This window comes from Acinetobacter sp. 3657, from assembly GCF_031456775.1.
Lineage (GTDB): Bacteria > Pseudomonadota > Gammaproteobacteria > Pseudomonadales > Moraxellaceae > Acinetobacter.
Genome location: NZ_JAVDVH010000001.1, coordinates 1 through 461,373 on the forward strand (window position 1 = coordinate 1; position 461,373 = coordinate 461,373).

At 39.1% G+C, this 461,373-nt stretch carries 418 protein-coding genes, 5 tRNA genes, 1 pseudogene and 1 CRISPR repeat array (1 of these 425 only partly in view); of the genes and pseudogenes, 266 read left to right on the forward strand and 158 right to left on the reverse strand.

What is annotated here, in order from left to right; genetic code table 11:
- The coding region (locus J2Y37_RS00005; protein ID WP_349031396.1) for a TonB-dependent receptor at positions 1-769 on the forward strand (769 nt) is incomplete at its 5' end.
- A 63-nt stretch (positions 770-832) separates the two neighbouring features.
- Here J2Y37_RS00005 and basC read toward each other — a convergent pair.
- Positions 833-2,143 (reverse strand): putative histamine N-monooxygenase, encoded by a 1,311-nt coding sequence (gene basC, locus J2Y37_RS00010; protein ID WP_241323415.1) that lies wholly within the window; start codon positions 2,141-2,143, stop codon positions 833-835.
- 35 nt (positions 2,144-2,178) lie between these two features.
- Complete coding sequence (locus J2Y37_RS00015; protein WP_349031397.1) at positions 2,179-5,145, reverse strand: condensation domain-containing protein; 2,967 nt, start codon at positions 5,143-5,145, stop codon at positions 2,179-2,181.
- 172 nt (positions 5,146-5,317) lie between these two features.
- Between J2Y37_RS00015 and basE the strand changes: the two genes are divergently transcribed.
- From basE to dhbA, 9 genes are all read left to right on the forward strand, one after another.
- Positions 5,318-6,946, forward strand: a complete 1,629-nt coding sequence (gene basE / locus J2Y37_RS00020) for a (2,3-dihydroxybenzoyl)adenylate synthase BasE (RefSeq protein WP_349031398.1) — start codon at positions 5,318-5,320, stop codon at positions 6,944-6,946.
- Between the two features lie 18 nt (positions 6,947-6,964).
- Positions 6,965-7,834 carry an isochorismatase family protein gene (locus tag J2Y37_RS00025; protein ID WP_349031399.1) on the forward strand — a complete coding sequence of 290 codons (870 nt, stop codon included), beginning with the start codon at positions 6,965-6,967 and terminating at the stop codon, positions 7,832-7,834.
- 117 nt (positions 7,835-7,951) lie between these two features.
- Positions 7,952-9,103, forward strand: a complete 1,152-nt coding sequence (locus J2Y37_RS00030) for a histidine decarboxylase (protein ID WP_349031400.1) — start codon at positions 7,952-7,954, stop codon at positions 9,101-9,103.
- A gap of 244 nt (positions 9,104-9,347) precedes the next feature.
- Complete coding sequence (locus J2Y37_RS00035) at positions 9,348-10,958, forward strand: ABC transporter ATP-binding protein (protein WP_349031401.1); 1,611 nt, start codon at positions 9,348-9,350, stop codon at positions 10,956-10,958.
- Positions 10,955-12,547 (forward strand): ABC transporter ATP-binding protein, encoded by a 1,593-nt coding sequence (locus J2Y37_RS00040; protein WP_349031402.1) that lies wholly within the window; start codon positions 10,955-10,957, stop codon positions 12,545-12,547. The genes J2Y37_RS00035 and J2Y37_RS00040 overlap by 4 nt, the downstream gene beginning before the upstream one ends.
- A 55-nt stretch (positions 12,548-12,602) precedes the next feature.
- Entirely contained in the window at positions 12,603-13,337 is a 735-nt protein-coding gene (locus J2Y37_RS00045) for an alpha/beta fold hydrolase (RefSeq protein ID WP_349031403.1), read from the forward strand.
- Position 13,338: 1 nt separating this feature from the next.
- The gene (locus J2Y37_RS00050) at positions 13,339-14,097 is read left to right on the forward strand and encodes a 4'-phosphopantetheinyl transferase superfamily protein (RefSeq protein WP_349031404.1); all 759 of its coding nucleotides are present in this window, start codon (positions 13,339-13,341) and stop codon (positions 14,095-14,097) included.
- A gap of 127 nt (positions 14,098-14,224) precedes the next feature.
- Positions 14,225-15,394, forward strand: a complete 1,170-nt coding sequence (locus J2Y37_RS00055) for an isochorismate synthase (RefSeq protein ID WP_349031405.1) — start codon at positions 14,225-14,227, stop codon at positions 15,392-15,394.
- A gap of 61 nt (positions 15,395-15,455) precedes the next feature.
- Entirely contained in the window at positions 15,456-16,202 is a 747-nt protein-coding gene (dhbA, locus tag J2Y37_RS00060; protein ID WP_349031406.1) for a 2,3-dihydro-2,3-dihydroxybenzoate dehydrogenase, read from the forward strand.
- A gap of 105 nt (positions 16,203-16,307) precedes the next feature.
- On the opposite strand, the gene J2Y37_RS00065 is transcribed toward dhbA, so the two are convergent.
- Entirely contained in the window at positions 16,308-17,120 is an 813-nt protein-coding gene (locus tag J2Y37_RS00065) for an IclR family transcriptional regulator (RefSeq protein ID WP_241323405.1), read from the reverse strand.
- Between the two features lie 265 nt (positions 17,121-17,385).
- Between J2Y37_RS00065 and J2Y37_RS00070 the strand changes: the two genes are divergently transcribed.
- From J2Y37_RS00070 to J2Y37_RS00135, 14 genes are all read left to right on the forward strand, one after another.
- Positions 17,386-17,691 (forward strand): non-heme iron oxygenase ferredoxin subunit, encoded by a 306-nt coding sequence (locus J2Y37_RS00070; protein ID WP_004671931.1) that lies wholly within the window; start codon positions 17,386-17,388, stop codon positions 17,689-17,691.
- Positions 17,692-17,716: 25 nt separating this feature from the next.
- Positions 17,717-18,016: a recombinase-like helix-turn-helix domain-containing protein gene (locus tag J2Y37_RS00075; protein WP_349031407.1), complete on the forward strand. Its 300-nt coding sequence runs from the start codon at positions 17,717-17,719 to the stop codon at positions 18,014-18,016.
- Positions 18,017-18,033: 17 nt separating this feature from the next.
- Positions 18,034-19,101, forward strand: a complete 1,068-nt coding sequence (locus J2Y37_RS00080) for an aromatic ring-hydroxylating dioxygenase subunit alpha (protein WP_349031408.1) — start codon at positions 18,034-18,036, stop codon at positions 19,099-19,101.
- A complete protein-coding gene (locus tag J2Y37_RS00085) occupies positions 19,094-19,858 on the forward strand; it encodes an SDR family oxidoreductase (protein ID WP_349031409.1) in 765 nt (254 codons plus the stop codon). The genes J2Y37_RS00080 and J2Y37_RS00085 overlap by 8 nt, the downstream gene beginning before the upstream one ends.
- An 11-nt stretch (positions 19,859-19,869) precedes the next feature.
- Positions 19,870-20,802, forward strand: coding sequence for a VOC family protein (locus tag J2Y37_RS00090; RefSeq protein ID WP_349031410.1), 933 nt, complete (start codon positions 19,870-19,872; stop codon positions 20,800-20,802).
- A gap of 27 nt (positions 20,803-20,829) precedes the next feature.
- Positions 20,830-22,041, forward strand: coding sequence for an FAD-dependent oxidoreductase (locus tag J2Y37_RS00095; RefSeq protein ID WP_349031411.1), 1,212 nt, complete (start codon positions 20,830-20,832; stop codon positions 22,039-22,041).
- Positions 22,042-22,081: 40 nt separating this feature from the next.
- Positions 22,082-23,305, forward strand: a complete 1,224-nt coding sequence (locus tag J2Y37_RS00100) for an MFS transporter (RefSeq protein ID WP_349031412.1) — start codon at positions 22,082-22,084, stop codon at positions 23,303-23,305.
- A gap of 23 nt (positions 23,306-23,328) precedes the next feature.
- Complete coding sequence (locus J2Y37_RS00105; protein ID WP_349031413.1) at positions 23,329-23,850, forward strand: cupin domain-containing protein; 522 nt, start codon at positions 23,329-23,331, stop codon at positions 23,848-23,850.
- A gap of 32 nt (positions 23,851-23,882) precedes the next feature.
- A complete protein-coding gene (locus J2Y37_RS00110) occupies positions 23,883-24,698 on the forward strand; it encodes an alpha/beta hydrolase (RefSeq protein WP_349031414.1) in 816 nt (271 codons plus the stop codon).
- A 22-nt stretch (positions 24,699-24,720) separates the two neighbouring features.
- Positions 24,721-25,515 (forward strand): SDR family oxidoreductase, encoded by a 795-nt coding sequence (locus J2Y37_RS00115; protein WP_349031415.1) that lies wholly within the window; start codon positions 24,721-24,723, stop codon positions 25,513-25,515.
- A gap of 9 nt (positions 25,516-25,524) precedes the next feature.
- Entirely contained in the window at positions 25,525-26,316 is a 792-nt protein-coding gene (locus J2Y37_RS00120; protein WP_241323397.1) for an aspartate dehydrogenase, read from the forward strand.
- Between the two features lie 12 nt (positions 26,317-26,328).
- The gene (locus J2Y37_RS00125) at positions 26,329-27,795 is read left to right on the forward strand and encodes an aldehyde dehydrogenase (RefSeq protein WP_349031416.1); all 1,467 of its coding nucleotides are present in this window, start codon (positions 26,329-26,331) and stop codon (positions 27,793-27,795) included.
- A gap of 40 nt (positions 27,796-27,835) precedes the next feature.
- Positions 27,836-29,476 carry a thiamine pyrophosphate-binding protein gene (locus tag J2Y37_RS00130; RefSeq protein ID WP_349031417.1) on the forward strand — a complete coding sequence of 547 codons (1,641 nt, stop codon included), beginning with the start codon at positions 27,836-27,838 and terminating at the stop codon, positions 29,474-29,476.
- Positions 29,477-29,630: 154 nt separating this feature from the next.
- Complete coding sequence (locus J2Y37_RS00135) at positions 29,631-30,824, forward strand: hypothetical protein (protein ID WP_349031418.1); 1,194 nt, start codon at positions 29,631-29,633, stop codon at positions 30,822-30,824.
- A gap of 71 nt (positions 30,825-30,895) precedes the next feature.
- Here the strand turns inward: J2Y37_RS00135 and purB are convergent, their stop codons facing one another.
- The 9 genes from purB to J2Y37_RS00180 form a co-directional block, all read right to left on the reverse strand.
- Entirely contained in the window at positions 30,896-32,284 is a 1,389-nt protein-coding gene (gene purB / locus J2Y37_RS00140) for an adenylosuccinate lyase (protein WP_349031419.1), read from the reverse strand.
- Between the two features lie 90 nt (positions 32,285-32,374).
- Positions 32,375-33,106 (reverse strand): high frequency lysogenization protein HflD, encoded by a 732-nt coding sequence (hflD, locus tag J2Y37_RS00145; RefSeq protein ID WP_349031420.1) that lies wholly within the window; start codon positions 33,104-33,106, stop codon positions 32,375-32,377.
- Between the two features lie 18 nt (positions 33,107-33,124).
- Complete coding sequence (gene mnmA, locus J2Y37_RS00150; RefSeq protein WP_349031421.1) at positions 33,125-34,258, reverse strand: tRNA 2-thiouridine(34) synthase MnmA; 1,134 nt, start codon at positions 34,256-34,258, stop codon at positions 33,125-33,127.
- 4 nt (positions 34,259-34,262) lie between these two features.
- Positions 34,263-34,751: an NUDIX hydrolase gene (locus J2Y37_RS00155; RefSeq protein WP_349031422.1), complete on the reverse strand. Its 489-nt coding sequence runs from the start codon at positions 34,749-34,751 to the stop codon at positions 34,263-34,265.
- 68 nt (positions 34,752-34,819) lie between these two features.
- On the reverse strand, positions 34,820-35,236 hold the full coding sequence (locus tag J2Y37_RS00160) for a type II toxin-antitoxin system VapC family toxin (protein ID WP_349031423.1): 417 nt from the start codon (positions 35,234-35,236) through the stop codon (positions 34,820-34,822).
- A complete protein-coding gene (locus J2Y37_RS00165; RefSeq protein WP_349031424.1) occupies positions 35,233-35,442 on the reverse strand; it encodes a hypothetical protein in 210 nt (69 codons plus the stop codon). The genes J2Y37_RS00160 and J2Y37_RS00165 overlap by 4 nt, the downstream gene beginning before the upstream one ends.
- 65 nt (positions 35,443-35,507) lie before the next feature.
- Positions 35,508-36,050 carry a gamma carbonic anhydrase family protein gene (locus tag J2Y37_RS00170; protein WP_349031425.1) on the reverse strand — a complete coding sequence of 181 codons (543 nt, stop codon included), beginning with the start codon at positions 36,048-36,050 and terminating at the stop codon, positions 35,508-35,510.
- Between the two features lie 98 nt (positions 36,051-36,148).
- Positions 36,149-37,297: a D-alanyl-D-alanine carboxypeptidase PBP5/6 gene (gene dacC, locus J2Y37_RS00175; protein ID WP_005196215.1), complete on the reverse strand. Its 1,149-nt coding sequence runs from the start codon at positions 37,295-37,297 to the stop codon at positions 36,149-36,151.
- A gap of 167 nt (positions 37,298-37,464) precedes the next feature.
- Positions 37,465-37,857, reverse strand: a complete 393-nt coding sequence (locus tag J2Y37_RS00180; protein WP_005196217.1) for a hypothetical protein — start codon at positions 37,855-37,857, stop codon at positions 37,465-37,467.
- 433 nt (positions 37,858-38,290) lie between these two features.
- Here J2Y37_RS00180 and J2Y37_RS00185 point away from each other — a divergent pair, with 433 nt between their 5' ends.
- On the forward strand, positions 38,291-38,653 hold the full coding sequence (locus J2Y37_RS00185; RefSeq protein WP_349031426.1) for a hypothetical protein: 363 nt from the start codon (positions 38,291-38,293) through the stop codon (positions 38,651-38,653).
- Between the two features lie 162 nt (positions 38,654-38,815).
- Here the strand turns inward: J2Y37_RS00185 and J2Y37_RS00190 are convergent, their stop codons facing one another.
- Positions 38,816-39,190, reverse strand: coding sequence for a hypothetical protein (locus J2Y37_RS00190; protein WP_349031427.1), 375 nt, complete (start codon positions 39,188-39,190; stop codon positions 38,816-38,818).
- A 107-nt stretch (positions 39,191-39,297) separates the two neighbouring features.
- Here J2Y37_RS00190 and surE point away from each other — a divergent pair, with 107 nt between their 5' ends.
- From surE to J2Y37_RS00205, 3 genes are all read left to right on the forward strand, one after another.
- Positions 39,298-40,116, forward strand: coding sequence for a 5'/3'-nucleotidase SurE (surE, locus tag J2Y37_RS00195; protein ID WP_277602842.1), 819 nt, complete (start codon positions 39,298-39,300; stop codon positions 40,114-40,116).
- Positions 40,117-40,211: 95 nt separating this feature from the next.
- The gene (locus tag J2Y37_RS00200; RefSeq protein WP_349031428.1) at positions 40,212-41,057 is read left to right on the forward strand and encodes a peptidoglycan DD-metalloendopeptidase family protein; all 846 of its coding nucleotides are present in this window, start codon (positions 40,212-40,214) and stop codon (positions 41,055-41,057) included.
- 129 nt (positions 41,058-41,186) lie between these two features.
- Complete coding sequence (locus tag J2Y37_RS00205; protein WP_349031429.1) at positions 41,187-42,116, forward strand: LysR family transcriptional regulator; 930 nt, start codon at positions 41,187-41,189, stop codon at positions 42,114-42,116.
- A gap of 69 nt (positions 42,117-42,185) precedes the next feature.
- Here the strand turns inward: J2Y37_RS00205 and J2Y37_RS00210 are convergent, their stop codons facing one another.
- Positions 42,186-44,816 (reverse strand): ATP-binding protein, encoded by a 2,631-nt coding sequence (locus tag J2Y37_RS00210; RefSeq protein WP_349031430.1) that lies wholly within the window; start codon positions 44,814-44,816, stop codon positions 42,186-42,188.
- Positions 44,817-44,999: 183 nt separating this feature from the next.
- On the opposite strand from J2Y37_RS00210, the gene J2Y37_RS00215 reads away from it, so the two are divergent.
- The 4 genes from J2Y37_RS00215 (at position 45,000) to rpmE (ending at position 49,100) form a co-directional block, all read left to right on the forward strand.
- On the forward strand, positions 45,000-47,165 hold the full coding sequence (locus tag J2Y37_RS00215) for an MFS transporter (RefSeq protein WP_349031431.1): 2,166 nt from the start codon (positions 45,000-45,002) through the stop codon (positions 47,163-47,165).
- Positions 47,166-47,167: 2 nt separating this feature from the next.
- On the forward strand, positions 47,168-47,569 hold the full coding sequence (gene gloA / locus J2Y37_RS00220; protein ID WP_241323380.1) for a lactoylglutathione lyase: 402 nt from the start codon (positions 47,168-47,170) through the stop codon (positions 47,567-47,569).
- Between the two features lie 139 nt (positions 47,570-47,708).
- A complete protein-coding gene (locus tag J2Y37_RS00225; protein WP_349031432.1) occupies positions 47,709-48,677 on the forward strand; it encodes a bile acid:sodium symporter family protein in 969 nt (322 codons plus the stop codon).
- A gap of 198 nt (positions 48,678-48,875) precedes the next feature.
- On the forward strand, positions 48,876-49,100 hold the full coding sequence (rpmE, locus tag J2Y37_RS00230; protein WP_004671881.1) for a 50S ribosomal protein L31: 225 nt from the start codon (positions 48,876-48,878) through the stop codon (positions 49,098-49,100).
- A 156-nt stretch (positions 49,101-49,256) separates the two neighbouring features.
- Here the strand turns inward: rpmE and J2Y37_RS00235 are convergent, their stop codons facing one another.
- From J2Y37_RS00235 to epmB, 3 genes are read right to left on the reverse strand one after another with little or no spacing between them, the layout of a single operon-like run.
- Positions 49,257-51,335, reverse strand: coding sequence for an EAL domain-containing protein (locus tag J2Y37_RS00235; RefSeq protein ID WP_349031433.1), 2,079 nt, complete (start codon positions 51,333-51,335; stop codon positions 49,257-49,259).
- Positions 51,332-53,086 (reverse strand): hypothetical protein, encoded by a 1,755-nt coding sequence (locus tag J2Y37_RS00240; RefSeq protein ID WP_005196240.1) that lies wholly within the window; start codon positions 53,084-53,086, stop codon positions 51,332-51,334. Before J2Y37_RS00240 ends, J2Y37_RS00235 begins: the two co-directional genes overlap by 4 nt.
- Before the next feature lie 13 nt (positions 53,087-53,099).
- Positions 53,100-54,116, reverse strand: a complete 1,017-nt coding sequence (gene epmB, locus J2Y37_RS00245) for an EF-P beta-lysylation protein EpmB (protein ID WP_241323378.1) — start codon at positions 54,114-54,116, stop codon at positions 53,100-53,102.
- A gap of 89 nt (positions 54,117-54,205) precedes the next feature.
- Between epmB and efp the strand changes: the two genes are divergently transcribed.
- The 7 genes from efp (at position 54,206) to J2Y37_RS00280 (ending at position 61,445) form a co-directional block, all read left to right on the forward strand.
- Positions 54,206-54,775, forward strand: coding sequence for an elongation factor P (gene efp, locus J2Y37_RS00250; RefSeq protein ID WP_005196243.1), 570 nt, complete (start codon positions 54,206-54,208; stop codon positions 54,773-54,775).
- Between the two features lie 181 nt (positions 54,776-54,956).
- Positions 54,957-57,059: a carbon starvation CstA family protein gene (locus J2Y37_RS00255; protein WP_004671875.1), complete on the forward strand. Its 2,103-nt coding sequence runs from the start codon at positions 54,957-54,959 to the stop codon at positions 57,057-57,059.
- Entirely contained in the window at positions 57,059-57,364 is a 306-nt protein-coding gene (locus J2Y37_RS00260) for a CstA-like transporter-associated (seleno)protein (protein ID WP_349031434.1), read from the forward strand. Before J2Y37_RS00255 ends, J2Y37_RS00260 begins: the two co-directional genes overlap by 1 nt.
- 86 nt (positions 57,365-57,450) lie before the next feature.
- On the forward strand, positions 57,451-58,410 hold the full coding sequence (locus J2Y37_RS00265; RefSeq protein WP_241323377.1) for an AAA family ATPase: 960 nt from the start codon (positions 57,451-57,453) through the stop codon (positions 58,408-58,410).
- A gap of 14 nt (positions 58,411-58,424) precedes the next feature.
- Positions 58,425-59,342, forward strand: a complete 918-nt coding sequence (locus J2Y37_RS00270) for a DUF58 domain-containing protein (protein ID WP_349031435.1) — start codon at positions 58,425-58,427, stop codon at positions 59,340-59,342.
- Positions 59,343-59,344: 2 nt separating this feature from the next.
- On the forward strand, positions 59,345-61,333 hold the full coding sequence (locus J2Y37_RS00275; RefSeq protein ID WP_349031436.1) for a DUF3488 and transglutaminase-like domain-containing protein: 1,989 nt from the start codon (positions 59,345-59,347) through the stop codon (positions 61,331-61,333).
- Between the two features lie 35 nt (positions 61,334-61,368).
- Positions 61,369-61,445 (forward strand) — tRNA-Val (locus J2Y37_RS00280).
- A 146-nt stretch (positions 61,446-61,591) separates the two neighbouring features.
- Here the strand turns inward: J2Y37_RS00280 and J2Y37_RS00285 are convergent.
- The 6 genes from J2Y37_RS00285 to J2Y37_RS00310 all read right to left on the reverse strand — a co-directional run bounded on the left by J2Y37_RS00285 (position 61,592) and on the right by J2Y37_RS00310 (position 68,853).
- Entirely contained in the window at positions 61,592-62,254 is a 663-nt protein-coding gene (locus J2Y37_RS00285; RefSeq protein WP_349031437.1) for a tyrosine-type recombinase/integrase, read from the reverse strand.
- Positions 62,255-62,424: 170 nt separating this feature from the next.
- Positions 62,425-63,207, reverse strand: coding sequence for a hypothetical protein (locus J2Y37_RS00290; RefSeq protein WP_349031438.1), 783 nt, complete (start codon positions 63,205-63,207; stop codon positions 62,425-62,427).
- A complete protein-coding gene (locus J2Y37_RS00295) occupies positions 63,208-64,326 on the reverse strand; it encodes a hypothetical protein (protein WP_349031439.1) in 1,119 nt (372 codons plus the stop codon).
- A 5-nt stretch (positions 64,327-64,331) separates the two neighbouring features.
- Complete coding sequence (locus tag J2Y37_RS00300; protein WP_349031440.1) at positions 64,332-66,617, reverse strand: sensor histidine kinase; 2,286 nt, start codon at positions 66,615-66,617, stop codon at positions 64,332-64,334.
- Entirely contained in the window at positions 66,601-67,950 is a 1,350-nt protein-coding gene (locus J2Y37_RS00305) for an Eco57I restriction-modification methylase domain-containing protein (RefSeq protein ID WP_349031441.1), read from the reverse strand. The genes J2Y37_RS00300 and J2Y37_RS00305 overlap by 17 nt, the downstream gene beginning before the upstream one ends.
- A 123-nt stretch (positions 67,951-68,073) precedes the next feature.
- Entirely contained in the window at positions 68,074-68,853 is a 780-nt protein-coding gene (locus J2Y37_RS00310) for a S24 family peptidase (RefSeq protein WP_349031442.1), read from the reverse strand.
- A gap of 1 nt (position 68,854) precedes the next feature.
- On the opposite strand from J2Y37_RS00310, the gene J2Y37_RS00315 reads away from it, so the two are divergent.
- The 8 genes from J2Y37_RS00315 to J2Y37_RS00350 all read left to right on the forward strand — a co-directional run bounded on the left by J2Y37_RS00315 (position 68,855) and on the right by J2Y37_RS00350 (position 72,979).
- On the forward strand, positions 68,855-69,103 hold the full coding sequence (locus J2Y37_RS00315) for a Cro/CI family transcriptional regulator (protein ID WP_113997061.1): 249 nt from the start codon (positions 68,855-68,857) through the stop codon (positions 69,101-69,103).
- Positions 69,104-69,124: 21 nt separating this feature from the next.
- On the forward strand, positions 69,125-69,589 hold the full coding sequence (locus tag J2Y37_RS00320; protein ID WP_349031443.1) for a phage regulatory CII family protein: 465 nt from the start codon (positions 69,125-69,127) through the stop codon (positions 69,587-69,589).
- The gene (locus tag J2Y37_RS00325) at positions 69,586-70,512 is read left to right on the forward strand and encodes a helix-turn-helix domain-containing protein (RefSeq protein WP_349031444.1); all 927 of its coding nucleotides are present in this window, start codon (positions 69,586-69,588) and stop codon (positions 70,510-70,512) included. The genes J2Y37_RS00320 and J2Y37_RS00325 overlap by 4 nt, the downstream gene beginning before the upstream one ends.
- Before the next feature lie 160 nt (positions 70,513-70,672).
- Positions 70,673-71,104 (forward strand): hypothetical protein, encoded by a 432-nt coding sequence (locus J2Y37_RS00330; protein ID WP_121928325.1) that lies wholly within the window; start codon positions 70,673-70,675, stop codon positions 71,102-71,104.
- 10 nt (positions 71,105-71,114) lie between these two features.
- Positions 71,115-71,615, forward strand: a complete 501-nt coding sequence (locus tag J2Y37_RS00335; RefSeq protein WP_349031445.1) for a hypothetical protein — start codon at positions 71,115-71,117, stop codon at positions 71,613-71,615.
- 63 nt (positions 71,616-71,678) lie between these two features.
- A complete protein-coding gene (locus J2Y37_RS00340) occupies positions 71,679-71,939 on the forward strand; it encodes a hypothetical protein (RefSeq protein ID WP_349031446.1) in 261 nt (86 codons plus the stop codon).
- Between the two features lie 2 nt (positions 71,940-71,941).
- Positions 71,942-72,541 carry a hypothetical protein gene (locus tag J2Y37_RS00345; RefSeq protein WP_349031447.1) on the forward strand — a complete coding sequence of 200 codons (600 nt, stop codon included), beginning with the start codon at positions 71,942-71,944 and terminating at the stop codon, positions 72,539-72,541.
- Between the two features lie 12 nt (positions 72,542-72,553).
- Positions 72,554-72,979 carry a hypothetical protein gene (locus J2Y37_RS00350; protein WP_349031448.1) on the forward strand — a complete coding sequence of 142 codons (426 nt, stop codon included), beginning with the start codon at positions 72,554-72,556 and terminating at the stop codon, positions 72,977-72,979.
- Between the two features lie 27 nt (positions 72,980-73,006).
- Here J2Y37_RS00350 and J2Y37_RS00355 read toward each other — a convergent pair whose 3' ends face one another.
- On the reverse strand, positions 73,007-73,405 hold the full coding sequence (locus tag J2Y37_RS00355) for a hypothetical protein (RefSeq protein ID WP_349031449.1): 399 nt from the start codon (positions 73,403-73,405) through the stop codon (positions 73,007-73,009).
- A gap of 138 nt (positions 73,406-73,543) precedes the next feature.
- Between J2Y37_RS00355 and J2Y37_RS00360 the strand changes: the two genes are divergently transcribed.
- The 28 genes from J2Y37_RS00360 to J2Y37_RS00495 all read left to right on the forward strand — a co-directional run bounded on the left by J2Y37_RS00360 (position 73,544) and on the right by J2Y37_RS00495 (position 96,389).
- A complete protein-coding gene (locus J2Y37_RS00360) occupies positions 73,544-74,377 on the forward strand; it encodes a BRO family protein (protein WP_349031450.1) in 834 nt (277 codons plus the stop codon).
- A 224-nt stretch (positions 74,378-74,601) separates the two neighbouring features.
- Positions 74,602-74,898, forward strand: a complete 297-nt coding sequence (locus J2Y37_RS00365) for a type II toxin-antitoxin system RelE/ParE family toxin (protein ID WP_241323358.1) — start codon at positions 74,602-74,604, stop codon at positions 74,896-74,898.
- Between the two features lie 3 nt (positions 74,899-74,901).
- Positions 74,902-75,201 (forward strand): addiction module antidote protein, encoded by a 300-nt coding sequence (locus tag J2Y37_RS00370; protein ID WP_241323357.1) that lies wholly within the window; start codon positions 74,902-74,904, stop codon positions 75,199-75,201.
- A gap of 149 nt (positions 75,202-75,350) precedes the next feature.
- Positions 75,351-75,587: a hypothetical protein gene (locus tag J2Y37_RS00375; RefSeq protein WP_241323356.1), complete on the forward strand. Its 237-nt coding sequence runs from the start codon at positions 75,351-75,353 to the stop codon at positions 75,585-75,587.
- A gap of 199 nt (positions 75,588-75,786) precedes the next feature.
- A complete protein-coding gene (locus tag J2Y37_RS00380) occupies positions 75,787-76,032 on the forward strand; it encodes a hypothetical protein (protein ID WP_241323355.1) in 246 nt (81 codons plus the stop codon).
- Between the two features lie 455 nt (positions 76,033-76,487).
- Positions 76,488-76,979: a phage terminase small subunit P27 family gene (locus J2Y37_RS00385; RefSeq protein WP_349031451.1), complete on the forward strand. Its 492-nt coding sequence runs from the start codon at positions 76,488-76,490 to the stop codon at positions 76,977-76,979.
- Between the two features lie 10 nt (positions 76,980-76,989).
- Positions 76,990-78,711, forward strand: a complete 1,722-nt coding sequence (locus tag J2Y37_RS00390) for a terminase TerL endonuclease subunit (protein ID WP_349031452.1) — start codon at positions 76,990-76,992, stop codon at positions 78,709-78,711.
- A complete protein-coding gene (locus J2Y37_RS00395; RefSeq protein WP_241324180.1) occupies positions 78,711-79,925 on the forward strand; it encodes a phage portal protein in 1,215 nt (404 codons plus the stop codon). The genes J2Y37_RS00390 and J2Y37_RS00395 overlap by 1 nt, the downstream gene beginning before the upstream one ends.
- On the forward strand, positions 79,915-80,580 hold the full coding sequence (locus J2Y37_RS00400) for an HK97 family phage prohead protease (RefSeq protein WP_121930870.1): 666 nt from the start codon (positions 79,915-79,917) through the stop codon (positions 80,578-80,580). The genes J2Y37_RS00395 and J2Y37_RS00400 overlap by 11 nt, the downstream gene beginning before the upstream one ends.
- 6 nt (positions 80,581-80,586) lie before the next feature.
- Complete coding sequence (locus J2Y37_RS00405; protein WP_349031453.1) at positions 80,587-81,786, forward strand: phage major capsid protein; 1,200 nt, start codon at positions 80,587-80,589, stop codon at positions 81,784-81,786.
- A 56-nt stretch (positions 81,787-81,842) separates the two neighbouring features.
- A complete protein-coding gene (locus J2Y37_RS00410) occupies positions 81,843-82,049 on the forward strand; it encodes a hypothetical protein (protein WP_349031454.1) in 207 nt (68 codons plus the stop codon).
- Complete coding sequence (locus J2Y37_RS00415) at positions 82,003-82,320, forward strand: head-tail connector protein (RefSeq protein WP_241317389.1); 318 nt, start codon at positions 82,003-82,005, stop codon at positions 82,318-82,320. The genes J2Y37_RS00410 and J2Y37_RS00415 overlap by 47 nt, the downstream gene beginning before the upstream one ends.
- Positions 82,321-82,323: 3 nt before the next feature.
- A complete protein-coding gene (locus J2Y37_RS00420) occupies positions 82,324-82,674 on the forward strand; it encodes a phage head closure protein (RefSeq protein WP_349031455.1) in 351 nt (116 codons plus the stop codon).
- Positions 82,665-83,186: an HK97-gp10 family putative phage morphogenesis protein gene (locus J2Y37_RS00425; protein ID WP_349031456.1), complete on the forward strand. Its 522-nt coding sequence runs from the start codon at positions 82,665-82,667 to the stop codon at positions 83,184-83,186. Before J2Y37_RS00420 ends, J2Y37_RS00425 begins: the two co-directional genes overlap by 10 nt.
- Positions 83,183-83,545, forward strand: a complete 363-nt coding sequence (locus J2Y37_RS00430; protein WP_241324141.1) for a DUF3168 domain-containing protein — start codon at positions 83,183-83,185, stop codon at positions 83,543-83,545. The genes J2Y37_RS00425 and J2Y37_RS00430 overlap by 4 nt, the downstream gene beginning before the upstream one ends.
- 70 nt (positions 83,546-83,615) lie before the next feature.
- Positions 83,616-84,089, forward strand: coding sequence for a phage tail tube protein (locus J2Y37_RS00435; protein WP_113997082.1), 474 nt, complete (start codon positions 83,616-83,618; stop codon positions 84,087-84,089).
- A gap of 2 nt (positions 84,090-84,091) precedes the next feature.
- Positions 84,092-84,619, forward strand: coding sequence for a phage tail assembly chaperone family protein, TAC (locus tag J2Y37_RS00440; RefSeq protein ID WP_277602889.1), 528 nt, complete (start codon positions 84,092-84,094; stop codon positions 84,617-84,619).
- A 92-nt stretch (positions 84,620-84,711) separates the two neighbouring features.
- Positions 84,712-84,843 carry a hypothetical protein gene (locus tag J2Y37_RS00445; RefSeq protein WP_347005572.1) on the forward strand — a complete coding sequence of 44 codons (132 nt, stop codon included), beginning with the start codon at positions 84,712-84,714 and terminating at the stop codon, positions 84,841-84,843.
- A gap of 45 nt (positions 84,844-84,888) precedes the next feature.
- The gene (locus J2Y37_RS00450; RefSeq protein WP_349031457.1) at positions 84,889-87,570 is read left to right on the forward strand and encodes a hypothetical protein; all 2,682 of its coding nucleotides are present in this window, start codon (positions 84,889-84,891) and stop codon (positions 87,568-87,570) included.
- Positions 87,567-88,322, forward strand: a complete 756-nt coding sequence (locus J2Y37_RS00455) for a hypothetical protein (RefSeq protein ID WP_349031458.1) — start codon at positions 87,567-87,569, stop codon at positions 88,320-88,322. The genes J2Y37_RS00450 and J2Y37_RS00455 overlap by 4 nt, the downstream gene beginning before the upstream one ends.
- A 1-nt stretch (position 88,323) precedes the next feature.
- A complete protein-coding gene (locus J2Y37_RS00460; protein WP_349031459.1) occupies positions 88,324-89,262 on the forward strand; it encodes a hypothetical protein in 939 nt (312 codons plus the stop codon).
- Positions 89,259-90,275, forward strand: coding sequence for a hypothetical protein (locus J2Y37_RS00465; RefSeq protein WP_349031460.1), 1,017 nt, complete (start codon positions 89,259-89,261; stop codon positions 90,273-90,275). Before J2Y37_RS00460 ends, J2Y37_RS00465 begins: the two co-directional genes overlap by 4 nt.
- Entirely contained in the window at positions 90,262-90,753 is a 492-nt protein-coding gene (locus tag J2Y37_RS00470; protein ID WP_349031461.1) for a hypothetical protein, read from the forward strand. The genes J2Y37_RS00465 and J2Y37_RS00470 overlap by 14 nt, the downstream gene beginning before the upstream one ends.
- Before the next feature lie 12 nt (positions 90,754-90,765).
- Positions 90,766-90,972, forward strand: coding sequence for a hypothetical protein (locus J2Y37_RS00475; protein ID WP_349031462.1), 207 nt, complete (start codon positions 90,766-90,768; stop codon positions 90,970-90,972).
- A gap of 377 nt (positions 90,973-91,349) precedes the next feature.
- A complete protein-coding gene (locus J2Y37_RS00480) occupies positions 91,350-94,133 on the forward strand; it encodes a host specificity factor TipJ family phage tail protein (protein ID WP_349031463.1) in 2,784 nt (927 codons plus the stop codon).
- Between the two features lie 48 nt (positions 94,134-94,181).
- Complete coding sequence (locus tag J2Y37_RS00485) at positions 94,182-94,577, forward strand: hypothetical protein (RefSeq protein WP_349031464.1); 396 nt, start codon at positions 94,182-94,184, stop codon at positions 94,575-94,577.
- Between the two features lie 105 nt (positions 94,578-94,682).
- A complete protein-coding gene (locus J2Y37_RS00490) occupies positions 94,683-95,774 on the forward strand; it encodes a DUF6670 family protein (RefSeq protein ID WP_349031465.1) in 1,092 nt (363 codons plus the stop codon).
- Between the two features lie 72 nt (positions 95,775-95,846).
- The gene (locus J2Y37_RS00495; RefSeq protein ID WP_349031466.1) at positions 95,847-96,389 is read left to right on the forward strand and encodes a glycosyl hydrolase 108 family protein; all 543 of its coding nucleotides are present in this window, start codon (positions 95,847-95,849) and stop codon (positions 96,387-96,389) included.
- A 160-nt stretch (positions 96,390-96,549) separates the two neighbouring features.
- Here the strand turns inward: J2Y37_RS00495 and J2Y37_RS00500 are convergent, their stop codons facing one another.
- The 4 genes from J2Y37_RS00500 to J2Y37_RS00515 form a co-directional block, all read right to left on the reverse strand.
- Positions 96,550-96,783, reverse strand: a complete 234-nt coding sequence (locus J2Y37_RS00500; protein WP_005196344.1) for a hypothetical protein — start codon at positions 96,781-96,783, stop codon at positions 96,550-96,552.
- 312 nt (positions 96,784-97,095) lie between these two features.
- Complete coding sequence (locus J2Y37_RS00505; protein WP_349031467.1) at positions 97,096-97,344, reverse strand: CPCC family cysteine-rich protein; 249 nt, start codon at positions 97,342-97,344, stop codon at positions 97,096-97,098.
- 19 nt (positions 97,345-97,363) lie between these two features.
- Positions 97,364-98,014 carry a hypothetical protein gene (locus J2Y37_RS00510; RefSeq protein ID WP_349031468.1) on the reverse strand — a complete coding sequence of 217 codons (651 nt, stop codon included), beginning with the start codon at positions 98,012-98,014 and terminating at the stop codon, positions 97,364-97,366.
- A gap of 9 nt (positions 98,015-98,023) precedes the next feature.
- The gene (locus J2Y37_RS00515) at positions 98,024-98,245 is read right to left on the reverse strand and encodes an excalibur calcium-binding domain-containing protein (RefSeq protein ID WP_349031469.1); all 222 of its coding nucleotides are present in this window, start codon (positions 98,243-98,245) and stop codon (positions 98,024-98,026) included.
- A gap of 246 nt (positions 98,246-98,491) precedes the next feature.
- On the opposite strand from J2Y37_RS00515, the gene J2Y37_RS00520 reads away from it, so the two are divergent.
- From J2Y37_RS00520 to J2Y37_RS00530, 3 genes are read left to right on the forward strand one after another with little or no spacing between them, the layout of a single operon-like run.
- Positions 98,492-99,307: a hypothetical protein gene (locus J2Y37_RS00520; protein ID WP_349031470.1), complete on the forward strand. Its 816-nt coding sequence runs from the start codon at positions 98,492-98,494 to the stop codon at positions 99,305-99,307.
- On the forward strand, positions 99,304-99,804 hold the full coding sequence (locus J2Y37_RS00525; protein WP_349031471.1) for a type II toxin-antitoxin system VapC family toxin: 501 nt from the start codon (positions 99,304-99,306) through the stop codon (positions 99,802-99,804). Before J2Y37_RS00520 ends, J2Y37_RS00525 begins: the two co-directional genes overlap by 4 nt.
- Positions 99,805-99,860: 56 nt before the next feature.
- Positions 99,861-101,243: a hypothetical protein gene (locus J2Y37_RS00530; RefSeq protein WP_349031472.1), complete on the forward strand. Its 1,383-nt coding sequence runs from the start codon at positions 99,861-99,863 to the stop codon at positions 101,241-101,243.
- Positions 101,244-101,311: 68 nt separating this feature from the next.
- Here J2Y37_RS00530 and J2Y37_RS00535 read toward each other — a convergent pair whose 3' ends face one another.
- Both J2Y37_RS00535 and J2Y37_RS00540 read right to left on the reverse strand, forming a co-directional pair.
- The gene (locus tag J2Y37_RS00535; protein ID WP_349031473.1) at positions 101,312-102,406 is read right to left on the reverse strand and encodes a YiiX/YebB-like N1pC/P60 family cysteine hydrolase; all 1,095 of its coding nucleotides are present in this window, start codon (positions 102,404-102,406) and stop codon (positions 101,312-101,314) included.
- A 12-nt stretch (positions 102,407-102,418) separates the two neighbouring features.
- Positions 102,419-102,871 carry an Arc family DNA-binding protein gene (locus J2Y37_RS00540; protein ID WP_349031474.1) on the reverse strand — a complete coding sequence of 151 codons (453 nt, stop codon included), beginning with the start codon at positions 102,869-102,871 and terminating at the stop codon, positions 102,419-102,421.
- A gap of 213 nt (positions 102,872-103,084) precedes the next feature.
- Here J2Y37_RS00540 and J2Y37_RS00545 point away from each other — a divergent pair, with 213 nt between their 5' ends.
- Positions 103,085-103,801, forward strand: coding sequence for a BRO family protein (locus J2Y37_RS00545; protein WP_349031839.1), 717 nt, complete (start codon positions 103,085-103,087; stop codon positions 103,799-103,801).
- A 533-nt stretch (positions 103,802-104,334) separates the two neighbouring features.
- Here the strand turns inward: J2Y37_RS00545 and J2Y37_RS00550 are convergent.
- The 4 genes from J2Y37_RS00550 to J2Y37_RS00565 form a co-directional block, all read right to left on the reverse strand.
- On the reverse strand, positions 104,335-105,018 hold the full coding sequence (locus J2Y37_RS00550) for a pirin family protein (protein ID WP_349031475.1): 684 nt from the start codon (positions 105,016-105,018) through the stop codon (positions 104,335-104,337).
- A 195-nt stretch (positions 105,019-105,213) separates the two neighbouring features.
- Entirely contained in the window at positions 105,214-106,563 is a 1,350-nt protein-coding gene (gene argG / locus J2Y37_RS00555; RefSeq protein WP_005196359.1) for an argininosuccinate synthase, read from the reverse strand.
- A 246-nt stretch (positions 106,564-106,809) separates the two neighbouring features.
- Positions 106,810-107,199, reverse strand: a complete 390-nt coding sequence (locus J2Y37_RS00560; RefSeq protein WP_349031476.1) for a hypothetical protein — start codon at positions 107,197-107,199, stop codon at positions 106,810-106,812.
- A 28-nt stretch (positions 107,200-107,227) separates the two neighbouring features.
- Positions 107,228-108,079: a LysR family transcriptional regulator gene (locus J2Y37_RS00565; RefSeq protein WP_349031477.1), complete on the reverse strand. Its 852-nt coding sequence runs from the start codon at positions 108,077-108,079 to the stop codon at positions 107,228-107,230.
- Between the two features lie 260 nt (positions 108,080-108,339).
- On the opposite strand from J2Y37_RS00565, the gene J2Y37_RS00570 reads away from it, so the two are divergent.
- From J2Y37_RS00570 to J2Y37_RS00580, 3 genes are all read left to right on the forward strand, one after another.
- A complete protein-coding gene (locus J2Y37_RS00570; RefSeq protein ID WP_349031478.1) occupies positions 108,340-109,239 on the forward strand; it encodes a DMT family transporter in 900 nt (299 codons plus the stop codon).
- 387 nt (positions 109,240-109,626) lie between these two features.
- Positions 109,627-111,657, forward strand: coding sequence for an NADPH-dependent 2,4-dienoyl-CoA reductase (locus J2Y37_RS00575; RefSeq protein WP_241324166.1), 2,031 nt, complete (start codon positions 109,627-109,629; stop codon positions 111,655-111,657).
- Positions 111,658-111,743: 86 nt separating this feature from the next.
- Positions 111,744-111,833 (forward strand) — tRNA-Ser (locus J2Y37_RS00580).
- Positions 111,834-111,849: 16 nt separating this feature from the next.
- On the opposite strand, the gene J2Y37_RS00585 is transcribed toward J2Y37_RS00580, so the two are convergent.
- On the reverse strand, positions 111,850-113,058 hold the full coding sequence (locus J2Y37_RS00585) for a tyrosine-type recombinase/integrase (RefSeq protein ID WP_349031479.1): 1,209 nt from the start codon (positions 113,056-113,058) through the stop codon (positions 111,850-111,852).
- A 1,087-nt stretch (positions 113,059-114,145) separates the two neighbouring features.
- On the opposite strand from J2Y37_RS00585, the gene mobC reads away from it, so the two are divergent.
- Complete coding sequence (mobC, locus tag J2Y37_RS00590) at positions 114,146-114,715, forward strand: plasmid mobilization relaxosome protein MobC (RefSeq protein ID WP_349031480.1); 570 nt, start codon at positions 114,146-114,148, stop codon at positions 114,713-114,715.
- A gap of 26 nt (positions 114,716-114,741) precedes the next feature.
- Positions 114,742-117,162 (forward strand): hypothetical protein, encoded by a 2,421-nt coding sequence (locus J2Y37_RS00595; protein ID WP_349031481.1) that lies wholly within the window; start codon positions 114,742-114,744, stop codon positions 117,160-117,162.
- Positions 117,163-117,270: 108 nt separating this feature from the next.
- On the opposite strand, the gene J2Y37_RS00600 is transcribed toward J2Y37_RS00595, so the two are convergent.
- From J2Y37_RS00600 to J2Y37_RS00615, 4 genes are all read right to left on the reverse strand, one after another.
- Entirely contained in the window at positions 117,271-117,594 is a 324-nt protein-coding gene (locus J2Y37_RS00600; protein WP_349031482.1) for a toxin-antitoxin system HicB family antitoxin, read from the reverse strand.
- A gap of 8 nt (positions 117,595-117,602) precedes the next feature.
- On the reverse strand, positions 117,603-117,818 hold the full coding sequence (locus tag J2Y37_RS00605) for a hypothetical protein (RefSeq protein ID WP_349031483.1): 216 nt from the start codon (positions 117,816-117,818) through the stop codon (positions 117,603-117,605).
- A 127-nt stretch (positions 117,819-117,945) separates the two neighbouring features.
- Positions 117,946-118,335: an Arc family DNA-binding protein gene (locus J2Y37_RS00610; protein ID WP_349031484.1), complete on the reverse strand. Its 390-nt coding sequence runs from the start codon at positions 118,333-118,335 to the stop codon at positions 117,946-117,948.
- Positions 118,336-118,567: 232 nt separating this feature from the next.
- Positions 118,568-118,903 carry a hypothetical protein gene (locus J2Y37_RS00615; RefSeq protein WP_349031485.1) on the reverse strand — a complete coding sequence of 112 codons (336 nt, stop codon included), beginning with the start codon at positions 118,901-118,903 and terminating at the stop codon, positions 118,568-118,570.
- A gap of 1,024 nt (positions 118,904-119,927) precedes the next feature.
- Here J2Y37_RS00615 and J2Y37_RS00620 point away from each other — a divergent pair.
- From J2Y37_RS00620 to J2Y37_RS00695, 16 genes are all read left to right on the forward strand, one after another.
- The gene (locus tag J2Y37_RS00620; RefSeq protein WP_349031486.1) at positions 119,928-120,536 is read left to right on the forward strand and encodes a hypothetical protein; all 609 of its coding nucleotides are present in this window, start codon (positions 119,928-119,930) and stop codon (positions 120,534-120,536) included.
- 30 nt (positions 120,537-120,566) lie between these two features.
- Positions 120,567-122,156: a CAP domain-containing protein gene (locus J2Y37_RS00625; protein WP_349031487.1), complete on the forward strand. Its 1,590-nt coding sequence runs from the start codon at positions 120,567-120,569 to the stop codon at positions 122,154-122,156.
- 14 nt (positions 122,157-122,170) lie between these two features.
- Complete coding sequence (locus J2Y37_RS00630) at positions 122,171-123,409, forward strand: tetratricopeptide repeat protein (protein WP_349031488.1); 1,239 nt, start codon at positions 122,171-122,173, stop codon at positions 123,407-123,409.
- 90 nt (positions 123,410-123,499) lie between these two features.
- The gene (locus J2Y37_RS00635; RefSeq protein WP_349031489.1) at positions 123,500-123,670 is read left to right on the forward strand and encodes a hypothetical protein; all 171 of its coding nucleotides are present in this window, start codon (positions 123,500-123,502) and stop codon (positions 123,668-123,670) included.
- A gap of 1 nt (position 123,671) precedes the next feature.
- Positions 123,672-124,058, forward strand: a complete 387-nt coding sequence (locus J2Y37_RS00640; protein WP_349031490.1) for a hemagglutinin repeat-containing protein — start codon at positions 123,672-123,674, stop codon at positions 124,056-124,058.
- 83 nt (positions 124,059-124,141) lie between these two features.
- The gene (locus tag J2Y37_RS00645; RefSeq protein WP_349031491.1) at positions 124,142-126,508 is read left to right on the forward strand and encodes a class I SAM-dependent DNA methyltransferase; all 2,367 of its coding nucleotides are present in this window, start codon (positions 124,142-124,144) and stop codon (positions 126,506-126,508) included.
- 8 nt (positions 126,509-126,516) lie between these two features.
- Positions 126,517-127,827, forward strand: a complete 1,311-nt coding sequence (locus J2Y37_RS00650) for a restriction endonuclease subunit S (RefSeq protein ID WP_349031492.1) — start codon at positions 126,517-126,519, stop codon at positions 127,825-127,827.
- A 55-nt stretch (positions 127,828-127,882) separates the two neighbouring features.
- Complete coding sequence (locus tag J2Y37_RS00655; protein ID WP_349031493.1) at positions 127,883-129,061, forward strand: DUF4268 domain-containing protein; 1,179 nt, start codon at positions 127,883-127,885, stop codon at positions 129,059-129,061.
- A gap of 30 nt (positions 129,062-129,091) precedes the next feature.
- Positions 129,092-131,023, forward strand: a complete 1,932-nt coding sequence (locus J2Y37_RS00660; protein ID WP_349031494.1) for a DUF262 domain-containing protein — start codon at positions 129,092-129,094, stop codon at positions 131,021-131,023.
- Positions 131,024-131,028: 5 nt separating this feature from the next.
- Entirely contained in the window at positions 131,029-133,302 is a 2,274-nt protein-coding gene (locus tag J2Y37_RS00665) for a DUF262 domain-containing protein (RefSeq protein WP_349031495.1), read from the forward strand.
- A complete protein-coding gene (locus J2Y37_RS00670) occupies positions 133,302-136,358 on the forward strand; it encodes a type I restriction endonuclease subunit R (RefSeq protein ID WP_349031496.1) in 3,057 nt (1,018 codons plus the stop codon). Before J2Y37_RS00665 ends, J2Y37_RS00670 begins: the two co-directional genes overlap by 1 nt.
- A gap of 567 nt (positions 136,359-136,925) precedes the next feature.
- Positions 136,926-137,708, forward strand: a complete 783-nt coding sequence (locus J2Y37_RS00675; RefSeq protein WP_349031497.1) for a uracil-DNA glycosylase family protein — start codon at positions 136,926-136,928, stop codon at positions 137,706-137,708.
- 113 nt (positions 137,709-137,821) lie between these two features.
- Positions 137,822-139,885 (forward strand): anti-phage ZorAB system protein ZorA, encoded by a 2,064-nt coding sequence (zorA, locus tag J2Y37_RS00680; protein ID WP_349031498.1) that lies wholly within the window; start codon positions 137,822-137,824, stop codon positions 139,883-139,885.
- A gap of 18 nt (positions 139,886-139,903) precedes the next feature.
- Positions 139,904-140,635 carry a type I Zorya anti-phage system protein ZorB1 gene (zorB1, locus tag J2Y37_RS00685; RefSeq protein ID WP_349031499.1) on the forward strand — a complete coding sequence of 244 codons (732 nt, stop codon included), beginning with the start codon at positions 139,904-139,906 and terminating at the stop codon, positions 140,633-140,635.
- A 5-nt stretch (positions 140,636-140,640) separates the two neighbouring features.
- On the forward strand, positions 140,641-142,035 hold the full coding sequence (locus tag J2Y37_RS00690) for an EH signature domain-containing protein (RefSeq protein ID WP_349031500.1): 1,395 nt from the start codon (positions 140,641-140,643) through the stop codon (positions 142,033-142,035).
- A 17-nt stretch (positions 142,036-142,052) separates the two neighbouring features.
- A complete protein-coding gene (locus tag J2Y37_RS00695) occupies positions 142,053-145,262 on the forward strand; it encodes a DEAD/DEAH box helicase (RefSeq protein ID WP_349031501.1) in 3,210 nt (1,069 codons plus the stop codon).
- Between the two features lie 1,146 nt (positions 145,263-146,408).
- Here J2Y37_RS00695 and J2Y37_RS00700 read toward each other — a convergent pair.
- The 3 genes from J2Y37_RS00700 to J2Y37_RS00710 form a co-directional block, all read right to left on the reverse strand.
- On the reverse strand, positions 146,409-146,771 hold the full coding sequence (locus J2Y37_RS00700; protein WP_005196406.1) for a hypothetical protein: 363 nt from the start codon (positions 146,769-146,771) through the stop codon (positions 146,409-146,411).
- Between the two features lie 164 nt (positions 146,772-146,935).
- Positions 146,936-147,187, reverse strand: coding sequence for a LysR substrate-binding domain-containing protein (locus J2Y37_RS00705; protein WP_349031840.1), 252 nt, complete (start codon positions 147,185-147,187; stop codon positions 146,936-146,938).
- Positions 147,188-147,331: 144 nt separating this feature from the next.
- Entirely contained in the window at positions 147,332-148,381 is a 1,050-nt protein-coding gene (locus tag J2Y37_RS00710) for a helix-turn-helix domain-containing protein (protein WP_349031502.1), read from the reverse strand.
- A gap of 107 nt (positions 148,382-148,488) precedes the next feature.
- Between J2Y37_RS00710 and J2Y37_RS00715 the strand changes: the two genes are divergently transcribed.
- The 5 genes from J2Y37_RS00715 to J2Y37_RS00735 are packed head-to-tail and all read left to right on the forward strand — an operon-like array spanning position 148,489 to position 153,084.
- On the forward strand, positions 148,489-149,295 hold the full coding sequence (locus J2Y37_RS00715) for an SDR family oxidoreductase (protein WP_349031503.1): 807 nt from the start codon (positions 148,489-148,491) through the stop codon (positions 149,293-149,295).
- Positions 149,292-150,038 carry an acetoacetate decarboxylase family protein gene (locus tag J2Y37_RS00720; protein WP_349031504.1) on the forward strand — a complete coding sequence of 249 codons (747 nt, stop codon included), beginning with the start codon at positions 149,292-149,294 and terminating at the stop codon, positions 150,036-150,038. The genes J2Y37_RS00715 and J2Y37_RS00720 overlap by 4 nt, the downstream gene beginning before the upstream one ends.
- 14 nt (positions 150,039-150,052) lie before the next feature.
- Positions 150,053-150,916: a metal-dependent hydrolase gene (locus J2Y37_RS00725; RefSeq protein WP_349031505.1), complete on the forward strand. Its 864-nt coding sequence runs from the start codon at positions 150,053-150,055 to the stop codon at positions 150,914-150,916.
- A gap of 33 nt (positions 150,917-150,949) precedes the next feature.
- Positions 150,950-152,182, forward strand: coding sequence for an NADH:flavin oxidoreductase/NADH oxidase family protein (locus tag J2Y37_RS00730; protein ID WP_349031506.1), 1,233 nt, complete (start codon positions 150,950-150,952; stop codon positions 152,180-152,182).
- A 32-nt stretch (positions 152,183-152,214) separates the two neighbouring features.
- Complete coding sequence (locus tag J2Y37_RS00735) at positions 152,215-153,084, forward strand: metal-dependent hydrolase (protein ID WP_349031507.1); 870 nt, start codon at positions 152,215-152,217, stop codon at positions 153,082-153,084.
- A gap of 412 nt (positions 153,085-153,496) precedes the next feature.
- Here J2Y37_RS00735 and J2Y37_RS00740 read toward each other — a convergent pair whose 3' ends face one another.
- Together J2Y37_RS00740 and J2Y37_RS00745 are read right to left on the reverse strand one after the other, a co-directional pair.
- Positions 153,497-154,288 carry a substrate-binding domain-containing protein gene (locus J2Y37_RS00740; RefSeq protein ID WP_005196420.1) on the reverse strand — a complete coding sequence of 264 codons (792 nt, stop codon included), beginning with the start codon at positions 154,286-154,288 and terminating at the stop codon, positions 153,497-153,499.
- Positions 154,289-154,743: 455 nt separating this feature from the next.
- A complete protein-coding gene (locus tag J2Y37_RS00745) occupies positions 154,744-155,673 on the reverse strand; it encodes a LysR family transcriptional regulator (RefSeq protein ID WP_349031508.1) in 930 nt (309 codons plus the stop codon).
- Positions 155,674-156,409: 736 nt separating this feature from the next.
- Here J2Y37_RS00745 and J2Y37_RS00750 point away from each other — a divergent pair.
- The 4 genes from J2Y37_RS00750 (at position 156,410) to J2Y37_RS00765 (ending at position 162,220) form a co-directional block, all read left to right on the forward strand.
- The gene (locus tag J2Y37_RS00750) at positions 156,410-157,402 is read left to right on the forward strand and encodes a tripartite tricarboxylate transporter substrate binding protein (RefSeq protein ID WP_349031509.1); all 993 of its coding nucleotides are present in this window, start codon (positions 156,410-156,412) and stop codon (positions 157,400-157,402) included.
- Between the two features lie 58 nt (positions 157,403-157,460).
- The gene (locus J2Y37_RS00755; protein ID WP_005196430.1) at positions 157,461-157,904 is read left to right on the forward strand and encodes a tripartite tricarboxylate transporter TctB family protein; all 444 of its coding nucleotides are present in this window, start codon (positions 157,461-157,463) and stop codon (positions 157,902-157,904) included.
- Between the two features lie 13 nt (positions 157,905-157,917).
- Positions 157,918-159,420, forward strand: coding sequence for a tripartite tricarboxylate transporter permease (locus J2Y37_RS00760; RefSeq protein ID WP_005196434.1), 1,503 nt, complete (start codon positions 157,918-157,920; stop codon positions 159,418-159,420).
- Positions 159,421-159,970: 550 nt separating this feature from the next.
- Positions 159,971-162,220 (forward strand): TonB-dependent hemoglobin/transferrin/lactoferrin family receptor, encoded by a 2,250-nt coding sequence (locus J2Y37_RS00765; RefSeq protein WP_349031510.1) that lies wholly within the window; start codon positions 159,971-159,973, stop codon positions 162,218-162,220.
- Positions 162,221-162,354: 134 nt separating this feature from the next.
- Here J2Y37_RS00765 and J2Y37_RS00770 read toward each other — a convergent pair whose 3' ends face one another.
- On the reverse strand, positions 162,355-163,683 hold the full coding sequence (locus J2Y37_RS00770) for a basic amino acid/polyamine antiporter (RefSeq protein ID WP_349031511.1): 1,329 nt from the start codon (positions 163,681-163,683) through the stop codon (positions 162,355-162,357).
- A 9-nt stretch (positions 163,684-163,692) separates the two neighbouring features.
- Positions 163,693-164,571 carry a homocysteine S-methyltransferase family protein gene (locus J2Y37_RS00775; RefSeq protein ID WP_349031512.1) on the reverse strand — a complete coding sequence of 293 codons (879 nt, stop codon included), beginning with the start codon at positions 164,569-164,571 and terminating at the stop codon, positions 163,693-163,695.
- Between the two features lie 290 nt (positions 164,572-164,861).
- Here J2Y37_RS00775 and J2Y37_RS00780 point away from each other — a divergent pair, with 290 nt between their 5' ends.
- The 3 genes from J2Y37_RS00780 to J2Y37_RS00790 all read left to right on the forward strand — a co-directional run bounded on the left by J2Y37_RS00780 (position 164,862) and on the right by J2Y37_RS00790 (position 173,227).
- Entirely contained in the window at positions 164,862-167,975 is a 3,114-nt protein-coding gene (locus J2Y37_RS00780; RefSeq protein ID WP_349031513.1) for a type VI secretion system Vgr family protein, read from the forward strand.
- Between the two features lie 166 nt (positions 167,976-168,141).
- Complete coding sequence (locus J2Y37_RS00785) at positions 168,142-172,779, forward strand: RHS repeat-associated core domain-containing protein (RefSeq protein ID WP_349031514.1); 4,638 nt, start codon at positions 168,142-168,144, stop codon at positions 172,777-172,779.
- The gene (locus J2Y37_RS00790) at positions 172,769-173,227 is read left to right on the forward strand and encodes a hypothetical protein (protein WP_349031515.1); all 459 of its coding nucleotides are present in this window, start codon (positions 172,769-172,771) and stop codon (positions 173,225-173,227) included. The genes J2Y37_RS00785 and J2Y37_RS00790 overlap by 11 nt, the downstream gene beginning before the upstream one ends.
- A gap of 243 nt (positions 173,228-173,470) precedes the next feature.
- Here the strand turns inward: J2Y37_RS00790 and J2Y37_RS00795 are convergent, their stop codons facing one another.
- Genes J2Y37_RS00795 through folE2 form a run of 4 tightly spaced genes read right to left on the reverse strand, consistent with a single transcriptional unit; the run spans position 173,471 to position 176,713 of the window.
- A complete protein-coding gene (locus tag J2Y37_RS00795; protein ID WP_349031516.1) occupies positions 173,471-174,826 on the reverse strand; it encodes a dihydroorotase in 1,356 nt (451 codons plus the stop codon).
- The gene (locus J2Y37_RS00800; protein ID WP_349031517.1) at positions 174,816-175,376 is read right to left on the reverse strand and encodes a hypothetical protein; all 561 of its coding nucleotides are present in this window, start codon (positions 175,374-175,376) and stop codon (positions 174,816-174,818) included. The genes J2Y37_RS00795 and J2Y37_RS00800 overlap by 11 nt, the downstream gene beginning before the upstream one ends.
- Positions 175,377-175,397: 21 nt before the next feature.
- Complete coding sequence (hisI, locus tag J2Y37_RS00805) at positions 175,398-175,823, reverse strand: phosphoribosyl-AMP cyclohydrolase (protein ID WP_349031518.1); 426 nt, start codon at positions 175,821-175,823, stop codon at positions 175,398-175,400.
- A complete protein-coding gene (folE2, locus tag J2Y37_RS00810; protein WP_349031519.1) occupies positions 175,811-176,713 on the reverse strand; it encodes a GTP cyclohydrolase FolE2 in 903 nt (300 codons plus the stop codon). Before folE2 ends, hisI begins: the two co-directional genes overlap by 13 nt.
- 110 nt (positions 176,714-176,823) lie before the next feature.
- Here folE2 and J2Y37_RS00815 point away from each other — a divergent pair, with 110 nt between their 5' ends.
- The 11 genes from J2Y37_RS00815 (at position 176,824) to J2Y37_RS00865 (ending at position 190,130) form a co-directional block, all read left to right on the forward strand.
- Positions 176,824-177,537: a D-Ala-D-Ala carboxypeptidase family metallohydrolase gene (locus tag J2Y37_RS00815; RefSeq protein ID WP_349031520.1), complete on the forward strand. Its 714-nt coding sequence runs from the start codon at positions 176,824-176,826 to the stop codon at positions 177,535-177,537.
- Positions 177,538-177,543: 6 nt separating this feature from the next.
- Positions 177,544-177,942, forward strand: coding sequence for a transcriptional repressor (locus J2Y37_RS00820; protein WP_349031521.1), 399 nt, complete (start codon positions 177,544-177,546; stop codon positions 177,940-177,942).
- A gap of 14 nt (positions 177,943-177,956) precedes the next feature.
- On the forward strand, positions 177,957-179,180 hold the full coding sequence (zigA, locus tag J2Y37_RS00825; RefSeq protein ID WP_349031522.1) for a zinc metallochaperone GTPase ZigA: 1,224 nt from the start codon (positions 177,957-177,959) through the stop codon (positions 179,178-179,180).
- 732 nt (positions 179,181-179,912) lie between these two features.
- Positions 179,913-182,378 carry an acyl-CoA dehydrogenase gene (locus J2Y37_RS00830; RefSeq protein ID WP_349031523.1) on the forward strand — a complete coding sequence of 822 codons (2,466 nt, stop codon included), beginning with the start codon at positions 179,913-179,915 and terminating at the stop codon, positions 182,376-182,378.
- A gap of 254 nt (positions 182,379-182,632) precedes the next feature.
- Positions 182,633-183,619, forward strand: coding sequence for an acyl-CoA desaturase (locus J2Y37_RS00835; protein WP_349031524.1), 987 nt, complete (start codon positions 182,633-182,635; stop codon positions 183,617-183,619).
- A complete protein-coding gene (locus J2Y37_RS00840; protein ID WP_349031525.1) occupies positions 183,619-184,893 on the forward strand; it encodes an NAD(P)-binding protein in 1,275 nt (424 codons plus the stop codon). Before J2Y37_RS00835 ends, J2Y37_RS00840 begins: the two co-directional genes overlap by 1 nt.
- Positions 184,894-184,909: 16 nt before the next feature.
- A complete protein-coding gene (locus tag J2Y37_RS00845) occupies positions 184,910-185,725 on the forward strand; it encodes a DUF1365 domain-containing protein (protein WP_349031526.1) in 816 nt (271 codons plus the stop codon).
- Positions 185,700-186,899 (forward strand): cyclopropane-fatty-acyl-phospholipid synthase family protein, encoded by a 1,200-nt coding sequence (locus tag J2Y37_RS00850; protein ID WP_349031527.1) that lies wholly within the window; start codon positions 185,700-185,702, stop codon positions 186,897-186,899. Before J2Y37_RS00845 ends, J2Y37_RS00850 begins: the two co-directional genes overlap by 26 nt.
- A 34-nt stretch (positions 186,900-186,933) precedes the next feature.
- The gene (locus tag J2Y37_RS00855; protein WP_349031528.1) at positions 186,934-187,713 is read left to right on the forward strand and encodes a DUF1295 domain-containing protein; all 780 of its coding nucleotides are present in this window, start codon (positions 186,934-186,936) and stop codon (positions 187,711-187,713) included.
- 8 nt (positions 187,714-187,721) lie between these two features.
- Entirely contained in the window at positions 187,722-188,771 is a 1,050-nt protein-coding gene (locus J2Y37_RS00860) for a cyclopropane-fatty-acyl-phospholipid synthase family protein (RefSeq protein WP_349031529.1), read from the forward strand.
- A gap of 30 nt (positions 188,772-188,801) precedes the next feature.
- Positions 188,802-190,130 carry a HAMP domain-containing sensor histidine kinase gene (locus tag J2Y37_RS00865; protein WP_121930023.1) on the forward strand — a complete coding sequence of 443 codons (1,329 nt, stop codon included), beginning with the start codon at positions 188,802-188,804 and terminating at the stop codon, positions 190,128-190,130.
- Here J2Y37_RS00865 and J2Y37_RS00870 read toward each other — a convergent pair.
- The 4 genes from J2Y37_RS00870 to pcaU form a co-directional block, all read right to left on the reverse strand.
- Positions 190,127-190,822: a response regulator transcription factor gene (locus tag J2Y37_RS00870; RefSeq protein ID WP_004671802.1), complete on the reverse strand. Its 696-nt coding sequence runs from the start codon at positions 190,820-190,822 to the stop codon at positions 190,127-190,129. The genes J2Y37_RS00865 and J2Y37_RS00870 overlap by 4 nt on opposite strands.
- A 13-nt stretch (positions 190,823-190,835) precedes the next feature.
- A complete protein-coding gene (locus tag J2Y37_RS00875; protein ID WP_349031530.1) occupies positions 190,836-191,336 on the reverse strand; it encodes a chalcone isomerase family protein in 501 nt (166 codons plus the stop codon).
- 84 nt (positions 191,337-191,420) lie between these two features.
- On the reverse strand, positions 191,421-192,011 hold the full coding sequence (locus tag J2Y37_RS00880; protein WP_349031531.1) for a hypothetical protein: 591 nt from the start codon (positions 192,009-192,011) through the stop codon (positions 191,421-191,423).
- Positions 192,012-192,165: 154 nt separating this feature from the next.
- Entirely contained in the window at positions 192,166-192,990 is an 825-nt protein-coding gene (pcaU, locus tag J2Y37_RS00885; protein WP_004671795.1) for an IclR family transcriptional regulator PcaU, read from the reverse strand.
- Positions 192,991-193,240: 250 nt separating this feature from the next.
- Here pcaU and J2Y37_RS00890 point away from each other — a divergent pair, with 250 nt between their 5' ends.
- The 17 genes from J2Y37_RS00890 to J2Y37_RS00970 all read left to right on the forward strand — a co-directional run bounded on the left by J2Y37_RS00890 (position 193,241) and on the right by J2Y37_RS00970 (position 211,457).
- Positions 193,241-193,927 carry a 3-oxoacid CoA-transferase subunit A gene (locus J2Y37_RS00890; RefSeq protein WP_349031532.1) on the forward strand — a complete coding sequence of 229 codons (687 nt, stop codon included), beginning with the start codon at positions 193,241-193,243 and terminating at the stop codon, positions 193,925-193,927.
- A 10-nt stretch (positions 193,928-193,937) separates the two neighbouring features.
- A complete protein-coding gene (locus J2Y37_RS00895; protein ID WP_349031533.1) occupies positions 193,938-194,591 on the forward strand; it encodes a 3-oxoacid CoA-transferase subunit B in 654 nt (217 codons plus the stop codon).
- 115 nt (positions 194,592-194,706) lie between these two features.
- Positions 194,707-195,915, forward strand: coding sequence for a 3-oxoadipyl-CoA thiolase (gene pcaF, locus J2Y37_RS00900; protein ID WP_349031534.1), 1,209 nt, complete (start codon positions 194,707-194,709; stop codon positions 195,913-195,915).
- Positions 195,916-195,923: 8 nt separating this feature from the next.
- Positions 195,924-197,279: a 3-carboxy-cis,cis-muconate cycloisomerase gene (locus J2Y37_RS00905; RefSeq protein WP_349031535.1), complete on the forward strand. Its 1,356-nt coding sequence runs from the start codon at positions 195,924-195,926 to the stop codon at positions 197,277-197,279.
- A complete protein-coding gene (gene pcaD, locus J2Y37_RS00910; RefSeq protein WP_349031536.1) occupies positions 197,276-198,061 on the forward strand; it encodes a 3-oxoadipate enol-lactonase in 786 nt (261 codons plus the stop codon). Before J2Y37_RS00905 ends, pcaD begins: the two co-directional genes overlap by 4 nt.
- A gap of 42 nt (positions 198,062-198,103) precedes the next feature.
- Positions 198,104-199,456: an MFS transporter gene (locus tag J2Y37_RS00915; RefSeq protein WP_241322563.1), complete on the forward strand. Its 1,353-nt coding sequence runs from the start codon at positions 198,104-198,106 to the stop codon at positions 199,454-199,456.
- A gap of 26 nt (positions 199,457-199,482) precedes the next feature.
- Positions 199,483-199,896 (forward strand): 4-carboxymuconolactone decarboxylase, encoded by a 414-nt coding sequence (gene pcaC / locus J2Y37_RS00920; RefSeq protein WP_241317480.1) that lies wholly within the window; start codon positions 199,483-199,485, stop codon positions 199,894-199,896.
- Positions 199,897-199,906: 10 nt separating this feature from the next.
- Positions 199,907-200,632, forward strand: a complete 726-nt coding sequence (gene pcaH / locus J2Y37_RS00925; protein ID WP_130162978.1) for a protocatechuate 3,4-dioxygenase subunit beta — start codon at positions 199,907-199,909, stop codon at positions 200,630-200,632.
- A gap of 12 nt (positions 200,633-200,644) precedes the next feature.
- Positions 200,645-201,274, forward strand: a complete 630-nt coding sequence (gene pcaG / locus J2Y37_RS00930; protein WP_349031537.1) for a protocatechuate 3,4-dioxygenase subunit alpha — start codon at positions 200,645-200,647, stop codon at positions 201,272-201,274.
- Between the two features lie 79 nt (positions 201,275-201,353).
- Entirely contained in the window at positions 201,354-202,187 is an 834-nt protein-coding gene (gene aroD, locus J2Y37_RS00935; RefSeq protein WP_349031538.1) for a type I 3-dehydroquinate dehydratase, read from the forward strand.
- A gap of 18 nt (positions 202,188-202,205) precedes the next feature.
- On the forward strand, positions 202,206-203,666 hold the full coding sequence (locus tag J2Y37_RS00940) for a right-handed parallel beta-helix repeat-containing protein (protein WP_349031539.1): 1,461 nt from the start codon (positions 202,206-202,208) through the stop codon (positions 203,664-203,666).
- Between the two features lie 60 nt (positions 203,667-203,726).
- Positions 203,727-205,055 (forward strand): carbohydrate porin, encoded by a 1,329-nt coding sequence (locus J2Y37_RS00945; RefSeq protein ID WP_349031540.1) that lies wholly within the window; start codon positions 203,727-203,729, stop codon positions 205,053-205,055.
- A 17-nt stretch (positions 205,056-205,072) separates the two neighbouring features.
- Complete coding sequence (locus tag J2Y37_RS00950; protein WP_349031541.1) at positions 205,073-207,496, forward strand: glucose/quinate/shikimate family membrane-bound PQQ-dependent dehydrogenase; 2,424 nt, start codon at positions 205,073-205,075, stop codon at positions 207,494-207,496.
- A gap of 231 nt (positions 207,497-207,727) precedes the next feature.
- A complete protein-coding gene (gene uraD, locus J2Y37_RS00955; protein ID WP_349031542.1) occupies positions 207,728-208,228 on the forward strand; it encodes a 2-oxo-4-hydroxy-4-carboxy-5-ureidoimidazoline decarboxylase in 501 nt (166 codons plus the stop codon).
- Positions 208,228-208,563, forward strand: coding sequence for a hydroxyisourate hydrolase (uraH, locus tag J2Y37_RS00960; protein ID WP_005196510.1), 336 nt, complete (start codon positions 208,228-208,230; stop codon positions 208,561-208,563). Before uraD ends, uraH begins: the two co-directional genes overlap by 1 nt.
- Before the next feature lie 46 nt (positions 208,564-208,609).
- Positions 208,610-209,983: a nucleobase:cation symporter-2 family protein gene (locus J2Y37_RS00965; RefSeq protein ID WP_349031543.1), complete on the forward strand. Its 1,374-nt coding sequence runs from the start codon at positions 208,610-208,612 to the stop codon at positions 209,981-209,983.
- Positions 209,984-210,161: 178 nt separating this feature from the next.
- Positions 210,162-211,457 carry an OprD family outer membrane porin gene (locus tag J2Y37_RS00970; protein ID WP_349031544.1) on the forward strand — a complete coding sequence of 432 codons (1,296 nt, stop codon included), beginning with the start codon at positions 210,162-210,164 and terminating at the stop codon, positions 211,455-211,457.
- Between the two features lie 127 nt (positions 211,458-211,584).
- Here the strand turns inward: J2Y37_RS00970 and hpxO are convergent, their stop codons facing one another.
- Positions 211,585-212,742, reverse strand: coding sequence for an FAD-dependent urate hydroxylase HpxO (hpxO, locus tag J2Y37_RS00975; RefSeq protein WP_349031545.1), 1,158 nt, complete (start codon positions 212,740-212,742; stop codon positions 211,585-211,587).
- Positions 212,743-212,923: 181 nt separating this feature from the next.
- On the reverse strand, positions 212,924-213,634 hold the full coding sequence (locus J2Y37_RS00980) for a FadR/GntR family transcriptional regulator (protein WP_241322573.1): 711 nt from the start codon (positions 213,632-213,634) through the stop codon (positions 212,924-212,926).
- A 162-nt stretch (positions 213,635-213,796) separates the two neighbouring features.
- Between J2Y37_RS00980 and alc the strand changes: the two genes are divergently transcribed.
- On the forward strand, positions 213,797-214,801 hold the full coding sequence (alc, locus tag J2Y37_RS00985; RefSeq protein ID WP_349031546.1) for an allantoicase: 1,005 nt from the start codon (positions 213,797-213,799) through the stop codon (positions 214,799-214,801).
- A gap of 285 nt (positions 214,802-215,086) precedes the next feature.
- On the forward strand, positions 215,087-215,590 hold the full coding sequence (locus J2Y37_RS00990) for an ureidoglycolate lyase (RefSeq protein ID WP_349031547.1): 504 nt from the start codon (positions 215,087-215,089) through the stop codon (positions 215,588-215,590).
- A gap of 39 nt (positions 215,591-215,629) precedes the next feature.
- On the opposite strand, the gene J2Y37_RS00995 is transcribed toward J2Y37_RS00990, so the two are convergent.
- Positions 215,630-216,643: a 2OG-Fe(II) oxygenase family protein gene (locus J2Y37_RS00995; RefSeq protein WP_349031548.1), complete on the reverse strand. Its 1,014-nt coding sequence runs from the start codon at positions 216,641-216,643 to the stop codon at positions 215,630-215,632.
- A gap of 654 nt (positions 216,644-217,297) precedes the next feature.
- Here J2Y37_RS00995 and J2Y37_RS01000 point away from each other — a divergent pair.
- The 4 genes from J2Y37_RS01000 to J2Y37_RS01015 are packed head-to-tail and all read left to right on the forward strand — an operon-like array spanning position 217,298 to position 221,391.
- The gene (locus J2Y37_RS01000; RefSeq protein WP_349031549.1) at positions 217,298-218,278 is read left to right on the forward strand and encodes an ABC transporter substrate-binding protein; all 981 of its coding nucleotides are present in this window, start codon (positions 217,298-217,300) and stop codon (positions 218,276-218,278) included.
- A gap of 53 nt (positions 218,279-218,331) precedes the next feature.
- Positions 218,332-219,153 carry an ABC transporter ATP-binding protein gene (locus J2Y37_RS01005; RefSeq protein WP_349031550.1) on the forward strand — a complete coding sequence of 274 codons (822 nt, stop codon included), beginning with the start codon at positions 218,332-218,334 and terminating at the stop codon, positions 219,151-219,153.
- Complete coding sequence (locus tag J2Y37_RS01010) at positions 219,146-219,940, forward strand: ABC transporter permease (protein ID WP_005196521.1); 795 nt, start codon at positions 219,146-219,148, stop codon at positions 219,938-219,940. The genes J2Y37_RS01005 and J2Y37_RS01010 overlap by 8 nt, the downstream gene beginning before the upstream one ends.
- A complete protein-coding gene (locus J2Y37_RS01015; protein ID WP_349031551.1) occupies positions 219,937-221,391 on the forward strand; it encodes an amidohydrolase family protein in 1,455 nt (484 codons plus the stop codon). The genes J2Y37_RS01010 and J2Y37_RS01015 overlap by 4 nt, the downstream gene beginning before the upstream one ends.
- Positions 221,392-221,641: 250 nt before the next feature.
- Here J2Y37_RS01015 and puuE read toward each other — a convergent pair whose 3' ends face one another.
- Positions 221,642-222,592, reverse strand: a complete 951-nt coding sequence (gene puuE / locus J2Y37_RS01020) for an allantoinase PuuE (RefSeq protein WP_349031552.1) — start codon at positions 222,590-222,592, stop codon at positions 221,642-221,644.
- Between the two features lie 141 nt (positions 222,593-222,733).
- On the reverse strand, positions 222,734-223,651 hold the full coding sequence (locus J2Y37_RS01025; protein WP_349031553.1) for a LysR family transcriptional regulator: 918 nt from the start codon (positions 223,649-223,651) through the stop codon (positions 222,734-222,736).
- A 175-nt stretch (positions 223,652-223,826) separates the two neighbouring features.
- Here J2Y37_RS01025 and J2Y37_RS01030 point away from each other — a divergent pair, with 175 nt between their 5' ends.
- The 9 genes from J2Y37_RS01030 (at position 223,827) to J2Y37_RS01070 (ending at position 233,529) form a co-directional block, all read left to right on the forward strand.
- Positions 223,827-224,882, forward strand: a complete 1,056-nt coding sequence (locus J2Y37_RS01030) for an aromatic ring-hydroxylating dioxygenase subunit alpha (RefSeq protein WP_349031554.1) — start codon at positions 223,827-223,829, stop codon at positions 224,880-224,882.
- Between the two features lie 163 nt (positions 224,883-225,045).
- Complete coding sequence (locus J2Y37_RS01035; protein WP_349031555.1) at positions 225,046-225,300, forward strand: hypothetical protein; 255 nt, start codon at positions 225,046-225,048, stop codon at positions 225,298-225,300.
- Between the two features lie 193 nt (positions 225,301-225,493).
- The gene (gene hutC, locus J2Y37_RS01040) at positions 225,494-226,246 is read left to right on the forward strand and encodes a histidine utilization repressor (protein WP_349031556.1); all 753 of its coding nucleotides are present in this window, start codon (positions 225,494-225,496) and stop codon (positions 226,244-226,246) included.
- Positions 226,243-226,353, forward strand: a complete 111-nt coding sequence (locus J2Y37_RS01045) for a HutD family protein (RefSeq protein ID WP_349031557.1) — start codon at positions 226,243-226,245, stop codon at positions 226,351-226,353. Before hutC ends, J2Y37_RS01045 begins: the two co-directional genes overlap by 4 nt.
- A 272-nt stretch (positions 226,354-226,625) precedes the next feature.
- On the forward strand, positions 226,626-228,299 hold the full coding sequence (hutU, locus tag J2Y37_RS01050; protein ID WP_349031558.1) for a urocanate hydratase: 1,674 nt from the start codon (positions 226,626-226,628) through the stop codon (positions 228,297-228,299).
- 88 nt (positions 228,300-228,387) lie between these two features.
- Complete coding sequence (hutH, locus tag J2Y37_RS01055) at positions 228,388-229,926, forward strand: histidine ammonia-lyase (RefSeq protein WP_004671734.1); 1,539 nt, start codon at positions 228,388-228,390, stop codon at positions 229,924-229,926.
- A gap of 115 nt (positions 229,927-230,041) precedes the next feature.
- Positions 230,042-231,247 carry an imidazolonepropionase gene (hutI, locus tag J2Y37_RS01060; protein ID WP_005196554.1) on the forward strand — a complete coding sequence of 402 codons (1,206 nt, stop codon included), beginning with the start codon at positions 230,042-230,044 and terminating at the stop codon, positions 231,245-231,247.
- Positions 231,248-231,280: 33 nt separating this feature from the next.
- Positions 231,281-232,201, forward strand: a complete 921-nt coding sequence (gene hutG, locus J2Y37_RS01065) for a formimidoylglutamase (protein WP_349031559.1) — start codon at positions 231,281-231,283, stop codon at positions 232,199-232,201.
- Between the two features lie 56 nt (positions 232,202-232,257).
- The gene (locus tag J2Y37_RS01070; RefSeq protein ID WP_005196556.1) at positions 232,258-233,529 is read left to right on the forward strand and encodes a Glu/Leu/Phe/Val dehydrogenase; all 1,272 of its coding nucleotides are present in this window, start codon (positions 232,258-232,260) and stop codon (positions 233,527-233,529) included.
- A gap of 68 nt (positions 233,530-233,597) precedes the next feature.
- Here J2Y37_RS01070 and J2Y37_RS01075 read toward each other — a convergent pair whose 3' ends face one another.
- Positions 233,598-235,004, reverse strand: a complete 1,407-nt coding sequence (locus J2Y37_RS01075; protein ID WP_349031560.1) for a PLP-dependent aminotransferase family protein — start codon at positions 235,002-235,004, stop codon at positions 233,598-233,600.
- Between the two features lie 236 nt (positions 235,005-235,240).
- Here J2Y37_RS01075 and J2Y37_RS01080 point away from each other — a divergent pair, with 236 nt between their 5' ends.
- The 5 genes from J2Y37_RS01080 to J2Y37_RS01100 all read left to right on the forward strand — a co-directional run bounded on the left by J2Y37_RS01080 (position 235,241) and on the right by J2Y37_RS01100 (position 240,868).
- Positions 235,241-236,059 carry a hypothetical protein gene (locus tag J2Y37_RS01080; RefSeq protein WP_349031561.1) on the forward strand — a complete coding sequence of 273 codons (819 nt, stop codon included), beginning with the start codon at positions 235,241-235,243 and terminating at the stop codon, positions 236,057-236,059.
- A gap of 41 nt (positions 236,060-236,100) precedes the next feature.
- Positions 236,101-236,274 carry a cbb3-type cytochrome oxidase assembly protein gene (locus J2Y37_RS01085; RefSeq protein ID WP_005196561.1) on the forward strand — a complete coding sequence of 58 codons (174 nt, stop codon included), beginning with the start codon at positions 236,101-236,103 and terminating at the stop codon, positions 236,272-236,274.
- Between the two features lie 291 nt (positions 236,275-236,565).
- Positions 236,566-239,004, forward strand: a complete 2,439-nt coding sequence (locus tag J2Y37_RS01090; RefSeq protein WP_349031562.1) for an FdhF/YdeP family oxidoreductase — start codon at positions 236,566-236,568, stop codon at positions 239,002-239,004.
- 56 nt (positions 239,005-239,060) lie between these two features.
- Positions 239,061-239,846, forward strand: coding sequence for a formate dehydrogenase accessory sulfurtransferase FdhD (fdhD, locus tag J2Y37_RS01095; RefSeq protein ID WP_349031563.1), 786 nt, complete (start codon positions 239,061-239,063; stop codon positions 239,844-239,846).
- An 80-nt stretch (positions 239,847-239,926) separates the two neighbouring features.
- Entirely contained in the window at positions 239,927-240,868 is a 942-nt protein-coding gene (locus J2Y37_RS01100) for a Dyp-type peroxidase (protein WP_349031564.1), read from the forward strand.
- 56 nt (positions 240,869-240,924) lie between these two features.
- Here the strand turns inward: J2Y37_RS01100 and J2Y37_RS01105 are convergent, their stop codons facing one another.
- Both J2Y37_RS01105 and J2Y37_RS01110 read right to left on the reverse strand, forming a co-directional pair.
- A complete protein-coding gene (locus tag J2Y37_RS01105) occupies positions 240,925-241,767 on the reverse strand; it encodes an SDR family oxidoreductase (protein ID WP_349031565.1) in 843 nt (280 codons plus the stop codon).
- Between the two features lie 31 nt (positions 241,768-241,798).
- Positions 241,799-243,289 (reverse strand): NAD(P)/FAD-dependent oxidoreductase, encoded by a 1,491-nt coding sequence (locus tag J2Y37_RS01110; protein WP_349031566.1) that lies wholly within the window; start codon positions 243,287-243,289, stop codon positions 241,799-241,801.
- A gap of 174 nt (positions 243,290-243,463) precedes the next feature.
- On the opposite strand from J2Y37_RS01110, the gene J2Y37_RS01115 reads away from it, so the two are divergent.
- Positions 243,464-244,492, forward strand: a complete 1,029-nt coding sequence (locus J2Y37_RS01115) for an AraC family transcriptional regulator (protein ID WP_349031567.1) — start codon at positions 243,464-243,466, stop codon at positions 244,490-244,492.
- Here J2Y37_RS01115 and J2Y37_RS01120 read toward each other — a convergent pair.
- Positions 244,456-245,157 carry a TetR/AcrR family transcriptional regulator gene (locus J2Y37_RS01120; RefSeq protein ID WP_349031568.1) on the reverse strand — a complete coding sequence of 234 codons (702 nt, stop codon included), beginning with the start codon at positions 245,155-245,157 and terminating at the stop codon, positions 244,456-244,458. The two genes, J2Y37_RS01115 and J2Y37_RS01120, sit on opposite strands and share 37 nt — an antisense overlap.
- A 421-nt stretch (positions 245,158-245,578) precedes the next feature.
- On the opposite strand from J2Y37_RS01120, the gene J2Y37_RS01125 reads away from it, so the two are divergent.
- The 5 genes from J2Y37_RS01125 to J2Y37_RS01145 all read left to right on the forward strand — a co-directional run bounded on the left by J2Y37_RS01125 (position 245,579) and on the right by J2Y37_RS01145 (position 251,405).
- Positions 245,579-246,538, forward strand: coding sequence for a metal-dependent hydrolase (locus J2Y37_RS01125; protein WP_241322595.1), 960 nt, complete (start codon positions 245,579-245,581; stop codon positions 246,536-246,538).
- 121 nt (positions 246,539-246,659) lie between these two features.
- A complete protein-coding gene (locus tag J2Y37_RS01130; RefSeq protein ID WP_005196571.1) occupies positions 246,660-247,634 on the forward strand; it encodes a metal-dependent hydrolase in 975 nt (324 codons plus the stop codon).
- A 37-nt stretch (positions 247,635-247,671) separates the two neighbouring features.
- A complete protein-coding gene (locus J2Y37_RS01135; RefSeq protein WP_005196572.1) occupies positions 247,672-248,496 on the forward strand; it encodes an SDR family NAD(P)-dependent oxidoreductase in 825 nt (274 codons plus the stop codon).
- A 338-nt stretch (positions 248,497-248,834) separates the two neighbouring features.
- Complete coding sequence (locus J2Y37_RS01140; RefSeq protein ID WP_349031569.1) at positions 248,835-250,355, forward strand: NAD(P)/FAD-dependent oxidoreductase; 1,521 nt, start codon at positions 248,835-248,837, stop codon at positions 250,353-250,355.
- A 171-nt stretch (positions 250,356-250,526) separates the two neighbouring features.
- Positions 250,527-251,405: a class I SAM-dependent methyltransferase gene (locus J2Y37_RS01145; RefSeq protein WP_349031570.1), complete on the forward strand. Its 879-nt coding sequence runs from the start codon at positions 250,527-250,529 to the stop codon at positions 251,403-251,405.
- A gap of 135 nt (positions 251,406-251,540) precedes the next feature.
- On the opposite strand, the gene J2Y37_RS01150 is transcribed toward J2Y37_RS01145, so the two are convergent.
- Positions 251,541-251,717, reverse strand: a complete 177-nt coding sequence (locus J2Y37_RS01150; protein ID WP_005196575.1) for a hypothetical protein — start codon at positions 251,715-251,717, stop codon at positions 251,541-251,543.
- Between the two features lie 396 nt (positions 251,718-252,113).
- Between J2Y37_RS01150 and J2Y37_RS01155 the strand changes: the two genes are divergently transcribed.
- The 4 genes from J2Y37_RS01155 to J2Y37_RS01170 all read left to right on the forward strand — a co-directional run bounded on the left by J2Y37_RS01155 (position 252,114) and on the right by J2Y37_RS01170 (position 257,349).
- The gene (locus J2Y37_RS01155; RefSeq protein ID WP_349031571.1) at positions 252,114-253,043 is read left to right on the forward strand and encodes a lauroyl acyltransferase; all 930 of its coding nucleotides are present in this window, start codon (positions 252,114-252,116) and stop codon (positions 253,041-253,043) included.
- Between the two features lie 205 nt (positions 253,044-253,248).
- Positions 253,249-254,007, forward strand: coding sequence for a 5-oxoprolinase subunit PxpA (locus tag J2Y37_RS01160; RefSeq protein WP_349031572.1), 759 nt, complete (start codon positions 253,249-253,251; stop codon positions 254,005-254,007).
- 35 nt (positions 254,008-254,042) lie between these two features.
- The gene (locus J2Y37_RS01165) at positions 254,043-255,629 is read left to right on the forward strand and encodes an urea amidolyase family protein (RefSeq protein ID WP_349031573.1); all 1,587 of its coding nucleotides are present in this window, start codon (positions 254,043-254,045) and stop codon (positions 255,627-255,629) included.
- Complete coding sequence (locus J2Y37_RS01170) at positions 255,622-257,349, forward strand: biotin carboxylase N-terminal domain-containing protein (protein WP_349031574.1); 1,728 nt, start codon at positions 255,622-255,624, stop codon at positions 257,347-257,349. The genes J2Y37_RS01165 and J2Y37_RS01170 overlap by 8 nt, the downstream gene beginning before the upstream one ends.
- Positions 257,350-257,411: 62 nt before the next feature.
- Here the strand turns inward: J2Y37_RS01170 and J2Y37_RS01175 are convergent, their stop codons facing one another.
- Together J2Y37_RS01175 and crp are read right to left on the reverse strand one after the other, a co-directional pair.
- Positions 257,412-258,188 (reverse strand): M48 family metallopeptidase, encoded by a 777-nt coding sequence (locus tag J2Y37_RS01175; protein WP_005196586.1) that lies wholly within the window; start codon positions 258,186-258,188, stop codon positions 257,412-257,414.
- Positions 258,189-258,399: 211 nt separating this feature from the next.
- Positions 258,400-259,107, reverse strand: coding sequence for a cAMP-activated global transcriptional regulator CRP (crp, locus tag J2Y37_RS01180; protein ID WP_005196588.1), 708 nt, complete (start codon positions 259,105-259,107; stop codon positions 258,400-258,402).
- 146 nt (positions 259,108-259,253) lie between these two features.
- On the opposite strand from crp, the gene J2Y37_RS01185 reads away from it, so the two are divergent.
- Complete coding sequence (locus tag J2Y37_RS01185) at positions 259,254-259,676, forward strand: OsmC family protein (protein ID WP_121929968.1); 423 nt, start codon at positions 259,254-259,256, stop codon at positions 259,674-259,676.
- A gap of 61 nt (positions 259,677-259,737) precedes the next feature.
- On the opposite strand, the gene J2Y37_RS01190 is transcribed toward J2Y37_RS01185, so the two are convergent.
- Positions 259,738-260,538 carry a peptidoglycan DD-metalloendopeptidase family protein gene (locus tag J2Y37_RS01190; RefSeq protein WP_349031575.1) on the reverse strand — a complete coding sequence of 267 codons (801 nt, stop codon included), beginning with the start codon at positions 260,536-260,538 and terminating at the stop codon, positions 259,738-259,740.
- A gap of 264 nt (positions 260,539-260,802) precedes the next feature.
- On the opposite strand from J2Y37_RS01190, the gene clpB reads away from it, so the two are divergent.
- Positions 260,803-263,382, forward strand: a complete 2,580-nt coding sequence (gene clpB, locus J2Y37_RS01195; RefSeq protein ID WP_349031576.1) for an ATP-dependent chaperone ClpB — start codon at positions 260,803-260,805, stop codon at positions 263,380-263,382.
- Positions 263,383-263,549: 167 nt separating this feature from the next.
- Positions 263,550-263,981 carry a hypothetical protein gene (locus J2Y37_RS01200; RefSeq protein WP_349031577.1) on the forward strand — a complete coding sequence of 144 codons (432 nt, stop codon included), beginning with the start codon at positions 263,550-263,552 and terminating at the stop codon, positions 263,979-263,981.
- Positions 263,982-263,994: 13 nt separating this feature from the next.
- Here J2Y37_RS01200 and rlmKL read toward each other — a convergent pair whose 3' ends face one another.
- Positions 263,995-266,199 carry a bifunctional 23S rRNA (guanine(2069)-N(7))-methyltransferase RlmK/23S rRNA (guanine(2445)-N(2))-methyltransferase RlmL gene (gene rlmKL, locus J2Y37_RS01205; RefSeq protein ID WP_349031578.1) on the reverse strand — a complete coding sequence of 735 codons (2,205 nt, stop codon included), beginning with the start codon at positions 266,197-266,199 and terminating at the stop codon, positions 263,995-263,997.
- A gap of 289 nt (positions 266,200-266,488) precedes the next feature.
- Between rlmKL and J2Y37_RS01210 the strand changes: the two genes are divergently transcribed.
- The 5 genes from J2Y37_RS01210 to J2Y37_RS01230 all read left to right on the forward strand — a co-directional run bounded on the left by J2Y37_RS01210 (position 266,489) and on the right by J2Y37_RS01230 (position 270,876).
- A complete protein-coding gene (locus J2Y37_RS01210; RefSeq protein WP_349031579.1) occupies positions 266,489-266,863 on the forward strand; it encodes a hypothetical protein in 375 nt (124 codons plus the stop codon).
- A 120-nt stretch (positions 266,864-266,983) separates the two neighbouring features.
- Positions 266,984-268,000: an aspartate carbamoyltransferase catalytic subunit gene (locus J2Y37_RS01215; RefSeq protein WP_004671676.1), complete on the forward strand. Its 1,017-nt coding sequence runs from the start codon at positions 266,984-266,986 to the stop codon at positions 267,998-268,000.
- A gap of 12 nt (positions 268,001-268,012) precedes the next feature.
- Complete coding sequence (locus tag J2Y37_RS01220) at positions 268,013-269,245, forward strand: dihydroorotase (RefSeq protein ID WP_349031580.1); 1,233 nt, start codon at positions 268,013-268,015, stop codon at positions 269,243-269,245.
- 203 nt (positions 269,246-269,448) lie between these two features.
- A complete protein-coding gene (locus J2Y37_RS01225) occupies positions 269,449-270,018 on the forward strand; it encodes a hypothetical protein (protein WP_349031581.1) in 570 nt (189 codons plus the stop codon).
- Positions 270,019-270,096: 78 nt separating this feature from the next.
- Positions 270,097-270,876 carry a DUF2520 domain-containing protein gene (locus tag J2Y37_RS01230; RefSeq protein WP_349031582.1) on the forward strand — a complete coding sequence of 260 codons (780 nt, stop codon included), beginning with the start codon at positions 270,097-270,099 and terminating at the stop codon, positions 270,874-270,876.
- Positions 270,877-270,965: 89 nt separating this feature from the next.
- Here the strand turns inward: J2Y37_RS01230 and J2Y37_RS01235 are convergent, their stop codons facing one another.
- Positions 270,966-271,634 (reverse strand): isochorismatase family protein, encoded by a 669-nt coding sequence (locus J2Y37_RS01235; RefSeq protein ID WP_121929959.1) that lies wholly within the window; start codon positions 271,632-271,634, stop codon positions 270,966-270,968.
- Positions 271,635-271,766: 132 nt separating this feature from the next.
- Positions 271,767-272,267, reverse strand: coding sequence for a nuclear transport factor 2 family protein (locus J2Y37_RS01240; protein ID WP_349031583.1), 501 nt, complete (start codon positions 272,265-272,267; stop codon positions 271,767-271,769).
- 484 nt (positions 272,268-272,751) lie between these two features.
- On the opposite strand from J2Y37_RS01240, the gene J2Y37_RS01245 reads away from it, so the two are divergent.
- The 8 genes from J2Y37_RS01245 (at position 272,752) to J2Y37_RS01280 (ending at position 279,105) form a co-directional block, all read left to right on the forward strand.
- Entirely contained in the window at positions 272,752-273,690 is a 939-nt protein-coding gene (locus J2Y37_RS01245) for a LysR family transcriptional regulator (RefSeq protein ID WP_241322614.1), read from the forward strand.
- A 413-nt stretch (positions 273,691-274,103) separates the two neighbouring features.
- Complete coding sequence (locus tag J2Y37_RS01250) at positions 274,104-274,784, forward strand: paraquat-inducible protein A (RefSeq protein WP_349031584.1); 681 nt, start codon at positions 274,104-274,106, stop codon at positions 274,782-274,784.
- On the forward strand, positions 274,781-275,587 hold the full coding sequence (locus J2Y37_RS01255; RefSeq protein WP_349031585.1) for a paraquat-inducible protein A: 807 nt from the start codon (positions 274,781-274,783) through the stop codon (positions 275,585-275,587). The genes J2Y37_RS01250 and J2Y37_RS01255 overlap by 4 nt, the downstream gene beginning before the upstream one ends.
- 17 nt (positions 275,588-275,604) lie before the next feature.
- Complete coding sequence (locus J2Y37_RS01260) at positions 275,605-277,266, forward strand: MlaD family protein (RefSeq protein WP_349031586.1); 1,662 nt, start codon at positions 275,605-275,607, stop codon at positions 277,264-277,266.
- Positions 277,256-277,999: an ABC-type transport auxiliary lipoprotein family protein gene (locus J2Y37_RS01265; protein WP_349031587.1), complete on the forward strand. Its 744-nt coding sequence runs from the start codon at positions 277,256-277,258 to the stop codon at positions 277,997-277,999. The genes J2Y37_RS01260 and J2Y37_RS01265 overlap by 11 nt, the downstream gene beginning before the upstream one ends.
- A gap of 283 nt (positions 278,000-278,282) precedes the next feature.
- Positions 278,283-278,498, forward strand: coding sequence for a cold-shock protein (locus tag J2Y37_RS01270; protein WP_004671664.1), 216 nt, complete (start codon positions 278,283-278,285; stop codon positions 278,496-278,498).
- Positions 278,499-278,612: 114 nt separating this feature from the next.
- Complete coding sequence (locus tag J2Y37_RS01275; protein ID WP_005196612.1) at positions 278,613-278,840, forward strand: hypothetical protein; 228 nt, start codon at positions 278,613-278,615, stop codon at positions 278,838-278,840.
- A gap of 67 nt (positions 278,841-278,907) precedes the next feature.
- Positions 278,908-279,105, forward strand: a complete 198-nt coding sequence (locus J2Y37_RS01280) for a hypothetical protein (protein ID WP_349031588.1) — start codon at positions 278,908-278,910, stop codon at positions 279,103-279,105.
- Between the two features lie 230 nt (positions 279,106-279,335).
- On the opposite strand, the gene trmB is transcribed toward J2Y37_RS01280, so the two are convergent.
- Entirely contained in the window at positions 279,336-280,052 is a 717-nt protein-coding gene (gene trmB / locus J2Y37_RS01285) for a tRNA (guanosine(46)-N7)-methyltransferase TrmB (protein WP_349031589.1), read from the reverse strand.
- A 184-nt stretch (positions 280,053-280,236) separates the two neighbouring features.
- Here trmB and J2Y37_RS01290 point away from each other — a divergent pair, with 184 nt between their 5' ends.
- Both J2Y37_RS01290 and J2Y37_RS01295 read left to right on the forward strand, forming a co-directional pair.
- On the forward strand, positions 280,237-282,693 hold the full coding sequence (locus J2Y37_RS01290) for an ExeM/NucH family extracellular endonuclease (RefSeq protein ID WP_349031590.1): 2,457 nt from the start codon (positions 280,237-280,239) through the stop codon (positions 282,691-282,693).
- A 237-nt stretch (positions 282,694-282,930) separates the two neighbouring features.
- On the forward strand, positions 282,931-283,542 hold the full coding sequence (locus tag J2Y37_RS01295; protein ID WP_004671656.1) for a glutathione binding-like protein: 612 nt from the start codon (positions 282,931-282,933) through the stop codon (positions 283,540-283,542).
- 62 nt (positions 283,543-283,604) lie between these two features.
- Here J2Y37_RS01295 and J2Y37_RS01300 read toward each other — a convergent pair whose 3' ends face one another.
- Entirely contained in the window at positions 283,605-283,916 is a 312-nt protein-coding gene (locus J2Y37_RS01300) for a hypothetical protein (RefSeq protein WP_121929693.1), read from the reverse strand.
- 158 nt (positions 283,917-284,074) lie between these two features.
- Positions 284,075-285,640, reverse strand: coding sequence for an alkyl hydroperoxide reductase subunit F (gene ahpF, locus J2Y37_RS01305; protein ID WP_349031591.1), 1,566 nt, complete (start codon positions 285,638-285,640; stop codon positions 284,075-284,077).
- Positions 285,641-285,872: 232 nt separating this feature from the next.
- Here ahpF and J2Y37_RS01310 point away from each other — a divergent pair, with 232 nt between their 5' ends.
- Together J2Y37_RS01310 and J2Y37_RS01315 are read left to right on the forward strand one after the other, a co-directional pair.
- Positions 285,873-286,088, forward strand: a complete 216-nt coding sequence (locus J2Y37_RS01310; protein ID WP_349031592.1) for a DUF1653 domain-containing protein — start codon at positions 285,873-285,875, stop codon at positions 286,086-286,088.
- A 41-nt stretch (positions 286,089-286,129) separates the two neighbouring features.
- Positions 286,130-286,717, forward strand: a complete 588-nt coding sequence (locus tag J2Y37_RS01315) for a class I SAM-dependent methyltransferase (protein ID WP_349031593.1) — start codon at positions 286,130-286,132, stop codon at positions 286,715-286,717.
- Here the strand turns inward: J2Y37_RS01315 and J2Y37_RS01320 are convergent.
- A complete protein-coding gene (locus J2Y37_RS01320) occupies positions 286,694-287,743 on the reverse strand; it encodes a helix-turn-helix domain-containing protein (RefSeq protein ID WP_349031594.1) in 1,050 nt (349 codons plus the stop codon). The two genes, J2Y37_RS01315 and J2Y37_RS01320, sit on opposite strands and share 24 nt — an antisense overlap.
- Positions 287,744-287,862: 119 nt before the next feature.
- On the opposite strand from J2Y37_RS01320, the gene J2Y37_RS01325 reads away from it, so the two are divergent.
- Positions 287,863-289,056 carry an alkane 1-monooxygenase gene (locus J2Y37_RS01325; RefSeq protein WP_349031595.1) on the forward strand — a complete coding sequence of 398 codons (1,194 nt, stop codon included), beginning with the start codon at positions 287,863-287,865 and terminating at the stop codon, positions 289,054-289,056.
- 69 nt (positions 289,057-289,125) lie between these two features.
- Here J2Y37_RS01325 and J2Y37_RS01330 read toward each other — a convergent pair whose 3' ends face one another.
- Both J2Y37_RS01330 and ahpC read right to left on the reverse strand, forming a co-directional pair.
- Positions 289,126-289,341 carry a KTSC domain-containing protein gene (locus J2Y37_RS01330; RefSeq protein ID WP_004670664.1) on the reverse strand — a complete coding sequence of 72 codons (216 nt, stop codon included), beginning with the start codon at positions 289,339-289,341 and terminating at the stop codon, positions 289,126-289,128.
- Positions 289,342-289,592: 251 nt separating this feature from the next.
- Complete coding sequence (ahpC, locus tag J2Y37_RS01335) at positions 289,593-290,156, reverse strand: alkyl hydroperoxide reductase subunit C (RefSeq protein ID WP_004670665.1); 564 nt, start codon at positions 290,154-290,156, stop codon at positions 289,593-289,595.
- A gap of 424 nt (positions 290,157-290,580) precedes the next feature.
- On the opposite strand from ahpC, the gene J2Y37_RS01340 reads away from it, so the two are divergent.
- From J2Y37_RS01340 to J2Y37_RS01350, 3 genes are all read left to right on the forward strand, one after another.
- On the forward strand, positions 290,581-291,663 hold the full coding sequence (locus J2Y37_RS01340; RefSeq protein ID WP_349031596.1) for a sterol desaturase family protein: 1,083 nt from the start codon (positions 290,581-290,583) through the stop codon (positions 291,661-291,663).
- A gap of 112 nt (positions 291,664-291,775) precedes the next feature.
- Positions 291,776-295,651, forward strand: coding sequence for an ATP-dependent RNA helicase HrpA (gene hrpA, locus J2Y37_RS01345; RefSeq protein ID WP_349031597.1), 3,876 nt, complete (start codon positions 291,776-291,778; stop codon positions 295,649-295,651).
- Positions 295,652-295,697: 46 nt separating this feature from the next.
- Entirely contained in the window at positions 295,698-296,804 is a 1,107-nt protein-coding gene (locus tag J2Y37_RS01350) for a beta-ketoacyl-ACP synthase III (RefSeq protein WP_349031598.1), read from the forward strand.
- A gap of 67 nt (positions 296,805-296,871) precedes the next feature.
- Here the strand turns inward: J2Y37_RS01350 and J2Y37_RS01355 are convergent, their stop codons facing one another.
- Both J2Y37_RS01355 and lipA read right to left on the reverse strand, forming a co-directional pair.
- Positions 296,872-298,578, reverse strand: a complete 1,707-nt coding sequence (locus J2Y37_RS01355; protein WP_349031599.1) for a DUF4394 domain-containing protein — start codon at positions 298,576-298,578, stop codon at positions 296,872-296,874.
- 364 nt (positions 298,579-298,942) lie between these two features.
- Entirely contained in the window at positions 298,943-299,956 is a 1,014-nt protein-coding gene (lipA, locus tag J2Y37_RS01360) for a lipoyl synthase (RefSeq protein WP_004670670.1), read from the reverse strand.
- 188 nt (positions 299,957-300,144) lie between these two features.
- Between lipA and sthA the strand changes: the two genes are divergently transcribed.
- A complete protein-coding gene (gene sthA, locus J2Y37_RS01365) occupies positions 300,145-301,560 on the forward strand; it encodes a Si-specific NAD(P)(+) transhydrogenase (RefSeq protein ID WP_004670671.1) in 1,416 nt (471 codons plus the stop codon).
- Between the two features lie 80 nt (positions 301,561-301,640).
- Complete coding sequence (locus J2Y37_RS01370; RefSeq protein ID WP_349031600.1) at positions 301,641-302,105, forward strand: DUF3465 domain-containing protein; 465 nt, start codon at positions 301,641-301,643, stop codon at positions 302,103-302,105.
- Between the two features lie 40 nt (positions 302,106-302,145).
- On the opposite strand, the gene J2Y37_RS01375 is transcribed toward J2Y37_RS01370, so the two are convergent.
- From J2Y37_RS01375 to J2Y37_RS01410, 8 genes and pseudogenes are all read right to left on the reverse strand, one after another.
- Complete coding sequence (locus J2Y37_RS01375; protein WP_004670673.1) at positions 302,146-302,598, reverse strand: Mpo1-like protein; 453 nt, start codon at positions 302,596-302,598, stop codon at positions 302,146-302,148.
- 177 nt (positions 302,599-302,775) lie between these two features.
- Positions 302,776-303,075, reverse strand: a pseudogene (locus J2Y37_RS01380) (septal ring lytic transglycosylase RlpA family protein); the annotation flags it as partial.
- A 626-nt stretch (positions 303,076-303,701) separates the two neighbouring features.
- Positions 303,702-304,703, reverse strand: coding sequence for a lytic murein transglycosylase B (mltB, locus tag J2Y37_RS01385; protein WP_349031601.1), 1,002 nt, complete (start codon positions 304,701-304,703; stop codon positions 303,702-303,704).
- Positions 304,704-304,722: 19 nt separating this feature from the next.
- Positions 304,723-305,865, reverse strand: a complete 1,143-nt coding sequence (gene rodA / locus J2Y37_RS01390) for a rod shape-determining protein RodA (protein WP_004670676.1) — start codon at positions 305,863-305,865, stop codon at positions 304,723-304,725.
- Positions 305,866-306,047: 182 nt separating this feature from the next.
- Entirely contained in the window at positions 306,048-306,707 is a 660-nt protein-coding gene (locus J2Y37_RS01395; RefSeq protein ID WP_004670677.1) for a hypothetical protein, read from the reverse strand.
- 33 nt (positions 306,708-306,740) lie between these two features.
- Positions 306,741-307,556: an NADPH-dependent 7-cyano-7-deazaguanine reductase QueF gene (queF, locus tag J2Y37_RS01400; RefSeq protein WP_349031602.1), complete on the reverse strand. Its 816-nt coding sequence runs from the start codon at positions 307,554-307,556 to the stop codon at positions 306,741-306,743.
- Positions 307,553-308,326 (reverse strand): ABC transporter permease, encoded by a 774-nt coding sequence (locus J2Y37_RS01405; RefSeq protein WP_004670679.1) that lies wholly within the window; start codon positions 308,324-308,326, stop codon positions 307,553-307,555. The genes queF and J2Y37_RS01405 overlap by 4 nt, the downstream gene beginning before the upstream one ends.
- Positions 308,323-309,258, reverse strand: coding sequence for an ABC transporter ATP-binding protein (locus tag J2Y37_RS01410; protein ID WP_241323128.1), 936 nt, complete (start codon positions 309,256-309,258; stop codon positions 308,323-308,325). Before J2Y37_RS01410 ends, J2Y37_RS01405 begins: the two co-directional genes overlap by 4 nt.
- A 402-nt stretch (positions 309,259-309,660) precedes the next feature.
- Between J2Y37_RS01410 and J2Y37_RS01415 the strand changes: the two genes are divergently transcribed.
- A complete protein-coding gene (locus J2Y37_RS01415; protein ID WP_349031603.1) occupies positions 309,661-310,077 on the forward strand; it encodes a hypothetical protein in 417 nt (138 codons plus the stop codon).
- Between the two features lie 210 nt (positions 310,078-310,287).
- Here the strand turns inward: J2Y37_RS01415 and J2Y37_RS01420 are convergent.
- The 5 genes from J2Y37_RS01420 to J2Y37_RS01440 form a co-directional block, all read right to left on the reverse strand.
- Positions 310,288-310,363, reverse strand: a tRNA-Arg gene (locus tag J2Y37_RS01420).
- 122 nt (positions 310,364-310,485) lie between these two features.
- Entirely contained in the window at positions 310,486-310,785 is a 300-nt protein-coding gene (locus J2Y37_RS01425) for a hypothetical protein (protein ID WP_349031604.1), read from the reverse strand.
- Positions 310,786-310,828: 43 nt separating this feature from the next.
- The gene (locus J2Y37_RS01430) at positions 310,829-311,065 is read right to left on the reverse strand and encodes a hypothetical protein (protein ID WP_349031605.1); all 237 of its coding nucleotides are present in this window, start codon (positions 311,063-311,065) and stop codon (positions 310,829-310,831) included.
- Between the two features lie 100 nt (positions 311,066-311,165).
- Positions 311,166-311,858 carry a 3'-5' exonuclease gene (locus J2Y37_RS01435; protein WP_130162703.1) on the reverse strand — a complete coding sequence of 231 codons (693 nt, stop codon included), beginning with the start codon at positions 311,856-311,858 and terminating at the stop codon, positions 311,166-311,168.
- Between the two features lie 54 nt (positions 311,859-311,912).
- A complete protein-coding gene (locus tag J2Y37_RS01440) occupies positions 311,913-312,743 on the reverse strand; it encodes a DUF695 domain-containing protein (RefSeq protein WP_349031606.1) in 831 nt (276 codons plus the stop codon).
- A 175-nt stretch (positions 312,744-312,918) separates the two neighbouring features.
- Between J2Y37_RS01440 and glyA the strand changes: the two genes are divergently transcribed.
- Entirely contained in the window at positions 312,919-314,175 is a 1,257-nt protein-coding gene (gene glyA, locus J2Y37_RS01445; RefSeq protein ID WP_004670686.1) for a serine hydroxymethyltransferase, read from the forward strand.
- 151 nt (positions 314,176-314,326) lie between these two features.
- On the opposite strand, the gene J2Y37_RS01450 is transcribed toward glyA, so the two are convergent.
- Entirely contained in the window at positions 314,327-314,758 is a 432-nt protein-coding gene (locus tag J2Y37_RS01450; protein ID WP_349031607.1) for a glycine zipper domain-containing protein, read from the reverse strand.
- A 257-nt stretch (positions 314,759-315,015) separates the two neighbouring features.
- Positions 315,016-315,483 carry an inner membrane protein YiaA gene (gene yiaA, locus J2Y37_RS01455; RefSeq protein WP_349031608.1) on the reverse strand — a complete coding sequence of 156 codons (468 nt, stop codon included), beginning with the start codon at positions 315,481-315,483 and terminating at the stop codon, positions 315,016-315,018.
- Between the two features lie 253 nt (positions 315,484-315,736).
- On the opposite strand from yiaA, the gene prfA reads away from it, so the two are divergent.
- The gene (gene prfA / locus J2Y37_RS01460) at positions 315,737-316,825 is read left to right on the forward strand and encodes a peptide chain release factor 1 (protein ID WP_005197449.1); all 1,089 of its coding nucleotides are present in this window, start codon (positions 315,737-315,739) and stop codon (positions 316,823-316,825) included.
- Positions 316,825-317,643: a peptide chain release factor N(5)-glutamine methyltransferase gene (prmC, locus tag J2Y37_RS01465; RefSeq protein WP_349031609.1), complete on the forward strand. Its 819-nt coding sequence runs from the start codon at positions 316,825-316,827 to the stop codon at positions 317,641-317,643. The genes prfA and prmC overlap by 1 nt, the downstream gene beginning before the upstream one ends.
- Here the strand turns inward: prmC and J2Y37_RS01470 are convergent.
- Both J2Y37_RS01470 and J2Y37_RS01475 read right to left on the reverse strand, forming a co-directional pair.
- Positions 317,640-318,275: an FMN-binding negative transcriptional regulator gene (locus J2Y37_RS01470; RefSeq protein ID WP_349031610.1), complete on the reverse strand. Its 636-nt coding sequence runs from the start codon at positions 318,273-318,275 to the stop codon at positions 317,640-317,642. The genes prmC and J2Y37_RS01470 overlap by 4 nt on opposite strands.
- Positions 318,276-318,285: 10 nt before the next feature.
- The gene (locus tag J2Y37_RS01475) at positions 318,286-319,347 is read right to left on the reverse strand and encodes an AraC family transcriptional regulator (protein ID WP_349031611.1); all 1,062 of its coding nucleotides are present in this window, start codon (positions 319,345-319,347) and stop codon (positions 318,286-318,288) included.
- A 144-nt stretch (positions 319,348-319,491) separates the two neighbouring features.
- Here J2Y37_RS01475 and J2Y37_RS01480 point away from each other — a divergent pair, with 144 nt between their 5' ends.
- Both J2Y37_RS01480 and J2Y37_RS01485 read left to right on the forward strand, forming a co-directional pair.
- Entirely contained in the window at positions 319,492-320,262 is a 771-nt protein-coding gene (locus J2Y37_RS01480) for a 3-hydroxyacyl-CoA dehydrogenase (RefSeq protein ID WP_349031612.1), read from the forward strand.
- A gap of 203 nt (positions 320,263-320,465) precedes the next feature.
- The gene (locus tag J2Y37_RS01485) at positions 320,466-321,095 is read left to right on the forward strand and encodes a superoxide dismutase (protein ID WP_349031841.1); all 630 of its coding nucleotides are present in this window, start codon (positions 320,466-320,468) and stop codon (positions 321,093-321,095) included.
- 64 nt (positions 321,096-321,159) lie between these two features.
- Here J2Y37_RS01485 and J2Y37_RS01490 read toward each other — a convergent pair whose 3' ends face one another.
- Positions 321,160-322,179 carry an AraC family transcriptional regulator ligand-binding domain-containing protein gene (locus J2Y37_RS01490; RefSeq protein ID WP_349031613.1) on the reverse strand — a complete coding sequence of 340 codons (1,020 nt, stop codon included), beginning with the start codon at positions 322,177-322,179 and terminating at the stop codon, positions 321,160-321,162.
- Positions 322,180-322,458: 279 nt separating this feature from the next.
- Between J2Y37_RS01490 and J2Y37_RS01495 the strand changes: the two genes are divergently transcribed.
- From J2Y37_RS01495 to J2Y37_RS01530, 8 genes are all read left to right on the forward strand, one after another.
- Positions 322,459-323,478, forward strand: a complete 1,020-nt coding sequence (locus tag J2Y37_RS01495) for a triacylglycerol lipase (protein WP_349031614.1) — start codon at positions 322,459-322,461, stop codon at positions 323,476-323,478.
- Between the two features lie 82 nt (positions 323,479-323,560).
- A complete protein-coding gene (locus tag J2Y37_RS01500) occupies positions 323,561-324,595 on the forward strand; it encodes a lipase secretion chaperone (RefSeq protein ID WP_349031615.1) in 1,035 nt (344 codons plus the stop codon).
- Position 324,596: 1 nt separating this feature from the next.
- Positions 324,597-325,045: direct repeats of the CRISPR family, unit length 28 nt; unit sequence TTTCTAAGCTGCCTATGCGGCAGTGAAC.
- A gap of 247 nt (positions 325,046-325,292) precedes the next feature.
- Complete coding sequence (locus J2Y37_RS01505; protein WP_349031616.1) at positions 325,293-326,066, forward strand: HesA/MoeB/ThiF family protein; 774 nt, start codon at positions 325,293-325,295, stop codon at positions 326,064-326,066.
- A 57-nt stretch (positions 326,067-326,123) separates the two neighbouring features.
- Positions 326,124-327,422: an AarF/UbiB family protein gene (locus J2Y37_RS01510; RefSeq protein WP_349031617.1), complete on the forward strand. Its 1,299-nt coding sequence runs from the start codon at positions 326,124-326,126 to the stop codon at positions 327,420-327,422.
- 29 nt (positions 327,423-327,451) lie between these two features.
- Positions 327,452-327,832, forward strand: coding sequence for a dihydroneopterin aldolase (gene folB, locus J2Y37_RS01515; RefSeq protein ID WP_004670700.1), 381 nt, complete (start codon positions 327,452-327,454; stop codon positions 327,830-327,832).
- Positions 327,789-328,223, forward strand: a complete 435-nt coding sequence (locus J2Y37_RS01520) for a 2-amino-4-hydroxy-6-hydroxymethyldihydropteridine diphosphokinase (protein ID WP_005197438.1) — start codon at positions 327,789-327,791, stop codon at positions 328,221-328,223. The genes folB and J2Y37_RS01520 overlap by 44 nt, the downstream gene beginning before the upstream one ends.
- A 38-nt stretch (positions 328,224-328,261) precedes the next feature.
- A complete protein-coding gene (locus J2Y37_RS01525; protein ID WP_349031618.1) occupies positions 328,262-328,813 on the forward strand; it encodes a DUF2799 domain-containing protein in 552 nt (183 codons plus the stop codon).
- 139 nt (positions 328,814-328,952) lie between these two features.
- Entirely contained in the window at positions 328,953-329,411 is a 459-nt protein-coding gene (locus tag J2Y37_RS01530) for a hypothetical protein (protein ID WP_349031619.1), read from the forward strand.
- Between the two features lie 57 nt (positions 329,412-329,468).
- Here the strand turns inward: J2Y37_RS01530 and coq7 are convergent, their stop codons facing one another.
- Both coq7 and J2Y37_RS01540 read right to left on the reverse strand, forming a co-directional pair.
- Complete coding sequence (coq7, locus tag J2Y37_RS01535) at positions 329,469-330,104, reverse strand: 2-polyprenyl-3-methyl-6-methoxy-1,4-benzoquinone monooxygenase (protein ID WP_349031620.1); 636 nt, start codon at positions 330,102-330,104, stop codon at positions 329,469-329,471.
- A 3-nt stretch (positions 330,105-330,107) separates the two neighbouring features.
- Positions 330,108-331,430, reverse strand: a complete 1,323-nt coding sequence (locus J2Y37_RS01540; RefSeq protein WP_349031621.1) for an MFS transporter — start codon at positions 331,428-331,430, stop codon at positions 330,108-330,110.
- A gap of 208 nt (positions 331,431-331,638) precedes the next feature.
- On the opposite strand from J2Y37_RS01540, the gene J2Y37_RS01545 reads away from it, so the two are divergent.
- The 6 genes from J2Y37_RS01545 to J2Y37_RS01570 all read left to right on the forward strand — a co-directional run bounded on the left by J2Y37_RS01545 (position 331,639) and on the right by J2Y37_RS01570 (position 344,528).
- Complete coding sequence (locus tag J2Y37_RS01545) at positions 331,639-334,299, forward strand: BamA/TamA family outer membrane protein (RefSeq protein WP_349031622.1); 2,661 nt, start codon at positions 331,639-331,641, stop codon at positions 334,297-334,299.
- Positions 334,300-334,344: 45 nt separating this feature from the next.
- Positions 334,345-338,850 (forward strand): translocation/assembly module TamB domain-containing protein, encoded by a 4,506-nt coding sequence (locus J2Y37_RS01550; RefSeq protein WP_349031623.1) that lies wholly within the window; start codon positions 334,345-334,347, stop codon positions 338,848-338,850.
- 294 nt (positions 338,851-339,144) lie between these two features.
- The gene (locus J2Y37_RS01555; RefSeq protein ID WP_005197427.1) at positions 339,145-339,504 is read left to right on the forward strand and encodes a hypothetical protein; all 360 of its coding nucleotides are present in this window, start codon (positions 339,145-339,147) and stop codon (positions 339,502-339,504) included.
- A 253-nt stretch (positions 339,505-339,757) separates the two neighbouring features.
- A complete protein-coding gene (locus J2Y37_RS01560; RefSeq protein WP_349031624.1) occupies positions 339,758-342,397 on the forward strand; it encodes a bifunctional aconitate hydratase 2/2-methylisocitrate dehydratase in 2,640 nt (879 codons plus the stop codon).
- Positions 342,398-342,468: 71 nt separating this feature from the next.
- Entirely contained in the window at positions 342,469-344,208 is a 1,740-nt protein-coding gene (locus J2Y37_RS01565; RefSeq protein WP_349031625.1) for a hypothetical protein, read from the forward strand.
- Between the two features lie 98 nt (positions 344,209-344,306).
- Entirely contained in the window at positions 344,307-344,528 is a 222-nt protein-coding gene (locus tag J2Y37_RS01570; protein WP_349031626.1) for a hypothetical protein, read from the forward strand.
- 85 nt (positions 344,529-344,613) lie between these two features.
- Here the strand turns inward: J2Y37_RS01570 and J2Y37_RS01575 are convergent, their stop codons facing one another.
- A complete protein-coding gene (locus J2Y37_RS01575; RefSeq protein WP_349031627.1) occupies positions 344,614-346,071 on the reverse strand; it encodes a DASS family sodium-coupled anion symporter in 1,458 nt (485 codons plus the stop codon).
- Between the two features lie 313 nt (positions 346,072-346,384).
- On the opposite strand from J2Y37_RS01575, the gene J2Y37_RS01580 reads away from it, so the two are divergent.
- The 6 genes from J2Y37_RS01580 (at position 346,385) to J2Y37_RS01605 (ending at position 352,019) form a co-directional block, all read left to right on the forward strand.
- A complete protein-coding gene (locus J2Y37_RS01580) occupies positions 346,385-347,374 on the forward strand; it encodes an ion transporter (protein WP_349031628.1) in 990 nt (329 codons plus the stop codon).
- 90 nt (positions 347,375-347,464) lie between these two features.
- Complete coding sequence (locus tag J2Y37_RS01585) at positions 347,465-348,082, forward strand: LysE family translocator (RefSeq protein WP_241323102.1); 618 nt, start codon at positions 347,465-347,467, stop codon at positions 348,080-348,082.
- 319 nt (positions 348,083-348,401) lie between these two features.
- Positions 348,402-349,355, forward strand: a complete 954-nt coding sequence (locus tag J2Y37_RS01590; protein WP_349031629.1) for an iron chelate uptake ABC transporter family permease subunit — start codon at positions 348,402-348,404, stop codon at positions 349,353-349,355.
- Positions 349,348-350,304 carry an iron chelate uptake ABC transporter family permease subunit gene (locus tag J2Y37_RS01595; RefSeq protein ID WP_349031630.1) on the forward strand — a complete coding sequence of 319 codons (957 nt, stop codon included), beginning with the start codon at positions 349,348-349,350 and terminating at the stop codon, positions 350,302-350,304. The genes J2Y37_RS01590 and J2Y37_RS01595 overlap by 8 nt, the downstream gene beginning before the upstream one ends.
- On the forward strand, positions 350,295-351,059 hold the full coding sequence (locus tag J2Y37_RS01600; RefSeq protein WP_241323100.1) for an ATP-binding cassette domain-containing protein: 765 nt from the start codon (positions 350,295-350,297) through the stop codon (positions 351,057-351,059). The genes J2Y37_RS01595 and J2Y37_RS01600 overlap by 10 nt, the downstream gene beginning before the upstream one ends.
- Before the next feature lie 9 nt (positions 351,060-351,068).
- The gene (locus tag J2Y37_RS01605) at positions 351,069-352,019 is read left to right on the forward strand and encodes an ABC transporter substrate-binding protein (RefSeq protein ID WP_349031631.1); all 951 of its coding nucleotides are present in this window, start codon (positions 351,069-351,071) and stop codon (positions 352,017-352,019) included.
- Between the two features lie 44 nt (positions 352,020-352,063).
- On the opposite strand, the gene J2Y37_RS01610 is transcribed toward J2Y37_RS01605, so the two are convergent.
- The gene (locus tag J2Y37_RS01610) at positions 352,064-353,284 is read right to left on the reverse strand and encodes an MFS transporter (protein WP_349031632.1); all 1,221 of its coding nucleotides are present in this window, start codon (positions 353,282-353,284) and stop codon (positions 352,064-352,066) included.
- Positions 353,285-353,493: 209 nt separating this feature from the next.
- Between J2Y37_RS01610 and J2Y37_RS01615 the strand changes: the two genes are divergently transcribed.
- Positions 353,494-354,306 (forward strand): DUF4198 domain-containing protein, encoded by an 813-nt coding sequence (locus tag J2Y37_RS01615; protein WP_349031633.1) that lies wholly within the window; start codon positions 353,494-353,496, stop codon positions 354,304-354,306.
- A gap of 72 nt (positions 354,307-354,378) precedes the next feature.
- Here the strand turns inward: J2Y37_RS01615 and J2Y37_RS01620 are convergent, their stop codons facing one another.
- Positions 354,379-355,053, reverse strand: coding sequence for an epoxyqueuosine reductase QueH (locus tag J2Y37_RS01620; RefSeq protein ID WP_349031634.1), 675 nt, complete (start codon positions 355,051-355,053; stop codon positions 354,379-354,381).
- A 289-nt stretch (positions 355,054-355,342) separates the two neighbouring features.
- Between J2Y37_RS01620 and J2Y37_RS01625 the strand changes: the two genes are divergently transcribed.
- On the forward strand, positions 355,343-356,263 hold the full coding sequence (locus J2Y37_RS01625) for a LysR family transcriptional regulator (RefSeq protein ID WP_349031635.1): 921 nt from the start codon (positions 355,343-355,345) through the stop codon (positions 356,261-356,263).
- Between the two features lie 96 nt (positions 356,264-356,359).
- Here the strand turns inward: J2Y37_RS01625 and J2Y37_RS01630 are convergent, their stop codons facing one another.
- The gene (locus J2Y37_RS01630) at positions 356,360-356,815 is read right to left on the reverse strand and encodes a DUF441 domain-containing protein (protein WP_349031636.1); all 456 of its coding nucleotides are present in this window, start codon (positions 356,813-356,815) and stop codon (positions 356,360-356,362) included.
- 116 nt (positions 356,816-356,931) lie between these two features.
- Positions 356,932-357,387: an Rrf2 family transcriptional regulator gene (locus J2Y37_RS01635; protein ID WP_349031637.1), complete on the reverse strand. Its 456-nt coding sequence runs from the start codon at positions 357,385-357,387 to the stop codon at positions 356,932-356,934.
- A gap of 107 nt (positions 357,388-357,494) precedes the next feature.
- On the opposite strand from J2Y37_RS01635, the gene J2Y37_RS01640 reads away from it, so the two are divergent.
- Positions 357,495-358,373: an NAD(P)/FAD-dependent oxidoreductase gene (locus J2Y37_RS01640; RefSeq protein ID WP_349031638.1), complete on the forward strand. Its 879-nt coding sequence runs from the start codon at positions 357,495-357,497 to the stop codon at positions 358,371-358,373.
- Between the two features lie 61 nt (positions 358,374-358,434).
- Here the strand turns inward: J2Y37_RS01640 and J2Y37_RS01645 are convergent, their stop codons facing one another.
- On the reverse strand, positions 358,435-359,295 hold the full coding sequence (locus J2Y37_RS01645; RefSeq protein ID WP_349031639.1) for a hypothetical protein: 861 nt from the start codon (positions 359,293-359,295) through the stop codon (positions 358,435-358,437).
- A gap of 451 nt (positions 359,296-359,746) precedes the next feature.
- On the opposite strand from J2Y37_RS01645, the gene J2Y37_RS01650 reads away from it, so the two are divergent.
- Positions 359,747-360,307: a TetR/AcrR family transcriptional regulator gene (locus J2Y37_RS01650; RefSeq protein WP_004670728.1), complete on the forward strand. Its 561-nt coding sequence runs from the start codon at positions 359,747-359,749 to the stop codon at positions 360,305-360,307.
- A 96-nt stretch (positions 360,308-360,403) separates the two neighbouring features.
- Here the strand turns inward: J2Y37_RS01650 and J2Y37_RS01655 are convergent, their stop codons facing one another.
- Entirely contained in the window at positions 360,404-361,183 is a 780-nt protein-coding gene (locus J2Y37_RS01655) for a ferredoxin--NADP reductase (RefSeq protein WP_005197395.1), read from the reverse strand.
- A gap of 100 nt (positions 361,184-361,283) precedes the next feature.
- Between J2Y37_RS01655 and tsaA the strand changes: the two genes are divergently transcribed.
- On the forward strand, positions 361,284-362,024 hold the full coding sequence (gene tsaA, locus J2Y37_RS01660; RefSeq protein WP_349031640.1) for a tRNA (N6-threonylcarbamoyladenosine(37)-N6)-methyltransferase TrmO: 741 nt from the start codon (positions 361,284-361,286) through the stop codon (positions 362,022-362,024).
- A 43-nt stretch (positions 362,025-362,067) separates the two neighbouring features.
- Positions 362,068-363,846: a GspE/PulE family protein gene (locus tag J2Y37_RS01665; RefSeq protein WP_004670731.1), complete on the forward strand. Its 1,779-nt coding sequence runs from the start codon at positions 362,068-362,070 to the stop codon at positions 363,844-363,846.
- Positions 363,847-363,929: 83 nt separating this feature from the next.
- Here J2Y37_RS01665 and J2Y37_RS01670 read toward each other — a convergent pair whose 3' ends face one another.
- Complete coding sequence (locus J2Y37_RS01670; protein WP_004670732.1) at positions 363,930-364,100, reverse strand: hemin uptake protein HemP; 171 nt, start codon at positions 364,098-364,100, stop codon at positions 363,930-363,932.
- A gap of 177 nt (positions 364,101-364,277) precedes the next feature.
- Between J2Y37_RS01670 and J2Y37_RS01675 the strand changes: the two genes are divergently transcribed.
- A complete protein-coding gene (locus tag J2Y37_RS01675) occupies positions 364,278-365,189 on the forward strand; it encodes a thiamine phosphate synthase (protein ID WP_349031641.1) in 912 nt (303 codons plus the stop codon).
- An 8-nt stretch (positions 365,190-365,197) separates the two neighbouring features.
- Here J2Y37_RS01675 and J2Y37_RS01680 read toward each other — a convergent pair whose 3' ends face one another.
- Both J2Y37_RS01680 and mrcB read right to left on the reverse strand, forming a co-directional pair.
- A complete protein-coding gene (locus tag J2Y37_RS01680) occupies positions 365,198-365,758 on the reverse strand; it encodes a tetratricopeptide repeat protein (protein WP_241323093.1) in 561 nt (186 codons plus the stop codon).
- A 19-nt stretch (positions 365,759-365,777) separates the two neighbouring features.
- A complete protein-coding gene (gene mrcB, locus J2Y37_RS01685) occupies positions 365,778-368,177 on the reverse strand; it encodes a penicillin-binding protein 1B (RefSeq protein ID WP_349031642.1) in 2,400 nt (799 codons plus the stop codon).
- A 232-nt stretch (positions 368,178-368,409) separates the two neighbouring features.
- Between mrcB and J2Y37_RS01690 the strand changes: the two genes are divergently transcribed.
- From J2Y37_RS01690 to J2Y37_RS01720, 7 genes are all read left to right on the forward strand, one after another.
- Complete coding sequence (locus J2Y37_RS01690; protein ID WP_004670736.1) at positions 368,410-369,318, forward strand: NAD(+) kinase; 909 nt, start codon at positions 368,410-368,412, stop codon at positions 369,316-369,318.
- The gene (locus tag J2Y37_RS01695; protein ID WP_004670737.1) at positions 369,315-369,587 is read left to right on the forward strand and encodes a DUF1315 family protein; all 273 of its coding nucleotides are present in this window, start codon (positions 369,315-369,317) and stop codon (positions 369,585-369,587) included. The genes J2Y37_RS01690 and J2Y37_RS01695 overlap by 4 nt, the downstream gene beginning before the upstream one ends.
- A gap of 250 nt (positions 369,588-369,837) precedes the next feature.
- Positions 369,838-372,681 (forward strand): type VI secretion system Vgr family protein, encoded by a 2,844-nt coding sequence (locus tag J2Y37_RS01700; RefSeq protein WP_349031643.1) that lies wholly within the window; start codon positions 369,838-369,840, stop codon positions 372,679-372,681.
- Between the two features lie 2 nt (positions 372,682-372,683).
- The gene (locus J2Y37_RS01705) at positions 372,684-374,138 is read left to right on the forward strand and encodes a hypothetical protein (RefSeq protein ID WP_349031644.1); all 1,455 of its coding nucleotides are present in this window, start codon (positions 372,684-372,686) and stop codon (positions 374,136-374,138) included.
- Between the two features lie 2 nt (positions 374,139-374,140).
- Positions 374,141-375,109 carry a hypothetical protein gene (locus J2Y37_RS01710; protein WP_349031645.1) on the forward strand — a complete coding sequence of 323 codons (969 nt, stop codon included), beginning with the start codon at positions 374,141-374,143 and terminating at the stop codon, positions 375,107-375,109.
- Between the two features lie 120 nt (positions 375,110-375,229).
- Positions 375,230-376,276 (forward strand): Imm72 family immunity protein, encoded by a 1,047-nt coding sequence (locus J2Y37_RS01715; protein ID WP_349031842.1) that lies wholly within the window; start codon positions 375,230-375,232, stop codon positions 376,274-376,276.
- Between the two features lie 126 nt (positions 376,277-376,402).
- Positions 376,403-376,984, forward strand: a complete 582-nt coding sequence (locus J2Y37_RS01720) for a hypothetical protein (protein ID WP_349031646.1) — start codon at positions 376,403-376,405, stop codon at positions 376,982-376,984.
- A gap of 18 nt (positions 376,985-377,002) precedes the next feature.
- Here J2Y37_RS01720 and J2Y37_RS01725 read toward each other — a convergent pair whose 3' ends face one another.
- Complete coding sequence (locus tag J2Y37_RS01725; protein ID WP_349031647.1) at positions 377,003-378,001, reverse strand: glycosyl transferase family protein; 999 nt, start codon at positions 377,999-378,001, stop codon at positions 377,003-377,005.
- A 244-nt stretch (positions 378,002-378,245) separates the two neighbouring features.
- Between J2Y37_RS01725 and J2Y37_RS01730 the strand changes: the two genes are divergently transcribed.
- From J2Y37_RS01730 to J2Y37_RS01750, 5 genes are all read left to right on the forward strand, one after another.
- The gene (locus tag J2Y37_RS01730) at positions 378,246-379,394 is read left to right on the forward strand and encodes an acyl-CoA dehydrogenase family protein (RefSeq protein WP_349031648.1); all 1,149 of its coding nucleotides are present in this window, start codon (positions 378,246-378,248) and stop codon (positions 379,392-379,394) included.
- A 111-nt stretch (positions 379,395-379,505) separates the two neighbouring features.
- A complete protein-coding gene (locus J2Y37_RS01735; protein ID WP_349031649.1) occupies positions 379,506-380,075 on the forward strand; it encodes a GNAT family N-acetyltransferase in 570 nt (189 codons plus the stop codon).
- 215 nt (positions 380,076-380,290) lie between these two features.
- Positions 380,291-381,400 carry a prephenate dehydratase gene (gene pheA / locus J2Y37_RS01740; RefSeq protein WP_004670744.1) on the forward strand — a complete coding sequence of 370 codons (1,110 nt, stop codon included), beginning with the start codon at positions 380,291-380,293 and terminating at the stop codon, positions 381,398-381,400.
- Between the two features lie 75 nt (positions 381,401-381,475).
- Positions 381,476-383,740 carry a bifunctional prephenate dehydrogenase/3-phosphoshikimate 1-carboxyvinyltransferase gene (locus J2Y37_RS01745; protein ID WP_349031650.1) on the forward strand — a complete coding sequence of 755 codons (2,265 nt, stop codon included), beginning with the start codon at positions 381,476-381,478 and terminating at the stop codon, positions 383,738-383,740.
- 343 nt (positions 383,741-384,083) lie between these two features.
- Entirely contained in the window at positions 384,084-384,554 is a 471-nt protein-coding gene (locus tag J2Y37_RS01750) for an Lrp/AsnC family transcriptional regulator (RefSeq protein WP_004670748.1), read from the forward strand.
- A gap of 45 nt (positions 384,555-384,599) precedes the next feature.
- On the opposite strand, the gene J2Y37_RS01755 is transcribed toward J2Y37_RS01750, so the two are convergent.
- From J2Y37_RS01755 to J2Y37_RS01765, 3 genes are all read right to left on the reverse strand, one after another.
- Positions 384,600-385,349 carry a YebC/PmpR family DNA-binding transcriptional regulator gene (locus J2Y37_RS01755; RefSeq protein WP_004670750.1) on the reverse strand — a complete coding sequence of 250 codons (750 nt, stop codon included), beginning with the start codon at positions 385,347-385,349 and terminating at the stop codon, positions 384,600-384,602.
- Positions 385,350-385,489: 140 nt separating this feature from the next.
- Entirely contained in the window at positions 385,490-386,035 is a 546-nt protein-coding gene (locus tag J2Y37_RS01760) for a 1-acyl-sn-glycerol-3-phosphate acyltransferase (protein WP_349031651.1), read from the reverse strand.
- Between the two features lie 167 nt (positions 386,036-386,202).
- A tRNA-Ile gene (locus tag J2Y37_RS01765) sits at positions 386,203-386,279 on the reverse strand.
- Positions 386,280-386,601: 322 nt separating this feature from the next.
- Between J2Y37_RS01765 and J2Y37_RS01770 the strand changes: the two genes are divergently transcribed.
- Positions 386,602-386,922: a hypothetical protein gene (locus J2Y37_RS01770; protein ID WP_004670753.1), complete on the forward strand. Its 321-nt coding sequence runs from the start codon at positions 386,602-386,604 to the stop codon at positions 386,920-386,922.
- 154 nt (positions 386,923-387,076) lie between these two features.
- Here J2Y37_RS01770 and J2Y37_RS01775 read toward each other — a convergent pair whose 3' ends face one another.
- The 6 genes from J2Y37_RS01775 to J2Y37_RS01800 form a co-directional block, all read right to left on the reverse strand.
- The gene (locus J2Y37_RS01775) at positions 387,077-387,370 is read right to left on the reverse strand and encodes a hypothetical protein (RefSeq protein WP_349031652.1); all 294 of its coding nucleotides are present in this window, start codon (positions 387,368-387,370) and stop codon (positions 387,077-387,079) included.
- A gap of 300 nt (positions 387,371-387,670) precedes the next feature.
- On the reverse strand, positions 387,671-388,651 hold the full coding sequence (locus J2Y37_RS01780) for a DUF4882 family protein (RefSeq protein ID WP_349031653.1): 981 nt from the start codon (positions 388,649-388,651) through the stop codon (positions 387,671-387,673).
- A gap of 163 nt (positions 388,652-388,814) precedes the next feature.
- On the reverse strand, positions 388,815-389,849 hold the full coding sequence (locus J2Y37_RS01785) for a fimbrial protein (RefSeq protein ID WP_349031654.1): 1,035 nt from the start codon (positions 389,847-389,849) through the stop codon (positions 388,815-388,817).
- Positions 389,846-392,398, reverse strand: coding sequence for a fimbria/pilus outer membrane usher protein (locus J2Y37_RS01790; RefSeq protein ID WP_349031655.1), 2,553 nt, complete (start codon positions 392,396-392,398; stop codon positions 389,846-389,848). Before J2Y37_RS01790 ends, J2Y37_RS01785 begins: the two co-directional genes overlap by 4 nt.
- Positions 392,399-392,459: 61 nt before the next feature.
- On the reverse strand, positions 392,460-393,191 hold the full coding sequence (locus tag J2Y37_RS01795) for a fimbria/pilus periplasmic chaperone (protein WP_349031656.1): 732 nt from the start codon (positions 393,189-393,191) through the stop codon (positions 392,460-392,462).
- 86 nt (positions 393,192-393,277) lie between these two features.
- Complete coding sequence (locus tag J2Y37_RS01800) at positions 393,278-393,796, reverse strand: fimbrial protein (RefSeq protein WP_349031657.1); 519 nt, start codon at positions 393,794-393,796, stop codon at positions 393,278-393,280.
- A 489-nt stretch (positions 393,797-394,285) separates the two neighbouring features.
- Between J2Y37_RS01800 and J2Y37_RS01805 the strand changes: the two genes are divergently transcribed.
- Both J2Y37_RS01805 and J2Y37_RS01810 read left to right on the forward strand, forming a co-directional pair.
- The gene (locus tag J2Y37_RS01805) at positions 394,286-394,636 is read left to right on the forward strand and encodes a hypothetical protein (RefSeq protein WP_241322299.1); all 351 of its coding nucleotides are present in this window, start codon (positions 394,286-394,288) and stop codon (positions 394,634-394,636) included.
- 59 nt (positions 394,637-394,695) lie between these two features.
- The gene (locus J2Y37_RS01810) at positions 394,696-394,986 is read left to right on the forward strand and encodes a hypothetical protein (RefSeq protein ID WP_349031658.1); all 291 of its coding nucleotides are present in this window, start codon (positions 394,696-394,698) and stop codon (positions 394,984-394,986) included.
- A 52-nt stretch (positions 394,987-395,038) separates the two neighbouring features.
- Here J2Y37_RS01810 and bioB read toward each other — a convergent pair whose 3' ends face one another.
- Positions 395,039-396,040, reverse strand: a complete 1,002-nt coding sequence (gene bioB / locus J2Y37_RS01815; protein WP_171063435.1) for a biotin synthase BioB — start codon at positions 396,038-396,040, stop codon at positions 395,039-395,041.
- 67 nt (positions 396,041-396,107) lie between these two features.
- Complete coding sequence (gene queG / locus J2Y37_RS01820) at positions 396,108-397,232, reverse strand: tRNA epoxyqueuosine(34) reductase QueG (protein ID WP_349031659.1); 1,125 nt, start codon at positions 397,230-397,232, stop codon at positions 396,108-396,110.
- A 23-nt stretch (positions 397,233-397,255) separates the two neighbouring features.
- On the opposite strand from queG, the gene J2Y37_RS01825 reads away from it, so the two are divergent.
- Positions 397,256-398,743, forward strand: a complete 1,488-nt coding sequence (locus tag J2Y37_RS01825) for an NAD(P)H-hydrate dehydratase (RefSeq protein WP_349031660.1) — start codon at positions 397,256-397,258, stop codon at positions 398,741-398,743.
- On the opposite strand, the gene ruvC is transcribed toward J2Y37_RS01825, so the two are convergent.
- Positions 398,740-399,285 carry a crossover junction endodeoxyribonuclease RuvC gene (gene ruvC, locus J2Y37_RS01830; protein ID WP_004670772.1) on the reverse strand — a complete coding sequence of 182 codons (546 nt, stop codon included), beginning with the start codon at positions 399,283-399,285 and terminating at the stop codon, positions 398,740-398,742. The two genes, J2Y37_RS01825 and ruvC, sit on opposite strands and share 4 nt — an antisense overlap.
- A gap of 298 nt (positions 399,286-399,583) precedes the next feature.
- Between ruvC and J2Y37_RS01835 the strand changes: the two genes are divergently transcribed.
- From J2Y37_RS01835 to J2Y37_RS01860, 6 genes are all read left to right on the forward strand, one after another.
- Positions 399,584-399,660 (forward strand) — tRNA-Met (locus J2Y37_RS01835).
- 185 nt (positions 399,661-399,845) lie between these two features.
- A complete protein-coding gene (locus J2Y37_RS01840; protein WP_005196681.1) occupies positions 399,846-400,064 on the forward strand; it encodes a hypothetical protein in 219 nt (72 codons plus the stop codon).
- Between the two features lie 116 nt (positions 400,065-400,180).
- Positions 400,181-400,390 (forward strand): cold-shock protein, encoded by a 210-nt coding sequence (locus J2Y37_RS01845; RefSeq protein WP_004670776.1) that lies wholly within the window; start codon positions 400,181-400,183, stop codon positions 400,388-400,390.
- Positions 400,391-400,668: 278 nt separating this feature from the next.
- On the forward strand, positions 400,669-400,881 hold the full coding sequence (locus J2Y37_RS01850; protein WP_004670777.1) for a cold-shock protein: 213 nt from the start codon (positions 400,669-400,671) through the stop codon (positions 400,879-400,881).
- A 245-nt stretch (positions 400,882-401,126) separates the two neighbouring features.
- The gene (locus tag J2Y37_RS01855) at positions 401,127-401,561 is read left to right on the forward strand and encodes an I78 family peptidase inhibitor (protein WP_121929221.1); all 435 of its coding nucleotides are present in this window, start codon (positions 401,127-401,129) and stop codon (positions 401,559-401,561) included.
- 204 nt (positions 401,562-401,765) lie between these two features.
- Positions 401,766-402,332 carry an FxsA family protein gene (locus J2Y37_RS01860; RefSeq protein WP_004670781.1) on the forward strand — a complete coding sequence of 189 codons (567 nt, stop codon included), beginning with the start codon at positions 401,766-401,768 and terminating at the stop codon, positions 402,330-402,332.
- A 47-nt stretch (positions 402,333-402,379) separates the two neighbouring features.
- Here J2Y37_RS01860 and J2Y37_RS01865 read toward each other — a convergent pair whose 3' ends face one another.
- A complete protein-coding gene (locus J2Y37_RS01865) occupies positions 402,380-402,562 on the reverse strand; it encodes a hypothetical protein (protein ID WP_005196687.1) in 183 nt (60 codons plus the stop codon).
- A gap of 241 nt (positions 402,563-402,803) precedes the next feature.
- On the opposite strand from J2Y37_RS01865, the gene J2Y37_RS01870 reads away from it, so the two are divergent.
- Positions 402,804-403,061, forward strand: a complete 258-nt coding sequence (locus J2Y37_RS01870) for a hypothetical protein (protein WP_349031661.1) — start codon at positions 402,804-402,806, stop codon at positions 403,059-403,061.
- Between the two features lie 83 nt (positions 403,062-403,144).
- Here J2Y37_RS01870 and metK read toward each other — a convergent pair whose 3' ends face one another.
- On the reverse strand, positions 403,145-404,311 hold the full coding sequence (gene metK, locus J2Y37_RS01875; protein WP_349031662.1) for a methionine adenosyltransferase: 1,167 nt from the start codon (positions 404,309-404,311) through the stop codon (positions 403,145-403,147).
- Between the two features lie 383 nt (positions 404,312-404,694).
- Between metK and tkt the strand changes: the two genes are divergently transcribed.
- Positions 404,695-406,683, forward strand: coding sequence for a transketolase (gene tkt / locus J2Y37_RS01880; RefSeq protein ID WP_349031663.1), 1,989 nt, complete (start codon positions 404,695-404,697; stop codon positions 406,681-406,683).
- Positions 406,684-406,855: 172 nt separating this feature from the next.
- Here the strand turns inward: tkt and J2Y37_RS01885 are convergent, their stop codons facing one another.
- Together J2Y37_RS01885 and J2Y37_RS01890 are read right to left on the reverse strand one after the other, a co-directional pair.
- Positions 406,856-407,263 carry an OsmC family protein gene (locus J2Y37_RS01885; RefSeq protein WP_241322308.1) on the reverse strand — a complete coding sequence of 136 codons (408 nt, stop codon included), beginning with the start codon at positions 407,261-407,263 and terminating at the stop codon, positions 406,856-406,858.
- Positions 407,264-407,364: 101 nt separating this feature from the next.
- On the reverse strand, positions 407,365-408,456 hold the full coding sequence (locus J2Y37_RS01890; protein WP_349031664.1) for a hypothetical protein: 1,092 nt from the start codon (positions 408,454-408,456) through the stop codon (positions 407,365-407,367).
- A gap of 265 nt (positions 408,457-408,721) precedes the next feature.
- Between J2Y37_RS01890 and J2Y37_RS01895 the strand changes: the two genes are divergently transcribed.
- Positions 408,722-409,303: a YceI family protein gene (locus J2Y37_RS01895; protein ID WP_241322311.1), complete on the forward strand. Its 582-nt coding sequence runs from the start codon at positions 408,722-408,724 to the stop codon at positions 409,301-409,303.
- A gap of 83 nt (positions 409,304-409,386) precedes the next feature.
- On the opposite strand, the gene J2Y37_RS01900 is transcribed toward J2Y37_RS01895, so the two are convergent.
- The gene (locus tag J2Y37_RS01900) at positions 409,387-409,941 is read right to left on the reverse strand and encodes a lecithin retinol acyltransferase family protein (protein ID WP_004670806.1); all 555 of its coding nucleotides are present in this window, start codon (positions 409,939-409,941) and stop codon (positions 409,387-409,389) included.
- 210 nt (positions 409,942-410,151) lie between these two features.
- Between J2Y37_RS01900 and J2Y37_RS01905 the strand changes: the two genes are divergently transcribed.
- Positions 410,152-410,829, forward strand: coding sequence for a phosphodiester glycosidase family protein (locus J2Y37_RS01905; RefSeq protein WP_349031665.1), 678 nt, complete (start codon positions 410,152-410,154; stop codon positions 410,827-410,829).
- Between the two features lie 41 nt (positions 410,830-410,870).
- Here J2Y37_RS01905 and J2Y37_RS01910 read toward each other — a convergent pair whose 3' ends face one another.
- From J2Y37_RS01910 to putA, 4 genes are all read right to left on the reverse strand, one after another.
- Complete coding sequence (locus tag J2Y37_RS01910; RefSeq protein ID WP_004670810.1) at positions 410,871-411,098, reverse strand: hypothetical protein; 228 nt, start codon at positions 411,096-411,098, stop codon at positions 410,871-410,873.
- Positions 411,099-411,346: 248 nt separating this feature from the next.
- Positions 411,347-412,432 carry a tRNA (uridine(54)-C5)-methyltransferase TrmA gene (trmA, locus tag J2Y37_RS01915; protein ID WP_349031666.1) on the reverse strand — a complete coding sequence of 362 codons (1,086 nt, stop codon included), beginning with the start codon at positions 412,430-412,432 and terminating at the stop codon, positions 411,347-411,349.
- 92 nt (positions 412,433-412,524) lie between these two features.
- A complete protein-coding gene (locus J2Y37_RS01920; RefSeq protein WP_349031667.1) occupies positions 412,525-412,998 on the reverse strand; it encodes a GrpB family protein in 474 nt (157 codons plus the stop codon).
- A gap of 100 nt (positions 412,999-413,098) precedes the next feature.
- A complete protein-coding gene (gene putA, locus J2Y37_RS01925) occupies positions 413,099-416,863 on the reverse strand; it encodes a trifunctional transcriptional regulator/proline dehydrogenase/L-glutamate gamma-semialdehyde dehydrogenase (RefSeq protein WP_349031668.1) in 3,765 nt (1,254 codons plus the stop codon).
- A 115-nt stretch (positions 416,864-416,978) separates the two neighbouring features.
- On the opposite strand from putA, the gene J2Y37_RS01930 reads away from it, so the two are divergent.
- On the forward strand, positions 416,979-417,470 hold the full coding sequence (locus J2Y37_RS01930; RefSeq protein ID WP_004670817.1) for an Lrp/AsnC ligand binding domain-containing protein: 492 nt from the start codon (positions 416,979-416,981) through the stop codon (positions 417,468-417,470).
- Positions 417,471-417,516: 46 nt separating this feature from the next.
- Here J2Y37_RS01930 and putP read toward each other — a convergent pair whose 3' ends face one another.
- From putP to J2Y37_RS01955, 5 genes are all read right to left on the reverse strand, one after another.
- Entirely contained in the window at positions 417,517-419,013 is a 1,497-nt protein-coding gene (gene putP, locus J2Y37_RS01935) for a sodium/proline symporter PutP (RefSeq protein WP_004670819.1), read from the reverse strand.
- 573 nt (positions 419,014-419,586) lie between these two features.
- Complete coding sequence (gene gcvH / locus J2Y37_RS01940; RefSeq protein ID WP_004670821.1) at positions 419,587-419,961, reverse strand: glycine cleavage system protein GcvH; 375 nt, start codon at positions 419,959-419,961, stop codon at positions 419,587-419,589.
- A 91-nt stretch (positions 419,962-420,052) separates the two neighbouring features.
- A complete protein-coding gene (locus J2Y37_RS01945) occupies positions 420,053-421,078 on the reverse strand; it encodes an AraC family transcriptional regulator (RefSeq protein ID WP_004670823.1) in 1,026 nt (341 codons plus the stop codon).
- A 115-nt stretch (positions 421,079-421,193) separates the two neighbouring features.
- Positions 421,194-421,634 carry a MaoC family dehydratase gene (locus J2Y37_RS01950; RefSeq protein ID WP_004670825.1) on the reverse strand — a complete coding sequence of 147 codons (441 nt, stop codon included), beginning with the start codon at positions 421,632-421,634 and terminating at the stop codon, positions 421,194-421,196.
- A complete protein-coding gene (locus J2Y37_RS01955) occupies positions 421,634-423,481 on the reverse strand; it encodes an ABC transporter ATP-binding protein (protein ID WP_349031669.1) in 1,848 nt (615 codons plus the stop codon). The genes J2Y37_RS01950 and J2Y37_RS01955 overlap by 1 nt, the downstream gene beginning before the upstream one ends.
- A 178-nt stretch (positions 423,482-423,659) precedes the next feature.
- Between J2Y37_RS01955 and J2Y37_RS01960 the strand changes: the two genes are divergently transcribed.
- Entirely contained in the window at positions 423,660-425,516 is a 1,857-nt protein-coding gene (locus J2Y37_RS01960) for a hypothetical protein (protein ID WP_349031670.1), read from the forward strand.
- A 625-nt stretch (positions 425,517-426,141) separates the two neighbouring features.
- On the opposite strand, the gene J2Y37_RS01965 is transcribed toward J2Y37_RS01960, so the two are convergent.
- The 10 genes from J2Y37_RS01965 to J2Y37_RS02010 form a co-directional block, all read right to left on the reverse strand.
- Complete coding sequence (locus tag J2Y37_RS01965) at positions 426,142-427,398, reverse strand: mechanosensitive ion channel domain-containing protein (RefSeq protein WP_241322323.1); 1,257 nt, start codon at positions 427,396-427,398, stop codon at positions 426,142-426,144.
- Positions 427,399-427,513: 115 nt separating this feature from the next.
- Positions 427,514-428,056, reverse strand: a complete 543-nt coding sequence (locus J2Y37_RS01970; protein ID WP_349031671.1) for a DUF2058 domain-containing protein — start codon at positions 428,054-428,056, stop codon at positions 427,514-427,516.
- A 3-nt stretch (positions 428,057-428,059) separates the two neighbouring features.
- The gene (locus J2Y37_RS01975) at positions 428,060-428,740 is read right to left on the reverse strand and encodes a YoaK family protein (protein ID WP_004670837.1); all 681 of its coding nucleotides are present in this window, start codon (positions 428,738-428,740) and stop codon (positions 428,060-428,062) included.
- Between the two features lie 6 nt (positions 428,741-428,746).
- Positions 428,747-429,949 (reverse strand): serine/threonine transporter SstT, encoded by a 1,203-nt coding sequence (sstT, locus tag J2Y37_RS01980; protein WP_004670840.1) that lies wholly within the window; start codon positions 429,947-429,949, stop codon positions 428,747-428,749.
- A gap of 185 nt (positions 429,950-430,134) precedes the next feature.
- Positions 430,135-431,847: a sulfate permease gene (gene sulP / locus J2Y37_RS01985; protein WP_349031672.1), complete on the reverse strand. Its 1,713-nt coding sequence runs from the start codon at positions 431,845-431,847 to the stop codon at positions 430,135-430,137.
- A gap of 73 nt (positions 431,848-431,920) precedes the next feature.
- Positions 431,921-432,241 (reverse strand): metalloregulator ArsR/SmtB family transcription factor, encoded by a 321-nt coding sequence (locus tag J2Y37_RS01990; protein WP_004670843.1) that lies wholly within the window; start codon positions 432,239-432,241, stop codon positions 431,921-431,923.
- Positions 432,242-432,777: 536 nt separating this feature from the next.
- On the reverse strand, positions 432,778-433,344 hold the full coding sequence (locus tag J2Y37_RS01995) for a TetR/AcrR family transcriptional regulator (RefSeq protein WP_121929240.1): 567 nt from the start codon (positions 433,342-433,344) through the stop codon (positions 432,778-432,780).
- Between the two features lie 390 nt (positions 433,345-433,734).
- Positions 433,735-434,250, reverse strand: coding sequence for a hypothetical protein (locus J2Y37_RS02000; RefSeq protein WP_349031673.1), 516 nt, complete (start codon positions 434,248-434,250; stop codon positions 433,735-433,737).
- Positions 434,251-434,288: 38 nt separating this feature from the next.
- On the reverse strand, positions 434,289-435,341 hold the full coding sequence (locus J2Y37_RS02005) for a linear amide C-N hydrolase (RefSeq protein WP_349031674.1): 1,053 nt from the start codon (positions 435,339-435,341) through the stop codon (positions 434,289-434,291).
- 229 nt (positions 435,342-435,570) lie between these two features.
- Positions 435,571-436,734, reverse strand: coding sequence for a cupin domain-containing protein (locus J2Y37_RS02010; protein WP_349031675.1), 1,164 nt, complete (start codon positions 436,732-436,734; stop codon positions 435,571-435,573).
- A 194-nt stretch (positions 436,735-436,928) separates the two neighbouring features.
- Between J2Y37_RS02010 and dnaX the strand changes: the two genes are divergently transcribed.
- On the forward strand, positions 436,929-438,938 hold the full coding sequence (gene dnaX, locus J2Y37_RS02015; RefSeq protein WP_349031676.1) for a DNA polymerase III subunit gamma/tau: 2,010 nt from the start codon (positions 436,929-436,931) through the stop codon (positions 438,936-438,938).
- 254 nt (positions 438,939-439,192) lie between these two features.
- Here dnaX and J2Y37_RS02020 read toward each other — a convergent pair whose 3' ends face one another.
- Complete coding sequence (locus tag J2Y37_RS02020; protein WP_349031677.1) at positions 439,193-439,633, reverse strand: thioesterase family protein; 441 nt, start codon at positions 439,631-439,633, stop codon at positions 439,193-439,195.
- Entirely contained in the window at positions 439,630-440,790 is a 1,161-nt protein-coding gene (locus J2Y37_RS02025) for an iron-containing alcohol dehydrogenase (protein ID WP_005196735.1), read from the reverse strand. The genes J2Y37_RS02020 and J2Y37_RS02025 overlap by 4 nt, the downstream gene beginning before the upstream one ends.
- Positions 440,791-440,990: 200 nt before the next feature.
- Between J2Y37_RS02025 and J2Y37_RS02030 the strand changes: the two genes are divergently transcribed.
- Genes J2Y37_RS02030 through J2Y37_RS02045 form a run of 4 tightly spaced genes read left to right on the forward strand, consistent with a single transcriptional unit; the run spans position 440,991 to position 444,718 of the window.
- A complete protein-coding gene (locus J2Y37_RS02030) occupies positions 440,991-441,503 on the forward strand; it encodes a low molecular weight protein-tyrosine-phosphatase (protein ID WP_349031678.1) in 513 nt (170 codons plus the stop codon).
- 16 nt (positions 441,504-441,519) lie between these two features.
- Positions 441,520-442,554: a UDP-N-acetylmuramate dehydrogenase gene (gene murB / locus J2Y37_RS02035; RefSeq protein ID WP_349031679.1), complete on the forward strand. Its 1,035-nt coding sequence runs from the start codon at positions 441,520-441,522 to the stop codon at positions 442,552-442,554.
- Positions 442,555-442,562: 8 nt separating this feature from the next.
- Entirely contained in the window at positions 442,563-443,690 is a 1,128-nt protein-coding gene (locus J2Y37_RS02040; protein WP_349031680.1) for a YdcF family protein, read from the forward strand.
- Positions 443,690-444,718: an alpha/beta hydrolase gene (locus J2Y37_RS02045; RefSeq protein ID WP_004670867.1), complete on the forward strand. Its 1,029-nt coding sequence runs from the start codon at positions 443,690-443,692 to the stop codon at positions 444,716-444,718. The genes J2Y37_RS02040 and J2Y37_RS02045 overlap by 1 nt, the downstream gene beginning before the upstream one ends.
- 28 nt (positions 444,719-444,746) lie before the next feature.
- Here J2Y37_RS02045 and J2Y37_RS02050 read toward each other — a convergent pair whose 3' ends face one another.
- Positions 444,747-446,417, reverse strand: a complete 1,671-nt coding sequence (locus tag J2Y37_RS02050; RefSeq protein WP_349031681.1) for an FMN-binding glutamate synthase family protein — start codon at positions 446,415-446,417, stop codon at positions 444,747-444,749.
- Between the two features lie 702 nt (positions 446,418-447,119).
- Between J2Y37_RS02050 and hppD the strand changes: the two genes are divergently transcribed.
- On the forward strand, positions 447,120-448,175 hold the full coding sequence (gene hppD, locus J2Y37_RS02055; protein ID WP_004670871.1) for a 4-hydroxyphenylpyruvate dioxygenase: 1,056 nt from the start codon (positions 447,120-447,122) through the stop codon (positions 448,173-448,175).
- 83 nt (positions 448,176-448,258) lie between these two features.
- Here hppD and J2Y37_RS02060 read toward each other — a convergent pair whose 3' ends face one another.
- The 4 genes from J2Y37_RS02060 to fahA all read right to left on the reverse strand — a co-directional run bounded on the left by J2Y37_RS02060 (position 448,259) and on the right by fahA (position 451,893).
- Entirely contained in the window at positions 448,259-449,038 is a 780-nt protein-coding gene (locus J2Y37_RS02060; protein ID WP_005196748.1) for an IclR family transcriptional regulator, read from the reverse strand.
- Between the two features lie 360 nt (positions 449,039-449,398).
- Positions 449,399-449,950 carry a VOC family protein gene (locus J2Y37_RS02065; RefSeq protein ID WP_349031682.1) on the reverse strand — a complete coding sequence of 184 codons (552 nt, stop codon included), beginning with the start codon at positions 449,948-449,950 and terminating at the stop codon, positions 449,399-449,401.
- Between the two features lie 16 nt (positions 449,951-449,966).
- Positions 449,967-450,599, reverse strand: a complete 633-nt coding sequence (gene maiA / locus J2Y37_RS02070; RefSeq protein WP_349031683.1) for a maleylacetoacetate isomerase — start codon at positions 450,597-450,599, stop codon at positions 449,967-449,969.
- Positions 450,586-451,893: a fumarylacetoacetase gene (fahA, locus tag J2Y37_RS02075; RefSeq protein ID WP_349031684.1), complete on the reverse strand. Its 1,308-nt coding sequence runs from the start codon at positions 451,891-451,893 to the stop codon at positions 450,586-450,588. The genes maiA and fahA overlap by 14 nt, the downstream gene beginning before the upstream one ends.
- A gap of 355 nt (positions 451,894-452,248) precedes the next feature.
- Between fahA and J2Y37_RS02080 the strand changes: the two genes are divergently transcribed.
- Both J2Y37_RS02080 and J2Y37_RS02085 read left to right on the forward strand, forming a co-directional pair.
- Entirely contained in the window at positions 452,249-453,637 is a 1,389-nt protein-coding gene (locus J2Y37_RS02080; protein ID WP_349031685.1) for an amino acid permease, read from the forward strand.
- Between the two features lie 220 nt (positions 453,638-453,857).
- Positions 453,858-455,036, forward strand: coding sequence for an MFS transporter (locus J2Y37_RS02085; RefSeq protein ID WP_349031686.1), 1,179 nt, complete (start codon positions 453,858-453,860; stop codon positions 455,034-455,036).
- Here the strand turns inward: J2Y37_RS02085 and J2Y37_RS02090 are convergent.
- Positions 455,033-456,523, reverse strand: a complete 1,491-nt coding sequence (locus J2Y37_RS02090) for an amidase family protein (protein ID WP_349031687.1) — start codon at positions 456,521-456,523, stop codon at positions 455,033-455,035. The genes J2Y37_RS02085 and J2Y37_RS02090 overlap by 4 nt on opposite strands.
- A 164-nt stretch (positions 456,524-456,687) precedes the next feature.
- Here J2Y37_RS02090 and J2Y37_RS02095 point away from each other — a divergent pair, with 164 nt between their 5' ends.
- Positions 456,688-457,197 carry a hypothetical protein gene (locus J2Y37_RS02095; protein ID WP_349031688.1) on the forward strand — a complete coding sequence of 170 codons (510 nt, stop codon included), beginning with the start codon at positions 456,688-456,690 and terminating at the stop codon, positions 457,195-457,197.
- A 69-nt stretch (positions 457,198-457,266) separates the two neighbouring features.
- Here J2Y37_RS02095 and accC read toward each other — a convergent pair whose 3' ends face one another.
- From accC to J2Y37_RS02120, 5 genes are all read right to left on the reverse strand, one after another.
- Entirely contained in the window at positions 457,267-458,631 is a 1,365-nt protein-coding gene (gene accC, locus J2Y37_RS02100) for an acetyl-CoA carboxylase biotin carboxylase subunit (RefSeq protein WP_005196765.1), read from the reverse strand.
- Positions 458,632-458,648: 17 nt separating this feature from the next.
- Positions 458,649-459,068 (reverse strand): acetyl-CoA carboxylase biotin carboxyl carrier protein, encoded by a 420-nt coding sequence (gene accB, locus J2Y37_RS02105; protein ID WP_004670891.1) that lies wholly within the window; start codon positions 459,066-459,068, stop codon positions 458,649-458,651.
- Positions 459,069-459,094: 26 nt separating this feature from the next.
- On the reverse strand, positions 459,095-459,544 hold the full coding sequence (gene aroQ / locus J2Y37_RS02110) for a type II 3-dehydroquinate dehydratase (protein ID WP_004670893.1): 450 nt from the start codon (positions 459,542-459,544) through the stop codon (positions 459,095-459,097).
- 716 nt (positions 459,545-460,260) lie between these two features.
- Positions 460,261-461,295 (reverse strand): ABC transporter substrate-binding protein, encoded by a 1,035-nt coding sequence (locus tag J2Y37_RS02115; RefSeq protein WP_349031689.1) that lies wholly within the window; start codon positions 461,293-461,295, stop codon positions 460,261-460,263.
- On the reverse strand, positions 461,296-461,373 hold the 3' portion of the coding sequence (locus J2Y37_RS02120; RefSeq protein WP_004670897.1) for an ANTAR domain-containing protein. The gene runs 513 nt beyond the window's last position; only the last 78 of its 591 coding nucleotides appear in the window; its start codon lies off the right edge, out of view; its stop codon occupies positions 461,296-461,298.

Below are 461,373 nucleotides of genomic sequence, written 5' to 3' on the forward strand. Positions count from 1 at the left end.
CAGTAAATCATTTGTCCCCACATCGACATCGACTAAATATAAAAAGAATGCAACGACACCAGGAGCCGCAATTCTATTTAAAGCGACAGATAAAGTTTCGGTTTATGCAAACTATATCGAGGGCTTAACCAAAGGTGATGCAGCTCCCCTTACTGCGGCAAACTATCCAACGATATTTGCCCCTTACAAAACGAAGCAAACAGAACTTGGTGTGAAGTTTGATCAAGGTACTTTTGCGCATACTTTGTCACTGTTTGAAATCAAAAAACCAAGTGCTTATACTGATTTAGTGACTAATGTATACACATCTGGGGGAGAGCAACGTAATCGAGGGGTTGAGTGGAGCTTCTTTGGTTCGCCAATTGAAAATGTACGTTTGATGGGTGGTGCATCTTATATCGAACCTGAAGTGACTAAAACAGCAATCCAAAGCAATGAAGGAAATATGGCCTTAGGTGTTCCTAAAACACAAGGGAAATTGGGTGTTGAATGGGATAGCGAAGTTGCACAAGGTGTTTTAACTTTATCTGGTAACGCAACGGCAGTTTCAAAACAGTATATCAATCAAGATAATACATTGCATATTCCTGGTCGCACGTTGATAGATGTCGGTACACGATATAAAACATCAATCTCAAATCATCCTGTTACTTTTAGAGCAGACATCAATAACTTGACCAATAAAGCCTATTGGGGAATGCCTAAACTATCGAATTTGGCTTTAGGCGCACCAAGAACGTATATGCTATCTGTATCATATGACTTTTAATTTGTTGTAATCTTCAAACGAATAAAAAACCCGCAATCGCGGGTTTTTTATGATATTCATATTTTATTTTGGTAAACCATAGTGCTGGAAAGAAGACTGTTTAGGAATTCGATAAGCATTACGTCCCAGTAACTGATTAATAATCACTGAATTTCGTGTTGCACCGATCCCTAGATCAGGTGAGCCAACACCTTGTTGAAAAATCTCAGCATTTTGAATGAAAATTCGCCCTTGTCCTTGATCACAGCGTGAAGCTGTAAAGTCTTCTTGAACAATACAATCTTGTTGTTCATCAACAGCTAAAACAGAACCTTTCATATTTTCAAACCATTCAGGCCAATCATGGACATAGCCTGTCGCTGCAACCAGTGCATCAGTTTCAAAACTACACTGTTGATTCAGTTGTGTATGTAGACAGGTTAGATGAAGAGAACCTGATTCAAGTTGTTCGATTGATTCAACTTCACAGCTTGAATATAAGCTTAGTCCAGATTTCCCCCCGCCGACGGAGCGTTCATAGAGAACATCATAGATTTCCCCGATGGTCGAGAAACTAATCCCTTTATAGATAAGCCCTTGACTGGCTGCTATGTCACGACGTTTTGCTCTAGGTAGGCTTTGGAAATATTGCATATATGCTGGTGTAAAACACTCTTGTCCAAGTTTGGAATACTCCATCGGATGAAAACCTGCTGAGCGTGTCACCCATCGAATAGATGCACCTGCCTCGACCTGTTCTGGAGTCAGTGCATTAAATAGCGCAAGTACACATTCTGCCGCACTTTGGCCAGAACCTATGATTGTGACTTGCTTGCACTGTTTAAGCTGTTCCTGAATTTGTGCAAACTCTGCGGAATGTTTTACCAAAGGGTGTTTACATTTTTCTAGCCATTGAGGAATTCGAGGCTTAGTCCCAATACCAATCGCTAAATCTTGACTGATATATTTTTGTTTTTCGCCTGAGGCTGATTCACTTTCTATAATAAATTTATCGAGCTTTGAGTCATATTCAACATCAGTGACGTTTTCTCCAAATCGACAAGCTGGTAATTGTTTTGAAGCCCAACGACAATAATGATCATATTCACGTCGAGGAATTAAAAAACTGTCGTAATAATAAAACTGATGTAAACGATCATGTTGATGTAAGTAATTAATATAACCTAATGGATGGCAAGGGTTAGCCATGGTGACCAGATCAGCAAAAAAAGGAACCTGTAAGGTGGTACCTTGTAAAAGTAATCCTTCATGCCAACGGAACTCTGGCTTACGCTCCAAAAATATACTTTTTATCTCAGGGTGGTGTGAAAGTAGAGCCGCTAATCCTAAATTGAATGGTCCAATACCAATTCCAGCAATATCTATATTTTTCATGAGTATACTTTATATAATTCCACTAAGTTTAATGTTCAAAATACGGGTGAATGGGATACGAGAAGTTTTTCTACATCTGAAATGTTTCGACAATGAATAAGTTGGGCAGGTGAAAGCTGAATCGCGTAAGTTTCACGAATGCGCTTTGAAATGATCTTTAGATGCTGTGGACGAAGTCCTAAATGAGTGAAATTTATCGAATCATCGGTTATGTCATTTTTAGATTGACCCAATGCCTCTAAATAGATTTGCAATAGTTGATAACGCTGTTTAGTTGTCTTTACCGTACTATTCTGAAGTGATCTATATTGATATTGAGCGACATTGTTCTTGAAATATTGCCTGTTGCTTTGAAGCGCAGTAACAAACTCAGTCAAATCAAATGTAAAAATGTTTGAGTCGATGATTTGGTAGATAGCGGATTGAAGCATATGTAAAAAGTCATCAATCATCTCTGCTGAAAGTGCATCTTCGGCATAATCAATATCGAAGACCAAAGCCCCATCATTTCCTGTGCTAAAACGGATATCGATTGCAACTTGGGGTGTTTGAGTAAGCCCGTCCTGTAGTTGAATAGCATGTGACTCTGGCAGTACTGACCAAGATAAACCATTGGTAATGACGATAGGTAATACAGGGACTTTATCTGTTTTTTCAAATAGGAGTCGAGCGAGATCAACACCAGAAAATGAGAGGTGCTGTAAACCCGCTAATATTTCTGTTTGTAATTGATTGGCTTGTTGAACAAATTGCGTTGTATATTTCCATTCCACAGCAATAAATGTGGAGCTATTTACAAATGGCCCCGTATATAAAGGTAAGGTAGGAATAGCAACACATAATGCCCGATTAGTACTCCAATGAGACAACACTTGTAAAATGACAGACATAATGACTGAGTTTTTAAACAGTGAATGTTTGGCTCCAATTTTAGACAATTTTTTAAATTGATCTTTTGCAATGATTAGCTTTTTACGTTGGTAACGCGATGTTATCAATTGTTGTAATGCGGTCGTCCACGGAAGTTGTGGGATATCAGTCAATTTGGAAAATTTTTCTTCCCAATATCTTAAATCAGATTGCTGTTTAGACGAGTTATGGACTATTTCATGTTCTAGCGTTTGTGTTTCAATATCATATTGTTGACCATCAAATAGTTCTAACATCAGTGTCGCAATAGATCGACCATCTAAAATCAATGCATCAAAGCGAACAAAAATCGTTAATAGATTATTTTCTAATAAAAAGACCGTGATATTCCATGGTGATTGGTTTAAGTCGAAGAGATCATGTGTATATTGATGTTTATAAGATTCTATTTGATCAAAAGCGAGTTCTAGCGATAACGCTCGTAGATCTACTTCTTTTAGATTAACTGTAATTTGGTCACTTAGATATTGAGTTAATTTATTTTTATCAATATGCGTGCGTAGGCTTTCATGTCGCCGTACCATTTCGATTAAACGTTGTCTTAATAAAACAATATCCATGCTGCCATGATATTGACGAAACTCTTGCATAGCGACACCCCCTAGCGGAAGTGTTTGTGTACGACCTAATAAATACGCTTGTTGTAAGGCATTTAGTGGTTTTACCGATGTTATATGTGTTTTTGGGTGCTGTTTTGATGCGGTGATTGGGATATGAAGCTGTTCAGGATCAGCTGCAAGTTTTCTAAGTAAATCACTGAAAGATTCAAATAAACTGCTAATCCATGTTTTGGGTAAGTGATCCAAACGGATATCCCAGTTGACTAAAATACCGCCATTGAGATTGACGACTTGAGCATCAAGTGCAACTTGTGGACCCTGTGAAATGACCCAATTCATTTCACCGAAAACCCGATGTACACGTTCAGAAAGTAAATCACTATCTGCTAAATCGAGTGCTGCTGTAAATACCACTGGCGCAAGTTCAGCACGTCCATGATAACGTGATAAATCACGTAGGATGTTGACACCTGGATAATGCGAGTGTTCGAGTAAATCGAGCATTTGATTTGCTATTTGTTTACACAGTGTTGCTAAACTATCTGCTTGCTCCATGTGAACATCAAGGATTACCAAATTAGCAAAATCACCAATACTCCGCTCGATATTTTTTAAAATAGGCTCACGCCAGAAGGTTGGAATGTTTAATCTAAACGCTTGATCTTGGGTCGCATTGCCAAGCGTATATGCAAATAACCCTAATATTAGACTAGAGATCGTAATGTGCTGTTTTTGTGCTAGTTGTTGTAACGCTTTGCGGATCTCAGGCTGTAACCATGTACTTAAACGATAACTTTTTGCTGTTTCTAATTTTTCATGAGTGATAGGTAGTGATGGCGCAGGAGTCATATTGGGTAAGCGCTGTTTCCACCATAACCGATCACGTTGGTTTAATTTTTTAAGATCGGGATCTGTACGTGTTTGGTGATGCCATTCAAAAAAGTTCGGAGGTGGAACGTATGATATGTCTGAATCTTCATAGAATAACGATAGATCCTCCATCAGCCGACGAAAACTTGATGGATCAATTGCGATCATATCGGTATCAATATGAAAACGAAAATGCTCATTCTTCAATACACTGATAGAAAACCTTGCGGTTTGACCATTACTTAAATCTAGTTTTTGATGTGTCCATTGCTCACGTTTTTGCAACAGCGCTTGCTCAAGTTTATTTTCGCTTAGCATCGAAAAATCTTCGACTTCTAATATCGCATGTGGAGTCTCAGACATAATGTTTGGGATGCCATCGACACTTAAATTTAACCGTAGCAGGTCGTGTTCTTGATAAAGCCTTTGAATGGCTAAATTTAATTTTTGTAGATCGATGATTTGACCATCAAATTCAGCATAAAGATGGGCTGAAACCCCACCTAAATCAGTACTAGTAGACCGCCCAAACCAGCAGGCAGCTTGCATCGAAGTTAATTCACACATTGAACGATAACTCGGTTGACAAATTAATCTTGTTTTAGCATCATACAAACAAATGAAAATGATTACCAGTTGCATTTGATAGTCATTTTTAATTACATGCAGAAAACAGATCGTTTGTTTTGTCTCAATGTATTTCTTTTACTGCGATATAGATTAGAACTATATTTTAGTAATTAAGAAAAATTGAAATGTATACAAAATCAATAGCTTGATAACCATTAAACCAGTTTTGAATATTTAGAATGATATGAAAAATCAGATGATTGAATTTGTTTACTGGTCCAAGGAGAGGGCGCAGCGTTATCGAAACAAAGGTTACTGGATCGACCAACCTTTAACGCGAATTTTGACGGTAGGTGCTAAGTTGCATCCACATTCGCCTGCGGTGATTTGTGGTGAACGACAGTTTAGTTATGCTGAATTGGATCAGCTATCAAGCAATTTGGCTTCGCGATTGGCTGAAAATGGCTTGGGTAAAGGTGATACCGCTTTGGTACAGCTTCCTAATGTGGCTGAATTTTATATTGTCTTTTTTGCATTGCTTAAGGTTGGTGTTGTACCACTAAATGCATTATATAGTCATCGGCAATATGAGTTGAATGCATTTGTTAGGCAAATTCAACCCAAGCTTTTAATTGGTTCACGGCAGCACGAAGTTTTTCGTAATAATCATTTTATTGATGCACTTCATGAGCATTGTTTAGCGCCTGAGATCGTTCTCATGCTTAATCATCACCCGACTGATTTTAGCTTGATTGAATGGATTGAAACCGCAGCGACAAGCGTTGTGGATATTGCGCCTACGGCTGCGGATGAGGTTGCATTTTTTCAACTATCAGGTGGAAGCACAGGAACACCGAAACTGATTCCACGTACACATAATGACTATGATTATAGTGTGAGAGCCAGTGCTGAGATATGTAGTTTAAGCCCAGCTACTCGGTTACTGTGTGCACTGCCTGCACCCCATAATTTTATGTTGAGTTCACCAGGTGCATTGGGTGTTTTACATGCAGGAGGATGTGTTGTGATGGCACCTAATCCTGAACCGTTAAATTGCTTTGCACTGATCCAACAACATCAAGTCAATATGGCATCTTTAGTCCCTAGTGCTGTCATTATGTGGTTGGAAAAAGCACCTCAGTATCAGTCTCAAATCCAATCTTTGGCTTTGCTTCAGGTTGGTGGTGCAAGTTTTCCAGAATCTTTAGCACGTCAAGTGCCTAAGGTTTTGGGCTGTCAATTACAACAAGTTTTCGGAATGGCAGAGGGCTTGGTTAATTACACCCGATTAGATGATACAGATGAACAAGTTTTCACCACGCAAGGACGTCCAATCAGTCCTGATGATGAAATCAAAATTGTTGATGATCAGTATAGGGAAGTTCCAGAGGGAGAGGTTGGCATGCTTGCAACTCGTGGACCTTATACTTTTTGTGGTTATTATCAAAGTCCTGAGCACAATCGGCAGGTGTTCGATCAAGACGGATATTACTACTCAGGTGATCTTGTTCAACGTACTCCTGATGGTAATTTGCGTGTAGTAGGGCGGATTAAAGACCAGATCAATCGCGGTGGTGAAAAGATTGCATCAGAAGAAGTAGAAGAATTGATGCTTTTACATCCCGATGTTGTTCATGCAGCACTGGTCGCAATCAGCGATGAGAAATTTGGTGAAAAGAGCTGTGCATTCATCGTTTCTCGTGCTCCTGAACTCAAAGCTGTCATGCTTAGGCGTCATCTCATGGAGCTGGGTATTGCACAATATAAGCTTCCAGACCAGATTCAATTCATTGAAAGTTTGCCACTTACCGCCGTAGGTAAGGTGGATAAAAAACAACTTCGTACAATTTTAAATACATCTATAACATCTTAAATAAATATTGAGCAGCATATGGCTATTTCAAAAATTTCGACCTATCTCATGCCTCAACCAGAGAGTTATCCAAATAACAAAACAGATTGGCAATTAGATCCTGCTAGAGCGGTTTTATTAATTCATGACATGCAACGTTACTTTTTGAATTTTTATGATGCTGAAAGTGAGTTAATTAAAACAGTGATTGATAATCTGGTTCGATTAAAAAATTGGGCACATCAGCACAATATTCCAGTTGTTTACACCGCACAGCCTTATGAGCAACCCGCTGAAGATCGCGCATTACTGAATGCAATGTGGGGGCCTGGTTTACCAGCCTCTACAATTGATCAGCAGAAAATTATTGATCAACTTTCTCCAGATCAACAAGATATTGTCTTAACCAAGTGGCGTTACAGTGCTTTTAAACGCTCAGACTTGCTTGAACGAATGCAACATTGGAATCGTGATCAGCTCATTATTGGTGGTGTTTATGCGCATATTGGTTGCATGATCACAGCTGTTGAAGCTTTCATGAGTGATATACAGCCATTTTTAGTCGGAGATGGAGTTGCCGACTTTTCAGAAGAAGAACACCGTTTGGCATTGCAATATGTATCTTCACGTTGTGGTCAAGTCATGGATACCGAATCTGTAGTGGGGCAGGTGGCAACAGGCATAACACGACCTTGGTTAGAGCAAAAAGTCCAGCAGCTCATTGAAGAAGATGAATTAGATCCAGAAGAAAATCTGATTCTTTATGGGTTGGACTCATTACGTATTATGCAGTTTTCTTCGGAACTCAAAGCGCAGGGAATCACTATTAGTTTCGAAGAATTAGGACGCACACCCACTTTATCAAATTGGTGGTCACTGGTTGATGCAAGGCAAAGGATTGCGGGATAAATGATTGGATTTATGTGGTACGAGGCAAATCCTAGTCGCTAATTTTATATACAAAATTTACATCTTTGATAGCGACTCCTTAGACGACTTGTAATCGTCATAGCAACGGAGCAAAAAATGATTTTATCGCCTGCTGATCAAGACCGAATAGAAAACTTTTGGACTTATTGTTTGAAGCATCAATATTTTAATATTGGCTATCCTGAGTCTGCAGATTTCGATTATTCCTCATTATTTCGTTTTTTCAAATTCTCTATTAATAATTGTGGTGATTGGAAAGATGACAGTAACTATGCCCTAAATTCCTTTGACTTTGAAAAGGATGTTATGCGCTATTTTGCTGAGTTTTTTCAAATTCCATTTGAAGAAAGCTGGGGATATGTAACCAATGGGGGAACTGAGGGTAATATGTTTGGGTGCTATCTGGCACGTGAATTATTCCCAGACGCTACATTGTACTATTCAAAAGATACGCATTATTCAGTTTTGAAAATTGCTAAATTATTGCAAATGAAATCTTGTGTGATCGAGTCATTAGATAATGGTGAAATGAATTATGATGATTTGATCAACAAAATCCAAATCTCAAAAGAAAAGCACCCCATTATTTTTGCCAATATTGGAACAACCATGACAGGTGCTATCGATGATATTGAAATGATTCAAACGCGATTAGAGCAAATTGGATTTTTGCGGCAAGATTATTATATTCATGCTGATGCTGCACTCAGTGGCATGATTTTACCTTTTGTTGATCATCCTCAGGCATTTTCTTTTGCTGATGGAGTCGACTCGATTTGTGTGTCTGGTCATAAAATGATTGGTTCACCTATCCCTTGCGGCATCGTCGTGGCAAAACGTCAAAATGTAGGACGTATTGCAGTAGATGTTGACTATATCTCCACTCGTGATCAAACGATTAGTGGTTCGCGTAATGGGCACACGGTTTTACTTATGTGGGCTGCAATCCGAAGCCAAACATTTTTACAGAGACGGCAAAGAGTTCAACATTGCTTGAAAATGGCACAGTATGCAGTTGATCGCTTCCGAGCTGTTGGCATCCCAGCTTGGCGAAATCCCAATTCAATTACTGTGGTTTTCCCATGTCCTTCAGAGCGCGTATGGAAGAAGCATTATCTGGCGACTTCTGGAAATGTAGCTCATTTAATTACCACAGCACACCATCGTGACACTCAACAGATTGATCGCTTAATCGACGACGTCATTTTTGATCTACAAGGTGCATCGAAACGTACTGTTGGTTTTTAAGCGTCTCTACGAATACGGTCTCATCGAATCAATCTTTATTTTGAGCTAGAGCCAATCATCTAATAATGCGTGGATATCACCGCTAGGAAATAACTTATGCAATTAAATATTCTAAAAAAACAGTTATTCAATGACGTTTTAATATCTTTATTATTCAGTATGAAAATAGGACAGCATAAGGATGGGGGCGACGACAAGCTCATTCAGAATGCAGTTATTTTATTCAGTATAAAGCGAGCTGAATATGTGTGATTTAAAGTTATCTCAGGTGATGACAGAGCCATCTTTAGCCCCCGCACTGAAACCTGCATTTCCTAAATTATTGATCGGAACTTTAATTGCTGTGCTTTCAGGTTTAGCGATGCTAACTGCACTATGGGGAATGGTGCAACTCATTGGTAATTTGTCTGCTTATTGGGTCATCTTTTCTGTTACGTTTTGGGGTGTTGGCGCTGTATTCGCAGCACTTTCTTCATGGCTAGTACACGATGCTGAAGCTGGATTTTCAGCCCGTTTACGCCGTCAAGTGGTTCATCATCTTACTCGTTTACCTGCGACGACACTTGCTAAGCAAGGTGATCAAAAATTAAAGCGTTTAGTTTCAGATGATATTGCGACCTTACATCATATGGTGGCGCATTTACCTTCAGAAATTGCGATTTTTGTTGTGATTCCTGTGACTTCAATTGTTTTGCTGTTGCTATTGGTTGGTCCAATGGCACTTTGGGTGTTGTTACCCGGTGCTATAGCTTCCCTGTATTATTTGATCGTCGTACCACATGTCTCCAAACGGGATGGTGCTGCGCGGATGCAAGTCATGCTCGATATTATCGCCGCTGCTGATAATTATGCGCGTGGTATACGGGATAATCGAATCTATGGTCAACAGTCTGGTGCTTTAACCGCCTATACCCAGTCTGCACAACATTTTACTCAGAATATGGTTTCTTGGGTAAGCAAAGTGGCAACACTTGCTGCTGTCGCAACCGCCTTATTACAGGCCGTTGCAACTTTTGCAATTGCTTATCTTGTGGCTTATCAATATGACAGCATGACATTGGCTGCAACACTTTTTTTTAGTCTAGCGATCGTGACACCTTCGTTGCGCTTAGGGCATGGACTGGATTATGTGGCTGCTGGACGAGCAGCGGCTACTCGTTTAGCTCTATTTTTAAAAGAACCAACGCTCCCATCGGGACATATACAACAGCTTGAAGGCTATGCCCCTCTTGAAATTGTAGAGGCAAGCTTCGTTATTGATGGTCAATCAGTGTTTGATCAAATGAGTTATTCATTTCCACCTCAATCAATCACGGCAATTACAGGACCTAGTGGTGTTGGAAAAACAACACTTCTTAGAGCACTTACTGGTTTAGCGGTATTAGAAAAAGGTGTTGTCCGAATTGCAGAAACGGATTTATCTGAATTACATGAAACGTTGCGACATCAAAAGATTTTATTTATCCCTCAAGGTGGCGATGTATTAGCAACAACAGTCAGACAAAATTTGGTCTTATCTGTAGTTGATGCAACTGATGAACAGCTTGAGCAGGCGTTGTTCAAGGCTCAATTAAAAGTAGATTTGGATGCAGATGCAAGTTTGCTTTCAGGTGGTGAGAAACAGCGCGTCGGCATTGCTCGTGCATTTTTATCATCAGCGTCGGTTATTTTATTAGATGAACCAACAAGTGCACTGGATGATGCCAATACTGAGAGGTTAATGCTTGAATTAAATGATCTCGCTAAAAACCAAAATAAAACGATTGTCATTGTCACACATGATTTAGCTTTGGCTGCTGGTGTAGACAGTAGGTTAGTGCTCGATGCAATCAATGATGCAGGGAGAACTCTATGAATACTGTAGCTAAATTAAACCATGAGCAGATTTTTTCAAAGCTCCCACCTGCTGCCAGACATAAATTAATTGCTGTTGGAATGGGATGGGTTTTTGTTGCAGCAATTGAAGCAATTGCTTATACCGTACTTGCATTTGCTATGGTGTATCACTGGTCTCCTATAGGCGTTGTGATCAGTGCAATTGTCGCTATTTTGGTGACAGTGATGGTTACTCGTACAGGTTTTCTTACTGGTGTTCGTTTGGCTGGAGATTTATTTGAAGAATTGGGTCGATCTTTAGCTCGTGCCAAACTTTCTTGGTTTAGCAATGAACAGCGAACTCAAGTTGCGGCGATGGCAGGTCAGGGAATACCTGGATTTATGAGCGTTCCTGCACATCAACTGCAAACATTTTTACATGCGCCATTTATGCCGTTGTTCTTATTGGTTGGAATCGCATTACTTGCGGGGTTACGAACTGCACTGGTTGCTTTGGTTTTGGTTTTGCTCTCGTTATTGGCACAATTCCTTGCGCAACGTTCACTGATGCGTACCGATGAAAAACGTAATCGTGTTGATCTAGCTGCTTCGCAAGCAACTTTAGAGTTGGTGGATCATATTGAGTTATTGCGAACAGCAGCAGGTCCAGTCGGTGCGGTTCAACGAATTGAGCATCGTTGGCAAGAACAAGAAGAGACATTATTTCGTATTAATCGTGCTGCAGCATTTGCAAATTTTGTTGCAACCTTTGCAAGTGTTTTACCTATTGCTGGGATGGCAATCTTTCTCGTACTAACAGGTAGTCATAATGCTGCGCTAGTGCTGGCACTGCTGGTATTGATCGGACGTGCGTCAGCCCCTTTAGCTGAACTCGCCGTGGCAGGTTTGCATATCAACGATTTGCTTTCGTCCTTACGAAACTTTAATCAGATCACACATCCACCAGAGTTAGCTAAGCCATTGCAAGCTCAAACTCCTGTTGGTTTTGATATTTCGATAAAAAGCATCAGTTATGCGCCTGCACTTAAACATATTACTTTTGATATTCCATTCGGTAGTAGAGTATGGGTAACAGGACCAAGTGGGAGTGGTAAAAGTTCATTATTAGAATTGTTGATGCGGTTCGATGATCCACAAAAAGGAAAAATTACTTTTGGTGGAATATCTTTAGATCAAATGAATGATGAAGATTTGGTCGCAAACATTGCTTATGTCACTCAAGAGCCGATTCTATTCACGGGAAGCCTCGCGGAAAATATCAGGTTGGGAAAACCTGGCGCCAGCCTAGAAGAAGTAGAAACTGTCGCTAGAAGGGTGGAATTGGGCACGGTTATTGACCGTAGTTCAGAAGGGATCAATCAATCAGTCGGACAACACGGTGCAGCATTGTCAGGAGGAGAGCGTCAACGTGTTGCGATTGCCCGTGCATTACTCAAAGATGCGCCAATTTTAATACTAGATGAAGCGACCTCTGCTTTAGATGAAACGACTGAGCAAGCAATTGTTGCCGAAATCTGTGGTCTGTCTTCTACCGTTATTTTCGTTACCCATCGTGATGCAACGATTTGGCAACCAACCGAAACCCTCACTTTAACCGACCTGACTTAATTATTGTTCAGCCCCTGAGTCTTTTGCAACGCTTAGGGGTTGTAGGATCATTAAAATGAATAAAGATCAATATAATATGTTCTGTTTACCGCCAGCAGGGAGTAGTGCGAGTATTTATCATCCATGGAAGAAGCAGATATCTGACAATATTCGTATTATTCCTATTGAGTATTCGGGTCATGGGCTAAAAATAAATGAACCCTTGCTTGATGATCCTGATCTATTGGCGATGCAAATTGCCAATGAAATACAAGCTTACCCCGAAACCGCGTTTATTTTATTTGGACATAGTGTGGGAGGTGGTTTGATCTGGAAAGTACTCAATTATCTGAATGAAAAACCAGTGATTGATCAGTTGAAATTGATTGCAATTAGTAGTCGTCCAGAACATAGTTATATCCAACATATGCGTTATAAACATGCGTTGACGGATAAAGAAATTATAAATGAATTAAAGAGATATAATAATTTCCCCGATGAAATCCTAAATAATATTGAGGCATTGACTTTTTTCCTCAGAATTATTCGTAATGATTTTTATCTAAGTAGTCAATTGTTGGGTGAAAAACTGAGTAAAACAAAAGTTCCTGTCATCGCATTTTATGGTAAAGATGATCCTGATATTCCAAACAAAATAATGATGGATGCATGGCAGCAACACACAGACAATTGGTTAGGTAGTGTTGAGTTGGACGGAGATCATTTTTATTTCTTAGATCCCGAGACACGAATAAAAATGCTTAAAAAAATTTCACAAACAGTAGAAAAACTGACGTTGAATGTTGCTTGATATGCGCGCCATTTCTGAGACAACAGATTGGAATACACAGTCCATACAATCCTTGGATCATTTCAATATCCAACATGAAAAAATAACGCGCTGCGGATTAGAAATTCATAATATTCAAGTTGAACAATTAACAACGCTAGCTCAGCTTGATGACCTCTATCAGCATTTTAATATCTTTTTTCCTCCTAATATAAAGAATGCAGGGTTAATTCGACAGTTAGAGTTTTTTACGGGACGTCTGGCTGCGAAATGTGCCTTGCATGATCTGAATTTGCAGGATTGTGTCATTCATCAAGGTCACCAAGGTGAACCAATATGGCCTGACGCTGTTATTGGAAGTATTAGTCATGTCAGTACTCAGCGTTTATGTTGTGCTATTGCATATGCTCAAAATCATAATTGTGCTGATAAGACGTTTGGTATCGACATAGAATCGAAAAAGTGCCAAAGTTTTTTTCAACAGAATGATGAAATTTACCATGTTTTTCTGAGTAAATATGAGCAAGCAGCTCTTGCAAATATAGGCTTTAAAAAACCTGATTTATATTTGCTGGTATTTTCTGCAAAAGAGAGTGTAATCAAAGCCTTTTATATTAAATATAATCAAGTCATTGATTTTAAATTAATTAGTTTTGATGGGATAGTAGATGATTTTATTTATTTTCGTATTCATCCCGTTTCATCACTGAAGAATATCATCGTAACCAAAGTTCATTTTTTCGATACAGATAACGAGATAATTACAATTTCTTGCATTTAAAACACTACGCATTATTGATAATGATAATCATTTGTATTAATGTGTTTACGCACTTATACATTTCCTATATTTAGAAGAAGCAACACTAAATCCGCTTGAAAAAATCAATGCGAGAGGCAACTTAAACATGATGCAAACTAAAACATCCGCAGAGCAAAACTTAGAACATAACGATCAACATAAATTTTCATGTTTTTCTACGAAAAATTATCATTTAACGGTGAATGACTTTGTTAAGACAATCAATACACCTGCTGCAAATATCACATTGTTTAATGATGAAATTGCCAAGTGTTTTGATGAGATGAAAAGACAGGGTAGTCGCAATCCGATTCTGATCGGTGCAATCCCTTTTGATATTACAAAGAAAAGTAGCCTAAATTTTTACGCTGATTATCAAAAAAAACCACAAAAAACATCGAATTTTCATCCGTTGCGAGATCGTGATCAAGTTGAAGTCATAAATAAATCACTATTAATTCAACGTCAAAAGTTTGAAGGAGCAGTGCAGCTCGCTCTAAATGCTTTTGAGGCAAAAAAAGTTGAAAAAGTAGTTCTTTCTCAAGCTGTTGAGTATGAATTTGATCATCAACAAAAACCTGAAAATTTGTTAAGTGCATTATTAAAACAAAATCCAAATGCCTATAATTTTGTGATTCCCGTAGAGCATAATCATTATATTTTAGGTGCCAGCCCAGAATTACTTTTATCGAAACAGGATCGCATTGTAAGTAGTAACCCTTTGGCAGGATCCAGACCTAAATCCAATATTTCAGAAAAAGATTTGTGCAGTAAACAAGAATTACATCATTCGGAAAAAGATCAGAATGAGCATCGAATTGTGGTCGAAAACATACTTAAAAATCTAGTGAGTTACTGTGTTGAGCTTAAAGTTTCTGAATTTCCCGATATCTTAGAAACCTCAACTATGTTGCATTTATCATCTGAGTTCCAAGGTGTTCTCAAAAGACAAGCACCCAATGCACTCAATCTTGCATTGGAGTTGCATCCGACACCCGCAGTATGCGGTTCACCCACAGATGTGGCTAAGCAATTTATCTTAGATCATGAAGGTTATGATCGGCATTATTACACTGGTTTAGTGGGGTGGATGGATGCAGATGGTAATGGAGAGTGGGTTGTCACTATTCGTTGTGGTTTGCTCAGTGAAAATAAAATGCGCGTCTATGCAGGTGCAGGAATTGTTAAGGGATCTGATGCTGAAGAAGAATGGTTTGAAACCGAAGCAAAAATGCAAACGATGTTAAATATTTTTAATGCGAACAGTGCTGTTTAATGATGAGTTCTGATCAGTACACACTGGATATAAAATTTATAATGAGAATTTGATTGTGAATATGACTGAGAAAAAGATTGCATGGGTGGTTGGAGTAAACCAAGGAATTGGACTGGAAGTCATGCAGCGTTTATATGCTGAAAATATACAGGTGGTCGGTATAGATAAAGCAAAAGATCAAGTCCCTGAGCATTTTAAGGAAATGATACATGTTTGTGATATACGTGATGAACAGCAAATCGCTAAACTCTGTCGTACATTATTATTAGAGAGTCCTCCTGACTATTTTATCCATGTCGCTGGGGTTTTACATTTGGGTGAACATGATGAAATTTCGTTTGCACAATGGAGAGAAACATTTGAGGTCAATCTATTTTCACCATTTCATTTTTTTCGCCATTTAAGTCCATATTTTAAAAAGAAAATGACGGGAAATGTGGTCATCATTTCATCTAATTCAACAAAAGTACCCCGCATGAGTATGTCTGCATACGGTGCATCAAAATCTGCACTCACATATTTCACCAAAACAGTGGCGCTTGAACTGGCTCAGTATGGTGTCCGCGTTAATATTATCTCCCCAGGTTCAACAGCGACGGCTATGCAATATCAATTATGGGAAAATGCTCAGGGTGAACAGAATACAATTCTAGGTAATCTTGCGCAGTTTAAGGTGGGGATACCGTTAAAGAAAATTGCGAAAGTAAGTGATATTGCCAATGCAGTCATGTTTTTCATTGGTGAGCAATCATCCCATATTACGATGCATGATTTAGTTGTTGATGGTGGAGCAACATTGGGCGGTTGATTTTATAGTAGGTTTTCAATTGAATCTCTCAACTATCTTATCGATGGTTGAGAGATTTTTGTTGATGTTGTAGAAAAATGACAACTGATATAACTCTGTATTGTATTAATAAATAAACTTAGAAATTTTATCTGCGCTTTCAAGGACTGCATCTGCAATTTCATTTCTAAAATAATCCTCTTCATACGTACCGAGCGGGCAACTGACAGACAATACGGCTGTAACTTTACCTGTGGATTGTTTAAAAATGGGCACAGCACAGGCGGCCATATCGTGATTGTAATGCCCCCAACTCACCATCGATCGTTGTGTTTTTACAAAGCTGAGGCGTTGAAGCAGTTCTTTAAGATTTTTCGGCGTCAGTTCTGAAAAGGTTTCCCATTGATTAAAACTTTTATAGCGATCACGAATCTCTGTTTCTGCTAAGTCTGCCAATAACATTTGCCCGATGACTGTTGCATGGGCGGGCCAACGTGTACCTAAACCAATATTGCTGCTAAATGTTCCATTCGATTGCACATTATTGATAAAGACAATATGTGTACCTTCCAAAATAGATAAATGTACCGCAAGTTTGGTTTGATCGCGCAGCTCTTTCATTAAAGGGGTGGCTAGATCCAATAAAGATTGTTTGGATAGGCTATTGAAACCGAGTTCCATCACTTTTGAATCTAAAGCATAGGTTTTTTGTGATGCTTTTCTGAGGAAACCACAGGATTCTAAGGTGTAGATCAGACGGAAAGCGCTAGAACGGTTTACGTCTAAAATTTCAGCAATTTCCGTGATGGTCATTTCTTGAGTTTGCTGATTAAAAGCTTGCAAAATTGCCAGACCACGTACCAAGCCGGGTACTAAATAACGGTCATCATTTTTTATTAGATCAGATTCTTGAGAGTCTGTTTCAACACTTGAATTCATCGACTTAATTTTCCTGTAAAAACGCTAATTAGCAAATTTCATTTTCTTAATGTTTCTATTGTAACTGCAAAATTGATGTGGAAGATAGTTTTATATATAAAACCTAATTTCACAAGTAAAACGTAAAATAATGTGTAATAAATATCAAGTATATGAATAATAACAATATATATAGTTTGACAAAAAAATGAGCATAGGGGTATTCTTAATTAAAGTTTGTTATATCAAATTATGTTTTATATACAAAACAAATGAGGATGCAAGGATGAGTTGGATCTCAGTTTGTCAGCAAGACGACATCACCGAAGACGAGCCAAAAGCCATAGAAGTCGACGGTAAAAAAATTGGGGTATTTTTCATCGATGAAAATTACTTCGCTATTGAAAATGTATGCCCACACGCCTACGCCTTATTAACAGAAGGCTTTATTGAAGATCAAACCGTGGAATGCCCATTGCATGAAGCAATTTTTGATATTCAAACAGGTGAATTGAAAAGTGGTCCGGGATGCCGAAATTTGTGTACTTATCCCGTACGTGTTGAAGGGCAGGACGTTCAAATTCAACTATAAGTCATATTTATAAGGATGGAATCTCATGAAAACATTTAATGAGAAGCTCGCGAACTGGATTCATGCCACGCCAGCGACAGAAGCAGGGATTAACAATATTCAAATACCGGGACAGCCAGAGCTTTTGGTTTGGCAAACGCGTTATAAAGAACCAACGGTTTATGAGCAAGACTTTGTTCAGCACTTAATCAGCGCATTTTCATCAGGTGTAACCGAACTTGCAGATTTGATTCAGTCTTTAAACCAACAAGGTTTTCGTTGTGAGTCTGGTGAACTTTGGACTTCTGAATCATTCTCAGAAGAAATGCAACGTTTAGGTTATTGATTCAAGGAAGAATAGTGATGAACGCAGCAGTATTAGCCATGCCAAGTGTCGAAGAGTATTTAGATTTAGGTTTACGTGATCAATGGCATCCAGTGCTTGCAAGTTGGGAAGTTGCAGCAAATCCAGTGGGGATCACTCGTTTAGGTGAAAATATTGTGGTTTGGCGTGATGACCAAGGTCAAGTCCATGCCTTAGAAGATCGTTGCCCGCATCGTGGCGCACGCCTTTCACTCGGTTGGAACTTGGGCAATCGCGTTGCTTGCTGGTATCACGGTGTGGAAGTTCGCCACGATGGTGTGGTTGAAGATGTACCCGCTGTACATGACTGCCCAATGAAAGGCACAAAATGTATAAAAAGCTATCCAGTAATTGAAGCGCACGGTGCGATTTTTATGTGGTTTGGGATCGACCCAAATGAAGAACCTAAAGCACTTGAGTTTCCTGAACAACTAGCAAGCGAAGAATGGAGTTCATTCCTTTGCCAAGCCGATTGGAAAGTCAATCATCAATATGCGATCGATAATGTGATGGACCCAATGCATGGTAGTTATCTGCATTGCACGTCGCACTCAATGGCAGAAGGTGATCGCACCGCGGAAATGAAACATCGTTCTACTGAGCATGGTTTTGTTTTTGAAAAAGAAGGTCAGATTGGTGTCAATTTTGACTGGGTTGAGTATGCCAATACAGGGGCGAGTTGGTTGCGTCTTTCGATCCCTTATCGTAAAGATTTCGGACCGGGTGGTGAGTTTTGGATCGTGGGTTATGCAACACCGATTGATGCCAATAATACCCGTGTGTTCTTCTGGCGTTGTCGTAAAGTCAGTGGCTGGCAGCGCAATGTGTGGCGTTTCCTCTACCGTAATCATTTAGAAAAATTGCATTGGGATGTATTGGAACAAGATCGCATTATTTTAGAGAACCTTGCTCCGAATGCACGTCAACAAGAATTTCTTTATCAACACGATGTCGGTTTATCACGCTTACGCCGTTTGATGAAGAAAGAAGCAGAAAAGCAATTAAAGAAAATTGCAGCGTTGAATAACTCAAACCGTATTGAAATGCAGGAAGAAGCGCATGGTTAATGTCGCATTGTTACAAGGTAAAAAAGTCCTTGTCACTGGTGCGGCAAGAGGCTTGGGGCGAGATTTTGCGCAAGCAATTGCAGAAGCAGGCGCTCACGTGGTCATGGCAGATATCCTAACCGATCTTGTGCAGACAGAAGCAGCCACTTTGCAGGCACAGGGTTTAAACGTAGAAGCTGTCACGATTGACTTGGCGAATGAAGATTCGATTGAACAAGCTGTTCAGCACACCGTTGAATATGTAGGTGGAATAGATGGCCTGGTGAATTGTGCTGCACTTGCAACCAATGTTGGTGGCAAAAGCATGATGGATTATGACGCTGATCTTTGGGATCGGGTGATGAGTATCAATGTCAAAGGCACTTGGTTGGTGACAAAGGCTTGTGTGCCTTATCTCAAAGAGTCTGAGGCTGGAAAAGTCATTAATGTGGCATCGGATACAGCACTCTGGGGCGCCCCAAATCTGATGGCCTATGTGGCAAGTAAAGGTGCTTTATTGGCGATGACTCGTTCAATGGCGAGAGAATTGGGGCAGTTCAATATTTGTATTAATACGCTTTCACCGGGACTAACTTTGGTAGAAGCCACCGAATATGTGCCACAAGAGCGTCATGATTTATACGTCAATGGTCGTGCCATTCAACGACAGCAGTTACCGCAGGATTTAAACGGAACAGCCTTGTATTTATTATCGGATTTGTCCTCGTTTGTGACGGGACAGAATATTCCCGTAAATGGCGGTTTTGTCTTTAATTAAGGAGTTGTCTCATGATTACAGGGATTGAGATTTTAAAGTTTGGCGTTGAGGACAGAGCTGCTTCGAATAAATTTTTGGCAGACTTTGGTTTAACGCAAAGTAGTTCGGATATCGAAGGTGCTGATCTTTATCAAACCCAAAACGGCAGCAAGATTTATTTGTTTGATTGTGATGATACACGTTTACCTCCAGCAATCGAGTCAGGATCAACCTTACGCGAAGTGACATGGGGCGTTGATCAACCTGAAGAAGATTTGTCTGATTTAGCTGTTCGATTGAAAGAGGTCGATGGTTTTCAGACAACAGCAGAAGCCGTGCAATGTACTGATCCCAATGGAATGACCATTCGCTTTCAAAAAAGCTTTACCCATGAAATACCTGCGCTAAGAACAGAAGGGATTAATCAATACGGAACTGTAAATCGTATTAATGCAGCGAGTCCTGTGTATGAAAAAGGGCAGCCTGTTGCTATTGGACATGTGGTGTTCTTCACCCCAGATTTGGAAAAAACCGAAAAGTTCTATATTGAAAAACTGGGTTTCTACTTATCTGATGCATATCGCAATCGTGGTGCATTTTTACGCTGCCGAGGCAAGGGTTATCATCATGATTTGTTCTTGCTTTCAGTACCCAATAAACCCGCAGGTCTAAACCATGTTGCCTTTGTGGTCCGTGATATTCATGAAGTGATTGGTGGTGGATTAAATATGAATCGTTCTGAATGGTCGACTTTTATCGGTCCAGGGCGTCACCCGATTTCTTCAGCTTACTTTTGGTATGTCAACTCGCCATTAGGCGGTGCATTTGAGTATTACACCAATGATGATTATTTGACTGAAGAATGGCAACCACGGGTTGAAGAACATTGTTTAGAACTATTCACTGAATGGGCGATTGAAGGCGGTCTTGATGATCATACCCGTCGTCAAGTCAAACCTGCATAAGACTTAATCGGGCAGGGAGATCAAGCTATGGAAAGAATCGTAATCGTGGGTGCAGGGCAGGCAGCAGGTTGGGCGGTAAGCACGCTACGTCAAAATGGATACTCAGGTGAGATTCATGTGATATCCAATGAAGACCAAGTTTTTTACGAGCGTCCACCACTTTCTAAACAGGTGCTATCAAAAGAAGCCAGTTATGAAAGTTTGCATCTGTTTTCTCCAGAGCAAGTGCAAGAATTTAACATTCAGTGGCATAAGCCTGCTGTGGCGACCCAAGTTGATCGTCAGCAAAAACATGTGGTCTTAGAAAGTGGTCAGATTTTACCTTATGACAAGTTGTTGATCGCAACAGGAAGTCGTGCCCGTATTCCAGTCAATACATGGCAGTTTATTCCGAATGTAGTGACTTTACGTAATGTGCAAGATTGTGAGCGTCTTGCTGAAATCTTACTGCATGCGCAAAAACTAGCGGTAATTGGTGGTGGTTGGATTGGTCTTGAAATTGCAGCAACGGCACGAAAACAAGGCAAAGAGGTCCATATTTTTGAATATGGCGATCGTCTCTGTGCTCGTAGCGTCAGCCCTGATGTATCTGATTTCTTGAAACAGATGCATGAACAACAAGGCACTCAGATTCATTTGAATAGTAAAAATTTGCATTTGATTGAAGCAGGTCATCAGAAAGTTGAAGTGGTGAATCATCCAAATGTAAGTGAATTATTTGATTGTGTGGTGGTTGGCGCTGGTGCAGATATTGCCAAAGAACTGGGTGTCAATGCAGGCTTGGAGGTCAAAGATGGCATCGTGGTGAATTGTTTTGGGCAAACCTCCGATCAAGATATTTATGCCGCAGGCGATGTTGCAACTCATCCAATGCTTGGATATTGCATTCAGTCTTGGGCAAATGCTCAGAATCAAGCGATCGCAGCAGCGAAGTCGATGTTAGGTATGGATACTGAATATGCTGATATTCCTTGGCTTTGGTCCGATCAATATCACTTCAATATTCAAATTTTAGGGACTTATCAGCCTGAAAGAACCAAGCAGATCGTGGTACGTAAAAGTACGGATGATCAATGTAGTTATCTTTATTTAGACGATCAAAATTGCTTAATCAATATGATCGCAATCAATGATTCAAAACTGGTCAAATTGGCTAAACGTTGGATGCAGTCCAATACCATTTTAGACCCAAAATTATTAGCAGACCCTGAATTTAATGTCATGAAATTAAAACCATAAACATTAAATCCGGTTCATGACTCAATCGAAGGAATGAAGTATGAGTAATGAAGTGAAAAGTGGATGGAAGCATTGGGTTCCAGCTTTCGTTCTGATGGTATGTGTTGTTCTCGCTTTTTTCGACAAAATCAGTATTGCGGTTTTGTTTGCGGATCCACATTTCCAAGGTGCAATGGAGATTGCTGAGAACAAAGCCAAACTCGGATGGTTAATGACCAGTTTCTTGCTGGCTTACGGTTTTTCATCTGTATTCCTCAGTTTCCTTGGCGATATTTTTGACCCAAAGAAAATGCTGTTTTGGAGTGTCGCATCTTGGGGTGTGCTTATGTTGTGCATGGGCTTTACCACCAGTTATGCAGGGATGTTGTTCTTACGTATTTTGCTCGGTTTGGCTGAAGGCCCTTTATTCGCTTTGGCTTATACCATTGTGAAACAAACCTATACCGATCGTCAGCAAGCACGTGCTTCGACCATGTTTTTGTTGGGAACACCGATTGGTGCTTTCCTCGGTTTTCCGATCACTGCTGCGGTATTAGCAAAATACGATTGGCATACCACATTCTTTGTGATGGCCGCTCTAACACTTGTTGCTTTGTTTGCGATCATCATTGGTTTACGTGATTTAAAGCTTAAGAAAACCATTGAGCTGCAATCCACCAGCAAGCGCGTCAACTTCAAAGGTCATATTCAGAACACCAAAGTTTTATTACAGAACCGTTCATTTTGGTTGGTCTGTATCTTCAATATCGCATTGATGACGTATTTGTGGGGATTAAACAGTTGGGTGCCTTCTTATTTAATCCAAGACAAAGGTTTCAACCTTAAAGAGTTTGGAATGTATTCAAGCTTGCCATTCATTGCCATGTTGATTGGTGAAATCGTCGGTGCATTCCTTTCTGATAAGACAGGTCGCCGTGCAATCCAAGTTTTTGGTGGTTTATTGGTCGCAGGTATTTTCATGTACGTGATGGTACTGATGACTGATCCAATCTTGGTGATTGCTGCGATGTCTTTCAGTGCGATGGCTTGGGGTTTTGGTGTGGCATCTGTATTCGCTTTGCTCGCTCGTGTAACTACGGCTGACGTCGGTGCAACTGCGGGTGGGATTTTCAATGGAATGGGTAATTTTGCCAGTGCAATTGCACCTGTTCTGATTGGTTACATCGTAATGCAAACACATAGTTTTAATTTAGGAATTACCTTCTTGGCAGCAGTTGCCGTTCTTGGATCGTTCTTCTTGCTTCCTTTATTGAAACGTTATTAATCAAAAGATCTAGGAGTTAAAACATGAATACTCAACAATTTGAATCATGGAAACAGCCTGAAGGCACTAGTTTAGATGATTGGTTAAACACACGTATTGCTCGTTTTGAAACACGTAAATATGACTTTGATGCGTTGAAGTTCCAAGCAGATTATGACCCGAAATATCGTCGTGCTCAAATGCGTTATATGGGAACTGGGGCAACAGGTGTGGTCAATGATGGCAACACCGTACCAGCAGAAAACTTCACTTTTTCAACCATGGTACTACCTGCACAGTGTGAAGGCCCATTGCATATTCATCACGACGTTGAAGAAGTGTTTTTCATGTTGCGTGGCGAGATTGATCTGTTCATTGAGCATAACGGTGAGAAGTTTCAAACCAAGCTGAAAGAGCGTGATCTGATTTCAATTCCACCAGGGATTTATCGTGGTCTGTTTAATCCTGGTCAAGAAGATGCCTTGATGTGTGTGATGTTAGGTGCTGGGAAACCAACCATTCCTAACTATCCACCTGAGCATCCATTGTCTCAAATCAAGCGTTAATCGACTCGATTAACTGTAAAAAAAGGAATGAAATGATGACTTTGATCGACACATTAGCCAAATACCCAGTGAAAACTATTGAGGTCAATGGTCAAGTGCAAGCCTACCGTGAAGCAGGTCAAGGACAACCACTGATTTTATTGCATGGGATTAGCTCAGGTTCAGCCTCTTGGGTGAATCAGCTCGATGTGCTCAGTCATCATTTTCATGTCATTGCTTGGGATGCACCGGGTTATGGCATATCAACTGGCTTAAATACTGAACAGCCCAATGCCGCAGATTATGCACAACGTGTATTGGGTTTAATGGACGCTTTAGCGATTCAAAAAGCCATTGTGGTAGGGCATTCGCTTGGTGCGCTACAGGCCAGTGCCTTTGCTCATCTTTATCCTGAACGTGTGCAAACCTTAATCATCGCCAATGTGGCACAAGGCTACCAACGTGCAGATGATGAAACCAAAGCACAGGTCTATCAAAAACGCCCAAATATGCTGAAAAGCTTGGGCAATGCGGGCATGGCGACGAGCCGTGGACCACATTTAATCTATAAACAAGAACCTCAGGCACTTGCTTTGGTGAACGAGGTTATGAGCCATTTAACTTTAGACGGTTTTACGCGGGCATCGTACTTGCTGGCGTATGACGAAATCAGAAATTATTTAACCAATATCAACGTTCCTTGTGTGGTGATTGCAGGTGACAAGGATGAAATCACCCCTGCGCAAGCGATCAAGGAACTTACTGTAGAAATGCAATTGAGCCGATGTCATCTCATCACAGATGCAGGTCATCTGAGTTATGTCGATCAACCTGAACAGTTTAACGACATTGTTTTATCGGCAAATTAAGATTTAAACGAGAGATATGGATATGAGCTTCCAAGTTGAAGGAAAAGTAGCAGTGGTAACAGGTGGCTCGTCAGGCATTGGTTTGGCTGCTGTGGAAATTTTAGTTGCAGAGGGTGCAAAGGTCGCATGGTGTGGTCGAGATGAAGTGCGTTTAGCAGCATCGAAACTTTATATTTTAGAGAAATATCCGCATGCCAATATTTACACCAGTATTTGCAATGTTTTAGACAAAGAAGATGTAAAACGATTCGCACAACAAGTTAATCAAAATTTAGGCAATGTTGATATGTTGATCAATAACGCTGGTCAGGGTCGTGTGTCGAATTTTGAAAATACCGAAGATGAAGATTGGATGAAAGAAATTGAACTCAAGTATTTCAGTGTATTGCATCCCATCCGTGCATTTTTAAATGATTTAAAGCAATCAGCTTGTGGCTCGATTAGCAATGTGAACTCATTGTTAGCTCTGCAACCTGAACCGCACATGATCGCAACCTCATCTGCGCGTGCAGCATTGTTGAATTTAACGCATTCACTGGCACATGAATTTACCCAATATGGTATTCGCGTGAACTCGATTTTACTGGGTATGGTGGAGTCGGCTCAGTGGAAACGCCGTTTTGAAACCCGATCAGACCCAAATTTATCGTGGGAACAATGGACGGGAAATATTGCAAAGAGTCGTGGTATCCCGATGCAGCGTTTAGGAAAACCCGAAGAACCTGCACGTGCTTTGGTGTTCTTGGCTTCGCCATTGGCATCCTATACCACAGGTTCAACATTAGATGTCTCTGGTGGATTTAATAAACATTTATAAGGTGCTCACATGAAACAGTTGATGATGATCGGTTTTGGCGCGATGGCAGCAGAAGTGTATGCACATATGCCACATGACTTACAACTTAAATGGATTGTGGTACCTGTGCGGAGCGTGGAAAAAGTACAGGCACAAGTCTCGCCCGATGTTCAGGTGATTAGTTCAATTGATGAGTGTCACGGCAACCCTGATTATGTGATTGAAGTTGCTGGCCAAGCCGCTGTGAAAGAGCATGCTCAGAAGGTACTCGCAAAGGGTTGGACCATCGGTTTGATTTCTGTTGGAACTTTGGCTGATAACGATTTTCTCATTCAACTGAAAAATACGGCGGAACAACATGATGCACACTTACATCTGCTTGCAGGTGCAATTGCTGGAATCGATGGTATTTCTGCCGCGAAAGAAGGCGGTTTAGAAAGGGTTACCTACAAAGGCTGTAAAAGCCCAAATAGTTGGCGCGGAAGCTATGCCGAACAATTGGTTGATCTTGATCAGGTTCGTGAAGCAACGGTTTTTTTCCGTGGTACAGCCAGAGAGGCGGCATTGAAGTTTCCAGCCAATGCCAATGTCGCGGCAACTATTGCACTGGCAGGTTTGGGCATGGATGAAACCATGGTGGAGCTCACAGTTGATCCGACGATGAACAAGAATAAACACACCATCGTGGCAGAAGGGCTGTTTGGTGAAATGACCATTGAGTTGGTGGGGGTGCCATTGGCAAGCAATCCCAAAACCTCGACTTTGGCAGCACTAAGTGTGATTCGTGCGTGTCGCAATAGTGTTCAAGCGATTCAGATTTAAAAGGATTTGATCATGATAAAAGAAATTTATATCGCAGGTGAATGGCGATTAGGCAAAGGTGGTACGATTCAAAGTTTGTTTCCAGCAGATCAGTCTGTGAATGCTGAGATTTCAACCGCGAGTTTGGAAGATGTCAATGAAGCGATAGAGAAAGCGGATCTGGCATGGCGTAAAGCTGAATGGCGCAATAGCCTACCGCATGAACGTGCCCGTATTTTATATAAGGTAGCAGACATTATCGAAGCGCGTGTTGATGAACTTTCTAAACTACAAACACGTGATAATGGAAAGCCACTGGCGGAAACACGTGCCTTGACCATGAGTGCAGCTGCAACAGCGCGTTATGTGGCAGCAGCTTGTGAAACGATGAATGATGAATTGACCACGCAACGTGCAGCAGATTTCATGACCATGAGTGTGCATGAACCTGTGGGCGTTGTAGCAGCGATTACGCCATGGAACTCACCGATTGCCAGTGAAGTACAAAAGCTTGCACCAGCCATTGCGGGCGGAAATGCTGTGATTTTAAAACCCGCAGAAGTGACTTCTTTGATCGCATTGGAATTAGCAAAAATCTTTGAAGAAGCGGGTTTACCTAAAGGTTTATTGAGTGTGCTTGTCGGGCGTGGTTCGGTGATTGGTGATGCGATTGCGAAGCATCCATTGGTACGCAAAATTTCATTTACAGGTGGAACGAGTACAGGTCGCCATTTGGCACATATTGCCGCAGACAAGTTGATTACAACGTCTTTAGAACTTGGCGGCAAATCACCAACGATCGTGATGCCAGATGCGGATATTGAACTCGCTGCGAAAGGTGTGGCTTATGGGATTTTTAGTTCAGCGGGACAGGCGTGTATTGCAGGCGCTCGCCTGTTTGTGCATAGCAGTATTTATGAGCAATTCCTAAATCGTTTGGTTGAAATTACCAAAGGCTTGCGAGTCGGACATCCTGAAACAGCAGGTGTGCATCTCGGTTCTTTGATTAATCCAAAACACTTAGCTTCGGTGGATGCTTATGTTCAATTGGCTAAAAAAGAAGGGGGGCAAGTCCTTGTTGGTGGTCATGCATTGACTGATGGTGAGTTGGCAAAGGGTAGTTTTTATTTACCGACTATTATCACAGGTCTCAATAATTCAGCACAAACTTGTCAGGAAGAAATTTTTGGTCCTGTGCTAGTCGTGATGAAATATGACGATGAAGCTGATCTGATTGCTCAAGCCAATGACAGTTGTTTTGGTTTGGCAGCAGGGATTTGGACTGAAAATTACCGCAAGGCTTGGCAAATTGCCCGTGCTTTAGAAGTCGGTACAGTTTGGATTAATACCTATAAAAAATTCTCTATTTCTGCGCCATTTGGTGGCTTTAAAGAAAGTGGTATCGGACGTGAAAAAGGACGTTTAGGCATTTTATCTTACATGCAGCAAAAAAGTATTTATATGGGATTGAGCGAGCAGCCAAATCCTTGGTGTGATTAATAAATTCATGGAATGAATAGTTTTTTTGAGGAATAAACCAATGACAGAACGTGTAAATGTAGGCGAAGCCATCGCGCGTGTTTTAGAAGCACATCAAGTGGATAGTATTTATGGCGTGATCTCGATTCATAACTTACCCATTGCTGATGCAGTCGGTCGTCGTGAAAAAATCCGTTTCGTGGCAGCACGTGGTGAAGCAGGTGCAGTGACGATGGCAGATGGTCATTCACGCTTTAAAGGTTTGGGTGTCGCTTTAACCAGTACAGGTGCGGGTGCAGGAAATGCGGTGGGTTCATTGATTGAAGCGATGAATGCAGGCAGTCCAGTGTTGCATTTAACTGGTCAAGTTGAACGTGAATATTTAGATCGTGATGCAAGTTTTATTCATGAAACCAAAGATCAACTGACTTTCTTACGTGCATCGAGCAAAGCTGCTTTTCGTATTACTAGCCCTGACAATGCGGTTGGGGTCATTCGTGAAGCGATTCGTGTAGCGACTACAGTGCCAATGGGGCCAGTCAGTGTTGAGCTACCAATTGATGTACAAGCAGCAGAAATCGATTTACCACTGAATCTAGGTCCAGTTAAAGCTCTCGAATTGCCTCAAGCAGATCAAGTTGAAGTTGATTTAATTATTGATGAAATCAGGAAAGCCAAACGTCCAATTTTCTGGATTGGGGGTGGTACGCTGAATAGTGTCGATGAAGTCAAAGCGATTGCTGACTTGGGTATTCCAGTGGTGTCTTCAACCCATGCGCGTGGTGTATTGGCAGATGATCATCCGCGTAGCCTAGGTGCATTCCATAACTCAGCAGGCGTTGAACAACTTTTAAAAGATGCTGATTTATTAATTGTAGTCGGGTCTCGCTTACGCAGTAACGAAACCAAAACCTATTCAGTGCAGTTCCCTGAAAATATTATTCAGGTCGATGCCAACCCAGTGGCGCAACAGCGTAATTACAAAATTCGCAACTTTATCTGTGGCGATGCCAACGATGTATTGCAACGAGTATTGACTGGCTTACAAGGTGTATCAAAAGTCGATGCTGATTATGATGCAGCAGTTGTTGATGCGAAACAGGCAGCAATCAATGCTTTACGTACACAGCTTGACCAATATGCGTTGATCTGTGATCACCTTCGTGCAGCACTGCCACAAGACGGCATCTTTGTTCGTGATATCACCATGTCAGGTAGTACATGGGGCAGCCGTTTATTCCCAGTACAAGCACCAAACCAAAATATTCACTCTTTAGCAGGCGCAATTGGTTTAGGTTTAGCAACCGCAATTGGTGCCTCAATTGCCAATCCAGACAAGAAAGTGATTGGTTTAGTCGGTGATGGCGGTCTGATGTTAGGGATTGGTGAAATTGCCACGATGGCGCAAGAAAATACCAATATGGTGCTCATGATCATGAATGATGGTGGTTATGGGGTGATGCGCGGCATCCAAAAAAATTACTTTGGTGGTCGTCAATATTTCAACGAATTACATACACCTGACTACAAAGTTCTAGGTGAGGCGATGGGGGTGAAAAGTTGGAAAGTCGATAGTGCTGATGAGTTTAAAGCCGTGATTCAAGAAGCCGTTGCATTCCAAGGACCAACGGTCATTGAACTCGATATGAACTCGATTGGCCCACTTAACTTTGCTGGACCACCACAGAAAAAATTGTACTAATCCGTTTGGGCATCGGGTCATTGGGAGGTGTTTCCGAATGTCGAGATAAGTTGTAGGCAAATTTTTTTGCCTACAATGGGTTGAAAACTATGTTTTACAGGTAAAACAAAAACAGGCCAACAGGATCGTTGGAACAAAAGCGAAGGAATATGATATGAATAAGACATTTATTATTGCGATGTTTGCTGCATTGACTTTGGGTACGACCACCAATGTATTTGCACAAAGCTCAGCATTAGAATGGAAAAGTGAAGACGGAACGGATTCTGTCAAATTGGGTGGCGTGGTTCGACTCAATCAACGCTATGAAAATTGGGAAGGGCCAAACGGTGGCTTTGGCAAACTCTATTTTGATATTTTCAGAATTGATCTGAAAGGTAAATTTGACGACGCCTATTTTAATGCGAGTTATCTTTTCCAAGATCAAGGAAAACGCTCAATTGAGAAAGCCTATGTCGGTTATAACCTCAATGAGAATCACAGCATCGAGGCTGGTTTGGTCTATAAGCCTTTTGCAATTTATCCTTATCCACAAAATGGTTGGACTTACCACATTCCATTTTTCTTGGGATATGGAAATAATATCGCACCCGGCTTGAATTGGAATTTTCAGAATAAAGACTGGGATATGAAGCTCGGCTATTATCCTGAAATGCTCGCAACCAATTTACGATACTCACCTGAAAGTGCCACTTATGATGATTTGGCTGAAAATGCGTTTCCAACACAGCAAGCCTATCAAAATGAAAAACGTCATCAGGTGAATACACGGATTGTACGCAAATTAGAGACGGAATTCGGTAAACAAGAGTTTGGCGTAACAGGGGCGATTGCTCAGTTGCACAATAAAATTACCGATGACAATGGTAAGTATTATGCAGTGGGGCTGCATAGTAACAACAACTACAAACGCTTCAATTTACAAAGTTCAGTGATTCATTATCAGTATGATGCGAAAAATCCTGACGGTGTAAATAGCGATATGACCTTGATGGGCGCGAATGGGTTTACACCCGCCTACTTTATTGCTTCTGAAGGAACGATTGCCAGTTTAAACCTTGCTTATACTTTGCCTGTGCAAGACATGGGGAAACTCAAAGCGATCCGTTTTTACAATGATTATAGTTACTTAGACAAAAAAAGGGATGATTGGTCTGATTCGCAAATGAATACAACAGGCATGATGTTTATTGCTTCGCCGTTTATGGTATGGACTGACTACACATGGGGCAAAAACGCCAATATCATTGGTGGTGCAACCAATGCCACAGGCTTTACTTCAACTGTCTCTCCAAATAGTGACAAGTGGCTCTATCGTATTAATTTGAATATTGGATTTAGTTTTTAAGTCTTCATAAATTTTGATCACAAATAAAAAAAGCAAAGCCGAGGCTTTGCTTTTTAATTTTTCTGAAAAACTTAAATTTTGCTGATCAAATCATTGATTTGTTTTGCTTGTTCAGCAGCATTACCTGTATATGTAGCAGGTGTAAGCTCTGCTAAACGCGCGCGCTCATCTGCTGGTACTTGTAACAGTTCATCACCATTCACGAAGTTCACCATCATATCACGTGTCATTGCTTGACCACGGGTTAATGCTTTTAATTTTTCGTATGGTTTTTCAACGTTATAACGACGCATAACGGTTTGAATTGGCTCGGCAAGCACTTCTTGCGCTTGGTCTAGATCTTCATTAATACGCTGTGCATTCAGCTCAAGTTTACCAACGCCTTTTAGGCATGCATCAAAAGCAATCAAGCTTTGTGCAAAACCAACACCCATATTGCGGAGTACAGTTGAGTCAGTTAAGTCACGCTGCCAACGAGAAACAGGAAGCTTTTCACCGAGGTGACCCAATACTGCATTGGCAATACCTAAGTTACCTTCAGAGTTTTCAAAGTCAATTGGATTCACTTTATGTGGCATCGTTGAAGAACCCACTTCGCCATCTTTTAACTTTTGTTTGAAGTAACCAAGCGAGATATAACCCCAAACGTCACGGTTAAAGTCGATCAAGATGGTGTTATAACGACGTAATGCATCAAACAATTCAGCCATATAGTCATGTGGCTCAATTTGCGTGGTGTATGGGTTAAATGCTAAACCTAAAGACTCAACGAATGCTTGTGCATGCGCTGCCCAGTCAATTTCTGGATAAGCAGAAAGGTGAGCATTGTAGTTACCTACAGCACCATTGATTTTGCCTAATAATTCAACATTTTCAAATTGCTTGATTTGACGTGCTAAACGATAGGCAACGTTTGCCATTTCTTTACCCAACGTAGTAGGGCTAGCAGTTTGACCATGAGTACGAGACAACATTGGTTGTTCAGCGTGTGTTGTTGCTAGAGCAGAAATTGCATTCAAAATTTGCTTCATGCTTGTAACTAAAACTTCACGACCATTTTTAAGCATCAATGCATGAGATAAGTTGTTGATGTCTTCTGACGTACATGCAAAGTGAATAAATTCACCTGCATTTTTTAATTCATCAATGTTGGCAATTTTTTCTTTAAGGAAATATTCAACTGCTTTTACATCGTGATTGGTGGTGCGTTCGATCTCTTTAATGCGGTTGGCATCTTGCTCAGAGAAGTCTGCAACAATTGCATCTAAAGCGGAATTGGTTTCAGCAGAGAATGCTGGAACTTCGATGATTTCTGCACGATTTGCCAGTGCTTGTAACCAACGCACTTCAACTGTGACACGAGCGTGGATTAAACCAAACTCAGACAAAAAAGGGCGTAGTGCATCGCATTTGCTTGCATAACGTCCATCAAGTGGTGAGAGTGCGGTTAAAGCATTCATACAGATTCCTTAAATTTAAGTCTCTCCTTGTGGGAGAGATTTAGAGAGGGTACATAAAAGGCATAAAAATAAATTCGTTGTAGCATCGGTTTAAACCACCTGATACTGCAAACGAGCGAGAGCTTGAATATCGTGCAATAATTTACGTTTGCTAAAAATCATACCCCATGAACTACCACCGAGTTGTCGCCATAAGTGTGCAAGCTGGATGCCCGTAAACAGGCAAGCTCGAATGCGATTGGTATGGTTCATATCTTTGAAGGCTTCAGCATTGCCACGGACTAAAATGCGTGGATTAATTTGACCCGCAGTTTCAACATAAGTTTGCGCTAAACTGGCAATAATACTTGGGTGTAAATAGTTATTATCGAAAAAAGACAACTGTTTTAAGATTTTTTGTTGTGCTTTTTCGATGATTTTTACATATTCTGGGTTGCTATAAACTTTCTTTTCTAACTGCAATAGCGCCATTGCATAAGACATTGGAAGTTTGGCAGTGCCCAGTTTAGGAATTCTTGATTTAGGCGCGGTATTAAAAGGCTGGGTAATACAGCCTTCTAGGGTTTTTAAGCCCAATGAAATATCAGCGAGTTGATTAAAAAAATCTAAGGTCTGCGTTGCACTATTACTGGCGGGACGAATATTTAAACTGGCTTTGATCAGTAGTTCTAAATAGAAATTACCACTGTCACCAATACTTTGTTGACCTGCCATCGCCGTCATATGCGTAAGCTGAGTTGCCTGAAAGACAGCTGCCAATGCCAAAGCACGGTTTTGTCTAACATTCAACGCTTGAGTGGGCTGAAAGGGGAACTCCGCCATGCTTCGCTTCCAATGTCCTTAAATAAAATCTGGCTGAGGTGCATTGGTATGGTGAATAACACCACCGCCTAAGCAGACCTCTCCTGAATAAAACACCACACTTTGCCCAGGGGTAACGGCTCTTTGTGGTTCATCAAATTCAACACGAATTCCTTTTTCTGTCTGTTCATCGCGGTAAATTGTACATGCTTGATCCGACTGACGATAACGCGTTTTAGCAGTACATCGGAAACCTGTGCTCGGAATTTCCTGTTCGCCAGCAACCCAATCAATCGACTCACTCCAAAGTTGTGTACTTTGCATGAGTGGATGTTCGTGTCCCTGTCCAATCACCAGTCGATTATTGGCAATATCTTTGTGTAATACGAACCATGCACCTTCTTGTGCACCCTTCATACCACCAATCCCGATACCACCGCGCTGACCCAGCGTATAGTACATTAAGCCGTGATGTTCACCAACTTCTTTACCATTGTCTAAAACAATTTTTCCAGCTTGAGCAGGGAGGTATTGTTTTAAGAAATCACTAAAACGACGCTCACCAATAAAACAGATCCCTGTTGAATCTTTTTTCTTGGCTGTAGCGAGATCTAGTTCTTCTGCGATTTTGCGTACCTGAGGTTTTTCAATTTCACCGACAGGGAACAAGGTTTTATTAATTTCACGACCATGAACTGCATGGAGGAAATAGGTCTGATCTTTATTATTATCTACACCACGTAATAACGGCGCATACGTTTCACCACGTGAGTTTTGCATCGTTGCACCGCGACGCGCATAGTGACCAGTTGCAATAAAATCTGCGCCAAGAGTCATCGCGTGATCGAGGAAAGCACGGAATTTAATTTCTTTATTACAGAGAATATCTGGGTTAGGCGTACGTCCAGCCGCATATTCTGCTAAGAAGTGCTCAAACACACGATCCCAATACTCCATCGCAAAGTTCGCGGTATGTAGTTTGATCCCAATCTTCTCTGCAACGGCTTGAGCATCAGCCAAGTCTTCTAGTGCTGTGCAATATTCCGTACCATCATCTTCTTCCCAATTCTTCATGAAAAGACCTTCAACTTGATATCCTTGTTGAAGTAAAAGCGCGGCAGAAACAGAGGAATCTACACCACCAGACATACCGACGATGACACGTTGTTGCATAGGATTAAGCATCCAAATGAGGGGTTAATGAGGGAGAGAAAGGGTGCTCATAAATAAGCGATAAAGGATATTTTTTGCCAGCGAGGGCATCTTGAACAGCTTTTAAAACCAATGGGCTACGCGCACGTGCTGATTCTTGTAGTTCATCTACATTCATCCATACCGCAGCAACGATGCCTGTATCGAGTTCCGCATTTTCTTCAACTGAAGTGACATGTGCCAAGAAGCAAAAACGGTAATAGGTACGATCAGGAAACATCGGTGGCGTATAGGTATAAATACCGAGTAAGTGATCAACTTCAACATGATGACCTGTTTCTTCTAAGGTCTCACGAATTGCTGCTTGGATAATGGTTTCATCACATTCAACATGACCAGCAGGTTGATTAAACACGGTATGTACATAGCCCTCGCTGTGTTCTTCGACAAACAGAAAGCGTCCGTCTTTTTCGACTACAGTGGCGACTGTGACATGAGGTGTCCAAGCGGTCATAGAAAGCACCATGATTTTAAAAAACGTATTCTACAAAATTTGGGGCTTTTTGGCTATGGTGAAGTTTTTCATTTGGGCACAATGATTTCAGGTTGAATTTCAAGTTTTGCTGCTTTTCGTGAGAATTTTTTATCGTCAAATGAATAGATTTTTTCACAAGCCGAATAACTTACTAAATGTATAGCATCAGCAAAGTCCAGACCTTTTTCATAATATTGTAAGGCTTGCTTTATATTTACTTCATCTTCAACTTTGATGTGGCTTAAAGTCGATACATGTTCAAACACACTGGAAATTTGTTGACGATTAAATTGATAAAATCCACGCATTACCCATTCAAACTCTAATAATACTGTTTTTGCAACGTATAGTTGTTCAGTCGATTCAATGATGTCTTTTGCCAGTAATCGCTGCTTCTGCGCTTCATTATCTGATTGATCTTCTATGTAGTAGCGGGCAAGAATATTAGTATCTAAGCCAATCATTTTGATAATAGACTCGCAACATCAAAATCTACAGGAACAGGGTTTTTATTCGATTTGAGCATGCCAAAACCCGTATTTGATCTATTTTCATTTTTTGCTTGTAGTGCTTGCTCTAATAATTTTGCTAATTCCTCAGATTCAAGTAAGCCCGCTTGTTCTGCTTTTTTAACTAATTCATCAGGTAAATGAATGGTTAAAGATGTCATGGTACACCTCACGTTTATTTTTTATAAGAATCGTTGATTATTTGATCATAACATAGTCTCTTTTATTAGTGAGTTGCATCTTTATAATCATTCTTCACTTTTACATAATTCTGCGCCGAATAAGGTAAAAATGCTTTCTCTTTATCTGTGAGAGGGCGGACTTGCTGTACTGGGCTACCGACATACAAATAACCGCTTTTTAAGACTTTACGGGGTGGAACTAAACTACCAGCACCGATCATCACGTCATCTTCAATAATCACGTCATCCAAAACAACGGTATTAATTCCGATTAAGATACGATTACCAATGGTACAACCATGTAAAGTCACATGATGCCCAACAGTCACATCCTCACCAATCACTAAAGGCGAACCATTTGGTTTAGATTGATTTTTATGGCTGACATGCAACATACAATGATCTTGCACATTACTGTTTTTGCCAATCTGAATCGAGTTCACATCGCCACGAATCACGGCAAATGGCCATACTGAAACATTCTCAGCTAATTTGACATCACCAATCACGACAGACATGTCATCAATATAACAGCTTGAATCAATATCAGGTGTTTGGTCTAAATAAGCGCGAATGTTCTTGGTCATAAGGGGTGTCAACATAAAAGATAGCGGAATTATAAAATAAAAAAGCACTCAAACTAAATAGTCAGAGTGCTTAATTCGCTTATTTAAAAAATCAGGATTTAGAATAAGTTACCAAAGAATAATTTAATATGATCAATCATACGTGCAAAGAAACCTGCTTCTTCGATCGGTTTTAACGCAACAAGTGGTTTTTCAGCAATCACTTTACCATCAAGGCTAGCAACCAACTTTCCAATGACTTGACCTTGAGCCAGAGGTGCATTGAGTTGTGGTTGTACCACGAGCTGAGTTTTGATTTTATCAGCTTGTCCTTTTGGCATGGTGACATTGAAGTTTTCAGCTAAGCCAATTTGAACGTCATCTTCTTTACCAAACCAAACTTTTGCTTTGGCAATGGCTTGGTTAGCAGGCTGCACATTTGCAGTTTCAAAGTTTGCAAAGCCCCAAGAAAGGAGCGCACGCGTTTGATTGGCACGTTCGTTCATGCTTGGTGTGCCGAAGATCACTGAAATCAAGCGCATTGGACCACGTTTACTTGAGGTGGTTAAACAGAATCCTGCTTCATTGGTATGACCTGTTTTTAAACCATCTACACTTGGGTCAGTGTAAAGCAGCGCATTACGGTTACCTTGTTTAATACCGTTATAGGTAAACTCTTTTTCTGAATAAATCGGATAGTATTTTGAGCTATCCTTAATGATATGTTGCGCCAAGATCGCCATATCTTTTGCAGTCGAGTAATGACCTTCAGCAGGCATACCTGTTGAGTTGATAAAGTTGGTATTGGTCATGCCAAGACGTTTAGCTTCTTGGTTCATCATATGAGCAAATGTACCTTCATTGCCCGCGATATGTTCAGCCATTGCTTTTGATGCATCATTACCAGATTGAACAATGATGCCACGCAGCATTTCAAGCACAGTTGCAGAACCATTTAATGGGACATACATACATGACTCAGCACTACTTCCACGACACCATGCCGATTCGTTCATGCGGACCTGTTCTTCTTCGGTCAGTTTGCCTTGAAGTAATTTTTGTTCAATGATGAAACTGGTCATCATCTTGGTCATCGAGGCAGGTGCAAGTTTTTCATTTTCATTTTTTGCAGCGAGGATCTGACCTGTTTCATAATCCATTAATACATAGGATTTATTATTTAATTCTGGTGGAGCAGATAGGACAGTTGCTGCATATGAAAAGCTTGGCAAAAGTAGTAATGCAGCAATAGCGCTTTTTCTAGTCATTCTAGGTGGTTCCAATATCTTGTATGGTACGGATGAGCCTAGCATTTTAGGATAAAGCAAAGCCGACTTCTATGGGGGAAGTCGGCTTTTTCATACAGTATTGTAACTAATACATATCGGGGACTTTTATTTGCTCATACCTGATACGTTGATGCGGTTATTTTGAATTAATAATTTCGAACATCTTCGCAAATTTGACGATTCTTTTCATCCGCGGCAGCTTTGGCATCTTTACGCGCTTCGACGAGGAATTTTTGGAAATCTTTTGCTTTTGCACGTTTATTTAGGGCGTCAACGGCTTTAGATTCTTTTGGTAAATATTCTTTGACCAAGCGTTCGTAGCCTTGTGTAAACTTCTTATCTTCGTCAATTAAACTTGGACAAATTTCAGAAAGCACATAAATTGCAGCTAACTCTTCTTGCGTTGTTGTTTGCGACATAGGAGTCACTTCAATGTTTTCTGACTCATGTTTTGCATTTGCTGCATATGCAACTGGTGTTAAAGCACTTGAGGCAATAAGCAATGATAAACCTAGTGTTTTAAAAACATTTTTCTTCATAACAAACCAAACTCAAATTAAGACTTAAACAATTTGAATAACTTATAGCATAGAAGAAAAATAAAATTGTATATTTGCTGTAGGGAAAGTGGAGGAAATGTGGTTTTAAAGACTCGGTGTGTTAAACCGCTGCGGCACTTTAATAATTGATTCATCTTCGAAAATTAAAGAGTTTAATCGCTAGGTTGAGTTGCTTTTGGTCTTGGCTTGACTTGCGATTTATTCTACGACATGATTAAAAAACAATCAAAATATAACGTCTGATGAGACTAACTTTTCAGAATGTTTCAGCAGATGAGCAATCTAAATAATAAATATGTGGCGTTGTGGTCACTCTGCGCAAGCTTCGTTTTTCACAGCAGCAGACTTTGAGTCTAGTAGCTACGCAAGCCTGTTAGGGATCACAGGAGTGCTACTTGATAAGGAGCAGGATATGACGACCAAATTTGAGGGCGGGATTGACATCGCGCTGAAGTTACCACCACATCAATTCGAAGCGACTGTTGCTTTTTATCGTGATGTTATCGGTCTAAAGCAAATTACAGAAAAGGGAGCGGACGTAGGCTTCGAATTCGGTCCAGTCAAATTGTGGATTGATATCGCGCCAGAGATGAGCCAAGCCGAGATTTGGCTAGAACTATTTACGGATGATTTTACTAAGGCCGCTAAATATCTTAGTGATGCTGGTGTTGTTCGTTGCGATGCAATTGAACCATTGCCAGAAGGGTTCCGAGGGGGATGGATTACAAATCCAGCCAACATTATTCATATGGTTCGTGAGCCAGATGCTTGGTAATTTCATTGTATTTTTAAGTTGCCAGAGTTGAACTAAATGTGGTTTTAAATCGACCTCTATCATCATTATTTGCCCTTTTATTTCTCCTATGAGGTGAAATAAAAGGGATGTATGCATGTATGAAAGAAGTTTAATATTTAAAACCACAAATAGACGATTCTATTACGATTCAAAATCTACGACTTCTTGGCACACTGTCTTTTGCTCAGCTCGGTCAACTTCTTTTGTCGCTTCTCGTGCATCTTTTAACAAATCTTTGAACTCGGCATCTTGCTGCAAGCTTTCAAGTGAAGCTGATTTGTCTGAATAGCCACTTAAGTAAGACGCTATGATGGTTTTAATGTTCTGGTCGAACTGGGCATTTTTACCGATCAATTTTGGACACATTTCGATCAGCACTTGCGCATTGGCGATATCATCTTTGATCAATGCATTTGCTTCTTGAACTGAAACCGCTTCATTTGCATAAATTGCTTGCGCTGTTAAAAGTGAGAAAGCAACCCCAAAAACTCGAATAAATTTAGATAAATGTCTCATGATTGTATAAATTTCTAATACTATGAAGTAATAAATATATATAATTCAATGAATAATTCAATTGAAAAAACTGTGTAGTAGACGGGCTATTGACATGCTATCAATACATGGTTGAAGTAGCAGCAAGCGCGAATGAGAGAGACTGGATTTTAGTGAATATTTTAATTGCAAATGATGATGGTGTATTCGCACCTGGGCTCCAAGCTTTGGCTTTAGCATTAAAACCTTTAGGTCGAGTTGTTGTGGTTGCCCCTGAAAGTGAGCGGAGTGGTTACTCAAGTGCATTGACCTTAGATCGTCCTTTACGTCCTATTCAGATTTCCGAAGATGTTTGGGCGGTGAATGGCACACCTGCAGATTGTGTTTATTTATCCACCAATGGGCTTTTTGATTTCGAATTTGATCTGGTGGTCAGTGGTATCAATAATGGAGCGAATTTGGGTGATGATGTTTTATATTCAGGCACTGTGGGCGCAGCGTTTGAAGGGCGCTTAATGAAACATCCTGCTATTGCAGTTTCATTAGCAGGAGCAAATGTACGCGCATACGACCACCCTCAACAATATGCACAAGCAGCACAGTGGGTGCATGATTTTATTGCTCAAGGCTTGCCAATTTTACCGCCACGTCATATTTTCAATATTAATATTCCTGATGTTAAACAGATCAAGGGCACTCAAATTACTTATCAGGGACGCAGAGCGCAGTCAAAACCGATTAGTAGTCATGTTGACCCACGGGGGCGTCAAGTTTATTGGATCGGTCTAGCCGGTGAGGCAGTAACTGATCCTCAACAAGCTTCGAGTCAGATTCAGTCAGACTTCTTTGCTGTTTCAAGTGGATATGTCAGTGTCACACCTATTCAAATGGATGCAACCAATTACACAGTGTTAGATAATTTGCATAATCATGTGAATGGTAAATAACTTGAATGTTATAACTTTGTGAAGATCGTGCGTGAATGCTCGTTTTTTCTCACTTTTTTGGTACTCTAAGGCGCAAATAGATTAAGGATTTTTCGATGAGGGCGAAGATGCACTTAAACCATGTCTCGATTTTTCATTCACAAAAAATGATCAAAACAATCGTATTGTCTATGGCGGTTGCAACAGCGGCTGTTGTAACAGGTTGTGCATCTAAACCACAGGTGAGCGGTGGTGCAAGTTATACACACGCACCCAACTATTATACTGTTCGCTCTGGTGATACTTTGAGTGGTATCGCAAATCGTTATGGCATGAATTATTTAGATATTGCTGCGCTCAATGATATTGCGCCGCCATATCGAATTTATGTCAACCAATCATTGCGCTTGAAAGGTTCAGCTGCGCAGCGGACTACATCGACGCAAGCGATGGCGCAAACAGCTCCGATTCAGCGTCAAAGTGTCAATTTACCGACCCAACGACCTGTTAGTCCACCAACCCAAACAGTTACACCACCGACCCAACGACCTGTTGTTCCAGTCGTGCCTGTCAACCCGCCATCTACTTTAGCCTCTGGCTTACGTTGGGTTAAACCATCAAATGGTCCAATTATTCAAACTTTTAATTTGGCAAGTAATGTAAAAGGCACACGTTACGGTGGCAATGTAGGTGATCCAATCTTTGCTGCTGCAAATGGTCAAGTGGTCTATGCTGCGGATGGCTTGAAAGAATATGGCAATTTGGTCTTGGTTAAACATGTTGATGGTTATATTACTGCCTACGCGCACAACAGCAAAATGTTGGTCAAGAGCGGCGACAATGTGACTGCTGGACAAAAAATTGCAGAGATGGGTTCTTCAGGGGCATCACGTGTCATGTTGGAGTTCCAAGTACGGTTGGATGGTAAGCCAGTTAACCCAACAACAGTACTCCCTAACTAGTTTCATAACGTAAACAAACCCTCAACAAATTGTTAATAATCTCTAGTCTAACAATAGACTTCTCTGTATACTTATTATGTTTGCTTTTATTAGAACAATAAGCATATTAATAAATTGAGAGGGAAGTTTATGTTAGATCAATTGCGTGCAATGGGGGTTTTTGCTTGCGTTGTAGAAAAAAGCTCTTTTAGCGGAGCCGCCCGGGATTTAGGAATAACAACAAGTGCGGTCAGTCAACAAATTCGTTCATTAGAACAAGAAATGGATGTCACATTACTTCATCGCTCAACAAGAAAACTCAGTCTTACAGAGGCTGGACAGGCATTCTTTTTTAGTTGCCAAGAAATGTTGGCTGCGGCTGAGCGTGGCAAAATTAGAATCAATGAGTTGCGTGATGATTTGGTCGGCGATTTACGTATTGCAACTACGCCTGAGCTAGGTGCATTACATGTCGTTCCAGCACTTTCTCATTGGATGTCAGCGCATAAGGGTCTAGCTGTTCATTTTGAAGCAGACCATCGCTATATTGATTTGATTGAAGAACGTATTGATATTGCGATACGTATGAGTTTAAAAGTTGATGATCCCCAACTAACGATTGTTCCTTTAGCGCGTGTCGATCAGGTTTTAGTTGCATCGCCTAGCTATTTGAACCAAGCACCCTCAATTACTCATCCGCAAGATTTATGTCATCATGAATTATTGCCCATTACTTTGATGCAAAACGTTCAGCACTTTTCATTTCGTCATGGTTTAAGTGGTGATGTCGTGAATGTTGATATGAAAACACGTTTGGGCACAAATAATGTTTTTGTAGCGAAATCACTGTGTCAACAGGGGCTTGGGATCGCGCGTATTTTATATATGGATGTTCAAAAAGAACTGATCAGCGGTTCGTTGGTTGAAATCTTACCAGATTGGCAACTGCCTGTTTATACCTTACAAGCACTCACATCCAAACGTGAACAATATCCAGTAAAAGTACATCGTTGTATTGATGCACTTAAACAGTATTTTGCTCAACTACCCGGTGGACGTTCCTTACAGGGTGTTGCTTAAGGCGATTGAAATTTCATAGCTTCGAGATTTAAAAAAAGCCATGCTCCTCAAGGGAACATGGCTTTTTCTTTATTTACGTCGCTTTTTAGTGAAGGGTTTGAGTGTTTTAGTCTCGGCTAAAACCTCCTCAGATGCTTTAGTTGTACTGGTGTCTTTCTTGCTTTTTTTCCGCTTTTTCTTTTTCTTTGGTGTTTCATCCTCAACGGCATCACCATCTTCGATCGCTTGCCAATATTCCAGTTGTTCCATTACGGCAGCATAGATGGAGTTTTTACTATATCTTCCTTTCTTGTCTAATGTCCCCACTGGGCGCGCCATTAAGATCTCTAAGGCTTGATCAATGGTATCAATCGCATGTACATGGAATTGACCCGCTTGAACAGCCTCACTTACGTCTTGACGTAGCATCAGATGTTGCATATTTTGGCGTGGAATAATCACCCCTTGTTTGCCAGTTAGACCTTGCAACTTACATGCATCATAGAAACCTTCAATTTTGGCATTGACACCACCAATGGGTTGAACTTGACCAAGTTGGTTCATCGACCCTGTAATTGCCCAAGATTGATCAATTGGGATCTGGCAGATCGCCGAGATTAAAGCTGACAATTCCGCAACGGTGGCACTGTCACCATCGACTTGTCCATAGCTTTGTTCAAAAGCGAGTGCCGCAGAGAAATGTAGAATTTGCTCACGCCCAAAATGTGCTTTGAGGAAACTAGACATTAGCAACACACCTTTGGCATGAAGTGAGCCACCTAACTCTACGCTACGTTCAATATCTAGAATATCGCCGCCACCTTGGTAAACTGAAGCAGTGAGGCGAGAAGGCAAGCCAAATTCAACATCAGCGTAGTGAATCACGGAGAGGGCATTGATTTGACCTAGACGATGTCCTGAGGTTTCGATCAATTGCGTGCCACGCGATAAATCCTGCCAGTACAGCTCACGGAGATAGCCCAAGCGATATTGGCGATGATGCAGGGCTTGATTGACGTGATGATTGGTGACTAGCTTGTCATCCGCTTTAAAAGCATGGTGATGGGCTTCTCGAATGAGATCACCAAGTGTTGAAGCATGTAATGACAAGGAGCTTTGATCTTCAGCTTGGCGACTAGAGTCTGTCAACAATGCGGCCAACGCAGAACGATCAAAGGGCAATAGCTTATCTGCTTGAACATAGTCGGCGATCAATTGCATGTAAGCCTGTTCGTTACTGTCATTACGTTGTAATGTATCTGTGAAGTCAGCACGAATCTTAAAGACACTACCAAGCTCAGGCTCTATTTCTAAAATTTCATAATAAATTTCAGGTTCTGCCAGTAAAACCACTTTAATATCTAAAGGAACTGCCGCGGGTTCAATCGAAATGCTACCTGTTAAAGTCAGCATGTGTTCCAAAGACGAAAGCTTGAGTTTTCCTGATTTTAAGGCACGTTTTAAACCTTGCCATGCGTACGGTTGTTCAAGTAAATGCTCAGCTTCGAGTAATAGAAAACCACCATTGGCGCGATGCAATGAACCAGGACGGATCAAAGTGAAATCTGTGGTAATAGTGCCATTATGGGTTAACTGTTCGACATGACCCAATAAATTGTAATGGGTTGGGAAGTCTTCAAAAATGACAGGCGCACCACTGTTTGGCTTGTTTGATGTAATTACATTTGCTTGATAGCGCGCAGGCACGCGATTGAATAAAGCAGGGGTAAAATCATCTTCCTCTTGTTCTAAAATAAGCTCAACATTATTAATAATGTCATCAGCATATTGTTTTAAGTATTGTTCGAGATGTTCGACCTCTTTATGTCGGCTTAGAATCTGGTTGATCCTTGGCATTACTACTTGCGCTGCAATGTCTCGATTTAAGGTCGAAACTTGATCCCGTGCGTCATCCTCTAAATCGCCTAAGTGTAGACCTAAACGTTCTAGTTTTTTCTCCATATAGCGGAGATTTGATTTGATATCCGCTCGTTCTTGGCTGGTGAGCGTATTTAGGTCATCTTGTGTTAACTCGTGATATTCATCATTTTTGAGTAACATCGGAATAAAGACATGTTTGTCATTACGAGAAATGAGCTTTAAATCCAGTTCTTCACCTTCTTTGGTGAGTTCAACCAATGCCTGTTGTTGTACTTCGCCTGTGTCTTGGCGAATGCGCTCAATACGATTGTGATAACTCTCTGCGCTAAAGCGACGTTCCAATTGCTTTAAGCTGATTTGCCATGCTTGTTGTAGTGCATTTTGGAACTTTGTACCTTGACCTGCAGGAAAACGCAAAGCAAGCGGCTGTCTTGGGTTTTTGAAATTATTAACATAGACCCAATCATCAGGAGTCGGCATGGTTTTGGCGTGTTGCTGTAGTAAACGTTTAATCATGGTACGTTTACCCAGTCCAGCTGTTCCCACTGCAAAAATGTTATAACCCGAATAAGGGAGTGAAATCCCAGCCTCAACTGAAGCACGCGCACGATCTTGACCTAAAAAGTTATTTAGCGGTTTTATGCGTTTAGTAGAGCTTGGGATTTTGGCTAAATCTGGAATATGCGTTAGTTGGTCAGCGCGCAAAGCTGTATTTATCAGTGTTGGTTGTATATCGGGTTGTTCAAAAGCATTTGGAAAAATATTGGTATTTGCTTTAATCGTGTTTGTTGGTGTTAGAGATAAAGTTGTTGCAGTCATTTGGTCGAGTTTTTGGGTCACTATTGCTATCCAACAAAGAAACGAAAGTTAAGTAATTAAAGGTATACAGTTTTGGGTCTAAAGATCAAGCGAACTTGTGTTTTTTATCGACAAAACAAAACAATGATTGCATAAAGCAACTTGCAAGCTGAGGCAAGAAACGATTGAATAGGCACATTTGAACATTTTGGAAAATAATAAGCAATGACGACTCAAGCCTCTGGTTGGGCGGCTGCATTTAAAGCATTTTTAGATCGCCGTGCGCTGATTATGTTTTTTCTTGGTTTTTCAGCAGGTATACCGATCCTTTTAATTTTTTCTAGCTTATCTTTATGGCTAGGAGAGGCTGGTATTGATAAAACTGCGGTGACGTTTTTTAGTTGGGCGGCATTGGGCTACTCATTTAAATTTGTTTGGGCGCCATTGATTGATGAGTTGCCAGTTCCATTTTTGACCAAAACATTAGGTCGTCGCCGTGCTTGGCTGTTGATTGCACAATGTCTCATTATTTGTGCGATTTGTATTATGGCTTTTTCTGACCCTGCACTGGGGCAAAGCTATTTAATTCAAATGGCAGCAGGTGCGGTATTGTTAGGCTTCTCTGCGGCAACTCAAGATATTGTGATTGATGCATATCGTATTGAGTTGGCTGAAACAGAAATGCAAACAGTATTGGCATCGACTTATAATGCAGGCTATCGTATTGGGATGATCGTTGCAGGTGCAGGTGCTTTATTCTTGGCTGCTTATTTGGGTACAGCTAAAGGCAACTATATCTACGAAGCTTGGAAATATACCTATTTGACCATGGCTGCTGTCATGGTGATCGGGATTGTAACCACACTGGTCGTACGTGAGCCACTAGTCAATCGTATTTATAAAAACTATAAGAAAACAGATTATTACCGTTTGGTGTTTGTCTTTTTTATCGCAGTCGCCACATTTGTGCTGACTTATATCTATTCTGGTCAACTTACACAGGCTTTGATTCAAGCAACAGCGATTAAAGACACAGCAGCATTATTTGGCTTAGAAGCTTTGCGGTTTTTAACAGCCACAGCCTGTGCTTTATTGATCGGTTTTGGACTGGTCAAAATGGGTGTTGTAAACCAACAGATGGCGAAAGAAACATGGGTCGCGCCGATTCTAGATTTCTTTAAACGTTATGGCGTGAAACTCGCGTTGGTGTTGTTATTGCTTATCGGCTTTTTCCGAATCTCTGACATTATCGCAGGGGTAATTTCCAATGTGTTCTATCAAGACTTGAACTTTAGTAAAGAGCAGATTGCTGAAGCAGTTAAAGTTTATGGTGTCTTGTTTAGCTTAGTTGGTGGTTTCTTAGGTGGTTTGCTGGCACAACGAATGAATATCATGAAGTTGATGTTTATCGGTGCAGTGCTTGCAAGTTCAACCAATTTGATTTTTATTGGCTTAGTAAAATCTGGAAAACCATTAGATCAGGTTCATGTCCAAGTCGGCAACCAGTCTTATCAAGTACCAACGGATGAAGTGGGTTTCTGGAAGTTACAAGTGCCACCCGCTGTTTTGAGTGAAGCGAACAAAGTTGAAGTCACTGCATCTTATCTCGATAAAGTGCATGAAAAACCGATCTCGATTTCACAACCTTATTTGGTTGGAGATGCACAAAAACCACAAATTCAGATGTTGCCCATCACTAGTAATAATGAAATCACTCTACATGAGCAATCGGGTAGTATCGTGGTGAGAGGACAGTATTTTGGTGAGCCATTAACCGCGACACAAAAAATTGTGGTTGATTTGGATGGTCAAAACTTTGATGCAAAACTAGATCGAAATGGTGTTTTTAGCACCGTGATTGAAGCGAAACAATTGCTTTCTTCGCCATCTAAGCAACTTGATGTTACGGTGTTGGATGGCGATCAGTCGATATTATCTATATCGCATGGTTATCAGTCGAATACTAACCACAGCATTGGAAATGAAATTGATGTGAATATTGATCCTTTACCACTGATTAATCCTCAGTCTACTCAAGATGTCGAAATCAAGGGTAAAGTCATTAAACAGTATAGTTCTTTGTGGTTGTATTTTGCGATTGTGGTGGATAATCTTGCTGCAGGTTTGGCTGGCGCAGCATTTATTGCGTTCTTATCGAGCCTAACCAGTGTTTCTTTTACTGCGGTTCAATATGCTATTTTTAGTTCATTAATGACATTAACACCGAAATTATTGGGTGGCTATTCGGGCACGATGGTCAGCAATATGGGCTACCCGAATTTCTTTTTAATGACGACTTTGATTGGGGTACCAATTTTAATCCTCGTGGTTTGGGTTGCAAAGCTGTTACGCGAGCATGAAAAACCATCAACACAACAGACAGGTGAATAACGATGCGCATGTTACATACGATGCTACGTGTAGGTAATTTAGAACAATCTTTAAAGTTCTACACTGAGGTACTTGGTATGAAATTGCTACGCCAACGCGACTATGAAGAAGGGCGTTTTACCCTTGCTTTTGTTGGCTATGGCGATGAAGAAAACAATACCGTACTTGAGTTAACTCACAATTGGGATACTTCGAGCTATGAGCTTGGTAATGCTTATGGACACATCGCGATTGGTGTAGAAGATGCTTATAAGGCATGTGAAGACATCAAAGCGCGTGGCGGAAAAGTGGTGCGTGAAGCAGGTCCTATGAAGGGCGGTGTAACGGTTATCGCTTTTGTTGAAGACCCAGATGGTTATAAGATTGAGTTAATTCAACAGGATCAAAATGCACGTAATAACTAATTTGAATTCATCTTAAGCTGAAGATTTCTCATTTAAAAGCGCTAGCATTATTTATATAGCCCAGTATGATATGTCGATCAAATGGTCAACAATATTGTATTGGGCTTTATTGTAATTAGTGGGTGAGTAGGAATAAGATATGTTCAAAATTTTGGCATTGGATCGTTTTACATTACTCTTGGTTGCGATGGTTGTACTTGCAACATTTTTACCAGTTTCAGGCCAGATTGCATCTTATTTTAATATTCTCACAACCGTTGCTATTGCGATACTTTTCTTCTTACACGGTGCAAAGTTGTCGCGTGAAGCTGTGGTTGAAGGCATGTTGCATTGGAGAATGCATGCTCTCGTCTTTGCGTTTACCTTTCTACTTTTCCCAGCAATCGGCCTCATGGCCCGACCAATCTTAGAGCCGCTTTTGGGACAGCAGTTGTATTGGGGTTTTCTGTTTATGTGCTTTCTGCCATCAACAGTACAATCTTCGATTGCATTTACCTCGATGGCCAAAGGCAATGTCGCAGGTGCTGTGTGTAGTGCATCATTTTCCAATATCATTGGTATGATTATTACCCCTATTTTAGTCAGCTATTTTATTCTTGGACAAAGCCAACATGGTTTTGATCCAACCCAGTCAATTATTCAAATCACACTATTATTATTGGTTCCATTTATATTAGGTCAAATATTACGCCCTTATATTTTTCCTGCAATGCTCAAACGACCAAGTTTGGTCAAGGTCTTTGATCAAGGCTCTATTTTAATGGTGGTTTATGGGGCGTTCAGCAGTGCCGTGGTTGCTGGGTTGTGGCAGCAAGTGAGTGGGTTAACACTATTGTATTTGATCCTTGCATGCTCAGTTTTGCTCACCATTGTGATGCTATTGGCTTTCTATCTACCAAAGTGGCTTGGTTTTAATCAAGCGGATCAAGCGACAATTTTCTTTTGCAGTTCAAAGAAGACTTTGGCGAGTGGGGTGCCTATGGCGCAAATTTTATTTATAGGACAACCTTTAGGCATGATTGTTTTACCAATTATGATCTTTCATCAAATCCAGTTGATGGTTTGTGGGATAATTGCCAATCATTGGTCGAAAACAAGACAAGAATAATTCGCTAAATCTATTTTGTTGGCGTATAATGCTCGGCACTTGTTGGCTTTGCTCTGACCTTTAGAGTCTCGGTGAGTCAAAAGAAATGGTCTGTTGTGGTGTTGATCTGCAAGTGTAAAACACTTTGCTTTCCTCATTTTGAGAGTGATCAATTGCGATAACAGCTTAAGCCTTTCTTACTAATTAGGAGCATCGAGCATGCGCGCCGATATTCATCCAAAATACCAAACTTTAGTTGCTACTTGTTCATGTGGTAACGTTATTGAAACTAAATCTGCTTTAGGTAAAGAAACGCTTTATCTTGACGTATGTTCAGCTTGCCACCCATTCTATACTGGTAAACAAAAGAATGTGGATACTGGCGGCCGTATCGACAAATTCAAACAACGTTTTTCTGGTATGTCACGTTCTATCAAACGTTAATATCAAGAAAACAAAAAACGGGCAATATGCCCGTTTTTTTGTGTCTGTATTTTTTAAATCTCTCCCAACCTTCCTTTTAAAAAGAGAGGAGAAGTCCCCCTTTATCAAAGGGGGATTCTAAAAGTATTTAATAGATCAATTACATACTAGGGGGGGTTATTGATCTTGTACGTCAGTTAAACGATCAAGTTTCTTCTGAAAGTAATTGCCTTGTAAGAAACGACTCTCTACATTCCATGCATTTGCAAATAAGTTCATGTCATTTAATTCATTTAAGAATATTTCAACAGGTTTCTGGGCAATGAAATGCAGTACCTTTTCTTGTAAAGCGACCATCTCTTTATCTGATGCGAGCATTTTCGATAATGACGGGTGAAAACTGACGTATTGGGTGTCAATTTGCTGAAGAATCGTATCGCTATAAATAGAGTTGCCAAAACCACGAATAGCAACCTCAGCACCATATTGGCGAAGTAAAGCGATTTGCGGCTGTGCCTGTGTTAGGTTCTGTTGCAGAGCTTGCTCGGAGAACTGCAAAATAATTGGATGGGCTTGTTTGCTTCCAATAATGGTCAATAATTTTGCAACTAATTCAGGAAGCTTTTTATCACTTAATAGGATGTGATGGTTCAGATTGATAATCAGTTTTGCTTTTGGATATTGGGTAATGAAATTATGTAATTGTTTACATGCTTCTACCAATATCCAGCGGTCTAATTGAACGGACAGCTCAGGATCATCTTTTAAATCAGCAAGATCGCTTAAATCCTGCCATTGGTTATTATGTATAAACCCACTGGAAACTTCGTAGGTATGGGTGTATTGATCTTGTTTGTCATAAGTTTGCTGATATTTTAGATGAATATCACCTGTATCTAATTTCTGTTTTAGTTCTTGTAATAGGCTGATTTGAACCGTTTTAGGGATATGTTCAGTGGTTAAACCGATATTGGTATCAATCTTCGGCGTGTTAAAGACAGGTAGCGCCAGTAAGAATGCTTTAGAAAGTATGCGTTCAAAATGAGCTTCGTCTGGAATCTGTTTGGTCAGTTCACAATAGCCCAATTTTAAATGTAATGGGAAGTTGTATTGTTCAGTGATCAGTAGTTGTGGCTTTTGTAGACCATTCAAACTAATCAATAACGAGTTTAATACCACTTTGGATTCTGCTTGGAATAAAGCCACATAAAGTGCAGTATCGACTTGATATACAGGAACGCTCACTTGTTCTTTAATGAAGTTTGGAATATTGGAGAAATAGGCTTTTGTCGCGTGCCAATCCTTTTGAAAAACTTCATTTGGACAGTTATTTAGACTAAAGAGTACCAGTGCATTTGAATTGGCTGGGTGGTTTGTGAGTTGGCGGTTAATTTGTTGGAAGGCATTAAACAAACTCGAGCTCTTTTCAGTTGCTGTGGTATTTGGAGCCGTAGCAGCTACAGATTGTTGTGTTGTCTCACATTCAATATTGAGTTGGATTTCATCTTCATTGCCAGAAGGGAGGAACTCAACGTGTAGCGGATTATTTTTTATGACTGGATTCTGAGTAAGTAGTTCAAAGCGTGCTTGTTCAAACTGCCCCTGTGAAATTTTCTTGAAACGTAACTTAAACTGACTCAAATCTTCAGGCTGTAAAACATCAAGAATCGGTAAACCAACTAGATCGTCTGCACGGTCAAAACCAAATAGCGTTGCGTATTCAGCATTTACTTCGATATGAATACCTTCTTGTAAGATCGCAACGGCTTTGTGGCTTTCTGCAACTAGAGATTGGGCTTGGGTTTGAGCTGCTTCTAATTCACTTAATAAACGATGCTCAGCTTGAACCAAACGACTATAGGAAAGTGTGCGAACGATGTTGATGTAAAACTTTTCTGGGGATTCAAGATTCAAGACATCATAAATACCTTTATGAATATAGGTCTGATATTGTTCAGCCTGATAATCATCTGGCTCAAGTAATAAAACCGGTAAGCTAGGCTGTGCTGAGGCTTGAATGAGCGATAGGGTTTGTTCAATCTTTAAATCGTATGCACGACCAAAAATTACAATATCCCAAGCTAAGTTCAGTTGCTTTTCAAATGCTTTAAGGTCATCAAGTAGGGTTGCTTGAATTTGATGATCTTGAGCCGCAAATAATGCCGAAATTTGATTATACCGTAATTGATTATCATCAATGATGAGTAAACGAGTTTCAGTCCGTTTTAGTTTTTTAGAGAGTAAAGAATTTCTCACTTCAATGCTTCCCATAAGTCTTGATCAATTTTATCCATATTTTTTTGTGCCATAAATCGACGAAGAACAGGTTGTTCTTCATCATTTAGTAGTTCAAATTCGAACTGAACAAAACTTTGGGTAATGAGTTGCGCGTTTAATAAATACACTTTGACTTCCTCTTTCCCCAATCTTAAATGAACAGCTTGGTGTTCCCGAAAAATTTGCGAACCTGGTAATATTAAAGTTGTTTTGGTTTCATCCAAATTTTGGTTTTTTAATAAAAGTGCTGGATGGTAATTACTGATATGCAGATCGGCTTGGATGCGTGCAGCACAAGGGAAAATTTCTTGTGCTAGTACTTCCAAACCCAGTTCTAAGCTTTTCTCCGAGGACTGTTTGAGCCAGCGAATCACACCACCACGCCAATGTCCATGTGAGGTTTCTTTGACGAGAATATATTCACCTGTTCTTAAGTTCTTGGGTGCATCTCCAGACCACTTAATACGATAACCATTGACACTAATATCCAATATATCTGCCTGATATACCGTTTTACTTTCACGGTTTAAGCGCTGAATCGCAGATTCTTGGTTTTCTGTTGTGTTCTTTTTGTCCCACGCCGACATGAACCTTGATTCATTCTGTAGTCCATAACTATGATCTAAAAACAATGTTTCTGAAAAGTTCTTTGCTTTGGAAAGATAAAAATGTGCGGTCAAAAGACCAAAACAAATATGCAGTTGAGCGTTGTATTCATAACGTTCATGGCGACGCTCTGCGATGGTTCCTAAAATCGTCTGCACATGAAATTTTAAAGCAGGGGTGAGATAGACCTTTTCATTTTTGGATACGTATTCCGCATTTTTATGCAGAGTGGCCGTGACATGATCCAATAGGCTATGCGTACTAATAAAAATATTTGGTAGGAAACCAGAACTTTGCTTTTTATTATAAATCGGTGGGTGATCTTTGCTTGTATCGACCACATATTTGGTTAAGTCTGTTTCTTTGGGTAGAATTTGAACCATCTTCGCCCAGTCAAAACTACACTGGAACAGCGCTTGTATTTCAGATTGGCGAATTTGATTGGTATTAAAAATATCCATCAAAATGAGTTGGGCGTAGGCTTGAGAAATATTGCCTAATGAACTCGATGTCCCGTGAACTTGATCTAAGTTGGTATGGTGATATCTATGTGTAACAGCGGCATCATAGAGTTGATGTGCGATGAGCCATTGTCCTGCAACGGGTTCGCTATACAACATATGTTGTTGGTATAAGAGTTGGGTTAGTTGTTGTAAAGATTGAAACGTTGCCAGTGTTCTTGCTGTTTGCAAGTTCTTCTTTTGATTGAGTGCAAATATAGAGAACTTTTGCTGGTCTAACTGTTCATTGCTACGTCTTACAATATTGATATAAACCGCTGCAAAGTAGCAGCGCAATAACATCGCAAGTTCAATGATATGTTCATTGCGGTCAGAGCTAATCACACCTTGATTGAAAAAATTCTTTTCTAAACTGCCTAAAACATTTTCAATGGTCGGGTGTAGCACTTGGACTAAATCAAAACGCAAAGTTTCAGAACATTCTAACTCGCTCAGTTCTAATAATGCGGCAAAGAGTGCTTTGGATGTATCACCTAATTGCATGATGGATAGATTGGAAATCCATTCATTCAAACTTTTGGTGTTTGTGTCACAAAAACTCAGTTTGTCCCGTCTTAGTACAGTTGGAATTTGAAAAATATCCGAAAAAGCTGTGTTCATCATTGTGTTATCAATCTCAGAATGTTTGAGCCCCAAAAAGCGGTGTTTTATTTTTTTCGCCCGCAATTTCCCTCACAAGTTTTGGAACTAAATATCCCGGTAAACTTGCTAATACATCACTGTATATATGGTCTATCTCTGAAGACCTTAAATCAAAATGTTGAGCACCTTTGACTTTATCTAAAACATGCAGGTAATAAGGCATCACTCTTGCTTCAAATAAACGGCTACTCAACTCAGTCAACGTTTTTGCAGAATCATTCACACCTTTGAGTAAAACCGCCTGATTTAACACGGTAATATGATGTAATGATAACTGTAATAACTTTGAGCAAGTGAAATCATCAAGCTCAGCTGCGTGGTTTGAGTGTACCACTACTATTATGCGTAGCCTACTGTTTTTTAAAATAGAAATCAGCTCTTTATCGATGCGGTTGGGGATAACAATCGGAACGCGTGAGTGAATTCTCAGTATTTTAATTTGAGGGAGAGATGCGACTCGTTCTAGCCATAAAGCGAGTTTTCGGTTACTAAGTGTGAGTGGATCACCGCCACTTAAAATGACTTCATTGATCTTCGGATTTTGCTCAATGTACTGCTTGATCTTGATCCAATCATCATTCTTAGGCAGATTTTCTTGATATGGAAAATGACGGCGAAAACAATAGCGACAGTGAATCGCACACGCGCCAGTGAGGGTAAGTAAAAACCGTGATTGGTATTTGTGTAAAACGCCGGCCATTTGGTTAGCCGCTTCTTCACCTAATGGATCTGTAACGAATGCAGGATGTTCTTCTAGTTCTAAATGATGTGGTAAGACTTGTAGTAGGAGCGGGTCTAAAGGATCGCCTATGTTCATTTTCCCGACGAATGCACGAGGAACACGTAATTTGAACTGCTCAGAGGCGAGGATTGCCCCAGATAATAACTGTTCGGTAGATAGCTCAAGCAGATTTAACAGCTCTAAAGGATCGGTAATTAGATCACTGAGTTGTGATTGCCAGTTTTTCTCTTGATGTAAATAGTTTATCATGCCATACGTAAAAATAGTGTGAGGACTACGCCTGTGTGTTGTAGTCTAGCATTAATAAAGTTGAGTTTTAAGTTTGGAGTGCGCCTTTCATGGCCTATTATTCTACAAATGATTTTAAAGCAGGCCTTAAGGTTATGCTTGATGGTAACCCATGTTCAATCATGGAAAATGAATATGTAAAACCAGGTAAAGGTCAAGCATTTAACCGCGTAAAATTGCGTAATTTACGTTCTGGTAAAGTATTAGAAAAAACGTTTAAATCAGGTGACTCTTTGGAAGCGGCTGATATTGTAGAAGTTGAAATGGATTACCTCTACAACGATGGCGAACTTTGGAATTTCATGGATCCTGTCTCTTTCGAGCAAATCGCTGCAGATAAAACTGCGATGGGTGATGCTGCGAAATGGTTAAAAGACGACTCAAATGAAAAATGTACCATTATGTTATTTAATGGCGTACCTTTGACCGTTAACCCACCAAACTTCGTGGTTCTTAAGATCATTGAAACTGATCCAGGTGTACGTGGTGATACTTCTGGTGGTGGTGGTAAACCTGCCAAATTAGAAACAGGTGCGGTAGTACGTGTTCCATTATTCGTACAGCAAGAAGAAAGCGTTCGTGTAGACACCCGTACTGGTGATTATTTAGAACGTGCATAATCGAATCTAACGATAAGATTATCGAGGGGATGATGAAAATCATCCCCTTTTTTAATGCCAAAGTATTAGATAAATCATCTTTTAAAAACGATAAACTTACGAAGATATTTCCGAAGAGAAAATATAGGTATGGAAAGCCATGTAACAACTAACGAAAAGTTATGTATTTGAGAGGTTCTGAATGGAAACAACACAAACAAAATCATCGCTTCCCTCCAAACTTTTATGGAGTTTGGTTGCCATTGTAGGCGCTATCTCATTTGGGATACTCGCAGTGAGTCGAGGTGAACATGTCAATGCAGTTTGGCTGGTCCTTGCAGCGGTCTGCGTGTATAGCATTGCTTATCGGTTCTATAGTTTATTTATCGCAACTAAAGTTTTTGAGTTAAACCCTAAACGGTTGACCCCAGCGCATCGCTTGAATGATGGTCTGGACTATGTGCCGACCAATAAATACGTTTTATTTGGTCATCACTTTGCCGCAATTGCAGGTGCAGGACCGTTAGTTGGACCTATTCTAGCTGCACAAATGGGGTATTTACCCGGAACAATTTGGCTGTTAGTGGGTGTGGTCATCGCAGGTGCAGTACAAGATTTCTTGGTGTTGTTCATCTCTACCAGACGCGACGGTCGCTCATTGGGTGAAATGGCAAAACAGGAATTGGGCACCTTTGCTGGTGTGATTGTCATGCTGGGTACCTTAGGCGTGATGGTGATTATCCTTGCCGTATTGGCCTTAGTCGTGGTCAAAGCACTGGCCGAAAGTCCATGGGGGGTATTTAGTATTGCGGCAACCATTCCAATTGCACTGTTCATGGGCATATACATGCGCTATCTGCGCCCCGGGAAAATTGCAGAGGTTTCGATCATCGGCTTTGTCTTGATGATGGCGGCAATTGTATTTGGCGGAGATGTGGCAAAACATCCTTATTGGGGTGAGTTTTTTACCTTAACTGGAACACAGCTAACGTGGGGGCTGATTATCTATGGCTTTATTGCCTCAGTGTTACCCGTTTGGTTGCTACTGGCACCGCGTGATTATCTCTCTACATTCCTTAAAATTGGTGTGATCGCAGGTCTTGCAGTCGGTATTTTATTTGCGATGCCTGAGTTAAAAATGCCAGCAGTGACGCATTTTGTTGATGGAACGGGTCCTGTTTTTTCTGGAAGTTTATTTCCTTTCTTATTTATTACCATTGCTTGTGGTGCGATTTCAGGTTTCCATGCCTTGGTTGCGTCAGGCACAACCCCAAAACTGGTGGATAACGAAGTCAATATTCGTGTGATTGGCTATGGTGGTATGTTGATGGAATCATTCGTCGGTATTATGGCGATGATTTGTGCCACTGTTTTAGATCCGGGTATTTATTTTGCCATTAACGCACCAGCTGCTGTTTTGGGAACAAGTGTTGAAACTGCTGCGGAAGCGGTACGAAATTTAGGTTTTGTGGTAACCCCTGAAATGTTGACTGTTTTGGCACATGAAGTGGGGGAAAGCTCGATTTTATCGCGTACAGGTGGCGCACCAACTTTTGCTATTGGTATGGCGCATATCATCTCTGAAATTTTTAATAATCGTTCGATGATGGCATTTTGGTATCACTTTGCGATTTTATTTGAAGCCTTATTTATCTTAACAGCGGTAGATGCTGGTACACGTGCGTGTCGTTTCATGGTGCAAGATACGGTGGGTATTGTTGTTCCAGCAGTGAAAAACTCAAGTTCATTCGTTGGGAACTTAATCGGAACGTTTGTTGCGGTTGCAGGTTGGGGATACTTTGTCTATCAAGGTGTAGTTGACCCTCTAGGTGGTATCAATTCTTTATGGCCTTTATTTGGTATCGGTAACCAGATCCTTGCTTCCATGGCATTGATTTTAGGTACGGTTATTCTATTTAAAATGAAAAAAGAAAAATATGTTTGGGTTACGATTGTACCTACTGTTTTTTTGATCATTACTTCAATGACCGCTGGATGGCAAAAGATTTTCCATGACAATCCTAAAATTGGTTTCCTTGCTCAAGCCAATCGTTTTTCGGATGCGATTGCACGTGGTGAAGTACTTGCACCTGCAAAATCAGTGGCTGAGATGCAAACCATTGTACTGTCAAATCAGATCAATGCAGGGTTGTGCGCGTTCTTTATGATTGTTGCTATTGTGATGATTATTGCCTCGATTGGCGCGATTCGGAGAGCCTTGGCAAGTCCAACACCAACAGCCAATGAAGCACCTGCGGTCTATACCGAAACGCCGATGACTGCAAACAGTATCAAAGGAGAGTGATGATGGATTTTAAAATTGCTCGTAAAGGAAGTGCAGTGATTGTGAAGATCATTAAATTCACCATCTTGTCGCAAAAACATTTGTTATTGTCACCAAGAAACTGGTCGAAAATCGCGATTTTATGGCAGCATTTGCAACAGAGTTTTCGTTTAATGGTCGGTGTCCCTGACTATGAAAATTATGTGCAGCATATGAAAACACACCATCCTGATTTAACCCCAATGGATGCTAAAACTTTTTATCGGCATTGTGTTGATTCGCGCTATCCAAGTGCGGGCGGTGGGATGAAGAAATGCCCTTGTTAGAAATAGAAATTATTTGATTTCTTTGAAAAAAATCTAAAACAGTGTATGTTGATTTATACACTGTTTTATTTTTGGGGGATAGAATAATGTGGGGTCTGGAAAAAGTTTCAGTTCAAGAAAACAATCAGCAAAATCAAAAAATACAACAAGACATTCAGCAGTATGGGCATAAGATCAAAAGTTTTTTGCTCGAAGTGAATCAGCTTATTCTGGATAAACCGCAGCAAACCAAATTGGCGCTGACCTGTTTATTGGCAGGTGGTCATGTGCTGTTTGAGGATTTACCCGGACTTGGAAAAACAACATTAGCCAGTGCATTGGCACGCTTAACAGGTTTGCAGTTTCAACGGATTCAATTTACCAATGACATGCTCGCAAGTGATGTGATTGGGATTAACATGTTTAATCAAAAAGAACATTTATTTGAGTTTAAAAAAGGGCCTATTTTCACGCAAATTTTGCTGGCAGATGAAATCAATCGTTGTAGTCCAAAAACCCAAAGTGCCTTGCTGGAAGCAATGGAAGAAGGGGCGGTCACTGTTGATGGGGTGCATTATGAATTGCCACAACCTTTCTGGGTGTTGGCGACTCAGAATCCACTATTTCAAAGTGGGACATACGCATTGCCAGAGTCGCAACTGGATCGCTTTTTAATGCGTTTATCGCTCGGTTATCCATCACGCCAAGCTGAGAAATTACTCTTACAGCAAAGTTCTCGTCATGTGTTGATTCATCAGCTAGTCGCGGTATTTGACCAAGCCGATATATTGCATTTGCGTTCATTGGCTCAGCAGGTATTTTTAAGTAATGCCGTCTTAAATTATATTTTAGATTTGGCTGCTGAAACACGTAAACAACGTCATGGTCTGTCAACGCGCGGTGTATTGGCACTCAAAGCGGCTTCACAAGCACATGCATTGGTTGAAGGTCGTAGTTTTGTGACCACAGACGATGTACAAGCTGTTTTTGTGGCTGTAGTAGCTCATCGCCTAAGCTTGACCGAAGTGGAGGCAAAACAAATTTTGCCATTGGTTGATGTGTTGTAATTGAGGATAGATGCATGCGAAGTCGCTTCAAGCCTCAGATATTGCAATGGATATCTAAACGATTTCAGATAGAGCACAGCAAAACATTCTTACAAAAAGACATTTTAGTTTTTGTTTATACACAGGGCTTTTTATATCTTGTTTTGATCTTAATTACTTTTATCGCTGGCATTAACTATGGCAATAACTTGATTTTAGGTTTTTGCTTTTTAATGAGTGCAATTTTATGTGTCAGTTTTTATTTAACATTTAAACAGTTACATGCTTTACAGGTTGATGTTGTTGCCACTGAAGTCGGACAAGTGGGGCAGGTTTTAATACTCAAACTTATTCTTAAACAGAAATCGAATGCAGCTCGATATTTACGGATTCAATGGCAAGAACAAGAGCAAAATCTTTATTTAGATCAAAAGCAACAAAGTTTTGAACTTTATTTCCTCCCACAACAACGTGGCGAATATTCTTTTGATGCGATAAAAATCTATTCGACTTATCCATTGGGATTGGTTCGCGCTTGGAGCTATTTATATCTAAAGCAAAAAGTGTGGATTGCACCGAAAGCTTATGATTGGCAAAAAGAACATAAAAATCAGCCAAGCAATGCCAACGATCGTTTGGATGAATTTCGTGAACTGAGAACTTTTCAGCAAGGGGATTCTTATCAAAATGTGGCATGGAAGCAAGTCGCGCGAGGACAGGGTTTTTTTATTAAAATGTTTGAAGCCCAAGCCAATCATCAATATTTAGAAATTGATTATCAACAGATACCTGCACAAAGTCATGAAGAAAAATTAAGTTTTATGATGGGATTGATTGAGCAGTGTGAACAGTTTGGCGATGATTATGCCTTGATTTTGCCACATGCCAGATTGGAAAGTGGACAAGGCTCATCTCAGTTGATTCAAGCAAAACTTTTACTGGCGCAGGCCTAAGCATGACAAAACAAATTTATTTCTGTGTTTTAGCTGCGCTCGCATTGATTTTGTTGGGACAGATTGCGTTTATCCCCACCTCGCTCAGTGGTTTATGGGGAATTGTGTGGTTGATCTTGGTTTGGCGCTATCACAAACAAAATTTAAAGCCTTTTCCGAAACTGCTACTCATTATTTTTGCTTTGGCATCATTTGCGCTGATCTATTTGCATTATCAAAGTTTGCTTGGTGTTGAACCTGGTGTTGCTTTACTGAGTGCCTGCCTATTTGCCAAAAGTCTTGAAGCTAAAAGTACCCGTGATTTATTGATTGTATTTAATTTTGCCTTATTCGTGGGTGCAAGTTTACTTTTACATAGCCAAGCTTTTTGGATGGCAATGATTGTTCTTGCAACCTTTGTTATGTGCTTATTAGGCTTGTATCGTATTCAAACAGGTTTGTTTAATCAAAATACTTTGTCTTCCAGTCAATTAAAACAAGATGTTAAACAAGTTTTTAAGTTCATTGCTATAGCAACGCCATTTTTTATTTTGTTGTTTATTTTCTTCCCGCGCTTACCACCGCTTTGGGCCATTCCGATTCAGAATGATCGAGCAGTTACGGGGATGAGCGATCGAATGTCACCCGGAGATATTGCGCGCTTATCTCAGTCTACTGCTTTGGCCTTTCGTGTTGTAGCTGACATGTATCAGTTTCCTAATCGTAAAGAACTGTATTGGCGTGCTTTAGTTTTAGATGAATATGATGGTGCGACATGGACCAGTAGTTTTTTTAATCAACAAATAAAAAGCACGCAAAGCACTGCACGGAGTGTCCCTTATCAGTATTTGCCTGCTGATGAACAAGCCAACTGGATTATGGGTTTAGAATATTCAATTCCCCAAGAGCGATATTTACAGCTTTATCAGGACGATAGTATTCGTCCTACAAAACTGATCAAACGAAATCAACCGATACAAATGCACTGGTTAGGACGAAGTACCGCAGAGCCAAGTGTACTCGCTGAACGTCAGTTTGAGTTAAACACTCGATTTGATGAAACACGAGATCAAAAGGCCCAACAATTAGCGAGCAAGCTGTTTGAGCAAAGCCACCAACATCCTGAAAAATATGTGCAAGCTGTTTTAGGGTGGTATCGTAAAAATGGTTTTGTCTACACATTAAGTCCGGGAACGTTAGGTGGCGATCGTATAGATCAGTTCCTATTTTCCAGTCGTAAAGGCTTTTGTGAACATTATGCATCTAGCTTCGTGATGCTGATGCGTTATGTCGGAATTCCTGCTCGAGTAGTGACGGGTTACCAAGGAGGGCAGCCAGCATTTGATGCGAAAAGTTGGGAGGTTCGTCAACTGGATGCTCATGCATGGAGTGAGGTTTATTTAGATGGAAAATGGAAAAGAATAGACCCAACCGCAATGATTGCACCGCAACGTATTGATACGGGTATGCAGGATTATTTGGCGCAAGATCAACGTATTTGGGGCGATCAGCAAGCGAAAGCTTGGCGCTTACATCAGTTTAAGTTTCTTAAAAATGTACGGGTTTGGAATGATTATTTAAGTTATCAATGGCAAAGCAAGGTTGTAGGCTACGATGCTGAAAAACAGAAAAATTGGCTGGCTAAACTGGGTCTTGATTCAACTTATGGCTATGTGGTGGTGTTAATCGTCAGTATAAGTGGAGTTTTAATTACTTATCTGTTTTTTGCTTGGTGGCGACAACGTAAGCAACAAGCAGTATATCAGCGGATGATTTTGAAGTTTCAGAAGCAGCTTCCAAAACCTTTGCAAAAAATGCCAGTTGAAACCTTCCAAACGTGGATGCAGCGTTTATCTTTAACTATTGAAAATTCAGAACCATTTGAACAAGTGGTTGTGCTTTATCAGAAAATCGTATTTTTAGAGCAAATGAATGATTCTGATCTACAACAATTTAAAAAGTTGCTTAAAGACTGTGCGGTTGTGATCAAACAAGATCAAAAAAACTTGTGATCATGCAAAAAAATGAATATCATGCTTTTCATTCTAGGTGTATAGCTCAGTTGGTTAGAGCGCTACGTTGACATCGTAGAGGTCTCCAGTTCGAGTCTGGATATACCTACCAAAATTGACTGTGAAAACAGTATATTAAAGCCCACTCAAAAAGTGGGCTTTTTTGTTTTAGGGGAATATTCGGGGTATTTTCGGGGAACTCCGTTCGGTTTTAATGTGAATAAGTACAATAAATCGCCGTATTTAGAATTTAAAAAATCATCTAAAACTGATGCGTTGCGGCTTCGGTTCTTCATGTCCTTGTAGGTAGTGATCCGTCATTTTTTCGGTTGCATGACCAGCCAATGCCTGAGCATAAGCTTTGCCATACTTCTCGGTAATATTGAAAATACCGAGCGCACGCAGATCATGAAAAGATGGTCTTTGTCTCGGCTCCAAATGATCACATGCACCCGACAAATCCCGATACTTTTGGAATTGCTTGGTGAGGTGATCTTCTGTCACAGCAAATGCATGTAACTTCACGGCTCGGTTATGCGCCGTGATGCGATCAGGTCGAGTTGCGATGAGGTAAGGGCAGTTCAAACGAAACGAATTTTCAAGGCACTTCACCACAGCTTCCGCCAGTTCAGGATGCATATCTACTTCGATATAGATCGGCTTGTCATAATTTAATGACTTGTGCTGCAGGACGGTAAATGTATTTTCTTTCACATTCACTGCAGTGCGTAACAGTGCCACCAGATCGCCACGACGTTGAGTGGAATGCAGTGCCAAGTCGATTGCATACTTCAACCAATCAGGGCTAACAGCACGTATTTGAGCAAGTGTTTCATTGCTAAGTCTTTGCCGTGTTTTCTTAGGTCGAATCGGTTTTAAGGTTTTCTCAGCAATGTTTTCATTCGCCCAACCATTTGCCACAAAGTATTTAAATATGTCGATCAGTAAAGAACGGTGCTTTTTTTGTTGGTTACGAGATAAATACTACTATAAGTAGAAAAATATTCAACAAAAAATAAAATTATTTATACTTTAAGTAGTTTAATTGAAATTAAACCTCGCATATGCGAGGCTTAATCGGCTTGTTCAAATTAGAAATTGGGATACCAATAGCTTACAGTACTCTTATTCTGCTTAAAATCGTTATTAATTCTACCAAATTCATTAAAATTGAAAGGAAGAATATAAGGGTGAATATCTCTTAATAAGTTTCGGAAAAGATCTTTATGTTGTTCGGCCGTTGGATGAACTATATAGTCAGCAAGAACAGCAATGACTGTCGAAAAAATATCCATTTGCGGTGTCGGAATTCTAATATATTTAAGCTGTGAAGGTCCTTCTAAGTCTAATTCACATGTGTGATTAGATCGGAATGATTTATATTTTTCTTCAGTAAAAATTCGATTTCCGCATTTATTATTTTGCTGCGCGTGAAATATAGGATGATTTGGTTGCTCCTTGTCATCAAAATCGTAATGAAATCCAATAATACCTTTCAAGCTAGTTGGAGTGGCAGGCTTTATAAATTCACAGTATTTAACTTCAGTATTATATTTAATAATACTTAACTTCTCTGAATTTGTATCTAAGGTAAGTATGGCAGTAATAAATACAGAATGGCTAAGTCTATGTGATGGTAGTTTTACAATGTCTTGTAATGGTTTATCTTTTGAGCCACAATCTGGTAAATTTTTGATATAACAAAAGAGTTCAATATCTCTGTTATTATTTTCTAAATTTACAACAGTAATATCTGAAAAATAAACTTTTGAGTTCAAGCGTGAAAGCGTTTGTTTAATCTTAGAATTAAAAAAATTAAGGTTATTTTTAAATCTTTGATCGACACGTCTTAAAATATAATCACTATGAGTCATTTATAGCCCCATCATTGGAGCTAAACGACGGTATATTTTTTTGTTTATTCTACATAAATCAGAACCTTCAGGAATCCAACTTAGATGACCTACTGATTCTTCATATGAAATAGGTTGTCTCTTAACAATACAATAATATCCAGCATTAGAATCATTATTTACAGAACACTTACAGGGCATAATATTTTGTTTATTTTTCATTGTTAAGTACTCAACAGCATCCTCAACATTTGCATCGAATAAAATTTGATCTAAATCATATCTCCACCAATAATATGAGTGAGTAGAAAATGGCCCATTGTATTTTGCATTTTCGAACTCTACGGCGAATTCAATAAACTGTTGTGGATCTAAATTGACATAAGAAGCTGCTGCTATACTATTTAGAAGAATACCAGGGAAGGGAAGTATATAGTTATACAGCCAACAACCTAAAACGAATGGAATTCGTTCTTTTAAAACTAAAGGTATTTCATCATCGGGTGTTTCTTCATCATCATATTGAATAATATCTGTTGCTAGAGTAGAGCTAGAAGCATACCTTGCAAAAATTGCTTCAAGTTCAGGTTTTTGTAGAACTACAGAAATAATTTTTGCAGGACCACCACTAAGAGTCTCTATATCTAAAGAACTAATTTTATCCTTAAGAAACATGAAACCTTGATAAACATTAATAATTTCTTTGGCACATTCTCTGTATTGATTATCCCCATCAATTTCAATTTCGATTGAAAACGAGCGAGCTTGATTGACCCTATCTTTTAAGTTCTGAGAATCGTTATTGGGCGGCTTTCTATGATAATTGCAAACAGGGATAGCTAGCTGTTTACAAGCATTAGTAATCGCACTTTCAGAGATACGGACATCTAGTCCAGATAAATCATGATCAACTACTACCATATCAACATTTAGTTTTTCTAGAACTCGTTTCCAAACATCCTCATCAGCTGCAGATATTTTATTAGGATCTCCTTTATTTTCTTCATAAAGTTGTGTTAACTCTTTCAGATTATCTGGATTCCAAATAGTTATTTGATCTTTGAAAGATGAGAGTTCTGTAATTAATGCATCTTTAATTTGGCGTGGAATATCCGATTTATCATCAATTAATAAGATCATTAGTCTTATGCCCCTAAAGGTAGTTCTATTCTAAAACAAGTACTAAAATTTGCTGGTGCTTGATCAAGCAATATAATTTTTCCTTTCTGACTTTCTACTACGCGTTTAACAAGGGCAAGCCCAAGCCCCATACCAGAGCCAAGAGAGTTAGTATCTTTAGATGTTGTTGTATATAAAGGATCCCAAATACGATTTCTTACTCCTGTTGGAATACCAGGGCCATTATCCATTACTTGTATAATATGTTTTTTTGAATCATTCCAAGCTTGAATTACAATAAGTTTATTATTATGTTTTTCATTTACTAATGCTTTTATTGCATTAGTAAATAAGTTTAGTACAAGCCCTTGGTACATTGCAGCAGGAATTAGAGGCGCTTGTAAATCTTCGTCAATTTCAAACTCTAAAGAGATATTTCTCTCCTTTCTAAAGTTTTCAAATGTTTCGGTTACTAATTCTAATACAGATAATGCATAGTAAGGTTTAATAACTGCTTGATGAATGTTTTCTACAAATAATCGAGTGTATTCAATATAGCCATTAAAATTACTTATCGATTTATCAATTTCGTTGGCAGCATCGATTAAAGATGGATCTTTATCAGCTAATGCTTTAATTTTTGCAGAAGCAGTTTGAAGGCTATGAAGAGCAGCTTCATATTCATGAGTCATAAAACCTGCAACTACACCTAATAGACTCATCACTTCAAGACTTTCACGAGCTTCCTTATCGTAATTTTCTAATTCTTTAAAATCCTCTTTTACTTTCGAATAGTATTCAACTATACGTTCTTTATCTTCAGCTAAAAGAGTAGGAGATATTTGAATTTCACGAATAACAGCATCAAACTCATCAATACGATGACCATATCGTTCTTGGCGTTCTAGTTCCTCAAGTTTGAGGCTAATTTTTTTGTCATAATATGCAATCAGTTCAATTAAAAATCTACCAATAGATCTTAATTGTTTAAATGCTTTATTTATGATGTAGCCTTGTCGATCCATACTAGGGAGTAAGGTATTATCTTCTTCATGTGGATCACTATCAACAAATAAAGCACCCACTAATTGGTGATTATTTGGCAAGCTGACCATTGGGTTGCGCTTTGGGCTGCGTGCATCTTCTGGATCCATTGGGAAATATTCATTCATGAGTGATGAACGCCAATCCCTTCTACTATGAGCAGTATCCCGATCTAAATAAAGCCAATCGTCATCATCATGCCCATAAGGTGTAATACTAAAACCATGGTCAAAAACTTTTACACCTTGATTTTCTTTAATCCATTGCCATGCAATTTGACCATTAATACCTTTACTTAAAAATACTCCTGCACGTCTAGGAAAAAAACGAACATCACCATATATATCTGTGCCCAGTCTATTATCAAAGTTAAATATTTCGAATGGTGGAATTTGATCTATATCTTCAATATCGTGGTCAAAAATAACTTTTAGGTGAGTACCTTGAATAAAGATTTTTGCATTTATCACGTAATTTTTTAAAATTAAAGAAGCTAAGTTATCTTGAGGATTATTATCAATGTTGAAATAAATATCAAATCCAGGATCCTTGATTTTAATTTCGTTAAAATTTTCACCATGAATTACTTTATGCGCTACCGTCTTATATTCAGGGGTATCTTTATTGTTTAAATTATTTTTTACATCATTAATAAAAGCAAAGATAGGGGCTGTGTTCTGAATAACATTTGATTTTACTTTTTTAATCTGTTCATCAGTTAAATGGGCTTCAGCTCTTAAGTTACTTATAATTAACTGCGTACCACATGATTCTGTAGTTTCTTCAGTAAAATATGGTACCTCTAGGGTAGTTAGGTCTTCCTGTTCATCTAGTTCTTCCCAATTAAATATAGCAGTTAATTTACTTTTAGATCCATGTTCGTTTTTTGCCACTGACTCTAAAATTAAATTTTTTCCAAGAAATCTTACAGCAAAGCGTCCAATACCTTTTGAACCTGTTACTTTGCGATTGAAAATTCTAGACTTATTATCAATCAATTTATTGGCAGTGGCTATTTTCATCCACTTATTTCTAAATTCATTGAAAGTCATACCATGACCATCATCTTTGATAATAATTTGCGTTTCTGTGATATTTACATCACAGTATGAAGCATCTGCATCATAAGAGTTTTTTATTAATTCAGTTAATGCGATAGAGGCATCATTAACAAGACGCTCTCCAAGTTCTTTTAAAATTCGACTTTCAATCGTGAATTTAATTGTTTTAGTTAATTTTCCTGAATCAGTATTAGTGCTTAAGTTCATAAGACTCTATCCATTTATTAATAACACTATTTAGTTGTCGAACTTCGATTTTTTTTAGGTTATTGGAGTGTGCAACAACCTGATCCTCAAAATTAAAATTTTGTAAATAATCAATCAAATCCACAACTTCAAAATTTTTATCAGAATCAATAGCCATTACTGATCCAACCGCTACTGCACCGACTTTGTTTTGTAGTACTCTAGGACCAAACTTAGTAAAACCTGAATGAATCAATATTTGAGGAATAATATACTTTTCATAGTTGTACCATGGATGTTGATGTGTGCAAGTATAATTCTGTCTTGAATATTCTGGAATGTTATCTAAGTAAATTTTAAGATTTTTACTAATATTTTCTTGATTAGATTTAATCAGCCAACATTTTCTTCCTTGACTTACGAAATATTTTTTAAAGCTTTCTTGATCTAATATGTATAAATCATCGGGTAGACCCTTTAAAGTAGTAACACATGGTTCAACATCATTTTTTGATATTCGATTATGGATACGTTCGCCTTCGGTTAACGTAAAAATTTTTTGAGAACCTGGACTTATTCCCCGACGCGCTCGAATAGTAGTATGCTTACTATAAGCAAGTACTTCTTTACCTGTACCACTTACACCTTGTCTTTTTGAAATATTGAGCTTTTTATCAACATTAAAATAGTTCCATTGACTATTTTTTTTAGACTTATCAATAATTGTAATGCAAGCAGTTGTGAGAACATCTTTAAACACTGGATATTCAAAGCAATAAATATCAACCTGCCATTTTTCCCGTATAAGTAAATCTCTTAATCCATTGTAGGATGGGCGAGAAACCCATTCATAGGGAATTACTTGCGCTATTAATCCAGCTTCATGTGTTTTGATTAATCCTAAAGCTATAAAATAAGAAAATAGGTTGCTATGCAAGTTGAATTTAATATTCAATTGCTTTTCTAGATATTTACCTATTTTTTCTTTCCAGGGAGATTCAATATCATGATGTCTTACATAGGGAGGGTTACCTATACATGCATCAAAATTTTTTTCTTTTAAATTGAATGCACAATCATTAATTATTTTGATTCGAGTGTTTTTTGAAAAACTACTAACAATTGCATTTGGGTCTATTTCAATCCCCAAATAATGTTCAAAGTGATCTGATTGACTAAATCTTGCATCACCTGCACCAAAGTCAACAATGTTCTTTAAAGGGTCAGTTCTATATTGCTTTACTAAACTCCAGAAAAAACTTACAACATCTTCAGGAGTGCTGACTTGAGATGCGCTTAATTCATAATAAGTTTTAGGAGTCTTATATTGGTTTCTAACAGCCTCAATGTTCATATAAAACCCTGATAATTTACTTTAAAACTACAATAAGTGAATTTAACATAGTAAAACTATAAAAAATATACTAAAACCATTAAGTTAACAAAGGGTGTACATAAAATAATCTTATTAAAAAACCTATACATCCCTATAAAGCCCAACAACTTTTCCAACCAATTTGCATCCTTCACGAAGCTCCATGATTTTCTCTAGCCATTTGGGGTTTAAAGGTTCCAAATACATACCGTTGCTTTCTACGATCAATTTCTTGAACGTTGCTTCTGTTTCCCCGTCGCATGCAACGATAACCAAATCACCTGTTTTTAAATCACTTATTTGAAAGTCAGGATTTACATATATTTTGTCGCCAGGGCGGAAGTCTGGAAGCATTGATTCCCCAACAACTTCTAAACCATAGCCATGTTTTCCACATTTAGGATTCGGCGGTAGCCATTCCTCAAATTGTGTTCCTGCTGGCACACCTTCAGTAGAAGTCCAAGTACCAGCTTGTACCCATGAAATTACGGGTACTAATCGACCTGCAATTGGAAAGGGGCTTGAAATGTTTGTTTCTAATCCTGTTCCATGATCTAAGTAGCTAATATCTACATTAAATTTTTCAGCCAATATCTGCATTTTTTCTTCGCGTGGTTTTGCAATTCCAAGCGTATATCTACGAGCCATTTCATATGTGACTTCTATTGCATCTTTCAACTGATTTACAGTCTTTATCGGCGAGTCGTCTTTATCCATAAGACTTTTTAGCCTTGATGCAAAATCATGATACTTAGCTGTTTGCACTTTGGATTTCTTTCCATTTTCTACCACAGGTAGAATATTACCTCGTATTTTAAGTTGCACCAATACTATTTTAGGTAGTATATTGTCTTCTACTTTAAGTAGTGTTAATGGTTGCATAATGTCATCACCAAAGGTTGCTTTAGAAAAAGCTATAAAAATAGCAGGCAGTAAGTCGGCATTAGCCCGCAGTATAGGTATTACGCCGTGGGCTTTAAGTAAGTGGAATTTCGATAGAATTCCTGAAGAACGTTGTTTGTCTATTGAAGAATTAACCAATCAACAAGTTAAAGCAGAGCATTTAAGACCTGATATCAATTGGGCATTCGTTCGTTCTACTAAAAATAGTAATAAAGCACCCATCGAATAAACACGTTCAAAGGAACTCGATATGAACATATTAGATGCTGCTTATAACACTGTGCATGACTACAAAGGTGGCGCATCGGCACTTGCTCCACGTATGGGCATTAAAAGTCCCGCCGTGCTCAACAGCAAAGTCAATCCAAATACTGACACCCATCACTTGACGCTACTCGAAGCATCAAAACTGATGGCACTCACCAATGACTACCGAATTCTGCAAAGCCTCAATGCCCAACACGGCAAAGTGGCGATCAACCTGCCTGACATACCCGAAAGCCGAGACACCGCATTAACCGATCTCGTCCTGAGCTTTGGAATGAAAGGCGGAAACGTCTACACGCTATTTAAAGAAATGATGGCAGACGGACGCATCACACGCGGGGAAGCCATAGACATGTCTAGGGTGATCCACCGACTCCACGAAATATTGGCAGAACTCGATACGCAGATACACCAATGCGTAGACGATAAAAAAGAGGTAACCCCATGAGCTTAGATGCAACGATTTGGGCTTGGAGAGCGGAAGTAGACAGTTCCACACAACGCCTCATATTACTTTCACTTGCAGACCGTGCAGGAGAAGACCACAAATGCTACCCAAGCATTATGCGTATGGTCAAAGACACCAAGATGAACCGTAAAACCATCATCAAAGTATTAGACGACCTAGAACAAAAAGCCCTGATTAAATTTACAGGCAGCATAGTTGGCAACGGCGTAAAAGTTTATCAACTGCTCGGTGTAGTCGGTCGGGAAGATGAACAAACCAGTACCAAAAAGGGGACTAGTGGTAAAAACGGTACTAGTTCCAATTTAGGTACAGGTTCCAATATTGGTACTAGTACCGAAAACGGAACAAGTACCAGTACCAAAAACGGTACCGAGACCAGTACCGAAATTGGGACACAGAATCTCCCAAGGAATCTTCCAATAGAATCTAAAAACAAAAAAGACTGGCTTTGCTTGAAAAAACTTCGTGAAGAAATTTCATTGGCGGATGACAGCATCGAACCAGAAACCATCCTGAACGCAAAATGGGCTGAACGAGAAAAACGCGCATTCGAGATTTACAACCAAGACAGATCCCTTTGCGATGCACTGATGAATTTTCACTTTGCCGATTGGTTGCTCAACGCATACCGAAGCAAATATTCAAACACTGAAAAATCGGGGTACAGCAAAACCACTGCATCCGAAAACCCAAAGCAGCTCAGCGACAAACAAATTGCGAGCTTTGCTCAGAAACTGGCACACCATCCTGAATTTTCGAGCAAGTACAGCGAACCGGGTGAGTCATTTGAAAAACTGGCAGCACGCATCGCCGTGAAACTACAAAACCCAACCCAAGCCAAAAAATGGGAAAGCTACCTGAAGCAAGTCGGATTTAGCGGCAACTTGAAGGAGGCAGCATGATTCCTCAGGGCAGAACACACATCGAAAACGATGGGACATTTTGGCAAAACCACAACGGCACATGGTCTTACTGGAGCGACGTGTTTGGTTGGTGTGGATACATCGGTTCGGTGAATCACATGTTTATGAATAACAAGATCGAGTTGGGGATGGTGCAAGCATGAAGATCATGATCGGAATTGATACTGGCGTGAATACAGGATTCGCCGTAGCTGCAGACCGTGGTAACGGCGGAGAGCTTGAACATGTTGAAAGCCTATCCATCACACAAGCAATGGCCAAAGTCCAAAAGTACGCTCAAACATGGGGTATCCAAAACATTTGCCTGTATATCGAAGATGCCCGAAAACGTACTTGGTTTACAGGTGGACGAGAAAAAGCTCAAGGCGTTGGATCTGTAAAACGTGATGCGCAGATTTGGGAAGATTGGTGCAAAGAGCAGGGCTACACCTACAAGATGATTCACCCAGCAGCCAATGCCACTAAAAAGCAAGCGACAGACTTTATCCGAATGACAGGTTGGAAAGGTCGAACCAATGAACATGCGCGAGATGCGGCCATGTTGGTATTTAAACGATTTGCGAAGTTTTGAGGAATAGAGAATGAATGCTGCAGTAGTAAACCAACATATCTTGCAAAGTGTGGATTGGACTCGATTTGATTTGGAAGGCTGGCTCTACCAGTTCGGTGCGTGGATGTTATCTGCAATGGGTACGTGTGGACGCATTGTTAATCCAATTGCTGTGGCCATGGACAGTGCAGCCAAAGCGAGAAAGTATAAGAAGCTCTCTAAAAAGGAACAGCAACAGATCATTGTTGATTATCTCGCAGGGGACTTTGAACCACCTAAGATCAAGAACAGCCGTATAAGCTGTCAAATCAATGACAATGAAGCTCGCGCCGTACAGCGTTTGATATTAGATATGTTTGGTCAGTCTGAGATCATGGATGATTGGATGGATGCAATCATCGGCCGATACTTTTATGGCAACTCATGGGCTGAGATGGTGACAGATGAACGCAGTCAGATGGATGCACGTATGGATGTTAAATGTGGCTTGGCTGCGTTGCATTGTCGGTATGGGTTTATTACATTCTATTGAAGAGTCTGATATAGTAATATAGTATTTGAAAAGCACTAATAATGAATGTAACTAGGTGAAATTATGGCAAAATTACCCAATAGTATGAAAAACAAACAGCCACCACTATACAGACGTAATGTTACTGTTTCTCCTCCAATACTTGTAAGTGGATTAACAATAAAAGGCTCGGATGATTTATTGATAGTAAATTTTTTAGATGGGGTTAATAATCAAGAAGAAAATGCTTTAATATCCTCATATGCATTACCTAATGATGTTGCGAAAACATTGCTAGACTCTATACAAACTCATTTTGATTCATTAAGTATATCGGAAGAATAGTAATGTATATAACCCGATCGATAATAAATAATAGTCTCTCATCATTAGAAAGTTTATATGAAGACACAGAAAATTTAGTCAATGAGACTGAAATACATTCTAATATTGAAAATAAACCACTTTTATTTCGTGATATTAAGAGTGTTTTTAAAAGAGATGAATCTTTGTCTTGGCATGATTACACTAAAATAGTAAATGAAACTTTAATATGTATAGATGGCGATACAAATCTTACTTTAGCAAAAATAAAGGGTAAAATAAAAAATAAAAAATTAAAGGAACAGCTAACTAAAATAAATGAGTTAACTAAAAAAGATAAAGTAGATATTGCATCTTTAAATCAATGTTTAATGTTCTTAAATTCTAACAAGCTACAAAAAGGAGAGTTTTTTGTTGATCCTGTAGATGGTAATTTAGTTTTATACTACAATGAAAATAATAGGGTTAGTAATAAATCCTTGACAATTTCTTTTACAGGTCATAAGAAAATTAATTTTAATATTGTAGATAGAAAGCAAGGATTAACAAGAATGAATGGTTATCTAGTAATGAAAGATAATAGTTCTTTCTATAGAATAGATGAATTATTTAAAATATTTTAATAAGAGTTTACTGTGAGTATTATTAACTATCCTTTATGGCGTCATATTAATGCGACTTGTTCAAAAACAGCCCCAGATTACGTAGATGCGTTCAAGTTGAAAGATAGTGAATTATCGTCTATGACGAGTTCGTATCGCTCAAATAATCCAGTTAAAATTGAGAACATTACTGAAAAAGTTAAAAACATTATATGTGAGTTTGAGAAAAATAATTACACATGCCATAAAAATAGTAGTCTATTAGAAATAAATTTACAACAAGCTGTAAATGATGCTAATTTAGAAACAGATTTATTGGAAATTATTGTAGATGATTTTCCTCATCATAGTTTGTTTTTTAAGAATAATTGCTATAATGATTCATCTAGTCGTATGATTATTTATCAAGCAATTATTGATAATATAATTCAGCATCATGAATTAAAAAATTATAAATAGTTAAAAAAGCACCTCACGGTGCTTTTTTTAATCCCTAAAACTTTCACTTCTAGGAATAGAATACCAATAGCGGATTTTCTCACCATTATTTAGAGTTTCAATGTTAATTAATTCAAATTGAGGATTGCGGTAGAACAGATTTGAAATCATTTGCTCCACACGTGCTGTACGTTCGTGTAGAGGTTCATTTTTTGACTCAGCTATACAATTTAAGTCATTGAAATAAATTGATCTCCCCGAGTTCTTCGATTCAACACTAGTCTTCTCTTCACTGGTATCTATTTTATTTTCCAAAGCTTTTTTTAATAATTCAATCATTGCACTGTTAAGCGAATAATCAAACTCATCTGCGAAATCTACTAATTGTTGATGTAATTCAGGAGGTAAGCGGACTTGCGTTTTAATGAAATTTGTCTGTTTCTGCATGATTATCTCCTTGCTCTTGACACTAATTATAGGTACATGTAAATTAATGTCAATGCACCTAAATTTAGGTGCAAAAAAGCCCCGAGAACTTTGGACGGCAATCGAGGCTTCTATCTAATCCCTGCAAGGAGATAAGACATGAATAGTCTATCATTTAACGCTATCCAATTTCATCCTATACAACAAAACGATGACCAAATTTGGATTACTTCATCAGAGCTAGCTAAAGCTCTAGGTTACTCTGATAGTCGATCAGTGACTAAAATATATAATCGTTACTCAGATGAGTTTTTATCTAGTATGACAACGGTGGTCAATTTGGCTACCGTTAGAACGACTGGCTTAATTGCAATGGATAACCGAATTTTCTCATTAAGAGGCGCACATCTGATTGCCATGTTTGCCCGTACCCAAGTTGCTAAAGAATTTAGAAAATGGGTTTTAGATATTTTAGAAAAAGAAAGCAAACCAAAACCTTTGACCGATATACGAGATCGCATACCGCTAGCAGAAGCAGTAGGGGTTTTAGTCAGTAAATCTAACTTCAATACTGTTGAAGTTTATAAAATGATTAATCAACGCTTTGATGTGAACAAAGTCGATGAGATTCCACAGGATGTTCTACCTTTCGCCGTTGAGTATGTGCATAACCTAACTGCGGTAGTCGCACGAAGTAATGAACTACAACGCCAAGATCAACATGCTGTTCAACAATTAGTAGAAGCCGTCATCCAACAAAACTTTAAGATGATGGGTGTTTGGAATGCATTGAGATATTTAAATCCAAATGATTTCTTTACTTACTCAGGCTTAATCGTTCGCTCTAATCAGCTTGCACTGAAACTGAGTAAACGATACAACTTGAAAGGGGAAAACGGCGAGCCACTGGTCAGCCAAAATTTCAGACAGGTTTCTTTTTCTAACGGTGAGTTGATGGAGACAAATCCGAATTGGTTTAATGCGCCTGCTTAAAGATTTTTTTATAAAAAAATACTGATAGAATTGTAAACAAAAAAAAGCGCCGACTCGGAAAAGTTGGCGCTTTATAATTGGTATTCTTATGTTTATCTGTTTTGGATCTTTCTTGTCTTCGGTTCAAATTGCGAATGGAGCAAATATTAGCTAAATCCGATATAGCTATTAGTTGACATTTGTAGCCTATAAGCTACAATTTAAACAAGCAGAAAGAGGTTGTCATGTATCAGGTACTTTTAACAGATGAATTTGATCAGTGGTTAAATGGACTACGTGATAACCCAACCAAACGAAGATTGGCTCGCCGTTTAGAGAAAGTTCAATCTGGAAACCTTGGTGATACAAAGCCAGTAGGTGAGGGTGTTTGGGAGATGCGAGAATTCTTTGGTCCTGGTTGGCGTATGTATTACATACAACATGGTGATGTGATTATTGTCATGTTAGGTGGAGGTGATAAATCCACTCAACAACGAGATATAGCCAAAGCCATTGAATTGTCTAAAACATTGGAGGATTAGATCATGGTTAAAATCTCTGGGCTTAAACGCTTTGATATGGCAGACCACTTAGATAGTGAAGAAGCGATCGCTGATTATCTTTCAATGATTTTGGAAGAAGATGATCCAGAGGCATTTATTCAAGCTTTAGGTACTGTTGCTCGTGCAAGAAGTATGAAAGAAATTGCAGAAAAAACAGGCTTAAACCGTGAAAGCTTATATAAAGCATTATCAGGTGATTCAAGCCCTCGTTATGAAACGATTGCAAAAGTGGTTGGTGCATTGGGATTAAAAATTGCAATTGTCCCACAAGCTGCTCATTAATTTCATAACTTGACCTTGTACAAAGGGTATGGCATATTTCTGCTATAGTGAGCGAAGTTATAATAGTTCACTAAGTTTATTAAAAGCTCGCTAATGCGGGCTTTTTTATGAAAAATATACTTAAAACTTAACTAGTGGATAAATATTAGATGAAATCCCATTTTATTCGTGAAGGAATGAGAATTTTAAATGCTTGTCATGAATTAGGTTTAGATCTTGGATATTGCGTAGATTATCCTGATCATTTCTTAGTTACATTACCAAATGGTTTAGATCTATTAGTTCCAGCAAAAAGATGGATTGTAGTTGAAGGGCGATTTGTTTCGATTATGACAGACGAAGAGTATAAAGCTAGATTTGGAACAGTTACTGATACAAAGAGTTGATTTTGATACTGGATATATAAGTAAATAAAATTCCTCAGTAATTTATATTACGTTAATCGTGAACTTGCCGAACTTATTACGGAAAACAAAGCCCTGCTAACACAGATGTGATAGCGGGGCTTTTTCTTTTTCAAATTCGAGGATCAATCTATGAAGTTTGTAAATTGTCAGGGTTGTGAACAACGGAGGAAATGGCTGCATGACCGAGCAAAACAATCAATCAGTTCCATCCAGCGAGCAATTGACGCTCTCTCAAGTGTTGGGACAAAACAACCAGATCCTAAAGCAAAACAACCAACTGATCGTAAACCAAAACGAACTGATCAAAGCGATAAAGCAGTTAGTGCAGATCAACACTAACCAATCCCATCACATTCAAGAACTTATATGTTTGCTTACGGATGAGTCAACGGATGAGGATCAGCATCAATCTTTGGATGACTAATGATGTCAAGACCATGCCGAGAATATGGATGCCCTAATCTTGTTAAGACAAGAGATCAGAAAGGGTACTGTGATGATCACGCCAGCAAGCGAAGCAACTGGAACAAACGCCCACAACGATCAGGATCAACCACAGAGCGTGGATACGGACATGCATGGCGATTGCTACGTGAGCAAGCGTTGCGCCGTGATGATTATCTTTGTGTGAATTGTGCGGCCAATGGTTACATCGTAGAAGCAACAGACGTGGATCATATCGTGGCCAAGGAACATGGCGGTACGGATGACTTAGTTAACCTCCAATCGCTTTGTTCGCCGTGCCACCAAGAGAAAACGGCAAAAGAAGACAGTAAGAATGGGAGGGGGAGTCAAAAAGTTCAGACCTTTGCCCCTAAATGACCGCCCCCCAAGTCACATTTTTACGTGCGCGAAATTAAAAATTCAGGGTATTGACAAATGAGTGGAATTGCATCTGTTCCTGGGCGAGGTAGAAAGCCAAAACCTCAAGAGACAAAAAAGGCATCAGGCAACAAGGGTAAGCGACTGCTTAATCATAATGCTCCTGAGTTTTCTGAAGTTACAGATATCGAGGTTCCTGAGTACATCACTCCAATGGAGCATGCAGCCATGATGTGGCGTTCGGTGATTCCGGAGTTACTGAAAAACAAAGTGCTTCGGATTACTGATATGCACAATGTTGAAGCTTTCTGTATTGCTTACCACAACTGGCGTTCAGCCCAAAAAGAAGTAGCTTTGTTCGGGGTTACGATGACAAATGATCAAGGTGGCGTTATAAAAAATCCGGCTTTAACAGTGCTAAACGAAGCATCAAAACAGATGGTTACTTTCGGTTCATTGCTGGGTTTGGATCCGTCATCTCGTAGTCGTTTAACTGGTGGAAATGGCAAACCAAAAGATAACCCGTTTGCAAAGGTATTGAATATGTGACGAGGCAGAAATGACAGCTTTCCCAAACGTTGACATAGCAAACAAGTGGGCAAAGCAAGTTGTTTCAGGAAAAATACCTACGTGCAAATGGGTAAAACTGGCTTGTCAGCGCCATTTAAATGACTTAATTCACGCTAAAAAGAAAGAATTTCCATATAAATTTGAACCAAAATTAGCAGAAAAGAAGATCGCTTTCATTGAATTGCTACCCCATACAAAGGGTGAGTGGGCAATGAAGAGAATGAAGATCTCGCTTGAACCTTGGCAAAAGTTTGGAATTGCTTGCACCTTTGGATGGACGCGAAAAAAGGATGGATTCCGACGTTTCAGGGAGAGTTATTGGGAAGTACCTCGCAAGAATGGTAAATCTGCGATTGCTGCTGGTGTCGCTCTTAACATGTTTGCGAATGATGGTGAGTTCGGTTCAGAAGTCTATGCTGGTGCTACGACAGAGAAGCAAGCTTGGGAAGTATTTAAACCTGCAAGATTAATGGCCGTTCGATCTCCTGAATTTATTGAAGCGGCAGGCATTTTGATCAATGCTGGAAGTCTAGAGATACCAGATGAGGGTTCAGTTTTTGAACCAATCACAGGTGATCCTCCAGATGGTCAGTCACCACACTGTGCTGTGGTTGATGAGTTCCATGAACATCAGACTTCATCGCTATATGACACGATGCAAACAGGTATGGGTGCTCGCCGTCAGCCAATGATCTTTACGATCACCACAGCAGGTTTCAATATTGAGGGGCCTTGCTACGATCTACGTGGACGAGTGCAGGAAATGCTGTTGGGTACGGTACCCGATGATGAGCTTTTCGGTTGGATTTGGACCATTGATGAAGGAGATGATTGGACTGATCCGAAGGTTTTGGCCAAAGCCAATCCAAATTATGGCGTTTCTGTCTACGGTGATTATCTAGAATCACAGCAGCGTCGAGCAATACAGAATGCATCTAAACAAAACGCATTTAAGACCAAGCATCTAAACGTTTGGGTATCTTCTCGAACTGCCTATTTCAACATGGAAAAGTGGCAAGGTTGTACGGATAAAAACCTTAAATTTGAAGATTTTTTCACTGTTCCATGTTTAATGCCAATCGACTTGGCATCCAAGATAGATATTTGTGCTCGAATCAATTTGTTCTACAGGATTGAGGATGGGAAATTACATTATTACTGCATTGATCCTCGCTTCTATCTGCCAGAAGACACTGTGATGAATGGTGAGGAAAAGCAGGTAATTGATCGGTATCAGAAATGGATGAATTTAGGGTTTTTAGAAGTTCATGATGGTTATGAAAATGATTTTACGCTTGTCGCAAGTGATCTGATTAATGATGCCAGTAAAGTACCTCTGACTGAGGTTCCTTATGATGAATGGAGTGGTTTTCAGGTCGCACGTGACATTACAGATGCGGGATATGAGGCAGTGAAAATTCCAAAGAATGTGAAAACCTTTTCACCCGCGATGAAAGAGCTAGTTGCAGCGATTTCATCTGGACGTTTCCATCATGATGGGAATCCGATTTTATCTTGGATGATCGGAAACGTAATTAGTAAGCCTGATGCCAATGAAAATGATTTTCCTCGTAAAGAGAAAAGTGCAAAGAAGATTGATGGTGCTGTCGCATTATTGATGGGTATCAGTCGTGTGCTTGCATTAACCAGCCAGAAACAAGAATCGAATTTATCTCAACACTTGGAGAAACACGGGGTTAGAAGATTGTAATGAATTTATTATCAAAAATGGGGGCGTTTCTTGGTTTCAAGAATTCGCCCTCAATCATTTCTAGTCCTGATGATTTAGCCAGACTTTGGGGTGCTGATTGTGTCGTTGGTAGTCAGCCAATAACCCCAACACGAGCAATGCAATTAACAACTGTATTTACATGTGTAAGGGTTTTGTCTGAAAGCATGGGGATGTTGCCTTGTCGGCTATATCGCAAAGAGGGCAAGAAAAAGATTCCTGCTGAAGATCATAAGTTACATGATCTTCTTTACGTTGCACCAAATGACTACATGACTGCTCAAGAGTTTTGGGAGTTGTTAATGGTGTGTTTGTGCCTACGCGGCAATTTTTTTGCTTATAAAGTTTATGCGCTGGGCCAAGTTGTTGAGTTGTTACCGCTTGAACCCTCAACCGTTACTCCAAAACTTAAAGATGATTGGACTGTTGAATATCACGTTTCATTTAAAGATGGCGTGAAGATCCTTTCACAGCAAGAAATTTGGCATGTTCGATTATTCACATTAGATGGTTTAAATGGACTAAATCCAATTGCCTACGCTAGAAAGTGTTTTTCTCTTGGTTTAGATCTTGAGACGCACGGCTCAAATCTTTTTAAAAATGGTGCTGTTACTTCTGGTGTTTTAGAAACCGATGAGGAACTTACAGATACAGCATTTGGTCGGCTTAAAACAGAGTTTACTGAAAATCATACAGGGCTTACCAATGTTTATAAGCCAATGATTTTAGAGAAGGGACTTAAGTGGAAACCAACAGCACTCAATCTTGAAGACTCTCAATTTCTTGAAACGAGAAATTATCAATCAAATGAAATTTGCGCTTTGTATCGTGTGCCTCCGCATTTAGCGGGCATGTTGGAAAAAATGACACTGAATAATATTGAGCACATGGGTATGTCCTTTGTGAGTTATTCACTTGTCCCTTATATGACGCGTATTGAGTCACGCATCAAAGTCGGTCTGATCAAACCAAGTGAACGAAATAAATATTATGCCAAGTTCAATGCAGGAGCATTGATCCGCGGTGATTTGAAAACCAGATATGAGTCATATGCGATCGGTATCAACTGGGGTTTTTTATGTCCAAACGATGCTAGGGAACTAGAAGACATGGACCCACGCGAAGGCGGTGACATTTACCTCACACCAATGAATATGACGACCAATCCTGATAAGGGGAAAGATAGTGGAAGTTAAATATTTAAATGTTCCTCTAAAAATCAAATCTGTATCAGATACGGGTGAATTTGAAGGGTACGCATCTGTTTTTGATGTCATTGATAGTTACAGCGATATCGTAGTCCGTGGTGCATTCCAAAAGTCATTAGAACGTTGGGCTGAAAGAAATGATTTGCCTTCAGTTTTGTGGCAACACCAAATGGCTGAACCGATTGGACCATTTACCGAGATGAAAGAAGATGATTACGGGCTTTTTGTTCGTGGTCGTTTACTTATTGATGATGATCCATTGGCAAAACGTGCGCATGCTCATATGAAGGCTGGCAGTGTCAAAGGGATGTCGATTGGTTACATGCTGAAAGATTGGGAATATGACTCTGCAAAGGGTGCATTTTTACTTAAAGAAATTGATCTGTGGGAAGTGTCTATTGTGACCATGCCTGCAAATACTGAAGCAAAGATTACCGAAGTGAAAGCATCACTTCAAAAAGGCGAGATTCCTTCGCCGTCCAGTGTAGAGAAAGCATTACGAGAGGTAATGGGACTTTCTCAAAAACAGGCCAAGGCTTTTATGGCTAAAGGCTACAGTGCATTAGGTTCTCAGCGAGATGTTGAAAGTCAATCCAGCACAGTCGATTCAATTAAAGACTTAACAGCATTTTTAAGAGGATAAATACTCATGGCTATTGATGAAAAAGATCTTGGCGAAGTAATCACAGATCTAAAGGGTGCATTTGAAGATTTTAAAAAATCAAATGATAAAGAACTCGATGCGATTAAAGCGGAAAAGGCAAAGCAAGTTGAAGTAACAGATAAACTTAATGAAAAATTGGGTGATCTAGATGCTTTAAAAGCAGAGCTTGAAAAGGAAATTAAACAAGCGAAGCGACCGGGTGCACCAAGTGGTGGGGATGTTGAAGCACATAAAACAGGCTTTTTACAATTCTTGCGCAAAGGTAATGACGATGGGCTTGCTGATCTCCAAAAAAAGGCAATTCAAATTGGTGTGGATGCAGATGGTGGCTATGCCGTACCAGAGGAACTAGACCGAACCATTTTGCAGTTGCTTCATGATGAAAGTCCAATGCGCAAAGTGTGTAATCAAATCACCGTAAGTACATCTGACTATAAAAAATTAGTCAGTTTGGGTGGCGCGGGTAGTGGTTGGGTTGGTGAAACAGCCGCACGTCCTGAAACAGGTACACCAACATTACAACAAATTATGGCTACCATGGGGGAGATTTACGCTAATCCACAAGCCACACAAACCTCACTAGATGATGTTTTCTTTAATGTTGAAACATGGCTACAAGATGAAGTTGCTCGTGAGTTTGCAGAAAAAGAAGGCTTAGCTTTCTTGCTGGGTGATGGAATTAACAAGCCTAAAGGTATTCTTAATAATCCTTTTGCAGCGACGGATGATAAAACTCGTCCATTCGGAACGATCCAACAACTGAGTTCTGGTACTGCTGGAACTTTTAATGGCGACAACCTAATTGACCTAATCTACTCAATTAAGGCGGGGTATCGTCAGAACGCAGTTTTCATGATGACCAATCTTACACAATCTAAAGCCCGTAAGTTGAAAGACAACGAAGGCAATTACCTGTGGCAACCTGGTCTACAAGCTGGACAACCTTCAACCTTGTTAAGCTATGGAATTGAAGAAAACAACGATATGCCAGAAGCCGAAGCGGATGCGAATGCTATTTTATTTGGTGATTTCAAACGTGGTTATACGATCGTTGATCGCATGGGCACGCGTATCTTACGTGATCCATTCACAAATAAACCTTATGTGGGTTTCTACACAACAAAACGTGTTGGTGGAATGTTGACAGATAGTAGTGCATTTAAAGTTTTAGCTTTAAAAGCATAATTCAATTTGGGTATTGAAAGCCTCTTTTAAGAGGCTTTCTTTTTTGGAGAGTTCAAATGCCAGTTATTACGGTTAAAGAGAAATTTAAGATTGCAATCGATAACGGTAATCAAGTTGTAGAGTTTGTACCAGGTGAATTTATGGTTGATGATCGTGTGGCTCATGTGGCCATTCACCAACTTAAAGTCGCTGTACTAAAAAAGGGTGGTAGCAAAAATGCCAATTCTGACATTGGAACAGGTGAAGCAGCGGCTCAAAATTGATAGCGAAGATGAGGATGCAGATCTTCAACTATTAATAGATGCTTCGCTTTCTGCATTTGAAGAAGTAACAAATCGAAAACTGTATGAAGTGGGTGAGGTTATTCCTGAAGATGTCACCAATGGGATACATGTATCGCCTTTCATTGTTCAGGGTGCTTTAGCCTTAATTGGATATTGGCATGAAAATCCTGAAGCAACAGGCAACATGGAGCTATTACCTAAATCAACGACGTGGGCTTGGAATCGACATCGGTTTATAAATATGGGGTGATTTATGGAGTTTGGAAAACTTAAACACCGCATTACCGTTCAGAAATATACTGAATATCAAGATGATAATAACCCTGAATATTTAACTAAGGAATGGGTTGAATATTGCACTGTTTGGGCAGATGTTCAGGATCTTTCAACCAGAGATACATTACAGGCTCAGTCAATTTGCTCTACATTACAAGCGCGTGCTGTGATTCGTTATAGCTCTAAAGCTGTATTAATTGATAGCACCATGCGCATATTGTTCGATAGTAAGTTTTATCAAATAAACGGTAATCCAAAACGTGATTTACACAATCGTAAAACTTATATCACTCTCGAACTGAGTGAGGGGCTAAAGGAATGGATATAGCAAAGTTTGAGTTAACTGGTGATAAGCAGATTTCTAAACGACTTAATCAACTCAGTAATCCTCAGATAGCTAAAAAACTGGCAGTTCGTTCGGCTCGTAAAGCTATGACACTGGTCAAGAATGCCGCTGTTGCAAATGCAAGTTTAATTGATGATCCTGAAACATCAGAACAAATCTCAAAAAATATCGTTGTCCGAGCTGGGAAATCTAAAGATAGAAATTCTGTACGGATGCGAGTTGGTGTGAAAGGCGGTACTGAGTTTTGGCGAATACATAAAAATATGGTTCGCAAAAACAATGCAAGTGGTGAGAATGAGCGTATACCAAATCCTTATTACACACCTGTACCCAACAATACTTCGTATTGGTGGCATGTAGAGTTAGGTACTAGGTACTCAATGGCTGTTCCATTTCTACGACCAGCATTGGATAACAATATTGAAGTTGTTACTCGAACATTTTCAGTTGATTTTATGGCGGGTATTGATGAGGAGTTGAGGAAAATCCAATGATTCCAATACGCACAATTCTGAATGATGCACCATCTGTTACAGCGTTATTAAAGGGGAGTGATGGTGTGTTGCGAGTATATCGAGATTTGGCAAGTGAGGGAGTGCAATACCCTTATGCTGTGTGGACGTTAGTCAGTGGCCATGCCATCGACAACGTAGATGTTCCTGCGGTGGATGACAGTATTGAAATACAGATCGATGTTTATGCTAAGACTGAACAAGACCGAGACAATGTATTTAAAGCGGTGCGAAATGTATTAAAGCATCACAGCATTATTAATAACTTTCCAAATATTGGTTCAGGTGTTCCTGGTATTTACAGAGGGACGTTCACATGTGGCTGGTTGATCGAGGCCTAAAGGTTTTATTTGAAAGATAGCGACCTAAATGGTCGTTTTTTATTGCCTATTGTTTGAGGAGTAGCTACTCATGGCGCGTATTAAAGTTCAAAAAACCCAAGTATTTTATTTTGATGGAACTGCAATCGTTCCTGTGGTCTGTGCAAAAACAATTGATTTAGGTCAGGACAGTGAAGAAGATGTTGATGTAACTTGTCTTGATTCTGATGAGGTTGATAGTGATGCAGGTCAAGTCACACCCGGTGAAGGTTCACTTGCAATTGACTTTGATGATGAAAACTCATCACATCTTCAATTATTAGCCTTATCTAAAACAGATCCAAAGCAAACAGTACACTGGTATCTAGGTTCTTCACACAGTACTGATGGACCAACTGTGACAGGGGGCGCGGTAACATTACCAACAACACGTACATGGTGGGAGTTTGATGGATATCTTAAACGTGCAGCGCCAACTTTTGAAAAAGGACAACATGTTGGATATTCATTCCCACTGAAACGCCGTTCTTCAGTCCAAGAAACAATCCGTACTATTGGACCATAATCATGAAAAGTATTAAGGATCTTAAGCGTGTCACCAAAATTGGTGCGCCTGTTAAGCGGACTGTGGCATGGGTCGTTATAGCAGATGACGATAATATTGATTTTCTACGTGAACAAACGGGTAATAGTGAAATCGTTTTGGGGGAATTGGTAGATTTAGAAGGTCAGGTTTTTATTAAAAAACTTAGCTTTAATGATACATCTGAAACTTCAAAGGCCATCGAGTGGGATATTGACTACGACAATATTGAAAACTCAAAGGTAAAGGCTGTGGATCATCGACAATTACAGGCTGCACAGTTATTAGGTTCAGTTTGTGAAGATTTAGATGGCAAGCTTTTCTTTAGTTCTGTAGATGATGTTCTTTGCTCAGATCCGAATTTCATTAATGCCTTATATGCCGTTTCCAGTGAGGTTAATAATTTTTCGGGAAAGTCTCGGACAAAGAGTTCTCAGAAAATGAATTCTGGTGCGAGCTTGTTATCAATGGAATCGGTGGAAACACCATTGGAGAAGCCAAGCGAAACCTAAGCAATGCCGAGTTTCAAATATGGAGAGCCTATCGTGAAAGACGAGGCTCTCTTTTTATTGGTCGCCGTATTGAGCAGGCTTTTGGAAGTTTCATGGCCTTTTATCACAATGGCAAAGTGAAAGAGGAAGATTATCTCGAACCTGCTCTTTTTATGCCACATGAGGATAAACCTAAAGAAATCGAGATCTCGTTGGATGAAGCTATGGAAAATGGGTTTCGATGAAAGTGAACCGTCAGTTGGCGGTTTTTTTATTGTCTGGAGAAAAGTATGGCGACCAATCTTGGTACTTTGACATTAAATCTTATTGCAAATACAGGATCATATACACAAGGTTTGCGAAATGCTGAAAGTTCAACAGACTCAGCCTTTAAAAAAATGCGTGGTGCAGTTAATACCTATGGCAATGTTGTTGGTGCTGTAGCAGCGAGTGCGATTGTTGGATTGGCTGGCCTAGCATATCAAACAGCACAAAGTGCAGTAGAGCTTGAGAAATTTGCACTGCGAGCAAACTCATCAACCCAAGAGTTTCAAAAGATGGCAGTAGGTGCTGCTGCCTATGGTATCCAACAAGAAAAACTCTCTGACATGATGAAAGATTTCAATGAGAGATTGGGAGAGTTTACAACGATTGGCTCAGGGGAAGCGGTAGACTTTTTTGAGCAGATCGCAACCAAAACTGAGGGTGGTGCTGCAGGTGCGAAAAAACTTGCATTAGAAATGCAAAAACTAAGTGGACCAGATGCTTTGCAACTTTATGTCGATAAGATGCAGGAAGCAGGTGTAACACAACAGCAGATGTCATTTTATCTAGAAAGCATGGCATCAGACATGACAGACCTTATCCCGTTGTTGATCAATGGTGGTGAAGGAATGAAACTTTATTCAGATGCTGCTGAACGTGCTGGCTTAGTGATGAATGAAAAGACAATTGCATCATCAAAGATTTTAAAAGAGCAAGTATATCTATTAGATTTGCAGTTGCGCGGAGCAAAAAACCAACTTATGCAAGCTGTTATTCCTGCTTTTGTAGATATAGCAGGAGCATTCTTTAGTGGCTCAGAACAAGGTCTGCAATTCACCGAAGTTGCAGATGGTGTCGCAAAATCATTGAAAGGAGTTGCATCAGTAGCGATTGGTGCGGTGACAGCGATTCAGCTAGTAGGTAAAACACTGGGTGGAATGGCTGCTGTGGGTGGAGCGATTTTTAGTGAAGCTAATTGGTATGAAATGAATCCAATTGGATTTGTTAAAGCTGCTTATGATGCTAGAAAAGAAATCGGTGCACTTACAACGGAAATAAAGTCTGATTTACATAATACGGTAATCGGTGCGGCTGAACGCATGGATAAAATGTGGGAGGGCAATGACGCTTCAACAGCAAAACAAATGGCTAGCTTGAAAGAGTTATCTAAAACTCAATCTGGTGTAACAAAAGGTCTTGATGAATGGGTTGATAAACAGAATAAATCTAGTGATGCCACTAAAAAAAACTCAAAAGCCCAAACAGACTTAAATAGACTTCTTGAAGAACAAGCTCAAATTCGAAAATCATTAACTTATGAGTTTTCCACTGATCTTCAACGAATGAAAATTGATTACGAAAGAGTGCTAGTAGATATTAACGATGCCAATTTCTCTCCAGCATTACGTAGTCAATTTTTATCTACTGCAAAAGCTAGGTTTGAAGATGAGCAAGTTCTTTATAAGATGAAGCAGGCTCTTGAACTTCAAGAACATAAGATAAATGAAGAGTCAAAAGCCAAAGCGACATTTATTATTGATCAGCAAATCATCGCAAATCGAACTGATATAAATACTGCTGAAAAACAACAGTATTTGAATGCACTGCAAGAAAAACATACTCGAGCAATGGCTTGGTTGAGGCTTGAGCAGAACATGCGTCTAAACGATGCATCACAAGTATTTCAAACTGACATGCAGAATATTGCAGCTAAGTATGAGTTTGAGCGTCAGCAAATCATCTTAAACAGTCAATTTAGCAAAGATGAGCGTCAAGCATTAATCGATGCATCTCGTATAACAGAAAGCATGGATCAAGCCCAAGGGCGGGATGCAGCATTGTATGGGATGTTGAATGCTTCGGGTATTGATACGACACAAGAGGAAGCAGCGGCCCAACGTGCTGAAGCTTTTCAGGCAGCATTGGACTGGCAGTTGATTACTCAAGAAGAGTATCAGCAAAAGATGCTTGAAAGTGAAAGTCAGTATTATCGTGCTAAAGCAGTGTTAGGTTTGCAAGATGCAGCTAATACAACTGCTGGAATGGCTGATCTGATGGGAAGCTTACTTGGTAAACAATCCGCTGGTTATAAAGCTATGTTTATTGCATCCAAGATGTTTGCACTTTCCAAAGTAATTTTGAATGCACCTGAAACGTTCTCGAATGTGTATAACTCTGTTTCAGCAATTCCAATGATCGGTCCATATATTGCGCCAGTTGTTGCTGGTGGTGCTTTAGCAGTTCAACTTGGTCAGGCCGCACAAATCAGATCAATGAATTTACAGGGCTTTGCCGCTGGTGGACATATTACTGGTAAGGGAACTGGTACAAGTGATGATATTCCGATTTGGGCATCTAATGGTGAATATATGCTTCGTGCTGCCGCTGTTGAAAAATTAGGATTGGATAATCTTGATTACATCAACCGTACTGGTATGTTGCCGTCAAGATTTGCAACGGGAGGTTTAATTGGTAAAGAACGTTTCTTATCAACATCAAGCCAAAGTGATCGGCGTGGTGATGGTGTGAATATTATTATCAATGTGCCATCTGGTTACACTGCAAATGAAAGTCGTGATGGTAGTGGGAATGTGACGATTGATGTGGTGGAGAATTTTGTTAAACGAGCGTTTAGCAATTTAAATCAAGCGAACTCATTTGAATCTAAGCAGATCCGGAATAACTTTAATGTGGGGCGTGTACGATGAATAAACTCGATCTTTGCCCACTTCAATCAAGTTATTCAGTCAAGTATGGTACATCAGTTGAACGAATAGTATTAAGCGGTGGGTTTGGTCGATATGTTCAAACTAAAAACGCTAAAAAGCATTTGGTCGATGTGGCCTTTACACTTCGTGAAGATGACTTCATATATTTCAGAGCATTTTATCTAAATTGGCAGCTTAACCCGCTGCCTTTTTTAATGTCTTTAATTATTGAAGACAGCGAATTTAGAGAATATATCACTCAGTTTATGCCTGATTCTTTCACATTTAATGAGTTAAGCGGAAAGATTTTTAAAGTCTCTGCGCAGCTCGTTGTGGTGACTTCGGAAGTGCAGATTCTAACTTCAAAGCCGTATCCCTTATTTTTTTATGATTCTATTAAATCAAGTGCTCTTCCAGTAAATCCAAGAACATTCGATCCAGTTTTGAACAATGAGAATCTTTTAACGAATTTTTCAGTCAAAAATGCAAAGTATTTATCTGAAATCACTTATACAACTTTGCCTTACGAACCTGTTGATCAAGTTAAATCAGATTTTTCAGTCAGAAATGCAAAGTATCTGTCTGAAATCACCTATAAAACTTTGCCTTATGAACCTATCGATCAAATTAAGTCTGCTTTTTCAGTCAAAAATGCGGTGATCAAAGATGTGTTAATTACGCATGAGACAAATGCTGATCTGATGCAATCGGAATTCATTGTGTTAAGTGCCAAGTATATTGAGGAGATTTAATATGTTATTTAAAACGAATATAAAAGTTGGCGCGAGATTTAAGCTTATTGTTAGAAAGTCTGATGAACAAAGATTAAGCGAAAGTGCGTGGAGTGATAATTTGGTTCTTGATGCAGGACTCGACGCGATGGCTGGAGTTGGTAGTGCAGCAATCTCTCATGTATGGGTTGGATCGGGGAATTCTGCACCAGTTCCGTCTCAAGTTAGTTTAGATAATGCTATTGCTGGAACAAGTACAACACAAGGTAGCGATCAATCGGGATTGCAGGTATCCGCTTTACCTTATTATTATTTTTGTAAAAGAACATTCCGTTTTCCTCTTGGAGCTTCGGCTGGAAACTTGTCTGAGGTAGGGCTTGGTAATGGTGCAGGTTCTTTATTTAACAGAGCTTTGATTCGAGATAGTTCAGGCAACCCTACGTCAATCACGGTTCTAGCAGATGAGATACTAGATGTTCTCGTTGAGCTACGTATTTATCCATCCACAAATTTCTCAGGTCAATTTCAGTTACTCAACAAATTTGACGAAGTAGTTAGTGCACATGACTATGCTGGCAATGCTGTACTTCACAATAATGGTATAGCATGGTCAGTAGCGTCTGTTCGTGTAGATTTGCCATTACTAGCAGCAAGAGTAATGGCAAATTCAGTAAATCCATTAAATACATCATATCCAAATACTACAGGTGCTGTAACCAAAGTCATGTCCCAATCAAGACCAAATAACAGAGCTTTAATTGGTTTATTTACATTGGGTCTGAATGAGGGAAATGATTGGGATCACAAGGGCATCCTGATTCCGATTGCAAACTTGTTGTCTAAAGGAGATTCGTCTGCGCTGATCGGTTACAAATGGGATATTGATCCACCAATTCCAAAGAGTAATCAGCAAACACTAAGATATATGTTTGAGCTAACATGGGATAGGTATATGCCATGATGCCGAATAATGCATTATCAACAAGCAGCGTTTACGCTGCTTTTTTAGTGCCCAATCGCATTGATGAGTTAATCGATTACGAATGGGGTGGTAGTGATTTATATGACGCATCGCAGGGTTTGCAAGCCAAGTTATGGACTTGTTTTTATGAAAGTGGAGTTATCAAAGCCAAAGCAGATCAAGTGATTCATGACTTAATCACTGTCGATGATGTGACAGCATTAAGCTTTGCATTTGATTTAAATATGCGTCCTGTTGTGACTTATGTTGTAAATCATGAAGTGTTTTTGTGGTGGTATGACACTGCAGTTGCACGGCATGTGACAACGAGTTTCGGTAGTTTGATCATTACCCCACAGTTATCACTCGATGATCACCGCACAATTTATTCAGCAAATGCAGATGTGATTTTTGCATATATTAAAGCAGAGCAACTTTGTATTCGATTGCAACGAGATCGTTATCAAATTGAGTATGAGCTGGGAGCAGGACAGGTACTCATTCAAATAGGGATGATGACCAACAACAGATTTGGATTTGCTACAAAGATCATGAATGGTTTTGATCTGTTTTTAGATCAGATGTATGTCGATGCTCGAAATAAAGCATTACGTTTTGATTATCTGGATCTGTGTTCACTGCAGGCATCTTATAGTGTTCAATTCGGAAATAGCGTCATCAAAGCTGAAGGGTTGAATGAAGATGCTTTGAGAACCCAATTTGAAAATATAGAAAATGTGGTGTCGGTCGCTTTCAATCTGAAAGAAAAAGACTTTGACTACTTCATATCATTTTTCAGAGTCTGGCAGCATAAACGCAAGCCGTTTTATATAGATCTAGTTTTAGATCAACGTCCACGCACCCAGTATCTAGCACACTTTGTATATGACAGCGTTTCGATGACGAAAAGTGGTGCTGTATTCAAAGTAAGCGCTCAGTTATTTATCTTGAATAATGATCTTGATAAATCAGCAATTAAAACGATAGCGGAGTCACGGAATGTCAGAGCTTGAGAGTTTTTTATACGGTCCAGATAACGCCTATTTGATTGAGTGTATCGAGATAAATCATAGTCTCTGGCCAAAGCCGTTGCGCTATGTGACCAATGTTTCTGAAGGTGTAACAGTCATTCAAAGTGGTCAGCCAACTTTTTATGAATATGCAGTGCTCAAAATTGATCGCGGCAGTGTCAGTGATGATCTTGATCAGAAGTTAGCGATAACGGTCGGGGATTTGGGTAAAGTCATTCCTGGTCTTGTTGATCAAATTATTGAGCAAGTATCACTTGAGCGACCGCAAGTTACTTATCGAGCGTATTCAAGCATTGATTTATCAAATCCAATTTTGCAGATCGATCACTTAGAAGTCACAAGCCAGAACAACGACTATCAAGGAACGACATTTGAAGCTGAAGCAGAGCAGCTTAACGAAGTTGGTACTGGATTGTTATTCACAAAAGAGAATTTTCCGACCTTGGTTGGCTTTTACTAATGAGGTAAAGAAATGATTGAATTTCACGATAGCATTCACTCAGTTGACTACATGATTGATCTAAAAGACATCTCAAATATTGAGCGACGTTTCCGTAGTAGCCGCGGATCTGAGTCAAACTATGATGTTATTTTCACGTTTAAAAGCGGAAAAGTTATCGAAATGACTTTGAGTGATGCCGATGTAACTCGGCTTTCAAGTGCTGTGGAAAATGCATAAATGGTGAGTTTAGCGAATGAGAGATTTTAATCTGCAATTGCTTTCATTATTTGAAATGCAATACAACGTTAAGAATTATCATTGTGTTCATTTCGTGATTGATGCTGCAAGACAGTTGCTAGATCAAGATTATTCAAAAAGCTTTATTGGTTTGACTGCATCGCTAAATGATTCCATTCAAACATCAAGACAGACAGTCATTCGCAATAAACACATAAAAGAGCCAACACATGGTTGTATTGTCCTCATGACAAGCCTTACGGGAAATAATCACGTAGGGCTTTTTTATTGTGGCAAGGTTTTGCACTTGAATGAATCGGGCACTCAATATTTATCACTAAACAGCATGAAATGTTTCTACACAAGGTTTAGATACTATGAGCCACTTACAGATTTATGAAGATCCGCTTGATGCAAGCACGATCACGATTGAGCAGACTGATAATGTTTTGCGTCGATTCTTAGAAATTAAAGCGAAATTTACACAAGCACGAATTTATAAAAATACGCCTTGTCATGAAAATGAAGTTACCCCAATTGATAAAGTCACTGCATTAAAATTGTTAGATGCTGGACCAGAGGATCAATTTCATATTGTTTGTCATGCTGGTGACATCATTTCAGCAGTGAACTATGTTGTCGTTAAAATATTTGGTTCTATTGTTAATGCACTCGTAAAAGTACCTACTCTCAATCAAACACAGGAACTTGGTTCAAGTAATAATGATTTAACCAGTCGTGAAAACAAGCAGCGGATTGGTCAACGTGTTGCGGACCCATTTGGAAAGATAAAATCTATTCCTGATCTGATTGCACCTAGCTTTGTTTATTATGTAAACAAGCAAGAAGTTGAAGAATCATTGATGTGTTTAGGTCGTGGTTATTATCACATTCAAGACATTAAAGATGGTGATACCACTTTATCTACAATTGCCGGATCAGCATGTTCAATCTATGAGCCAAATACCAGCATCATTGGTACACCACAAATCAAGATTGGTGAGGATTTTACAGATAATCCTTTGGTCGCAAAGATGTGCACAGCTATCAATGGCCAGTCCTTGATTGAGGGCAGTGAAGATATAACTAATTTGGATGTTGATTTTCAACTTACAGCACTTTATCCAAATCGCCTACAGACACTTAATCCTTCAGTTGATATGAGAGATTATTTTCAAATTGGCAATACTTTACTTCTCAATATGTCAGAGCTAGGTGTAGCGAATGCAAGCATATCAAGCGAATGTACTCCAAAAAGCACAGGCGAACTTCATATACAAACTACGCAATTGCTAGATAGTCTTAACTTTAAGACGCTACAAATTACATCACTTATTCTTGATGATCTGAATTTGGCTGGTGCTTATCAAATATCGAGCATAACCCAAGTTGTTGGTGGATATATCTGCAATTTAATTGATCCTGATTTAGTCAATTCTAATTGGTCGTTGATTGTAGATATTGATGAGAAGTCGGCATTTTTTTCTGGAATATTGCAAAACAATACTGATTCAATCGATCTTGGAGGAGAGTATCCTTCAGTTCTTGGTGTAGGTATTAACTACATTGATTTGGAGGTCCCAACAGCATTACAACCTGAGTGGGATCAATTGCAGGGCATTTCTATTAGTCAAACAGATATTAATCTCAGAAAAGTTGTATCAAGTTGGCTTGGTTGGTATTACATCGATTACAACGACATTGAAGAGCTGATTTTTAATGTTTATTTTCCACAGGGGTTAAGGCTTATTGGTTGGCGAGGGAATTATTACAATGAATGGGTTGGTTGGACCATTCAGTATCAAGAAGTAGTAAGTGGTATGCCAATTGGTCCTGTTTCTGAGCGTATTGAATGGGCATATGACAATACAATTTCAGGTTTTGGCGCATCAACCAGAATTAAACTAAGCCAAAAATTTCAAGACGGAGTGCGATTTAGGATTAAAAAAGAACCTGAAACATGGGCAAAGAATGTACAGCAACGATTTAGGGAGGCAAAACTAAAATCAGTGTACGCATGTTCAGTATCAAACAAGCTAACTTATGACGATGTCACGATCGTACGGACCAAAACCATCGGTACCAATGAAGCAACAAGCGTTAAAAACCGCATGTTGAACTGTATCGCCACACGTAAGCTTTTTACATATCGGACCGGCTTTAAGTCAGTGGAGAGAATGCCTACAAGTAATTTTGCAGATATCGTCTGTGCGATTACGACCGATGAATTGATAGGGCGTAGAGATATAAGCACGCTTGATTTCGCTAATCTCTATGCAGTGGCAGATGAGGTCGATGCCTATTTTGGTGTGCCGATTCAGTTTAACTACACATTTGATGATGCCAAGATGTCTTATGAAGAGACACTTACAACGATTGCGAATGCAGTGTTTTGTGATGCGCGCCGTGAATCAAACAAAGTTTTCTTTGTATTTGAAAAGCCGCAACAAGTGCCGACTTTATTGTTCAATCACAGGAATAAAAAACCTGAAAGCGAGAAGCGTTCTGTCAATTTTGGTGTAAACAAAGACTATGACGGGGTAAAACTCAAATGGGTCGATCCGACTGATTCTTGGTCTGAATCTGAAATCAAGTTGCCTAATGATAATGTGGCCAATGCGCGAGAGTTGGAAATTAAAGGTATTACCAATCTTCAGCAAGCGATGCTTTTAGCGCATCGAGCATTGAATAAGTTGAAATATCAGAAGAAGACCGTTGAATTTTCGGCTTATAGTGAAGCGGATCTCGTCACTCGGAATGACTTAATTCTTGTTGCTGATGATACGCGTCCGATGCTGATTAGTTCAGGATCTGTCATTGATCAAGATGGACTGTATTTAACTTTGTCACAGCCGTGTGTACTAGAACAAGATGAAAGTTATGTCGTTCATCTTCAATTGCCAAATGGCCAAGTGGACGTTGTTCAGGTGACACAAGGAGATAGTGAGCGAGAAGTCTTATTAGCACGTGCACCAACTTCGCAGCTTGTTATTGAGTACGAGGGGAATATCAGTTGTTCAACCTATCTGGTTACGACCGACACGTATAGCAAGCGAGATCTATTTTTGATTACTGAAAAGTCTGGTGGTGGTACTGAGTCTTCAATCACTGCAATAAACTACACTGATCAATATTATTTAAATGATAAAGATTATGTCTGAATCAATAGCCGCCGAAGCGCGGTTTTTTTACATCTGGAGAAATGAAAAATGGCAGAGCCTATGAGCAGCGGTGTTGGCGTCGCAACTGTAATTAAAGTTTATGGTATGTGGTTTTTGATGGCCATTGCGGCTATAGCGGTGGTTTTGGGTTATTTGGTAGTCATTATGACTCGAATGCCTCGTACACGCAGTGAATGGGTCGTGAGTTTAATCACTACGGTGGTGGGGAGTATCGCAGGTGGTGGATTCCTAATTCAGCATTTTGAACTACATGATTATCTTTTAACTTGGTCGGGTCTATGTGCAATAGGGGGCATTTTCTTTGCTGCAGGTTTGCCATTTTGGGCCATCATCCGTTGGTCATTCAACTATGTGAATGCTAGAGAGGATGCAACCATCTTCGACGTAGCTAAAGAAATGAAAGATTTCAAAGATAACTTTTGAAGGGTATCAAAAGGCATGTTGATGACCTCTATTAACATTCAAGTTAAAAAAACAAAGTTCTAATATAGAACTTATTATTGAACTTAACCATGAGGTCAAGCTTTTATGCCAGTTTCAAGCCATTCAAAGAATAAAGGTCTTAAAGATAAGATTAACCAAAAGTTAGCAAAAATATCTGGTGACTTATTGGGTGCGGTTACACCTGATAGACAGGAGTTGCTTCCTAAAGAATATGATTTGAGCCCACATACTGAATATAAGCGCTATGGAAGTACTCATTATGGCGTGATGATTCCTGATCTGCCTGAACCTTATCGATATCTGTCTTGGGCGTCTGTGATTGGTTATGTTGGTTTTCCAATAACTGACTCTGAGTATCAAATATCCAATAGAGGAAAAGGTGATACAGCTTCACTAGTGCATGGCACAGCCTTATCTTCAACTGAAGAGGCATTTAAGACTTACTCAATAATTGACGATATAGAATTTAGTAAAGATCCATTTTCGGTCAATTTTAAGAATGATACTTTTTTTAAAGAGTGTGAAGATGGATATCTTCTCACTACGAATAGAGATGATCTGCAGCTTGAGTTAAAACTGAAACCTACTAAAGCCGTTACTTGGTTTGCGTATAGTTCGCTGTATAAGCATTTTAGCGTGTTGATGCATTACGAAGGGCAAATGGTTCAAAAGGGTAAAATAGTAAAAATTAAAGGGCTTTGTACACTGGAGTCTTGGAAAGCCGTCGCAACTTCAATGCTAAAAAACCAGTTGCTTGTTAAACATATCCAAATTCCTGTAAAGGTCTTCAGTTATCAAGTAATCAACTTAGATGAAAATCAACAATTGTTACTTGCGTTCATATGTTATGAGAATCAACCTGTTTTAACCTCAGTTTATTACCGTCATATCGATGGCACTTCAATTCAATTTAATGGCGATGTGCTATTTGAAGTTACAAAGAATCAGACTGAACCTCAGATCACCCCTGATGGATACAGTATGAATGTACCCGACACATTTAAATGGGTTGCGCATCATAACGGTGAGAAGATTTTAGAGATCTTTGCCGAAGTAGATACGCCGTATTGCTATGGTCTAGCGGCAGGTTTTGTTAGTTCATACACGTGGCAAGGAATGTTTAAAGGCAATGATTTGCAAGGTAGAGGATACCTAGAGTTTATTGATAGAAGTTAATTAAATAATTTAGTGATTTAAACATCAGACCGCCAATTCAGGCGGTTTTTTATTACCTAAAGGAAAGTAAAAATGAACATCGAACAATATCTTAATGAATTGATTAAACGTGAAGGTGGGTATGTAAATAATCCTGCCGATCGAGGAGGAGCGACTAAGTTTGGGATCACCGAAGCGGTCGCACGTGCGAGTGGCTTTAAAGGTCACATGCGAGATCTACCATTGGATGTAGCCAAAGGCATTTATCGAAAACAGTATTGGATCTCGCCACGATTTGATCAAGTGAATACGATCAGTGCCGCCGTGGCTGAAGAACTACTCGACACAGGTGTGAACTGCGGGACGGGCTTTGCCAAGCCATTACTGCAACGTGCTTTAAATCTTTTGAACAATCAAGGTAAAGGAGGATGGCCAGATTTAGTAATTGATGGAATCTATGGTTCAGAAACGATGAATGCATTTACAACCTATCTCACAAAGCGCGGTAAAGAGGGTGAAAAGGTCTTAATCCGAGTGCTCAACATTATGCAAGGGCAGCGCTATATCGAAATATGCGAACGCAACCCTACACAGGAGCAGTTCTTTTATGGCTGGATCAACAATCGAATCGCATAACAAACTAATTCATCATTGCAAACGCTCATGGTCATCATTGATTGTGAGCGTTTTAGTTTTGTGCTTACTGTCAGGATGCTCAGCGCATACGATCAATAGCAATGTGCATGTTGGGATATGTGTAAAAGCCCTCTGATGAGGGCTTTATTCGTATCAATGGTCATTCAAGTTCTAGTTGATAGTCATCTTTGGTCACTTTAATTTTTAATTTTTTATATTTGCGTTTGTTTGGATTGACTGCGGAATTGTTTACTTCATCTGCAAAAGTCTTGTCTTTCATGAGGCTTGAATACGCTTTATATCCTAAAATAATCCGCGTGGGTTGGTATCCATTTCTATTTACATAGTATTCAATAGTTGAATTTAATTCATTTAGAAGACTTGTATCACTCATTTCAAAAATGCTTCACTTTTAAGAGTTCATTGAAGAATAGTGTAAATTAAGTAAAATATCTATATGAATTTAAACATTTTTATACGGGCTACCTGTCATAAAACTGTAATATTTCATGCTGAATTTTATTCATTGAACTGTGATCTAAAAAACTCTTAATTTTATAAAGGATTTTTGTACTCAGATTGCTGACATTACAATTGGCTAGTGAAAGCATGGCTTGATAACAATAAAATAAATAATCCAAAAAATCATGGTTTATCTACTATTTGAAATTGTGGTAAAGGTAAAATCAAAACTAATCACAAATGATTAGCTCTCTGGAATTTCATAATCTTTTGGCTTTCGCACATTCTTAACAAACCGTTCTTCCATTGCACCATACTTTTTAAAGTTTTCACGAGCTTGATTAAGTGAAGGGACGTTTGCACAACCAGCCCAATCATGATCCTCTGATTGAACAGGGTCATCCTCCCAGAAGCATACAGGGCAGATATCATATTCGCCGTTTGATGGTTCGCTTCTTGTTAAATAGCCGCAACATAAACACGGGTAGAGCATTATATTTCTCCAATCTTCCTTAACTATTTTTCTCAGGCTTTTCAGCAAAATTATAACTCAAATACACAACATTTTTGGGTTCAACCAAAGAGACATTCTTCTGTTCATCTATGACCGCACAAAGGGCAGAGCCACATAGGATGCGGTATTGTTTGAGATCAGTATCCATGCCAATAATTTTTACTAAGGGCTGTTTTTCCATATCCTTAAGTACAGTTTGACCAACAGCTTTTCCTTTTTGCTCAATATGGCTTAGAGAGAAAATAGCACCAAGAAATAGCATATAAATTATGATCGTTGTAAAAGTAAATACAGAATAGTTTCGTTCTCTTTCATCTTCTAAGCTCGTATTGTGAGGTTTAACTTCATGTGGAAGTCTGAGCTTAATTTTACTTCTCAATAAATTAACGATTTTTTGATCTATTTCTGCGGAAACAAAGATATATCTTGATACGTAGAATAGGGTACTAATAATAAAAAAGTATATCAAAGGCGCTTGCCCTTTAATAAATCCCCAATATATTTTGTCTTGTACACTAAAATTCAATACTAGAGGATCAACATAGAAAGGGCGAAGTAAGCCTCCTAAATAGGCTTGCCCTAAAGCAAATAAAAATATTGCTGTCAAAGTAACAATAATTGCTGTATCCAACGAAAAATTAAACTTCATTTTATTTCCTTATTTTTTCTTCTTCGGGCATTTCTTGCCATTTCCACCCGGCAAGCAATCACATGCTTGACCATCGCCGTCACGATCTAAGCTTTTCCATCCAGTTTGACCAGACTTTTTGCGTTTCTCATACCAAGCTTGTGCTTCTTTTTGAGTTCCAAAGTCAGCACATTTCTTTGCATAAACTTGAATAGTTGTGAACCCCAAAACTAAAATAAGTAAAATTTTCATAAATTATTTTAAAGTCATAATATTAGCCAAAGTCTAACAATACTTAAGTATTTTACTCAATGAATCTAGTGAAAAAGTCTTATAAAAGCTAGTTTAGTTGACAAACTCTTGAATAGGCCCGATTTTTTGGTTGACAAATCCTGTATTTAGTCCTAAATAGTGAAATTGAATTGATATGTAAGTTATCTTTCATTTGTTCTATAAGTTGAACATAATATAAACAACGAGACTTTAAAATAAACTGTAATGTCAAAAGTGGGTAAAAAGGGCAAATTAGCCCAACAAAATCTTGATCTGTATGATCCATCTGTTCAGCAAGAACAGGGTGGTGATCTTGATTTTGTTTTAAAAATCCACGATGGTCATTTACATGATTTAGAAATTTCTAGTGTTGCCAATTTGCTTTCTGCATTAGGTCAAATTGTAGGTATTAAACAAGCCAGTTTTAAAACCATTAAAGAAGGTTCTACTACGATTGCAGTTACTGTTCCGAATGATCTTAAAGCAACTGCGATCCTAAACGTAACCAAAGACACTGCAGCAAAACATAAGCAAGTTGCTCGCATACAAAAAGAATTGGGTAAGTATCATTTGCATGATGCCGAAATTTCATACGGCACTTTAAAAGAAGATGAAATTTACCAACCAAAAGAAATTTTATATGTCGTACCAGAACTAGAAACTGAAGAGGTTTTCACTCAAGAAGAATCTTTGGATGGGCGTTTAACTCGCCTGCAAAAAGGTCGTGACAAATCAGATCACATCACCATTATTTTGAATAATGGTGTGGAAATTCCTGCACAGTGTTCTAAGACATTATTAAAAGAATTACACCCATACTTTGATAAAGATACAAATTTAAGATTTGAAGGGGAAGCGACTTATTTATCGAAATCTAATACTTATCAATTGACGCTTAAGAAGTACATCATCAATAAGTTCCATGTCATTGAGGATGTCAGTTTAGAAGCGTGGATTGATGACTTTAGAGCAAAAGGTGCATCGAATTGGTCTAAATACGATGACCCGATAGCTGAGTGGCTGAAGGAGCGACAAGATTGATCATCTTAGATACGAATGCCTTAATTACTTTTCTTGATGGAGAAAAGTCTAGTTCGGAATATTACAATCTTATAGCTGCCTTAAGAGCTTTGTTGCATGAAACAATAGCATTGCCTATGCCTGTTATTTCTGAATTTATTGCGGGCGATGATAATGAAGATCGAGCTTTAAGTTTGATTAAGCCTGGTTCTAAATTTAAGAGTTTAGACTTTGATGCTAAAGCAGCTTTAGTTGCAGCAAAAATTTATAAAGATTATAGAGCTAGTTTAGCTAAGAGTAATCAGAGTCAAAGACCAAATCAAAAAATAAAAGTCGATTTACAAATATTAGGAATAGCAATTGCCAATCATGCCTCAATGATTGTTACACATGATAAGGGTATAAAAAAAATTGTAGATTGCTTAGGCCTACCAATTGTTGTTTTTGATTACATTGATAAAAGCTATTTTGAACAGATGGCTAGTGTAGAAGTTACGGAAAGTGATCGAGTTCAGTAAATTTTAGTTATATAAATAATTAACTAATAATAAATTAGGTGCTTGTGGGTTATAAAATGGAAAATTTGGGAAAAATAGTAGTAAAAAGGATAGATGTAAAAAGATTTCGTGCATTAGTTTCGCACTCACGACAACCTCACCTTCCTTTTATTTGTGAAGAGCTTGACTGGCTGGCAGATGATAATGAAATTGTTTTAGGCTGTCTGGTACAAGATAAAACGGATCTTGATTTTGGCGGTGTTATATTAGGTAGAGATGAAGAAGGTCGTTATAGATGTTTTGATGTAACTGCGAATATTGAAACAAAAGAAGAAGCACTTTCTTGGATTTGCAATACAATTAAATGGCATATTGGACAAAATCAAGAAATTTTCCCTCAAGGAGATGGTGGTAAAAAAAGTGATCTTTTCTCACCTGTGGTAACTATCGATAAACAGCATCCCTATTTTACTAGATTATCTAATGAAGAATCTTTTACTCCAGCTAAAACTGTTATTAATATTTTAATGGGGCACTATAGAGATATTGATGGAAACTTTGTTGAACAATTTCAGAGCACGGGGTTTGATGCAAGATTATGGGAGCTTTATTTAGATACGTATTTACATGAAGAAAATCTATTTTTGAACAGAGATCACTATGCTCCTGATTTTTTGGTGGAAAAGTATGGATACAAAGTGGCAATTGAAGCTGTGATAGTGGGACGAAAGCAAGATAACCAACCATCATTATTGAAAACTTTGCCTAAAGTACTAAGTCCATCATTAATTTTAGAAAAATGTAAAAATGAAATGCCAATTAAGTTTGGTAGTCCTCTATTTTCTAAATTAAAAAAAAGATATTGGGAAAAGGAGCATGTCAAAGGAAATCCATTGGTATTCGCAATAGCAGACTTTCACGATGATCAGTCTATGCAATGGTCAAGTAATGCTTTAATGCGATATTTATACGGATATTCAGTTGAAACTAGATTTGAGAATGGACAGTTTATACATTCAGCAGTAAAAATTGACAAACATCAATTAGGGAATAAAGTTATACCCTCAGGCTTTTTCTCTCAACCTGATACTGAACATATAAGCGCTATTTTATTTTCAGCGAGTGGAACTATCTCAAAGTTTAATAGAATTGGCAAACAAGCAGGCTTTGGATCACAAGATATTACAATGTTTCGTTTTGGTACTTGTCATAATCATGATGAGAGTGCGACTACACCTAGTTTCTTTCGATATCAAGTTACTAATAAATCAAATGAAACATGGGCTGAAGGGCTATCTATGTTTCATAATCCGAATGCTAAATATCCAGTGCCACGCGAACTTTTTCCATCGATAGCACATCATTATATTAAAGATGATAAAATGTATAGCTTCATACCAGATTTTCATCCATATTCTTCAATGACAATGAATTTTAAAATTAAAACGAAAAAATCTTAAATTACTTAACCCATTACGATGCTTTTTAACTATCTCATTGTAATGGGGATTTTACATAATTTTATATATTATCTATAATGATTTAAAACATATTCAGCAGCAACTATTCTTTTTCTGCAGTTTTTTAACAATTGCTCATATAGATTTTTTTTTGTGTAAAAATAATCAAAATTGTATTTTCTATATAAATAAGAATATAAGTTATATTGATGTTCGTATCTTAAACCTTCATTTACTGATGGCGTTATACCTGAAAATAAACTAAGTTCACCATATGCCATAGCTATTCTTAAATCATCATAATCTAGAGATTGATCGCCAATATTATTTTTGAACTTTATAAGTTCTTTTTTATTTTTAAATTTCAAAAAAATAGAACCATCATATCTCCAAGGGTTTTTATCATAATCTATCCTCCAAATATCTAAATATCCAGATTCTTTTAAAACATTTGTTATCTGTGAGTCATATTCATGATTTGAGATTAAAAAAGGAATAATTTCCTCTAAGGTTTGAATATCATTACTTAATAAAATTCTAATATCTGTAAGTAATTTATTTATAATACTTTCTTGAATATATAATGGGTTGTCAGATTTTGAAAACTCTATTTCTTCATCGGTCGCAAGTTTTATTACATTTTTTACCTCTTCAAAACACTTAGAAATAGATATTTCATGAGGAGTACAATAATTTGTATTGTTGACAATTCGTATATTTGAATTTTCAAATGATTGAGCAACGAGCCTTGAACAGAATTGTCTATTTTTTTGTCTCAATGCATTTGGTGTTAGAACACTTTTTGCAGCTTCAAATTTTGAATACTCCTTTCCATGTTCAGACCGTGCAAAAGTACAAATATTCTCAATTACTTGAGTATTGATATATTCTTTTTTTAATCTTAATACTTTTACATCTTTAGGGCTTTCAAATAATAACCTCTGAGGGTTACCACTATGAACTCCATGTAAGTCAGAATGCATATAAGAATTGCCTAGATAGAGAATTGCATGGGAAAAATCGCTTTTAGTAGCTTTTCGAATTCCTTTGCTGGATATAGTGGGTGCAGCAGTTAGTATTACATCTCCCGGCTGCATTAAATCTTGAAAACGTAAGATATATTTTTTAGTCTTTGTATCACCAGTCTTTTTTTTGTTTAGCATTTTAAAATCCAATTACGCTTCATCTTCAGGTTGATAATGATCTTCAACTCGTAACCATCCTAGACTTTTTTTTCCATTATCTACAACATCAATATGATTGTTACCTTTATAAACTACAACTTCTTTATTAAAAAATTTTAATGAATTCCAAAATGAAGAACCACTTAATACTTCAAGAGAAAGATCAATATCATCTCGAAGTTGCTCAAGTTCTTGTGTGTAATCTAGGCTAAGGTTGTTTAAAAGCTTGCCATAAACAACACGTTTTTTACCGTTTTTTAAATGAAATATCTTAACTTCTGAATGTGGGGGAGCTGAACTTTCATTTCTTAAAAAACTTTCTTCCAAGCGTGCAACAATATCCGCATTCATAGAGCGATTCAGTTCTTTGGCTGACTCTGCAATTTTATCTTTTAGTTCTTGCGGTAAACGCAAATTATAAGCAACACCTAAATGTTTACCCATGACATAGTCCTAATAAATTCTGTTGACATGGTATCAAGTGGACATATATATTTGCAATATGTCCAGTGGACATTATTTTAAAAAAATGCCCCGAAGAATCTTGGCGGATCGCGGGGCACTTACCAATACCTATGAGGATATTGATATGGCTAGTTTAGCACTAACTTTCCATGAAACAACTTTTAATATTTTAGAGTGTGATCACAAGCATGGATTACTTCTCGTGAGCTTGGTCAAGCTTTAGGATATGCGAGAGATGATGCAGTAAACAAAATATACGAGCGTAATTTAGATGAGTTCTCCTACCATATGTCCCGTAACGTCAAAATGACGTTGCAGGGTCAACAGCGAGAAGTTCGAGTTTTTTCATTACGTGGATGTCATTTGATTGCTATGTTTGCAAAGACAGCAGTCGCAAAAGAATTCCGAAAATGGGTTTTAGACATTTTGGATAGGGAAGTACAGCCTAAAACCAAGAACCATAAAACTGAACGTGTGGTTTTAAACGATGCAGTAAATATGCTTGTGGCGAAATCAAAACATCTTAACTTTTCCGATGCCTACAAGCTCGTTCACCAACGTTTTAGTGTGAAAGGCATAGATGAGATCTCACTTGATCAGATCCCTGTAGCGGTTGAATACGTCCATCATCTGATTGCTTTATTTAGCTATAGAGAACATAGAACGGCAGACATGAATACGATTGCTTTAGCACATTGCATGATTTGGTGTCGCCAGTGGTGGAAAGAGTACGGTGAAGCTATCCGTAAAATTAACCCGAATATTGCCTCATCCGTACACGACTATTTCATAGATGGTTCATTCGTCGCTTGGGGCTTTGTAGATGAATCTGAGAAAGCAGCATTACGCAGAAAGTTGGATGCTCATCAATGGAATTTAACCATAAATGAAAGGTTAAGATTACTGTAATTTTATCCCTGAATTTTATAGTGAAAACTTTCGTGTTTGATTAAAAAACGCTCGAAAAACTTTCGGGGAATGAATTTCTAAATGACTGATTTTATTGAAGTTAGGTAAGCAGTTTTTGACCTGATTTTTAGGTGAAAAAAGAGCATTATTTTATTAATATTCAATTGATTAGATCGATTTTGACGCAATCTTGACATCGTAGAGGTCAGCAGTTCGAGTCTGCTTATACCTACCAAGATTGAAAAAAGACTGTTAAGTCAAAGTTTATCAGTCTTTTTATTGCTTATTTTTTTAAATTTCAGTGATATTCCAAACCTCTTGACCCGAATTGAAAATGGTGATAATTTAAACAATACGGAAGTCATATACTATTTGGGATTCAAGAGCGATCTTGCCTAAATGAACAAAGATATGATAAACCCGTATACAACAGCTAACAACGAACGAAACGGTTCTGATCGTTTTTAAAAATGTTCAAGGTTGTAGAAAAGCCCGTAAATCGGGCTTTTTTAATGTCTACAACTTATAGTGGGTTATGGTAAATCAAACCAAATCATTTGGCTGTCTTGTAGTGCGGTAACAGTTGCAGTTTCATCAAACAGCAAAGCATCACCTGCTTTAACCAAATGATCAGCAATCATTACTTCACCCGAAATCACATGCACATAGTTTACTTTCTTCTGTGTTGCAATTTCTAAACGTTGATCTTTTTCAATTACCGCAGTTTTCACTTCAGCATCTTGACGAATCAACATGGGTGCAGATTCATCGCCAGCAATTAAATGCCATTGGTTTGGATGATCTTTAGGATTGAGCAGAATTTGCTGATAAGTTGGCTCAGCATCTTGCACATTGGGTTGAATCCAAATTTGTAATAAATGCACGGCTTTATCATGCTTATTCATTTCACTATGGGTCACACCCGTACCCGCACTCATTAACTGCCATTCACCCGCATTGATTTGTCCTTCATTTCCCATGCTGTCTTTATGTGAAATCGTACCATCAAGTACACAGGTTAAGATTTCCATGTTGTCATGGGGGTGAGTACCAAAACCATTATATGCTGCAACCGTATCGTCATTAATCACACGCAAGGCACTGACACCCATATATTTAGGGTCATACCAGCTACCAAATGAAAAACTATGATAAGTATCTAACCAGCCTGCTTTGACATGACCACGGTTTTCACTACGATGTAGATAAGCATTCATCTTGCATCTCCAAATTATTATGTTTTGCTTAAGCATAATATTATCGATTCATAATGATGCTAGATAGTGTTTTATTGCGACATATTGTTCTATAAATAGAATGATTTTGTTTTATGTATCTTTACTATGATTAATAAAAAAGGCTGAATGAATTATTCAGCCTTTTCAAGTGAGATAAATTTATTTATCAATCACTTATTTTGATTTATTTTCAAGTTGAGGAATCGCAGAACCTGAACCTTGCGCCACAGCGAGTAAACCAGATTCTGTATAAAGGCCGAGTTTAGCGCGAGTATCGGTAATATCTAGGTTACGCATGGTTAACTGACCAATACGATCCATCGGCGTAAACATAGAATCACCTTTCTCCATGGTTAAACGCTCAGCTTCATAAGTGAGGTTAGGAGATTCAGTGTTCATAATGGTGTAGTCGTTACCACGACGCAATTCTAAAGTCACAGTACCTGTAATTACTTTTGCAACCCAACGTTGAGCAGTTTCACGTAACATCAGTGCTTGTGAGTCAAACCAACGACCTTGGTACAATAAACGACCCAAACGTAAACCGTTAATACGGTATTGTTCGATGGTATCTTCGTTATGAATGCCCGTCACTAAACGCTCGTAAGCGATGTGTAATAATGCCATGCCCGGTGCTTCATAGATGCCACGAGATTTTGCTTCGATGATACGGTTTTCAATTTGGTCAGACATACCTAGACCATGACGGCCACCGATACGGTTGGCTTCTAAAATAAGCTCAACAGGATCATCAATACGTTTGCCATTCAAAGCAACAGGAGTACCCGCTTCAAAAGTCACGCTCACTTGTTCTGGCAGAACTTCGACATCATCTTTCCAGAACGCAACGCCCATGATTGGATCAACGATTTTAATACCAGCATCAAGATATTCTAAATCTTTAGCTTCGTGCGTCGCGCCCAACATGTTTGAATCAGTTGAGTAAGCTTTTTCTTTCGACATTTTATAGTCAAAGCCGTTGTCGATTAAGAATTGCGACATTTCGGCACGGCCGCCTAACTCATCAATAAAGTTTTGGTCTAACCAAGGCTTATAAATTTTTAAATCTGGGTTGGTCAACAAACCATAACGATAGAAACGTTCAATATCGTTACCTTTATAAGTAGAGCCATCACCCCAAATATTGACGTCATCTTCTTTCATTGCAGTTACAAGCATCGTACCTGTCACTGCACGACCTAACGGCGTGGTATTGAAATAAGGAACACCACCAGTGCTAATGTGGAATGCACCACATTGAATCGCAGCAATACCTTCTAAGGCAAGTTGTAAACGACAATCGATTAATCGAGCTTTGACTGCACCATAAGCTTCTGCTTTTTTTGGAATCGCATCATAGTCATCTTCATCAGGTTGACCTAAGTTTGCGGTATAAGCATAAGGCTCTGAGCCTTTCTGTTTCATCCACAATAAAGCCGCTGAAGTATCGAGACCACCAGAGAAGGCAATCCCAACTTTTTTGCCTACAGGTACGTGCTGCAAGATAGTTGCATTATCAGTCATTGCTTGTCCTAACGTTATAATAAGACCCCGAACAGGTGGTCTTGGATAATCAAAAATCGGAACTATTGTAACACTTTTCGTGCGTCATGGTTTTGTAAAATCGAGTTGATCTTAAGGAAAATTTAAACCTTTTTAGAGGTTACATTGCTTTAATCTTAATCGCAATTTTCCAGTGGCCCGCACCAAGCAAATCAGAACGCTAAAAAATGCGATATCCATTGGTTGTGAGGACAGATATTTTCATTTTTACAACTGGCGTATGTATTTTTTAAAATCGGAAGGATTAATTTGTTCAATCTTTAGTGGCAGCACACTTTTTGTCGATAGCCATTGCAGATCATCAATTTTAACAAAGTCATTTGAGAGCAGGGTGTAGACATAACCCACACGCTCCCAATCGACAGTACACCGATCTAGTTCCACGAACACTTGATCATTCTCAAGCTTAATCGCGAATCTAGCGTCTTTAGCTAGGCTGATATATTGAATTGAGAATAACTGAGCGATCAATTTATTTTCGATTGCATATATACCAAAAGCATTATCTTTTAGTCCATCGCCCACTGCTTGAGTGGGTTGCAGTCGTTCAAGATGTTGGGATGAACCGTGGAATAAATGTTTAGGTTTAATATGCATATTGATTTCTCGAAATCATCAACCTAAATTAGAGCGAATCATTTAAGCCGATCAATTGTTTTTCAATCGGGGTAAATACATGATCATGACGAGCGATCAGATATAAACCAATATTCCGATAGGGCTCAGGTGTTTCCATATAATATTGGATATTAAATTTTTTAATTAGAGATTTGGCAATCATCGAGACACCCATACCCAGTTGGCTAAAATGAACCAAGGCTTCATGGTCATAAATATGTGTTAACTCACCTTTGCTAAGTTGATAGTCTGCATAAATATTATTCAGTGTGGTGGCATAACAACATTCTTCTGAAGCAAGCAAAATATTTTGATGATTGAGGCAGTCCTCAAGATTATCGTGATTGATGACATTTTTACCAATGATCACCAGTTGATCATTGGCTTTTTGAATGTATTGAAGATTTTTTTGTGTGGGATGGCCGAGTACATAAGCAATATCGAGATTTCCTTGTAAAATCTCATCTTCAATAAAACCTGTAGCACCTGTTTTCATGGTGATAGAAAGGTCAGGGTAGGCGGAATAGAGCTGACTGAACGACGGATAAAAACGCATACCACCTAAGCTGGTATTGGTACCGAAACGTAAATAGTTCTCTTGCTGATACAGTTTATTTTCGGTTTCTTCCCATGTGAAAATCATTTTTTTATATTGAGTATATAAATTGATTCCTGACTCAGTCAGCTCAACACCTTTGGGCTTACGAATAAACAGCTGACGTTTATAATGATTTTCAATTTTTTTAATTTTAGCGGTCATATTAGACTGTAAATAATTAAGCTTATTTGCCGCAGCCGTAATGCTTTTTAGTTCAGCAACGGTGACAAATGATCTGATATCGTTAATGTCAATATTCACGCTCTATCCTCAATATGACAACTCATGCATTAGCGCGCTTGATAAACCCCTTGCGGAACTTCAATCGTTGCTCATTCCCCTGATGCGAGAAATACAGAGAGGGGTTGAATGCTTATGAAAGAACTCTATTTCCAAAAATGTAGAAGATTATTTTTCAAACTAACATTAAAAAAAATGATGTATACATTAAAACATAGCATTATTCATGATGTCATTTATTTTTTAAACTAGCCATACTTTCCATCTGTTGAGTAAAATGTGTGAATATTAGAGTCATCAGTGCAATCGCGTTGCTGTGTCTGGTTTGGGGATCGTTGTGGGGACTGGTTAAACATAGCTTACTGGTCTTTCCGCCATTCTTATTTATTTCTACGCGATTGATTCTTGCTGCTTTGACATTAATGGTGTTGCAATTCATTCTCAGAAAATCGATTTTGCCGAAACAGGGGGAATGGAGGTCATTGATCATTTCAAGTTTATTGATTTGTTTCGGATTCTATGCGACACAGACATTTGCGATGCAATTTGTTGACTCTGGTTTATCTGCTGTTCTGGTTTTTACCATGCCAATTTTTATTGGGGTTTTAGCGCATTATTTTTTAAATGAACGTTTAAATGCTCAGAAAATTTTGGGATTAGTGTTCGGTAGTTTGGGGCTGATCGCGATACTTTGGCCACAACTCCACCATTTACACATGAACGTATCCTTGATGGGGCAAGTACTTTTAATTGGCTCTGGCTTTTTTTGGGCTATGGCAACAGTCTATATCAAAAAGAATTTTGCTACTTATGACAAAGTAAAACTGACCATTTGGCAATTGTTGATGGGTGGCAGCGCGATTTTGATAGGCGCTTTAATCTTTGAACCGATTGATTTTAAAGTTTGGCTGAATCCTTTGAATGAGTCGATGCTTTTCTATATCGCAGTGATTGGGACAGGTTTTGCCTTTGTGTTATGGAATTGGATTGTGAGTCAGGTTGATACTTTTATTGCTTCAATTTCAATTATGTGTATTCCACTTTTAAGTCTGTTGTTTGGCTATTTAGTTTGGCATGAACCATTAACAGTCAATATTTTAATTGGCGCCGCGTTTATTTGTCTTGGCATTTTTATCAGTGCTTTGAAAATGAAAATATCGAAAAATCGTGCCATTACTTAATCGACCTGCATAAGGTCATTTCACTTTTTATCAAAAAAAAAGGTCATTTCACTTTTTATCAAAAAAATCAGTTATGTTGTACATGGCTGATTTTTATTTTAATTTATTCAAAGGATTGCATAAGCATTGTATGCATGAGATCCCATTCATAATGACTTACATCTCTTTATGTTTCTCCCATAGCGAGAATCAAAAAGGTATTTATGAAAGAGGTCTATTTGTAAGTCATTATTCTGTTTTGTTATTTAAATAAAAATTGTTGAGATCCTCGTGCAAAATTGACACTTTCAACACCGAAAATATGAAAAAGAGTCATCCCAAAATGCCAAAAAAGTATTAAAGTACTATGCAACAAGTTGCAAAGCCAAAAAATAGAGAAGGAATACCATGACTAGCTATGCAAATATTTTAAAACCATTACATTTAGGCTTTACCACCATTAAGAACCGTGTGGTGATGGGCTCTATGCACACAGGTTTGGAAGATCGTTTCTTTAATTACCCTAAACTTGCTGCTTATTTTGAAGAAAGAGCGAAGGGTGGTGTTGGCTTAATCATCACAGGTGGTATTTCTCCGAACCGTCAAGGCTGGTTGTTACCTGCTGGTGGTACGATGAACAGTTTGGTTGATATTCCGCATCATCGTCTGGTCACGCATGCTGTACATAAGCATGGCGCTAAAATTTTGATGCAAATTTTGCATTCGGGTCGTTATGGTTATCAGCCATTTGTGGTGTCTTCAAGTTCTGTGAAATCACCCATTTCACCGTTTAAACCACGTGGAATGAGCAATAAAAATATTTTAGATACCATCGATGATTATGCGCGTTGTGCCAGTTTAGCGAAGAAAGCAGGCTATGATGGCGTTGAAATTATGGGTTCGGAAGGATATTTACTGAATCAATTTTTAAGTCGTCATGTCAACCAACGTACTGATCGTTGGGGGGGAGATATTGAAAATCGCATGCGTTTTGCAGTGGAAATTGTTAAATCAATTCGTGCAAAAGTTGGCGAAAAATTCATTATTGCTTTCCGTCTTTCTCTACTAGATTTGGTTCATGACGGTAATACCATGCAAGAAGTTATTCTGGTTGCGAAAGCATTAGAGAAAGCTGGCGTTACGTTATTAAATACGGGGATTGGTTGGCATGAAGCACGTATTCCGACCATTGTGACTTCAGTTCCTCGTGCCGCATTTGTGGACTATACCGCATTTGTTAAACAGCACGTTTCTATTCCTGTGATCGCGTCAAACCGTATCAATATGCCTGATGTCGCAGAAGATATTATCGCTTCTGGTAAAGCCGATATGGTGCAAATGGCACGTCCATTTTTAGCAGATGCATATTGGGTCAATAAAACCGCGACCAATCGTGTTGATGAAATTAATACCTGTATTGCATGTAACCAAGCATGTTTAGATCATACTTTTAAAAATCAACGTGCAACTTGTTTAGTCAATCCTCGTGCTGCTTTTGAAACAGAGTTGGTCTATATCAAAACGCAAAAACCAAAACGTATCGCAGTTGTTGGCGGTGGTGTTGCGGGGATGTCAGCGGCAACTGTTGCGGCAAGTCGTGGACATGCTGTGACTTTGTTTGAAGCAAGTAACGATGTCGGTGGTCAGTTTAATTTGGCCAAAGTTGTTCCGGGTAAGGAAGAATTTCACGAAACCATTCGTTATTTTAAAGTACAGCTCAAACAAACAGGCGTTGATTTACGTTTGAATACCCAAGTCAGTCGTGAACAACTTGAGCGTGAAGGTTTTGATGAAGTGATTGTGGCAACGGGTGTTGTTCCTCGCGCTTTAAAAATCCAAGGTAGTAGCGCTCCACAAGTTTTATCTTATGCGGAAGTATTAAGAGGGGCAGAAGTTGGTCACAAAGTCGCAGTGATTGGTGCGGGGGGGATCGGTTTTGACGTATCGGAGTTTTTATTAAAACCAGCACATCAACCTCAGCCACAACCGCTTGCAGATTGGCAGCGTGAATGGGGTGTTGATCCAAACCCGAATTATATTTCTGAAGGTGGTATGCAGCGTCCAGAAGTTGAAATGCCTGTACGCCAAATCTTTTTATTGCAACGTAAGACTACCCCCCTTGGTATTGGCTTAGGCAAAACCTCAGGTTGGGTACATCGCGCACAATTGAAAAAACATGCTGTACGCATGCTTCGGGGCGTGCAATATAAAGCGGTAACGGATGAAGGTTTATGGGTTGAGCATAACGGACATGATCAGCTATTACGTGTTGATACGATTGTGGTTTGTGCTGGGCAAGAGTCGGTAAAAGATTTAATGCCTAAAGAGGGTGAACAGACTTTTGCAAACTATCATATTATCGGTGGCGCTAAGTTAGCTGCTGAACTTGATGCCAAGCGTGCGATTCGTGATGGCGCAGAGTTGGCTGCTCGACTTTAACAATTGATGAAACAATATGCATTTGAATACATTGCAGTTAAATATTCCTTGAATAAAGCAAACAAGCTTTGTATTCTTACGCACATGGAAGCGTGGCAGAGCGGTTTAATGCACCGGTCTTGAAAACCGACGAGGGTGTGAGTCCTCCGTGAGTTCGAATCTCACCGCTTCCGCCAAATATCTTAAAGGGAATCAAATACATAGTTTGATTCCCTTTTTCTTTGGCACAATTTTGGCACTATTCGAGATTTTAGCAATCTCTTCTTTGTTCTTATCTGAGTTCATCCATTTCGCATAACGCTTCATGAGCATCACCAAACTATGACCCAGCTGTGAAGCCACATAGACCGGATTGAGTCCATTCATTAAGCATACAGTCGCATAAGTATGACGAGTGTTATAGGCAGGGCGGTAGCGTATGCCGTTCGCTTTCAATGCAGCCACAAACTTTTCACTCAATGATTTTTGCGTAGTAAATTCCTCACCAGTCTCATCACAAATAAATACATGCTCGTATTTGAGATAGGTTAGTAATCTGAGTTGTTGGAATGCTTCGAAAGCAAAATCATTCAAATCTACAAATCTGGCTTTATTGGTTTTAGTAGTTTCCTGCTGGACGCCGTTCACACGACCTTTATTGATGTGAATCTGCTTATTCAAAAAGTCTACATCCTGCCAAGTGAGCGCGATAATTTCTGATGGACGGCAACCTGTCCAAAATGCCACCACAAAATACCAATACACAGTCGGATAGTCTGAAAGATATTTCTCTCTTAACCAGTTCAGTATTCTTTCTCGTTCAATCTCATTAAATGGATCAGGTTCAGCTTCCTGCGTTTTCTGATTCTTTAATCGATCACATGGATTCTTATCAATAACCTCATCATCATGGGCTAATTCGAATGCCCCACGTAAAGGAATGAGCGCATCATTTCGAGTCTTCGCTGATGACCATTCACGTCCATTAACGGCTGTACGCAACATTTGGCTGGTGATCGTATTAATTGGCATGTCAGCAAATAATGGCATCCACAGCCGTTCCAAAATTGATAGATATTTTTGCTTGGTGCCTTGCCTATGGTCAGCGAGGTTGTAGAGAAATTCTTGCGCATACTGGGCAAATGTTGGGCCATGTGACGCTGGCAATGATTCTTGCGCAGCGTCAGCTTTTTTGATGGGTTTGACCGTAACCGCTTCGATGTCTTCAATCTTTAAGATTCCGTACTTGGCCTTAGTTACAAAATCTTCTCTAATCTTAGCCGCCTTACTGAAGTTGGCTGGTGTGTCAGTGAGGTCGAGAGTGAACCACTCGCGCTTACTGTTCCATTTAAAGTTAATCTGTATTTTCCCCGATCTTGCTCTTGTGCCTTTTGGTAGACCAGCGCTGCTTGTTCGACCCATCTGTTATAACCTTTTATGCTATATAATATTTTACGATCAGACACTTTCACCCAGACTTTTCCTTCATCCCACTGTGGACGTAGATTTTTTAGGTTTGAGATCTGTTCGCCCGTCAATTCACAAAACTTTTCTGCGGTGACCCAATCCACCAGTTCAAAATGTTTATTCATTTTTGAACCTCCGCATTCTTATTCGAAAGTCTTGCTAAAGTTTGTGTATATCTAATAATGAATTTTATTAGATAAAGATCTTTAATCATTTTGACCTCTTCAATTTTTAATACAGTTGAAGAAAGCCTTGTTGTCTTAAAATCCTCGTTTTTGTAATTGGGATCTTAAGAGTAAAACAAGTTTCTATACTTTGAAAGCTAGCATGTTTTTTTATATAAAAATGATTTTGGTGTAAAAAATCAAAAAATAGGTTTATTTTCTAAACTGATTTTATGTTTATTATAATAGTAATTAATCTTTTGTATGATCGAGGTTGTTTTTTAATTTAAAGTTGGGGTTCTTAACTTGTGGATGCTTGGTTTTTAATATTTAAAGGTCGTTTTTTATTTTTAGATAAATATTTCATTGGATTTGGATTAATTTTTATTAAATTTTAATGCATGATTTGTCTCTATGGGATTATTTTTTTACTAATTTTATAGATTTTTAGTATTGAAATAATTTATTCAGTATTTTTTTAACTAAGTGTATGCTTTTGAAAAATATTTCAGAATTATTTTCTTTAGATATTTATCCTTTGGGAAGATTATTTAGTTATTCTTTGATGATCATGATACTTTTAATCTTTATAAAATTAATATAACACTTAATAGTCTAAAGTACATTAAATATGATTTTAACCGGTCGAGCCAGATTACCCATGTACGTACAAAATCACAACAAAAGTTGGGGTTTTGTACGAATGGGATCTGGTTGGCTTGCAGCCAAACCGCCACTTTTAATAGGTAAGCTATTTTAAATTTTTAGAGTAACTATTTATTTTAATTTAAAATTATTCTAAATTTTTATTAAAAAACTCTTTTTTTATTTTAAAAAATATTATAGCTTAAAAATGGATTGATGATTTTGGTGTGCTTATGATTAATGAAATTGTTAGTAAAAAATCAAAAAGAGTAAGTCGGCTTGAGTTGCGTTTAAATGATGGTGAGTTAGAGTTAATTAAAAATTCGGCAAAGTTATTAAATAAAACCACTAGCGATTTTATTCGGTTTTCCGTGAGTCACTATATTCAAAATATCTTGAATGTTGATCAATCTACAATTCGTGAATCGCATGTCGTTGTCAAGCAATCATTTCGTCAGAGAAGGGAAGAAGATAGAGAGAGCATTGCATTTCAACTTGCAAAAATTGGCAATAATCTCAACCAAGTTACTCGCGCAATTCACATTGCTAACAAAATGGGGAGTCCTGTGGACTTGCTTCGAACTTACCTACTGGTCGAAGACTATTTAAAAAAAATCTATCAACTTTATCCACTGCCTTGTTCTCCGTCACTGCATCGTTCTGATGAGACTGTTCAGCGCCGACATCAGCATATTGAACAAAAATATCTCGCTGATTTATTGCGACAAATGCAAGTTGTCGGAGACGATGAACTTGAATTCGTCCCAGATGCTGATCTCTCTAATGACCGTCTAGAAATTTAATTTTATTTTAAACGGGAGGGCGGGGTATGTTGATTAAGATGTTGAGGCATGGAACGGGCAGTGCAGCACGTGCAGCAAGTTATGTTCTTGATGAAAAGGATCACATGAATATTGTCCGTCCGCATGTCGAAGTGCTCTGCGGTGATCCACATCTCTTTGCAAAAATTGCAGATAGTTCTCCTTTTAAACATAAATATACGTCTGCTGTGATTGCTTTTGCTGAAGAAGATCAACCTACTAATATTGAAATGAAAGATGTCTTAAAACAGTTTGAAGCATTGGCCTTCAGCGGTCTCGAACCTGATCAATATCATATGACCGCTGTGTTGCATCAAGAACCAAATGGTTCAAAACATGTTCATATTCTTGTCCCTCGGCTTGAACTCAGGTCAGGAAAAGCAATGAATATCGCACCTCCTGGCAGGTTCCAAAAGCATTTTCATATGTTGCAAGACAAGCTGAATTTCGAATACGGCTGGGCAGATCCGAATGATCCCGACCGTGCCCGATTCACAAAAAAAGGTCATGAGACATATTTGCAATCTGGGCTAAAAAAGGTTGGAAAAGATCGAGAGAATTATAAACAGTACATTGAAAACACTTATTTACAGCTTTTATCAATATCGTTGAAACAACAAGAAAAAAAGCATGCTCAAGTAATTCCTGCTGAACTTTTAGTCAGAAACCGTGATGACTTTATGCAGTTTGTATTAAACAACAAGCTGGCAAGTGAAGTAGTCAAAATTCGAGAAAAACAGTTCAGCCTAGTTCCACCTTTCGGCAAAAAACCTATTTATTTTCAAGGAGAAATCTATGAAAGACAATTCAACATCGAAAAATGTTCAAGAACAATTCGAGAGCGTATCAAATCTCTTGAACAAGTTCGAACAGCAGATCGAGAACGTGGAAACGATGAGCAGCGAACAGTTAATCAGATTTCAAAATACACTCGAACGCCTTGTGCTCAACTTCGAGATCGAGCAGAAAAAGCTTTGCAAGGAGCTCGACAAGCAAGAGCAGATTACAACAGACAACGTTATGCATCTGCTACAACACCAGAAGAACGAGACCCAGACGTTGATCCTAGGATTGAATACATATCGAGGAGAGCTGAAGCAGAATATCGACAATATACAAATGAAGCTGTCTTCACATCTCCACGAAATCGATCAGATCATGCAAAAGCATCTCCAGCAGAGCAAAGCCCAATTGCAACAGACGATCGAAGACAATCAGAATTTGATCAAAGCCCAAATTCAGAACAATACTCAGAGCATCATACGGGTATTAGAAGATCAGAAGCAACTATTACAGTCGCAAGTAGATCAAGCGATAACACAGTCGATCACTCACAACCCCAAATTGATTCTGAAAACATTTATTCTGTTGGCGCTTGGAATGGGGCTGCTGAATATTTTAGTAATATTACCCTCCAACTATTATCTCACACAGCCGATTTTAACCAAAAACCAGACCGAAATCTTGACGGACGGCAAGGGCAATCGTTTCCGAGCAATTACCTCTCCGAAATGGATCGATTGCAATACTCTGAATTTGAACAAAAAAATGATTCATCCAACAGAGCCGAATATTCATCTGACCTTTCCATGCATTGTGGAGAAATGAGCCATGAAAGAACAGCAACATACGACTATTCAGCATCACAACGGCAGCGACACACAGCAGATGATTTTGGATTTACTCGAACAAATGAGTTTAGCTTTGACGCCATCATCGCTGAGTACTATGCAAGACTTGCAAGAAAACGTCGAGAAGATGAAAAAAAGGCTCAGCGTGATCGAGTATTACGAGCAGAACAACAGAGACGACATGAACAAGATCTTGAAAATCTTAGGTTTCAGCAGTCCGTCAGACTTGAGCCAAGTCGAGATCAATCTATTTCAGAATATTGGATTGATGATCAAAGAGTTACAATCGAGGCAGGAAAAATTAGAACAGTTAGAGCAACAGCAGCAGTTACAGCATCAGAAAGAGCAGCGACTTCAAGAACAGAGCATGTTATGCGAAACACAGATCAACAAACTACAGCTCTTAACAACCAGCTTGATCAAGCGCTTCGACGTACTAGAGAAGCAGGAGATGAATTTACAATCGCAATACCAGCAACAAATCAAGAATTTAAACGAGATGATGCTGAACTGCACTCAGAATATGAACAGTTTAAACAACATATGCGTCGACTTAGAGAACAAGCAGACGCAGATCAAGAGCATGCAGCATCAATGCAACAACAATACCAACTCGATCGAGAGCATTCAGCAGAACTTACAGCAACAATACTACAACTTGCAAAGCTCGTTGAAGAAGTTGTCAGGTTGATGATGAGCTTAATTGCTGCCATGCTGGGGCAGCAATATAACATTCAACGTCAACCACAAGTTGAAGCTAAGCAACAGAAATCAAATGACTCTGGTCCTGAATTTTAAGTGCGATTTACTGAATAAAACGACCATCTATTACTGTTCGTACCATACCAGTCATTCCTGTTTCTCAAACCACTGGATATGAGAAAAATCTCATATCCTTAAAACTGCTTACATCGCTAATTTTGCAGATACTAAACGATTCATGCTTACACCACGCTCTGCTGCTTCTAAGGCTAGTTTTTGATGAACCATTGATGGAACACGCACAGCAAAACGACCACTATATTTTTTATCTGAAAGTGGCACTGGTACTTTTTCGTTATTGCTGATCATATCGGCTACAACCTCAGCAACGGCATTAACAATGCCTGAAAATGCTTTAGATTGATCTGCATCAAGCCAAGATAATGATGGAAATTCAGCACATAGTCCAACGTATTCATTATCTTCTACTGACCACATAATACGGTATGTATATTTCTTACTATCCATTTTCCACCTCACAATGCATTTAGTTTATCAAGTGCAGCCAAAACTTGCTTCACCCGATACGGTTTAGCTTTTCCACTATCATCTTGAAGATTTATACGGGGATCGCCTTGCCACGGTGTTTTAAATACGGTGTGACTACCATCTGTTTGTCTTGGCTCACCAAAATACTGTTTGCAAACCTTGAGTAAATCCACAAAATGAATATTTTTTGGATTATTCCGCATTTGCTCTAGTGAGTTGATCAATATTAGCCATAAATATGCTCAATAATTCCAATCTCAAAATAGTATCAATAATGATACTACTGTTCAAGAACTGATTTCACCATCACCATGTACAAGCCAAGACGGATTAACTTTTAGATACTCTGCTATCTCTCTGAGTTGGGGGGAAAGATGGTTCATGTCTGCCTTGTATCCAATCTAAGACAGATTCAGCAGTTACATATCCTAGTTGTTCAGCAATGTGTGTATATTTAATTTCTTTTGCCTGCAATGAATTAAAATACTCTATTGCTTTGATTAAGCGATTTGACAGTTCTTTCTTGCGATCAATAAGTTGATATAGGTTCAGTACACTATTATTGTCTAATTTTTTAATGTTAAAGCTATTTTTTAGTCGTGCCACAATTTCAGCATTCATAGATCGCTTCAAGCATTGAGCTTCATTTTCAATTTTTAACTTTAATGTTGTTGGTAATCCAAGTTTAAATTGTGCATCTACTGTTTGTGGTTTATGCATTTTGGCTCATTACGAATAGGAACGACTGGTATGGTACGAACAGGAATAGGTGGTATGTTTATGCAGGAATATGCATTTTAAGCAACCACTTTTAAAAATAGGACTTTTATTATCTTTAGCCTTGCTACTGTCACTGATTGCATTTAACGTTATTTCTGTTTAATCGATAATAATGCAGTAGATTTATACAGTGCACAGTAACAAGCTAAAAATTCATCAATAATTATGTGAGTTAAATAGAACGGATTCCTAAAACACGTTGTGCCCGTACAATCATCTTTTGACGTTGGTGCGTTCGGAATGCCCACAATGAAGATAAATTACTCTTTTGATTGAGCTTTGCGACTTCAAGAATTTGTTCATCAGTCATTTCATGCATGCATAGGCGAATGATTTGATGTGCTTGTTCGAGCTCGTTGAGTAAGGAGTTTGCTGTATCAACCGCAATATAAAGATTTGCCAACGTTTGGCGTTGAGGATTTGAAATTGTATTGCCAAGTTCAACAATGAGTTGAGAAGCTTGTTGTTTAGGTGTGCAAGTGTTTGCACCATGAAGAATTGCGTTCATAGCAGTAGTCCTAGATAAGTTTTAACACTTACCATCATTACTTCTCACGGTAATGGTGGCAGCAAGACAGGGGTGAGAATACTGAATCTAGGCTCAGCCAACCTTACGGTTGCCCTGCAAGCTGCCATAACGACTGCTAAACAGTAGGCAAAAAAATAGTCGCTAGTGCGACATTAATTTGCACCTAGATTGTATCAGGTTCTCACGCCTGAACACAGATTTTGCTGTGTAATACTAGGTTAGCTGGGTATACCTTAACCTGTCAATGATCCAGTATGATTTTTTTACATATCCTAACATTAAATAATTTATTGATTATCCTGAAGAAATTTTGAATTTCTGACGGCTGGAAAATTATTTATTAAAAGTATCTAGGGACGGCTATGTGAGCCTAATATTTATTCTTATACATATTTTAGGCTTATCCATAAAATCAAAATAACCACCTTGATGGCTGAATTTGAGGTTAAGCAAAAATCAGCCACTTAACTTTCTCCATCCGAGCTGATTGTCTAGATTTTAATTGTAGTGAAATTGACTAAAGCGCTGGATAAAATTAATATGGGCTCGCTGGCCTACATTGCCAGTCGGTTTTGACAGACCGTTGATCCAGCACAAAAAATAGCCTGTCTATTTTTTGTGGACCTTCTCGTCCCCCTTTTATCTTTATGGTAGGACAGAAGGGGGACACCTTCGGGTGTGCTGGTTCCTTGGATCCCAGTCTGTCAACCCTCTTTTGTTCTGCCACCATTATTTGACAGTGATATGGCAGAACTTCTTAAGATTCAAGGAGCTTCTTATGCTGTATCTATCTTTTCTGATTTGTGCCTCGCCACCTGTTCAACCTTGTTGTGCTTTTCAACGAGGGCTAGACGGCTAACTTTTATTATTCGTCTGTATTAAAAAACTTTTTAACAAGAACAATCCAACAGTGGATGGCTAAATCACGCCTATAAAAAATAGACCTTTTTATATTTATATCTGCTGGTGATTGTGAATTGCATTGAACATGCGGAGAACAACCATGTCTGAATTAACCAAACCTAAAATCATTCCAATCGAAAACCGTCCTCAGAAATCCAAACTATTTTTAAAGTGTGTGGTCTTGCCGGTTGTGATCTTTCTCATTGTCGCCAAAATCTTTTCCTTTGGATGGTTTGGCTACTTTTTCTTTGGCTTTGATCTCTTCTGGTTTGTCATCATTTACTACCTCTATCAATATGGAAATACCTACTTTGATGGAATGACTGAACAACTGAGACGTCAGGGTGAAATCTTTAATTATCAAAACCGTGGCGTCTGGATTAACAGTCAGGACAAAACCATCATCCTGTTTGATCAGCCTGATCAACGTCTCGTCAAATATCCTTTTGACTACATTACTTCTGTGGGACATTACAATCTGGTTGAAGATCGTTTCAGAACCACAACCACGGTGATCAGTAACCCGATGATGGGAACCCATGTTAACCAACAAGTACATCGCACACCGATGAAACGTGAGTTCCAAGTCAATATTGGAACACGGGATCAATTTAAACCGAATTATAGTCTTAAAGTGCTGTTTCCTTGGCGTAGTCCCCAGATGGCCAGTGAAATCCGTCAACTTCTTTCGGCTGATCATTATCAATAATAACAATATATAAATATAAGGCAGTCAAATATGATGATTTCAAGATCGTTTATGCCATCTGTGCTGATGCTGGCAGTCAGCACAGTCATGGTCGGATGTGGTGGTGGTAGTTCAGGTGGAGATTCCAGTTTATCCAATGGCAGTGGAACGGATCACCTTAATAATGGCAATACCAATCCTAAGCCAGTGACCTGTGCTGAAAGCCAATATCTGGAAGAGGGGGAATGTAAAAACAAGGCAGTGCAGAACATTCAGTCATTCCCATTGAGTAACTTGATCCAAGGTCAAAGCTATCCATTATCGCTAAAGACAGATCAAGGGCTGGCAGTGACTTTTAGCAGTAATACACCCAATATCTGTAGTGTAAGTGGCAGTGAACTTAAGGCCCTGAATATTGGTCAGTGTACTCTAGTCCTAACACAGGCAGGCACGGCAAAAGTTCTACCATTGAATAGCAGCAGTATGGCCGTCAATGTAACTTGTGCGGCTGAGCAATATCTAGAAAATAATGTATGTGTCGATAAGCTCAAACAAACCATTACCCCGCTAAAAATTAAATACATCCTGACGGAGAGTATTTATTCGCTAGATGCTGAATCCAGTGCCAAACTTTCTGTCACGATCAGCAGCCTGTCTACTGCAACCTGTACTTATAGTCAGGGTGAACTCAAGGGGATTGGTGCAGGGTTATGTACCCTTAAACTCACTCAGGAGGGTGATGCCAAAACATTGGCAGCACAGAGTCAGACGATTAGTTTCGATGTGTTTAAAGCCTCATCCATGAGTGATGCCCCCGATATCAAAAACTGTTATGCAGGCAAGCTCAGTGCAAAGTTTAGAAATGAATTTTTAAATGAAATCAATACGGTTCGTACCTTGCATGGGTTGCCAAGTATTACATACGACTATGCCCGTGAAGATGAGATGATGCAGACCGCACTGATTCTTGCGGCAAACAACATCTTGACGCATTACCCCGAAGCTAACACAAACTGCTATTCAGATATTGGTGCTGTAGGTGCAAGGACCAGCAGCCTTGAGATGGGGGTAAGACAGAATAAGAATGACTATTCACCTGCCGAAAGCATTACCAGTATGGTGCATGACAAATTAAACCTGTATGTGGGAGATGTGGGGCATCGACTCTGGATGCTCAATCCATTTTTACAAAAATCGGCGTATGGTTCAGTCAATGCACCATCGTTTAAGGATACTCGATTCCCATATGTAGTCGGTACGTCCTATAAAGTGGTTTATCCCTTTAATCATACAACCACTGCACCACTTGGTGTGATTGCTTATCCCTACCACAACTATCCTGCAAAATATTATATGGCAGGCTCAATTCTCTCGATTTCAATATTAACTGATCAAAAGAATTTCTTTGCCAATCGTAATCTGGACTACGCTAAAGCCACCGTTACTGTCATTGAGCGAAGTAGTGGAGCTAAACTGAAGATCAGCAATATTCGTTATGAAAATATCGGTGTTCCCAACCATATCCAGTTTAATTTTGACGATTTAAAACTGAACGTGATCTACGATGTCAAACTCAGCAATGTTCTAGTGAATGGTCAGCCTAAAGAATATTCCTACTGGTTTAAAGTCGATAACAAATAAAGGATAAGAATCAGATGAAAAAATTAATACTTCACCTTGTTGTAGCCATTGGTATTGTAGGGATCAGTTCAACAGTATCTGCTGAAACTAAGAAAGTGAACTTGTCGGCAGGACTGAACTATGTACTGTCACAAGTCGTGACCAAAGGAGATAATAATCAAAGTAACCATAATATGGGGATGCTTTACTACTTGGGAAAGAAGGGTGTACCTGTAGATCATAAAAAAGCGGCTGAATGGTTTTCCAAGGCAGCAGCGAATGGTTTTGCTCCTTCACAGTACGCATTATCGATCATGTACTTGAGTGGAGATGGTATACCACAGGATGCAGAAAAAGGCGTGGCTTTGTTACAAAGTGCAGCACGGCAAGGGCAACCTGAAGCGGTCAGGATGTATAACTCACTACAAGCCAAGGTGCAGCAGCTTAATACCACTCAAATGCCATCAGTACAAACAGCCACAACAGCCATTAAATACTATGATACATCCAAGCTTGAACCTAAGAACTTTAAGCAAGTTGTACTCGCTAACCTAAGTACCGATACCATTGCCCGAAGTTTTTACAAAGTGACATCATCCAGAGAAAGACAAAAAGATGATTATTGGGGGAGTGGCAAATACTATTATGTCAATAAGCCTAGCGACTTAGACGATCTCACAGACGCTGTGATCAGCATCGCGCCTATTTTTACTTACCAGAATATGCAGGGGGAAGCCCGTTATTTAGTCCCTGTGGAAGTGACTTTAGCAATCGAAGGCAGGATAGAAACTTCACATGTTACACGAGGTACTTTGGAATTATATCTCTTTAAAAAATTGGACAATGGACAATTCCAAATGATTTCAAAAACAGCCCAAGGGGGAGTTGAAAGTATTGAGGGATATGGTCGAACCTCATGGAACGCTCAGGAATTTAGAAAGAACTTACAAGCTTTTGGAAACAATATACTAGGAAGCTATACCATTGATGGTTATTACGGCAATGGTTATGGGGAAAGCGTATGGTCACTTCTTCTGTTAAATGAAGAAAGCTATATTGTTGAACAAATGTTTGAAGAAGGAAAAGTTTCAGAACAACCAGAGTACGGCTATTCTTCAGCAATCAAAGTTAACCAAAATGGGCAGCAATTTTATCCATTCCAGATTCATTATCAGGGAACGGATATGAACGACAATAATCGGATGGTTAAAGTAAATAAAATTGTACTTTATCAGTATGATAGTAAGAGTAAGTTTTATTCGAAGCTGAAATAATACTCTTAAATCAGAATGGCTTATTGATTTCTATCCTCCTGTTTCTAGGTATTAGGAATTGGAGGAAACTATAAGAATGAGGAAATATCAGTGAATATTAAACCAATCAGAAATGATGATGATCTTACTAACGCTTTTATTCGTTTAGAAAGCATTTTTCAAACAGATAAAGGTACGCCTGAAGCAGAGGAAATGGCAATTTTAGTCACACTCATTGAAGTTTATGAAGACAAATATTACCTAATCAAATGTAGATTCTGACGTGGTATTGGCAAAAGTATTACTGAATGCTGCTGATCAGGTTGATCTAACCGTAACAGGCACCACCAGCTTTGATGGAACCAAAGACCTGAATGTCACCGCAGGAATAGAACATAACAGCCAAAGTAGTCATAGCAAAACCAATAGCCAAAGTATGAGTTACACCTATGGTGGTGATGGAAGTGCATCGATAGGCAAACAAACTAGCACATCAGAAAGCAATAGCCTGAGCCACGTCAACAGCGAAGTGAGCCTGAACAAAACCGAAGGTCGCTTAAACAGCCTGACTATCAAAGGCGGCGAAGTGAGCATACAGGATCGGGGCAATCTACAAGTCAACAATATCCATGTGGTGAGCCAGCAAGATACTTCGAGTAGCAATATTTAAGTAATTCATATATACCCTGCCGTAAAACTTTAAAATAGTGTTAAATACAGGCATTAAAAATTTACGCTTTATTTTGAGTTCTTATGGATCATTCAGTACATAACAAATTGGTTTCATTTATCTGGTCAATCGCTGATGATTGCCTTCGAGATGTCTATGTACGCGGTAAATATCGTGATGTGATTTTACCGATGGTAGTATTACGCCGTTTAGATACACTTTTAGAACCAACTAAAGATGTAGTAATTGAAGAAGTTCGATATCAACAAGTCGAAATGGAACTCACTGAGTTTGATGATGTAGCTCTAAAAGAAGCATCAGGTTATGTGTTTTATAACACATCAAAGTGGACATTACGTTCACTCTACACAGCGGCATCGAATAACCCTGAAATTTTATTAGCAAACTTCGAAGAATACTTAGATGGTTTTAGCGCTAACGTTAAAGAAATTATTCAATGCTTTAACCTATTTGCTCAAATACGCCACATGTCACATAAAAACGTGCTTTTAGATGTTGTTGAGAAATTTCTATCGCCGTATATTAATTTAACACCTAAAAGTGCTGTAGATCCTGACGGTTATCGCTTGCCTGCATTAACCAACTTAGGTATGGGTTATGTCTTTGAGGAATTGATTCGTAAGTTTAACGAAGAAAATAACGAAGAGGCGGGTGAGCACTTTACCCCACGCGAAGTGATTGAGTTAATGACGCACTTTGTCTTTGATCCAATTCAAGAGAAATTACCTTTAACCATTACGGTTTATGACCCTGCATGCGGTTCAGGTGGGATGTTGACTGAATCTCAAAACTTTATTGATGAACGTTACGTCGTGGAAAAAGGCAACCGTGACGTGCTTTTGTACGGTAAAGAGATTAATGATGAGACTTATGCGATCTGTAAGTCAGACATGATGATTAAGGGCAATAACCCTGAAAACATTCGTGTTGGTTCGACCCTGACCACAGATGAATTTGTTGGTACGAAGTTTGACTTTATGTTGTCAAATCCACCTTATGGTAAGAGTTGGGCATCTGAGCAAAAATACATCAAAGATGGGTCAGATGTGGTTGATCCTCGCTTCGTAGTGAAGCTAAAAGACTATTGGGGCAATGAAGAATCCTGTGATGCAACACCACGTTCAAGCGATGGTCAACTTCTTTTCCTCATGGAAATGGTCAATAAGATGAAATCGCCTGAGCATAATGGCATTGGTAGCCGTATTGCCTCAGTTCATAACGGTTCAAGCTTATTTACGGGTGATGCTGGTGGCGGTGAAAGTAATATCCGTCGTTACATCATTGAAAACGATTTGCTCAATGCGATTGTGCAGTTGCCAAATAACCTGTTCTATAACACTGGAATTACAACCTATATTTGGTTGTTATCGAATAATAAACCTAAGCATCGTAAGGGCAAAGTACAACTGATTGATGCAAGTTTAATGTTCCGCAAGTTGCGTAAAAACTTAGGAAATAAAAACTGTGAGTTTGCACCTGAGCATATTGCTGAAATTATGCAGACCTATCTTGCAGGTCAAGACGTAGAACGTCAGCTGGATGCTCAAAATGATCCTATCGGTATCGCAAGTAAGGTTTTTGATAACCAAGATTTTGGTTATTACAAAGTCAATATTGAGCGTCCAGATCGCCGTAAAGCGCAATTTAGTGCAGAGCGTTTACAAGGTTTACGTTTTGATAAGTCATTGTCTGAGCCGATGGAATATATGTTTAACACCTATGGCGATGACCTCTATTCACAAGCGAAACTTGATGCTGTGAATAAAGATGTATTGGCGTGGTGTGAAGATCAAGAGATTACGCTAAACAATAAAGCGCAAGCCAAGCTGTTTGATGTGAAGCATTGGAATGCTTTAAAAACCGCTTTGGACAATGCCTTAAGCATCATGCAACAGGTGGGTACAGATAAGTTCTCAGACTTTAACCTGTTTAAGAAAAAAGTCGATGAAGCAATCAAAGCGTTAAAGATTAAGCTGTCGAATTCGGAAAAGAATAACATTTTAAATGCGGTCAGTTGGTATGACGAAAACGCAGAAAAAGTGGTGAAAAAAGTCGTGAAGCTGAATGATGCTGAGCTTGCCGATTGGCTTGCACACTTGGGCTGTACAGAAGCTGATTTAGCAGACTTTGGCTATTATGCAACGGCGAAAAAAGCTGAGTTCACCACCTATGAAAGCAATAGCGATTTGCGTGATAGTGAATCGGTACCGTTAAAACAGCAGATTCATCAGTATTTCTTAGATGAAGTGAAACCGCATGTGGCTGAAGCGTGGATTAATCTGGATTCTGTGAAGATTGGTTATGAGATTAGCTTTAATAAGTACTTCTACCAGCATAAGCCGTTGCGTTCTTTAGAAGATGTGGCTCAAGATATTTTAAGTCTTGAGAAGCAAGCCGATGGTTTGATTGCGCAGATTTTGGGTCTTTAAGGGGAAGCATGATGTTTGCAAAATATGATGCTTATAAAGATTCAGGCGATAAATGGATTGGGAAGACTCCTACAGGTTGGTTTAACGAAAGGCTAGGGACGATCTTAGAGCCAATTTCAATTAAGGGTAATGCTGATAAAGACTTACTCTCGATTACTCGTGAGAGAGGGGTAATCTTAAGAGATATCGAAGATGATTCGGAAAATCATAACTTCATTCCTGATGATTTAAGTAATTACAAACTGATTGAAAAAGGTCAGTTTGGCATGAATAAAATGAAAGCATGGCAAGGTTCATATGGCGTATCGCCATATACAGGTATTGTCAGTCCTGCTTACTATATTTTTAGATTCATTAAGCCAATTTATCCTGATTTTTTTCATTGGGCGATAAGAAGTAAGACCTATATTTCTTTTTTTGGAAGTGCATCTGATGGTGTGCGTATTGGTCAATGGGATTTATCAAAAGATAGAATGAAGAATATTCCATTTGTGTTTCCTAATATTGATTCACAAAAGAAGATTGTTGAATTTATCAAAGATAAAGCGGGAAAAATCGACCAAGCCATCGCAATTAAAGAACAGCAAATTGCTTTACTGAATGAACGTAAGCAAATTGTGATTCAAAAAGCAGTGACTCAAGGGTTAGATCCAAATGTACCCATGAAAGATTCGGGTGTGGAATGGATTGGTCAAATTCCTGAGCATTGGCATATAAAAAAATTGAAGTATTTAGCACAGGTTGAAGGTGGTTTTGCATTTTCGTCGGATTCATTTAAAGATGAAGGAGTGCAATTATTAAAAATATCAAATTTATATATGAATACCTTAAGCTTAGAGAGACAACCTACATTTTTAGATGAAAAATATCTTAATACCCACTCTAAATGGGTTGTGTCGAAAGGAGATATTTTAATGTCCCTCACGGGAACATTAGGAAAAAAAGATTATGGATTTGCTGTTTTACTAGAAGATGATAATAAGTTTTTCTTGAATCAGCGTGTTGGTAAAATTAATTTTAATACAGACATTGATAAGTTTTTTATTCTGAATCAGCTACAAAGTGATGTGTTCTTAGATCAAATATATCAATTACCATCTGGTACAAAACAAGCAAATCTCAGTAATGAACATATAGAAAATGTTTATTTAATTATCCCTAATTTAAATGAGCAAAAGCACATTGCTAATTTTATTGCCGAGTTGGTTCAGGCTAATCAAATATTGATAGAAAACACTTTAAAAGAGATTGATCTATTAAAAGAATATAAAACCACACTCATTAATGATGCTGTGACAGGCAAAATTAAAGTGGCGTAAAATTTAAACCTAGCGAACTTCGGTTGGCTAGGTTTTTTAATATCTCGGGGGGAATATGAGTTTATATACAGTAGACACAGCCAATAAAAAGCTTAAACCATTAGACGGTACAAAACTCAGCGAACAACAGCTGACTGAGCGTTATGACTTGCAAGAATGGTTAGTCAGTCACCCTGAAGCATTGGGCGAAGAACTACTCATTATCCAAAAAGAATTTGATGGCTTTGCTGGCACAGGCGAACGTTTAGACCTTTTGGCATTAGACACCAAAGGACAACTTGTACTGATTGAAAACAAGCGCGATGACAGTGGACGTGATGCTGTATGGCAGGCACTCAAATATGCGTCTTATGTTGCACCGTCTACCTCAGATGACATTGAAGATGTCTTTGCAAAATATTTGTTTAAGAATAGACCGACATATCCTGATTTAGAGCCGAATGCGTTTGACGCTGACCAAGTTAAAAACACAGCCAAAATACTGATTGAACGCTTTTTAGAAGAACATCAGGAAATGGGCGTGTCGATTACGACACTCAATCCACGCAATAGCCAACGAATTATTTTAGTTGCAGGCGAGTTTCGTAAGGAGGTGACCAATACCGCATTGTGGTTACTTGATCGTAAAATTGATCTGAAATGCGTCAAGGTATCACCTTATAAACTAGGCGAACAATTGTTAGTGGATATTCAACAAATTATTCCTGTTCCTGAAGCATCGGAATATATGGTGCGGCTCTCTCGAAAAGAAGATGAAGAAACCATCGCAAAAGTAAAACAAGACGATCAAATCAATATTCGCTACCAATATTGGGAGCAATTGCTTACTCATTTTTCACAAAGTGAAAATTCACTTTATAACAATATTAGCCCGAAGACTGATCATTGGCTGAGCTCGGCAACAGGGATCTCACAATGTTCTTACCGTCTTCTTTTATTGCAGAAAGCGATTCGCGTAGATCTCGCTTTTGAGAAAAAAGAAGCTGTAGAAAATAAACTGTTATTTGATTTTTTCTATGAGCGTAAAGATGAGATTGAACGCAAATTTGGTCAGCCTTTAGACTGGCTGAGATTAGATGCAAAGAAATCATCCCGTATTGAATTTAGTCTGTATACCGAAGGGCATAACCCAGACTTATGGCAAAGTTATACGGCTTGGCACTTGGAACATATACAAAAGCTTGAGCAAGCCTTTAAACCATATATGAATGCAGCGTATCAAGTGATTAAGTAAGAATTAAAGATTTAAAAATGGGGGTATAGGGTGAATACAGCAAATTTATTGGCACAGATTAGCCAACTTTTAGAGGATAAGCCGGACTTATCTGAAATAGCAGATGATCGACTAGGCAAACTTATCTCTCATTTAGAACAAAAAGAAAACTCATTGGAATTGAAAACCATCAGTGAATTACAGAAGGCTCATTTTTTTGTTGATAGTTATCAACGAGGCTATAAATGGAAGGAACAACAGGTTACGGAATTGCTGGATGACATTGATGAGTTTGAACCACAGCAAGAAAGTGATTTCTATTGCTTGCAACCTGTAGTTGTAAAAAGAAAGACCGAGGGGACCCAATACTATTGGGAACTCATTGACGGTCAGCAACGGATGACCACAATTTTTATTATTTTGAATTACTTAACCAATGAACCATATTTCTCTCTTCGTTATGAGACTAGAGAATCTAGTACAGAGCATTTAAATAACTTAACTGGACTCACTGAAAATAACCTATCAACGATTGATGCTTATTACTTCTATACGGCTTATCAAGCTGTAAAAAAATGGTTTGAAGAAAAGGGTTCAGAATTTAACAGACAACATTGGAAAAATAAGCTTCTGCATCATACAAAAGTCATTTGGTACGCTGTACGTGTAGATCGGGATCAAGATTCAAAAAAGCAATCTATTGAAATCTTTAGCCGACTGAATCAGGGGAAGATTCCACTCACCGATGCAGAGTTGATTAAAGCATTATTCTTACAAAAAATTGCGAAAGCTTATGGGAATGATCATCTTGCAGTTCAGAAACAAACTGAAATGGCGAATCAATGGGATGCTATAGAGCAAGCGCTACAAAATGATGAATTTTGGGCATTCTTGAGTCCAGCACAACAAACCAATAAACACACGCGTATTGAACTTATTTTTGATCTTATTGTGGATAAATCGACTGATAAAAAAGCGTTAAAACTGAAAGTGGATCATCAAACTTTTATCCATTACGCAAATGAGTTTAAAAAAACTCATGATGTGAAGGATCTAATCGAAAAAGAGTGGTTAAAGGTTCTCTCAGGATTTCAGTATTTAAATGAGTGGTATGAAAATGATCGTTTATATCATTTGATTGGATATCTAATCGGTCAGAAATATAAAACAATCCAAGAGATTTGGTTAGTTGTTGCACAAGGCTGTAAACGAGATGAATTTGAAGCGAAGCTAAAAAACTTTATCCAACTTGAATTAAGTAATCTTTTCAAGAAAGACAAAAATGCCAAAGAATTAGATTTTGATCATGTCTTCTATGATGAAGATGCTTTAAAAACATGTCGGCCAAAAATTAAATCGATACTCTTATTATTTAATATTTTTAGATATGAGCGACACAACACGCGCTTTTCATTTAAACGCTATAACCAAGTAAAGTGGGATATTGAGCATATCCATGCCCAAAAAAGTGAGGAGTTGTCTAGCAAGGATGATCAAATCAAGGTTTGGGTATCTGAGCAAAAGGCACTATTGGGAGAAATAGCAGATAGTGTTTTGAAACAAAAGCTTGGAGATATATTAAGCCAATATGAGACAATCACAGACTCTATGCAAAGAGAGTATTTGTATAATCAATATAATGAAATTTTAGAAACGCTGATCGGCAGTTTCTCTGAAAATATTCAAACACTTGATAATTTATGCCTTTTACCAGAAAGCGATAATCGCTCTATAGGGAATGATCCGTTTTTTATTAAAAGAAAGAAGGTTTTACAAGCAGAAAAAGAGCTATATGAATTAGCTAAAACTAACACAGCGAACTTTATTCCTTTGGCATCACAACAGGTCTTCTCTAAATATTTTAGTGACGATGCAAACCACATGCTGAAGTGGGATATAGCGGATAGGAAAAACTATAAAAAAGCATTGTTAGACTGCTTTAAACAATATGGTATTGAATTTCACGATGAAAATGAGGGGTGATCAAAATGGCTAAATTGACATTGTGGAAAGCATTGGAACAATATCATATTGTTATTCCTACAATTCAGCGTGATTACGCACAGGGTCGAAAGAATGATCCAAAGATTACTCAAATCCGTAAAGCATTTTTGCAAGCCTTAGTACAAAGTTTGACTGAAAATCAAGAGCTTGAACTTGATTTTGTCTATGGGGCTTTAAATCAAAAAACACTTGAATTGTTAGATGGGCAACAACGTCTGACGACTTTGTTCCTTTTACATTGTTATCTTGTGAATAAAAATAAAGCAAATATAAATGAAATTGATTTAATCAAAGAACAATTACAGAAATTCAGTTATCAAACGCGTACAAGTTCTAAGCTTTTCATTTCTCAATTGGTTGAGAAGTTAGTCGAAATGAAATGGATCGGTAAGCCTTCCGTGGCGATTGAAAACGAAGCGTGGTTTTTAGCAGTATGGCGTAAAGATCCAACCATTATTTCAATCTTAACGATGTTAGATGAGTTGGATTCATTACTAGGGTCAAAGACGGCGGATGAGCTTGAGAAATTATGGGTGAGTTTGAGTAGTCATTCAGTTCTGAATTTTTATCTGCTACCAATGAATGAGTTTTCATTAACCGATGAGCTATATATCAAAATGAATGCCAGGGGGGTTCAACTAACAGAATTCGAAAACTTTAAAGCATGGCTTCAGGGTTTTCTTGAAAATAAAATTGAGACAAGCAAAGCAAATCATTTTTTTCAGAGTATTGACACAAAGTGGACCGATTTAATTTGGACTGCTAGTAAAGACTGGAATAAATCTTTTGATGCGAGTTTTATTCATTTCTTTAAAATCTGTTTGCTATGTGAGCATCAAAAATATTTATTCAAAAATCAAAATTCTGATTATACGAATGAAAAAGATATAGAAAGTTTAGTGAGTCGTTTGAGACTTAATTTATTTATTTCGCAAACTGAATATATAGATTTATTCTCAAATGATGTCAACAATACGATTGATAACTTAACAGCGCTGTTAGATTTTGCTGTAGCACATCAAAAACAACACAAGATCTTCGAAATATTAAGTAAAGATAAGCCTTCCTATGAAGAGCAAGCGAACTTCGCAACCACTTATTATTTTACTAAGTATATTCAAAATATTGATCAATTTGAGGATTGGAACAGAATCAGTGGCTGGTTGGTAAAAAATGCTAAGGGTTACTACAACTCTGAAAAGTTGATGCTTTCAGTACTCGAAGCACTAGAACAATTAGCAATTTATATTGGTCATGACAATGTCCTCGACAAAATTAGTACTTTGCACCAATATCAGAACATTATAGAGCTTTGTAGTAAAACTGCTTTTGAGAAATCACATATTGAACATGAGATTGAAAAAGCCAAACTCATACTTCAAGATACAGCTTGGAAAGAATTATTAAAGAAATATGAAGAGCATAACTATTTTTACGGTCGCGTTGATTTTTTACTTGATTATGCAAAGACAGATGATCAGATTATCTTTATGGACAAGTTTACTTATTACGCTGAAACTGCAAAAAAATTATTTGACGATGAATTTATCAAAGACAAGAAATATCGACTACATCAGTCATTATTACGCTTAGGTAACAGCTTAAACAACTATTTCGTTAAACGCGGAAGAAATTTAAGTTTTTGTTCGGCTACCTATAACTCATATCGTGATAGAGCAGAAAATTGGCGAGCTGTATTTGATCACAATAGAGTCTCTGAAAATAATAAATCCCCTCAGCTTAAAATCTTATTAGATATGTTAGAAGGGGATGTTAGCTTTGAAAAACTGAATGCCATTAGGAATCAAAATTTAGCTCAAATCTATGATTGGAGAAAATATTTTATTCTTGATGCAAATATTTTTAAGTATTGTTCTGATGCGCAGATTAGAAAGGAAAGTGATGATCTTATCTTTTTACTCAAAAAGTCAAAGCTTAGTGGGACACATGCGGAGCTAAGAAGTTATGTTTTATATCACACCTTGCAGACAGCAGAATACGGTTTAACAGGCACAGACCTCGATTATTTATCTGTTTCTAGCAGAGAGATCATGCCAAGTTTAAAAGTTCAAAATAGGCTTCGAATTACGTTTAAGAACGGTAAATTTATCAATGAAATCATTGAGCAAAATTTAGAAGCTGGTGAAGTTTCTAGATTAGCTTCAAATGAAGAAATGCAAGAGTTTAAAAATATCATCAAAGCACAACAACAAGTACTAGATGAAATTAAATACCCAGAAAGAGAAGAGGTTGCCTAATGGTCAGTTTAACCAATGAACGTGCTTTAGAAATGGCAATTGAAAAGGCACTGACTGGAACATGCCTTGAAAATATTAAAGCAGGTTTAACCGACATTGCTCTACCTCATCATGGCTTTGTATCAGGTTCACCTGCAAATTTCGACATGCTTTACGCCTTAGATACTCAATATTTCTGGCAGTTTTTAGAGCAAACGCAATCGGATGAACTGGCAAAGATTCAGAAATTTAACCCACATGATTGGCAAAGAAAAATCTACGAACGCTTTGATCGAATGATCCGTAAGCATGGGGTGGTTCATCTACTTAAAAAAGGTCTCGCTGTCGATCAAGCACATTTTCAGTTGATGTACCCTGCGCCGTTGGCAAGCAGTTCACAAAAGATCAAAGATCGATTCAAGCAGAACATTTTCAGCGTGACTCGCCAATTACGCTATTCAAAAGCCAATCCATTACAAGAAATTGATATGGTGGTGTTTGTAAATGGTATTCCAATCATTACCTTTGAATTAAAGAATGAATGGACTGGGCAGAATGCTCGTCATCATGGGCAGAAGCAATATAAACAAGATCGAGATATCACACAGCCATTACTGAGCTTTGCACGCTGTATCGTGCATATGGCTGTAGATACCGATGAAGTCTATATGACAACGAAGCTAGCAGGCGCGAATACCTTCTTCTTGCCTTTTAACAAAGGTCATAATGCAGGTGCAGGAAATCCGCCAAATGCAGAGGGGCATAAAACGGCATACCTTTGGAAAGAGCTACTTTCTAAAGAAAGTCTGGCAAATATCATTCAGCACTTCGTACGACTAGATGGTGATGAGAAAACCTTATTAGATAAAAGGAATCTCTATTTCCCTCGTTATCATCAGCTCAGCGTAGTGCGCCGTCTTATTCATGATGTTTCAACTAATGGGGTTGGTCAAACTTATCTCATTCAGCATTCCGCAGGTTCAGGTAAATCGAATTCGATTACATGGGCGGCATTTCAGTTGATAGAAGCTTATCCAGCAGAAAATGACATTGCAGGAAGCAGAGGGCTAGAACATCCATTATTTGATTCAGTGATTGTGGTGACGGATCGCCGTATTCTTGATAAACAGCTTAAAGAGAACATCAAGGAGTTTTCTGAGGTTAAAAATATTATGACGCATGCTCATAAGTCCTCAGAATTGAAATCTGCTTTAGAAAATGGCAAAAAAATTATTATTACTACAATCCAAAAATTCCCGTTCATTATTGATGGAATTGCAGACTTAAGTGATAAACGTTTTGCTGTGATCATTGATGAGGCACATAGTTCTCAATCAGGTGTTGCACATGACAAAATGAATGAAGTTATGGGCAAGGCTAACGAAGACGTTGATGGTGTCGATGTTCAAGACAAAATTCTAAGTGCGATGTTGGCACGTAAGATGAAAGGCAATGCATCCTATTTTGCCTTTACTGCAACACCAAAGAATACGACTTTAGAAAAGTTTGGTGAAAAGCAAGCTGATGGTTCTTTTAAACCTTTTGATCTGTATTCGATGAAACAGGCGATTGAAGAAGGATTTATTCTAGATGTCTTGTCGAACTATACGACCTACAAGAGCTTCTATGAAATTGAAAAATCGATTTTAGCTAATCCGTTATTTGATACGAAAAAAGCGCAGAAAACATTAAGAAGTTATGTAGAGAAAACACAGCAGACGATCGATATCAAAGCTGAAGTGATGCTTGATCATTTCATCCAGCATGTTGTAAATACCAAGAAGTTAAAAGGTAAAGCAAAAGGGATGATTGTGACTCAAAATATTGAGTCTGCGATCCGATATTATAAAGCGATTGACCGACTCTTAGAGCAAGCAGGTTATCCATTTAAAGCAATCGTTGCATTCTCTGGAGAGAAGAAAGTCGATGGGATTGAATATACGGAAGCCATTCTCAACGATTTCTCTGATAATGACACCAAAGATATGTTCGATCGCAGCTATATTGGTGAGAAAAAGCCTGCTGGGGTGAATGAAGATCAATATCGGTTATTGATTGTTGCCAATAAATATCTAACTGGTTTCGATCAACCGAAGCTTTGCACGATGTATGTTGATAAAAAACTGGCTGACGTGCTGTGTGTTCAAGCACTCTCTCGGTTAAATCGTTCAGCACCTAAATTAGGTAAGCGAACTGAAGATTTATTTGTACTAGATTTCTTCAATGAAATAGAAGATATCAAACAATCATTTGATCGTTTCTATACTTCGACTACATTATCACAAGCTACTGATATCAATGTACTCAACGAACTAAAAAGTGAGTTAGATGGTGTTGGGGTATATGAGGTATCGGAAGTGGAAGAATTTGCCACAAAATACTTTGATTCAGTAGATGCAGAAAAACTGAGTCCGATTATTGATATCGCCGTTGCACGTTTTGACTTAGAATTGACTGCTGGGGACAAAGCAGATTTCAAAATCAAAGCAAAGCAGTTTGTGAAGATTTATGGTCAGATGGCATCAATTTTACCATATGAAGTTCCAGCTTGGGAAAAGTTGTATTGGTTCTTAAAATTTTTGATTCCGAAACTTAAAATCGAAGACCCTGAAGCAGATGCATTGGATGAGTTATTAAACTCAGTGGATTTAAATTCATATGGATTACAACGTAAAAAACTCAATGAACAGATTGAATTAGATGCCGAAGAAACGGTTCTCGATCCGACAAATCCTAATCCACGTGGGGCTCATGGTGGTGAAACGGAAGAAGACCCATTAGATGAAATTATTAAAACATTTAATGAACGTTGGTTTGGTAGTTGGGCCGCAACTCCTGAAGAGCAAAAAGTGAAGTTTGTGAATATATTAAAACAAATCAAGGAACATTCTGATTTTGAGAGCAAGTACTTAAATAACCCTGATCCACATACCAAAGATTTAGCCTTTGATAAGATCATGAATGAAGTCATGTTGCGTCAAAGAAAGGTTGATATGGATATGTATAAGCAATATTCAAAAGATACTGCTTTTAGAATGTCATGGAAATATAGCCTACAACAGGGTGTTATGCGATAAGGACAATATATGTGGAGTTGGATACAAGGGGAGTTTTATACATTCCTGATGATTATGGATCGTTATCCAAAGGTTTGGGTACTTCCTTGTATCTTTTTCTTATTTTGTATTGGTGTTCTTGTCTGGCTCAATTATCAACTAGGTCATTATTTTGAGACACGTAGTGTGACGCAGATGACACCTTTTCTGGATCAATTCATTGTGAATTTTTATGCTAAAATTCGCGGGAAAATAGTGAATCGGTATTTGATACTGGGTACATTTGTGTTGTTTGCTATTGGATATCTGAAATATCGTAAAAAGATTTATTTCTAGATCAGAGAAATCTAGTCAAAGATTGTAAGCGTACTCTTGCGTGTCAGAAATTTTGGTTGGGTAAAAGATGGATCAAAACTGAATAAAAAAATCTCAATAAACTTTTGTCTTAATTTACCATTTAGTGTGAGTTAAACTGCCACCATCTCAGAAAATATTGTAGCAGATGATAGAAATATTATAACTACTTATAATACAGATAGTAATATAGCTTCTTCACTATTCATACAAACTGACTCATAGAGGGGAAATATGGGCACAACGTCATACTCAAGTATGGTTACAGCCATTAAAAAATTAAAAGTTGGCATGAGTAAAGACTTAGTAAATTTAGAGCCATTGAGAATTAAACAGGATGGAAGTCTTAGTTGTTACTATATTCCATTTGATTATATTACGAAGAATGCAAAGGTTGTATTGGTTGGTATAACTCCAGGAAAGACTCAATTATTTAATGCTTTGTGTTCGGTTCAGAACTCTTTGGAAAAAGGTTTGAGTGAAGAAGAAGTACTTAGAGTTGCTAAGAATGTAGCTGCGTTTAGTGGAACACTACGCAACAATTTGATCAAGTTATTAGATTATATTGGCTTACATGAAAAGCTGGGCATCTCAAGTACTGCAGGTCTTTTTGATAAAGATGCACATTTGGTGCATACAACTTCTGTATTAAAGTACCCCGTATTTATTAATGGTAAAGACTATAGTGGATCAACACCTAATATGCTTAAACACCCATTATTAAATGAAATGATTGATGCTTATTTAATGGAAGAAATTCGCCAATTGCCGAAAGCAATTTATATTCCTCTTGGTCCTAAAGTTAGCCAAGTTTTTGAATATTTAATTCAACAAGGATCATTAGAAGATCACCAAGTTTTATTTGGATTGCCACATCCCTCAGGTGCCAATGCAGAAAGAATTGCGTATTTCTTAGGAAATAAAGCTAGAGAATCCCTAAGTATTAAAACAAATCCAGATTTGCTTGATCAAGCTAAAGTAAAAATTTTAGAAAAGTTATCGTTAAACTTTAATTAGTTTTTACAAAATATATTTTCTTCCTATTAGATAGAATGAAGAAGATATATGGAGAGTGATTTATTTGATATAATTTTCTAATTGTTATTTATAAAAATATTATGGGGTTTGTAGTGAGTTTTTTAGCTATTGCAGAGTTTTTACAGGGTTTTTATGTCATTCCAATAGCAATGGCAATTTTCGTTTCTGTAGTGATGTTTTTCTTTGTTAAAGAATACTGGACTCCAGCCAAACGCTTAGCTAAAGAGCTTGATGATATTATTAAAAATGTCGATGAAGGAGTGAATTTTCAAGAAAGTAAAAATTCACTAAACAGTCTTTTGTCAGCGAATCCTACTCTTAAACATGCGTGGGAAAATTATAAAAACTCTTTACATGATATTAGAGAAGAAGTTGATGGTGAGTTTCAGATAATTTCATCGAGGTCAACGGTCTCAAGTGACATGTTTTTTTCTCAAATAGCAATTATTGATACACCACTAAAAGTTGATTTTTATAAACATATTCCAGGAATTATTACTGGTGTAGGTATTATTGCAACATTTTTAGGTCTTTTATTCGGTTTACTCGCATTTGATCCTGCTGGCGATCCTGCGAAGGTACAAAGTAGTCTTGCTCTACTGTTAGGTGGGGTAGGTGAAGCATTCATGGCTTCTGGATTAGCAATTTTGATAGCTATGCTCATTACATGGAAAGAGAAGTTTTGGTTAAGAGAGTGCTATGAGAAATTGGAACAGCTAACGACTGTGATAGATTTAAAGTTTGAACCTGATGAAACAAGTGAGGAATACTTATCTCAATTACTAAAATCATCACAAGCAAATGAAACTAATGCTCGTCAATTAAAAGATAGCCTAGTTAATGATTTAAAAACTATGATGACTAATCTAATTGATGAAAATAAGAAAAATCAACTAGCGTTTACTGCTCAATTAACGGAAAGTTATAGCAAGACAAGTAAAGAGATGGCAGATCAGATAGGTCAATCTATTTCGGATCATTTACAAGCCCCATTAGAAAAAATTGCTTCCAGTGTCCAGCAGGTGAGTGGTGATCAAAGCTCTGCCGTTCAGGAATTAATGACAGATGTGCTTACAGCTTTCATGACAAAGTTAGAATCCACATTCGGTTCTCAAATGACTGGTATGAGTGAAATGATGACTCGATCGGTATCTGCCATGAAAGAAATGCAACTAGGTTTTACTCAGTTACTTACAGATATGAAAGTAACTAGTGAAAGTAGTACAAAAAATTTAGAAACTCAGATGAACAAAATGATTGAAGATATTCAGTCAAAACAAAATGCAATGGCTGAGCAAATGAATTCAATGGTAGATCATTTAACGAAAGGGGCTGAAAAAATTGGCGAACAAGGTCAACATGCAATAGATCAATTAAATGGTAAGGTTTCAGAACTTATTGAGCATATGGGCGGAACAATGGCCAATGTGATGGCTGATATTGCTAAACAACGTATACAACAAGATCAAGTCATTGCAGATAATCAGCAAAAACTACATGACCAGTCATCAACTTTAATTAATGATTTGGGCTCAGAGATCAAAGAATTAATTGTACATAGTCAAAATGCTGTTGATGCATATAAAGATAATATTCAAAAACTGACACATGTGACTACTGAAAGTATTACAGGGATGAACAGTGGTGCAGAAAAAATGCGTCTCGCTTCAGAACAATTTAATAGTGCAGGAATTTCATTGATTAGCGTTACGGATAAGACGTCACAGCTTATCTCAGAAGTAACAGCTACTTCTACTCATTTAACTAGTGCAAGCAATAATCTTCTTTCTTTATTAAGTGATTATAAGAACTCACAGGATGCTGTTAATAAAGCAATAGGGGCTCTTGAAGGTCTAATTCAACAAGCGCAATCTGAAGCTGGCATGAGTACGAAAATGCTAGATGATATGAGTCAAATGACAACCGCATTAAATCAAGTGAAAAAAGAGATACAGGACTATCTTGAACAAGTTAGTGGTGTACTATTTAAAAGTTTCGAAAGTTTTGGGGCTTCTGTCGAAACGAGTCTTAATCATTCGCTAGGGATTTATGATAATACGCTTGATCAAGCTGTTAAGCGCCTTTCGAGTGGGGTTGAAGGATTGGGTAGCTTCGTCGAGGAGCTAGAGGATCTCGTTAGACAGAAGAAAAGCTAAATTTGGAGTACATGAAGTATGTTGGGTAATCGGTACTCTAAAAAGGCACGACATAAAGATGAAGCTGAAAAACCATTCTGGATTTCATTTGCAGATTTAATGACAGCCCTAATGACTCTTTTTCTCGTGGTTATGGCTGTATCGCTGATGATTGTGACGAAAAAAATTAATGAAGCTACTCAAGCTGAAGATCAACGAAGTGCAGAAATTTTAAATATTTGCCAGAGTATTAAGCATAGTGCGAAGTTGAAAGACGCAGGAATTGAAGTTGATTGCAAAAATAATCGAATAAATTTTGGCGAGGCTGGACGTTTTTCACATAATGATTATCGGTTAAATGAAGTTGGTCAAAATCGACTCAATACAATTGTGCCGATTATTCTTGACGAGGCGAATAACCCACAAGGTGAAAAGTGGTTTAAGCAAATTGTAATTGAAGGCTTTACAGATACAGATGGTTCGTATTTATATAACTTAAATCTGAGCTTACGTCGTTCGGAGTGGGTTATGTGCAGTTTACTTGATCCCAAATTTAGTTCAGGACTATCTTTAACTGAACAACAAAAAAATCAAGTGAAACAACTATTTCTTGCTGGTGGTGTGTCTTTTAATTCAGCTAAAGATAGTAAAGAAGCTTCACGTCGAGTAGAGCTAAGAATGCAATTTTATGGCTTAAAAGAGAAGGAGTCCTCTGAACCTCAACCTCATTTTGTTTCAGCTCCTATTGAAACATGCCAATTAGCGAGGTAATGAGTGTGAGTATTGAAAATTTAAAACTACGCTTAGAACAAAAGCTCAGCGATTCTTATAATGAACAATATATACATTCAAAATTTCTAAAACCTCAGCGACTAATTAGAACACTTCACATTCTTGAACAAAAATTTGATGATTTGGAGAATGCAATTCCTTTAGATGAAAAAATCTTTAGAACAATTTCTAAATTAGAGCACTCAGGTTTTGAGCAATTTACACGCAGAGATTGGAAAAATTTAGCTTGGGCTTTAAGCAAGATTGTACCTGATACAAATGAAAAACTACTTTTTAGTGAAATAGGTAAAAGGATTATTCATCATTTTCAACAAGCGGAAATTAATCTTATAGGATTGGTGTATTTTCCGTTGTTATATAGCTATTTTGCTCTAGAAGACAATGATATAAAAGAAAAGCCAGCAATTTGGGTTCAGTTAAGAGAAATACTGAAAACACACAGATCAAGCGTTTATAAGGATTTAAAGCGACCAAAAAAATGGATGAATACACTTGTTGATTATTCCGAACTCTTATCAGAATCCCCTACTAAAGCATTTGTAAATAGATTTATACATGATCAAGATGCAACTGGGATTCAAAGTGATCTAGAAAGTTTAAAAATAGCCGCTAATAGCTGGTTTTGGGATGATTTAATTAAAAACTCTATTCAAGCTGTCAAAGTAATGGGTGAAGATGAGTATTTAAGAGTTATTCCTCGCTTCTTAAAATTAGCTGAACATAATGTTTTGTATACCACTAACATTCTTGTAGCTTTATTAGAAAGATATGCCAGAACTGCAAAAAGAGGAGCAGTGCATGAAGATTTAAAGCATTTAGCTTTAAATCAGTGGGGAAATCCACAATATGATTCTTCTGCTGGCTGGAATAATGTAAATATAGATACAAAAAAAATGGTCATTCAATGGTTTGTACGAGCTGACCTAGAAGCTTTTTTTAAATTATTTAGTTCCTCAGCAGATGTAAATCGTTTCGATTATTGGATCAAATTTATCGATCAGATTTCATTTTCTCAAATTTTCTTAGGGCCAAGTGCATTACAATCAGTACAACCACAGCATAAAAAATTTCGTGATTTAAATAGAGGACGTTTGAAGGATTTAGTAGATTCAACTTCATCTAACAATGCTTTTATGTTAAAAATTGGTAACTTATATATTATCGATTTTTCTGATACTGGAAATGCTTGTTTTATATCTCCGAAATTACCTTATAAAGATAATAAACGACGTGTCTCTATTTTTGAGTTAAGAGCAGATCATATTGAACGTTTGATTCATACTAATGGTTGGCAAAAAAGATTTGATGAGAGCTTAGCAAAAAGAGGGATTTTTGCTAAATCTTTAGAAAAATCTTCCCGTACTTCGACTTATAGATAATTATGTAAGAGTATTTTATGAAATTAGCATTTTGGAAAAGAAAGAAAAATACTGATATTGTAAAAGATGATGAGTTGAAACATATTTCAAAGCTCTTCAGTTATAACGAGCTTGGTATTACTTTTTCAAGCTCACAAAATGCTAAAACAGATGCAGATTTCTATTGGCAAAGTCTTGAAGAAGAGGAGTTAGCTTATCTGGTAGATGGGCACTACGTACTTCCTTGGGAAGAGCTCTTTCAAATTCTACAGGATGAAGAGCATAAAAATGTTATTAGTTTGCTTAACCTGCCAAAACAAACTTCTTTCCGGCCAGTGATTAAAAGCGAAGGTGGTTTAAGTGATTCGAATTTTAAAATCATTCTAGACGGCTGGTTAAATGAAAATAATGTTAAGATTAAAAATATTCTTCAGCGTAAAGGGAGTATTTTAATAATAGATGGAGTAGAGTATCTATTAAATGAACAGAGTTTTAGGCTTATTGAACAATTAAAAGAGTTTTCAAGATTAGAAAATAAAGATAAAGAGTTAAATCAGAAATATTGGGCTAAGATTCGAAATTTAGCACACAAAGCGAATGCAAATTTAGATGAATTTTTAAGAAAGACGGTAGTTCTTGCACCTGAGAAATTACAATTAAATCTTCGTAAAAATTTAATAAGCCAAGAATCTGTTGTTGAGATCCAACCTACATTTGATGAAGCTCCATCTAATTGGTTAAATACATTTGATCAATATAATCATGTTCAGGATCAATACAGTATCAGTCTACCCGATGGTGGTATTGCACACGTTGTAATTCCTTCTACAGTAAAGCAAGTACTGACTGAAATAAAAAAAATGCCAAGTAGACGTGTTTCGGGCGAAAGAGCTCAGGCATTTTTACATAATCCATTTGCTCAATTAGGTGATGATGCTGTTGATGTTATTTCACCTGAAAGTTTTGAAACTTCAAAGCAGGAAGCAGAAATTTATACTTATACATTACAAATAGAAAAAAAATATGATGAGTTAAAGCATTACATATCAGCAAAATTAGAGCTTTATGAAAACTCTGAAAGAGAACAGAATCCTATTCTATTGGAGCTACATAATTTAGATCAGACTTTATATTTTATTGAAGCTTATGAGAAAAAATCTCCATTTTTTTTGTGGGCTGGATATGAAATAGAACGAAATAATTATTTAGATCATCAAATTCAAGATTTAAAAAATGATCTAAATGTAATAAAGCAATATGAAGATGAGCTTCAAACAAAACAAGTGCTAGATTTATCTAATTACAGTGGCCGTGTAATTGGTATTGGAGAAGCAGAAAAACTTAACTCTGAATTTATTAAAAGAGATAGTGGTGAATCAGAATGGTTACCACAACATTTAATGGATTTGGAGCAGCAGTTGCAAGATAAAAATTTAGAGCAAGATATAGAACAACTAGAAAAAAGTATTAGACACGCAGAACAAAGTAATTTAAATGAAATTATAGTACCAAATACGGATACAAAATTATCTCTCGAGCATGCTCGGACTCTATTAAATCAACTACGTACATCAAAAAGTAAAGATCAAGATGAAAGGTTGGAAGAACAGGAAACTACACAACCTAAGAAAAAAAAGGATACCTTGTTAATTGCGAACAATATTGATGAGGCTGAATTTACAAAACAACGATCCAATCTATTAATTTTTGATGAACATAATTCTCCATCAGCAAGGTTGCCGACAAGTTTTAGAAACAGTGAATTTAGTTTAAAGCGGCATCAAGCATATGGAGTAGCATGGTTACAGAATTTACATAAGTATGCCCCAGAACAGGTAAGTGGATGTTTATTAGCAGATGACATGGGGTTAGGTAAAACACTTCAATTATTATGTTTTATTGGTGAATATCTAGAAAATGCTGAAGTTAGGAAACCCGTATTGGTAGTCGCTCCAGTTTCATTATTAGAAAATTGGGAAGCTGAAGCTAGTCGATTTTTTAGTAATAGATTTCCAAAAATATTAAGTTTATACGGTGATAAATTAAAGGAAAGAAAAATTCCTAAACATCTAATTTCAGCACAGCTTAGAGAAAATCATGGTATTACAAATCTTTTAGAGGAAGATTGGCGTGGTGAAGCAGATATTGTTCTAACAACATACGAGACAATGCGTGACCTTGAGTTCTCTTTGGCAAGAGAAGACTGGAGCATTATGATATGTGATGAAGCACAAAAAATTAAAGTGCCAACAGCTATGGTAACGAAAGCGGCTAAAGCTCAGAAGGCAGATTTTAAAATAGCATGTACGGGTACTCCCGTTGAAAATTCTTTAACTGATCTTTGGTGTCTCTTTGATTTTATACAAGAAAACTTGTTAGGCCCACTTAATGAGTTTGGAAAAGTATATCGCAAACCTATAGAAAACGTAGATGGAAGTGATGAAACGGCACTTATAAAACTGCGTGAAATCATTGCTCCTCAAGTCCTAAGGAGAATGAAACATGATGTCGCAGATTTACCTGCTAAAGTTGAGATCAATAGCTGTAAAGATATCCCAATTAGTATATTGCAGAGAGAATTGTATATTGATGTAGTCAACCGATTCAAAAAGTTGACTGCTGAAGGTAATCAGGGAGCAATGTTAAGTTCTTTACATAGTATGAGGATGATATGTGCTCATCCTTTACACTTTTACCCAACTGCAGGTTTAAAAGATTCTCCAAAAGTAGATTGGTTGTTTGAAACATTAGAATCAATAAAACAAAAAAATGAAAAAGTAATAATATTTACTGAATTTAGAGATATACAAGTTTTTCTAAAGAGAATTCTAATGGAGCGCTTTGGATTAAATATTACAACGGTAAATGGTGATTCTAATACCAGTAGCAAGAAAGAGTTAACCAGACAAAACTTAATTGATAAATTTCAAGAAAAGTCTGGGTTTAATATTATTATTCTATCCACTACCGCTGTAGGATTTGGTGTAAATATACAACGTGCTAATCATGTGATCCATTATACACGTAGTTGGAATCCAGCAAAGGAAGATCAAGCGACTGATCGTGCATATCGTATTGGTCAAGATAAAGAAGTATTTGTTTACTATCCTACTATATCTGCTGCTAAAGACTTTGATACTTTTGAGGTGAAGTTAGATAGACTTTTAGAAAGTAAGAGAGAGCTTGCAGATGATATGCTTAAACCGAAAACAGATGTCGGTAAAGAGTTAATGCAATTAATAGATTAAATTACGAAGATTAATTTTATTTATTAGAAATTTTTAATAGTAAATTTTAATTATAATAGTCAAATAGCAGAGTTAATGATTATTAGCTTTAGTTAGAAAACGATAGTGATACTGCCAGAATTTACTACCAGATGGGCGGACTTCTATACAGAGTCCTGAATGATCATCCACGCGGTCTAATTCTTCACGTGGTTTTAATCTTTTTTTAGATCGTTTAGCATATGTTTTGAGTAGTACTATTTTTGAAAGTACTTACTCACAAAAATTGGTAATTGCATGTATCACATTGTTATTGAAAGTTATAATAAAAACATTTTTAAATAAATTGGATAGATTGCAATATAATATGTGTTTAGAGAAAGTCAGATCGCTAATTGGCATGATGTATTGCATCCATTTGGTCATGTGTTTGTACTTAATTCCGCTTTGTACTCCATTTTCTGCCCTTTGACTTCAATGCTTTCACCAGAGCGAAAAGTAGTTCTTTAGCTTTCGGGGAAAGCTCTTTTCTCTGTGGTAAATTTATTGTGAAAAAAATTTAACCAGTCAAGAAATGTACAAAAGAGTAATGGATCAAAATGGGATAAATTGCAACCCTTATAATAATTAAAGTTAAATAAAACAGTATGTTATTTATCTGACTCTACTGCTATCATCACCAACAAATTTTTGTTATAAAAAGCATTGCTTAAAAAGGCGTTGTCACAAAATTTGGCACAAATTATAAAATCTATAAGATTCTATTAGATTTTAATTATTTGATAAATAATGAATTAAACCTAGATAGAATCTATTAAAAAGTTATTTACAGAGTTCGAATCTCACCGCTTCCGCCAAATATCTAAATAAGCCCTTGTTTTTACAAGGGCTTATTTTTTTATTCAACATTGTGCCCCATAAAAGCCCCCATAAAATTCTGGATTGAATAAAATAAGAATTAAATGGGAAGACCGCATTTGAAAGTTTTAAATGTGATTGGTCATTGTAAGCCCATTATATTGCAAAATATTTTTACGATTGAAGGGCATTTTGTGAGTCAATAATTAAGTGTAGATTATGAGGGGCGTGGAACTTCATTAAAAATATCATAGGAGGGTGGGTTGTTCGTTAATCAACTGATTTTTCTGCTTAATTCCAATCGATGCTCTATTCGTTCTTTTCTTTAAAACGGTACTTGCATTTCAGGCAGAGATAATCCTGAAAAATATTCTTATCAATAATCACCCCAGCTTTTTTTCCGAAAATATTGCCCACCCAGCCACCTGTAATGCCTACACTAATCGCTCCAACAAATGTTCCAACAGTACCACCGACAATCACGCCTAAAGGACCTGCAACCGTACCAATGGCTGCCCCAACAGAAGCACCTGTTGCAGCGCCCCCGACTGTGCCTGCTGTAGTTCCAGCCGCGGTCATTAAGACACCACCAGTTGTTCTCAGCAATTTATCATGATCGCGCTTTTCAACTTCTGTGGAACCACATTTAGGGCATTGTATTAATTTGTCCATAAAATTATCCTGTGTTGCTTTATTAAATGACGCAGTGGGTTGGGCTACATCAGAAGAATGGATAAATCACCATACTTATAGTCAGTGGATTTTTGAATGATGCATATCTACCAATCGCGTCTTTGTTTTGATTTTAGCTGAACATTGACACAAATCTTTATAGATCATGTAAATACTTGTACTTTGAGTAACTCGGCTATCCAGTCTGAAAATACGCGTACCGCTGGTGTAAGAAAACGCTGATGTGGGTAAAGTAAAGTCACTAAAACAGGCGATGGATACCAGTCTTGTAATACCGCGATGAGTCTCTTTTCTTTCAGGTGTTTCGATACAATTCTTTCCGCAAGTTGCGCTATTCCGTATCCCTCAAGGCACATTTTTATATAAAGTTCAGTCTCATTGACGGCTAACGCTATCTATTACTTCATGGCCTTTGGCGCGGGGTTAGGGATTACTCTACAGACTACGCTAAATGGGCAGATCATTTGCAAGCTTTGGCTCATAAATAAATTGGAATTTATCGAATTATAAGGTACTTACTAAATTGCTAGCTATTCAACTTAATTGATGTGCTTACGGAATTGAATAGGGGTTACTCCACTCCATTTCTTAAATGCTCGTGCAAAATTAGCAGGCTGGATATATCCTAAATAAATCGCAATTTCTTGTATTTCCATATCACTACTCAATAAAAGTCTCGCTGCTTCTTGATATTTTACTTCATCTAATAAACTAAGATATGAGACGCCAACTTCGTTGAGATGTCTTCTTAATGTTCGGTTAGACATGTGCAAACGTTGGGCAATTATATCTAAAGATGGATAGCCTTTATGAGGCGTCAGTACTAATTCTGTCTTGACTCGTAAACCAATATCTTTGATTTGTGCTGAAAAGCGGATTTGTTCAGCTTCACATTGAACTAATGCTGATTGAAATGCGGTTTGATCTGCCATTTTTGTAGGCAAATCAATAATCGAAGAAGAATAACAAATTTGATTTTTTTCTTGATTAAAAAGAATCTTGGGTAATTGTTGTAAGAAATTTTGATGGTAAGGTGGTTCAGACCAGTCCACTCGAAGTTCCACATCTGATAAATCATGTTTGGCTAATGCTTGAGCAGTTTGAATAACACCAATCATTAAGCATTCATAAAAAAAACGTCTCAATATTTCAGCTTGTTCAGGTTGTTGGCTAATAACAGGATGTGTTTGTTTTATTTCAATAATCGATTTTTTATTTTCTTCATAAAAATTAATTTTATAGTCTTTTAATCGCATATTAAAAAACTGCGTTGCCAGTTCTAGGGCATTGCGCAATGACGGACTACTCATTAATGCATATCCCATCGGACCATGCGCGGTCAGTCTAAGCTTTAATCCATATTCATATCCCAATCCAATATCTTGAGCTAGCGTCAAACTCACCCAAGCTAGCTTTGACCATTGAATAGGTGTGATGCGAGCATCTAATTGATTGAGTAGTGCTAAAGGTATTTTACTTTGATGCAAAATCTCGGATGCTGAAAACCCTTTTTCGACCATGATCTCTAGCAATAAATGGGCATAGGAAATAGGAATACTGGCTTTTGATAATCCATAGGGATCTTTCATTTCTATTTTTATATTGGCCGAAAATGATTGGTAGTATGTCTGAACTTCGTCTCACGCTCAAGTTTTATATCGTTGATACTCTGATCATTCTGTTGATTTGAGTATTGATGATGAGCTTACCTCGTCCGTTAAAAGATGCTTCTGTGGTTATTACAGGTGCTTCATCTGGTATAGGTGAAGAACTTACCAAACAATTCGCAGCACGTGGTTATTCGTTGATTTTGGTTGCGAGACGAGTTGATAAATTAGAGATTCTAGCTGCGACTTTGCGCCAAAAATATCAAGTTGAAGTGAATTTACGCCCATGTGATCTTGCTGATCGTGATGAAAGAGCGCAACTCCGAAAAGAATTAGAAAAGATAGATGTTTCCATCTTATGTAATAACGCTGGCTTTGCCACCTTTGGTCGATTGCATGAATTGGATGCTGATCGAGAGCGTGAAGAAACAGAAGTGAATGTAGTTGCGGTGCAAGATCTGACTTTAGCTGTTTTACCAAAGATGATTCAACGTAAAAGTGGCGCAATCTTAATTGTGGGATCTACTTCGGGTCACCAACCTACACCTGCAAATGCAACCTATGCAGCGACAAAGGCCTTTGCAAACTCATTTGCTGAATCTTTACATAGTGAGCTAAATGGAACTGGTGTGACTTGTACCTTATTAGCACCGGGTCCAACTATCACAGAATTTAATGAAGTGGCAGGCATCTCAAAAATCGATGGTATGGGTGGCAGTTTGGTGTGGGTGACGGCAAAACGTGTTGCCACAGAAGCGATTCGAGGGATGGAATGTAATCGACGAATTGTAATTCCGGGATTGGTCGCACAAGCACAAACGCTGGGAGGCAGATATACACCACGCATCATTTTATTACCGATTTTAAAACAGATCTTTTTGAGGCTAAAAGCATGAGACAGTTGATTCATGATTTGAGTACACCGATTGGTTTGGCGAACCTCGGAAATAAGCTGTATCGCAACGCCCAATACTTAACCGCGGTACTTGAAGTCGATGAAAAGAAAATGGCACGTTGGTTGCCAGCAGGTATGAAATTGGCAAAACCAGCTAGAGCTGATTTGTTCTGTGCTTATTTCCCAGAGAATGTGTATACGGGTGCTTACCATGAAGCAGGTTTATTCGTACATATTCAGGTAGGTAATAAAACAGGTATCTTTTGCCCTTGGATGATTCTAGACGATGACCGCGCCATGATTATAGGTCGAGAGCTATTGGGTTATCCGAAAAAAATGGGGGAAATCAGTTGGAATAATGATGGGGCACGTATTCTCACTCACGCTTCACGTCGTGGGACCATGCTCATTGAAATGAATGCAAAACTGGGAGGTGTCATCGCTGATGCGCCGCATATTTTAGGTTTACCGCATCGTAATATCACCGGTGGTTTAGGTTTGGCATTACCAAGGGAAGTTCGTTTTACACCTAAAGAACATCCGATTGAAGTCCGTCAAGTTGAGATGGAGTTACGCTTTACAGGTACAGAGCATGACCCGTTGCATGAAATGGGTTTAGGTGAGGTCGTAGAAGCACGGATACATCGTTGCGATTTATCTGGTGGTTTGATTCCACCCATACAAATTCCACGTTTTAGAACACCACTTTTTCTGATGCGTCAGTTTAATCCACGTGTCTTATAGGGGGAGTATGAGCAATGCTTACAAACGATATGATTTCTAAAGATGTAAAGTTAAGTCCTCAACAGATTTCTGCAAGCATTGATTTTCCTGTACGGAGTTTGAATTTAAGCTTCTCAGATGCAATTCCTGAGTTTTGGTTTGCAAATAATGCTTTTTTAACAAGCTTTTTAGCTGCTTTATCTAGTGCTTTTCCAGATGGAGAACGGCAATTTATCCATAGTGTCCGTAATTATCAATCGCAGATTGATGATCCAGTGCTATTAAAGCAGGTCAGGGCATTTATCGGTCAGGAAGCCCATCATGGTAAGGAGCATGATCAATTAAATGATTTAATGCGAAAACGAGGTTATCCGATTGATCGAATTTATAAGCGTTTTAAGAAAATGAATAAGATGATGCAACAGACTTTTAGTCCAGCACATCAATTAGCTTCTACCGTTTGTATGGAACACCTCACGGCGATTATGGCTGATTACTTCATCAGTAAAAATACCCAAGATTTGGATAAATTCGATATTGGTTTACGCAAAATCTGGGCATGGCATGCCATTGAAGAAACTGAGCACAAAGCAGTGGCTTTTGACGTTTATCAATCATTAGTGAATCGTCCGTATTTTTTAAGATTAGTGATGCTAGAAACCACATTATTCTTTGTGTTCATCACAAGTAGAGGCACGCTTGAGTTATTAAAGCATTCTGGACAACGCAAAAACTTGAAAAATTGGAATGAGGGTTTACGTTTTTTATTTGGACGAAATGGACTTCTACGTCAAATCAGCCAAGATTATTTCGATTTTTTTGCACTCGGCTTCCATCCATGGCAACACGATAACCGAGTGAAGGCAGAACAGTTAAAACGTAAATATCAAATTATTTAATTCCAACCATAATTTAATAAATAGGTCTATTCGATGAAACAATCACAAACGAAACAGTTAAGCCCTTTGCAACAACCACTTAAATTGGCTTGCGGGATCAGCATTCCAAACCGAATTGTAAAATCAGCGATGAGTGAACAGTTGGCAAATCGACATGGCTCGCCAACTACTGATTTACAACAACTTTATGCTGCATGGGCGAGAGGCGGTACAGGGCTTTTAATCACTGGTAATGTGATGATTGATCACCGTGCCTTTGTTGAACCCAGAAATGTTGTCCTCGAAGATGAAAAATTCTTACAGGCAAATAGATTGTGGGCGCAAGCTGCACAGGCGAATGGCAGTAAGATTATGATGCAAATTAACCATCCTGGTCGTGTTGCGGTTTTACCTTTGTTAAAAAAACCAATCGCACCCTCAGCAGTTGGCTTAGATTTGCCTATGATGAGTGTGATTCGTATGCCACGTGCGATGAGTGATTCTGAGATTTTGGAGCAGATTCAACGTTTTACCAACACTGCTGCATTGGCTATAAAAGCGGGTTTTGACGGCGTGCAAATCCATGCCGCACATGGGTATTTGTTATCACAATTTCTATCACCTTTATCCAACATTCGTACCGATCAATGGGGGGGAAATCCTGAAAATCGACGACGCATGTTAATAGAAACGGTTAGAGCTGTACGCCAAGAGATTGGTAAAAATAAAATCTTGAGCGTCAAATTAAACTCTGCTGATTTTCAAAAGGGTGGTTTGAGTCAAGAAGAGTCAATAAAAATTGCTTTAGCTCTGGAAGCTGAGGGCATCGATCTATTAGAGATTTCAGGTGGTAATTATGAATCCCCTGCGCAGTTAGGCTATGCGTCTGATCGTTCTGTACAGCGTGATGCATATTTTCTTGATTACGCTACTGCACTTCGCAAACAAAGTAAATTACTAATCATGCTGACAGGCGGACTGCGAGATGCTGATTTTATGAATCGTATTGTGGCTGATGGAACAGTAGATTTAATTGGTTTGGCACGGCCATTTGCTTTGCAACCTGATTTAGCCAAACAACTATTGGCAGGAAAGTCTGTAAAAGAATCCGCGACTATTCCTCATCTTGGCTATAAACCAGTAGATGCTTATCTGCAACTGGCTTGGCATTCCGCTCAGTTCCGTAAAATTAGTAGCGGTCAGCAACCTAAAGCCATTAAAGGATTAATTAAAACCCTGATCGCATTTGGTCCACGTATGGGGTTTAACATTTTGACACAGGGTTAGTAGTCAGCCTTTATTATATAAAGAGTTTTATCATGAATAGTTTATTCAAAGAGAATCATACCATTGTTCCTCGACGTCCAATATTTGATTTTGCTCAAACACCCAACCACTGGATTTATGATGATCCAATAGTTTCACAAATATTAAATTCACTTAATCCGATTACACCAGCATCAGAGCGTTGGTTCTGTCAGACATTTAGAGATGCGCTCCCATTTATTCAAGATGAACAATTAAAAGAGGCCGCAATTGCGTTTATTAAACAAGAGGGTGCTCATAGTTATGGGCATACTCTCGGGACTCGACATATAGAGGCTTTAGGTATTGATTTACGTGGTTATACCACGATGATGGATTGGATATTTAATGACATGATTGGCCCAAAACCATTAGGCTATGAATTGAAGCATCCACGCTTAAAATCAATTTGGTTAACTACACGCTTAGCAATGGTGGCCGCTGCTGAACATTTAACGGGTGTGTTAGGGCATTGGGTTCTAAATGCACAAGGGCTACAAGAAGCACCTGTAGATGTGCAAATGCTACGTCTATTGCAATGGCATGGTGCTGAAGAAGTTGAACACCGTGAAGTGGCAGATGCCATGTTTAGACACTTAAGCAATAACATTGTGTTGCGAACAGGTACAGCTGTTTTTACTTTCCCTTTATTTATCTTATTGGCCTATGTAGCTGTGGAAACTTTGGTCGCAAAGGATCCTCAATTACCGCATCGATTTCGATTCAAAGATTATTTCCGTGCAGCAAGACAAGATCGTGTGCCTAGAGTGGGGTATATATTACGAGCCTGTTTACGCTATTTCAATCCTACGCATAGCCCCTTGCATGAAGGTTCAACGGAACAGGCATTGGCATATTTAAATCTAATGCCACAGTTCAAATGATTTTTTAGGAAAACTGTAATATGAATCCAATATCACAAGCTAAACATGAAAAACTGGATATTTCTTGTCTTGATCATTTCTATAAAGCTAGCTTATCCACTCACTATCTAACACGATTAAATAAGGAGCTGGGAGTAACTTTTTGAATTTACTGAGTCAGGATTTTGTGAACCTCATAAAATATATTTGAATTGCTATTCTCACAGACTAACCGACCACTCAAAAAAAAGTAACAGAAGCAAAATGATTGTCGAGAGGGAAATTGGCACGGCCAATCCATTAAAAAGCACCCTGCAAATTAGACGAATGTTGTCTAACTTTGAGGGTGTAGTTCAATCAAAGATGGAGTTTTTTGTGGGTCAAATAGCTTAGATTCAAAGTACACAACTACATTGTGTAAGATCAAAAAATCTTATTTGATTTGTTCTAAACCTTGATCATCGATAATTTGAGTTGCTAGGGGAGACTTCACAAATTGGATTAACTCCTTTGCTAGTTCCTTATGGTTAGAATTTTTTCCCATACCTGCTGAGAATATAGTTACTTTTTGAAAAGGGGCTGGAATAGGTCCAACTAACTCGACTTGCCCATATTTGCCAGTGAAGGGCTTGATTTCACTAATTTGTTGAAAACCAATATCGAATTGTCCTTCTGCTACTCGTTTAGCAACCCGATCACCTACAACTTTTTCAGCTTTATTGGCAATTACTTTGTATTCAACAGGTGGGAAACTCGGAAAAACATCTTTTTCAAGATGTGTTCCGCTTGCACTCGCAGAATACCCAATTTGACGTGCATTTAATAATGCCTTTTTAAAGTTTTCAGCAGAACTGATATCTGGCTTTTTAGCACCTTTGGGAATCGCTATACCAATGCTAGAGTTCACTAAATCGACATGCATATTTGAGTCAAGATAACCTTTATCAATCAGTTTGTTTAGTTCTGGAGAGGCAAGAATGACAACATCGAATTGTTCACCACGTTCTAATCGGTTCGGAATTGAGGTTGTTGACGTTCCCATTGATGAACCTGAAGACAACTCAATCGTATGACCTGTTTTTTCCTCAAAAAGAGGGATGAGTTTTTCCATGGAAGAATAAAACCCACCAGAACTAATCACCTTGAGTGTATCTGCATAAACATCAACTGAACCGAAGCTAAAACTTGCTAAGCAAACAATTGTTATGACTGGAAATTTTTTCATGTTATATCACTTAAATTGGACGTAGTATGGAAAATGACTAGATCGATCACACTATTTATAAATAACGAAATTTTTGTTTTAAATACTATTTCCTGAGCGTCATCATGACATGGCGCTGTTGTTATGAAAGAGCACAAGATAAAAATTAGTATGAGATCTGATACGGGTTAGAAACTAGCTTGGGTGTTGATATATTGGCATTTAGAAACCTCCTTGTTCTATATTGTTATGCTTTACTTTGACTGATCTGATGCTTAATCAAATTGATTCAACTTAAATGAGATTAAAGAGAATCCTTTGAGTAAAAGAGTGATGCTTTATGTTTACGCTGAACATGACACCAATATTTCAATAATTTGAAATAAGTCTATTACTCAATCAAGAATGTAAACCTAAATAAAAGTTAGGAGTGAGAAGCTAAAACTAATGAGGTGTTTAAAAAAATTAATGGCGTTCTAGAGAATTAATTCAGAACATGGCCAGCTTTGATTTTGTATAAGCGTTTTAACACAAGCTTTTATGGCTGATTTAGCAGCTAATGCAGCAGGGGACAATTGTTCTTCGGCGAGACTTACTAAATAATTGATACGTTCAATTTCTGGGTCTACGATTTTAAGTAGCTGTAATTTATGTTTATATTCTTGTAGACAAGCACTCCCTGGACGAATGCTTACCAGGTCCAGATGAATAAGACTATCCATGAGTAAATGTAAACCATCAATCTCATAAGCAACGTTCACTACACCAATCTTATGTTCCAAGAACTTTCTCAAACTATGTCTTTGACGAGGTAGAACTAAGGGGATATCACCGATGTGCTGAGACTGAATCACACCACTATTGATACAGTCATTAAGATGATGTTTTTCTAACACTTCTCTACGTCCCATTAAATACATTTGCTCTCTAACCAATGGTTGTATAGACCATTGCCTGTCTACTTCATTGGTAAAAATAATGGCGAGATCAAGTTGACGTGAATTAATCGCTTGTATCAGATTACCTGATAAGGTTTCTATCATTTCAAGACGGATATCAGGATAGCGTTCTGACATCAATTTCATTAATGGTATTCCCAATAAAGCCGTAATTGTTGGGGGTAAACCAATACTGACATGGCCTGAAAGTCTTGCTGAGTGTGCCGCATCAATTGCAAAGTTGATCTGTCTTAGAATTAATTGTGAATGTTTTAAAAATGCGAGTCCTGCTGGTGTTGGTGATACTCCAAAAGCATTCCGCTGTAATAAACGTATACTTAATTCTTGCTCAAGCTTACTGATCTGCTGACTAATAGCCGATGCACCAATATCAAGTTTTTGGGCAGCTTTTCCAATACTTCCAGCTTCAACCACTGTTAAAAAGTATTTTATTTGTTTAATTTCCATGAAAAAATTCTCTAAGCATCCATGTTAAATTTTTCAAAAAATATTACTCAACATATCAAGTAATATAACTTTAACAGTGTCTACAAAATTAATGATTATTCAAGCAAAAAATATATTGATCTTGAGTCAAGAGAATGCAATTTCTTAGTTCTAAAGATTTAGGGCATATTTTTAAAAATAATATTTTTGTTAGTTTTTTTATATTACTTAAATTAAAACAATATTTTATTTTTATTTTTTGTGGATCTAATTAATGAAAAACACTATGAAATTCAACACTATTTAAAATAATTAAATACCCCTTTAATTCCTCGCTATCACAGAAGTTCCCTTTTTCAAATTAAAGTAAGGAAAATTTGAGAGGGAAGAGATCGATGCACGATGTTCTCATTGTTGGCAGCGGGAATGCTGCGTTAAACCAGAAATGTTTGCATGCTTGTGAATGTGCAAAGTCACATGAATTTGCTGTGGATACTCATCATACAAAGACAAAAGTTAGTTTAGAAACGCATACGAATTTTATCGTATTCACGGTATTTGCTTATATCTATAAAAAGTTACTAATAACGCCAATTTCAGTTGGGTTGAGGCCTCATTTTTTATTGTTAGGTTAAAACCCACTGTTTAAAAAAGAATTTCAAAAAAGTTCAAATCACCAAGACCAAACAAAGGCCATGGAGGTCCCCAAATGGTAGTAGGAAAAACTGTAATGGATGACTTAAAGGATATTTTTATAATGAAAAAACTTTCATTCGCTTTAGTGGCATGTTCGAGCTTGATTTTTACTGGATGTAATACAGGTAGTGCTGCAAAGGAAGTGGGGCAGCCTAAACGTCCTGAATGTATTGCCCCTGCAAAGCCCGGTGGTGGTCTGGATATGACTTGCAAATTGATCCAATCAGGTTTTAAAGAAACTGAGGTTTTGAATGATCCAATTCGTGTGACTTATATGCCCGGCGGTGTAGGAGCGGTTGCTTATAATAAAATTGTAGGCAATGACCCTGCCAATAATGAGGCAGTGATTGCATTTTCCACAGGGTCATTACTTAATCTCGCCCAAGGTAAATTTGGAAATTTTACAGAGAAAGATGTGAAATGGCTTTCAGGTGTTGCCGTCGATTATGGTCTGGTCGCCGTGCATAAAGATTCTCCCTACCAAACTTTAGATGATCTGATAAAGGATCTACAAAAAAATCCTAAGGGAATTAGTTTTGGTGGTGCTGGAAGTGTAGGTGGTCAGGATTGGATGCAATCAGCAATGCTTGCCAAAAAGGCAGGAATTAATCCAACTGATATGAGCTTTGTTGCTTTGGAGGGAGGTGGCGAGGTTTTAACGGCACTTTTAGGTCAGCATGTCAAAGTGGCGGTTGGAAATATCAGTGAAGTCAGTTCAAATTTAGAAGCGGGAAGAATACGAGTGCTTGCTGTATTTGCAAATGAGCGTTTACAAGGCAAATTTTCAAACTTACCAACTGCGAAAGAGCAGGGCTATGATATTGAATGGCCCGTGATTCGCGGCTTTTATATGGGTCCTAAAGTCAGTGATGATGCTTATCAATGGTGGAAAACCTCATTTGATAAAATGATGGAAAACAAAAAATTCGAAACCGTTCGTAATAATCAAGATCTTTTGCCATTTGCACTGACTGGCGACCAAATCACAGCTTATGTTTATAAGCAAACTGACCAAATGCGTCAATTATCTGCTGAATATAAATTATCAAAATAATCAATGAATAAGTACCAGACCACAGGTTTGGTACTTTTTGTTGTGTTAAGGAATAGTGATGAAATCAGAACGTATCCTAACGGGGATTATTGCCCTTTGTGGTTTGGGTTTGGTGATTTATGCAAGTAACTTTGATGCCCCAATTTCCTATGACTCTGTTGGCCCTAGAGCCTTTCCAATTTTGATTATGGGACTGATCACTGCAAGCGCAACTTATTTGACGGTTAGACCCTCGATTATGTTTGAACCAGTTGAGCTGGGTTGGAGCAAACATTTAGTTTTTAAAATTGCATTGTGTGCACTTGCGTTGACCTTGTATGCCGCTTTATTTGAGTTGTTGGGATTCATTATTGCAACAACACTACTGACGATCGCGCTCGGAAAACTGTTTAAAGGGAAAACACTTCCCACCATTATCACCGCCTGTATTTTAGGTATTACAACTTATTATTTATTTGACCGTGTATTAGATGTGCCATTACCAATGGGACTGTTGGGTTAAGGATGACAACTTTATGGACATATTAAGTTTTTTAATGACCGGTTTTGAAGTTGCATTGCAGCCACAGAACTTATTAATCGCATTTATTGGTGCATTTATTGGGACGATTGTGGGATTGCTGCCGGGCTTAGGGCCTATTAACGGTGTTGCCATACTTTTACCGTTTGCATACGCGTTGGGTTTACCTGTGGAAAGTGCTTTGATCTTACTTTCCGCAGTTTATCTCGGTTGCGAATATGGGGGGCGAATATCAGCAATTTTGATTAATGTTCCCGGTGATGCAGGTGCAATTATGACCACTTTGGATGGTTATCCTTTAGCACAGCAAGGCAAAGCGGGCATTGCGCTATCCCTTTCATCCGTAAGCTCATTTATTGGAAGCTTGGTTGCCTTTATTGGAATTGTTTTCTTTGCGCCTATTCTCGCAAACTGGGCAATTGCATTTGGACCTGCTGAATACTTTGCTTTGATGGTCTTTGCGATCGTGTGTTTAACTGGCTTAGTGAGTACACAACCTTTTAAAACATTAATCATGGCTTTAATGGGCTTAGGTTTATCAACGGTTGGGATGGATGCGATCACAGGTGTCTATCGCTTTACCTTTGATAGTGTTGGTTTAAGTGATGGCATCGCATTTACAACAATTGTGATCGGCTTATTTAGTGTCAGTGAAATCCTTCTGTTACTTGAAAGAACAACCATTGGAAAAGTAGTACTCGCTCAAGGTAAGAGATCTTTATTCAACTTTAAAGAGCTTATGAGTTCTTTAGCAACGATCATGCGAAGTTCGTTAATTGGATTTTTCTCAGGAATTTTACCAGGTGCGGGTGCCAGCGTTGCGAGTGCTATGGCCTATACCACTGAACGTAAATTGGCTGGTGAAAAAGGTAAGTTTGGTCAGGGTGATCTAAGAGGATTGGCTGCTCCCGAAAGTGCGAATAATGCTGCTGCCTGTGGATCATTTATTCCAATGTTAACCTTGGGTGTACCGGGTTCGGGTACGACTGCCGTTATGATGGGCGCTTTGACTTTGTATAATATTACGCCGGGTCCTCAATTATTTTCAGAGCAACCCGTATTAGTCTGGGCACTGATTGCTTCACTCATGGTTGGGAATATTATTCTTCTGGTCCTGAATTTGCCGTTGGTTGGCTTTTTTGCCAAGTTACTCAATATTCCTAACTATATTCTTATCCCCGTGATTGCAACTGTTAGCTTTGTGGGTGTTTATGCAATTCATAGTACGATCTTTGATTTATTACTTTGCATTGGCTTAGGCGTTGTTGGTTATGTATTGAGGAAATTCGATTTTCCATTGGCACCCTTAATTTTAGGTTTTGTTCTCGGTGAATTGATGGAGTCAAATCTACGCCGTGCGCTTTCTATTTCCCATGGTGAGTTAAGCATTTTGTGGGGTAGCAATATAAGTATAGGGTTATGGGTTATGTCTGGACTGCTCTTGATATTACCTTTTGTAAGAAAATACTTATTCATTAAGAAAAATATGCATAAGTAACGTCTTTAAGGTCAGGATTCCTGACCTTTTTTAATGAATATAAAACTAAATCTGATTGAATTTTTTAGTTACTTTGGGCTTTGTTGCACAAACTTATCTCTAAGGGGTTATTCAGAAAAAAATTCTCAAATGAATAAGCCTGTATACAAATCAATCGAACATTCAATGGGCAAGTGCATCATAGAAAAACATTTTGAACGTCTGGTTAAAAAATGTGAGGCAGAAAACCTTTAAAAATCATAATAATCCATTTACAAATACATTAATGTAAATGATAATTAATATCATTAATGCTGTGTTGCATTGTTTATTCTAATGTTATGCATTTTTAACCATTCTCAGACGGTCTTTGCTTTAAGAAATAGTGATGCGATAACGTACTTCAAATAAGTTATTGATTTCAATTTTTCTAGCTTAGAGGTCAGTTGTGTTTAGAACAACTCATGATCTTGATTAAATTTAGTGAACCTATATGTCCAAATCTCCCAACACTCATACACTTCTCCAACCACATGCATTGGCTATCGCAATTGTTTTATCAATGGGGCTCATGTCTCAGACTTACGCAGAAAGCTCAAAGCCTCCGATAGAGACTGAAGATAAACGTGTAGCGAATGTGAATGCTCAGAATCAAATTTATCAGATGAATCCGATTGTTGTACAAGCTGAAACAGAAGATACCATTCAGTTTGGGCAAAGTGTTTTAAACCAAAAAGCGATTGATCGTTATCAAGCCAATAATGTTGCGCAATTATTGGATAACATGCCAAGTGTTGGTTCTGCAGGTTCACCAAGACCGGGTGGTCAAACGATCAATATCCTTGGGATGGGTGGCGTTGAGGATGTGCCGATTAGCTTGGATGATTCGATTAAAAGTTTTGATAAATATCGTCAAGGTTCGGTTTTTATTGAACCAGAAATTTTAAAGAAAATTACTGTAGATAAAGGTCCACATAATGTTGAAGTAGGAAATGGTGGCTTCGGCGGTAAAGTCACTTTAGAAACCAAAGACGCAGCTGATTTACTTATTGGTGATAACAATGTCGGTGCTTTTTTAAAGTATTCACGCTTCTCAAACAATGCACAAAATACCTATACTGGGGCAGTTTATGGTCAGACTGAAAATGGTCTGGCTGATGGGATGTTGTACTATACCAATCGAGATAGTGGGGATGTGAAACGCGCAGACGGCAGCAAATTTCTATACTCTGCACAAGAGCAAAATACCTATTTAGCTAAGCTTAATTTTCATCCTACAGACAGCCAAAAAATTACGCTAAATGCGATGCAAAGTGGTCATAAAGGTTGGGAACCATTTGCGGCCATGCGTGATCAAGACGCTGTACCAACTGAGGCAGATATTAAAAAATATGGTTATGAGGAAGCTTGGAAACGCCGTCTGGTTTATCGTGATCAGAACGATACCAGCTATTCGATTGGCTATGAACTCAATCCAGAATCAAATCCATATCTAAATTTGAAAGCCGTTGCATCCTATTCCAAGACGGATCAACACGACCAAAGATTACCTAGTGTTAATGCTTCTGCAGCATTATTGGGTAATGAAAGTTGGGTGAAGTATACTAATACTGCATTTAAGCTCAGTAACATTAGCAATATTGAAACCCAATACGGTACGCATAAATTAAAAGTGGGTACGCAATATCAAAAAATGGAACAGAACTCACTTCTTTACGATAAGAATAATTCAAATAAACCTGATTATAACTTTGGCTATTATGAGCCGAACTATATGCCATCAGGGCATCAGCAGATGTTGAGTGCGTTTGTAGAAGACCAGTATCAAATCAACGATTTCACGATTACTCCTTCGATTCGCTACGATCATATTACCAATACAGGCACTCCAAACCGCGCACCACGTTTCAATGATCCAAGTGCAGGGCATGATTATTCTAGTAAAACTTATACAGGTTGGTCGCCAAGATTAGCATTGGCATGGAAGCAGGCGGACTATTTGACTTGGTTTGCCAATATCAGTAAAACATGGCGCGCCCCACGCGTAGACGAACAATATTATGTGCAATCAGCCATGACTTCGGTACCATCAACCAGTCGTTATTTATTGCCAGAGAAAATGCTGGCGATCCGTCTAGGAAGTGAAATGAATTTTGATGATATCTTTGCGACAGATGATCATCTACAAGTTCGTCTGACTTATCACCGTAATCGCGGTGGTGATGAAATCTTTCGTAACCGATCGACTTTCTGTAAAGCACAAGCAGAAAATAATGCCAATGGTGGCAATGGCAGCATCAATGATTGTAATGGGAATTATCATCATGGCTTCTATCGCAATGTCACAGACTATACGATCAAAGCGTATGAGGCGGAGATTTTCTATAATCAGCCGACTTGGTTTACAGGTTTAACCTATTCATATATTCGGGGACAACGTGATAATTCTCCCGTGAACCCATGGTTCGATCAAAAAACATGGATGACAGATATTCCACCGAAGAAAGCAACAGCAACCTTAGGTGTCAATGTTCCAGAGCATCACCTAACGATGGGCTGGCGAGGAATATTTGTTGCTGCACAAGATCGCAGTCTTTCCGATAATGATAAGTCGATTGCCGCATCCTCGTTTTCTTTACCCAAAACCAAAGGATATTCACTGCATGGGGTTTACATCGACTGGCAGCCTGTTGGAGAAAAAGGGCCAGCCTTAAATCTTTCGATAGATAATTTATTTAATCGAGATTACAAGATGTATTTAGGGGAGTATATGACGGGTACAGGGCGAGATTATAAACTCAGTATTTCTCAAAAATTCTAAGTTTGGTTAAGTGCTAAATTAGAGCTGAATTTCTTTTAAAAAGTTATAAAACCCCTTGTTTAAAAGGGGTTTTATTTGTTTTCTACCGCCGCTTTGTTAAATCAAAAATATCCTTAACGAATTGAAAATCAAAGCTATAATTTGCTGTAGCTCGCTCTTTTATTTGCATATCTGCTATAAAAAAAGATAAACAAACCCACTAAATACAAGCAGCCTGAAAGTAGTAGCAGTGAGATTCCTGCGGCATAAAGCAACCAAGAGGCGTATAGCACAGCAATGAGTGCGATCCAAATATGCTTAGACCGCTTATTTCTCAATGATTCTTTTAAGTAAAATGCGGAAACGAGAAAGTAAGGTAATAAAATCATCACTGATGAAATTAATAATAATTGCATGTAGTTTTTGTCAAAAAAGCATACCGCGATCAGTGAAATCTGAACCACAATCGAGGTTAACCACAATGATGCGATAGGGACATTGTTTCGGTTAGTCTTAAGGAAAAACTGGGGGAATGCTTTATTTTTCGCAGCGAGGAAAGGAATCTCAGTGGCAAAAAGTGTCCAGCTTAAATAAGAAGAACATACTGAAATAATCAAGCCTAAAGTAATAATGATCGTTCCCGGCAAGCCAATCAACTGCTCTAAAATGGTTGCCATCGATGGGTTATGCATATCAGCCAATTCTGCGCGGTTGGCTACACCATAGGAAAGCACAGTGACCAAAACGTAGAAACTTAATGCTAGTAATACACCCAGTATCGTAGCGCGACCAATGTCATTTCGATTTTTGGCGCGGGATGACAAAACTACAGCACCTTCAATGCCTGTAAATACCCAAAGTGTAATCAGCATCAGGTTTCTTACTTGTTCCCACACGGGCATTTGTAATGAAAAATCAAAATAATTGAGCTTAAAAAGTTCGAGGTTGAAGGCAAGAAAAGTAAAAATGATGAAGATCACAATCGGAATGATTTTGGCAATGGTGGCCATTAAATTGACCAATGAAGCCTCTTTAATGCCTTGGCTTACTAACCAATGTACCATCCACACAAAAATTGAAGAGCCAATCAGCGCATAAAGGGTGTTTCCTTCACCAAAATAGATATGGTCTGGGCGGTCTGTAAACATACCCACGGCAGAGAACGCAATTACCACATATCCCACAATACCGATAGTTGTACACAGCCAATAACCCCATGCGGAACAGAAGCCGATAAGTTCACCGAACCCTTCACGTGCATAATTATAGATACCGCCGTCTAGGTCAGGGCGTTGCCGAGTTAAATATAAAAAAGCAAAGGCGAGAAAAAGAATTCCTACGCCCGTAATGAGCCAAGCCATTAATAAAGCTTCGCCATTGGCGACAAAGGCCATATTTTGAGGAAGGCTAAAGACACCAGAACCGACCATTGAACTAAAAACAAGAGCGGTTAACGAAAGTAGGCCAATTTTAGAGGTAGACATAAGAGCGGTTTACTGCTTAAAAAATTTGGAGAGTGCTGCAATGTGTTCTGGCCCTATTCCACAACAACCACCAATCAGGGTTGCGCCCGCATCTTTCCACGCTTGGGCAAATTTTAAATATAGATCAGGATTTAAGTCAGCACGTACCTCATCTAAACCATCATTGGCAGTCGCTTCACTGCTTTGTGGTGGAAAAGCGTTGGCATAAGCACCAATTTGTACATGCTCAGGCAGAAGTTTTTTGATTTCTAAGATAGCTTGTAAAATAACTTCGGGTTGGCAGCAGTTAAACAGCACGGCATCTGCATTTAATCGCTTGAGTAGTTCTGCGACTTGTTCAATGTTTTCACCAGAACGCAAAAGCGGCTTTTGTTGTTGGATTTCATCTTGAAGGGTGAAAGAAACCCAAAATTCTCGATCATCTTTTGGCAATAAAGCATGGACAGTTTCGACTTCGGCAATACATGATTGAGTCTCAGCAAGCCAAAAATCGATATGAGGAGAAAGTGTTTCTATAATAGGCGTTGCTAATCTTTTGGCCTCATCTTGTTTAAATAAATCAGCACGGTAAGATCCAAAAAGTGGTGGCAAACAACCCGCAATTAAAACATCTTTGTCACTTTCTGCGACCGCCAGTTTGGCTTGATTCACTGCGACTTGAACTAGATCTCTAACTTCATTGTCGAATCTATCTTGACCGATATGAAATGGAACGACAGCATAATTATTGGTTGTGATGACTTCGGCACCAGCTCGAATGAAATCTAAGTGAACCTCTTTTACGATCTCTGGCGCTTCTGTTAAAGCTAAAGCAGACCATTCTGGTTGACGAAAAGGTGCTCCTCTACGTGCAAGTTCTCGACCAAAACCGCCATCTAATATTTTCATAAAGTTAAATCATATTTAATTTTTAAGAGGGCAATTATAATTGAACTAAATAAAGTGTTAAGGGTCAAAAAGACCAAATATTCTTATATCTATATCACGTAAAATTGATAGCTTTTTTTGATCTATCTCTTTTTGTTAGATGAATAACTTGAAGAAAAAAACACCAGTGAGCATTAATAGAAAAATGGATGAGGGAACATAATTTGTCACAAATAGACGAAACTGTCTGAGCACAAGCGCAATTTTTTCTGTAAAATGCGCGTCAAGTTTAAAAGAACTCAATAAAAAGTATGCTTAACACGATTCAGTTTGCTTTAGAACAACTTGGCTTAACCGCCCAAAAACGCGCGATACATATTCAATTTGCCAATCAAGCGCTCAACACAGAAGTGTTCCTACAAAAAATACAAGGTCAGCATGCCATTAATCAGGGCGTAGCTGCGGAACTGATTTGCCTATCAACCAATGCCACTATTCCATTAAAACAATTCATTGGTTGCCAAGTCGCCATTGATCAAGTCACCGACACAGGCACATTATTTAGAACCACAGGTATTATTACCGAAGCCGTGCAAGGACAATCTGATGGAAGTTTGACCCTATATAAACTCAAACTCCAAGATGCCACCGTACTCTGGCATAAACGCCGTAACAGCCGCGTATTTATGAATAAAACCGTACTGGATATTATTCAAACCCTGTTTAAAGAATGGCAACAACGCAGTCCCTTATTCGCATCCAGCCTCACGCTTGATATCAGCGGCGTGACACAAGACTACGACATCCGACCCTTTGTGATGCAAGCCAATGAAAGCGACTACGATTTCATTACCCGCTTACTCAGAAGTGAAGGCATTAACTGGCTCATCGACGAAGCCCAACTCACTGTTGCCAACAGCAATAGCCCGATCCAAGCACAAAAACTGCGTTTAATTGACGATAACAACCAATACCAAGCCTTAAATCGAAGAACGATTCGCTACCACCGCAGCAGTGCCACCGAACAATTTGACAGCATGACTAGCCTCATTGCTGAACGCTCTCTACAACCGACCGCAGTGCATATCCAACGCTGGCAAGCCGATGCCCTAGAACAAGAAGACGGTGCAGGCAGTGTCCAAAGCAGCCATCAACATAGCGGACAACACGACAATGCCAGCCTAGGACTTGAAGATGCATGGCACTTCACCCCAGCATGGATGCAAGACCTCAAAGGCGAAGATGGCGCAACTGCATCAGGCAACAACCAAATTGAAAAACTCAACCAAAACCTCGGTCATTACCATGACGCTCAAGCCAAACAGTTTATCGCCAATACCACGGTACGCGATACCCAAGTGGGCTACTGGTTTAAACTAAACGAACACCCTGAAATTGACCAACACAGTGGGGCAGACCAAGAATTTCTGATCATCGCTAAAAACTACTACAACCAAAACAACCTACCCAAAGACTTAAACCAACAAATCCAAAGCCTGATCACTCAAAGCCAATGGCAGCAAGACCACAAGCACACAAACCCAGCAGAACGCCAAGCCAACCAACTGACGCTACAACGTCGTAACATCAAAACGGTACCCGAATACCATCCACTGCAGCACCGTCCAGCAGCCAACCCACAACGTGCCAAAGTAGTTGGACCTGAAAACGAAGAAATTCATGTCGATGAATGGGGCAGAATCAAAGTCCGCTTCCTGTTCACCCGAAATGACGACCATAGCCACGATGGTGGTGCAGGCAGTAACGACAATGACACCGATTCAGCATGGGTGGATGTACTGACGCCTTGGGCTGGTGAAGGCTACGGGGCACGCTTCCTGCCACGCATTGGTGAGATCGTGGTCATCGACTTCTTTGATGGCAATATAGATCGACCTTATGTCACAGGACGACTGCACGAAGCACAACGCAGCCCGACTAAATTCGATGACCAAGGACAACTCCCCGACACTAAGAAACTGGCAGGGATTAAATCCAAAGAAGTCCAAGGCTCAGGTTACAACCAACTGCGCTTTGACGACACCACCGGACAGATCAGTGCTCAACTACAAAGCAGCCATGCGGCAAGTCAACTCAATCTCGGCAAACTCAGCCATCCTAAAGCGCAAGCAGAAAGCGACGACCGAGGCGAAGGCTTTGAACTCCGCACTGACCAATGGGGTGCGATTCGAGCAGGTGAAGGCTTATTGATCACCACCCATCCGCAACAACAAGCTCAAGGCGATCATCTTGAAGCGCAAACAGCCAAACAACAACTGGAAGGCAACCAGAACAATGCCAAAGCCTTGAGTGAAGTGGCAAAAAACCAACAGACGGATGAACTAGAAGCTTTAGAACAACTCAAAGCATTTGCAGAAGACATCCAACAGGATATTGCCAAATTTAACAAAGCCTTATTACTACTCAGTTCCCCAAATGGCATTGGACTCAGTACAGCAGAAGACATACACCTTTCCGCCGATGGACAACTGAACCAATTTGCAGGCGATAGCATTAACCTGACCACGCAAAAGAATTTGATTGCCCAAGCCAGTCAAAAGATCAGCCTATTTGCAGCACAAGGCGGGATTAAACAAGTTGCAGCAAAAGGCAAGTTTGAGCTACAGGCACAAGATGATGGGGCTGACTTCATTGTCCGTAAAGATATACAAATCATTTCGACTGAAGATGCCATCTATATCACCAGTCCAAAAGAGATTGTGATTACAGCAGGCAGTTCTCAGATCAAGATTAATGGCTCTGGTGTATTTCCGTCCACGGGCGGCAAGTTTGAAGTGAAAGCGGGGCAGCATTTGTTTGCTGCGGGAGCGAGTGCAAGTGCTAATGTTCCTCAGTTACCGAAGGCCAAACCAATGAAAGGGGCATTGGAATTATTGAGAAGCTATGGCGGTGAAAACTTCTTTAAGCAAAATAGTTATAAAATTATTGATTCACTAGGTAAGCAAATTACAGGCAAGCTTGATGGAAGTGGTTTTGCTCAAGTGACAGGCATTGCACCAGGTCCAGCGAAAGTGATTTTTGATAAAGATGACAGTAGTGCATGGATGCAAAGTAGTGATTTTAGCCGTGATTATACATGGGCTGAGCCTGTTTCTGGTGTTGCTGGGCTGATGAAAAATGCTTTGGGTTCATTTGGACAAAATGCCATGTCACAGTTAAAAGATAGTCTTCTTTCACTGGACAAAAATAGTTTAAAAGACCTTGGAAAAAACACAGTCAATAATTTAGTTGACCAAACTGTTGGGCAAATCAAAAGCCAAGTGACAGATACAGCTTTTAGTGCGATTTCCAATCAACTTAATTTAAATGTATCTCCAGATCAAATCAGAAGCCTTGGGCAGGTTGTGAAAAACCCAAACCAATCTGTTGAAATGATTAAGGCGCAGGGAATGGATTTTTTTTAAGGATCAAGCCTCAGCAAAACTCACTCAATTCACTAAAGTTGATTCTCCGATTCAATATGGTGTTATGGATACATTTACAAAGCTTAAAAAGTAGATCAGATGAAAAGAAATACTGAGTTTAAGTCAAAGTATTGATGTAATTAAATGAATTAAAGGTTTTATATTAATGGCTACTGAAAAGACACAACAGGCAGAAACAACAAAACAACCCGCTGTTGAGCTCGCAGTATTTAACTTAGAAAGTACTCGGGATGTCACTGATTTGCAGGTGATCGCAAATCAAATCCAACTGTATTTACAGGTCTGTGGCAATACCTCGCTCGAACAAGTCAAAAGCAACGCTAATGTACCTACAGTTGCTAATATTTTTGCATTAACAGGTAGTGTTTTAGATTTACTCTTATATGCCACAACACCGCAGACTGGCGATGCTGATATACAGCGTGGTGCTTTACTCGGGGCAAATTTAATCGGATTGTTTCCTGAACCGAATAATGAAGCACATGCGCGAATGGCGTTACGACCGATGTTTGGCTTAATGGCGGAAAGCTTATATCCTAAAAATGGAAAAATCAAAGAGCCTGATATTAAACGTTTAGGCTTACATCTCAATGCAATGGTGGCAGGGGATTTAGAAACATTTTTAAAAGAAACCCAAGCGAAGTTAAGTGGCTTACTCACCCAAGCCGCGACGATGGGTATGAGTATTTTACAGAGCATGGCTACAGGTATCAATACAGGCGTTGCAGCTCAAGCAGGTGCTTCAGCGGAGAAACGAGATCCCAAGCTTAAATTTAGCAACTGGGCAGTTCCATTGATCGATCTGATTGGGACACCGAGCCAAGCAGATTTAACGCCTAAAATACAACCCAATATCACAAGTCGATTGCAACAAGAAGCAACTCAGGCGATCAATACACTCGCACAAGTGTTACAACAACAAGCCAATGCCAGCCAAAAATATAGCTTGGCGTGGTTGATACAAGAAACTTTGAGTGCGATTAAGGCATTAGAAAATAAAGGCAGCGCCAGTGTACCAATGAATCAAACTGGAGAATATGAGAGACAGACCAAAGGTGATACCTATGAATTTGTGAGCTTACAAGCAGATGCCCTAAATGCCCCACCATGTGAGGGTGAGGATTCGCAATCTAAAAAAAGTATCAGTTATTCAATCGGCACGGAACGCGTTCAACACGCAGATTTTTATTTACCTAAAATCGGTTTTTCCTTTATTCGCCAATACAGCTCACAAATGGGTGAGTTTGATCGAAGCATGATTGGCGCACGTTGGATGATGCCATTTTCCAACATGATTCAACCCAATGCTCAAGGCTATTTATTTATAGACAGTAAAGGGCGGAAACATCAATTCCCTGCTTCAATCCTCTTTGAAGCTTATGAAGTACCATTTGAAGGAATAACCGTACAACCACTCGAAGATAGTGATTTAATACTAAACTTCGGTGGAGGATGGTATTTTCAATTTCATCAATTTTCGGCTGGTCAGCCTTATCAATTGATTCAACAATTTAATGAAAATACACAAGAAAAAATTGTTTTAAGCTACCTTGTTTTTGATGAAATTGCCTATCTACAAAGCGTTGATTTCCAATTAGAACTTGCCCAACACAAATTGAAATTTGCTTTTAATGAGCAAGTTAAAATCATTGCGGTATTTATCGATGAGGAAGTCGAACCTTTAGCGCGTTATCACTACGATACACAAGGTAATTTGATCAAAGCCATTGACCAAAATGGACATGTCCGTGAATACGAATACAACCATTTCCACCAACTCACACGCTATACAGATCGTACAGGACGTGGGCAAAATATTCGTTATGAATCAACTGAAGTCAAAGCCAAAGCCATCGAAGAATGGGCGGATGATGGCAGTTACCACACCAAACTCAAATGGCATCCACGTTTACGCCAAGTCGCGGTTTACGATGCCTATGATATTCCGACCTATTACTATTTTGATCTGAATGGCTTTACCTACCGTACTCGTTTAGCAGATGGACGTGAATCGTGGTACAGCCGTGATAGTCAAAAACGTATTACTCGTCAAATTGATTTTGAAGGACGTGAGACACAACAAGAATACAATGACAAAGACCAACTCATCAAAATCGTACAGCCAAATGGCGGGGTAATCCGCTTTGCATATGATGAGCAAGGCAATTTGCTCGAAACAAAAGATCCTGAAGGCAATATTTGGAAACGAGAATATGATGCCAAGGGTAATGTCAGCAAAGAAATAAATCCTTTGGGTCACATTACCCAATATAAATACAACAATGATAATCAATTGATCGAAGTGATTGATGCCAAAGGCGGCAGAAAAAAAATTCAATACAATGAATTAGGACAAATGACCTCCTATACTGATTGCTCAGGCAAAAGCAGTACTTGGGAATATGATGAGGATGGCGCATTAACAGCCGAACAAACTGCGAATAATAAGACAGTGCAGTATCTTTACAGCACTCAAGGTCGAGACAAAGGACAACTGCAAAGCATCGTCTATCCTGATGGGCTAAAAGAACACTTTGAACATGATGAAGAAGGGCGTTTACTCAAACATATTGATACTAAAGGTTTAGTGACTGAGTACCAATACAATGCCACGGGATTACTGGAACAACGCATCGATGCCAATCGACATCGCATTGGCTATCAATGGGATAAACAAGGACGCATCCAAAAACTGATCAACCAAAACCAAGCAGAATACCTATTTGACTATAACCAAAATGGATACTTGATACGTGAACAAGCCTTTGATGGAGAAGAAAAACACTACAGCTACAATGAAATCGGCAGACTCTTCCAAATCCGTCAACCGAACATTCTGACCCAATTTGATTATTACGCAGATGGACAAATCGCGTCGAAAAGCTTTAGCCATTTACAGATGGGGAAAACACAAACAGAGCAGTTTGATTACAACCTCAACAATCAACTGAGCCGAGTCAGTAATGAGGTTAGCCAAATTGATTTTTATCGCAATGCACTTGGGCAATTGGTTAGAGAACATCAGCACTACAAAATATCAGGGCTTGGTCCACTCACAGCAGTTTTACGTTATGAATATGACGAACTCGGTAATCTGAGTAAAACCATACGCCCAGATGGACAGGAACAAGCCAATTTAAGCTATGGCTCAGGACATTTATATGCCATTGCCCTAAATAAACAAGACGTGGTTTCATTCCAACGCGATGACTTACATCGAGAAACAACCCGACTATTGGCAAATGGATTAATACAAACCAAACATTATAATGACGTGGGTTTACTCAGCTCCCAATTGATTCAGCCTGAACAAGAAACGCAAGACCAGTTACAATACCAAGCGCATCGACATTACCATTACGACCAAAACTATCTATTAAGCCAAGTCGAAGATAGCCGTTTAGGACAATTGAATTATCAATACGATCCAATCGGACGACTAGTCTCTAGTCAAAGCGCACATAAAACAGAGAGTTTTAGCTTTGACCCTGCGGGTAATTTGATTGATTCTGTATCCGCATCTAGTACGGCACAAATAAAAAATAATCTAGTCAGAAGCTATCAAGGAAAACATTACCACTACGATGCACAAGGCAATGTCATAGAGGCTAAACAAGCAGGTAAAACGCTTAAACTGACATGGGACAATCAAAATCGGTTGATTCGAAGTGATCACAATGGTCAAGTTACGGACTATGGCTATGACGTATTTGGGCGCAGACTTTACAAGAAAACGGTAGATGCGCTGACCTTGTTTGGTTGGGATGGTGATTTGATGATTTGGGAATCCCTCAAATCAGAACAAGACAGTTATACCAAGCACTATATCTATGAGCCTGATAGCTTCGTTCCATTGTTACAAGCAGGATATACAGGTTTTATTCAACTGATCGAAACCCCTGATTATGCTGAATATCAAAGCAAACCTTATTCGGTTTATAAGGATCCTGTATGGCGTAATGATACCCGTAAAAATCGAGTTGATTTAGAGCAGATCACTTTTTATCATTGCGATCAAGTCGGTACGCCACAAACTATGACCAATGCAAGAGGTGAGTGTGTTTGGGAAATTACCCAAGATACTTGGGGCAGCACACTCGACCTCAAAACAGTAAATCCAGACAATCCATTCGAGCAAAGTAATCTGAGATTCCAAGGTCAATATTACGATCAAGAAACAGGATTACACTATAACCGTTATCGTTATTACGAACCCCATAGTGCAAGATATGTGAGTAAAGATCCGATTGGGTTAGAGGGTGGGTTAAATATAATGAAATATGTTAGCAACCCGAATCAATTGACGGATCCAATGGGATTATATGTTGTATTAGATTTTTATAAAGATAAAAATATAATAGTTGCTAGAGATATTGAGAAAGATACTAAGTTAATTATTCGTGATGTGTATACTGGTGGGCAAATTAGTGATGCTGGTTTTACTTCCAATGGTACTGGATTACCGAATGGGAAATATTTTTTGGTGCCTGATGATAGACATCCAGATTGGTATGCTTTATATGGTGATGATGGTTGGATTGATGATTTTACAATTGATGGTAAAAGAAGTGGATTTCGATTACATCCTGGAAGGTTAAGTTTAGGATGCGTTACAGTTAAATCTACCGGAAATAATGAGCAGTGGAATAAGTTAAATGAAATGATTTCTACTACTAAAACTCAACAGAAATATGTTTGGAAAGGAGGTCGTTCAGATACTTGGATGAATTTTGGTTGGAAAAGAAAGGAGGTTACAAATTGGGGGGAACTGAATGTTAAATAAAATCAAAAAAACCTTATTTATAATTGGAGTATTGTCATTTACAGGGTGTTCTTCAATTGAAAAAAAATCTTGCATTAATAGTTTTAACAATAGGGTTGCTGTTTTAACACAAGATATTCAAATTGTTAACTCAATCAATCTTATTGACAAGAATATCTTCTGTGGTAGTCAGTCCTACAGTGAGTTTTATAATAATTTAGATACATTTCTGTTAGGTTTAAATGATAAGCAGAAAAAGACCTTTTATACAACTTTATTTTTTACTGAGTTTCATCGAAATGAAAACGGTGGGGAGTTTGTCGAATTCTTGTTAGAAAATAAGATTAATATTTTTGATCAATATATTAAAATTATAAGTGATCATGAGCTGTTATCGAAAATGAAATATACAGATGAAGAGTTACAGAATCTTAAAATATTAGGGGAAATATTAAAAGGAATAGATTGAACTTATAAATTAAATTTTAGTTATCTATTAACAAAGCCCAATAATTCCTTTTTTGTAGAAAACTTACAAAGGATCAATCCCTTATTCAAGGATGAGCGTAGTGAGGTTTTCTTAATTTTAAGAACTCAACTTCAATTTGGTCTAGTTTCAACGGGGCAATATAATACTTACACCGTTGAGCAGACCAACACAGGTCTAAAAGTTGTAGAACAAGCAAGTTCGGAATTTAATCGAATATCCTTTCTATCGATCAATCTCTAAAGCTTTGCCTCGACAACTTAAAAACAATTGTTGTTGGTGCCACGCAAGTTGTCCTGAAACAATAGTGGTATCAACCTCATAATGGAAAGTTTTATCTTGGAAAGGACTCCAATTGCACTTCATGTAATTTCTTTGATCTTTCACAGCCATACGTTGGGTATTTTCTCTAAGTAAAACGAGATCAGCCCAATATCCCTCACGAATATAACCACGATCTTTGATCTTAAATAAGTCAGCCACTTGATGAGAGGTTTTACGTACCATAGTTTCGATACTGAGTTTCTCATCTGCAACCAGTTCCATTAGTGCAGGAAGTGCATGTTGAACCAAGGGTAGCCCTGATGGAGCATTCAAATACGTTTGCTGTTTTTCATCCCATGTATGTGGTGCATGATCTGTGCCTATAATATCCAAACGATTACTGTTAGAAATTGCATGGATCAAGGCCTCTTTATCCTGTGGGGTCTTGATTGCAGGATTACATTTAATTAAATGCTCAAGCGCAGCATAATCAGAATCATCAAAACTGAGATGATGAATACAAACTTCAGCAGTAATATGCTTTAGATTTAAGGGCAAGTCTTTGAATAAGCAAAGTTCTTTGGCAGTTGTAATATGTAAAACATGCAATTGCGTTCCATATTTTTCAGCCAATGAAACAGCCAGTCGTGAACTTTCATAACAGGCCTGTTTATCCCGAATTTTAGGGTGCATTGCTGCTGGAATATTTTCGCCATATTTCTCCAAATATAACTTTTCTTGTGCCTTAATCCGAGGCGTATATTCGCAATGCGTCAATAAGATCGTCGGCACATTGGCAAACAACCGTTCAAGAATTTGAGGATCATCAACCAGCATATTCCCCGTTGATGCACCCATAAACACTTTGACACCACTGACCAATTTTGGATCAAGTTGTTCAATAATGTCTAAATTGTCAGAACTCACACCAAAATGAAATGCATAATTTGCCATGCTGTGTTGTGCTGCAATTTGCTTTTTTTGCGTTAAGGTTTCTAAGTTCAATGTTGCGGGATTGGTATTGGGCATATCCATATAACTGGTAATACCACCAATCGTTGCGGCCATTGATTCCGATGCGATACTGCCTTTTTGTGGTGAACCAGGGTCTCTAAAATGCACTTGATCATCAATCATGCCGGGGATCAGCCAAGCACCATTTGCATCAATGCTTTTCGCATTGAAAATACCTGTGATGTTGGAGGCAATTTTCTCAATTCGTCCATCTTGAATCAGCATGTCTGCAATATACTGTTTGCCTTCATTAACCAAGTTGGCATTGCGAATAATGATTTTTGGATATTGTTTAAAACTCATTGTGTAATGCCTTATAACCTTTGACTAGTTCGATATTTGTCGTAACCACACTTTCAGAAAATTCACTGATTGAGATATCAACAGGTGGATATTGGCTTAAATCGGTTTTAGGATTGATATAACTCATAGCTGGCACATAAAAATGGTGGGGTAAATCACGTCCATCCACCACGGCATTGTGTCGAATCGCGCTATGATCGCCAACCTTACAATTGAATAGCACACTGTTAAAACCAACAAAAACATGATGACCGATTTCACAAGGACCATGAATAATCGAGCGATGTGCAATCGATGAGTTTTCACCAATAATCACTGCTGCTCCAGCTTTGGAGTGAATCACCACACCATCTTGAATATTGGAGTTTGCGCCAATAATAATCGGTTCCATCTCTCCATTTTCATCGGTTTCATCTGCTCGAATCACTGCATAAGGACCAATAAACACATTGGCATGCACAATAACTTTCCCACAAATAATCGCGGTTTGATCGACATAAGCAGATTGATCAATCACAGGAAGATGACCAGATGGATTTTTACGAAGCATAGAATTACCATTTTAAAAAAGTTAAATCATCGGTTGGGTTAAAATCTCGACCTGATCACCTTTTAGACCAAGATAAAAACAGTTGGGGCGTTGGGTGTGGCAAGCAGGGCCGATTTGATTGACCAGAAACAAAAGGCTATCGCCATCACAATCAAGTCGGGCTTCAATCAAATGCTGCCGATGACCTGAACTTTCACCTTTTCGCCACAAACATTTACGTGAGCGCGACCAGTAACACACTTGTTTTGATGTCAATGTTTCGATTAGAGATTCGGCATTGACCCAAGCCATCATCAGTACATCTTTGGTATGGTGATCTTGCGTGATGGCAGGGATCAGGCCATCTTGATTCCACTTGATCTGCTCAAAAACACTGTTGAAATCAAACTTTTGTCCTAAGGCACCGTGTTCCATGCGCTCGAAAATTGAAAGGTCTACCATTGCCATGAACCCCGAGCCACAGCGTCATGTGCATGCAAACTTTCGGCATGAATGACTTTAAAATTGAAGCCTTTGATATTTTTATGCTGTAGAAATGTGCCATAGAGACGTCGTAATGCATCTTCACAAAACATAAGGTTTTGACCGTTGGCGACTGCAAATGCTTGTTCATCAATACGTTTTACCGCAGTTTGCACGGCTGTCATGAGTGACTGTTCAGCTTGATTAATGAATAAAATTAACGGGATGTGTTTAATATTTTGATCGAGTTTGAAATTGAGAATGGCAAAGCTTCTTTGGCTATGCGGTGTCGCTGCGATCGCGTCCGTGGTATTGAGCCAATCTACGATTTGTTGCTGATCTAAACTGATTTCTTGATTAGCCAATGCCGTTTGAAATCGTTGTTGAATAATATTTCTAGCGAGCGCCGCGGAACAAGGACAGGTGGAAGAATAGGGAATCTCGACTTTTAGTCTCGCTTCAAATTGATCCTTTAAAAGTTGGCATGACAGAACAAAAGGATAGCTTTTCCAGCCCGATAGCTTACTGATTAAGGCTGGTCGTTCGATATACAGTTCGCTATGAATTTCAATTTTTGCATGTGTTGATAAATCTTTGTGGCTTTCCAAAAAGTCTTTTAAAACATGTTTGATATCAAATAGGTTGAGATTGCTGATTTTGGTCAGTTCTAAAAGTCGGGTATACAGGCGTGACATGTGAATGCCTTTGGCGAAAGGATCATCTAGGCTGACAAAGGCATTGATTTGGCTTGGGCAACGTGTATTTTCGATATGTACTGGTAGCGCAATGTTTTCCATACCGACCCAGTCAAGGGAATGGCTATATGCTTTTGGTAAGGTAGATTCAGCAGAAATATCGGGGAGAACAAGATTCATTTGTTTGTTTGCTTACGTTGTAATGCGTAGTGTAATGTTATAACATAACAATAAGTATCGACAAGCTCGTTGTGTCGTTAATTTACTTTGAGAGACGCTGGCAAATCAAAATGAACAAAATCTATCTGCTTGGATTCATTAGTTGTCTTTCTGCATGTCATTACCCTGATAAAGCAGCTCAGCTAAATCAGCAACCCAAGCTTGAACAGAAACAGGTTATTCCAAAAATTATCCTACAAGAAAAGCGCCTACCATCTTCTTACTTACAATGGGCGAATCAAGCCGAGCATCAACAACAAATACTGGCATATAAACATTTTTTAAAAGCTCAGGGTGTTGATTCTTACATTCCAGACGCTGAATTTTTTCAGACCGCTAGAGATTGGCAGAAATGCAATTATGCCGAATATGAAGTTCCACCAAGAGAGTTATGGCGCAACATTGTTCCAACTTTAACTATTCTCAATCAATTTGTTGAAAAAAAGTTGATAGATCAATTTACGGTGACATCGGTCTATCGAAGCTATGCTTTAAATCAGTGTGCTGGCGGAGCGGGCGCATCTAAACACGTCTTTAATGCGGCGCTCGATTTTCGCATTGGCAGTGAAAAACCAGATCCGATTGAACAGATCCGTATCGAGAAAACAAAAACTAAACTTTGTCAGTTTTGGCGTGAGAAAGGTGCAGCACTGAATATGGGTTTAGGTGTTTATGCATCAGGACAAATTCATATCGATGCGGCGGGATATCGTACATGGGGTGTCGATCACCGTTACACGTCATCACCGTGCATAAATAATTTTTCTAATAATAACAATGAGTAAATCGGAATGAAACGAACCATAGCCCAGCAAAATATTTTAGACATATTAAAAACAGAAAACAAAGCCATGAGTGCTTATGAGTTGTTAGAAAAGGCAAAACCCTATGGTTTTCATGCACCGATCCAAATCTATCGCATTCTTAAAAAGCTCTCAGAGCAATGCCTGATCGTAAAACTGAATACATTGAATATGTATGTCCTCAGTCAAGCTGAAATCACAGCGAGTTACCAACTTTTTACCGTGTGTACAGAGTGTCAACAGGTACAAAGTATTGTGATTCCACAGCTTAAAAACTGTGTGGAATCCTCCATCAAAGCCAAAAAGTTCAATCCTAAATACCAATATTTAGAAGTATTAGGTCAATGTTTTTCATGTACTTCCAAACATGAAACCCAGCAAATTTAAAAGTGAGAAAGCCAATGAATCATTCTTTAGCCACTCCATCTAAACTGCCTGTCACCGTTTTGTCAGGATTTTTGGGCGCAGGAAAAACCACGTTACTTAATCATATATTGAATAATCGTGAAGGGCGAAAAATCGCAGTGATCGTGAATGATATGTCAGAAGTCAATATTGATGCCGCTTTGGTACGTGAGGGTGGCGCAGAGTTGTCACGAACCGATGAAAAGCTAGTGGAAATGAGTAATGGTTGTATTTGCTGTACCTTGAGAGAGGATTTGCTCATTGAAGTTCGCCGTTTAGCTGAAGACAATCGTTTCGATCAATTGGTGATTGAATCAACGGGAATTTCCGAGCCACTACCTGTTGCTGAAACCTTTACTTTTGAAGATGAAAATGGTGTTTCACTGAGTGAGTTTGCTCGTCTCGATACCATGGTCACGGTGGTCGATGCCTATAATTTTTTAAAAGATTACAGTTCGCTGGATAGTTTGCAATCGCGAGGCGAATCACTCGGGGAAGAAGATGGGCGAAATGTAGTTGACCTTTTGATTGATCAAATCGAGTTTTGTGATGTGATTGTATTAAATAAAGTTGATTTAATTAATGCTCAAGAAAAAGAACAGTTATTTGGAATTTTACATTCACTCAATCCGAGAGCAAAAATTGAAATTTCAGCTTTTGGCCAAGTAAATCTAGATCGTATATTAAACACCAATCTCTTTGATTTTAATGAAGCGGCACAAGCACCAGGTTGGCTAAAAGAACTCAGAGGTGAGCATACTCCTGAAACAGAAGAATATGGCATTCGCAGTTTTGTTTATCGTGCCAGAAAACCTTTTCATCCACAGCGTTTTTTTGATTTTGTAAACGCTGAATGGAAAGGCGTTATTCGCTCAAAAGGCTTCTTTTGGTTGGCATCCAATCCTGAATTTGCAGGCACTTGGTCTCAAGCAGGCGCGATGGCGCGACATGGTGTCGCAGGTTATTGGTGGGCGGCTGTAGGTGATGAGCATTGGCCTGAAGATCAACCCAGTCGTGAAGCTATAGAGAAAAACTGGGATGAGCTAACGGGTGATGCACGTCAAGAAATCGTATTGATTGGCATGGATATGGATGAATCAAATTTAATCCAACAATTCGATGCTTGTTTATTAACGGATGACGAAATGGCATTAGGTGCAGAAGAATGGGAAAAGTTTGATAACCCGTTTGTTGAATGGGCGGATATGATCGTTAAATAAATACAAAGAGTCTGAATAGTGATGAAAGTGGTTTACGATCTGTAATGGAAGGTGAGCTAGAGTTTTCTAAATCATGCGATTGCATAAATAGGGAACTCTAGCTTTTTAGTCTTTATTACCCAGCTAAAGTGATATTTCAGCGCTAGAGTTTTAATGGTTATCTGAGCTGTCAGATCACTCTAAGCTGTTTTATTGTTAGCAACGCTTTGATATTGAAACGAAGCACTGTGATAAAAACATCTTGTTTAATTTAGGTGTAATTGATGGGTGAAATATTCTAGAAGTATTTTTTAAATAACGAGTTTTTATAGATCCATGTTTAAAATCATTCTTTTTAATAATAATGGAAAATAACTTTTAAATGTAATTAAATTTTTTGGTGATGCAAGCACTACAAGTAGTGATGATTATTTTTATTTATCTAATTGATATATAAATTAATATTTATTTTGAGTTGTTGTTTATATATCTATTTACTTTTTTGTTGATGTTTTAAATAATCATGCTGATATATCAGTTGGTATCAAATACATATTAAAATAATCGCTCTTTTTTACTTAAGTTTTGTTTTGCAAGAATTATGTAATGTTTGGTAGCTTATAGGGAAAATAAAAAAACTCTCTGTACAATAAAATTTCACTCTTTCTTCACTAATTCAAGACTAGATTCAATTATAAAGTTAATTAATTAGACTTCATTTTCTCAGTTCAAGTTCAAGCCAAAGGAGCAACCATGACTCTACTATTGATATTGCTTAGCTTGTTGATTCAGTTTGTTATACTGTGGGCTGTATTTTATTTCGAACTCAATCGAACAACCGGTAGTATTCTTTCTATTCTCATCGCTATCCTGTGTAGTGTTTTTATCACACCGTGGAGTTTATTGATTGGATTACCGATCATCATAATGAGTGTGATTTTACTCATTCCTCCCTTGCGTGAAGCTCTTATTAGTCGTCCCGCTTTCAACATACTCTCCAAAGCGATGCCAAGTATGAGCAGCACAGAAAGAGAAGCGTTAGAAGCAGGTACAAGCTGGTGGGAAAAAGAGTTATTCATGGGTTCTCCCGACTGGGAAAAATTTGATGAGTATCCTTATCCTCAGCTTTCAGCAGAAGAACAATCATTTATAGATAATGAAGTGCAGCAATTGTGCTCAATGCTAGATGAATGGAAAATTCATCACCAAGATAAAGACTTGCCGCCTGAAGTTTGGCAATTCGTCAAAGATAAAGGTTTTTTAGGGTTAATTATTCCCAAGTCATTTGGGGGCAAAGAATTCTCACCTTTTGCACAAAGCCGAATTATGAGCAAAATTGCTTCGCGTTCATTGACTGCTGCCGTGAGTTGTATGGTTCCAAATTCATTGGGTCCCGGTGAGTTGTTGCTGCATTATGGAACAGAAGCACAGAAGCAGCGTTATTTGCCCGGTTTAGCAAACGGAACGGAAGTACCATGTTTTGGTTTAACCAGTCCAGAAGCGGGTTCAGATGCGGGCGCGATTCCAGATACAGGTGTGGTGTGTTATGGAACGTATCAAGGTCAAGAAGTGCTTGGTCTGAAAATGAATTTTTCCAAGCGCTGGATCACACTTGCACCGATTGCAACTGTCATTGGTTTGGCGTTTAAACTCCATGATCCTGATGGCTTGTTAGGGGACAAAAGCAAAGTCGAATATGGCATTACCTGTGCCTTAATTCCTGCAAGTCACGAAGGCATAAAAATTGGAGCTCGGCATAATCCCGGTGCACCATTTATGAATGGTACTGTTGAAGGGACCGATATTTTTATACCGATTGATTGGATTATTGGTGGTCAGCAAAATGCAGGTAAAGGCTGGCGCATGCTGATGGAGTGTCTTGGTGTCGGTCGAGGTATTTCACTGCCTGCATTGGCAACGGCTGCGGGTGAAATGAGTTATCTGTTGGTCGGTGCTTTTGCCAGTGTTCGTCAGCAGTTCAAAGTGTCTGTTGGGCAGTTTGAAGGGGTGCAAGAAGCCACCAGCGATATCGCCAGTGATGCTTATATGTTGGAGTCATTCCGCTACTTAGTAACCTGTGGTTTGAACCAAGGTGGAACACCCGCAGTAATGACCGCGATGGCGAAGTACTATGCCACTGAAGCGATGAGGAAAGTCATCAATCATGGCATGGACGTTGTAGGTGGACGTGCAATTCAACTTGGGCCGCGTAATTTCCTTGCGTTGACTTATCAATCAATTCCAGTTGCGATTACGGTTGAGGGTGCCAATATTCTGACACGTTCGTTGATGATTTTTGGTCAAGGTTCGATGCGTTGTCATCCCTATTTATTCGAAGAGTTACAGCTGTTGCAATCGGAAGATAAAGCATCTGCCTTAAAACAATTTAATCCATTATTGTTTAAACACCTTGCTTATACATTCAACCGTGCAGCAAAAGCAGTTGCATTTGGCATCACAGGTGGCTCAGATCATGGCTCTAAACAGTCGGATCAATTTTCAAAACCTTACTACAGCATCATCAATCGTATGAGTGCAGATTTTGCCTTAACAGCAGATATGGCACTTGGTATTTTGGCAGGGGATTTAAAACGTAAAGAAATGCTTTCAGGACGTTTGGCTGATATCCATTCTTATTTATTCATCGCAACTGCGATTTTAAAATATTATGAAAATGGTCAACGTACTGAGGCTGAACAGAAGCATGCTGAATTGGCATTAAATAAAGCGCTATATAATGCACAAGAAGCATTTTTCGGATTTTACGAAAATTTTCCAGTCAAGATTGCAGCTCAGTTGGTGAAATTGATTTGTTTCCCATTTGGTCGACCTATTTCAAAACCTTCGGATCAACTTAAACAAGACGTTGCTCAATTACTTCTACAGGAACATGCGTTCCGAGAAGAGTTGAAAAAACATGTTTATTACACGACTGAAGCAGATGATGTGATGGGACGAATGGAGTCAACTTTCCAAATGTTGCTCACTGTGCAACCGCTATGGAATAAGTTTAAAAAAGCTGAATCCAAAGATCAGTTTAAAGGGCTTACTTTCGAAGAGCACATTGCGGATGCAATATCGGTTGGTTTCATTGACTCAAGCGAAGCAGAAAAGCTCTTGCAATACAACGCAAAACGCTATGACAGCATGCTGACCGATATCTTTGATGAGCATTTAGAAAATGATTTGATCCCAGAAAATCCTCATCTGAAAAGTTAATTTAAGATGAGTGTAAAAAAGCGAGTTCGATGTGACTCGCTTTTTTATGTATCAATCCAATTTTCTTCGATATAGCAACGAAATCAATTTTTAGTTTAAAGATATAAAAATCAACAAAAATATATGCTTATTCAATAATTTTATACTATGATGAGCATGGTAGCTTGATCAATTGCGTTCGAGCTTCACATAAATTTCATGTCAAATTAACTACAATCATAACTATAAAAAAAGAGATGGGTCAGGAAGAATCAATGCTTAAATTTTTTCTGCGATGGATAGACAGTTGGTCGATAACGCATGCTTCCGAGACAAATGAGTTTGATACTTTAAAAACTTTCAAAGATGCCAAAATTCAGTGGCTCAGAATTCTACCTTTTATTTTCTTGCATCTCGCATGTTTAGCCATCTTTTGGGTTGGAGTGTCTTGGTTTGCTGTGGCTTTTATGCTGTTCTTCTATTTCATTCGTATGTTCGCGATAACAGCATTCTTCCATCGCTATCTATCGCATAAAACATTTCAGACTTCGAGAATCGTACAATTTATTTTTGTGCTGATTGGCACAATGAGCGCTCAACGCGGTCCATTATGGTGGGCGGCACATCATCGTTATCATCATCGTTATACCGATACGGAACATGATCCTCATTCATCAAAACATGGGTTTTGGTACAGCCATGTGGGTTGGTTTTTAAATGAGCAGAATTTTTCTACCCGTAAAGAAGTGATCAAAGACTGGCTTAAATTTCCTGAGATCGTTTGGCTAGATCGTTTTAGTTTGCCTGTAGTACTCATTACAGCTTTGGCTATTTACGCTTTCGGCGAGTGGGTAGCTGTTACTTATCCAAGCTTAGGGACATCGGGTTTACAGTTGTTGGTTTGGGGTTTTGTGGTTTCAACCGTTTTGTTGATCCATGCGACTTTATGTATCAATTCGCTTGCGCATCTCTATGGCAGTCGGGACTTTGAGACCAATGACAATAGTCGAAATAATCTATTCCTATCCATTATCACATTAGGTGAGGGATGGCATAACAACCATCATTATTATGCAGGCAGTACCAGACAGGGTTTCTTTTGGTGGCAAATAGATATTAGCTATTATCTTTTAAAAGTCATGTCTTGGCTGGGACTGATATGGGGAATAAAGCCTGTGCCACAACGTATTTACACTGCACGTAAAAGCCAACTCAAAAAATTCAAAATGAACTCAAATAAAATTCATAGCAAGGAGTCTTGATGAAGATTGCAATCGTAGGCTCTGGTATTTCAGGCATGTATGCTGCGTGGAAATTATCTAAACAGCATCAAGTAACGATCTTTGAGAAAGAAAATTATTTTGGTGGTCATACTGATACGCATGATTTATTGATTGATGATAAAAACGTGGCGGTCGATAGCGGTTTTATTGTGTTTAATGATTATAACTATCCCTTATTCAGCGCCATGATTGCTGAATTGCAAATAAAAGCTCAGAGCAGTGATATGAGTTTTTCAGTTAATAATCAGGTGACAGGGCTACAGTACAACCCTTCAAAAAAATGGTCACTATTGACCAGACCACACAATTTTTTAAATAAAAAGTTTCGGATCATGTTGTCTGATTTAATTCGTTTTTATCAGGACAATAAAGATGTTTCGGTAGATGAGTGTGATGCTGATTTAACAATTGAAGACTATTTAAATAGAAATGATTATTCGCAGGTGTTTAGACACGAACATCTATATCCAATGTGTGGCGCACTTTGGTCAAGTCCTGTCGATCAAGTGGGCAAAATCCCTTATAAATTTGTGGTGAGTTTTTTTCAACACCACCGTATGTTGCAATTAAAAGATCGACCGCAATGGCAGACGGTAAAAGGTGGGTCGGCATCTTATATTCACGCAATTCGAGCGGCTTGTCCTTCCATACAGTGGAAGAATGCCCCAGTGCAACAGGTAACACGTGCTGATGATTCCGTTACGATTATTACCGAAAAAAATCAGGAAACTTTTGATTGGGTTGTGTTTGCCAGTCACGCGGATGACACTTTAAAGCTGATCCGAAATCCTTCGGCAATAGAGCGAGATATATTAGGCTGTTTCGATTATCAAGATAATTTTATGGTCGTACACAGTGATAGCTCGATCATGCCAAAACGTCGATCACAGTGGGCGAGTTGGCATGTGCATGTGACAGCCCAAGATCAGTCTAAGAAAAAATCTAATGTAAATAATGTGCATTATGGATTTAGCTATTGGATGAACAGCTTGCAAAATCTACCGTGTAAAACACAGGTGTTTTCGACACTCAATCCGAATATGCCAATTACAAAAAACAAGATTTATGTCGAACGTCATTATCGACATCCTGTATTTGACAAAAAAGCAATCCAAGCACAAGCGCGTTGGCATGAACTAAATGGCAAAAATCGCAGTTCCTTTTGTGGTGCGTATTGGGGATGGGGATTCCATGAGGACGGAGCAAGTAGTGCTGAACGTGTGGTCGAACCTTTATTGAAGTTATCTGATTGATATTGGGAGTGATGATATGTTTAATGATTCACTTTCGATCGCAAAAGCAAAAATCAGGCATCGCCGTTTTGCGCCAAAACTACATCACTTCGAGGCATCGTTGAGTTATCTATGCTTTGATCCCGATCAAATAACGGCAAATTTGGGCAAATCATGGCTGTGTTCTACACGTCGCTGGAATGTTTTAAATATTTATGAAGATGATTTTCTTCGAGAGCATACAGGGACAATCAGACAGAAAATAAAAAAAATCCTGTTGCAGCAAGCCGATACCATTTTGTCAGCTCAAGCAGAAATTCGTGTATTGGCTTTACCGCGAACGCTTGGTTTTAGTTTTAATTCGGTGGTGTTTTATTTTGTTCTCAATCAGCAGCAACAACCTATTTTTATATTAACTGAGATTAGCAATACACCGTGGAATGAACGAAAAGTTTATGTGCACGATTGTCGACATAAATTAGAAAACCACAGCCAATATCAAGGTTTTGAGTTTGATTTTGAGAAAACATTTCATGTTTCTCCATTTATGCCAATGGACATTCAATATAAATGGAAGTTTAGTTTTTCTGACGTGCAGCATGTCATTCATATGCAACTGTATCAGTCGCAAAAAATGATTTTTGATGCAACGATGCGCTTCAACTTGGTGAACATCACACTTCCTTCACAGCTCAATCGATATGCTATTCATCATGCCTTCGAACCTTTCAAGATGTTAGCTTCAATTTATATACAAGCATTTCATCTATGGCGAAAGAAAGTTCCTTTTTATCGGCATCCTAAAAAAGATAAGGATTTAAAACAACATGATGAAAACGCTAATTTTCGGTGAACACGATTCACTGCCTTTGGTTCTACGAAGCTTGCTTAAACTTCGTCATGGTCAAATTCATTTTCGTGGAGAATGGAATGGCACTGTTGGTGAGGTTTCAGATTTAGAAGCGACGATAGAGGTTCATAATAAAGAGTTAATCAATCTCATTTTTAAAAATGGTGTGCTTGGCGCGGCTGAAGGCTATATTCAAGGATATTGGAGCAGTGAACATTTAGTCGAAGTTATTCAGATATTGGCGAGAAATCGTCATGTGCTCGACAAAATCAACCAAAATGTCATTTCTCAAGTGAGTCAACTGGCGTTAAAAGCGTGGTACAAAACCCGCAAAAACTCACTCACAGGCAGTCGTAAAAATATTGCTGAACACTATGATCTGAGCAATGATTTTTTTAAGTTATTTCTCGATTCTTCAATGATGTACTCCAGTGCAGTGTATCAGCACAAGGATATGACTTTAGAGCAAGCCTCAGACTATAAAAAAGAGTTGATCTGCCAAAAATTACAACTCAAGCCGATGGATCATTTGGTTGAGATTGGAAGTGGTTGGGGTGGTTTTGCAATTTATGCCGCGCAAAACTACGGTTGTAAAGTCACCACCATTACTATTTCACAAGCTCAATATGACGAAGCAACCAAACGTATTGCAGATGCTGGCTTGAGCCACCGTGTAGATGTTCAACTTAAAGACTATCGTTTATTGGAAGGCAAGTTCGATAAATTAGTCTCTATCGAGATGATCGAAGCGGTGGGCGAGCAATATTTATCGACCTACTTTAATAAATGTAGATCTTTATTAAAACCCAACGGCTTGGGCTTGATTCAAGCGATCACGATCGAAGATGCTCGTTATAAAAAAGCTCTCAATACAGTGGATTATATTAAACGCTATATTTTCCCTGGTAGCTTTATTCCGTGTATCAGTGTGTTGACTCAAGCTGCATCTGAACAACAGTTACGTTTAAAGCATCTTGAAGATATTGGTTTGAGCTATGCGGAAACCATTCATCAATGGCGGGAGCGGTTTTTAAATGCCAAAGCGCAAGTTTTAGCGCTAGGTTTTGATGAAAACTTTATTCGAATGTGGGATTTCTATCTTTGTTATTGCGAAGGTGGCTTTAAAGAGGGGGTGATCAGTGATGTGCATCTCTTATTTGAAGCAAGTCCATATTAATAATCCATTTATTTGAAGCATCAAGGAGGCAGTAATGTTGTGGCAATTGTTTTTACTTGATGCAGTGGTGATGACCGTTTGTTGGTTATGGGCAACATACAATCATCGTGCAGGCATCGTTGATGTGGCATGGAGTTTTTGTATTGTTCTTAATATCGTCATGACAGCATGGTTGGTTGATGTTGCCCCAATCAATGTCCAGTTATTCATTGGAATATTCAGTTCAATCTGGTTCTTGCGTTTGAGCTGGCATTTGTTACGCCGTTATTTAGCAGAGCATGAAGAAGATCGACGCTATGCCAATATGCGTCGTGCGATGGGGAAATATCAACATCTTGGTTTTTTCGCTTTCTTTATGTTTCAGGCAGGCTTGGCGATATTGTTTACGATTCCAATGTGGAGTTTGCTCAATGTTCCAAGCGCCGTATGGAGTGTTCAAAGCAATGATTTTCTGATTATTGCGGGCATGATCATGGCAATTGCTTTTATCGGTGAGGTGATCGCAGATCAACAACTTTATCGGTTTAAGCAAAACACGCAAAATCATGGCAAAACCATGGATCAAGGTCTGTGGCGTTATTCACGCCATCCAAATTATTTCTTTGAATGGATACATTGGTTTGCTTATCCAGTTTTAGGATTGGCAGCGGGTTTATATAGCTTGTGGATATATCCAGTGTTGATGTGGTTGTTCTTGTACTACATCACAGGTATTCCATTTAGCGAACAACAGGCTTTAAAGAATCGAGGTCAAAATTATCTCGATTATCAAAAACGAACTTCTATGTTTATTCCGTGGAAACCCAAAGAGTAGGTACGCGCATGGACTTTATTATTCAAAAATCATTAAAACTCGTTGAGAGCGGTCTAGTACCTGATCAGGCGATTCGTGCCGCAATCCGTGCATTGAGCAAAAAGCGCTTGATTCAAGAAGGGCGCTATGACCCTGAACAAGGTGCTCAACGTTATATGGATGTGCTGAACATGCTGAAGCACAGTGAAATTGCAATCGAAACGGACAAAGCCAACGAGCAACATTATGAATTGCCAACTGCTTTTTTTCAGGCTGTTTTAGGAAAAAGGTTAAAATACAGTGCATGTTTTTTTCCACATGAAAAAACCACTTTGGATGATGCAGAGGAATTTTCGCTGCACATTTATAGTGAGCGGGCGCAATTGCAGGATGGTCAACAGATCTTGGAGCTTGGATGTGGTTGGGGTTCATTTACATTATGGATGGCAGAACGCTATCCCAATGCAAAAATTACTGCAGTGTCCAACTCTGCAACCCAACGTAAACATATCTTGGCGGAAGCCGAAAAGCGTCATTTAAATAATATTGAAGTAATGACTTGTGATGTCAATGTCCTTGAATTAACAAAGAATTCATTTGATCGCGTGGTTTCTGTAGAAATGTTTGAGCATGTCAGAAACTATCACAAGCTGTTTGAGAAAATTCAATCATGGCTTAAAACGGATGGATTGTTATGGTGTCACATTTTTTGTCATCGTTTTTTACATTATCCTTTTGAAATCAAAAGTGAATATGACTGGATGTCGAGATACTTTTTCTCAGGTGGATTGATGCCGGCAAGTTCAACTTTTTTACACTTCCAAGATCATTTAGAACTTGCACAGCATTGGCAATGGTCAGGTACTCATTATGAAAAAACTGCCAATGCTTGGCTGGAAAATATGGATCGCAACGCTGAACAATTAAAACCACTTTTTGCAAAAGTGTATGCGCAAGATGCTGAGGCATGGTGGCAACGTTGGCGTATATTCTTCATGGCTTGCGCAGAGTTATTTGGTTTTGAGCAAGGTCAAGAATGGGTGGTTGGTCACTTCCTGTTCAAAAAGAAAGCCGTATAATGAAATGAGAATCTGCCAGTAGATCAGCCTATGTTTAGACGCAATAAAAATGATGCAAATACGCATCCACTCAGTGAGATGTTTAATCGCCATTATTGGTTGCAAATTGGGCTGATCGCACTTTCGATTATTATCGGAATAGCCTGTAGTGCTTGGGTCATCAAGGGTTCACTGTTAAAAACTGCGCTTGAACAAGAAATGGATCACTATTGGATGCGAATTGAGCGTAATCCCAATGCTGATCTGCCTGATACAAAAAATTTATATGGCTATCGTTGGGAAACTGAAACACCACCAATGGCATTTAAACATCAAGTTTTAAAAGCAGGAGTGCATCGAATATTTGTTGATGGTAAAGAGCGAATGACGGTGTATGGCGAACAAAAAGGGCAGCATGTGCTGCTGGTTTTTGGTGAAAGCAACGTCAATAAAATCGTTTGGATGTTCGGTCTCGCGCCTTTGATGTTTAGCCTCATCGTGCTGTATAGTTTTTTATGGTGGTCTAACCGTCGAGCGCGACGATATTTTTCACCGATCACACGATTGGCAAATGCTTTAGAACATATTGATTGGGCGCATCAAAATAAAGAAGCGTCTCCATTTCAAGGCATCAGTACCAATGGCAATATGGAAGCTGAATATCTCAAGCAAGCACTAGAAAAATATCATCAAGTGCTGAATGACTTTATCAACCGAGAACGTGAGTTTACAGGCGATGTAAGCCATGAGTTACGCACTCCACTGACAATCCTAAAAGGAAATGTACAACTATGTCAGTCTCGTTATGGCAATGACAAATCTTTAAGTCGTATTTCGAATACCATCGAGGATATGCAATTACTTGTTGATACTTTATTGGCAATCGCGCGGAATACGACCAACACTTTAACGGCAGAGCAAATTTGTCTATCGAATATTATCAGTGAGTTGGTTGGTGATCTCGAGTCCGTCGGCCAAACCAAGGGCATTGAAATCTTGGTTCAATATGATCCGCACGAATTTCCAAGACTTATCTATCCTTCGATGACCAAGATGGTGCTGAGCAATATTTTACGCAATGCATTGAATTACTCGCAAGGGACACATATTCATATTATTCAACGTAAGAATAGTATTGTGATCGCTGATAATGGTATCGGAATCAATATGCCAAATGATTCTAAAGTACAAGAGTTAAGCGCAAGTCAGCTTCAAATTAAAGCAAAAGGGCATGGTATTGGATTACAACTGGTGCAGAAACTCTGTAATCAATTGGGATGGCGTGTAGAGTTGTTTGATCGACAGTACTATTTAAACACACACCCGCACCTTCAACTCGAGAATACAACAGGTCTCATTGTTGTTGTTTATATGAACTAACTTGAGTGATCTTCTAATGCGACCTTTAATCCAACACCTGAAACGGTGTGAATCAGCTTTTGTTGAAACGGTTTATCAACCATTTTACGTAAATTATAAATATGACTGCGTAAGGCATCACTTTCTGGTTCTTCATCGCCCCAAAGCTCAATAATAATTTCTTGTTTGGTAATGACTTTGGGCGAGTTTCGCATCAAAATTTTTAATAATTTGAATTGAATGCGTGCCAAATCGATTTGTTGACCCGCACGAGTTACGGTCTGAGTCGAGCTGTCTAAAATAAGATCGTGGATCTGAATTTTGTTTGAAGAAACTTCGCCAAGAGAGCGTTTGATTAAAGCACGTATACGCATGACCAATTCATTAAAATCAAAAGGTTTAACCAGATAGTCATCTGTACCAGCAGTAAATCCTTTTAATTTATCATCTAGCGTATCTCTCGCAGTCAGCATCAACACAGGAATATCTTTGCCTTGATCATTCCGCAACCATTCACATAAATCATAACCTGATCCATCAGGTAAATTAATATCAAGCAATAACAAATGATAGGGTTGATGCTTTAGAAAATTTCTTGCTGCATCTAGATTCCGCGCATGGTCGATCACAAAGCCATGTTCTTCTAAAAACTCGCATACAGTTGCAGCAAGCTCATAGTGATCTTCGACCATCAGAATAAATTGATTGTTCATAATTAGATTCAAGTTATTGATTTAGTAGTTGTTGCTTTAATTTAGCATTGAATGGAGAACTTCCAAACCAAATTTTGAAATACTGATTGGCTTGATTGTCAGAGATTTTTCCCAGTGGCTTTTGATTGAGAGATAATGAAAGGGTTTGATTGGATTGGGTGTATTTTAATGAATATAGATCACCTTTTCGTACAGGTTTATACAGTGCTGTAATGCGATTTAAAGGCGAGTTTTCTGAATAGTCAGGAATATTTTTCTTGAGGAAATGTGTTGCGGCACGTTTGAATGCCCATTCAGGAATGTCACGAGTGTATAAGAAATCTAATTGAATATCTTGCGTTTCCCATTTTTGTGTACAGTCTGCCGCATAGTAGCTCACATTACCGACCTCTTTTTTGGTGACGATAAGGGCGGCATTTTTACACAATTGCGTATTCGCAGAACTCTGAGAGGCTGTCGTTAATAAAAAAAGCGTACTCGATAGCAATAATAAATTTCTGTAATAGCCATGCATCTCAGACCTCAATATTTAAAAGTTAAGTTGTCTATCTATCCTTCACTTTAATCATGAAGGTGCTCAATTTATTTCCATGATTTTCTACTGGGGTGAGCTGGATTTTAAGTTATTTTTAAAAGGTAAAATCATTGAGTAAGCTTTGCCGACATAAGGCAGAGAACGAAAAAGTCCATCGGCAGGATCCCAGTAATCTTGTTGGAAAACGATCTGATTTGAACCATTGATCTTGATTTGGGTGATGCCATAGGATGCCATCGATTTAGTATGACCAAACATTTTAAAATCATAGGCCATATACCAATGTATATAAGCTGAATCACTTTGATGTGTGGCACTGACCAGTTTTACAGTCACATTACTCACACGCTTATTCATACCTTCAAAATGTTGTATTAAATCTTGTTTATTGGAAAATTGAGAAAGTGTGTCATTTATAAAAAGCTGATCTGCATACAGTTGACTTGCATTTTTTACGAAATCATCTGTTCCTAACGTATTAAAAGCGGTAGCGAAGCGTTGACCAATTATTTGAGCTTTTTCATTGTCCAGCGTGATCCCTGTTATTTGTTTATCTGCATTTTGATAATCAGATGTATAACTTGGAACACTTTTACATCCGACTAATGAAATTAAGGTCAGCGTTGAAACTGCTAATGTTCTAAAGAGAGCCATATCTAATATCCAATTCCACTTTAAGATCTATACTAAAAGTGTTGATGTGAACAGGATGTGAACGAGTTCAATAAAAATAAAAGCGTTTTTTATAAAAATTTGAAACTCGCTCCCAAAGCTGTGCGTGACTTTGGAAGGAGCGGGAGACGATTGATCAGATCACTTGGCGTAAATCACGTGAGGTTTCCATCAGTAAAGGCAAAATATGAGTGATTAAATAATCTTTTGTTGTACGCATGGTGGGCGAGACGATATTTAACGCCGCAACAACATCTGCATTTGAGTCATAGATCGGCACAGCAACAGCATGTACGCCAAGCTCATGTTCTTCACATGAGTAGCACCAATCTTGTTCTTTAATTTCATGTAGAAGTGCTAAAAATTCCTCACTATCGGTATGTGTATATTTGGTCAATCGTTTCAGTGGATATTTTTCCAACCATTGTTTTTGTGCATCCAAATCAAGATGCGCAAGTAAAATTTTACCTGCTGAAGTGGCATGTGCAGGGAGTCGATTACCAAGATGCAGACCGTATGGATTCACTCGATCGGTTTGTTGATGTGCCGCACTACGTGCAATCGTAATGGCTTCATAGCCATCTAAAACCATAACCGAATAAATCAATGAAGTCTGATTGGTGAGCAAATTGAGTAAAGGCTGACAGATTTTAGGTAGTGGCGAACCATCTAAGTAAGCACCTGAAAATTTAAGGATTTTAGGGGCTAAAAAATAATAATGCCCATCAAATTCTAAATAGCCTAAGTATTCTAAAGTAAGTAAATGGCGTCGAGCAGCGGCACGTGTCATGCCCGTTTTTTCCGCCGCGGTACTAATGTTTAGGCGGTGTCGTTCTGGGCCGAAACACTCCAAAATGGTTAAACCTTTCGCAATGCCTGCAATAAAGTCCTCATGCCGAATTGATTTTTTATTTTCACTGTGATGAATAAATCGAACAGTTTTTTCTTGATCACGATCCATATGGTGAAGCTCCGATTCGTCATTTTTAGTCTCTCATTATTATTCTAATCAAAAGGCGACTATTTTACTTGGATAATGTTCGATCATCGAACATAAAAATCATATATCGAACAAAATACACTTTAAAGCGTAGAAGTACGTTCAAAATTTATCAAGAATAAATACAAGCAATCCGAACAGAACACTTGGCTTCATGCTCTCGCTTTTCAGTGTGAAAGATTAAGTGACTTATCGTACAGGAAGTAGGCAGATGATTGATAAGAGTAGCACCTCATTGACCGAGGTTTTATCCCAAATAACAGACGGTTCAACCATCATGATTGGTGGTTTTGGCACCGCAGGCCAACCCGCTGAACTGATCAATGGACTGATTGAACTGGGTGTCAAAGATCTTGTTATCGTCAATAACAATGCAGGCAATGGCGATTATGGTCTAGCCAAACTCCTAAAAACAGGCGCAGTCCGTAAAATCATCTGCTCTTTCCCACGCCAGTCTGATTCATGGGTGTTCGATGAACTCTACCATGCAGGAAAAATCGAATTAGAACTTGTCCCACAAGGCAATCTCGCTTGCCGTATTCAAGCTGCGGGTATGGGGCTAGGTGCGGTATTTACGCCGACTGGTTTCGGCACATTATTGGCTGAGGGTAAAGAAACCCGTCATATCGATGGTAAAGACTATGTGCTTGAATCTCCCATCAAAGCTGACTTTGCCTTGATCAAAGCCTACAAAGGCGATCGTTGGGGCAACCTTGTCTATAACAAATCTGCGCGTAACTTTGGTCCGATCATGGCGATGGCTGCGGATATTACCATTGCTCAGGTGTCCGAAGTGGTTGAACTCGGTCAACTCGATCCTGAACACATCATTACCTCAGGGATTTTTGTACAACATGTGGTTGAAGTCGAACCGACTTCGCCCGTGATTGCACAATAAGGAGAACAACATGAGCTATCAAAAACTCAGCCGTGACCAGATCGCAGCACGAGTGGCACAAGATATTCCAGATGGGGCTTATGTCAACTTAGGCATTGGCTTACCGACTAAAATTTCAAAATATTTACCTGCCGATAAAGATGTCTTTCTACATTCTGAAAATGGTTTATTGGCATTCGGTCCACCGCCTGCCAAAGGTGAAGAAGACCCTGAGCTGATTAATGCAGGCAAAGAATACGTCACCATGCTGACAGGTGGTAGCTTTTTCCATCATGGTGATTCCTTTGCGATGATGCGCGGTGGTCATCTTGATATTGCTGTTCTTGGTGCTTTCCAAGTGGCAGCCAATGGTGATCTTGCTAACTGGCACACAGGTGCAGCCGATGCGATTCCTGCGGTGGGTGGTGCAATGGATTTAGCTGTCGGTGCTAAAAAAGTGTTTATCACTACCGATCATGTCACCAAACAAGGTGAACCTAAGATTGTTGAAGAGCTAACTTATCCAGCCACAGGTCTGAAATGTGTCGATCGTATTTATACCGATCTCTGTGTGATTGATGTGACCACAGAAGGTTTAAAAGTGATTGAGAAAGTGGATGGTCTGAGCTTTGAAGCTTTACAGGCGTTGACAGGCGCTCAATTGGTTGATGCGACACAAGCCTAAGGATTGCACAATCCCCCTAAATCCCCCTTTGTTAAGGGGGACTTCATCTAAATAGTCGGATGAGGTCTCCCTCCTTTTTAAAGGAGGGATTAAGTGAGGATTAAAGGAAAACAATATGAAAAACGCTTATATCATTGATGCGATTCGCACCCCATTCGGACGTTATGCAGGTGGTTTAGCACCTGTTCGTGCAGATGATCTCGGTGCAGTTCCACTACAAGCTTTAATGCAACGAAATCCAACCGTGGATTGGCAGCAAGTCGACGATGTAATTTATGGCTGTGCCAATCAAGCAGGTGAAGATAATCGTAATGTCGGTCGTATGTCTGCACTACTTGCGGGCTTGCCGTATCAAGTACCTGCAACCACAATTAACCGTTTGTGCGGTTCATCTTTAGATGCCATTGCAATGGCAGCGCGTGCGATTAAAGCGGGTGAAGCGAATTTAATCATCGCGGGTGGGGTCGAAAGCATGAGTCGTGCCCCGTATGTAATGGGGAAATCAGACAGTGCATTTGGGCGTAGTCAAAAGATTGAAGATACCACCATGGGTTGGCGGTTTATCAACCCAAAACTAAAACAGATGTATGGTGTAGATACCATGCCACAAACCGCTGAAAACGTAGCGGAACAATTCAATATCAATCGTACCGATCAAGACCAGTTTGCCTTGGTGAGCCAACAACGCACTGCTGCAGCGCAAGCCAAAGGCTTTTTTAAACAAGAGATCGTCCCAGTCACTATTCCACAACGCAAAGGTGATGCGGTCGTTATCGATACTGATGAACATCCTCGTGCATCGACCACCATTGAAGCACTGACGAAACTCAAAGGCGTAGTGAAAGCAGATGGGACAGTTACGGCAGGCAATGCTTCAGGGATTAATGATGGTGCAGCAGCACTCTTGATTGCATCAGATGAAGCAGTTGCTCAATACCAACTTAAGCCACGTGCCAAAATTATTGCAGCAACCACCGTCGGTGTTGAACCACGGATCATGGGCTTTGCACCTGCACCTGCGATCAAGAAATTACTGAAACAAGCCAACCTGACTTTAGCTCAGATGGATGTGATTGAGTTAAATGAAGCCTTTGCAGCTCAAGCTTTGGCAGTAACGCGTGATTTAGCTTTGGCAGATGATGATGCAAGGATCAATCCAAATGGTGGTGCGATTGCTTTAGGTCATCCACTCGGCGCATCGGGTGCGAGACTGGTCACCACAGCCTTGAATCAGCTTGAGCAGACAGGTGGGAATTATGCCTTATGTTCAATGTGTATCGGTGTGGGTCAAGGTATTGCTTTGATTATCCAGCGAGTTGAGTGAGGTCTGCTATGAGCCAGTTATACGCCAGCTTATTTTATCAGCCTGATGTCACTACCATATTTAGTGATCAAGCTTTATTGAATTATATGATTCAAGCCGAAGTGGCTTTGGCTAAAGCTCAGGCTCAGGTCAATGTCATTCCTATAGCAGCAGCAACGATGATTGAACAGGTTGGGCAGTCTGCATTAGAAAAAATTGATTTCGATGCTTTGGCAGTAGCAACGGGTTTAGCTGGGAATATTGCGATTCCGTTTGTGAAGCAATTTACAGCGATTGTGAAGCAGCACGATGAAGATGCCTCTCGCTATGTACATTGGGGTGCAACCAGTCAAGACATCATTGATACTGCGACGATTTTACAGTGTCGTGATGCCTTGGGATTGATCGAAAAGCAACTTCAATCTGCATATCAAATTTCACTACAACAAGCTGAACGCTATCGTGATCAAGTGATGATTGGGCGAACATGGCTGCAACAGGCTTTGCCGATTACTTTAGGACATAAGTTTGCACGTTATGCGGCGGCATTTAAGCGTGATCTTGAGCGTTTGCAAGCAATGAAAGATCGAGTATTCACCGCACAACTCGGTGGTGCTGTGGGTTCATTGGCCTCTTTACAAGATCAAGGTTCTGCCGTGGTTCAAGCCTTTTCGGCTGAATTAGGGCTCACAACACCAGAATGTACATGGCATGGTGAGCGTGACCGTATGGTTGAGATTGCCAGTGTACTTGCCATGATAGTCGGTAATGTCGGCAAGATGGCGCGAGACTGGTCTTTGCTCATGCAGACTGAAATTGCTGAGGTTTTTGAACCGACTGCAAAGGGTCGTGGTGGTTCTTCAACCATGCCACATAAACGTAATCCAGTTGCAGCGGCTTCGATTCTTGCAGCAGCAAATCGTGTTCCTGCACTGATGGCAAGTGTATATCAAAGCATGGTGCAAGAACATGAACGTGCTTTGGGTGCTTGGCATGCTGAATGGTTAGCGATTCCTGAGATTTTTCAGTTATGTGCGGGTGCATTAGAGCGCAGTAATGAGGTTTTACAAGGCATAGAAGTCAATGCAGATGCAATGCAACGTAATCTTGAAACGACACAAGGTTTGATTATGGCGGAGTCCGTCATGATGGCACTGGCGGCCAAGATTGGTCGTTTAAATGCACATCATGTGGTTGAGCAAGCCTGTCAGCAAGCAGTTGAACAAGATACGCATTTAAAAAATATTTTATCGAATCTAGATGAAGTGAAAGAACATTTCTCAGCTCAAGCCTTAGATCAGCTTTTCCAGCCTGAGTCATATTTGGGCAATATTCAGGCGCAAATTGATGCAGTCCTACAAGCAGCGCAAGGAAACTCAAAATGATGATCAATATTCATAATCGTCAAGGACATCAACTTGCTGTGCAAGTCCAAGGTCTAAAAGATGCGCCAGTGATTGTATTTTCTAACTCGCTTGGAACAGATCAGGGTATGTGGCAGGCACAAGTTACCGCATTGGCAGAGCACTATCAGATTGTGACTTACGATACACGCGGGCATGGTATGAGCAGCGTGATAGCCAATAGTACGCTGCAAGACCTTGCCGAAGATGTCGTTGATATTTTAGATGCACTCAAAATTGAAAAGGCACATTTTTGTGGCATTTCAATGGGGGGAATTACTGGATTGTATCTCGCAATTCACCATCCCAATCGTTTTTTGAGTGTCACGGTGGCAAATTCAGCTGCAAAGATTTGGACAGCAGAAGGTTGGAATGCACGTGCTGATCGTGTGGAGCAGCAAGGTCTAGCGGATATCGTAAAAACCACGCATACGAGATGGTTTAGTGAACACTTTGATTATGCCCATGATGTGCTGGCACAGAAAACCATTCAAAGTTTAGCTGTGACACCAGCACAAGGTTATGCCCATGCGTGTCGAGCTTTAGCGGATGCAGATCTAGGTGATCAACTTCAACAGATCCAAATCCCAACGTGCATTATTGCAGGTCAGTTTGATCCTGTTACCACGGTTCAAGATGCAACATTTATGCATCAGTCTATTTCACACAGTCAGCTTGAAATCTTGGCAGCTTCACATTTATCGAATATTGAGCAACCTCAAGTTTTCAATCAGGCATTGTCAACGTTTATTCAGAAAATATAACCGTTTCAGGTTAGAAAGGAATTCGCCTACAAGGAGGCAACTATGGCACAGGAATTTGCTGCCCCAAAAAATAGTATGGATGCACAGGCACTGATTAATGATGCGCCGCTTAGTAAGTATCAGTGGATGATTGCAATCATTTGTTTTCTCATCGTGTTTGTAGATGGAATCGATACTGCGGCAATGGGTTTTATCGCACCTGCTTTGGCTCAAGATTGGGGCATTGACCGTTCTCAACTTGGTCCTGTGATGAGTGCCGCACTTGGCGGCATGATCATTGGGGCATTGGTCTCAGGGCCTACAGCCGATCGTTTTGGTCGTAAGATTGTTTTAACGATTTCCATGCTGATTTTTGGTGGTTTTACTTTGGCTTCTGCCTATGCCACCAATTTAGATAGTTTGGTGTTATTACGTTTCTTAACGGGGATTGGTCTAGGTGCGGCGATGCCGAATGCGACGACATTGTTTTCAGAGTATTGTCCTCATCGTATTCGTTCATTACTAGTGACCTGTATGTTCTGTGGCTATAACTTGGGTATGGCAACAGGTGGTTTTATCAGTAGTTGGTTGATTCCAACTTTTGGATGGCACAGCCTATTTTTATTGGGTGGATGGTCGCCGCTGATCTTGATGCTATTGGTGATTTTTTTCTTACCTGAGTCTTATCGCTATTTGATTGTGAAAGGCAAGAATCCTGAAAAAGTACGCAAAATTTTAACCCGTATCGCACCATCAAAAGTTCAAGGTGTGACCGAGTTTCATATCCCAGAAGAACACTCCGCGGTTGCACAAAAGAAAAATGTGTTTGGCATGCTGTTCTCTAAACAATATTCCAAAGGTACCGTTTTATTGTGGTCAACCTACTTTATGGGTTTGGTCGTGATTTATCTACTGACCAGTTGGTTACCAACTTTAATGCGTGAAACTGGCGCAACCATGGAGCGTGCTGCATTTATTGGCGGTCTATTTCAGTTTGGTGGTGTACTCAGTGCCTTATTTATTGGTTGGGCAATGGATCGTTTCAACCCAAATCGAATTATTGCAGGTTTCTACTTTGTAGCAGGGCTATTTGCGATTGCAGTCGGTCAAAGCTTAGCAAATCCAACTTTACTTGCTGTTTTAGTTCTATGCGCTGGTATTGCGATCAATGGCGCGCAGTCTGCGATGCCAGCATTGAGTGCTCGTTTCTATCCAACTCAATGTCGTGCAACAGGGATTGCATGGATGACAGGTATCGGTCGTTTCGGTGCTGTATTTGGTGCGTGGATCGGGGCTGTTTTACTTGGGAATAATTGGTCATTCACCATGATTTTAAGCATGTTGTTTATTCCTGCAACGGCTGCTGCTGTGGCGATCTTTGTTAAATCGGTCGTTGCGCACACGGATGCAACCTAATTTTCTTTCAATTCGGGACAACGTCAATGAATGATGAACAACGTTATCAACAAGGGCTGAAAGTCCGTACTGAAGTACTGGGTGAAAAGCATGTCGGGCGTTCTTTAGAGAACCTAAATGACTTTAACCAAGATTTTCAAAATTTTATTAGCCGTTTTGCTTGGGGGGAAGTGTGGTCACGTGAAGGTTTGCCACGTCATACCCGCAGCTTAGTTACCATCGCTATTTTGTTGGCTTTGGGACGCGAAGACGAACTCAGAATGCATTTACGTGCTTGTTTTAACAACGGTGTGACCAAGGATGAGCTTAAAGAGCTGATTTTACATAGTTCATTGTATGCAGGCTTACCAGCCGCAAATGCTGCAATGCACATGGCAGAAGAAGTCTTTAAAGAACTTGGAATCGAGGTGCAACCCGTTTCTGCACAACCACAGGATTAAGGAGATGAGCATGTTTAATCATACTTTGGGCGCATATCCACAACGGAATACTGATGATCACCCGCCAGCTTATACACCGGGCTATAAAACCAGTGTATTACGCTCGCCAAAAAATGCGTTGATTTCGATTAATGAAACTTTAACCGAGGTGACATCACCACATTTTTCACCCAGCATTTTTGGTCCTAAAGACAATGATTTGATTTTGAATTATGCCAAAGAGGGTTTGCCTGTTGGAGAGCGCATCATTGTACATGGCTATGTGCGTGATCAGTTTGGTCGTCCAGTGAAAAATGCTTTATTGGAAGTTTGGCAAGCCAACGCATCAGGTCGCTATCGCCATCCAAATGACAAATTTATCGGCGCGATGGATCCGAATTTTGGTGGTTGTGGTCGTACGTTAACGGATGAAAATGGTTTCTATATTTTCCGTACCATCAAACCAGGTCCATATCCTTGGCGTAACCGTATCAATGAATGGCGTCCTGCACATATCCATTTCTCATTAATTGCAGACGGTTGGGCGCAGCGTTTAATTTCGCAGTTCTATTTTGAAGGCGATACACTGATTGACTCTTGTCCAATTTTGAAAACGATCCCATCTGAAGATCAGCGACGTGCTTTGATTGCATTAGAAGACAAAAACAATTTCATTGAATCAGATAGCCGTTGTTACCGCTTTGATATTCATCTTCGTGGTCGTCGTGCGACTTATTTTGAAAATGATTTGACTTAATGGAGTAACACAATGAACGCGTGGAATTTTCAGGAATTGAAAGAAACCCCATCACAAACAGGTGGTCCTTATGTACATATTGGTTTGTTACCACAGCAAGCCAATATCGAAGTGTTTGAACACAATTTTAACAATCAGTTGGTGAGTGAAAAAACGCAAGGTCAGCGTATCCGTCTTGAAGGACAAGTATTTGACGGACTAGGTTTGCCATTAAGAGACGTGTTGTTGGAAATTTGGCAAGCCGATGCCAATGGTGTTTACCCAAGTCAAGCCGATACACAAGGTAAGGCTGTTGATCCAAACTTTTTAGGTTGGGGACGGACGGGTGCAAACTTTGAAACAGGTTTCTGGAGTTTCAACACCATCAAACCGGGTGCTGTGGCAGGTCGTAAAGGCACAACCCAAGCGCCGCATATTGCGGTAGTTGTATTTGCGCGTGGTATCAACCTCGGTTTGCATACTCGTATTTACTTTGATGATGAAGTTGAAGCAAATGCCAATGATCCGATTCTAAACAGTATTGAGTGGGCAACTCGTCGTCAAACCTTAATTGCAAAACGTACCGAAGTGGATGGTGAAGTGGTGTATCGCTTTGACATTCGTATCCAAGGTGATGATGAAACGGTGTTTTTTGATATTTAAAGTTTTTTTAAGTTTTAAGTGAATAACCAATGATTGCTTGCTCTTGGGAAAGACAGGCAATCCATTAAGGACGATGAAAATGAAAACACTGGCAGCATTAACACTGCTTGTTAGCCCTTTATTTACGGTTCAAATGGTACAGGCACAAGAAAATGTTCATAGCCCAGTTCAATTGGCTGAGCTTGCTAAGTCACCAGTTAAAACGATTGTACCGATTACTGCAAAAACTAAAGAACAAGCGATTGCTCAAGCTAAGGTGATTGCAGCCAATCAAGATGCAGATCTAGCAGAATTTCGTATTGATCTGCTCGATTTTGCTGCTGATACCAAACAGGTAATTGCTTTAGGACACGAATTAAAAAAGATATTAGGCAATAAACCAGTGATCGCGACCATTCGTACCCATAACGAAGGTGGTCAACTCACCATTAGCGATGCTGATTATGGCAAGACCTATCAGGCATATTTGAAACAACCGTTCATGGACATGTTGGATGTTGAAATGTTCCGTGATCAACAGATCGTCAAAAACACAGTGCAATTCGCACATGACAAAAAAGTGCTGATCGTGATGTCGAATCATGATTTTAAGAAAACACCAAGTGAAGATGAAATCGTTAAGCGTCTACTGCAACAAGATGAACTTGGCGCAGATATTTTAAAAATCGCAGTGATGCCGAAAAACAAACAAGATGTTTTTACCTTGATGAATGCCACGCTAAAAGTTAGCCAACTCTCTGATAAACCATTGCTGACCATGTCGATGGGCAAACTAGGCACAATTTCACGTATTGCGACAGCTAACATGGGCGGTAGTTTTAGCTTTGGCATGATCGGTGAAGCATCAGCGCCAGGTCAAATTGATGTGACCCAATTGAAACAGCTGTTAAAAACAGTTCAGCCAACAGAATAATTGAAAAGGATTTTTAGAATGAAAGTTATTTCTTTACGTTTAAGCGCTCTCGCAATCGGTTTAGTAGTATCAGGTTTGGCAGTAGCTGAAACTTACATCGTAGACCGTTTTCAGGACGACACTGAAAAAGGTTCACTGCGTTGGGCGATTGAACAAGCCAATAGCAAGCCGACAGAAACCAGTGAGATTCTAATTCAGGCAGTAGGGAAAGCACCTTATGCCATCAAGGTAAATAGCCCACTTCCTGAAATTAAAGCACCAGTCAAAATCATTGGTACGCAATGGACGAAAACAGGCGAACATATCGCTATTGATGGTTCAAATTATATTAAAGGTCGTGGCGTTGAGGCGTGTCCCGGCGCTGTAGAAGGGCAATATGGGACGAATGTACGTACAACCACTTTACCGGGAATTGTGCTACGTGACATTAATGGTGTGACCATCCAAGGTTTAGAAATTCGTCACTTCTGTATTGGTATTTTGATGAATCGTGCCAGCAACAACTTGATTCAACATAACCGCATTATGCACAATTATGGTGGCGCGGGGGTGATGTTGACAGGTGATGATGGTAAAGGCAATCCAACAGCAACCACCACCAATAACAACAAAGTCCTCAATAACTATTTCCAAGACAATGGTGATGGATTAGAGCTAACCCGTGGTGCTGCATTTAATTTAGTTGCGAATAACCATTTTATTTCAACTTCAGCAAATCCAGAGCCATCACAAGGGATTGAAATCCTTTGGGGCAATGACAATGCAGTGGTAGGTAATAAGTTTGAAAATTATTCAGATGGTTTACAGATTAATTGGGGCAAACGTAACTATATCGCCTATAACGAGCTAACCAATAACTCATTAGGATTTAACCTAACGGGTGATGGTAATATTTTAGATAGCAATAAAATTCATGGCAATCGTATTGGTATTGCGATCCGTTCTGAAAAAGATGCCAATGCACGAATTACATTAACAAAAAATCAAATCTGGAATAATGCGAAAGATATTAAACGCTGTGAAGCAGGCGGAAGCTGTGAGCCAAACCAACGTTTAGGTGCGATCACTTTTGATATTCCAGGCTTAGAACATGCACATTATGTTGGTTCTCGTGGTCATGGCGTCAAGATTGATCCTGCAAACCTACAAAAAACTTGTCAGCAGCCAAATGAACAAGGCTGTAATCCGCAACCGAACCAAGCCATTCAAGCACCAAAGCTTACACTCTCAAAAGGTCAACTTACTGTTGAAGTAAAAGGACAACCAAATCAGCGTTATCAAGTCGAATTTTTTGGAAACTCGATCGCTAGTTCAAATGAAGCAGAGTTTTATTTAGGTTCAGCGATTGCTGTTAGCAATGCTCAAGGTGTAGCAACTGTTTCATGGAAACCAACTGCTCAAGTTGCCTCCATTACAGCCAATGTGACGGATCATTTAGGCGCTACATCTGAACTGAGTTCAGCCGTGCAAGTCAAATAACAATAAAAGTAGCACCTTTCCAGAGGTGCTACATCGATTAAAAAGACAAGGAATTTATCGATGAAACAGCATTCATTTTTATTTAAAACGACGTTACTGGCATTTTCAATTTTATCTGTACAGCATGTTTTTGCAGATCAGCCGTGGTCACAACAGCGTCAATGGTTATTGGGTGATTGGAATGGTCAACGCCAACAACTGGAACAAGAGGGTTATAAGTTTACAGCATCGATCATGAGTCAAGCAGCAACCAATTTGGATGGTGGTTATAACGATAGCAATAGTTTTGAGAATGCGGCACAACTTTCTTTAGGTGCAAATTTTGATTTAAATAAAATACTCGGTTGGGAAGATACCACAGCAAATATTTTAATTACCAAGCGTGATGGTAATGCTTTGACTTTGGAAAGGATTAAAGACCCACGCTCAAGTGCATTAAGTAACTCGCAAGAAATCTATGGTCGCGGCAAAATCTGGCGTTTATCGCAGGCATGGATTAAAACCGGTTTTGCGGATAATTCAGTCCAATTCAAAATTGGTCGTATGGGCATGTCTGAGGACTTTAATGGTTCTCAATGTGAATTCCAAAATTTATTGTTATGTGGAAGCCAACTCGGTAAATCGATTGGCTCAATTTGGTACAACCTACCAGTCGGTCTATGGGGTGCAAATGTGAAATACCAGTTTGCACCTGAGTGGACGCTCGGTGTCGGTGTTTATGAAGTTAATCCTGATAACGTTAAAACCGATAAAAATAGTGATGGTTTTAACTTGGATATGGATAACGTCAAAGGCGCAACTATTCCAGTGGAGCTGGTTTGGAAGCCTCAACTGGCAGCGTTCAATGGTTTGTCTGGTGAATATAAAGTTGGCGCACTATATTCGACTGCTGAGGCAAATGACATCGCGATTGCCGATAAAGTGCATGATAGCAAACATAGCTTTTGGCTCAACGCTCAACAACAATTGACACAGAAAGGCGATGATCCAAAACGTGGTTTATTCGTCAGTTTGAATGCAGTTGTCAACGATAAAGACACGACTGCTGTGCGTAGTACACAACAACTTGCCCTTTGGTACAAGGGTGCTTTTGATCAACGACCAAATGACTCGATTGGTTTGGGAATCGCAAATTATTTAGTCAATGATCGATATAAAGACCGTCAAATCGCAACCAATAACAGTCGTGGTTACGATGAATATGATGCGTTTGCAGCAGATTATGTGCCTGTGCAGCGTGATGAGCTCAATGTCGAATTGAACTATACCTATCAATGGTCACCAGCAATTATGTTACGACCAAATCTACAATATATCCATCAACCTGCGGGTGTAAAAGAGGTGGATGATGCTTGGGTTGCTGGATTGAGCATGCGAGTGAATTTTTAATTTAGGAGTATGACCCCATGTCAGAATCTAACAATAGTCATACCATATTAAAAATATGGTGTTTCGTCTTAGGTCTAGCTCTATTGCTTACAGGACTATTTTTCACTGTAGGCGGTGCAAAGCTGGTTTCACTAGGCGGTTCATGGTATTTCATCATTGCAGGGCTATTAACAATGGCATCTGCACTGTTCATTTTTAAGCGTAAAGTCTTAGGTGTCTGGTTATTTGCGATCGTTTTTGTCGGTACAATTTTTTGGTCATTGCTTGATGTCGGTTGGGAGTTTTGGCCGCTATTCTCGCGCCTAATGTTCCCAGCAGGCGTGTTTGCTGCCTTGATGTTTAGCTTACCTGCTATTCGTCGTTATCAATTTCAATCAGGTGCAGATTTACCTGCTTATGCTGTAGGGGCATTGACTGTCGTTGGTATGATCATTGGGTTTTATCAAATGTTTCAACCGCATCCAACTGTTGCTGCATCAGGACAACAATTACCGTTGGTACCTGTTCAAACAGATATGAAGCAGACCAATTGGCAACATTATGGTCAAGATGCAGGTGGTAGTCGCTTCGCAGCTTTAGATCAAATTACCCGTGACAATGTCCATCAGTTAAAAGAAGCATGGCGCTTTCGTACAGGTGACTTTACAACGGGTTCGGGCAATGGTGCCGAGGATCAAATGACGCCTTTGCAAGTTGGAAATAAAGTCTTTTTATGTACACCGCATAACAATATTTTTGCTTTAGAAGCCGACTCAGGCAAACAAATTTGGAAAGCAGAAGTCAACTCCAAGGCGGATGCTTGGGAGCGTTGTCGCGGTGTTGCATATTTCGACACAACCCAACCCATTCAACAGCCAAGTTTAGAGGGTGCTACGCCTGTACAAACGGTTGCAACCAATACCGCATGTTTACGTCGTGTTTATACCAATACTCCTGATGGGCGCTTAATCGCAGTGAATGCGGATACGGGTGAACGCTGTAAAGATTTTGGTGTGGATGGCACGGTTGATTTGCATAAAGGTCTAGGTGAGGGCACGAAAGCACCACGTTTCCAAGTCACATCTGCACCCACTGTGGCGGGGTCAGTCTTGGTTGTTGGGAGTCGTATTGCTGATAATTTTGCCGCAGACATGCCGGGCGGTGTGATTCGTGCATACGATGTCATTACAGGTGAATTACGCTGGGTGTTTGATCCGCGTAATCCTGATCCAAACTATATGCTCAAAGAAGGCGAAATATATAAGCGTAGTTCTGCTAACGCATGGGCTGCATTATCTTATGATCCTGAAATGAATACCGTATTTTTGCCAATGGGTAGCTCATCTGTCGATGTGTGGGGCGGAAATCGTCAACCACTCGACCATAAATACAATTCTTCGGTATTGGCTTTAGATGCAACCACAGGTAAAGAAAAGTGGGTTTATCAAACCGTACATAATGATTTATGGGATTTTGATTTGCCGATGCAACCGAGTCTTGTTGACTTCCCAATGACAGATGGAACCAATAAGCCTGCGGTGGTAATTGGAACAAAATCAGGTCAGTTCTTTGTTCTTGATCGATTAACAGGAAAACCTTTAACAAAAGTGATTGAGCAGCCTGTTAAACCCGCCGATATTCCTAATGAGCAATATAGCCCGACGCAACCTCGTTCAGTAGAAATGCCGCAAATTGGCAATCAAACAATTACTGAATCGGATATGTGGGGCGCGACACCATTTGATCAACTAATGTGCCGTATTAACTTTAAGTCAATGCGCTATGAAGGTTTGTTTACTGCACCAGGAACAGATGTATCTTTAAGTTTTCCGGGTTCTTTGGGGGGAATGAACTGGGGTAGCATTGCTTTTGATCCAAGCCATCAATACATGTTTGTTAATGATATGCGCTTGGGTTTATGGATTCAGTTAATTCAGCAAACACCAGAAGATTTAGCACTGGAAGCAAGTGGCGGTGAAAAGGTCAATACAGGTATGGGGGCTGTACCGATGAAAGGTACACCGTATAAAGTAAACAAAGATCGCTTTTGGTCGAAGTTCAATATCCCATGTCAAAAACCACCTTACGGTACGATGACTGCAATTGATATGCGTACACGTCAAATTGCTTGGCAAGTACCGATGGGAACAGTAGAGGATACTGGACCTATGGGGATCAAAATGGGGCTAAAAGTACCGATTGGTATGCCGACGATAGGTGGGCCAATGGCGACGCAAGGTGGTTTAGTATTTTTTGCTGCAACGCAAGACTACTATCTGCGTGCGCTTGACTCGTCTACAGGAAAAGAGTTGTGGAAGTCACGTATGCCAGTGGGTAGCCAAGGTACACCGATTAGTTATGTTTCACCTAAAAATGGTAAACAGTACGTGATGATTACCGCGGGCGGTGCTCGTCAATCCCCTGATCATGGTGATTATGTGATTGCATATAGCCTAGATTAAGTTCAATTCAATCTTTAAAAAGCTGCAATAGATTTTCTATTGCAGCTTTTTTTATTGTTCAAAAATATTGTCTTTCGATTTCTTTCATCATTATGGACACTTTCTATGTATTTTTTCTATTGAGATAAACAAAAACAAATTATGGACAAAAGCTTTTAGATTGGCATGTTCATTGCTTCATATATTTTATCTGGTCAGACCAGTCAGACAGTGTCACAAATTGGAGCAAACATGGATTTAGATCAATTCAATCAATTAAAAGCTGAGCAAGCGATGGAAGCATTAAAGCCGTGTGTGCATATCCCATCTTGGATTCAAAATGTTGTTATGCAACGTCCTTTTGTTTCAGCAGATGAATTGTATCAAACAGCCGCCTTACACGCCCAAACATGGCAGTGGTCTGAAATCTCAGCGTCGCTTGCACAGCATCCAAGAATCGGTGAGAAAAAAGCTGCCATGACCTTATCTGAAAAAGAGCAACAGTTTTCGCAAAAAGAACAAGCCCAGCTTGATACGGAGCATGATTTTCAACAAGCACTGTATCAGGGCAATTTAGCTTATGAGCACAAATTTGGGCATATCTTTTTAATTCGTGCGGCAGGACGTTCAGGATCGGAAATGTTAGCAGAACTCAACCGACGTTTAGAAAACACAACTGAACAAGAGCAGCTTGAAGTGAAACAGCAATTGAGTGAAATAGCGTTAATTCGTTTAAAGCAGGAGATTCAATAATGGCAGCGATCAGTACACATATTTTAAATGCATCACTGGGAAAGCCTGCGGTGGGTGTTGTCGTTGAATTATTGCAGGAAACGTCTCTCGGCTATGTGTTGATGGATCAACAACTCACAGATGCTGATGGTCGTATTAAAGCATTTGATATTGATTCATGTACGCAAGGAAATTATCAGCTCATTTTCCGCATTGCTGATTACTTTCAAGCTCTAGAGGTTGAAAGCTTTTATCCGAGAGTGTGTATCGACTTTAAGGTGACAGATATTCAACAACATTATCATGTGCCTTTATTGATCAGCCCATTTTCTTATTCCACCTATCGCGGCAGTTAATACAAGCAATGAAGAAGATATAAATTTTGATTGAGGAAAGACCATCATGCACAACGATAAAATGCACAGTGATGCGGATGCAACAGTTTCAGCAGAACACCAATATTTAGGAATGAATAAAAACGTCATTTATGGCTTGCAACATGTGCTGACCATGTATGGTGGGATCATTGCACCACCACTTATTATTGGTGCTGCCGCAGGTTTAGAGGCTTCGGAAATTGGGCTATTGGTTGCTGCTGCGCTTTTTGTTGGCGGTATCGCAACCATGTTGCAAACCTTGGGTTTTAAACATTTTGGCGCAAAACTTCCGATTGTCCAAGGCGTATCTTTTGCAGGTGTTGCAACGATTTTAGCCATTGTCACCACAGGTGGTGGATTGGCTTCAGCATTTGGTGCAGTGATTGTTGCTTCATTGATTGGTTTATTACTCGCACCATTCTTTTCAAAAATTATTCGTTTTTTCCCGCCTGTGGTGACTGGTTGTGTGATTACCATGATTGGTATTTCTTTATTGCCAGTTGCGATTCGCTGGATGATGGGGGGGAACCCGAAAGCTGAAAATTGGGGAGATCCTGCCAATATTGGCTTAGCTGCAATGACTTTAGCGATTGTGATTATTTTCAGTATGTTAAAGAGTCAGCTCATGCGTCGTTTGGCGATTTTAATTGCGATTGTTTTAGGCACCGTGCTGGCTTCATTGGCTGGATTTGCAGATTTTTCCAAAGTCGCTAACGGATCAATATTCGCTTTTCCTCATTTCTTTCATTTTGGCATGCCTGTATTTGAATTTACCGCCATTCTGTCGATGGTGATCGTAACTTTAGTGATTATGACGGAGACCACCGCAGACATTATTGCGATAGGGGAAATTGTTGGAACTAAAGTTGATGCAAAACGTATCGGTGATGGTTTACGCGCAGATATGTTGTCTAGTGCCGTTGCCCCAATCTTTGGTTCATTTATGCAAACCGCATTTGCGCAAAATGTAGGGTTGGTCGCGATCACAGGGGTAAAAAGTCGTTTTGTGGTCGCAACCGCAGGCGGGATTCTGGTGGTACTTGGTTTATTACCGATTGTTGGGCGTTTAGTGGCAGCGATTCCAATGCCAGTTTTAGGTGGTGCTGGTATTGTCTTGTTTGGCACTGTTGCAGCCAGTGGTATCCGTACTCTAGCAAAAGTAGATTATAACGATCACAAGAATCTGATTATTGTCGCAACGTCATTGGCGATCGGCATGATCCCAATTGCAAACCATGAGTTCTATGCACAATTTCCAAAATGGGTCGGGACCTTATTACATTCAGGAATTAGCTCGGCATGTATTACTGCCATTTTGTTGAATATTTTATTTCACCATTTACCTTTTACCAAAAAATCAGTTGAGGACGCTACATTGCCAGTCAACTCAGGGCATTGATGGCACGCTTTGTTTATTTTCCAAAACCGTAACATTTTTTAATCATCCACCATTCAACGTCGCTTATTCATTTTTGAATAGGTCTAGGGGAGTTTTGGCTTTGCAAAAGTTAAAACACAAGAAAATTTATTTGCATAGATTTAAAGCGTTGTTTGAATGGCATTATCGGGGAAACTTTATGAGAAATTTTACTTTAAAATCTGCAACATTGGTGTTCGCAATGAGCGCAGCGATGCAAAGCTGGGCAGCAGATACCAGTTTAAATGGGCTGTTTCAATTGGGTCAGGACTGTAGCGTTCAGGACAATTCAGTCAAAACAGTGCAACAAATGTTTAGCTGTGGGGCAGTTCATGGCGTTGTGAAAACAGCTTATTATTCTTTAAATAATGGATATTTTGTCAATAACTTAAATCAAGATACTGTCGCAATTGGAGGCTATCTTAAATATGAAACAGCGCCATTGTATGGGGTACAAGCTGCGGTTGGTTATGATCTACAACGTCGTTTAGACGAAAAAAATAAAAATGATGAAGTATCTGAGTTAAAAGAAGATCGTGATGGTTTGGCTGAAGCCTATGTGACTTGGAAAAATGATTTCGCACGGGTGACGATCGGGAATCAGCGTCTTAATTTACCATTTATGGGGGATTATGCAGATCGACGAATTTTGATGGCTTTATATCAAGCCGCTGATATTCAGGTGGGTAACAATACTGATTTCTTGCGTCTCACCAAAGTGAATAAATTTAAAAGTTATGCTGATGATGAATTTAGCAAAAATACCCGTCAAAATGCGAATATTGAAACCGATGGCGTATGGTCAGTTGGTGTAGGGAAGCGTTTTGATTTGACTGAAGATCAAAAACTTAAAGCACAGATTTGGTATCAACACTATGATGACTATACCCGTTTGATTTATACCCAAGCGGATCTTTCATTGCCTAAACTCAAATATACACCTGAGTTTTCACTGCAATATATTTCAGGAAAAGATCAAGGCAAAGCTTTAGCAGGAGAGGTTGATAGTCAAATTTTTGGTGTTCAGACGGCACTTAAAGTCATGCCGAAAGCGAGCCTAAAAATTGCATATAACTATATTAAGCCTCATGCAGATCGTTATTTAAACGGTGCTCTACTAACGCCTTATGCGACTAAAACCTCATCAGGTGAAATTTTTGCTCAGCCATTTTTTACCAGTACCCAAGACTTAGGTGCAGGAAATGCTTTTATGACTTCTTTGGAAGGAAAGTTCACAGATCAAGTGATTGCAGGTGCTCGGTATTCTTTTATGGATTTAAAAGAGTCTGACAAGGTTGCAAGTCGTAATCAGTCTGAATATATGATCTTTGGTATTTATAATTTTACTGGCGCATTACAGGGTTTTAGCGTTAGTAATTTCTTTGGTATCCAAACTTCACCACGTTACGAAAAAGACTTTCTACAAAACCGTTTTACATTGAGCTATAAGTTTTAAAGTCTGCTTATCCCAATTGCCTATTCCAGATATGAAATGGGCTTTTTTATTGTCTTTTGGTGATTGCTTGAAAAGCGTTGAGATAAAAAAAGCCCCCAATTAAGGGGGGAGTTAAAACTTTCTTTTATTAATCTAATGGATTTCCAACAATATTGCTAATAATTCCTTGCATGATGTGTGAACCTTGTTCTTGATAAAGTGATTGATACCATTCCTCAGTCACTTTTTGATCTTTCATGTGGGTCACATCACAACGTTTACGCGCGCGAAAAACCATTTCCCTTGTACGATCATTGCGTTTGTTTTGGTATCGTTCTAGTGCATCACTTAACCCAAAAGTATTTATTTGCAAAGCACGTGCCAAGTAAATGGCATCCTCCATGGCTTGGCAGCCGCCTTGTCCTATATCTGGGGTAGTACTATGGGCTGCATCACCGAGTAAAACCACTCGACCTTTATAAAAATTCATAAAAGGCTCAATATCATGGATTTCGACTCGATTGGTTTTTTGTTCATCTAAGCAATCAATCAGTTGATGTACAGGTGAGCACCAGTCTTTAAAATATTTTTTCAGCTCAGTTTTATATTGATCACGTTGATTTGGTAGACCTACTTCTATAGGTACATCGAAAAAGAAGTAAAAGCGATTTTGCGCAACGGGCATGAGAGAAACTCGTTTTCCTTCACCCACATAGGTCGTCCATTGTTGTGCTGGAGCGATATTTTCGTCGATTTCGACTAAACCATTCCAGTTGACATAGCCTGCATATCGCCGTTCGACTTGATGACCCAATACAAATGTACGAGTAATGGAATGGGTTCCATCTGCGCCAATCAATAGATCAGCTTGAATCTGCATACCATCTGCAAACTGAATGCTGACATGATCAGGATGATTTTCAATTTCTGTCATTTTCATGCCGAGTTTAATATCTTCTAAACCAAACTGTTGCATGAGAAGTTGTTGTAAATCTGCACGGGCAACAGGGTAGGCACGTTGCCCTACTTCTTTATATAAAGGTGTTAAGCTAAATTGAGTCATGGTCTGATGCGTGAGTCCATCGACATATGCGAGCGACTCCATTTGTCCACCCAAAGCTTGGATTTGATCAGTCAAGCCAAGGTAGTTTAAGCATTTCACCCCATTTGACCATAGCGAAATCGCCGCTCCTACAGGTAGAATTTCTGCCGCTTGTTCGTAGATCGTAACCTGATGGCCAAATTTTTTTAAAGCGATACCAGCAGTTAAACCGCCCATACCTGCGCCTATAATCGCAATATTCATCGTTTAGACCCTGATTGTTAAAAATATAAAATTTCTAAACAGTCTTAAGCGAGAAGCGTGCCAGTTTTACTAAGTGGTTTTACTGGTCATACCAGTTGTTGTGCTTCATTAAAATGCAGAAACGAGATGAGTGTGTTGATGTGGTTCAAAGTTTGAAGCAAAGTGGTGCGTGGAAATAAGATCATTGCTCATGTCGAGAAAAATAGACACCCGCACGCTGTGCAGCACCAATGATATGCGCTTGCATGGCTTTCTCAGCCGCTACAGCATCTTGTTTAAATAACGCTTGTAAAATCACGTCATGTTCTTGAATGGTTTTAAAGGCAAGATTAGGTTGGACAAAAGGTAGAATCTGGCTTTTTTTCATCCATTCAGTGTGCATTTTAAGTGTCTGAATAATCGATTGATTATGACTTAATTCGATAATATGTTGATGAAAGGCATAATCAAATTCGGAAGCGGCTTGCCAATTCTGTTCCGATATTGCATTTGCGAGTGCTTCATAGTGTTGTTGTAGGATCGTTTTATCTTGTTCGGTTAGATATTCACAGGCGAGTAAGGCGCAAAATCCTTCAAGTACATAGCGCAATTGGTAGAAATCTTTTAAAGAAATGCGGTGTTCACCTTCCCATTGTTCAGCGGCTTTACTGTGTTGTGAAATCACATAAACCCCTTTACCAGCCTTGATTTCCAACAATCCCAAAGCGGCAAGACGTGTTAAAGCTTCACGCAAAGAAGCACGACTTATTCCGAGTTGGAGGGCTAAATCGCGTTGAGAGGGTAATGCAGAACCAATCGCATAAGTCCCTTGTTGAATGCGTTGATGGATGACTTCCACAGCTTGCTCAGTCACCTGAGATGATTTTCCATTGAGCATTGCTTGTGGGCTCATCAGTGGTCTAACCTAAATAAAATAATCAATTTGATTCTACACAAAATTCATAATTTTAGATTGACTCAAACTAAAATTAAGCAGATTTTTTATAACAGGTCAGACCAGTTGGACTGGATTTTGCATATAATGAATCATATAAAAATGTTTTAGGATTGATCAATGACGGTGCATATTGCCAAAGCAGTGACTTTGCCAGATAACTTACAGGGTTTAACCAATTTAGCCGATGCGCGTATTGGCGCGAGCATCGTGTCTTGTTCTGATGAGTTTTTCGCAAGCGCGGAAAGAATGCTGCAAACTGAACCAGCCAAGTTTATTGAAGGTAAATTTGATGATCATGGTAAATGGATGGATGGATGGGAGACACGCCGTAAGCGTGAATCTGGTTATGATTGGTGCATCGTTCGTTTAGGCGTAACGGGAGAAGTTTCAGGTTTTGATCTCGATACTTCTTTTTTTACAGGCAATTATCCTGCTTCTGCATCGATTGAAGGATGTTATGCACCTGATGATCAATTGGAAAATATCACTTGGACTCCATTGTTAGAAAATTCAGTTTTATCTCCAGACCATCATCATTTTTTTAATTGCGAAGCACAAAAAATCACTCATATTCGAATTAATATTTTCCCTGATGGTGGGATTGCTCGCTTACGCGTGTATGGAAATGTCGTTCTTGAAAATATAGATTCAACCCAACAAATTGATCTGATTGGTTTAAAAAATGGAGGACGTATTGTGGCATTTAGTGATGCACACTATGGGCATCCAAATAATTTACTCAGTCCAGATCGCGGCGTTAATATGGGCGATGGTTGGGAAACCAAACGTCGTCGTGAACCTGGTTTTGATTGGTGCATTATTGCTTTAGGTCAAGCGGGACAAGTAGAAAAAATCGAAATTGATACAGCGCATTTTAAAGGCAATTATCCTGCATTTTGTTCGATACAAGCAGCGTATGTTGAGGATGCAACGGATGCTCAATTGATTCCTCAAAGTATGTTTTGGTCTTTCTTATTGGAGCAACAACCATTATCGATGGATGCCATTCATGCATATATTGCTGAGATTTTGCAACATCAGAAAGTGAATTATATTCGTGTCAATATGATTCCCGATGGGGGGATTAGTCGGATTCGCTTGTGGGGCAAAATCACAGAATGAAATTGTTTCTTCAGTAATGAGCAAGGTCATATAAGTTTTGATAAAACAGATCATTTTTGAATTGGTATTTGCTTACTTTTGAAAGATCAAAAGTAACAAAAATCTTTTGTTAGGCTGATGGCACATCCTGAGCAAAACCAAAGTACTGCTTGGGTTGCAGCGCAAGACAGCCTAACGGGCGGCATCCATGCCGCCTAGCTCGATAGCAAATGTTCATTATGCATTGGATTAGAGAAGAACAATCTACGAAGTTTCGTTCTGCTAAAATAAAGTGAAGTTCAATATATGAGAAAAAACATCCAGATTCAGCCTTTAACTCAAGCCAACTTCGCACCTTTTGGTGATGTGATTGAAAAAGACAATCATGATTTTTTCCCAATTAACCAAGGTTTAACTGAGCGCTATCATGCACTTTCTCTCGCACAAGTGTCAGGTGAAAATGCTGCGGTAGGTATGAGTATTTTTCATAATTTATGTGCAACAGAAGTTCCATTTAAAATAGATATGCTTGAACGTCATCCTTACGGTTCACAATCATTCATTCCATTACAACAACAAAAATTTATCATTATCGTGGCTTTACCTTTGGATCAAACACAACCAGATGAACAGCAGATCTTTGCCTTTCTAAGCAATGGCAGGCAAGGCATTACCTATCACCAAGAGGTTTGGCATCATCCATTAATCACGTTGGAAGCAAACAGTGATTTTTTAGTCGTCGATCGGATTGGTGGAGGGCAAAATTGCGATGTGTATCCTTTCACTCAACCTCGATGGGTTGTCGAGTAGCAACAGTCAGAGATTGTGAATCTCTGACTGTATCAGTGTTTAATATTTCCCTTCAAAATTCGCACTAATCCGTTGTTTTAAATATTCCTTTGCGGTAATAGCTGGGTATTTTTTGTTTGGACTTTCAATGATGACATCTTCATTCGCCTGACAGAAGAATGCCAAACTATATCGCGCACCTTGATATTCATTGGCTTCAGGGTTTTTAACGCGGTGAAAATTCGATGGAAGTTGATCATCGCTCCAACGCATCAACATATCACCAATATTACAAGTAATCACATCATCACGTGGTTCAATACTGGTCCATTGCTGTTGTTCCATGTCTTTACCTGGACAAACTTGCAGACCGCCTTGACCTTTACGTTGAAACAGTAAGGTTAGGCAATCAAAATCAGTATGCGCGCCTGCTCGCCATAAACCGAGTTGATCTTTCAAAGCAGGATCAACTGCATAGTAATGCAACATGCGTAAGGTACTTTGATAGCTTTCTTGATCAGGCTTGTGGGCGAGTGCAAAGAAATCATCTGCAAAACCGAGTTTGTATGCAAAACAAGATAGAACTTTCATACCGACTTGCCAGCATGCTTTTTCAAACTCAAGCATAGTGGTCTTAAATGCGGGTAATTCCTGTTCACTAGGATACAACCCTGCCATACGTGGGCGCGTAATTTGATAGGATTCTTTTTGATCAGGCGTACTGGTCGATGGGCGAATTTGTGCTTTGCTTTCCCAGCCTGCATTACGATTTAGAGGATACTGTGCTTTGATGTGTTCAGGAAGATCAAAGAACTTTTTTGTCATTTCAAAAGCGTTGTGAATTTGGGCAAGATCAATACCGTGATTAGAGATTTGAAAGAAACCTATATCTGTTGCAGCACTCCAAAGTTGCTCTGCAATTTCATATTTACGCTTTTCAAAGTCTGATAAATCAATCACCCGAACTTCTCGTTCAAAGGTTTCTTGACCTAAAGCACCCATACGCGCTTCTTTTTGTAACTCTTCTAAGTTGTAGTGATCGTCAGTTAAGTTGGTCATATTTGCGTTATTCATATTTCACCTCAATTTTTGGATAAACCATGACCCAATCAAATTGAATGAAAGAGACTGGATCATTTTTTCAAAAAAGAGCAGCACTTTCTAAATCAATAGAAAATGAGCTTATTTCTGAGCAATGACCCACATATATGTCGAATCGACTATATATGCTGAACGCTTCTACTCTGACCCATTGATATAAGCATTTTTTATACCAAATTTAAAATGTGCTGTTTGAAGATATTTAATGGATTGAAATAAGGCTAAATGGTGAATGAAAAATCAAAATTTGATTTTATGATTCTTTTTTGCACATTTTGATGTTTTAGAATGGTGCATTTTTGGATTTGATTAAAAGCTATCTCTATTTAAAAAATAGTATTCGATAAAAAATAGGTGATGGATGAAGACCTAAAACAAATTATTTTGGATCATCTTATTGAAAAATAAAAATTAAATAAATACTGGCATGGTGTTTGCTAAATCTTTACTGAGTATAAGCGGTCAGTGTGTACTTTCACACGGGACATTGCTCTACAGCGTTTGCTGTTCCTCGTTTGGGGACAAAGCCAATATTCGGCTTTGAGAGAATCTATGTGCTTATACATTTGGTTTTTATTCCCCTAAAAGAATAGCGAGATGAGTTCTTATATATTTAGGGGTTTACTTATGAAAATTCAGCACTATGTAGGCAAAGCACGGTTCACTGTTATTGCTGGCGCTTTATTCTTTGGTTCATTTACTCATGCTGCCGATAAACTGGTATTACAAACCACATGGTATGCACAAGCAGAGCAAGGTGGTTATTATCAAGCTCTGGCACAGGGTATTTATAAAAAATATGGATTAGATGTCGAAATAAAAGTGGGTGGGCCGCAAGTCAATAATATGACGCTGTTACTTTCTAAACGTGCCGACATTATTATTAATTATGATTTACAGGTTTTAAAAGGGATTGAAAGTAAGTTTCCAATCAAAGCGATTGCAGCGCCATTTCAGTTCGATCCTCAAGGCGTACTAACGCATAGCGATGTAAAGTCCTTGGCTGATCTAAAAGGCAAAACCATCTTGGTTTCAACCAGTGGACAAGCAAGCTGGTGGCCTTGGTTAAGAGAAAAATACAGTTTAAATCCAGCTCAGGCGCGTCCTTATACTTTTAATATGCAGCCATTCTTAGCGGGCAAAAATGTCGCCCAACAAGCTTATGCAACCTCTGAAGTTTTTCAAGCAAAAAAAGCAGCACCATCCAGCAACTTTTTCTTATTTGCTGAGGCTGGTTATCCAGCTTATGGTGGCATTTTAGTAACTCGCAATGATGTGATCCAAACCAAGCCAGATGTGGTACGCCGTTTTGTGCAAGCCTCTATGGAGGGCTGGAAAAAATATCTGGCTGACCCCAAGCTCGGAAATGCCATTATCAAAAAAGAAAATCCAAATATGAATGATGAGCTGCTCGCTTTTGCAGTCAGTCAAATGAAAAAATTACAATTAATTGATGGTGGCGATGCCAAAACACAAGGCGTCGGAGTTATGACCGATGCACGCTGGAAAGCGACGCGTGATTTCATGGTGAATGCAAAATTGCTAGATGCTAAAACCAACTGGAAATCGGCTTATACCACACAGTTTGTCAGTCCTGTGAAGAAATAAAAGCTGTATTTAACGGTTAAGAAAATAGGGCAATCGCACCAAGGGGAAACCACATGAATTCAGTTTTATCTGTTGATCTTCCAGTAAATACATCATCAAATTTTGTAACACCAATGCTCATGGTGAGAGGGGTAGAAAAAACCTATCCCAATGGTACCCATGCATTACAACGGCTCGATTTAAATATTGCACGGGGTGAAATTATTTCATTACTTGGACCATCTGGATGTGGCAAAAGTACTTTATTGAAAATGTTTGCTGATCTTGAACAACCATCAGCGGGGCAAGTGCGTTGGAATGGCAAGGCTGATATTCAATCGCAATGTAAAATGGCAATGGTGTTTCAGGAAGCGACCTTAATGCCGTGGGCAAATATTGAAGACAATGTTCGTCTACCTTTAGATTTGCAGCATATTTCCAAAGCTGTGAGCACCCCCAAAGTTTTAGATGCGCTAAAAGCAGTAGGTTTAGACAAATTTAGCAAAGCCTATCCACGGGAACTTTCAGGTGGGATGCAGATGCGTGCTTCTTTGGCTCGAGCACTGGTCACAGAACCTGATTTGTTATTGATGGATGAGCCTTTTGGAGCATTGGATGAATTTACCCGTCATAAGTTAGATCGTGATATCCGAGAACTTTGGTCTGAGCGAGATTTAACTGTTGTTTTTGTCACCCACAGTATTTATGAAGCGGTGTATTTGTCCTCACGGGTGATTGTGATGGGGGCGCGTCCAGGGCGTGTGGTCGCTGATTTGGAAATTGAAGGTCCATATCTACGCGATGAATCCTTTAGAACATCTGATGTTTTTATTAAACAATGTGCACATTTTTCAGCGTTATTGGCTAAAGCAAGTGGGGAGCACGATCATGATTAAACCATTAATAAATAATCCTGCAATACAGCGAATAGCAGCACCCTTGATGCTTGGTTTTTTATTGTTATTGTTTTGGCAATTGAGCTTTCAGCAATTAGAAGTGCCTGTTTATATCGTGCCGAAACCAAGTGATATTGTGATGGCGATGATCAATCAATCTTCATTGCTCTTTGGTAGTTTGCTGGTGACGCTAAAAATCACCTTATTGGCTTTTGCTTGTGCAGTGGTCATCGGAACTTTAATTGCATTCGTATTTGTGCAAAGTCGTGTACTAGAAGCGTGTTTTATGCCGTATGCGATTTTATTTCAGGTCACGCCGATTGTGGCGATTGCACCTTTGGTGATTATTTGGATTCAAAACACCACTTTAGCATTGGTCGTCTGCGCGATGTTGGTGGCAGTATTTCCAATCTTAACCAATACCACTTTAGGTTTGCGTAGTGTGAATAAAGGTTTACTCAATCTTTTTCAGATCAATAAAGCCAGTCGCTGGCAAATTCTCATGCGTTTACGTGTACCAAATGCCTTACCTTATTTCTTTGGTGGATTGCGGATTTCATGTGGTTTAGCGCTGATTGGTGCAGTCGTGTCTGAGTTTGTTGCAGGTGCAGGTGGAACGAGTGCGGGGTTAGCTTATCAGATTTTACAGGCAGGATTTCAACTTGATTTACCGCTCATGTTTGCAGCACTCTTTTTAATTACCTGCACAGGTTTGGGACTGTTTGTATTGATGTCTTTGTTAAGCCGCATCTTTTTAAGTAAATGGCATGAGAGTGAACAAGCATGAGCCAAGATTCTTTGAGTAAGCGTTATTTAATTAAAAATGCCCATGCCATTTTGACTGGTTTATCGAACGATACCGCACGTTCGTCAGCGACAGCGATTCGGATACAAGATGGAAAAATTACCGAGCTAGGGGCACTGACACAACACGCAAATGAACAGGTGATTGATGCCAAAGACTGCGTCATTTATCCAGCATGGGTGAATACACATCATCATTTGTTCCAATCTTTGTTGAAAGGCGAGCCACAAGGTTTAAATCAGAACTTAACTTCATGGCTTGCCAGTACGCCATATCGGTTTCGTGGCGCTTTCGATGAAGCCACATTTCGGGTCGCTGTACGAATTGGTTTGATTGAACTATTACGTTCTGGTTGTGGCACGGTTGCAGATCATCATTATCTATACTGGCCGAAGATGCCTTTTGATGGCGCAGCCATTTTATTTGATGAAGCGGAAAAGCTAGGCATGCGTTTTGTGTTGTGTCGTGGTGGTGCGACCCTAACGCGTGGGTTGGAAAGTGAGCTGCCACAAGCTTTGCGACCTGAAAAATTTGATGACTATATGGCAGATATTGAACGTCTGGTCACTCAATATCATCAACCTAGTGGAACTGCATTCCGAAAAATTGTTATGGCGCCAACATCAACTTTACATTCGACGACACCACAACAACTTAGGGAAAGTGCTCGCATCGCTCGGCAACTCGGCATTCGGATGCACAGTCATTTATCAGAAACAGTCGATTATTTGGATGCTGCCCAAGCTAAATTTAATATGACTCCAGTGCAATATTGTGCTGAACATGATTGGATTGGCAATGATGTTTGGTTTGCGCATCTTGTGAAATTATTACCAGAAGAAATCCAGTTATTAGGTCAAACCCAAACAGGCATTGCGCATTGTCCACAAAGTAATGCACGTTTGGGCAGTGGGATTGCCGATCTGGTCAGTTTAGAAAATGCAGGCATGACGATTTCGATTGGGGTTGATGGTGCAGGTTCTAATGAAGCCGCCGACATGCTGTCAGAAACCCATGCTGCATGGTTATTGCAACGTGCTAGAAAAGGGATGTTGGCAAAACCACAGTATGACGGTGGACTGTTTGAGGGCGGTGCAGATGCTGCCAGTATTGAAGACATTATTCGTTGGGGCACTGCTGGTGGAGCCAATATCTTAGGTTTAGATCAAGTTGGAAGCATTGCAGTTGGCCAACAAGCCGATTTGGTTGTGTATGAGTTAGATGATCCACGCTATTTTGGATTACATGATATGGCGATTGGTCCTGTGGCAAGCGGTGGGCGAGCGCGTATTAAAGCGATGTTTGTTGCAGGGAAAATGGTGATTGAAAATGATCAAATTCCAGATCTAGATATGATGGAATTGGCTTGGCAAGCGAAGCAATCCGTAAAAGTGTTGCAACAGCGGAGTATGGAAATGGCTAAAATAGCCTAAGCTGTTCCAAAACGTTGCTAGGCTATGATTTACTCTAGAACTTAAGATTTTTGAATTTATATTGATGATTACTATCGTGGGGCGGCATGGATGCCGCCTGTTGGACTGCGGTAGCAGGGAAGTACCGTCAGTCTAACAAAGGATTTTTGATTACTTTTGATCCTTCAAAAGTAAGAAATTGCCAATTCAAAAGCAATCTGTTTATACATAACTTATCTGGCAGTGCTAAAAAACTGTAAAGAAAATAGATTTATCCCTGATAAGGATGATGTCTATACCAATGCTCCGCAATTTGCTGACGAGTACAGACCCAAACTCGATCATGATTCTGAACATAATCCAAAAAGCGTTGTAATGCTTTAAAGCGAGCAGGACGACCTAAAATTCGACAATGCATCCCGATTGAAAGCATTTTCGGTGATGTCGCACCTTCAGCATACAACACATCAAATGCATCTTTTAAATACTCAAAAAAGTCCTCACTGCGGTTAAAACCAGTCGGAGAGGAGAACTTCATGTCATTGGTATCAAGCGTATACGGAATAATTAAATGCGGACGAGTTTCGCCATTTTCGTTGGTTAGCGTGGTCCAAAAGGGCAGATCATCACCATAGTAATCACTGTCATATTGAATCTGATCATAGTTAGCCAACAGTTGACGCGTATTTGGACTATCACGACCTGTATACCAACCTGTAGGGTATTCTCCGAATAAATCTTTTAAAATCTGCATGGCTTCAGCCATGTGTGCTTTCTCGGTTTCAACATCAACATTTTGATAATGAATCCAACGTAAACCATGCGAAACCACATCATAATGATGCTGTTTAATTGCCTCAACGACCAATGGATTTCGTTGTAATGCCATCGCTACCGCAAAAATGCTCATTGGCAAATTACGTTTGGCAAACTCTTGCTGAATACGCCAAAAACCGACTCGTGAGCCATATTCATAAATCGAATCCATCGACAAATGCCGAGCGGGATAACTTTCTGCACCGCTAATTTCAGATAGAAATTGTTCTGAACCCTCATCGCCATGCAGGATATGTTTTTCACCACCTTCTTCATAATTCAATACAAACTGAACGGCAATTTTGGCTTGATTTGGCCATTGGGCATGCGGAGGTTGATTGGCATAACCCAGCATATCTCGAGGATAGTCTGTTGCGAAATGGTCAGCTTGATCTGAGACGGTCATGGGATTGCCTGAATCTTTAAAATGTGAAACTTCACATCAAATTACTTGATGTAATGATTCAGTGTCAAATAATTAATACATTTAAATCAATGGTTTGTTGTCTTATTTTGGTGCGTACTTAAGCTTGTTTGAACGAGTTTTTTATATCATGCGCAATTTTAGTGCCTCCATTTCCTCAACGATTTGATTCATCATGATTTGTGCAATACGGGAAAGTTGCCGTTTTGGTGCAACACATAAGGCGAGGGTAATGGGATGTAACCCATTTTCATGGATTGCTCTAAACTCGAACTCATCCGTTTCAATAAAAGGATAGGCATCCAAATAACTCATGATGCCAATGCCTAAATTCTGTCTCAGCAAGGAAATCATCATACGAATGTCGTTACATTCGATTTTATGTGGTGGATTAAAATCATGTTTCTTGTATAAGGCGGTGACGTGATCGTGAATAATTAAAGGTGCAGCAGGGATGATATGGTTGAATTCCAGTGTATCCGAGAAATAGATTTTTTGCTTATTTGCTAAGGGATGTTGTTTGGGAATCACAAAACCGAGCGGTACTTCAATAAAGGAACTGATTTGCAATTGATGCTGATGCTTAGGATTGAGAATCAAGCCAAAATCCAGCTCAGCATTGATCACCATCTCTGCCACACTTTCACTCTCTAGCACCCGAATATTAAAATTAATCCAAGGATATTGTTGATGTATGGATTGGATCACCTGAGTAACAAAACCTTCACTGAGCGCTGAAATTATTCCAAAATCGATCGAACCACGCTGTAAACCTTGAATCTCATTCAAGCGCTTTTGTGTCATTTGAAATTCTTTTTGCCAACTGCGTAAATCGGCATACAACAATTCACCAGCCAAAGTCAGTTTTAGTCCATTTGGCAGACGCTCAAATAAGGCAACGCCGAGTTCTTCTTCAGCCAAAGCAATCTGACGATGCACTGCTGAGACGGAAATATAAAGTTGATCTGCTGCTTTTCGTAAACTGCCTGTTTTGGCGACAGCAATAAAATATTCAGCAAAACGAGAAAAAGGTAATGCCATTGCAAACATGCTTAATAAAATGAGTATTTATGCAAAAGCAATTTTAGTGCCCAAGTGTTCTAATTTTTAGAATGATTGATCAAATTCATTCTAATAGACGAGGTTGTTGTTCTGCTCCAAACTGCATTTAAGCCATACAGATCCTCGGTCTATAGCAGAAAAATGAGAGCAAACAATGAATGCAATCCCTTTAATTAATGTGCCGAATAAACCTTGTCATAGCCAGTTTGATGATCGAGATTGGGAAATACTGGCACAACATTGGTATCCCGTTGCACGAGTTGAAGATGTAACTACAAAGCCTCAGCAAGTCACTTTACTTGATTTGAATATGGCGATTTATAAAACTGAAAAGGGAAATATTCATTTGGTACGTGATATTTGTCCGCATCGCGGTGTACCGCTAAGTAAGGGTTGGGTTGAAGGTGAAACGATTATTTGTCCTTATCATGGTTTGCATTTCAATGAAGAGGGCAAATGCACCAAAATTCCTGCGCAACCCGATTTGACTAAAATTTCTGATCGTTTTTCCTTAACCAAGTTTCCTGTAGTTTTAAAATATGGTTTGGTATGGACCAGTATTTTAGGACGAGATGAGAGCTTGGCAAATTTCCCTGTTTTGGATACATGGGATGCAGAACAGCACCAAGCGATCTTGCCGCCGTATGTGGATATTGCAGGTTCAAGCGGTCGTCAATTGGAAGGGTTCATTGATGTGGCTCATTTTGCTTGGGTGCATCACAACGCATTTGCAGATAGAGAAAATCCTGTTGTTCCGAAATATTCAACGGAACGAACCGCTTATGGACTACATACTGAGTATGTCAGCAATGTCAGTAATTATCCGCATGGCATGCAGCATCTAGCGCCAGATGATTTTCTATGGGAGCGTATTTTTGATGTCTATCCACCTTTTTCAGCAGTACTCACCATCCATTTTCCAAATGCTGGCGTGTTGAAAATCCTCAATGCCTGTTGTCCTGTATCACATAACAAAACCCGTTTGTTTGTGCCATTAACGCGAAACTTTGATACGACGGGTGATTTACAAGGTGTTTATGATTTTAATGCGCAGATTTTTGCCGAAGATCAGGAGATGGTGGAGTCTCAGAAACCTGAAGAGTTGCCCATAGATATTACAATGGAAGCACATTTCGAGGCTGATCGCTCTTCGACCATGTACCGTCGTATTTTGGCTGAGTGGGGCTTGAGTAAACGGTATACGGTTTAAGAGAAAACGCATTTCAATGAAAAATTTGAAAATTATTTTAGGTAAATATTGGCTTTAATGGGACTTAGAATGTGTTATTAAGCAGATATTTGAATCACGGCTATTCGTAATGTTGTAAAATTTACGAGGTATTGATCATATATAACGAATAAGGAAATTTTAGATGGAAGATGTGGTACCTAGTAAAAATAAATTAAATTTCAAACTTTATATGATGTGCGGTTGGCCGTTTTTTCTAGTCTTTATTGGTGGAGCAATAGGCGGGGGCTTGGCTGGAATAGCTTATGTAATTAACCTAAATATATACAAATCTAATTTGTCTAACATGGGGAAAATAATTTTGAATATATTAGTGGGATGCTTAGCTATTGTTTTATGGGTTGTTATAAGAGGTTATATTCATTCGAAATTTCTTTAAATCTAATTTAAGAAATATATAATTTCCCCGAAATACTAAATTTAAAACAAGTAGTTAGGTAATTATTTCTAATCCAATACAAGCATTGTTCTATTAATTAAATTATAGACAAGTTGGTTGTATGGTCTTGTATATACAAATCGACGTTAATACATATACAATAGTTCAAAGTATATTGTATGAGCTTTAGCCAATGTCAAGAACGTCCAAGCAACAAGATTTGGATTTATCACTCGCAGAAGATAGTCCAGTCCCTTTGTATTTGCGTGTGAAACAAATGATTTCACAAAAAATCTATGAAGGCACATGGACGGTAAATAAAAAAATTCCTTCAGAAAGTGAATTGGTGAATTTACTTGGTTGTAGCCGTATGACCATCAACCGAGCTTTACGAGAGCTGACCAGTGAAGGTTTATTGGTGCGTATACAAGGAGTTGGTTCTTTTGTAGCAGAAGGGCAAGGTCGCACCGCGCTTTTTCATGTCAATAATATTGCAGAAGAAATTCTTGCTCGAAATCATAAACATCGTGCCGAAGTATTGGTATTAGAACAGATTCAGGCAAATGTTGAACAAAGTGCACTCATGCAAATGCGGGAAGGACAAAAGCTTTTTCATTCGATTATCGTACATTATGAAAATGATGTGCCTGTACAAATTGAAGACCGTTTGGTTGACCCTAGCCTCATTCCAGATTATTTAGCGCAAGACTTTAGCAGCATTACACCAAACGCTTATTTGATGTCAAAAGCACCCGTAACCGAAGGTGAGCATGTAGTAACGGCGGTACTTGGTTCTGCGCAAGAATGTAAATGGTTGAAGATCAATAAGACCGAGCCTTGCTTATTGATTCGCCGTCGAACTTGGTCAAATAAACAACTGATTTCTAGCGCACGGTTGATTTATCCGGGTAGTCGTTATTATCTGGAAGGTAAATTTACGCAATGATTGAGCAGTTAACGACAGCACATTATAAAAAAATGCGATGGAAAAATGGCGCTGGTTACACTGTTGAACTTGCACGTAGCGAGGGCGAGAGTTTGGATGCTTTTTAAGAAAGCTTGTCTAATCGAACTGAAAAATGTCTAATTTGTTCTCTTTTTATTAAACCCATACAAATTGTAGTTGTATGGGTTTTTTGTTGTCTTAATAAAAATAAATCAAGTAATTTCATTGTGTTGTAAATTATTTTTAGAGATGGAACGAAAAGCATCTTTTCAAGATAAAAGATTTGTGTAGTATATAGATGTATATACAAGTTAAGACATTGCTATACAGTAAAAGCAGTTTAACTTGCAGACCATATTCGATTGAAAGGAGTCTTATTGTGACGACGACAACAAAATTTCGTGATGTAGAAATTCGCGCACCTCGTGGCACAACGCTCAATGCCAAGAGCTGGTTGACCGAAGCACCATTACGTATGTTGATGAATAATCTTGATCCTGATGTGGCAGAAAATCCGAAAGAGCTCGTTGTTTACGGTGGGATTGGTCGTGCTGCTCGAAATTGGGAATGCTATGACAAGATTGTTGAAACACTAAAAAACTTAGAGCTTGATGAGACCTTATTGGTTCAATCAGGCAAACCTGTTGGCGTATTCAAAACCCATAAAGATGCACCACGTGTGCTTATTGCAAATTCAAATCTTGTTCCACATTGGGCGAATTGGGAACACTTTAATGAGTTAGATGCAAAAGGCTTGGCAATGTACGGTCAAATGACTGCTGGTTCTTGGATCTATATCGGTAGTCAGGGCATTGTACAAGGCACATACGAGACTTTTGTTGAAGCAGGTCGCCAGCACTATAATGGTGATTTAAAAGGTCGTTGGGTACTCACTGCTGGTTTAGGTGGTATGGGTGGTGCGCAACCATTAGCGGCAACACTTGCTAGCGCTTGTTCTTTAAATATCGAATGCCAACAAGCCAGTATTGATTTCCGTTTACGTACACGCTATGTCGATGAGCAAGCAACAGACTTAGATGATGCGCTCGCGCGTATTGATAAATACACCAAAGAAGGTAAAGCGGTTTCGATTGCACTACATGGCAATGCTGCTGAGATTTTACCTGAGTTGGTTCGTCGTGGTGTACAGCCAGATATGGTCACAGACCAAACCAGCGCACATGATCCATTGAATGGGTATTTACCACTGGGCTGGACGTGGGAAGAATATCGTCAACGTGCCAAAACTGAACCTGAAGTTGTGGTGAAAGCGGCAAAGCAATCGATGGCGAAGCATGTTCAAGCGATGCTAGATTTCCAAAAAATGGGTGTTCCAACATTTGACTATGGCAATAACATTCGTCAAATGGCGCAAGAAGAAGGCATCGCAAATGCTTTTGATTTCCCAGGTTTTGTTCCAGCATACATTCGTCCATTGTTCTGCCGTGGCGTTGGTCCATTCCGTTGGGTTGCACTTTCAGGTGATCCAGAAGATATTTATAAAACAGATGCTAAAGTCAAAGAATTAATTCCAGATGACGAGCATTTACATCGCTGGTTAGACATGGCTCGTGAGCGTATTAGTTTCCAAGGCTTACCAGCACGTATCTGCTGGGTAGGTTTAGGTTTACGTGCAAAACTCGGTTTGGCATTTAATGAAATGGTGCGTAGTGGTGAACTTTCAGCGCCAATCGTGATTGGTCGTGACCATTTAGATTCTGGTTCAGTATCAAGTCCTAACCGTGAAACTGAAGCGATGCAGGATGGTTCAGATGCAGTTTCAGATTGGCCGTTACTCAATGCATTACTAAATACCGCAGGTGGCGCAACGTGGGTGTCATTGCATCACGGTGGTGGTGTTGGCATGGGCTTCTCGCAACACTCAGGTGTTGTGATCGTCTGTGATGGTACAGATGAAGCAGCAGCGCGTATTGCACGTGTACTGACCAATGACCCTGCAACAGGGGTGATGCGTCATGCAGATGCTGGCTATGACATCGCGATTGATTGTGCCAAAGAGCAAGGTTTGAACTTGCCGATGATCACTCAATAAAAAACATCACAACAACGATTACGGCGTTTTTTGCAATTGTGTAACAAGCGCCGTAAGAAAATAATATAGTGCAAAACAGGACGCCAAAATGGAACTCTTAATTCAACCCGGCAAACTTACGTTAGCAGATCTGCGTCACGCATACTTAAATCCAATCAAAGTCAAACTTGATGACAGTGCCGCTGCTGCGATTAATGCCAGCGTTGCTTGCGTTGAGCAAATCGTCAATGAAGGGCGTACGGCTTACGGTATTAATACCGGTTTTGGTTTATTGGCTTCGACTAAGATCGCACCTGAAGATCTAGAAAAGCTACAACGTTCTTTAGTGCTTTCTCACGCTGCTGGTGTGGGTGAGCCGCTTGATGATGCCATGGTTCGCCTAATCATGTTGCTAAAGGTCAATAGCTTGGCGCGTGGTTTTTCGGGTATTCGCCGTAAAGTCATTGATGCGATTATGGCACTGATCAATGCTGAGGTTTATCCACATATTCCATTAAAGGGTTCAGTGGGTGCTTCGGGTGATTTGGCGCCACTTGCACATATGTCTTTAATTTTACTCGGTGAAAGTAAAGCACGTTATAAAGGTGAATGGTTACCTGCTGTCGACGCACTCAAAATCGCGGGCTTAGAACCGATTTCTTTAGCAGCAAAAGAAGGTTTGGCGCTGTTAAATGGTACACAAGTTTCAACCGCATACGCATTGCGTGGTTTATTTGAAGCAGAAGATTTGTTTGCTGCTGCAACGGTTTGTGGTGGTTTAAGTGTTGAGGCCATGCTTGGTTCGCGTGCGCCTTTCGATGCACGTATCCATGAAGTACGTGGTCAACGTGGTCAAATTGATGTTGCTGTTGCATATCGTGACTTATTGACAGATTCAAGTGAGATTGCACATTCGCATGAAGATTGTAGCAAGGTTCAAGATCCGTATTCACTCCGCTGTCAGCCACAGGTCATGGGTGCTTGTTTAACTCAAATCCGTCAAGCAGCCGAAGTATTGGCGATTGAGTCAAATGCAGTTTCGGATAACCCATTGGTTTTCGCTGCTGAAGGTGATGTGATTTCAGGCGGTAACTTCCATGCTGAACCTGTTGCAATGGCGGCTGACAATTTGGCATTGGCGATTGCGGAAATTGGCGCACTGTCAGAGCGCCGTATTTCTATGATGATGGATCGTCACATGTCACAACTTCCACCATTCTTGGTGGCCAATGGTGGTGTCAACTCAGGCTTTATGATTGCACAAGTTACGGCTGCTGCTTTGGCGAGTGATAACAAAGCTTTGGCACATCCTGCCAGTGTCGATAGTTTGCCAACTTCAGCAAACCAAGAAGACCATGTTTCTATGGCACCGAATGCAGGTAAACGTTTGTGGTATATGGCAGACAACGTACGTGGCATTTTGGCTGTTGAATGGTTAGGTGCATGTCAAGGCCTCGATTTCCGTGAAGGCTTGAAAAGCTCTCCAAAACTTGAGCTCGCGCGTAAAATCTTGCGTGATCAAGTGCCTTATTACAGTGAAGATCGCTTTTTTGCACCTGATATCGAACAAGCAAGTGAATTGCTTGCGAGTGGATGTTTGAACGAGTTAATTATTCCAAATCTCTTACCGAGTTTAGTTAAAGGCTGATAATGAAGAAAATGGTCACATGGAGTAACCACAGTCTGCCGCAGAATATCGGAATGGAACGCTAAAAACAAAATAGCCTAAGCATCTGATGCTTGGGCTTTTTGAGGATGTATGCATGAAAAAGCTTTGGAAAAACTGTCATATTGCCACCATGCAAGATGGACAATATTCCAGTATTGAAAATGCTGCCATGGTGACGCTTGGGCAGCACATTCATTGGATCGGTGCAGAAAAAGATGCGCCTGCTGATGATTATGTGGAATCTATTGATCTCAAAGGCGCGTGGGTGACACCTGGTATGATTGATTGTCATACCCATAGTGTTTTTGGGGGCAACCGTAGTGTCGAATTTGAACAACGTTTGCAAGGTGTCAGTTATGCAGAGATCGCTGCAAGTGGCGGTGGGATCGCAAGCACAGTGCGTGCAACACGTGAAGCAACTGAAGAACAGTTACTTGCATCAGCACTCAAACGTATTCGTTGTATGCAGAAAGAAGGTGTGACCACCATTGAAATCAAGTCTGGTTATGGCTTGGATTATGAAAATGAACGGAAAATGCTGCGTGTGATTCGTCAGATCGCGCAAACTTTACCCATGACCGTGAAAAGCACCTGCTTAGCGGCACATGCTTTGCCACCTGAATATAAAGATCAAAGCGATGCGTATATTGAGCATATCTGTACTGACATGCTGCCAAAATTACATCAAGAAGGTCTTGTCGATGCGGTGGATGCTTTTTGTGAGTATCTAGCATTTTCACCTGAGCAAGTCGAACGTGTGTTTAAAACGGCACAAGCTTTGAATTTGCCGATTAAATTACATGCAGAGCAATTGTCATCATTGGGTGGATCAAGTTTAGCGGCACGTTACCATGCATTATCAGCAGATCATTTGGAATTTATGACTGAAGATGATGTTAAGGCAATGGCAGAAGCGGGAACTGTCGCTGTGCTATTACCGGGTGCATTTTATTTCCTGAGAGAAACGCAGCTTCCGCCACTCGAAAGTTTACATAAGCATGGTGTTCGGATTGCATTGTCGAGTGATTTAAACCCGGGTACTTCACCAGCATTGTCTTTGCGTTTGATGCTGAATATGGGCAGCACCTTATTTCGTTTAACCCCAGAACAAGCGCTGGCAGGTGTGACCATTCATGCAGCCCATGCACTTGGTTTACAGGATACACATGGCAGTTTAGAACAAGGCAAAGTTGCCGACTTTATTGCGTGGGATATTGAACATCCATCTGAAATTGTGTACTGGCTCGGTGGTGATTTACCGAAACGGATTGTTCAACATGGCAATGAAATTGTTTTTTAGTATCAAAATTAATTTTAAAGAGTGACATTGATTATGAATCATTCATTTACGTGGCAAGGACGACAAGATGGTGAGGGTGACGGGCATTTACGCATCCATCAAGTGGTCAATACCAGCCAACATGCCGCTTTTGCCTTAATTGGTTTTAGTTCGGATGAGGGGGTGAAGCGTAATAAAGGTCGCTTAGGCGCAGCAGACGCACCCGATATGATTCGTGCTCAATTGGCAAATTTGCCTGTGCATCAGGCTGTTACGATCGCAGATGTTGGTACCGTAGTCTGTGATCAAGGTCAGTTAGAAAAAGCGCAAGCGGAGTTAGCTGAGCAAGTAGAAAGAAGCTTAAAACAGGGGGTGAAGCCGATTGTTTTAGGTGGTGGACATGAGGTTGCTTTTGGAAGCTTCTCTGGATTATTTCAGTATATTCAAAAGCATCAACCAGATAATAAAATTGGCATTATCAACTTTGATGCACATTTTGATTTGCGTGAAGCAGAGCGTGTTAGTTCAGGTACGCCATTTTTAAATGCAGCACAACTATCATCACAACATGATCAAGAATTTCATTATCTATGTATCGGCGTTGCGAAACATTCCAATACGAAAGTGCTGTTTGAAACAGCAGATCGCTTAAATTGCGAATATATATACGATCAACAATTACAACCCTCAAAAATTGATCATTTGATTGCGAAAATTAACGGTTTTATCGAAAAAGTTGACCACTTATACATTACAGTAGATCTGGATGTATTTAGTGCCAGCATTGCTCCAGGTGTGAGCGCACCAGCAGTGAAAGGAATTGATTTATCAATCTTTGATCCGCTGTTCCAAGCCATTAAGGAAACAGGGAAAATCCGTGTTTTTGACGTGGCGGAATGTAATCCACGGTTTGATTTGGATAATCGAACATCCAAATTAGCTGCATATATTATTTTTAATTACATATTCGATTGATGGATCGGCTGCGCAAGTAGTCGCTTCATCAATTTTTAATTTTATGAGGATAGACAATGTCTAATTTATCTTATATCTCTCAAAATAACGGTCCATGGTCAACCTATCTCGAACAAATTGATCGTGTTGCTCCTTATCTAGAGCATTTAGCAGATTATATCGATACACTCAAACGCCCTAAACGCGCTTTGATCGTGGATGTGCCGATTGTGATGGATGATGGTACGATCCAACATTTTGAAGGCTATCGTGTTCAACACAATTTATCGCGTGGACCGGGTAAGGGCGGTATTCGCTATCATCCAGATGTAGATTTGAATGAAGTAATGGCGCTGTCTGCATGGATGACCATTAAAACTGCGGTATTAAATCTACCATTCGGCGGAGCAAAAGGTGGTGTGCGTGTTGATCCACGTAAACTTTCACCACGTGAGTTAGAGCGTTTAACACGTCGTTATACCAGTGAAATCAGTCATATCATTGGGCCACAAAAAGATATTCCAGCACCTGATGTAGGTACCAATGCAAATGTAATGGGTTGGATTATGGATACCTATTCATCTGGTCAAGGTCATACTGTAACAGGTGTTGTGACAGGTAAACCTGTACATTTAGGCGGTTCATTAGGTCGTGTTAAAGCGACTGGTCGTGGTGTGTTTATCACAGGTCAGCAAGTTGCAGACAAGATCAAACTGCCTTTAGAAGGCGCAAAAATTGCAGTTCAAGGTTTTGGTAACGTGGGTAGCGAAGCGGCTTACTTGTTTGTTGAATCGGGATCGAAAATTGTGACGATTCAGGATCATACAGGCACTATTTACAATCCTGAAGGAATTAACTTAGAAGAACTAAAAGTTTATTTTGAGAAAAACCAAGGTGTAGGTGGCTTTGCTGGCGCGCAAGCAATTAGTGATGAAGAGTTCTGGTCTGTTGAGATGGATATTTTGATTCCAGCAGCATTGGAAGGACAAATCACTGTTGAACGTGCTGAAAAAATCACAGCGAAATTGGTTCTCGAAGGTGCAAACGGTCCAACCTATCCTGACGCAGATGACATGTTGATCAAACGTGGGGTCACGATTGTGCCAGACGTGATTTGTAACGCAGGTGGTGTAACCGTAAGTTATTTTGAATGGGTTCAAGATATGGCGAGTTATTTCTGGTCAGAAGATGAAATCAATCAAAGACTAGATAAGTTGATGATCCAAGCGATCAACGATGTATGGCATACCGCAAGTGAAAAAGCATGTAGCCTCAGAACTGCTGCCTTTATTTTGGGTTGTGAACGCATCCTGAAAGCACGTATGGAACGCGGAATTTTCCCAGGTTAATTTTAACTGGGTGAATCAAGACGATCTTAGAGCGAGTGCTTTAAGGTCGTTTTTTATATTTAAATAAACTATATTTCGCTCTGAATCACCGCAATAAATAGTTCAACGGCGTGTTGAATCTGCTCAGTCCAATCAAAAGAACAATTCATACGAATGAATTGTTGATGAGAAGGCAAAACATTAAATAATGGGCTAGGGGCGACACCGACTTGACGTTGAATCAGTTGTTCATACACCTGCATACTACTGACCTTGTCAGGCAATTGAATCCAAAGAAAAAACCCACTTGGATAGTTATAAACTTTGCAGCCTTGGGGTAAATGCTGTTTCAGAAAATGAAAAAATTGCTTTTTATTTTTTTCTAAAGTGCGTCGAAGTGTTCTCAAGTGCTTTTCATAATGATGATGTGAAAGAAACTCAACCAGTGCATTTTGAATCAATGCATTCGCTGAAATGGTACTCATCAGTTGCAAATGTTGGATATGCTCTGAGAATTTGCCTGCATAAACCCAGCCTACACGAAAACCTGAACCCAAGGTTTTTGAAAAAGAAGAGCAGTGTAATACTAAATTTTGCTGATCAAAATACTTCATCGGCAATGGTTTTTGGTGACCATAAAATAGTTCTTCATAGACATCATCTTCAATCAAATGAATTTGATGCTCATGTAAAAGCTTTGCGATTTTATATTTAATCTCTTCGCTTACGGTAAATCCAATTGGGTTATGTGCATTCAGCATGAACCAACACACTTTAATCGGATAATCTCGAATCACTTGCTCAAATGCTTCAAGATCAAAACCATGCTGAGGATGTTCGGGAATGGTAATGACTTTTAAACCCAAACGTTCAGCCGCTTGCCAAGCGCCATAAAAGATGGTTTGTTGCAATAAAATATAATCGCCTGGTTGCGTAATCGCTTGCAGAGAAAGATTAAGTGCATCTAAACCACCTGATGTAATGACGATATCATCGGCCTCAGTTGGAATCCCTTGCATACAATAGCGTTGAGCAATCAGTTTTCTTAACGCTAAGTTTCCCGGTGGTAGGTTTGAGGTTTGATCGTAACTATGCCGATTACGTGCCAGTTGTCCCATAATTTGAATGAGCTTGGGCGGATAGAGCAATTGACTATCTGGAAAGGCTGAACCTAAAGGGCTGACTTGTTTGGACTGAATAGATTTCAGGTATTTAAAAACCAGCGAGTTAATTTCAATTTTAGGATTTAAAGAAACCACAGAATAGGTTTGGGGAATCTGTGGCGGGCTTTGTTCTGCAACAAAATATCCCGATTTTTCCTTTGAATAAATCAGTCCCTGTGCTTCTAGTTCTTGGTAAGCGTTCATCACTGTAATTAAACTAAAACCCGAGATTTGTACTTGCTCGCGTAACGAAGGTAATTTGCTATGCGCTTGCCACGTACCATTCTCGATGAGAAGTTTAAGCTTATGCGCCAACTGTTCTGATTTATACATAAGGTCACGCGTCCAAATTTACTCTGTTTATGAGAATGCAGTATTTAGTGCTTTATTTTATAACAGAATCTAGAGAAATTAATAATCTGTTATATTTTTTTAGTCAAACTCTGTCGCTATTCAAGTATTAATATCTCATCCACAATAACAGTTTGAACGAAGCAACTTGCTTGGTATCCGTTGCAATGATTGCTAGCTCGTTCAAAAAAATGATTTGGACTTAAGGGCGTATGACGATGTTTGTGACGAAGCAATTGAATGCGATGACTCGGATTTTTAAAGAGACAACACCTTCGCAATCGGTGCAAAAACAGCTCGCACTTGATTATGTAAATCTAGAAGCGACCTTGTTACGTGCAAAAGTGCTTAGAGATTTCTCTAAAGAGAAAATAGCGTATATCGCGCAAGCAGAAATTGCGCAAAACGATAATAATCTGGCTTATTTATTTGCACCATTTATTATCGCGAATCTAAATCAAGCTGTGATCTATACCACGCCTGTTGCTTCATCGGTGTTGTCAGTTTTGAATCAATACTATCAGGCCGAAAGAAGTATCAATCTAAAGATTGAAGATGTAATTCAGAGCCTCAAACTCCATCTTGATCTGGTTGATGACATGACAAGCGAAGAAGATTTCCTCTATAGAAGTTTGGTCAAAGCACTCTGTCGAACAGATATATCCCATATTTTCTTGATTACGCATCTAGTTATAGATGATGAACAACGCAACATATTGCAAGCGTATTTCGATATAAAAATTGATGTGATTCATGCAGATGTAGCAAAAAGCATAGTCAATGATGATCTGATTAATACCAGAAAATTATTGTTCAAAAATAAAGATGAATGGCATAAAACGCTTTGTATGTTGTTTTCAGATTTAAATGCAAATCTTGTTTCGCAGATCGGTCAGTTCAACAGAAGCCAAGCCAGCCATCTCATTGAAGATATGTTTTATTCAGAACATATTTTTGAAAAATTATCAGTCTATGCCGAATACATGCAAACCCGTATTCAAAATGGTGCGGGTTATAGAGCACTGACCACGATTTAGTTTTTCAAAATTTGAAATTTATGATTTTAGGAGCAGATGATATGTCTCAGAAGCCACAAAAGTTCCCATATATTACGGTTGGGATAAGTATTTTATTCGGTTGTTTATTTTTAGTTTTCTTCTTTCTTGCCGTGAGTCATCAGCCTGATTATATGCCTTCTCAGCAAAAGCAAAATGCGACCCAAGTCCAGCATTCATCTCAGCAACAACATTAATTGCATGAACTTAACCCATGATTTAGTTTATCTCTCTGACTAGCGATTTGAGCATTCGTTAGTCAGTTTTTTTATCCAAAATAAAAAGAAGGCGTCATTTAATGTTTGAATGTTCACACGAAAATTAAATTTAAACCATCGCTTTTTACAGAATTTTTTATTTTAAGACGATGATTTAATTATTCAAATTTATAAATATCATCTTTAGGTAATCCTTGAAAACAAAAAAGATCTAACCAATTGAGAATAGAAAATCTCCTCTTTCCGTGTTACACCTACTATCGAGTAGATATGAAAAATAGCTCAAATGAGGGCACTTTGATGGATGAGTTAGAACAAACCAAACATAAACAAGAAGATACGGGATATGCTCGAATTGAACCTTATACTCAACCCGCAGGTGGGTGGGGAGCATTATTAAGCGTTGCTCGAAATCTCAAACGTCAAGACATTTTGAAAAAAGGGTCAATCACCTTACTCAACATTAATCAACCAACGGGTTTTGACTGTCCGGGTTGTGCGTGGCCTGAAAAGAAAGATGCACATGCTTTTAACTTTTGTGAGAACGGTGCGAAAGCAGTTGCCTTTGAAGCAACCAGTAAAACCGTAACACCTGAATTTTTTGCTCAACATACTGTCAGTTGGTTGACTGAGCAGAGTGATTTTTATCTTGAGGACTTAGGTCGTTTAACTGACCCAATGCGTTACGATCCAGCATTAGATAAATACGTGCCAATTTCTTGGGATGATGCATTTCAGCTGATCGCGAAACATTTACATGCTTTAGATCATCCTGACCAAGCTGCATTTTATACCTCTGGCCGTACCAGTAATGAAGCTGCCTTTTTGTATCAACTGTTTGTACGAAGCTTTGGAACCAATAATTTTCCAGACTGTTCCAATATGTGCCATGAAACCACCAGCGTTGGTCTAAAAGATGCGATTGGTTTAGGTAAAGGCACAGTCACTTTGGATGACTTCGATCAAGCAGATGCGATTTTTAGTTTTGGACATAATCCAGGAACCAATCACCCCCGCATGTTGGCAACGCTTAGAGAAGTCTCCAAACGTGGAGGCAATATTATTGCGATTAATCCAATCAAAGAGCGTGGTTTAGAGCGGTTCCAAGATCCTCAAGCCCCTTTGGAAATGATGACCAATGGTAGTACGCCGATTAGCCGTTATTATTTTCAGCCTAAAATCGGTGGTGATTACGCTTTATTATTTGGTGTACTTAAACATTTGTCTGAATGGGACAAAAAAGCCATAGCCAAAGGTAAGGCAAGTGTATTTGACCGTAGTTTCATCGAGATGAATACCATTGGTTTTGAGGAAATGCTAGCAGAGATTGATCGCACGGAATGGTCACAAATTCATAAACACACAGGACTTTCACCCGAACATTTAGAATCTATCGCTCAAATGTTCCTTGATGCGAAAAAAGCCATTTTCTGTTGGGGCATGGGGATTACTCAGCATCGTCATGGCACTGCAAATATCCACATGCTCGCCAATTTAATGTTGGCAAGAGGACATATTGGTCGTCCCGGAGCAGGTTTATGTCCAGTACGAGGACATAGTAATGTGCAGGGTGACCGCACCATGGGAATCAATGAAAATCCGAGTGATAAATTACTGGATAGCATTGATCGTGTGTTTGGAATTCAATCGCCACGCAAACATGGTTTTGGGGTAGTCGATACCATTAAGGCAATGTACGAAAACAAGGTAAAAGTCTTCATTGGCTTAGGCGGCAATTTTGCCGTCGCAACACCAGATACACCGTATACGCAGGAAGCGTTAAAGCGTTGCAATTTAACCGTTCATATTGCCACTAAAATGAATCGAAGCCATTTGGTCTGTGGTAAAGATGCATTGATTCTACCGTGTTTAGGTCGCACTGAAGTTGACATGCAAACACATGGTGCACAAGCAATTTCCGTTGAAGACTCAATGAGTAATGTCCACCTTTCGGCAGGGCGAAATCCCCCAATCTCGGAGAATATTTTATCTGAACCCGATATTGTGGCGCGAATGGCGGAAGCAACTTTGCTTGATAGTCAAGTCAAATGGAAATGGTATATCGAGAACTATGATCGCATTCGTGATTCGATTGCAGATGTATTTGATGAGTTTCATGATTTCAATCAACGGGTCTATCAACCGAGTGGTTTTCATTTGGAGCATCCAGCCAATCAACATGTCTGGAATACACCAAGTGGTAAGGCGCAGTTCTTGATTACGCCGTTGACGGAAGTGTATGAAGACAAAGAAAATCAATACGCTGCTGCTTATAGTGAACAACAGGTTTATACCTTGATGACCACACGCTCACATGATCAGTACAACACGACTTTATATGGTTTAGATGATCGCTATCGTGGTGTGTATGGGCAGCGACGTGTCCTGTTTATGAACCAAACAGATATTGATGAGGCTGGTTTTGAAGCAGATCAATGGGTCGATATTGAGAGTGTATTCTCCGATGGCGTGAAGCGGATTGTGCAGAGTTTCCGTATCGTGCCCTATAACATTCCAAAAGGAAGTTTGGCTGCATACTATCCTGAAACCAACCCTCTGGTCGCTTTAGGTAGTCATGATAAATATGCCAAGATTCCTGCATCCAAAAGTGTTCCCGTTATTTTACATGCAGGACAGGCTCCTGAACATTTCAATTTGGCAGTTGAAGTCGATCCAGAACATGCCAATGAAAGGGTCAGCGGTGCATAACTTTTAGATCTATCAAGAAATTTTAATCAAGCGATGTGGAATAGAGAGTACATAGAGTGGAAGCGCAAAAGTTAGGCTATGAGACGATGCAAGTGCATCGTTTTCATCGAGATGTTTCCGAAGACCAACTGGATTATATTGTTCAAGAATATCCTGTGGCACTCATCTACAACGGAATTTCTCATGCGGTGATGATGGCAACGCCTTCAGATATTGAGGTGTTTGCCAAAGGTTTTAGTTTGTCCGAAGGCATCTTGCAAAGTTTAACGGAATTGTATTCGCTAGAAATTAGCCAAAATGAATTGGGTATCCAAGTTGATATGGAGATTTCAGCTAGAGCCTTTATGGGATTAAAGCAGCAGCGTCGCATGATGGTTGGGCAAACAGGATGTGGTTTGTGTGGCATTGAAAGTCTAAAACAGCTTTATTCGAATCTACCTGTGGTCAGTACACAAGTTTGCACGACATGGTTCAATCAAATTCCATACGCCATTGCTCAACTCAAAACCCGACAAAAAATCAGTGAACTGACGGGTGGTGCACACGCTGCGGCGTGGGTGGTGAATGGACACATCGTGGCTTTATTTGAAGATGTTGGTCGTCACAATGCTTTAGACAAATTATTGGGTTATTTAGCCGAGCAAAACTTAAATGTCGCTGAAGGTTTTGTGGTCATGACCAGCCGTGCCAGCTATGAATTAATCCGTAAATGTGCTCAATACAATATTGCTTTATTAGCGACGATTTCAGCACCGACCAGTATGGCGATTGAGATGGCGAAACAGTCAAATTTAACGTTGGCTAGTTTCTGTCGTGGTGATAGTTTCGTTTTATATAAATAGTAAAAATTTGTGAGGAGCTTGATACCTAAGGCATTGATTTGTGTAGGATAGGGGTTTGCGTTCTACTATTCCTAAAAATTATGAATATACCTTTAAGACCACAGCCTGTTATTAACAATCTTGCTGGCGAAAATGCATTATTTATTGTTCTAGGCATCAATAGTAATCCTGATCATTCAGGAATTATTGACTTCCTCGCCAATTTTTCAGCTTTAGTCCGAAGTATGGCGAATCGCTTTCCAAATAGTCAATTTAGTGCCTCAGTGGGGATTGGCTCTCATGCGTGGGATCTGCTATTTCCAGATTTGAATAAACCTAAAGAACTGCAACCATTTCAAGAAATCAAAGGTTCAAAGCACACAGCAGTTACCACCCCAGGCGATTTATTTTTCCATATTCGTGCCAATCAAATGGCGATTTGCTATGAACTGGCTTCAATTATTCATGATCAACTCAAAGAGAGCAGCTATCCAATCAGTGAAACCAAAGGGTTTAGATACTTTGATGGTCGTGCAATTTTAGGATTCGTGGATGGTACAGAAAATCCCGAACATGAAATCGCTAAAGAGATTGCTTATGTTGGTCAAGAAGATGTTGAGTTTCTTGGTGGCAGCTATGTCTTTATCCAAAAGTATTTACATAACATGGAGATGTGGAAAGGACTAAGTACCGAAGAACAAGAGAAAGTAATTGGTCGAAAGAAATATGATGATGTCGAATTAGGCGATGATGTTAAACCGCAAAATGCACATAATGTCGTGAGTAAAGCACATGATGCTGATGGCAATGAGTTAAAAATTCTCAGAGCAAATATGCCATTTTCCAATCCATCTGAAGGAGAGTCGGGTACTTTCTTCATCGGATACTCTCGTTCCTTCAATATCACTAAGACCATGTTAGAGAATATGTTCCTTGGCAAAGAAAATGGTCACGTAGATCGTTTACTTGATTTCAGTACAGCTGTTTCAGGTAGTTTATTCTTTGTACCTACTTTCGATTTCTTGGAAGATTTGGCTGAATAAGACGGTAGGGAAATTCACCGTTGTTAAGCCAACGGTGAATTTAATCAACAAAAGTGTTATTTCATAAATCGCGCTTGTAATGCGGTTGCAGTCGCAAAAAGCTTTTGATAACCCTGAGGAAATAAACGCTGAATGGCATCAACCGCTTTCGCATCTGCACCGATCAGTAAACGGCGACGATTTTTTTGTACCGCATTTAAAATTAAATTTGCAGCTTCATCGGCTGGTGTACGCAGTAATTTATCAAAAGCGTCCTGACTTTTGACAGGATCCATACCTAAGCTGGTGACACTGTTATTCATACGTGCAGCTTTGGCAATATTGGTACGAATACCACCTGGGTGGATACAGGTCGCACTCACGCCTGAGTTTTCGATATCCAGTTCTTGACGGAGTGACTCAGTGAAACCACGCACTGCAAATTTACTGGCATTGTAAGCACTTTGGGTGGGTTGTGCAGTCAATCCAAACATACTGGAAATATTGATGATATGCCCATCACCACTTTGTTTTAGATAAGGTAAAAACTCTTTGGTACCATAAACCACACCCCAAAAATTAATTCCAATCAACCATTCAAGGTCTTCATAACTTACACCTTCGGCGGTACTGCCAAGTGCAACACCTGCGTTGTTGAAAATTAGATTCACTTTGCCATGTTGCTCTACCACAGTTTTTGCCCAAGCTGCGATTTCATCTCGCGTTGCCACATCTACTTTATGTGTCGTGACTTTGACTGGAAATGCTTGTAGCAGTGCCACTGTATTCGCCAAGCCTGTTTCACTAACATCCGAGAGTGCAAGGTTACATCCTTGTTTAGCCAAAGCAATCGCCAATGCTTGACCAATACCTGATCCTGCACCCGTGATCGCTGCGACTTTATCTTTAAATGTTTTCATTTCATCTATCCTTTGTTTTTATGATCGTGCCTTAATTGGAAACCACTGGGACTTGAACATAATGTTCGAGATCAAAGCGGCGGGTTCGTTGACGATATTCAAAAGTGAAACCGGGCCAATTATTGGTGTTTTTTCCTGTCGCGGTTTGATACCAACTGGTACAACCTTGTGACCACATGGTGCTTTTCATTCTTTCTTGAATTTCTTGGTTAAAGTTTTGTTGTCTATCGGCTTTTAAATCTGTAAATAACAAGTTCTTTTGAATATGGGTTTGAATTGCATCAATAATATAATTCACCTGACTTTCAATCATATACACAATTGAATTGTGTCCAAGGTTGGTATTGGGTCCATACAACATAAAGAAATTGGGGAAGCCACTCACCGTTAAGCCTAAATATGCTTCGGCACCGTCTTGCCATTGTTCTTTTAAGATTGTGCCTTTTAACCCCGTAATCTGCATGGGCGCCATAAAATCAGTTGCTGCAAATCCAGTCCCATAAATAATGGTATCAACTTCACGCAAAGTACCATTTTTATCGACGATCCCTGTTTCAGTAATTTCCTGAATATCAGTGTTGATGACCTCTACATTGGGTCGCGTTAAGCTTTCATACCAATAATTAGAAATCAGAATACGCTTACAACCAATTGGATAATCAGGCATTAACTGATGGCGGAAATGAGGGTCTTTGATTTCCTTACGAATATGGCGTTGAAACATATATTCTACGAGCGGGATTTCGTTGAGGGTAATCGTAAAACCCTTAAGAACACTTTCGTTATAACTGTACTGATACATACGATCAAGGCTTTGCAAGATCGGCAGCTTTTGAAAAGCCTTACGAGCAAGCGTAGAGTAAATGCGGTCTGGCTTGGGAATAACATAAGGTGCTGAACGTTGGTAGACATCTAAATGGGCGACCTGTTTAGCGATCTCAGGCACAAACTGAATAGCGCTAGCACCTGTACCAATCACAGCGACACGTTTATGACTTAAATCATAATCATGTTCCCAACGCGCAGAATGAAATGCTTTGCCTTTGAAATGTTCAATGCCTTTAATTTTTGGATAAGCAGGTCGATTCAGTTGACCGACTGCCGCAATCAGAAATTCTGCTTCAAATTTCTCACCTGTCGTACTTTGAATCTGCCACAGCCCTTGCTTTGCATCAAATTCAGCACTTGCGATCTCAGTCTTAAACTGAACATGAGGGCGAATTTGATATTTCTCAGCACAATGACGTAAATATTGATGAATTTCTTGCGAAGTGCCGTAACGATTTTTCCAGCCCAGTTCTTGTTCAAAAGAAAATGAATACAAGTGCGAAGGCACATCACACGCCGCGCCCGGATATGTGTTATCACGCCAAACGCCGCCCACATCTCCAGCTTTTTCAAATAATCTAAACTGATTGAAACCCGCTTGTTTTAGGCGGATGGCGAGCCCTAATCCACCAAAGCCTGTTCCTATAATGGCGATACGGATATTTTTATTTGAATGGGATGATGGCTTTAACATGGTCTGCTCGCACGATTGGGAAAGAGGGGCAATCGATAAAAGAATATAGAATAGTGGTTAAAGCTATTGATTTAGAGGATGGATGCGGACAAAATATTGTGATTCGAGGACATTTGGAAATGTACATTGACGTACGCATGGGCATTTGATCGAAGTATACATAGTGTTCGACTCATGGCTGATTTTGCAGCTGAGTTAGGTGTCGATTATCAGCTCATATTAAAAGGAACAGGCTTAGATCAACAGCACTTGCTTGATCCAAATATGGCGGTATCAGCACAACAGGAATTACAACTGATCGGAAATTTGGTTGAACAGCTTGGGCATAGACCCATGTTGGGTTTAGAAGTTGGAACACGCTACCATTTCACTACTTTTGGCTCGTTGGGTTTAGCACTAATGAGTACTGCCAATATTCGTGAAGCACTCGATTTTGCCTTGGCATATTTTCCATTAACTTTTGCATTTACCCAGTTTATTGTTTCTGAGCAAGAACAAGGTATTCGCATCGAGTTCACAATCGATGAGGGGATTCCCAAATCACTGTCTCAATTTATTATTGAGCGAGATATTGCCGCTTTAGTGACTGTTCAAAGAGATTTGATACCAGAAAATTTCTGCTTAGCTTTGGCATTTTCTTTTCAGCCTAAGGGCGATCTACAAACCTATATTGATTTATTCGGCATCGTCCCAGAGTTTGGTGAGATCAAGAACTTTATTATTCTCGATGTTGAAAAAGTAAACCAAAAACTGCGTATGGCAAATGAGTTGGCTTTGCAGCATGCAGAACAACAATGCCGTCAAATTTTAGAGAAGCGTCAATCACAAAAAAAATATTCACACCATGTACAACAAGTCTTGATGCATACCAAAGGAGAGATACCTTCAATGGAAATCGTGGCTGATCGGTTGCATTTAAACTCAAGAACCTTGCGCCGTCACTTGGTCAATGAAGGCACAACTTTCATTAAAATTAGAGAAGACGTTCGCAAAATTTTGGCGGATTACTATTTGTCTTTACCGCAAACTTCGGTTGAACAGATTGCTGAATGGCTCGGCTACGCGGAAGCGACCAGCTTTATCCATGCCTATAAGCGCTGGTATGGGAAAACACCGCATGCATCACGCTTGGCAATGTCTATGGACTCTATTAATAATCACTTAAATCAGCCTTCAGCCCTCGCTAATTCTGCTTCGATATAACTAATAATCATGGTACTCAATCCTCTGACCATTTCATCAAAGCTAATTTGTGGGTTTGGTAAAATCAGATGGCGTGCCACGTTAAAAATACTGCTATTAATACTAATATAAGCCGTCACGCTAAGATTATTTACTTTTAAATATCGAGGATGACGGATCATGTATTTCATCAATACATCCATCAATGCATATTCAATCTGACTGATATATCTTTCATATTTGAGTTCAGTTGCATATCTTAAGCAAATTAAGTAGCGATCATCATCCCGCGTTAACAAATCTCGGAAAGTATAAAAAATCATTTCAAACAAAGGTTCTAACTCTTGTTCAATGATGATAGGCGTGAGTTCTTTGACCATATCTAAAACTTCTTTGACGAAAGTTTTTGCCATCGCATCGTAGATTTCTTCTTTGTTTTTAAAATATTCGTACAACGAGCCGACGCTGACACCTGCGATATCTGCAATGTGTCTTGTGGTGGTTCCACTGGTACCATGCATTGCAACAGCGATAAAACCTGCTTCAATAATAGTATCAACAGTCACTTTTGAGCGCGCTTGACGGGGTTTACGTGTTGCCATGGTGGTTTTACTAAAATCCGAACATAGTGTCAGATTAACATGCTGTTGAATATTATAGAAGATATGGGTCTCTAATCCGAACAAATAAAATTACTAAAATTTTAATATTCAGTTTTAACTTGTAATAAAAGGATTGGATAGAGGTTTTTTTCTAGGATTCTATATTGTTGTTTTTCAATTTATTTTTATTAATTGATTGATATTTATTATGAATAGTTGGTTTGTTGATCGTTCTTTCCCTGTTTTATCTCATCAAAAACTGAGCACTTTATTCGTTATTGATAAGCATAAGAAATTGAAAAATTACCCGAATTGAATCCGAACATAAGATCAGTCTACAGTAGACCTATCAAATATTAAGTTCAGAAATATCTTCCCGAATGATTCTTCAATGAGCTATCCACTGTTTAAACGATAGAGATGCTCTAAGAACCATGGTTAATGAGCTTAATGGAGTGTCATATCACGAGCTAACTCCGCTCAATACTGAATGTAGGGTGTTGCTATGATTGCGAACACAGTGAAAAAGACCTTTAGTCTATTTAAGCCAAACCCACTCGCTGAGCAAATTGATTTTGCGAGTAAAGATTCTATCCCAATTCGTCACCTAGCAATCGGATTTGAAGGTGAGAAGGTTGATCTGTCATTTTATATGAACAACCAATTCGCCACGCTTTTTTTTGCTACGCTTTCTGTATTTCTGACTTATGGCGAAGATCTTGTCATTGAAACCGCACGTCATCATCGAGATTTACTTAAAGATCCGATCTTAAAGCAACGTGTCACTTCATTGATTGGTCAGGAAGCGATTCATTCTAAACTACACAATGAATTTAACGATGCGATTGTAGCACTGGGCTACCCAGTCACCTTTTATCGTTTCTTAGGTTCAAACTTTTTTAAATATATCTTCCTTCAATTTCCGCAACCATTAAAACTGTCGATGATGGCAGGTATTGAGCACTTTACTGCGGTACTTGCTGAATACATGATGCAGCATGAGCAAAACTTTTATTTCTCCGAGGATGAGAAAACTCGTGCGCTCTGGATGTGGCATATGTTGGAAGAGTCTGAGCATAAAGATGTTGCTTACGATGTCTATCAAGTTTTGAATGGTAATTATGCTTTGCGTATCAGCGGCTTTGCGCTTGCTTACTTTACGATTTTAGGACTGATTCCATTTTCAGCCTCACTAGTTCCCGTTTTCCGTCGACCGCAAGAGATGTTGACGACTAAGTTTTGGAAAGATGCAAAACGAGGCGTGAAATTAATCTTTAGTCCTAAAGATGGCGTGTTTGGTAGTACACAAGGTCAAATCTTTGATTACTTACGTAAAGACTTTCATCCAAATGATCATGATACATCGAAGTATCTTGAATACTACAAGCAAAAACTACTGTCAGAAGGTGGGGCATTACATCCTTTCTTTGTGAAAGAGTTCACGCCTAAAGTTCAAGCAGCTTAATCATCGGATAGCACGATCTAATCCAATTGTTGAGGTATTGAGACAGTTAAAGTTGCAGAAATAATCTTAGAAACAACGTTGCTGTCTTATTTAGTTTTTACTATTTTTATGGGAATCGAAAATGGTTGCTCAAATCATCAGAAATGTCTTTAATGACAAATTAAGTACCAAATATCAGGGGATTGTTCAGAACTTCGTGAACAAATCGCCAATACCGATTCGTCATTTTGATTTTAAATTCAACCCTACAGAACTTGATGAAAAGTTCTTCTTAAATAAAGAGTTGGCAACGTCTTACTTCCATGCGTTATCTATATTTTTAACCTTTGGCGAAGATGTCGTTATTGAAACTGCACGTTACCATCGTGACTTTATAACAGACCCTATTCTAAAACAAAGATTAACCTCACTGATTGGTCAGGAAGCGATTCACTCCAAAGTACACAATCAGTTTAATGATGAGGTGCTGAAAGAAAATGATTATCCAGTTGAACTGCTTCGTGCGATTGCGGATAAGGTTTTTGAGTATGGCATTTATAAACTTCCACATTCACTACAACTGTCGTTGATGGCAGGTATTGAGCACTATACCGCTGTTCTAGCTGAATTTATGATGCAGCATGAGGACTATATCCTTGGTTCTCAAGACGAAAGACAGCGAGCCATGTGGATGTGGCACATGCTAGAAGAGTCTGAGCATAAAGATATTGCCTATGATGTGTTTTTAGAACTATCAGGTGATTACTGGGTGAGAGTGACTGGCTTTTTATTGGCGAGTTTGACCATCCTTGGCGGAGTTTCTTTGGGTGGTTATCTCATTCCCTTTATTCGTAAACCAAGCAATTTGATCAACCCACGTTATATGAAAGATATGTTGGAAAGCACTGCCTTGTTGTTTGGTAGTGAACGTGGTGTATTTGGTAGTAGCTTCATGCACATTTTGGAATATTTACGTCCAAGTTTTCATCCAAATGATCATGACACCACTGCCTATATGGAATATTACAAACAGCGATTATTAGACCCAGAAACAGGTTTATTGACGCCTTATTTTCTTAAAGAATTTGTACCGCCAGTACGTGCAGCATCTGCATAAATTCGGCGCATAAAAACCTGATTGTTGGATTGTATATATGAAATTCTTTGCTAAAAAAACCAAGCCTAGTCAAAAAGCATTTGCTGTTGTGACGGGCGCGGGTAGTGGGATTGGAAGAAGTTTTGCGCTTGAACTGGCAAAGCGTGGCGGAACTGTAGTCTGTTCAGATATCAATCTGGATGCAGCCAATGAAACGGTTTCACTGATCGAGCAACTGGGTCAAAAAGCCTTTGCTATCCAATGTGATGTCAGTAAGGCTGAACAAGTTACACAATTGGCAGAGCAAGCAGAACAGGTGATGCAGAACCCTGTCACGCTTGTGATTAACAATGCTGGAATTGGATTGGGTGGCAAGTTTGATGAGATGACCACAGAAGATTGGCAATGGTGTATGGATGTCAATTTGTGGGGCGTAATTCATGGTTGCCGTACTTTCGTACCTAAGTTTAAGCAACTTGGACATGGTGCAATTATCAATGTCGCATCCGCTGCTTCTTATACCGCTGCACCTGAAATGGCGGTCTATAACGTCAGTAAGGCGGGTGTTCGTGCGTTATCCGAGACGCTTTCTGCTGAGCTTCGCAAGTTCAACATTAAGGTCAATGTATTATGTCCAACACTGGTTCCGACCAACATTATTAAAAATGGCAAAGTACCGCATAAAGGGATATTGGATTATGCCTTGACCAATTTGGCGTTTACCACCAGTGATAAGGTTGCGAAACTGACGTTAAACCGTTTGGATAAAGATCAGCTTTATACCATTCCTCAGATTGACGCCAAGCTCTTCTGGTTAATGAAACGTACTGCACCGAATTTATATGCAAAATTCTTAGGCAACTCGTACAGATTTATGAAGTAACCCAAGTAAATACCAAAACTTTTGCCAGAATTTGATACACGGAAATGTCATCCGCAACCTGCGTAGTATCAGAAGAGTATAAGGTTTTGTATTTACGAAGGAATTAAATATATGAAACAAGTGAACAGGTTTTGTGGATGAGCAGCGATGTAGCTGCGCAAGATGGTTGCCCTTGCGGAGCTTCGCTCCTCATCCCGAAAGAAAAGTAGGTCGAGCCTGAACAAACCAAAGCGATTAAAGCTTTGGTACAGTGAAAGACGTAGTAGCTAATTACGAAATTTAGATGAGAACTCGGCAAGACGCCGCCGTGAATCTAAACGATGGATAGGAAGTTTTAAATGACAGCTCAAGCAAAAAAATTAAACTCAGCTGAGAAAAAAGCATTACCTGCACATATCTATGACAGCTTTATTGTAGGTGCTGGTATTTCAGGGATTGCCACCGCGATTCGATTGGATCAAGTTGGCTATACCAATTACAAAATTATTGAAAAAGCCAATCGTGTAGGTGGTACATGGCGTGAAAATACGTATCCGGGTTGTGGATGCGATGTGCCGTCAGCACTGTACTCATATTCATTTGCACCAAGTGCAAAATGGAGTCACCTATTCGCACGTCAGCCTGAGATTCTAAGCTATCTAGAAGAAGTCAGCGAAAAATTCAATGTTAGTTCAAAAATTGAATTTGGTACTGAGTTGTTAAATGCCGCTTGGGATAACCAACGTAATTTATGGGTGATTGATACTAACAAAGGTCAATATTTGTCTAGAACTGTGGTTTTTGCCACTGGACCGATTACCGAAGCACAGATTCCAAAATTAGATGGTTTAGAAACATTTAAAGGTGAAATGTTCCATTCAGCTAAATGGAATCATGATTATGATTTGACGGATAAGCGTATCGCTGTGATTGGTACGGGTGCATCTGCAATTCAATTTGTGCCCCAAATTCAGCCTTTGGCAAAACAACTCTATGTTTACCAACGTACTGCGCCGTGGGTCGTACCGAAGCCTGATACTGATTTGGGTGAAGTGAGCAAATCACTGATTGCTAAATATCCACTGATTCAAAAAACATGGCGTAAAGCTGTTGCTCAGTCACTCAATGCGATCAACTTCGGTTTACGTAACCCTGCGGTATTAAAACCTGTAGGTGAACTTGCTAAACTGATTTTAAAATTCCAGATAGAAGACCCTGAATTACGTAAGAATGTAACGCCTAACTTTACCATTGGGTGTAAGCGTTTATTGTTCGCCAACAACTATTACCCAGCTTTACAGCAAGAAAATGTCAAACTGATTCCACATGGTTTAGTGAAAGTAGAAGGCAACACTGTTATTTCTGCAAATGGTGAACGTCAAGAAGTAGATGTGATCATTTGGGGAACAGGCTTTGAAGTTTCGCATCCGCCGATTGGTAAGCGTGTTTCTAATGAAAAAGGTGAGTGCCTACATGACTTATGGAAAAGCAGTTCTCCAGAAGCATATTTGGGTACCAGCATTGAAAACGTACCCAATGCGTTCTTAGTGTTAGGACCAAATGTTCTGGTTTATGATTCGTTTATTGGTTTGGCAGAAGCGCAGCTTGATTATATTGTCGATGGTTTATTAAAAATCAAAGAGCAAAATATTGGTAAATTAAACATTAAGTCTGACGTGATCAAAAAGCATAATGAATTGGTACAAAAGCATCTGAAAACCACTGTGTTCAATGCTGGTGGTTGTAAGAGCTATTATTTAGATGCCAATGGACGTAACTTTGCTGCTTGGCCTTGGTCGTTGAAGAAATTGAAGCAACGTTTAAAGCATATGGATTTAAACGATTATGAGGTAACGCTTCAATCTGAAAAAACCAACTGATTTTAGTTGAGTAGACCTGTTTCATTATTATTTGCACCCGCTTTGGACTTCTTCCATAAGGGAGAAAAAGGGGTTCAAGAAAAAGTTCGAGTGAAATGGCAGTAAATTTTATCTAAGGATGGAATTTGCTGCTTATTTTTTGCAAGATAGAAAATTAATTAGGAATGAAATATGAAAGACGGACAATCGAGTCGAACGGCTGAGGCTGCCGCGGCACTGCGTGCCAATCATTTTCAGAATGCTGAAAATCCAGTGTTTGCTGATCCTTTTGCCTTTGAGTTAACCAGCAAAGGTTGGCAGAAATTACTGACGACAACACCGACAGTGAAAATGATGAATTCTCCTGTGTTCAACCGAACATTGGGATTGCTCACTGGACAAGTCGTTGGACGTTCACGATACGCTGAAGATCAGCTTTATGCGGCGATTGATCGAGGTGTACAACAATATGTGTTGGTTGGTGCGGGTCTAGATTCATTTATTTTGCGTCAAACACAGTATTACCCAGCGTTAAAAATTTTTGAAGTGGATCATCCTGACACACAGACAGCAAAACAAAAAAAACTAAAAGTGTTCGGAGACATCCCGACCAATGTTGAATTTGTGGCAATTGATTTTGAAAAGGAATCAATCGCAGAAGCTTTAGAACGAAGTGGATTTCAACAAGAGCAAGCTGCATTCTTTTCTTGGTTGGGTACAACGCATTACTTAGAGCCACAAACCACGTTAAATACCTTGGCAAGTATAGCGATCATTGCTGCTGAGGGCAGTGAAGTTGTTTTAGATTATTCAATTGATTATCGACAATTGCAGGGAATCGAACGTTTAGGCAGTTTATTTGTATCTCAATTTACAGGGTTTTTAAAAGAGCCACTTAGAGGTCAATTTCAAACAAAGACACTGCACCAAGCCGTTGAGAAAATGGGCTATGACATGGTTGAGGATTTATCAGGAGACGGTTTAAGTGAGCGATATTTTCATAATCGTCCTGATCGAATACGTCATACCATCGCAACACATATGTTACATCTTCGTTTGCAGCAAACATGATGAGCTTGGCATATGAATAAACCCACTCAATCAGACAAATTTCATCTCAAGTTGAGTTTGAAATTTATCAAATTTAGGTGGGTTTCATTTTCTGTGGACAAAGCCTAATCACTGATAAGCTTTGCCGATAACAAATTACTTGTTATTTGGATCCGCTTTTTCACTATCTTCAGTTTGATTGCCTTTTGGGCTTGGTGTGGTATCAGGTTTTGGTTCGGTAGTGGAATCCGCTTGAGAATGTTCTTTCACCTGAGTTTGTTTAGCATTTTCGTCTTTGGTGGTCTTTTCAGAAAAACTTTTGAAACCTGACATTATTATCTTCTTTGGTTGGTTATTGAGCTTTCATGGTACAGATTTGGATTGATTACACTTAGGTAGTTATGAGAGCGATATGTGGAGATATGTGCTCAGTAAGGTGTTTATATCAACATCATATTTCATTAATAAAATCATATATATATTATCTATTGAATCTTATGGTTTAATTGAAATAAGATGAGATGAATGATTAGAGCTGCTGTACACGAAGCACACAAATCTTTCATGGTGTGTAGGTGCAGATAATTTTTTATATGGTCATGTTTATTAACTTTAATTGGAAGTGCGAAGTATAGTTGCAGAATGTAAATCAATTAGAGTACGAAAATTAAAAACATTAAAAAATTATATGTGCTAGGCTTGCGAGATTTCCTTAATAAACTGGCTGCTATGAATTCAGAGCAATACCATGAAGCAAGTAAGTTTCAGTGGTCTTTTCTTTTGCCTAAATATTGGGGAATATGGGTCGCGATACTCATTCTAATGATATTTGCCATTCTTCCTTGGGCTATTCAATGGCGATTAGCAGAAGGTTTGTCTAAACTAGGATGGAAATACCTAAAGTCTAGACGTAAAACCACGATTAGAAATCTCGAACTCTGTTTCCCAGAGAAAAGTGAACTTGAAATACAACAAGATGCTAAACAAGTCTTTCTAAATATGATGTTGGGTGTTTTCGAGGCATTAAACGCTTGGTATTGTCCGCATTGGTTCAAAAAGCGGATACATATCCATGGACTAGAGCATCTTCAGCAAGCACAGGGTAAAGGGGTTTTATTGCTCAGTAGCCATACCACATTGTTGGATGCTGGCGGCTATGTAAGTAGTTGCTTTTTTGATTTTGATGTTGTTTATAGACCACAAAACAATCCTTTATTGGATATGTTGATCCGTAGATGTCGAGCGACGATTTATAAGAATCAAATTTCGAAAGACGATATGAAAGGATTAATTCATAGTTTGAGAAATGGCCATGCAATTTGGTACAGCCCTGATCAAGACTTTGGCTTGAAGCAAGGGGTTATGGCGCCATTCTTCGGTGTACAGGCTGCAACATTAACTGCGCATCGACGATTGATGAAAATTACCAAAGCATCAGCCATTCCTTTATTCTTTTATCGTGAAGGTGATATTCGAGATCCCCAATATCACATTTTATTGGAACCACCGTTAGATCATTTTCCGGGTCTGGATGAGGTGGAAGATGCGACGCGAGTGAATTTGATTATTGAAAATCAGATCAGAACGCAGCCAACCCAATATATGTGGTTTCATCGACGTTTTAAAACCAGATTGGAAGGACAAGAAAAATTATATTAAGTCATGAAACCCGCCTCATTATTTTGGTGGGTTTTTTTAATAAAAAATTAGATAGATTGGGATTAACCGCTATTTTTTTCCATAAATATAACGCAGTCAAAGTGGTATAGATCCAGAATGTAAGTCTTACAAGTTTTCTGTTAGCATTTGAGCAGACAGGTTGTGACAACCTGATTTTTGGAAAACTAAAAAATATAAGGTCATTATGCGTATTGATTTAAATAGCGATTTAGGTGAAAGCTATGGCTCGTGGAGTATGGGTAACGATGAGCAAATTCTTCCTATTGTGAGTAGTGCAAATATTGCATGTGGCTTTCACGCAGGCGACCCGCTCCATATTCTTAAAACATTAAAACAAGCAGCTAAACTTCGTATAAATGTCGGGGCACATGTATCGTATCCTGACTTAGTTGGTTTTGGTCGGCGCAAAATGACCTTATCTTATGACGAACTACTTGCCGATGTACTTTATCAAATTTCAGCTTTACATGGTTTAGCGCATGTTGCAGGAACCAGAGTAAGTTATGTCAAACCGCATGGTGCTTTGTATAACACTATTGCGACAGATTTAAATCAAGCCCAAGCGGTGATTGATGCGATTCTACAATTTGATGCAGACTTAACGTTGGTGGCATTGGCTGGCTCACCATTGATTGATTTTGCTCAAAAGCAAGGTTTGACGGTTGTATCAGAAGCTTTTGCTGACAGAGCTTATCATGACGACGGTAGTTTGGTTTCTCGTTATGAAACTGGGGCTGTTTTACATGATGCGAAGATTGTAGCTCAGCGTGTTCTTGATATGATCCTAAAAGGTGGGGTGGAATCCATTGAAGGAAACTTTACACCTATTCAAGCTGACACAATTTGTTTGCATGGCGATACCACGGGAGCTGTACAACTTGCGACAGTGATCCGCCAAGCGTTAATTGAAAATCAAATTGAAGTACGTGCTTTTTGCATGTAATTGCTTTTATGCATATTAAATAAAAGAGTAAGGGTATGCGATTTTTATCGGTTAATCTGAATTGTTTCTTGATTGAGTTACCCAGTTTAGAAGAAACCATTGCGCTTTATCATCATTTAAAGCTTGCAGCACATCCTTATATCCAAGAACTTATACCTGCTGCACGTACCATATTGGTTTATTTCGATCCTATCTTTATTGATGGGAAAAACCTGATTCAGTGGATTTCATCACAAAAAATAGATCAGTATTCTGAAAATACCAACAAAAAAGAAGTCATCATCAATGTATGTTATGACGGTGCGGATCTTGCACATGTCGCTGAATATTTGGGTATTGGCGTTGATGAGGTTATTTACAAACATACCCATTGCCATTGGCAAGTTGCTTTTATTGGCTTCGCACCCGGTTTTGCTTATTTGGTCAGTGCAGATCACCCTTTTGGAAATATTCCACGCTTAGCCTCGCCACGCAAAAAAATAGCATCAGGTTCTGTAGGGTTGGCAGGCGAATATAGTGGTATTTATCCGAAAGAGAGTCCTGGCGGATGGCAATTAATCGGACGTACAGATCAAACGATGTGGGATGTCAATCGAGAGCAAGCTGCTTTACTGTTGCCAAGTGATCAGGTGGTTTTTAAAGATATAAGCAAGCATCCGAAGCAAGTCACAATCCCTGCGACTCGTGTAGTTCCTATCAAAGCGCCACAAAATCCAGTTGTTTTCACCGTTCAAAATGTCGGTTTGCAAGTGTTAATACAAGATGAGGGACGTAAAAATGTCGCACAACTAGGTGTTGGACAGGCAGGTGCGATTGATCGGAGCGCATTTCACTGCGCCAATGCATGTGTGGGTAATCCTAAAAATGCTGCTGCACTAGAAATATATAATGGTGGTTTACGCTTAAAGGTGATGAAAGAAACCGTCATTGCGGTAACGGGTGCAGAAACGGAGTTATGGGTGAGCTATGCGAACGGCTATACAGTCAAACAACCGTTATATCAACCAATCGCATTAGATCGGGGCGATGAAATTTATCTGGACAAAGTTCAGGCTGGGATCCGTAACTATGTGGCAGTTCGTGGTGGTATCGCTGTCGAACAGGTATTAAATAGTGCCAGTTATGACAGTTTGGCTGAACTTGGAACAGCACCTTTGAGAGTTGGGGATGAAATACGATCAGCACAATTGAAAACGGGATGCGTTGATTTAGACCAATCAGCGACTGAATTATCCAAAGTAGGCGATCAGGTTGTGGTTGATATTGTGTTGGGGCCTCGAATGGATTGGTTTACGCCAGAAAGTATTGATTTACTGCTTGAACAGCGGTGGTTGATCACGGTGGAGAGTAATCGAATTGGATTAAGGCTCGCAGGGGATAAACCTTTACAACGTCAGATCAAGCATGAGTTGCCGAGTGAGGGATGTTGCACAGGCGCGATACAAATTCCACCAAGTGGGCAACCCGTCTTGTTTATGAATGATCATCCGATTACTGGAGGTTATCCAGTCATTGCGGCTGTAGCACCTTATCATCTTGATTTGATCGCTCAACTTGCAGCAGGATGTTATATCCAGTTTCGCAAAATATCAGATTTCATGGATATCAAAAAAAATGTATAAGCAACACAAGTTATTGATTGCCAATCGTGGTGAAATCGCAGTTCGTGTTATTCAAGCATGTAAAGATTTAGGTATTCACACTATCGCCATCTATGCCGACGATGACATAGACAGCTTATATGTAAAACTTGCAGATGAGGCGTGGGCATTATCAGGACAAACTGCGAAAGAAAGCTATCTCGATATTGATAAAATTTTGAATATTGCAAAGCAAAGCCAAACAACCATGATTCATCCGGGTTATGGCTTTCTGTCTGAACGTGCTGATTTTGCGCAAGCTGTTATCGATGCAGGGTTGATTTGGATCGGACCAACTCCTCAAAGCATGATTAGACTAGGCGATAAAATCGAAGCGCGTAAGCTTGCGCAAGCTGTTGGAGCACCGTTGGTTCATGGTACTGAACAGCCACTTGGTTCTGCCAATGAAGCGGTGACATTTGCACAAACATACGGTTTGCCGATTGCGATTAAGGCTGCTTATGGCGGCGGCGGACGTGGTTTAAAAGTGGTTAGGCAGCTAGATGAAGTCGCCGACTCTTATTCTTCGGCAGTACGAGAAGCACAAGCAGCTTTTGGTCGAGGAGAATGTTTTGTTGAACAGTATCTGGATAAGCCCAGACATCTGGAAGCCCAAGTAATTGCCGATCGGCATGGCAATATTGTGGTAGTTGGAACCCGTGATTGCTCTTTACAACGCCGTAATCAGAAGTTGGTAGAAGAAGCGCCTGCGCCATTTATTTATGACGATATTTATCAGCAATTAATACAATCTACGCTCGATATCTGTCGCGCGGCGAATTATGTTGGCGCTGGCACAGTGGAATATTTGTTAAGCCAAGAGGGTAGGCTGTCTTTTCTCGAGGTCAATACACGTTTACAAGTGGAGCATCCTGTCACCGAACAAACAACAGGGATTGATTTGGTTGTAGAACAAATTCGAATTGCACTTGGTCAACCGCTTTCTATCCAAGAAACGCCAAAACCACAAGGCCACGCAATTGAGTTTCGTATCAACGCCGAAGATCCAGCGCGAGGCTTTATTCCAACATTTGGTCACATCTCTCGATTTAATCCACCTTCGGGAATTGGTATTCGTCTAGATACAGGTGTTATCCAAGGAAGTCTTGTTTCAAGCCATTTTGACTCATTAATGGCAAAACTAATTGTGACGGGACCAACGCGTGAAATCGCCATTCAGCGTGCTAAAAGAGCATTTGCTCATTTTGAGTTAGAGGGTGTCGCATCTGTTTTGGCCTTTCATCGTGCGATATTGTCCGAACCAGACTTTATTGATGCATTTAAAGTGCATACCCGTTGGATAGAGCAGGAGTTTCAGCATAACTTTGCAATGTATCCACGCAGTAAAAAATCAGATTCATCTGTATTACAGCGCTACACAATTGAGATTGATGGCAAGCTTCATCAAGTGGGATTGCCTGTCGGATTGTTGAAAATGGCCAGTGTTACGGAGAATCATTTATCTGATGAGGCTTCATCGTCGCTGCACGATGAAAGTGCTGTTATCGCACCAATCAATGGGATTTTAAGTCGCTGGGCGGTTCAAGAAAATGCTCAAGTCGAGCTAGGTGATGTAATTGCCACGATGGAAGCAATGAAAATGGAAGTACCTGTGATTGCACATCGAACAGGTAAAATCAAAAACTTAGTGACTTTAAATCAAATGCTAGATGCGGATATGCAGATTGCGGAAATTATTTGAATTTGACGTTGTGGTGGTATAAGCCATTAAACGCCTTTTGACGTCTAATGGCTGTAATGTGATTAACGACGGTTATTATAAATTGCCATTGCTGCTGGTAAGTTTTTGCGCATATCGCTGATACGCTGAGTGTTTGATGGGTGAGTTGATAGGAATGCAGAACCACTCTTACCATCTAAACGACTCATTTTTTCCCACAATGTAATGGCTGCATTTGGGTTGTAACCTGCATGAGCCATCAGCATTAAGCCACCAAAGTCGGCACGGCTTTCTAGGTTGCGTGAATAAGGTAAACCAATACCCACTTGGCTGCCCAAATTAATCGCAGCATTTCCAGCTTCACCGATATTGGCACCAGCATAAGATGTACCAATACCAATTGCTAAGTTGGTCAGCGCTTGCGCACCGATTTTACTTTTCGCATGCTCTTCTAAGGCATGGGTCATCTCATGGCCCATAATTGCAGCAATTTCATCATTGGTGAGATTCAGTTTGTTCACGATACCCGTATAGAAAACAACTTTACCACCAGGTGCGACATAAGCATTGACGGTATCAGATTTTAATACGGCGAGCTGCCAGTCAAAACGTTGACCTGTTTGGTTCATTTTATCGGCATGTGGTTTTAAACGATTAAATACTGTATTGATGCGTTGATATGTGGCAGAACTGGTATCAAGCTGATTTTTAGCACGAGCTTCTTGAGTCATCTTACTGAAGCCTTGCGCAGATTGGGCATTTAGCGTTGCGCTGTCTGCACCAGCCATCTCTGCGAACGATGCACAGCCAGATATTGTCATTACAGTGACCGCACAAAGGCTCAAAGCTAACTTCTTCATACTTATTCTCTCCAAATCAGTATCTTATGAGTATCGTCGTAATTGAGGTGAATTATAAAAAATGTTGATCAGACTTAACATTCTGATTCGCTCTATAATCATTGTAATTATGTAATCACATTTACATAGATTCTGCTATTCATTTATAAACAAAGCCAGTGTTTTTACACTGGCTTTGTTTTATGTGGGGTTTGATGAATATCAGATGAGATTAATCTTCATCATCAAACTCTTCTTCAGGGAACGTATTTTCCTCTAAAGAAGCATCAAAAATTAAGATTGCTTTACCTTCGGTTTGGATCATACCTTGGTCTTCAAGTGTCTTAAGTACACGACCAACCATTTCACGGGAACAGCCAACGATACGACCAATTTCTTGACGCGTAATGCGAATTTGGCGACCATTCGGCAGAATCATGGCTTCTGGTTGTGAAGATAAATCAATTAAACAGCGCGCAATACGACCTGAAACATCAATAAATGCAAGGTCAGTGACTTTACGTGTTGTATTTTTAAGACGGCGCACAAGTTGAGCAAATACAGCATAGCTCAAATCAGGATACTGTTTGCTGAGTTCGTGAAAGTTGTCATAAGTAATTTCTGCAATTTCACAAACATCTCTGGTGCGTACTTCAGCAGTACGTTGTGGGTTTGTTTCAAACAATCCCATTTCACCAAAGAAATCCCCAGGGTTTAAATAGGCGACGACAATCTCACGCTCATCATCTTCGCGTAATATAATCGACACTGAACCCTTTAAAATTAAATACAGTGATCTTGATTCCATTCCAGCGTCAACAATCGTGGTGCGTTTTGGATATCTATTAATATGAGCACGTTTTAGCAATGCTTTTACCGATTCAGGCAGTTGGCCTGGAGACAAAGCATCAGTGCTAAGTTGTGAAAAATTTGAAGTCATGCTTAAAATTTCCGAATTTTGATAAAACCGATCGCACAGGCTCATTTGAGCTTTTTCTACACAGAAGAGATGAAATTCCTTATCAACTCATTTTATGTTAGTGTACAAGAACACAGTAAATTTATAACGTTTTTTGGGTAGTTGCAATGCAAACAAGTGTACATTGGTTAGAGAATGTTGCTTTTGAGGCAAAATCAGAAAGTGGCCATAGTGTGGTGATGGATGGTTCTGCTGAATATGGGGGTGAAAACCGTGGTCCACGTCCTATGGAGTTGATTTTAATGGGACTTGGTGGGTGTGCTTCGTTTGATATTGTGACCATTTTAAAGAAATCTCGACAAGATGTGACGGATGTCGTGTGTGAGTTAAAAGCTGAGAGAGCGAACACGATTCCAGCAGTCTTTACTAAAATCCATTTGCATTTCATTGTGACAGGTAATGCTGTAAAAGCCAAACAAGTTGAAAAAGCCGTAGAACTTTCAGCAGAAAAATATTGTTCAGCCAGTAAAATGCTGTCTGATGGTGGAGTTGAGATTACCCACGATTTTGAAATTATTGAAGCTGCATAAAGTTTTATTTTTAAGTTTTTCTAAAAAGTGATCTATTTCTATAGATCACTTTTTTTTGTTTTTATTTAAGAAACAATTGTGGGTCTACGCGTGCATTATTTAGACTCATGCCCCAATGTAAATGTGCACCTGTTACACGTCCTGTTTTCCCAACTAGACCGAGTAATTCACCTTGACGAATGGTTTGACCTTTTTCCACATCGATTTTACTGAGATGGCAGAACATACTAATGAGTCCCTGACCATGATCAATCAGTACGGTATTGCCATTAAAAAAATAATTGCCAGTTTGCACGACGATGCCATCGGCAGGAGCAACAACTTTTTGTCCGACGGGAGCAGGGATATCTAAGCCCGAGTGTGGTGCACGTTCTTCACCATTGAAAAACCGTTTTCGTCCGAATGAGTTACTAAACTTACCTGTGGTAGGGACGATAAATTTGGGAAAGCTTTGCCATGTGCTTTGACTAAATGAGCTATAAACCGCATTTTGTTCTTTGGCTTCGCGCGCATAGCGTTCTAATTGGCTTGGATTTGGATTGACATGATCTTGATTTTTGACGGTTAAACGTTGTTCCGCGTATTTGTATGGCTTAATGTCAATTTGAATTGGCGAGTTATTGGTATTTAAGGTCAAAGTACCAACCTGTGCAGAAAGCGGAATCCCAAAAATAGCATAGCGTTGGCCATTTTCTTGGCTGATCAACACAGGTTTTTGTTCATAATAAACTTGCGTGGTGTTTGCTGTTAGTGGAATAACTGCGATTCCGCCCGCCCGTCTAGAATCTTGTGGGAGCTGAGCGAAGGCAAAGTGAATTGGGAGTAGGCAAGCGGCTGCAAGGTAGGTTTTTTTTAGAGACATAATGAACATTTTAATGAAAGTAAAAGACTTAAGCTAAAGCGTTGGCCGCAAAATCACAATAAGGATTTTGTGTGAATCAGCACTGACAGAAAAACGATACAAAACAGACTTGAAAAAGAATACCAATACACCCATATTATCACTGAGTTTTATGTTTTTTATTATCTTTAAAACATTGAAAAATATATAATTTTTTATTTGAAATTAAAAAAAGCGTTCCCATCTAAGTGATAAGTTAAAAAATTGTTGTGAGGAATAACAAGAATGCGTTTTGAAAAATTTACAAACCGCTTACAGCAAGCGCTCTCAGATGCACAATCATTGGCCATGGGTAAAGACCATACATCAATCGCAGGGATCCACATCCTAACGACTTTACTCGAAGAGCCTGCCAATTTGAGTTTGTTGCAACAAGCGGGTGCTCGTTTACCAGAGTTGAAGCAAAAGCTTGAGCAAGCAATACAAAATGCCCCGACTTTGGCAAATCCTACAGGTGATCTTAATCTCAACCCTGAAGCGGTAAAAGCGCTGAATTTGGCTGATCGCTATGCGCAAAAGGCTGGTGATGAATTTTTATCAACGGATTGGGTGCTGTTAGGTTTAGCAGAAACGGGCGAAACCAAAACGATTTTAAATAGTGTTGGCGTGACTCCAGAGAGTTTACGTAAAGTGATTGAAAATATTCGAGGAAGTGACAAGGTCATGAGTAATAATCACGAAGATCAACGTGACTCACTAAATAAATATACCATTGATTTAAATGAACGTGCATTAGCCGGAAAGTTAGACCCAGTGATTGGTCGTGATGATGAAATTCGCCGTACCATTCAAGTATTGTCGCGTCGTACCAAAAACAATCCTGTACTCATCGGTGAGCCTGGTGTGGGTAAAACAGCCATTGTTGAAGGTTTGGCACAACGTATCGTCAATGGTGAAGTCCCTGAAAGTTTAAAGAATAAACGTGTACTTTCTTTGGACTTGGGGTCATTGCTTGCGGGTGCAAAATATCGCGGTGAGTTTGAGGAACGCCTCAAAGCTGTACTGAAAGACCTAGCGAAGCATGACGGTGAAATTATTTTATTCATCGACGAATTACATACCTTGGTTGGTGCAGGTAAAGGCGATGGTGCAATGGATGCGGGGAATATGTTGAAACCTGCATTGGCACGTGGTGAATTACGTTGTGTGGGTGCGACCACTTTAGATGAATATCGTCAATTCATTGAAAAAGATGCTGCGCTGGAACGTCGTTTCCAAAAAGTGTTGGTCGATGAACCGAGTGTTGAAGATACCATTGCGATTTTACGTGGTTTGAAAGAGAAGTATGCCACCCATCACGGTGTGCAGATTTTAGACTCGGCGATTATTGCAGCCGCGAAGATGTCGCATCGTTATATTACGGATCGACAGTTGCCCGATAAAGCAATTGATTTGATTGATGAAGCTGCTTCACGTATCAAAATGGAGATCGATTCTAAGCCTGAAGCTTTAGATAAACTTGATCGTCGTTTGATTCAATTGAAAATGCAATTGGAAGCGGTCAAAAAAGATCAAGATGCGGGAAGTAAAGCTGAGGTCAATCATCTTGAGCAACAAATCGCGGAAAAGCAGAAAGAGTACAATGATCTAGAAGAGATTTGGAAAGCTGAAAAAACACTGGTTGAAGGTGATAAAAAAGCGCAGGTCGAATTAGATCAAGCTCGAATGTCATTGGAAAAAGCTAAACGTGAAGGCGATTTGGCAGAAGCTGCACGGTTGCAATATGGTGTGATTCCAGAGTTACAGAAACGTTTGGAGCAAGCTGAAGTTGCTGAGGAAACCGAAGAACCGAAGTTGATTCGTACCAAAGTGACAGAAAATGAAATTGCTGAAGTGGTGAGTGCTGCAACGGGGATTCCTGTCACAAAAATGTTGCAAGGTGAACGTGAAAAACTTTTGCAAATGGAATCATTTTTACATAACCGTGTGGTAGGACAAGATGAAGCGGTAGTGGCTGTATCCAATGCGGTACGTCGTTCACGTGCAGGCTTATCTGATCCGAATCGTCCAAGTGGTTCGTTCTTGTTCCTTGGGCCTACAGGTGTAGGTAAGACAGAGTTGACCAAAGCATTGGCGAACTTCTTGTTTGACAGCGACGATGCCATGATTCGTATTGATATGAGTGAGTTCATGGAAAAACATTCAGTCAGTCGTTTAGTTGGTGCACCTCCGGGCTATGTGGGTTATGAAGAAGGTGGCGTTTTAACAGAAGCAGTGCGTCGTAAACCGTATAGCGTGGTGTTATTTGACGAGGTTGAAAAAGCACATCCAGATGTTTTTAATATCTTATTGCAAGTCTTGGATGATGGTCGTTTAACTGACTCTCAAGGTCGAGTCATCGATTTTAAAAATACGGTGATCGTTATGACATCGAACTTGGGTTCACAGGATGTGCGCGAATTGGGCGAGGGTGCAACTGACGATGAGATGCGTGCTGTGGTGATGAGTGCTGTGAGTCAGCATTTCCGCCCAGAGTTTATTAACCGTATTGATGAATTGGTGATTTTCCACTCACTACAAAAATCGCAGATTCGTGGTATTGCAGATATTCAATTGGACCGCTTACGTTCACGCTTGAGTGATCGTGATATGGATTTAACTGTGGATGATACTGCTTTTGATCTGTTGATCGATGCTGGATTTGACCCAATCTATGGCGCACGTCCATTGAAACGAGCGATCCAACAACAAGTGGAAAATAGTTTGGCGCAGAAAATTTTATCAGGTGAGTTCCAAGCAGGGGACAACATTTTGATCAAAGCTGAAAATGGTCATCTTGTCTTTGATAAAATGAAATTGAGCTAAGTTGAAATTTTACACATCAGTTAAAAGATGGTGATGAAAATCACCATCTTTTTTTGTTTTGGTGCAACTTATCTGATTTTTTAAGGAATGTTTACAATAACGTTGCGACTTGATGAAAAACTTGCTAGTTTCAAAGCAAATAAGAAAAAGATTCAGGATGAATTGCAATGGAAAATAAGCGACATCATTACGCAAGTCTCTGTGTAATTTTGTGCATGATGGGTCTACCTTCAATTGGGTGGGCTGCTCAACCGATGTCAGAGGGAACGCTCGCACTGCAAACAGGGTTAGCAAATAATACTTTGCCGAATATTATTATCAAAGCCGAACAAGATGCGATGAAACCTGAGCAAGAACGTTGGAGAGTTCAACGTGCCTTGAGTGATCGTTATTTGCGTGAAGTCAGGATTAGTACATTACTTGATAGTGTGCTATCGCCGCATGAAGAGCAAAAGAAAACCAAAGTCACTGATCCGCGAGAGAAAAAAGATGCGAGCATAAAGCCGCATACACAACCCTCAGATCGTTTTGTGGTGTATGAATTTGATTCTAATGATAATATTCATGGAACCGTCACCATTCATGTCAAAGAACGGTGACGGTAAGTATTATTTATACCGCAGGATGTTTGATTTTCCATGCGCGATGGATTTTTTGATTGCGCTTGAAATCTAGGCCGATGGTTTCAGAGGTGATTTCTTCAATGTCATACATCGCCTCGATTTCTTCATCCAGCTCAAAACCACGATAGTTGTTAGAAAAATACAAAGTACCTTCAGTGGTTAGGCGGTTCATGGCACGCTTTAACAGCGAGAGATGATCGCGTTGTACATCAAATGTACCGTAAAACTTTTTCGAGTTAGAGAAGGTCGGTGGATCAATAAAGATCAAATCGTATTGTTCATGACCTTCTTTTAACCACTCAAAGCAATCGCTGGCAAAGAACATGTGCTGTTCATCTGCATGATCAACTGTTAAACCATTCAATACAAAGTTTTCTTTAGACCAGTTGAGGTAAGTATTAGATAAATCAACACTGGTGGTACTTGCCGCGCCGCCTAGAGCCGCATGTAAGCTTGCTGTTGAGGTATAGCTATACAGGTTTAGGAAGTGTTTGCCGCGTGCTTCTTTGGCAATTCGTAAACGCATTTGACGATGATCTAAGAACAAGCCTGTATCCAAATAATCGGTCAGATTCACCAAAATTCGTGCATTACCTTCTTGTACGATAAAACGTTTAGACGCGGTACTTTGCTTGCTGTATTGGGTCGTTCCAGCTTGTCTTGCACGTGTTTTGATAAAAATGGCATCACGATTTAGTCCTGTTACAGCGCGAATGGCTGCGAGTCCAAGATTAAAACGTTTTTTAGCTTTTTCAGGGTCGATGGTTTTAGGTGGTGCATATTCTTGTACATGCAATCTATCCCCATACAAATCAACGGCAATATTAAAATCTGGTAAATCAGCATCATAAAGACGTAAGCAATAGATGTTTTCTTTGACAGCCCACTTTTTCAATGCTTGCATATTTTTTTGCAAACGGTTGGTAAAGTCCTCGGCACCTTCAATCTTTTCAAATTGTAGCGGTTGCCAGTTTGCTAAAAATGGTTGTGCAACGTTTGCTGGTTTGATCATACCAAAACGAATGTAAATCGGCAGCTTACCGTTCATCAAACGTAAAGTTTGCGGATCATTGATTGCAAGTACATCTGCTTGTTCGATTTGTGCCGCAATCACCGCAGCAGGCTGATTTGGGAAATTCTTTTGTAATAATCCAGATAAGCCTAAGTAGAATGAACGACTAGACGCTTTATCCCCTAAGCGCTCGCCATAAGGCGGATTTGTAACAATAAAGGCTTTTTTACCTTCAGCATGAAAATCATCCCAATCGGCTAAAGTACGTTCTTCGATTTGAATTTGATCAAGAACACTTTCAAAGCCTGCGGCAATGATATTTAGACGGGTCGCTTTGACCGCTTCCCAATCTGCATCATAAGCATAGAGTTTTGGTAGTGGGTACGCTAAAGCCTTTTCATGGCGTTCAGTGGCTTCGTTTTTGATCGATAACCACAGTTCACGATCATGTCCATGCCAGCCATTAAAACCGAAACGACGAACCAAACCTGGTGCACGATCCGTTAAAATCATCAATGATTCAATAATAAATGTCCCTGAACCACACATGGGGTCAAGAATGATATCGGGTTGATATTGTAATAATTGCGCTTTTTGTAAAATCGCCGCCGCGAGGTTTTCTTTGATCGGTGCATCGGTCATAAAATGGCGATAGCCACGTTTATGTAAGGAATCACCAGATAAATCCAGACAGAAGGTATGTTCAGTTTTTCCTGCTAAAACATAAAGCGTAATTTCTGGCTGTTTAATATCAATACTTGGGCGTTTCCCAACAGCTTCCATAAAGGAATCTACCACGCCATCTTTTACACGTAAGGTCGCGAATTGCGTATTGACCTTAATATCTCGTTCAACATGCAGACGCACCGCGAAGGTACTTTGTGGTGCAAAAATTAAAGACCAATCGAAGCTAATCGCACCTTCAAACAGTTCTTCTGCCACATCTCGCGCATCGTGGGTAAATTCAAGTTCATGTTTATGAATCGGTAACAGTACACGAGAGGCTAGGCGAGACCACATGCAAATACGATAAGCTTGTTCGAGCGTACCTTGGAAAATTAAACGTCCAGCAAAACGTTGGATGTCTTGAACACCTAAACTTTCCAGTTCTTGTTGAAGTAGGGTTTCAAGTCCATCCGCACAGGTTACCCAGTAGCTTGTAAGACGTTGTGTTGAATTCATTCAAATTTCCAAAAGCGATTTTAGCAATCGCGTATTTTAACTGATTTTTATCAGTTCTGTCGGTGCATATTTGTGTGATTGTCAGCTTTATCATCGATTAAAAGCTATTTTTTGAATTTGGCCTCACGAGGATGCTTTAGGCGATCGGTTTCATATTTATACAATATTTTAATTATTGGTACATATTTTGCTACTTAACTTAATAGATGGTCTTGTAAATCATCAGCGTCTTATTTTTCCAAAAGCTGATGAAATTTAAGTAGTTTAATGGGGAACTTGTGGGGGATCTATGAAAGAAAATGTAAATAATGACGTGCTGGTCAATGCTGAAGCTTTTACGATTGCAACTCAAATGTATGTTCGTTTGAGACGTGTATCGAGTCGTGTGATAGATGTCATGTATCTGGTCAGCAACAAAGCGTATGCCAAACATATTGTTGATATCGCTTTGGCAACTCAAGATGCTGAATTGGAACGCTATGTTGCTCGGTTAAGTCCACTCATCGATTTATATCCTGAACCAAAAGCAGTTGTGGTGGCAGAGCAAAAAGATAACTTAGAAAATGAGCGGGTTGAGGCATTGGATGTCTATTCTAGTGAGGTGACTGCTGAGGAAATCTATCAGGCTCAGGTTTCGCATCACTATATTGGTGCATTGCGATAGATCGAATTTGTTGCAACTCCCTAATTAATGGCAACATAAGGGTGAAAAGTTGTTCTGCTAAAACCCAAGAATTGGGCTACACTATGCAAGTTTTGGTGATTCGACCCATAGGAATCCTTTATGCATATTGCAGCCCTGCATCAACCAAGTCAGGTTCAATTGAATCAACAAGGAAATTTAAAGCACTTTTTAACCATTGAGGGTCTTTCCAAGGAAAGCCTGACCAAAATTCTAGATACAGCGCAAAGCTTTTTAGATGACAATAATAATTTGATCAACCGTCCGTTATTAGAAGGGCTGACGGTGATGAATCTTTTCTTTGAAAATTCCACTCGTACCCGTACCACCTTTGAAGCCGCAGCAAAACGTTTATCTGCCAATGTTTTGAACATTGATATCGCACGTTCAAGCACATCAAAAGGTGAAACCTTACGTGACACGCTTTGGAACTTAGAAGCGATGGCTGCGGACATTTTTGTAGTACGACATTCGTCTTCGGGTGCGGCGCATTTTATTGCCAAAGATGTTTGTCCAAATGTCGCCATCATCAATGCAGGTGATGGTCGTCATGCACACCCGACTCAAGCAATGTTGGATATGTTAACCATTCGCCGTGAGACTAAAAAGCCTTTTGATCAGCTGAGTGTAGCGATTATTGGTGATATTAAGCATTCTCGTGTAGCACGCTCTAATGTTGCTGCATTGCAGACTTTAGGGTGTAAAGATATCCGTGTGATTGCACCCAATACATTGTTACCTGTCGCTTTTAACGAATATGGTGAACATGTACGTTTATTTAACCAAATGAATGCTGGTGTTACCGATTGTGATGTGATCATCGCATTGCGTATTCAAAATGAACGTATTGACTCACCAGCGCTCGCTTCACAATCAGAATTTTACAAAATGTACGGTCTAAATAAAGAACGCCTTGCTTTGGCCAAACCCGATTGTATCGTGATGCATCCGGGGCCTATGAATCGAGGTGTTGAAATTGATTCTAGCGTTGCTGATGGTGATCAATCCGTGATCCTGAAACAAGTGACCAATGGTATTGCGGTTCGTATGGCGGTGCTTGCACTAGCGATGCAAGGGCAGTTACAAGAACAAGGTTTGATTGAAGCGATTTCACTGTAAGGGATAGATCACATGAGTATTGTAAAAATTGAAAATGTCCGTGTGCTCGATCCGATTCAAAAAACTGATCAAGTCAAAACGGTTTATATCGAAAACGGTAAATTGGTTGATGCGGTTGAACAGGTCGATGAAACCATAAATGGTCAGAATAAATGGTTGATGCCAACCATGGTGGATCTATGCGCTCGGCTACGTGAACCGGGGCAACAGCAACACGGAACATTAAAGTCCGAGGGTAAAGCCGCACGTGCTAATGGTATTTTGCATGTCATTACACCGCCAGATTCAAAACCGATTGTGCAAGATAACGGCGCTTTGATTCATGGCTTGATTGAAAAAGCGCAATTGGATGGCGGTATTTATTTACAAATCATTGGCGCACAAACACAAGGTTTAAATGGCAAACAGCCTGCCAATATGGCGGGGTTAAAAAAGGGCGGTTGTACAGCTGTTTCCAATGCCAATGCTGCCTTTGAAAATGATGATGTGGTTATTCGTACATTAGAATATGCAGCAGGTTTAGGGTTAACTGTTGTCTTTTACGCTGAAGAGCCTCAAATCGCCAAAGATGGTTGTGTTCACGAAGGGTTCATTGCATCGCGTCAAGGGTTGCCAATGATTCCTGCAATCGCAGAAACAGTTGCAATCGCCAAATATCTTTTAATGATCGAAGCAACAGGTGTAAAAGCGCATTTTGGTCTATTGTCTTGTGGCGCTTCTGTTGAATTGATTCGTGCAGCAAAAGCCAAAGGCTTACCTGTGACTGCTGATGTTGCCATGCATCAATTGCATTTAACTGAACAATTGATTGATGGTTTTAACTCACTGGCGCATGTACGTCCGCCTTTGCGCTCTGAACAAGATAAGTTGTTATTGCGTCAAGCGGTTAAAGAAGGGGTGATTGATGCGATTTGTACGCATCACGAACCATTAAGCAGCTCAGCGAAAATAGCACCATTCGAGGAAACGCAATCAGGTATTACCGCTTTCGATACCTATGTTGGATTGGGTGTGCAACTTATTCAAGAAGGTGTATTTGAGCCATTGGAATGGGTTGAAAAGGTCACTTCGATTCCTGCACAAGTTGCCAATATCACAGATCGTTGGCAGCAAGAAGCAGGATGGGTATTGGTTGATCCTGAGTTACAGTGGACTGTTTCTAAGGATACGATTATCTCGCAAGGGAAAAACACGCCATTACTTGGACAGCAGTTGACAGGTAAAGTCGTCACTACATTTGCATAAGCATAAGTCATCCTGAGCAGAGTAAGCCTTTTAGTGGGCTTGCTCTGCTGTCTAAGAATTGATGTATATATATTGTATTTAAATTTTTAAAAATAGATAAAAAACATAAAAACTATATTAAAGTAAGCAGATGAAATGAGATTCGTTTTGCATAAAATTATAAAAAAGAGATGTAAATCATTTAAATTGTTGGAGCTAATACAATGCCTATAAATCCAATGGAGTTACTTAAACAGAAAGTTTCATCGGTGATCGTGAATGATCAAACCTGCTTGGTAAATGAAAAAAATGATGTTTTATCAAGATTTTACCCAATTCTTTTGTCTCGATTTTTAATTAAACCAGAACTTGTTGATCAACTCAAAGAACAACTCACCCCTTCAGTTTATGATCTATTTGAAAAAAATGACCAAGTAAAAAATGCACTACTTTTACGATTGGCTGCAGGCAGAGTTCCAGCGAGTGAAGTTGAAAAAACTTTGAATAGAGCCATTCCTAAAAGTTTAGCAGTACTTTCAAATGAGGTAGGCAATGATACGATGAGTATTATTTACTATCTTAGAGATCATAAAGAGTCAATTTATGCACTATTGCCCAACTGGATCAATGAAGTTTTATCCTTGGATCAGCCTGCGGTAAAAGCTCGCCTAGTGCCTCCTATTTTATCCCTACCTGTTGTGCCTCAAGAGACCAAGCAGCACAAAGCTTTTCCATTTTTTGCCTTAATATTTGCTAGTTTTTCATTATTATGGCTCTATCAGATAAGTAAATAGCCATCATTTTGATTGTGGATTGATTTACGTATTTTTTATTGGCATGCTTCGGTCAGGCAATCATTTTAGATCGAGTTTATGCGAATCACATTTGTCGGTGCAGGACGAGTCGCTACACATTTAGCAAAGGCATTTCAATCACAGCATCAAATTGTTCAAGTTTTTAGTCGCAATTTACACCACGCCCAACGATTAGCAGCACAGGTCAATGCTCAAGCGATTGATGGTGTAGATCAACTCAATCCGCAAACAGACTTAGTGGTTGTTGCTGTTAGTGATCTCGTGATACCTGATGTTGTAGAAGCGATCGCAACATATTTGCCGCAATGTCTTATCGTGCATACTTCGGGAAGTACAAATTTATCTGTCGTCGCGCAGAAGCAGCAACGTGCTGGGGTTTTCTATCCATTACAGACCTTTAGTTTTGAACGGGAAGTGGATTGGTTGGAAACTCCACTTTTTGTTGAAGCCGTAACGCATGAAGATTTGCTTCTACTCACAACCTTAGCAAACAGCCTAAGTAATCGAGTCTATCAATATAATTCACAACAGCGTCAAACCTTACACTTGGCTGCGGTGTTTGCATGTAATTTTAGTAATTATTGTTATGATATGGCAAAACAAGTTGTAGATGCAGAACACGTTGATTTCAGTTTACTATTTCCATTGATCTTAGAAACAGCGAATAAAGCAACCCGCACTAACCCAAAGCAAATGCAAACAGGGCCTGCGATGCGGGGCGATCAAAATATTTTAGAGATGCATCAAAGATTATTGACTCAATCTCATCGACCAGATTTGGAAGAAGTATATAGATTAATGAGCGATGGCATTTATAAACGCCATCACTCGGATTGATTAATGCTCAAAGTATGATAATGGCATTAGATTAAAAAACCCAAATTCAATATTTGAATTTGGGTTGAATAAAAATTATAGTTTTGATCTTATTGATACTTGTCTAGATTTGTTTCTGGACCATCTTTAGCTACAGCCTGCGCCTTTGCGAAACTCTCCATCAAACATTTATACTCAGGGCATACATGATCAGCAAGAATTTCAGCAAAACGTGAACCTTCTGGACGATTCCAAGTACGCATTAACTCAGCAACAATCGCAAATGTATCAGTTGGAATTGCTCCAGCTTGTGTTACTCGAGCAATAGTTGTATCTGTGGCCATTTTACTCCAGTTTCCTGACGCATCAACAACACAATACACTGTGTAACCTTCTAGACGTGCGCTGACTGCAGGAAATGCCATACATACACTTGTAAGAGTTCCAGCAATAATTAGTGTTTTTCTGCCAGTTTTTTTAACTTCCTCTACAAATAAAGGATTATCCCACGTATTAATTTGCCCAGTACGTGGTACGTAAACAGCATGAGGAGCATGTTGATGTATTTCAGGTATTAAAGGACCGTTAGGACCATCTGGTACAGATGCTGTTGTAATTACAGGTATATCTAACAGCGTTGCTGTTTTTGCAATTGCAATAACATAGTTACGTAAGTCTGGAACTGGTACATCTCGAACGGTATTAAACAATCCGCTTTGATGATCTATAAGTAAGATAACTGAATCATTAGGATCCAACATTCCATTAGTCGCTGCCATGAATAACACCTTTAGAGTTTATACTTACGTAGTCATAACGAAAGTTTCTGAGTTTATAGAATTTAAAAAGCATGAATAATCAACAATATTTTTTAAGTATATGTTTTTATCCACTATTTACCTTATGATGATTTAGCCTACTGATCTTTCATGAGAATTATTTTTTATTGTCCATTTTCCACTGCTTCTAAATGAACGTGCTGAGGCATACGTATCTTCCATAAATTGGAAGTATGTAATAAGACCATTTTGTACTTTAGCTAAAATAGAGAACGGTGATGTAAATTGGTGACCTACCTCAACAGAGGTGTAGGTAAATGAACCAAATACGGCTACTGTTTCATTCTCTGAAATTAAATCTGTTACTTGGAAATCATCAACATTCCAATAAGTGCCTACATTGGAGAACGTATCAATATAGACTTGGCGCCCTTTACTGGTTCCTGCCCACGGTTCAATTTGTTTCAATTCTGGGTTATTAAAACTTAGAGAGATATAAGTAGCATTAATATCAACTAAGGCTTCAGATACTTCAATAATAGTATCTTTTCCAGTATTGGCTAAAAATGCAGTAACTACATCTTTAGGTTTTTTGGTGTCTTTTGCGATTTGTATTAACTCTTTTGAGTTCATCAGGTAAAGCCTTTTGCAAAAATAATGATTTTGAATTCTTATGCACTATAAATAATTAAATTTTATATTGCATTTTTAAATCTTAAATGAATTCATTATAAAATGTTTGAGTGATAATCTATTAAGTTTTTCATATTTAACAAACATATGCGATGGTAATATTAAGAGAAAGCATTTTTTGAATGCTTAATAAACATTTTAAATCTATCATGTTTTTATTTGTTATTGGTTTCAATTAAGAGAACTCTTGTTTTCTAATTTTGAAACATGGCATATGAGAGGTTTTATTTGATTATTCACTTAAATAGTTGTGTACAACGCATACTGTCTGCTTATTTAGTATTTGACATGTTTTCAGTGGATTTTTTATGTTATTGATTCTTTTACAATATAAATTAATTTATTGTTTAAATTTATGACCTAAATTATCATTAATAAAATAGCAGCATATTTACGCTAATTTAATTTTAGGTTGTTGATATTTATGAATAAGTTTGTTGATATGACAACTTTTGTTACTGTTGCAGATGTTCAAAGTATTTCTGAAGCTGCACAACGATTGGGCACCACAAAGTCAGTAGTGAGTAAGCGTATAAGTCTATTAGAAACACGTTTAAATACTCAATTATTTGAGCGTGGCCGACAATTAAAAATTACTCAGTCCGGTAGTATTTTTTATGAGCGGTGTATTAATATTCTTGCAGACTTAGAACTTGCAGAGATTGAGGTGATGACAGTGAAAAGTCATGTGAAAGGTCGTTTACGCCTTTCTGTACCCATGGCTTTTACTGAGAGTTATTTAGCACCTATACTTGCTAAATTTATCTATCAATATCCTGAATTAGAATTAGATATAGAAGCAACAGACAATTTTGTAAATTTGAATAATGAAAATTATGATGTGGCTATACGTTTAGGGCGATTATCAGAATCTTCATTGATTGCAAAAAAGATTTCTGTAAATAATCATGTGCTTTGTGCAAATTCTAAATATCTTAAACAATTCGGAATACCAGAAAATCCAAATGATTTGCAGAATCATGATGGTTTACTTTATGTTCTAAGAGAACCCAATGGTATGCTACAGTTGCCAGTAAATAATCATTTGCAGTCTTTTAGAATTCGAAACCGAATGCGTACTAATAGTGGTCATCAATTGTTAGCTGCAGCTTTAGAGGGTTTGGGCATTACAATTTTGCCCACATTTATTGCGGCAGAGTATATTGAATCTGGTTCTTTATCTATTGTGTTACCCCAATACTCTCCTATAGGTGGTGATATATCTGTAGTTTATAAGCAAAGTTATCGTAATTCGAATAAAATTATGGTTCTTGTAGACTATCTTCGAGAAGCAATAGGAGATCCACCAGTTTGGGATCAACGTATAATGAGTCATTTGGAAAGTACTGGGCAACATTATTAAGAGTGCATTAAGTTCAAGTGATTATTTGCATACAGTATGGTCTTAACTTATTTTAATTATTTTTGTAATGATAAGAATTGGGTAAATATTTGGTAGAGTTTTTCCAGTTATGGGATTCCTTATATTTGCTATAAAAACTTATTGAACACAATATTTTCCCTATAGGTAAATAGGAGCTAAGATAGATTGATTAAGTGAATAGTCACCAAAATTCTAGACACATAACCATTTTTTGATAGGCCTTTTCATAATCTAATGGAGAACGTTGACCATATTTTATTAGATGAATTGTTTATATAAAACGAACAGGATATCATCAAAAAAGTATCACAATTTATCTGTATACATCTCAGTAAAATATAGCAAAATGAGTTTCAGTCTAAAAAAAATTTATAAAATGGTGTTTATGTTCTATGAGTGAGCCTTCCTCTTTTCTTCCAGTTTCTGCATCTATGAATCAACAAGTGTTAATTCAAAATGGTGATATTTCACCGCAAACTCTGGTTGCCTGTGAGGAATGTGACACGGTATATCATCGAATTCAGCTAACACAAGGTGAACGCGCTTATTGTCTTTGCTGTGGTGCTGAGCTTTATCGGCAAAGCAAACCGTTTAGTGTTTTACTGGCAATGGTAACAACATCGCTGATTGTATTTGTGATTGCCAATAGTTTTCCTATTGTTAAGGTGGAATTACAGGGTAACGATTCCCAGACGACTTTACTTGGGGCGGCATGGGCCATGTTTCATGCAGGGCAAGGGCCAGTAGGTGTTCTGATTCTCATCACAACTTTTGTAGTGCCTTTACTGGATCTGCTATTGCTGCTCTATGTACTTTCATCAGTTCATTTTTTTAAAGTTCGGCCCCGTTATTTAGTTGCAGCATTGCGTACCTTGTTTTTATTTAGAACATGGGGAATGGTTGAAGTATTTTTGATTGGCGTACTGGTGACTTTAGTTAAACTGGTCGGTATGGTCGTGGTGATTCCAGGTGTTGCACTATGGGGGTTCGCCATACTGAGTATATCACTGGTTTATATTGCTTCAGTGAAAGTTAAGGATCTATGGGACGAGATCGACAGGACACTTCGATGAAAACGGATCAGCCTCCGCGCAATTTTTCAGAATATTCCTCTGAAGCAGCCATTGATAATTCGCTGCAATATCCAAGAGCCAAAGATTTGTCTTTGGTGCTTTGTCATTGCTGTGGAACGCTCAATAAATGGGTTGCAGAGGCTGAAGAAAAACACGCTTCACATTGCTTGAAATGTCATAGTGTGCTGCATCAACGTAAACCAAAGAGTTTAGACAGAACCCTCGCTTTGGTGATTGCTGCGAGTATTTTATATATCCCAGCCAATGTTCTTCCGATGACCGTAACGGATTCTCTGTTAGGGATGCAGCAAGATACGATCATGAGTGGTGTGATCTATTTTTGGCAGAATGGGGATTATCTGGTCTCTACTGTTATTTTTATGGCCAGTATTTTTATTCCCATGTTAAAACTTTTGATTCTGTGTTTTCTATTAATTGTTGTGAAACTGCAGTCTTCTGAGCGATTGCACTTTTCACCTGAGCATTGCTCAATGCTTTATCGAATTGTTGAGTTTATCGGTCGATGGTCGATGATTGATGTTTTTGTGGTGGCTTTATTGACAGCCCTTATTCAGATTCAGTCACTGGCAACTATTCTCGCTGGTCCGGGCGCAGTTGCTTTTGGTGCAGTTGTGGTTTTAACCATGTTTGCTTCACTTAGTTTTGATCCGCGTATTATTTGGGATAATTATGCTGCTGCCCAGAGTACGCGCAACAAAAATGGGCTTTCCCTGCAAGGCTCAGACGTGATTCAAGTGGATCATCCTCCTTTGAATCATGATTTATCTAATTCCAGCCAATAAAACAATGATGGGTGTGTATGTCTGAAAATAAAACGAACAACGAAAGCTCAGATCATCAGGATCCTAATGCTGTACAGAAAACGCATCAGGTTTTGCCTGAGCCTGAGAAAAATAAAGGACGGTGGCGGCCATCGCTGATCTGGTTGATTCCATTTATCGCACTTCTGATTGGTCTGTCGTTGGCAGTCAAAGCGGTATTAGATACTGGTCCGACCATTAATGTTTCTTTTAGAACTGCTGAAGGATTGGTTGCAGGCAAGACGACAGTTCGTTTTAAACAATTGGATATCGGTCTGGTTCGCCAGATTGACCTTGCAGACGATCGTTCACATGTCATTGCAAAAATTGAACTGCGTAAGGATGCCAGTAATTTTGCTGCAAAAGACTCACGATTCTGGGTGGTTCGTCCTCGAATAGGTGCGAGTGGCGTTTCAGGAATTGATACTTTATTGTCGGGTGCTTATATTGAGGTTGATGGTGGTAGGGCAGAACAAAAGCAGAACGAATTTACTGGTCTGGAAGTACCGCCAGTCATCTCATCCGATGTACCGGGTAAAATCTTTTTTCTAAAAGCCAATAATTTAGGCTCACTGGATATTGGTTCTCCTATTTATTATCGTCAGATCAATGTGGGGCAAATCACAGCTTATCAGTTGGCTAAAGATGGTAAGAGTGTAGAGCTACAAACTTTTATTCAAGCACCCTATGATAAGTTCGTGACGACAGATGCGCGTTTCTGGCAGGCTAGTGGTGTTGATGTAAGCTTAAGTGCATCAGGATTTAAGCTGGATACACAATCACTGGTGAGTATTATCGCTGGCGGAATAGCCTTTGGTTATCCTGAAAACTCACATGCTGCCGCTGCTGCTGATCAAAGTCGTTTTAATTTATGGGATTCTCGTACTGAAGCATTGAAAGAGCCAGATGGAAAATCACATCGCATCATCATGTATTTTGATCAGTCTCTACGCGGTTTGTCGGCAGGCGCGCCGATTGACTTTATGGGTATTGAAATTGGAAATATACAGTCGATTAATGCTGAGTTTAATGCAAATTATACTCAGATCCGTATGCGGGCTGAGGGGGTGATTTATCCATCTCGTTTAGCGAATGGCAAAGAACTCGATCCTGACGGTGTAATTTTTAAACGTTTCATCGAAAGGGGCTGGCGTGCTCAGATGCGTACAGGAAATCTACTGACAGGGCAGAACTATATCGCCTTTGATTTATTCCCTAAAGCAAAACCAGCAAACTTAATCATCAGATCAAACGGTGTGATTGAGGTGCCAACAACACCAACGGAGTTGAAAGGTTTACAAGCACAAGTATCGCAAATTGCGGATAAATTGAATAAATTCCCATTAGTGGAAATTGGGCAGGATGTCCGTAAAACACTCGATAATATGAATTCAGCGATTAGCTCTACAGATAAATTAGTGAAGCAGTTAGATGGTAAAGTTGCCCCAGGACTACAGGCGACATTGGATGATGTACGTCAAACCATGCGCTCTACTGAAACCATTCTATCGAGTGATGCGCCAATGCAACAGGATGTACGCCGTGCTTTACAGCAAATGACACGTGCTGCCGCTTCTTTACAGTTAATGGCAGACTATATTGAACAACACCCAGAATCACTCATTCGTGGGAAAACGCCTGAGGTTAAGAATGGTAAATAAAAAAAATAGCTCACATTTTTTGTCCTATTTTCCGCAGTGTAGTAGAGCAGGTTACGGCCTGCTACTGGCGGTTGTGGGTTTAGCAGGATGTTCCAGCTCTCCTACACCAAACTACTATGCCTTAACCCCAACAGTTAAACCGTTGGTAAGTTCAAATGTACGGGTGATTGAAGTACTGCCTGTGGGATTGCCAGACCGTTTAAACAGGGCACCAATGGTCTTGCAGGACAGTAGTGGTAAATCTCATGTATTGGGCAATGAACGCTGGACTTCCACTTTAGGGGCTGAGCTACGGGATGGGTTATCTGCGGGCCTACAACAGAAATTGGGTGCTGTGGATCGTTATAGTAGTGGTATGACGGGTGGCAAAGTGTCCTATCGTATTGCAACGGATTTTTCTCGTTTTGATATTATCGAATACTCCAACACGCGTTCTTTAATCGGCGCGATAAATCGGGATATTGAGGTGGCTGTGGCTTGGATTATTAAACGTGATGATCCAGCAAGACCATTGAATCAACCAACAGGCGCACAGAATGCTGTTGTGCCTAACCGTCAGCTCAGTTGTCGAATGGCATTTACTAATTCTGTTCGTGCGGATGGCAATAAAATTGTTGATATTGTCAATGTTTCACGGCAGTCTCTGAGTCAGGTTGTCGAAGCAATTGCGGCCTCTGTCATTGCTACAGAAGCCAATACACCTGTCGTGATGGAAAGCGTTACCTGTGCTTAAGTTTAAACTACCGATTTGGGGTTATCATTCATGGAAAAGCCGAGCCATTTTTCTACGATTGCCGTTACTTTTATAAGAAAAGTAAATATATATATCAGAAAACTTGATTATTTTCATTTTTAGTGTATAGTTAACTTAACTAGAAAAAAGTTTTGTTTCGGTAAATCTTCTTTAAGTATCGCAGTTTTAGTAATAATCCTTCGTTTTTTCAGATTTTAAGTTTCATTATTTATTATTTTCAAAGTTAAACTCAATAAATTATTAAAAATTAATAGGATATATTATGTCAAACTCGAATGTTGTTAAAGGTACTGTAAAGTGGTTCAACGAAACTAAAGGCTTTGGTTTTATTCAACAAGAATCAGGTCCAGATGTTTTTGCTCATTTTAGCGAAATTTCTAGTTCTGGTTTTAAAACCTTACTTGAAGGTCAAATGGTTGAATTTAGCGTAGCTCAAGGTCAAAAAGGACCGAATGCTGTAAATATTATTGCTATCTAAGCAATAACAAGCATTGATAAAAAAAGTACTATTTATTAGTACTTTTTTATAATTCAAAATTTAATTTCAAAGTTGTTTTTCAGATCTGAAAAACCTAAAATAATAGGCTGTAAATTGTTAAAAATAAATGATTTAATCGCAAAAGCTCCTAATGGTACAGAAATTATAGTATCGCTAATTCCAGTCAATAAGATGCAAAATACACGTCAAGGTTTAAAAACAATTGAAGTGGGCAAAAAAGTTCTTCTTCAGTCTGGTGTTGAAGTTGATTTGAACCTAGATGGTCGTACTTTTTACACCTCATTGAATAAATTATTTAAGTTAAATCATAGGGTTGCTTAAACAGAGTTGTAGATTCTGAGTAATTAAATTAATTATTTATCTCTTATAATTTTATCAAGGTATATTAATGCTTAAACAAAGTATCGGTGTAATAGATCAATTTGGTGTTAAGCACTTTATTCAGGCTACAGTTAATAGTAATTTTGAAAATACTCAATCATTTTCAAATATAAAACATATTACAGTTGATGATGAAGATATTCGTCCTGGGTTTGAAATGTATTTTCAAAGTATGTTAAGTGGAAAGATTTTCGAAATTTTGTAAACAACTCGAACCTTCATCAGGATTGTGTGGGGCGGAAAGAGTTGGTCCTAGTTACCATGTTAATCTACTAAAGCCCTAAAAATAATTCGACTTGTGGCTATTTCAAAACTAAAAATTTTTAGCATTTATCGGAATATCTTGGATACTGTCGGAAAATGAAATAGCATTAAATAAATGATATTTAATGCTATTAAGTTATTTTTTAGGTCGTATTGGAAGAGCTTGGATTCTCATTTTATTTTTTTAAAAATAAAATCATTGATCTTGTGACCAGATTCAATCCCACGACGTTCAAATTTGGTCACGGGACGCCATTCAGGGCGAGGATAGCTATTGCCTTTACCCGCTAGGTTTTCCAGATTTGGACGATTATCTAAAACATCAAGCATCCATTCTGCATACGGTTCCCAGTCAGTCGCGGCGTGGAAAGTACCACCGAGTACTAACTTTTGCTCAACCAGTTGCATACGCTCATGAATCACAAAACGACGTTTGAAATGGCGCTTCTTTTGCCAAGGATCGGGGAAGTAAAGTTGTACACAGTCGATACTGTTGTCTGGCATTTCACGCAGTACTTGAATTGCATCAGCATCAAGCACAAATAGATTTTTAAGACCTGCCATGCCTGCTTCAAATACACATTGAGCAATACCGGGAATGTGTACTTCAATTCCGATAAAATTACGTTCAGGATTGGCTTTTGCCATAAGAACTAAAGAACGTCCCATACCGAACCCAATTTCTACGGTTAGTGGGCGTTCAGGATGTTCAAAATGCTGGCGTAAATCACCAACAGGATATTCCAAAATTAAATCACGATAATCTTCCAACGCAGTACGTTGTGAAGTGTTGAGCGGAGCTGAACGACGCATAAACGTCACAATTTCGCGGTGCTCAGACAAATTTTCGAGTTCCGTAATTTGCGTTTCTAACTGATCGTTTGACATGATTCTGGAGATATAAATATAGAAATGCCGTATTTTAAGTGTTCATGGGGGCAAGTCAAACCTTTAAATGATTTTATTTGGCGGATCTGTTGCTCGATGAGCTAAAACTTGTAAGAAATTCTTCATCGCACTGTCACAGAGATTGAATAGGCTAGTGGCGATTTGAACATTAAGTAAAAAAGTTATGAAGACATTTAAATTTCACTCTATCGCGATTTGTTTGGGCTTAATCGGGGCTTCGACGACATTTTCTATCGCACATGCACAATTGATGTTTAGCCAATATGTGGATGGCAGTCGTAATAAAAAGGGCTTGGAAATTTACAATCCAGATGCGACCAGTGCGAATCTCGCAGACTATGAAATACAGCAATTTAATAATGGTGCATTGACAAAAACGGTTGCTTTCCAATTACAGGGTAACTTGGCCAGTAAAGCGAAATTTTTAGTTGGTCACACAGAGTTACAAGTTGTGCTCGGGTCACAGGTCAATCAGGTGGCTTCACTGTCATTTAATGGTGATGATGCGATCGTGCTGCTACACAAAGGCAAAGTGGTTGATCGTTTTGGGCGAGTCGGGGAGCAACCTGAGAATGGTTGGGGGACAACAGTTCAAAGTAAAGGGAATAGTTTTACTCGAATCCAAAGTACAAACCCAGTGACAGAAATTGACCCGACGACGAGTTTTGATTTAGACAGTGCATGGAAAGCATGGACTGATCGTAATGACTTCTCTAACTTATCAGGTTCAACGACTACACCACCTGTAAATGAAACTGTCAGTTGTTCTAGTTCAAATACGGCGATCGCTGATCTAAATACAGCCGCTCAAGATCAAAATTATACGGTACGTGGTGTAATTACGGCGGACTACCGCTATAGCAATGGTTTTTCAGGTTTCTATGTTCAGACACCTGATAGCAAGGCAAAAGCAAATGTGAGCAATGCGATCTTTGTTTATATTCCAGCAAGTAGTACCGTTAAAGGTGGTCAGATCGGTGAGGAGGTTATCCTACGTGGTCGTTTAGCAGCTTATCAAAATCAACTCCAAATCGATCAGTTACAACAAGATATTCAAGTTTGTAGTACCAATATGCTGAGTCACATTCAGCCGAAATCAATTGATTTACCATTTAGTGCTTTGACTGGAACTGTACATTCGCCACAGCTGTATCAAGGCATGTTGGTTAAATTACCCCAAACATTAACGATCAGTGAAAATTATAATTATGGTCGATATGGTGAGTTATCCGTCAGTCTGGGACGGTTATTTATTCCAACAAACCTATATCCCTCAATGTCCACAGAAGCAAAAGCCTTAGCACAGAAGAACCTATTATCAAAAGTCATTTTGGATGATGGCTATAGCAATCAAAATAGAACGCCTTGGCTGCCACAGAACTTTAGCGCAACCAATACGCTACGCGTTGGTGATCAACTGCAAAATGTAGAGGGAATTTTAGAATATCGTTTTAATGGCTGGCGTATTCAACCAATTCAGGGACGTAATCTCCCAACCATCGTAAAGCCAACACCCGAACGACCAAGTGTGTTTGCCAAAGATGACAAATTGATCCGCGCAGCCGCATTTAATGTATTGAACTACGATAATGGTAAGAATGGCTTCCCGACTGAACGTGGCGCGACAACGCAAGTAGAATTTGAAAAACAGCATCTCAAGATTGTGAGTGCATTACGTGCAATCGATGCTGATGTTTATGGATTGATGGAAATCGCCAACAATGGTTATGCTGAGGATAGCGCTATCGCATATTTGACCCGTGCTTTAGGTGCTGATTGGAAATATGTGATCCCTGAAAATATAGATCGGTTAGGTACGGATGCGATTGCTGTTGCGATTATTTATAACAGTAAACGAGTGAAGCCAGTCAATAAACCAGTGGTCTTTGATTTGGGCGATAAAAATAGAACTACGATTGCACAGACTTTCCAGCCACTCTCAGGAAAACACATGTTTACCGTGATTCCTAACCACCTTAAATCTAAAAGTTGCTCAGGTGTAAGCGCAAACTCATTAGATGCTGATCAAAAAGATGGTCAAGGCTGCTGGAATCCAACACGTATTAAAGCTGTAGAACAACTGATTCAATGGATGGCGAAAAACCCAACGCAAGTTGAAACACCGAACATGTTACTTTTGGGAGATCTAAACAGTTATGCCAAAGAAGATCCTATCTTAGCGCTAGAAAAAGCTAACTATAAAGTGCTACTCAATGACAAAAATATAGGGCAGGGTGAGCAAGCCTATAGTTATGTATTTGGCGTGTCGAGCAATGCTGATGGTTATGGTGGTGCAGGTAATTTAGATCATGCCGTTGCGGATGCGAGTTTATATAGCAAAGTAAAAAAAGCCTTTGCTTGGCATATAAATGCAGACGAGCCAACGGTATTGGATTACAACGAAGAATATAAAACGGATGAGCAAAAAGCATTATTCTTTGCAGAAGATCCTTATCGTTCTTCTGATCACGATCCTGTGATTGTTGATTTAGATTTGCAGGATGATGAAGTCAAAGCATCTACTGACAAAAGCTCATCGGGTAGCTTTGGCTGGTTATCGATACTTGGACTATTAGGTCTCGCTGGTTATTCAACACGTTCAAGAAAAGCAAAACTTTAATCTAACCGAGAAAAAGAGCAGAAATTAAGCTGCTCTTTTTCTGGAAGAAATCTATTTGCACAGGGCGTATACGATCCCTATAAAAATTTGACATAAGAGCACTTGCAAAATAATGAAATTTCACTAATAGTCAAATTATTCGGTATTTTTACTTTTACTGACAAATTTGTAAAAACAGATTTTGCAAATTTTGATAAAGCGTTTTAGAACAGAAGAGTTAGATAACAAGGATCAAATATGAAGTTGTATTATTCACCTGGTGCTTGCTCATTGGCAGCACATATTATTTTAAATGAAATTAATGTAGATTTTGATTTAGAACGCGTTGATTTAAAAACCCATAAGACTGAGAAAGGTGCAGATTATTACGAGATCAATCCAAAAGGCTATGTCCCAGCCTTAGAAATTAATCCAGGTTTAATCTTGACCGAGAATGTTGCGATTTTACCATTCTTGGCTCAGTATGATCCTAAGCAAGATTTAATTCCGCCATCGGGTATGGGACGTGCCAAAGTCCTAGAGTGGTTAGGCTATTTGAACTCTGAACTGCATGATGCTTATGCTGTTTTTTTCGGTGGTAAATTAACGGAAGATGAAAAGACCAAAGCTTATGCTGAAGTGAATCGTTTACTTAAATTTATCGATCACTATTTAGCTGAATCTGAATACGACTATTTAGTAGATGATAATTTTGGCCCAGCAGATGCATATTTGTTTGTGCTGACCAACTGGTCAAATCATATCGAACATGACTTAAGTCCTTATATCAACATTATCGCTTTACGCAATAAAGTTGCCGAACGCCAGTCAGTTCAAATTGCGATGCGTGATGAAGGGCTACTAGGTTAGTTTTGAATTGTTACATTAAAAAAAGCCTCTGATCACAGAGGCTTTTTTTTAATCTCAACGAATTATTGTTGAGCTTTTTCTTTCACATCAGCAGCTGTAGATTCAACAGCACCTGCAGCATTTGCAGCAGCTTCACGTGCAGCTGCTTCGGTATCCGCAGCAGCTTCAGCAGTAGCAGTTGCGGTGTGATCAGCAGCAGCATCGATTTGGTCACCAGCAGTGTCAATAGCTGTTGCAACATCATGACCCGCTTGATCAGCAGCATGCTCTAAGTGTTCGCCAGTTGTAGCCCCTGTTTCAGGTGCTTTATCTTTATTACAGCCTACAAGAGCAACAGTAGCAGCGAGACCTAAAGCAACAAGTAATTTATTCATTTTCATATTTCCTTTTCATTGTGGCATCCAAAAACAATGGATAGCAAAAATATAAACACAAAGCGGATAGAGAATAAAGTTGAATATTTGTTGATAACTTGTAAAAACACGCACTTACATTTGAAAATGTAAATGCGCGCACATGTTTTTAAGCTGAGTTAATTACCCGAACGAATCATATAATCAAAGGCAGAGAGTGATGCTTTAGCGCCTTCACCCGTCGCAATAATAATTTGCTTATAAGGCACAGTGGTACAGTCACCCGCAGCAAACACACCTTTGACATTGGTTTCATTACGATCATTCACCATGATCTCACCACGATTGCTGAGTTCAACCGCACTGTCTTTCAAGAAATCGGTGTTTGGTAATAAACCAATTTGAACGAAAATCCCTGCAAGTTCAACCACATGTTCTTCATCAGTTGCACGATCTTTATACTTTAAGCCAGTGACTTGAGAACCATCACCCAACACTTCAGTACTTAATGCATTCAGAATCACGGTGGTATTTGGCAAGCTGTTTAATTTGTTTTGTAACACTTGATCGGCACGAAGTTTGGTATCAAATTCCACCAACGTGACATGCTCAACAATGCCAGCAAGGTCAATCGCAGCTTCTACACCTGAGTTCCCGCCACCAATCACTGCAACACGCTTACCTTTGAAGAGTGGGCCGTCACAGTGCGGACAATACGCCACACCACGAGTACGGTATTCTGCTTCACCTGGTACATTCATTTCTCTCCAACGCGCACCTGTAGAAAGAATGATGGTTTTTGATTCTAGCTTGGCACCATTTTCAAGTTCAACTTCAACCAAGCCAGATGCTGTTTGATCTGCACCGATGATTTTGCTGACACGTTGCAAGTTCATGATATCGACATCATATTCACGCACATGCGCTTCCATCTCGGCAGCAAACTTAGGACCGACGGTTTTTTGTACAGAGGTATAGTTCTCGATATCCATGGTATCCATCACCTGACCACCAAAGCGCTCTGCCACGATACCGGTATTGATCCCTTTACGAGCCGCATAGATCGCTGCGGTTGCCCCAGCAGGACCTCCACCGATCACCAAGACATCAAAGGCATCTTTGGCATTGATCGCTGCTGCATCTTTCTCTGCTGAGTTGGTATCTAACTTGGCTATGATTTCTTCCAAAGTCATACGACCTTGACCAATGTGTTGATCATCTTGGAATACCATCGGTACAGCCAAGATTTTGCGTTGTTCCACTTCGTCTTGGAAGAATGCACCATCAATCATGGTGGTGGTGGTATTTGGATTGTTGATCGCGATCAAGTTCAATGCCTGAACCACATCTGGACAGTTATGACAGCTCAATGAAATAAACACATCAAAGTTTGCTTTCAGGTTTAAGCCTTTAATTTGATTTAAAACCTCATCAGAGATCTTAGGAGCATAACCAGACACTTGTAACAATGCCAAGATCAAAGAGGTAAACTCATGTCCCATCGGTAAGCCAGCAAAGAACACACGTGGCTGTTCGCCTGCTTTAGCCACCCCAAAACTTGGACGGCGAGCGTTTAAACCATCAAAACGTGCAGTTACTAGATCAGACAATTCCGCAATTTCAGTGACCAGTTCTTTGATTTTTGCCGCTTTGTCGGAATCATCTAAAGCAGCAACCAACTCGATCGGACTTTCTAAACGTTCTAAATAAGCTTTTAATTGAGTTTTAATATTTTGATCTAACATCGATGTCTCCAAATTCTCAACAATTCTAGTCGGCTAAATTCATTCAATGAGGCTATAGTACGCAAAAGCACTAAATAGGTAAAACAGTATGTTTTTATGGGTTTGATCGGTTTTTTGGATTGACGCTGTACCTGTCGTATTTTTGATCATTCATCTATTTAAAAGTTTGATCAGCATTGATCTTGTTATATAACTGCAATCATTTCATGGCATAACTAAAAAGGTAAGCGAGATGGCGTTACAGCGTGGTATTTATCAACATTATAAAGGGCAGCTTTATCAGGTGTTTAACGTGGCTCGACATAGTGAAACAGAAGAAGAGTTGGTGGTTTATCAATGCTTATATGGTGATTACTCGATGTGGGTACGCCCACTCACCATGTTTACTGAAACTGTTCAGCTTGAAGGGCAAGTTATTCAAAGATTTAAGCTGATACAAGCGACCTAAACGCGATATTTTTCTAGTTTGAGCATCATGGAGAATCAGATATGACCAACACTGTTTTCTTGCAACGTATTGCTGATTTATACGATGAATTTAAACAACATGATGCTCGACAGTCTGATCGTCTAAGGCGTTATCGCAATATTGAAGCAGAATCAGCTAAATTACTGGCAATGCTGGTACGTACTCAGCAATCAAAACGCATTCTTGAAATTGGAACGTCCACAGGATACTCCACCTTATGGTTGGCTGAAGCAGCCAAAACGGTTCAAGGGAAGCTATTAACTTTAGAAATCAATGCATTTCGTAGCGCTCAAGCTAAAAAATATGCAGAAGATTTTGAGTTGGAAGGGTTTATTGATTTTTGGGTGGGTGATGCCGCTGACTATTTGAAACAAGCAATGGAACCCTTTGATCTCATCTTGTTAGATGCAGAACGTGGCAGTTATGTGAGTTATTGGGAAGACTTAAAACGCTTATTAAAATCCTCTGGCAGCACCTTGATTATTGACAATGTCATTTCGCATCCAGCCGAAGTTAAGCCAATGCTAGAATTGATTAAACAAGATGAACACTATATGAGTAGTATTTTACCAGTGGGCGCTGGTTTATGTATGGTTGTTGTCAAATAGCTGACTTCTACTCTGATGCTCTAAACGATAGGCCTGTGGACTACACCCTTGTATTTTATTAAAAGCGCGGGTGAAGTTGGCGGGGTTTGAGTACCCTAATTCATAGGCAATATGGGTAATGGTAAACTTAGAATTTTCTAATAGATCAATGGCTCGTTCGGTACTAATCTTTTGCTTTAGTTGGTGGAATTCGACACCGTACTTTTGCAGATAACGTTGCAATGTTTTGGTCGAAATATTTAAGACTTTTGCACATTCATTTAATGTCGGGATTTGATTGGCTTGACGAAGCATCATACTAACCCATTCGACAATTTCTCCCTGATGATAAATTCTTTGAATTTGCTCCTGACAACGTTGTTCGACCACTTTTAAACTATGGGCATCGGCTAAAGGCAAGGGAAGTGAGAGCTGCTGTTGATCCATAATCACGCGAACGCCTGTAATCCAATGATCGTTAAAATGAAAATTAGCTTTGATTAAATGGATATACTGTTCTTTATATTTTGGTTCGGGTACACTGAGATAAACCTGATATCGTTGTAATTGGTTTCCAGCTAATTCTAATAAACTGTAATAAAAAGCCACTGCAATCGCTTCGATATGGAAGGCAAGACATTGTTTATTCATTTGTAATATCGGTTCATATAATAACTCAACTTTTTGCTGATCGTGTTGAAACTGAATCGTGAGTTTAAAGCTTGGCATAATCAGTCTGAAGTATTGAGCGATCAGTCGTAAAGCATGTTCAAGATGTGGGCTGGTCATGAGGGCATAACCCACCAGACTATGTGAGCTTAGCTTGATATTTTTGCCTAATTGGAATGCGAGGTCTTTGGTATTGGGGAGGTTTAAACCCATTTCAATAAATTGTTCAATCTGTTGAATGCTAAGGAGTTCAGTCGTAGAAAGTTGATCACGTAATTGCATTAATAGGTTATTATCATATTGATTTGTTTGAATTAAAATATCAATCAGTCGTAGATAGTAACGTGAAGGAATGACAGGAATTTGTTGGTTTTGCACAATTAACAATCCATATAGTCTTAAAATGATAATACCAAGTCTTAAAATGATAATAAAGACTCACTTTAAAAGAACACAATTGATGGAAGCAAAAAGAGTAATTGATTGAGGAGTTTCTAATGAATATGCATACTCAACTGGATGTAGAGCACGCAACAACACGGTTCAAAGATAAAAAACGTCATTGGTGGTTATTAGGTTTGGCTGTACCTGCAATTGCCATGAGTGGCTTAGCTGGTTATCAGTTTGGTCCTAAAAAAACGAAAAAGTTTTTTGCTTCATTTGGTCCTTTGTTTTTGCATGGTGTTATTCCGAGTTTGGATAAACTGATTGGTGAAGACGCTGAAAACCCACCGATTGATGCAATCGCAGATCTGGAAGCTGATCCATATTATGCGCGTATTGTTAAACTGTATATTCCCTTGCAATACGCTGTAAATATCTACGGTACATATCTCGCTAGTCGCAACAATACCTCTGTCGCCGATCAAGTTTTATTGGGAACATTAATCGGTATGGTGAATGGTGTCGCGATTAATACTGCACATGAGTTGAGTCATAAAAGTGGCAAGCTAGAACATTATTTATCGCATCTGGCATTAGCACCATCAGGTTATAACCATTTCCGTATAGAACACCCTTATGGCCACCATCGTCGTGTCGCTACACCAGAAGATCCTGCTTCATCACAATTTGGTGAAACATTTTGGAAATTTTTACCACGTACAGTCATTGGGAGTTTTAAGTCCGCGATTGAAATCGAAAAGAGCCGTTTAGCTCGTAAAAAATTACCATTTTTATGTAAAGAAAATGAGCTCTTACATGGCTGGGCAATGTCAGCCATTTATCATGCAGCGATGTTTAGCAAATTTGGTGTACGTTCAATACCGTTTCAAGTGACTCAGGCGGCGTATGCAGTAACGCTGTTTGAATCTGTAAATTACATCGAACATTATGGTTTAAAGCGTGAAAAGCAAGCCAATGGAAAATATGAGCGAACATTGCCTGAACATAGTTGGAACAATAATAATGTGGTGACCAATTTGTTTTTGTACCAATTACAACGACATTCGGACCATCACGCCAATCCAGCGAGAAGTTTTCAAACCTTACGTCATTTTGAAGATGCACCTCAATTACCCGCGGGCTATGGTGCAATGATTCTCCCTGCATTTGTTCCTGCATGGTGGTCAAAAATTATGGATGATCGAGTCGTGCAGCACTACAACGGTGATTTAGCTAAAATCAACATGTATCCGAGTGCCAAAGAAAAAATGCTTGAGAAATATGCAGAGCAAGCAGATGTCGCGTGATTAGGAAGCGTTGGTATTTCGCAGACTTCGTTGTCACAACAAAGATCAGCCCCAATCGGGCTGATTTTTTTATGAGGAAGCTGAAATAGAGAGTCGTTTAAAATGTAGATCAAACTCAAGATACTTATGTACAAATGCAGCTTTGTCGGTCGAGCGAAGTAAGTTGTCGTAAATAAATTTTGGTACAGGATGGTACAGTTCACCTGAACCATTGTTATAAAATATTTTTAAATAGCGTGAAGAAACGTCATATTTCCAAGAAGTTACGATAACAGTTTTTTCCATACATTTGCCCCCATATCAATAGTAGACTCATGTCCATATAAAAAAAGCTTTATTCCGTCATTTGACAGTACTCCAAGTCTCAGAAGCTGACAATTGATAAATGAGCTTTGCTATGAAGATATAAGTATAAGAATTGTAAAAAATTTGCAATTAAAACGAAGCACAGACTAGCAGGAATTTATAAATATTTTAGACAAAAAGAAACCACCCAAAAAAGGGTGGTTTCGGACGTATTGGTTGAATCTAATGAATTAGATTTTACCAACTAAGTCGATAGATGGAGCGAGGGTAGCTTCACCTTCTTTCCATTTCGCTGGGCAAACTTCACCTGGGTGGCTAGCTACGAATTGAGCAGCTTTAAGTTTACGTAAAGTTTCTGATACATCACGAGCAATTGAGTTGTCATGAATTTCAGCAGTTTTGATTACGCCTTCAGGGTTAATGATGAACGTACCACGAAGTGCTAAACCAGCTTCTTCAATATGAACATCAAAAGCGCGTGTTAATTGATGAGTAGGATCACCAATTAATGGGAATTGAGCTTTACCAACAGCAGGAGAAGTTTCATGCCATACTTTGTGAGAGAAATGAGTATCAGTCGTTACGATATAAACTTCCGCACCAGCTTTTTTGAATTCTTCATAGTTGTCAGCAGCATCTTCAACTTCTGTTGGACAGTTGAATGTAAAAGCAGCTGGCATGAAAATAAGAACAGACCATTTACCTTTAAGATCTGCTTCAGTTACTTGAATGAATTCACCGTTACGGAATGCATCAGCTTTAAATGGTTTAACTTCAGTATTAATCAAGCTCATCATTGTCTCCATGATTGCGGTATATCTTTAAACGAGGAAAGTGTTTACGAGATATAGAATAGTTAATTTTTAATTATTGGGGAAATGGTATTTTTACATGATTAGAATCGGAAAAATGAATTGATCGATTTAAATCCACATTTTCACCCAATCTATCCTGATTTGACTTCAAGTTGATGACGTCAAGATGACAGGAGATTTTAAAATTAATGCGTTAGACAACATGCAGTCTATATCATTAAAATTCAAGGGTAGAATGGAAAAATATATAAAAAATGTTTAATTTCTAGACTATAATTTAATTTGTGAGCTTTTTGCTCGAATAGATAGCGAATTAACACCAACAATGACTGATCATTTAAGAACAAGATTCGAAAACTTAGAACTGAATATGGGTTTGGGGAAAATTAGCGCTTTTATTTCAATGTCCTTAGGTCTGCTAAGTATATTCGGCGCTTTGTGTTTTTTATTTCCCACAGTATTAACGACACCAGAACTTCGCCCATTTTATGTGCAATATCATGATGTATTTTATTTTAGTTTAATATTGGCTATTGTTCTGAGTGTCGGTTTTGGCGCATATAGCTCAATCATTCGTCAAAATCGATATGGGTTTTACGGATTATGTTTTGCTTTAGTTGCAGCAGTTCTCGGCTGTGGCTTGATCAAAGCACCGATACTTCCAAGTCTTCCTTTCTATGCTGGGATTGATTATTTCGTTCTGACGCTTGTAATCTTGGCTGTTATTTTTATTCCACTTGAGGGTTTTTTTGCCAAAAATCCTGAGCAAAAAATTCTTAGGGTTGGCTGGGTGACAGATATGAAATATTTCATGTTTAGTCATATTGGTATTCAGTTATTCACGTTTTTAACGGTCATGCCAATTCAATATTGGATCACCCATCTACCCAATAATCCAATTGTGCCTTATGTGCAGGCGCAACCGATTTGGTTACAGTTCATCGAGTTACTGATTGTTGTGGATTTTGTGGTGTATTGGCTGCACCGAGCGATGCATGAAGTGAATTTCCTTTGGCGTTTTCATGCCATTCATCATTCTACTGAATATATGGATTGGCTGGCATCTTCGCGTTTGCATGCTGTTGAAGTGTTAATGACACGTTTTTTAGCAACTTTACCTATTTTTCTTTTAGGTTTTCACACTTCAGCCGTGTTTGCGTACCTGATCTTTATTTCCTTTCACGCCATATTTATTCATTCAAATGTACGTTTTCGCTTTCCTTATTTGCGTTGGATTATTGCCACTCCAGAGTTTCATCATTGGCATCATTCTTCTGAAAAGCCTGCAATTGATAAAAATTATGCTGCATTTATCCCTGCGTATGATGTCATTTTTAAAAGCGTGTATATGCCAAATCATTTGGCGAGTGTGTATGGTACGGTAGGCTATAAGATTCCAAATAGTTTTTTGAAGCAGTTCACTTGGCCTTTTAAAAAATACGTAAAACGTTTTCTTCAGCGCTTTGATTCGTCATCTAAATCCTGAAGATATTGATCAATATGCATCAATTTCCCAACCGGATTGGTGCAGTTACTTTGCATAGCAACACTTTAAAGCGTAAAATAGCCGATTATTTTATTTTCAGGAAAGCTGTTCAGTGCAGAGTCATTTAAATGTAGATCAATGGGTTATGGCGCGTGACCGCCACCGTTTAAATCGACTGCGCAAAGATAAAAAAACCGAAACAGCAGAAATTGAAAAACTATTTGCACAATCGAATCATAAAGTTAAACAGCGATTGGCGCGTCTCCCAAAGATCAAGCTTAACCAAGACCTACCTGTTACGCGCTATGCAGATCGTTTGATTGAAGCGATTCAAAAGCATCAAGTGATCATTGTGGCGGGGGAAACTGGCTCAGGTAAAACCACACAGCTTCCTCAAATTGCAATGCTGGCAGGTCGTGGTTTGACAGGCATGATCGGGCATACTCAGCCACGTCGTTTGGCGGCGCGAAGTGTATCGCAGCGTATCGCGGAAGAAGTGGGCGAAAAGTTAGGCGAATCCATTGGTTTTAAAATTCGATTTAATGAGCAAGGGTCACAAGACTCGATTGTTCGTTTAATGACGGATGGTATTCTGCTTGCTGAACTGACCAATGACCGATTCTTATCAAAATATGACACGATTATTATAGATGAAGCACATGAGCGTTCGCTCAATATTGATTTTATCATGGGCTATTTAAAGCAGCTTTTGCCGAAGCGCCCAGATTTAAAAGTGATCGTGACCTCAGCCACGCTTGATGTAAATCGTTTTAGTCAGTATTTTTACAATGCACCCGTATTTGAAGTTGAAGGGCGGAGTTTCCCTGTTGAGCTTCGTTATCGTCCAATTTCTGAACTGAATATTGTCGGCAGTGATGATGACGAGTTTGATGATTTTGAGGAAAATTTACCGCGTGCGGTCGTACAAGCGGTAGAAGAATGTTTTGCTGATGCGGATAGCAAAGGTCATCCTGAACATGCTGATATTTTAATTTTTGCCAGCACTGAGCAAGAGATTCGGGAATTACAAGAAACCCTGCAAAAACATGGCCCTCGTCATACTGAAATACTTCCGCTATATGCACGGTTAGCGATTGCAGAACAACAAAAGATTTTTAGTCCGAGTGGAAAAGGGCGACGGATTATTATTGCCACTAACGTTGCTGAAACGGCACTTACTGTACCGAATATACGTTACGTGATTGATAGTGGTTTTGCACGTCTTTCACGTTATAACTATCGTTCGCGTGTACAACGTTTACCGATTGAGGCGATTTCACAGGCAGCGGCGAACCAACGTAAAGGGCGTTGTGGACGTATTGCAGCAGGTGTCTGTATTCGTCTTTATAGTGAAGATGACTTCCTTAGCCGCCCAGAGTTTACCGAACCAGAAATTAAGCGAACCAATCTTGCGTCTGTGATTTTACAAATGCAAAGTTTGGGATTGGGCGATTTGGAAGATTTCGATTTTATCGAGCCACCTGATTTCCGTTTAGTCAATGATGGGCGTAAGTTGTTGGTTGAGTTGGGAGCTTATAATGAGCACACTCAATCCGCCCATAAGAAGAAAGGTGGGTTAACCAAAATCGGTCAAATGATGGCACGTATGCCGATTGATCCTCGTTTGGCGCGTATGATTATTGGTGGTGCGCATTTTGGTGTGCTGAAAGAAATTTTGGTTATTGTCAGTGCTTTGGCTGTTCAAGATCCGCGTGAACGTCCTGCGGATAAACAAATGCAGGCGGATCAAAAGCATGCCTTATTTAAAGAAACTGATTCTGACTTTTTATTCTATTTAAAGCTATGGGATACCTTACAAACCAGCCCAGAGACTCAATCAGAAAGTAAGCGTCGTCAATTTGCCCGGAACCATTTTTTAAGTTGGTTGCGTTTACGTGAATGGAAACAAACGTATCAGCAGTTGGTTGAATTGGCTGAAGGTTTAAAACTCAGCTTTAATGAAAAACCAGCCAATTATGAGAATTTACACCGTGCTTTGTTAACAGGTTTACTTTCCTTTATTGCCAACAAAACCGATGAACGAAATACCTTTATGGCGGTGCGCCAACAAAAAGCCAAGGTATTTCCAGCCAGTACTTTACATAAGACCAATACCGCTTGGGTGATGGCATTTGAGATGGTGGAAACTTCTCAAGTCTATTTGAGGACGTTGGCGAAAATTGATCCTGAATGGATTTTATTGGCTGCTGGCGATTTATTGAAACACCACTATTTTGAACCGCACTGGTCGAAAAAAGTGGGTATCGTCAACGCCTATGATCAGATTTCATTATTTGGGTTGATTATTGAACCTAAGCGGCTGATCAATTTTGAAAAAGTGGATCAAGCTGCTGCACATGAAATCTTTTTACGAGATGCGTTAACGACAGGGCATTTGGGGATTACTCCACCATTCCTAAAGCACAACTTATTAAAGCTTGAAGAAGTTGAGCGCGTTGAAGACAAATTACGTCGTCGTGATTTGGTGGTCGACGAAGAAACGATTTACCAGTTTTATGCCAATAAAGTTCCGACCGAAATCGCCAGCCGTCGTAGTTTTGAAGATTGGCGAGCAACGGTAGAGCCTGAACATCCACGTTATTTATTTGTTGATGATGACGCCTTGTGGATGAATGATCGCCCAACTACACAGCAGTTTCCTGATTATTTGCATAATGGACAATTGCGCTTGGCTGCCAGCTATCGTTTTGACCCAAGTCATGATGAAGATGGCGCAACTGTGAAGATTCCAGTGCAAGCCTTAGCACAAGTTGATGAAAATCAATGGTCATGGGGCATTCCAGGTTGGCGACAAAATTTAATTGAGGCGCTGTTAAAAGCATTGCCAAAAGATAAACGTCGAAATATTGTTCCCATTCCAGATACAGCACGAAAGTTGATTCAAGGCATAGATGCAGTTCATTTGCGTGAACATTTATTTAGTTATTTGGCTTTTGCCTTACGCGGTGAGCAAATCACTGAAAAAGATTTTTCTTTTGAACGAATTGATCAATACCTTATTCCTTTTATTAAAGTTCTCGATGAAAAAGGTAAATTAATCGCGCAAGGTCGTGACTTGGATGAGTTAAAAGCGCGTTGTCGTGTAGAAACGCATCGTGCTGTAAAGCAACATGAGGGTGAGTTTAAAACTTTTCCTGAGCATTTTGTTTTTGAGGCTTCACAAAAAGTGACGGGTGTATTGGTGAAACAATATCAAGCACTTGTACCAAGTAAAGCATTTGCTGATTTGGATGTAAAAGATGAATCAGGTGTTGTGATTCAGACTTTTAACGATCAAGAAGAAGCAATTAAACAGCATAGAGAAGGGGTAATTCGCCTTGTTCACATGCAACTTGGTGATTTGATTCGTCAGTTGAAGAAGCAAATTTCAAAACCATTAGCATTGGCTTATTCACCATTAGGTGATAAAGCAAAGTTGGAACAAATGTTGGTTTACGCGACTTTGCAAGTTTCGATTCAAACACTTCCTATTGATGCCGTAGAGTTTGAAAGCTTATTGGCAAATACCAAAAAGCATTTTTTATCTTTGGGTCAGCAGACATTGACTGATTTGACTGAAATATTTACTCAATGGCAGCAAGTTCGCCGTGAATTGCTCGTCCTCGATCAAACTATTTTTACTCGAAGTGTAGATGACATCGAAGATCAACTGGATCTTATGTCCCTCGCAAACTTTGTTTATAGTCGTCCCGCTGATCTTTGGCAGGAATACCCGCGTTATTTAAAAGCTTTGCTATTGCGTTTAGATAGATTGCCCAATAATCTACAAAGAGATCTTGCGGCAATTGATGAAGTCGATCCTTGGATGGACAAGCTATTTAAATTTAAAAATGATCCTAAAATCAAAGAATTGTACTTGATGATGGAGGAGTTGCGAATTTCCTTGTTTTCTCAACCGATGAAAACAAAGCTGCCAATTTCACCAAATAGATTACAAAAACTATGGGATCGATTATCAATCGGTTAAACTGAGCAATAATGAAAGCTAGAACCATTCTTTACAGGAGTTTTACATGGGCATTCGTATAACAGGTACAGGGTTATTTCACCCGACCGAATCTATTTCCAATGCAGAATTGGTGGAAAGTTTAAATGCTTATGTAGAACAATATAACCAAGAACATGCTGACAAAATTGCAGCGGGTGAATTAGAGCCATTACGCGGTTCAAGTCCTGAGTTTATTGAAAAAGCATCAGGTATTCAGCGCCGTTATGTGGTTGAGAAGTCTGGTATTCTTGATCCAAAGCGTTTACGTCCTCATTTACAAGAACGTAGCAATGATGAGCTTTCACTTCAGGCAGAGTGGGGTGTGATCGCAGCCAAACAAGCGATGGAAAATGCAGGTGTTACTGCAGAAGACATCGATGTTGTGATTTTAGCTTGTTCAAATATGCAACGTGCTTATCCAGCAGTGGCGATTGAGATCCAATCCGCACTTGGCATTCAAGGTTATGCGTACGATATGAATGTGGCTTGTTCTGCTGCCACGTTTGGTTTAAAGCAAGCCTATGATGCGGTGAAGTGTGGTGCTCGCCGTGTTTTACTGCTCAATGTTGAGATTACATCAGGTCATTTAGACTATCGTACCCGTGATGCACACTTTATTTTTGGTGATGTTGCGACAGCATCGATTATCGAAGAAACTGAAACAAAATCAGGTTATGAAATTTTAGATATTCATTTGTTCACGCAATTCTCAAACAATATTCGTAATAACTTTGGTTTCTTGAACAGTAGTGAAGATGCGGTAGTGGATGATAAATTATTCCGTCAAGATGGACGTAAGGTCTTTAAAGAAGTTTGCCCACTTGTTGCAAAAATCATTACTGCACAATTGGAAAAACTTGAATTGACAGCTGAGCAGGTTAAGCGTTTCTGGTTACACCAAGCCAATGCCAATATGAATGAACTGATTTTAAAATTAGTTGTAGGTAAAGAGGCTGATTTAGAGCGTGCGCCAATCATTTTAGATGAGTTTGCAAATACCTCATCAGCGGGTGTGATCATTGCGATGCATCGTACAGGTGAACAGGTCAATGATGGTGAATACGCCGTGATCTCTTCATTCGGTGCAGGTTATTCAGTCGGTTCGATCATTGTGCAAAAGCATATTGCATAAGTTTGTGAAAATTTAAAAAAAACACCGCATCTGAATATGCGGTGTTTTTTTATTTAAGTAATGATATTTACTTCAACATAATAGCGAGGTCTATCAGTTGTGGGGTGATGCTGCTACCAATTGTCGAAGCCGCTAGATTTGGTGTGCCGTCTACATTAACAGCGAGTCTAGCTCTTGGTGTCATAATCGTTGTATCACTGTTTAAATCGATGCGATATAAAACGGATGGCCCGGTCATTCCAGACACGGTTGCTAAAGCAAAACCATTGTCTCCACCAGCAATGTCAAAACCATTATCCATACCTAGATTGATTCCTAATGCACCAATTGAATTGAGTACACCATCATTTGGTGGACTTTGTTTCACTAAAAGTTGGTTGCCTTGATCTAAGTTAAATAGTTCTGTACCAATCATTGGGATAGGTGTTTGGAAACTGTTGGTATAGGCTGCTGCACTGACAACCGCATCATCAATACCATTTAAGTCACCATCAGTAATGGTGTCACCTGTATCAACATTGATCCTTAAACTTTGTCCTGTATTACTAATGACGCGTAAACGATCAGCAGCAGGGTTAAAGTCAACAGCAAAGCTTGTACCAAGTAGCATTGTGAAAGGATTATCATCACCCGTCGCAGCTTTCAGTGAGGATTGAAGTGTTGCCATACCTGTTTGAGTATTAATGGTATATAGATTTGATTGGTCACTGAGTCCATATAGCATGCCAGATTTATCAGTCGTGGTTTTAAATCGAAAATCGATTCCAATAATTTTTTCTGCAACTTTTAAACCAGTAATATTGGTTTGTTTGACTGAATTTGGTGTGTTCGCCATAAAATGAATCAGTTGATTATTTGCACTCAAACCAAATGTATGTGCACCACTATCGGCAGCACTTGCAAGTGCTAAGCCTCGAATACCTGAAGTCTGAAATACATTTGGTAAGTTTTTGCTTTCAACAACGGCAGCATTTTCTGAGCCGACGGCAGTAACATTGAGGTGGTGGAGTTGATATGTGCCTGCAACTTTCAGGGCGGCATAGCCAACGTTATTAATCGGGTCAATATCAAAACCACCGCCGCCTTCAACATCAACACCTGATGCAAGCATTGCTGAATTGCCTAATGTGCCCTCATTTGCATTTTGTAAATAGATACGATCAGTATTCTGGTCAATACTAAATAATCGTGTTGAAGCTGTACCAGCAAACGCATTGGTATATGCAGCAGCAATAATGGCGACTGATTCACCCCCTAAACTAATGTTGCCATCTGTGATTGTCGCACCCGTATCAACATTAATTCGCAGATTTTGTCCATCATTGCCAATGACTCGTAGTCGATCCGCTGCTGGATTAAAGTTTACAGTCATCAGGTCAGGATTGCCTGTGATTTTGTCAAATGGTGCATTGCCATCTGTAGTATCCGCTGGGTCAGCAACTAACTTACTTACCCAAGTCGCACGCCCAGTTTGAGGGTTTAGGGTATATATATTGCCCATAGTACCGACGGCATATAATTTTCCATCTTTTGGACGGTGGTCTATGCCAATCAGTTGTTCACCAGATTGTAGATTTGTGATTTTTAAATTAGAAACCAACATTTCAGGTTGATCACGATTGATTGAACCTATCATTCCATTGCTTGTCAGAATCAGCACATCGCCCGTTTTCGTGGGAGAGGGATTGGAATTATTATTTGAGTCATTATTGCAACCCAAAAGGAATAAGCTGCCTAAGACTGCGGTAGTCAGTGATAATATTCTTGTATTCATTTTTTAAATCCTGATTAATATTTTTGTTCATACAAAGCCTTAAGAAATATTCCTTATTACTTATAAAACTTGGGGCTTCTGTGATTGAGGGACTTACTGTAAATAAAGATTGAGCGCTTTATTTTTAGCTGTTAATTTAAAAAAATTTATTAACTAGAATCAGCATATAAGTGCTGATATTGAAAGTAAATCAATGTTTTTAAGTGGTTTTTTTGTAGTTGGGTTTTGAGTTGTAATTATTCACGCGGAATTCACGGCTGATCAGAAATTTTAATTTTTAGGATGTGGTGATTTGTGTGAGTTAGTGTTCTTAGGTATGAAAAAAAGAGAGAATCAGGGGATTCTCTCTTTTGCTTGGAAACGATTATGCTTCTACTGTTTGGACTGCGATTTTTTTAGCAGGATCGGCTTTACGTCGAACAGCAGGAACTGGTTCACCACGATATTGGCGGTCAGCGAAATAGCTAGAACGCACCATTGGCGCAGACCAAATATTTCTAAAACCTAATTTACGTCCATGCTCAGCATAACGCTCGAATTCTTCAGGTGTGACAAAACGATCAATTGGCGCATGTTGTTTAGATGGCTGTAAATACTGACCAATCGTGATGTAATCTACGTCATGTGCTCTAAGGTCATCCAAAAGGGCAATCACTTCTTCTTCAGTTTCACCAATGCCGACCATCAAACCACATTTGGTTGGAATATCTGGACAATATTCTTTAAACATTTTTAACAGATTTAAAGAATGTTGGTAGTCAGAGCCCGGACGCATGGCTTTATATAAGCGTGGTACGGTTTCAATGTTGTGGTTGAAAACATCAGGCGGGCATTCGGTCATGATGCGAAGTGCAATATCGAGGCGTCCACGGAAGTCTGGAACTAAAATTTCCAACAAGGTATTTGGGCTAAGCGCGCGAGCTTCTCTGATACAGTCAACAAAATGTTGAGCACCGCCATCAAGTAAATCATCACGGTCAACTGACGTGATCACGGCATATTTTAAGCCGAGATTCGAGATTGTTTCTGCCATGTGGCGTGGTTCGTCCGCATCAAGTGCATTTGGACGACCATGCGCAACGTCACAGAAAGGACAGCGACGTGTACAAATATCGCCCATGATCATAAAGGTTGCTGTACCGCCACCAAAACACTCTGGTAGGTTGGGGCAAGCAGCCTCTTCACATACAGTATGCAGTTTTTGCGAGCGCAAGGTTGTTTTGATACGTTGAACCTCTTCTGGTGCGGCCATCTTGACGCGAATCCAGTCTGGTTTACGAGGTACTTCAACCGTAGGAATCACTTTTACAGGAATTCTTGCGACTTTTTCGGCGCCACGAAGTTTTAAGCCCTGTTCAGCTTTACGGTGTTCAGACATATCTTTTCTACAACCTTTAACTTGAGATATCTAGACATTATAGTCAAATTTACGAGTGTATAGGACGAAATAGGTATTCATTTTAAAAATGTGTATATATAAAATATATGGTTGAGAAATACATCAATTCAACGCATATTGGTTATCATATATAGAGTAGTAAAAGTTAAACAGTCAAGGAGCTTTGAATGCCACGTAAGAAAGAGGTCGTTGGTGGGAATATTGTAAAATATGATGCAGTCATTCTCGGTTCTGGCCCAGCTGGTGAAGGCGCGGCAATGAAGCTGGCAAAAGCAGGTAAGCGTGTTGCGATTGTTGATGTTCGTGATCAACTCGGTGGTAACTGTGCGCATGTCGGTACGATTCCAAGTAAAGCATTACGTCAAACAGTTTCAAGTATTATTCGTTATCAACGTGATCCAATGTTTCAAAAAGTAGGTGAGTGGAAACAATTCACCATGAAACAGGTGCTACGTAACGCGCACAAAGTGATTCAGCAACAAGTCGATACGCATACCCGTTTTTATGATCGCAATAAAATCGAAACTTTTCATGGCCGTGCCTATATCCACGATAAAAATACCGTCTTGATTTTCAGTCATGATGGGATTAAGGACACGATTATTTGCAAACAAATCGTGATTGCTACGGGTAGTCGTCCTTATCAACCCCAAGGATTAGATTTTAATCATCCTCGCGTATTTGATTCAGACAAGATTTTAGATTTAGATTATACGATTCAAAAAATTATCATCTATGGTGCAGGCGTTATTGGATGTGAATATGCGTCTATTTTCATTGGATTAGACCATAAAGTTGACCTAATCAATACTCAGCAAAAGTTATTGAGTTATTTGGATGATGAGATTGCTGATGCCTTGTCTTATCATTTGCGTGAACAAGGCGTTTTGATTCGTCATAATGAACAAATTGATCGTTTAGAAACGTTTGATGATCACGTGGTATTGCATTTACTTAGCGGTAAGAAAATCAAAGCTGATGCGATCTTGTGGTGTAATGGTCGTTCAGGCAATACCGATGGTTTAGGTTTAGAAAATGTTGGTTTAGTGCCAAATAGCCGCGGTCAGTTGATGGTTAATGATCAATATCAAACCGAAGTAGACAATATTTTTGCTGCGGGTGATGTCATTGGTTGGCCATCATTGGCATCTGCTGCCTATGACCAAGGTCGTTGTGCGGGTGCAAATATGGTTGGTGAAAAGAATGTCAAACCAATTAAAGATGTGCCAACTGGAATTTATACCATTCCAGAAATTTCTTCGATTGGAAAAACCGAGCAAGAGCTAACGGAAGAAAAAATCCCATACGAAGTAGGACAGGCTTCTTTCCGTCATTTGGCACGCGCCCAAATCACAGGTGATACGGTCGGCGAATTAAAGATTTTATTCCATCGAGATACTTTAGAAGTGCTGGGTATTCACTGCTTTGGTAACAACGCGGCTGAGATTATTCACATTGGGCAGGTGGTGATGCATAGTCCAAACAATACCTTGAAGTATTTTGTAGAAACGACATTTAACTATCCGACGATGGCAGAAGCATATCGTGTTGCTGCCTTGAATGGGATGAATCGTCTATTCTAACTGTGCTAGACATTGTATGATCTAAATGCCAATCAAATTGATTGGCATTTTGCTATTTTGTATTTGATAAAAGGGTTGCTATGAAAACTCAGAAAAATAATGTACTGGTCTTGATCGTTATTGCCTTGCTGATCTTTGCTTATGTCGGTTTGGAGCTTAAGCAAAATAGCACACAGTTCGAGACATCTTCATCTGTTGAGCAGCGTGTTGATGATCAAGCCAAGATCATGCAAGCCTATCAACAACAACGAAGTAAGCTTCAGGTGCGCTCACAAGGAATAGTGAAAGCGATTTTGCCTGATGACAATGATGGTTCAAGACATCAAAGGATGATTTTAGAGTTGGACAATGGCTTGACGGTTTTGATTGCCCATAATATTGATTTGGCACCCCGAATAGAGGGGCTACAAAAAGGTGAAATGGTAGAATTTTATGGGGTGTATGAATATAACAATAAAGGTGGGGTGATCCATTGGACACACCACGACCCAAGAAGAAAACATATTGATGGATGGTTGAAATATAAAGGAAGAATGTATCAGTAACGATCTTCCTTTATGGGTTACTGTAAAGATATGCGCTAAATCAGCTTGTAAGCGCCAATTTTTGACGGGATTTCCATTTAGGTAGGACTTTAGCTAAATAAGCGTCCATACACCATACAGGGCCAATCAGGAGGAATTGTAAGTCTTTAAAGAAAGACGGTTTTTTACCTTCCACTTTATGTCCGTAAAATTGACCAATCCAAGCGATGACAAATATGCCGATATAGAAACCGATGCCCACAGGTAAGATAATAATCAGCCATGCCATTACAGCGAGTAAAGCAGCCATTGCGACTGCAAGCACGATATCTAGACGCGCATAGAAAACCAAAGTCAAAACCAGTAATAGCGCGGTTAATAAGGCACTAAAGTGCGCAAGAATACCAATAATCGAAAAAAGAATTGCTGGAACACATACCCAATGGATTTTTTTATTGGTTTGGTTTTGATGACTTTCACTATATTCATCGAACCATTCGTCGATTGATTTCACAGCGCTCTCCTTGCGATCTTGGTTATTTTTTAATTATCTCAATATACCGAAGAAAGTTAGAAGGGTCAAAATATCTGCGGGGTATTTAGCTTTGTTGCAGTGTAAAAATAATAAAAGCCACACTAGGCGGCTTTTATTGATTGTATGACTGACTGTAACTTAAGAGTTAGGCCCGTCTACACGTTCGATACTCACTTTACCAAGACCTGCATTTGTAAGTCCGATTTGCTTCGCTGCACCATAAGATAAATCAAGTACACGGTTACCATGGAAAGGACCACGATCGTTTACCTTTACCACAACACTTTTACCATTATCACGATTGGTTACACGGATATAGCAGTTTAGTGGAAGGCTACGGTGAGCAGCGGTCATTGCATTCATATCGAATGTTTCACCACTTGCTGTTTTACGGCCATGGAACTGACGACCATACCAAGAAGCAACGCCAGTTTGGCTAAACTTACGAACTGTGTTCGAAGCAACCGCATTAAGCTTTTCAATCACTGAAGGCTCTTCTTCAGGAATGTCAATTTTTGCTGCAATCGTTTGGCGACGTACTTGGTCACCCGAACGCTCAGTGATTGAAAGACTATTTACGTTAGAAAGACGCGAATTAAAATTTTGAGAATCTTTACTTAGAACACGAGCGGCTAAGTTAGATCCATCCACATCATTACTCAATGATGAAGATTGTACCATTTCTGCATGTAACGGGCTTAAACTTAAGCCGGCTGTCAGCGCTAGAATATATTTTAGCGAAAACTGCATTGTATAAACTCCTAGAGAACATGCTTTTCTACTTCAATCAAACAGTCTGAAATATAGTGCACATGTCTAATTATTCACTTTTGCAATTTGCAATTTGGGGGCAGTTGTAACCACTTAAAGAGTTTGAACAGCCCGAACACTTGGGATGGATAATATTCATCGGCTATGAAGTGTGTCTAGTCATTAAAGATAAATAGCAACAAAAAGAACAAAAACACACAGTTTTTGATTAAAAAATGAACAATATTGTAACTAAATATGAAAATAGCTCAAAAAACATACTTTTTTAATAATAAAATTATTGACTTTTTGGTGTTGTTGAAAAAGCTAGTCTATCGACTAGCTACTTCAGTGCCTAATAACCATACAGCAGTCGCATACATACGGCTTCTGTTGTAGGTCGTAATGACTTGGAAATTTGGATAAGTGATGTAATAGATCGGACCAGAACGATCTTGTAATTCAATGACATTTACAAGGTCTAAATCATCAATTTTTACCAAAGGGTTAACAGGTGATATGCCCAATCGCTTGAGTTCACCGTAAGGTCTAGGTAAGGTCAAATCCTTCGCAATCACGCTTTCTGGATCATTTCCTAAATAACGAGCAGGGAAGCCAATTGGTCGATCTCTTTCCCAACCATGTTTAGCTAAATAGTTCGCAATTGATCCAATTGCATCAACAGCCGAATTTCTAAGATCAATATGACCATTACCATCGTAATCTACACCGAGTTTTTGAATATTACTCGGCATGAACTGTGGATAGCCAATTGCACCTGCATAAGAACCAACAATACTATTGGTTGGATAGCCTTCTTTATATGTCCATGCGATCAGCGCAGCCAGTTCATCACTAAAGTAATCAGCACGACGAGGATAACCAAATGCAAGTGTTGCTAAGGCATCACGGGTGACAAAAGAGCCTTTATTTGCGCCGTAGCCTGTTTCTACCCCTAAAACACCGAGGATAACTGCTTTAGGTACACCAAATTGCTGTTCTGCGCGGTTTAGAGTGTCTTCGTATTGATTTTTAAAACGGATACCGCGTTGAATCGTGCCTTCAACCAAAAACATTGAACGATAATCATACCAAGGTTTACTTTCACCTGGACGCGTCATAATATTTAGAATGTTAGGAATATTACGCGCACCACTCATGGCAGTATCGATTTGTTCACCGCTCAAATTATATGTTGTCATCGCTTTTTGTTTAAAAGCCATATAATTTGGATGGGTGTAAAATTCGTTCGCGTATGCCCAATTACAGCTTAAAAATAAACTGGCACTTAAGCTAAGAAATTTAACTGTTTTATTTAAAGTTATATGCAACATATGTTTATAAAATTCCTCGTTATCGATGCGTATGGATGGACATAACCAGTCCAAAAGTAGACATCAGCGTTATAATTGCAGTTCCGCCATAACTCATGAACGGTAACGGCACACCTACTACGGGTAAAATACCACTGACCATGCCAGCATTTACAAATACATAAACAAAAAATGACAAACCAAATGCGCCAGCGATCAAACGGCCATAATTATGGAAGCTTTGTAACCCAATTTGGAATGTTCTAAAAATAATCGCGAAATATAAAAGAATAAGCAGTATCACGCCAATCAAACCAAATTCTTCTGAGTATGCGGCAATAATAAAGTCGGTATGACCCTCAGGAAGAAAATGGAGATGAGCTTGTGTGCCTTCTAAGAAGCCTTTTCCAGAGAAGCCACCTGAACCAATTGCCGTTTTGGATTGGATAATATTCCAACCTGTACCTAAGGCATCCGCTTCAGGATTTAAAAGTGTGAGTACACGTTGACGTTGATAGCCATGCAATAAAAATGTCCATGCGATCGGAATAATAATGGCGACTGCACCAGCGGCAGCAGCGATCAGTTTCCAAGATAAACCACTTAAAAAGAGTACAAAGATACCACTTGCAATAACCAGTAATGAAGTGCCTAAGTCGGGTTGTTCTGCAATCAATAAAAAAGGAATAAGAATCAGAACTAATGACAGTATGACTTGAGAAAAACTTGGGGGTAGTGCTTTGCGTGACAAGAACCACGCAATCATCATTGGCATGCCGACTTTCATAAACTCGCTGGGTTGCACACTACCAAAGCCCGGAATATCAATCCATCGCTGCGCACCCATACGCACTTCACCAAAAACCATAACCGCAATCAGTGACAACACGCCAAAAATGTAAAAGTAGGGCGAAAATGCCTGATAGACTTTTGGAGGGATTTGAGCCAAGCCCAACATGACGCCAAAACCGATGCCAAAACTTATTGCTTGTCTCGTAACTAAGCCAACATTCTGAGCGGAAGCACTATATAAAATAGTCAATCCAAGTATGGCATTTAAGATCAAGAACAGACAAAGCCATGGGTCGATGTGTAATTGTTGCCAACGAGAAAGCTGCGTGGCTGTACTTAATCCATCGCGGGGTGCTTGACGTAAAAATTTATATTGTGAGCTTGGGGACATGTGATTCTAAATCAGGTAAAGCTAAGCTTCGAGAATGCTAACATAAACGTGAGCAAGACCAAAGCAACGCTTTGGTTGAAGCGCAAGAGACAATCAAAATTTAGAAAATGTGACATTTATAAGTTTTAGCTTACGATAAAAAAACGGCCATTTTGCAATGACCGTTTTTTATCAGCAAAAGCTTATTTTTGTACTAACAATTGATCAAAGTGTTTAGCGAATACTGCAAGCTCAGCTTGGCTTAGACTTGGAATTAATTTCTTAATTACAATATGAACTGCTGTTTCTACACCGCTGGTTGCAACGCTTGCAGCACCACGTTTAAGCATCCCTAAACCTAGCGTCTTATTGTACTCAGTCATAAAATGATGAATCAACGCATCAGCAAACGATTTAAACTGTTTGGTGAGCGCATCACGTTGTTCCTTGCCATTACCAGCTTCGACTTCCGCAAAACTCTTTTTCATATCAGCAACAAGACTATCAGGCAGTACAGTACCAATACGTTGTTTACCTTCGTTGTCGATAAACAAACTTTTTTCCATAAAGTTCAATGACTCTAATACTTGGTCATTTGATGTTTTACCGAGCAGTTGTTTCATCAAAGACGAAACAATGCTACGAATTTTTTGAGCAAGTTCTTCAGTGGTATCTCGTTTGTCACTTGGTGGAAACTGTTGAACCAAATGAACCAACATGGTGTCAATTAACTCATCAGTAAGCTGTAGAGATATTTTGTCACGTAAAGGGTATTGTGGTTCTTTACTGTCACGATTGGCTTGTGCAAGTTGAATATCCTGACTCAAGCTTGCTGAAGGAAGAATACCGAAATAACTGGTCATTGAAGAACGTCCTCTATATCAAATTTATTCGTTTTATTGTCGTGCCAAGCGAATTGGCTCGGGCATCCATGACAAATCTGAAACTCGACATGGATTAATATCCAATCCTCCACGACGAGTATAAGTTGCATAGACCATCAATTTTTCTGGTTTAAGCAATTGCCAAATATCCGCAAATATTTGTTCAACGCATTGCTCATGAAAACCATTATGCTGACGGTACGAGATAATATAAGCTAATATGCTGCGATAACAAGGTCTTTTGCCTTTAAAACGGATAAAAACAGTCCCCCAATCTGGCTGTCCAGTCACAGGACAATTACTTCTAAGAAGATGTGAGTAAAGCTCAATTTCTATATTATCTTGTGTCGTCATATCGTGCTGCAACAAAGTTGCATCGGGGTGCTCAGACAAACGCTCAGGGATAAGGTCATCAATACAAATACCCGTGGGTTGAGTAATCTTCAGATCATCCACTTGAAACAATTCAAGTTTAAGCGTTGCGCCAGCAGCTTTTGATAAATCTTGCTCAACAGTCTCAATAAATACCTGTCTAGAGGCGAATTGAGTGAAGTTCAAACTATTAAAATAAAGCTTGAGTGATTTTGATTCGATCAGATTTGGCGAACTTGCAGGCAAGGTAAGACGGCCAATCGCAACTTGGGGTAATCCATGAGGATTTAACCAAGAAATTTCAAAAATATGCCACCAGTCTTTGCCCTGAGTAATCCCATCAATATGTGCATATTGTTGGCGAGATTCAGCGCGAGCGATTGGAAATAAAACGTCTGGCTGATATTGAGTTGGATATTGGGTGTCTTTACCCAACAAAGAATGTTCTACACTCATTCACGCATTCCTGAACCACGAGCTAATAAATGATATGCAATTGCATAAAGGACAACACAGCATAAGGTCACAACGATTAATGAAAGTGAAACATTCACGTCACTATGCCCTAAAATGCCAAAACGGAAAGCATTGACCATATATACAATTGGGTTAATTAAAGATAAGTTTTGCCAAAAAGGACTTAATGCACTAATGGCATAGAACACGCCGCCTAAGTAGGTCAGCGGTGTCAATACAAAGGTCGGGATAATTGAAATATCATCAAATGACTTGGCATATACAGCGTTGATTAAACCACCAAGTGAAAACAATAACGAAGTAATGATGACCGTATAAATAGTCACAAAGAAATTATGAATTTCTAGATGTGTAAAGAACAAGCTCATGATCGTCACAATTAAGCCAACCAATACACCACGAGAAACGCCGCCAATCACATAACCCCACAGGATCAGATGTAGAGGTACAGGACTCATAATCAATTCTTCAATGCTTTTTTGAAATTTGGCACTAAAGAAACTTGAGGATACATTGGCATAGCTGTTGGTGATGACTGCCATCATGATTAGACCGGGGATAATGAACTGCATATAGCTAAAGCCGCCCATTTCACCAATACGTGAGCCGACTAAGTTGCCAAAAATCACAAAGTACAAACTCATGGTGATCGCAGGGGGCAATAAGGTTTGTGGCCAGATCCGCATAAAACGGCGAATTTCTTTAACAACTAAAGTCCAAAGCGCGGTTTGTAATTGACTAAAGTTCATTGATCCGCTCCTGCAAGATTCTTCTCAACCATTTTTACGAATAATTCTTCTAAGCGGTTCGATTTATTTCGCATACTACTGACGTGGATATTCTGTGACTGTAACAATAAGAATAAATCATTCATGTTATGTGCTTTATCCATCGTTACTTCTAAAGTCACAGGATCAATTAAATTAAAGGTGAAACCGATAATATTAAAATCAATCGAATTGATCGGTTCTACCAGATCACAAATGAACGATTCTTCATTCATTTGATTCAGGAAACCTTTCATCGAGGTATCTTCTTTTATGACGCCACGATCGATGATCGCTATACGACGGCATAGCATTTCAGCTTCTTCAAGATAGTGGGTCGTCAGAATGATTGATGTTCCATTTTCATTCATTTCAGTCAGGAAATCCCACATTGAGCGACGTAATTCAATATCGACACCCGCCGTTGGTTCATCCAGAATCAGCAACTTAGGTTCATGCATCATGGCACGTGCAATCATCAAGCGGCGTTTCATACCACCAGAGAGCATACGAGATTGAATGTTTCGTTTGTTCCATAAGCCAAGTTTTTCTAAATATAATTCGGCACGTTGTTCCGCCAGTTTTTTGGGAATACCGTAATAACCTGCTTGGGTCACTAAAATATCAAAGGTTTTTTCAAACTGACCAAAATTGAATTCTTGAGGAACAACACCCAGACATTGCTTGGCATGTGAAGGGTGGGTATCTAAGTTATGCCCAAAAATCTCAACTGAACCCGATGTTTTTTTGGTTAAAGAGCTAATGATACTAATCGTCGTCGATTTACCTGCACCATTAGGTCCTAATAATGCATAAAATTCACCTTCAGGCACGGTCAAATTAATACCTTTTAACGCCTGAAAACCATTACGATAAGTTTTGGACAAATCGCTCAACACCAAAGCATCAGTCATGAACGTCTCACGTTGTTAAATAGAATGAGTATTCTGAGCGATATGGAAAAATAAACCAAGTGGAAAAGTGGTTTATCATGTTCTATATATGGAACAGAAACTAAAAAATTGACCGCAATTAAATCTTAATTTTTTGGCGCAACAACAATTGACATGATGAGCTTTTAGTCATCTGAAGACGCGGACGACCACAGCCAAAAATTATCAGGGTTTGGCAATAAGGTTAATTTGTTTTCATGGGTAAAACTGAGCTTTGTGTTGAAGTGCCCCTAATGATCTTAAATATACTTTAGAGAAATAAAGGTTTTGTTCAAATGGTATATTCTTGTAAATCATATTTTATGAATAATTATAGATGATGGTAAGCTTTTCCATAGTTCTATTGAGAAATGAGTAAATCTAATGAATAAGCTGATTTTGTTGATTGTAAGTTTTGTGGTTGCTGGGCATGTATATAGTGCTGAGGATTTGTATAGTAAAACAGAGTCTATTTTAATTAAAAAAGATAATGAGCAATTGGGTGAACTAGAAAGCAGTCAACAATATGATTTCTTTGGATCATCAATGCAACGAGAGCAAGACCGCATAAAGCAACAAGAAAAAGAAGTAGGCAAAATATATGATGAAAAAGCAATAACTGCCAATATGAGTCCTTATGATAAATCTCAGTATCTTCTAAGGAACAATGATCTAAACACACTGAATAAATTTGAAATTAATCAGCAAATTAAGTCCAATCAAGAAGGTAGAAATAAAGGTATTATTACTGAAAGAGATTACCAAAAAAGACTTGTAGAGTTAAATTCCAAAAAAAAGTAGGCGTAAAAACAAAGGTTAGTTAACTAACACCAATCAAATATCTGTAATAGAGTTGGATTGAATATGAGATTTTTAAAGTTTTGAAATAAATACATCGAACCGCCCAAGTGGCGGTTTTTTAATGGGGGCAAAAATGGAACGTATCAAATGCGCACAACTTTAAAAGAATTCGTTGTATGAAGAGTAATGTGAAGTTATGAAAAGTAATTATGGTGCGCTCAGCGGGACTCGAACCCACGCCACAGGCTTCGGAGACCTGTACTCTATCCAGTTGAGCTATGAGCGCATGTGTGCCACATCATAGGCAAAAAATACTTATAGGTAAATATATACCTTTAAACAAAGATGCTTCTTGATTATTAAAACAACGATTTCAGTCTTATTTAGAAATACTCATCCCGATATGTTCTATAAATGCTGCACCGAGTAATTAATCAATTTCAATGTTTGATTCAACTGACTTGGTGCAATGCGAGATTCCTGTAGAGCCGTAATCCATTGCATCTGACAAAGTTTGAGTTGAGCTATTGTTTTGCTTTGTTGTATCTGCTGAATCAATGGTTTTGCCATTAAACCGCAATAGGTGGTTAGTGTTTGAATCATGACTTGCTGAACTTCGACAAAAGAAAGTTTTTCTAATGCAATTACTTCAGTTTCAATCTTTTCATTGTTCGTCGCTGTTATTGTCTCTAGGCTTTGTGTCGGCATAGATTGCGTTAAATTGTTTGTCTTATGATTTTCTATGAATAAATCAATCTTCTTGGACTCTCGTTTTTGTAGTCGATGAAGTTTGCTCAGCTAACAAGCCCATGTCGATTAATTGTTGAACAAGCTCAGTTGGGGCAATTTTCTTCTTATAATCATGATCAAGCATTTGGAAATCCTCATGATCAATCAGTAGTAATAAACGGCGTTGACGTACATTCAAAGTAATATTACGTTGTTGTAAGGCTATTTGTCCTAGCTCAGTTTTAAAAAAATGTGACATCTGTTCGTCTTGCCCCAGTCAAAAATTTGATAGGGGCTAAGATACGATTGAATAATGACATTCATGTTAATAATTTATTAAATATCATTGGGTTGATATTTTATTTAATGAGTTTGGTCTCTAAAGCCTTACGAAGATAAATATCTAAATCATCTTGGCGCAGTAACCATTGAATATAGTCGGCTGGTAAGTCTTGGATGGCTGTACCTTTATGTTTACCAAAAGTGATCGTTTTAGGAATACGTGCTTCTTCTGAGGCAAGATAAAGTTGTTCAATATTCTGAATATCCAACTGATGAATAATATGCATCAAAATATTGGCTGTTAAGATGATATCAGCATCAGCACGATGCGCACCTTTTAACATTTCTCGCGCTTTATCGCTGCCTTTCGCGATTAAATAAATTAAAGCTGAAATATTGTGCGCTTCAGCATCTTCCCATACTCGACGTGCGAGCGCTAATGTACAAATCGGTTTTAATTTTGAAGTATCCACGCCACATTTGGCGATGGCTGTTACATCATAATCAACATTATGACCAATAATATAAGTGGTTTGTTCTGGCAGTTGGAAGGTGTTATAAAACGGTTGATCGATTAGATCTGATTCTAAAATATGATGCACCGCCATTGCGGCAAAGGAAATCGGTTGGCCAACCTGATAAAGCTGATCAAAGATTTTCTTTTTATCTAAGCTTAATTTTCCATTTTCTATTTCGATGGGGGCATAAGCGATTTCAATCGGCAAACCATTTAGTGTATGTGTTTCAGTATCTAAGATAATGGCCTGCATAAAAACGAGTCTCAGGACTATTTGGGGAATTTGATGATTATACAAGAAACAGCATTAATTTTTAATGATTTGTGTTTCCCAGCCATCATATTCAGCATTTGATTGTTTTGCCAACTGCCACAATTGTAAAACACACTCATCAATTGCTTCTTGATGGATATCGCCTATTTTAGAAATTTGTAGTTGATATGGGTAATCCTGATTTTCATCCATTCTATTTTGTTGAATAACATTAAAGGCAAGAGCTTTTATCGCTGTAATAAAGTGAACCTGATCAGTTTCATTTTGAAAGTAAATCCAATGATCTATAGGGCGAGCAATAGTTAAACTATCGCCATGTTTACGGAGATTGTCTAAAACGCTACGGTTGGATATGCATTGGATGATTTCTTCATTGGGATACATGCAATCAAAATAGGTTGACCAATTTGCATCGGATCTACTGCCAATACGATATTGGTAGGTTGAAAAGGATTGCATGACTTGAAAAATAATATTTTTGATTTTTTCTACTTCGTTTGCACAGTAAAAATAAAGATCTCGTGTGTCATTATGAGTCAAACGCCCTATATAAAGCGCATTACTTTGAGCGTTTAGTGCAGGAATTAAGGCATCTTCAACTGCGAATAGAGCATCAGATTCTTCACTAGAAGATAGACCATCTTCGTTTGCATAATTCATTTTTAATTCTAGCCAGAGCAAGTTGGGTCTTGTCGCAATGGGAGCAACATCAGATAAAGCTAAATTCAGAAAATAACTGGCAGGTTGATCATCAATTTGACACATATAAAAATCCCAGTTTTCAGGAACTTCTATTGGTTGGATTAAGTTTTGAGTATCAGTTAGTACTTTTTTCTTTGACCAGAATTTATTTAAAAATCCCATTTTTAGCTCCACTATTATATTGGTCTGTTACATAACGATTAGCATAGCAAGCAAGCAGAATAAAATTCACGAAGAATTAAATAAATATCGATCTGTGAAACAGTAAACTTCATGCTATAATTCGCACCAATCTTTAGCACGGCTTAAAAGCCCTAATTTATAGGACCCTCCGCTAATGTTTGCCAATATTTCTATTGCTGAATTTGATCCAGAAATTGCTCAAGCGATTGCTTCTGAAGGCGTACGCCAAGAAGCTCATATTGAGTTAATTGCATCTGAAAACTATTGCTCTCAAGCTGTGATGGAAGCACAGGGATCAAAACTTACTAACAAATATGCAGAAGGCTATCCTGGCAAACGCTATTATGGCGGTTGTGAATATGTGGACGTGATCGAACAACTTGCAATTGATCGTGCAAAAGAATTGTTCGGTGCTGATTATGCAAACGTTCAACCACATGCTGGTTCTCAAGCGAACTCTGCCGTTTACTTAGCGCTTCTAAATCCTGGCGATACAGTATTGGGTATGAGCTTGGCGCATGGCGGTCACTTGACGCATGGTGCTAAAGTTAGCTTTTCTGGTAAAACCTATAATGCGATTCAGTATGGTTTAAATACTGAAACTGGCGAAATCGACTATGAAGAAGTCGAGCGTTTAGCGCTAGAGCACAAACCACGTATGATCGTGGCGGGTTTCTCTGCATATAGCCAAATCGTTGATTGGCAGCGTTTCCGTGACATCGCTGACAAAGTCGGTGCTTACCTATTTGTTGATATGGCGCATGTTGCTGGTTTAGTTGCTGCGGGTGTTTATCCAAACCCAGTGCAAATTGCTGACGTAACAACCACAACAACGCATAAAACCCTCCGTGGTCCGCGTTCTGGTTTAATCCTTGCGAAAGCAAATGAAGAAATTGAGAAAAAACTTCAATCTGCTGTTTTCCCAGGTAACCAAGGTGGTCCTTTGATGCATGCGATTGCTGCTAAAGCAATTTGTTTCAAAGAAGCGATGTCAGAAGAGTTTAAAACTTACCAACAACAAGTTGTTAAGAATGCTCAAGCGATGGCTGAAGTCTTCATTTCACGTGGTTATGATGTTGTTTCTGGCGGTACAGAAAACCATTTATTCTTGTTGTCATTGATTAAACAAGAAGATGTAACTGGTAAAGATGCAGATGCTTGGTTAGGTGCTGCTCATATCACAGTAAACAAAAATGCTGTGCCGAATGATCCACGCTCTCCATTCGTTACTTCTGGTATTCGTATTGGTACGCCTGCGGTGACGACACGTGGTTTCGGTGAAGCTGAAGTGCGTGAACTTGCTGGTTGGATCGCTGACATTATTGATAGCAAAGGTGATGAGAAAGTCATCGCTGATGTTAAAGCTAAAGTTGAAACAGTTTGTGCAAAATTCCCAGTATATGCAAACTAATTTGTATATCTAAAAAAGCGCCGTAAGGCGCTTTTTTATTGTCTAATCAAATTGATGAGGGATGGGCTTAAAAGTAATCATATTTTTAATCTGCATCATGTTTGATGCAGCCTGACTCGATAAAAAAGCACCCGAAGGTGCTTTATTTGAATCAATGACGGTGATGTTTTTTCTTTTTCCATTTTTTCTTTTGGTTTTGGCGACTGTCATAATAACGATCTTGACCAACTTGACGACCTAATGCTGCACCACCAGCGGCACCAGCAGCAGCGCCGATATAACCACCTGTAGTTCCGCCGACATTTTTACCAACAGCATAACCACCAACACCACCTAAACCACCACCAATGGCAGCTTCTGTACGGGTACGTTTGTTACTTGCAGCAGCAGCGCCACCCGCACCACCTACAGCAGAGCCAATCAAAGCACCATTATGGCCGCCAACTTCTTTACCAATAGCCGTACCTACCACACTACCTAGCGCTGATGTTGCAGCGACACGAGTGGCATTATCAGCATGAGCAACAGTGACCAAAGAAGATGTTGCGAAAATCGCACTACATAACCAAACGTTTAATTTCATTTTTGACTCCATGTCCTGAGTAAATTGGACATCATTTCTAATGGGTGCAAATGTAACAAGAGTTGAGTGAGAAATTGTGGAGAGGTCAGTCTGAAGTATTGCGGTTTAGTGTCTGGATTGTAGCGTTTTGTTGCGAAATTAAAGTCGTTATCTAAAAAACCATGATAAAACAATTGGTTGTGTTTTGTGGTGAAAGAAGTTTTATGATCTAAAACTTCTTTATATTTATTTAAGGGTCTGCTGACATTTCACAGACCTTAGTCTTGATCATTTTGTTGTGATGAAGGTTCTTCGCGCTGTGGTTGACGCGTATCAAGTCCTGTTTGTAGACGTAAATAGTTTAAATCACGAATATTCTTTTGTGTCGCGACCACACCAAACAAGCTGAGTAGAAATGACATGATGTAAAAACCTTTTTCACTCATGGTGATATCAGCATTCCATAAACTAATCAGCAACAGTACAATACATACAGCCATAGATGCCCAGCATAAAGCATAGTAGATCGCAGTCACGGGAATCTCTTCTAATTGGTCTCGAACTGTTTTTTGTAATGACGCGGCAGAAAATAAGCCATAAAGTAAAATCACAAAGTAATAACCTTTTTCATGCAGTGGCATATCAGCATTCCATAATCCGATAATGAAACCAACAGCTCCTGTGAGTAATGCGACCCAACTTGCCGCAATAAACGCAGAGGTAGGGCGGTTAATAAAATTATTCATCGTTTTATCCTATTGTTTTATCTTTGTATTTACTCTTTTAGACTTTTTTTATATATGAGATCGGCAATTAGAACAAGTCATGAAAACCAAAGCAGAACAATTTGTGATGAAATGATGATGGAATCGTAAGTTACGGGGCTTCTCTATGTCTTTTAATCAGTAGAATCTGTAAACTATGCGCAATTTTTTGATTTTGCTTATGCCTTATCATTTTGATAAGCGCTGAGCCTTTAGATTTTGAGATATTTCGCCCATGAAAGCATCACTCCGTTTAAGACTAGATCAACTTTGTGATCGTCATGAAGAGCTGACTGCATTGCTTGCTGATGTAGAAGTGATATCAGACAATAAACGTTTCCGTAAACTGTCTCGTGAACATAGTGATTTATCAGAAATTACCGAAGTTTGGGGTAAATATCGTCAAGCTGAAGAAGATATTGAAACCGCAGAAATGATGAAGTCTGATCCAGATTTCAAAGATATGGCCGAAGAAGAGATTAAAGCCAATAAGACGCTTTTGGCTGAATTAGAAGAACAACTCAATGTTCTGATGATTCCTAAAGATCCAAATGATGCCAATTCAGCATATCTAGAGGTTCGTGCTGGTACAGGTGGGGATGAAGCCGCGATCTTCTCGGGTGATTTGTTCCGTATGTATAGTAAATTTGCTGAAACACAAGGCTGGCGAATTGAAGTGCTTTCAGAAAATGAAGGTGAGCATGGCGGCTATAAAGAAGTGATCTGCCGTATTGATGGTGATGGCGTATATGGTCGTTTGAAGTTTGAAAGTGGTGCGCATCGTGTACAACGTGTTCCTGCAACCGAATCTCAAGGTCGTGTACACACTTCAGCGTGTACGGTTGCCATTCTGCCAGAAGTCGATGTCGATACCACAGTTGAAATCAATGCTTCAGATTTGCGTATTGATACATACCGTGCATCAGGAGCAGGTGGTCAGCATATTAACAAAACTGACTCTGCTGTGCGTATTACCCATATTCCGTCGGGTGTCGTGGTTGAGTGCCAAGAGGAGCGTTCTCAACATAAGAACAAAGCCAAAGCGATGGCACTACTAGTATCTCGATTGGAAAATGCAAAACGCCAAGCACAAGAAACAGCAACCTCTGAAATGCGTCGTGATTTAGTAGGATCGGGTGATCGTTCAGAACGTATCCGTACCTATAACTATTCACAAGGTCGTATGACAGATCACCGTATCAATCTGACTTTATATAAGTTGGATGCGATTATGGAGGGTGATTTGACAGAATTACTAGATAGTTTACATCGTGAATATCAAGCAGATCAGTTAGCAATGCTGGCGCAGGAAAATGGCGGCTAATGAATATTGCTCAAGCTTTAGAGATGAATGGCGAAATTGATAGCTATGAACGTCAAGAAGCAGCATGGCTACTTGAACATCTTTTAGGTATCAGTGCTTTGGAATTAAAACTAAGACTTGAGCAAGAATTGACTGAAATTCAAGAGCAAACTTACCTCGCGGGGCTTGCTCGAATTTCACAGGGTGAACCACTCGCGTATGTCATCGGTTCACAACCATTTTGGACTTTAGATTTAAAAGTGACACATGACACTTTAGTTCCTCGTCCAGATACTGAAATACTCATTGAAACAGTTTTAAGACTGCCGCTTACTCCAGATACCGACATGGTCGATTTAGGCACGGGGACGGGTGCAATTGCTTTAGCACTTGCGAGCGAACGTCCGCTGTGGCAGGTGACTGCAACCGATATTTATCAACCGACATTAGATGTTGCTAAAGAAAATGCGGTTCGACATGGCTTAACTCAAGTTAAATTTGCTTGTGGGGCTTGGTTCGATGCTCTAGACGCGCAAAAGTTTGATTTAATTGTATCAAATCCGCCGTATATTGATCCTGATGATGTGCATATGCAAAAGCTCAAGTCAGAACCTGAACGTGCATTAGTTGCGGATCAGCATGGGCTTGCAGATATTGAAACCATCATTTCTCAAGGGAAAAGCTGGCTCAAGGCTAAAGGATGGATTGTCCTTGAACATGGTTATGATCAAGGACAAGCAGTACGTGGAATCTTTGAACAGTTCGGTTTTAGCGAAATCGAAACGATCAAAGATTATGGTGGTAATGATCGGGTCAGCTTAGGACAAAAGCTATCTTAATCTTCGATATATTGCTGAACGGCTTTGGCTAAACCTTGCTCGCCTTGTTGTTCTAAACCAGCGACAACGCCTAAAGCATCAATTTTCTCACGATTTTGACTAAGCTTGAATTTACCGGTAATTTTTTCAATTTGGATCTCAATTCCAATAATCCCTTTCAACTCTTCGGCAATATATTCGCTTGGTGCATCTGACATTTTCCAAGGTTTGGCTTGTTTGGCCTCATGCGTACGGGTGAGTTTTGCCAGAATTCCTCGCAAAGACTTTTCATCATGTAAAAAGTTAATCTTTCCTTTGATATGCACAACTTGATAATTCCATGTCGGTACATGTCGATGATGTTGCTGCTTGGTTGGATACCAGTTAGGCGAGATATAACCTTGTTCTCCCTGAAAAATAACGAGGACGTCTGTGTTATTCTCAATTTGTGTATGTAGAGGGTTACCCTTGGCGATATGCGCGATTAAAACAGCAGTATCACTTTCTTTGTCGAGTAATAACTTAAACGGCAAATGATTGGCTTCTACACCTTCAGCACTATGACTAATCAACGTTGCAAAAGGATAGTCTTGAATGAGTGCGTATAACTTCTCAAGATCTTTTTCCACAAAAATTTCAGGTAAGAACATCATTAAACTCCATTTACGACTCTAAATGACCGAGAAAATTTTGTTTACTCGGAGATGATTTCCTATAACTACCGGGACTTACGCCACTCCATTTTTTAAATGCGCGGTGAAAGGCACTGGGGTCATGGAAATTAAGATCATCGCTGATGCTTTGAATTGAATCATTAGTTTTACTTAATCTTTCAATCGCAATATCACAACGAATATCATTTTTAAGCTGTTGATAACTGACACCTTCTTGTTTTAAGCGGCGTTGAATCGTTGCAGTCGACATATTCAATTGCTGTGCAAAATCTTTCAGCTCAGCCCACTGAGAAGGTGCTTGTACGAGCAGTTGACGACGGATTTGCAAACTTAAAGAATTTTCATTCTTAAAACGTACAATCAGATTGTAAGGTGTATGTTTTAGAAAATCCTTTAAGGCATTTTTATCTTTCTTAATTTTATGTTTGAGATAATGTGCATCAAATTCAATTCTGTTTTGTTCGCCATTAAATTGAATATTTTCACAAAAACGGACACGATAGTCCTGTATTTCTACAGGCTGATGACATTTGAATGTCATTTTGTGAAAGTTAATGCGTTGATCACTTAACCAACACATTAAACTATGCACTAACATTAAGAATGTGGAGTAAGTGAACATGCGTTTAGGTTGTTCACGATCATGTAATATTAAATACGCTTTATCGCCTTGTTGAATAAGTTCAGCTTGAATATCATCAAGCACTAGCGCTAAAAATCTCAGAATTTCCTTAATCGCTTGCTCTAATGTTTCGGTATTAAATGCCAGTTTGGCCAATAATTTATAACTTCCTCGGCGCATTGGATGCGTATCCATTCCCAAGAATTCGTCATTCATGCTTTCAGCAAGTTCTACCCATAATTGTGCACACTGTGTGACAGGAATACGGGCTTTCGTTGATGTTAATAACTCAGATGAAATACCAGCGCGATTGGCAATCTGTACAATATTCAAACCACGACTTGCAGCGACGCTCACTGCTTCACGAATCAGTGCATTCGAAATTGTATCTTTAGTGGAATGAAGATCAAGACTTGGGTTTAGGCTCATATGCGACAGGAACAATAGGAGGGTAAATCGGTTGAATGCTCAAAAGTTGCATCACATTTGTTACTTTTTGGAATTGTATCGGAAAAAAGTTGTCTTTACTCTCTGTTATAAAAATATATCACTTTAATTTGATAGGAAAAGTAAATGAAAATTCAAGGAAAGCACTTTGTTATTACAGGTGGTGGTTCAGGTCTTGGTGCTGCAACTGCTGAATATCTCGTTGAAAAGGGTGCTTCTGTTACCTTGGTGGATATGAATGCCGAAGTTGGAGAACAACAAGCGCAGGCTTTGGGTGAAAAGGCGGAGTTTTTCAAGCTAGATGTCACTGATGAACAGGCAGCAGAGCAATTCTTTAAAACTGTGCTGGAAAAACATGGCAGTTTGCATGGTTTAGTGAACTGTGCAGGGATTGGGCCATCGGCAAAAGTAATCGGAAGAGAAGGTGTGCATGATCTTGCTATGTTCTCAAAAACATTGCATATCAATGTCACAGGGACCTTTAATATGCTTCGCTTTGCAGCAGATGCGATGAGCAAAAATACCGTCGAGGACGGTGACGAAGATCGAGGTGTGATTGTGAATACAGCTTCGGTTGCGGCTTTTGATGGTCAAATTGGTCAGGCCGCTTATTCGGCATCCAAGGGGGCTGTGGTGGCGATGACCTTACCACTTGCGCGTGAATTGGCGCGTCATGCGATTCGCGTGATGACTGTGGCACCAGGCATTATGGAAACGCCAATGCTCAAAGGCTTACCACAAAATGTCCAAGATGCTTTAGGACAAATGGTGCCTTATCCATCTCGTTTGGGTCGTCCTGAAGAATTTGCGCGCTTAGTGGTTCATATTGCTGAGAACTCATATCTCAATGGTGAAGTGATTCGCTTAGATGGCGCGATTCGTATGGCAGCGAAATAACTGAATAGATCTGAAAAGTGCAGTCAAATAGCACTGTACTTTTCAACTTTTTGATCGTTTTAATGTATCCGTTTGTAGCCTATTTTGACGCGTGCTTGATTTACTTATATATTGATAATGAAAACTATTATCAACATTGGATTGAAATAATGCGATATCTGAACAAAGGTTTATTGGCTTTGGTTGTGTGTTCGAGCTTGAGTATGTCTGCTTTTGCAGATTTCACCCAAGCACCGTTACCCTACAAAAGTGATGCTTTAGAGCCTGCCATTGATCAGCAAACGATGGAAATTCATTATGGTAAACACCATAAAGCATATGTCGATAATTTAAATGCTCAGATCAAGACGTATCCTGAATTGGATAAATTAAGTGTAGAGCAGATCCAGCAACAGATTTCTAAATACAACGCAGCCGTTCGTAATAATGGTGGTGGGCATTTTAACCATGCTTTCTTTTGGGAAAGCTTAGCGCCAACCAATAAAACAGGGAAGGCAAATGCCAAGTTATTAAAGCAAATTAATCAAGATTTTGGTTCATTCAAAGCTTTTCAAGAACAATTTAATCAAGCAGCGACCAGTCGTTTTGGCTCAGGTTGGGCATGGTTAATTGTCAATCAACAAGGTAAATTAGAAGTTACTTCAACCCCAAACCAAGATAACCCATTGATGGATATTGCTGAGAAAAAAGGTCAACCTTTGCTTGGCTTAGATGTTTGGGAACATGCTTATTACTTAAAATATCAAAATCGTAGAGCTGATTATACCAACGCCTTTTGGAGCGTAGTGAATTGGAATAAAGTCAATGAACGCTATGCACAAGCGGTAAAATAATCTTTAAATTGTGATGAGTGCGATCAGAAGCGATGGCGTTAGCAACTCCATCGCTTTTTGCTTATTATTCAATATCCCAACGTTTAAAAGCGCGGTTAAAACTTGATATAGACGAATACCCCAGTTTTTTTGCGACGTCATCTTTGGTGATAAAAGGGTTCAGGAGCATTTTTTGAGCTTTTGACTTACGAACATCATCATAAAGGATTTGGAAGCTTATATTTTTTTCTTGCAACATACGTTGTAAGGTTCGCTTGGTAAGATTTAATTTTTTTGCAACTTGATCAATGCTTAACAAGCCTTCAATTTCATCATCAATTAATTGTTTGACGCGATATAGGATATCTTGCGTTGTCGCTAAATCATCTAATTCTTTTTGACAAAGAAGCTTAAATTTTTCGGAAGTGAGTGGGTCTGACATGCTCAAGGGCATTTCTAAAAGCTGAGTAGAGGTAATTAAGCAGGTGCGAGGTTGCTCGAAGCGGATTTGCTCAAAAGTTGAGCTTAGTATCGCTTCAAAACGAGAAAAATATTCTGGATATTTACACTGTAAATCGATGCTTGGTTTGAAGCTTGGAATGAAAAATCTGACCAAATATACAAAGCCCGTCAGAAAGAAAACACAGCTAAACTCATATGCTTGTAAGTCAGCACGATCATCAAAATCAATCGCAGTACCGTCATAAATAATATGGTAATAGGCGCGTTCTTGCTCGATGTTAAAACTTAACTCAACAAATGAACATTGCAAACTGACAAATTGGTTGATGGTTTCAATAGCATCCAGCGGATTTTTTGAGATTGCGACTGTAAAACCAAGCAAACCATGTGAGCTAATTTTTAATTGACGGCCTGCGAAGAAACCAAGGCCTTGTTCTTTTGTGAGTTCAATCGAGCGCGCAATCACTTTTTTAAATGAAGAAAGACTAATTTTATAATTTAGATCGTTTAGTTTTTCTATTTCAACACCAGTGCCCCAAAACAACTCTGCAACAGTGATATCCCACTGTGAGACGACTTCACTAATCAAGTGAGCATAAGAACTACTAATGAAATGCTGATGAAGATGGCGAGGAATACTCATAACGCTACTCAAATTCCTTTTGAAAGCTGATTTGATTTAATATGAAAATAATGTAGCACACGTAATTTCAAAATGTACACTCATCGGAATTTTGTAACTTAATAAAAAAATTGGCGCGTGATGTTATGATTTTGGCGCAGTTTGTTTTAGTCTAAAAATCACACAATATTTCTTGCGAGTATACTTTCGCAAGTCTTTTGTAGATTTGGAATGATTCCTTATACAAAGTTTAAAGACGATATTGTTGTTATAAAAATGAAAAATGCTTGGAGCAAAAACGTGAAAAAAAAATATCTAAACGCTATGACTTTGATGGCTGGCATGCTGGTGAGTAGCGGATCTGTTGTTCATGCTGGTTTATTCGATTTTCTATCACCAAAAGCATCATGGCAAAATTGTAATGTGAACTCCTGTTCCGTTGGCGGAAGTGCAAGGGTGACATCTGACTATGCAAAAACCAAATATCCTATTTTGTTAGCACATGGGATGGCTGGTTTTTCGGCTGTTGGCCCAATGCAATACTGGCACGGGATTACAGAAGACTTGGTTGGAAATGGTGCAAATGTCTTTGTGGCACAACAAGCATCCTTTAACTCGTCAGAGGTTCGTGGTGAGCAGTTATTACTCCAAACCAAACAGGTTTTAGCGATTACAGGTGCTGAAAAGGTAAATCTGATCGGACATAGCCACGGCACACATTCGATTCGATATGTGGCAGGTTTATTACCGAATCGAGTTGCATCTGTTACAGCAGTTGGAGGTCCAGTTAAAGGTTCAGATGTTGCTGATGCAGTATATGCCTTTACTCAATCTCCAGTTGGCCCTGCAGCAACTCCGGTGATTGCAGCGGCGGTGGATGCATTTGGTGCATTGATTGGTATCGGTTCTGGTAATTATTATGATCAGAATTCTTTAGCAGGGCTTAATTCACTAACGACGGCTGGATCTGCTGACTTTAATCAACGCTTCCCAGCAGGTGTACCAACAACAGCCTGCGGATCAGGTACAGAGCTTGCAAGTAATGGGGTTCGATACTATTCATGGAGTGGAACAAGTCCATTTACCAATGCTTTAGATCCAATGGATTATGCATTAACAGCGACATCATTAATAATACCGGGTGAAAGTGATGGTCTTGTTCCTCGTTGTTCGAGCCATTTGGGCACAGTAATACGTGATAACTATGCATTTAATCATTTAGATGAAGTCAATCAGGTCTTAGGGCTAGTGGGTTTTCTACAAAATCCTGTGACACCATTTCGTCTCCATGCTAACCGCTTGAAAAACCAAAACCTTTAAAAATATGATCAAGGGAGTAATGGATTTACTCCCGTGATTTAACATGGATTCAATAATTAATTAGAAAATAGAGTAACGGAATATGAGTGCCAAGTTTTTAAATAATAAGACAATAATTTTAGTAAGTGTTGCGTGTTTATTTATTATATTGGCTCTAATTTACTGGGCTTTTAAACCCTCAGTTCAAGATCAAAGTAGTCAAAATGATCTGCATACTCAAAGCTTGATGAAAAATAATATTCTGCCAAATGGTGATAATGAAAGTAAGACAGGGAAAATGCCTACGCTTGCGCCGTCTTTACAGGGCACTCAAATTGATTGTCCGATTCAAGTTGATGCAAAAGGGAAGTTAATTTTAACTGTTGGTATTCGCAGTTGTTTTGATTATTTCTTTTCGAGTTTGGGAGAAAAGACCGAACCTGAGCTTATTTTAGATATTAGACAATACTTAAGCGCAATTTTACCTGAAACGGCTGCAAGTTATGCAAGCTATTTACTTGATCAATATGTGGCCTATACTCATAGCTTGAAGAACCTTAGAACCAGTACTCATTTTAAAAGTGATGAAATTGATAAGTTTCAAAATATCATTGATCAAATGGCGAAGTTACAACAACAGTTTTTTACTGAGGCTGAAATTCAAGCATTTTTTGGGAATGAAAGAAGTCTGAATCAGTTTAGTATTGATCAAATGCGCATTCACGCCAATAAGAGTTTAACCACGCAGCAAAAGGCAATGGAGTTGGCGAAGATGATTGATCATTTACCCGAGACGATGGCAGATGGTGTGAGAGTTTCAATGCAATTTTCTGAATTACAGCAATTAACCCAAGAGATTCAAGCGAAAGGTGGATCAGCGCAAGAGTTGCGGAATATGCGCGAAAGTTTATTGGGGCCAGAAGCTGCTGATCGTTTAGAAAAAGTTGATCATGAAGAAGCTGTCTGGCAAAAGCAGGTTAATCATTATCTTTCAGAGCGCCAGCGAATTTTGCAAAGTGACGTGGATGATGCAAACAAACAGAAATCAATTAACCAACTTCGTAACAGTACATTTGGTACTAAAGAAGATTTATTGAGAGCGCAGTCTTATGAAATTATGCATGATCAGAAGAAGTAGGGGGTGAAGCCGCCTAAGCGGCAGTCAACATCTCACGCTCTACCCATGTTTTATTTCTAGCTTTTCTAAGCTGCCTATGCGGCAGTGAACTGCCTCTGCTGTTATCGGTTTACCTGTTACAATTTCTAAGCTGCCTATGCGGCAGTGAACCGTGCTTTACAAAGTGATCTGCCCTACTGTGTTTTCTAAGCTGCCTATGCGGCAGTGAACTATTTAAAGTGAATCTAAAAAACAGTTTGAGTTTTCTAAGCTGCCTATGCGGCAGTGAACCGTCACGAATCCAAAAAATTCGAAGGCTGCGTTTTCTAAGCTGCCTATGCGGCAGTGAACTTTCTAGCAAATTCAAGTAAAAATGTGCCGACTTTCTAAGCTGCCTATGCGGCAGTGAACTTAAAGTGTTTTTATTTGGTGTTTGCTCATGCTTTCTAAGCTGCCTATGCGGCAGTGAACTATAAAATAGCATAAATAAATTAAGCAAAAACATAAAGTTGAACGCTAATTTATGTAAATACCCAAAGTTTTTACGCTGTATCGTAACTTATTGATTTTATTAGGCTGTTAAAGAGTAATGAAAATATTGGGGTAAAAGTGTGAGTTTGTCAAAGTAAAATCATTGAAGATATAACACTTATTACTTTGCTAAATCATTTTGCACACTTAAAATCAAGAATAAGTGATTCATTAGAGAAGAAAGAACGTGTCTGACCATCAAGAAAATGCATTTGAACTGAGTGACGATGAGATGCATCTATATAGTCGTCAGATTCTGTTGGATGGTTGGGATATTGAAGCACAAGAAAGGCTGAAACTTGCTAATGTTCTGATTGTCGGTGCAGGGGGTATCGGTTGTACCAGTGCCGAATTGCTTGCTCGTGCGGGCGTAGGAAAAATAACGATTGTTGATGCTGATAGTATTGAAATGAGCAATCTACAACGACAGATTGCATTTACCTCAAATGATTTGGGACACTACAAAGCAGAAGTTCTGGCTAAACATCTACAAGATATTAACCCACATATACAAGTCAACTATCAAAATATACGATTTGATGAAACGAATGCTGATGATTTAGTACAGCATCAAGATGTAGTTTTAGATGGTTGCGATAACTTTACTACCCGATATCTAGTAAATTTAACCTGTAGGAAGCAGCAAGTCCCACTGATTAGTGCGTCTGCGATTGGTTTTGAAGCGCAATTATTTATGGTAGATACCGATTCAGCTTGTTATGAATGTCTATTTCCTAAAGAGCAGCAAGTAGATGAAGGCTTACGTTGTGCCGAGTCTGGGGTGCTAGCGACCACACCTGTAATGATAGCGTCATTACAAGCACATCACACTTTGCTTTATTTAGGCTTGGGTTTAACACCGCTCAAGCAAAAACTGTTACTTTGGAATGGTTTCAACCTTTCACAGCGCATTCTACAATTTGAAAAAGATGCAAATTGTCCAGTTTGTCAGGCAACTTGATCGGTAATATCAGCAAACTTTGCTAAACTAATGCCATTTTCGAGACAATGAAAGATTATGAAAAGAAATATTTTATTTGATGGACTACGCTCTGTTGCACGTATTGGTGAGACAGTTATGGTTGCGGCACAAGCAGGTGTGAAATATGCAACCGAAAAACCGAGTAATGCTAAACTCATGCGTGAAACCTTTGAATCATTAGGTTCAACTTATATTAAGCTCGGACAGTTTATTGCCAGTACACCATCTTTATTTCCTCGTGAATATGTTCAAGAGTTCCAAGGTTGTCTAGATCAAACCCCAACGTTGCCATTTAGTTATATTCAAGGCGTTTTGGCTGAAGAGTTTGAGGGCAAAAATCTCAATGAGATTTTTAGTTTTATTGATGAAAAACCGCTTGCTTCAGCATCAATCGCCCAAGTACATGCTGCTAAATTAGTCACAGGTGAAGACGTTGTATTGAAAGTACAAAAGCCTGGGGTTGAAACCATCTTATATACGGACTTAAATGTTGTACATTGGGCTGCAAAATTACTAGAAAAAGCAGTTCCAAAGATTAAATTTGCGTCTTTGTCCGAAATCGTAGATGAGATCAAAACACGTATGGTACGTGAAGTCGACTTCATTGAAGAAGCACAAAACCTCGATGATTTTGTTCAATACCTCAATGTTTCAGGCAATACTGCTGCAACTGCACCAAAGGTTTATCATCAGTTTTCAACACGCCGTGTTTTAACGATGCAACGTTTGTACGGTGTGTCATTAACGGATTTTGATGTTGTTAAACAATATGCAAAAGATCCAACGCAAGTTTTAATCACAGCAATGAATACTTGGTTCGGTAGCTTAATGCTATGTAAAAGTTTCCATGCTGATCTGCATGCTGGCAATTTGATGTTGCTTGAAGATGGGCGTATTGGTTTTATTGATTTTGGTATTGTTGGGCAACTCAATCCTGCGGTGTGGACAGCGTGTATGGCATTTATGGATGCTTTGCAGCATACCAATTATACCGCTATGGCTGAAAACATGCTCAAGATGGGAATGACTAATAAAAAGATCGATACACAAGTCTTGGCTGATGATTTAGAGCGTTTATTTAGCGGCGTATTATTGGCTGACCCTCAAGAAATTTTGAGTTCAAATCCTGCTGATTTGAATGACATCATGATGGATATGATCGGTGTTGGTGAGCGACATGGGATCAAATTCCCGCGTGATTTCGCTTTACTATTCAAGCAAATGTTATATTTTGATCGTTTCATGCGTATTCTTGCACCATATACCGATATTTATGCTGACCAACGTCTGAAAATGGTTCACAATATCGAACCTGCTTCGTTTTTAAAGCATTAATTTATTTATCGGTTCATTATTAGGTCATTATGGATGCCATTATTATTGAAGGATTAAAGGTGGATACGGTTATTGGTTGTTTCAACTGGGAACGCCAAATTATTCAACCTTTGATGTTAGATCTCACCATTCATAATGATCTCAGTCAGGCTGCAAATTCTGATGAGTTAGACGATACACTTAACTATGCTCAAATTTGTGAACTTGCAGCCGAAGTGATTCAACAAGCTCAACCCAAACTCATTGAGCATGCGGCTCAGTTAGTGCTTGATCGTTTATTTTCTACTTTCCCTTCAGTCGAATCTATTATTATCACGATTCGCAAACCTGCAATCATTGCACAAGCTCAAGCAGTAGGAATTCGTCTTGAACGCAACAGAAACGATTTTTGCGCTCGCACTGGCGAGTAATGTTCAGCAACAGCAAAATTTTACTTTTGCTTATACTCAACTTGCAGATTTAGGTACGGTGAAGTTTTCTCCGATTTATCAAATCCCATGTCGTGATGGGATTGGTGCTGATTATTGGAACTCAGCATGTTTATTGCAAAGCCATCTGCCTGTTGATGAAATAATAGAGATACTCAAAAAATTTGAAACGCAATCGGGGCGTATTCGTCCATCGCACCATATTAGTTTAGATATCGATGTGATTGCTTGGGGCAATACTTTAGACAATATGCAATTTAATCCAAAAAAGTTACCATTAGCATTAGATGTAAAGATTCCTTTAAGCGATTTATGGCAGCAAACTGCATTAAGTTATGACCAAAATATACAGTATCCTGTCATTACAATATAATTTTTTATAAATAATAGCGAATAATTAGGAAGCGCTTTATGAAGACTATTTTACTCGGTTTCACTTTGGCGGTTTTACTTTCTGGCTGTGCGTCAATGAGTGTTGAGCAATGTAAAACAGCAAATTGGTTTAATATCGGTGAGAAAGATGGTTCGGCTGGGCATGCATCTCGTTTAGATAAATATTATTCATCTTGTCAAAAAGCCAATGTTGTTCCAAATCAAAGCTTATATGAAAAAGGTTATCAGAAAGGCTTGGGTTATTATTGTCGACCTGAGACGATTTTTAATGAAGCATTAGATGGTCGTGGTGATTTTCGGATCTGTCCTTTAGAGAAACGAGAGTCTTTACGTAGCTATTATCAGGTTGCAAATAACTATTATCAGGCAAATGCTGAATTTGATCGTTCGCAAAATGATTTAAGTCATTATCTAAAAGAGTTAGAGCGTAAAGATTTAACGTCTAAACAAAGAGATGATTTTAAGAAACGTTTACATGATGTGCGTTTGAATAGTCGGAATGTCCAATCACGATATCACGATGCAGTTCGAAACTTAGAGCGTTTTAAAGCAGAGCATGGTTTAAACTAATTACGGACAAGTTCTAAAAAAGCCTATGGTTTATTTCATAGGCTTTTTTTACTTTTAGAGTCAACATTTAAATTACAGACCTATTATATGATTGATGTTTAAATAAATAATTGATGAATAGAACATACAAGGGTGCACTATGCAAATGAAGCTGATGATTGCTGGTCTTATCTCCTGTGGCGTTATGAATTCTGCTTATGCAATCGATGCCAAATATAGACAACAATTGGAATTTTCAGGCTGTACACAAGTAAGTGAATTACAAGGCTGTGATATTAGCAAAACTAAAGAAGAAAATACCAAAGCTGGATTCGTTCAATCTAGTACCGTGGTAACTGATCAAAATACATCAATAAGCCAGCCGCAGTGGATCGCTGAACGACGAGATGGAACACCTTTAGCTCGGCGGATCAAAATTGATCAGCAACAGCGTATTTGGGTAAATGATCTAAGAGTTATAGCTGTAAAAAATCGTGATCAAATCAGTTTTAGGCAAGGAAAAATTAACTATACGATTTTTACAGATACAGAAAAGCAGGCACAAAGTTTTTGGTATGACGGTGATTCCAATGACAAAGGCAAGATTGTTTTTCGTTAAATTCGATTGAATACTTCAAAAGGAAAGGGGAATTATTTTGCAATAATTCCCTAAAATTTATAAATAATAACTGGTTTTAGTCATCAACTTTGAAATGGCGGTCATGGTGATGCGCACAGGTGCTGGTAGTTCCACACCACCTGCTTGTAATGCGGTGTCACGATGTTGCAACTCATCTTCATTCATTTGCTCTAGTATCTTACGAGAACGGTCATCGTGTTCTGGTAGTTGTTGAAGATGTTCTTGCAAATGCTGACTTACTTGGCGTTCAGTTTCCGCGACAAACCCTAAACTGTATTTATCACCTGCAATTCCTGCGATTGCGCCCATGCCATAAGATAACCCATACCATATTGGGTTTAAGACACTGGTATGACTATCCAATTCTTTTAAGCGATCCTCGCACCAAGCTAAATGGTCTTGTTCTTCAATCGCAGCGTGTTGCATTTCTTCACGGACATGTGGAAGTTTTGCCGTCAATGCCTGACCGTGATAAAGCGCTTGTGCGCATACTTCACCACTATGGTTTACCCGCATTAAACCCGCGACATGGCGTGCATCGCTGACGCATAATTGTGCAGCTTCGTCATGTGCAGGATTGGCGCGCTGAGAGGTAGTCGCACCCGGAACTAAACTGCGTAATGCTTGGTCAAAGGAGTTAATGAGTTGGTCGAGACCTGTATACTGACGCATAGATTAATCCTCTAAAGTATTGGGAGCGTTTTCCAATAAAGGTTTTAGGCGTTTTAATAACCAGAATGAATAAATTGCACTTAAAACCGCAGTAATCGTAAATAATATTTTAATATCAATTTTTAAGATGCTTAAGATTAAAATTGAGAAAATTGCTGAAGAGACCATAAATATAGCATTGAGAATGTTATTAGCAGCAACCACTCGAGCACGATGAGAGCGTGGTGAATAAGCTTGCATCATTGCATATAAGGGTACGATATAGAATCCACCGCTAATGCCAAGCAAAGTGACTGCAAGCATAACATGATAATACACAGCACCTTCAGTAAAGACATCTTTTAAGCTCAGCAGTTCACCTGTACGTTCTGGTACAAACGCCAAGCTAGCAGCCAAATAAAGCGCGAAAACGGTTAAACCAATCGCGCCATACGGAACCATTCTGATATTAATGTCAGTTCCACCAATTCGTCTACACAGCAAAGAACCGACACCAATACCGACAGAGAAAAAGGTGAGTAGTAAGCTGACGACATTCTCTGAAGCATGAAGATTTTGTTGGGTGAGCTGTGGAATCTGAGTTAAATAGGTCGCCCCATAAAACCAATACCAAGAGTTACCGAGCAAAATCATAAAAATAACAGGAATACTTTTCGCGTATTTTACTGTTTGCAGGCTTGTACGAAAAAAGTTCCAGTCTATTTTTAAATCTGGTGCCGCAACTTTTTGCGGGAGAATAAATCGACTACACAAATAGCCTAAGCAAGCAATCGTAACAACCGTAATACTAATCCATAATAAATTGCCTGCAGAAGTTGCAATCACAGCACCGCCCAAGATCATCCCGAATAAAATGGCGATCGATGTGCCTGACTGGAATAGCGCATTTCCTGACATGAGTTCATTTGGTTTTAATATTTCAGGGAGAATGGCGTATTTGATTGGGCCAAAACAGGTTGAATGTGTTCCCATTAGAAAAAGAGCGAATAATAGTAACCACAAATTACCGAGCAAGAAACCTGCGGTACCGATCAGCATGATCACGATTTCAAGTAGCTTAAGCAAACGGACGAGCTGTGATCTTTCATATTTATCAGCAACTTGACCAGCAGTTGCTGAAAAGAAAAAGTAAGGCAAAATAAACAGTAATGCAGCTAAATTATTGAGTGTACTTACGGCTGCGGTTTGTTGTTGAATCCAACCATAAGTAATGACTAAAAGAAGGGCTTGCTTATAGACATTATCATTCAGCGCGCCGAAAAATTGTGTGAAAAACATCGGGGCAAACCGACGTGATGTCATTAAGCGCTCATCTTGTTTCATCATGTGTTCACTTCATTGTGATTTATAAAAAAATGTGACGTAGTGTAAATTTACTAAATAATACATGTATGATACTTTCATGTTTGATTGGATGAAAAATCAAAGATTTGAAGCGGTTTTCAACCATCAAAAACGATAAATCTAAAAAGTAAGTTTAGAGTACTACATGCTATCTAAATCTAAGTTTAAACAGTCAACATTGGTTCATTCTATGCATTTAATTTTTAAAATGCAGAGCTTTCCTAAACTTATTTGTAGTGGTTTTTTGATTAGTTGTTTTATATCAAATGCTTATGCGGAAGATCAGGTTGCCGAAGCGATTGAAAATCAAACAATTGAGCGGATGAAAGATCAGGTTAAAAGTATTCCTGCTCCAGAAATCCCAATTCAAGCCTTTCAAATAGATCAACAAAATTTCAATCCAGCACAAGACAGTGTGGCTGCACTAAAACAACAAGAACAGTCAGCACATCAAATTGATGTGTTGCAGCCGATCGATTTGGACGAAAATTTAGACAATTTGCCAGTGATCACTGTTGATCAAAATATGGCAAATGAAATCTTTCAGGTTGCCGAAGACGCAAAAAATCAAGCACAGTCACATCGAGCAGATACTGCAAAGAACACCGATATTTTAGTCAACGAAGCAACACAAACTGAGCTCACCGAGATCAGTCAGGCACCTATTAATATTGATCAATTGATGAAGGATATCCAGACCGATAGCCAGATCATTGTTGAAGCAAATGAATCAGGTAAGACATTGTCTGAATTTCAGGTGCAAACAGATCAAGAGCAAGAAAAAGTTGGGTTCTTTAAAAGAGTCTTGAATCGATTGCGCCCAGAAAATTTGCTCGGTGCAGACAGAATTCCGCGTATTAGTGCGGATGTGACAGGTGCTCCACCTGTGCTTGCTGCCAACATCAAAGCAAAGCTATCCAGTTTTACACAGGAGGCTTTCGAGGAGTTCAATGTCGCTTTGCCTCAATTGAGAGTATTGACCAATCAAGCGGCGCAAGCAGTCGGCTATTATGATTCAACCTATACCTTTGAGAAATTGAGTGATAGCAAAGTCAAAGTGAACGTTGTTCCAAATGAACCCGTTCTGATAAAAGAACAAAATATTGAATTTACTGGCGCGGGTGAGAATGTCCCTCAATTTCAAGTTATTGGTTTGATTCCTGAGCAGGATGAAGGTGATATTTTCAATCACGGTAAATATGAGGCAACCAAAAATAAAATTGCAACAACAGCGTCAGACAATGGTTTCTTTGATGCATTTTGGCGATTACATGACGTTAAAATTAGCCAGCCTGAGAAAACAGCAGAAATTAATTTAAAGTATGAAACAGGCGACCGGTATAAACTCAAACAAGTCCAATATAAAATGAGTGATCCGAGCAAGCCATTACCACTGACACAAAAAGTGCTCGACAGCCTCGTGCCTTGGAAAGAGGGTGATGATTATGCTTTTTGGCGGGTTAATCTTTTAGCAAATAACCTAACCAATACGCGTTATTTTAATTACACGTTGGTCGATACCATTAAACCTGATCTGAACCAACCGCCTTTAGAGTTACCGCCTGACTTGCAAGCATTGGTCGATCAACAACGTATCGAGCAATCTCAGCTCTTAAATACACAGCAAAAAGCTGACTTAGCGCGACAGAAAGTGACCTCTGCCGAAGAAGTCACCCAAGATGTTGTAGATGAGTCCCAGTTCTCAGGGAGTGAACCAGCACAAGCTTATTCTTTGGCACGTTCGATGCCAAGCGTACAGGATGACAATCAAGAGCGGCAGCAACAAGAAGAACAAGCGCGTTTGGATAAAAAGATTCCGGTTGTAGTCACCTTAAATGCCGATCGGTTAAATAGTATTGAAACAGGTGTGGGTTATGGTACGGACACTGGAGCGCGTATTCGTTCTCAGTATCGTCGTGCAATAGTCAATAAACATGGTCATGCTTTTGATGCCAACATCGAGGTTTCGGAAATACGCCAGTCTATTGATGGACGTTATAGCATCCCTTATAAGCATCCACTCAATGACTACTTTAACCTTGTCGGAGGTTATGAGCGTGAAACTCGAGATGACATCGGTCCTAATATCGGTTTGTTAGTTGAGTCTGCTGTACTTGGTGGTGAACGTGTAATTAAGAATCCACTTGGTAATTGGCAGCATACTTTTGGATTGCGCTATCGCTTAGACCGCTTGACTGAAAAAGGGAATGTTGATATTTCGGAGTTACCCGATGCCTTTAAAGCAGCAGGTACAAACTCTGAGCAACAATCGTTACTCTTAGGTTATGAAATTTCTAAGACAAATACGAATACTCGTTTAAATCCAACCAAAGGCTTTAAACAAATTTATAAACTCGAATTAGGATCTGAGTCACTCCTTTCAGATGCCAATATGGCGATACTGGGAGCAGGTTGGAGATTTATTTACTCTCTAGGAGAAAATGACAATCATCAATTTGTCGGGCGTGGTGATGCAAGTTATATTTTTACCGATGATTTTAATAAAGTCCCTTATAATTTGCGTTTCTTTACGGGTGGAGATCAATCTTTACGTGGATTCGATTATAAAAGTCTATCCCCAGAAATAGATGGATATAAGATTGGTGGGCAGGCGTTAGGCGTTGGGTCGTTAGAATATAACTATCAATTTAAAGATGGTTGGCGTGCTGCAGTTTTTTCTGACTTTGGTAATGCTTTTGATAAAGATTTTAGTAATCCAACTGAATATAGTGTAGGTGTTGGTATCCGTTGGAGATCTCCAATTGGTCCGATTCGTTTGGATGTTGCATCGGGTATTTCTAATGAAAACCGCCCAATTCGACTGCACTTCTTTATTGGATCACAACTTTAAAGACTTTTTATAACCCTTTAAAAGCGAAAAAAATTTAGGTTAATTATGACGGAAGCAGACCAGCAACTTACACCTCCAACTGCACCAAGACGAGAACGGCGTATTCTTCGGAGTATCGTGCTGGTGGTGCTGTTCATTCTTTTATTCTTGGTCAGCTCATTATTTGTGATGATGTCAACAGATAAGGGAAGTCGTTTTTTACTCGATCGTGTGCTACAAAACCAAAAAATAATTCAATACGAATATGAAGGTGGCAATTTATTACGAGGCATTATTCTAAAAAACGTTTTGGTGAAATTAGAGGCCGTTGATGTTTCTTTGGATCGTGCAGACGTTTCCTTGGGTTGGCGTGCGATTTTAAATAAAGAGGTGCATTTGAGTCATGCGGATATTTCCAACCTCATCGTTATAAATAAAAAGCCGCCATCAGGAAAACCATTCGATTTTGCGCCAATCAAACTTCCGTTTGTACTTCGTATTGATAAAGCCACTTTAGATCATTTGGAAATAAAGACCACAACTGCAAAAATTGATTTTAATGATATTTATTTAAAAGATGCACTTTGGTCAGATACGAAATTAGAGTTTGAAGACTCTCGTATGGATATGGGGTATTTGGCGGTTAAAAATGCCACAGGTCAAATGGATTTTAATGGTAAGTATCCTTTAGATCTAAAAGCAGATCTGATTATTCCATCACTAAAAAGTATTGACGTTGAGACGATCAAGGTCGTGGCTACAGGTACATTGGATACCATAAGAGCAGGTGTGGCAACCCATACACCAGATTTGTTGACGGGTTGGGCTGTGATTCATCCTGTACGTGATCAGGTGCCTATGAAAGGTGCATTGTTATTCAAAAACTATCATCTTCCGATATTGAAAGAGCAAAAACTTTTTGCGAAAGATGGTATCGCTAGATTTAATGGTGATATTGATAAACTGATTTTGAGCTTGGATACTGACCTGAAAGGTGAGCAACTTCCCGAAGGCAAGTACAATGCGCTCATGGAAACTGACCTGAAAAATCAACTCAACATCCAAGACTTTAATGGTCAGTTAATGGGTGGATCGGTTGGCTTAAAAGGCTTTGTAAATTGGAATGAACAAGTGTCATGGGATATAAAAGGGCGATTAGATCGCTTAAACCCAAAAGACAAAACGCTACCGCAAATTGCGCAGGATTTTTTACCGCCAAGCTTGGATGCAAATATAAGCGCTGTAGGCTCGTTGGAAAATGGGTTAGCACTCAATGCGCAGCTTGCCTTTGATAAGTACGAAACTTGGCAGGTTAAATTAAATCAGGCAGAAGAAAAAAATAATAAACCTCAACCGATGGTGTTAGATATTGCTTGGCAAGGTATAGATCGAGCGATGCCTTATATTGGTTGGTTAAGTAGCGCGGAAGGTCAAACCAATGTGACCTTAAGAGAAGATCAACAAGACATTTATCTTACAACGACTGTACGTCCCAATGAGCAAGGTTTATTGCCAGCAGGGAAATATGATGCAAAAGTTGATTTGAAATCGAATGTTCTAAATGTCGAAAATTTCCTTTATCAAGCGGATAAAGGTAGCTTAACTGGGAAAGCGACAGTTAAATTACCACATGAAAAGCAGCAACTGTCATGGCAAGCCAAACTTAAAGCACAAGACTTTAATCCTCAAACAGTAGCGAGTGCAGCACCTGTAAATCTACTGAATGGCGAAATCAAAGCGTCTGGTTTTGCAAAACCGAACCAACAGATTATTCAACTTGAAAATATTGATCTAAAAGGACAACTTGCTCAAGCCAATCAAAATGAAACGATTGTGCTCAAAGGAAAAAGTACAACGACATTAATGTTTGATGATGTTCAGGCAGGCGGTGGATTTAAACGTTTTTCGGTAGATTATGATGGTTCGTTAAATGCTTTAAATCAAGGCAACGGGCTGTTAAAGATTAATATTGCAGGAACACCGACCGAGATTCAAATTAATGAGTTAAAGCATGATGGTGTTGCAGGCAAAATGTTTGCAACAGGTAAAGTCGATCTTAAAGATAAGCTTGGTTGGAACATGGAAGTGTCTTTAGTCCGATTTAAGCCTCATTACTTTGTTTCTAGTCTTAAAGGTGAACTCTCAGGTCATGTAAAAACGCAAGGCGTTTGGTCAGATCAAGTGAAACGCGTTGATATTCGAGAACTCAATGCAGCGGGTTTTCTCAACAATAAGCCTGTACGCGGTCGTGGTAATCTGTCTTTGTTACTGGATTCAAATCAGACTGGTTTCTTACCACAGCAGTTTGAAGCAAACAATTTATTTTTTGCTTATGGGCAGAACCAACTTCAAGCCACTGGAAATGCACAAAGTTTACAATTTAAGATAAATGCACCTGCATTATATGAGTTGTATCCTGGCTTACGTGGACGTGCTTACGGCAGTTTAAATGTACAGTCACAGCCACGACTTAAGGCGACTGCAAATATTGCCGTCGATAATTTTGCTTTCAGTGACTTGGCAAGTATCAAATCTTTGCGTGTCCAAGGTGAGTTACCAACTTCAGAAACAACAGCAACGCAATTGACTGCAACATTGGATCATTTGCGCAGCGGAAAACGTGAAATTGAAAAGGCAACGATCAATTTAGCAGGAACACGAAAAGCGCATTTGTTAAAACTAGAAAGTAAAAATGCGCACACCAATTTTTATGTACAGCTTGCTGGTGGTTTTAATCAAAACAATGATTGGCTAGGTGAAATCCAGAAAGGAAGGTTCAACTCGCGCCGCATTGATCTTGCCCAAAATCAAAATACGCCTGTTATCTATACGACAGCACGATCTGAGTTATATGTCGGTCAGCATTGTTGGCAAAGTGCAGAAAGCCAATTGTGTTTAGATCAACCTGCTCGTATTAGTAAAGAAAAAGGAAGTTTTTCGTTTATTACTAAGGATTTAGATCTAAAAGACTTTGCCGCATTTATGCCTGAAGGCTTGGCTGTAACTGGGCAGTTAAATGGTTATGCAAAAGCATCTTGGGTAAAAGGCACTCGCCCTAAATTAGATTCACGTTTAGTGACACGCAAAGGTGAGATTGGTTTAGCCGCAGAAGATCCACAAGATATTGCAACGACAGTGACCTATGACGAGTTAAGCTTAATTGCAAAAAGTGTCAATGATGGACTTCTGTTTCGTGTTGATATGAAAACACCTGATATTGGAACTGGGTATGCCAACGTTGTAGTCGATCCATTTCAAACGGGTATGCCTATGCGTGGGGAAATTGCTTTTGATGATGTACAACTGAAAATCTTTAAACCATTTATTAAAGATGTACGCTCTATGGCAGGCACATTAGCACTTGCAGGTAAAATTAATGGCACACTGACTCAGCCACAATTTACAGGCGAAATGCGTTTGAAAAATGGCGCAATCAGTATGATTTCATTGCCTGTAAATTTAACCAATATGCAGCTTTATTCATCTATTCGCCAAGACTCGGCAAGTATTGATGGTGCATTTAATAGTGGTCAAGGCGTTGGGCGGTTGAAAGGAAGCTTTGATTGGAAAGATAAACCACATTTGGCACTGACTTTAAAAGGTGACAACCTCTTGGTTCGCCAAGCTCCAATGATTACAGCAATTGTTAAACCAGATCTCAGTCTAGATGTATATCCATTTGACCAGCGATTAAGTTTGAAAGGTACAATTGATGTGCCGCGTGCTCGAATCTCTATGCCAGAATCAACAGCAAACGTCGTGACGCTTTCACCAGATGTTCGCGTTGTTCATCAAGGACAAGATTTGCTTGCGACATTAAAGGCATCGAAACCGTGGGATATTCGTGCGGATATGACCCTCACTTTGGGTGATCAGGTTATTTTCCAAGGTTTTGAAAGTAATATTCCTTTGGTTGGGCGTTTACATTTATCACAACGTGGTTTAGAAACAGCCATGCGAGCCAATGGTGCGATTGGTGTCAGTCAAAAAGTAAAAATTGAAGCATATGGTCAAAGCTTAGATCTGAATCGTGCGATTGCACGTTTTAATGGACCGCTTGCCAACCCAACGCTTGATATTGATGCCAATAAGCCCGTTCAAGGCAGTATGGTTGGGATACGTGTGACAGGCACAGCGACTGTTCCGAATATTCAAATCTATAACGATGCCGGACTATCTGAGCAAGAAGCATTGAATGCGTTATTGACAGGGCGTATCAATGAAGGGAGCAGTGGTCTAAGTAATACTGAAGGATTTAAGTCGGATGTAAACAATACCATTGCCGCGGCGGGTATTAGTATGGGCTTAGGCGGCACACGCGCACTCACCAACCAAATCGGACGAACCTTTGGTTTAAGTGGCTTAGCACTTGATGCACAAGGAACGGGAGATGATACCCAAGTTAGTTTGACAGGGTATATCACCCCAGATCTGTTTATCCGCTATGGTATCGGTGTATTTACCCCTGTAAATAAATTGACCTTACGCTACCAAATGAATCGTCGCTTATATCTTGAGGCTAGCCAATCTTTGGAACGAGCGATAGATATATTCTATAACTGGCGATTCTAAATTTCATATCAAACCTGTTTTATGTAAATAAAGCAGGTTTTTTATTTATAGTCATTTCAATCGAGCCTTGGCATATTCTTAAAAGCGAATGTTTGAATATGAATATGATCTTTTGTAGGTAGAGAACGATTTATCACTGTATGTGGCGTTAAATGCCAAAAGACGGGCAATACCATGTATAGTAGTGACGGATTTGTATGTTTGTATTGCTAAAAGGTCAGTTTCAAATGCGTTCTTTTGCAAAATAATTCAGTTTTAGTATGATGTGCGCATCAAATTAGCCGTAGTATGATCATGAAAAAAGTTTTGTTGATTGCAATAGGTTTAGTTTTGGTCGGTTGTGCTGAAAAAAAACCATTAACACCCGAAGAACAATGGCATGGCTATTGTGTTAGTGTCGGCAATGCAGCGCGTTCTATTACGTTGGATCGTCAAAATGGAATTGAGCAAAAGCAAGCAACAGAACATGCTGGCAAAATTGAAGATGAAACAACACGTAAATTTATCTTTGAAATTATTGAAAATGTATATGCGATGCCTGTAGATCAAATAAAAGCAGATCCAGCGGCTATACGCGACAAATTGAAGCAGCAATATACGGATCAGTGTTTAGCTACTCCACACGATAAGTTACCGAGTTATAAGTCATTTTAATGTGTTAATCGAAAAGACAACGCTGTTGTCTTTTTTTATGTTTGTAATATTTTATTAGGCTTTAGAGTAAGACCAAAGCGGTATTTAAAAGGTATGAACATTTCGCTATAAAATAATGGTCATCACGTAGATATACGGCAGTTGCATTAACTTTTAACGCGAAGTCTAGTAAAATTTTGCTGTCCATATTGCTTGTAGAGCTTGTACAAAGCTGGAACCTACAAGTAATTTATTAAAGAAGAGGAATAACACTGTGCTAGAAGCTTACCGCCAACACGTTGCAGAACGTGCCGCACTCGGAGTCCCACCGAAGCCACTTGATGATGCTCAAACTGCTGAACTCGTAGCATTATTAAAAAACCCACCGGCAGGTGAAGAGGCATATTTAGTAGATTTGCTTGAAAATCGTGTTCCAGCAGGTGTTGACCAAGCTGCTTATGTAAAAGCTGCTTTCTTAGCTGCGGTTGCAAAAGGCGAAGCGACTTCACCACTTATTACTAAAGAACGTGCTGTTTACTTACTTGGTACGATGCTTGGTGGTTATAACGTAGCACCACTTGTTGAACTTCTTGACAATGCTGAACTCGCTGGTTTAGCTGCTGAAGCATTGAAAAAGACGCTTCTTGTATTTGATGCATTCCATGATGTTGCTGAAAAAGCAAAAGCTGGCAATGTAAATGCAAAAGCTGTTTTACAGTCTTGGGCTGATGCGGAATGGTTCACAAGCCGTCCTGACGTGCCAGAAGAAATTAAAATCACTGTGTTCAAAGTAACTGGTGAAACCAACACAGATGACTTGTCTCCTGCACAAGATGCTTGGAGTCGTCCAGACATTCCATTGCATGCGAATGCAATGTTGAAAAACGAACGTGATGGTATCAATCCTGAAAAACCAGGTGAAGTTGGTCCATTAAACCAAATCAAAGAATTGATCGCGAAAGGCAACCAAGTTGCTTACGTAGGTGACGTTGTTGGTACGGGTTCATCTCGTAAGTCTGCAACGAACTCTGTGCTTTGGTTCTTTGGTGATGAACTTCCACACATTCCAAACAAAAAAGATGGTGGTGTGTGCTTAGGTTCTAAAATCGCACCAATTTTCTTCAATACAATGGAAGATGCAGGTGCGTTACCTGTAGAAATCGACGTTGCCAACATGAATATGGGTGACGAAGTTGTATTGAAAATTGACCATGCTGCTGCAAAAGTAACTGCATTCAAAGATGGCGTACAAATCTCAGAAGCAGAACTTAAAACTCCTGTACTTCTAGATGAAGTACGTGCTGGTGGTCGTATTAACTTGATCATTGGTCGTGGTTTGACTTCAAAAGCACGTGACGAACTAGGTTTAGAACCTTCTACATTGTTCCGTACGCCAGTACAACCTGCTGACACTGGTAAAGGTTTTACTCAAGCGCAGAAGATGGTTGGTCGCGCATGTGGCTTAGCTGAAGGTCAAGGTATCCGTCCGGGTACTTACTGTGAACCTAAGATGACCACTGTTGGTTCGCAAGATACAACGGGTCCTATGACGCGTGACGAGCTAAAAGACTTAGCTTGCTTGGGCTTCTCTGCTGATTTAGTCATGCAGTCTTTCTGTCACACTGCTGCATATCCAAAACCAGTTGACGAAACTACTCACCATACATTACCTGACTTCATCATGAACCGTGGTGGTGTATCTTTACGTCCAGGCGACGGTATTATCCACTCTTGGTTAAACCGTATGTTACTTCCTGATACCGTTGGTACAGGTGGTGACTCACATACGCGTTTCCCAATCGGTATTTCATTCCCAGCAGGTTCTGGTCTAGTTGCTTTCGCAGCTGCGACTGGTGTTATGCCACTGGATATGCCTGAATCTATCCTTGTTAAGTTCAAAGGTAAAATGCAGCCTGGTATCACTTTACGTGACCTTGTACATGCGATTCCTTACTATGCGATTCAAGCAGGTGATTTGACTGTAGAGAAGAAAGGTAAGAAAAACATCTTCTCTGGTCGTATCCTTGAGATTGACTTAACAGAAATGGAAAATGACTTGACGGTTGAACAAGCATTCGAACTTTCTGATGCGTCTGCTGAACGTTCTGCTGCTGGCTGTTCAATCACACTTTCTGAAGAGAAAGTTGCTGAATACTTACGTTCAAACATGACCATGTTGAAGTGGATGATCGCTGAGGGTTATGGCGATGCGCGTACGATGGCTCGTCGTGTAGAAAACATGCAGAAGTGGTTAGACAACCCAAGCTTGTTAAAAGCGGATGCTGATGCTGAATACACTAAAGTGTATGAAATCGATCTTGCTGACATCAAAGAACCAATCCTTTGCTGCCCGAACGACCCAGATGATGCGAAGCTTCTTTCTGACGTTCAAGGTGACAAAATTGATGAAGTATTCATCGGTTCTTGTATGACTAACATCGGTCACTTCCGTGCGGCTGGTCAGTTACTTGATAAAGTACCAAGTGGTTCGTTAACGACTCGTTTATGGTTGGCTCCACCAACACGTATGGACGAACATCAGTTGATGGAAGAAGGCATGTATAACATCTATGGTCGTGCTGGTGCGCGTACTGAGATGCCGGGCTGTTCATTGTGTATGGGTAACCAAGCACGTGTAGCACCGAATACGACATGTGTATCGACTTCTACTCGTAACTTCCCGAACCGTTTAGGTCAAGGTGCAAACGTTTACTTAGCTTCTGCTGAGCTTGCATCTGTAGCTGCGGTTCTTGGTAAATTACCAAGCCCAGAAGAATATCAACAGTACGCGTCGCAAATCGACAGCGCTGCTGCTGACATCTACAAATACTTAAACTTCGACAAGATGAGCGAATATACAAAAGAAGCTGATCAAGTTGATACTAAGAAAATCCAAGCTGCTCAATTGACTTAATTATTTGATAATTAAGTTTTAATGAGTTTAAAATAAGGGCTGAGTAAACAGCCCTTATTTTTGGTTATTAGATGGAAACAAAATTAGTTGCACTTAGACAGAATGAAGCATTAATCGATAATTACATTACTGATATAGATTTTAAATCCAGTTTAGTTGATTTGAGAAATAATATACATTTAGCTTTGTCAGTAAAAAATATTAATAATATATATAAAATCAGTGATGAAGATGTGGATGATAGGATAGATATTTATACAAGTATCTATACTTATTTAAAAGACAAATTAAATAAAAATATAGAACCTGCATTGGAGTGGGATGGTTATGATTTAGAATATAACAAAAATATGTCATCTGAGCTTGAAATATTAGGTAAATATAAGATGTTATTTAATATTCTTCCTTTAGTTTATAGAAAGAATAAAAATATTTATAGTATAGATATAGATAGTAATTTAATTCTCATAGAATATTTAAAAGACGATTACTTTAAGTTTGAATGCTATGATATTTTGTTCACAAGAATTAATTTACTTGCGAATTATAATAATACTTTTAACTCTTTAGTTGATCTTAAAGAAATTACTAAGTCTTTCTTTAATACTGGTAAAAATGATATCTCATACGATGATAAGCTTGAAATATATAAAAAATTTGTTGACAAATATATAGAAATATATCAAAGTTATTTTTATATGCTTAGTGATGATTTTCTCTTTCCAATAGGTAATTTTACACTAAATGATTTTAAAAAGTTTTTTGCTGGGATATATATTTTAAATCAAATTTCAATTGAAATAGTAGGTTGTTTTCTTTTGAAAAATAATAAAGCAAAGTATGATTCTGAATTACATGAATATTTTATAAATGATGTATTCAATTGTAAAGAAAAATACGATACTTTTAGAGAATTTTTTTGTAATTTGACGGAATTAGATGCTAATTGTTTTAATAATATAATTCGATATTTTTTGGTGGACTATGATAAAGAAGAATTTATCGACTTAAGTGGTGAGGAGTATATTCCTCCTTTTATAAAGAAAAATGGAGACATATACTTTAATACTATTTTTAATACCATTTTAATCAATCCTAGAAATATAATTTATTCGATTAAGGAATTATCTATTCAAAATAAAGATAGTGTTTTTGATAACAATTCTGCTGCTTTGTCAGTTAATTTTGTTAATACTTTTTCAGTAATATTTGAGTCTTATGATCTTAAGTGTGTTAAAGAGAGAAAATGGGATAATGGAAATGCAAATAGCGATATAGATTTAATAGTATGTTGTCATAAAACAAAAAATATTTTACTAATTGAGTGTAAAGCAATTATCGCAGCAACAAATTATAAATCATTCTTCAAAATGCAAGATCGTGTTGGAGAAGGCATTGAACAATTAAAAACATTTGAATCACTTAATGAGGAATTTAAATTTAATTTTTTGTCAGATGTATTAGGTGCTGATGTACGTAATTATCATTTGACTAGTTGTTTAGCTTCTGATGGTGGTTTTGGTAATGCTCTTATCTGGGATAGTATTTTTGAAAATGAATTTGTTCCAATGAATTTATCAATGATTATTCTTTATTTAGAGAAATTTAAAGATTTAAGTAATTTTAGAGAAAAATTTTATAATTTGATATATGACTTAAATATTAAGACAGATCCTCAAGTTATTAAATGTAAAATAGATTTTTCTCAAGAGTGTGGGGCTAAGGTTATAATACATGATTCGACACAAGCAAATTACATGAATTTAACTGAAGAAAAAAAGATTATTCATACGAAATTACGAACGCTATAAAAATTTATTATCATTAATTAGCGTAAGCTTTTTTACTTTGATTAATGATAATTATTTATAATATATGTTCCGTAATGTCCTGTAAATGTATTAAAAGCATGCCCAAACAATCACGCTTCTTATGTATTGGTGGATTTCTTAACGGTTCAGCTGTGAAAGACCAAGGTGACAGTTTTATCTGTGTTGAAAATGGCAAACAAGTAAGCTACCACAAAAAGGAAATCTTCCATCAAGACTCGTGGCATCAAGATTATTACGTCTGCGAAACGACGACAGAGCAACAAGCACGAAACTGGGTTTATGACATCAAGCCTGATTAATGAAACTGATATAATTTAGTATTTTTTAAAAAGCATTTATGAAAAAAGCCCCTTTGAAAGGGGCTTTTTAAAAACTAAAACAATCCTACCAATAACCCAATACTTTCCACCAAAGTCCACCTATCACCACAAAGATGATGATATTGACGACACTCATGACAAAGCCAGCTTTCCACCATTCACCCAGTGTGGTGTAACCTGAACCAAATACCACAGGCGATGTACCCGTTGCATAATGGGTTAAGGTCATCATGATACTGGAAGCGGCTGCCATCATTAATGCAAACAACATTGGCGGCGCGCCAAGCGCAATCCCTGCGGTGTAGAAGGCTGCAAACATTGCGGTGATATGTGCTGTGGTACTTGCAAACATATAATGTGCATAGAGATATGCGAGCATCAGCAATAGACATGCAGGTGCCCAGCTTAAACCTAATGACCCAATACCACTTTCTAATACACCTGAAAACCAAGCAATCAGACCGAGTTTATTCAGGTATGTTGCCATCATCACCAAAGCGGCGAACCAAGTAATCGTATCCCAAGCGCTTTTTTGCGTCAGAATATCTTCCCAAGTCAGCACACCAGTGAGCAGAAGTAATGTCAAACCAATAAATGCTGTTGTGGTTGGATCAACTGCCCAAGCTGCACCAAAAATCATGGCTGGGATACCCGCCCATAACAACAGCAAAATACCAAATACACCGAGCATGATGCTTTCATTTCGACTGACTGAACCCATTTCTTTCAATTTGTTTTTTGCAAACTGAGCAGCATTGGGTGTTTCTTTCACTTCGGGCGGATACATCCAGTACAGAATCAATGGCATCACGATCAATGCAATTAGACCGGGCAGTAACATCGCCAGTGCCCATGTACTCCAACTCAGTGAAATTTCACTATTGGTTGCTTTTGCGACTAGATCAACAACTAAAGGGTTCGGCGCAGTTGCAGTGATAAACATGGCGGAAGTAATCGGATTGGCCTGATAGCTGACAAGGGCTAAATACTTTCCCATGCGCCCCTCAGTTCCTTTGGTGGGATCTGAATCATAGCTAGTCGAAATCGCACGAACAATAGGGTGAATGATCCCACCGCCACGCGCAGTATTACTCGGGGTAACAGGCGCAAGAATTAACTCAGAAAGCACCATGCTATAACCGATACCAATGGTTTTTTTGCCCCATACTGCGATAAATAAATAGCCTAAGCGAGCGCCAAGTCCTGTTTTCTGTAAACCTTTGGAGATCATGATTGCAATACCAATCAACCAAATCAAAGGATTGGAGAAACTGCTCAATGCATCTTGGATAGCGCCGCTAGGACTATCATTGGTTACACCTGTGACTGCAACGAGCATGATCGCAATAATCGCGATTGCACCAATTGGCATGGCTTTACCGATAATTGCAGCGATTACGCCAACAAACATCGCCAATAAATGCCAAGCATTCGGATCGACACCTATCGGCACAGGTATAACGAACCAAATAATCAATGTAATAAATAAAGAAATAAGCGTAGGGAGGAGCTTAAATCCCATGTGGATTCCCCTTGTGATCATGGGTTTAATAAAATTTATAGTTCTTTATGAATGAATCGTTAAAGAAACAACCGTTAAGACGTGATTATCGAAAGTGAGGGACTAGAATTCAAAGGGAGTTTTGTAGATTCAACGTTATATAAATCCTTTTATTTTGCCGATGGCAGAAATACAAAACGGCTAAATAATGATGAAAGATCTACTCACTTTTTTGTTTGATTGAGAAAAGTTATTTATCTAGATCAAAATCTTTATCAAATTGTATGATGCTGTGTTACATTTTTAGCTTGGTTAACATCACTATAAGTGCGGTATGACTCTATTTTCATGGCAACAATTACGTCAATTTGTTTATAAAACACTACATGATGATGACTATCAAACCCGCTTTAGCCGCTGTGTTAACTACTTTTTAATTATTCTGATTGTGGCGAATGCCTCTGCAGTCATCCTTGAATCGATAGATTCAATTTTTTATCCATATAAAATTTTATTTGAAATATTTGAAAATGTATCGATTGCTATTTTTTCAATTGAATACTTACTCAGAGTATGGAGTATTGCAGAAAAAGATCCAGAATCATCCGCATGGAAACAACGCTTTGCATGGATGAAAAGTGGTGGGGCAATCATCGACCTGCTTGCAATCTTACCTGCTTATCTAAACTTCTTCGTCAACTTCGATTTACGTGTACTGCGAATTTTACGACTTTTACGTTTATTAAAATTGACGCGCTATTTTGTCTCCTTACAAATTCTGCTGAGAGTCATTCAACGCGAAAAGGGTTCTTTTCAGGCTGTTATTTTTATTTTAGTCATTATGATCGTCATGACTGCATCAGCGATGTATGTGGTTGAGAATAAAGTACAACCAGAAGCATTTAGTTCAATACCTCAGTCCATGTGGTGGGCAGTTGTCACATTAACGACAGTGGGCTATGGTGACGTGACACCTGTGACCAATGTGGGGCGTATATTAGGTGCTTTGATCACGATTTTGGGTGTAGGTATTGCAGCTTTGCCCGCGGGTATTTTGGCATCAGGACTAGCCAACGAATTAAATCAAAGGAATCAACGATTAGAACAAGAGTTTCGCGAAGCGTTACAAATTCGGGGGCTTGATTTATTACATGATCAACGTGAAATTGAAAAGATTCGTATTGGGGTTGGCTTACCCAAAGAGCAAACCCATGAAATTATTATGCAATTGGTCAAGGAAAAGCTACTAGAAGAACAAGAGCAAGAAAACCAACAGAAACAAAAAACCTATTGCCCACATTGTGGTGAAAAGTTATCCGACTAAATATCAATTTTATTGTAATAATCAATAAAAAGTTGAGAGAATTAACTGTTATAGTAAGTGAAAATTTGAACAAATGAATTATTTTTCTATATGAGTTTACTTACTTTTTTCTCTTTTATTGTTTATTCAACCGTAACTTCAATTACCCCTGGTCCAAATAATATTATGTTGGCCGCTTCGGGTTTGAATTTTGGCTTAAAACGAAGCATCCCGCATATTTTAGGGATTGGTTTTGGCTTTGGTGTGATGGTGATTCTGGTCGGTTACGGGATTGGTGCTGCACTTGGTTCTTCGCCTTTGCTTTATGAAGTCTTAAAAATCGTCGGTATTAGCTATTTATTGTATTTAGCCTACAAAATCTATCGAGCAGGTAGCATTAAAACCGATACCAAAGTTGATAAACCATTAAGTTTCATTGGCGCAGCGTTGTTTCAATGGGTCAATCCCAAAGCATGGATTATGGCAATGGGTGCAATTACCACTTATAGTTCTGCAAATAGTCGATTGGTGGAATTTATTTTTATCGGTGTGATCTTTGGCTTGGTGAGTATACCAAGTGTTGGGGTGTGGGCGTATATGGGGGAAAGGTTGAAAACGATCGTAAATCACCCCCAAAAAGTACAATGGTTTAATACCGCGATGGCATTGTTATTGGTTGCCTCCGTTATTGTACCGATTAAAGATTCAGTTCAATTTTTTATCCACTAAACTTTTAAAGGCTTTAACTAAACTAGCCATATCTTCGAGAGTCTAAGCTGCAAATTTTAATATTTTATTGACAATTTTTAATAGTTTGCTTGAATTTTATAGGGAAGTATGGCGATTTATCTGGTTTTAAAATTATGCCTTAAATCAGAACTGTCGCCTAACAATGTTTAATAAAACTTAATGTGGATGTTGGTGGTTTAGTAAAAATTAAAAAAAAAGATAACAATAATAATTATCATTTATGATACTTTCTTATTTGATGTTTATCGTAATTTTTAAGCATTTTTTAAGGTTGTTTATTAAATGAAATTCTCCCGACATGATTAAACGGCGCTATTTACTAGTGTTACTCATTCCTTTGGCATTGATTTCCTTGTTCGTTGGTGTTGGGGATATGAGCATTGCTGGTTTGATTGCAGGCAATCCGCAAGACTGGCAGCTTTTTTGGACGAGTCGCTTACCACGTTTGATGGCGATTGTTGTTGCAGGTGCTGGTCTAAGTGTCTGTGGCTTAATTATGCAGTCACTGAGTCGGAACCGTTTTGTTTCACCAACCACAGCAGGTTTATATGACTGTGCGCGGCTAGGTGTTTTGATTTCGATTATTTTACTTCCAAGTGCTTCCATTTTTGCCAAAACTGGATTTGCCATCATTGTCACGCTGGTTGGTGCGATGACGTTTATGAGCATCCTCGCCACATTAAAGCATCGAGATACGGTATTTGTTCCATTAGTCGGGATGATTTTTGGCAGTATTATTTCTGCATTTACGACTTTTATTGCTTTGCAACTTGATTTGTTGCAGAACTTAGCAGGGTGGTTACAAGGGGATTTCTCGACCATTTTGAATGGTCAATATGAATTGATCTATTTAAGTATTCCTGTACTGGTACTGATTTATATATTTGCCAATCGTTTTGTGTTGGCGGGCTTAGGTGAGGATTTTGCAACGAATCTTGGCTTAAATTATAAACAGACACTTTTTTTAGGTTTGCTGCTGATCTCGGTGATTACCGGTGTGGTGATTGTTACGGTGGGGGCGATTCCATTTCTCGGTTTAATCGTACCAAATCTAGTGAGCCTTTATTTGGGTGATCATATTCGTAAGACACTCTCACATACGGCATTGCTTGGTGCATTGCTGGTCTTGCTTTGTGATGTTTTTGGGCGGGTGGTGATTTATCCGTATGAGGTTTCTGTCAGCCTGATAATGGGTGTGGTCGGTAGCGTGATCTTCCTGTGGTTATTACTCAGGAGGTATCGTTATGCATAATACGACGAAGCTGGTTGTGCTTGCGGTTGCTGTATTGGTCAGCATTGGATTATACCTCGGTTGGAATCTCGGGATTGCATGGCAGTATGCACTGGGACTGCGTTTAAGAACGGTCGCTGCAATTGTCGTTGCAGGTGTTGCTGTTGGTGTTTCAACTTTGGTTTTTCATACGATTGTGAATAATCGCGTGGTCACACCACAAGCCTTAGGTTTGGATAAATTATACGAACTATCTAAAACTGCAATTATTTATTTTTTTGGTGCGAGTACGTTATTGTCGCTTAACTTTGTGACTGATTATTTGATCAGTTTGTTGTTAATGGTGACTTTTGCTTTATTACTTTATCGCTTCATTTTTCAGAAAGTTGCACAACAAAATATTTATTTTTTGCTGTTGGTTGGTCTGATTTGTTCGACTCTATTCGACAACATGACCACCTTTTTTCAGGTGTTGCTCGATCCTGATGAGTTTCAGGTTGCCGCGTATGCTGGGTTCGCCAGTTTTAATGTCGTGAAAATGGAAACGGTTTCACTATCTTTACTGACAATTCTCCCCATTCTTTTTTACAGTTTTAGACATTATCACAAGCTGAATGTGATGGCGTTGGGACGAGATCATGCATTAAATCTTGGACTGGACTATGACAAAACCAGTCGGTTGTTACTGGTTTTAGTGGTGTTTGCACTTGCATCTGCAACAGCACTCGCAGGTCCAATGATGTTCCTTGGTTTATTGGTACTCAATATTACGTTGGAACTGTTTAAAACCCATCAGCATCATATTTTACTGATCGGCATTATTTTAGTGAGTGTGCTTTGTCTCATGCTCGGTCAATTTATCGTATTACATGTACTGAATTTCAAAACCACATTGAGCGTCATTATCAACTTTGTCGGTGGAATTTATTTCTTCTGGATTTTATTGAAGGAAAATAAAAAATGGCAATAGAGCTGAAGAATTTACGAAAAAGCTATCATCAACAGTGCGTCGTCAATCATGTCTCACTCACGATTGCCAAAGGTCAATTTACTGCATTTATTGGACCCAATGGTGCAGGTAAAAGTACGCTGCTTTCCATCATGAGTCGTTTGATTGATGCAGATCAAGGGCAGGTCATGCTGGATGGTCAGGATTTACAAGACATGAAAAGTGCGGATATCGCCAAAAAAATGGCGATTTTAAAACAGTCCAATCATACCGAATTGCGTCTGAGTATTGAGGATTTGGTGGCATTTGGTCGTTTTCCGTATTCACAGGGGCGTTTGACCAAGCAAGACCACGAAATTATTGATCGCTCCATTGCTTATATGGATCTGCAATCGATGCGTCATCGTCAGCTAAGTGAGTTGTCAGGTGGACAACGCCAACGTGCCTACATTGCGATGATTCTGGCACAGGACACCGAATATATCTTGTTGGATGAGCCGTTGAACAACTTAGATATGAAGCATTCTGCGCAAATTATGCGTGTGCTGAAAGATCTTGCTGAAAATCATGGCAAATCCATCATTGTGGTGATTCATGATATTAACTTTGCCTCAGTGTATGCCGATCACATTATTGCAATGAAAAATGGTGAGTTGGTCTATCAAGGGCATCCACAGCAGATCATGAATGAAATAACTTTAGAAGCGATCTTTGATTTTCATATCCCGATTCAACAAATTCAGCAACACAAATTAGGTTTGTATTTTATTAGTTAGGAGTCCGTTATGCTATTCAAAAAGACATTGCCGATCATGATGTTGAGTGCAGTATTGGCTGCATGTGGTCATTCAAATGAACCCTCTGCGGCACAGGAAGGAACCACTAATTCACATGAGATGATGAGTTTTAGCAGTAAAGCGGGTCAGATTTCGATTCCATCCACTTTGTCACGTATTGCGGTATTAGATACCAACGCCCTGAATACCATTCATACACTTGGGGCAGATGACAAAGTGGTTGCTTTACCCAAAGGTACGCCGTTACCTGCGGTTCTACAAAACTTTAGTGATGGTCAATATCTGGATGTTGGCACAGTAAAAGAGCCAAATCTGGAAAAAATTGCGGGTAGTCAGCCTGAGTTGATCTTGATGAGTGGACGCATGGAAAATCTGGTGAATCAGATTAAACAAATTGCACCAACTTATTTTGTAGATGTGGATTACAACGATCAGTTTAATTCGTTTAAACAACAAACCTTGAATATTGCAGAAATGGTCGGCAAAAAACCTGAGGCAGAACAACAATTAAAAACCTTGGAGCAAGACATTGCCGCATTAAAAGCAAAAACCAAAGGTAAAACTGCATTGGTGATTTTGGTGAACAACAGCAAGATTGCTGCCTACGGTTCAGGTTCACGGTTTGGCAATATCCATGATTTATACGGTTTTACCCCAGCAGATGCTTCGATTAAAGTGGGTTTACATGGGATGGCTATTTCACATGAGTTCATTGCCCAGAAAGATCCAGACTATTTATTCGTGATTGATCGTGGTGCTGCAATCACGGGCAATCAAGAGGGTGCAAAACGTGTGTTAAATAACAATATTGTCAATCAATCCAAAGCGGCCAAAAATGGCAATATTGTTTATTTGGATTCGAGCAACTGGTATTTAATGAATAACGGTTTGGGTGGTATGCAGGCGATGTTGAAAGAGGTAGCTGATATTGTGAAATAACATTCAGTGATGATGCCTTGTATTCTATTGAGCAGAATCTGTCGTTAAGCAACGACAGATTCTTTTTTATCAGCGTATTTTGCATATGCCAACGCGATTAATAAAATCACTAAACCGCCTAAACTGAGTACGAAACCCACCCAAATCGGTGCTAACCAACCCATATTATGGCTCAGTACCCATCCACCTAAAAAAGCGCCTAATGCATTAGCTAGGTTGAAGGCTGAGTGATTCAACGATGCAGCTAATGTTTGTGCATCACCTGCAATATCCATTAAATGCGTTTGTAAGGCACTGCCTAAACCAATCACGGTAAAACCAATCAAAAATAAAGCTGAGATAGCCGTATATAGATTTGCCATCATAAAACTGGCGAGCACGAAGGTGAGTGCAGAACTGATTAAAATCCCAATCATGGTTTTAAACAAATACCGATCTGCGAGCCAACCAGCAACCAAACCACCAATCACCATACCCACACCCCAGATCGCCAATGCAATTGGAACAACGGAAATATCGGCATGTGTATATTCAGTGAGGATTGGGGAGACGTAACTATAAACGGAAAACATGCCGCCAAAACCAATCGCACCAACTGCTAGGGTGAGCCACATATTGATATTTTTTAAGCCTTTCAATTCTGCTCTAATACTTGCCGTTTTTTGTGGGCGAATATTGGGCACAAAAAGTCCGATGCCGATCAAGGTAATAAAGGCAATGACAGCAGAAAATTCAAAACCAGTTTTCCAGCCGAATTGTTGACCGAGCCATGTTGCGATGGGTACACCAATCACATTGGCAATGGTTAAACCCATCATTACTTGTGCAATAGCAATCGCACGACGTTGCTTACCTGCTAACTCGGCTGCGACTAGCGCAGCAACACCAAAGTAAGCACCATGTGGAAAACCAGCAATAAAACGTGAAACGAGCATGGTCTCTGATGTAGTTGCGAACGCTGTAGCGGCATTTGCCAAACCGTAAAACAGCATTAAACCTAGCAATAATGTTTTACGTGGGACTTTAGCGCCTAAGATCGCAATAATGGGAGCACCAACCATCACGCCGAGCGCATAAGCACTGATGAAATAGCCTGCATGGGGAACACTGACATTTAAATCTGTGGCTATTTCTTGGATCAGTCCCATTGCAACAAATTCAGTTGTGCCAATACAAAAACTACCAATCGCAAGTGAAAAAATCACCAAAAATAAAGAATAGTTTTTTGACAGGGAAGAAAGAGAGGGAGAGCTTGGGGAAGACATACGATCTCGAAACATATAAAGCGACGATATTATATCGAGCAGATCACAGAAATGTGAAAAAGAACACAAATTTTATATATGCAACCTAAGATTGAAATAGCAGGCCAAAATAGTAATACTAAATCTTTATGATAATTATTTTCATTTATGTATAATGCATTTCATAGACTAATTGGCTGAACCACTACACTTAATCAATGAGTATGTGGATGAATGGATGGGAAACAACTGTGAAAAAATTATTGATTGCTTCATTGGCTTTAATCTCAGGTTATAGTGCTGCACACGAGCCTTATGTTGCACCTATTGCATATCAAACGACAAATACCCAAGTCGCAATTTTAGCAGGTTATGCTGAAGAAGCCTTGAACAGTGAATATGCGCTAAAAAGTCCTAAGTTTGAAATCACAAATCCAAAACAAGTTAAAAGTACGATAGAGCCAGACTCGAAACTTGGTTCTACCACAGTATTTGATTTGAAATTACCTGAAGCGGGTACTTATAGTGTACAAACCAAAGCAAGCTATCCATTGAAGTATGTGCAAGACCAAAAAGAATGGAAATTATTTTTTGATTTAGCGGAAGACAAAGCACCAGCAAAAGCTGAACGGGATTATTTGATTCCTGCTGATCTCAAAGGTAAGAAAATTGCCCCAGTTGAAGTGACGCGTGAATGGTCATTATTTACCTATATCACAAAAGAGAAAAGTTCACCTGTACAGTCAACTGCAGCGCCGATTCAAGTTGAGTTTTTAACTCATCCAAATGAGTTAAAAGCGAATCAGACGGCGAAAGTAAAGGTTGCGAAAGCGAATAAGCCATTAGCAAATGCTGAAGTTGTGCTTCGCGCTAAAGGTGCAACGGACGAACAAGCGAAAACCCTAAAAGCAAATACAGATGGGACGGTGGATTTAGTTTTCCCAAGTGCAGGGGAGTATTTAGTCGAAGTTACAGAGTCGGTTGATAGTAAGAAAAAACCAAGTAATCAGTTCTATAGCATTATTAGTTTGTCTGTAAATTAAGAAAAGGAAAGGCTAATCTCTAGAATGGATTAGCCTTTTTTTAATCAAATTTGCCCGCTTTCGTTTTATTCATCAGTTTGATTCATTGTGTTCATCATCCATCGCGTTGCTATAGAATTTTACGCCGAGTTTGATGCGATCGCGTCCATTGCCCATACGCCAGCGATTGGTATCTCTGAGTGAATAAACACAGCCACAATACTCTTGCTGATAGAATTCTTCACGTTTACTGACTTCCAGCATCCTGACAGCACCACCGTTTTTACGCCAGTTATAGTCCCAATATTGCATTTCGGGATAATGAGATGCGGCTCGAAGACCACAGTCGTTGATTTGCTGCATATTCTTCCAACGCGAAATACCCAACGAACTGCTAATTAAGCCAAAGCCATGTTCATGGGCATACAATGCAGTTCTTTCAAAGCGCATATCAAAACACATGGTGCAGCGAATGCCTTTCTCAGGTTCGTCCTCCATACCTTTGGCGCGTGCAAACCAATTGTCGGTATCGTAGTCACAGTCAATAAACGGAATATTATGCTTTTCTGCAAAACGAATATTTTCTTCTTTACGAATCAAATATTCTTTGACTGGATGGATGTTGGGATTATAAAAAAAGATCGAAAAGTCGATACCAGATTCGATTAATGTTTCCATGACTTCACCTGAACAAGGTGCGCAGCATGAATGTAATAATAATTTATCGTGACCTTCAGGCAGTGTAAGCTTTTGGCGTTCAAGAGACATGGCAAACAAAGATAAATAAGTGAATAATCTCCTATTGTAAAAGCTTTCTGATCGTCTTGAATTTGAATTAAGTGAAATATTCTCAGGTTGAACTGAATTTTTCTAATTAAAAATACGCTTGAAGGTTTCGGATAGCTCAGTATATGCGCTTGAATCGACAGAATATGCGTTCAACTTTTTAAGATTATTAAAATTCATTTTACCTAAGAATAATGAGGTAAAATTCATGTTGAGACAAGCTCATTAATTCCATGTTAAGATGAATTAAATTCAATTTTTGGTTCGTATCGTGCTAGAACTTCGTCATTTAAAAACACTGACTGCTTTAAGAGAGCATGGTTCATTGGTTGCAGCCGCAGCAGATTTATGTCTTACGCCTTCGGCAATTTCGCATCAACTCAAAGAGCTTGATCACTGGTATGGTATTGAAGTGGTCAATCGCCGTAGCCGCCCAGTGACCTTTTCTAATGTTGGAGAACGCTTGCTCAAACTTGCAGATGATGTATTGCCGCAGGTGCAAATTACCCAAACCGATATTGCACGTATCGTACATGGGCAAACAGGGCGGATCATCTTCTCATCTGAGTGTCATAGTTGTTTTGATTGGTTGATGCCTTTGTTAAATCAATATCGTCACCAATATCCCGATGTTGACTTGGATTTTGCCGCAGGCTTTGAATCAAACCCACATGAATTACTCCAAAATGCAGAATTTGATTTATTGATTACGGCAGATCCGATTGCACTCAAGGGGATCGCGTATTTCCCAATCTTTGAATATGAGTCACGCTTGGTGTTATCTAACACACATCCTTTTGTTCGTGCAGAACATGTATCTGTACAAGATTTGGCAGAAGAAACCTTAATCACTTATCCTGTCGATAAACATCGTTTGGACATCATGGCGCATTTGTTTATTCCTGAAAATATTCAACCGAAACATATTCGAACTACCGATTTGACGCAGATGTTAATTCAGCTCGTTGCCAGTGGGCGAGGGATCGCGGCTTTGCCTGATTGGGTGGTCAATGAATATGAGCAAAAAGGTTGGGTGGTTAGTCGTCGTTTGGATTGCGTTTCACCTCAAGGGCTAAGACGTACCTTATATGCTGGCTATCGTTCTGAAGATAAAGAAAAGAATTATTTTGAGGGCTTTTTAAAGCAGTTGGAAAAATTTTCGCAGAAACGAGCTGTTTATTATGAAAAATAGTTAAAACAAGCGTCTGTTGAATAGGTAGTCAATGAAATTAACTTTTCTACGCTACCTGTTAGACGGTTTTCTATCAAAATGGATGTACGACGAAGATTAAGATTTCCCAATAAAAACAGATAAAATCCCAGCGGCGATAAGTGGGCCAACAGGAACGCCTCTCAGCAACGCAACACCAGCGACAGTTCCGATCAATAAGCCTGCGATGACATCGGGTTGGCTGGTCATGAGTTTCATGCCACGGCCTCCCAGCCATGCAACCAATAATCCGATAGCAATGGCGATTAAAGACTTCACACTGATAAAAGACTTTAAAATATTCTCGCCACTTATTTTCCCGCTAGCGATAGGCGCAAGCACGCCGATAGTGAGAATAATAATTCCAATGTTTAATCCATATTGTTGGATATAAGGGAAAAATTGTTCTAACGGTGTGAGTTTTACCAGTATCAGTACCCCAGTTGCTATCGTCACCGCAGTATTATGACTAAAAACACCAACAGCGAGTAAGATGAGCAGAACCAATAGATTGATATCGAGTTGTGAAAACATATCGCCGTCATTTATAAATAAAGTTGAATTGTATCGCAATTTATCAGGCTGCTCTTTAATAAATTACATGATCGCAAAGTAAGCGAATCCTGTGAAAAACCTTGAATATGCCGTTATTAAGATTTTACTGCATGGCGTTCATGCATTTTTGCTTGATAAAGTTGATCAAACTCGTATGCAAGGTCAGCAAGTGTCGTTGCTTTTAATTTTGCTAAAAGAATATTTTGTGCCTGTTGCATTGCATCTTCTAAGGCTGCATTTACAACACGTTCGACACCACACTCTGGATTTTGTCTTTCATTACCCATAGCAAAAATTGTTGGCTCACCCACTGCATTATAAATATCTAGTAAAGTAATTTTCTCTAAATCGGCGATAAGATGCCAACCACCCTTAGGTCCTTTTTCTGATTGGATAAAACCAGCGGTTTTCAATCCAGCCATCGTGCGTCTAACGACCACTGCATTGGTTGATAGCATATTGGCGATCTCTTCCGAAGTAAAAATTTTATTCTGTCTGGCCATGTGAAGCAGTACATGAAGCATACGAGAAAGCTTGCTGTCGATACGCATAAGATAAAAAATCAAATGTTGAAAAGGATTATTAATGTAACATTAAAAGTTGCAAATATGAATGAAAAGTATTACTGTAACTTTAAAAGTTACTTAATGGTGTTGAAATGAATTATGATGTTGCAATCATTGGAGGGAGTTATGCGGGCTTAGCGGCAGCGTTACCTTTAGGACGAGCGAGAAGGCGTGTGGTGGTCATCGATGCAGGGCAGCGCAGAAATCGTTTTGCAGATCATTCACATGGATTTCTCACGCAAGATGGTACTGCAGCGAGTGAAATAGCTCAGATCGGAAAGCAACAATTACTTCAGTATAAAACTGTAGATTGGATGGATGGATTCGTCAAACGGATTGAACGGAAAGAAGATAACTTCCATCTTTGTATTGATGGAACACATGCAGTCAGCGCTAAAAAGATCATTGTAGCAACAGGTGTGAAAGATCAACTACCTGAAATCAAAGGACTTGCGGAGCGTTGGGGCAAAAGTATTTTTCATTGTCCTTATTGTCATGGCTATGAACTCAACCAAGGACGTATTGGTCTTATTGCCAGCTCAGAAAACGCTGCGCACATGGCGATGATGTTGCCTGAATGGGGGAGTGTGACTTTCTTTTTAAATGGACAAAAAATCGAGGCAGAAATACAAGCACAACTTATTGAGCGCGGTGTCATTATTGAACAACGAATCATTAAGGAAATCGTGGGACAAAGTGAGATTATTCTTGAAAATGAAGAGCATCTTTCAATGGATGGTATTTTTGTCACAACTCAATGTTTAATTTCACAAGACTGGATAGCACATTTAGGCTGTGAAATAGAGAAAAATGTAATGGGTGAGATGATTAAGACCAATGCGCTAAAAGAAACATCTGTCGCTGGTGTTTTTGCCTGCGGTGATGTGGCGAGATTGGGTGGTTCTGTATCACTTGCTGTTGGGGATGGAACAATGGCGGGTGTGGCAGCACACCGATCACTGATATTTTAATTAAAATTTAAAGGTCATTTTCCATGAAAAATATGGAGATGACCTTTGATTGATTTTATATTTAAGCTAACTTTCTGTTCGCTTCATATTGATAGCTCACAATTTGTTCATCCCAAAATTGTTGCCATAAATCACAGTACTCAAAACAAATTTTACGAATAGATGCATAGTCGGCTTCAGTACATGCTTGAGCAAGGACAAACCATAAATCATCTTCGTGATCATCGTCTGCGGCTTCAGATGTCGCATCATGCGATACACCATGCACATGATAATATCCGCTGCTCACATCAAAGCCAACCGAATGGGTTGCTTGGCGCAAGGCAGGACTAAATAAAATCACTTCTTCTTCTGCCACAGCCAACAGTGCAGTAACTGAACGATAGCAATCAAAAGAGTTTTCTAGATATGCACGAACTTTTTGCGCGATGATTGAAGGTAAATAGTTATTGCGTTCCGCTTGAGTTAATTCAAAATCATCAAGGACGTCTTCAAATAATGGATAATGTGCATATTCTGGATTTCCAGAATAATATTCATCTTTATCGAGTGCAGGGCGGAAACCAAACTCATCTAATATATTAAGATTTAATAAAAAACGAGGGTACATTTTGGAACCAGATAATAATCGAGGTTCTAATTGTTTTGTTTGGAATTGCGCCATCAGCAAAGCATCGGTAAATACCTGTACGATTGCATGGCGATATTCTAAATGAATGTGTTTTAAGGTCTCCTTATCAATTAAACCGTCATTTAGAAGTTGGATTGCGGGGTGTTTAGATACTGGATGATTTGAAATTTCTGCTCTTAATGTCTTCAGAAAATTCACATTGTTGTTCCATGCATCGGCAGAAATACTATTTTTCATTCCGTCTATAGCTTTCTGTCTAGGGTTGTCAAAGTTTTCAAATTTTTTTGGCATAGTTTTTTACTCAATGAATTAATAAATATTATTGCTTTTCCAATGGTATAGTTCGATTTTTTTGGTTGCTTATGAATATAACTATTGGCCCAACCAAAGATATTTTTATTGGATAAATTAAATATAAGATGAATTTTTTGTGAAATCAATTTTTTCAATAAGCTAAATAATCTCAATTTAGATTGATAATTAATCAAAATTGCACTAAAAGGTGAATTAATGCACAATATATTTTAATTTTTTTAGAAATAGAAAGATTTTTTTACAAATCAGCTTGTTTATAACCTCATTTTTGCTTAATTTATAAGAGAGATAATATGGAAAAACTTATATTTTCTGTAATGATCTTAAAATAATATGAAAAAGCATGGTTGCCAGAATTGTCCAGCTTATAAACCATGCCTAAATAATACATTAATTTTTTTTAAAGAATTCTAAAAAGGATAATAAAATGTCAAAAAAAGAAGATATTATTGCAACGGCTCTAAACCTCTTTAATCGTCATAGTTTCAGTTCGGTAGGCGTAGATCGAATTATTGCTGAGTCCAACGTTGCAAAAATGACGTTCTATAAATACTTTCCTTCCAAAGAAAATTTGATCGAGGAGTGTTTATCTCGAAGAAATAAAAGTATTCAAGAAGCGATTGAGCAAGAAATTAACTTACTCAAAGAAGATGATTACTTGGGTAAAATTAAAGCGGTCTATTTTTGGCACTTAGGTTGGTTCAATTCTGATGATTTTCATGGATGTATGTTTCAAAAAGCATCCCTGGAAATCTTACAACAATACCCATCTATTATTGGTCCAATTGTAGCGTATAGAGAGTGGTTGATGGGATTGCTTGAGGATTTGTTCGAAAAAGCCAAAGTCTTTCAACCTCATGTGCTTACATCGATGTATGTCAATATCTTAGATGGTATGACTGCCTATGCAAAAGTGACCAAAGATCACAGCGAAATTGAAGAGTGTTGGTATTATATTGAACGACTGATTACTTTGGATGCAGCCTAAGTCATCATTTTTAACTGAATTTTTATTTTTCATGGATTTAAGCTAAATAAAAAAACCGAGTCAATTGACTCGGTTTTTTTAGATCTCATCTGAAAATTACTTTTCAACAAAAGCACGTTCGATCACATAATCGCCCATAACACCCATACGTGGTGATTCGACTAAACCATGCTGATCAAGTAGCGCAGCCACATCTTTTAGGAAAGCTGGGCTACCACAAAGCATGGCACGGTCAGTTTCACGATTAAAACGAGGTAAACCAATTTTCTCAAACAGTTCACCAGTCTCAATCGCTGTAGTTACACGACCTTGCGTGTGGAACGGTTCGCGCGTCACGGTTGGGTAGTAAATCAATTTATCTTTGATGCCTAATTCTTCAAAGAACTCATGGTTTGGAAGCTCATTTAGGATTAAGTCTTGGTAAGCAAGTTCTGAAATATAACGTGTACCATGTACCATGATCACTTTCTCAAACTTTTCGTAAGTTTCTGGATCACGAAGCAGAGAAAGGAATGGCGCAAGTCCAGTACCAGAAGATAAAAGATATAAATTTTTACCTGGTAACAAATCGTCGTGTACTAAAGTACCTGTCGGTTTTTTAGAAATCAGGATTTCATCACCTACTTGTACTTTTTGTAAGATTGAGGTGAGTGGACCATCTTGTACTTTAATTGAGAAGAACTCTAACTCTTCTTCATAATTCGCACTTGCGATCGAATAAGCACGCATTAAAGGCTTACCATTCACTTCAAGTCCGATCATCACGAACTGACCATTTTTAAAACGTAGGCTCGTATCGCGTGTTGTTTTAAAGCTGAAAAGAGTGTCATTCCAGTGGTGAACATGAGTAATGCGTTCAACGTTAAAAGCAGCCATTAAAGGTCTCGATCACATATAAAAGAAACAGATTGCTATTCTAATCTAAAATCATTCTCGATAAACTGAATATATTTAATTGTGTTTATCAGAAAAAGTGATGAGTAACTCTGTAATGATGCCGATAATCGGTTATATGCATTCTCCTTATCGTGAGAAATTTGGCATCCCAAGGCAGCCGAACTTGGTGCAAATCGAGTCGTACATAGAGATGGTTGAACCTTATAATGAGATTTTGGCATTTGAGGGAATAGATGACTTTAGTCATTTGTGGTTGCTGTGGCAGTTTCATGAAAATAAACAAAATGATAGTGCTCCGAATCAAACGACTAAATTTCGTGCACAAGTCCGTCCGCCGCGTCTCGGGGGCAACCAAAAAATAGGTGTTTTTGCGACCAGAAGCATGTATCGGCCATCACCAATCGGTTTGTCTGTGGTTCGTTTTCTTCGTGTTGAAAAGCACGGCAAAGTGATTCGTTTATACGTCACAGGTAGTGATTTATTACATGGCACACCAATTCTTGATATTAAGCCTTATATTCAATATTCAGATGCAATTGAGGGATCGATCAGTGGTTATGCTCAAGATGAGCCGATCCGTAAGGATGTCATATGGGCAGAAACTGCTTCGCTACAGCAAAAACAACTGTTAAATCAGGCTATTCTAGATAAAAAGATATTGGATGAACTTGAACAAGTGTTATCTTTAGATCCTCGTCCAGCGTATCAAGAAGATACTGAGCGGGTGTATGGGATGTGTTTCGCTCACTTGAATATTCGTTTTACAGTCGATGAAAAGAATGTCACAGTGGTGAGTGTAGAGCAGTCCAATATAATTTAATTTAAAAATATAAATGATTCATAAATTTGGGGAAATTACGGTCATGCAAGCTGAGGCAAAATTTACGAACTTTTCTTTTACGATTGATGTGACTTGGTGCTTAGAGCAACTGCAAAAAGATGGTCGTATTACTGAACGAGATAAGTTGTTAATCCAAACCACACATCGTCAAAAAGAACAATTGAAATGGCATCCCTTACAATGGATTGCCAATTTTAATTTAAAAGATCAGTTAAATCCTGCTGCAACGCTAACTCTGCATCGTTTGTGTCAGTGGTTGGCGGAAAAAGCGGCTTTGCCCATGTTTGTGATTGATCCTTTAAAAGCGGATGTTGCTGCTTTAACCAGCGTGATGTCGCAAGAGTTCGCTGTTAGAAATCATATTTTGGCTGTTGAAGTACATGCTGATCGTATTTTGATTGGTACGGATCAGCCCTTTACATCGGAATGGGAAAATAACTTACAGCGTAGTTTGGCACCCAAGAAAATTGAACGAGTTTTATTAAATCCTGAACAACTACAACGATATTTACACGAATATTATCAAGTCAGTCGTGCTGTAAATTCTTCACAAAATACCAGCGCTTTTGATCGTGATAATAAAGGCGTAGAGGCGCTATTACAGTTAGGGGATACGCAAACTCCTGATGCGAATGATCAGCATATTGTCAAGCTGGTGGATTGGGTGTTGCAGTTTGCTTTTGAACAAGGGGCAAGTGATATTCACTTAGAACCAAGAAAAGACAAAGGCAAAGTGCGTTTTCGTATCGATGGTGTTTTGCACACCATTTATAATATGCCTGCAAACACTCTGACTGCCGTGATTTCTCGGATCAAAATCTTAGGGCGAATGAATGTCGCGGAAAAAAGAAAACCTCAAGATGGCCGTTTAAAAACACGGACACCAAAAGGGCAAGAAACAGAACTCCGTCTTTCAACTTTGCCTACTGCATTTGGCGAAAAGTTGGTGATGCGGATTTTTGATCCCGAAGTCTTGGTTCGCAGTTTTCAGCAATTGGGTTTTGAGGGGCATTTATTACAAAGTTGGCAGCAACTCACGCAGCACAGTCACGGTATTATCTTGGTGACGGGGCCGACAGGCTCAGGTAAAACCACGACGCTGTATTCTTCACTCAAACAGCTTGCAACCGAACAAGTCAATGTCTGTACCATTGAAGACCCGATTGAAATGCTTGAACCGAGCTTTAACCAAATGCAGGTAAATCCCAATATTGAACTGGGCTTTGCTGACGGGGTTCGCGCCCTAATGCGACAAGATCCCGATATTATTATGGTCGGGGAAATTCGTGACCATGATACCGCCAATATGGCAATTCAAGCTGCATTGACAGGGCATTTGGTATTATCAACACTACATACCAATGATGCACCATCAAGCTTAACCCGCTTACATGATTTGGGTGTACAGCCATTCTTAACCGCAGCCACGATTCTTGGTGTGCTTGCACAGCGTTTAGTGCGTCAACTGTGTCCACACTGCAAACAAGAAACCGCAATCAATGAGCAGGAATGGGAACACTTAACATTCGACTATATTATGGATATGCCAGCGACCATGTATAAAGCTGTCGGTTGTGAGGTATGCCGCCAGACTGGCTATAAAGGGCGAGTGGGTATTTATGAGTTTATGCCTGTAAGTTTGGAGTTGAAAACACAGATTAGTGCAAATGGCACATTAAATGATTTGAAAGCTCAAGCGAAAAAAGAAGGGGTTGAACCTTTAAGAATCGCGGGGGCACGTAAAGTCATAGAGGGTGTAACGACTCTAGAGGAAGTGCTAAGAGTTGTTCCTTTAAATTAGTACTATTATTTCAAGCAAAAAAAAGCAGTACGCGCTGACATACTGCTATTCCCACGTTTTTTTATTCTCTGATTTTTATTATATTACTTGGTTAAAATCAGGCGATTGTTTCGAGTCAAGCGTAAGCGGTATTCTTCTCCAGCATGCATGATACGTATTTCACGTCCTAAGGCAAAAAGGTTGTTCGAGTGCAGCATTGGTAATGATTGTGCTGAATCTGTGCTGCGTGTAAAAAGGCTGAATGGTGCGTTCATTTGTTATACTCCGTGGTATGTCTTTTAATGTTTTAAATGATAATCATTATCGAATAAGCCTGTCAACGTAAATTTTTGACTATTTACAAAATCATTTATTATTTTTATTTTGCAAGTGTGAAAGGCTTAACAAATTACTTAAAATTGCTGCATATAGATGAGGGATATAAGACTTTGATGTCAAAGAATACAATTGATGTTGCGATCGCAATTTTATTACATAGGTCAAAAGTGTTGGTTGGATGGCGACAGGAAAATCAACATCAAGGCAATAAACATGAGTTCCCTGGTGGTAAAGTTGAAGCGGGTGAAACATCTGAGCAAGCATGTCGTCGTGAAATATACGAAGAAGTCGGCATAGGCATAAAAAACTGGCATGTTTTTGATGTGATAAGACATGAATATGAGGATGTGATTGTTAATTTACATTTATTTCATGCATATGTCCCTGATGAGCTACTTGATCTGATTCATCAACCATGGACTTGGTATAGTCGAGATCAGTTATCAGATCTCAACTTTCCAAAAGCAAATGCTGCGATAATTCAAAGGTTAGTGTGGCCACATTTGATTAAAATCAGTGAACAATTAACTGCGCTGCCTGAAAGTGATTGTTTGTTGTATTGGCGTATACAGCCGCAAGATGTTGATCAAATCGAAGCGCAATTATTAGCTTTATCGGATGATCAACTTGCAAGATTAATCCTTAACTTTGATATTTGGCAGCAGTTGGATGCCGTCATTCAAACTAAAATACAAACGATTCATCTAAAACAATCACAATTATTGAGTTTAAAAAAAGCTGAATTACCTGTCGGAAAGCGTTTGATTGCTGCTTGTCACGATGCAGTGTCTTTACAACATGCTCAGCAAATTGGTTGTGATGCGGTGTTCTTAAGCGCTGTAAATTCAACGGATACGCACCCCGATGCGAAAGTGTTAGGGTGGAGTGGTTTTGAGCAGTTAGCCAAAAATAGTGATATTCCAGTGTTTGCTTTAGGTGGTGTTGCACCCGAAGATTTAGAAAAAGCCCAAAAACATAATGCTTATGGGCTTGCTGGAATTCGCCAGTTTGAATCAATAAATTGAATCGCTGCTTAAAGCGCCTGAATCGCTCTTCTCGCTTCTTGGGCTTTAACGGGGTGGTTACGTGCTTCACTCGCACGCAGTACGATTAACCAGAGTTGCTTCTTCATGTTATTGCTCTGAGCATAACTTAAACCACGGCGAGCCAGTGCTTCTGCATTGGCATACTGTTTACGCTGATCCGCGATTAATCCTAAATATAAATAGGTTTCCGCGGCTTGTGGTGCGATGCGTTGCGCTTGAAGTGCAAAACGTTCTGCATCCGCAAATTGCTTTTGCTTATACGCTGTTTGGGTTTTTTGCATTAGCGTTCTAAAAGCCGGTAGCTGAGAGCCGTCATTACTAAATTTTTGTTGAACTTTCTGTTCAGGTACAACGATGACTGGAACAGTTTGTCGTTTAATCTCTTTTTGCTCATAAGGCGTGATTTTGACGCCAGAAGAAGGTGGCGTAACCTTTTTCTGGCTATCAGTTGCCTTCGGCGGTGGTGTTTGAGGTGCTGGGCGCTCTGGTGTTGTCGTACAACCAGTGAGTACCAGTATCCCAATAGCAAACGTTGCTTTCTTAATCATGTCCAATCATCCTTTTAGATTAGTTCTCACCGTTATAACTACCGCTAGAAATAACGCGTGTAGAGGTGTGATTGGATAAGTCAGTATCCATTTGGTTTTCAGTCTCACGAATATAATTACTGATGCTGTCATCATCAGTTGTTCCATCATTTTGAGGCATATAGGTTGGCTCAACTTCGTAGTGCGATTGACCGCATAGTGTTGCACGGCGTGGTACAGTTTGACGAAGCAGTGGAATATACATCGCACCTTCACAGCCTTGAGCAGATAAGTCACCACTGGTGCGATCAATCCATTGCCATTGTACATTGTCTGTTTGACGCAAGTTGACGGGTTCTTGGCGCAGTTGTTTCATGACATTAGTCCAAACTGGCAATGCACCTGATGAACCCGTTAAGCCTGTTACTTTGTTATCGTCTAGACCTAACCATACAACCGCAACATGATTGCCTGAATAACCTGCAAACCAAGAGTCTCGGGTATCGTTTGTGGTACCTGATTTTCCAGCAAGATTTAATGATTCAGGTAAACTGTTGTACGCAGAGCGACCAGTCCCTGAACGCATTACTTGTTGTAAACCATAGTTTAAAATATACGCGGCGGCCGGGTCGATGGTTTGTTGAACATTTAAACCATAACGGTCGAGTAAACGTCCTTGCGCATCAACCACAGTACGAATAGAGCGTGGTGGATATTTAAAGCCACCTGTTGCAAAGTTGCCATAAATGCCTAGCACTTCCATCGGTGACATATTAACGGCACCCAAATAAATGGATGGATATGCTGGGATATCTGAGCTGACACCAAATTGCTTTAACTTATTGCTAAATGTTGATAGACCAAACTCATTTGCTAAGCGCACAGTAGAGAGGTTATACGAATTTGCCAAGGCTTGTTGCATCGGCACAATTCCATTTTCATTACCACTATAGTTCTTTGGTGACCAACCTTTACCGCCATCAATCGGAATATTTACCGCAGTATCTTCAATCGGACTCGCCCAAGTATAGCGACCAGATTCAATGGCATTGAGATAAATGACGGGTTTCAAGAGTGAACCCACCTGACGTTTCGCATCAAGTGTTCGGTTAAAACCGGTAAAATCCTGTGTTGAACCCACTGCTGCAATCAGTTCACCATTTTCAGGGTGTGCCACTAAAACAGCACCTTGCAAATTCTTCAAACGAGCTGGGTTTCTTTGCGCTAAACGCTCGACCGAATTTTTAAACACGTTTTGAACTTTGGTTTGTGCAATCGGGTCTAAGGTGGTGAAAATTCTTAAACCTTGATTAGTGATATCACTTTCTTGATATTCAGTTCGCAATTGACGACGTACAATATCAAGGAAATCAGGGAACTTTGCAGGCCCAATCGTAGGTTTACTAATTACATTTAAAGGACGGGCGATTTCGTCTTGATATTCAGATTCTGTTAGATAACCCATGACCAACATGTTATTTAACACGACATCACGGCGTTTTTTTGCATTTTCAGGGTTGCGCCAAGGGTTATATAACGATGGACCTTGTACTAGACCAACCAAGAACGCTTGTTGTGAAATATTAAGCTCACGCAATGGCAAACCAAAATAAAATTGTGAAGCGAGACCATAGCCATTAATTGAATAATTGCCATTTTGACCTAAATTTACTTCGTTCAGATAGGTTTCAAGAATTTCATTTTTGCTGTAGTGAAACTCAATTAATAAAGCCATCAGGGCTTCATTGACTTTACGTTTAAGTGTTTTTTCAGGGGAAAGATAAAAGTTCTTCACCAATTGTTGCGTTAAAGTCGAACCACCTTGGCGTCGACCTCCTGTCGCATTACTGACCAGAGCACGTGCTGTCCCTCTGACAGAAACGCCATGATGGTTGTAAAAGTTACGATCTTCCGTCGAAATCAATGCTTCGATCAATGTTTTTGGTACTTTATCTAATTTAATCAGTACGCGATCTTCATTGTGTTGCGGATAAATACCGCCGATCAATAGTGGTTCTAAACGAGCGATCCCTGTACTTGAGGGCTTAGTCGAACGGATATCTCCAACACGATCACTTGAGAAACCAATTTCTAGTACCTGTTCAGGTTCAGTACTGTCACCATAGTCAAAACCACGGGTATGCACATACATCTGGTTGCCTTGTGTAACATAGCTACCTGATTTTTCATAGTTTGACGTGTTTTTATAACCCAGTAATTTCAATTCTTGGATGAAATTTTCTTGAGTAATAGGTGCATTCGCATAAATTTCTAATGGGCGAGCAAAAACCTTAGCGGGGATGTCCCAGCGCTGGCCTTCAAACTTGTTGCGAATAATACTATCCAAGCGAATCAGATAGATGCTAAAGGCAACAAAAATACCAATCACTAAAATTGAAAAAATTAGTGTTATAAAACCAATACCACGTTCACACTTCATAGATTTGCGTTAAAACCAAAACAATGGGGGTAATGATGCGATAGCTTATCAGTAATTTGCAATCATAAAACTGTGAATAAATAGCAACATGCAATAAAAAAATTCAGAAACTATTGATATTCATCGTATAAAAATAAGCAATAGACATTTTTATACTTTTTAATCAATCATCAACGCAACATTGATTGTTAGTGATATGATAGGCAGGAATCGCAGCGGAGCCAAATTTTTCGTGCAAATTTCACATAAATCCTTTCGAAATATTGGTCTAATTGGGCGACCAGATAAATATTCTGTTGTAGAAACGTTATGTTTAATCCATGATCATTTGATCACTTTGGGTTTAAATCCTGTTTTTGATCAGGAAACATCTAAACTTGTACCTTATAGCCATGGGCAGACCGTAAGCCGCAACCTGCTTGGTGAAGTCGTCGATTTAGTGATCGTAGTGGGTGGAGATGGGTCGCTATTACATGCTGCTCGTGCACTAGTTCGACATAATACGCCAGTCATTGGGATTAACCGTGGTCGATTAGGCTTCTTAACTGATATCAAACCTGCTGAAGCGATTTTTAAACTTGATCAAGTTCTACAAGGTCAATTTCAATTAGATCGCCGTTTTTTACTGGAAATGGAAGTTCGTACCAACGGTGAAACGATTTATGATGCGATTGCATTAAATGATGTAGTTTTGCATTCTGGCAAATCGGTTCACATGATTGATTTTGAGCTAAATATCGATGGACAATATGTCTATCGTCAGCACAGTGATGGTTTAATTGTTGCGACCCCTACAGGTTCAACTGCATATTCGCTTTCAGGTGGCGGACCAATTGTACATCCGAGTATGGATGCAATTGCTTTAGTACCGATGCACCCGCACACATTATCCTCTCGCCCCATCGTTGTCGGTGGACAAAGTGAGATTAAAATCGTTATTCGAGAAAATCGTGTTTTACCAATGGTGAGCGCCGATGGTCAACACAGTGTTGCACTAAATGTTGGGGATAGTGTGCATATTCGCAAACATCCGTTTAAACTTAGCCTATTACATCCGCCCGGTTATGACTTTTATATGGCATGTCGTACCAAATTGGGGTGGAACCAAGACTTTGAATCTTTTCAGCAGGACGACTCATGAATATTGAACAAATGCTCGCTATTTTAAATCCTGAGATTGTTGAGCGTCTAAGAACTGCCGTTGAAATTGGTAAATGGCCAAATGGTATTGCTTTGACCAAAGAGCAGCGCGAAATTTGTATGCAAGCTGTTTATGCGTGGGAAATGGAAAACCTTCCAGAAGAGCAGCGTAGTGGTTATATCGATCGTGGTACAAAAGAAGAAGGTGAGGAATGTGATGATGACCATCACAAAAATGAACCTGAGTTTAAACCGATTCGATTTGTGTAAACCGATTTTCTAAAAAAATGCTCCTAAATATTTAGGAGCATTTTTTATTGTTCTTTAAACTTATTAACGATATTTAGAATTTAGAGGTTGTGAACAATTTTTTTATCGTCTGTATCAATGAATAATGGCTAAAACATAAAGCTGCAATAAAATGAGACAAAATTTGTCATAAATAGACAAAACCGTCTGAGCATGTGGTTAATTTTTTCTGTAAAATGCGCGTCAAGTTTAAAAGAACTCAATAAAAAGTATGCTTAACACGATTCAGTTTGCTTTAGAACAACTTGGCTTAACCGCCCAAAAACGCGCGATTCATATTCAATTTGCCAATCAAGCGCTCAACACAGAAGTGTTCCTACAAAAAATACAAGGTCAGCATGCTATTAATCAGGGCGGAACTGCGGAACTGATTTGCCTATCAACCAACGCCACTATCCCACTAAAACAATTCATTGGTTGCCAAGTCGCCGTTGATCAAGTCACCGATACAGGCACATTATTTAGAACCACAGGCATCATTACCGAAGCTGTGCAAGGACAAAGTGACGGTTCACTGACCCTATATAAACTCAAACTCCAAGATGCCACCGCACTGTGGCATAAACGCCGTAACAGCCGCGTGTTTATGAATAAAACCATACTGGATATTATTCAAACCCTGTTTAAAGAATGGCAACAACGCAGCCCCTTATTCGCATCCAGTCTCACGCTTGATATCAGCGGCGTGACACAAGACTACGACATCCGACCCTTTGTGATGCAAGCCAATGAAAGCGACTACGATTTCATTACCCGACTACTCAGAAGCGAAGGCATTAACTGGCTCATCGACGAAGCCCAACTCACTGTTGCAAACAGCAATAGCCCGATCCAAGCCCAAAAACTCCGCTTGATCGATGATAACAACCAATACCAAGCCCTTGATCGAAGAAATATCCGCTACCACCGCAGCAGTGCCACAGAACAATTTGACAGTATGACCAGCCTCATTGCTGAACGCTCTCTACAACCAACGGCCGTGCATATCCAACGCTGGCAAGCCGATGCTCTAGAACAAGAAGATGGTGCAGGCAGCGTCCAAAGCAAACATCGGCATAGCCAACAACATGATGTCGCATCACTTGGACTTGAAGATGCATGGTGCATCACGCCTGCATGGATGCAAGACCTCAATGGTGAAGATGGTGCAACTGCATCAGGCAACAACCAAATTGAAAAACTTAATCAAAACCTTGGCCACTACCACAATGCCCAAGCCAAACAGTTTATTGCCCATACTACAGTACGAGACACACAAGTCGGCTACTGGTTTAAACTGAACGAACACCTAGAAATAGATCAACACAGTGGGGCAGACCAAGAGTTTCTAATTATCAAAAAAGATTGGTTTAATCAGAACAACCTACCCAAAGATTTGAACGATCAAATCAGCCAATTAGTTGAACAAAGCCAATGGCAATATTCAAACAATAGTGAAGAACGCCAAGCCAACCAACTGACCCTACAACGTCGTAACATCAAAATTGTACCAGAATACCAACCCCTACAACACCGCCCAGCAGCCAACCCACAACGAGCCAAAGTGGTTGGACCATCAGGTGAAGAAATCCATGTCGATGAATGGGGCAGAATCAAAGTCCGATTCCTGTTTACCCGAAATGATGACCACCAACACGATGGTGGTGCAGGTAGCAATGACAACGATACCGACTCGGCATGGGTCGATGTACTGACGCCTTGGGCTGGCGAAGGCTACGGGGCACGCTTCCTGCCACGCATTGGTGAGATCGTGGTCATCGACTTCTTTGATGGCAACATCGACCGACCTTATGTCACAGGACGACTGCACGAAGCACAACGTAGTCCAACAAAATTCGATAACCAAGGACAACTCCCCGACACTAAGAAACTGGCAGGGATTAAATCCAAAGAATACCAAGGTTCAGGTTACAACCAACTACGCTTTGACGACACCACTGGACAGATCAGCGCACAACTACAAAGCAGTCATGCATCAAGTCAACTCAATCTCGGAAAACTCAGCCATCCCAAAGCCCAAGCAGAAAGTGAAGACCGCGGCGAAGGCTTTGAACTACGCACTGACCAATGGGGAGCGATTCGAGCAGGCGAAGGCTTACTGATCACTACTCATCCGCAACAACAAGCTCAAGGCGAACACCTTGAAGCGCAAACAGCCAAACAACAGCTGGAAGGCAACCAAAGCAATGCCAAAGCCCTAAGTGAAGTGGCGAAGAATCAACAAACCGATGAACTGGAAGCATTAGAACAACTCAAAAGCTTTGCAGAAGAGATTCAACAGGATATTGCCAAATTCAACAAAGCCTTATTACTACTCAGTTCGCCAAATGGCATTGGATTGAGTACATCAGAGGACATACACCTTTCCGCCGATGGGCAACTGAACCAATTTGCAGGGGACAGCATTAACCTAACTACACAAAAGAATTTAATCGCCCAAGCCAGTCAAAAGATCAGCCTATTTGCAGCACAAGGCGGGATTAAACAGGTTGCAGCAAAAGGTAAGTTTGAGATACAGGCACAAGGTGATGCTGCTGACTTCATTGCCCGTAAAGATATACAAATTATTTCGACTGAAGATGCGATCTATATTACCAGCCCAAAGGAGATTGTATTTAAAGCAGATAGTTCAGAGCTTAAGCTGAATGATTCAGGGATATTTCCAACTACAGGTGGCAAGTTCGAGGTGAAAGCTGGGCAGAATTTGTTTATGGGTGGGGCTGGTGTGAAAATGAGCGTTCCTGCACTACCAAGATTTGAAAAAAAGAATTGGATTGCTTTAGAGCATATAGATGTCGATCAAACGCCATTTGCTAATTTAGGTTATAAGATATTTTTTGAAAATAACCAAGTGATTGAAGGGCGATTAGATGAACAGGGCAAGGCCCACCATGAGAATGTTCCAGATAAAGCGTTAAGAGTTGAGTATGAGGAAAAAAAGTCAGAGCCTGATAAGCCATGGGAACCATTTAGTCAGGTGATTGAAAAACTGTCTACAACAGAGTCTCAAGAGAACACTACTAATTTAACTACGAACTCGAAAAGTGATGTCTGATCATGGATAAGGAATTACAAAATGCATTGGCATGGTATGCCGCTGCGCCGAAACGTTTAGTTAATAGCGGAATGCAAAGTTTAGAGGCTGCTGGTGAATGGATCTGGGTCGTTTTACAAGGGGACTTTGCTGAAGATCAAAGTACTACACAAATTGCAGTTGGTACAGTTATTTCGATGATTCCAGTAGTTGATCAAATCTGTGACGTACGTGATATTTGTGCGAATTGTAAAAAAATAAAAGAAGATGATAGTAATGTATGGGCTTGGATTGGTCTTATTATTACGTTAATTGGTTTATTTCCAGTACTTGGGTCATTGTTTAAAGGGATATTTAAAATCCTGTTTAAAATGGTACAAAAAAGAATATATAAACTAGCCGCAAAAGCTGGAGAAAAGATCGATTTTTATCAAATTATCAGTCCACAAATCGAGATCGGTATTGCTGAAGTCAAGAAACATATCGCTAATCCAAAAGTACAGAAAGTTTTAAAAAGTATGAACATTACAAATGTTTATAAAGAAATTGCTTTAAATCTGCGTACTGTGAAAGGACAGCTCAATACAAAGAATTTGTTAAAACCTTTTGATGACCGTATCAAGGATTTACAGCAGTTACTTGAATATGTAAATCGTTGGGGTGGCGCTGAGATGGTCGCTAAAACCAACGCGTTGATGAGGGATGTAAAAGAAGTACGTAGTAAAGCTGCGAAGATGGGTGATTTTATTACCCCTGTACAAAATATGTTGGAGCGTACAGCAAGACGTTTTGATATCGAAGCAGACAATGCTTTTAGGGCGACAGTAGATCGAAATAATTTTACCCGAATGAATAAACCTGGTGAGCCTGCGGAAATAGCCTCAATTAAGAGCAATAAGCCAGATTGGGTAGATAAGACAAGAAGAATCCCTTATGAAGCAGAAGAAGCTGTCAATGTGGTGAGAAAAAAAGGTTTTCCAGACTTAAATCCAACCGTTAAGGCTGGAGAAAGGCATCCACTTAAGGATGCTTATGCCACCTTTGCTACCAAGAAAATTAAAGCCGTGACTATTCCAGAGGGTGAAGTACTGTATCGGGTAGTTGACCCGACTTCAGCGGATAATAGTATTTGCTGGATGCGTAAGGCAGAGTTTGACAAACTCAAGAGTAAATCTGACTGGCGACGTAAATTTGCAGTGTGGGCAAACTGGAATAGTAATGGAGAATACGTGACCTATACTGTACCTAAAGGTGGTCTAAATGTCTGGGAAGGACCAGCAGCCTCTCAGGAGCTTGATAAATTAAAAGGCTATGTCTTAGAAGGTGGAGGTAAACAGATTGTGCTTGATCCTAAAGATTTAAATGCAGCTTATGTTAGCCAGCGGATGCCAACCAACTGGGGCTACGATAGTGGTCTGAATACTGGGCAAGGTGCTAATCTGGTCGGTATTCCAACACTTACCAATAACTGGAGATAACAATGAGCTATTCTACCCCTCTGATTGCACATGATATCTATGTGATGGAACAATTTCTGAAACCTGAACGGATAAAAATGATTCGGGACATCTGGAAAGAGATGCTGGATTATCTAGAAAGCTTATTGGATCGTTTTATGAATGATCTCCCGCCAGACTATCGTAATCGTCGTTTACCTGAACAGCCTGATATCGTTTGGGGAGAACGTGTGATTCCCAACTTTAGAAGTACGATGGAATGGCTGAATGAAAGCTATATTCAACGACTAAACAATGATTTTGACTGTTATATTGGTTTTTCTTTAAGGGCTAGCACCAATGGGCAGCGGGAGTTTAGTGTAGAGTGGATGGATGAGGTTGAACCCAAAGCGGCTGCAAAGTATCTACACTTATTATTTAAGGCAGCTCGGCTTGCTGAAGCGATTGAGCATACAGTTCAACAATGGTCACCTGGCAGTCTAACCCATTATTTTTCTCAGATTGGTTCACATGATAGTTCTTTTAAATATGACCCAGTGACCCCTCCACCATTAACTTATCCTGTTTATCGCCTAAATGAAAATATAAAAGTAAAAACGGATGAAAAAATTCCCCAAACAGGATTTTACTTACCTGACTTACCAGATAGTTTTCCTCTTTTTATGTGGGTTTCTAATAATGACGTATGGGAGTTGGCTGGTGAAACCCGTATACCTGAAAATGACCCTGAATATCCAGGTTCACGTATTTTGGCTCCCTGTACATGGACGCTGATTGAAAAGGTTGCCGATAGTGGGGGAGAGTTGGGAGAAGCAATGAATCCGTTTGTACGACCTGCGAATGTTCGGGCGGGTCAGCCAGCGACGCATTCGGGCTATTGGTTTACAGTTGCACAAGAAAATTCACGTCAATACTTTAAACAAGGTGACATTTTGCCTGAGATTAAAGATCAGGACTGGGGCGAAGTGTATTGGCAGTTTGACGGTGAGTAGATGTTAAATGATCAAGTTATTTTACCAGCAGAAGAAAAATAAGCTGGTAGCGAATTATATTATTAGGTGATAAGTATGTTCTTGAAATTATGAGAAATAGATGGAGAAAATAATATTAATATAAGTCAAACAGTATATTTGAATAAAATGTACTCAAGCTATTCCTTTTTTAAAAAAATATATGATCTACATGCTGACTTTGTTAGAGAGTTTGAACGGCTTTTAAGAAATCCTACAAATGAGATTAAAGAAAATTATAGTGAGAACTATGAGAAACAATACGTCATGTATTTAAATGTATTGAATAATCAAGAAAAAGCTTTAGAACTTTTTTTTAGAACACCATATAAAAATGAAATATATCCTTTGTTTTTTGAAGGCGGAATAAAAGGCGTAATATTTGGCCGTTATGGAGATGAGAAAGATTTAGCTAATGACCCTCTATATATTGAACTAGGTATACGTGGGAGAGATGGTGGTCTATTTGAAGAACCATATCATATTGGGGCTATTAAAAAGCTTCTTATAGCATCTGAAATGTTAGATATAGCGAAGATTACAGTTTCATCAGATTATAAATATGCACAATATTTCCTACCTAAAAATTTAGATAAACTATTTCAAAAATGGAATTTTGAATCATTTTTTGAATTAAGTTATTGGCCTTTGTATAAAGAAAATATTATAAATAAAGTAAGTAGCTCATTAGAATGTAAGAGTTTTGAGACAATTGTTATAGAAACAGACCATGAAATACCTATAACTGGTATTTATGAGGCAAAACTAGATGGTGGGGATAAAGGTTGTCCTAATTACTTTTATCAAGGAACCATTGCACCAAAATATAGTAATGGAGATATACAGAAATCTAAATTTACCGAATGGCACTTAATTTGGGAAGATAAACGTTATTTAGATGGAACAATACCGGAAGAAGAAAAAGCTTATATCTTTGACATTGAAAATATTGGTATCGAAGGTACTCAGACCAATGCCGAGTCTATTGAAAAATTGAGTATACATGCAGGTCAAGTCTGTCCCAAATCAGGTTATTGGTTTACAGTCACCCAAGAAAATTCACGTCAATACTTTAAACAGGGTGGGGTCTTACCTGAGATTAAAAATCAGGACTGGGGTGAAGTGTATTGGCAGTTTGATGGTGAATAGATGTTTAATATTCAAGCTATGTCAAAGCAGAAGAGTTTTTTGATGTTAAAAACCCATTTTAAAAAATTCTATTTAAATGCGTTATAGACTTTTGAGTGATATTAGGAGTATGAAGGGGATTAAGTTATGCCAATAATTAGTTTTACGTGCTTCTTATTGGGAATACTTGGTTTTCTTTATTTTAACGCACTAATATTGTTAGCTTTTATTTTGATTGCACTCAGTTTATATTGGTTTTGCTATTATTTAAAATTAAGAAAACTTCAGATTTGCTTCTCTTATATCTATGGAGGGCTAGTAACAGGGTTATTTTTAAGGCTAAGTATTTATTTCTGGATAAATAAAAATTATCATTTGTTTATATTGCTACCAATTATTGCAGTTATTCTAATTATTATTTATGAAGAGCTATTTAAAAAGAATTATTCACTGAATCCTATTGTTTTTTCTGAGGATAAAAATTTTGAAATAGTCAAAAATAAACAACAGATTGAAGAGTTTTTTAGTAATCCAGAGCGGCTTATTGGGATCTCAATAAATGAAATCGAAAAACCCCATAATGCGGGACTTTGCAATCAGTTTGGGAGTTATGACTTTGGCATAGCTTATCATGAGTGGTATACAGAGAAGCATAAGATAGAAGTGATAACCAAAAATGAGATCTGTATTGAAATTTCAGTGATTGAAGGCGATTTCACAAATCACTGAGAAATCGCTTCACTCATTCTAATTTAAACGACTATCCCAAAGCTGTTTTGCTTTTGCCATCGCCTCATCGTGGTTATTGAATACGCCCATGGTATAAAGTGCAATTCCCATGGTTTCTATGATTGCCATTTCCCCGTATTCATGAGTTTGTTCGCCCAGCCAAACAGCTTTAAATACCGCAAGATCAAGCTCTTCTTCAATTGGACTGCGGTCAGGCGTTAGTTTTGGTAACTCATGCTCATAAAGTTCGCCATTTTTTATCCCACAAATTAGGGTCTTGGCATCAGGATTGCGTTCAAACTCACCACCTTCGCCTTTGATCACCGCGCTATTTTGATAACCCAAACGAAAAGCAGTTTGTTGGTGAGAAGTACGATAAGCAGGATGGAAGATGGCTTGTAAAGTTGCTTTGGCATTAAACGGATTAATCAAACGTGCAAGCGTATGAATTGGAGAGCGCAAACCCATCACATTTCTCAGTGAAATCAGTTCGCTTAAAATTGGTGAAATCGTTTCGAGTGGTAGATAAGCAAAATTATGCTGATTTAATTGTTCGCGAACATCGTGCTCATTTTGGCAAATAGAAAAGCCTAAATATTGTAAAACTTGTTCTGTATATACACGGTTAATTGTATGACCTGATGCACCATGCATCACGATTTTATAGCCATGATGAGCCAAAGTTAGAGCCGCTAATAAAAACCACGGATAATGTTTACGTTTACCTGCGTAGGATGACCAATCCAAATCTACTTCTAGGGGCTGAAAATTGAGTTGATCACGGGTTGCTTGTACAAAACCAGCAAGTTCATCGACAGATTCTTCTTTGACGCGTAATAGCATCAAAAATGCACCGAGTTGAACATCCAGAACCTCACCTTTCAAGATCATGCTAAAAGCTTGATAAGCTTCTTCATAGCTGAGTGAGCGAGAACCTGTTTTTCCTTTACCCAAGATACGAACATACTGAGCGAAAGGATGTTCTGAAGTTTTATAGATATTTCGTTTTGTATTCATGGTCAGATTGAAGTCATCGCTAGGAGTAAAATTAATATGACATAAAAGTCGAGTGTTTAGCGTAAAAAATAAGTTGAGCTATTTAATCATTAAGCAATTGTGCGCAAATTTTTACTGATGTAAATAAAACTATTGACCGAATGAGTCTAGTGATTTGATGTAAAAGGAACATGACAGTGCGCTTAAAAATCATTAGCATGGCTGCGGAGTAATTTTTTAAGAAAAATGAAATCGAAAGGAAATAATGATGTTAGCTTACGATGCAGATTTGGAACTCTTCCGCGATAACTTTAAACGTTTTATGAGTGAGCATATTGCACCTCATTATGAACAATGGGAACGTGAAGGACTTATGCCACGTTCGGTTTGGACATTGTTGGGTGAAAATGGCTTCCTCTGTGTAGATGTACCAGAAGAATATGGTGGTTATGGTGTTCCAACACATTATTCACTGATGTTGGTTGAAGAGTCTGCTCGTGCGGGATATTGTGCATTATCGACAGGTATTTCATGTCATTCTGAAATCGCCGCACCTTATATTCAACATATTGGCACTGAAGAACAAAAGCAGTATTGGCTACCAAAAATGGTATCAGGAGAAGTGGTTGGTGCAATTGGTATGACTGAACCGGGTGCTGGTTCAGATTTACAAGCAATGCGTACTAGCGCGATTTTGCAAGATGACCATTACCTATTAAATGGTTCTAAAACATTTATTTCCAATGGTCAGCATGCTGATGTAGTCGTGCTTGCGGTAAAAACTGATCCTCAAGCGCGTGCTAAAGGTGTCTCTTTAATGCTCGTCGATACACATTTGGATGGTTTTAAGAAAGGCACAAACCTAGACAAAATCGGCTTACATTCGCAAGATACGTCTGAATTGTTCTTTGACAATGTCAAAGTGCCTAAAGATCAATTATTAGGTAATGCAGGTTCAGGCTTTGCGTACTTGATGCAAGAGTTGCCACGTGAGCGCACAGCGATTGCTTCTACAGCATTGGGTGCGATTCGCGGTGCGATAGATCTAGCAACTGCTTATGTGAAAGAGCGTCAAGCGTTCGGTCAGGCTATTGCTCAGTTCCAAAACACGCGTTTTGTATTGGCTCAAGCCAAAATTGATGAGTTAGCGACAGCAGCTTTTTACAATCAGAATGTGGCTTTATACAATGAAGGTAAGTTGGATGTCGAAACTGCGGCTGCACTGAAGAGTTTTAGTACAGACATGCAAATGAAAGTTGCTGACAACTTGCTTCAGTTGTTTGGTGGTTATGGCTATATGAGCGAATATCCAATTTCACGCTTCTTCACAGATGCGCGGATTCAGCGTATCTATGGCGGTACCAACGAGATCATGAAAGAAATCGTGGCGCGTGGGTTGATTGGTAAAGCTTAATTTAAGAATGGATAACGTTTGAATAGCGATTTAAACGTGTAAATTGAGTTGAATCAGTTAATCTGATTCAACTTTTTTATATTTAAAAATATCATTTTATGGGGGATAAACTTGTTTCAAAATCAGGAGTTTATTTCGGCACTCGCAAATGAAGAGTTTTATTTACATGTATTGTGTGAAGAAGATGCTAACGATGTATATGAGGCGATCATAGATTCTCTAGCTCATTTGCAGAAGTATCCCGCAACAATTCCTTGGGTATTAAATAAACAAAGTTTAGAAAATACGAAATTATATTGTCAGACCGTGCAAGATAACCTATCAAAAAATAAGGATGTCGTTTTTGTTATTCGACATAAGAAAACAGAACGGTTAATTGATCTGGTTGGGTTGCATAATATCTGTTGGGAGATACCTAGACTAGAAATTGGTTTTTGGGGAAACATTGTATTCAATAAACAAGGTTTGATGAAGCAGGCGATACAACGCTTACTTGAGGTCTTACAGGTGCATTATAGCTTTAAACGTATAGAGGCTCTTGTTGATCAAGAAAATCAAGATGCGAGAAAGTTATGTGAACGACTTGGTTTCCAATTAGAAAGCATCATGCGAAATGCGCTTAGAAACCCAGTTGATCGGTCTCTGCGCCATTTATGTGTCTATACAATCCTAATGGAATAATTCTTATTTTTCTTACGTATAAATCACAAGATTGTTTTGTTATTTTTGGTGGGTTTTGATTGTATTGACTTCTTTTTTGAATATTGATCCCATCGTAAAAGAGTTAAAACTCAGCGTGTTTAATGTGTGAAAGTCTTGTTATACTAGCTGAATTGAACAATTCATTGATGAATTGTAATCCATTCTTATAGATGATTTTGCTGAGGCTGCATTCAATGGTAAACGATGGACAAAACACATCGACTTCACTCAATTTAGAACAAATTCGTAACGATATTGATAGTGTTGATCAACAAATCCAAGAGTTACTCAATCGTCGCGCTACGCTGGCAGAAACTGTCGCTAAAGCGAAGTTTGCAGCCGAAGATAATCCTTTGTTTTATCGTCCAGAACGTGAAGCTCAGGTCTTACGTAAAGTCATGGAACGCAATCAAGGCCCTTTATCCGATGCAACCATGGCACGGTTATTTCGTGAAATCATGTCTGCATGTTTGGCGCTTGAAGCACCGCAAAGTATTGCATTCTTAGGTCCAGAAGGTACATTTACTCAGTCAGCCGTACTTAAACACTTTGGTCAAGATGCGATTGTGCGTCCATTACCAACAATTGATGAAGTGTTCCGTGAAGTTGAAGCGGGTAGCGCACATTATGGTGTCGTTCCTGTTGAGAACTCATCGGAAGGGATTGTGAACCATACCCTTGATTGCTTTAAGGCATCGACCCTAAATGTGATCGGTGAGGTTGAATTACGTATTCATCATCAATTTCTTGTTTCTGAAAATACTCGAAAAGACAGTATTAAACAGATTTATGCACATCAACAAACCTTGGCGCAATGTCGTAAATGGTTAGATGCACATTATCCAGGTGTTGAACGTGTTGCCCTAAATTCCAATGCAGAAGCTGCTCGTCGTATCCGTAATGAATGGCACTCGGCTGCCATTGCGTCTGATATCGCAGCAAGCATGTACAATCTTGAGATTTTGCACAGCAATATTGAAGATAATCCTGAAAATACAACGCGTTTCCTAGTGATCGGTCGTGAGAAAATTCCTCAAAGTGGCAATGATAAGACCTCGTTGTTGATTTCAGCACACGACCGTGCAGGTGCTCTATTAGAAATACTTGCACCATTTGCGAAGCATCAGATTAGCTTGACCAGTATCGAAACTCGACCAGCACTGCCTGAAAAATGGGCGTATGTGTTCTTTATTGATTTAGAAGGTCATATTGATCAGGAAAATGTGGCTGCGGCATTGGATGAAATTCGTCCGATGGTGAAAGAGTTACGTGTACTCGGTTCTTATCCAATCGCTGTTTTATAATTCTGTTTGATCGTGTGGGTAGATGGTTTATACATCTATCCATATCAAAATCGTCTTATTAGGCAAACATCTTTTATGTCTCAACCACCTATTTCTAAAGTATTGTTTAAAAAAGTCGCTTTTATTGGGCTTGGGCTGATCGGTTCTAGTCTTGCGCGTGTGATTGTGGCAGAACAACTTGCAGCTCAAATTGTGGCTTCAACGCGCTCAAAAAAAACATTAGCTGACGCACTCGCATTGGGTTTGATTCAACACGGTTATGAAAATCCTGAGGAAGCAGTTCAGGGGGCAGATTTAATTGTGCTCGCACTTCCTGTGCGGGCAACACAGAAAGTCCTTGAGCAGATCAAGCCTTTTCTTGCGGAAAATGTCATCATCACAGACGTTGGCAGCACCAAGGGTAATGTGGTTGATGCTGCAAAAGCAGTTTTTGGTGAAAATCTACCAGCTGGATTTGTACCGGGGCATCCGATTGCAGGCGCAGAACATACGGGTGTACATGCGGGCAAAGCTGATTTATTCGCAAATCATAAAGTGATTTTGACGCCACTTCCAAGTAGTGCGGATTGGGCAGTTGAGAAGTTGATTCAGCTTTGGTCAGCGGCGAAAGCAGAAGTGATCTGCATGGATGTGACCAAGCATGATGAAGTGTTGGCTCATACCAGTCATTTACCACATTTGATGGCATTCAATTTAGTGGAACAACTGGCGAATCGTGAAGATAATTTAGATATTTTCCGTTATGCTGCGGGTGGTTTTAGAGACTTTTCACGTATCGCAGCCAGTGATCCGCAGATGTGGCATGATATTTTCTTTGCCAATAAAACTGCAATTTTGAATGCTGTTGATGGTTTTGAACAGCAATTGTCAGTTTTAAAAAAATTGATCGAACAAGAAGATTCTCAAGCGTTGATGGGCTTACTTGGACATGCACAGGCGGCACGTCAACACTTCAACCATATGTTAGCCAACAAACCTTTGATGGAGAAAAATAAGGTGACACAGCAATTTAGCATTTTACCGGGAAAGAAAACATTCTCAGGTAAATTCACTGTACCGGGTGACAAATCTGTGTCACATCGCTCAATTATGTTTGGTGCAATTGCCGAGGGTACAACGCACGTTACAGGCTTCTTGGAAGGTGAGGATGCATTAGCGACTCTTCAAGCGTTCCGTGACATGGGAGTAAGCATTGAAGGCCCTAAGAATGGTGAAGTCACTATTCATGGGGTAGGTATGCACGGTTTAAAAGCACCTGCAAGCGCATTGTATATGGGTAATTCAGGTACCAGTATGCGTTTATTGTCAGGTATGCTCTCAGCGCAAAAATTTGATTCGGTGATGATGGGCGATGCATCGTTGTCTAAACGTCCGATGGAGCGTATTGCCAAGCCACTTCGTGAAATGGGTGCGCAAATCCAAACCACAGGTGAGAAAGGTACACCGCCAGTCAGTATTACGGGTAGCCAAGCGTTAAAAGGCATTCAGTACAACTTACCGATGGCTTCTGCTCAGGTGAAATCAGGCATTTTATTGGCTGGCTTATGGGCAGAAGGTGAAACTTCTGTGACTGAACCTGAACCTACACGTGATCATACCGAACGTATGCTACGTGCCTTTGGCTATGATGTGAAAACAGAGGGTAATAAAATTTCCCTCGTTGGTGGCGGTAAATTGGTTGGTACGGATATTCAAGTACCATCTGATATTTCCTCGGCTGCGTTCTTTATGGTCGGCGCTGCAATTACTGAGAATGCAGATGTTGTCCTAGAAGCTGTGGGGATCAATCCAACACGTACGGGTGTAATTGAAATCCTTAAGCAAATGGGTGCAGATATCAGCGTTGAAAATGAACGTATCGCTGGTGGTGAGCCGATTGCGGATATTCATATCAAAGGATCGAGAACATTAAAAGGTATTCACATGCCTGAAGATCAAGTGCCTTTAGCAATTGATGAATTCCCAGCGTTATTTATTGCTGCTGCATGTGCAGAAGGGCAAACCGTTCTTACTGGTGCGGCAGAACTTCGTGTTAAAGAATCCGACCGTATCCAAGTGATGGCGGATGGTTTGAAAATCATGGGAATTGATTGCACCCCAACTGAAGATGGCATCATCATCGAAGGTAAGGGCAAGTCTGGTGATTGGTCAGCAATCTTCGCTGGTGGTGAGATTGAATCACATCATGACCATCGTATCGCCATGAGCTTTAGTATTGCTGGCTTACGTACTTCAGGCGAGATTACCATTCTGGGTACAGAAACGGTTGCAACAAGTTTCCCTACGTTTACTGAACTAGCAAATACAGCGGGCTTAGATTTACAAGTTGTGAATCCATAATACATTTTGCTTAACGCTAACAGTGATCACATTTGAACTAAAACCGAGTTAAACAATTAGCTCGGTTTTTCTTTTTTATTGTTTAGCTTGTAAATTTCACTGCATAAAACTCCGCTTGAAAATAAGTATTTAACGACAAGATCTCGATTGAAAAAATATCGATAAAAATATCCAAAAGTGAGAAATTATTGAATGATAGGAGCATTTTCCAATAAGAAAAAATATTAAATATAGAAATGATTAGAAAATTTTACCAAATGTTCTTTGCAAAAAATGAAAAGACAGGAATAATGATAGGAGCGCTGTATTTTCCTATATTTCGAGATATAAAAGGGATGGTGAAATGGAACTTGATCGTTTTGATAAACAAATTCTTGAAGTTTTGACACATGAAGATGTAAATCTGAATGAATTGTCAGAACGCATTAATCTATCGGTAAGTTCTGTCCATCGCCGTATAAAAAACTTGATTGAATCAAAAGTAATGGGGCAGCTTAAACGAGAAATTAACTTCAATAAATTAGGCTTTAGCTTGCATATTCTTTTGCAGGTCTCATTGAGTAAACATGATAGCGAAACTTTTGATAAGTTCTTAGCCGAAATTGAAGACATCCCAGAAGTGACGAATGCTTTTTTGGTCACAGGACAGAGTGCTGATTTTATTTTAGAACTGGTTGCACGTAATATGGATGACTACAGTGAAATCTTGTTACGCCGTATCGGCAAGATTGATAGTGTTGTTGCTTTACATTCAAGTTTTGTGATCAAAGAATACAACGTATTTAACTGTTATAAACTTTTAAATAAGCTATAAAAAAATGCATCTAAAAAGATGCATTTTTTTCTGATTCTCTATTGATTAAGCATCTAGCTGAGCTAATACTTCATCAGAGAATTCAACATTGGTATAAACGTTTTGAACGTCGTCTAAATCTTCAAACATATCAATCATTTTCATGATGAGCTTAGCTTGCTCAATGTCTGTGATTTCTGCTTTGGTTGATGGGCTCATCACAACTTCTGCATTATCCGACTTTAAGCCAGCAGCACTTAACGCATCTTGCACATCACCAAAACTTTCTGGTGTTGTGATGACTAAGATTTCATCTTCAGAAACCTCGATGTCTTCGGCGCCTGCTTCTAATGCAGCATCCATAATTTGGTCTTCTAAAGAAACATCTTCAAAAGTAATTTCGCCGCGTTTAGTAAACATGTAAGCAACAGAACCAGAAGTACCCAAGTTACCGTTTGTTTTAGAGAAGCAGTGACGAACATCTGGCACTGTACGGTTTAAGTTATCTGTCATCGTTTCTACGATTACAGCAACGCCACCAACACCATAACCTTCATAGGTCACTTCTTTTAAATCATCATTATCATCACCACCAGCACCGCGTTGAATCGCACGGTTGATAGTATCACGTGTCATATTGACTGAAAGTGCTTTCTCAACTACAGCGCGCAGACGGGGGTTGCTTGCCGCATCTGGACCGCCTAATCTCGCAGCAGTTACGATTTCACGGATATATTTAGTAAAAACCTTGCCGCGACTTGCATCTTGTTTGGCTTTACGATGCTTAATATTGGCCCATTTTGAATGACCCGCCATGGAAGTAACTCCAAAAAATTAAAACTCAAAAAGTGACTGAATATTAGCATAGCCATGGTTTCGTTGAAAACTATCGGGCCCTATATTCAAATCTAAAATCTTGCTCAACCTTCAAAGATTGATCAAATAAGGGCGATTACTTAGTTAATTTTTACGTCTATTCCATATTCAGCATAAAGTGCTTTAATTTGTTCTAAGTCTTGTTGTAGATCGGCTGGATAAATTTTACCTAGGATTCCACCTTGCTTTGTACGTGGGTTGGCGTACATCAAAATAATCGGTACATTGGCTGCTTTGGCGATATGCCAAAAACCTGTACGAATAGGTTTACGTTCTTGACTACTTTTAGCACGTGTGGCTTCAGGTGCGATCACAAGGTTGAAGCTGTCGTTCTGGTTAAAAAGCTCAACCATTTGCGTCACGATATCTTTGTTGGCTTTACGATCAACAGCAATTCCACCGAGGCGTTTCAAGACTGGTTTTAAAGGACCTTTGAATAGTTCTTTTTTGATTAAAGTATGAATTTTTAGTTCTAAAATCTCAAACAACGCAAGAGATAAGATGGTATCTAGATTAGACGAGTGTTCAAATCCAATGATGACCTGCTTCTTTTCTAAAATTGTTGGATCAACATTGTATTGCCAGCCTGTTGCTTTAAAGATGGATTTTCCTAAAATTTTTCTCATGGTTATCATCATTACAATTTCGTGTCAGCAGTGTAATATGAGTTTTGAGGAAAATATATATCCGAATATTTAGGATTTGTTGATGTAATTGGCTAACGAAATCCAATAACAGTATAGAGATAAAATAGAAAAACCCTCTAAACGTATAGTTTAGAAGGTTTAATATTTGGTGGGCCCACCGTGACTCGAACACGGGACCAACGGATTATGAGTCCGCTGCTCTAACCAACTGAGCTATAGGCCCTATAAGATTAAATCATATTTGGTATGATTTATTGTTGCCTGATCTTAGTCAAATTTAACTTAAATTACAAGCAGATGATTTTATCAAATCACTAAAAATAGTGTGTAAAATCAAAACTGAGCTGATTCTATCTGATGTTCATGTGTTGAGTAAAGACAATATTGTGCAGTTTTGATCATTTTCAAGCCATCCAAACTTCATTTTATCTTGGGATATGAATGCGATTAGGTCAGGATGGTTCAATGCTTATCCATCTTTGATTTGCGGTTGAATGGTTTTGTGATTTAATAAATACATGAACAACAAATAAAATGAGAAGAATATGAAAATAGCGTATCTAGGTGGGTTTAAGGACGGAGAGGTACTAGTAGTTCCAGTAGAGTTGAGTGACCCTGTACAGCTCAATTGGGTAATTCAGCACGATGATGTGAGGAAAGCAGAGCAGGATTTAGTTGATCATTCAAATAGGGATTTCACTTTGACCATGAAGAAGAACCTGATCAATTACCATTTAATGTTGCTAAAGAAAGATAAAGAAACTCGGTTGTTTTATGTAGAAGAGGACTTATCAAAAGTAAAAATTTCAGAACGGATGAATGAACACTGGGAAAAATCTCATTTGGTCGGTTTTGATTTTGATTAGTCAATTTTATTGCTAATAAAATCTTTATTTTGAATAATCAAGATATTATTACAAACTAAAGTATGAGTGATTTGATTGATGTGCTATTAAATTAAGCTAAAATGTTATTTTTAATAGCACATATCAATTTTAAATAATGATTTAAACCTCTGCTTTAATAATAACTTGCGATAATAATGGCACTCCTTTGATCTGGTAGTGGTTCAACTTTTATTTCAGTTATACTATTTTTCTGTGATTGATTATTTAAATCTTCTAAAGATGTTGATAGGTTGCTTATTTTCTTGAATAAATCGTTAATTCGCTCACAATCAGGGTTGTGGTGATGGGTTGTACAAGTATCCTCAACAATATTTCCATTGATTTGAATGGTTCCCGTTGCAAAACTGATCGTCGAAATTGATATTAATGAGAATGCTAATAATAGTTTATATGATTTTTTATACATAATTATTTCCTTTTATCTATGTATATATTATTAATTAACATGGAAATTATTATGAAGGCAATATCGAAATAAAATATTGATTAAATTAATTTTTTAAATGTGATGTGGTTTTGGTTTTATCTTTTTATTGATAGTTTTGTCTGCTTTTTGGTTGTGATAACTGCATCACTAATTTTATTTATATTGTGAGTTTTTTGATTTATAAGGGATTTTAATAGATAGTAATGAAAATGCTCATATATGTTCTTTAATGTCGATATAAAAAACCCAATCATAAGATTGGGTTTGAATTTTTATGATTTAAATAGTATTGCCACAGATGTCGGTTGTACCTTGAGGGTAATTGAACTGTAGGGCATTGCGGTCAGTGATCAGCTCGGATGAAAACTCTAACCCTGCGAGTTTGTCTGAGAATGTACCATCTTTATCAGATCCAACCCAGTTACGGATATCAAAACCTATATTTTTCAATTGGGCTGGTAGGGTTCCTTTGTATCCTTGATCAATACCATTAACGATAAAACCAACCTGTTTGGTATTTTGGTTGATATAAATACCTAATCGGTGATACTTGCTTTGATACTCTGTTAATTTATTGTAGTAATAAGCGGCTGAAGTATATTCTGTGTTATCACTATTTTGGTAACCGAGAGTGAATAATACAAATGGAGGGTTTTCACCAAAATCGGGATCAGCACTGCCTGCTGCAAACGAATAGAGGGATTTTACGATATAGCCATTATCGGTTTCACCACTGAAATTAATATCTGTTATATATGATGAACTAGGTTCGCCATAGTATCCACCGTTAAGTGGAGCTGCGGGAATTTCTAGTTGCATTTCAATTGCAAGAATCCCTGTTGTTGGTAAGCTAAAATCGCCTAAACCATCTTGTAAGTATGGAAAGTATATAGAATCTTTTGCTGAATATAGCTTGGCTTTACTAGTAGCTAAATATTCTAAATAATTAAAAGTCCCATATTCAGGATCATTAATTGAAAAATATGGAGGGGCAACAGTTAAGCTAAATTTTTGTCCATTGATTGTAGGAAATACATCGATCAGATAGTCTGAATTTTGATTGTTCCATAAATCATTATAATCTTCTTGTGTTGCATCAAAGCTATACTGACATGTTTCGCTCTGATTTAGACTACGTAAACTTAAGCTTGTTGATGTTGCTGCTCTAGATTGGGAGGTTGTGTTGCTTTGTGAGTTATTTTGATTTTCACCACAGCCAAGCAGGGCTAAGCTAAGCGTCAATATGCCAATTTTTTTCATTGATGGTTCCTATAAGTTAAGTGGTTTAAAATTTTTTAAAATAAAACTTAAAAGTTCAGACTTCTTAATGAGTTTGAATTTTTTACAAAATGAAAATTTCAAGATCTTTAGTTTAATTTTTATAAAAAAAGACCTCCTGTTTTAAAGGAGGTCTCTAGAAAAATTAGTCGTATTCAATAGTCACTGTTGCCATCGCACGAACTGTGCCAGCACTCACATTATTTGCGGTCTGATAATATTGTGCTGTCAGTGGAACATTGTATTGCACAGTCTCATTGGACTTCACTGTACCAATTTCTAATTTATCACCTTTCTTTATCACTTGGTTTTTGCTGTTGTAATTCCAAAGGAGCTGTACGCCGACACCATTCGCTCTAGTGGCAGCCGGTGATATATTTGAGAGGACCTGATTATTAGTTCCATCTTGTAAGTAATCAAAACTTAAACTAATTAGGTTTTTTTCTTCATACCCTGTTGGGTTTACACCACCATTACAGAGAATATTTAGATCAAATGATTGAGTTCCTTGAGTTGAACCAATGCCTGTAAACCCTGACTTTGTAACAGTGGGTAGTGTGACGACTTTATTGATATTACCTTGAAGCTCACATGAAGAAGATGCGATGGTAATCGCATTGCCATAAACATGGCTAGTTAAAATAGGTTGTGATGGATGTGATGTTAAATAATAAGTACTATATTGACCAGGAACTAAAGTGCCAGAACCAGTATTAGCAGCAGTTTTGACGATTTCTACTACAAAATATCCTGTATCTAAAGAATAATTTGTACCATTCCAGTTGGAGCCACCAGTAATTGTTCTAGAGTAGGGATAATAACCAGAAAAATTCGTACTATTTTGAGCTTCACGGTAGAGACGAATGCCAATTCCAGGAATGTTAGTCGTATAGATATTATTTCCAAGATTACTTACTGGGTAGCTTTGAGTTAAATCCGCACGTACAGTCCCAGTTGAATACCGAGTACAATTAATCGTTGAATTATTTGGGTTAATTGGAAAAGTTGCTTTTCTGAGAATTGTGCCAACTGCATCGCTAGGCCGAACAACGACTCGACCAACAGCCATACTAATGTCTTTAGTTGTGAACCCTGATGTTGGTGCGCAAGCTGCATTTGCCTCAGCATAGAAACCGAGACCTGCGGTAAGTAAAACACTGTTTAAGAGTAATTTTTTCATTTACAAACCGCCTCAGTCATTATTAAACTTTGTTGATCTTGCGCAAGTTGTGCCGTTACGTCATAGGTAATTTCACATTGCTCAGCGCTATCTTCACCCCATTTTACATATAGGTGATCTTGTGCTTTAGGTGTACGCAAATAAACCATACTACCTTGAGCGACGATACCAACTGCTTCATTGTTTTGATCAAACACTTGTGCCGCAAATGGAAGACTTTCACCTGTTGCTGTTTTTGCAGCGATATAAATGGCATAACCTGTTTTGGTAGAAAAATCGACTTTTGTGATTGCACCAGCAAACGGAGCAATACGCTGACTGGTTTCTTCCAACTCAACATGAGTCGACATTTCTTGCGGATCTAAAGTGATATCATTTAAACGATATGGAGTAACGTAAGGAATAACAGCATAGCCATCCTTATTTACTGTTAAACCAGTTGTATTATTCACTTTTGCACCAGCAGCGTCAGGCGCATAAACAAGTACCATGGTTTGACCTTGTTCAGGGCCAAATAAAACACCATCACGATGTGCAACAATATTACCTGTGAGGCTAACCATTGCTTGCTGATACGCGTCAGCAATACTGTATGAACCACCAACAGTTGTATAATTGGTGCGGTATCGAGCATTCACGTTTAGAGTAGGGTTGTTATAATCTTGGTGGGACATAGATGAACCATAACTAAAACGATCTCCTACTGTGCCACTGACACCAACAGTACGGTTGTTTTGTGATGCGTTTGCATTGACATTCATTGAATGCTTTTTAAAGCTCAATGGGAATGAAAGCGTCATCAAATATTCGGTATCACGTGTTTGATTATTTGAACCATAGTCAATTTGACGATTGGTTGCAGATAAACCATAAGTCAAACCATGGTAATTATTGCTATAACCAATTTGATATTGCTCGCCGCTTTCCTTGCGATTCCAGTAATCGACCCATGAACCAACCATGTAGAAGTTACCCCAACCATCAGGTAGCCCCTGATTCAAGGTAATTTGGAATTCACTACGTTGTTTACCAACAGCGAAGCTGTTCATTCCTTTTTGTTCTAAATCACGAATTAATAGCGCATCACGTAATTTATAATAATTTTCAGTCGAGTAGCGATACGCTGCTAAGGTTAGGTTGGTGCTTGTTGGCGCAATTAACTTACTATAACTGAGGCGATAACTTTGACCTGATTGCGATTCTTTTTTTTCAAAATCAGCTTCAGAATGCGTAACATCGAGTGAAATCGCACCAATAGGTGTTGCAAAGGCAGTACCGACTAACGCTGAAGCATATTTTTCAGTCGCTTGAAAACCCGTATAGCCCGTTAAGTAGTTGTTGATACCGCGTTGATATTTACCTTGTACAACCCAAGGGTCTAAATCAATATCACGATCACGGAACTCACCCGCAGTAACAGAATATCTACTCATGCCCGGACGTAACATTTGTACGACCGAAGAATAGGGAATTGCAAATCTTTGTATTTCGCCACTAGATTCGATGACCGAAACTTCGAGTTCACCACCAAAGCCTGTTGGATAAAGATCATTAATTTCAAAACTTCCTGGTGATACAGTGGTTTGATAGATTAATTGACCTTGTTGACGAACCTCTACCTTGGCATTAGTTTTAGCGTTACCACGAATACGTGGGGCATAGCCCAGCATACTATTTGGTAACATGCGATCATCACTTGAAAAATCGATACCACGATATCCAAATGAATCAAAAATTTCACCATTGGTAAAACTATCACCCAGTGTTAAAACACTACGATATTGTGGGAAAGCACGTTGTAAATAGGTACTTGTAGTTTGATAATTTGATTTCTTTTCATCTTCATTCGGTCGGTCTTTCCATTGCCATTGACCGTTATGGCGTAACTGCCAACCTGCTATATTTGCTCCAGCTGTTAAGGCAATGAACGCATTGGTTGTTTCTTTATTGTCGTTACTACGATTGAACGTCTTATAGGCAGTACCGCTATAAGATAAGAACCCAGCATTGATACCGCGATCCCAAATACTTGGATCAACATAGCCTTGTGCATTTTTTTGTAATGCAACTTGAGGAATAGAAATATCTATACGTAATTTTGATGTATCAAAATCATAGTAGGCGTCCTCAATCCATTCATCTATTTTTAAACAACTATTTTGTGACAAAGCGGATTGTTGTTGAGCAAGAATATCTTGTTTTACGCCGTACTCGAGTAGTGCACCTGAGTTAAAGCATGTGATCGCATTTTGTTTTGGATCAACTGCTTTAAACACCATTCGGCGTTTTCCGAACCATTGGCCATTGATATATACATCGACGTTATATTCGCCAGCTAAAACGGGGTTGCCATATTTAAAACGCGAAATATCAATCTTTTGTGCATCACCGATTAAAAAAGAAGAGTTAAACTCAGCTTCCATCGCATTTTTGTGTGCGGGCTCGTCTGCATAGACCATAACAGGTACAGTCATACTGACCATGCCAGATGCAAGGTAAAAACAAATATGACGCTTTAATAATCTATGTGGTGCGTGCTGTTTAGACATGATAAAAATCGCCTATATGGTATAGGTACTTAAAATTATTGGTTATTTAAGTGAAGAATGATTATTGGAATTTGATTGGTCTTTCGACACGTCCGCCATAATCATTTACATTGATAAAACTCATCTTCTCAGTATTCGTGTTTTTCAGTTGAACTCGATCTTCAGAAAAAGGCTTTAACATGAGACCTTGAGGTAATAAATCGACTTTTTTATCACCATTGACTTGGAAAATTGAGGTCATGGTAATGTGGAAAGGAGTTGGATTTTTTATAACAAGGCTTTGACCTGATTTTTGCCATTGCAGTTTATCGGCTGCTAAGTTGGCATCTTCTTTAATACTTGCTGGTCGATAAAAAAACTTAATTCGTGAGCGAATTGCAAGTTGCAAGAAATTATCTGGAGCAGCTTCATTCCCTTTACCTGTTGGGCTAGGTGGAATATCTAAAACATTTAACCAAAGTACAGTTTCTTGTTGTTGATTTAACTGCGAAGCACTAGGCAAAGCTGTAATACGAAGCGTTTGGCTTTTCGATGCTTCCACACGCGAAATCGGAGGTGTGATCATGAAAGGTACTTTTGATTGGTCAGGCGTACTTTTCGGATCACCTTCATCAATCCAAGCTTGGACAAGTGCAGGTTTAGCGCCATTATTACTAAGTTGTAAGGTTACTTCACGTGCATCGGAAGGGTAAATAACCCGTGTGCCATGAATAATCATTTCTGCATGTGTGGCAGTTGCCATCACAGAACAAATTGCTAAACCAGACAAAAATTTACAACCGCTAAATGACATGTGCAACATTCTCAAAAAAGACAGATGAATTTAAAAGTGAACAGAGTTTCTATGCTCTAAAACATAGAAACTCTGTTATCAATAAATTATTGATAAATAATTGTGTATTGTACTGAAGTTGTTACTTCACCAGCAGTAGATGCGCCAGTAGCGTAGTATTCAGCATAGTAGTTCAAATCAGCGCTACCGCCTTCAACAACATCAACCCACTGAGAGTTAGTTTGAGCACCAGTAGCACCAGCAGCGAGTACTGGAATAACTTGGTTGTTGTTACCTAATAATTGGATATCAACGTTTTGTGCACCAGCTGCAGCTTGGTTGATTAAACGACCTGTATTGAAATCAACAGTTGCGCCTGGCTCGAAGTAAGTAGCAACTTTACCTTCTGAACAATCTTCTAAGTTGATTTGGAAAGGAGTACGACCTGCAACATCGCCAGCATTTGCTAGAGTCTGTCTAGAAACTGTTGGAAGAGTAACGATAAAATCTTTACCCGCTGGAGTAACGATGTTACAAGTTTTGTCAGTAACTAAACCATTGATTGTAATAGTACCATCAGCAGCTTGTGCATTAGCAATACCTACAACTGAAAGTGTAGCGATCAAAGCAAGTTTTTTCATAATAATATCTCGAATACATCAGCTAAAAAATTGAATTAGATTACTTTTTCAGGTTATTTTTGCGCCGAACAAGTAATGAGCGAAATATACCAGTTATTAAAAAAAATGCAAACTACGTCACAAAAATAAATTTATTAATCATATATTATACAATTCTTAAGTAAGTCCCTGTTTATTTTTATCTTTTTATTAGAAAAATTAATCTTATTTGTTAGTTTTGTGAAAAATCATAAAAAAATTGATGATTTTTTTTAAGTAAAAGTTGAGCAAATGTTTATTTTTTGTTCAAAATTGAGCTTTTTTTATATGAATTTTTTATGACAAACATTACGTGTGAATACGGTTTTTTTGAATTTTGAGTCAAAAAAGTTCGGCATTAACAAAAATGCTTAATTGGTTTTAAGAATTTCTTAAGATTGGGAGCTTAGTTTTTAAACATGGTCTGATGGTAAAAACACCAATAAGGAGATTTCGATGAACATGCTTTATACCCATAAACCAAACTACTATTTTTTTGCTCATAAATTTGTCCTGTTTTTAGAGGGCTATCTAAAAAGTCACGCTACAGAACAACAGCGCACGAGTTTCAATTTGCAAACGATTTATGATTTGTTTGGTCATGATCGAGCTTCAAGTACAACAAATCTAGAAGGTATTTTAAACATTGCAGATGAATATGTACTCGACACTGATGAAGGGCAGCAAGCATTGATTCGTGCTTACCATGTGCATTTAGATAATCATGTGCTGACTTTAGAGTTTAATCCAAAAGCGGTTGCATGCTTAAAAGGCGGTCAAACCATCGTCAGCCCACAAGCGGCTTAAGCTGAGCGAAGTAGACAAAATTCCTCGTTGATACACTGAGTTAATGATCTTTTAGCTCAGTGTTTTTTTATCGAGCTGATTTCAAGTCATCGATTGGTTATGATATCTATATCAAATCAAGTGATCAGAATATTGTGATGGATAAAGACTTTAACTCTGAAACGTATACTGTAGATGAAAGTATTAGCGATACCATTTTGTGGTTGATGCATCATCAAGAGATCTTTGATTCATTTCATTTTGATGTGCATACCCAAGAGTTGTCTGTGACACATGCAGCAGGGGTGGATATCATCCGGATAGGCATGTTTTTGAATGCCAAATACGGCATATTGGTTACATCAATTTAAAACTAGTGATTTATTTAGAAAAAAGCCTTGTCAAATGACAAGGCTTTTGAATTTATGCGCTCATGGCATCCACTGTGAGTTCGGCTATACTTGGTTTCGGTTTTTCGGCAGTGAGACCGAGTTTAGCAAACAAGAGTTGGTCTTTACCTTCACCTGCATTTGGTGTGGTTAAGAGCTTTTCACCAGAGAATAACGAATTAGCCCCAGCCATAAATGCCAGTGCTTGATCAGAATCACTTAAAGACTCACGGCCAGCGGATAAACGAATATAACTATGCGGCATGATGATACGTGCAACAGCGATCGTGCGAATCCATTCGGTTACTTCAAGTTTTTCAACATCAGCAAGTGGTGTACCTTCGATAGGTACTAGCATGTTAATTGGCACAGACTCAGGATGAACAGGCATAGTCGCAAGTTCATGCAATAAACCAATACGATCATTACGGCTTTCGCCTAAGCCAACAATACCACCACTACATACTTTCATACCCGCTTGGCGGACATGATCTAAGGTATCAAGACGATCATCAAAAGTACGGGTACTAATAATATGTGAATAATATTCGCGGGATGTATCAAGGTTATGGTTGTAATAATCCAAACCAGCATCTTTTAGGCGTTCTGCTTGAGATTGATTGAGCATTCCTAAGGTCATACAAGTTTCTAAACCAAGTGCTTTCACTTCACGTACCATTTCCAGTACATACGGCATATCACGTTCATGCGGATTACGCCAAGCTGCACCCATACAGAAGCGAGAAGAACCCGATTCTTTTGCTGATAATGCTTCACGAATGACTTTATCTACTGCGATACGTTTTTCAGCTTCCAATTTAGAATCGTAGCGAGCAGATTGTGAGCAATACTTGCAGTCTTCAGGGCATTTACCTGTTTTAATAGAAAGAAGCGTACTTACCTGAATCGTATTGGCTTGGAAATGTTGACGATGAACACCTTGCGCTTCAAATACTAAGTCTAAAAATGGTTGATCATATAGGGCTTGGATTTCATCACGAGTCCAGTCATTACGTACAGTCATTGTTATATCCATGATGATAGATTACGTTTGTTGAGATTAATCATACAGAAATCATGCCAAAGCCAAAGGGCAAAAAACATCATTTTTCTATTTGACGCACATTTGCTTGGTGCAATTGCTGTTGAATTGCCCAATCAATATGTACATTTACAATCTCATCGTGCCATGTTTTTGCTTCTTGCAATTTGGCTATGATTTCAGATGAGTATGGCGCATTTCCTAGACCGATTGCAATATTGCGCTTAAAGGATTGGTAGCCTGTACGACGGATTGGGCTACCTTCTGTATTGGCTAAAAATGTTGTTTCATCCCATTGCCATATTTCGAGCAGACTAATGTCGTCTAAATGATGTCTTGGATCGAAGTCAGGGATTGATGCTGTTTGAGCAAAACCATTCCATGGGCAAATAAGCTGACAGTCATCACAGCCAAATATACGATTGCCAATACCTTGCCGCAAGTCTTCGGGGATAATACCTTTATATTCAATGGTCAAATACGCGATACATTTTCTAGCATCCAGCATATAAGGCTCAACAATTGCTTGGGTTGGGCAGATGTCAATACAGGCAGTACATGAGCCACAATGTGCTGTTGCAGGTTCATCAAAGGGCAATTCTAAAGAAGTAAACAATTCACCTAAAACAAAAAAAGAACCTGATTTTTTGTGGATAAGTAAAGTATGTTTTCCTGTCCATCCCATACCGGCACTTTCAGCTAAAGATTTTTCAAAAATTGGGGCTGAGTCTGCGAAAGGGCGTGATTCAAAATCTCCCACTTTTTCTTTGATACGCGCGGCCAATGTTTTAAGTCGTCCACGCATGACCTTATGATAGTCACGCCCACGGGCATAGCGTGCAATAATGGCTGAATTTGGTTCAAGTGGTACATAACGAGGCTTAGGCGATGCCACAAGATAGTTCATTCGCACACAAATAATGCTTTTTGTTCCAGGGACGAGTAAGGTTGGGTCTGCACGTTTTTCTAAGTTTTCTTCTAAATAGTGCATGTCAGCATGATAGCCACGCTTTAAATATTCTTCGAAACGCGGCATTTGATCTTGAGCATCAGGTTTGGCAATGACACAATCAGAAAAGCCCAAGTCTAAAGCCTGTGCTTTGATCCATGCTTTAAGCTCTTGAGGATCAAACTGTTGTAGTTCAATCTTTTGAGAAAGTTTTTGAGATGATGCAGTGGAAGCCATAAACCAATAACAGGGGAATAAACATGCGACGTCCAGTTTACCATAGTCAAAGTATTCAAGCATGGGAGCAGCGTTGGTTTGCTCAGCAAAATTCTTCACTGGGACTGATGCAACAAGCCGCTTGGGCAATAACACAGCACTTGCTTCAACAATTTCAAGAACAAGACATTAAAAAAATTGCTGTGTGGTGTGGTCAAGGTAACAACGCGGGTGATGGTTATTATATCGCTGCATTTTTAAAACAAGCGGGTTTTGAGGTAACGGTATTTGCCACTGAGTTAGGTCACTCTGCTGATCTAAAGCAAGCTTATGTATATGCTCAAGAGTATCAAATTGATATTCAATTATTAAATCTCCCTAAATCCCTCTTTGAGAAAGAGGGACTTTTATTTGATTGCCATATTGATGCTTTATTTGGCATTGGATTAAACCGAAAACTTGATCAAAAGTGGCAAAATATTATCCAAACTTTTAATCTGCAAACAGGTTTAAAAATTTCAATTGATATTCCAAGTGGCTTGCATGCCAATACAGGGCAAGTCTTACCTTGCGCGATTCAAGCCGTCCAAACTTTTACGATTCTCGGTTATAAAGCTGGACTGTTCACGGGTCAAGGCAAGGAATTTGTAGGGAAGCTTCATTTAGTCAGCCTAATTCCAACTGACGACGAATTAAAGCCAGTGGCTTATTTATCCCCAGAAAAAATCACTTTACCTAAACGCAAAGCCTTTGGTCATAAAGGCAGTTTTGGGCATGTTTTGGTTGTGGGTGGGCATGCTGATATGGGGGGAGCAGTCATCATGTCTGCTGAAGCTGCTTTTTATGCAGGTGCAGGAAAAGTCAGTGTAGTGTGTGATGCTAAACACCATCAAGCAATCTTATCGCGTTCACCAAATATTATGGTTCGAGATATAAATGCTTTAAATCTAGAAACCATTCAACAACTATTAAAGCAAGTTGATGCAGTCTGTTTTGGTATGGGTTTAGGGCGAGATGATTGGGCTGAAAATATCTATAAACAATGGTTGGATTCGCTCAATCAAAATATGCAATTAGAAGTTGTGCTTGACGCTGATGGACTTTGGTTTCTAGCCAAGCATCCACAACAGCTAAATAAACATATTTATGCAACTCCGCATTCAGGCGAAGCGGCGACATTGTTGGGCTGTACTGCCGCTGAAATTGAACAAGATCGAATCGCATCTATTCATCAATTACAACAAAAATATGCAGGACAATGGGTGCTCAAAGGTGCGGGGAGTCTGACCTTGGAATTAGGTGATGACTTATTTATCTGTACGCAAGGTAATGCGGGCATGGGGACTGGAGGAATGGGTGATGTCTTGGCAGGTATGATCGCCAGTTTAAAAGCACAATTTCATCAGCATGTTAAGTTGCATGAAATCGTTAGCTTACATGCGCAAGCAGGTGATCTTTTAGCTGAAAGGGGTATCCGTGGTTTACAAGCCTATGAAATGGGAAAAATGATTTATAAAGTTGTGAATGATTAACGACGTCTACTACTTGAACGACTTCGTCCACGTGCCATACCACCTAACGCATTCAGCACTGCTAGTTTAGTCATACTTCCTGATGCATGTGCATGACAAATCGCAGCGGCAAGCGCATCGGCAGCATCGGCTTGAGGCTGAATGCTTAAATTAAGTAGGCGCATGACCATCATTTGTACTTGCTCTTTTTCCGCAGCACCATAGCCAACAACAGACTGCTTGATTTGACGTGCAGTATATTCGGCGACTTTTAAATCTAAATTGACCAGTGCCGCTATTGCTGCGCCACGTGCTTGACCGAGCTTTAGTGCAGAGTCAGGATTCTGAGCCATAAATACTTGTTCTACGGCTGCTTCTGTTGGCCCATGAAATTTAACAATACGTTCAACACCTGCAAAAATACGTTTTAAACGTTCAGGCATTTCTTGTGTTTCAGTACGAATGGTTCCTGCATCGACAAAACGTAATTTGTTACCATCTTTTTCGATAATTCCATAACCTGTTAAACGTGAACCAGGATCAATACCAATAATGAGTGACATGCAGCACTATAAAAGAATAAAGGATGATTGATATTGTTACATAATGGGCTTTTAGCTGCATGATAATTTTGTAGTATTTTGAATTATAAGGATATAGTTGTTTTATTGAACAAAGCATCTGTTTTTTAAGTAAAGGCACTGAATTTTGTATTTATTGGAAATCTGCTTGCTGAGACGATCAAAATCTAGTTTTAGCTTATATTTGTATTAAATATGAGCGTTAATTTAAAAATTAAGTGATTTTTATAAATAAAGTTTGCATTGTCAGGTGTAGGGGCGTATAAAGCTAATTCGCTGATGCGGGGTGGAGCAGTCTGGTAGCTCGTCGGGCTCATAACCCGAAGGTCGTTGGTTCAAATCCGACCCCCGCTTCCAAATTAATATTGCTCTGTGATGTGTAAAAGTTGTTGTTTATTATTGATTAAGCAGTAGCTGAGTTAGCTTAAATAACCTTAAATAAAGCTAAAAATTATTAAATTCTAGTTATGTAGTCTTTTCCCTCATCTAGCATTGTAGTAAATTAGATCGATCACTTGAGCTCAGTAATGAGTATTTAAGTTTTGAATATTATTAGTGAATGGCATGTAGCCACTGCCATAAATGGCAATGAAATTAGTGTGCAAATTATCCCACTTAAACGCCAGCAAAGTACGATGGATGGTTTTAAATGGGTAGAAGTAGGTAAAAAGATACTTTTACAGTCTGGTCAAGAAATTGAATTCAACCAAGATGGAAAAAGTTTCTATACTTCGGTCAATCAGCTATATCGTTTGACTTAAAATTTGGTATGCTTGTAGTATCTATTTAAGTAAAATAGATAGAGTTAAAATTAGAAGCGGTTTTGTTTCTAATTTGGCTTTTTTTTTAAACAAAAGATTTTAAAGGTTTAGGTTTTATGTCTGAAACTGTTAACGGAACTGTAAAGTGGTTCAACGAAACTAAAGGTTTTGGTTTTATTCAAGCTGACTCTGGGCAAGACGTTTTTGCTCATTTTAGCGAAATCCAAAGCAGCGGTTTTAAAGTTTTACACGAAGGTCAACGCGTTAAGTTTGAGCTTGGTCAAGGTAAAAAAGGACCACAAGCTACAAACATTACCGTTATCTAACAGAAATCATTCGGTAAAAAAGAAGCTCACACAAGTGGGCTTTTTTATTTGTTAAGAATAAATTTGGAATGTTGGGCGTTAGATACGTATTGCATCAAAAAACTAAAGTGGTGTATAGTTAAAAACAACTAGAAGAATAATACTGTTGATTCAGCAAATCTTTTCATTTCGTAGTTTAACCAAACCTTTCGTTTTATCAGATTTAGTTTCATAGTTTATTATTTCAAGTTAATTGCGATTAAGCATCTTAAGTTTTTTTGAAAAAATAGGTTAAATATATGTCTAATACTGTGACTGGTACGGTTAAGTGGTTCAACGAAACTAAAGGTTTCGGATTTATACATGCTGACTCTGGACAAGATGTTTTTGCTCATTTTAGCGAAATCCAAAGCGACGGTTTTAAAGTTCTACACGAAGGCCAACGCGTGTCATTTACCATTGCTGATGGTAAAAAAGGCCCTCAAGCAACAGGTATTACGGTAGTTTCTTAAAACCAATCGTATGACTTGAAAAAAAAGCTCACTTTGGTGAGCTTTTTTGTTTTTTGGCTTTTACTTTTTTAGAAAATAGGGTGTATTGAATGAGAAAAGGTTAGTCTCTACAAGTGGTATGGTAAACGCGAATAATGCTTACATTTTCTAATCAGTTGGTATTTATGAAGCACTTTTGTTTCAAATCATAGACATAAAATATAAATTTTTTTGTTATCTTATTTTTTTTGCAAGAAAACAAACATATGAAAAACTTTTTATTTTTAGGTTTAATCCTGACCTCGCTGGCAGCTTGTTCTTCAACGCCAAATCAAGAACTTACGCCACCAAAAATTGGTATGGCAAATCCTGCAAGCAAATTCTGTATTGATCAGGGCGGTCAGTTAGAAATTCGAAATGAGGCAAATGGTCAGGTTGGTTACTGTAAGTTACCGAATGGTCAAGTTGTTGAGGAGTGGGAGTTGTTCCGTTCGAGTCAACCTAAGTGTTTAGCAGATGAAGCACAGAAACTCATTGGTCAATCTGGGTTGAGCGAAGACCAAATCAAACAAAAAACAAAATCTGAAATCGTGCGTAGTATTGGTCCGAATCAGCCTGTAACGATGGATTATCGTGAAAACCGAGTGACGGTCACAGTTGATCCAAAATCTAAAAAGATTACGAATGCTACCTGTGGTTAATTATTAAAAGAAACTATAGTGCTCAATTAAACTGGCTTTAATTGAGTACTTTTTTATATAACTTGCTCTCTCAAGCCTTGATAATTCAAAAAATGCACCCATCATTTTATTTAGCATGATTTTTTATTTGCTGTGTAAGCTTTACTTTTATACACTCTGTGCTGCACATTTTTTCAATTTTTCTGAGATAGACGAAGCTTTGACATGAATCTACTTCTTATCGTGGTATTTGGCACAATTGCTGAAGTTTTAGTATGGATCGGCGTGGGCGACCTTGTAGGGAGTATGTGGTACGTATTCTTTTGGTTTATCTTCGCATTCTTTATTGGTCTAAATCTTGTTCGTTCAAGTACATCAAGTATCATGCCGCAATTGCAGCAGATGCAAATGACTGGGCAGCTTGGTGGTGATCCAGCCGTAACTAAAAAACTGGCACTTGCGATGTCTGGTTTTCTATTGATGATTCCGGGTTTAATCTCAGACGTGCTTGCAATCCTCGTATTGATCCCTGCTGTTCAAACTGCGCTTCGTAATGCCTTGATGAAAACGATGGCAAAACGTCAACAAGCGATGATGGAGCAAATGATGGGTGGTATGGGAGCTGGCGGTGCCGCTGGACAAAATCCTTTCGCTGATATGATGCGTCAAATGCAAGAGATGCAGAATCAGCAACAGGGTGGTGGTCAGTATCGTGATTCTACAATCATCGATGGTGAAGCACGTGAAGTAGAGCCAAATCAGAAGAAAATTGAGTTTAAAGATGTAAATTAATCATCGCACAATGAACTAAAAAACACGCTTCTCTAAAGCGTGTTTTTTTATGCGTCTTGTTCAGATCTCTGATCAGGGTTTTGGTCAACTTGGGTTTGCTTGTCTTTTTCTTTATTTGGTGGTTGATATTCGCTCGGCGGGAGTATCGTTATCTCATTTTCTGAGTTTTTATATTTGCGGCTGCGGTTGGCTCTTTCACGAAATCCACCTTTGTTAATCAACTGGGTCATGATGATATTTTTGAGATTGTTAAAACACTATTCTAGCAAATTATATAAAATTTCGTAATTAGCGTGTTATTGACGTGACTGGGGTGTTCTTAGAAATGCATTAAGCTGTCATAAAGTTGTGTTACTTTTAAAGTATTGGTTCGAAAACAAGATTGTATTCTGATTTTTTTTCTCATAGGATAAAAGTATGACGGTTTGATCGTTGTGCTAAGAAAATAAAAAAGAATAAATGGAGGAGTGAATGATGTTATCTCAATATCATTGTGCATGTTGCGACAAGGTTGTTGCATCAACAGATAAATCGTGCCCTTATTGTGGCTCTCAACATATTCGCAGCCCTTATGGTTTATGGATGTTGTGTGTTGCAGCTTGTTTTGTGGTTGTGGTGATCGTCAAAGTTGTACATATTTATTTACAGCAACATCATGAAGATCAAGCAATGCAAAAAAATTCATTGTTTGAAATATTTAAGCACGAGAGTGTAAATCCTAAAAAATAGATAGAAATTTGCTGTGGAATTAAAAAAGCTCACAGTGTTGTCACTGTGAGCTTTGGGTATGAGATCGGATTGTAGCGGAGGGATTATAATCCAGCAGCATCCTTCAAGATCTCAACCTTATCTGTTTTTTCCCAAGTAAATGCAGTATCCGAACCTTCGCGACCAAAGTGTCCGTAAGCGGCAGTCTGCTTGTACATCGGTTGAATCAAATTCAACATACGTGTAATGCCATATGGGCGTAGGTCAAAGTGTTCACGAACAAGTTGAATAATCAACTCTTCGGATACTTTGGCTGTGTTAAATGTATTGATCGAAATTGAAGTTGGTTCAGCAACACCAATTGCGTAGCTGACTTGAATTTCACATTTGTCCGCTAAACCTGCAGCAACAATATTTTTAGCGACATAACGACCTGCATAAGCAGCAGAACGGTCGACTTTAGATGGATCTTTACCTGAAAAAGCACCACCGCCGTGACGAGCCATACCGCCGTATGTATCTACGATGATTTTACGACCTGTTAAACCACAGTCACCGACTGGACCGCCAATCACAAACATACCTGTTGGATTGATGTGGAATTTAGTACCTGCATGGAACATTTCAGCAGGAATGATCGGTTTGACGATTTCTTCAATTACAGCTTCTTTGAGTTGAATTTGAGAAATATCAGGATCATGCTGGGTCGATAATACAACTGCATCTAAGCGAACTGGCATGCCATTTTCATAGGCAAACGTTACTTGGCTTTTTGCATCTGGACGTAACCAAGGTAAAGCACCTGAACGACGTAACTCAGCTTGGCGTTCCATTAAGCGGTGCGCATAAGAAATAGGGGCAGGCATAAGGACATCAGTTTCACGGCTGGCGTAACCAAACATTAAGCCTTGGTCGCCTGCACCTTGATCTTCTGGTTTTTGGCGGTCAACACCTTGCGCAATTTCAGGTGATTGCTTGCCGATCATATTGATGACCGCACAAGTTGATCCATCAAAACCTAAATCAGAGTGATGATAGCCAATACTATTTACGGTTTGACGTACAATCGCTTCAAAGTCGACATTGGCTGTCGTTGTGATTTCACCAGCAAGAACAACGACACCTGTTTTTACTAATGTTTCACAAGCGACACGCGCATACGGGTCTTCTTTGATGATTGCATCTAAAATCGCATCACTAATTTGGTCAGCCATTTTGTCTGGATGACCTTCGCTTACAGATTCTGAAGTAAAAACAGCATACTCGCGCATGAACGTCCTATCACTGGTATTTTCAAAAAGACAGAGTATGTTACATCGACTTAGCTTATAGGACTAGCACAAGCTGACTAAAAAGCATGAATTTATTTCATTTTCACCGTGTTTTTATTGATATGTGTATCAACAAAACTAATATACGAGCTCCTTCGCTCTAGAATTCCAGTTGGACTATTCTTTCATTTTGAACATGATGGTTTTATTTTCTGCTTAAGGCATGAACATTTGTACTTATAATGCGAGATGAACGAATGAAAAATAAGAAATATCGTGTATTAGGCTTTACCCCATGTCGTTTTTTTAAGACAATAGTCACATCTTTTGAAAGGTGATTTCTCATCTTCTCTCATCTAATTGATTTAATCGGATTCTGACTTATGACAACCCCTTTAAATGAACGTCGTATTGCAAATGCAATTCGTGTCTTGGCTATGGATGCTGTGCAACAAGCAAACTCAGGGCATCCTGGTGCTCCAATGGGGATGGCAGATATCGCTGATGTAGTTTGGCGTGAATTTTTGAATCATAATCCAACAAACCCACAATGGGCGAACCGCGACCGCTTTGTATTGTCAAATGGTCATGGCTCTATGTTGCAATATGCTTTATTGCATTTGACGGGTTATGAGTTGTCGATTGAAGATTTAAAACAATTCCGTCAATTACACTCTAAAACACCTGGTCATCCAGAATTGGGTTATGCACCTGGAATCGAAACAACAACTGGCCCATTAGGTCAGGGTATTGCCAATGCTGTTGGATTTGCCTTAGCGGAAAGAACGTTAGCTGCACAGTTCAACAAAGACGACTTAAATGTAGTTGATCACTTTACTTATTGTTTCCTTGGTGATGGTTGCTTGATGGAAGGTATTTCCCATGAAGTATGTTCACTTGCTGGTACTTTAGGTTTAGGAAAACTGGTTGTTTACTATGATGACAACGGTATCTCGATTGATGGTGAAGTTGAAGGTTGGTTCAGTGATGACACAGAACAACGTTTCAATGCTTATGGCTGGCAAGTACTTCGTGTAGACGGTCATGATGCTGCTGCGATTCGTCAAGCGACGATTGACGCAAAAGCTGAAACAAATAAACCAACGATTATTATTTGTAAAACGATTATTGGTCTAGGTTCACCAAATAAACAAGGCAAAGAAGATTGCCACGGTGCGCCACTTGGTAAAGATGAAATCACGTTAACGCGTGAAGCTTTAGGCTGGAAAGAAGACGCATTTGTAATCCCAGAAGATGTGTATGCAGCTTGGGATGCAAAAGCCAAAGGTCAAAGCTCTGAAGCAGCTTGGAATGAATTGTTTGCCCAATACCAAGCAAAATACCCAACTGAAGCGGCTGAATTATTACGTCGTATCAATGGTGATTTACCTGCTGAATTTGCTGCACAAGCAGATGCATTTATTGCGGAAACAAATGCCAAAGCAGAAACCATTGCAACACGTAAAGCAAGCCAAAACACTTTACAAGCATTCGGCCCATTACTTCCTGAATTATTAGGTGGTTCTGCTGACTTAGCTGGTTCAAACTTAACACTTTGGAAAGGTTGCCAAGGCGTACAAGAAAACCCAGCGGGTAACTATGTGTACTATGGTGTACGTGAGTTTGGTATGACTGCCATCGCGAATGGTGTGGCTTTACACGGTGGCTTTGTTCCTTACGTTGCTACATTCTTGATGTTCATGGAATATGCACGTAACGCAGTACGTATGTCTGCATTGATGAAACAACGTGTGATTCATGTATATACGCATGACTCAATTGGTTTAGGTGAAGATGGTCCTACACATCAACCTGTAGAGCAAATCGCATCTTTGCGTGGTACACCAAACTTAAATACTTGGCGTCCATGTGACACCGTTGAAGCAGCGATTTCTTGGAAATCTGCGCTTGAGCGTAAAGATGGTCCGACAGCGTTAATTTTCTCTCGTCAAAACTTACCATTCCAAGTGCGTAATGAAGCTCAAATTCAAAACGCTGCTAAAGGTGGTTATGTGCTTGCTGAAGAAAAAGGTGAGTTAAAAGCAATCATCATCGCAACAGGTTCAGAAGTTTCATTGGCAATGGAAGCTTATGCACAACTTGAAGGCGTACGTGTCGTTTCTATGCCGTGTGCTGAAGAGTTTATGAAACAAGATGCTGCTTACCGTGAAGCGGTACTACCTGCGCATATCCGCGCTCGTGTTGCTGTTGAAGCGACTCATGTCGACTACTGGTGGAAATTTGTTGGCTTAGATGGCAAAGTGATCGGTATGACCACTTATGGTGAATCTGCTCCAGCAAAAGACTTGTTCCAATTCTTTGGTATTACCACTGAAGCGGTTATTGCTGCGGTTAAAGAACTGACTGCTTAATAATTTAAGTGGTATTAAAAAGCGTTCCATTTGGAACGCTTTTTTTATGTTTTACTGAAATAACACTAAGCTTTAAAAGTTTTTTTATTTCAGCCTTTAAGTTCAAGATTGTTGATTACTTTCAACTTAATTGATTCGTAAACCGTATTTAACTTAATTTTGAAAATTTGTATTAAGTATTCAACTCTGTCTGAATCGCAATATTAGAAGTTAATAGCTTGTGAACAGGGCAGCTTTCTGCAACTTTTAATAAACGTTTATGCTGGTCTTCGGTAAATTCACCTGTTAATACGATTTTTCGTTCAATATTATTTTGACCTGCTTCAGGTTTGCCATTTGGATTTAGAGCCAAGTCGACTTGAACGTGAGTAAGCACAATACCTTTATGTTTTGCATACATCTCTAAGGTAATGGTTGTACAAGCGCCTAAAGCGGAAAGTAAGATTTGAATTGGGTTTGGTGCAGAATCTTGACCACCTTGATCTGCTGGTTCATCTGCATACCAGTGATGACCAGAGGAATCTGTGAGCGTGACACGGTAGGGCGTTGCGGTGCTTTGGGCTTGAACGGAGTGAGTCATACTTTACCTTGTTATCTACTTGATGATTTTTAGCTGCGTTAATAAAATTCTAGCTTGAAAAAAAATAAGAGCAACAATGCTCTTATTTTTAGCTCATTAAATCAATAGCGGACTTTGGCTAATAAATTGATATTATCATCTAAAAATTCGCCACTTAGGAAGTTAGCTTTACCACCATGTTGAATCACAATAGATAAAACATCATCTACAATATCATCAGTATTGGTGGTATCAGAATTAAGTTCAACATTTGAGGTTTCCTCATCAATTGTTGCTGGTTGAATGTAACCCTTACGGATAAAGATCTGATCAACACGACCTTCTTTGGCGGCACGATAAATCGAGGAGAGATCTTCTATTAATAGATTTTGACTTTTCGCCTGACTGATTTCAGCTTGTGATGCTTGCTGAAGCTTTGTTCGATATAAATTAACTTTATCCTGAGCGTCATCAATCAATAGGCGAGCTTCGGATTCTAAATTGGTGCTATTGGTCACAGTTGCAAAGATGGCACTTGGATTATCACAAACTTGTTGATAGAAAGAGACGATCCGTTCGTCACCGAAGACAAGAATAGGCAAAGGATTTTGCTTGTAAACTTCTTGGACACTTTTATCGACACGGTTTAAAAACTCTTTTATATAATTTTCCTCTTTTGTCGCATTTGAGCGGTCATCAGAGTTGGTTGTATAAAGATGCGTGTTTTCAATTGGAAAATTTAAACCTTGTAATTCATCTTCTTGATTAAGCTCTCGTACTAATTGGTCGTTGAAGACTTCCAATAAACGTCCTTGGTTTCTTGAAACAACCACTAAATAGTAGTGCACAGCATTATTTAGTTCACGAAGAATATCTCGTGTTGAAAAATGCTGATCAATGATAACTCTTGGCTTAACTTTAAAAGGGAAATTTAGAATTTGTGTATCTTCAGCGGTCGCGAAAATAGCCAAAGTATCCAAGTTGTAGTTATGATTGTGATCGGCAAGTTTTTGCTCGATTTGTTGAACCAGTGTTTGCGCTTCACGTTTGTCATGATTTTCAGATAATCGTGTCTCCAACTCTTTGATTGCATTCTTTAAAGCAATCGCGTCTTGTTGATTGTCTGGAAAGGTTCGGTGGGTTGGAACAAAAATGCTGATAGCAGGATTGGCTTGCGCTATGTTTAATTGATCAAATATTTTTTGTAAATTCATGCCACTTCCTCTAAATGAAAATATAAATTTTTTTAAAGTTGATTAATTTTTATAACATTGTTTTTTAAAAACTAAGGTTAAAAATTGATAAGTTTTGTACAGACTAAATTTAATCTAGTTGTCATTAAGATGCGTTCTAAGTAATCACGTTATTTTATTAAGGCTCTTCGTTGCAAAAACAAAACACTGTGTCATAAATCCTCACACTCTATTGTTGTCGTTTTCTAATACAATTTACTAAATTTAAAAATGAATTGAGGAATACATGAAAAACTTAAAGGCTTTATCATTCGGTGTATGTTTGGTGCTAGGTTCAACATTGGCTCAAGCAAAAGTGATTGACTATAAAATTGATCCTACGCATACCGCAACAGTATTTAGTTGGAATCATTTTGGTTTTTCTACACCAAGCGCTAACTTTACTGACATTCAAGGTGTTATTAAAGTAGATGAAGCAAAACCAGCAAATTCTTCAGTAAATGTGACTATTCCTGTAAGTAGCGTAAATTCAAATGTTGTTGCGCTTGATAAAGAGTTTCAAGAAGAAGCTTGGTTCAATGCTGCAAAATATCCAAACATTACTTTCAAAAGTACCAAAGTGGAAACAAAAGACAAAAAGCACTTTAAAATCACAGGTGATTTGACCGTAAAAGGTGTAACTAAACCTGTTGTGTTAGATGCAGTGTTGAATAAACAAGGTGAGCATCCAATGGCAAAAGTTCCAGCGATTGGTTTCAATGCAACAACTTCATTTGATCGTTCTGCCTTTGGTATCGGAAGTTATGTGCCGAATGTTGGTGATAAGATCACTGTAAATATTACCACTGAAGCGACTGCTGCGAAGTAATATTACTAATTATCAAGATGTTAAAAAACTCACGATGCAACCATCGTGAGTTTTTTATGTAGATATGCCGCTTGCACGTCTAATTATTTCTTTGACTGTTTTTCTTTTAACAATAAATAAGCAGGTGTCGATTTCTTTGCTTGTCGACGCAGCATCATTTTGATGTAGAGCACGATTGCAAAACAGGCTGTTGCCACCGTGAGCATCAGGCTATTCATATAGCTCATCATCGAGCTGACATAACCAATAGTCGCAAGACGACGTTGCATTCGTTCAACTTGCGTGCTTGATTCAATGCCTGTGATAGCCCATGTACATAAATGTTCACAGTTGTTAATAATTAAGTGATAATGATTTTCATGCATGCGTGAGCGCATCCGACGTACCACAGCTTTGGCTTTATAGCGGGGGGCAGGATAGTTTCGTATATAAATGACTTTATTCCGTGCGAAACGTTGTAATGAGGTCATTTCGATTGGATGCTTTTTAAAAATATGGGCAAAACCTGAATAATGAATGACTCGCCCACGACCTGCATAAATCCCATGATGACTGTACCCAAAGTGTTTAACAATGAGATGCGCACCGAGTGGGTAATGTGGATGTTTTTGCTGCATACTGATACGAGGCTTTTGCATTTACGCAACTATTCTAATCAAAAAAGGTGGAGCAATCGAGTATATTTATGCACAGATGTAGCAGAATATGTGTCGAGGCTGTATTCACTTTTTGAACGCGATAAGCAGTGCTATAAATATAAACTTTGATTGATAATAATACGCGGAATTTAGATGGGAAAAAGACTTTTGATAGGACTGCTCATTTTCGTTGTGCCCATGGCACATGCAATGCAGCATCAAACGATCGATACGGATCATGTGACTTATGATGTAATCAAGGTAAAGGATCTCAGTCAGCTTGAGCTTTATTTAAAAAATCCTCAAACGAATCGTTATTATCAGAAGTTTTCAAATATTCAACATGAGTTGCCCAAATGCGCACAACTTAACTTTGCAATGAATGCAGGGATGTACCACGCTGATTTTCAGCCAGTGGGGCTTTATGTAGAACAAGGGCAACAGCTTTCTAAGCTCAATCAAGCGAATGGGGTTGGTAATTTCTTTATGCAACCGAATGGTGTGTTGGCTTGGAATCATCAGCAAGCCATAATCAAAACCACACAAGACTATAAACAACAAGGATTTAAAGCTTTGTATGCAACACAGTCAGGACCAATGTTGATTTATAATGGAGAAATCAATCGCAGGTTTTTAGTCGATTCTAATTCTTTAAAGATAAGAAATGGTGTCGGCATTAAAAATAATCAGTTGTATTTTGTGATTTCTCGGCAGCGAGTTAGTTTTTATCAATTTGCGCAATTTTTTAAACAACAATTAAAAATAGATCATGCTTTGTATTTGGATGGTTCAATTTCCAGTCTATATTCAGTATCAACCAAACAGCATGATAAAGCGTTTAATTTGGGACCGATTGTAGCGGAAGTGGATCGTAGTACGTGTAAATAAATCCCTAGTCTCTTTTGTGTAAAGAGACTAGGGTGAGACTTTTATTGAATTGGGGGATTGATCATTTCAAGAAGTTCTTTACGCGTATAACCTCGAGAAATGAGCACTTTTTTGATGCCTTTAACGACATCTTCATCAGTGGCTTTTACCAAAGCATTGAGTAGTTGTTCATCCGATTTACGTGAACAATCATTCTCGACGCAAGCGGTTTGATTTTTGTGTTCATTATACTGTTGTTCAGCAGAGAACAGTTTTTCCCAAAAACTCATAGAGCCTTTCTTATCGAAACTAACATAGCTCGAAATATAACCAATCTAAAATAAAATACAAGCCTTAAGCAGTGATAAAAGCAGCAGTTAGACTCAAATTTTTCCGATGGATATAGATGAGATCAACGAAATTATGACAGCTTAATGACTTGATCTTTATAGAAAACTATATTTTGTTTTAAAAATCAATTAAAAAATAAGGAGTTATTAGACTCCTTATTTTGTAGTGTTACATAGACATAATTTGTTTAAATTTTTTCGAGTAAAACACCTGATTCAACATGGTGAGTGAAAGGGAATTGATCGAACATTGCAAACTTGGTTATTCGATGTGTTTGAGCCAAAGTTTTTAAATTGTCATGTAAGGTATCGGGGTTACAAGAGATATAAATAATACGTTCAAAACCTTGTAGTAATTTTAGGGTTTCATCATCAATCCCTGCACGTGGTGGATCTACGAAAACGGTGTCAAAATTATAGCCTTGAATATCAATATTTGCTTCTTGCAAGCGTCTAAATTCACGTTCGCCTTGATAGGCTTGGGTGAATTCTTCAGCAGATAAACGTGCGACTTGAATATTTTCAATTTGGTTTTGTTCGATATTCCATTGCGCTGCATATACAGAAGACTTGGCAAGTTCTGTTGCTAGGACACGATTAAACTTCAAAGAAAGTGGTAGGGTGAAGTTGCCGTTGCCACAGTACAGTTCTAAAAGGTCTTTTTGAGCGCCTTCCGCAGCGTTACATGCCCACTCAAGCATATGCTGGCAAACTTGAGCATTTGGTTGAGTAAAGCTACTTTCAATTTGTTTGTATTTAAACGGTCGTCCATGTACCTTGAGTTGCTCAACGACATAGTCATCACCAATAATGACTTTTTGACCGCGACTACGACCCATAATTTTAATATTGAGCTTTTCAGCTAAAACTTTCGCAGCAACTTCCCAATCTGCATCTAATTTACGATGATAAATCAGTGTAACCAACATTTCTCCACTCAATGTTGAGAGAAAGTCAGCTTCAAAAATACGTTGAGATAAAATTGGGGTTGCTTTTAATTCTTGTAGTAATTGTGGCATTAATTCATTAATACTACGATCCGCAATCGGAAAATCATCGACACGAATCACGTCTTTTTGTTTACCGTCTTCAGCACGTTCAAACATGGCATAGAACAAATCGTCTTCTGTATGCCAAAGGCGAAACTCGGCGCGCATACGAAAATGTTGTGCAGGTGATTGAAACACTTCTAAAGCAGGTGGGTTGAACGAAGCAAATTGTGTGGTGATTCGTTCAACTTTCTCTTGAAGCTGCTGTTGATAAGATACGGTCATAACTAGCAAAAATACAAAACAAATTTAGCTGTGAATGGTATCAAAAAAGCTGTGCGAGGTGCAGGGGAATTATAACAATCAGTGGTTTACTTTTAATTATTTTGATTAAGTACTTGTTGGATGAAGTTGGTTTTTATATCGCGGTATTGGTCTTGTGATAAACCGATACATTGCTGCTTTAGTTGATTATATTCCTGAACCAGATGAGATGATTCTCTTAATCTATCTCGGAAAACTAGAAAATTTTGGAATTCCGATCCATTCGTTACAATCTGAAGCGCGACATCATCATCTAATGACTCCAACATACAAAGATCATCGGTGCGTAACGTATTAAGCTTTTCTCTAAAGTTGAGTCTCTGAAGCTGGTTAATTGTATCTAAGAAATATTTTGCTGGAACTTCAACATAAATGTCTAAATCACCTTTAGAAATTGTATGAGGGATTGCAGATGAACCAATATGCTCGACGATTGCGTAAGGTGTAAGTTGCAATATTTGGACTTTATATTTTTCAAAAAGTTGTTGGCAGCGTTGTTGATATTGATCTGCTGGAAAGAATTGCATCTAAAATTTCTCATTTTTATGAATGGATTTAAGTCTAGCAAAGTAATAAAAAACCCGAACCATGTAAACATGATTCGGGCTAGGAGATTGAGGACTAAAACTAGTCTTCAGATAAAGTCATCAAACTTGCATTACCGCCTGCTGCCGCAGTATTTACGCTAATGGCACGTTCGATGACGAGGCGTTCTAGAGGAATCTGTTCATCTGCTTGGAGATGAGTAATACCCACGATTGCTCCAGAACGGTTCGCAATTTTGTGTTGTAAGGTTTGTAGTTGATCAACTGAACCTTGATGCAATACGGCATCAAAGTGATCTGTTTCAACACGCGCAATGACTTTAATTGCGGCTAACACTTCTTTTGGTAGAGAAGCTTGGTGCTTAGCCAAGAATACGTTGTCTTTCAACACTGCTGCTGAACTACCTACCGCAAAAATTGCGAGAAGCTGTTGTAACTGACCACGTTCATCATCGGCGATAGAAAGCACGCGATGACGAGGTAAGATGATGTATTGATTACTCTCACCAGTAGGGCCTTGTAACTCGTAGAACTTGCCCACACCAAATGCAGGAATGGTTGTTATGGCTTGAGGCATATTTTGATTCGCCCAAGACAACAAGTTTTGGTAAGCAACATTCGACACGGCATCAAAATTTGAAATTTCAGCTTTCATTGCAAATGGCGTTGCCAAAACTTTCTCAGAACAATGTTCCATCAGGCGGTACATATAAAGGGGACCACCAGCTTTTGGACCTGTACCTGATAGACCTTCACCACCAAATGGTTGCACGCCTACGACAGCACCAACGATGTTACGGTTGATGTATAAGTTACCCACTTCAGCACGTTGGATCACGGTATTAATTGTTTCATCAATACGTGTGTGCAGACCCATGGTTAAGCCGTAGCCTTTTGCATTAATACGATCAATTAATTGCTCAAGTTCACCATATTTATAAGTGATGATATGCAATACAGGACCAAAGACTTCACGCTCTAAGTCATCAAGGTTTGGTAATTCAATCGCTGTAGGTGGAACAAACGTACCTTGCGCAAGTGCTTGTTGACTAGCGGCATCATTAAACATCAATTGATGAACAGGGTAGCCCTTAGATTTCATCTTTTGGATATGAGTATCAATTGTTTGTTTTGCTTCTTGATCAATCACAGGACCAATGTCAGTTTTCAAGATAGCAGGATGACCTACGATCAACTGTTTCATTGCACCTTTCAGCATTTGGATGACGGTCGCAGCACTATCTTCTTGTACACATAAGATACGAAGTGCAGAACAGCGTTGACCCGCACTGTCAAATGCAGAGCTTACAACATCTAAAACAACTTGCTCAGTAAGTGCAGAAGAATCTACGATCATCGCATTTTGACCACCCGTTTCCGCGATTAACGGAATTGGTTGCCCATTTGCTGATAAACGTTTAGCGACAGTCTTTTGCAAGATTTTTGCAACTTCAGTCGAGCCAGTGAACATGATGCCTTGAATGCGATCATCTTGGCTGAGTTGTGCACCAACTGTTTCACCACGGCCTGGAAGAAGTTGAACGACACCGTATGGTACGCCAGCTTCCCATAAAATTTGTACGGCTTGAGCTGCGATGAGAGGAGTTTGTTCCGCAGGTTTTGCAATCACACAGTTACCGCTGACCAATGCTGCCGCAATTTGACCAGAGAAAATCGCAAGTGGGAAGTTCCAAGGGCTGATACACAGTACCGTACCCAATGGTTTTACTTGCGCATTTACAGGTAAGTTTTCAATTTGAGTCGCATAGTAACGCAAGAAATCTACAGCTTCACGAACTTCGGCAATCGCATTGGCATAGGTCTTGCCACTTTCACGGCAAAGTAGAACCATAAGCTCTTGGATACGTGCTTCCATCAAATCAGCAGCACGTTTTAAGCATGCAGCACGTTCTACTTTATCTGTTACAGACCAACTTTTTTGTGCTTGTATGGCAGCTTCTAAAGCAAGCTGTACGTCAGCACTAGTCGCTTCATTAACATGACCCACAACTTCACTGTTTTGTGCAGGGTTTGTAATTGCAATCGAATTACCAATGTCGTGAACAGTCGATTCAAAGCCAAGTAGTGGTGCACTTTTCCAAACGTGATGACGTAGTTTTTGTGCCGTTGCATCTAAATCTGCTAATGGTTGATCGTTGTTTAAATCAAAACCATTCGAGTTTGGACGTAATGGATATAAATCGTGTGGAAGTGGGATCGCAGGGTGTTTTAAACCTAACTGACCTTCTTCTTTTGCCGCAGTTTGGATATCTTTGATTGGAGACTGAATGAGGTCTTCAACTTTTAAAGTTTTGTCTGCAATACGGTTTACGAATGATGTGTTTGCACCATTTTCCAATAAACGACGAACTAAATAAGCCAATAATGTTTCATGGTTACCCACTGGCGCGTAAACACGACATGGAATACCCAGTTTATTGTCTGCTTTTGAGCCAACCACTTGCTCGTACAATGGCTCACCCATACCGTGTAAGCATTGGAACTCGTACTGACCCGGATAATATTTGCTTGGGTCTGCAAGCGTGTAGATCGTTGCAAGTGACTGTGCATTGTGTGTTGCAAACTGAGGATACACTTGCTCAGGTGCAGCCAGTAATTTTTTCGCACAAGCGATGTATGACAAATCCGTGTGAACTTTACGGGTAAACACTGGATAATCAGTCATCCCATCAATTTGCGCTTTCTTGATTTCGCTATCCCAATATGCACCTTTCACCAAACGAATCATTAAACGTTTGTTACTGCGTTTTGCAAGATCAACAATATAATCAACCACGTAGAAACAACGTTTTTGATAAGCCTGAATCACGAAACCAATACCTTTCCAGTCGGCAAGTTTTGGTTCAAAACATAAACGCTCAAGCAATTCGAGTGAGATTTCCAAGCGTTCAGATTCTTCGGCATCGATGTTTAAACCGATGTCGTAGTGTTTTGCTAGACAAGCAAGTTCAAATACTTTGTTGTAAAGTTCATGGTGAACACGGTCGATTTGCGCACGTTGGTAACGAGGGTGTAGTGCAGAAAGCTTGATCGAGATACCCGGACCTTCATAAACACCACGACCATTAGATGCTTTACCAATCGCATGAATTGCTTGAGTGTAATCATCATAATAGCGTTCAGCATCATGATCAGTCAGTGCTGCTTCACCAAGCATATCGTACGAGTAGCGGAAACCTTTGTGTTCTAGTGGCTTAGCATGTTCAAGCGCTTCTTCAATAGTTTCACCAGTGACAAACTGTTCGCCCATCATACGCATGGCAACGTCAACCGCTTTACGGATGATGCCACGTCCACTACGGGCTAGAAGTCCTGTTAACACGCTAGATAAACTGGTTTGTTTCGGCGTTTCCATTAACTTGCCCGTTAACATCAAACCCCAAGCAGCAGCATTTACAAACATCAGGTTACTTTGACCGAGATGCTCTTTCCAGTTGCCTTGGTTGATTTTGTCGCGGATCAACAAATCACGGGTTGCTGTATCTGGAATACGAAGCAATGCTTCTGCCAAACACATGAGCGCAACACCTTCTTGAGAAGAAAGTGAAAATTCTTGTAGTAAACCTTGAACAATACCTGCTTTACCAGCCGAGCTTTTACGTTCACGTAAATTATGCGCAAGGTTGAAAGCCAGTTCATAAATTTTTTGATCGAGATCAGGAGAGATATTTGCCGCTTCAGCAAGTTCTGCTACTGATTCAGGTTCTGCACGTCGCCAAGCAGTATTAATACTTTGCTCAAACTCACTTTTTTCTTTAAATTCGGTGATATAACCACCGTTGTCGTGAGCCGTGTCCATTTGTGCGTGGGTATCCAATTTATTCATTGCTAAATTCCGATAACAATACTCTATTGAGTACAGAGGTTTAGATAATTTATAATTACAGAATAAAACCCGAATAACTCACTATAATTGACCCATTTTTTAGAGGAAAACTCAGTTGGATAGCCCTATTTATACATTGGATCGTACTGATTTGAAAATTCTGGATATTCTTCAAACAGATGGGAGGATTTCGAATAGTAAATTAGCTGAGTTAGTGAATCTGTCACCAACGGCCGTGATGGCGCGTGTGCAGAAATTGACGAAAGATGAATTTATCTTGGGTTATGAGGCAAAGCTTAATCCCAATAAGCTCAATGCAAGTTTTTTGGTTTTTGTTGAAGTGCTGCTAGATAAAACTACGCCAAATGTATTGGAGGATTTTATTGACGCAGTCACGCAATATCAAGAAATCGTCGAATGTCATATGGTCAGTGGCGGCTTTGATTTTTTAATCAAGTTGCGTAGTGCTGGAATGGAAGAATTTCGGCGTATTGCGGGTCAGATTTTATGGCAATTACCGGGCGTAAAAGAAACGCGAAGTTATCCTGTGATGCAGGTCATTAAGGACAGTTCTAAAATAAAAATCAAATCCAGAAGTAAATTTTAAATCAAAAAAAGGGGCTCTTAAGCCCCTTAAATTTTATCTAAAATGATTATTTCATTTCTCTTGCGTAAATCTCATCAGCTTGTTCAAAGCGACTTGTTACATTTGAGTTTGGTGCCTTACCAAGTAAGCTCACCACAACGATACTGATCAATGCGAAAAGGAAACCAGGGATAATTTCATAGATGCCTGTATCGCCAAAGAAGTTTTTCCAAACGATAACCGTCACAGCGCCGACGATCATACCTGTCAACGCACCGTTCAAGGTCATACGTTTCCAGAACAATGAAAGAATAATCAGTGGACCAAATGCAGCACCAAAGCCCGCCCAAGCATAAGCAACTAAGCCGAGGACTTTACTTTCTGGGTTTTGTGCCAAGAGCAGTGCAAGCATAGCGACAGCAAATACCATTGCACGACCAATCCAAATCAATTCTTTTTGCGAAGCATTTTTACGGATCAAGCCTTTGTACAAATCCTCTGTCAATGCACTTGAGCAGACCAATAATTGACAACTCAATGTACTCATTACCGCAGATAAAATTGCGGCAAGGACGATACCAACCACCCAAGGATTGAATAAGATCTTGGTCAGTTCCATGAACACAGTTTCAGGGTTTGCAGTTACTGCTGCTGCAAGTTCTGGATGTTGTTGGAAATATGCGATACCAACAAAACCTGAACCAACTGCACCCGCTAAACATAAAATCATCCATGTCATACCGATACGACGAGCAGCAGGGATTGATTTAACTGAGTCGACCGCCATAAAACGAACGAGGATATGTGGTTGCCCGAAATAGCCTAAGCCCCAAGCAGCTGCTGAAAGTATCGCGACTAAGCTTAAATTCGAAGCAAAGTCATAAGCATGAGGACGTGCAGTTTCAACTAAAGCAGTAAATTGAGCAGCGCCTGCATCCAACGAGAGATAGGTGATGATCGGGAGTAGTAGTAATGCAAAAATCATCAAGCCTGCTTGGAAGGTGTCGGTCCAACTGATTGCCAAAAACCCACCAATACAAACATAACCAATTGTTGCAAATGCGCCTAACATCAAGGCTGTGCCATACGGTAATTCGAACAATGTTTCAAACAAACGTGCACCAGCGACCATGCCAGAAGCACAATAAATCGCGAAGAAGACCAAAATAATCAATGCGGATGTTACGCGTAAGATTTTTTTCTGATCATCAAAACGACCTGTAAAATAATCAGGTAGGGTGAGGGCATTATTCTGCACTTCGGTATGTACACGTAACCGTCCTGCAACGAGGTACCAGTTGAGCCACGCACCAATAATCAAACCGATCGCGATCCATGATTCAGATAGTCCAGCCAGATAAATTGCGCCAGGTAAACCCATGAGTAGCCAGCCACTCATGTCCGATGCACCCGCCGATAAAGCGGTGACAAAACTACCTAAACTTCGTCCTCCAAGAATATAATCATCAAGACTTTTGGTAGAAAAATAGGCGTATAAACCTATACCCAACATGGCAATAATATATACCACGAACACAACAACAGTGGGATTAGAGAAATTCATAATGGATGCTCATCCTTATATATCCATAACGGTACAATCCCATCTGAATAGCCCAAAAATGATTTACTATTCTAATAAGATTGATAAGGTGACAGATTCAAGCACGATTGTTTTTTGAAACACTGTAATAGACGTGTATGTTATTTGTATTCTTTGTGTAAATCAATATAGGTGGTTGAATATTAGGCTTTTAATTTAAAATAACGAGTGATTTTGGATAAAAATTTAGCTTTATCTATAAATAAATAAGTAAATAATTTTGGAAATTTACAAAAAAGACGCTTAGATGATCAAAATATGGTATTGAAGGAGTGATATATAGCTGGAATATATGAAATATAAAGTTACAAAGGTGGGGATTCAGAGAAATTCCCTTATAAAAAGCAGCGAATATTAAGCAGTTTTGCCAATGAAACGGTATTTTCTACCCATTTACAGTCGCAAAGTGAAGAAATCTTGCCTTAAAAAAATTGTGCTTAGAAGTAGGTGCAATTTCAATTGATTTTGAATTCTAATGAAAAAGCCTAGTTTAATTTAAACAAGGCTTTTTGATAGATCAGTCTATATAAAGGCTTATAGACCTGATTCGTATTCTTCATTTGATAGAAGTTTTTCAACATCAGCCATATTGTCTGGTTTGATCTTATAGATCCAACCTTTGCCGTATGGATCTTCATTGACAAAATCAGGATCATCTTCAAGATCAGTATTTACTTCAACGACTGTGCCTGAAACAGGTGCGTGAATATCTGAAGCGGTTTTTACAGACTCAACAATACCCGCTTGTTCTGTTGCAGTGACTTGGCTATCAAGTTCAGGTGTTTCCACATAGACTAAATCACCCAACTCATCTTGTGCATGGTCAGTAATCCCTGTCACAACTAAGTCGCCTTCAATTCTTACCCACTCATGTGTACGCGCATACTTCAAATCTACTGGATGATTCATGACAACTCCTTAATAATCCATCTCATCATTTTTATTTCGTTTTATACAGGGTTTTGATTAAAAACAAAAGTTTTATCAATTAAGCCCGATATTACAAATACGGATCTTTACGCCAGTTACTTGGACTACGACCACTCCAGCGTTTAAAAGCACGGCTAAAATTTGCAACATCAGAATAACCTAATTCATCAGCAATTTGTTCTAGGCTATAGTCTGTTCGTGAAAGTAGGGAAGTTGCATGACGATAGCGCACTTCATCCACCAAGGTTGAAAATGATGTTCCTTCCGCTGCAAGCTGACGTTTCAATGTGCGATCTGACATATGTAAACGATCAGCCACATTTTCGATACTCAGATAGTGCTGTTCAGAGTTGGTCAGAATATCACGGACACGCATCGCTAAACGGCGACGTTCACCCAAAGCAGATAACTCAGTTTCACACTGGTTAATCGCAATTTGGCTGGCAATAGGATCTGCATTGACCATTTTCAAGCCTAGATATTTTTTATCAAAACTTGATATCAAATGTGGCTGATTAAAGCGAACCGTACTGGTCAATTTGTCACGATACTTATCAAACCCATCTGGTTCGGGGAAATCTAAATCAACTTCACCACTTAAGTCCTCGATTCCAGTCAAAGCTTTAGCCATGGTCATAATACCGATGGTTAGCCCTAGAATAATCTCAGTTCGCAAAGGCTCAACTTGAATGTCACATTGTAGTTGTAACGTTGCTTTAGGGCCAAAAGTAGAAAAATAAAGTTGAAGAAAGGGTAGACGCAATTGAATAAAACGGCTCGCAAGTGCAATCGCATCAGTGATGTCATGGGCGGTCATAATTGCATAACCAATAAAGCCATGAATCGAGATACGCATTTGCGTACCTAAATGAAAGCCAAGTGTACTTTCACCGGTGAGGCGTAAAGCATGCTTTACCAATTCATTGGCAATCGGCGTTGGAATTCGATAGTTTGGATCAGCCAGTTGTTCGCTCGTTAAGTGAAACGGAGCAAATAAAGTTTCATCGCTATAGCCCCAGCGTGAAACAACATCTAATAACAATAAGCCATAGACGCCTGGTATTCCTTGATCTTGTCGAGTTGAGGTCGTTTTCATGTGCTATCCGTGGCGGCTCATCGATCTTTACAAGTACTTTTCAAACATCTTTGCATGAAATAAAAGAATGAATCATAAAAATTGTTGGACAAGAGAGTCACCTAATCCTCAAAAATCAAGTTGGTTTTCTAAAGACCATAATTTTGGTTGTAGATATTAATAGCACATCGCCGTGTTGGTTCAAAGCTTGTGTGACATAGCTAACGATACCACGATCAAGTTTAGTTTTAGAGGGCACAATGGCGGTAATTTCAACATCGACATGGATTTTGTCACCAACACGGGTGGGACGGGGCCAGCGTAGACTAGATTCAGTACCCAATAACCCGCCTGCGATTGGGAAACACTCAGTCCATAAACGCATCACCACAGCGGAAGTATGCCATCCACTAGCGGCTAACCCTTGAAAGATAGGGTGCTGTGCTGCCGCCTCTGCATCTAAATGGAAAGGCTGAGGGTCAAATTGACCTGCAAATTGTTTAACTTCCTCAAGGGTTATTTCATATTCACGACTGATGAAACGATCACCAATATTCAAATCTTCTAAATACAACATTATTCGGTGTCCTGAGTCACTCTTTGTTCAACTAAAAAGCCACCTGTTTGGCGTTTCCAAAGTTGGGCATACAAACCATCATTCGCTATCAGTTCTTCATGTGTACCTTGCTCAGCAATTCTGCCTTGATCAAGGACGATGAGACGGTCCATTTGTGCAATAGTAGATAAACGATGCGCAATTGCAATGACCGTTTTGCCAACCATTAAGTCATTTAAACTAGATTGGATCGCGGCTTCAACTTCAGAGTCAAGTGCACTGGTGGCTTCATCCAAAACCAGAATAGGGGCATCTTTAAGAAAAACACGCGAAATGGCAATACGTTGACGTTGACCACCAGAAAGTTTTACACCACGCTCACCGACATAGGCATCAAATCCGACACGACCTTTTTGGTCACTCAGTTGAGGAATAAACTCTTCAGCACGAGCTTTTCTCACCGCTTGTTGAATTTCGGCCTCACTCGCATTTGGACGACCATATTTAATATTCTCTGCCACTGTACGATGCAAGAGAGAGGTATCTTGTGTCACTAATGCGATGTTGGCACGTAAACTATCTTGGGTCACGTTTTGGATATCTTGTCCATCAATCAAAATACGGCCCTGATTAATCGGGTAGAAATGCAGTAGTAGTTGAATTAATGTCGATTTACCAGCGCCAGAACGCCCCACAATACCGATTTTTTCGCCGGGTTTGATGGTTAAATTAAAGTGATCAATCACATTTTTCTGATTATAAGCAAAACTCACATTTTCAAAACGAATTTCACCCTGTTGAACTTTTAATTCAGTGGCATCTTGTTTGTCTTGGATTTGAATTGGTTTACCTAAAGTCTTCATACCATCTTGAATGGTACCGACATTTTCAAAGAGCATGGTGATATGCCACATGATAAATTCAGCTAGGCTATCAAGCTTCAATACCATGGCAGTTGTTGCGGCTATTACACCGATCGCGGCTTGACCTTGAGTCCATAACCAAACAGAAGTTCCAATAACACCAATAAAAAGAAAAGCACTCAGCAGGCGAATACTAATTTGGTATTTCACACCTAAACGCATTTGCTTATAAACAGTCTCCATAAATTCTTTCATGGATTCTTTGGCATACTGGCTTTCACGGCCTGCATGTGCAAATAGTTTTACGGTTTGAATATTGGTGTAGGCATCTGTGATACGGCCTGTCATGATAGATCGTGCATCTGCTTGCGCTTGAGATACTTTGCCTAAACGTGGGATAAAATAACTGGCAATCGCAATAAACAACACTAACCATATAATTAAGGGAACGATCAAAATAGGCGATATAGAGCCAAGCACAATACTGATGGTAATAAAATAAATAACCACATAAACCAGCATATCGCCAAGAATCATCCAAAATTCGCGTACAGCTAACGCTGTTTGCATTACTTTGGCTGAAAGACGTCCTGCAAAGTCAGTGTGGAAAAAATCTAAGCTTTGTTGTAATAATAAATTATGAAAGCGCCAACGCATACGCATTGGAAAATTACTAAACAAAACTTGATGTTTAATAATAGCTTGAATGCTAACAAAGAAAATATTGGCAAATAATATACTGATTAGAATGGTCAGATTTTGCTGATTGGTCGCAAAAAATGTATTGGGTTGACTGTTGCTCAGCCAATCGACCAATTTACCGATATAAGAAAAGAACAATGCTTCAAAACAAGCTGCTGCGGCTGTGCAGGCGACCAGTAAGAATAAATAGGGACGAATGCCTTGCGTCGCTTTCCAGACAAATGCAAAGAAAGTGGTGGGTAATGGTTTGTTTAAGTCTTTGCTTGGATATGGGTCGACTAATTTCTCAAACCATCGCAGCATTGTTTCTTCCTCTAAGTTTAAAAAAGTATAAACATATCGTTATTATAGGATAGCAGAAAATTAATGTAATAAATGTGAAAAGTGAAATTGTACGCATTCTAACGAGCTTGAAGTTGATTGAAATTTATTATTGTCTAATATGAAAAACTAATGAAATATAACACTTGAGAAATATGACATGAAAAAACAATTTGAACACCAACAAGATTCTAATCTCATTATTGAAACTTCATTGATTGATCGTTTTCACCCTAAATACTGGCGGATTGATGGCCCACAAACCATGTCTTTTGCGATCACCAATTATCAGAATGGCTTTGAAGCACTATTTCGATCTCGCACCACGACTGATCTAGCAGGTATTGTCTGGGATTCTCATGATGCTAAAGACCATACATTTCTCGCATACGAGACTAAGTACGATTACTCAGGGGTGATTTGGGATTTTGATATTGAATTATCTGCTTCAATGCCAACCCTTAATCATGAAACACTTACACCTACTTTGACGGTCCATTACCATGATCATGGTGAAGATAAGGTGGCTTATATTGTTTTGTTTAATTATGCCAACCAACCCACGGCTCGATCAGCACATATTCAGATCAATTGGGACACAGTAAGAGCAGGTTTCTCAGCCACAGACCATTTCCCGGTCACCAATATTCAGCGGATTTCCTTTTCTGCTTATACAACCACATATAATGGACATTCAACACTTCCACTGGCTCAAGCTGAAGATGGTTATATCCGCATATTCAACTCTATCACCACAGGGCCAAATGCAAAGCTGACTTTAAATCGAGTATCTGTGCCACCGCATCATTATGGTATCTGTACCAGTTATGATGACCACTATGATTTAAACCCTCAGCGGCTGGTTGATAATATGAAAGCTTTGGGCTATCACGGCTTTATGAATCATTATTGTGGTATGTCCAAATATCCAGAGTTAATTTGGAAAAATGATCTGAATAAGTGGCAAATTCCAGATACGCTTATGACATTTGAAGATGTGGTGAATCCATGTACGCGGATATGGCATGAGCATTTTGCACAAGCACTACATGATGCAGATATGCAGCCAGTATTTGGTGTGAGTTTTGAAATGTACTCATTGGGTGCAAATGAGTTTTGGGCGCAGCGAGATTGGAATAGCAATCTAGGTCGTACGGGTTATGAACCCCCGAGTTATTTTTTTAGTCCATGTGATCAAAATGCACTAGCCTATCTACATAAAGCATTTATCGAGTTTGCAGATATGATGGCAATAGGTGGGTGTGAGGTAAATATGCAAATTGGTGAGCCGTGGTGGTGGTATAACCAAGGCACAGATCTACCTTGTATTTATGATTTTCCGACTAAACTTGCCTTTAATGCTGATACTGGATTATATGCACCAGACTTAGGAACAATTTATGATGCTGTGCATAAAACAGGTACGCCGTATGATGAGTTCAAAACGTGGTTAAGAAATAAGTTGGGTCAGACATGTCAGGACATCCGTGCTGTGATCAAAGCAAAATATCCAAGTGCTCTAGTCTGTCCATTAATTTTCTTTCCCACGATTCGAACACCAATAGAAACTCTTGCGACGGACATTAACTATCCACGCGAACATTATGCTTATCCTCATTTTGATTACATGATGACTGAAGCCTATGATTGGCTTTTAGAGGCAAAATTAGAGTTGGCACATCAGGCTGTGGCAGAGATACCGACTCAAGATCTTCATTATCCAATTGATAAAGTTGCTTATTTATCGGGATTTGTTCCTGATCCATCTATTGCACATCTCTATGGATTTGACGCTAGCAAAGCGTATCAAGTACACATCTGGCAGCGAATTTTTGGCGATATGCAGAACAATGATCCACTAGGACTGATGAAGCAGTTTATTTGGGCATATCCGCAAGTGATGTTGGATTCAATTACCATTGATATCGGGCAAGCGCCAAACGGCTTCTTTGTAGGGGAAGTCTTTTATTCCCCAATTGCTGATGATACTCCGTATCCTCCTGAAATTTATTTATAAGAGAGTCAATTAAAAAGCCTTCATATAAAGGCTTTTTAATCATCATTTACCGATCGCATAGTAAAAAATAATAGTGTGCACTTTGCTACTTGTTTTAAGTTTGAACAGGGCTATCTATTTGAAAAACCAGATGATGGGAGGGGGTGATGCAAAGTTTTAGTACAGCGATATGATGAGCGGTCACAATAAAGCGATAATAATACTAGAACTATGCTTATAAAACGGCAATAATTGTGATGTGCTTCACGATTATATGGATGTTAAATGTTAAAAAAAGTCGGCAATTTAAGTGTTTGTTTGTTGTTCATCGCAAGTATATTTTTTCTTATTCGTGGTGCTCCATCTATTGATATCGTTTTAATTACTATTTCACTAGCCTTGATGATGGCAGCATATTTGTTGGCGTCGGAATTTAATTTGAATCTACTTAAGTGGACCAAATGATTTTATAAAATTTGAACATTTTTAAAATAGATAACTAGAGAAAATAGGCTTAAGTATAGCTATACCTAGTTGTCGCTATAAAATTTTTATCTATACCTCGATGGCTTGAGAGTTCTGTGTCTGTCCATTTATTTGGGTCGGGTGAGAACTTCAAGCCATTGCAGTTTTTATGCGTATTGATTTAAGTGAGCTTTTCAGTGCTTGCTTGTTGTCTAAATGCTTGTAAATCATGTCCTGATGGTGCTTGATAAATTCTTAAACCAAACTCAGGAACAATAGCAATTAGATGATCGAAAATATCAGATTGAATTGCCTCATAAGATGCCCATGCAATCGTGTTGGTAAATGCATAAATCTCTAAAGGTAAGCCCTCACTTGTTGGTTGTAACTGGCGAACCAAAATTGTTTGATTTTGGGCAATCCCGTGGTGCTGACGTAAGTAGAACTCAACATAAGCCCGAAACGTTCCCAAGTTGGTTAAACGTCTCTGGTTATATCGAGAATGATTGGTTAAATGATTATTGAACTCCTCAATTTCAGATTTCTTTGCATCAAGATATTGATCTAACAGTAAAAAGTCTTTGAGTTTTTGCTGTTCTTCATCACTCATAAAATGTACGCTACTTTGATCAAGAAAAAGTGAGCGCTTCATACGACGACAACCTGAGTTGCTCATTCCGCGCCAATTCCGAAAGGTATCCGTTACTAGCTTATTGGTTGGAATGGTGGTGAAGGTTTTATCAAAGTTCTGAACAGTCACGGTATGTAATGACATATCAATGACGTCACCATCAGCATTTAAAGACGGCATTTCAATCCAGTCGCCGATACGAACCATATCGTAAGATGTGATTTGTACACTGGCGACCAAAGAAAGAATCGTGTTTTGGAACACCAGCATTAATACCGCTGCCATTGCCCCGAAACCAGCAAGTAAGGTGAAGACATCTCTTTTAAGGAAAGTACCTAAAATTAATAGCCCACAAACCACAAACAAGACCAACTTAACCAGTTGCAAATAACCTTTGATGGGTTTATTTCTTGATTTAGGGTTACGCTGATAGACGAGGTTGAAGATGTTGAGCGCTTCACTGATCGAGAGTGCGATAGTGAGGAAAATAAAGGCCTGAGCACCCATTTGCACAAGGCTGATTACTTTCTCTGGGAGATGTGGGACTGAGGAGATCCCATTCATAATCACAATTGCAGGCACGATATTGGCAAAACGACGAGTCACACTATGCTGTGAGAAGATCGCTTGATTTGGAGATTTAAACTTAGTGATTAAATGGCGTATACCACGAACAATAATTCTTTTCGCAATGAAATTTGCCAGTGCTGCGAATAAAATTAGAACGATCAGAGCAAGTAGCATTTCAAGCCAAGGAAAATGGCTTAATTCAGCTCTAATATCGCGTATAAAATTTAAATAATCCAAAACCCAAACACCTTAAAATTCTTTAATAGCGAATTGTAAGCTGTAATAGGGCTTTAGTTATTTTTAATCACAGTTTATATACGATCTGTAAGGCGTTTTTACAGAGTCAAATGATTTACCACATCAAATCATCAGGAATGACATAGGCTGCGTATGGATCTTCTTCATCTGTAGTCTGACTATTGTTATTTTCAGTATTGTTGTTGACTAAGATGAATCCTTGCATTTTCTGGTCAATCTTCTCGGCTAATTCTTTAGGAAGACAAGCATAACTGTCTTGATCTTTTGCAATGACTAGAGAGCCAGAGACCAGTGCGTTATAAACTTGTTGAGCAAGGTAGATTTTCTTAATCTTATTTTCGTCAATAAATTGATAAGCAATATCGCCTTCGGTTTGCTGTACTTTGTGCTGTTTGATCATTTGGATAATTGAAGCTTTTAGGGCTTTTTCTTCCAAAATTCGTTGCTTTTCTGAGTTTAGTGCTTGGTCTTTGGCTAATTTTTCTTGCTTTGCGCGATCTATATCCGCTTTGAATGTTGCATCATCATTCTGCCCAGTACGTTGTTCATGTTGCACTTGTTTGGTTAATTTTTTCGCTTTTTTATTGTCGACCAAACCCGCTTTTAATAACTGAGCCTGCAATGCATTTTTAACCATGATTCAATCCAAATTTAAGTTTGATGAAGAACGAAAATAATAAATCCAATATGCCATACTCATCGCTAAGCTTAAAGCCGTTGGGATAAGAAAGGTTTGTAAGTTTAAATATGGATACAGCACACTCGCAATGAGTCCGCCTGCTAAAAATCCAGTAAAGATGAGTAAGTGTAGCAAAATACGCCGTCTTTCGACTGTTAACCCACGTGCTTTGTAGCCGAGCGCTAAGCCAATATCGGTTAATACACCAGATAAATGGGTGGTACGAATAATCGCGCCTTTATAGTGGCTGACCATTGCATTTTGTACGCCCATCGCTACGCAGGCCCAGAGTAAGCCATAGCGAGGAAAATAGGGGATGAGCAACCACGTTAAAAACAGAAAAATGGCGACTAAGCTCAGTGGAAATCCATAATGTCGCCCTAGCGCAAGATTGCCATTTCCAAGAATTAGACCACTATAAAATGAGCCAACTACAAAGCATATTACCACTAAGCCAAGGTAAATCAGATGATCTGGTTGCCAATCGAGTACATTCATCGCCAGTAAGCTGACATTACCGGTCATATGAGAAACGGATTGGTGCAGGAGAGTGAATAAACCCAAAACGTTCACCATCCCTGCATTCAATGCCAATAAAAAAGCACCCAGTTGAATCCAATTTGGTAAACGTTGAAGTGGCATATAAACCTATGAGTCTAGACGGTCTCTGAAATCTACAGCAGCAGTGAATAAAACATCTGTTGATGAGTTGAGTGCTGTCTCGGTTGAATCTTGCAATACACTAATGATCATACCAATTGCGACAACCTGCATAGCAACTTCTGTTGATATACCAAACAAGCTACAAGCAACGGGGATAAGCAATAATGAACCACCTGCTACGCCAGATGCACCACAAGCAGATATTGCTGCAACAACAGACAAAATAATCATTGTGCTGAGATCGACTTGAATACCGAGCGTATTTACAGCAGCGAGTGTTAATACCGTCACGGTAACGGCAGCACCCGCCATGTTAATTGTAGCACCAAGTGGAATGGAAACACCTGCAGTTGCTTCATTGACACCTAAACGTCGTGCAAGGTCTAAGTTCACAGGAATATTTGCAGCTGAACTACGCGTAAAGAAGGCAGTAATCCCACTTTCTTTCAAACAGATAAACACGAGCGGATAGGGATTGGCGCGCATTGTAATCGCAACAAGAATTGGATTGATCACCAGCGCAACAAAAATCATTGTGCCGATCAATACCATCAATAAATGTGCATAGCTTGTCAACGTTGCAAAACCAGCTTCAGCAAAGGTCACTGCAACTAAGCCAAAAATACCGACTGGCGCAAAACTAATCACGATATGAATGATTTTATTCACAGCATTGGAAACATCGGTTAATACTTGTTTTGTTGATTCAGAACTGTGGCGCAGTGCTAAACCTAAACCAATTGCCCAAGCCAAGATACCAATAAAATTAGCATCACTGATTGCCTGTACAGGGTTGGCAATAAAGCTAAGCAGTAAGTTCTTTAAGATCTCAGCAAGATTACCAGGTGCTTGTAATTCAGACTGGGCCGCGATGTTCAAAAAAAGCTGACTAGGGAACATGATGCTTGCAATGACAGCACTAAATGCAGCGAACAGCATGCCGAGTACATACAAGGTCATGACAGGTCTTAAATTAGAATTTTGACCCACTTGAAAGTTTGCAATTGAAGAAAGTACGAGTACAAAAACTAAAATTGGTGCAACAGATTTCAAGGCCTTAATAAATAACTCACCTAATAAACTTAGATAAGGTGTGAAAGTAGGGAATAGCAATGCCACGCCAATCCCTAAAAAAATAGCGATAATAATTTTGCTAACTAAACTTAAGCGAGACAATACATTAAACATATGAAGGCCTTATAAACCTATGCACGATTTAAGGTTAAACAAGCGCCGTATTCTATACCTAAGCGCTGTGAATATTAAAATTTTTTTTACTACCGCATTACTTTAAAAATACTGTAAAAAATAACGTAATGTTTTTTAAAAGTATTTTATATAAATATACGATATCCTTTTGAGCGAAAAAACAGCTATAAAGTTTTTGTTTCGGCTTGAGGTTGAGGGGAAAGCGCTTGTATTGCTTGGTAGTGTGATAGAAATATTCGGCCATTCAACTCCTTTACCAGCTCGGATTTGGACAGCTTATCGATTACTGGTCCTTTTACTTCTGAGAGGTGCAGCTGGATCTGTAATTGTGATAATTCTTGGTTTAGATCTTTCAACATTTCCAGTGCACTGAGGTCAATATTACTGATACTTGAGCAATTGATGACGACATGTTGTATCTGTGGGTTTTGGCTAAGCTCAGTAATCACATGACCTTTCAAAATATGTGCATTTAAAAAACTAAGATTTTCATCAACACGAAATGCCACAACGTTTGGTGTTGTTATGACATCATATCGCGACACATTTCTAAAGTGCTGAGTGCCTTCGATTAAACCAATCACTGCAATATGTGGACGGCTAATTCGCCAGAGTAATAAGATAAAAGTTAAAACAATACCAATAATAAGCCCAGTCGAAATATCAATGCAGGTCACACCCAAGAACGTTGCCCACATCGCAAGACCATCCGCTTTTGAATATCGCCATGTATCAATAAAAGGTGTCAGTGTGACAAGTTTCCATATTGAAACAAAAATGGTGGCAGCTAAAACGGCTAAAGGTAGATTTTCAAATAGACCTGTAAAATATAAGCTTACGAGGATCATTAATAATGAAGAAAGCACACCAGAGATCGGCGTTTTTGCACCTGCATCAGCATTGACCACCGTTCTAGATAAACTGCCTGAAACAGCAAAGCCTGAATTTATACCTGCTGCAATATTTGCCAAACCTAATGCGATCAACTCTTGATTGCTGTTTAAATCATCACGCTTTTGCAAAGCAGTTGCTTGGGCTATTGCCAAGGACTCAATAAAACTAATCATTGCAATCATAAAAGCACTAGGGAGTAGCTGTTGAACCAAAGTCAAGTTCCATGTTGGAAAATGAAAACTTGGTAAAGCAGAGGGAATCGCTCCAACAGTTTGAATACCATAGTGATCTCCCCCTAAGGCAGAAATAAACACGATTGATAAGAGTAGAAGCAGTAGAGGAATAATTTTATTTATAAAATGAGATTGAATAAACTTGGGCAATAAAATGAGTATGCCAATCGCTGTAATTCCAGAACCGAGATTTGTAAGACTTATCTTATCGAAGTGTTGAGATAGACTAACAAAAAACTCAGGGATATTATTTGCTTGCAAGGGGATATCGAGTAAAAACTTGAATTGCCCGAGTGCGATCAATAATGCAGATGCAATGATGAAGCTTTGAATAACGGGATGGCTAATCAATTGAATTAAAAAACCAAAACGAAATAGACCTAAAATGAGTGATATCACACCCACTAAGACCGCCAAAAGACAAGCAGCTTCTATATAGGCTGCTGAACCAACTGTAAAGAGTGGGTTTAATGCTGCGAAAACCATCATGGAAATAATGGCAACAGGACCAATCGACAGTGTGGAGCTACTGCCCGTAAATGCATAGATGATCATCGGCAATATACTGGCGTATATTCCCATGACTGGTGGCAAGCCCGCCAACATGGCATAAGCCATACCTTGAGGAACAAGCATAGCCAAAACAATTAAAGCGGCAGTTAAATCAGACCTAAAACTGGGGAGCTGATAGTTGCGTAACCATTTTCTTGCAGGAAACAGTACAGAGAGGCCTTGATTTAACTTTTTCATGTCTAACATTTTAAAGCATAAATTCGTATATATTATGCAGAAAAAATGCTAAAGAAACGAGTGCTTGTTTTCCCTATGATTGTTCTGGTTTTGGGCAATAATGCTCATACAAGGTATTCAAGATGATATTTAGCTTTGGATCAAGAATTGAATAAAAAATTTGTTTGCCATCACGACGTGTAGAAACAACATTGCTTTTGCGTAGCATCATCAATTGTTGTGAAAGGGTGGGTTGAACAATGTTTGTGAGTTCAGCAATTTGTGTGACGTTAAGTTCTTTTTGAGTTAAATGACACAAAATAATCAACCGATCAGTATTTGCTAGAGATTTGAGTACATTAACAACATTACCCGCAGATGCTCTCATCGCTTCAATTTCAAGATTTTTTTGCATATTTCACTCGTCACCAGAAAACCGACCCAAGTATAAGATGGGTAATAGAAAGAATTGTTGTAAAACTGAATAATCACAATGGTTTTTAATGACAAGGTATATAAGCAAAAGTTATAAGCATAAGCAATTATGTTAATGATTTAGCTTTTTTTTTAATAAATGTCGACTAATTAACATTTGATGGTTGCGAGGCAAAATAGAATCAAAAATCATGTCTATGAGGTATGATTTTTAAAGTTTACTACACAATAAAATTAAGTGATTAATATAACTAATGAATATTAAAAAAAGTTAAAAATTGATTGTACTTCAAATAAAAGTGTATACAATTGGGCTTAGGACAGAAGAATCTGTCTGCATAAAAAGGATCGGAACTGTGAAAACACGACCGCCAGAGGGTAATAATAGTTATTATTAACTAAATTTAGACGCAAGCGTGAGCCAGAAAAAAAATTATAAATCACGCTTTATTTTTTTATTCAATTATTTCATTACTTTATATAGTTATCCCTTTACTGGTAAAGGGATAAGATTATTTATGCAAGTGTTTGTTCAAAGTTAATCAAGTGTTCAACACGCTTCCAATACTCGTTCATTTCAACAGAGTTTTTATTCACATGCGCTTGAATCGTCATACCGTCTAAAATACTGACAATGAGCGTTGCGAGGTGGATTGGTGTTTGAATTCCTATATTTTCAAGTAAACCTTGAATTAAGGCAGTTAACCAAATTTTATATTGAGTTGCAGGTTCTAAGGTTGAAGGGTAGATTTTGATCACTTCTTCAAGCGCTTTTTGAAACATGCATCCATTAAAATCTTCGGTATTGAACCATGCGGCATACCATTCAAAAATCGTTTTGAGCTGCCCCATATGGTCGGTTGGATCGCCTTTGCTTAAGGCGATGTTTAGCGAAGCTTGGAGATTTTGGTTGCGCTGGATGAGACATTCTTGAATCAGCTTTTCCTTAGATGGAAAATATTTATAGAAAGTCATTTTTGCAACGTTTGACTCGCTGATAATTCGATCGACCCCAACCGAGTTGTAGCTATGCGAGTTAAATAGTCTTAATGCTGTGCTAATAATATCTTCTTTTTTTGACATATAACGCCTCGGGTTCGCTCCCCATCAAGAGCATTTTTTTGCATTTCATTATGCAATTTTGGCGGATATTTTACATGCTATTCAAAAATTATCATAGGGGTAAATAACACTATTTATTTAATTGATTTTTAAATGAGTCACCCATGTGATCAGTTAAAACGAGCAGTACGAATTTAATAATGTGAATAAAACTTGGTTATAAAAAGTGTAGTTATTAATAGATAGAAAATTGCGCTGAAATGAGTACGCTTCGAATGATTCTATTGTTTGGTATTATAGCGAAGAAACAATATTTAATTAAAAATGATAATCATTTCAACAACTGGGTCTTGATTGCTGAAATGGTCAGTTATCAATAGATAATAACTGATCCATCATCTTTATCTGAGCTTATTGGGGTTGCTGTTTCGGCAGAGTTGCAATGAGTCGAGCGAAGTTTTTGGAAAGTGTGGATGATTGCGTCGGGGTATATACTGAGCGTTGAATTATTCCTTTATCGGTTTCAATGGATAGCTCAACGTTTTTCGCGCTTCTCAATTCATAAAGAAACGAGCTTGGGAGAACAAAGGTATTGGCTGAGTGCTTAGGAATAAGCTTACTTATATATTTCTGTTGAGTTTTATCAGTAGGACGGTAGTTAAATGACTTCCCATCCACCAAGAAAGTCATAGCTGTTATATCGTAATATTGATAAGTACTTGTCAACGCAACATCAACTTTTAGTCGATCTTTTTGTTGTTTATCCCATTCAACGACCACATTCGGGCAAATTTCATTGCTCTTACAATTTAATGAACCTGCAGTAGCAAGATGATCAATAGCCGTTGTGGTTGTTTGCGAATTTTGCAAACTTGTACAACCACTTGTCATTACAGCAATACTAAGTAAGCACAGTACTTTTTTCATATTTAAGGTCTCTTATTTATTCCACGTCTAGGCGGTTATTAATGTGATGCTGAACCAAGAAATTCAAATGGTTTTGAGATTTTGAACTGACTGGTTGCGTCACCAGCAAAGGTATTTTGTTGATCACTTCCAAGATCAAGTTTACGTGTAACACCATCTTTAAAATTGATTTTCTTTAAATCAATCCAAAAAACATTCGGGGAAACAGCTGATTCAAAGAAATAAAGTTGTTGCTTGTGATCTGCAACTGTTCTCCAGCGGGTTGAGGAGATATTCGGTTCTTCGGCTGTATTTAAACCAAATGGTACGGATGCATTGCGAATAACACTAAATACCGAGGCGATCGCTTCTTTCGGGTTATTGTTTTTAGGAATGGCATTGATGTAAAAAGAGGCTCGCGCAAAGCGATCTGCGGCTCTATTGGTGCCGGGTAGCATCACTGTTCCACCAATTTGTTGCCAATAAGTATTGAGAGCAAGTTGCTGATCAAAGGTTGGAGAATTCGTCATCACTTGATATTTTTTATTGTGGTGAATGACCTGTTTTCCATTGATGTATTCAATGATTGCACTATCACCAGTTTTATCAGAAAGTGATAAGTGGAGCGTTGTTAGGCGTTGTTCACCGGGTACATTATCGGTAATGATGATAAAAGGTTCTTTTTCCAATGCTGTAACGGCTTCAGCAACAGTCGCATAATTATCGAGTACGTACTGTGCCCATGCTGAAATACTCAAGTGCGGTTTATTTGATTTTTTTGAGTCTGGATATTGAGACTCAACTAACCAGAGCACATTCGCGACAAGACCAACTTCATTCATTCCATCTGTGGTGGAAACATCATAACCAGAGGCGATTACGCTGCCATATTTTGATTTCCATTTTAGTGATTTTGGACCTGCATTACTATCTCGATTTACACCACTGGGCATGATCCATAGATTGCTACCGACATCGACTTTCCAGTCCATAGAGCGAGCAGTGATGACATGATTGTCATTGCCCAAATACACAGCTCTGGTACAGGCCTGAACAGTTTGTAAAAATAATGAAGAAGCGATAAATGAACAAAATAATGTTTTTTTAAACATGTTTTGGCTCCGTTTTTTGTCAAAAATTTATTTAAAAGAAAGATATATTTTTAAATTATTAATAAGTAGTTTATAAATTTTTTATTGGTATTCAATCATTAAAATGTAATTGTTATAAAAATAATCACTTTGATATTTCCAAGTATAATTAACCGACTGTAGTGAAAAGGTTAATTTAATATATTTTCACATATTGAAGTTAATTATCTTGGAAGTATCAATAAAAGGATTAGTTTGGCGGTAATAACATCACAATCGCATTATTTAGCAGTTGAGCGACATCTTCGAGTATTTCAGTTTGATTGAACTGTTCATCAAATATTAAGCTTTCACCATCTGCGACTTGCTTTAAGTAATTTTCAAAGGTCTTGGAAACACAGACGTTTTCGCCATTTGCCCAAAAGTCTAGAGAGTCACCTTGTTGTCTATAAAGTAGTCTCGATGCGGGTTCAAGGATCAACTGGAATCCTGTACCAATGATTTCTGTCAAATCATTGGCTTCAATTTCCTCTGGTTCTGGAATATTGTTTGGATAGTTTGATTCACTCATATAAGACATGATCGCAGCGTCGAACTCTGGTGCTTGAGTGAGATAGTCAAGTAGTTGAGTTTTTAAGTATGAAAATTCAGTATCGTTAATTTCACCCACTTGAGCAGCCTGTTGGCGTTTAATATCAAGCAATGGTTTTTTGAGTATCTCGTTTTCTGCAAATTTATCGCTGACTTGATCAATCATCTCTGAGAGGTTTGGCATACGGAAACCGAAAGAGAAGGTTAAACAATCATCTTCTGCGACACCGTAATGTGAAAGACCTGGTGGTACATAAAGTAAATCACCTGGAGCAAGCACTTCATCAAAATGAATATCCATTTCAGCTAATAGTTTTAAAGGCTGATCTGGAACAAATGCTGTAGATTCATCACACATTTGACCGAGTTGCCAGCGGCGATGACCATGACCTTGCACCAAAAAGACATCATAAAAATCAAAATGCTTGCCGACTGAACCACCTTGTGGTGCATAAGACACCATGATGTCATCACGGCGCCATTGGGGAATAAAAGGAAATTTTTTCCAGAGTTCAGCGATATCAAATGAATAATGATCAACCGCTTGAACTAATAATGTCCATAGATTCGGTAATTTTTGAAAATCACCTTTGGTGAGCGGAGAAGACTTTACATGCCATTCATTTGGATTTTTATTCTTTTGACGAATCAGGCGAGCAGTGACATCTTCTTCCAAAGCAAGTTCTTTTACATCGTCTGGTTCTAATAGACCGACAATTTCAGGCATTGCGTTACGCACCAGCAAAGGTTTTTTTTGCCAATATTCAGTTAAAAACTGTTCTGCGGTGATACCGCCTAAAACCGTTAAAGATTCTTGAGACATAGGGAGCAAGCCAAAATATATAAATTTGTTGCGTATTGTCTATGGAGTTGAATATTGGCGCAAGTGTTGCGGCGTTGTAATCGGTATGGAAATAAATAATGCAGGAATGTATTTAATCTTGATCAATTAGAAGCAGATTCGTTTACAGTCCTTTCAAAAAAACAGTATGCTTAAGATGCAAAAAGGGAGCATACATGTATCAAGTACTGGCAAGAAAATACCGTCCACGTAATTTCAATGAGTTAGTGGGGCAAAACCATGTTTCTCGTGCTTTAACGAGCGCGTTAGAACGTGGGCGTTTGCACCATGCTTACTTGTTTACAGGGACGCGTGGGGTCGGGAAGACGACGATTGCCCGTATTTTAGCCAAGTGTTTAAATTGTGAGACTGGGGTAACCTCTACGCCATGCGAAGTTTGTGCAACGTGTAAAGCTGTCAATGAAGGTCGTTTTATTGATTTAATCGAAATCGATGCTGCATCACGCACCAAGGTTGAGGACACACGTGAACTTCTTGATAATGTTCCTTATGCTCCGACTCAAGGACGGTTTAAGGTTTATCTGATCGATGAGGTTCATATGCTTTCAACGCATTCATTTAATGCGTTGTTAAAGACATTGGAAGAACCACCTGAACATGTGAAGTTTTTATTTGCGACCACTGATCCGCAAAAATTACCGATTACCGTAATTTCTCGTTGTTTGCAATTTACCTTGCGCCCATTGGCTGTCGATGAAATTACTACGCATCTCACTGAGATTTTGAATAAAGAACATATCGATGCTGATCAAGATGCTATTTGGCAAATTGCTGAATCGGCACAAGGTTCTGTGCGTGATGCGCTTTCCTTAACGGATCAAGCGATTGCCTATGGTCAGGGTGCTGTTCACCACCAAGATGTTAAAGACATGCTTGGTTTGATTGACCGTACGATTATTTATGATTTGATTTTGGCGATTCATCAAAACCAACAAGCCCGAGTCAGTCAGTTGCTTTTGCAATTTAGACAGCAAGCATTAGACGTATCTTTGGTCCTAGATCAGTTAGTTTCAACATTGCATGAATTGGCATTGTTACAGTATTTACCTGATCTTGCATTGAAATATAGTGAAGAAATTAATCAGAAAATTCTGCAACTCTCAAAATTGCTTTCAGCTCAAGATTTACAACTTTATTATCAAATTGCATGCAAGGGGCGTGCTGATCTACAACTTGCAGTAACACAAGAGCAAGGCTTTGAAATGTGCGTATTACGCTTGCTCGCATTTAGACCTTTATCTGTGGGTGAGATCACTGTTGTTGAAACAAACCCACATCATGTTGAGCAATCCCCAAAAACTGTGGTTTCGGCTGAAAAAATCTCATCAGATACTCAGCAGTTGCAACAAGGAGCTGTAGTCGAAGAGCAACTTGTTGTTCAGCAAGAAGTCGTTAGCGTTCAACCTGAACCTGAACCTGAACCTGAACCTGAACCTGAATCAATCGTGCAGGAAGATCTTGAGGTCATGGTTTTCGATGCAGCAGATGGACAGCTTATCGGAATAGACAGTGTCTCCGATCAACAAAATCACCAGTCTGATATTGCAGCATTTGATGATGTGCTTATTTTTCCTGTAGAGCCAAAAGCGCAGACAGATCAAATTGTACATCAAGAGATTGAACAGAATTGTTTACAGGTCGAGTCTGAGTTGTTCGATGAAGTTGTTGCGGTCGAGCAAGTTACAGCACAACCTGCCGAGGTTGCGACTGATATTCAACAAGCTGCTGTTGAAGCAACGGATTTGATGCCACAAGACATTCTAAAGCTCCATGAACAGGTGTTAGAAGGTGAGTGGAATCTAGAGAAATGGGAGTACTGGTTTAGAACCAGTCAACTTTCTCCAGCCGTTCAGGAGTTAGCCCAGCATGGAGTCATGCAAGGGCAAATTAATGGTGTGTCGATTTTTCATATTCCTCAAGAATACGAGGGAATGCTATCGCAGTTACAACATGGTTTAGAGGATGCACTCAACTCGCAATGGCCAAATACCCAGTTCGATGTGCAGTATGGGGAGGTTCACTCCAATACGCCATTGGCGATACAAAATCAGCGTAAAGAAAAAGCCTTTAATCGAGCAGTGGAATTATTGCAGCATGAACCAACCATCAAAAGCTTGATTGAGACTTTTGACGCAGAACTACATAATATCCAATTGAAGTCCTGAGTGAGGACAAAGCAACGCTTTGTCCGAGAGCAAGACGAGAGCAAGGCTCGACTGGCGGAACTAAACTCAGCTTTGTCTGAGCGCAAGACTCGAGTGGCGGAATTAAACTTAAGGTTTTGTTCTGGAAGCGTTTGAAACTTCGTAAAGACCTTGCGTTATATGGTTCTATACTGTGGATAGGACAGGGACATTTGTCAGAAATGTCCCATGTTACAATGAGAGCTATAGCTGGTAAGGTGAAATGTCAAAAAACCTTAGTCTGTTAGTAAATATTCAATAAGCACATCGCGCATATTTTCAGGAATTGCCGTACTCTTTCGATTCGCACGATCTACAAAGACATGAACAAAATGCCCCTGTGCGGCGGCTTGCTGTTGGCCTTGCTTAAAAATCGCCAATTCATAACGTAACGATGAATTGCCAATTTTTCCAATTGCGACACCCACTTCAATGATTTCTGGAAATGATAGTTCTTGTAAAAAACTACAGGCTGAATCAACCACCAGACCAATCACGTCGCTGTGATGAATATCAAAACCTGTTTTTTGAATCAACAATGAATTGGCTGCGGTATCAAAATAACTATAGTAGGTCACATTATTGACATGGCCATAAATATCGTTGTCTGCCCAACGGGTTTGTATATCCAAAAAGAATTTGAATTGGTCACGGTTTTTTAAAATCGGTTTACTCATGCATAAATCGCCTGATAAATCTGTAAAGCATCTTGTTCGGTCATAGCTCGTGGATTATTTTGCAATAATCGCGTTTGAAGCATGGCATCCTTCGCCAGTTGTGGCAATTTTGCTTCTGCAATATCCAAGTCTTTTAATTTAAGCGTTAGACCACTTTGATCTAAATGATTTTGCATGTGATCAATGAAAAGATCACATAATCCATCCGTACAGCCTGTACTTCGTGGGTCGAGCAGCTGCATGAGCTCGGCGTAATAATGTTTAGCTTTTGGCACATTGAACTTCAATACTTCAATAAGCACCAAAGCATTGGTATGTCCATGTGAAAGATGGAAATGTCCACCCAGAGGATAAGCAAGAGCATGCACAGCGCCGACAGGTGCGTTCGCAAAAGCTTGACCTGCCAACATTGAGCCGATCAGCATATTTTGACGAGCATCTAAATCAGCGCCATTTTTGAGCACTTTGGCTAAATTTTGATTGAGTAATTGAAGTGCATTCTTCGCCAATATGTCGGCATAAAAGTTTTTTTTGATATTTGAGGTATAGGCTTCAATGGCATGTACCATCGCATCGATACCTGTTGCAGCCGTGATATGTGCAGGCAGACCTGCTGTAAACGTTGCATCTAAAATAGCAACATCAGCATAAAGTATCGGAGAAACAACCCCCATTTTGGTTGTCGCACCTGTTGTGACGATTGAAATTGGTGTCACTTCAGAGCCTGTTCCAGCAGTCGTTGGAACTAAAATAAGCGGCAAACGAGGGGCTTTGGCTTGATTTACACCATAGATTTCACTGAGGTGCTGCTGTTGCTCTGGATGTGCGAGTAAAGCAATGATTTTAGCGACATCCATTGAACTGCCGCCACCAAAACCGATAATCACATCAATCTTTTCTTTTTTCGCAAAATCAACTGCTTCTAATACGATATGTTCTGGTGGATCAGCTTGAATATCGGAGTAAATAATATGGTCGAGGGAGATTTGATTGAATATTTGTATAATCGGCTGATGCAGTTGATGTTGGATCATGCCCGCATCTGTCACTAAAAGCGCTTTGTGATAATGGTGTTGTGCTAAAACCTGTTTAAGTTCTTGTATCGAACCTAGTCCCGCAATAATGTTCGGAACGGTTTGAAATTGAAATGGATTCATAGATACATCCTTATACTTGAACTTTATTTGCATTTTATAAATCAATTACGCGCTAAGCTAAAATATTCTCTCTCATAATCATAGATGAAATGTTAATAAACCCTAATAAATACAACATTTTTATATCAAGTGACTATAGGTTTCATTGCTCAAATAAATTAACATAAGACGCTGTCAAAAAGTGTAGCGTTGAGGTGATTATGCCATCGAAAATGCCCTATAGGGTGTTATGTGTCTGTTTGGGAAATATTTGTCGCTCACCCACAGCAGAAGCGATTCTCAGACATTATTGTGATGTGCATGCTTTAGACGTATTGGTCGATTCAGCTGGAACAAGTAACTACCATCCGAACAAAGCACCAGATACACGGAGCCAGCATCACGCCAAGCTGCGCGGCTATGATCTCTCTACGCAAAGAGCAAGACAATTGCGATTAGAAGACTTCATTGAATTTGATCTTATTTTAGCAATGGATCATGAAAATTTTGAAGATATTCAATCACTCATGGCTAAAGCCGTTCGACAATTTGGGGCTGATCAAATCCGTGCAAAAATAGCATTGATGAGTGAGCACGATCCGTTATTTACTCAACAAGCCGTTCCTGATCCGTATTATGGTGGGGCGGATGGCTTTGATCGAGTGCTTGATCAATGTGAGTCGAGTAGCCAAGCATGGGTGAATATTTTTAAACAGCACATCAAAGCAGGGTAATAGGATCTCATTCGACATGAATGTACAACAGCAAGTTCAGCTTAAACATTTAAATACCTTAAACCTGAATGCGATCGCTTCACACTATATTCAAATTCATCAGCCGCATGATGTTATTGAGGCGTTAGCGTTCGCTGAACAACAAGGTTTAAATGTTTTGGTTTTATCGGGTGGCAGTAATTTATTGTTGCCACAGCAACTTCAAGCGTTGGTGGTGCACCTCAATATTCAAGGCATTGATCTGCTTGCTGAAGATGAAAATACAGTGACTGTGACGGTTGGCGCTGGTCAAGTGTGGCATGATTTTGTTTTATATAGCACGCAGCAGAACTGGTTTGGTTTACAAAATTTGGCTTTAATTCCGGGTTTAGTGGGCGCTTCACCTGTACAAAATATTGGTGCTTATGGTGTTGAGGTCGGTGAATTTATTGAATCTGTACAAGTCTATGATCGTGAATTAAAGCAGTTCGATTCAATTTTAGCCCAAGATTGTCATTTTGCTTATCGGCATAGTATTTTCAAAGATCAACCGAATCGCTACATTATTGTCAGTGTTACTTTTAAATTATTGAAGCATGCTGATTTAAAGCTAAATTACGGTGATCTCAAACAAGCGGTGGCAGATCAGTTGACGGCGGAAAATCTGCAAAATCAGGTGATTCATATTCGTCAAAGTAAATTGCCCGATCCGAAAGCATTTCCAAATGTGGGAAGTTTTTTTAAAAATCCCATTCTTTCACAAACTGAATTTGACAAAATTGCTCAACAATTTCCAAACATTCCTCATTATCCACAAGCAAATAGCAATGTTAAAGTGGCAGCAGGTTGGTTGATTGATCAAAGTGGTTGGAAAGGCAAGCAATTGGGTTCAGTTGGTATGTTCCATAAGCAGGCATTGGTGCTGGTGAATTATGCTGAGGCGACTTTAGCCGATGTTAAAAATACTTACCATGCTGTACAAAGTGATGTAAAACAAAAGTTTAGTATTCAATTGGAACCTGAGCCTGTGTTATATAGTGAACAAGGTTTAATCCAAGCCCATAATGCATGAGGAGATCTATGGCTAAAGTACATTGGATGGTCAGTTTAGTACGCGTAATAACAATACTATTCGTGCTATTGGGCTGTTTTGTACTTTTTTTATATTCGCCATTTTACTCTCAACTGATGGTGAAGGGGTTAAATCACTTTGTTTCAGTGGATGTCAATGAGGTTGCGGCTCAAAGCCAAAAATCCGCTGCTTTGAGTGAACATGAAAACTTGGAACCGGGTTCCAACTTATGGATCGCTCGACAAGCATATCTCAAATTAATCGAAAAGCGTTTTCAACCAGAGAGTTCTGAAGACTTAAAGCTCATTCAGGCGCGGTATAAATTGCTACAACAACTTATTGTTGATGAACAAGAAAAAGAAAGCGAACAGGAAAAAAAGCCAATTATTCCGTTAAGTAATGATCAAGTAGAACAAGCGCAAGAGCGTGTCGCTGCTGCGAGTACACCTATTGATTTTTTACAATTTAATACACCTGATAATTTGGTGTTAATGGAAAAGTATGTCGTTTTTTTAGAAACATATCCGATTGAGTTGCCGATCGTTGAGGAGCAAGAAGGGCCGAGTAAAGAAGATTTACTTGAACTTGAAAAGAATAAAGACGGCATTGTTGAAGCTAAAAACAGCACTGAACCTTATGCGATTGTGGTATTGGGTGGTGGGTTGACGCTTGGTGCAAATGGCAAAGACATTGTGGTAAATAATTACACACGCTTGCGCTTAGAGCGAACATTGCAAGTTGAGAAGCAGTACGATTTGCCTATTGTGCTTAGTGGAGTAGAAGCGCCATATATGCAAGCTTGGCTAGAAGAGCGAGGTCTTGAAGCGAAACTACTTGAAAATAGAAGTATGAATACCTGTGAAAACTCTCGCTTCAGTTCGCTTTTACTGCAAAAGAAAGGTGGCGCACCCAAAGTCATCTTGATTACTGATGAGTATCATATGCCTCGTACCCGACGGTTATTCGCTTTGAATGGTATAGAGACTGTTCCTGTCGTTGCGCCGATGCCAACAACTTTAACCCGCTGGCGCCCAAGTGAAAAAAACTATGATCATAGTCGCCGTGCAAATTATGAAATGCTTGCCACGATTCGTGATGTGCTATTTGGTTCAAGTGATTGTCGGGAGATACCATAATGTCCAATATTCCATTTTTAAATCCGACAATTTTAAAACAACTTGATTTACCTATTCCAAATCGTGAAACCACGCCTCAAATCCTTGAAGCTTTAGATCTAAATCAACCTTTTGAAGCACCTAAAGCATTACTTGCTTACCAGAAGTTGTATGGATTGGACTCGCTGGAGTGTGATCAGTGGCAAGGTTATGTCGAAATGCCATTGTTCCGTGTTCATGTACAAGTCTTTCAACCGAAACAATCCAAGATACAAGGTACTGTTTGCTTGTTGCATGGGTACTTAGAGCATAGTGGGATTTATCAGCCGATCATTAAAGAGATATTGGATCAAGGCTTTAGTGTTGTTACTTACGATTTACCGGGACATGGTTTGAGTGATGGTTCAGCGGCAAGTATTCAAAACTTTGACCATTACCAACAGGTATTACATGCCGTTTATGATGCGGTTCGTGACGCTAAACAATTACCAAAACCATGGTTAGGAATAGGGCAAAGTACCGGTGGTGCGATTTGGATGCATCATTTGCTGGCGTACGCTGAGCGTCGGGAAGATCCGATCGTTGATCGAGTGTTGTTGTTGTCACCATTGATTCGACCTGCGAAAACAGCGTGGTGGCATAATTCTGTCGGCCTAGGCATTATTCGCAGGATCAAAAGCCAAGTGCCACGACATTTCCGCCGTAATAATCATAACCCTGAGTTCCTTCGTTTTATTCGACTTAAAGATCCTTTACAGCCTCGTATGATGGGAATGGATTGGATACTCGCGATGTCGAAATGGATGTTGGAAATGGAACAGCGACCCGCTTGTCGTATCCCTGTTTGGTTAGCACAAGGAGCGCTCGATCAAACCGTGGATTGGCGTTATAACATTGAATATATTCGGCGTAAATTTAGATTGCAGACTTTATTGATGTTAGAAGAAGGCTCACATCAATTGATTAATGAGCGTGCCGATATTCGTGCTGCACTGACAGGGCTCATTCCTGCATTCTTACATGCCAAACCAAATCACCACTATTACTAGTGGTGATTGCTATTTAGCTTAGTTTTTATTAAAACTTAGTGGCATCTGCCATTTTCCACATTCGATAGTAGAAATTCTCGTCATCATCTAAATCGCTCTGTAGCAATTCCTTTTCTTTGAGAAAGAAATGAATTTGCGCATAGTTTTTGATTTCTCGATCATTCATACGCTGTGCTAAATGATGGGCTTTGATCTCGGATGGATGACTTAAACCTGCGGCGGCTATCATTTCAGATAATGCATGTAAGGTGTTTTTGTGAAAACTAAACACGCGTTCGGACTTACTTGGCACATCAATCGCTTTTTGGCGATCTGGGTCTTGTGTAGCGACACCAACAGGGCATTGGTTGGTATGACAGCTTTGCGCTTGAATACAGCCAACAGCAAACATAAACCCACGTGCGGAGTTGACCCAATCAGCACCTAAAGCAAAAGTGCTGGCGATATCAAATGCACTGATGATCTTTCCACTTGCGCCAATTTTCACTTGGCTACGTAAACCAGCACCGGTCAAGGTGTTGTGTACGAAACGTAAACCTTCTCTTAATGGAGTGCCGATGTAATCACTAAACTCAATTGGCGCAGCACCTGTACCACCTTCAGAACCATCTACCACCACAAAGTCAGGCACAATCTTAGTTTCGAGCATAGCCTTCACGATACTCATAAACTGCCAAGGCTGCCCAATACACAGCTTGAAACCAACAGGTTTACCACCAGACAGCTCTCTTAGTTGCTGAATGAAATGCATCATTTCAATTGGCGTGCTAAAGCTCGGATGTTTAGAGGGTGAAACACAGTCATGATCTCTGGAAATCCCACGAATATGTGCGATTTCTTCAGTGATTTTATGTTTTGGCAAAATTCCACCATGACCCGGTTTAGCACCTTGTGATAGTTTCACCTCAATCATTTTAATTTGTGGATTTTTAGCTTGTAAAGCAAACTTCTCAGGATCAAAAAGTCCATCAGGCGTGCGACAGCCAAAATAGCCACTGGCAATTTGCCAAACAATATCTCCGCCATTTTCTAAATGGTAAGGGCTCAAGCTACCTTCACCAGTATCGTGATAAAAATGCCCCATTTTTGCGCCCTGATTCAATGCTCGAATGGCATTGGCACTTAGACTCCCAAAGCTCATTGCTGATATATTCATAATCGAGGCACTATAGGGTTGAAGACATTGGGCATTACCGATCTGAACACGAAATGAGGCTGGATCAGCAGGCGGGCATGGCGCGATAGAGTGGACGATGAAGCGATAGTTCGGTTCATACACATCGATGATTGAACCAAATGGTTTATCTGCATTTTCATTTTTGGCGCGTTGATAGACTAGGCTACGTTGCATCCGCGAAAAAGGTAACGCATCTTGATCTGACTCAATAAAATATTGGCGGATTTCAGGACGTACATCTTCAAAAATAAAACGGAAATGACCTAAAATTGGATAGTTTCTTAATATGGCATGTTTCTTTTGCAGTAAATCGTATAAACCAACCAGACTGAGTATCGTTGTTACTAGCCAAAGCCCATTTAGCAGCGTGTCAGAAATAAAATAGTAAATGGTATGTGGAGTGTACGTTGCTTTGAACCAAGTAATACTTAAAGCGATAAAAATACAAAGAAACCAAACAGAATGTCTTGAAAAGAAAGTGTTGAGTAGTTTATGTCTTATCGCTTGTGCTGGACTAGCCATAGGCAAGAGATTCCTATCATTAAACAATGAAGCAACCATGCCAAGAACCAGATATAACTACAAGTAATGAATTGTTAGGTCTGAGAATGATTCTCTTAAAGCGGCTAAAATCAATTCCAATGCACATACATCAAACTTTATATTCTTCTTAGATGGTTATTACTACACATCTTTTTATTGCTTAGTGAACTTTGAACGTGCTGACGCACTTCGAGGTTATTTATACATTTTGCTATTCATTTAGTGGAATATTCATGTTTTATTGTATTGAGACCAAGGTAGGATTTAGATATAAATCTATTTATCGTTAAATCACGCTGATCCCGCAATATAGGGTGTTTGATTAAGCAGAGTTGAGTCCGTGTAAATCGAAATAATTACACATAACATAATTAAATTATGTATTGCATAAATTTAATCTTTCTTGTAGCATTAATTTTAAGTTGGTAGCCAATGCTTAGACATGCTTTTTTAGCGTTGTATTTGGCTTACTTAAGGAAAAGAAAAGGCTTTAACACGGATGCTTTTGACCAATATATAAAAACACCGTATGCCTTTTCTGTTAACGCTTACACATGTTGTGATCTTTTGGATGATGTTAACGATGAGAGCCATTGTTTAAATCATCATTTAGAAATCGATATCATGCTGTTTAGTATTAAAAACGGATGAATTTATCTCAAAAAGGATAAGGGAAACTAGATGGACATTTTAGATAACCCATTAGAACTATGTGGATTTGCTTTTATTGAGTTTGTTTCGACGGAAAATGGATTAGATCAAATCTTTGAAACAATTGGTTTTTCAAAAGTTGCAAAACACAAGTCTAAAAAAGTTTATTTATGGCGCCAAGGTAATATCAATATCATTTTGAATTATCAACCTGAATCTTATGCTTCATTTTTCTTTAAAGAGCATGGTCCTTCAGCATGTGCAATGGGTTTTAGAACTCGTGATGCTGCAAAAGCCTTTAAGAATGCAGTCGAGCTAGGTGCAGAACCGATGCATTCTCAATCAGGGCCAATGGAACTGAATATCCCAGCGATTAAAGGCATCGGTGGTATGCCGATTTTCCTCGTAGATCGTGATATTTATGAAAATGATTTCGTTTTCTTTGATGATGTTGAGCGTAATCCACGCGGTGCTGGTTTAAATGAAATTGATCATTTAACCCATAATGTGTATAAAGGACGCATGGATTATTGGGCCAATTTCTACGAAAAAATCTTTAATTTCCAAGAAATTCGCTATTTTGATATCAAAGGTGAATATACCGGTTTGACCTCTAAAGCCTTAACTGCGCCTGATGGTTTGATTCGTATCCCATTAAATGAAGACTCAGACAAAGGCAATGGTCAAATTGCTGAGTTCTTAGCAGACTTCAATGGTGAAGGCATTCAACATATTGCATTCATTACCGATGATCTTATTTCGACATGGGATAAGTTGAAAGGCTTAGGGCTTAAGTTCATGACGCCACCGCCAGAAACCTATTATGAAATGTTGAAAGAGCGTTTGCCTGAACATGGTGAACCGACGGATGAATTACAAAAGCGCGGTATTTTATTAGACGGCAATACTAAGGATGGTCAGAAGAAGCTGTTGTTGCAGATTTTCTCTGAAAATATGCTTGGACCAGTTTTCTTTGAGTTCATTCAACGTAAAGATGATGATGGCTTTGGTGAAGGTAACTTCAAAGCATTATTTGAATCGATTGAACGTGATCAGATTCGTCGTGGTGTATTAGAAGCCAAATAAATATCTCGAAAAATCCATACTAAAAAGCCAAGAATCAATTCTTGGCTTTTTTGATTTTTTAGGACGAAAAGATGATTTAAAAATTAACGCGTTTTAATGTACTGATTGATTGCTGCAACTTCACGTTTGAATAATTCGAGTTTTTCACTGCCCGCATGTACAGGTAGGAACATTTCACTGTCCAAAGCAACTATACAAAACTCCATGGCATGTTGCGCATTAAATATTGGTAAACCAACAGCATTAATGCCCACCAGCAGATCACCTTGCGCGATCGCCATACCATGCTGTAGCGTGGTTTCTTTGAGTGCTAAGAACTCATCCCAGTTCGATGGTTTGATTGGATAGTGATTTTGTGCCGCTTTTTCCCATTCGGCATACATCAACGGTTGAATCACAGCTTCAGGCAAATACGATGCAAAAATACGACCTGCCGCGGAGTTGACCAAAGGCATGGTTGAGCCGACTTTGGTTACAATTGAAATCGGGTGGTTTGATTCAATCGATTGTACGACTAACGGACCTTTAGGCGACCATTTGCTGATTTGAATACCACAACCAATTTTACTTTGTAGATCGTAGATTAGATGCTGAACCAGTTGTAAGACATCAGTATGTTGAATACAGCTAAGCCCTAAACGCCAAGCTTGGTCGCCTAATGCATACTGACCACCTTCCAGTTGTTTTGCATAATTCATACGGATCAAGCTGACCAGATAACGATGTACTTTGGCTGGATGCATATCAAGTTGACTGGACAGCTCTTTTAAAATAATCGGTTTATTATGTTCCAAAAGGGCATTGAGAACGGATAATCCCACCTCAAGTGATTGAACCCCACCAGATAACTTTTCTTCAATCATTCAATAACCCTTCATCTACATTTCATCTAGCAGTATCGGTTTGATCTTGGTATTCGATTTTACGAGTTCTGCACATAATGCCTGAGCATCCCGCAAAATAGAAATCATCTTTTTAAATGACTTAAATAGGTGAATCGTATAAGCATACATTTGTTTTCGCATGGAATTGCATTTCGTTTGTATCACAGCAGAATATGCCTCTCATTTATCAATTTGCCTATATTTAGATAATAAAAAATCGGCATTGAAGTCAATATATCTTCAATGCCGATCCCCACATTGTTTATGCGATGCGTCTATGCTGAAAAAGTGCCTTTTTACTGGCATTATCTTTCAGCATTGCATTTGCATAGCGCACCTCTAAGCACCTAACTCATCTTCATGTAAGAAATGGGTATGGTGCGGAGCGCGTTTAGTACGGCTCCACTCGTCGAGCATTTCTGACTTCATTTCTTCGGTAATACGTGCAATTTTGGCATCGGCATGTATATCGTTATAAGTGAGTTCTAGGCGATGACCATTTGGATCAAAGAAATAAATCGAATGGAAAATACCGTGATTGGTGACACCCAGTACTTTCACACCGTGTGCTTCAAGGTGTGCTTTTGCATCTAATAGGCTGGCGTGATCTTCAACCTCAAAAGCAATATGTTGCACCCACTGTGGCGTGTTTTCATCGCGTCCCATTTCAGGCTGCGTTGGCAGTTCAAAAAATGCCAAGACATTGCCTTGACCTGCATCGAGGAATAAATGCATATAAGGATCAAAGGCTTTAGTGGAAGGGACGTGATCTTCTGCAAAAGCTAAAATGAAGTCCATATTCAGCATGGTTTTATACCATTCCACGGTTTCTTTCGCATCTCGACAACGGTAGGCGACGTGGTGAATTTTTTTAATTGCAAAGCTCATCATAAAACTCCTTTTATCTTTATTCCCAATCTGGTTGTTGTTCTGGGGCTGCGTGCAGGAATGCAGGAAGCGTTAAACAGTGTTGATAAATGGATTCAATCTTTGGAAACGCAGCTAAATCAATTTTGAAACGTTTTGCGTTATAGACTTGAGGAATCAAACAACAGTCAGCAAATGTGGCTTGTGTACCAAAGCAAAACTGCCCATTAGAATCCTGAAGCTGTGCTTCTAAACTCTGAAAGCCGAGCAACATCCAATGTTGATACCAGTTACTTTTTTGCTGATCGCTTAGCGAAAGATCCTGTTGTAGATACTTCAACACTCTTAAATTATTGAGCGGATGAATATCACAGGCGATGGCTTGTGCAAAGGCGCGAATTTTGGCTCTTTCCGCAAGATTCTTTGGCAATAAAGCGACCTCAGGATAGGCTTCTTCCAAATATTCCAAAATGCTGATGGACTGCAACAAGGTCTGATCGGCATCCACTAGTGTCGGTACCAATCGGCTTGGATTCAGTGCTTGATAATCTGCCTGCTGTTGTTCATTTTTCACTAAATGAATCGGCTGAGTTTCATAGGCAAGCTGTTTTATATTCAATGCAATCCGTACGCGATATGCAGCGGAACTACGGAAATAGCTATACAGTTTCATAGCTCTCTTCCTCAGTTTGATTAAATTCAAACTTATGTGCTGCAAGGATGGTATTTTCGACTTGACCAAAACCGACCCGAATCCCATCTTTCTCACAATAACCTTTCATCACGACGCGATCGCCATCTTCTAAGAAACCACGTGTTTCACCATTTGAAAGGGTTAATGGTTTGGTGGTATTCCACGTTAGTTCAAGTAAGCTGCCGTACGAGTCTTCGGTTGGCCCTGAAATGGTACCTGAGCCCATCAGATCGCCAACTTGCACATTACAACCTGCGATAGTGTGATGTGTCAGTTGTTGCGCCATCGACCAATACATATATTTAAAATTGGTTTGACAGATCACATCTGATTTTGGCGATTGTGGCGTTTGTACTTCGACACTGAGATGAATGTCATAGCTATTGGCGATATTTTCTTGTAAGTAACCGAGTGGTTGTGGTTGCTGCACAGGACCTTTGACTTTGAAAGGTTCCAGTGCTTCCATCGTTACCACCCATGGAGAAATAGCACTAGCAAAAGTTTTGGCATTGAATGGTCCTAACGGTACGTATTCCCACTGTTGGATATCACGTGCTGACCAGTCATTGAGTAAAACCATACCAAAAATATGATCTGATGCATCTTCTATCGAGATAGGCTGACCAAGCTTAGTCGCTTTGCCCACGATAAATGCAGTTTCCAATTCAAAATCGAGTTTTCGTGTTGCTGAGAAAATTGGACGTTCGCTATTTGGGAGTTTGATTTGTCCTGATGGGCGAACAATATCTGTACCACTGACGATGACTGAGCTCGCTCGTCCATTGTATCCAACTGGAAGTTCGCTCCAGTTAGGCAGAAGGGCATTTTTAGGATCTCTAAACATGGTACCGACATTGGTGGCATGTTCTTTAGATGAATAGAAATCGGTATAGCCAGGTACATGAATGGGTAAGTGTAAAGTTACCGTATTTTGTTGCAATAATACCAGTTTACGTAGTTCGGCATTATCACGTAGTGTTGGGTTGTCTATAGACAATAAGTTTTGTAGGGTTTGACGCACTTTTTGCCAGTTTTGTTTGCCTGACTCAATAAATGTATTCAATGTCGGTTGATTGAAATAGTCTTTATTTCCATCAAGTTGTAATAACCCGTGTGTTTCTAATACCGCAAGATCAATCACCCAGTCGCCAATGGCAACACCAACGCGTTTATTAGGTTGAGCTATTTCACTAAAGATGCCATACGGCAAATTATGCATTGTGAAATCTGATTGAGGGTTAATCTCAAGAAAAGAAGTTAAATGCTGTGTCATGATTTTGCTTTCCTTGTCTTAATTTTTTCAGGATTTACCTTTAAGCTTCTCACGTTATTGATCAATTGTTTGAAATATATAGATATATTGAAAATATTATAAGTTTCTTTCAGCTTGATCTCGCAAGAGGAGTGAACGTTATGATTTCTATCATACTGAAAATAAATAATTACGCAATACATAATTTAATTACACATAACATAATTATTGTTATTTGTTGAATTTTCTGCTTATATGCGCGGTTACGAGAAAAGTAAATTAATTATTTTTCGATCAACTATAGGCATTTTGGATTAATTTATGATATACGTAATTTAATACAAGAAAATTACGTGACAAGGATGAGAATAATCATATGTCAAAACAATCGCAAGGAAACCTGAAACATGGTTTGAGCAATCGGCACATCCAGCTTATCGCGCTAGGTGGTGCGATTGGTACAGGACTGTTTCTTGGTATTTCACAATCTATTAAGCTGGCAGGTCCGTCAGTGATTTTAGGTTATGCAATCGCAGGCTTAATTGCATTTCTAATGATGCGACAGTTAGGTGAAATGGTGGTTCAAGAGCCAGTTAGTGGCTCATTTAGTCATTTTGCGAATAAATACTGGGGTTCGTTTGCAGGTTTCATGTCTGGCTGGAATTATTGGGTACTCAATATTCTCGTCTGTATGGCTGAGCTAACAGCAATTGGACTCTATATTCAATATTGGTGGCCTGAAATCCCAACTTGGGCATCGGCATTGGCCTTTTTTCTCTTAATCAACGGCATTAACTTATTGCATGTGAAGCTGTTTGGAGAGATGGAATTTTGGTTCTCTATCGTCAAAATTTTAGCCATCTTAGCCATGATTGGCTTTGGTTCTTATTTGCTTGCAACGGGTACGGCAGGTCCACAGGCTGGTATAAGCAACCTTTGGGCATTGGGTGGTTTCTTTCCATTTGGTATTGAAGGCTTAGTCATGGCAATGGCTGTGATTATCTTTGCATTTGGTGGGATCGAATTGTTTGGTATCACGGCGGCTGAAGCACGTGATCCAGATAAAACCTTACCTAAGGCTGTAAATCAAATTATTTACCGTATTTTGATTTTCTATATCGCAACGCTGTTCATCTTGTTTGCATTATTCCCTTGGAATCAAATGATCGAGGGTGGCAGTCCATTTGTGATGGTATTTGCTTCATTAGACAGCCACGGTGTGGCAACAATGTTGAACTTTGTCATTTTGACAGCCGCAGTTTCTGTTTATAACGGCACAAGCTATTGCAGCAGTCGTATGTTGCTTGGTTTGGCGCAGCAGGGCAATGCACCAAAGTTTTTAAAACAGATCAATAAACGTGGTATCCCAACCAATGCTGTGTTGGTATCCGCTTTCGTAACGGTATTATGTGTATTGATCAACTATCTATTTCCAGAAAAAGCCTTTGCTTTGTTGATGATGTTGGTGGTTGCAGCGATTGTGATTAACTGGATCGTGATCTCATGGACACATCTTAAGTTCCGCAAAGCGATGCAAATACAAGGGCAGACCACAAAGTTTCCAAGTATTGCTTATCCATTTAGTAATTATCTTTGTATCGTATTTATGCTGGGTATTCTTGTGGTGATGTCACTTTCACCAGATATGCGTATTGCGGTGATGATGATTCCTGCGTGGATCCTCTGCTTAATGTTGACCTATGTCTTTAAGCTGAGAAAATTGAAAAACGCAGAATCAAGTATGGCTTTAGGAACTGATGCTTAAAGGTTATTGCTAAGTTTTTATATCAATAGGGTTGAATTCGTTTTCAGCCCTATTTTTTTGTAATGGCTGAAATATGGCTACCAATGTTCATAACAACAAATCGTCCATGCTTTGGTTGAAGTATTATTGTTTTATCTAAGCTAGAATTGTTGGTTCATCAATCTAAAATAAGTTTGCATTTTTGGCTTGATATCTCGTTGCTCATTAAAAGGCTTTTGAATTGTTTCATTCTTTAAGTATTCAAACTCGATTGGGTGGTTTCTACCTGTTTTATTATGCAATCGTTGGAACATTCATGCCTTATTGGAACCTGTATCTGCAAGATCAGGGTTTTAATTATCAAGAAATCGGTATTCTATCTTCTATTGCAATCATTACTCGTTTTTTTGCGCCGCTGATTTGGGGTTGGATAGCAGATAAATCAGGGAAACGAATGCTATTGGTGCGTATTGCCACATGGATGGAAGCCTGTATTTGGTTTGCTATTTTTGTGATTCCAAATAGCTTTCAATCTGTGGCATTGCTGATGTTGATTTTTAGTTTTTTTCAAAATGCGATCTTGGCGCAGTTTGAAGGTGTGACACTCTTTTGGTTAGGTGAAAAACGCGCTGAACTGTATGGAAAAGTGCGAAAGTGGGGTTCGGTCGGTTTTATTGTTGGGGTGTTCGCTATTGGAGCATTATTAGAAATCATCCCCATCTCAATGCTACCTATCTTACTTTTAGCGGTTTCATTTTTGGCTTTTCTATGGTCATTCAGTATTAAAGAACCTGAACACGCACCAAGTTCTCAGAAAAAATTAGAACCGTTATTGCCCGTACTAAAAAAACCACTGGTTGCAGCATTCTTTACGATCGAGTTTATTCTATTATTTTCACTTGCACCATTTTATAGTTTCTATAGCAACTTTCTCAAAGAAATCGGGTTTAGCACAACACAGATAGGCAGCCTTTGGGCAATGGGTGTTATCGCTGAAATTGTGATGTTTGCGGTGGCACAAAGACTGTTTTTCACCCGTTTTTCATGGCGGAACTTGGTGGTTATTTGTCTTTTATTTACCAGTCTTCGCTGGTTTCTCGTGGGAATATTAGACACCAATTTCATCGGGCAACTTTTAGCACAATGTTTGCATGCCTTTAGTTTTGGGCTATTTCATTTGATTGCGATGAAAGTGATTTTCCAAAACTTTTCAGCAGAGCAACAGGGTCGAGGTCAAGCGTTGTACAGCACCATGTGGGGGCTGGGCGTTGCTTCAGGAAGTTTGTTGGCAGGGTACTATTGGCAGATTCTTTCGGGTCCGACCATTTTTCTGTGTGCCAGTGTCGTTGTCTTGTTTGGCTTAATGCTTGTGGTTTGGCTGCCGAATCAGGTGGAAACGACAGCACAGCAATCAAATTAAATCTGAATGTTTTTATATTGTGGTATCCATGGTTGCGCTTGCTCAAGTTGTGCCGCAAGTTGTAGCAAACGGTCTTCACGTCCAAAGGGTGCAATAAACTGGCTACCCAAAGGCATACCATTTTTATTCCAATACAGCGGTACGGACATGGCAGGTAAACCAGTGACATTGGCTAATTGAGTAAAGGGAACCCAACTTAAATTATCTTGCACCATTTTCTCGACCAGTTTGCCTTGCGCGAGATAATGTGCTTTTCCAACTTTTAATAAAGCTTTCAAAATTGGTTTTTGCCAAGCAGGTGTGGCAACCTCACCATTTTTAGGCGCGACCGATGCTGTTGTTGGGGTTAGGTATAGGTCGTATTTTCCAAAGAAAATATTCATTTGGGTGCTATACAGTCCCCAATTGTTGAGTGTGTGAATATATTCGGTTGCCGTTGTTTTTGCACCAAAGGCAGCTAAGGCTAATGAATCAAGCTCGAAATCAGCATCTGTTGAGCCAGACATGTGTTTGATTTGTGCTTGCATATAAGTGAACTGACTAAACCACGTTGTGATGAAGTCTTTCGCCAGCGCTAAGCCATCTATGTTTGGACGATCTTCGACCACGATATGTCCTAACGATTCTAAAAGATTGGCAGTTTGTTGAACAGCCTGAATCGCGTCTTTAGAAACTTTTGTTCCAATGGGTGAATGCGTGCTAAAAGCGATTCTCAGTTTTTTCGGTGCTTGTTGGATAATATCTAAATATTTTTGATCAGGTGCTTGAATCGTAAAAAGTGAGCTTTGTTCAGGACCTTGCACCGCATCTAGCATAGCCGCACTATCACGCACGGTTTTACATAACACATGCTGCATCGCTGCACCATGCATGGCTTCACCTGATTGAGGTCCCCATGGCGTGCGTCCGCGACTTGGTTTTAGTCCAAACAAACCGCAATACGATGCAGGAATACGAATTGATCCGCCGCCATCACCAGCGCCTGCAATCGGGACTAAACCCGCAGCGACAGCCGAGGCAGAACCGCCTGACGAGCCACCGCTATTGTGTTTTAAATTCCAAGGATTGCGACAAGCGCCCCAAGCATCAGGTTCAGTAATACCTTTGATTCCAAATTCAGGGGTATTGGTTCGCCCAAATGTGACAATTCCAGCTTGTTCCCAACGATTGACGATTTCTGCATTAAAGTCTGGTGTGTAATTCATTTTTTTAAGTGCATGGCTACCAAAAGAGGTTGGTATATCTTGATATTCTTGAAATAAATCTTTCACTAAAAATGGAACACCAGCGAATTGACCTGTACGTTGTTGCTGGGCGCGTTGTTTGGCTTGCTCGTACATTGGGATAATGATTGCATTTAGTTTAGGGTTGATTTGTTCTGTGCGTTGCAATGCAATTTCAAGTAACTCTGATGGATGAACTTGCTTATTTTTGACCAACTCAGCTAAACCTAAACCATCATATTGGATGTATTCAGAAAATTTCATGGCTTTATATCCCTAAAGCTAAACTTTTATAAATTAAATATTTGTATTCAATAAGAATACCTTAAAAAACCGATTGAACAATCAAATAAATATCAGCACAAAAATATTGTGTTGATATGGTTATGTTTCAGTGTTTTTACTCAAAAATATGCTAAGTTAAAGCCATGGAAAGTTTAGATGATAACTTAATTAAATCTATGAAAAATATTTATATTATTGGATTATTGTGGGCTTGCTCAACAGGGGCAATCGCTGAAACAGCAGTAAACGCGAAGGCAGTAACAGCTCAAGCTATGACTTCGGTGAATAATATACGTGTCACTAATCGCCCTGAAATTATGGGGTTGTGGGGAATGGAAATACCCAATAATAAAAAATGTGTTGAATACTATAACTTTCGTGGAATGAATGAAGTTGTGGTGAAAAGTGGCAAAGAGTGGTCGTATGGCATGTATGACTATCAGCCGTCAGAGGATCATAATGAGCGTTTGCCAGCACTGATCCTACAAATCAAATATGATAATAATGAAATTGACTGTTCAGGTCAGCAAGTCGATCAAACTGGGGAAGTTTCTCAATACTTTGTAAAATGGTCGAACCCACATACCATTGATTTCTGTGCGAACGAGAAAGGCGAAAAATGCTTTGCAACTTTACGCCGTGTTTTACCTTAGACCATTTAATTCAATAAATAAAAACACCGCTTATGATTCATAAGCGGTGTTTTTTATTGCAGCTTTTACTTAGACTTTTTCAGCTTTTGGTTCAAGCTGTTTCAGTAAATGTTTTTCGAGATAATGAATATCCATTGCTTGTTCGCAGAAATTCTTATCTTTCAAAATCAAATCTTTATGCAAAGGGATGTTGGTTTTAATCCCTGTCAAAATCATTTCATCTAATGCCTGACGCATACGCGCTAAAGATGTTTCACGATCTTTACCATGTGCAATGAGTTTTGCAATCATTGAGTCATAGTAGGGCGGGATGCTGTAACCTTGATAGATATGAGAATCTAAACGAATACCCGCGCCACCCGGTGCGTAGAAGTTGTCAATTCTGCCAGGAGAAGGCATAAAGTTAGTTGGGTCTTCGGCATTGATACGACACTCGATCGCATGGCCTTTGACTTCGATTTCGTCTTGTTGAAGGTCTAAGCCTAAACCACCAGCAATACGAAGTTGTTGTTCAATAATATCAATACCCGTCACCATTTCTGTGACTGGATGTTCAACTTGAACACGTGTATTCATTTCGATAAAGAAGAATTCACCATCTTCAAATAAAAATTCGAATGTACCAGCACCACGATACTGCATAAGCTTACAGGCATTTACACAAGCCTCTAAAATATCAGCACGGGCTTGTTCTGGTAGATTCGGTGCAGGTGCTTCTTCTAAAACCTTTTGATGGCGACGTTGTAATGAACAATCACGATCATATAAATGAATCGCATGGCCATTACCATCCCCGAGGATTTGTACTTCGACATGGCGAGGTTTCTGTAAGAAACGTTCCATATAAACCGTATCGTCACCGAACCACATTTCCGCATCACGTTGTGCAGCTTGAACAGACTCAAGCAGTGTATCCACACGTTCAACAATACGCATACCACGACCACCACCACCAGATGCGGCCTTTACGATCAGTGGGAAGCCGATTTCTTTGGCTTCAGCAAGTGCATTATGAATCGTAACAGCGTGGTCACAGCCCGGTACAGTTGGTACACCCGCTTTTTTCATTGCAATGATTGCTGAAACTTTGTTCCCCATGAGACGAATATGCTCAGGACGAGGACCAATAAAAGTGAAACCTGAACTTTCTATAATCTCAGCGAACTCGGCATTTTCAGATAAAAAGCCATAACCCGGATGGATTGCATCAGCACCAGTGATTTCTGCGGCAGTAATAATTGCAGGAATATTTAAATAACTTTCACTTGTGGTACCCGGTCCGATACATACTGCTTCATCTACAAAGCGTAAATGCATCAAATCTTTGTCAGCATCAGAATAAATACCAACGGTTTTAATACCAAGTGTTTTGCAAGCCCGAGTAATTCGTAAAGCGATTTCACCACGGTTTGCAATTAATACTTTTTGCAACATAGAAATCCCCAGATGTATTAGGCGCGGTAGCGGAAAAGTGGTTGACCAAACTGAATGACGTCACCGTTTTTCACTAAGATTTCTTCGATTACACCGCTTTGAGTTGCTTCAATTGGGTTCATGATCTTCATTGCTTCGATGATCCCTAGGGTTTCACCTGCAGATACCGTTTGACCAATTTTGACAAAAGGTGCTTCACCAGGACTTGGTGCTGCATAGAACACACCGACCATTGGCGAGGTTTCAACCGCACCGCGTGGCGTTTTTACAACGGGTGCTGCTGCTGGAGTTGAAGCCGCTGGTGCAGCCGCGACAGATGCATAAACAGGTGTTGGACGAGTCAACGAGATGGATTGATCACCTTCCTTAACTTCAATCGCTTGTAAGTCAGATTCAATCATCAGGTCGATGAGTTTCTTGATTTTACGGATATCCATGAGTGAGCATTCCTGAAATGTTTAAATTAATTAGTAGATTGAATTTTTTCGATAGCGTAATCGAGTGCAAGGGAATAACCCTTAGCACCTAAGCCACAAATCACGCCAATGGCTTTATCTGATAGATATGAGTGATGACGGAATGTTTCACGTGCATGAACATTCGACAAATGAACTTCAATAAATGGGATCGCAACACCAAGCAGTGCATCGCGTAATGCAACCGAAGTATGGGTGAGGGCAGCGGGGTTGATAATGATCAATTTCACCCCTTCATTTTGTGCCTGATGGATACGATCAACAATCGCACCTTCCCAGTTACTTTGGAATGTATCTAGTATAAGTGACGCATTTTTAGCTTGAGCGGTGAGTTGTTGGTCAATATCACTTAAAGTGAGATGGCCATAAACTTCTGGTTCACGCTTTCCTAGCAAGTTTAAATTCGGTCCGTGAATCACCAAAATGGTTGAGCTCATTCAGCCTGCTCCAATTCTAAAACTGCAAATGTGTTTTGCAAGATGTCTGCAAAGTTTGCTTATTATGGCACAAAATTCTACAATTTTTTTATAATTTCTTTTCGTCAATTAAGAAATTCGCATACCAAGCATGGTGCATATAATGAAAACTTTGCAAGGAATTGGCAATGTTAAAAAATGACAAAATTCACCTTATTTTATTTTTTAATATTCTAAACTGAATTACACCAATTGGTTCAGAGGATTTGTGTAACTTGACAGTCAATATGCATCAAATATTATGATATTTAACTCATTTATGATCCATAGATCTATAAAGCCTAAGCATATTCAAATTAAAAAATAAGCCTGAGTATAATAATTTAATATATTGTTTTTATTTGATTTTATTGTTTTTTCTACATATGGGTTAACCCTAATTATTTAGATGTTTATGCATATCAGCGCTTGGCCTGTTGCATGTTACCGCTGAATCAGCGGCTAGATTTAGCTAAATCTGCCAAGCTGATTGTTTGTTAGGCATCACTTTGCGTTTATGAATTGGCAAAAGTGATGCATTTCTATATTTTGGATGGCAGTTAATGACATGAAAATGTCCGAAAAAGATAAGCTTTATTTGAGTAATATCACTATTACTTAAGAGACTGCTTTGATTGGCGTGGTCTCTTTTGGGTCTTTCAGCGCTGTCTTTATATTTAAAGGCAGCTTTTTTTACGCTAAGATTTTATCGCTTCACTTTCTGCGGCAGAGTAAGTGTCTAATAACAAGCAGTTTTGTGCTGGATCAGTACACGAAGATGCCTTGATATTAGGACTGTGCCATTTTTGCATTTGTTCAAATAACCATGCAAAGTCTTTTTGCTTGGGTTCAGCATCATCGTGAATGAAGTTTCGTATGATATTTTGAATATTAAAATACTTTTCAACATGAACCTCTGGTGAGCAGTTGAATTGAATAATCTCAAATTCAATCAGAAGCTGCCAGACGGGTGCAAAATCTTCGAGCTCTCTAAGTTCACGTTGTGCTCTAATAATGGCACTGGTTAAAGCGATCAAAGTATTAGGATGTTGTTGTGCCCATTCTTGGGTAACTGCCAATACTTTATCTGCAACGTTGGGAATAATATCTTGGCTTGAACAAACGATATGGCTTAATCCAAGCAGTTCAGGTTGAGTATTCCATGGTTCTCCAACACAAAAACCATCGATTAAATGATTGCTGAGCGCTTCAGCCATATAAGGCGGTGGAAGCGTTTTTACCTGAATGGAGTGTGCTAAATCCGCATCGGCCAACGCTAACCATTCTCTTAGGCAATAGTGATGAATAGAGTGCTGAAATACGTGGGCTAAGGAAATAGGATGATTTGTCTTTATTTTTTGCACCAATTTCTGTGCAGAAGTTTCAGCCGAGTCTTGTTTTTGAATGTTTAATTCATAACAGAGCTTTTGACTTAGACTGATAAATGCACGGTTTTCGCTCAAAACTAAAGGGGTTTGTAATGGGATGCCAATTTGATCGGCTGCCACTGCTGCTGCAGGTAACATTGCCGATAAGCAATGAGCAGCGTCAAGTAAACCAAAGGCAAGTCGATCACGTAGGCTTGCCCAAGATGCTTCCTGTACTAAGCTAATATCTAAGCCCACATCATCAAAGAAGCCACGTTGTTTAGCCCAAAGTAATGCAACGCAGTCAAGTAAAGGGATGTAGCCGAGCTGTAATTGGGTTTTTTCTAATTTTGCTAAATGGCTCATCTATTCATCCTTTAATTGGTTGTTTAATAGTTGTTGCGCATCGAGCAAGCGACGAGCCATCTCACCAATAGTCATACG

Bases quoted from the DNA above. Each gene is read 5' to 3' on its own strand.
- basC (WP_241323415.1), bottom strand. From the start codon at position 2,143: ATGAAAAATATAGATATTGCTGGAATTGGTATTGGACCATTCAATTTA.
- J2Y37_RS00015 (WP_349031397.1), bottom strand. From the start codon at position 5,145: ATGCAACTGGTAATCATTTTCATTTGTTTGTATGATGCTAAAACAAGA.
- basE (WP_349031398.1), top strand. From the start codon at position 5,318: ATGAAAAATCAGATGATTGAATTTGTTTACTGGTCCAAGGAGAGGGCG.
- J2Y37_RS00025 (WP_349031399.1), top strand. From the start codon at position 6,965: ATGGCTATTTCAAAAATTTCGACCTATCTCATGCCTCAACCAGAGAGT.
- J2Y37_RS00030 (WP_349031400.1), top strand. From the start codon at position 7,952: ATGATTTTATCGCCTGCTGATCAAGACCGAATAGAAAACTTTTGGACT.
- J2Y37_RS00035 (WP_349031401.1), top strand. From the start codon at position 9,348: ATGTGTGATTTAAAGTTATCTCAGGTGATGACAGAGCCATCTTTAGCC.
- J2Y37_RS00040 (WP_349031402.1), top strand. From the start codon at position 10,955: ATGAATACTGTAGCTAAATTAAACCATGAGCAGATTTTTTCAAAGCTC.
- J2Y37_RS00045 (WP_349031403.1), top strand. From the start codon at position 12,603: ATGAATAAAGATCAATATAATATGTTCTGTTTACCGCCAGCAGGGAGT.
- J2Y37_RS00050 (WP_349031404.1), top strand. From the start codon at position 13,339: ATGCGCGCCATTTCTGAGACAACAGATTGGAATACACAGTCCATACAA.
- J2Y37_RS00055 (WP_349031405.1), top strand. From the start codon at position 14,225: ATGATGCAAACTAAAACATCCGCAGAGCAAAACTTAGAACATAACGAT.
- dhbA (WP_349031406.1), top strand. From the start codon at position 15,456: ATGACTGAGAAAAAGATTGCATGGGTGGTTGGAGTAAACCAAGGAATT.
- J2Y37_RS00065 (WP_241323405.1), bottom strand. From the start codon at position 17,120: ATGAATTCAAGTGTTGAAACAGACTCTCAAGAATCTGATCTAATAAAA.
- J2Y37_RS00070 (WP_004671931.1), top strand. From the start codon at position 17,386: ATGAGTTGGATCTCAGTTTGTCAGCAAGACGACATCACCGAAGACGAG.
- J2Y37_RS00075 (WP_349031407.1), top strand. From the start codon at position 17,717: ATGAAAACATTTAATGAGAAGCTCGCGAACTGGATTCATGCCACGCCA.
- J2Y37_RS00080 (WP_349031408.1), top strand. From the start codon at position 18,034: ATGAACGCAGCAGTATTAGCCATGCCAAGTGTCGAAGAGTATTTAGAT.
- J2Y37_RS00085 (WP_349031409.1), top strand. From the start codon at position 19,094: ATGGTTAATGTCGCATTGTTACAAGGTAAAAAAGTCCTTGTCACTGGT.
- J2Y37_RS00090 (WP_349031410.1), top strand. From the start codon at position 19,870: ATGATTACAGGGATTGAGATTTTAAAGTTTGGCGTTGAGGACAGAGCT.
- J2Y37_RS00095 (WP_349031411.1), top strand. From the start codon at position 20,830: ATGGAAAGAATCGTAATCGTGGGTGCAGGGCAGGCAGCAGGTTGGGCG.
- J2Y37_RS00100 (WP_349031412.1), top strand. From the start codon at position 22,082: ATGAGTAATGAAGTGAAAAGTGGATGGAAGCATTGGGTTCCAGCTTTC.
- J2Y37_RS00105 (WP_349031413.1), top strand. From the start codon at position 23,329: ATGAATACTCAACAATTTGAATCATGGAAACAGCCTGAAGGCACTAGT.
- J2Y37_RS00110 (WP_349031414.1), top strand. From the start codon at position 23,883: ATGATGACTTTGATCGACACATTAGCCAAATACCCAGTGAAAACTATT.
- J2Y37_RS00115 (WP_349031415.1), top strand. From the start codon at position 24,721: ATGAGCTTCCAAGTTGAAGGAAAAGTAGCAGTGGTAACAGGTGGCTCG.
- J2Y37_RS00120 (WP_241323397.1), top strand. From the start codon at position 25,525: ATGAAACAGTTGATGATGATCGGTTTTGGCGCGATGGCAGCAGAAGTG.
- J2Y37_RS00125 (WP_349031416.1), top strand. From the start codon at position 26,329: ATGATAAAAGAAATTTATATCGCAGGTGAATGGCGATTAGGCAAAGGT.
- J2Y37_RS00130 (WP_349031417.1), top strand. From the start codon at position 27,836: ATGACAGAACGTGTAAATGTAGGCGAAGCCATCGCGCGTGTTTTAGAA.
- J2Y37_RS00135 (WP_349031418.1), top strand. From the start codon at position 29,631: ATGAATAAGACATTTATTATTGCGATGTTTGCTGCATTGACTTTGGGT.
- purB (WP_349031419.1), bottom strand. From the start codon at position 32,284: ATGAATGCTTTAACCGCACTCTCACCACTTGATGGACGTTATGCAAGC.
- hflD (WP_349031420.1), bottom strand. From the start codon at position 33,106: ATGGCGGAGTTCCCCTTTCAGCCCACTCAAGCGTTGAATGTTAGACAA.
- mnmA (WP_349031421.1), bottom strand. From the start codon at position 34,258: ATGCAACAACGTGTCATCGTCGGTATGTCTGGTGGTGTAGATTCCTCT.
- J2Y37_RS00155 (WP_349031422.1), bottom strand. From the start codon at position 34,751: ATGACCGCTTGGACACCTCATGTCACAGTCGCCACTGTAGTCGAAAAA.
- J2Y37_RS00160 (WP_349031423.1), bottom strand. From the start codon at position 35,236: ATGATTGGCTTAGATACTAATATTCTTGCCCGCTACTACATAGAAGAT.
- J2Y37_RS00165 (WP_349031424.1), bottom strand. From the start codon at position 35,442: ATGACATCTTTAACCATTCATTTACCTGATGAATTAGTTAAAAAAGCA.
- J2Y37_RS00170 (WP_349031425.1), bottom strand. From the start codon at position 36,050: ATGACCAAGAACATTCGCGCTTATTTAGACCAAACACCTGATATTGAT.
- dacC (WP_005196215.1), bottom strand. From the start codon at position 37,297: ATGACTAGAAAAAGCGCTATTGCTGCATTACTACTTTTGCCAAGCTTT.
- J2Y37_RS00180 (WP_005196217.1), bottom strand. From the start codon at position 37,857: ATGAAGAAAAATGTTTTTAAAACACTAGGTTTATCATTGCTTATTGCC.
- J2Y37_RS00185 (WP_349031426.1), top strand. From the start codon at position 38,291: ATGACGACCAAATTTGAGGGCGGGATTGACATCGCGCTGAAGTTACCA.
- J2Y37_RS00190 (WP_349031427.1), bottom strand. From the start codon at position 39,190: ATGAGACATTTATCTAAATTTATTCGAGTTTTTGGGGTTGCTTTCTCA.
- surE (WP_277602842.1), top strand. From the start codon at position 39,298: ATGGTTGAAGTAGCAGCAAGCGCGAATGAGAGAGACTGGATTTTAGTG.
- J2Y37_RS00200 (WP_349031428.1), top strand. From the start codon at position 40,212: ATGAGGGCGAAGATGCACTTAAACCATGTCTCGATTTTTCATTCACAA.
- J2Y37_RS00205 (WP_349031429.1), top strand. From the start codon at position 41,187: ATGTTAGATCAATTGCGTGCAATGGGGGTTTTTGCTTGCGTTGTAGAA.
- J2Y37_RS00215 (WP_349031431.1), top strand. From the start codon at position 45,000: ATGACGACTCAAGCCTCTGGTTGGGCGGCTGCATTTAAAGCATTTTTA.
- gloA (WP_241323380.1), top strand. From the start codon at position 47,168: ATGCGCATGTTACATACGATGCTACGTGTAGGTAATTTAGAACAATCT.
- J2Y37_RS00225 (WP_349031432.1), top strand. From the start codon at position 47,709: ATGTTCAAAATTTTGGCATTGGATCGTTTTACATTACTCTTGGTTGCG.
- rpmE (WP_004671881.1), top strand. From the start codon at position 48,876: ATGCGCGCCGATATTCATCCAAAATACCAAACTTTAGTTGCTACTTGT.
- J2Y37_RS00240 (WP_005196240.1), bottom strand. From the start codon at position 53,086: ATGATGAACACAGCTTTTTCGGATATTTTTCAAATTCCAACTGTACTA.
- epmB (WP_241323378.1), bottom strand. From the start codon at position 54,116: ATGATAAACTATTTACATCAAGAGAAAAACTGGCAATCACAACTCAGT.
- efp (WP_005196243.1), top strand. From the start codon at position 54,206: ATGGCCTATTATTCTACAAATGATTTTAAAGCAGGCCTTAAGGTTATG.
- J2Y37_RS00255 (WP_004671875.1), top strand. From the start codon at position 54,957: ATGGAAACAACACAAACAAAATCATCGCTTCCCTCCAAACTTTTATGG.
- J2Y37_RS00260 (WP_349031434.1), top strand. From the start codon at position 57,059: ATGATGGATTTTAAAATTGCTCGTAAAGGAAGTGCAGTGATTGTGAAG.
- J2Y37_RS00265 (WP_241323377.1), top strand. From the start codon at position 57,451: ATGTGGGGTCTGGAAAAAGTTTCAGTTCAAGAAAACAATCAGCAAAAT.
- J2Y37_RS00270 (WP_349031435.1), top strand. From the start codon at position 58,425: ATGCGAAGTCGCTTCAAGCCTCAGATATTGCAATGGATATCTAAACGA.
- J2Y37_RS00275 (WP_349031436.1), top strand. From the start codon at position 59,345: ATGACAAAACAAATTTATTTCTGTGTTTTAGCTGCGCTCGCATTGATT.
- J2Y37_RS00290 (WP_349031438.1), bottom strand. From the start codon at position 63,207: ATGACTCATAGTGATTATATTTTAAGACGTGTCGATCAAAGATTTAAA.
- J2Y37_RS00295 (WP_349031439.1), bottom strand. From the start codon at position 64,326: ATGATCTTATTAATTGATGATAAATCGGATATTCCACGCCAAATTAAA.
- J2Y37_RS00300 (WP_349031440.1), bottom strand. From the start codon at position 66,617: ATGAACTTAAGCACTAATACTGATTCAGGAAAATTAACTAAAACAATT.
- J2Y37_RS00305 (WP_349031441.1), bottom strand. From the start codon at position 67,950: ATGAACATTGAGGCTGTTAGAAACCAATATAAGACTCCTAAAACTTAT.
- J2Y37_RS00310 (WP_349031442.1), bottom strand. From the start codon at position 68,853: ATGCAACCATTAACACTACTTAAAGTAGAAGACAATATACTACCTAAA.
- J2Y37_RS00315 (WP_113997061.1), top strand. From the start codon at position 68,855: ATGTCATCACCAAAGGTTGCTTTAGAAAAAGCTATAAAAATAGCAGGC.
- J2Y37_RS00320 (WP_349031443.1), top strand. From the start codon at position 69,125: ATGAACATATTAGATGCTGCTTATAACACTGTGCATGACTACAAAGGT.
- J2Y37_RS00325 (WP_349031444.1), top strand. From the start codon at position 69,586: ATGAGCTTAGATGCAACGATTTGGGCTTGGAGAGCGGAAGTAGACAGT.
- J2Y37_RS00330 (WP_121928325.1), top strand. From the start codon at position 70,673: ATGAAGATCATGATCGGAATTGATACTGGCGTGAATACAGGATTCGCC.
- J2Y37_RS00335 (WP_349031445.1), top strand. From the start codon at position 71,115: ATGAATGCTGCAGTAGTAAACCAACATATCTTGCAAAGTGTGGATTGG.
- J2Y37_RS00340 (WP_349031446.1), top strand. From the start codon at position 71,679: ATGGCAAAATTACCCAATAGTATGAAAAACAAACAGCCACCACTATAC.
- J2Y37_RS00345 (WP_349031447.1), top strand. From the start codon at position 71,942: ATGTATATAACCCGATCGATAATAAATAATAGTCTCTCATCATTAGAA.
- J2Y37_RS00355 (WP_349031449.1), bottom strand. From the start codon at position 73,405: ATGCAGAAACAGACAAATTTCATTAAAACGCAAGTCCGCTTACCTCCT.
- J2Y37_RS00360 (WP_349031450.1), top strand. From the start codon at position 73,544: ATGAATAGTCTATCATTTAACGCTATCCAATTTCATCCTATACAACAA.
- J2Y37_RS00365 (WP_241323358.1), top strand. From the start codon at position 74,602: ATGTATCAGGTACTTTTAACAGATGAATTTGATCAGTGGTTAAATGGA.
- J2Y37_RS00370 (WP_241323357.1), top strand. From the start codon at position 74,902: ATGGTTAAAATCTCTGGGCTTAAACGCTTTGATATGGCAGACCACTTA.
- J2Y37_RS00375 (WP_241323356.1), top strand. From the start codon at position 75,351: ATGAAATCCCATTTTATTCGTGAAGGAATGAGAATTTTAAATGCTTGT.
- J2Y37_RS00380 (WP_241323355.1), top strand. From the start codon at position 75,787: ATGACCGAGCAAAACAATCAATCAGTTCCATCCAGCGAGCAATTGACG.
- J2Y37_RS00385 (WP_349031451.1), top strand. From the start codon at position 76,488: ATGAGTGGAATTGCATCTGTTCCTGGGCGAGGTAGAAAGCCAAAACCT.
- J2Y37_RS00390 (WP_349031452.1), top strand. From the start codon at position 76,990: ATGACAGCTTTCCCAAACGTTGACATAGCAAACAAGTGGGCAAAGCAA.
- J2Y37_RS00395 (WP_241324180.1), top strand. From the start codon at position 78,711: ATGAATTTATTATCAAAAATGGGGGCGTTTCTTGGTTTCAAGAATTCG.
- J2Y37_RS00405 (WP_349031453.1), top strand. From the start codon at position 80,587: ATGGCTATTGATGAAAAAGATCTTGGCGAAGTAATCACAGATCTAAAG.
- J2Y37_RS00410 (WP_349031454.1), top strand. From the start codon at position 81,843: ATGCCAGTTATTACGGTTAAAGAGAAATTTAAGATTGCAATCGATAAC.
- J2Y37_RS00415 (WP_241317389.1), top strand. From the start codon at position 82,003: ATGCCAATTCTGACATTGGAACAGGTGAAGCAGCGGCTCAAAATTGAT.
- J2Y37_RS00420 (WP_349031455.1), top strand. From the start codon at position 82,324: ATGGAGTTTGGAAAACTTAAACACCGCATTACCGTTCAGAAATATACT.
- J2Y37_RS00425 (WP_349031456.1), top strand. From the start codon at position 82,665: ATGGATATAGCAAAGTTTGAGTTAACTGGTGATAAGCAGATTTCTAAA.
- J2Y37_RS00430 (WP_241324141.1), top strand. From the start codon at position 83,183: ATGATTCCAATACGCACAATTCTGAATGATGCACCATCTGTTACAGCG.
- J2Y37_RS00435 (WP_113997082.1), top strand. From the start codon at position 83,616: ATGGCGCGTATTAAAGTTCAAAAAACCCAAGTATTTTATTTTGATGGA.
- J2Y37_RS00440 (WP_277602889.1), top strand. From the start codon at position 84,092: ATGAAAAGTATTAAGGATCTTAAGCGTGTCACCAAAATTGGTGCGCCT.
- J2Y37_RS00445 (WP_347005572.1), top strand. From the start codon at position 84,712: ATGGCCTTTTATCACAATGGCAAAGTGAAAGAGGAAGATTATCTCGAA.
- J2Y37_RS00450 (WP_349031457.1), top strand. From the start codon at position 84,889: ATGGCGACCAATCTTGGTACTTTGACATTAAATCTTATTGCAAATACA.
- J2Y37_RS00455 (WP_349031458.1), top strand. From the start codon at position 87,567: ATGAATAAACTCGATCTTTGCCCACTTCAATCAAGTTATTCAGTCAAG.
- J2Y37_RS00460 (WP_349031459.1), top strand. From the start codon at position 88,324: ATGTTATTTAAAACGAATATAAAAGTTGGCGCGAGATTTAAGCTTATT.
- J2Y37_RS00465 (WP_349031460.1), top strand. From the start codon at position 89,259: ATGATGCCGAATAATGCATTATCAACAAGCAGCGTTTACGCTGCTTTT.
- J2Y37_RS00470 (WP_349031461.1), top strand. From the start codon at position 90,262: ATGTCAGAGCTTGAGAGTTTTTTATACGGTCCAGATAACGCCTATTTG.
- J2Y37_RS00475 (WP_349031462.1), top strand. From the start codon at position 90,766: ATGATTGAATTTCACGATAGCATTCACTCAGTTGACTACATGATTGAT.
- J2Y37_RS00480 (WP_349031463.1), top strand. From the start codon at position 91,350: ATGAGCCACTTACAGATTTATGAAGATCCGCTTGATGCAAGCACGATC.
- J2Y37_RS00485 (WP_349031464.1), top strand. From the start codon at position 94,182: ATGGCAGAGCCTATGAGCAGCGGTGTTGGCGTCGCAACTGTAATTAAA.
- J2Y37_RS00490 (WP_349031465.1), top strand. From the start codon at position 94,683: ATGCCAGTTTCAAGCCATTCAAAGAATAAAGGTCTTAAAGATAAGATT.
- J2Y37_RS00495 (WP_349031466.1), top strand. From the start codon at position 95,847: ATGAACATCGAACAATATCTTAATGAATTGATTAAACGTGAAGGTGGG.
- J2Y37_RS00500 (WP_005196344.1), bottom strand. From the start codon at position 96,783: ATGAGTGATACAAGTCTTCTAAATGAATTAAATTCAACTATTGAATAC.
- J2Y37_RS00505 (WP_349031467.1), bottom strand. From the start codon at position 97,344: ATGCTCTACCCGTGTTTATGTTGCGGCTATTTAACAAGAAGCGAACCA.
- J2Y37_RS00510 (WP_349031468.1), bottom strand. From the start codon at position 98,014: ATGAAGTTTAATTTTTCGTTGGATACAGCAATTATTGTTACTTTGACA.
- J2Y37_RS00515 (WP_349031469.1), bottom strand. From the start codon at position 98,245: ATGAAAATTTTACTTATTTTAGTTTTGGGGTTCACAACTATTCAAGTT.
- J2Y37_RS00520 (WP_349031470.1), top strand. From the start codon at position 98,492: ATGTCAAAAGTGGGTAAAAAGGGCAAATTAGCCCAACAAAATCTTGAT.
- J2Y37_RS00530 (WP_349031472.1), top strand. From the start codon at position 99,861: ATGGAAAATTTGGGAAAAATAGTAGTAAAAAGGATAGATGTAAAAAGA.
- J2Y37_RS00535 (WP_349031473.1), bottom strand. From the start codon at position 102,406: ATGCTAAACAAAAAAAAGACTGGTGATACAAAGACTAAAAAATATATC.
- J2Y37_RS00540 (WP_349031474.1), bottom strand. From the start codon at position 102,871: ATGGGTAAACATTTAGGTGTTGCTTATAATTTGCGTTTACCGCAAGAA.
- J2Y37_RS00550 (WP_349031475.1), bottom strand. From the start codon at position 105,018: ATGAATGCTTATCTACATCGTAGTGAAAACCGTGGTCATGTCAAAGCA.
- argG (WP_005196359.1), bottom strand. From the start codon at position 106,563: ATGACTGATAATGCAACTATCTTGCAGCACGTACCTGTAGGCAAAAAA.
- J2Y37_RS00560 (WP_349031476.1), bottom strand. From the start codon at position 107,199: ATGCATATTAAACCTAAACATTTATTCCACGGTTCATCCCAACATCTT.
- J2Y37_RS00575 (WP_241324166.1), top strand. From the start codon at position 109,627: ATGACTAGCTATGCAAATATTTTAAAACCATTACATTTAGGCTTTACC.
- J2Y37_RS00585 (WP_349031479.1), bottom strand. From the start codon at position 113,058: ATGGGTCGAACAAGCAGCGCTGGTCTACCAAAAGGCACAAGAGCAAGA.
- mobC (WP_349031480.1), top strand. From the start codon at position 114,146: ATGATTAATGAAATTGTTAGTAAAAAATCAAAAAGAGTAAGTCGGCTT.
- J2Y37_RS00595 (WP_349031481.1), top strand. From the start codon at position 114,742: ATGTTGATTAAGATGTTGAGGCATGGAACGGGCAGTGCAGCACGTGCA.
- J2Y37_RS00600 (WP_349031482.1), bottom strand. From the start codon at position 117,594: ATGGATAGTAAGAAATATACATACCGTATTATGTGGTCAGTAGAAGAT.
- J2Y37_RS00605 (WP_349031483.1), bottom strand. From the start codon at position 117,818: ATGCGGAATAATCCAAAAAATATTCATTTTGTGGATTTACTCAAGGTT.
- J2Y37_RS00610 (WP_349031484.1), bottom strand. From the start codon at position 118,335: ATGCATAAACCACAAACAGTAGATGCACAATTTAAACTTGGATTACCA.
- J2Y37_RS00615 (WP_349031485.1), bottom strand. From the start codon at position 118,903: ATGAACGCAATTCTTCATGGTGCAAACACTTGCACACCTAAACAACAA.
- J2Y37_RS00620 (WP_349031486.1), top strand. From the start codon at position 119,928: ATGTCTGAATTAACCAAACCTAAAATCATTCCAATCGAAAACCGTCCT.
- J2Y37_RS00625 (WP_349031487.1), top strand. From the start codon at position 120,567: ATGATGATTTCAAGATCGTTTATGCCATCTGTGCTGATGCTGGCAGTC.
- J2Y37_RS00630 (WP_349031488.1), top strand. From the start codon at position 122,171: ATGAAAAAATTAATACTTCACCTTGTTGTAGCCATTGGTATTGTAGGG.
- J2Y37_RS00645 (WP_349031491.1), top strand. From the start codon at position 124,142: ATGGATCATTCAGTACATAACAAATTGGTTTCATTTATCTGGTCAATC.
- J2Y37_RS00650 (WP_349031492.1), top strand. From the start codon at position 126,517: ATGATGTTTGCAAAATATGATGCTTATAAAGATTCAGGCGATAAATGG.
- J2Y37_RS00655 (WP_349031493.1), top strand. From the start codon at position 127,883: ATGAGTTTATATACAGTAGACACAGCCAATAAAAAGCTTAAACCATTA.
- J2Y37_RS00665 (WP_349031495.1), top strand. From the start codon at position 131,029: ATGGCTAAATTGACATTGTGGAAAGCATTGGAACAATATCATATTGTT.
- J2Y37_RS00670 (WP_349031496.1), top strand. From the start codon at position 133,302: ATGGTCAGTTTAACCAATGAACGTGCTTTAGAAATGGCAATTGAAAAG.
- J2Y37_RS00675 (WP_349031497.1), top strand. From the start codon at position 136,926: ATGGGCACAACGTCATACTCAAGTATGGTTACAGCCATTAAAAAATTA.
- zorB1 (WP_349031499.1), top strand. From the start codon at position 139,904: ATGTTGGGTAATCGGTACTCTAAAAAGGCACGACATAAAGATGAAGCT.
- J2Y37_RS00695 (WP_349031501.1), top strand. From the start codon at position 142,053: ATGAAATTAGCATTTTGGAAAAGAAAGAAAAATACTGATATTGTAAAA.
- J2Y37_RS00700 (WP_005196406.1), bottom strand. From the start codon at position 146,771: ATGGACAAATTAATACAATGCCCTAAATGTGGTTCCACAGAAGTTGAA.
- J2Y37_RS00710 (WP_349031502.1), bottom strand. From the start codon at position 148,381: ATGAAAGATCCCTATGGATTATCAAAAGCCAGTATTCCTATTTCCTAT.
- J2Y37_RS00715 (WP_349031503.1), top strand. From the start codon at position 148,489: ATGATGAGCTTACCTCGTCCGTTAAAAGATGCTTCTGTGGTTATTACA.
- J2Y37_RS00720 (WP_349031504.1), top strand. From the start codon at position 149,292: ATGAGACAGTTGATTCATGATTTGAGTACACCGATTGGTTTGGCGAAC.
- J2Y37_RS00725 (WP_349031505.1), top strand. From the start codon at position 150,053: ATGCTTACAAACGATATGATTTCTAAAGATGTAAAGTTAAGTCCTCAA.
- J2Y37_RS00730 (WP_349031506.1), top strand. From the start codon at position 150,950: ATGAAACAATCACAAACGAAACAGTTAAGCCCTTTGCAACAACCACTT.
- J2Y37_RS00735 (WP_349031507.1), top strand. From the start codon at position 152,215: ATGAATAGTTTATTCAAAGAGAATCATACCATTGTTCCTCGACGTCCA.
- J2Y37_RS00740 (WP_005196420.1), bottom strand. From the start codon at position 154,288: ATGAAAAAATTTCCAGTCATAACAATTGTTTGCTTAGCAAGTTTTAGC.
- J2Y37_RS00745 (WP_349031508.1), bottom strand. From the start codon at position 155,673: ATGGAAATTAAACAAATAAAATACTTTTTAACAGTGGTTGAAGCTGGA.
- J2Y37_RS00750 (WP_349031509.1), top strand. From the start codon at position 156,410: ATGAAAAAACTTTCATTCGCTTTAGTGGCATGTTCGAGCTTGATTTTT.
- J2Y37_RS00755 (WP_005196430.1), top strand. From the start codon at position 157,461: ATGAAATCAGAACGTATCCTAACGGGGATTATTGCCCTTTGTGGTTTG.
- J2Y37_RS00760 (WP_005196434.1), top strand. From the start codon at position 157,918: ATGGACATATTAAGTTTTTTAATGACCGGTTTTGAAGTTGCATTGCAG.
- J2Y37_RS00765 (WP_349031510.1), top strand. From the start codon at position 159,971: ATGTCTCAGACTTACGCAGAAAGCTCAAAGCCTCCGATAGAGACTGAA.
- J2Y37_RS00770 (WP_349031511.1), bottom strand. From the start codon at position 163,683: ATGTCTACCTCTAAAATTGGCCTACTTTCGTTAACCGCTCTTGTTTTT.
- J2Y37_RS00775 (WP_349031512.1), bottom strand. From the start codon at position 164,571: ATGAAAATATTAGATGGCGGTTTTGGTCGAGAACTTGCACGTAGAGGA.
- J2Y37_RS00780 (WP_349031513.1), top strand. From the start codon at position 164,862: ATGCTTAACACGATTCAGTTTGCTTTAGAACAACTTGGCTTAACCGCC.
- J2Y37_RS00785 (WP_349031514.1), top strand. From the start codon at position 168,142: ATGGCTACTGAAAAGACACAACAGGCAGAAACAACAAAACAACCCGCT.
- J2Y37_RS00790 (WP_349031515.1), top strand. From the start codon at position 172,769: ATGTTAAATAAAATCAAAAAAACCTTATTTATAATTGGAGTATTGTCA.
- J2Y37_RS00795 (WP_349031516.1), bottom strand. From the start codon at position 174,826: ATGAGTTTTAAACAATATCCAAAAATCATTATTCGCAATGCCAACTTG.
- J2Y37_RS00800 (WP_349031517.1), bottom strand. From the start codon at position 175,376: ATGCTTCGTAAAAATCCATCTGGTCATCTTCCTGTGATTGATCAATCT.
- hisI (WP_349031518.1), bottom strand. From the start codon at position 175,823: ATGGCAATGGTAGACCTTTCAATTTTCGAGCGCATGGAACACGGTGCC.
- folE2 (WP_349031519.1), bottom strand. From the start codon at position 176,713: ATGAATCTTGTTCTCCCCGATATTTCTGCTGAATCTACCTTACCAAAA.
- J2Y37_RS00815 (WP_349031520.1), top strand. From the start codon at position 176,824: ATGAACAAAATCTATCTGCTTGGATTCATTAGTTGTCTTTCTGCATGT.
- J2Y37_RS00820 (WP_349031521.1), top strand. From the start codon at position 177,544: ATGAAACGAACCATAGCCCAGCAAAATATTTTAGACATATTAAAAACA.
- zigA (WP_349031522.1), top strand. From the start codon at position 177,957: ATGAATCATTCTTTAGCCACTCCATCTAAACTGCCTGTCACCGTTTTG.
- J2Y37_RS00830 (WP_349031523.1), top strand. From the start codon at position 179,913: ATGACTCTACTATTGATATTGCTTAGCTTGTTGATTCAGTTTGTTATA.
- J2Y37_RS00835 (WP_349031524.1), top strand. From the start codon at position 182,633: ATGCTTAAATTTTTTCTGCGATGGATAGACAGTTGGTCGATAACGCAT.
- J2Y37_RS00840 (WP_349031525.1), top strand. From the start codon at position 183,619: ATGAAGATTGCAATCGTAGGCTCTGGTATTTCAGGCATGTATGCTGCG.
- J2Y37_RS00845 (WP_349031526.1), top strand. From the start codon at position 184,910: ATGTTTAATGATTCACTTTCGATCGCAAAAGCAAAAATCAGGCATCGC.
- J2Y37_RS00850 (WP_349031527.1), top strand. From the start codon at position 185,700: ATGATGAAAACGCTAATTTTCGGTGAACACGATTCACTGCCTTTGGTT.
- J2Y37_RS00855 (WP_349031528.1), top strand. From the start codon at position 186,934: ATGTTGTGGCAATTGTTTTTACTTGATGCAGTGGTGATGACCGTTTGT.
- J2Y37_RS00860 (WP_349031529.1), top strand. From the start codon at position 187,722: ATGGACTTTATTATTCAAAAATCATTAAAACTCGTTGAGAGCGGTCTA.
- J2Y37_RS00865 (WP_121930023.1), top strand. From the start codon at position 188,802: ATGTTTAGACGCAATAAAAATGATGCAAATACGCATCCACTCAGTGAG.
- J2Y37_RS00870 (WP_004671802.1), bottom strand. From the start codon at position 190,822: ATGAACAATCAATTTATTCTGATGGTCGAAGATCACTATGAGCTTGCT.
- J2Y37_RS00875 (WP_349031530.1), bottom strand. From the start codon at position 191,336: ATGCATGGCTATTACAGAAATTTATTATTGCTATCGAGTACGCTTTTT.
- J2Y37_RS00880 (WP_349031531.1), bottom strand. From the start codon at position 192,011: ATGGCTCTCTTTAGAACATTAGCAGTTTCAACGCTGACCTTAATTTCA.
- pcaU (WP_004671795.1), bottom strand. From the start codon at position 192,990: ATGGATCGTGATCAAGAAAAAACTGTTCGATTTATTCATCACAGTGAA.
- J2Y37_RS00890 (WP_349031532.1), top strand. From the start codon at position 193,241: ATGATTGATAAGAGTAGCACCTCATTGACCGAGGTTTTATCCCAAATA.
- J2Y37_RS00895 (WP_349031533.1), top strand. From the start codon at position 193,938: ATGAGCTATCAAAAACTCAGCCGTGACCAGATCGCAGCACGAGTGGCA.
- pcaF (WP_349031534.1), top strand. From the start codon at position 194,707: ATGAAAAACGCTTATATCATTGATGCGATTCGCACCCCATTCGGACGT.
- J2Y37_RS00905 (WP_349031535.1), top strand. From the start codon at position 195,924: ATGAGCCAGTTATACGCCAGCTTATTTTATCAGCCTGATGTCACTACC.
- pcaD (WP_349031536.1), top strand. From the start codon at position 197,276: ATGATGATCAATATTCATAATCGTCAAGGACATCAACTTGCTGTGCAA.
- J2Y37_RS00915 (WP_241322563.1), top strand. From the start codon at position 198,104: ATGGCACAGGAATTTGCTGCCCCAAAAAATAGTATGGATGCACAGGCA.
- pcaC (WP_241317480.1), top strand. From the start codon at position 199,483: ATGAATGATGAACAACGTTATCAACAAGGGCTGAAAGTCCGTACTGAA.
- pcaH (WP_130162978.1), top strand. From the start codon at position 199,907: ATGTTTAATCATACTTTGGGCGCATATCCACAACGGAATACTGATGAT.
- pcaG (WP_349031537.1), top strand. From the start codon at position 200,645: ATGAACGCGTGGAATTTTCAGGAATTGAAAGAAACCCCATCACAAACA.
- aroD (WP_349031538.1), top strand. From the start codon at position 201,354: ATGAAAACACTGGCAGCATTAACACTGCTTGTTAGCCCTTTATTTACG.
- J2Y37_RS00940 (WP_349031539.1), top strand. From the start codon at position 202,206: ATGAAAGTTATTTCTTTACGTTTAAGCGCTCTCGCAATCGGTTTAGTA.
- J2Y37_RS00945 (WP_349031540.1), top strand. From the start codon at position 203,727: ATGAAACAGCATTCATTTTTATTTAAAACGACGTTACTGGCATTTTCA.
- J2Y37_RS00950 (WP_349031541.1), top strand. From the start codon at position 205,073: ATGTCAGAATCTAACAATAGTCATACCATATTAAAAATATGGTGTTTC.
- uraD (WP_349031542.1), top strand. From the start codon at position 207,728: ATGGATTTAGATCAATTCAATCAATTAAAAGCTGAGCAAGCGATGGAA.
- uraH (WP_005196510.1), top strand. From the start codon at position 208,228: ATGGCAGCGATCAGTACACATATTTTAAATGCATCACTGGGAAAGCCT.
- J2Y37_RS00965 (WP_349031543.1), top strand. From the start codon at position 208,610: ATGCACAACGATAAAATGCACAGTGATGCGGATGCAACAGTTTCAGCA.
- J2Y37_RS00970 (WP_349031544.1), top strand. From the start codon at position 210,162: ATGAGAAATTTTACTTTAAAATCTGCAACATTGGTGTTCGCAATGAGC.
- hpxO (WP_349031545.1), bottom strand. From the start codon at position 212,742: ATGAATATTGCGATTATAGGCGCAGGTATGGGCGGTTTAACTGCTGGT.
- J2Y37_RS00980 (WP_241322573.1), bottom strand. From the start codon at position 213,634: ATGAGCCCACAAGCAATGCTCAATGGAAAATCATCTCAGGTGACTGAG.
- alc (WP_349031546.1), top strand. From the start codon at position 213,797: ATGACGGTGCATATTGCCAAAGCAGTGACTTTGCCAGATAACTTACAG.
- J2Y37_RS00990 (WP_349031547.1), top strand. From the start codon at position 215,087: ATGAGAAAAAACATCCAGATTCAGCCTTTAACTCAAGCCAACTTCGCA.
- J2Y37_RS00995 (WP_349031548.1), bottom strand. From the start codon at position 216,643: ATGAATAACGCAAATATGACCAACTTAACTGACGATCACTACAACTTA.
- J2Y37_RS01000 (WP_349031549.1), top strand. From the start codon at position 217,298: ATGAAAATTCAGCACTATGTAGGCAAAGCACGGTTCACTGTTATTGCT.
- J2Y37_RS01005 (WP_349031550.1), top strand. From the start codon at position 218,332: ATGAATTCAGTTTTATCTGTTGATCTTCCAGTAAATACATCATCAAAT.
- J2Y37_RS01010 (WP_005196521.1), top strand. From the start codon at position 219,146: ATGATTAAACCATTAATAAATAATCCTGCAATACAGCGAATAGCAGCA.
- J2Y37_RS01015 (WP_349031551.1), top strand. From the start codon at position 219,937: ATGAGCCAAGATTCTTTGAGTAAGCGTTATTTAATTAAAAATGCCCAT.
- puuE (WP_349031552.1), bottom strand. From the start codon at position 222,592: ATGACCGTCTCAGATCAAGCTGACCATTTCGCAACAGACTATCCTCGA.
- J2Y37_RS01025 (WP_349031553.1), bottom strand. From the start codon at position 223,651: ATGGCATTACCTTTTTCTCGTTTTGCTGAATATTTTATTGCTGTCGCC.
- J2Y37_RS01030 (WP_349031554.1), top strand. From the start codon at position 223,827: ATGAATGCAATCCCTTTAATTAATGTGCCGAATAAACCTTGTCATAGC.
- J2Y37_RS01035 (WP_349031555.1), top strand. From the start codon at position 225,046: ATGGAAGATGTGGTACCTAGTAAAAATAAATTAAATTTCAAACTTTAT.
- hutC (WP_349031556.1), top strand. From the start codon at position 225,494: ATGTCAAGAACGTCCAAGCAACAAGATTTGGATTTATCACTCGCAGAA.
- J2Y37_RS01045 (WP_349031557.1), top strand. From the start codon at position 226,243: ATGATTGAGCAGTTAACGACAGCACATTATAAAAAAATGCGATGGAAA.
- hutH (WP_004671734.1), top strand. From the start codon at position 228,388: ATGGAACTCTTAATTCAACCCGGCAAACTTACGTTAGCAGATCTGCGT.
- hutI (WP_005196554.1), top strand. From the start codon at position 230,042: ATGAAAAAGCTTTGGAAAAACTGTCATATTGCCACCATGCAAGATGGA.
- hutG (WP_349031559.1), top strand. From the start codon at position 231,281: ATGAATCATTCATTTACGTGGCAAGGACGACAAGATGGTGAGGGTGAC.
- J2Y37_RS01070 (WP_005196556.1), top strand. From the start codon at position 232,258: ATGTCTAATTTATCTTATATCTCTCAAAATAACGGTCCATGGTCAACC.
- J2Y37_RS01075 (WP_349031560.1), bottom strand. From the start codon at position 235,004: ATGTATAAATCAGAACAGTTGGCGCATAAGCTTAAACTTCTCATCGAG.
- J2Y37_RS01080 (WP_349031561.1), top strand. From the start codon at position 235,241: ATGTTTGTGACGAAGCAATTGAATGCGATGACTCGGATTTTTAAAGAG.
- J2Y37_RS01085 (WP_005196561.1), top strand. From the start codon at position 236,101: ATGTCTCAGAAGCCACAAAAGTTCCCATATATTACGGTTGGGATAAGT.
- J2Y37_RS01090 (WP_349031562.1), top strand. From the start codon at position 236,566: ATGAAAAATAGCTCAAATGAGGGCACTTTGATGGATGAGTTAGAACAA.
- J2Y37_RS01100 (WP_349031564.1), top strand. From the start codon at position 239,927: ATGAATATACCTTTAAGACCACAGCCTGTTATTAACAATCTTGCTGGC.
- J2Y37_RS01105 (WP_349031565.1), bottom strand. From the start codon at position 241,767: ATGAAAACATTTAAAGATAAAGTCGCAGCGATCACGGGTGCAGGATCA.
- J2Y37_RS01110 (WP_349031566.1), bottom strand. From the start codon at position 243,289: ATGTTAAAGCCATCATCCCATTCAAATAAAAATATCCGTATCGCCATT.
- J2Y37_RS01115 (WP_349031567.1), top strand. From the start codon at position 243,464: ATGGCTGATTTTGCAGCTGAGTTAGGTGTCGATTATCAGCTCATATTA.
- J2Y37_RS01125 (WP_241322595.1), top strand. From the start codon at position 245,579: ATGATTGCGAACACAGTGAAAAAGACCTTTAGTCTATTTAAGCCAAAC.
- J2Y37_RS01130 (WP_005196571.1), top strand. From the start codon at position 246,660: ATGGTTGCTCAAATCATCAGAAATGTCTTTAATGACAAATTAAGTACC.
- J2Y37_RS01135 (WP_005196572.1), top strand. From the start codon at position 247,672: ATGAAATTCTTTGCTAAAAAAACCAAGCCTAGTCAAAAAGCATTTGCT.
- J2Y37_RS01140 (WP_349031569.1), top strand. From the start codon at position 248,835: ATGACAGCTCAAGCAAAAAAATTAAACTCAGCTGAGAAAAAAGCATTA.
- J2Y37_RS01145 (WP_349031570.1), top strand. From the start codon at position 250,527: ATGAAAGACGGACAATCGAGTCGAACGGCTGAGGCTGCCGCGGCACTG.
- J2Y37_RS01150 (WP_005196575.1), bottom strand. From the start codon at position 251,717: ATGTCAGGTTTCAAAAGTTTTTCTGAAAAGACCACCAAAGACGAAAAT.
- J2Y37_RS01155 (WP_349031571.1), top strand. From the start codon at position 252,114: ATGAATTCAGAGCAATACCATGAAGCAAGTAAGTTTCAGTGGTCTTTT.
- J2Y37_RS01160 (WP_349031572.1), top strand. From the start codon at position 253,249: ATGCGTATTGATTTAAATAGCGATTTAGGTGAAAGCTATGGCTCGTGG.
- J2Y37_RS01165 (WP_349031573.1), top strand. From the start codon at position 254,043: ATGCGATTTTTATCGGTTAATCTGAATTGTTTCTTGATTGAGTTACCC.
- J2Y37_RS01170 (WP_349031574.1), top strand. From the start codon at position 255,622: ATGTATAAGCAACACAAGTTATTGATTGCCAATCGTGGTGAAATCGCA.
- J2Y37_RS01175 (WP_005196586.1), bottom strand. From the start codon at position 258,188: ATGAAGAAGTTAGCTTTGAGCCTTTGTGCGGTCACTGTAATGACAATA.
- crp (WP_005196588.1), bottom strand. From the start codon at position 259,107: ATGACTTCAAATTTTTCACAACTTAGCACTGATGCTTTGTCTCCAGGC.
- J2Y37_RS01185 (WP_121929968.1), top strand. From the start codon at position 259,254: ATGCAAACAAGTGTACATTGGTTAGAGAATGTTGCTTTTGAGGCAAAA.
- J2Y37_RS01190 (WP_349031575.1), bottom strand. From the start codon at position 260,538: ATGTCTCTAAAAAAAACCTACCTTGCAGCCGCTTGCCTACTCCCAATT.
- clpB (WP_349031576.1), top strand. From the start codon at position 260,803: ATGCGTTTTGAAAAATTTACAAACCGCTTACAGCAAGCGCTCTCAGAT.
- J2Y37_RS01200 (WP_349031577.1), top strand. From the start codon at position 263,550: ATGGAAAATAAGCGACATCATTACGCAAGTCTCTGTGTAATTTTGTGC.
- rlmKL (WP_349031578.1), bottom strand. From the start codon at position 266,199: ATGAATTCAACACAACGTCTTACAAGCTACTGGGTAACCTGTGCGGAT.
- J2Y37_RS01210 (WP_349031579.1), top strand. From the start codon at position 266,489: ATGAAAGAAAATGTAAATAATGACGTGCTGGTCAATGCTGAAGCTTTT.
- J2Y37_RS01215 (WP_004671676.1), top strand. From the start codon at position 266,984: ATGCATATTGCAGCCCTGCATCAACCAAGTCAGGTTCAATTGAATCAA.
- J2Y37_RS01220 (WP_349031580.1), top strand. From the start codon at position 268,013: ATGAGTATTGTAAAAATTGAAAATGTCCGTGTGCTCGATCCGATTCAA.
- J2Y37_RS01225 (WP_349031581.1), top strand. From the start codon at position 269,449: ATGCCTATAAATCCAATGGAGTTACTTAAACAGAAAGTTTCATCGGTG.
- J2Y37_RS01230 (WP_349031582.1), top strand. From the start codon at position 270,097: ATGCGAATCACATTTGTCGGTGCAGGACGAGTCGCTACACATTTAGCA.
- J2Y37_RS01235 (WP_121929959.1), bottom strand. From the start codon at position 271,634: ATGGCAGCGACTAATGGAATGTTGGATCCTAATGATTCAGTTATCTTA.
- J2Y37_RS01240 (WP_349031583.1), bottom strand. From the start codon at position 272,267: ATGAACTCAAAAGAGTTAATACAAATCGCAAAAGACACCAAAAAACCT.
- J2Y37_RS01245 (WP_241322614.1), top strand. From the start codon at position 272,752: ATGAATAAGTTTGTTGATATGACAACTTTTGTTACTGTTGCAGATGTT.
- J2Y37_RS01250 (WP_349031584.1), top strand. From the start codon at position 274,104: ATGAGTGAGCCTTCCTCTTTTCTTCCAGTTTCTGCATCTATGAATCAA.
- J2Y37_RS01255 (WP_349031585.1), top strand. From the start codon at position 274,781: ATGAAAACGGATCAGCCTCCGCGCAATTTTTCAGAATATTCCTCTGAA.
- J2Y37_RS01260 (WP_349031586.1), top strand. From the start codon at position 275,605: ATGTCTGAAAATAAAACGAACAACGAAAGCTCAGATCATCAGGATCCT.
- J2Y37_RS01265 (WP_349031587.1), top strand. From the start codon at position 277,256: ATGGTAAATAAAAAAAATAGCTCACATTTTTTGTCCTATTTTCCGCAG.
- J2Y37_RS01270 (WP_004671664.1), top strand. From the start codon at position 278,283: ATGTCAAACTCGAATGTTGTTAAAGGTACTGTAAAGTGGTTCAACGAA.
- J2Y37_RS01280 (WP_349031588.1), top strand. From the start codon at position 278,908: ATGCTTAAACAAAGTATCGGTGTAATAGATCAATTTGGTGTTAAGCAC.
- trmB (WP_349031589.1), bottom strand. From the start codon at position 280,052: ATGTCAAACGATCAGTTAGAAACGCAAATTACGGAACTCGAAAATTTG.
- J2Y37_RS01290 (WP_349031590.1), top strand. From the start codon at position 280,237: ATGAAGACATTTAAATTTCACTCTATCGCGATTTGTTTGGGCTTAATC.
- J2Y37_RS01295 (WP_004671656.1), top strand. From the start codon at position 282,931: ATGAAGTTGTATTATTCACCTGGTGCTTGCTCATTGGCAGCACATATT.
- J2Y37_RS01300 (WP_121929693.1), bottom strand. From the start codon at position 283,916: ATGAATAAATTACTTGTTGCTTTAGGTCTCGCTGCTACTGTTGCTCTT.
- ahpF (WP_349031591.1), bottom strand. From the start codon at position 285,640: ATGTTAGATCAAAATATTAAAACTCAATTAAAAGCTTATTTAGAACGT.
- J2Y37_RS01310 (WP_349031592.1), top strand. From the start codon at position 285,873: ATGGCGTTACAGCGTGGTATTTATCAACATTATAAAGGGCAGCTTTAT.
- J2Y37_RS01315 (WP_349031593.1), top strand. From the start codon at position 286,130: ATGACCAACACTGTTTTCTTGCAACGTATTGCTGATTTATACGATGAA.
- J2Y37_RS01325 (WP_349031595.1), top strand. From the start codon at position 287,863: ATGAATATGCATACTCAACTGGATGTAGAGCACGCAACAACACGGTTC.
- J2Y37_RS01330 (WP_004670664.1), bottom strand. From the start codon at position 289,341: ATGGAAAAAACTGTTATCGTAACTTCTTGGAAATATGACGTTTCTTCA.
- ahpC (WP_004670665.1), bottom strand. From the start codon at position 290,156: ATGAGCTTGATTAATACTGAAGTTAAACCATTTAAAGCTGATGCATTC.
- J2Y37_RS01340 (WP_349031596.1), top strand. From the start codon at position 290,581: ATGTCCTTAGGTCTGCTAAGTATATTCGGCGCTTTGTGTTTTTTATTT.
- J2Y37_RS01350 (WP_349031598.1), top strand. From the start codon at position 295,698: ATGGGCATTCGTATAACAGGTACAGGGTTATTTCACCCGACCGAATCT.
- J2Y37_RS01355 (WP_349031599.1), bottom strand. From the start codon at position 298,578: ATGAATACAAGAATATTATCACTGACTACCGCAGTCTTAGGCAGCTTA.
- lipA (WP_004670670.1), bottom strand. From the start codon at position 299,956: ATGTCTGAACACCGTAAAGCTGAACAGGGCTTAAAACTTCGTGGCGCC.
- sthA (WP_004670671.1), top strand. From the start codon at position 300,145: ATGCCACGTAAGAAAGAGGTCGTTGGTGGGAATATTGTAAAATATGAT.
- J2Y37_RS01370 (WP_349031600.1), top strand. From the start codon at position 301,641: ATGAAAACTCAGAAAAATAATGTACTGGTCTTGATCGTTATTGCCTTG.
- mltB (WP_349031601.1), bottom strand. From the start codon at position 304,703: ATGTTGCATATAACTTTAAATAAAACAGTTAAATTTCTTAGCTTAAGT.
- rodA (WP_004670676.1), bottom strand. From the start codon at position 305,865: ATGTCCCCAAGCTCACAATATAAATTTTTACGTCAAGCACCCCGCGAT.
- J2Y37_RS01395 (WP_004670677.1), bottom strand. From the start codon at position 306,707: ATGACCAGTTATTTCGGTATTCTTCCTTCAGCAAGCTTGAGTCAGGAT.
- queF (WP_349031602.1), bottom strand. From the start codon at position 307,556: ATGAGTGTAGAACATTCTTTGTTGGGTAAAGACACCCAATATCCAACT.
- J2Y37_RS01405 (WP_004670679.1), bottom strand. From the start codon at position 308,326: ATGAACTTTAGTCAATTACAAACCGCGCTTTGGACTTTAGTTGTTAAA.
- J2Y37_RS01410 (WP_241323128.1), bottom strand. From the start codon at position 309,258: ATGACTGATGCTTTGGTGTTGAGCGATTTGTCCAAAACTTATCGTAAT.
- J2Y37_RS01415 (WP_349031603.1), top strand. From the start codon at position 309,661: ATGAATAAGCTGATTTTGTTGATTGTAAGTTTTGTGGTTGCTGGGCAT.
- J2Y37_RS01425 (WP_349031604.1), bottom strand. From the start codon at position 310,785: ATGCCGACACAAAGCCTAGAGACAATAACAGCGACGAACAATGAAAAG.
- J2Y37_RS01430 (WP_349031605.1), bottom strand. From the start codon at position 311,065: ATGTCACATTTTTTTAAAACTGAGCTAGGACAAATAGCCTTACAACAA.
- J2Y37_RS01435 (WP_130162703.1), bottom strand. From the start codon at position 311,858: ATGCAGGCCATTATCTTAGATACTGAAACACATACACTAAATGGTTTG.
- J2Y37_RS01440 (WP_349031606.1), bottom strand. From the start codon at position 312,743: ATGGGATTTTTAAATAAATTCTGGTCAAAGAAAAAAGTACTAACTGAT.
- glyA (WP_004670686.1), top strand. From the start codon at position 312,919: ATGTTTGCCAATATTTCTATTGCTGAATTTGATCCAGAAATTGCTCAA.
- J2Y37_RS01450 (WP_349031607.1), bottom strand. From the start codon at position 314,758: ATGAAATTAAACGTTTGGTTATGTAGTGCGATTTTCGCAACATCTTCT.
- yiaA (WP_349031608.1), bottom strand. From the start codon at position 315,483: ATGAATAATTTTATTAACCGCCCTACCTCTGCGTTTATTGCGGCAAGT.
- prfA (WP_005197449.1), top strand. From the start codon at position 315,737: ATGAAAGCATCACTCCGTTTAAGACTAGATCAACTTTGTGATCGTCAT.
- prmC (WP_349031609.1), top strand. From the start codon at position 316,825: ATGAATATTGCTCAAGCTTTAGAGATGAATGGCGAAATTGATAGCTAT.
- J2Y37_RS01470 (WP_349031610.1), bottom strand. From the start codon at position 318,275: ATGATGTTCTTACCTGAAATTTTTGTGGAAAAAGATCTTGAGAAGTTA.
- J2Y37_RS01475 (WP_349031611.1), bottom strand. From the start codon at position 319,347: ATGAGCCTAAACCCAAGTCTTGATCTTCATTCCACTAAAGATACAATT.
- J2Y37_RS01480 (WP_349031612.1), top strand. From the start codon at position 319,492: ATGAAAATTCAAGGAAAGCACTTTGTTATTACAGGTGGTGGTTCAGGT.
- J2Y37_RS01485 (WP_349031841.1), top strand. From the start codon at position 320,466: ATGTCTGCTTTTGCAGATTTCACCCAAGCACCGTTACCCTACAAAAGT.
- J2Y37_RS01490 (WP_349031613.1), bottom strand. From the start codon at position 322,179: ATGAGTATTCCTCGCCATCTTCATCAGCATTTCATTAGTAGTTCTTAT.
- J2Y37_RS01500 (WP_349031615.1), top strand. From the start codon at position 323,561: ATGAGTGCCAAGTTTTTAAATAATAAGACAATAATTTTAGTAAGTGTT.
- J2Y37_RS01510 (WP_349031617.1), top strand. From the start codon at position 326,124: ATGAAAAGAAATATTTTATTTGATGGACTACGCTCTGTTGCACGTATT.
- folB (WP_004670700.1), top strand. From the start codon at position 327,452: ATGGATGCCATTATTATTGAAGGATTAAAGGTGGATACGGTTATTGGT.
- J2Y37_RS01525 (WP_349031618.1), top strand. From the start codon at position 328,262: ATGAAGACTATTTTACTCGGTTTCACTTTGGCGGTTTTACTTTCTGGC.
- J2Y37_RS01530 (WP_349031619.1), top strand. From the start codon at position 328,953: ATGCAAATGAAGCTGATGATTGCTGGTCTTATCTCCTGTGGCGTTATG.
- coq7 (WP_349031620.1), bottom strand. From the start codon at position 330,104: ATGCGTCAGTATACAGGTCTCGACCAACTCATTAACTCCTTTGACCAA.
- J2Y37_RS01540 (WP_349031621.1), bottom strand. From the start codon at position 331,430: ATGATGAAACAAGATGAGCGCTTAATGACATCACGTCGGTTTGCCCCG.
- J2Y37_RS01545 (WP_349031622.1), top strand. From the start codon at position 331,639: ATGCATTTAATTTTTAAAATGCAGAGCTTTCCTAAACTTATTTGTAGT.
- J2Y37_RS01550 (WP_349031623.1), top strand. From the start codon at position 334,345: ATGACGGAAGCAGACCAGCAACTTACACCTCCAACTGCACCAAGACGA.
- J2Y37_RS01555 (WP_005197427.1), top strand. From the start codon at position 339,145: ATGAAAAAAGTTTTGTTGATTGCAATAGGTTTAGTTTTGGTCGGTTGT.
- J2Y37_RS01565 (WP_349031625.1), top strand. From the start codon at position 342,469: ATGGAAACAAAATTAGTTGCACTTAGACAGAATGAAGCATTAATCGAT.
- J2Y37_RS01570 (WP_349031626.1), top strand. From the start codon at position 344,307: ATGCCCAAACAATCACGCTTCTTATGTATTGGTGGATTTCTTAACGGT.
- J2Y37_RS01575 (WP_349031627.1), bottom strand. From the start codon at position 346,071: ATGGGATTTAAGCTCCTCCCTACGCTTATTTCTTTATTTATTACATTG.
- J2Y37_RS01580 (WP_349031628.1), top strand. From the start codon at position 346,385: ATGACTCTATTTTCATGGCAACAATTACGTCAATTTGTTTATAAAACA.
- J2Y37_RS01585 (WP_241323102.1), top strand. From the start codon at position 347,465: ATGAGTTTACTTACTTTTTTCTCTTTTATTGTTTATTCAACCGTAACT.
- J2Y37_RS01590 (WP_349031629.1), top strand. From the start codon at position 348,402: ATGATTAAACGGCGCTATTTACTAGTGTTACTCATTCCTTTGGCATTG.
- J2Y37_RS01595 (WP_349031630.1), top strand. From the start codon at position 349,348: ATGCATAATACGACGAAGCTGGTTGTGCTTGCGGTTGCTGTATTGGTC.
- J2Y37_RS01600 (WP_241323100.1), top strand. From the start codon at position 350,295: ATGGCAATAGAGCTGAAGAATTTACGAAAAAGCTATCATCAACAGTGC.
- J2Y37_RS01605 (WP_349031631.1), top strand. From the start codon at position 351,069: ATGCTATTCAAAAAGACATTGCCGATCATGATGTTGAGTGCAGTATTG.
- J2Y37_RS01610 (WP_349031632.1), bottom strand. From the start codon at position 353,284: ATGTCTTCCCCAAGCTCTCCCTCTCTTTCTTCCCTGTCAAAAAACTAT.
- J2Y37_RS01615 (WP_349031633.1), top strand. From the start codon at position 353,494: ATGAATGGATGGGAAACAACTGTGAAAAAATTATTGATTGCTTCATTG.
- J2Y37_RS01620 (WP_349031634.1), bottom strand. From the start codon at position 355,053: ATGTCTCTTGAACGCCAAAAGCTTACACTGCCTGAAGGTCACGATAAA.
- J2Y37_RS01630 (WP_349031636.1), bottom strand. From the start codon at position 356,815: ATGTTTTCACAACTCGATATCAATCTATTGGTTCTGCTCATCTTACTC.
- J2Y37_RS01635 (WP_349031637.1), bottom strand. From the start codon at position 357,387: ATGCGTATCGACAGCAAGCTTTCTCGTATGCTTCATGTACTGCTTCAC.
- J2Y37_RS01640 (WP_349031638.1), top strand. From the start codon at position 357,495: ATGAATTATGATGTTGCAATCATTGGAGGGAGTTATGCGGGCTTAGCG.
- J2Y37_RS01645 (WP_349031639.1), bottom strand. From the start codon at position 359,295: ATGCCAAAAAAATTTGAAAACTTTGACAACCCTAGACAGAAAGCTATA.
- J2Y37_RS01650 (WP_004670728.1), top strand. From the start codon at position 359,747: ATGTCAAAAAAAGAAGATATTATTGCAACGGCTCTAAACCTCTTTAAT.
- J2Y37_RS01655 (WP_005197395.1), bottom strand. From the start codon at position 361,183: ATGGCTGCTTTTAACGTTGAACGCATTACTCATGTTCACCACTGGAAT.
- tsaA (WP_349031640.1), top strand. From the start codon at position 361,284: ATGAGTAACTCTGTAATGATGCCGATAATCGGTTATATGCATTCTCCT.
- J2Y37_RS01665 (WP_004670731.1), top strand. From the start codon at position 362,068: ATGCAAGCTGAGGCAAAATTTACGAACTTTTCTTTTACGATTGATGTG.
- J2Y37_RS01670 (WP_004670732.1), bottom strand. From the start codon at position 364,100: ATGAACGCACCATTCAGCCTTTTTACACGCAGCACAGATTCAGCACAA.
- J2Y37_RS01675 (WP_349031641.1), top strand. From the start codon at position 364,278: ATGTCAAAGAATACAATTGATGTTGCGATCGCAATTTTATTACATAGG.
- J2Y37_RS01680 (WP_241323093.1), bottom strand. From the start codon at position 365,758: ATGATTAAGAAAGCAACGTTTGCTATTGGGATACTGGTACTCACTGGT.
- mrcB (WP_349031642.1), bottom strand. From the start codon at position 368,177: ATGAAGTGTGAACGTGGTATTGGTTTTATAACACTAATTTTTTCAATT.
- J2Y37_RS01695 (WP_004670737.1), top strand. From the start codon at position 369,315: ATGAATATTGAACAAATGCTCGCTATTTTAAATCCTGAGATTGTTGAG.
- J2Y37_RS01700 (WP_349031643.1), top strand. From the start codon at position 369,838: ATGCTTAACACGATTCAGTTTGCTTTAGAACAACTTGGCTTAACCGCC.
- J2Y37_RS01705 (WP_349031644.1), top strand. From the start codon at position 372,684: ATGGATAAGGAATTACAAAATGCATTGGCATGGTATGCCGCTGCGCCG.
- J2Y37_RS01710 (WP_349031645.1), top strand. From the start codon at position 374,141: ATGAGCTATTCTACCCCTCTGATTGCACATGATATCTATGTGATGGAA.
- J2Y37_RS01720 (WP_349031646.1), top strand. From the start codon at position 376,403: ATGCCAATAATTAGTTTTACGTGCTTCTTATTGGGAATACTTGGTTTT.
- J2Y37_RS01725 (WP_349031647.1), bottom strand. From the start codon at position 378,001: ATGAATACAAAACGAAATATCTATAAAACTTCAGAACATCCTTTCGCT.
- J2Y37_RS01730 (WP_349031648.1), top strand. From the start codon at position 378,246: ATGATGTTAGCTTACGATGCAGATTTGGAACTCTTCCGCGATAACTTT.
- pheA (WP_004670744.1), top strand. From the start codon at position 380,291: ATGGTAAACGATGGACAAAACACATCGACTTCACTCAATTTAGAACAA.
- J2Y37_RS01745 (WP_349031650.1), top strand. From the start codon at position 381,476: ATGTCTCAACCACCTATTTCTAAAGTATTGTTTAAAAAAGTCGCTTTT.
- J2Y37_RS01750 (WP_004670748.1), top strand. From the start codon at position 384,084: ATGGAACTTGATCGTTTTGATAAACAAATTCTTGAAGTTTTGACACAT.
- J2Y37_RS01755 (WP_004670750.1), bottom strand. From the start codon at position 385,349: ATGGCGGGTCATTCAAAATGGGCCAATATTAAGCATCGTAAAGCCAAA.
- J2Y37_RS01760 (WP_349031651.1), bottom strand. From the start codon at position 386,035: ATGAGAAAAATTTTAGGAAAATCCATCTTTAAAGCAACAGGCTGGCAA.
- J2Y37_RS01770 (WP_004670753.1), top strand. From the start codon at position 386,602: ATGAAAATAGCGTATCTAGGTGGGTTTAAGGACGGAGAGGTACTAGTA.
- J2Y37_RS01775 (WP_349031652.1), bottom strand. From the start codon at position 387,370: ATGTATAAAAAATCATATAAACTATTATTAGCATTCTCATTAATATCA.
- J2Y37_RS01780 (WP_349031653.1), bottom strand. From the start codon at position 388,651: ATGAAAAAAATTGGCATATTGACGCTTAGCTTAGCCCTGCTTGGCTGT.
- J2Y37_RS01785 (WP_349031654.1), bottom strand. From the start codon at position 389,849: ATGAAAAAATTACTCTTAAACAGTGTTTTACTTACCGCAGGTCTCGGT.
- J2Y37_RS01790 (WP_349031655.1), bottom strand. From the start codon at position 392,398: ATGTCTAAACAGCACGCACCACATAGATTATTAAAGCGTCATATTTGT.
- J2Y37_RS01795 (WP_349031656.1), bottom strand. From the start codon at position 393,191: ATGTCATTTAGCGGTTGTAAATTTTTGTCTGGTTTAGCAATTTGTTCT.
- J2Y37_RS01805 (WP_241322299.1), top strand. From the start codon at position 394,286: ATGAACATGCTTTATACCCATAAACCAAACTACTATTTTTTTGCTCAT.
- bioB (WP_171063435.1), bottom strand. From the start codon at position 396,040: ATGGATATAACAATGACTGTACGTAATGACTGGACTCGTGATGAAATC.
- queG (WP_349031659.1), bottom strand. From the start codon at position 397,232: ATGGCTTCCACTGCATCATCTCAAAAACTTTCTCAAAAGATTGAACTA.
- J2Y37_RS01825 (WP_349031660.1), top strand. From the start codon at position 397,256: ATGCGACGTCCAGTTTACCATAGTCAAAGTATTCAAGCATGGGAGCAG.
- ruvC (WP_004670772.1), bottom strand. From the start codon at position 399,285: ATGTCACTCATTATTGGTATTGATCCTGGTTCACGTTTAACAGGTTAT.
- J2Y37_RS01845 (WP_004670776.1), top strand. From the start codon at position 400,181: ATGTCTGAAACTGTTAACGGAACTGTAAAGTGGTTCAACGAAACTAAA.
- J2Y37_RS01850 (WP_004670777.1), top strand. From the start codon at position 400,669: ATGTCTAATACTGTGACTGGTACGGTTAAGTGGTTCAACGAAACTAAA.
- J2Y37_RS01855 (WP_121929221.1), top strand. From the start codon at position 401,127: ATGAAAAACTTTTTATTTTTAGGTTTAATCCTGACCTCGCTGGCAGCT.
- J2Y37_RS01860 (WP_004670781.1), top strand. From the start codon at position 401,766: ATGAATCTACTTCTTATCGTGGTATTTGGCACAATTGCTGAAGTTTTA.
- J2Y37_RS01865 (WP_005196687.1), bottom strand. From the start codon at position 402,562: ATGACCCAGTTGATTAACAAAGGTGGATTTCGTGAAAGAGCCAACCGC.
- J2Y37_RS01870 (WP_349031661.1), top strand. From the start codon at position 402,804: ATGATGTTATCTCAATATCATTGTGCATGTTGCGACAAGGTTGTTGCA.
- metK (WP_349031662.1), bottom strand. From the start codon at position 404,311: ATGCGCGAGTATGCTGTTTTTACTTCAGAATCTGTAAGCGAAGGTCAT.
- tkt (WP_349031663.1), top strand. From the start codon at position 404,695: ATGACAACCCCTTTAAATGAACGTCGTATTGCAAATGCAATTCGTGTC.
- J2Y37_RS01885 (WP_241322308.1), bottom strand. From the start codon at position 407,263: ATGACTCACTCCGTTCAAGCCCAAAGCACCGCAACGCCCTACCGTGTC.
- J2Y37_RS01890 (WP_349031664.1), bottom strand. From the start codon at position 408,456: ATGAATTTACAAAAAATATTTGATCAATTAAACATAGCGCAAGCCAAT.
- J2Y37_RS01895 (WP_241322311.1), top strand. From the start codon at position 408,722: ATGAAAAACTTAAAGGCTTTATCATTCGGTGTATGTTTGGTGCTAGGT.
- J2Y37_RS01900 (WP_004670806.1), bottom strand. From the start codon at position 409,941: ATGCAAAAGCCTCGTATCAGTATGCAGCAAAAACATCCACATTACCCA.
- J2Y37_RS01905 (WP_349031665.1), top strand. From the start codon at position 410,152: ATGCAGCATCAAACGATCGATACGGATCATGTGACTTATGATGTAATC.
- J2Y37_RS01910 (WP_004670810.1), bottom strand. From the start codon at position 411,098: ATGAGTTTTTGGGAAAAACTGTTCTCTGCTGAACAACAGTATAATGAA.
- trmA (WP_349031666.1), bottom strand. From the start codon at position 412,432: ATGACCGTATCTTATCAACAGCAGCTTCAAGAGAAAGTTGAACGAATC.
- J2Y37_RS01920 (WP_349031667.1), bottom strand. From the start codon at position 412,998: ATGCAATTCTTTCCAGCAGATCAATATCAACAACGCTGCCAACAACTT.
- putA (WP_349031668.1), bottom strand. From the start codon at position 416,863: ATGAATAAATTGGATACCCACGCACAAATGGACACGGCTCACGACAAC.
- putP (WP_004670819.1), bottom strand. From the start codon at position 419,013: ATGAATTTCTCTAATCCCACTGTTGTTGTGTTCGTGGTATATATTATT.
- gcvH (WP_004670821.1), bottom strand. From the start codon at position 419,961: ATGAATCATCCAGTAGATTTGAAGTATGCGCGTACACATGAGTGGGTA.
- J2Y37_RS01945 (WP_004670823.1), bottom strand. From the start codon at position 421,078: ATGAAAACGACCTCAACTCGACAAGATCAAGGAATACCAGGCGTCTAT.
- J2Y37_RS01950 (WP_004670825.1), bottom strand. From the start codon at position 421,634: ATGTTGTATTTAGAAGATTTGAATATTGGTGATCGTTTCATCAGTCGT.
- J2Y37_RS01955 (WP_349031669.1), bottom strand. From the start codon at position 423,481: ATGCTGCGATGGTTTGAGAAATTAGTCGACCCATATCCAAGCAAAGAC.
- J2Y37_RS01960 (WP_349031670.1), top strand. From the start codon at position 423,660: ATGAAAAAACAATTTGAACACCAACAAGATTCTAATCTCATTATTGAA.
- J2Y37_RS01970 (WP_349031671.1), bottom strand. From the start codon at position 428,056: ATGGTTAAAAATGCATTGCAGGCTCAGTTATTAAAAGCGGGTTTGGTC.
- J2Y37_RS01975 (WP_004670837.1), bottom strand. From the start codon at position 428,740: ATGCCACTTCAACGTTTACCAAATTGGATTCAACTGGGTGCTTTTTTA.
- sstT (WP_004670840.1), bottom strand. From the start codon at position 429,949: ATGTTTAATGTATTGTCTCGCTTAAGTTTAGTTAGCAAAATTATTATC.
- sulP (WP_349031672.1), bottom strand. From the start codon at position 431,847: ATGAAAAAGTTAAATCAAGGCCTCTCTGTACTGTTTCCTGCAAGAAAA.
- J2Y37_RS01990 (WP_004670843.1), bottom strand. From the start codon at position 432,241: ATGCAAAAAAATCTTGAAATTGAAGCGATGAGAGCATCTGCGGGTAAT.
- J2Y37_RS01995 (WP_121929240.1), bottom strand. From the start codon at position 433,344: ATGTCAAAAAAAGAAGATATTATTAGCACAGCATTAAGACTATTTAAC.
- J2Y37_RS02000 (WP_349031673.1), bottom strand. From the start codon at position 434,250: ATGAAAAAAGTACTGTGCTTACTTAGTATTGCTGTAATGACAAGTGGT.
- J2Y37_RS02005 (WP_349031674.1), bottom strand. From the start codon at position 435,341: ATGTTTAAAAAAACATTATTTTGTTCATTTATCGCTTCTTCATTATTT.
- J2Y37_RS02010 (WP_349031675.1), bottom strand. From the start codon at position 436,734: ATGTCTCAAGAATCTTTAACGGTTTTAGGCGGTATCACCGCAGAACAG.
- dnaX (WP_349031676.1), top strand. From the start codon at position 436,929: ATGTATCAAGTACTGGCAAGAAAATACCGTCCACGTAATTTCAATGAG.
- J2Y37_RS02020 (WP_349031677.1), bottom strand. From the start codon at position 439,633: ATGAGTAAACCGATTTTAAAAAACCGTGACCAATTCAAATTCTTTTTG.
- J2Y37_RS02025 (WP_005196735.1), bottom strand. From the start codon at position 440,790: ATGAATCCATTTCAATTTCAAACCGTTCCGAACATTATTGCGGGACTA.
- J2Y37_RS02030 (WP_349031678.1), top strand. From the start codon at position 440,991: ATGCCATCGAAAATGCCCTATAGGGTGTTATGTGTCTGTTTGGGAAAT.
- murB (WP_349031679.1), top strand. From the start codon at position 441,520: ATGAATGTACAACAGCAAGTTCAGCTTAAACATTTAAATACCTTAAAC.
- J2Y37_RS02040 (WP_349031680.1), top strand. From the start codon at position 442,563: ATGGCTAAAGTACATTGGATGGTCAGTTTAGTACGCGTAATAACAATA.
- J2Y37_RS02045 (WP_004670867.1), top strand. From the start codon at position 443,690: ATGTCCAATATTCCATTTTTAAATCCGACAATTTTAAAACAACTTGAT.
- J2Y37_RS02050 (WP_349031681.1), bottom strand. From the start codon at position 446,417: ATGGCTAGTCCAGCACAAGCGATAAGACATAAACTACTCAACACTTTC.
- hppD (WP_004670871.1), top strand. From the start codon at position 447,120: ATGGACATTTTAGATAACCCATTAGAACTATGTGGATTTGCTTTTATT.
- J2Y37_RS02060 (WP_005196748.1), bottom strand. From the start codon at position 449,038: ATGATTGAAGAAAAGTTATCTGGTGGGGTTCAATCACTTGAGGTGGGA.
- J2Y37_RS02065 (WP_349031682.1), bottom strand. From the start codon at position 449,950: ATGATGAGCTTTGCAATTAAAAAAATTCACCACGTCGCCTACCGTTGT.
- maiA (WP_349031683.1), bottom strand. From the start codon at position 450,599: ATGAAACTGTATAGCTATTTCCGTAGTTCCGCTGCATATCGCGTACGG.
- fahA (WP_349031684.1), bottom strand. From the start codon at position 451,893: ATGACACAGCATTTAACTTCTTTTCTTGAGATTAACCCTCAATCAGAT.
- J2Y37_RS02080 (WP_349031685.1), top strand. From the start codon at position 452,249: ATGTCAAAACAATCGCAAGGAAACCTGAAACATGGTTTGAGCAATCGG.
- J2Y37_RS02090 (WP_349031687.1), bottom strand. From the start codon at position 456,523: ATGAAATTTTCTGAATACATCCAATATGATGGTTTAGGTTTAGCTGAG.
- J2Y37_RS02095 (WP_349031688.1), top strand. From the start codon at position 456,688: ATGGAAAGTTTAGATGATAACTTAATTAAATCTATGAAAAATATTTAT.
- accC (WP_005196765.1), bottom strand. From the start codon at position 458,631: ATGTTGCAAAAAGTATTAATTGCAAACCGTGGTGAAATCGCTTTACGA.
- accB (WP_004670891.1), bottom strand. From the start codon at position 459,068: ATGGATATCCGTAAAATCAAGAAACTCATCGACCTGATGATTGAATCT.
- aroQ (WP_004670893.1), bottom strand. From the start codon at position 459,544: ATGAGCTCAACCATTTTGGTGATTCACGGACCGAATTTAAACTTGCTA.
- J2Y37_RS02115 (WP_349031689.1), bottom strand. From the start codon at position 461,295: ATGAGCCATTTAGCAAAATTAGAAAAAACCCAATTACAGCTCGGCTAC.